331 protein-coding genes, 1 tRNA gene, 2 other RNA genes, 4 pseudogenes and 1 riboswitch are annotated in these 363,247 nt (G+C 63.5%); of the genes and pseudogenes, 127 read left to right on the plus strand and 211 right to left on the minus strand.

The annotated features are described in order from the left end of the window. Positions 1 to 42 precede the first annotated feature (42 nt). On the plus strand, positions 43 to 1,638 hold the full coding sequence (locus RAD15_RS06130) for a porin (protein ID WP_458175436.1): 1,596 nt from the start codon (positions 43 to 45) through the stop codon (positions 1,636 to 1,638). Positions 1,639 to 3,520: 1,882 nt separating this feature from the next. Here the strand turns inward: RAD15_RS06130 and RAD15_RS06135 are convergent. The 3 genes from RAD15_RS06135 to RAD15_RS06145 form a co-directional block, all read right to left on the minus strand. After that, a complete protein-coding gene (locus tag RAD15_RS06135; RefSeq protein WP_458175438.1) occupies positions 3,521 to 4,243 on the minus strand; it encodes a Crp/Fnr family transcriptional regulator in 723 nt (240 codons plus the stop codon). Between the two features lie 225 nt (positions 4,244 to 4,468). Then, positions 4,469 to 5,017, minus strand: coding sequence for a hypothetical protein (locus RAD15_RS06140; protein ID WP_458175440.1), 549 nt, complete (start codon positions 5,015 to 5,017; stop codon positions 4,469 to 4,471). 2 nt (positions 5,018 to 5,019) lie between these two features. Further along, a complete protein-coding gene (locus RAD15_RS06145) occupies positions 5,020 to 6,273 on the minus strand; it encodes a 3-isopropylmalate dehydratase large subunit (protein WP_458175442.1) in 1,254 nt (417 codons plus the stop codon). A gap of 353 nt (positions 6,274 to 6,626) precedes the next feature. Here RAD15_RS06145 and RAD15_RS06150 point away from each other — a divergent pair, with 353 nt between their 5' ends. Then, positions 6,627 to 7,478, plus strand: coding sequence for an IclR family transcriptional regulator (locus RAD15_RS06150; RefSeq protein WP_458175444.1), 852 nt, complete (start codon positions 6,627 to 6,629; stop codon positions 7,476 to 7,478). Here RAD15_RS06150 and RAD15_RS06155 read toward each other — a convergent pair. From RAD15_RS06155 to RAD15_RS06235, 17 genes and pseudogenes are all read right to left on the minus strand, one after another. Then, the gene (locus tag RAD15_RS06155; protein WP_458175446.1) at positions 7,403 to 8,026 is read right to left on the minus strand and encodes an RraA family protein; all 624 of its coding nucleotides are present in this window, start codon (positions 8,024 to 8,026) and stop codon (positions 7,403 to 7,405) included. The two genes, RAD15_RS06150 and RAD15_RS06155, sit on opposite strands and share 76 nt — an antisense overlap. Before the next feature lie 172 nt (positions 8,027 to 8,198). After that, the gene (locus RAD15_RS06160; RefSeq protein WP_458175448.1) at positions 8,199 to 9,038 is read right to left on the minus strand and encodes a 3-keto-5-aminohexanoate cleavage protein; all 840 of its coding nucleotides are present in this window, start codon (positions 9,036 to 9,038) and stop codon (positions 8,199 to 8,201) included. A gap of 351 nt (positions 9,039 to 9,389) precedes the next feature. Continuing rightward, positions 9,390 to 10,692 (minus strand): annotated as a pseudogene (locus tag RAD15_RS06165) (PQQ-dependent sugar dehydrogenase). A 247-nt stretch (positions 10,693 to 10,939) separates the two neighbouring features. After that, a complete protein-coding gene (locus RAD15_RS06170; protein WP_458175450.1) occupies positions 10,940 to 11,824 on the minus strand; it encodes an MBL fold metallo-hydrolase in 885 nt (294 codons plus the stop codon). 1,015 nt (positions 11,825 to 12,839) lie between these two features. Next, positions 12,840 to 13,604, minus strand: coding sequence for a class II aldolase/adducin family protein (locus tag RAD15_RS06175; protein ID WP_458175451.1), 765 nt, complete (start codon positions 13,602 to 13,604; stop codon positions 12,840 to 12,842). Positions 13,605 to 13,723: 119 nt separating this feature from the next. Next, a complete protein-coding gene (locus RAD15_RS06180) occupies positions 13,724 to 14,710 on the minus strand; it encodes a Bug family tripartite tricarboxylate transporter substrate binding protein (RefSeq protein WP_458175453.1) in 987 nt (328 codons plus the stop codon). A gap of 54 nt (positions 14,711 to 14,764) precedes the next feature. Continuing rightward, positions 14,765 to 16,540: a thiamine pyrophosphate-binding protein gene (locus RAD15_RS06185; RefSeq protein WP_458175455.1), complete on the minus strand. Its 1,776-nt coding sequence runs from the start codon at positions 16,538 to 16,540 to the stop codon at positions 14,765 to 14,767. A gap of 131 nt (positions 16,541 to 16,671) precedes the next feature. Then, positions 16,672 to 17,478 carry an SDR family NAD(P)-dependent oxidoreductase gene (locus RAD15_RS06190; RefSeq protein WP_458175457.1) on the minus strand — a complete coding sequence of 269 codons (807 nt, stop codon included), beginning with the start codon at positions 17,476 to 17,478 and terminating at the stop codon, positions 16,672 to 16,674. A gap of 74 nt (positions 17,479 to 17,552) precedes the next feature. Continuing rightward, positions 17,553 to 18,782, minus strand: coding sequence for an ABC transporter substrate-binding protein (locus RAD15_RS06195; protein ID WP_458175459.1), 1,230 nt, complete (start codon positions 18,780 to 18,782; stop codon positions 17,553 to 17,555). 64 nt (positions 18,783 to 18,846) lie between these two features. Beyond that, positions 18,847 to 21,153 carry a xanthine dehydrogenase family protein molybdopterin-binding subunit gene (locus RAD15_RS06200; protein WP_458175461.1) on the minus strand — a complete coding sequence of 769 codons (2,307 nt, stop codon included), beginning with the start codon at positions 21,151 to 21,153 and terminating at the stop codon, positions 18,847 to 18,849. Continuing rightward, positions 21,150 to 21,653 (minus strand): (2Fe-2S)-binding protein, encoded by a 504-nt coding sequence (locus RAD15_RS06205; protein ID WP_458175463.1) that lies wholly within the window; start codon positions 21,651 to 21,653, stop codon positions 21,150 to 21,152. The genes RAD15_RS06200 and RAD15_RS06205 overlap by 4 nt, the downstream gene beginning before the upstream one ends. Before the next feature lie 17 nt (positions 21,654 to 21,670). Beyond that, complete coding sequence (locus RAD15_RS06210) at positions 21,671 to 22,510, minus strand: FAD binding domain-containing protein (protein WP_458175465.1); 840 nt, start codon at positions 22,508 to 22,510, stop codon at positions 21,671 to 21,673. A gap of 31 nt (positions 22,511 to 22,541) precedes the next feature. Further along, positions 22,542 to 23,282 carry an SDR family NAD(P)-dependent oxidoreductase gene (locus RAD15_RS06215; RefSeq protein WP_458175467.1) on the minus strand — a complete coding sequence of 247 codons (741 nt, stop codon included), beginning with the start codon at positions 23,280 to 23,282 and terminating at the stop codon, positions 22,542 to 22,544. Positions 23,283 to 23,311: 29 nt separating this feature from the next. Further along, the gene (locus RAD15_RS06220) at positions 23,312 to 24,415 is read right to left on the minus strand and encodes a branched-chain amino acid ABC transporter permease (protein WP_458175469.1); all 1,104 of its coding nucleotides are present in this window, start codon (positions 24,413 to 24,415) and stop codon (positions 23,312 to 23,314) included. Between the two features lie 17 nt (positions 24,416 to 24,432). Further along, a complete protein-coding gene (locus RAD15_RS06225) occupies positions 24,433 to 25,332 on the minus strand; it encodes a branched-chain amino acid ABC transporter permease (protein WP_458175471.1) in 900 nt (299 codons plus the stop codon). Further along, positions 25,329 to 26,081 carry an ABC transporter ATP-binding protein gene (locus RAD15_RS06230; protein WP_458175473.1) on the minus strand — a complete coding sequence of 251 codons (753 nt, stop codon included), beginning with the start codon at positions 26,079 to 26,081 and terminating at the stop codon, positions 25,329 to 25,331. The genes RAD15_RS06225 and RAD15_RS06230 overlap by 4 nt, the downstream gene beginning before the upstream one ends. Positions 26,082 to 26,136: 55 nt before the next feature. Beyond that, entirely contained in the window at positions 26,137 to 26,904 is a 768-nt protein-coding gene (locus tag RAD15_RS06235) for an ABC transporter ATP-binding protein (RefSeq protein WP_458175475.1), read from the minus strand. A gap of 822 nt (positions 26,905 to 27,726) precedes the next feature. Between RAD15_RS06235 and RAD15_RS06240 the strand changes: the two genes are divergently transcribed. Further along, on the plus strand, positions 27,727 to 28,755 hold the full coding sequence (locus RAD15_RS06240; protein WP_458175477.1) for a LysR family transcriptional regulator: 1,029 nt from the start codon (positions 27,727 to 27,729) through the stop codon (positions 28,753 to 28,755). A gap of 144 nt (positions 28,756 to 28,899) precedes the next feature. Here the strand turns inward: RAD15_RS06240 and RAD15_RS06245 are convergent, their stop codons facing one another. Together RAD15_RS06245 and RAD15_RS06250 are read right to left on the minus strand one after the other, a co-directional pair. Continuing rightward, the gene (locus RAD15_RS06245; RefSeq protein ID WP_458175479.1) at positions 28,900 to 30,063 is read right to left on the minus strand and encodes an iron-containing alcohol dehydrogenase; all 1,164 of its coding nucleotides are present in this window, start codon (positions 30,061 to 30,063) and stop codon (positions 28,900 to 28,902) included. Positions 30,064 to 30,072: 9 nt separating this feature from the next. Further along, on the minus strand, positions 30,073 to 30,873 hold the full coding sequence (locus RAD15_RS06250; protein WP_458175481.1) for an enoyl-CoA hydratase-related protein: 801 nt from the start codon (positions 30,871 to 30,873) through the stop codon (positions 30,073 to 30,075). A gap of 189 nt (positions 30,874 to 31,062) precedes the next feature. Here RAD15_RS06250 and RAD15_RS06255 point away from each other — a divergent pair, with 189 nt between their 5' ends. Next, positions 31,063 to 31,815 carry a FadR/GntR family transcriptional regulator gene (locus RAD15_RS06255; protein WP_458175483.1) on the plus strand — a complete coding sequence of 251 codons (753 nt, stop codon included), beginning with the start codon at positions 31,063 to 31,065 and terminating at the stop codon, positions 31,813 to 31,815. 62 nt (positions 31,816 to 31,877) lie between these two features. On the opposite strand, the gene ccrA is transcribed toward RAD15_RS06255, so the two are convergent. Beyond that, positions 31,878 to 33,140, minus strand: coding sequence for a crotonyl-CoA carboxylase/reductase (gene ccrA / locus RAD15_RS06260; RefSeq protein WP_458175485.1), 1,263 nt, complete (start codon positions 33,138 to 33,140; stop codon positions 31,878 to 31,880). 350 nt (positions 33,141 to 33,490) lie between these two features. Between ccrA and RAD15_RS06265 the strand changes: the two genes are divergently transcribed. The 3 genes from RAD15_RS06265 to RAD15_RS06275 all read left to right on the plus strand — a co-directional run bounded on the left by RAD15_RS06265 (position 33,491) and on the right by RAD15_RS06275 (position 35,971). Beyond that, positions 33,491 to 34,213, plus strand: a complete 723-nt coding sequence (locus RAD15_RS06265) for a LuxR family transcriptional regulator (RefSeq protein ID WP_458175487.1) — start codon at positions 33,491 to 33,493, stop codon at positions 34,211 to 34,213. 83 nt (positions 34,214 to 34,296) lie between these two features. Further along, positions 34,297 to 34,929: an acyl-homoserine-lactone synthase gene (locus RAD15_RS06270; RefSeq protein ID WP_458175489.1), complete on the plus strand. Its 633-nt coding sequence runs from the start codon at positions 34,297 to 34,299 to the stop codon at positions 34,927 to 34,929. An 82-nt stretch (positions 34,930 to 35,011) separates the two neighbouring features. Next, positions 35,012 to 35,971 (plus strand): LysR family transcriptional regulator, encoded by a 960-nt coding sequence (locus RAD15_RS06275; protein ID WP_458175491.1) that lies wholly within the window; start codon positions 35,012 to 35,014, stop codon positions 35,969 to 35,971. Here the strand turns inward: RAD15_RS06275 and RAD15_RS06280 are convergent. The 24 genes from RAD15_RS06280 to RAD15_RS06395 all read right to left on the minus strand — a co-directional run bounded on the left by RAD15_RS06280 (position 35,938) and on the right by RAD15_RS06395 (position 56,461). Beyond that, positions 35,938 to 36,183: a DUF2274 domain-containing protein gene (locus RAD15_RS06280; protein ID WP_458175493.1), complete on the minus strand. Its 246-nt coding sequence runs from the start codon at positions 36,181 to 36,183 to the stop codon at positions 35,938 to 35,940. The two genes, RAD15_RS06275 and RAD15_RS06280, sit on opposite strands and share 34 nt — an antisense overlap. Before the next feature lie 2 nt (positions 36,184 to 36,185). After that, positions 36,186 to 37,397, minus strand: coding sequence for a TrbI/VirB10 family protein (locus RAD15_RS06285; protein ID WP_458175495.1), 1,212 nt, complete (start codon positions 37,395 to 37,397; stop codon positions 36,186 to 36,188). Then, the gene (gene trbG, locus RAD15_RS06290) at positions 37,394 to 38,428 is read right to left on the minus strand and encodes a P-type conjugative transfer protein TrbG (protein WP_458175497.1); all 1,035 of its coding nucleotides are present in this window, start codon (positions 38,426 to 38,428) and stop codon (positions 37,394 to 37,396) included. The genes RAD15_RS06285 and trbG overlap by 4 nt, the downstream gene beginning before the upstream one ends. Continuing rightward, positions 38,425 to 39,108, minus strand: coding sequence for a conjugal transfer protein TrbF (trbF, locus tag RAD15_RS06295; RefSeq protein ID WP_458175499.1), 684 nt, complete (start codon positions 39,106 to 39,108; stop codon positions 38,425 to 38,427). The genes trbG and trbF overlap by 4 nt, the downstream gene beginning before the upstream one ends. Before the next feature lie 97 nt (positions 39,109 to 39,205). Further along, positions 39,206 to 40,435 carry a P-type conjugative transfer protein TrbL gene (gene trbL, locus RAD15_RS06300; protein ID WP_458175501.1) on the minus strand — a complete coding sequence of 410 codons (1,230 nt, stop codon included), beginning with the start codon at positions 40,433 to 40,435 and terminating at the stop codon, positions 39,206 to 39,208. After that, the gene (gene trbK-alt, locus RAD15_RS06305; protein ID WP_458175503.1) at positions 40,432 to 40,803 is read right to left on the minus strand and encodes a putative entry exclusion protein TrbK-alt; all 372 of its coding nucleotides are present in this window, start codon (positions 40,801 to 40,803) and stop codon (positions 40,432 to 40,434) included. The genes trbL and trbK-alt overlap by 4 nt, the downstream gene beginning before the upstream one ends. Then, a complete protein-coding gene (gene trbJ / locus RAD15_RS06310; protein ID WP_458175505.1) occupies positions 40,803 to 41,531 on the minus strand; it encodes a P-type conjugative transfer protein TrbJ in 729 nt (242 codons plus the stop codon). The genes trbK-alt and trbJ overlap by 1 nt, the downstream gene beginning before the upstream one ends. Next, positions 41,528 to 43,969, minus strand: coding sequence for a conjugal transfer protein TrbE (gene trbE / locus RAD15_RS06315; protein WP_458175507.1), 2,442 nt, complete (start codon positions 43,967 to 43,969; stop codon positions 41,528 to 41,530). The genes trbJ and trbE overlap by 4 nt, the downstream gene beginning before the upstream one ends. A 10-nt stretch (positions 43,970 to 43,979) precedes the next feature. Then, on the minus strand, positions 43,980 to 44,243 hold the full coding sequence (locus RAD15_RS06320) for a VirB3 family type IV secretion system protein (RefSeq protein WP_219685391.1): 264 nt from the start codon (positions 44,241 to 44,243) through the stop codon (positions 43,980 to 43,982). Beyond that, positions 44,243 to 44,569 (minus strand): TrbC/VirB2 family protein, encoded by a 327-nt coding sequence (locus RAD15_RS06325; protein WP_458175509.1) that lies wholly within the window; start codon positions 44,567 to 44,569, stop codon positions 44,243 to 44,245. The genes RAD15_RS06320 and RAD15_RS06325 overlap by 1 nt, the downstream gene beginning before the upstream one ends. A gap of 1 nt (position 44,570) precedes the next feature. After that, a complete protein-coding gene (gene trbB, locus RAD15_RS06330) occupies positions 44,571 to 45,485 on the minus strand; it encodes a P-type conjugative transfer ATPase TrbB (protein WP_458175511.1) in 915 nt (304 codons plus the stop codon). A 218-nt stretch (positions 45,486 to 45,703) separates the two neighbouring features. Further along, the gene (locus tag RAD15_RS06335) at positions 45,704 to 47,032 is read right to left on the minus strand and encodes an MFS transporter (RefSeq protein WP_458175513.1); all 1,329 of its coding nucleotides are present in this window, start codon (positions 47,030 to 47,032) and stop codon (positions 45,704 to 45,706) included. 135 nt (positions 47,033 to 47,167) lie between these two features. Further along, positions 47,168 to 47,593, minus strand: a complete 426-nt coding sequence (locus tag RAD15_RS06340) for a CopG family transcriptional regulator (RefSeq protein WP_458175515.1) — start codon at positions 47,591 to 47,593, stop codon at positions 47,168 to 47,170. A gap of 6 nt (positions 47,594 to 47,599) precedes the next feature. Beyond that, positions 47,600 to 49,588 carry a conjugal transfer protein TraG gene (locus RAD15_RS06345; RefSeq protein WP_458175517.1) on the minus strand — a complete coding sequence of 663 codons (1,989 nt, stop codon included), beginning with the start codon at positions 49,586 to 49,588 and terminating at the stop codon, positions 47,600 to 47,602. Between the two features lie 36 nt (positions 49,589 to 49,624). After that, a complete protein-coding gene (locus tag RAD15_RS06350) occupies positions 49,625 to 51,388 on the minus strand; it encodes a relaxase/mobilization nuclease domain-containing protein (protein WP_458175519.1) in 1,764 nt (587 codons plus the stop codon). After that, positions 51,385 to 51,777: a hypothetical protein gene (locus RAD15_RS06355; protein ID WP_458175521.1), complete on the minus strand. Its 393-nt coding sequence runs from the start codon at positions 51,775 to 51,777 to the stop codon at positions 51,385 to 51,387. The genes RAD15_RS06350 and RAD15_RS06355 overlap by 4 nt, the downstream gene beginning before the upstream one ends. Next, positions 51,774 to 52,661 carry a lytic transglycosylase domain-containing protein gene (locus tag RAD15_RS06360; RefSeq protein WP_458176062.1) on the minus strand — a complete coding sequence of 296 codons (888 nt, stop codon included), beginning with the start codon at positions 52,659 to 52,661 and terminating at the stop codon, positions 51,774 to 51,776. The genes RAD15_RS06355 and RAD15_RS06360 overlap by 4 nt, the downstream gene beginning before the upstream one ends. A gap of 8 nt (positions 52,662 to 52,669) precedes the next feature. After that, positions 52,670 to 53,182 (minus strand): S26 family signal peptidase, encoded by a 513-nt coding sequence (locus tag RAD15_RS06365; protein WP_458175523.1) that lies wholly within the window; start codon positions 53,180 to 53,182, stop codon positions 52,670 to 52,672. Then, positions 53,179 to 53,643: a DUF2840 domain-containing protein gene (locus tag RAD15_RS06370; protein WP_458175525.1), complete on the minus strand. Its 465-nt coding sequence runs from the start codon at positions 53,641 to 53,643 to the stop codon at positions 53,179 to 53,181. Before RAD15_RS06370 ends, RAD15_RS06365 begins: the two co-directional genes overlap by 4 nt. 289 nt (positions 53,644 to 53,932) lie before the next feature. Next, positions 53,933 to 54,814 carry a replication initiator protein A gene (locus RAD15_RS06375; RefSeq protein WP_458175527.1) on the minus strand — a complete coding sequence of 294 codons (882 nt, stop codon included), beginning with the start codon at positions 54,812 to 54,814 and terminating at the stop codon, positions 53,933 to 53,935. A gap of 22 nt (positions 54,815 to 54,836) precedes the next feature. Then, complete coding sequence (locus tag RAD15_RS06380) at positions 54,837 to 55,118, minus strand: helix-turn-helix transcriptional regulator (RefSeq protein ID WP_008561544.1); 282 nt, start codon at positions 55,116 to 55,118, stop codon at positions 54,837 to 54,839. Between the two features lie 133 nt (positions 55,119 to 55,251). Further along, positions 55,252 to 55,761, minus strand: a complete 510-nt coding sequence (locus RAD15_RS06385) for a DUF2285 domain-containing protein (RefSeq protein WP_458175529.1) — start codon at positions 55,759 to 55,761, stop codon at positions 55,252 to 55,254. A gap of 67 nt (positions 55,762 to 55,828) precedes the next feature. Then, positions 55,829 to 56,023, minus strand: coding sequence for a transcriptional regulator domain-containing protein (locus RAD15_RS06390; protein ID WP_092297058.1), 195 nt, complete (start codon positions 56,021 to 56,023; stop codon positions 55,829 to 55,831). A gap of 165 nt (positions 56,024 to 56,188) precedes the next feature. Next, entirely contained in the window at positions 56,189 to 56,461 is a 273-nt protein-coding gene (locus tag RAD15_RS06395) for a DUF2285 domain-containing protein (RefSeq protein WP_458175531.1), read from the minus strand. 146 nt (positions 56,462 to 56,607) lie between these two features. Between RAD15_RS06395 and RAD15_RS06400 the strand changes: the two genes are divergently transcribed. Continuing rightward, on the plus strand, positions 56,608 to 56,856 hold the full coding sequence (locus RAD15_RS06400; protein ID WP_126259268.1) for a helix-turn-helix domain-containing protein: 249 nt from the start codon (positions 56,608 to 56,610) through the stop codon (positions 56,854 to 56,856). A gap of 104 nt (positions 56,857 to 56,960) precedes the next feature. On the opposite strand, the gene RAD15_RS06405 is transcribed toward RAD15_RS06400, so the two are convergent. The 11 genes and pseudogenes from RAD15_RS06405 to RAD15_RS06455 form a co-directional block, all read right to left on the minus strand. Next, a complete protein-coding gene (locus tag RAD15_RS06405; protein WP_458175533.1) occupies positions 56,961 to 57,281 on the minus strand; it encodes a DUF736 domain-containing protein in 321 nt (106 codons plus the stop codon). Positions 57,282 to 57,858: 577 nt separating this feature from the next. Beyond that, the gene (locus RAD15_RS06410; protein ID WP_458175535.1) at positions 57,859 to 58,407 is read right to left on the minus strand and encodes a hypothetical protein; all 549 of its coding nucleotides are present in this window, start codon (positions 58,405 to 58,407) and stop codon (positions 57,859 to 57,861) included. Between the two features lie 43 nt (positions 58,408 to 58,450). After that, positions 58,451 to 59,374, minus strand: a complete 924-nt coding sequence (locus tag RAD15_RS06415) for a DUF2493 domain-containing protein (protein WP_458175537.1) — start codon at positions 59,372 to 59,374, stop codon at positions 58,451 to 58,453. A gap of 336 nt (positions 59,375 to 59,710) precedes the next feature. Next, positions 59,711 to 60,772 (minus strand): DUF7146 domain-containing protein, encoded by a 1,062-nt coding sequence (locus RAD15_RS06420; RefSeq protein WP_458175539.1) that lies wholly within the window; start codon positions 60,770 to 60,772, stop codon positions 59,711 to 59,713. Further along, positions 60,772 to 65,092: pseudogene (locus RAD15_RS06425) on the minus strand (strawberry notch-like NTP hydrolase domain-containing protein). The gene RAD15_RS06420 and the pseudogene RAD15_RS06425 overlap by 1 nt, the downstream one beginning before the upstream one ends. A gap of 183 nt (positions 65,093 to 65,275) precedes the next feature. Further along, a complete protein-coding gene (locus tag RAD15_RS06430) occupies positions 65,276 to 67,393 on the minus strand; it encodes a ParB/RepB/Spo0J family partition protein (protein WP_458175541.1) in 2,118 nt (705 codons plus the stop codon). Positions 67,394 to 67,498: 105 nt separating this feature from the next. Further along, positions 67,499 to 68,461 (minus strand): ArdC family protein, encoded by a 963-nt coding sequence (locus tag RAD15_RS06435; protein WP_458175543.1) that lies wholly within the window; start codon positions 68,459 to 68,461, stop codon positions 67,499 to 67,501. Positions 68,462 to 68,904: 443 nt separating this feature from the next. Continuing rightward, entirely contained in the window at positions 68,905 to 69,087 is a 183-nt protein-coding gene (locus RAD15_RS06440) for a hypothetical protein (protein ID WP_027555090.1), read from the minus strand. A gap of 147 nt (positions 69,088 to 69,234) precedes the next feature. Next, a complete protein-coding gene (locus tag RAD15_RS06445) occupies positions 69,235 to 70,266 on the minus strand; it encodes a hypothetical protein (protein WP_458175545.1) in 1,032 nt (343 codons plus the stop codon). 208 nt (positions 70,267 to 70,474) lie between these two features. Next, positions 70,475 to 72,076: an HVO_A0114 family putative DNA-binding protein gene (locus RAD15_RS06450; protein ID WP_458175547.1), complete on the minus strand. Its 1,602-nt coding sequence runs from the start codon at positions 72,074 to 72,076 to the stop codon at positions 70,475 to 70,477. After that, positions 72,073 to 72,444, minus strand: coding sequence for a toxin-antitoxin system TumE family protein (locus RAD15_RS06455; protein WP_458175549.1), 372 nt, complete (start codon positions 72,442 to 72,444; stop codon positions 72,073 to 72,075). Before RAD15_RS06455 ends, RAD15_RS06450 begins: the two co-directional genes overlap by 4 nt. Before the next feature lie 169 nt (positions 72,445 to 72,613). Here RAD15_RS06455 and RAD15_RS06460 point away from each other — a divergent pair, with 169 nt between their 5' ends. Continuing rightward, the gene (locus RAD15_RS06460) at positions 72,614 to 74,182 is read left to right on the plus strand and encodes a hypothetical protein (RefSeq protein WP_458175551.1); all 1,569 of its coding nucleotides are present in this window, start codon (positions 72,614 to 72,616) and stop codon (positions 74,180 to 74,182) included. A gap of 195 nt (positions 74,183 to 74,377) precedes the next feature. Here RAD15_RS06460 and RAD15_RS06465 read toward each other — a convergent pair whose 3' ends face one another. Further along, entirely contained in the window at positions 74,378 to 75,532 is a 1,155-nt protein-coding gene (locus tag RAD15_RS06465; RefSeq protein ID WP_458175553.1) for a hypothetical protein, read from the minus strand. 219 nt (positions 75,533 to 75,751) lie between these two features. Between RAD15_RS06465 and RAD15_RS06470 the strand changes: the two genes are divergently transcribed. Continuing rightward, positions 75,752 to 79,180 carry a hypothetical protein gene (locus tag RAD15_RS06470; RefSeq protein WP_458175555.1) on the plus strand — a complete coding sequence of 1,143 codons (3,429 nt, stop codon included), beginning with the start codon at positions 75,752 to 75,754 and terminating at the stop codon, positions 79,178 to 79,180. After that, complete coding sequence (locus RAD15_RS06475; protein ID WP_458175557.1) at positions 79,177 to 80,493, plus strand: hypothetical protein; 1,317 nt, start codon at positions 79,177 to 79,179, stop codon at positions 80,491 to 80,493. Before RAD15_RS06470 ends, RAD15_RS06475 begins: the two co-directional genes overlap by 4 nt. 19 nt (positions 80,494 to 80,512) lie before the next feature. Here RAD15_RS06475 and RAD15_RS06480 read toward each other — a convergent pair whose 3' ends face one another. Both RAD15_RS06480 and RAD15_RS06485 read right to left on the minus strand, forming a co-directional pair. Next, the gene (locus RAD15_RS06480) at positions 80,513 to 81,775 is read right to left on the minus strand and encodes a DUF5677 domain-containing protein (protein ID WP_458175559.1); all 1,263 of its coding nucleotides are present in this window, start codon (positions 81,773 to 81,775) and stop codon (positions 80,513 to 80,515) included. A gap of 12 nt (positions 81,776 to 81,787) precedes the next feature. Next, complete coding sequence (locus RAD15_RS06485; RefSeq protein ID WP_458175561.1) at positions 81,788 to 82,513, minus strand: hypothetical protein; 726 nt, start codon at positions 82,511 to 82,513, stop codon at positions 81,788 to 81,790. Positions 82,514 to 82,734: 221 nt separating this feature from the next. Between RAD15_RS06485 and RAD15_RS06490 the strand changes: the two genes are divergently transcribed. Together RAD15_RS06490 and RAD15_RS06495 are read left to right on the plus strand one after the other, a co-directional pair. After that, positions 82,735 to 83,604: a hypothetical protein gene (locus RAD15_RS06490; protein WP_458175563.1), complete on the plus strand. Its 870-nt coding sequence runs from the start codon at positions 82,735 to 82,737 to the stop codon at positions 83,602 to 83,604. 100 nt (positions 83,605 to 83,704) lie between these two features. Next, on the plus strand, positions 83,705 to 87,442 hold the full coding sequence (locus RAD15_RS06495) for a hypothetical protein (RefSeq protein ID WP_458175565.1): 3,738 nt from the start codon (positions 83,705 to 83,707) through the stop codon (positions 87,440 to 87,442). 345 nt (positions 87,443 to 87,787) lie between these two features. Here RAD15_RS06495 and RAD15_RS06500 read toward each other — a convergent pair whose 3' ends face one another. Then, positions 87,788 to 89,449: a recombinase family protein gene (locus RAD15_RS06500; RefSeq protein ID WP_458175567.1), complete on the minus strand. Its 1,662-nt coding sequence runs from the start codon at positions 89,447 to 89,449 to the stop codon at positions 87,788 to 87,790. Positions 89,450 to 89,484: 35 nt separating this feature from the next. Next, a complete protein-coding gene (locus RAD15_RS06505) occupies positions 89,485 to 89,898 on the minus strand; it encodes a hypothetical protein (protein ID WP_458175569.1) in 414 nt (137 codons plus the stop codon). Between the two features lie 988 nt (positions 89,899 to 90,886). On the opposite strand from RAD15_RS06505, the gene RAD15_RS06510 reads away from it, so the two are divergent. Further along, entirely contained in the window at positions 90,887 to 91,147 is a 261-nt protein-coding gene (locus RAD15_RS06510; RefSeq protein ID WP_208828376.1) for a hypothetical protein, read from the plus strand. Next, complete coding sequence (locus RAD15_RS06515; protein WP_458175571.1) at positions 91,098 to 92,141, plus strand: tyrosine-type recombinase/integrase; 1,044 nt, start codon at positions 91,098 to 91,100, stop codon at positions 92,139 to 92,141. The genes RAD15_RS06510 and RAD15_RS06515 overlap by 50 nt, the downstream gene beginning before the upstream one ends. Before the next feature lie 220 nt (positions 92,142 to 92,361). On the opposite strand, the gene RAD15_RS06520 is transcribed toward RAD15_RS06515, so the two are convergent. The 5 genes from RAD15_RS06520 to RAD15_RS06540 form a co-directional block, all read right to left on the minus strand. Then, positions 92,362 to 92,437, minus strand: a tRNA-Lys gene (locus RAD15_RS06520). Positions 92,438 to 92,606: 169 nt separating this feature from the next. Continuing rightward, positions 92,607 to 93,215, minus strand: a complete 609-nt coding sequence (locus tag RAD15_RS06525) for a Spy/CpxP family protein refolding chaperone (RefSeq protein WP_458175573.1) — start codon at positions 93,213 to 93,215, stop codon at positions 92,607 to 92,609. Positions 93,216 to 93,441: 226 nt separating this feature from the next. Continuing rightward, on the minus strand, positions 93,442 to 94,443 hold the full coding sequence (locus tag RAD15_RS06530) for a TRAP transporter substrate-binding protein (RefSeq protein WP_458175575.1): 1,002 nt from the start codon (positions 94,441 to 94,443) through the stop codon (positions 93,442 to 93,444). Between the two features lie 241 nt (positions 94,444 to 94,684). Further along, entirely contained in the window at positions 94,685 to 96,247 is a 1,563-nt protein-coding gene (locus tag RAD15_RS06535) for a 2-isopropylmalate synthase (protein ID WP_458175577.1), read from the minus strand. A gap of 524 nt (positions 96,248 to 96,771) precedes the next feature. Continuing rightward, complete coding sequence (locus tag RAD15_RS06540) at positions 96,772 to 97,032, minus strand: hypothetical protein (protein ID WP_458175579.1); 261 nt, start codon at positions 97,030 to 97,032, stop codon at positions 96,772 to 96,774. Between the two features lie 287 nt (positions 97,033 to 97,319). On the opposite strand from RAD15_RS06540, the gene RAD15_RS06545 reads away from it, so the two are divergent. The 9 genes from RAD15_RS06545 to RAD15_RS06585 all read left to right on the plus strand — a co-directional run bounded on the left by RAD15_RS06545 (position 97,320) and on the right by RAD15_RS06585 (position 109,389). After that, complete coding sequence (locus RAD15_RS06545) at positions 97,320 to 98,558, plus strand: SMP-30/gluconolactonase/LRE family protein (protein WP_458175581.1); 1,239 nt, start codon at positions 97,320 to 97,322, stop codon at positions 98,556 to 98,558. Between the two features lie 234 nt (positions 98,559 to 98,792). After that, positions 98,793 to 99,596, plus strand: coding sequence for an alpha/beta fold hydrolase (locus RAD15_RS06550; protein ID WP_458175583.1), 804 nt, complete (start codon positions 98,793 to 98,795; stop codon positions 99,594 to 99,596). A 637-nt stretch (positions 99,597 to 100,233) separates the two neighbouring features. Further along, positions 100,234 to 101,109 carry a branched-chain amino acid ABC transporter permease gene (locus RAD15_RS06555; protein ID WP_458175585.1) on the plus strand — a complete coding sequence of 292 codons (876 nt, stop codon included), beginning with the start codon at positions 100,234 to 100,236 and terminating at the stop codon, positions 101,107 to 101,109. Between the two features lies 1 nt (position 101,110). Next, entirely contained in the window at positions 101,111 to 102,037 is a 927-nt protein-coding gene (locus tag RAD15_RS06560; RefSeq protein ID WP_458175587.1) for a branched-chain amino acid ABC transporter permease, read from the plus strand. After that, positions 102,037 to 103,518, plus strand: a complete 1,482-nt coding sequence (locus RAD15_RS06565) for an ATP-binding cassette domain-containing protein (RefSeq protein ID WP_458175589.1) — start codon at positions 102,037 to 102,039, stop codon at positions 103,516 to 103,518. The genes RAD15_RS06560 and RAD15_RS06565 overlap by 1 nt, the downstream gene beginning before the upstream one ends. Positions 103,519 to 103,558: 40 nt before the next feature. Continuing rightward, the gene (locus RAD15_RS06570) at positions 103,559 to 104,794 is read left to right on the plus strand and encodes an ABC transporter substrate-binding protein (protein WP_458175591.1); all 1,236 of its coding nucleotides are present in this window, start codon (positions 103,559 to 103,561) and stop codon (positions 104,792 to 104,794) included. A gap of 163 nt (positions 104,795 to 104,957) precedes the next feature. Next, positions 104,958 to 107,468 (plus strand): excinuclease ABC subunit UvrA, encoded by a 2,511-nt coding sequence (gene uvrA, locus RAD15_RS06575; protein WP_458175593.1) that lies wholly within the window; start codon positions 104,958 to 104,960, stop codon positions 107,466 to 107,468. A gap of 146 nt (positions 107,469 to 107,614) precedes the next feature. Beyond that, on the plus strand, positions 107,615 to 108,925 hold the full coding sequence (locus RAD15_RS06580; protein WP_458175595.1) for an ABC transporter substrate-binding protein: 1,311 nt from the start codon (positions 107,615 to 107,617) through the stop codon (positions 108,923 to 108,925). Positions 108,926 to 109,206: 281 nt separating this feature from the next. Continuing rightward, positions 109,207 to 109,389, plus strand: a complete 183-nt coding sequence (locus tag RAD15_RS06585) for a hypothetical protein (RefSeq protein ID WP_458175597.1) — start codon at positions 109,207 to 109,209, stop codon at positions 109,387 to 109,389. A 183-nt stretch (positions 109,390 to 109,572) separates the two neighbouring features. On the opposite strand, the gene RAD15_RS06590 is transcribed toward RAD15_RS06585, so the two are convergent. The 9 genes from RAD15_RS06590 to RAD15_RS06630 all read right to left on the minus strand — a co-directional run bounded on the left by RAD15_RS06590 (position 109,573) and on the right by RAD15_RS06630 (position 118,525). Next, on the minus strand, positions 109,573 to 110,742 hold the full coding sequence (locus tag RAD15_RS06590; RefSeq protein WP_458175599.1) for a Gfo/Idh/MocA family protein: 1,170 nt from the start codon (positions 110,740 to 110,742) through the stop codon (positions 109,573 to 109,575). A 47-nt stretch (positions 110,743 to 110,789) separates the two neighbouring features. After that, the gene (locus RAD15_RS06595) at positions 110,790 to 111,101 is read right to left on the minus strand and encodes a septal ring lytic transglycosylase RlpA family protein (RefSeq protein ID WP_458175601.1); all 312 of its coding nucleotides are present in this window, start codon (positions 111,099 to 111,101) and stop codon (positions 110,790 to 110,792) included. Between the two features lie 103 nt (positions 111,102 to 111,204). Further along, positions 111,205 to 112,050 carry a CmcJ/NvfI family oxidoreductase gene (locus RAD15_RS06600; RefSeq protein ID WP_458175603.1) on the minus strand — a complete coding sequence of 282 codons (846 nt, stop codon included), beginning with the start codon at positions 112,048 to 112,050 and terminating at the stop codon, positions 111,205 to 111,207. A gap of 354 nt (positions 112,051 to 112,404) precedes the next feature. Then, positions 112,405 to 113,343 carry an ABC transporter substrate-binding protein gene (locus RAD15_RS06605; RefSeq protein ID WP_458175605.1) on the minus strand — a complete coding sequence of 313 codons (939 nt, stop codon included), beginning with the start codon at positions 113,341 to 113,343 and terminating at the stop codon, positions 112,405 to 112,407. Beyond that, positions 113,340 to 114,440: an LLM class flavin-dependent oxidoreductase gene (locus RAD15_RS06610; RefSeq protein WP_458175607.1), complete on the minus strand. Its 1,101-nt coding sequence runs from the start codon at positions 114,438 to 114,440 to the stop codon at positions 113,340 to 113,342. The genes RAD15_RS06605 and RAD15_RS06610 overlap by 4 nt, the downstream gene beginning before the upstream one ends. A gap of 30 nt (positions 114,441 to 114,470) precedes the next feature. After that, entirely contained in the window at positions 114,471 to 115,643 is a 1,173-nt protein-coding gene (locus RAD15_RS06615; protein WP_458175609.1) for an acyl-CoA dehydrogenase family protein, read from the minus strand. Then, positions 115,637 to 116,437, minus strand: a complete 801-nt coding sequence (locus RAD15_RS06620; protein WP_458175611.1) for an ABC transporter ATP-binding protein — start codon at positions 116,435 to 116,437, stop codon at positions 115,637 to 115,639. The genes RAD15_RS06615 and RAD15_RS06620 overlap by 7 nt, the downstream gene beginning before the upstream one ends. After that, positions 116,431 to 117,453 (minus strand): ABC transporter permease, encoded by a 1,023-nt coding sequence (locus tag RAD15_RS06625; protein WP_458175613.1) that lies wholly within the window; start codon positions 117,451 to 117,453, stop codon positions 116,431 to 116,433. Before RAD15_RS06625 ends, RAD15_RS06620 begins: the two co-directional genes overlap by 7 nt. Then, positions 117,431 to 118,525: an ABC transporter substrate-binding protein gene (locus tag RAD15_RS06630; protein ID WP_458175615.1), complete on the minus strand. Its 1,095-nt coding sequence runs from the start codon at positions 118,523 to 118,525 to the stop codon at positions 117,431 to 117,433. Before RAD15_RS06630 ends, RAD15_RS06625 begins: the two co-directional genes overlap by 23 nt. Positions 118,526 to 119,014: 489 nt before the next feature. On the opposite strand from RAD15_RS06630, the gene RAD15_RS06635 reads away from it, so the two are divergent. Then, positions 119,015 to 119,995, plus strand: a complete 981-nt coding sequence (locus RAD15_RS06635; RefSeq protein ID WP_458175617.1) for an ABC transporter substrate-binding protein — start codon at positions 119,015 to 119,017, stop codon at positions 119,993 to 119,995. Between the two features lie 123 nt (positions 119,996 to 120,118). On the opposite strand, the gene RAD15_RS06640 is transcribed toward RAD15_RS06635, so the two are convergent. Beyond that, positions 120,119 to 120,589: a hypothetical protein gene (locus tag RAD15_RS06640; protein ID WP_458175619.1), complete on the minus strand. Its 471-nt coding sequence runs from the start codon at positions 120,587 to 120,589 to the stop codon at positions 120,119 to 120,121. Positions 120,590 to 120,927: 338 nt separating this feature from the next. On the opposite strand from RAD15_RS06640, the gene glgC reads away from it, so the two are divergent. From glgC to RAD15_RS06655, 3 genes are read left to right on the plus strand one after another with little or no spacing between them, the layout of a single operon-like run. Then, complete coding sequence (glgC, locus tag RAD15_RS06645) at positions 120,928 to 122,190, plus strand: glucose-1-phosphate adenylyltransferase (RefSeq protein ID WP_458175621.1); 1,263 nt, start codon at positions 120,928 to 120,930, stop codon at positions 122,188 to 122,190. Beyond that, complete coding sequence (glgA, locus tag RAD15_RS06650; protein WP_458175623.1) at positions 122,187 to 123,641, plus strand: glycogen synthase GlgA; 1,455 nt, start codon at positions 122,187 to 122,189, stop codon at positions 123,639 to 123,641. Before glgC ends, glgA begins: the two co-directional genes overlap by 4 nt. A gap of 34 nt (positions 123,642 to 123,675) precedes the next feature. Next, positions 123,676 to 123,936 carry a SemiSWEET transporter gene (locus tag RAD15_RS06655; protein WP_458175625.1) on the plus strand — a complete coding sequence of 87 codons (261 nt, stop codon included), beginning with the start codon at positions 123,676 to 123,678 and terminating at the stop codon, positions 123,934 to 123,936. Positions 123,937 to 124,095: 159 nt separating this feature from the next. Here RAD15_RS06655 and RAD15_RS06660 read toward each other — a convergent pair whose 3' ends face one another. Next, complete coding sequence (locus RAD15_RS06660) at positions 124,096 to 124,890, minus strand: DODA-type extradiol aromatic ring-opening family dioxygenase (RefSeq protein WP_458175627.1); 795 nt, start codon at positions 124,888 to 124,890, stop codon at positions 124,096 to 124,098. 149 nt (positions 124,891 to 125,039) lie between these two features. Here RAD15_RS06660 and RAD15_RS06665 point away from each other — a divergent pair, with 149 nt between their 5' ends. Further along, positions 125,040 to 125,219, plus strand: coding sequence for a hypothetical protein (locus RAD15_RS06665; protein ID WP_200512190.1), 180 nt, complete (start codon positions 125,040 to 125,042; stop codon positions 125,217 to 125,219). 20 nt (positions 125,220 to 125,239) lie between these two features. Here RAD15_RS06665 and RAD15_RS06670 read toward each other — a convergent pair whose 3' ends face one another. Together RAD15_RS06670 and RAD15_RS06675 are read right to left on the minus strand one after the other, a co-directional pair. Continuing rightward, positions 125,240 to 126,697: a carboxylesterase/lipase family protein gene (locus tag RAD15_RS06670; RefSeq protein ID WP_458175629.1), complete on the minus strand. Its 1,458-nt coding sequence runs from the start codon at positions 126,695 to 126,697 to the stop codon at positions 125,240 to 125,242. Positions 126,698 to 126,776: 79 nt separating this feature from the next. Next, positions 126,777 to 126,986 (minus strand): hypothetical protein, encoded by a 210-nt coding sequence (locus RAD15_RS06675; protein ID WP_458175631.1) that lies wholly within the window; start codon positions 126,984 to 126,986, stop codon positions 126,777 to 126,779. Between the two features lie 229 nt (positions 126,987 to 127,215). Between RAD15_RS06675 and RAD15_RS06680 the strand changes: the two genes are divergently transcribed. From RAD15_RS06680 to RAD15_RS06690, 3 genes are all read left to right on the plus strand, one after another. Then, complete coding sequence (locus tag RAD15_RS06680) at positions 127,216 to 129,906, plus strand: flavin-containing monooxygenase (protein WP_458175633.1); 2,691 nt, start codon at positions 127,216 to 127,218, stop codon at positions 129,904 to 129,906. 131 nt (positions 129,907 to 130,037) lie between these two features. Next, the gene (locus tag RAD15_RS06685) at positions 130,038 to 130,310 is read left to right on the plus strand and encodes a hypothetical protein (RefSeq protein WP_458175635.1); all 273 of its coding nucleotides are present in this window, start codon (positions 130,038 to 130,040) and stop codon (positions 130,308 to 130,310) included. 85 nt (positions 130,311 to 130,395) lie between these two features. Next, complete coding sequence (locus RAD15_RS06690; protein ID WP_458175637.1) at positions 130,396 to 130,695, plus strand: hypothetical protein; 300 nt, start codon at positions 130,396 to 130,398, stop codon at positions 130,693 to 130,695. Positions 130,696 to 130,721: 26 nt separating this feature from the next. On the opposite strand, the gene RAD15_RS06695 is transcribed toward RAD15_RS06690, so the two are convergent. The 5 genes from RAD15_RS06695 to RAD15_RS06715 all read right to left on the minus strand — a co-directional run bounded on the left by RAD15_RS06695 (position 130,722) and on the right by RAD15_RS06715 (position 137,010). Further along, entirely contained in the window at positions 130,722 to 130,877 is a 156-nt protein-coding gene (locus tag RAD15_RS06695) for a hypothetical protein (protein ID WP_014493103.1), read from the minus strand. 119 nt (positions 130,878 to 130,996) lie between these two features. Further along, positions 130,997 to 131,515: a septal ring lytic transglycosylase RlpA family protein gene (locus tag RAD15_RS06700; RefSeq protein ID WP_458175639.1), complete on the minus strand. Its 519-nt coding sequence runs from the start codon at positions 131,513 to 131,515 to the stop codon at positions 130,997 to 130,999. A 254-nt stretch (positions 131,516 to 131,769) separates the two neighbouring features. Further along, a complete protein-coding gene (locus RAD15_RS06705; protein ID WP_458175641.1) occupies positions 131,770 to 133,422 on the minus strand; it encodes an NAD-dependent malic enzyme in 1,653 nt (550 codons plus the stop codon). 161 nt (positions 133,423 to 133,583) lie between these two features. Continuing rightward, positions 133,584 to 134,576 (minus strand): tripartite tricarboxylate transporter substrate-binding protein, encoded by a 993-nt coding sequence (locus RAD15_RS06710; protein WP_458176064.1) that lies wholly within the window; start codon positions 134,574 to 134,576, stop codon positions 133,584 to 133,586. Between the two features lie 103 nt (positions 134,577 to 134,679). Continuing rightward, positions 134,680 to 137,010 (minus strand): mechanosensitive ion channel domain-containing protein, encoded by a 2,331-nt coding sequence (locus tag RAD15_RS06715; protein WP_458175643.1) that lies wholly within the window; start codon positions 137,008 to 137,010, stop codon positions 134,680 to 134,682. Positions 137,011 to 137,142: 132 nt separating this feature from the next. Between RAD15_RS06715 and RAD15_RS06720 the strand changes: the two genes are divergently transcribed. Both RAD15_RS06720 and RAD15_RS06725 read left to right on the plus strand, forming a co-directional pair. Beyond that, positions 137,143 to 137,415: a hypothetical protein gene (locus tag RAD15_RS06720; protein WP_458175645.1), complete on the plus strand. Its 273-nt coding sequence runs from the start codon at positions 137,143 to 137,145 to the stop codon at positions 137,413 to 137,415. 474 nt (positions 137,416 to 137,889) lie between these two features. Beyond that, positions 137,890 to 138,780, plus strand: coding sequence for an MBL fold metallo-hydrolase (locus RAD15_RS06725; RefSeq protein ID WP_458175647.1), 891 nt, complete (start codon positions 137,890 to 137,892; stop codon positions 138,778 to 138,780). 303 nt (positions 138,781 to 139,083) lie between these two features. Here RAD15_RS06725 and RAD15_RS06730 read toward each other — a convergent pair whose 3' ends face one another. From RAD15_RS06730 to RAD15_RS06775, 10 genes are all read right to left on the minus strand, one after another. Further along, on the minus strand, positions 139,084 to 139,353 hold the full coding sequence (locus RAD15_RS06730) for a DUF3551 domain-containing protein (RefSeq protein ID WP_458175649.1): 270 nt from the start codon (positions 139,351 to 139,353) through the stop codon (positions 139,084 to 139,086). Between the two features lie 13 nt (positions 139,354 to 139,366). After that, the gene (locus RAD15_RS06735; RefSeq protein ID WP_458175651.1) at positions 139,367 to 140,404 is read right to left on the minus strand and encodes a patatin-like phospholipase family protein; all 1,038 of its coding nucleotides are present in this window, start codon (positions 140,402 to 140,404) and stop codon (positions 139,367 to 139,369) included. Continuing rightward, positions 140,401 to 141,330, minus strand: a complete 930-nt coding sequence (locus tag RAD15_RS06740; protein WP_458175653.1) for a polyphosphate kinase 2 family protein — start codon at positions 141,328 to 141,330, stop codon at positions 140,401 to 140,403. The genes RAD15_RS06735 and RAD15_RS06740 overlap by 4 nt, the downstream gene beginning before the upstream one ends. Further along, on the minus strand, positions 141,290 to 142,309 hold the full coding sequence (locus RAD15_RS06745) for a branched-chain amino acid ABC transporter permease (protein WP_458175655.1): 1,020 nt from the start codon (positions 142,307 to 142,309) through the stop codon (positions 141,290 to 141,292). Before RAD15_RS06745 ends, RAD15_RS06740 begins: the two co-directional genes overlap by 41 nt. Next, a complete protein-coding gene (locus RAD15_RS06750; RefSeq protein ID WP_458175657.1) occupies positions 142,306 to 143,187 on the minus strand; it encodes a branched-chain amino acid ABC transporter permease in 882 nt (293 codons plus the stop codon). The genes RAD15_RS06745 and RAD15_RS06750 overlap by 4 nt, the downstream gene beginning before the upstream one ends. A 5-nt stretch (positions 143,188 to 143,192) precedes the next feature. Continuing rightward, positions 143,193 to 143,897: an ABC transporter ATP-binding protein gene (locus tag RAD15_RS06755; protein ID WP_458175659.1), complete on the minus strand. Its 705-nt coding sequence runs from the start codon at positions 143,895 to 143,897 to the stop codon at positions 143,193 to 143,195. Next, positions 143,897 to 144,667: an ABC transporter ATP-binding protein gene (locus tag RAD15_RS06760; protein ID WP_458175661.1), complete on the minus strand. Its 771-nt coding sequence runs from the start codon at positions 144,665 to 144,667 to the stop codon at positions 143,897 to 143,899. Before RAD15_RS06760 ends, RAD15_RS06755 begins: the two co-directional genes overlap by 1 nt. A 15-nt stretch (positions 144,668 to 144,682) precedes the next feature. Beyond that, positions 144,683 to 145,993, minus strand: a complete 1,311-nt coding sequence (locus RAD15_RS06765; RefSeq protein ID WP_458175663.1) for an ABC transporter substrate-binding protein — start codon at positions 145,991 to 145,993, stop codon at positions 144,683 to 144,685. Between the two features lie 94 nt (positions 145,994 to 146,087). Then, positions 146,088 to 146,792 (minus strand): NUDIX hydrolase, encoded by a 705-nt coding sequence (locus RAD15_RS06770; RefSeq protein WP_458175665.1) that lies wholly within the window; start codon positions 146,790 to 146,792, stop codon positions 146,088 to 146,090. Between the two features lie 28 nt (positions 146,793 to 146,820). Then, positions 146,821 to 147,846 carry an ABC transporter substrate-binding protein gene (locus RAD15_RS06775; protein WP_458175667.1) on the minus strand — a complete coding sequence of 342 codons (1,026 nt, stop codon included), beginning with the start codon at positions 147,844 to 147,846 and terminating at the stop codon, positions 146,821 to 146,823. Positions 147,847 to 147,983: 137 nt separating this feature from the next. Between RAD15_RS06775 and RAD15_RS06780 the strand changes: the two genes are divergently transcribed. Further along, a complete protein-coding gene (locus tag RAD15_RS06780; RefSeq protein ID WP_458175669.1) occupies positions 147,984 to 148,433 on the plus strand; it encodes a cupin domain-containing protein in 450 nt (149 codons plus the stop codon). Positions 148,434 to 148,479: 46 nt separating this feature from the next. Here RAD15_RS06780 and RAD15_RS06785 read toward each other — a convergent pair whose 3' ends face one another. Then, positions 148,480 to 149,268 carry an ABC transporter permease gene (locus RAD15_RS06785; RefSeq protein ID WP_458175670.1) on the minus strand — a complete coding sequence of 263 codons (789 nt, stop codon included), beginning with the start codon at positions 149,266 to 149,268 and terminating at the stop codon, positions 148,480 to 148,482. Further along, positions 149,268 to 150,086 (minus strand): ABC transporter ATP-binding protein, encoded by an 819-nt coding sequence (locus RAD15_RS06790; protein WP_458175672.1) that lies wholly within the window; start codon positions 150,084 to 150,086, stop codon positions 149,268 to 149,270. The genes RAD15_RS06785 and RAD15_RS06790 overlap by 1 nt, the downstream gene beginning before the upstream one ends. A gap of 140 nt (positions 150,087 to 150,226) precedes the next feature. Between RAD15_RS06790 and RAD15_RS06795 the strand changes: the two genes are divergently transcribed. Together RAD15_RS06795 and RAD15_RS06800 are read left to right on the plus strand one after the other, a co-directional pair. Then, positions 150,227 to 151,009: an ATP-binding cassette domain-containing protein gene (locus tag RAD15_RS06795; RefSeq protein WP_458175674.1), complete on the plus strand. Its 783-nt coding sequence runs from the start codon at positions 150,227 to 150,229 to the stop codon at positions 151,007 to 151,009. Then, complete coding sequence (locus RAD15_RS06800; RefSeq protein WP_458175676.1) at positions 151,006 to 152,565, plus strand: glycine betaine ABC transporter substrate-binding protein; 1,560 nt, start codon at positions 151,006 to 151,008, stop codon at positions 152,563 to 152,565. Before RAD15_RS06795 ends, RAD15_RS06800 begins: the two co-directional genes overlap by 4 nt. Positions 152,566 to 152,691: 126 nt before the next feature. Here the strand turns inward: RAD15_RS06800 and RAD15_RS06805 are convergent, their stop codons facing one another. Continuing rightward, the gene (locus RAD15_RS06805) at positions 152,692 to 154,404 is read right to left on the minus strand and encodes a sulfatase-like hydrolase/transferase (RefSeq protein WP_458175678.1); all 1,713 of its coding nucleotides are present in this window, start codon (positions 154,402 to 154,404) and stop codon (positions 152,692 to 152,694) included. Between the two features lie 200 nt (positions 154,405 to 154,604). Beyond that, positions 154,605 to 155,255 (minus strand): TetR/AcrR family transcriptional regulator, encoded by a 651-nt coding sequence (locus tag RAD15_RS06810; protein WP_458175680.1) that lies wholly within the window; start codon positions 155,253 to 155,255, stop codon positions 154,605 to 154,607. A gap of 107 nt (positions 155,256 to 155,362) precedes the next feature. On the opposite strand from RAD15_RS06810, the gene RAD15_RS06815 reads away from it, so the two are divergent. Then, a complete protein-coding gene (locus tag RAD15_RS06815; RefSeq protein ID WP_458175682.1) occupies positions 155,363 to 155,983 on the plus strand; it encodes a hypothetical protein in 621 nt (206 codons plus the stop codon). Between the two features lie 7 nt (positions 155,984 to 155,990). Here the strand turns inward: RAD15_RS06815 and RAD15_RS06820 are convergent, their stop codons facing one another. From RAD15_RS06820 to RAD15_RS06830, 3 genes are all read right to left on the minus strand, one after another. Further along, complete coding sequence (locus RAD15_RS06820) at positions 155,991 to 156,842, minus strand: SDR family oxidoreductase (protein ID WP_458175684.1); 852 nt, start codon at positions 156,840 to 156,842, stop codon at positions 155,991 to 155,993. 186 nt (positions 156,843 to 157,028) lie between these two features. Beyond that, positions 157,029 to 158,123, minus strand: coding sequence for a DUF2336 domain-containing protein (locus RAD15_RS06825; protein ID WP_458175686.1), 1,095 nt, complete (start codon positions 158,121 to 158,123; stop codon positions 157,029 to 157,031). A 37-nt stretch (positions 158,124 to 158,160) separates the two neighbouring features. Further along, entirely contained in the window at positions 158,161 to 161,511 is a 3,351-nt protein-coding gene (locus RAD15_RS06830; protein ID WP_458175688.1) for a bifunctional diguanylate cyclase/phosphodiesterase, read from the minus strand. A 241-nt stretch (positions 161,512 to 161,752) separates the two neighbouring features. Here RAD15_RS06830 and RAD15_RS06835 point away from each other — a divergent pair, with 241 nt between their 5' ends. Continuing rightward, the gene (locus RAD15_RS06835) at positions 161,753 to 161,875 is read left to right on the plus strand and encodes a hypothetical protein (protein ID WP_458175690.1); all 123 of its coding nucleotides are present in this window, start codon (positions 161,753 to 161,755) and stop codon (positions 161,873 to 161,875) included. A gap of 30 nt (positions 161,876 to 161,905) precedes the next feature. Here the strand turns inward: RAD15_RS06835 and ilvC are convergent, their stop codons facing one another. The 8 genes from ilvC to miaA form a co-directional block, all read right to left on the minus strand. After that, positions 161,906 to 162,925 carry a ketol-acid reductoisomerase gene (ilvC, locus tag RAD15_RS06840; protein WP_458175692.1) on the minus strand — a complete coding sequence of 340 codons (1,020 nt, stop codon included), beginning with the start codon at positions 162,923 to 162,925 and terminating at the stop codon, positions 161,906 to 161,908. Positions 162,926 to 163,071: 146 nt separating this feature from the next. Further along, positions 163,072 to 163,674: a LysE family translocator gene (locus RAD15_RS06845; protein ID WP_458175694.1), complete on the minus strand. Its 603-nt coding sequence runs from the start codon at positions 163,672 to 163,674 to the stop codon at positions 163,072 to 163,074. Between the two features lie 7 nt (positions 163,675 to 163,681). Beyond that, the gene (locus RAD15_RS06850) at positions 163,682 to 164,557 is read right to left on the minus strand and encodes an EamA family transporter (RefSeq protein WP_458175696.1); all 876 of its coding nucleotides are present in this window, start codon (positions 164,555 to 164,557) and stop codon (positions 163,682 to 163,684) included. A 66-nt stretch (positions 164,558 to 164,623) separates the two neighbouring features. Continuing rightward, positions 164,624 to 165,313, minus strand: coding sequence for a class I SAM-dependent methyltransferase (locus RAD15_RS06855; protein ID WP_458175698.1), 690 nt, complete (start codon positions 165,311 to 165,313; stop codon positions 164,624 to 164,626). Between the two features lie 3 nt (positions 165,314 to 165,316). Next, complete coding sequence (ilvN, locus tag RAD15_RS06860; RefSeq protein WP_458175700.1) at positions 165,317 to 165,859, minus strand: acetolactate synthase small subunit; 543 nt, start codon at positions 165,857 to 165,859, stop codon at positions 165,317 to 165,319. A 171-nt stretch (positions 165,860 to 166,030) separates the two neighbouring features. Beyond that, positions 166,031 to 167,014: a threonine dehydratase gene (locus RAD15_RS06865; protein WP_458175702.1), complete on the minus strand. Its 984-nt coding sequence runs from the start codon at positions 167,012 to 167,014 to the stop codon at positions 166,031 to 166,033. A 4-nt stretch (positions 167,015 to 167,018) separates the two neighbouring features. Continuing rightward, entirely contained in the window at positions 167,019 to 168,794 is a 1,776-nt protein-coding gene (locus RAD15_RS06870; RefSeq protein WP_458175704.1) for an acetolactate synthase 3 large subunit, read from the minus strand. A 329-nt stretch (positions 168,795 to 169,123) separates the two neighbouring features. Beyond that, positions 169,124 to 170,080, minus strand: coding sequence for a tRNA (adenosine(37)-N6)-dimethylallyltransferase MiaA (gene miaA / locus RAD15_RS06875; protein WP_458175706.1), 957 nt, complete (start codon positions 170,078 to 170,080; stop codon positions 169,124 to 169,126). Positions 170,081 to 170,091: 11 nt separating this feature from the next. Between miaA and serB the strand changes: the two genes are divergently transcribed. Continuing rightward, positions 170,092 to 170,997: a phosphoserine phosphatase SerB gene (gene serB / locus RAD15_RS06880; protein WP_458175708.1), complete on the plus strand. Its 906-nt coding sequence runs from the start codon at positions 170,092 to 170,094 to the stop codon at positions 170,995 to 170,997. Positions 170,998 to 171,114: 117 nt separating this feature from the next. On the opposite strand, the gene RAD15_RS06885 is transcribed toward serB, so the two are convergent. The 12 genes from RAD15_RS06885 to RAD15_RS06940 form a co-directional block, all read right to left on the minus strand. Continuing rightward, the gene (locus tag RAD15_RS06885; protein ID WP_458175710.1) at positions 171,115 to 172,623 is read right to left on the minus strand and encodes a Do family serine endopeptidase; all 1,509 of its coding nucleotides are present in this window, start codon (positions 172,621 to 172,623) and stop codon (positions 171,115 to 171,117) included. Positions 172,624 to 172,780: 157 nt separating this feature from the next. After that, complete coding sequence (locus tag RAD15_RS06890; RefSeq protein WP_458175712.1) at positions 172,781 to 172,987, minus strand: DUF2065 domain-containing protein; 207 nt, start codon at positions 172,985 to 172,987, stop codon at positions 172,781 to 172,783. 70 nt (positions 172,988 to 173,057) lie between these two features. Beyond that, a complete protein-coding gene (gene hflC, locus RAD15_RS06895) occupies positions 173,058 to 173,954 on the minus strand; it encodes a protease modulator HflC (protein WP_458175714.1) in 897 nt (298 codons plus the stop codon). Next, positions 173,951 to 175,087: an FtsH protease activity modulator HflK gene (gene hflK, locus RAD15_RS06900; RefSeq protein WP_458175716.1), complete on the minus strand. Its 1,137-nt coding sequence runs from the start codon at positions 175,085 to 175,087 to the stop codon at positions 173,951 to 173,953. The genes hflC and hflK overlap by 4 nt, the downstream gene beginning before the upstream one ends. Before the next feature lie 153 nt (positions 175,088 to 175,240). Continuing rightward, entirely contained in the window at positions 175,241 to 175,750 is a 510-nt protein-coding gene (locus RAD15_RS06905; protein ID WP_458175718.1) for a dihydrofolate reductase, read from the minus strand. Next, complete coding sequence (locus RAD15_RS06910; RefSeq protein WP_458175720.1) at positions 175,750 to 176,235, minus strand: N-acetyltransferase family protein; 486 nt, start codon at positions 176,233 to 176,235, stop codon at positions 175,750 to 175,752. The genes RAD15_RS06905 and RAD15_RS06910 overlap by 1 nt, the downstream gene beginning before the upstream one ends. Then, positions 176,236 to 177,030 (minus strand): thymidylate synthase, encoded by a 795-nt coding sequence (locus RAD15_RS06915; protein ID WP_458175722.1) that lies wholly within the window; start codon positions 177,028 to 177,030, stop codon positions 176,236 to 176,238. It abuts the gene before it with no gap. A 172-nt stretch (positions 177,031 to 177,202) separates the two neighbouring features. Continuing rightward, positions 177,203 to 178,183: a tripartite tricarboxylate transporter substrate binding protein BugD gene (locus tag RAD15_RS06920; protein ID WP_458175724.1), complete on the minus strand. Its 981-nt coding sequence runs from the start codon at positions 178,181 to 178,183 to the stop codon at positions 177,203 to 177,205. Between the two features lie 134 nt (positions 178,184 to 178,317). Next, complete coding sequence (locus RAD15_RS06925; RefSeq protein ID WP_458175726.1) at positions 178,318 to 179,832, minus strand: tripartite tricarboxylate transporter permease; 1,515 nt, start codon at positions 179,830 to 179,832, stop codon at positions 178,318 to 178,320. A 7-nt stretch (positions 179,833 to 179,839) separates the two neighbouring features. Then, on the minus strand, positions 179,840 to 180,601 hold the full coding sequence (locus RAD15_RS06930; RefSeq protein WP_458175728.1) for a tripartite tricarboxylate transporter TctB family protein: 762 nt from the start codon (positions 180,599 to 180,601) through the stop codon (positions 179,840 to 179,842). A 94-nt stretch (positions 180,602 to 180,695) separates the two neighbouring features. Next, positions 180,696 to 181,226, minus strand: coding sequence for a chromate transporter (locus tag RAD15_RS06935; protein ID WP_458175730.1), 531 nt, complete (start codon positions 181,224 to 181,226; stop codon positions 180,696 to 180,698). Then, positions 181,223 to 181,828: a chromate transporter gene (locus RAD15_RS06940; protein ID WP_458175732.1), complete on the minus strand. Its 606-nt coding sequence runs from the start codon at positions 181,826 to 181,828 to the stop codon at positions 181,223 to 181,225. Before RAD15_RS06940 ends, RAD15_RS06935 begins: the two co-directional genes overlap by 4 nt. Before the next feature lie 96 nt (positions 181,829 to 181,924). Between RAD15_RS06940 and ssrA the strand changes: the two genes are divergently transcribed. The 7 genes from ssrA to feoB all read left to right on the plus strand — a co-directional run bounded on the left by ssrA (position 181,925) and on the right by feoB (position 187,475). Next, positions 181,925 to 182,289: a transfer-messenger RNA gene (ssrA, locus tag RAD15_RS06945) on the plus strand. 113 nt (positions 182,290 to 182,402) lie between these two features. Continuing rightward, positions 182,403 to 182,921 carry an SspB family protein gene (locus RAD15_RS06950; RefSeq protein ID WP_458175734.1) on the plus strand — a complete coding sequence of 173 codons (519 nt, stop codon included), beginning with the start codon at positions 182,403 to 182,405 and terminating at the stop codon, positions 182,919 to 182,921. An 89-nt stretch (positions 182,922 to 183,010) separates the two neighbouring features. Further along, complete coding sequence (gene fumC, locus RAD15_RS06955; RefSeq protein ID WP_458176066.1) at positions 183,011 to 184,444, plus strand: class II fumarate hydratase; 1,434 nt, start codon at positions 183,011 to 183,013, stop codon at positions 184,442 to 184,444. 277 nt (positions 184,445 to 184,721) lie between these two features. Beyond that, entirely contained in the window at positions 184,722 to 184,910 is a 189-nt protein-coding gene (locus RAD15_RS06960; RefSeq protein WP_458175736.1) for a DUF4169 family protein, read from the plus strand. Next, a complete protein-coding gene (locus RAD15_RS06965; protein ID WP_458175738.1) occupies positions 184,907 to 185,161 on the plus strand; it encodes a ribbon-helix-helix domain-containing protein in 255 nt (84 codons plus the stop codon). The genes RAD15_RS06960 and RAD15_RS06965 overlap by 4 nt, the downstream gene beginning before the upstream one ends. Before the next feature lie 115 nt (positions 185,162 to 185,276). Continuing rightward, entirely contained in the window at positions 185,277 to 185,552 is a 276-nt protein-coding gene (locus tag RAD15_RS06970) for a FeoA family protein (RefSeq protein ID WP_458175740.1), read from the plus strand. A gap of 51 nt (positions 185,553 to 185,603) precedes the next feature. Next, the gene (feoB, locus tag RAD15_RS06975) at positions 185,604 to 187,475 is read left to right on the plus strand and encodes a ferrous iron transporter B (protein WP_458175742.1); all 1,872 of its coding nucleotides are present in this window, start codon (positions 185,604 to 185,606) and stop codon (positions 187,473 to 187,475) included. 276 nt (positions 187,476 to 187,751) lie between these two features. Here the strand turns inward: feoB and RAD15_RS06980 are convergent, their stop codons facing one another. Continuing rightward, entirely contained in the window at positions 187,752 to 188,132 is a 381-nt protein-coding gene (locus tag RAD15_RS06980) for a winged helix-turn-helix transcriptional regulator (RefSeq protein ID WP_458175744.1), read from the minus strand. A 151-nt stretch (positions 188,133 to 188,283) separates the two neighbouring features. Between RAD15_RS06980 and RAD15_RS06985 the strand changes: the two genes are divergently transcribed. After that, positions 188,284 to 188,673, plus strand: a complete 390-nt coding sequence (locus RAD15_RS06985) for a DoxX family protein (protein WP_458175746.1) — start codon at positions 188,284 to 188,286, stop codon at positions 188,671 to 188,673. Between the two features lie 804 nt (positions 188,674 to 189,477). On the opposite strand, the gene RAD15_RS06990 is transcribed toward RAD15_RS06985, so the two are convergent. Both RAD15_RS06990 and RAD15_RS06995 read right to left on the minus strand, forming a co-directional pair. Then, positions 189,478 to 190,239: an outer membrane protein gene (locus RAD15_RS06990; protein ID WP_458175748.1), complete on the minus strand. Its 762-nt coding sequence runs from the start codon at positions 190,237 to 190,239 to the stop codon at positions 189,478 to 189,480. A 170-nt stretch (positions 190,240 to 190,409) separates the two neighbouring features. Further along, positions 190,410 to 190,832 carry a hypothetical protein gene (locus RAD15_RS06995; protein ID WP_458175750.1) on the minus strand — a complete coding sequence of 141 codons (423 nt, stop codon included), beginning with the start codon at positions 190,830 to 190,832 and terminating at the stop codon, positions 190,410 to 190,412. A gap of 69 nt (positions 190,833 to 190,901) precedes the next feature. Here RAD15_RS06995 and RAD15_RS07000 point away from each other — a divergent pair, with 69 nt between their 5' ends. Next, positions 190,902 to 191,192, plus strand: coding sequence for a hypothetical protein (locus tag RAD15_RS07000; protein ID WP_458175752.1), 291 nt, complete (start codon positions 190,902 to 190,904; stop codon positions 191,190 to 191,192). Between the two features lie 397 nt (positions 191,193 to 191,589). Then, positions 191,590 to 192,087 (plus strand): GNAT family N-acetyltransferase, encoded by a 498-nt coding sequence (locus RAD15_RS07005; protein WP_458176068.1) that lies wholly within the window; start codon positions 191,590 to 191,592, stop codon positions 192,085 to 192,087. A 13-nt stretch (positions 192,088 to 192,100) separates the two neighbouring features. Here RAD15_RS07005 and RAD15_RS07010 read toward each other — a convergent pair whose 3' ends face one another. Next, positions 192,101 to 192,472, minus strand: coding sequence for a cupin domain-containing protein (locus tag RAD15_RS07010; protein ID WP_458175754.1), 372 nt, complete (start codon positions 192,470 to 192,472; stop codon positions 192,101 to 192,103). A 322-nt stretch (positions 192,473 to 192,794) separates the two neighbouring features. Between RAD15_RS07010 and RAD15_RS07015 the strand changes: the two genes are divergently transcribed. Next, complete coding sequence (locus RAD15_RS07015; RefSeq protein WP_458175756.1) at positions 192,795 to 193,028, plus strand: hypothetical protein; 234 nt, start codon at positions 192,795 to 192,797, stop codon at positions 193,026 to 193,028. Positions 193,029 to 193,086: 58 nt separating this feature from the next. Here RAD15_RS07015 and RAD15_RS07020 read toward each other — a convergent pair whose 3' ends face one another. Next, positions 193,087 to 193,983 carry a LysR family transcriptional regulator gene (locus tag RAD15_RS07020; protein WP_458175758.1) on the minus strand — a complete coding sequence of 299 codons (897 nt, stop codon included), beginning with the start codon at positions 193,981 to 193,983 and terminating at the stop codon, positions 193,087 to 193,089. A 122-nt stretch (positions 193,984 to 194,105) separates the two neighbouring features. Between RAD15_RS07020 and RAD15_RS07025 the strand changes: the two genes are divergently transcribed. Beyond that, positions 194,106 to 195,122 (plus strand): zinc-dependent alcohol dehydrogenase family protein, encoded by a 1,017-nt coding sequence (locus RAD15_RS07025; RefSeq protein WP_458175760.1) that lies wholly within the window; start codon positions 194,106 to 194,108, stop codon positions 195,120 to 195,122. Between the two features lie 46 nt (positions 195,123 to 195,168). Here the strand turns inward: RAD15_RS07025 and RAD15_RS07030 are convergent, their stop codons facing one another. From RAD15_RS07030 to RAD15_RS07045, 4 genes are all read right to left on the minus strand, one after another. After that, positions 195,169 to 195,411 (minus strand): hypothetical protein, encoded by a 243-nt coding sequence (locus RAD15_RS07030; RefSeq protein WP_458175762.1) that lies wholly within the window; start codon positions 195,409 to 195,411, stop codon positions 195,169 to 195,171. A 34-nt stretch (positions 195,412 to 195,445) separates the two neighbouring features. After that, positions 195,446 to 196,570, minus strand: a complete 1,125-nt coding sequence (locus RAD15_RS07035; protein WP_458175764.1) for a DUF2336 domain-containing protein — start codon at positions 196,568 to 196,570, stop codon at positions 195,446 to 195,448. A 345-nt stretch (positions 196,571 to 196,915) separates the two neighbouring features. Further along, positions 196,916 to 200,545, minus strand: a complete 3,630-nt coding sequence (locus RAD15_RS07040; RefSeq protein ID WP_458175766.1) for an AsmA family protein — start codon at positions 200,543 to 200,545, stop codon at positions 196,916 to 196,918. Positions 200,546 to 200,675: 130 nt separating this feature from the next. Further along, positions 200,676 to 201,908, minus strand: a complete 1,233-nt coding sequence (locus tag RAD15_RS07045) for a cytochrome P450 (protein WP_458176070.1) — start codon at positions 201,906 to 201,908, stop codon at positions 200,676 to 200,678. A 142-nt stretch (positions 201,909 to 202,050) separates the two neighbouring features. Here RAD15_RS07045 and RAD15_RS07050 point away from each other — a divergent pair, with 142 nt between their 5' ends. The 5 genes from RAD15_RS07050 to RAD15_RS07070 all read left to right on the plus strand — a co-directional run bounded on the left by RAD15_RS07050 (position 202,051) and on the right by RAD15_RS07070 (position 206,278). Next, the gene (locus RAD15_RS07050; RefSeq protein ID WP_458175768.1) at positions 202,051 to 202,662 is read left to right on the plus strand and encodes a TetR/AcrR family transcriptional regulator; all 612 of its coding nucleotides are present in this window, start codon (positions 202,051 to 202,053) and stop codon (positions 202,660 to 202,662) included. 240 nt (positions 202,663 to 202,902) lie between these two features. Then, positions 202,903 to 203,538: a response regulator transcription factor gene (locus RAD15_RS07055; protein ID WP_458175770.1), complete on the plus strand. Its 636-nt coding sequence runs from the start codon at positions 202,903 to 202,905 to the stop codon at positions 203,536 to 203,538. Between the two features lie 104 nt (positions 203,539 to 203,642). Continuing rightward, entirely contained in the window at positions 203,643 to 203,882 is a 240-nt protein-coding gene (locus tag RAD15_RS07060) for a hypothetical protein (RefSeq protein ID WP_458175772.1), read from the plus strand. Between the two features lie 148 nt (positions 203,883 to 204,030). Beyond that, on the plus strand, positions 204,031 to 204,426 hold the full coding sequence (locus RAD15_RS07065) for a hypothetical protein (RefSeq protein WP_458175774.1): 396 nt from the start codon (positions 204,031 to 204,033) through the stop codon (positions 204,424 to 204,426). Between the two features lie 187 nt (positions 204,427 to 204,613). Beyond that, positions 204,614 to 206,278: a peptidoglycan-binding protein gene (locus tag RAD15_RS07070; protein WP_458175776.1), complete on the plus strand. Its 1,665-nt coding sequence runs from the start codon at positions 204,614 to 204,616 to the stop codon at positions 206,276 to 206,278. A gap of 146 nt (positions 206,279 to 206,424) precedes the next feature. Here the strand turns inward: RAD15_RS07070 and RAD15_RS07075 are convergent, their stop codons facing one another. The 4 genes from RAD15_RS07075 to RAD15_RS07090 form a co-directional block, all read right to left on the minus strand. After that, positions 206,425 to 207,378, minus strand: a complete 954-nt coding sequence (locus tag RAD15_RS07075) for a transglycosylase (protein WP_458175778.1) — start codon at positions 207,376 to 207,378, stop codon at positions 206,425 to 206,427. A 223-nt stretch (positions 207,379 to 207,601) separates the two neighbouring features. Then, positions 207,602 to 210,187, minus strand: a complete 2,586-nt coding sequence (locus RAD15_RS07080; RefSeq protein WP_458175780.1) for an EAL domain-containing protein — start codon at positions 210,185 to 210,187, stop codon at positions 207,602 to 207,604. Positions 210,188 to 210,345: 158 nt separating this feature from the next. Then, positions 210,346 to 211,644, minus strand: coding sequence for an MFS transporter (locus tag RAD15_RS07085; protein ID WP_458176072.1), 1,299 nt, complete (start codon positions 211,642 to 211,644; stop codon positions 210,346 to 210,348). A gap of 91 nt (positions 211,645 to 211,735) precedes the next feature. Next, positions 211,736 to 214,126 (minus strand): bifunctional diguanylate cyclase/phosphodiesterase, encoded by a 2,391-nt coding sequence (locus RAD15_RS07090; RefSeq protein ID WP_458175782.1) that lies wholly within the window; start codon positions 214,124 to 214,126, stop codon positions 211,736 to 211,738. A gap of 326 nt (positions 214,127 to 214,452) precedes the next feature. On the opposite strand from RAD15_RS07090, the gene RAD15_RS07095 reads away from it, so the two are divergent. Continuing rightward, a complete protein-coding gene (locus tag RAD15_RS07095) occupies positions 214,453 to 215,619 on the plus strand; it encodes an ABC transporter substrate-binding protein (protein WP_458175784.1) in 1,167 nt (388 codons plus the stop codon). Positions 215,620 to 215,622: 3 nt separating this feature from the next. Here the strand turns inward: RAD15_RS07095 and RAD15_RS07100 are convergent, their stop codons facing one another. The 6 genes and pseudogenes from RAD15_RS07100 to RAD15_RS07125 form a co-directional block, all read right to left on the minus strand. After that, on the minus strand, positions 215,623 to 215,748 hold the full coding sequence (locus RAD15_RS07100; RefSeq protein ID WP_458175786.1) for a hypothetical protein: 126 nt from the start codon (positions 215,746 to 215,748) through the stop codon (positions 215,623 to 215,625). A gap of 243 nt (positions 215,749 to 215,991) precedes the next feature. Then, positions 215,992 to 216,288, minus strand: coding sequence for a hypothetical protein (locus RAD15_RS07105; protein WP_458175788.1), 297 nt, complete (start codon positions 216,286 to 216,288; stop codon positions 215,992 to 215,994). 179 nt (positions 216,289 to 216,467) lie between these two features. Then, on the minus strand, positions 216,468 to 217,445 hold the full coding sequence (locus RAD15_RS07110) for a hydroxyacid dehydrogenase (RefSeq protein WP_458175790.1): 978 nt from the start codon (positions 217,443 to 217,445) through the stop codon (positions 216,468 to 216,470). Positions 217,446 to 217,457: 12 nt separating this feature from the next. Beyond that, positions 217,458 to 219,311 carry a TRAP transporter large permease gene (locus RAD15_RS07115; protein ID WP_458176074.1) on the minus strand — a complete coding sequence of 618 codons (1,854 nt, stop codon included), beginning with the start codon at positions 219,309 to 219,311 and terminating at the stop codon, positions 217,458 to 217,460. 7 nt (positions 219,312 to 219,318) lie between these two features. Continuing rightward, positions 219,319 to 220,351: pseudogene (locus tag RAD15_RS07120) on the minus strand (TRAP transporter substrate-binding protein). Between the two features lie 351 nt (positions 220,352 to 220,702). Next, positions 220,703 to 221,146 (minus strand): DoxX family protein, encoded by a 444-nt coding sequence (locus tag RAD15_RS07125; RefSeq protein ID WP_130364967.1) that lies wholly within the window; start codon positions 221,144 to 221,146, stop codon positions 220,703 to 220,705. 98 nt (positions 221,147 to 221,244) lie between these two features. Here RAD15_RS07125 and RAD15_RS07130 point away from each other — a divergent pair, with 98 nt between their 5' ends. From RAD15_RS07130 to RAD15_RS07140, 3 genes are all read left to right on the plus strand, one after another. Continuing rightward, positions 221,245 to 222,165, plus strand: a complete 921-nt coding sequence (locus RAD15_RS07130) for a LysR substrate-binding domain-containing protein (protein WP_458175793.1) — start codon at positions 221,245 to 221,247, stop codon at positions 222,163 to 222,165. A 144-nt stretch (positions 222,166 to 222,309) separates the two neighbouring features. Then, the gene (locus RAD15_RS07135) at positions 222,310 to 223,797 is read left to right on the plus strand and encodes a caspase family protein (protein ID WP_458175795.1); all 1,488 of its coding nucleotides are present in this window, start codon (positions 222,310 to 222,312) and stop codon (positions 223,795 to 223,797) included. Between the two features lie 321 nt (positions 223,798 to 224,118). Then, positions 224,119 to 225,786: a SulP family inorganic anion transporter gene (locus RAD15_RS07140; RefSeq protein ID WP_458175797.1), complete on the plus strand. Its 1,668-nt coding sequence runs from the start codon at positions 224,119 to 224,121 to the stop codon at positions 225,784 to 225,786. A gap of 6 nt (positions 225,787 to 225,792) precedes the next feature. On the opposite strand, the gene RAD15_RS07145 is transcribed toward RAD15_RS07140, so the two are convergent. From RAD15_RS07145 to RAD15_RS07155, 3 genes are all read right to left on the minus strand, one after another. Further along, complete coding sequence (locus RAD15_RS07145; RefSeq protein ID WP_458175799.1) at positions 225,793 to 226,155, minus strand: hypothetical protein; 363 nt, start codon at positions 226,153 to 226,155, stop codon at positions 225,793 to 225,795. 175 nt (positions 226,156 to 226,330) lie between these two features. After that, positions 226,331 to 227,662 carry a Spy/CpxP family protein refolding chaperone gene (locus tag RAD15_RS07150; protein WP_458175801.1) on the minus strand — a complete coding sequence of 444 codons (1,332 nt, stop codon included), beginning with the start codon at positions 227,660 to 227,662 and terminating at the stop codon, positions 226,331 to 226,333. Positions 227,663 to 227,793: 131 nt separating this feature from the next. Beyond that, positions 227,794 to 229,218 (minus strand): FAD-binding oxidoreductase, encoded by a 1,425-nt coding sequence (locus RAD15_RS07155; RefSeq protein WP_458175803.1) that lies wholly within the window; start codon positions 229,216 to 229,218, stop codon positions 227,794 to 227,796. Positions 229,219 to 229,304: 86 nt separating this feature from the next. Here RAD15_RS07155 and RAD15_RS07160 point away from each other — a divergent pair, with 86 nt between their 5' ends. After that, on the plus strand, positions 229,305 to 229,808 hold the full coding sequence (locus RAD15_RS07160; protein WP_458175805.1) for a thioesterase family protein: 504 nt from the start codon (positions 229,305 to 229,307) through the stop codon (positions 229,806 to 229,808). Between the two features lies 1 nt (position 229,809). Here the strand turns inward: RAD15_RS07160 and RAD15_RS07165 are convergent, their stop codons facing one another. Beyond that, positions 229,810 to 229,983 carry a DUF1328 domain-containing protein gene (locus RAD15_RS07165; protein ID WP_011089300.1) on the minus strand — a complete coding sequence of 58 codons (174 nt, stop codon included), beginning with the start codon at positions 229,981 to 229,983 and terminating at the stop codon, positions 229,810 to 229,812. Between the two features lie 238 nt (positions 229,984 to 230,221). Between RAD15_RS07165 and RAD15_RS07170 the strand changes: the two genes are divergently transcribed. Beyond that, entirely contained in the window at positions 230,222 to 232,840 is a 2,619-nt protein-coding gene (locus RAD15_RS07170; protein ID WP_458175808.1) for an ATP-dependent helicase, read from the plus strand. A gap of 19 nt (positions 232,841 to 232,859) precedes the next feature. On the opposite strand, the gene RAD15_RS07175 is transcribed toward RAD15_RS07170, so the two are convergent. Beyond that, positions 232,860 to 233,687 carry a hypothetical protein gene (locus RAD15_RS07175; RefSeq protein WP_458175810.1) on the minus strand — a complete coding sequence of 276 codons (828 nt, stop codon included), beginning with the start codon at positions 233,685 to 233,687 and terminating at the stop codon, positions 232,860 to 232,862. A gap of 77 nt (positions 233,688 to 233,764) precedes the next feature. On the opposite strand from RAD15_RS07175, the gene RAD15_RS07180 reads away from it, so the two are divergent. The 7 genes from RAD15_RS07180 (at position 233,765) to RAD15_RS07210 (ending at position 239,246) form a co-directional block, all read left to right on the plus strand. Next, positions 233,765 to 234,052, plus strand: a complete 288-nt coding sequence (locus tag RAD15_RS07180) for a type II toxin-antitoxin system HicB family antitoxin (protein WP_458175812.1) — start codon at positions 233,765 to 233,767, stop codon at positions 234,050 to 234,052. An 89-nt stretch (positions 234,053 to 234,141) separates the two neighbouring features. Then, positions 234,142 to 234,558 (plus strand): hypothetical protein, encoded by a 417-nt coding sequence (locus tag RAD15_RS07185; RefSeq protein ID WP_063921531.1) that lies wholly within the window; start codon positions 234,142 to 234,144, stop codon positions 234,556 to 234,558. After that, positions 234,558 to 235,241: an OmpA family protein gene (locus RAD15_RS07190; RefSeq protein WP_458175814.1), complete on the plus strand. Its 684-nt coding sequence runs from the start codon at positions 234,558 to 234,560 to the stop codon at positions 235,239 to 235,241. Before RAD15_RS07185 ends, RAD15_RS07190 begins: the two co-directional genes overlap by 1 nt. Before the next feature lie 154 nt (positions 235,242 to 235,395). Further along, positions 235,396 to 235,932, plus strand: a complete 537-nt coding sequence (locus RAD15_RS07195; RefSeq protein WP_458175816.1) for an Mpo1 family 2-hydroxy fatty acid dioxygenase — start codon at positions 235,396 to 235,398, stop codon at positions 235,930 to 235,932. A 29-nt stretch (positions 235,933 to 235,961) separates the two neighbouring features. Beyond that, positions 235,962 to 236,993, plus strand: a complete 1,032-nt coding sequence (locus tag RAD15_RS07200; protein WP_458175818.1) for an NAD-dependent epimerase/dehydratase family protein — start codon at positions 235,962 to 235,964, stop codon at positions 236,991 to 236,993. A gap of 27 nt (positions 236,994 to 237,020) precedes the next feature. Beyond that, complete coding sequence (locus RAD15_RS07205) at positions 237,021 to 237,647, plus strand: methyltransferase family protein (protein WP_458175820.1); 627 nt, start codon at positions 237,021 to 237,023, stop codon at positions 237,645 to 237,647. A gap of 294 nt (positions 237,648 to 237,941) precedes the next feature. Further along, positions 237,942 to 239,246: a PQQ-dependent sugar dehydrogenase gene (locus tag RAD15_RS07210; protein WP_458175822.1), complete on the plus strand. Its 1,305-nt coding sequence runs from the start codon at positions 237,942 to 237,944 to the stop codon at positions 239,244 to 239,246. A 60-nt stretch (positions 239,247 to 239,306) separates the two neighbouring features. On the opposite strand, the gene RAD15_RS07215 is transcribed toward RAD15_RS07210, so the two are convergent. Further along, entirely contained in the window at positions 239,307 to 240,131 is an 825-nt protein-coding gene (locus RAD15_RS07215) for an aspartate dehydrogenase (protein ID WP_458175824.1), read from the minus strand. A 37-nt stretch (positions 240,132 to 240,168) separates the two neighbouring features. Beyond that, positions 240,169 to 241,086: a LysR substrate-binding domain-containing protein gene (locus tag RAD15_RS07220; protein WP_458175826.1), complete on the minus strand. Its 918-nt coding sequence runs from the start codon at positions 241,084 to 241,086 to the stop codon at positions 240,169 to 240,171. A 155-nt stretch (positions 241,087 to 241,241) separates the two neighbouring features. Here RAD15_RS07220 and RAD15_RS07225 point away from each other — a divergent pair, with 155 nt between their 5' ends. Then, on the plus strand, positions 241,242 to 242,540 hold the full coding sequence (locus RAD15_RS07225; protein ID WP_458175828.1) for an MFS transporter: 1,299 nt from the start codon (positions 241,242 to 241,244) through the stop codon (positions 242,538 to 242,540). Between the two features lie 21 nt (positions 242,541 to 242,561). Further along, positions 242,562 to 243,635 (plus strand): tartrate dehydrogenase, encoded by a 1,074-nt coding sequence (locus RAD15_RS07230; RefSeq protein ID WP_458175830.1) that lies wholly within the window; start codon positions 242,562 to 242,564, stop codon positions 243,633 to 243,635. A gap of 137 nt (positions 243,636 to 243,772) precedes the next feature. On the opposite strand, the gene RAD15_RS07235 is transcribed toward RAD15_RS07230, so the two are convergent. The 3 genes from RAD15_RS07235 to RAD15_RS07245 all read right to left on the minus strand — a co-directional run bounded on the left by RAD15_RS07235 (position 243,773) and on the right by RAD15_RS07245 (position 246,221). Then, positions 243,773 to 244,576 carry a tetratricopeptide repeat protein gene (locus RAD15_RS07235; RefSeq protein ID WP_458175832.1) on the minus strand — a complete coding sequence of 268 codons (804 nt, stop codon included), beginning with the start codon at positions 244,574 to 244,576 and terminating at the stop codon, positions 243,773 to 243,775. A 148-nt stretch (positions 244,577 to 244,724) separates the two neighbouring features. Further along, a complete protein-coding gene (locus tag RAD15_RS07240; RefSeq protein WP_458175834.1) occupies positions 244,725 to 245,348 on the minus strand; it encodes a FecR family protein in 624 nt (207 codons plus the stop codon). A gap of 519 nt (positions 245,349 to 245,867) precedes the next feature. Further along, positions 245,868 to 246,221, minus strand: coding sequence for a hypothetical protein (locus tag RAD15_RS07245; RefSeq protein ID WP_458175836.1), 354 nt, complete (start codon positions 246,219 to 246,221; stop codon positions 245,868 to 245,870). A gap of 24 nt (positions 246,222 to 246,245) precedes the next feature. On the opposite strand from RAD15_RS07245, the gene RAD15_RS07250 reads away from it, so the two are divergent. Further along, positions 246,246 to 249,893 (plus strand): VCBS domain-containing protein, encoded by a 3,648-nt coding sequence (locus RAD15_RS07250; protein ID WP_458175838.1) that lies wholly within the window; start codon positions 246,246 to 246,248, stop codon positions 249,891 to 249,893. Here the strand turns inward: RAD15_RS07250 and RAD15_RS07255 are convergent, their stop codons facing one another. From RAD15_RS07255 to RAD15_RS07270, 4 genes are all read right to left on the minus strand, one after another. After that, a complete protein-coding gene (locus RAD15_RS07255; protein WP_458175840.1) occupies positions 249,894 to 250,820 on the minus strand; it encodes a LysM peptidoglycan-binding domain-containing protein in 927 nt (308 codons plus the stop codon). A gap of 142 nt (positions 250,821 to 250,962) precedes the next feature. Continuing rightward, on the minus strand, positions 250,963 to 251,376 hold the full coding sequence (locus RAD15_RS07260; protein ID WP_458175842.1) for a hypothetical protein: 414 nt from the start codon (positions 251,374 to 251,376) through the stop codon (positions 250,963 to 250,965). A 32-nt stretch (positions 251,377 to 251,408) separates the two neighbouring features. Beyond that, positions 251,409 to 251,663 carry a hypothetical protein gene (locus RAD15_RS07265; RefSeq protein ID WP_458175844.1) on the minus strand — a complete coding sequence of 85 codons (255 nt, stop codon included), beginning with the start codon at positions 251,661 to 251,663 and terminating at the stop codon, positions 251,409 to 251,411. A gap of 62 nt (positions 251,664 to 251,725) precedes the next feature. Continuing rightward, positions 251,726 to 252,577, minus strand: coding sequence for a DUF3313 domain-containing protein (locus tag RAD15_RS07270; RefSeq protein WP_458176076.1), 852 nt, complete (start codon positions 252,575 to 252,577; stop codon positions 251,726 to 251,728). A gap of 196 nt (positions 252,578 to 252,773) precedes the next feature. On the opposite strand from RAD15_RS07270, the gene RAD15_RS07275 reads away from it, so the two are divergent. Continuing rightward, positions 252,774 to 253,436, plus strand: a complete 663-nt coding sequence (locus tag RAD15_RS07275; protein ID WP_458175846.1) for a TetR/AcrR family transcriptional regulator — start codon at positions 252,774 to 252,776, stop codon at positions 253,434 to 253,436. Between the two features lie 115 nt (positions 253,437 to 253,551). On the opposite strand, the gene RAD15_RS07280 is transcribed toward RAD15_RS07275, so the two are convergent. Further along, positions 253,552 to 254,031, minus strand: a complete 480-nt coding sequence (locus RAD15_RS07280) for a MarR family winged helix-turn-helix transcriptional regulator (RefSeq protein WP_458175848.1) — start codon at positions 254,029 to 254,031, stop codon at positions 253,552 to 253,554. Between the two features lie 110 nt (positions 254,032 to 254,141). Between RAD15_RS07280 and RAD15_RS07285 the strand changes: the two genes are divergently transcribed. Next, on the plus strand, positions 254,142 to 255,350 hold the full coding sequence (locus tag RAD15_RS07285; RefSeq protein ID WP_458175850.1) for an ABC transporter substrate-binding protein: 1,209 nt from the start codon (positions 254,142 to 254,144) through the stop codon (positions 255,348 to 255,350). A gap of 11 nt (positions 255,351 to 255,361) precedes the next feature. Continuing rightward, positions 255,362 to 256,540 (plus strand): cytochrome P450, encoded by a 1,179-nt coding sequence (locus tag RAD15_RS07290; protein ID WP_458175852.1) that lies wholly within the window; start codon positions 255,362 to 255,364, stop codon positions 256,538 to 256,540. 27 nt (positions 256,541 to 256,567) lie between these two features. Here RAD15_RS07290 and RAD15_RS07295 read toward each other — a convergent pair whose 3' ends face one another. After that, on the minus strand, positions 256,568 to 257,188 hold the full coding sequence (locus RAD15_RS07295; RefSeq protein WP_458175854.1) for a CGNR zinc finger domain-containing protein: 621 nt from the start codon (positions 257,186 to 257,188) through the stop codon (positions 256,568 to 256,570). Positions 257,189 to 257,316: 128 nt separating this feature from the next. Here RAD15_RS07295 and RAD15_RS07300 point away from each other — a divergent pair, with 128 nt between their 5' ends. Both RAD15_RS07300 and RAD15_RS07305 read left to right on the plus strand, forming a co-directional pair. After that, on the plus strand, positions 257,317 to 258,168 hold the full coding sequence (locus tag RAD15_RS07300) for an alpha/beta fold hydrolase (protein WP_458175856.1): 852 nt from the start codon (positions 257,317 to 257,319) through the stop codon (positions 258,166 to 258,168). A 14-nt stretch (positions 258,169 to 258,182) separates the two neighbouring features. Continuing rightward, positions 258,183 to 258,791, plus strand: coding sequence for a TMEM175 family protein (locus RAD15_RS07305; RefSeq protein ID WP_458175858.1), 609 nt, complete (start codon positions 258,183 to 258,185; stop codon positions 258,789 to 258,791). Between the two features lie 32 nt (positions 258,792 to 258,823). On the opposite strand, the gene RAD15_RS07310 is transcribed toward RAD15_RS07305, so the two are convergent. Further along, positions 258,824 to 259,543, minus strand: coding sequence for a hypothetical protein (locus RAD15_RS07310; RefSeq protein ID WP_458175860.1), 720 nt, complete (start codon positions 259,541 to 259,543; stop codon positions 258,824 to 258,826). 289 nt (positions 259,544 to 259,832) lie between these two features. On the opposite strand from RAD15_RS07310, the gene RAD15_RS07315 reads away from it, so the two are divergent. Both RAD15_RS07315 and RAD15_RS07320 read left to right on the plus strand, forming a co-directional pair. Continuing rightward, positions 259,833 to 260,756 carry an ABC transporter ATP-binding protein gene (locus tag RAD15_RS07315; protein ID WP_458175862.1) on the plus strand — a complete coding sequence of 308 codons (924 nt, stop codon included), beginning with the start codon at positions 259,833 to 259,835 and terminating at the stop codon, positions 260,754 to 260,756. Continuing rightward, on the plus strand, positions 260,753 to 261,514 hold the full coding sequence (locus RAD15_RS07320) for an ABC transporter permease (RefSeq protein WP_458175864.1): 762 nt from the start codon (positions 260,753 to 260,755) through the stop codon (positions 261,512 to 261,514). Before RAD15_RS07315 ends, RAD15_RS07320 begins: the two co-directional genes overlap by 4 nt. A 50-nt stretch (positions 261,515 to 261,564) precedes the next feature. Here the strand turns inward: RAD15_RS07320 and RAD15_RS07325 are convergent, their stop codons facing one another. Further along, on the minus strand, positions 261,565 to 261,888 hold the full coding sequence (locus RAD15_RS07325; protein WP_458175866.1) for a hypothetical protein: 324 nt from the start codon (positions 261,886 to 261,888) through the stop codon (positions 261,565 to 261,567). Between the two features lie 361 nt (positions 261,889 to 262,249). On the opposite strand from RAD15_RS07325, the gene RAD15_RS07330 reads away from it, so the two are divergent. Then, the gene (locus RAD15_RS07330; RefSeq protein ID WP_458175868.1) at positions 262,250 to 263,038 is read left to right on the plus strand and encodes a L,D-transpeptidase family protein; all 789 of its coding nucleotides are present in this window, start codon (positions 262,250 to 262,252) and stop codon (positions 263,036 to 263,038) included. A gap of 38 nt (positions 263,039 to 263,076) precedes the next feature. Then, on the plus strand, positions 263,077 to 264,060 hold the full coding sequence (locus RAD15_RS07335) for a glycerophosphodiester phosphodiesterase (protein WP_458175870.1): 984 nt from the start codon (positions 263,077 to 263,079) through the stop codon (positions 264,058 to 264,060). 104 nt (positions 264,061 to 264,164) lie between these two features. On the opposite strand, the gene RAD15_RS07340 is transcribed toward RAD15_RS07335, so the two are convergent. After that, the gene (locus tag RAD15_RS07340) at positions 264,165 to 266,444 is read right to left on the minus strand and encodes a fused MFS/spermidine synthase (RefSeq protein WP_458175872.1); all 2,280 of its coding nucleotides are present in this window, start codon (positions 266,442 to 266,444) and stop codon (positions 264,165 to 264,167) included. A gap of 263 nt (positions 266,445 to 266,707) precedes the next feature. Here RAD15_RS07340 and RAD15_RS07345 point away from each other — a divergent pair, with 263 nt between their 5' ends. After that, positions 266,708 to 268,318, plus strand: coding sequence for a phytoene desaturase family protein (locus RAD15_RS07345; RefSeq protein WP_458175874.1), 1,611 nt, complete (start codon positions 266,708 to 266,710; stop codon positions 268,316 to 268,318). A 579-nt stretch (positions 268,319 to 268,897) separates the two neighbouring features. Here RAD15_RS07345 and RAD15_RS07350 read toward each other — a convergent pair. Then, positions 268,898 to 269,053, minus strand: coding sequence for a Flp family type IVb pilin (locus RAD15_RS07350; RefSeq protein WP_458176078.1), 156 nt, complete (start codon positions 269,051 to 269,053; stop codon positions 268,898 to 268,900). A gap of 164 nt (positions 269,054 to 269,217) precedes the next feature. Here RAD15_RS07350 and RAD15_RS07355 point away from each other — a divergent pair, with 164 nt between their 5' ends. Then, positions 269,218 to 270,105 (plus strand): 50S ribosomal protein L11 methyltransferase, encoded by an 888-nt coding sequence (locus RAD15_RS07355; RefSeq protein ID WP_458175876.1) that lies wholly within the window; start codon positions 269,218 to 269,220, stop codon positions 270,103 to 270,105. Between the two features lie 150 nt (positions 270,106 to 270,255). Here the strand turns inward: RAD15_RS07355 and RAD15_RS07360 are convergent, their stop codons facing one another. Further along, positions 270,256 to 270,435: a hypothetical protein gene (locus tag RAD15_RS07360; protein ID WP_458175878.1), complete on the minus strand. Its 180-nt coding sequence runs from the start codon at positions 270,433 to 270,435 to the stop codon at positions 270,256 to 270,258. Between the two features lie 187 nt (positions 270,436 to 270,622). Between RAD15_RS07360 and RAD15_RS07365 the strand changes: the two genes are divergently transcribed. Beyond that, positions 270,623 to 272,452, plus strand: coding sequence for an aminopeptidase P family protein (locus RAD15_RS07365; protein ID WP_458175880.1), 1,830 nt, complete (start codon positions 270,623 to 270,625; stop codon positions 272,450 to 272,452). Between the two features lie 324 nt (positions 272,453 to 272,776). Beyond that, a complete protein-coding gene (locus RAD15_RS07370; protein ID WP_458175882.1) occupies positions 272,777 to 274,051 on the plus strand; it encodes a multidrug effflux MFS transporter in 1,275 nt (424 codons plus the stop codon). Between the two features lie 234 nt (positions 274,052 to 274,285). Here the strand turns inward: RAD15_RS07370 and ligA are convergent, their stop codons facing one another. From ligA to rsmH, 20 genes are all read right to left on the minus strand, one after another. Next, positions 274,286 to 276,433, minus strand: coding sequence for an NAD-dependent DNA ligase LigA (gene ligA / locus RAD15_RS07375; RefSeq protein WP_458175884.1), 2,148 nt, complete (start codon positions 276,431 to 276,433; stop codon positions 274,286 to 274,288). A gap of 208 nt (positions 276,434 to 276,641) precedes the next feature. Next, positions 276,642 to 278,330, minus strand: coding sequence for a DNA repair protein RecN (gene recN, locus RAD15_RS07380; RefSeq protein WP_458175886.1), 1,689 nt, complete (start codon positions 278,328 to 278,330; stop codon positions 276,642 to 276,644). Between the two features lie 13 nt (positions 278,331 to 278,343). Next, entirely contained in the window at positions 278,344 to 279,246 is a 903-nt protein-coding gene (locus tag RAD15_RS07385; protein WP_458175888.1) for an outer membrane protein assembly factor BamD, read from the minus strand. Positions 279,247 to 279,489: 243 nt separating this feature from the next. Further along, positions 279,490 to 280,452: a UDP-3-O-acyl-N-acetylglucosamine deacetylase gene (lpxC, locus tag RAD15_RS07390; protein WP_458175890.1), complete on the minus strand. Its 963-nt coding sequence runs from the start codon at positions 280,450 to 280,452 to the stop codon at positions 279,490 to 279,492. 360 nt (positions 280,453 to 280,812) lie between these two features. Continuing rightward, positions 280,813 to 282,612 carry a cell division protein FtsZ gene (gene ftsZ / locus RAD15_RS07395; protein ID WP_458175892.1) on the minus strand — a complete coding sequence of 600 codons (1,800 nt, stop codon included), beginning with the start codon at positions 282,610 to 282,612 and terminating at the stop codon, positions 280,813 to 280,815. 87 nt (positions 282,613 to 282,699) lie between these two features. After that, a complete protein-coding gene (gene ftsA / locus RAD15_RS07400) occupies positions 282,700 to 284,022 on the minus strand; it encodes a cell division protein FtsA (RefSeq protein ID WP_458175894.1) in 1,323 nt (440 codons plus the stop codon). Beyond that, the gene (locus tag RAD15_RS07405; protein ID WP_458175896.1) at positions 284,019 to 285,047 is read right to left on the minus strand and encodes a cell division protein FtsQ/DivIB; all 1,029 of its coding nucleotides are present in this window, start codon (positions 285,045 to 285,047) and stop codon (positions 284,019 to 284,021) included. Before RAD15_RS07405 ends, ftsA begins: the two co-directional genes overlap by 4 nt. Before the next feature lie 349 nt (positions 285,048 to 285,396). Beyond that, positions 285,397 to 286,383 (minus strand): D-alanine--D-alanine ligase family protein, encoded by a 987-nt coding sequence (locus RAD15_RS07410; RefSeq protein WP_458175898.1) that lies wholly within the window; start codon positions 286,381 to 286,383, stop codon positions 285,397 to 285,399. Between the two features lie 22 nt (positions 286,384 to 286,405). Then, entirely contained in the window at positions 286,406 to 287,326 is a 921-nt protein-coding gene (murB, locus tag RAD15_RS07415; RefSeq protein WP_458175900.1) for a UDP-N-acetylmuramate dehydrogenase, read from the minus strand. Positions 287,327 to 287,330: 4 nt separating this feature from the next. Beyond that, positions 287,331 to 288,734: a UDP-N-acetylmuramate--L-alanine ligase gene (murC, locus tag RAD15_RS07420; protein ID WP_458175901.1), complete on the minus strand. Its 1,404-nt coding sequence runs from the start codon at positions 288,732 to 288,734 to the stop codon at positions 287,331 to 287,333. 201 nt (positions 288,735 to 288,935) lie between these two features. Continuing rightward, the gene (gene murG, locus RAD15_RS07425; RefSeq protein WP_458175903.1) at positions 288,936 to 290,036 is read right to left on the minus strand and encodes an undecaprenyldiphospho-muramoylpentapeptide beta-N-acetylglucosaminyltransferase; all 1,101 of its coding nucleotides are present in this window, start codon (positions 290,034 to 290,036) and stop codon (positions 288,936 to 288,938) included. Positions 290,037 to 290,212: 176 nt separating this feature from the next. Continuing rightward, positions 290,213 to 291,364, minus strand: coding sequence for a putative lipid II flippase FtsW (gene ftsW / locus RAD15_RS07430; protein ID WP_458175905.1), 1,152 nt, complete (start codon positions 291,362 to 291,364; stop codon positions 290,213 to 290,215). A 210-nt stretch (positions 291,365 to 291,574) separates the two neighbouring features. After that, positions 291,575 to 291,979, minus strand: a complete 405-nt coding sequence (locus tag RAD15_RS07435) for a hypothetical protein (RefSeq protein WP_458175907.1) — start codon at positions 291,977 to 291,979, stop codon at positions 291,575 to 291,577. Positions 291,980 to 291,981: 2 nt separating this feature from the next. Continuing rightward, entirely contained in the window at positions 291,982 to 293,382 is a 1,401-nt protein-coding gene (murD, locus tag RAD15_RS07440; protein WP_458175909.1) for a UDP-N-acetylmuramoyl-L-alanine--D-glutamate ligase, read from the minus strand. A 10-nt stretch (positions 293,383 to 293,392) separates the two neighbouring features. After that, on the minus strand, positions 293,393 to 294,496 hold the full coding sequence (gene mraY, locus RAD15_RS07445; protein WP_014492955.1) for a phospho-N-acetylmuramoyl-pentapeptide-transferase: 1,104 nt from the start codon (positions 294,494 to 294,496) through the stop codon (positions 293,393 to 293,395). A gap of 158 nt (positions 294,497 to 294,654) precedes the next feature. After that, on the minus strand, positions 294,655 to 296,034 hold the full coding sequence (locus RAD15_RS07450) for a UDP-N-acetylmuramoyl-tripeptide--D-alanyl-D-alanine ligase (RefSeq protein WP_458175912.1): 1,380 nt from the start codon (positions 296,032 to 296,034) through the stop codon (positions 294,655 to 294,657). Then, positions 296,031 to 297,488, minus strand: a complete 1,458-nt coding sequence (locus tag RAD15_RS07455; protein ID WP_458175914.1) for a UDP-N-acetylmuramoyl-L-alanyl-D-glutamate--2,6-diaminopimelate ligase — start codon at positions 297,486 to 297,488, stop codon at positions 296,031 to 296,033. Before RAD15_RS07455 ends, RAD15_RS07450 begins: the two co-directional genes overlap by 4 nt. 83 nt (positions 297,489 to 297,571) lie before the next feature. After that, on the minus strand, positions 297,572 to 299,338 hold the full coding sequence (locus RAD15_RS07460) for a peptidoglycan D,D-transpeptidase FtsI family protein (protein WP_458175916.1): 1,767 nt from the start codon (positions 299,336 to 299,338) through the stop codon (positions 297,572 to 297,574). Further along, the gene (gene ftsL, locus RAD15_RS07465) at positions 299,335 to 299,727 is read right to left on the minus strand and encodes a cell division protein FtsL (protein WP_458175918.1); all 393 of its coding nucleotides are present in this window, start codon (positions 299,725 to 299,727) and stop codon (positions 299,335 to 299,337) included. Before ftsL ends, RAD15_RS07460 begins: the two co-directional genes overlap by 4 nt. Before the next feature lie 3 nt (positions 299,728 to 299,730). Then, entirely contained in the window at positions 299,731 to 300,720 is a 990-nt protein-coding gene (gene rsmH / locus RAD15_RS07470; RefSeq protein WP_458175920.1) for a 16S rRNA (cytosine(1402)-N(4))-methyltransferase RsmH, read from the minus strand. A gap of 523 nt (positions 300,721 to 301,243) precedes the next feature. On the opposite strand from rsmH, the gene RAD15_RS07475 reads away from it, so the two are divergent. Beyond that, on the plus strand, positions 301,244 to 302,026 hold the full coding sequence (locus tag RAD15_RS07475) for an N-acetylmuramoyl-L-alanine amidase (RefSeq protein ID WP_458175922.1): 783 nt from the start codon (positions 301,244 to 301,246) through the stop codon (positions 302,024 to 302,026). Positions 302,027 to 302,210: 184 nt separating this feature from the next. Here RAD15_RS07475 and RAD15_RS07480 read toward each other — a convergent pair whose 3' ends face one another. Both RAD15_RS07480 and RAD15_RS07485 read right to left on the minus strand, forming a co-directional pair. Continuing rightward, positions 302,211 to 303,443 carry an RNA polymerase sigma factor gene (locus RAD15_RS07480; RefSeq protein ID WP_458175924.1) on the minus strand — a complete coding sequence of 411 codons (1,233 nt, stop codon included), beginning with the start codon at positions 303,441 to 303,443 and terminating at the stop codon, positions 302,211 to 302,213. Between the two features lie 22 nt (positions 303,444 to 303,465). Next, positions 303,466 to 303,819 carry a YciI family protein gene (locus RAD15_RS07485; RefSeq protein ID WP_458175926.1) on the minus strand — a complete coding sequence of 118 codons (354 nt, stop codon included), beginning with the start codon at positions 303,817 to 303,819 and terminating at the stop codon, positions 303,466 to 303,468. A 149-nt stretch (positions 303,820 to 303,968) separates the two neighbouring features. Between RAD15_RS07485 and rnpB the strand changes: the two genes are divergently transcribed. Next, positions 303,969 to 304,397, plus strand: an RNA gene (gene rnpB / locus RAD15_RS07490) — RNase P RNA component class A. 55 nt (positions 304,398 to 304,452) lie between these two features. On the opposite strand, the gene RAD15_RS07495 is transcribed toward rnpB, so the two are convergent. Beyond that, positions 304,453 to 305,166, minus strand: coding sequence for an alpha/beta fold hydrolase (locus tag RAD15_RS07495; protein ID WP_458175928.1), 714 nt, complete (start codon positions 305,164 to 305,166; stop codon positions 304,453 to 304,455). A gap of 74 nt (positions 305,167 to 305,240) precedes the next feature. Further along, positions 305,241 to 305,678 carry a DUF983 domain-containing protein gene (locus RAD15_RS07500; protein WP_458175930.1) on the minus strand — a complete coding sequence of 146 codons (438 nt, stop codon included), beginning with the start codon at positions 305,676 to 305,678 and terminating at the stop codon, positions 305,241 to 305,243. A gap of 79 nt (positions 305,679 to 305,757) precedes the next feature. On the opposite strand from RAD15_RS07500, the gene RAD15_RS07505 reads away from it, so the two are divergent. Then, positions 305,758 to 307,128 carry an aminotransferase-like domain-containing protein gene (locus RAD15_RS07505; protein WP_458175932.1) on the plus strand — a complete coding sequence of 457 codons (1,371 nt, stop codon included), beginning with the start codon at positions 305,758 to 305,760 and terminating at the stop codon, positions 307,126 to 307,128. A 1-nt stretch (position 307,129) separates the two neighbouring features. On the opposite strand, the gene RAD15_RS07510 is transcribed toward RAD15_RS07505, so the two are convergent. Then, complete coding sequence (locus RAD15_RS07510) at positions 307,130 to 307,396, minus strand: hypothetical protein (protein WP_458175934.1); 267 nt, start codon at positions 307,394 to 307,396, stop codon at positions 307,130 to 307,132. A gap of 231 nt (positions 307,397 to 307,627) precedes the next feature. Here RAD15_RS07510 and RAD15_RS07515 point away from each other — a divergent pair, with 231 nt between their 5' ends. Continuing rightward, positions 307,628 to 308,371, plus strand: a complete 744-nt coding sequence (locus RAD15_RS07515; protein ID WP_458175936.1) for a sulfite exporter TauE/SafE family protein — start codon at positions 307,628 to 307,630, stop codon at positions 308,369 to 308,371. Positions 308,372 to 308,418: 47 nt separating this feature from the next. Here the strand turns inward: RAD15_RS07515 and RAD15_RS07520 are convergent, their stop codons facing one another. From RAD15_RS07520 to RAD15_RS07535, 4 genes are all read right to left on the minus strand, one after another. Continuing rightward, a complete protein-coding gene (locus RAD15_RS07520; RefSeq protein WP_458175938.1) occupies positions 308,419 to 309,825 on the minus strand; it encodes an MATE family efflux transporter in 1,407 nt (468 codons plus the stop codon). 55 nt (positions 309,826 to 309,880) lie between these two features. Further along, a complete protein-coding gene (locus tag RAD15_RS07525; protein ID WP_458175940.1) occupies positions 309,881 to 311,680 on the minus strand; it encodes an ABC transporter ATP-binding protein in 1,800 nt (599 codons plus the stop codon). 503 nt (positions 311,681 to 312,183) lie between these two features. After that, positions 312,184 to 313,767, minus strand: coding sequence for a DHA2 family efflux MFS transporter permease subunit (locus RAD15_RS07530; protein WP_458175942.1), 1,584 nt, complete (start codon positions 313,765 to 313,767; stop codon positions 312,184 to 312,186). A 30-nt stretch (positions 313,768 to 313,797) separates the two neighbouring features. Beyond that, positions 313,798 to 315,120, minus strand: a complete 1,323-nt coding sequence (locus tag RAD15_RS07535; protein WP_458175944.1) for an efflux RND transporter periplasmic adaptor subunit — start codon at positions 315,118 to 315,120, stop codon at positions 313,798 to 313,800. Between the two features lie 196 nt (positions 315,121 to 315,316). Between RAD15_RS07535 and RAD15_RS07540 the strand changes: the two genes are divergently transcribed. Together RAD15_RS07540 and RAD15_RS07545 are read left to right on the plus strand one after the other, a co-directional pair. Further along, positions 315,317 to 315,949, plus strand: coding sequence for a TetR/AcrR family transcriptional regulator (locus RAD15_RS07540; protein ID WP_458175946.1), 633 nt, complete (start codon positions 315,317 to 315,319; stop codon positions 315,947 to 315,949). A gap of 55 nt (positions 315,950 to 316,004) precedes the next feature. Continuing rightward, complete coding sequence (locus RAD15_RS07545; protein WP_458175948.1) at positions 316,005 to 316,340, plus strand: DUF6665 family protein; 336 nt, start codon at positions 316,005 to 316,007, stop codon at positions 316,338 to 316,340. A gap of 16 nt (positions 316,341 to 316,356) precedes the next feature. On the opposite strand, the gene RAD15_RS07550 is transcribed toward RAD15_RS07545, so the two are convergent. The 3 genes from RAD15_RS07550 to RAD15_RS07560 all read right to left on the minus strand — a co-directional run bounded on the left by RAD15_RS07550 (position 316,357) and on the right by RAD15_RS07560 (position 319,648). Continuing rightward, a complete protein-coding gene (locus tag RAD15_RS07550; protein ID WP_458175950.1) occupies positions 316,357 to 316,938 on the minus strand; it encodes a histidine phosphatase family protein in 582 nt (193 codons plus the stop codon). A 98-nt stretch (positions 316,939 to 317,036) separates the two neighbouring features. Further along, a complete protein-coding gene (locus tag RAD15_RS07555; RefSeq protein WP_458175952.1) occupies positions 317,037 to 318,248 on the minus strand; it encodes an extensin family protein in 1,212 nt (403 codons plus the stop codon). A gap of 506 nt (positions 318,249 to 318,754) precedes the next feature. Further along, the gene (locus tag RAD15_RS07560) at positions 318,755 to 319,648 is read right to left on the minus strand and encodes a DUF2147 domain-containing protein (RefSeq protein WP_458175954.1); all 894 of its coding nucleotides are present in this window, start codon (positions 319,646 to 319,648) and stop codon (positions 318,755 to 318,757) included. Positions 319,649 to 319,844: 196 nt separating this feature from the next. On the opposite strand from RAD15_RS07560, the gene RAD15_RS07565 reads away from it, so the two are divergent. Together RAD15_RS07565 and RAD15_RS07570 are read left to right on the plus strand one after the other, a co-directional pair. Then, on the plus strand, positions 319,845 to 320,621 hold the full coding sequence (locus RAD15_RS07565) for a DUF2147 domain-containing protein (RefSeq protein ID WP_458175956.1): 777 nt from the start codon (positions 319,845 to 319,847) through the stop codon (positions 320,619 to 320,621). Between the two features lie 302 nt (positions 320,622 to 320,923). Next, on the plus strand, positions 320,924 to 322,345 hold the full coding sequence (locus RAD15_RS07570) for a FecR domain-containing protein (protein WP_458176080.1): 1,422 nt from the start codon (positions 320,924 to 320,926) through the stop codon (positions 322,343 to 322,345). 192 nt (positions 322,346 to 322,537) lie between these two features. On the opposite strand, the gene RAD15_RS07575 is transcribed toward RAD15_RS07570, so the two are convergent. Next, the gene (locus tag RAD15_RS07575; RefSeq protein WP_458175958.1) at positions 322,538 to 323,107 is read right to left on the minus strand and encodes an NUDIX hydrolase; all 570 of its coding nucleotides are present in this window, start codon (positions 323,105 to 323,107) and stop codon (positions 322,538 to 322,540) included. Between the two features lie 63 nt (positions 323,108 to 323,170). Then, complete coding sequence (gene asd / locus RAD15_RS07580) at positions 323,171 to 324,034, minus strand: archaetidylserine decarboxylase (protein ID WP_458175960.1); 864 nt, start codon at positions 324,032 to 324,034, stop codon at positions 323,171 to 323,173. Positions 324,035 to 324,069: 35 nt separating this feature from the next. Here asd and RAD15_RS07585 point away from each other — a divergent pair, with 35 nt between their 5' ends. Next, positions 324,070 to 325,734, plus strand: a complete 1,665-nt coding sequence (locus tag RAD15_RS07585; RefSeq protein ID WP_458175962.1) for an aminotransferase class III-fold pyridoxal phosphate-dependent enzyme — start codon at positions 324,070 to 324,072, stop codon at positions 325,732 to 325,734. Positions 325,735 to 325,871: 137 nt separating this feature from the next. Here the strand turns inward: RAD15_RS07585 and RAD15_RS07590 are convergent, their stop codons facing one another. The 3 genes from RAD15_RS07590 to RAD15_RS07600 all read right to left on the minus strand — a co-directional run bounded on the left by RAD15_RS07590 (position 325,872) and on the right by RAD15_RS07600 (position 328,462). Continuing rightward, entirely contained in the window at positions 325,872 to 326,531 is a 660-nt protein-coding gene (locus RAD15_RS07590) for a hypothetical protein (RefSeq protein WP_458175964.1), read from the minus strand. 155 nt (positions 326,532 to 326,686) lie between these two features. After that, on the minus strand, positions 326,687 to 327,376 hold the full coding sequence (locus tag RAD15_RS07595; protein WP_095426049.1) for a class I SAM-dependent methyltransferase: 690 nt from the start codon (positions 327,374 to 327,376) through the stop codon (positions 326,687 to 326,689). A 33-nt stretch (positions 327,377 to 327,409) separates the two neighbouring features. Beyond that, positions 327,410 to 328,462 (minus strand): glycosyltransferase family 4 protein, encoded by a 1,053-nt coding sequence (locus RAD15_RS07600; RefSeq protein WP_458175966.1) that lies wholly within the window; start codon positions 328,460 to 328,462, stop codon positions 327,410 to 327,412. A gap of 274 nt (positions 328,463 to 328,736) precedes the next feature. Between RAD15_RS07600 and RAD15_RS07605 the strand changes: the two genes are divergently transcribed. Beyond that, a complete protein-coding gene (locus tag RAD15_RS07605) occupies positions 328,737 to 329,453 on the plus strand; it encodes a L,D-transpeptidase (protein ID WP_458175968.1) in 717 nt (238 codons plus the stop codon). Positions 329,454 to 329,567: 114 nt separating this feature from the next. Continuing rightward, positions 329,568 to 329,987, plus strand: a complete 420-nt coding sequence (locus RAD15_RS07610) for a c-type cytochrome (protein ID WP_458175970.1) — start codon at positions 329,568 to 329,570, stop codon at positions 329,985 to 329,987. On the opposite strand, the gene RAD15_RS07615 is transcribed toward RAD15_RS07610, so the two are convergent. Together RAD15_RS07615 and RAD15_RS07620 are read right to left on the minus strand one after the other, a co-directional pair. Next, positions 329,984 to 330,253: a hypothetical protein gene (locus RAD15_RS07615; protein WP_458175972.1), complete on the minus strand. Its 270-nt coding sequence runs from the start codon at positions 330,251 to 330,253 to the stop codon at positions 329,984 to 329,986. The genes RAD15_RS07610 and RAD15_RS07615 overlap by 4 nt on opposite strands. Beyond that, positions 330,246 to 331,034 carry a DUF899 domain-containing protein gene (locus tag RAD15_RS07620; protein ID WP_458175974.1) on the minus strand — a complete coding sequence of 263 codons (789 nt, stop codon included), beginning with the start codon at positions 331,032 to 331,034 and terminating at the stop codon, positions 330,246 to 330,248. Before RAD15_RS07620 ends, RAD15_RS07615 begins: the two co-directional genes overlap by 8 nt. 150 nt (positions 331,035 to 331,184) lie before the next feature. Here RAD15_RS07620 and RAD15_RS07625 point away from each other — a divergent pair, with 150 nt between their 5' ends. The 8 genes from RAD15_RS07625 (at position 331,185) to RAD15_RS07660 (ending at position 340,725) form a co-directional block, all read left to right on the plus strand. Next, the gene (locus RAD15_RS07625; RefSeq protein WP_458175976.1) at positions 331,185 to 332,405 is read left to right on the plus strand and encodes a helix-turn-helix domain-containing protein; all 1,221 of its coding nucleotides are present in this window, start codon (positions 331,185 to 331,187) and stop codon (positions 332,403 to 332,405) included. A 29-nt stretch (positions 332,406 to 332,434) separates the two neighbouring features. Continuing rightward, complete coding sequence (locus RAD15_RS07630; RefSeq protein WP_458175978.1) at positions 332,435 to 333,076, plus strand: Vgb family protein; 642 nt, start codon at positions 332,435 to 332,437, stop codon at positions 333,074 to 333,076. 122 nt (positions 333,077 to 333,198) lie between these two features. After that, positions 333,199 to 334,767 carry a DUF4403 family protein gene (locus RAD15_RS07635; RefSeq protein WP_458175980.1) on the plus strand — a complete coding sequence of 523 codons (1,569 nt, stop codon included), beginning with the start codon at positions 333,199 to 333,201 and terminating at the stop codon, positions 334,765 to 334,767. Positions 334,768 to 334,870: 103 nt separating this feature from the next. Continuing rightward, complete coding sequence (locus RAD15_RS07640; RefSeq protein ID WP_458175982.1) at positions 334,871 to 335,980, plus strand: ABC transporter ATP-binding protein; 1,110 nt, start codon at positions 334,871 to 334,873, stop codon at positions 335,978 to 335,980. Between the two features lie 54 nt (positions 335,981 to 336,034). Further along, a complete protein-coding gene (locus tag RAD15_RS07645; RefSeq protein WP_458175984.1) occupies positions 336,035 to 337,084 on the plus strand; it encodes an ABC transporter substrate-binding protein in 1,050 nt (349 codons plus the stop codon). A 22-nt stretch (positions 337,085 to 337,106) separates the two neighbouring features. Continuing rightward, positions 337,107 to 338,369 carry an ABC transporter permease gene (locus tag RAD15_RS07650; protein WP_458175986.1) on the plus strand — a complete coding sequence of 421 codons (1,263 nt, stop codon included), beginning with the start codon at positions 337,107 to 337,109 and terminating at the stop codon, positions 338,367 to 338,369. Then, positions 338,366 to 339,193 (plus strand): ABC transporter permease, encoded by an 828-nt coding sequence (locus RAD15_RS07655; RefSeq protein WP_458175988.1) that lies wholly within the window; start codon positions 338,366 to 338,368, stop codon positions 339,191 to 339,193. The genes RAD15_RS07650 and RAD15_RS07655 overlap by 4 nt, the downstream gene beginning before the upstream one ends. Before the next feature lie 320 nt (positions 339,194 to 339,513). Further along, complete coding sequence (locus tag RAD15_RS07660) at positions 339,514 to 340,725, plus strand: ABC transporter substrate-binding protein (protein ID WP_458175990.1); 1,212 nt, start codon at positions 339,514 to 339,516, stop codon at positions 340,723 to 340,725. A 164-nt stretch (positions 340,726 to 340,889) separates the two neighbouring features. On the opposite strand, the gene RAD15_RS07665 is transcribed toward RAD15_RS07660, so the two are convergent. Next, on the minus strand, positions 340,890 to 341,414 hold the full coding sequence (locus RAD15_RS07665; protein ID WP_458175992.1) for a PRC-barrel domain-containing protein: 525 nt from the start codon (positions 341,412 to 341,414) through the stop codon (positions 340,890 to 340,892). Between the two features lie 226 nt (positions 341,415 to 341,640). After that, on the minus strand, positions 341,641 to 342,210 hold the full coding sequence (locus tag RAD15_RS07670) for a hypothetical protein (RefSeq protein ID WP_458175994.1): 570 nt from the start codon (positions 342,208 to 342,210) through the stop codon (positions 341,641 to 341,643). 180 nt (positions 342,211 to 342,390) lie between these two features. On the opposite strand from RAD15_RS07670, the gene RAD15_RS07675 reads away from it, so the two are divergent. Further along, on the plus strand, positions 342,391 to 343,146 hold the full coding sequence (locus tag RAD15_RS07675; RefSeq protein WP_458175996.1) for a response regulator: 756 nt from the start codon (positions 342,391 to 342,393) through the stop codon (positions 343,144 to 343,146). 13 nt (positions 343,147 to 343,159) lie between these two features. Next, complete coding sequence (locus tag RAD15_RS07680) at positions 343,160 to 344,485, plus strand: ATP-binding protein (protein WP_458175998.1); 1,326 nt, start codon at positions 343,160 to 343,162, stop codon at positions 344,483 to 344,485. A 67-nt stretch (positions 344,486 to 344,552) separates the two neighbouring features. Here RAD15_RS07680 and RAD15_RS07685 read toward each other — a convergent pair whose 3' ends face one another. Beyond that, entirely contained in the window at positions 344,553 to 344,750 is a 198-nt protein-coding gene (locus RAD15_RS07685; protein ID WP_458176000.1) for a hypothetical protein, read from the minus strand. A gap of 225 nt (positions 344,751 to 344,975) precedes the next feature. Here RAD15_RS07685 and RAD15_RS07690 point away from each other — a divergent pair, with 225 nt between their 5' ends. From RAD15_RS07690 to thiC, 6 genes are all read left to right on the plus strand, one after another. Further along, on the plus strand, positions 344,976 to 345,518 hold the full coding sequence (locus RAD15_RS07690) for a transglycosylase SLT domain-containing protein (protein WP_458176002.1): 543 nt from the start codon (positions 344,976 to 344,978) through the stop codon (positions 345,516 to 345,518). 186 nt (positions 345,519 to 345,704) lie between these two features. Then, a riboswitch (TPP riboswitch) is annotated at positions 345,705 to 345,849 on the plus strand. Continuing rightward, a complete protein-coding gene (locus RAD15_RS07695) occupies positions 345,837 to 346,847 on the plus strand; it encodes an FAD-dependent oxidoreductase (RefSeq protein WP_458176004.1) in 1,011 nt (336 codons plus the stop codon). It overlaps the preceding riboswitch by 13 nt. Beyond that, entirely contained in the window at positions 346,838 to 347,035 is a 198-nt protein-coding gene (thiS, locus tag RAD15_RS07700; protein WP_458176006.1) for a sulfur carrier protein ThiS, read from the plus strand. The genes RAD15_RS07695 and thiS overlap by 10 nt, the downstream gene beginning before the upstream one ends. Positions 347,036 to 347,225: 190 nt before the next feature. Beyond that, a complete protein-coding gene (locus tag RAD15_RS07705; RefSeq protein ID WP_458176008.1) occupies positions 347,226 to 348,008 on the plus strand; it encodes a thiazole synthase in 783 nt (260 codons plus the stop codon). Next, positions 347,995 to 348,603 carry a thiamine phosphate synthase gene (locus RAD15_RS07710; RefSeq protein ID WP_458176010.1) on the plus strand — a complete coding sequence of 203 codons (609 nt, stop codon included), beginning with the start codon at positions 347,995 to 347,997 and terminating at the stop codon, positions 348,601 to 348,603. The genes RAD15_RS07705 and RAD15_RS07710 overlap by 14 nt, the downstream gene beginning before the upstream one ends. Positions 348,604 to 348,770: 167 nt before the next feature. Continuing rightward, positions 348,771 to 350,669: a phosphomethylpyrimidine synthase ThiC gene (thiC, locus tag RAD15_RS07715; RefSeq protein WP_458176012.1), complete on the plus strand. Its 1,899-nt coding sequence runs from the start codon at positions 348,771 to 348,773 to the stop codon at positions 350,667 to 350,669. Positions 350,670 to 350,754: 85 nt separating this feature from the next. Here the strand turns inward: thiC and RAD15_RS07720 are convergent, their stop codons facing one another. Continuing rightward, a complete protein-coding gene (locus tag RAD15_RS07720; protein ID WP_458176014.1) occupies positions 350,755 to 351,267 on the minus strand; it encodes a DUF4262 domain-containing protein in 513 nt (170 codons plus the stop codon). A 137-nt stretch (positions 351,268 to 351,404) separates the two neighbouring features. Between RAD15_RS07720 and RAD15_RS07725 the strand changes: the two genes are divergently transcribed. Continuing rightward, a complete protein-coding gene (locus RAD15_RS07725) occupies positions 351,405 to 351,917 on the plus strand; it encodes a mismatch-specific DNA-glycosylase (protein ID WP_458176016.1) in 513 nt (170 codons plus the stop codon). Positions 351,918 to 352,049: 132 nt separating this feature from the next. Here the strand turns inward: RAD15_RS07725 and RAD15_RS07730 are convergent, their stop codons facing one another. Then, on the minus strand, positions 352,050 to 352,760 hold the full coding sequence (locus tag RAD15_RS07730; protein WP_458176018.1) for a hypothetical protein: 711 nt from the start codon (positions 352,758 to 352,760) through the stop codon (positions 352,050 to 352,052). A gap of 94 nt (positions 352,761 to 352,854) precedes the next feature. Between RAD15_RS07730 and RAD15_RS07735 the strand changes: the two are divergent. Both RAD15_RS07735 and RAD15_RS07740 read left to right on the plus strand, forming a co-directional pair. Next, positions 352,855 to 353,025 (plus strand): annotated as a pseudogene (locus RAD15_RS07735) (mismatch-specific DNA-glycosylase); the annotation flags it as partial. 393 nt (positions 353,026 to 353,418) lie between these two features. Then, on the plus strand, positions 353,419 to 354,114 hold the full coding sequence (locus RAD15_RS07740) for a glutathione S-transferase family protein (RefSeq protein ID WP_458176020.1): 696 nt from the start codon (positions 353,419 to 353,421) through the stop codon (positions 354,112 to 354,114). A gap of 193 nt (positions 354,115 to 354,307) precedes the next feature. On the opposite strand, the gene RAD15_RS07745 is transcribed toward RAD15_RS07740, so the two are convergent. Further along, a complete protein-coding gene (locus RAD15_RS07745) occupies positions 354,308 to 354,742 on the minus strand; it encodes a hypothetical protein (protein WP_458176022.1) in 435 nt (144 codons plus the stop codon). A gap of 479 nt (positions 354,743 to 355,221) precedes the next feature. Between RAD15_RS07745 and RAD15_RS07750 the strand changes: the two genes are divergently transcribed. The 4 genes from RAD15_RS07750 (at position 355,222) to RAD15_RS07765 (ending at position 357,238) form a co-directional block, all read left to right on the plus strand. Next, positions 355,222 to 355,605 (plus strand): RidA family protein, encoded by a 384-nt coding sequence (locus RAD15_RS07750; protein WP_458176024.1) that lies wholly within the window; start codon positions 355,222 to 355,224, stop codon positions 355,603 to 355,605. A 146-nt stretch (positions 355,606 to 355,751) separates the two neighbouring features. Then, complete coding sequence (locus RAD15_RS07755) at positions 355,752 to 356,012, plus strand: hypothetical protein (RefSeq protein ID WP_458176026.1); 261 nt, start codon at positions 355,752 to 355,754, stop codon at positions 356,010 to 356,012. 240 nt (positions 356,013 to 356,252) lie between these two features. Beyond that, positions 356,253 to 356,504, plus strand: coding sequence for a hypothetical protein (locus RAD15_RS07760; protein ID WP_458176028.1), 252 nt, complete (start codon positions 356,253 to 356,255; stop codon positions 356,502 to 356,504). A gap of 95 nt (positions 356,505 to 356,599) precedes the next feature. Continuing rightward, complete coding sequence (locus RAD15_RS07765) at positions 356,600 to 357,238, plus strand: hypothetical protein (protein ID WP_458176030.1); 639 nt, start codon at positions 356,600 to 356,602, stop codon at positions 357,236 to 357,238. Between the two features lie 158 nt (positions 357,239 to 357,396). Here the strand turns inward: RAD15_RS07765 and RAD15_RS07770 are convergent, their stop codons facing one another. Continuing rightward, positions 357,397 to 357,882 (minus strand): J domain-containing protein, encoded by a 486-nt coding sequence (locus RAD15_RS07770; protein ID WP_458176032.1) that lies wholly within the window; start codon positions 357,880 to 357,882, stop codon positions 357,397 to 357,399. Positions 357,883 to 357,993: 111 nt separating this feature from the next. On the opposite strand from RAD15_RS07770, the gene RAD15_RS07775 reads away from it, so the two are divergent. The 3 genes from RAD15_RS07775 to RAD15_RS07785 all read left to right on the plus strand — a co-directional run bounded on the left by RAD15_RS07775 (position 357,994) and on the right by RAD15_RS07785 (position 359,908). Then, complete coding sequence (locus RAD15_RS07775) at positions 357,994 to 358,761, plus strand: SDR family NAD(P)-dependent oxidoreductase (RefSeq protein WP_458176034.1); 768 nt, start codon at positions 357,994 to 357,996, stop codon at positions 358,759 to 358,761. Between the two features lie 272 nt (positions 358,762 to 359,033). Beyond that, the gene (locus RAD15_RS07780) at positions 359,034 to 359,282 is read left to right on the plus strand and encodes a helix-turn-helix domain-containing protein (protein WP_063201937.1); all 249 of its coding nucleotides are present in this window, start codon (positions 359,034 to 359,036) and stop codon (positions 359,280 to 359,282) included. A gap of 107 nt (positions 359,283 to 359,389) precedes the next feature. After that, positions 359,390 to 359,908 (plus strand): collagen-like protein, encoded by a 519-nt coding sequence (locus tag RAD15_RS07785; RefSeq protein ID WP_458176036.1) that lies wholly within the window; start codon positions 359,390 to 359,392, stop codon positions 359,906 to 359,908. 9 nt (positions 359,909 to 359,917) lie between these two features. On the opposite strand, the gene RAD15_RS07790 is transcribed toward RAD15_RS07785, so the two are convergent. Together RAD15_RS07790 and RAD15_RS07795 are read right to left on the minus strand one after the other, a co-directional pair. Further along, positions 359,918 to 360,133: a hypothetical protein gene (locus RAD15_RS07790; protein ID WP_458176038.1), complete on the minus strand. Its 216-nt coding sequence runs from the start codon at positions 360,131 to 360,133 to the stop codon at positions 359,918 to 359,920. A gap of 96 nt (positions 360,134 to 360,229) precedes the next feature. After that, complete coding sequence (locus RAD15_RS07795) at positions 360,230 to 360,496, minus strand: DUF2277 domain-containing protein (protein WP_458176040.1); 267 nt, start codon at positions 360,494 to 360,496, stop codon at positions 360,230 to 360,232. Positions 360,497 to 360,622: 126 nt separating this feature from the next. On the opposite strand from RAD15_RS07795, the gene RAD15_RS07800 reads away from it, so the two are divergent. The 4 genes from RAD15_RS07800 to RAD15_RS07815 form a co-directional block, all read left to right on the plus strand. After that, positions 360,623 to 361,684 carry an alpha/beta fold hydrolase gene (locus RAD15_RS07800; RefSeq protein ID WP_458176042.1) on the plus strand — a complete coding sequence of 354 codons (1,062 nt, stop codon included), beginning with the start codon at positions 360,623 to 360,625 and terminating at the stop codon, positions 361,682 to 361,684. A 133-nt stretch (positions 361,685 to 361,817) separates the two neighbouring features. Next, a complete protein-coding gene (locus tag RAD15_RS07805; RefSeq protein WP_458176044.1) occupies positions 361,818 to 362,162 on the plus strand; it encodes a hypothetical protein in 345 nt (114 codons plus the stop codon). 76 nt (positions 362,163 to 362,238) lie between these two features. Continuing rightward, positions 362,239 to 362,841 (plus strand): MSMEG_1061 family FMN-dependent PPOX-type flavoprotein, encoded by a 603-nt coding sequence (locus tag RAD15_RS07810; protein ID WP_458176046.1) that lies wholly within the window; start codon positions 362,239 to 362,241, stop codon positions 362,839 to 362,841. A gap of 300 nt (positions 362,842 to 363,141) precedes the next feature. Beyond that, positions 363,142 to 363,247, plus strand: a 106-nt coding sequence (locus tag RAD15_RS07815) for a helix-turn-helix domain-containing protein (protein WP_458176082.1), incomplete at its 3' end; no start/stop codon positions are given.

The following is a 363,247-nucleotide window of genomic DNA, read 5'->3' on the forward strand; positions in this document are numbered from 1 at the left end:
ATGCGCTGCCACTTTTGAGGTTGAACAACTCGGAGACGTTTCATGAAGATGGTGAAGAACCTTTTGTTGGGTTCGGCTGCAGTGATGATTGCCGCGAGCGGCGCACAGGCTGCCGATCTGCCGGTCAAGGCTAAGGCAGTCGAATATGTGAAGATCTGCTCGCTGTATGGTGCCGGTTTCTACTACATCCCAGGCACTGACACCTGCATCAAGCTGGGTGGCTATCTCCGCGCAGAAGTCGCGCTGGGCACCAACTCTGATTTCCTTCCCAATCAAAACGTCAGCTCGCAAGGCGCCAACGGTGCGTTCAACCGTCTGACCAACTACTACACGATGCGCGCTCGTGAGGATCTCAACATCGACACGCGCACCGCGACCGAATATGGCGTGGTCCGCACGTTTTTCGACGGCGTCTTTACATGGACGACTGGTAACTATGTCGGCTCTAACAGCGGCAGCGGCGCGACCGCCTACAGCGGCACGCTCGTCGCCGGCACGAACCCGTTCAGCGGTGCCACTACCCTCTACGGCTCGGGCTCGGGCTCGGTGAACGGCACCGACGGCAACGTCAACGCTGGATCGCTCGGCGTGTACTACGCTTTCATTCAATTCGCCGGCTTCACGATGGGTAAGGCGCTCTCGCAGTTCGATGCTCCTTGGACCGGTTATCCGGGCAACATCTTCGATGGTCTCGTCGGTGGCGGCAACGCGGTGACCGGTGTAAATCAGTTCGCTTATACCGCCGACTTCGGTCAGGGCGTGACGGCTTCGTTCTCGGCTGAGGACGCGACGCAGTACTTCCAGGCTGGTAACCTGAACCTGAGCGGTGCATCGGCGTACGGTCTATTCACCGGCAGCGTTGCCAACACCGGCAACATCGGCGGCTCGCGTTCGCCGAACCTCGTCGGTATGGTCCGTGTCGACCAGGCTTGGGGTCTGTTCCAGGCGTCGGTGGCTGCGCATGATAACCACGTCGCTTACTACGGCGCGACTGAGACGACCGGTCACCCCGCCGACAAGTGGGGTTGGGCAGTCCAGCTCGCTCTGTCGATCAAGAACATCCCGACCGGGGCCGGTGACACGATCAACGTGCAGGCCGTCTATACGGATGGCGCGACCCGCTACAACTTCACGCCCCTTGGGGGCAGCACATTCGCTATGTTCGGCAGCTCGAACATCGCCTACCAGAGCATCGGCTTCGCTTCGGCTCCTGACACCGTCTTCGTTACGGGCGGCTCGCAGGAAAGCGTGAAGACCTGGGGCTTCCGTGGTGCGTACACCCATAACTGGGATCCCTACTGGAACACCGCGGTGTATGGTGCTTACGCGGCTGCTCAGCTCCCCGGGATTGCCAAGACTACGGTTTGTGGCGCTGCAGTCTTCGGCGCGATCGCGTCGCCCGGCTCCACCTGTAACCCGGACTTCAACATCGGTCAGGCTGGCATCGTCACCCGCTGGACTCCTGTGAAGAACCTGACCTTCTCAGCCGACTTGGCTTGGACCCATCTCGACCAGAAGTACTCCGGTACGATCACCCCTCCAGCTCTGCTCGCCGTTCCAGCCAAGCCGGTCGCCGCGTACGAGTTGAAGGATCAGAACTCAGTTGTTCTGCTCCTTCGCGCCCAGCGCAACTGGTAATGCTTCTTACACCAGCGAAGGGAGACGATAAGGCTTAACGTAAGCTAGAGACCTCCAAGATGGCCCCCGACGTGCCCGTCGGGGGCCATTCTGTTAGGCACGGGTTTTGTAGGACGACTCTATGAAGCGATGGACCAAGGTCATTCATGAGCCCGGCCATCTTTGCCTTTGCTCAGATCGGTCTCGAGTTTATATCCCGCCTCCACAGCAGACTTCACGGGCACCATGTCAGCGGGTGTCCGCCTCGTTCAGAGCCAGAGATTGCCTGTCGCGGAGGCGGTGGTGACGAGAGGCTGCTACTTGCCCAAGGAGGGGCACGCTTGGAGGTCATGCGCCTGCCCTGATTCCAGAAAAGCCCGCCTTATCAATCACCACACTTTCATTGCGGCGTCTCCAACGTACTCGCGTCGGACGAGGCGTAGCGCGTCATCATCATCCTACTGTCTCAGACCAAGGATCTCGCAGCTGGCGCGACAGCCCAGATCGGCGGCTACATCCAGCCAAAACTTGCGAGGCTCGTTTCTTAAAAACTTCCGAGTGAAGCTGCCCTGCCGTGGAACGCGTGCTGTGGAGCCGCCGAAGCCGACGTAGATTGCAGCAACTCCTCCGCCTTCGTAAGAAAAGGCCTCCAACGGGCATGCCGGAGGCCTTCTTGGAGGTGTTAGATCGATTTATAGAGCCGTTTTCCTCTCTCCTTCATCAAGCTTAGCAGGAACTCACCAACCCGGTGCTCCGAACGTGGCGGTGCGGATCATCCCGAGGCTCGCATCGGTAATTTGACAGATTTTGCGCTTACTCGGCGCGAAAACTCTGAACGAAAGCGAACAGATGGAGGTGTAAAGTTATCAAGGCATGATCGATCTCTGTCACAACAGGTACGATACCGGAGCTTGACCAAACCCGGTCACGCTCCTAGCCGATCTGCAAGGTCTTGCCGATCGCCACTCGATCAAACGCCCATGTGGCGGCGAAACGACGCGGTCTAGCTAAGCTGTCGGTGAGCGCCAGGCAGGATGCCGGCCTGAAGATCGGAGACCGAACCGCATCAGATCGGAAAGACGTGCGCAAGATCTGCCGGCAGCTAGGGCGCGAAGGCTTTGACGTCGCCCGTTGTACGGCGACACGACTGATGCGGTACAAGTGTTAGCAACGGGTCATTCTCGGCAAAGCGCTCAAGACCAAGATAAGCGACAAAGACGCACCGTGCCCGCTTGCTTACGTCAATCGCCAGTTCAAAGTTCAAGGTCAAACGTCCGTTGGCTCCGCATCACCCTTGTCGCGACCTCCGCCGGTTTACTACGTCGCCATTGTGATCGACGCCTAAGCCCGCAGGATAGTGTGGGGGCGGATTCACGCACGTCGACGCCAGCTTCTTGCTTGATGCACCCGGAGCCGGCATCGCATAATAGACGGCCGAACATTGCGGCGCCTGGTGCACCACAGCGACAAGCGGCAGCCAATGCGGCTGGTGTTGAGTATGGTAGCGTCCGGCCGATGCTGGCGCGAAGTGATCTGTCGGCAGAGTCGCGGATTCATACGAAAACGCTCTTGCCGAAACCATCCAACGGTCTTTAACTAGGGCGAGTTGGTCCGCCCGTGCGAGCATTGGGGCAGCTTCGAGGCCACCGAGATGGCTGGCTTAATTTAGTCGACAACCGGCGGCTCTTGATCGCATCGAAAAAATGCCGCCGCCGAGCAACGGCTACCATTCCATGATGGAACGAGCCGCCATCCTTCCTCGAATTAGGGACCATAGTCACGGGCTTATCGCAGTCCGTAACGACAAGTCTGGCCCGAAGGTTGATGATCTTAGGTAATAAAGCTTCCAATCGGAGTGCGCCTCACGCAATCCACTCGCTTTAGACGGTAGTATTTCTGACGTTCAGGAATTCTCGTGGGTATAGCTCGATGCGCGAGCGCTCGCGATCGCCCTGTAACAAGCACAGGCTTTTAGCTTTAGCTGCTCCCTCTCCGATATCTGAAGCATCCCGCGCATTTTTTTAATCATCCCTTGTTCTTCAAATCGGCTCAGCATCTCGGTGATCCCTGCTCGACGCCAACCTAGGATCTCTGACAAATCGTCGTGAGTTACCGGAAGGGCTCGCCCCTCTAACGCATCGCACGCCAACGAGAGCCAGCACGCTAATCTACGTTCTAGCTGATGTCTCGCACCGCAAAGAGCGACCTGCGAAGTTTGGACCATCAACCATTGATTGTATTGCAACAGATGCTCGCGGATTTGGGGGCGATCGTGCATCGAGCATTGCAGATGGTCAAACCCAATTGCCCAAGCATCACCGGGGGCTAGCACTGTCAATCGTTGCTCCGCTCGCCTCGCACCAAAAGCGATCGACGCTGGAGCAAATCCATCGGAGCAGACCATCGCAGTTTGAAGGACGGAACCAGCGGTAAGAGTTGTTAGTGAAAGAATTCCTGTCTCGACGAAATATATCGAATCAATGGTTTTCCTCGGCTCTTGCAACACAAAACGCCGCGGGAGCACGACGCGCTTAAGAGCGGGGCGAATGCAATCAAAGTCAGACGGCGAAAGAGCTCGCAAAATTGCGTTCTTAACGAACTGCCCATTTCGCCATTGCGTAAGCATGTGGTTTCACCTGCTATCGAATCAGAATATTCACTCGCCGCTGCAACATTCTCAAATTTCAATGAGGCGCATTCACTCGCCAACAAAGCCACTCGCGATGAGTACAACAAGGCAGTTTCCGGACCCTCCACGATAATCAAGTTAGCCGCGCAACGCCTTGTCAGCGATCGGCGAGAATTGCACAGCTTCACCTAACCCGTTGCCGCGAGCAGATCTTGGACTGAACTACCTATCTGCGTGGGACTGATCTTCTTGCTTCTCGCGCTCGAGCCGGGCACGGAAGCTTGCCTTCCAGCCGCCATTTGCAATGATTTCCAAGATGGGTATGGGCAACGGGTTGAAATTCCTTCGCGTGCCGCGAGATTCATTGGTGAATTCACCAGTAGAAATGTCGACGCGCAGAAGATCGCCTTGATCGACTTCGTTTAGAATGTTCTCGCATCGCGGAAGAAAAGGTAGCCCCGCGCTAATCGCATTGCGATAGCTTCCGCTGGGTATCGATTCGACCACGAGCCCGACACCGGCGCCGCGCAGCCCGATCAGGCCTTGAATATGAGGATTGCCTTGCGCGAAACGCTTGCCCGCAACCACGATGTCGCCTGGCTGAATGGACTTCGCCAGCGAAGGATCTAACCGGGAGAAGATGTGGTTCTTCAACACCTCCGGAGACATTTCGCGACGCAACGCGAATTCAAGAGGCATCAAATCGCCGTCGACCGCAACGTCATGGCCGAATTTCCAACACCGACCTTGATAAATCCAAGTATGCTCCATGTTCATAATCCACGCGGATCGACGATCCGTCCAGCAAGGGCTGATGCCGCGACGGTCGCCGGGCTCGCTATATACAATTCTGCTGTCATACCACCGAGGCGACCGGGATCGTTTCGCGTTCCGGTTCCGATCGAGACTTCGCCGTCGCCAACGCCGCCGACGCGCCCACCGGCGCAGACGCCGCACCCGGCCGCTGTAACGACGGCACCTGCAGCGAGATAGATATCGTAGAGCCCCTCTTGGGCCGCGGCCTGCGCGACCCTCTGTGTCACGGGGGTGATAAACATGCGCACATCGGGATGGAGCTTCTTACCATCCAGAATCCTGGCGACTGCGCGAAGATCATCGAGGTATCCGGAGGCGCACGACCCAATATAGGCGTGCTGAATCGCACGTCCTGCAATTTCACTAACAGGCTTGACGAGATCGGGACGCGGCGGGCAACCAATTTGAGGCTCCAAACTGTCGAGGTTGAGCACGATGCGCTCACGTACCTTGGCGCCGTCATCCGACGAAACCTGGTCGCCCTGGTCAAGGTTGCGCTCCGCCAGATATGCGAAGACGCGGGCGTCAGGCGCAATGTACGCGGACCTGGACCCCAGTTCGGTCGGCGTATTTACCAGCGTGCAGCGCTGGTCGACAGTCAGGGCGGCGACGCCTGGCCCGATGAACTCGACGACCGCGTCATCCATCAAATCTGCTGGAACGTGCCCGATCAACCATTGGGCGGCGTCGCGTACCGTTACGCCCGGCGACAAGGTTCCGCACACTTCGATCTGAAGTGTCTCCGGAATAGATGTCCAGACCGATCCACACGCAAGAACCTCGACGATCTCATTCAGCACGGGAATGCCAAGCACGCCGATGGCCCCAAAGGTAGTAAGATGGGTATCGTAACCCTGCACAAACATGCCGGGTTTGACGATCCCGAGTTCAATCGGGAAGACGTGGCCGAGGCCGCTGCGTCCGACGTCGTAGAATCGACCAATCTTAAAGCGCCTAACGAAGTCCCTCACGGCTTTCTGACGCATTGTCGCATGCAGCGAAGTAGCAACAGGCTCATGGTCGGTACTTACGAGTACGATGGAGGGATCGAACAGCCGCTCGACCCCAAACTCATCGAGCCCCTGCGCGCAGTTGTTTGCGTACCAGTCGTGCACGGTCACGAGTTCGGGAACCGGGTAATGAATTTCGCCCGCGCGAACAGTGCGGCCGCATACGCGCGACAAGATTTTCTCGGCCGATGTAAGCTGCATTGCATTTCCCCACGGGTTGCTGAGGAGCGACAGCACCGCATTGCATGAATGCTATGCGGACACCGATCGTTCGTCAACACAAACACTGTTCGTGTATGTGAACACCGCGGTACCTCGCTTGCCACGCCCCAAGAGCGCGTCTCGACTCAAATGCGCCCGCCAATTTCAGACGGCGACGGCTTTCCGATGTTGACCGACTGATTATCGCGCGGTTGAATGAATCGACGGGTAGCGCGATCAACGTTCCGTTCCACTATACACTCGCATGGAAGGTGCTGGAGACGGAAGCGATTGGTTTTAGTCATGCTCCCGTGCTATCCGTTACAAGCCTGAAGAAATAGGACGTTCGAGCAATGGCAAAATCGGCGGTTCGCGTTCTCGAGATCATGGAGTTCATCGCAAAGCGCGGCACCGGCCCAACTCACTCTGAGATTGCCGAGGAGCTCGGGATCCCGAAAAGCAGTCTGACCGCCTTGATGCGAGACTTGCTAGATATGCGATACGTCAGGATCGACGAGGCAACCAGCCGCTACGAGCTAGATTCGCAGTGCCTCATTCTGTCCCAGGCCTTTCTGCGGAGCCTGAATATCGTGCGCATGGGCGAGCCCGTCGTCCAAAGTGTCTTTAGGGAGACTAACGAATTCACCTGCCTGACGATCGTAAAGGATACTGACGTGATCGTGGTGTGCGCTGACGCGCCGCCGTCGCCTTTGGCGCACTCGCTGCAGATTGGCGACAGAACCCCGATGTACTGCAGCGCGAGCGGCAAGGTCGTCCTTGCTTTTCTCGACGGGGCAGAAGCACGGGAGATTCTGCAGCGATCCGAGCGCAGAAAGCTGACGCCGACTACGAAAACCGATATCGGGGAAATCATGGGCGAATTTGCAAAAGTCCGCAGCGACGGATGTGCCTACTCTCATGAAGAAACCATCCTTGGGATCACGGCCTGCGCGGTCCCGGTATTCAACAGGGCCCGCCGACCCATCGCATCATTGAGCTGCGCAATGGCGTCTTCACGTTTGGTGCCGTCGCGCCATAAACAGCTTTTGTCCGTTCTAAAATCCGCAGGCGCGCAACTGTCCGAAGCGCTTGGCTATCGCCCGGAGGAGCGAGCCGCCCAGGTTACAGACTACAATCCCAAGGCTCGTCTTAAATCCTCTCCGTCGCGGACCCGGCGTTCTATCTCTTCTTCGCGCTCTCTCTGAGCTGCCGCGGCGACAATAACATTGTCAATCCGCAAGGTTGGCACGACTACGACGCCATCGTCATCAGCAGAAATGATGTCGCCGGGAGCGATCGCCGCCGAGCCAATCGCCACAGCGATTCCCATCTCGCCGGGCCTACTCTTTTGTGTACCCCTAACCGAATAGCCGGCAGCAAAGACCGGAAGCCCAATGCTTCGCACCTCGGCCACATCGCGTACCGCGCCATTGGTGACGACGCCCGCCAAGCCGCGCTGCTTTGCGACGAGCGACGAGGTTCCACCCCAAGCGCTCGCAAAGGGCGAGCCGCCGACGTCGATCGCGAGAACGCTCCCCGGCTCGGCCGTAGCGATGAGCTCGATCACGCCACGACTATCGCCGGGCAGGCATCGAACGGTCGCCGCGCGCCCGATCATTTGCTTGCCCGGAACAACAGAGAAGATATCCGGCCCGCAGTCGCCGCCTTTTCCGTTGGCTTCGTAGAGTGTCGCCGCGGCGTAACCACGCAACGCCTCGACCGCTGGATCTTGCTTGGCCGCATAATAACTCACGCTACCCCCTTGTCTTCGCTTCGGTTAGCTCGGCAATCCTGCCCAATGCGGAGGTCAGGATTGCGCCGTCTGCGACGTCTTTGGCGCGCATCGGGTCGTAGCCTCTTCTCTCAAGGGTCCCGACCATCTTTGAACGATCAACCAACCGCGCTCTCACGTTCGTGCCATTTCGTTAGACTGCCAACGAGGCCCGGGACGGAAGATCGAGGATCTCCCGGGCGATGGCCGGAGTTGCGAGAACATTATTGGCTTCGCGGACGAGACGCGCCGCGCGGGCGACGAACTCTGCGTTGTTCTTGGCCAGGCGGCCCTTGGCATAAAATACGTTGTCTTCCATGCCGACGCGTATGTGGCCACCAAGCGCGAGCGTCGCTAGAAGGATAGGCAAATGCCCGGCACCGATTCCGAACGCCGACCAGACGGCGTCCGCAGGCAGCAAGCTCTTGAGGAACACGAGGTTCTCGACAGTTGCAGCGGTTCCGCCAGCGGCGCCAAGCACGAACTGGAAGAAGCCGGGACCATGTAGGATACCCTTCTTCATGTAATGGGCGGCGGTATAGAACATCCCTGAATCGAACACTTCGATCTCTGGTTTCACGCCATGCTCGTTCATGACGGCTGCGAGTCTTTCGAGAAACTTCGGGTGATTGATGAACAAGGTCGAGTGCATCCAATTCATCGTGCCGGCGTCGAAAGAGGCGAGTTCGGGCTTGAGCTCAATCAGATGGGCCATCCGGGTCTCATCACTGGCGTTGAAATCGCCTGAAGTGGTTAGATTCAGCACGATGTCACAGCGCTCACGGATGCGATGTACGGTCTCGATGAAGCGCCCCGTATCCATTGTACCCTTGCCGGCGTCATCGCGCATGTGCAGATGGGCGATGCTAGATCCGGCCTGCCAGCACTCATAAACGTCATCGGCAATTTCGCGCGGGGTCATCGGGATGGCAGGGTTATGCTCCCTGGTCGGAAACGCGCCAGTCGGCGCCACGCTGATGATGGTATCGGCCATAGTGTTTTTCCTGCCTTAGCGCAAACCGCACCTGAACTCGGGTAGAAATTCTTAGGTTAGAGCCACTGAGGTTTTCAGATCAGAATTTGATATAACCGTTATACGCGCGTAGCTGCGTAATCATAGTCGGGCTGCGGGCGATACGCGTTATCGGACAGAGCTTGCCTAGCCTGCCGCACAATCACTTGTGTGGGACTCTATGCCGACGGGCTGCCACGGAAACGCGACCGCGAGGCCAAAGCAAACGAGCCCGTCTGCGTTGTGGCAGTAAGGTTGTTGATCGCGGGCTTCCCGACATGCTGTCGCGTTCACACCTTTCTGCATTGACCAATCGGATCGCGATAGAGGAGCTCAAGCGCCCGTAACCCGCCAAATGACGTTACCGACATCATCAGCCACGAGCAGGGAGCTATCGGGTCCAAGCGTGACGCCCACCGGCCGACCGTAGGACACCCGCTCGTCGGGAGCGAGGAATCCCGAGAGAATGTCGCTCGGCGGGCCGCACGGCTGCCCATTTTTGAATGGCACAAACACGACCTTGTAGCCACTGAGGGTACTGCGATTCCACGAACCATGCTGGCCGATCACCATGCCCTCCGGAAATCCCGGTAACGTATCCGCCGGCAGCCAGCACAGGCCAAGCGAAGCGGTGTGCCCCCCCCAGCGCATAGTCAGGCGTGATGGCTTTGGCGACCATGGCCGGATCCTGCGGGACTCGATCGTCCACAATCTGCCCCCAATAGCAAAACGGCCAGCCATAGAAGGTGCCATCCCGTACTGAAGTCAGATAGTCGGGTGGCGTCTCGTCACCGAGGCCATCCCGCTCGTTGACTACCGTCCACAGCACGCCGGTACCTGGCTCCCAAGCCATGCCCACCGGGTTACGAAGGCCGCTTGCAAAGATGCGGCTGGTGCCGCTTGCAAGATCGAGCTCGTAGATTGCGGCGCGGCCTTTCTCCACCCCTAAGCCCATGTCAGCGATATTGGTCATTGATCCGACACCCGCATAAAGCTTCTTCCCGTCGGGACTCGGCAGCAGACTTCGGGTCCAGTGCCCGCCGGCTTGAAACGTGACAAGTTTGGTCCCCGACCCAGGGATACGATCCGCTCCATCGGAGTAGGGAAAGGCCACGATACCGTCGGTGTTGCCGATATAAAACGTCCGACTAACCAATGCCATGCCAAATGGCTGGTTCAATCCCTCCATAAAGGTCGAACGCACTTCAGCGATGCCATCGCGGTCCCCGTCGCGCAGCAGAGTGATGCGGTCCGCGCTGACCCCAAGCGCGTTGGCCCGCCTCATCGTCGCCTGTACCGCATAACCAAACAGACTCGTTGGAGGCTTTACGACCTGCGTTGCTTCGGCCACGAGGAGGTCACCGTTTGGCAACACGTACATCCAGCGTGGATGATTGAGCTTGGTGGCAAACGCATTGACCTTGAGCCCACGCGCCGGCGTCGGCAATTGCCCGTCGGCCCATCCCCGCGCCGTCGGCATTTTCAGGGTAGGAATACTCCCTTGGGGCTTGCCCACCGGAATGGCTGGCGTAGCCCCCCACGCCGCTTGGTGCGGTATGCCTTGCGTCCGGCGCCACAAAAGCGCAGCTCCTCCAATCAGCGCGACCAACCGAGCAAAACTCCTGGAAAAGATCATGGCGTCCTCGATATGATTCTTCTAAGTGTCCGCCGCCATTTTCATTGATCGTGATGCTTCGACTTCTCCTCGAGGCCCTTACACTTTTGGCTGACGCGTCATAGGCAAACCCCACCCCATCAAACAGCTCGTAAAGCGAGCCACACCACACTGGAACTGAAGCGGAAGTGAAACGACACTCTCGAGTCACGGAAGCAACAGCAACTGCAGCGTCTCGCGAGACAAGAGAGATGAACGACAAACGTCGTCACGCAGAAAAACTGACGGCATAGCCGGCGCCGACCCTGTCGATTAGCCACCCTTCCGAGACCGTTGAATGCGCTGGGAACAGGAGTGCTTTTGAATTGGCAGCCGTCTCGAGGAGATTCTTGCGAGTGTTACGGGCTTCGACTGGCAGCTCGCACCATTTACTATTGACTTCGGGCAAGAACACCTGGATCGGGGAGTGGAAGACGTCGGCGCAGAAAATGATATTTCGTCCGCCTTCTTGTAACGTCAGGTTCACCTGACCGGGACTATGACCAATTGCCCCCGTGGCCTTGAGATGCCCTGCGATCACATCGCCGGCTTCGAACAGACGCATGTTTCCGGCCTTGGCAATTGGAAGAACGCTATCCTCGAATGAATTCTGATTGACGCTTCTGTCTCCAGTATTGAAGCGATCATTCGAATCATTCCAATCCACGGCCGGCACGAAGTACTCGGCATTCTTGAAAAGAGGTACCCACTCATCTCCTTCTCTGACCGTATTCCAACCCACGTGGTCATGATGGAGGTGGGTATGTATCACGTGCGTGACCTGCCTTGGTGGTACCCCGATTGCATCTAGCCAGTCTAAAACCGGCGTATTGAGATTGTGCGACCAAGGGGCCGGCCGCGTCTTGAAGTTGCCCTCCCCTGTGTCGATCAGGATCGTGAGATTACCAAGCCTCAGGACAAAGATCTTTATCGCGAGAATCAGCCGGTCGCTCGTTGCGCTCCAAAAGCGGTACTGGTCCGTCAGGAGGTCAGCATGCTCCTGCAAGGCGCGATCCGACAGCCCGGGCAGCATCGCGCGCCGATCTGTGATCGGTGCGCATATTTCGAAGATCTGGAAGAGCTCGGCCTCGCCGAACTTTTGACGTTTCAACATTCGCGCCAGATCCTTATTTTTATCGATTTACAAGTTGATTGAATGCTTCCGGACCAAAGAGCTTTCGCTAGCTTCGCCACTGTGGACGTCGGAGACGCAATCTGCCCAGTGGGGTGGTGAAACGTATTGCCTCTCCGTTCACTGCTAGCGGCGGTTCAGTCTTTGGAAGCAGGCATCGCCTGACAGTACCCGACCCGCCTGTTAGGCGCGTAGCCGACTGTTCAATGGTCACGCTGCATTCCTTGGAACGGTTGCTCGCATAGTTTGATCCTTCTCTAATGGGCCATGGCAACCTTTCCGAGATCGCTTTTGAAATAACAGCTATATGGCAGTTGCAACTCGCGCATTACCTGAGGCAATTCCATGCTCGTTCTATCTGAGCTTGCCCGACCACAGGAACCATGCGGATGCTGAAATCGGAGAAGTTCGCGACAAGCCAACACTCAAGCGCATATAGGCCGCACGGCCTTTGCGGGTGACCCCACGCCACACTTTCTCGTTCGTGACTTTGCTCAGTAGAGCAGTAGATCAAAGCCGCCCCGCTGGCTCCAATGCGCCGCATCAGATGGCTGCTCTGCCGCAATTACCGCAGAAGGGAGGAACACGCGCGACCCGACGACGGTCGACATCATCCAGCTGCCGACGTTCCACCGTTCGTCCCGAAGACCCCCAGTACCGATCCGCCGCAACACATCGGCTTCGTCGCCCAGCAGCTGGTACCGGAAGTGAAAGTACAGAGTGGGGTCGGCCGCGGTGACAGGGCTCGTTGGCTCGGCGCTACCGCTACCGGCCCTGGGTGTGTTCGAGCGCTCCGTCCGGGGAAGCAGCCATGGAACGCTTCAATGAAGTCCTGGTCGCGGCTTGTCTGGCCCCGAGAAGCCAGCGCGACGCCGCGGTCCACTTGCAAGAGATACCCGGCGAATGGAAACTCGAGGCTCCGACGCAAGCGAGTCGTTCGAACGCGTCTCAACGCTGGAGCGTTTACCCAACAGCGAGCCGATCGTGATTACCGACTCTAGGCTCTGAACTCTGGATAAAGGCGCTCCAACAGTCGCAAGCAAGCCGGCCAATCCTTGCTTCCCTTTTTTTGGGGGTCGATATTCTCATACTGCTGAGCTGCCCTTTCACACACGTCGGGAGCAATGATCGTGACTTCAGCGCCGCCTGCCAATGCGGCGATCTGTGCGCGGCACGCCATTTCCAGATAGTGGTGATCGACGAACGTTTGCGGCACGTTTTCGCCACAAACTAGAGCGCCGTGGTTGCGAAGCATTGCGTAGCGATATTGTGCGAGGTCACGCAGCAGCGGCGCTTGCTGATCTAGGTTGAATTCAAAGCCGCCGAATTCATGATAAGCGATGCGATTGTAAAAGCCCATTGCATGCTGGCTTAGCATCAACAAGCCGTGCTTTTGCGCCGAAACGCCAGTATTGGCGGTCGTGTGCGTGTGGAACACGACGTTGATATCCCGCCGCGCCTCGAGAATACCGGCATGAATCACTAGCTGGCCACCACGGCATGGCGGACCGTCCTGATGCGGCGTGCCATCGAAGCTGAACTTGTACAGACCGGACGCAGTAACCTCATCGAACATCCAGTCGCCCGGTTTAACTAGAAACTGATCTGGCGCATCTGGCACCCGCATCGAGAGGTGATTGTAACTAAGGTCGCTGACACCGAAATGCGCCATCAGACGATATGCAGCCGCCAGGTCGACACGCGCTGTCCATTCCTGAGCACTACAACGAACAGCTGTGGGGGAGCGATTGGAAAGTGCCATGGAATTTCTCACATCAACGACGGTCAAGTTGGGGAGGAACATTCACCTGCGGACAACACGAAGGTGACGACCACGACCGAGCATGCCTCCAAACTCTAAAAAGGCGGAGCTCATTTAGCTCATAGCTTCATCGATATGTTGGCCTTACTGGCGACCGCCCGCCAATGCTCGAGATCCGATGCCATCCGGCTTCGGACCTCCGCAGCGGAGCATCCGGCGAGAGCGAATTCGAGCCTACTGGCGCGCTCCTTCAAATCACTCGACTTCAGCACCTGGCGCGTCGCCTGATTGAGGGTATCAATGATCGGCGTTGGCGTGTTCGCCGGCGCCCAAATGCCGCTCCAGTCGACGATCTCGACGCCGGAGACGCCGGCTTCGCTCATTGTCGGCACATCGGGGAAGTTGGGTAGGCGGTTTGGCGCGGTCGTCGCCAGCACCCGTATCGTGTTCGCCCCGGCTTGGCCAACGACGGTCGGAGGCGTCGAAAGGGCGAAGGTCACATCGTTCGCAAGGACCGCCTGCACCATGTCGCCGCTTCCCTTGTAGAAAACACGAGTCGCCTTGAAGCCCGCCTGCTGCCCAAACAGCTCGCTGCCGAGCCAAAATACCGATGACGACGACGCGTAGAACCCCTTTTCGGGATTGGCTTTCAGGTAGACAACGAGATCGTTCACCGTGGTGAACGGCGAGTTTGCATTGACAACAAGAAACAGCGAGAGAAGTGCAACATCGCTGACAGGTGCGAAGTCCTTGATCGGATCGAAAGGCAGGTTTTTGTAGATTGCTGGATCCATGACCAACGGGTCACAGGCACTGTAAAGCAGCGTGTAGCCATCCGGCTCAGCGCGAGCCACTGCTTCAGAACCGATCAATGCGCCGGCGCCAGGCTTATTCAACACCACGACAGGTTTCTTAAGAACCTCGGACAGTCCGGGCGCCAATAGACGGGCGACGACATCCGTTCCACCGCCCGGCGAATAAGGGACGACCAAGCTAATCGCACGTTCCGGATAGGTGGCCGCAAACGCCCGATGCCGGCCAACGACACCCGCAGTTGCCGCCGCAGACAAAATCATCATTCGTCGCCGTGACATCCTGCCCTTCATTTTCCTCCCTCCCTCGTCATAATCTGCTTCATGTTATTATTCATCTGGCGCCCCCTATTCACCGCGCGCAAGTGGCGGGATCGAATAGCCTGGGGTCACGTGGACGTCGATGACATAGGGCTTGCCCGAAGCGACGGCCGCGAAGCCTCGCAAGATCGCTGCTTCCAGCTCCTCGACATTGGTCAAGGGCCCTTCTGCCTCTACGCCCTGCGCGCGGGCGATACTCGACAGATCAGGGGCCGGATCATCAATCCGTTGGCCAATCCAGCGATTCTCCGTGGGGCGGCCGCGGACCTTCGCAACCGCCTCTTGATGAAGCTCATCGTTGAAGTTCGATCGATTGTTGGAGACTATGAAAAGGGCCGGAAGCTGGTGATGCGCGGCCGTCCAAAGCGCGGTGATGCCTTGCAGGAAGTCTCCGTCGCCGAGCACCGATACAACCATTCGGCCTGTGCCCTTCAGCGCCAGCGACGCACCCACCGTCAGGCCGGGACCTGCAGAAAGGCCCGCGCCGCCGTCGTGTCCGAGGAAATCCAGCGGGTCACGGAACTGATAGACCTCGCCCGACCAGCCGAGCGTTACATGAGCCAGGCTTATTTTTCGGTTGCCTCGCAATTTCTGTAGCGCGATCTCTATATCGAGCGGCGCAATCGCCGTTGCCGCCGTCTCGCTGTAGCCGCGCGGTGCACCTGCGATGACCCGTTCAGTGACAGGCTTGGGCCGACCCGACCCTTTGGCCTCAATCGCCGAAAGCAGCAGCGTGACGAAAGCGTCCGGTCCGGACTGAATGGCATAATCCACGGGCGGAACACCGAAATAGTCCATGCTCCAGCCACGATGAAGTTGGCTGTCGAGCGAGACATGCGCCACCTTCGCGCCGATTGTTTGTGTCCGACGTGTGACTTGCTGGAACAGGCCGTTGAGATCTACCCAGTCGAGGCTGAGAATGGCGTCGGCGTCCTGAATAACTCTCTTGCCTTCAGACCTGAGCCAGAAAGACGGTGGCACCGCTTGCAACGGATGCTCGGTCGGAAAGGCTGCTCGCTCTCGAATGGATGTGAGAACCGACGCCCCGAGCAGCTCCGCCAGCTTGACCCTGTTGTCCCATGCAAGCTGGCTGCGACATCCGCGGCCGATTAGCAGGACTGGTTTTTTGGATCGGACGAGCATATCTACGACCGCCTCAACCATGTCGGTAGGCGCGGATGGCGGCGAAGCGGCTTGGAAGCGCGACATATCTGGCAACTCAACCGGGCGGGACAGCTTCTCTTCCTGAAGCCCGGCATCAAGGCAGATATAGATCGGCGCGCGCGGCTCGCTTCGGGTGATTTGTGAGCCCCGCAGGAATGCCTCGATGATCCCCTCCGGCGATCGCGGTTCATCGTCCCATTTGACATAGTCGCGAACGATCGCGGCCTGGTCCTTCGATGTATGTATCCAGTCGATCCAAGGACGCCGCTTTTCCGACGCCACCGGTCCGGTCGCACCGATCACGACCATCGGCATACGGTCGCAATAGGCATTGAATATCCCCATGGCGCCATGCATGAGCCCGACGTTGCTGTGTAGCACCGCGCCCATAGGCTCGTCCGTGGCTTTCGCATAGCCGTGCGCGATCGAAACCACATGATCTTCGTGCAAGCACAGCAACAGGCTCGGGGACTCGTTACCGAGATAGTTGACCAGACTGTCGTGGAAGCCGCGATAGCTTGCGCCTGGATTGAGCGCCAGATATTTGACACCGATCCTCCGCACCATTTCGGCAGCAACGTCGCTGCCCCACCCCATTTCAACCGCCACATTGGGGCGGGCTGGCCTGTCGATTCTCACCTTAATCGTTCTCCACTATCCACCTGTCGCGCTTTTCCGCGACAACATGATTACTTTGCACCAGAGATGAGACTTGTTCACGATGGCAAAGCCGAACTGCATGCCGCCTATCTCGACTTGGAAAGCTGTCGCTAGCTGCATTTCAGGGTTAGGCCACCGTCGACGACCATCTCCAAGCCGGTCACGTATTTGGCTTCGTCGCTAGCGAGATAGACTGCCGCCCAGGCGACGTCCCAGGCATCACCGGTCCGCTTTAATGGGACTTGCCGATCTCTTTCCATCCACATCGCCTCGATGTCCTTGGCGCCATATCTCGCAGCCAGCCCCGGATAGTGCTCCACCATCGGTGTTCTCATGAGGCCAGGCAGAATGGCGTTGATGCGGATGTTGTCCGGGGCATACTGCACCGCAGTTGCCCTAGTCAGCTGGTTAAGTGCGGCCTTCGTGGCGTTGTAGCTGATGTACGGCACCCCAGTGTACCGCTGAGACGCGATCGACGACACATTGATGATCGCGCCGCCGCCCTGTCGCTTCATCAGCGGGATCACCGCTTTCATACTAAAAATGGCACTCTTCACATTTACGGCGAAATCTCGGTCCCATTCGGCCTCAGCCAGGTCGAGAATTCCGCCTGTACGCGCCACCCCAACGTTATTGTGCAGGACGTCGATCCGACCGCACTTCTGACTGGCGAATGCGACAACATTCCTCACGTCTTCCTCGCGGGACGCATCGCACTGCAGGGCGTGCGCTTCCAGACCCTGGTCTCGGATCAGTCTTGTCGTCTCTTCGGCGGCATCACGTGACAGATCGGCACAAACAATCCTCGCGCCCTCGCTAGCAAACGCGACCGCAGCAGCCTTGCCGTTTCCCCAGCCGGGCCCCGATGATCCTGCCCCGAATACGACGGCCACCTTGCCTATGAGCCTACTCGCCAAGACGAATCCTCCAGCCAGTGCACCGCGGGGTACGGGTGAGCAACCCGAGCCTGTGCTCACCCGTACAGCAGCTTCTATTTGGGCATAGGAAAGCTTGCAGCCGAATCACCGACAAAATTGCCGGTGACAGGCGCCTGGAAACTGGGCGCAGAGGCATCCACTTTCCATATCTGCGCAGCGCGCGGATACCGCTCCTGTGCTCGCTTCGAGAAGTCAACTGGCTCCGAGAGCAATCCCTTCAAGTCCGTAACTCCGACTGCTTTCAATGCCTCGAGCATTCCCGCGCGGCTGAAATCATTCCGCTTCGTAGCTTCAACGAGGATTGCATGCGTCACCGCAGCCTGGATATATCCAAACGTGAAGAAAGGATCCTCAGCCTGATTGGGGAAATATTTCGAGCGAGCGGCGCGGACGTCCTCCATACCGGCTACCTTTGCCGACCACGCAGGAAGGCATGATGCGATGTAGAGGGGTGTCTGCGCTACGATGTCCATGAACTCCTTGTTTTTAGCAAGCGTCGGATCGAACGAAGGTTGCCAACCGAGCCAGATCGGCCGCGAGCCGAGTCGCGCCAATCCCACGACAAGTTGCGCTGTAACAGACGATGAGTTGGCCAGGACGACGACGTCGGCACCCGAGTCCTTCAGCCCCTGGATTTGCGCGGTAAAGTCAGTGTCGGTCGGTTCGTAAGTTTGATAGGTGACAACCTTCAGGCCATACACCTTTACTGCGTGATCGAACGCGATGACACCGTCAACTCCCTGGTTGTCGTTCCTCGAGATAATTGCCCATTTCAGATCTTTGCCGCTCTTTTCCTTGATCAGGTAGTCGATACCTGCATCGAGCTGAATCGGATACGGCGTAAACGGAATTACTAGCTGCTGATCGGCGTAATAGTTGGATGCAAAAGTGGACGCCATCACGACACTCCCGCTCTCCTTGATTCGACGATTGAGTGCAGCGATGATTGCGGTGCCGAAGACATTGGCGAACATCGACACGTTTGGGGCCATTTGGGCAAACGCCTGGTTGGCAGTTTGCGCGTTGAATTGATGGTCTTGCTTTACAACGGCGACTTTTCTGCCCCCGAGACCCGCTTCACTATCTTTCAACTGGCTAAAGTAAGCTTCCACGCCGTTAGCCACAGGCACTCCTTGAAGGGCAATCGGGCCGGTCAACACATTCAAGATGCCGACGCGAATATCCTTCTCTGTGACTCCGGGGGCGTTCTGAGCATGCGATGGAGCGATGCTCAAGGAAGCAGCAAAAATCGCTGCATTGATCACTGCTTTGAGGCTTTTCATATGTCTGTCCCTGCGAACGGGTTGTGAGCAAAATTCGCTGACCGTATCAATTGGCCAGAAGCGACTAGTTTGTGAGAGACGGAATTTTTCCCAGAGCTCGGAGTATCTTCTCTGGCGTTATTGGCAGCTCGCGAATCCGCACTCCGATTGCGTCTTCGATTGCGTTTGCAATGGCCGCGGCGATCCCTGTGGTCGGTCCTTCTGCCATACCTTTGGCACCGAACGGACCACGGGGGTCGGGTACTTCAATCATAAGCGCCTCGATGGGCGGCGCATCCGCACTTGTCGCAATCAGATAGCTTTCAAAGGCTGGATTTCTGATTGCGCCGTTCCCATCGAGGACAATCTCTTCCAACAACGCTGCACTAATTGCGGTGAGGACGCCGCCTTCTGTTTGCCCAATACATGATGTCGGATTCAGCGTGCGACCGGTATCATGGACTGATACGACCTTGAGGATCTTGACTATTCCCGTTTCAGGATCGACTTCGAGCTCCACACCTTGGCTGCTGTAGAGCCAAAACGCGACCACGCAGCCTTGCCCCGTCTTCAGGTCAAAGGGAGTTGCGTAGTCCGGGACGTATGTCCCACGGCCGACAATCGGACCTTTGTCACTGGCGGGCCGAACGCCAGCAATGTCGGCGAAACGGCAATACTTGTTTCGGTCACGGACAAATACGGCACTATCGGTCACTTCTAGATTTTCAACGGGCTCCCCGAGAAACTCAGCGGCCTTCTGCAAAATCTGAGCACGCACGTCGGAACCAGCACGAACAATGGCATTACCCATGTTGAACGTAGACCGACTTGAGGATGTCGAGCGATCCGGAGGCGTAACTGCAGTGTCGCTTGCCACAACGGTTACATCCTCAAGCCGAGCTCCTACGGCTTCTGCGGCGAGCTGCGCCATGACCGTTCGAGACCCCTGGCCCATCTCCGTCGTGCTGCACAGGACATTGATCGTCCCATCGTTGTTCATTTGGATGAAACTGGTCGATCCAGAAGGAGCAACGCTTGACTTCGCGGTCGTGACGATCGCCCGGCCCCGGTTCGGAACCTTCGGCTCACTTCGGTCCCATCCCATCGCTTCTACACACGCATTCATCGCAGGCTTTAAGCCGACCGCATGCAGAACATCCCCTGTCGAAAATACATCGCCATTGTCCAGCAGGTTGCGGCGCCGAATCTCCACCGGGTCGATTGCAAGATACCGTGCAATCTCATCCATCTGAGACTCATAGGCAAAGGCCATCTCCATGATGCCGTACCCACGGAACCCGCCAGCGACCATCTTGTTTGTGTAGACGCAATATCCGTCGATCCATTGATGCGGAATGTTGTAAGGCCCGTTGGCGGAGTAGCTGCCATTTCGACACAACAGAGGTCCGACGTCAGCGTAGGCACCGGTGTCCCAAATGACCTCCGCCTTCCTGGCCACGATTCGCCCATCACGGGTCACTCCCGTTCTCAGCTTTACGTGAACGGCCCCGCTGACCACGGTCGAGGTAAACACGTCCTCCCTCGACATGACAGCTCTGACATGCCGACCAGGGAGCTTCATCGCCAAGGCAACGGCGATCGGCTCCATCTTTAGCCCATGCTTCGCGCCAAAGCCTCCCCCAAGATACGGCGAGATGAGGCGGATCTTGCTCATCGGCATGTTGAGCGCGATAGACAAGTCATTGGCAGCGATGTGGGGGGACTGCTGGCTCGTCCAAATAGTGAGTTGACCCGATCGCTCGAAAAGAGCTGTCGACGCATGAGGCTCCATTGCCGCGTGGTCGAACGCATTATTGTGATATGTGCCTTCAAAGATTCCATCGGCCTCCTCAAAGCCAACCTCGACGTCTCCACGACGCAACTTAAAATGGTTCAGGATGTTGCTGTCGGCAACCGGCTCGAAGAGCGTTGCATCACGCGTGTATGTTTCGAACTCCGGATGGATCCTGGGCGCGTGCCTCGTCATGGCCTCGACAGGATCGAAAACTGCAGCAAGCGGTTCATATTCAATCTCGACAAGTCCCGCCGCTTCTTTGGCAATTTCCACGTCGTCAGCCGCGATGGCGACCACCGGTTCGCCAACGTACCTGACGCGATCAATCGCCAGAAACGGCTGGTCTCGCAAAGGCATGTTGTAGCGGAAGGGAACGTCAGTCCCCTTCACGATCGCCCGGACACCAGGCAACTTCAGCGCTTGTTCAACATTGATGCGCTTGATCTTGGCATGAGCAACTGGGGACCGAACAACACTCGCCTCCAAGGCCCGCGGAAAAATGAAGTCCGCTGCGTACTTGGCCGTGCCGGTTACTTTTTCGACCGCATCAACTTGTTGCACAGGTCTTCCGAGAATAGCCGGTTCATTCTCCTTCATGTTAGCCCCTCACGGCTGGAGCGAGCGCGACCCCGCATAACATCGGCCGCGTCCAAGATAGCTCTGATAATCGACAAATAGCCCGTGCAACGGCACAAATTGCCACTGATCGCCAAGCGGACGTCCTCCTCTTCAGGATCTGGATTTTGGTCCAGTAGGGCCTTTGCCGCCATAATCATTCCAGGTGTGCAATAGCCACACTGAACGGCATGATGCCGAACGAACGATTCTTGCAGGGGATGCAATTCGTCGCCTGCGCTCAGGCTTTCAATCGTCTCAATTCCTTTGCCTTCAACATCCACTGCCAATGTAATGCATGACAGAGTCGGCCTTCCCTCGACCAGCACGGTGCACGCGCCACAACTTGCGGATTCGCAGCCAACCTTAACGCAGCTTCGCTCGCAGCCATCTCGCAACGCCTCGACAAGGAGGCAATTCGTTCGCACCGACAGCTCGACAAGCTCGCCATCGACGTGAAGGGCTATTGTTCGCTTTTGCATCACAGGCTCGTTTCACCTCAAGAGGACAGCTTGGCGAAGGCACGTTTCGCGAGCACCATTAGAAGATGTAGCCGAAACTCAGCGCTAGCCTGATAGTCCGATATTGGATTGACGGATGCGGCAATTGAACTGATGACGCTGTCGACATCCGCCCTGCCAGACTCCACACGCATGACCTCTTCCGCCTCGGGGCAACGACGTGGCATCCTCGACAAGCCGCTGACGGCTATTCGTCCCCCATCTGCCGCCCAAGACTTGATGTTAGACGACACAGCAATAGAGACCACCGGCAAGCTGAACGCATTGCGGAATGTGAAGCGCTCGTAGCTGACGATCGTATCGGCTGCTGCTGCTGGCAGCTCAACCTGTCTCACGAGCTCATCGGGACGCAGCGCGTCGTTCTTCGATCGTCCAGCGAACTCCGCAACCGACAGGTGCCGCTGCCCCCTCGGCCCGACGATCATTAACCTCGCATCGCTTACTTGAAGCAATGGCACAATGTCGCTTTGGCTCCAACCTTGTGTAACGTTGCCAACCAGCGACGCCACTGAACGAATAGCCGGAGACGCAAGTGAACGGAGCGTTGAATGCAGCGTCGGCCAGCCTCGCTGGAAGTCGGCCGACATCTCGAGTTGCCTGAGCGTCACGCCTGCGCCAATTCTCGCTCCATCGGAGCCAATTTCAATCTCCGTGATCCCCGGAATCAAATTGAGACCAAGAACCTTCCGTGCGGCAAGCTTGCCCCGGCGAAAGCGCGTCAGCACATCGCAGCCACCCATCTTTGCGATGACACCAGGCTCGCTGAGTTGGACGACCGCTTCATCCCAACTCTTTGGGCGTTCGTATTCAAATGGCAATTCCGTCTCCGCGTTCGAGCCTCTGCAGGTGTCAGTCGAAATGTATTCCGCCGTTCACTTCCACGACTTCCCCCGTGATGAAGCTCGCCGCCCCGCTGGCTAGGAAGATAGCGACCTTCGCGATTTCGTCTGGCCTTGCCAGTCGCCTGAGCGGAGTACGCGTTGACACAGCTTCGATGAACTCCGGCGACCAACCGATCGAGAAATCTGACAGCGTTAGCCCGGGACATACCGCATTGACTCGAATCCCGCTGGGACCAAGACCAACGGCGAGCGTGCGAGCGAGAGCAATCACCCCCCCTTTGGAGGCGGCATAGGCTGGGCCACTTACCAGCGAGCCCATGCGGGCGGAATCGGAGGCCGTAAAGACGATGCTGCCGGATCGCTGCTCGCGCATTACCCGGGCGGCTGCTTGAGCCACCAGAAAGCTGCCGCGTAGATTGACGTTCTGCACGGCGTCGAAGGACTCTGATGTCGCATCGTCAAGCTGCTTCGAATCGAGAACACCGGCAAAGTGCAAGACGGCATCAATTCGTCCGAAAGCAGACTGGCAGCGCTCAATTGCAGATTTAACGTCTAAAGCCGAGGCCACGTCTCCCACCAGCGTTTTGGCCGACGACAGCTGCAGTTTTAGCTCGTCAAGCGCCGAGGCATTTCGATCGAATGCAACGACGTTTGCATCGGCTGCCGCCAACATATCGACGGCGGCTCGCCCCATTCCTCTGGCGGCCCCGGTAACAAGGAAAGTCTTTGCTTTTAGTTCGAGGTCCATGTGTCCGTTTTCCGTTCGAGGTTCATAGCTCAAGCCGTCAAACGTACATTCTTGAGTTCCGCAGTCGGGGTCTGGCGAGCTGGCGCAGGAGGACGCACAAAGTAAGGGAGCCGCGCGAGCCCTCCTGGAGCCACTATCAAGAACACCATAATGGCCGCACCAAAAATCAAGTTGTTCAGCTGAGGCGCGTTAAATCCAAGGAGACTAAGGTCGCCGCCGAACACATTTCGCAAGATCGGCGGTAAGACAGTCACGAATACCGCACCTAAGACCGCGCCCCGGACCAACCCGATCCCGCCGATGACGAGCATCGCCATGAGCATGACCGAAAAGTTTAGATCCCATGTCTCGGGAAGGGCGAAGCCGTACTGTGATCCATAGAGCGCGCCCGAAACACCGGCGATGAAAGAAGAAATCGAAAACGCTATGATTTTGCAGCGATTGACGTTAATCCCCGACGCTGCGGCCGCAGTTGGATTGTCGCGGATCGCTCGCAGCGCGCGCCCCGTTTTTGAATGCTTGAGACGTTTGACTGCTAGCGCCGTAAGCGCTGCGATCACCATACTGAGATAGTACAGCTTGGTGGTGCGAGAGAACGTCAATCCCGCGACAACTGTACTCGTCTCGAAAGAAAAGTTTCCGACGCTCGGGGCGGACAGTTGCACGCCCTGATTGCCGCCAGTGAGCCACGTCCAATTAATAAACAGATACTGCGCGGCGAAGACCAAGCCGATCGTGACGATCGCCAGATAGATTCCGCTGAGCCGAGTTGCGATCGGGGCAACCACGAGGCCGATCAGAGCGGCACAGCTACCGCTCAAGACCAGACCGAGACACAACGGCCATCCCTCCTTGTTACCAATCAGCAGCGCGAGGGGAAACGGTACTTCGCCGATAAGCAGATCAACATTTGTATGAACGCCTGGTCCCAGCGCACTCGCGACATAGGCGCCAATGCCGAGGAAAGCGGCGTGCCCCAACGAGATCAATCCGGTGAACCCGGTCAACACTTGCAACGAGATCGCAGCAATGGAGGCCACGGCGACAAAAGCGCCGACGGTTAACCACTGCTCATCGGCAATTGTGGGCCAGGCCAGGGCCAGTACCAGGCACAACAGGCAGACAATCTTCATAGAGTACCTTGTCGCCATCATACCCGCTCTCCAAGAGACGCACCAAACAAGCCCTGAGGGCGCAATAGCAAGATCAGGATCATCGCCACATAGCCGCTGACGATATAAAAGCCGCTTCCGAGAGATGGGATCAACGCCGGCTGATATCCCGCGATCATCACCTCCACAATCCCAATGATCAGCCCTCCCACGACCGCGCCGGGAAGACTCGTCATTCCGCCCAGCACCGCAGCGGGGAAAGCTCGAAACGCGACTTGAGCCGTCGCTGGTTGCAATCCGTACCCGGGCAAACTGCCCAGGAACATCACGGCAACGAGTCCCAGGGTCGCCGCGATCGCCCATGCAAGGGCATGTACACGTTGAGGGTCCACACCGAGCGTCTCTGCTACTTCGGGATCGGCCGCCACCGTTCGCATCGACAAGCCGATTTTGGATTTTGAGAAAAAGAGGGACAAGCCGAGAACGCACACAGCCGCCGCTGCAATCGCTCCAATTCGAATGTGATCGAGATGAACTCCGTGAATAACGACTTGTCCCTGCAGCGGTACGCCCATCGAGACCTGACCCACGCCAAACCAAGCCTCGCACATGGTCACAAGCACGATATAGAGACCCAACGTGATCATCAGCTTTGTATCCGCCGAGGATGCTGCCGCTCGCTCAAGTAGGACGTACTGAATGAACGTACTTGCCAAGATTATGCCGCCCAGGGCGACAAGAACGGCAAGGGCGAACGGCAATCCGAGAAAGCCCGCGCCCGCCAGAAAGATAAAGTATCCCGAGATCAGGACAATTGCTCCATGGGACAGATTGATGACGGCCGTAGACTTGAAGACTACGACGAAGCCAAGGGCTATCAAACCGTACAGGGAGCCGAGGGATAAACCGTAGAACACCAATTGACTGAGCTTGATCATATCTGAATTCCTAAGGCCCCGACGTCGGCTGACGACGTACCTAAATATGCTTGAATGACCTCTGGATTTGCGATCACCTCATCGGGCTCGCCGACAGCGATGACCTTCCCAAAGTCAAGAACCACGATGCGATCGGCCAAATCCGTGATGAGGCCCATGTTGTGTTCGATGATGAGCACCGTCAGACCAGTCTCTTGCCAAATCTGCACAATCAGCGCAGCGAGCTCGCGAGCTTCCATCGCGGTCATACCGGCAAATGGCTCGTCCAGAAGCAACAGACGCGGCTCGAGGGCCAGCGCTCGAGCCAGCTCGACACGCTTCTGGAACCCGTATGAAAGCAGATTTACTTCAGTATCGCGCAGACTGGAAATCCCGAGCCGATCGAGAAGTCGCTCGACCACTTCTTCGCTCTTCCGCTCATCCTTTGAGCCTGAGAGCGGAACAGGCAAAAAGCTCGCGAGAGCGCTTTCTTGGATTCGCAAATGTCTACCGACCATGACGTTCTCGTAAACCGTCATGCCCCCGAACAAGGCGAGGTTTTGGAACGTACGACTCAGCCCCAAGGCGGCTCTTTGATGAGGCTTCAGTTGAAATAGATCGACGCCATCCAACCTCACAGATCCTTCATTGGCACGGTAGGTGCCCGAGATCACATTGACCAAGGAAGACTTGCCAGCCCCATTAGGACCGATGAGCCCGAGGATGTGCCCCGGAGCAATCTCGAAAGAGACCGCGGACAGGGCAGCCACGCCGCCAAATCGAACAGAGACTGAGTCTACGACCAAACGAGGAATTGTCATCGGGCTAAACCACCCCTAACCGGCGACGGACAGGAGGTAACTTATCTGGCTGCCCGACGTAGAATGTTTTCATGAACTCCTGCGACCTGAAAATCGTCGCCTCGCCTTCAGCGACGATCGCTCCGTGCTGCATGACGTAGGCTCGGTCGGCCAGGTCCAGTGCTAAGTGTGCATTCTGTTCAACAAGCAGAACTGTTCTGCCGGATTTCCTGATGGTCTGCATGACGTCCGCAATATGGCGGATCATAACGGGCGCCAATCCTAGACTGGGCTCATCCAAAAGCAGAATTTTCGGCTCGCTTACAAGCGCTCGAGCAATCGCAAGAAGTTGCTGCTCACCGCCGGACAACAATCCAGCCGGCTGATGCTTTCGATGGAATAGAATTGGAAGATCCGCGTAGATCTTTCTAATGCGATCGCCGAGTTGATCGCGCGCGACCGATAGACCTCCGGCGAGGAGGTTCTCCTCCACCGTAAAGTCTTTAAGTATGCGACGTCCTTCAAAGGTTTGCGCGACGCCGAGCTCCGCCCGCTTGTATCCCGGCAGGCTCTGCAAATCCTTGTCGAATGCCACCGCCCGGCCCGCTGTTATGCGTCCGTTGTGATGTGACAGTAAACCTGACAGAGCGCGCAGAAGGGTCGTCTTGCCGGCGCCGTTTGCGCCTAGAAGCGCAACAAACTCCCCCTCGCGAACCGACAATGTGGCGTCGCGGACCGCTTGTACCCCTGACCCATAGGTCACAGCAAGATGCTCGATGGTCAACACCACCATTCGTTGCCCTCTCTCCGCCCATTTTCTTTTCTTGAGCAATGCTTGAAATTTCCGCGCGGTTATACGAGCCCGGCTCCTTCAAGTCTTGCTATAACAGCTATTCGCGCGACTGGACGCCGGCCGGGCGGCGCTTCTCATTGAGGCATTGCTCGAGAAAGAATTCGAGTTCGGGCACGCGAAGATTCATCGGAGAAGAGCCAACGAATTCTTGCCTTGTTGACGTCAGGCGAGGGGCGGCTCGCTCGTCAGAGATGTAATCTCTCTGAGAAGGATGAGGCAGGAAGACCACATTCGCCGGCGGGCGCAGACCTAAATGGGCCCGGCTCCAGGTATCGCGGCAGGAGCATGCGAACCTGAAAGGCGTCGTGACCAGAAGCTCGGTTCGGTGTCTCAATCGAGCGCAGGTTCGGGGGAGCTAGCCTGCGCCCATCGGAGTTCGCAGCAAGCTTCATCCAGGACAACTCCTCATGGGCGCCGATTTCACACTCCAAGCCTTATCGACAACGCCGACAACGAGTGTCCGATCGCTGTCAACAGTAGGTCACGCACTCCAATCCAACTCGGCCGTTCCGAAGTGGCGTCGAAAGGCTACGGGGGCGGCCTGCATGTTCGCCACAAATTCGAGCCGGCTCTCGTGTCCACAAGCACCGCGCGAAATTGAGCAGCCATTCCGCCTATCGAGACAGGCCGATGTCGTCGAATTTGGAGTTGCGCCCTTTGTTTGATAGCGTGCCGTCCGGGCCTGTCGTTCTACGACGCGGGTGCTAAAATGCTTGCGATTTTCCTGGCGCTGTCTGCGCAATTCGCACCTTGAGGCCTTCCATGTCGGTCCCTCGCTTGTCTCGTACCGATCTGAATTTGCGCCCGCTATATTACTTTTTGAAAGTAGTGGAATTGGGGAGCTTCTCAAAAGCGGCCGCGGCACTGGCCACCAGTCAATCCGTGCTCAGCAGGGAAATTCGACAACTCGAGGAGCAATACGGATTACCCCTCTTGCACCGCAACGGCCGTGGAGTTACGCCGACTTCTCAGGGTTCTTTGCTATTTTCAGCTTCGGCCAATGCGCTTGAACACATCGTACGGGCTCGCGATAGCCTGGCCGCAACCCGCAACACGCTGGAAGGTGAGATCATTTTAGCGGTCCCTCCCCTTTTTGGCGAAGCCCTACTATTTGGCTTGATTCAATCATTGGGCGCATCAGAGCCGGGCATCAAGCTTACGTTCGTCGAAGGCCATTCGATGGACATCAGCGAATGGCTGGCGAACGGAAAGGTCAATCTTGCTGTCGTCTACAACCCGCCGAGGATTAGCACTCTTCTTGCGCATCATTTCTGGGATGAACGCATTCATCTTGTGGGGCCGAGCGATGATGCTTTCGCGCCATCTGGCTCGGAAGTATCGTTGCCCAAGATAGCGACCCTTCCCTTTATCATCGCTCCGCGACCTAATCGCCTGCGAACACTCATTGACGACGCAATGAATGGTCTTGGTGCAGGTCTCAAGATTTGTGCCGAGATAGACGGACCAAGCACGATCCTTGAATTGGTCTCCCACGGCAAGGGATACACGATCTTTCCTGAAAGCATGCTACACAGCGCACTGGCGAGGACGCGATTGTCAGCATGGCCGATCAAAGATCCTCGATTGAAGTCCAGATTATGTTTGGTCAACTCAATGAACCGTCCGCTGACGTCCGTGGCCAAACGCGTCATCGAAGAAGTGAAGGCGAGGCTGAAGAGGAAAAGGGGCGTGGGAACGTCCCTGCAATCGTCAAAGACCGAGCTGACGAAGCCTCGCGCGGCGTCAAAGCCAGTTGGAAACGCGAAGTCCCGGCCTAGAAAGATAGTATAGCAGGAAGATTGTCACAGAAGCTGAGAGCATAGCGCACTGTCAGAAGCCCGCAGCTTAGCCTCAACTCGCACCAGGTGGGCTTGCATCTATCTTGGTGAAATCAGACCGGTGGCCGCGAGACACGTTGAGTCATTGAATAGGTCCTCAGTCGAATATCTCGCGGTAGATCGCCTGTATCTCGTCGAGGCTCGGTACCCGCGGATTATTGGCCGGAGAACCCGAATCTACGGCTTGCTGAGCCATAGTTGGAATGAGGCCGTACCACGCCTCCCGATTGATACCGTACTTTGCGGGGCTTGGCACGCCTAGGTCTCTGTTGAGCGCCTGCAGTTCGCTAAGCAGAGCATCGACAGCGCTGCCGTCGGCGTGTGCACCGGAAGCAAGCTGCATAGCACGCGCGCAATCCGCGTATCGGCTCATAGCGCTCGGCGCGGAGAACGCGGTTACACGTGGCAGCAGCATTGCGTTCGATAGCCCATGTGGAACATGAAAGTGAGCTCCAATTGGACGACTCATCCCGTGGATCAACGCTACGGAAGAATTTGAAAACGCGATCCCGGCTTGAGTCGCACCAAGCATTAGCGACTGACGTGCCATACGATTGGAGGGATCAAGATAAGCCGTTCGGAGATGAGGACAAATCGCTTGCATTGCCAAGCGAGCAAGACCGTCTGAAAATGGATTTGCGCGACGGCTGACGTAAGCCTCGATTGCGTGAGTTAGTGCATCAATGCCGGTGTCTGCCGTAAGCCGTGCAGGCTTCGACATCGTGAGTTCATAGTCGACTATTGCAGCTATCGGAAGAAATGCTGCACCTACGCAGAGCATCTTCTCCTGCGTATCGTCATCGGTGATGACCGTAAAGCGAGTTGCCTCCGATCCTGTGCCTGCCGTGGTGGGTATCGCCAAAATCGGCAGGCCAGGTTCCTCCTGAAGATGCGGTGCCTTGAAGTTTCGTAAGGGGCCTCCGAAGCTAGAAAGGACTGATATTGCCTTAGCCGTGTCTATCGGACTGCCACCGCCAAATCCAATGACGCAGTCATGCTTGTCAGCTTTAAGGAAGGCGACGCCCTGATCCACAAGGCCTGCCGTCGGATCCGGTTGTACATCTGAGAAAACACGAGGCGTGGCCAAGCCGGCAGAGCGAAGCGCACCAAAAAGCCGGTCCAGCAGGCCATGCTCCACAATGAAGCGGTCAGTTACGATCAATGGACGCGACAACCCCAGTCGAACTAACAGCGCGCCCAATTGATTGAGCGAGCCGCCGCCGACTAGTATCTCACGTGGAAAGAGAACAGAAGAAATCATGAGAATACCTTAGCGACCCGAGAACGAGGGCGTCCGCTTCTCGAGAAATGCCGACATGCCCTCCTTTTGCCCCTGCGTTGCGAAAGCGGCCTGAAAGAGGCGGCGTTCATGACGAAGCCCCTCAGCGAGAGCGGTCTCTTCAGCCCGATTTACAGCTTCTTTCGCCATCATCACCGCGGGAAGACTGTATCCTGCGATTATAGCTGCAGCATCCAGTGCGGTAGCGAGCAGATCGAGGTCGGGAACGACCCGCGCAACAAGCCCTGCGGAGCGCGCCTCCGCGGCGGAGATCAAACGACCAGTGAGAATCATGTCCATCGCAAGCGATCTTCCGACAAGCCTTGTAAGTCGCTGAGAACCACCAATTCCAGGCAGAACTCCGAGTTTGATCTCGGGTTGGCCGAACTTGGCGCTCTCGCCAGCAATGATGAAGTCACAAATCATGGCAAGCTCACATCCGCCACCGAGCGCTAATCCACTGACGGCAGCTATGAGTGGCTTCCTAATCGTCGTCAGTTGATCCCAAGCTCCAAAGCAGTCGTCGTTGAAAAGGTCAGCGAACGATTTGCTCTGCATTTCCTTTATATCGGCCCCCGCCGCGAACGCCTTTTGGGAGCCAGCCACAACAATAGCGCCAACTTCCGGATCAGCATCAAAACTCTGAGTCGCCCGCAAAACCTCCAGAGAAAGCGCTCTGTTGAGTGCATTGAACTGCTTCGGCCGATTTAAGATGATCAGACCGGCATTCGCTCGCCGCTCTACTAGGATGCTTTGGTATTCGACCGGCGAGTGCGCGTTTGGTGAATGCATTGAGCCTCTCTATGCAGGCCAAGCCTTGGCGCGGCCGCGATTTCCCAATACATAGAACTAATATGATATTTGTCAAACGAATAGGCAAACTAGCGTTTTTGTCAATCAAATACTTGAAAGGCCTATTTGTATTGTTTGGCAACTGTCAGACGATTATGGTCGTACTGGTTGGAAGGAGCCAGCTTGTTCATGAAGGTTCAACGTAGATCGACGGGCCTGGAATTCGGCGAAGTTGTCACGACGAGTGCCGCCAAACAGATTGCAGAGAGCGTCCGAAGTGCCATTTTGGAAGGCCGCCTAAAGGTCGACGAACGGCTGCCCTCGGAAGAAGAACTTGCATCTCGCTTCAAGGTGTCACGTCCGACGATCCGCGAAGCCCTCAAGCGGCTTGCTGCACAACACCTCATTCGATCCAGACGAGGACCGACAGGAGGGAACTTCGTCACCGCGCCGACTACCGTCGATGCAGCATTTTCTTTGGCTAACATGACCACGTTGATGGTGGCTGTGGGCCACATTAGTCTAGATGATATGGCAACGGCACGGCTGGAACTCGAGTCGGTTTGCTGTCGCTTGGCCTGCCAACACCGCAATCAGGCTGACATCGACGCGATGAACATTGAAATTGATTTGCAGAAGAGAACCTCCTTAACGGATGAAGAGTTCTGCTCCGCGGACGTCCGGTTTCACCGTGCGCTTGTCAATGCGGGCGGAAATACCGTGATGAAGTTTATCATGCATTCGGTTGTAGAGGCGCTTCAGCCGATCAGCAATATGGTGATCTATCGCGTACGCGAGCGGCAAGCGATTGTTTCCTATCACAAACGGATACTTGCTGCGGTCCAGTCGCGTGACGAAGAGGCAGCAGCGAAGGCATTGGCCGATCTCGTCGCCTACACTCAGGAATCCTACCGCGAATCGTTCGCCAGAAGAACAGCTTGAACAAAACGGCGGGTCCATTCCCGTGAGCCAAAAGGAAGGGCCCGCCGCCGCGGAACCTACGGTTAGGCAGTCGCGCCCTGGCCCGGAGCGGAAGCATTCACCAGACAGGCCATGTTGCCGAATGGATGTTTGTTCTCTCGCATCAATTGGTGCGCCACACCGATTTCATTGAAAGAGAATGTTCGAGAAAGGCACGGATCGATCTCGCGGGCGCGCACCAAATCATTTACTTCCCTAGCCTGCTCGGTATTGCAAACATGCGATCCTTGGAACCGTTTTTGCCGCATCCAATGGTGGCGGACATCGAGTGTCGCATTATAGCCCGTAGTTCCTGCACAAATGACCACCATTCCACCTGTCGAACAAACGAAATTCGAGGTTGGCAGGGTCGCTTCGGCTGGATGCTCAAAGACGATACGGGGATTCGTTCGGCTACCAGCGGCATCCCAAATCGCCTTACCGAAAGCGCGAACTCCATTTAGCCATCGCCCATAAGAATCGGCGTCGTTTGTATCCGGCAACTGGCCCCAATGATCGAACTTCGTCCTGTCGATAACCCCGACTGCACCCAGATTGAGACAAAAATCACGTTTTTCGTTACCCGAGATCACCGCAACAGGCTTCGCCCCCTTAACGCGACAAATTTGAATTGCCATCGAACCGAGACCGCCAGCAGCTCCCCAAACGAGAACAACGTCATCCTTTTCTACCGTATGAGGCGACCAGCCCATAAGCATCCTGTAAGCGGTAGACGCGCACAACAGATAGCATCCGGAAGCTTCCCAAGTCAGGTGCTTCGGCCGCGGCAAACACTGATGCGCTTTGGCCACCGAAAATTGAGCGAAGCTGCCATAGTTTGTTTGGTATCCCCAAACGCGAGCAGTTTCAGCCAACATTGGATCTCTTCCGGACGTGACCCACGGATCGTCCGATGGCCACCAACCAGAATGAACAACGACTTCGTCCCCGGGTTTCACATTCTTCACGTTCTGCCCGACTGCCCAGACAATCCCCGAGCAATCCGAACCGCCAACGTGGAAATCCTCCACGTGTCCCAATGACTTCTGCCGCTCAGCAATGACGTCAACAGGCATACCTAAGGCAGCCCAAACGTTGTTGTAATTGATGCCGGTCGCCATCACGTAAATCAGGACTTCATCTGGTCCGATCTGCGGCGTGTTAACGACCTCTCGCTGCAAAGAACGGAGCGGCTCCCCGTAACGGGACTGGCGGGTCGCAAATGCGTGCATGCGTGCTGGGACCGCGCCAAGGGGCGGTGATTCGCCAAGATCGTAAAGGCTCTTCTCGGTGCGCACGTAGTCCATCTGGAACTCCTAGGTGTCTGGTGCCTACCGTTAGAGGTCCATTTATATATTTGTCAAGCAAATGATTGTACGATAAATAGCACCGTTCCACACTTCCGCGTTCGCGGAATAGTGGGGCGTTCCTCCCACACTGGCCAGGATCCATCGGATCCTGGCCCTTTTGGCGCCAACTCGAGTGTCCCGCGAACTAACCTGCTTGCGACTTCGGCTTCTCTATTTCTAACAAGCCGATAGAAAGACCAGCGTTTGTGCTATGCGAGGCTTAGCACTCGATGATCCCTCACCCGAGCCAGAATAACTCTGCCCATCATTGATAACGATCCCCAAATCCCACGCGCAGTGCTTTTCCAATGCACAAGATCTTCCAGCGGTTCATTGATGCGATCGAGAACGCGGAGGATACAACTGGCTTCTTCGACGCGATGGCAGTTACGGCAGCGGCACTGGATCTTACCTGCTTTGCCTATCTGGCTCTGTCACGAGGGAGCAGCGAACCACGACTAATCTCAACCTATCCCACACCGTGGACATCGCATTACCTAAAGAACAGCTACGAGCGCATCGATCCGGTGATTGTCCAAGCTCTTAATAGCCCAGAGCCGTTCAAGTGGGGAGGCAACACCACACGGTCTCACTCGATGGCAGAGCGCCAGCTGCTCGACGAGGCGTGCGAATTTGGAATTAGATTCGGTTTCACCGTCCCAGTTCATGACGGTCATGGCCCCATCGCGGCGTTGACGTTTGCCGGCGATCAGCAAAACGCGCCCTTCGAGCGCTGCGTCGATGTACACGGAAGTGTTCTGCAGCTCTTGGCTATGTACTTTCATGCTCACGTACGTCGAAAGCTCACGAGCGACCACAGTTTAGGACGGATTGGCTTATCCCCACGTGAATTCGAATGTTTGGTATGGGCTTCACGAGGAAAAAGCGCTTGGGAAATTGGACGAATCCTCAGTCTCTCGCGCAACACGGTGGCCTATTACCTGGAGAACGCGAAGAAGAAGCTCGGTGTTCGCACGATTGCGCAAGCGGTGGCGCGTCTAGCCGCTGCTAACAAAACAAAGCAGAATTAGGACGCACTCCCCCTACAGCTACAGGTAATGACTGGGAGCAATAGTACCGCTTCAAAGGGATGATGAACATCTTTGGAGGGATCATGATTCAGCTGATCACACCGTCTTCGTATGGGGAGTTTTCGAGCACGCTCGTTGAGATTCACAGGCTGCGGCATCGTGTTTTCAAGTTACGCATGGCGTGGGACGTTCAGGCCAGCGGCGACATGGAGGTTGACGAGTTCGATGCACTTCACCCGACTTTCCTAGCTCAGTTATCGAATGATGGTCGGGTGCAAGGTTCCGTTCGCCTCCTACCCAGCCGCGGTCCGACGATGCTTCGCGACACCTTTCCAGCGCTTCTTGACGGGCAACCCGCACCAGCGAGTCCGCTCATCTGGGAAAGCAGCAGGTTCGCAATCGACGCGGCGCGAGATGCTGCGAAAGGAGATCGCGGTATCACGCGTGCTACCTACGAGCTATTTGCGGGAATGGTGGAGTTCGGGCTTTCACGGCAGCTCACTGATATCGTTACTGTTACGGACGTCCGAATGGAAAGAATCCTCCGGCGAGCCGGCTGGCCCCTGCGACGCATCGGCAGTCCTTCCACAATTGGCAACACTCTGGCCGTGGCGGGTTACCTCGCGATTTCCCACGATACTCTGGTCAGCCTTCGAAAAGCCGGCGGTTTTTCCGCGCCGGTCCTCTGGACGCCGGCACTCTTCGCGGCCGCCTAAACGAATCCCTGTCAACAAATGAGATCGGTGTCCTCGCCCAGAGCGGGACATCGTGTCCTACAGTTGCTACCGAGCTACGATGATGACGGAAACTGACATTAGGAACGATCGATTTAACGCAGCGAGAGCTATTGACTTGCAACAGCTTCGGTTGGCGGTTGTCGCTTGTGACTACGGCAGCTTCCGGCGAGCCGCGGAAGCACTTTCGATCAAGCATACCGTGTTCAGCCGCTCCATCGGTCAGCTCGAATATCTCGTGGGCACTTCACTCTTTGAGCGCTCAACGGGAGGAATCAAGCCAACTCTGGCCGGCCGGGCAGTTCTACGAATTGCGCGACTTATTCTGGAACAGGTCGATACTCTTGTCGACGCGGGACGGTCCAGTGGTCGCGGCGACTCAGGTCACCTTGCGCTAGGCTTTTGCACATCGATTTCAACCGGGAATTTGCGCGCCACCTTAGGAGAGTTTAGGAAGCGCTTCCCGCAGATCGAATTGGCAACGATGGAGCGCTCTCGCATTCGTCTGATGAGCGCCCTTCGCAGCGGGACCCTCGATGTGGTTGTCAGCCCCGGACGTCTGGTTACAAAGGACACCAAAGCACAAACGCTTTGGAGCGAACGCATCCTGGTCTCGCTGCCTCAGGATCACCGCCTGGCTGGACGCGACATTGTCTACTGGACCGACCTGCGCAAGGAAACGATTCTCTTAAGCCAATATGATCCTGGAAGAGAGCTTGAGGAGCTCCTGATCTCGAAGCTCGTACTGCCAGAGGACCGTCCCAGAATCGAACGCCACGATGTTAGCCGGGGCATCATCAAGAGCCTGATAAGCATGGGCATGGGACTCAGCCTCGTGATGGAGTCGGACATTGGAGCAAGCTTTGCCGGCCTTGTGTATCGAGAACTACAGGACGGCACGGGGCCATGCCGGTTGGACTTCCACGCGCATTGGCGCGAAGACAATGATAATCCGGTTCTGAAGCGCTTTCTTAGCCTCTTGGCAGAACGCTATCCCTCACCTCCGCCTGGTCCAGAGGAATGATTGGTTCGTCGCGCCTTTGCAAAGCCGCGGTCGGTGGCCATAAAGCGCGCCAGCATTGGCGGGATCAGCTTCGCCGGCTCGATGCGCTGCCCACTTTCGCGTGCCAAAGCATCCGCATAGGCGACGAGATCCCGATGCACTGACGCTGGGAGCTCAATGGTGACCTTGACCGGCTTGTCATCAGGCAGTGCGCCTATTCTCAGCTTGGACATCCCTATCCTCCGTAAGGCGCTAGTATGAGATCACGATTGACGAGAACACGAACCGGAAAACCAGGTCGTACGGTCAAAGTGGGCTGGATGTTGAGACTGCGCCGAACTACCTGCTGTCCGGTCTGGTTCAGAGAGTCCGAGGCACCGTGCCGCAATGCTTGGATGATGGCGCTATCGTTGCTGTTGGTGTCGGAGCCGGCACCGAGTTCCGTCCCGACGGCCAAAAATGTCGACAGTGCCGCAGCCTTGAACAGTTCGCCCCAGTGATTGTCGACCTGGTCTTCCAGGCCCGCATACCCAGCGGTATCAGCGCCAGGCTGCCGCTCAAGAACGATTGAACGTCCATTCGGCATGATCAGTCGTGTCCAGACGAGCAGGACACGAGACTGGCCGAACGTGACCTGGCTATCGTAAATACCGATCAGGCGCGCCCCCTGAGGCACAAGAAGAAAGCGGCCGGTCGGCGAGTCGAACACATTCTCGGTGACCTGCGCGGTGACTTGCCCTGGCAGGTCCGAACGGATCCCAGTTATCAGCGCTCCAGGAATCACCGTTCCAGCTTGCACGATGTAGGGTGAAGCGGGCTTGGTGACGCGGTCAGGGCTTACCGTGCGACGGTCCACAGAAGCGCTTACGAACGCAAGGTTGCGGTCCTGAGCGTTTTGCGCAGATCCATCGCCGCCGGTGCTCGTTGCGCCCGACGGCGCGGTGCGCTCGCTTCCAACAGCCACAGCGGCGGACGGGCGCATTTCTCGTCCATTGGTCGAAGCGAACAGATGGCTGATGCGGGCTGCTTCGGTCTCTTGATTCCGCCGCTGCTGGTCCGCATCAACGCCGTTCGTCGGCAACTGGCCTTGAGCGGCAAGGATCGGTCGGCCGAGGTCGCCGGGAAGCGGCGGACCTAGCTGCGGAACTGCCTGGCGCGGAACGCCAGCATAGTCCTTCGGCAGCGTCGTGATGCCATCGGCAACATTGTGATGGTCGGTACTGTAAAGCTCATCGGCCGCCTGATTACGGGAGCGATTGTTCTGCAGCGACCACAGCACTGCTCCGCCGATGACAAGCAGGGCAGCCGCGCTCCCGCCGGCCAGGACCTTCCGCGACAACCGTGTCACGCGCGGATGCTCCGCTCTCAAGCGGAAGCTTTCGGACTGCTCCCCTTGCGTCTCCGGCGGAACTGCTTGCTCGTGATCGTTTCCATTCCGGGTGTTCATGACGAAGGCCTCCCGTCGGTCCTGACAATACGGACCTTCTGCTGGTGCTCACCGCCGAGCCGGAGTTCGGCGGCTGCAAACAGCCGATCGACGATCAGCACGTTGCCGTAGGCGCGATAGTTGACGAGTTCGGTCTTGCCATGTGGACCGATGACGAAGAGCGGAGGCATCTCGCCCTGCACAATACCTTGCGGGAATTCAACATAGACCTTTCGGCCGTCGTCATATGCAGCAAGCGGCCGCCAGGGAGGACTATCCCCTTCGATGGCATAGCGGGACATGCGCTGCGTCGGGTCCGGAAGAATGGGCTTCAGAGCGACCGAACGCGACTGTTCGCGCGCTGTTTCCGAATAGTACCAGGCAACAGATGGCATGTATGGCCGCTCGCGGGAGCGGAGCTCAATCAGGTAGGTACGCCGATCGGTATTGACGATAAGATTGGTCTCGATCGACGCGCGCGTCGGCTTGACCAGGATATGGACGCGGCGCGTGTCGCCGTTCCCGCTTTCGGTATCGCCCACGACCCATCGTACGGTATCTCCGGCCGCGATCGGCCCCGATCCCGTCAACTGCTCTCCTTCCTCGAGTGCGATATCCGTGATCTGTCCGGGTGCGGCATAAACCTGATAGAGCGCACCGGGGCTGTAAGCGTAGATCTGCGCCGCATTGAAATACCCGCGTTTGCGCGGCTCGACCCTGGCGGCACTGTTAGCCGTCTCAACCCGGCTCACGGGTTCGGGCTCTTCCTTCCCGGCCGATTTGCCGCCGAGAGTTGGCTTCCAGAGCGGTGGAACGTGAAGCGGCCGCGACCTGTCGTCCAGCGCCGCTGGAGCCGCTGGCAGCGGCGGGACCTTCGCGTCATAGCTGATCTCCGGCGGTACGTAGGTCGCGCAGCCGCCGAGCGCCGACGAACCAAGCAGGAGACCAAACAGAGCCGCTCGCTTCGAGTTGGCGCACCCCGACCAAGCCCGATTGAGCCTGCTTTGCTGAAAGGAACGTTTCGAATGAACGTCAGACGGCGTCTTGGTCACTGACTCAACTCCTTTGACCAGTTAATGGCCCGGACGTAGACGCCAAGGGGATTCTTGCGCAGGCGCTCGGCATCGCGGGGTGTCTCGATCACGATCGAGAGAATGGCAGTCCAGCGCTCAGTCGAGCTCAACGCGCCGTTGTCGTAGACGCGCTGGGTCCACGCGACGCGAAAGCTCTCTGACGACGCGCGAATGACGCTCGAGACGTCGACGGAAATTTGCAACTTGCCCAGCTTGGCAAAGGGGTCGTTGTTGCGCGCGTAATCGTTGAGCGCAGCGGCGCCGCGATCGGTCGTGAAATCATAGGCCCGGAGCCAGTTTTGACGCAGAACGATGCCGTCGGCTGGTAGGCCTCTGACATCCTCGATAAAGCGCGCCAGATGGTAGGCGATCTGCGCATCAGTCGGTTGATAGTCAATGTTGGCCGGCGCGACCCTTTGGGCCTGGCCGAGATGGTCCACTTCAACCACCCACGGCGTGATCGAGCCTTGGCTCGATTGCCAGACAAGGCCACAAGCGAGTCCGGCTGACAGCATTAAGCAACCGAACGCCATCAGGCGCCAGTTCTTGGCCTGCACGCGGGCAGATCCGATGCGCTCGTCCCAAACCTGCGCTGCCTTTTGATAAGGCGTGATCGGCTCGGGCATGCGCCCGTAGTGTACTGATGGTCGTTTGAACATCGATAGTTGTCCCTGAGATCAAGTGATCGTTTTCGAGTCGTGCGGTGTCCGCCTTTCAGTAACCCGCGCAGCGGGCGGCGAAGCTGCAATGGCTGCGTCAGCGCTCTCCTTCAGACAAATCGACGGAAGAGCCGCTGCCACCGTAATCGCCTGAGCGGACCGCGTGGCCGGCTGCCGACGCACCGTGCCGAATAGTCTCGGCGCGCTTCATGCGCCGAGCCCAATCGGGCTGCCCTTCGGCTGAAGTGCTCGCGGCCTGCGCGCCGGCGTTCTCACCTCCGCCGAGCGAAGCCGCTGCACGACGCAACGGGCTCATCGCAGCGGAAGCACCGGCCTCCGCGACGCCGCCAAGGCCGCCGCTCCGGTAGGCGGCGGATGCTCCGCTCATGGCAGCGCTGCCACTACGCGCGGCGCCCGCAATCGCGCCGCCAGCGAGACCAGCACCGCCAGCGGCAAGACCCGCGCCTGCCGCAACAATGCCACCGGCTGCAAGGCCTGTTCCAACCGTGGCACCGGCACCGAGCTGCGGTCCGCCTGACACAAGGCCGTTTGCGATACCCGGACCGAAGATACCGAGACCCAGCAAAGAGAGCGCCGCGAGCACCAGCGTCATCGCATCTTCAATGGTCGGCTGTGCGCCGCCGAAGCCAGTGGTGAACTGCGAGAACAGGGTCGAGCCGATGCCGACGATGACGGCAAGGACTAGGACCTTGATCCCTGAAGAAATGACGTTGCCCAACACCCGCTCGGCCGCGAAGGCGGTCTTGCCAAGCAGGCCAAATGGGATGAGCACAAAGCCGGCCAGCGTGGTGAGCTTGAACTCGATCAGTGTAACGAAGAGCTGGATCGCCAGAATGAAGAAGGCAAGCAGCACCACGATCCAAGCGAACAGAAGGACGACAATCTGGACGAAATTCTCGAAGAAGCTGATGTAGCCCATCAGGTTGGAGATCGAATCGAGCAGCGGTCGGCCGGCGTCGAGACCGACTTGGGCGATCTTTCCAGGTCTCAGGAAATCGGATGCGGACAGGCTTGCGCCCGATGCTTTCAGCCCGAGGCCGGCAAAGCTCTCGAAGACGATGCGCGCCAGGCTGTTCCAGTTGCCGATGAGGTAGGCGAAGACCCCCACGAAGAGCGTCTTCTTGACGAGGCGCGCGATGATGTCTTCGTCTGGCCCCCAACTCCAGAACAACGCGGCGAGCGTAATGTCGACCGCGGCAAGGGTCGTTGCGAGGTATCCGACATCGCTACCGAGCAGCCCAAAACCGTTGTCGATATATCGCGTGAACGTTTCCAGAAACTGGTCAATGATCCCCGTACCCGTCATGGCTTGCTCGCCTCAGGCGCCGCCAGGTTCGGATATCCCTGCGGAATCCGGCTTTGGTCCTTTGGAGCGAGCGCAACGCCTCCTGCGGAATCGTCATGGCCAGGAGCTGCGGCACTACCTATCTTGCCGAAGAAGCGACGACGGTTTTCGTCCCAAACGCGCTTGCAATGCCGATAATCCGCTGTTTCCACCGGAGTGACACCGCGGCAGCGTGCGAGATCGGAGGCGGCTGCATCGGTCGTCTGCTCCGCCTTCGGTGCCGGCGGAGATTCGTTCCCGCCACGCAGCTGAATCGTGCAGGCAGCGACGGCCACCAGGCCGATTGTCGTAAGCAGCGACAGCGCCTTGAATGCCTTTACGTCGGTCATTAGTGGAACATCTGTACGTTGGAGGATTGATAGCCCTGTCCTGGCATCAGGAACCGCCGAAGCTGCTCTCGTCCTTGATCCTGGGCCGAGGCGCGCTGAGCGGCTTCAAGGCTCTGCGCCCTGCCCTGCGCCGTCATGACAGCGGTGAGGTCGGCGAGCTGCTGCGCGTTCAACGCAAGGATCTGGTTGCCGGCCTGAGTTGCCTGCAGGGCGCCACTGGCACTCTGGCTCGACGTTACGAGTGCGGACGTCTGGATGCGGTTAGTGTCGAGGTTGCCAACGATGCCCGCCTGGACGCGAAGCGCGTCTTGCGTTGCCGCGTAAGCATTTTGCCACCTCGACTGAGCGTTGGTGACCAGCAACTGGCTGGATTGGTTGCCAGCGGCCGGCGCGTAGCTCGTCGAGAAGGCATGATCGATCTGCTGCACGTCGTAGGCAATGCGCTGGGCCTGGGCCAGCAATTGCTGGGTCCGCTGGATCGATGATTGCAGTTGCTGCAGCGACGAATACGGCAGGTTTGTCAGGTTCTTCGCCTGGTTGATCAACATCTGCGCCTCGTTCTGCAACGAGGTGATCTGATTGTTGATCTGCTGGAGTTCCCGCGCGGCAGTCAGGACGTTCTGAACGTAGTTGGTGGGATCGAAGACGATCAGCGCCCGTGCGGGCACTGTGGCGCCAAGCAACAGCGCGAAGGCGGCCGTGGTCGCCAATAGGCCAAGGGGTCTCATAGCGATTTCTCCAGATTGGCGAGATTGGGGATGAGATCTGTCGCCCAGGCGACGCCACGGTGCTGGAGCCAGGCAGGCACGAAGCCGTCAGGTCCATGTTCGGCGATAAGTTGCGTGATGGCTGCCTGGTCTGTCTTGGAAGAGGCTGCGGTAAAGGCGAGTGCGACCTCACCAAGCCCAAGTTCGAACATCCGGTTGCCCCGACGCGACTGGCAATAGTAGTCGCGCTTTGGCGTTGCCCGGCTCAGAAGTTCGATTTGGCGATCGTTGAGTCCGAAGCGGCGGTAGATGGCGGTTATTTGCGGTTCGATCGCCCGTTCGTTCGGCAGCAACAGGCGCGTTGGGCAGCTTTCGATGATCGCTGGTGCTATCGTGGAGCCATCGATGTCAGAAAGCGACTGGGTGGCGAAGATGACCGACGCGTTCTTCTTCCGAAGCGTCTTCAGCCATTCCCGGAGTTGACCGGCGAAATCCTCGTCATCGAGCGCAAGCCAACCCTCATCGACAATCAAGAGTGTCGGCCGGCCATCGAGATGATCACCAATACGATGGAAGAGATACGCCAGCACGGCCGGCGCAGCACTCGTTCCGATCAAGCCTTCGGTCTCAAAGGCCTGGACCGACGCCTCGCCAAGACGCTCGAATTCTGCATCAAGCAAGCGCCCGGAAGGACCACCGAGGCAATATGGTTGCAAGGCGCGTTTCAGAGAGTTTGATTGGAGCAGGACTGAAAGACCCGTGAGGGTGCGCTCCTCCCTCGGCGCCGAAGCGAGAGATGTCAGCGCCGACCACAGATGATCCTTGACCTCCGGGGTGATCTCGACCTTTTCCCGTGCCAGGATCGCGCCGATCCATTCGGTCGCCCATCCGCGCTCGGAAGGATCATCAATCCAGGCCAGCGGCTGCAGGGCGACGGGTTGTTCACCTCCGTCTGACAATGCGCCACCGAGATCATGCCAATCACCGCCCATGGCGAGGGCGCCCGCCCGGATCGAACCGCCGAAGTCAAACGCGAAGACCTGTGAGTTCGGATAACGGCGGAATTGCAACGCCATCAGAGCCAGCAACACGGATTTGCCGGCGCCGGTCGGTCCCACCACGAGGGTATGACCGACATCGCCGACGTGGACTGAGAATCGGAACGGCGTTGAACCCTCGGTCTTGCCGAACAGCAGAGGCGGGCCTTTGAAGTGGAGGTCCCTCGCCTCGCCCGCCCACACGGCCGACATTGGAATCATGTGGGCGAGGTTAAGAGTCGAAATCGGAGGCTGCCGCACATTCGCATAGGCATGCCCGGGCAGACTGCCGAGCCAGGCTTCCACTGCGTTCACCGTCTCGATCATGCAGGTGAAATCGCGGCCCTGAATGACCTTCTCGACCAAGCGGAGTTTTTCATCGGCAGCGTTGGGATCGCGGTCCCAGACGGTAACGGTCGCCGTGACAAAAGCGTGTCCAATCTGGTCCGACCCCAGTTCCTGCAACGCCGCGTCGGCATCAAGCGCCTTGTTGTGGGCGTCGGTATCGAGCAGCGTCGACGCCTCGTTCGTCATGACCTCCTTGAGAATGGCGCCAATCGACTTTCGCTTGGCGAACCACTGCCGCCGAATCTTGGTCAGCAGCTTGGTGGCGTCGGTCTTGTCGAGCATGATCGCCCGGGTCGACCAACGATACGAGAATGGCAAGCGATTTAGATCGTCCAGGATCCCCGGGGTCGTGGCGCCCGGAAAGCCGATAATCGTCAGGACCCGAAGATTGGCAGAACCCAGCATCGGCTCAAGCCCGCCGGTCAGCGGCTGGTCGGCCAACAGCGCATCGATGTACATGGGAATCTCGGGCACCCGCACGCGATGACGCTTGGTCGAGATCGTCGAATGCAGATAAGTCAGCGTGTCCTGATCATCGAGCCAGGCGCATTCCGGCATGAACCCTTCAAGGAGGCCGAGCACGCGGTTGGTTTGGTCGACAAACCCGCGCAGCACCTCGCGCGCGTCGGCTCCAGCGGTACGATCACGACCCTCGTAAAGCAGTCGCTCTGCCCTCGCCGCTCCCTCCTCCGGAGGCAGATAGAGGAAGGTCAGGAAGTAGCTAGACTCGTAATGGGCACCCGCCTCTTCGAACTGAGCCCTGCGTTCCGCGTCGACCAGCGCGGACGCGACGTCCGGAAAGGAGTTAGGCGGATACGCCCCCGCAAAGTGACGCTGCGCCTCAACGAACACGGCCCAGCCTGATCCCAGGCGGCGCAAAGCGTTGTTCAGACGACCGGCGACGGCGACAAGTTCAGCCGGTACCGCGCTATCAAGGTCAGGTCCCCGGAATTTTGCCGTCCGTTGGAACGAGCCATCCTTGTTGAGGATGATTCCTTCGTCGACCAGGGCTGCCCAAGGCAGAAAGTCGGCAAGACGAGCGTCGGAATGGCGATATTCGGCAAGGTTCATCATGACCGAAAACTCAGAGATTGAGATGACCGGGAATGCGCAGATGTCGGCGCACCACATCGACGAAGGCGGGATCGCGCTTGGCAGCCCAGACGGCGGCCATGTGGCCGATAAACCAGAGGACGAGACCCGCGATCCAGAGCCGCAATCCAAGTCCAAGGGCCGCGGCAAGCGTGCCGTTCACGATCGCGACGGACCGCGGCGCGCCGCCCATCAGAATCGGCTCGGTGAGCGCGCGGTGAACCGGCACGACAAATCCTGCGACCGGCTCGTCCATCAGATCACCACGCCGCCGCCGAAGGAGAAGAACGACAGGAAGAAGCTCGAGGCGGCAAACGCGATCGACAGACCGAACACGATCTGGATCAGCCTGCGGAAGCCGCCTGACGAGTCCCCGAACGCGAGCGTGAGCCCGGTCACCACGATGATGATGACGGCGATAATCTTGGCGACCGGACCTTCAACCGACTGCAAGATCTGATTGAGTGGCTGCTCCCACGGCATGTTCGAGCCGGCCGCCCATGCCGGTGCTGACGTCAAAAGAACCAGCCCGGACGTGGCCAGTGAAGCGGCCTCTCGACGAAAACGAAATTGCTGACGCATGTCAGTCTCCTGCTGATGAAAGGTTGTAGTCACCGGCGGCCCCGAGCCCGGTGACGATGGCGAGCTCAGCGAGGCGACGGTTACCGCCGCGCCCCGCAAGCACAGCAACGAGGTTGATGGTCTCCGCGATCAGGGCGCGCGGAACCGTGATGACGGCTTCCTGGATGAGTTGCTCGAGCCGCCGTAGCGCGCCGAGTGCGGTGCCCGCATGAATGGTGCCGATGCCGCCGGGATGGCCGGTGCCCCAGGCCTTGAGCAAATCGAGGGCTTCGGCACCGCGGACCTCGCCAATCGGGATGCGATCAGGTCGTAGGCGCAGCGAGGAGCGGACGAGGTCCGATAGTGTGGCCACGCCGTCTTTGGTCCGCAGCGCCACAAGATTGGGAGCCTTGCACTGAAGCTCGCGCGTGTCTTCGATCAGCACGACCCGATCGGAGCTCTTTGCCACCTCGGCCAGGAGCGCATTCGTCAATGTTGTCTTGCCGGTCGATGTCCCGCCGGCAACCAGAATGTTCTTCCGTGCGGCGACCGCGTTCTGCAGGATCTTGGCCTGCTCCGAGGTCATGATCCCCCTGCCGACGTAGTCGTCGAGCGTAAACACGGCGACAGCGGGCTTGCGGATCGCAAAGGCTGGTGCCGCAACGATCGGAGGCAACAGACCTTCGAAGCGCTCGCCGGTTCCAGGCAATTCGGCCGAGACCCGCGGCGAGCCGGCATGCACCTCCGCACCTACGTGGTGCGCTACCAGACGAACAATGCGCTCGCCGTCCGCCGCCGACAATGTTTCGCCTGTGTCGATCAGGCCACTCGACAACCGGTCGATCCACAACCGCCCATCCGGATTGAGCATCACCTCGATGATCGCTTCGTCTTCGAGGTAGCCGGCAATCGCAGAGCCAAGCGCGCTGCGCAGCATTCGCGCGCCTCGCGAACTCGCTTCCGATCGAATGGAATGGATTGCCACCGTTCGCCCCCACCGAATGAGGACGTCCAACGAGCGTCCTCATATGGGGATGATTAGAAAAGGCACCGATGGGCTTGGCGCAACAAGCGGCTTCAGTGATCGTAGACTGGCGTAGAAAAAGAAAGACTGAGAACTGATGTTTGAGGCTTAGTCAGTCGACGAGCTACCGCTCACCACTCCACATCTTCATCCGCGGGTACCAGTATGACCGAGTTCTCATACACGCCGACGGGCTCGACAGCATCGGAGTCACTTGCCGGCATGAAGAAGGGAAGTGAACTTATCCATGGAGCAACGGAATGGCGCCAAGGCAACGCGAACCATACCAACGCCGTGATCTGCAGTGCTACGTTTAGACCGAACGCGACCTGATAGGCTGGGACGGACCGATGGCCATCATTCGCAGACCATTGCTCCAGGATCAGGCCTGTTGCGGATTGTGCCAGAAAGGCCCAGCCAAAGTGCAAGACGTTCAAGGCGCCATTGGCACGACCCGCAAGCTCAGGGGGAAAGTAATCCGCTATTACCGCAAAACTGACCACGGTCGCCGTTCCTGCAATTGCGACAACGGACCAGGGCAAAATGGACGGCAGAGGCGCTCGCAGGATCAAGGCCAGCTCGGCTGCGACAAACAAGACTGCGACGATCGTTAATATCGTCTCCGCGCCGATTCCCCTTCGCTTGATGTGGTGGACGGCCATACCAAACAACCAGGCACCGCCGCTCAGTACGACGGACATTATGAAAAGCTGTCTGACGAGACTTGCGCGATCAAGCCCCTCGACGTCTCTCAGCCAGGGCGATGCCCACAATCCCTGCAGGGACCAGGACGATCCAACGCAAGTCGCCGACAACGGGGCCATTCGCCAGAAACGCCGATCGCCGAAAACGGAGCCTAAGTTGACGCGCGCTGTTGATGGGACAATGCCGCGCTCAGGCACGATAGCATAGATGAGAATGGCCGTCGCACCGGTAGCGGCCGCCAGGACCTCAAAGAGTTGCCGCCAGGCCATCCAGGCGAGCAGGTGTTCGAGGGGGACCGTAGCAGTCACGGCTCCTAACGATCCCAGCATGACCATGTAGCCGTTCAGCAAGGCGACACGCTCCCTGGGGAACCAAAGGACGATCGACTTCAGTCCTGCGGTCAACGCCGCCGCCACGCCAAGCCCGATCATTGCACGCGCGATCAAAAGCGACAGGAAGTCAGTCGATATCGCGAAGAGGCCGGCGCCCGCTGCGGCAAGCAACAGCAGAACACTCTGGACGCGACGCGGACCAAATCGATCCAACAATATACCGACCGGGATCTGAGCGGCCGCGAATACAAGAAAATAAACTGATGTGAGCAACCCGAGGTCGGCAGTCCCAAGCCCGGTATCCGCACTGAGATGACTGGCGATCAAAGCGTTGATCGTTCGAAACAGGTACGAAAGATAGTAACCAGCCGCAAAAGGGAGAAAGACGCGTGCGGTGAGACGCCATGTCCCCGAGATCTGCATGCCGGCCCCTCTTGCTGTCAGCTCGTGCGAGCCGATAGCGCGACCAACTTTTCGTCAGTTCAGCGAAATCGCTGCGAGCGTAGGCTAGCGAAGAAAAAGAAGAGGCCGGCGAAACGGTTTTTTCACGTGGTTCAATCAGGTTTCCTCGGCCGATTCCTCACGGCGGATATCTTCTGGAATCTCGCGCAGAAAGCTTTGCCCCTTCTGCAAACGGCGCCCGAGCGCCTCGACAAATCCTTCAAACCGCTCCCGACCCTTTGCTTGCGCTGCCGCCTGCGCCTCATTGGGTAGCGGCGGCGTGATCGTCAGCCAGAAACGAATGAACAAAGCCAACGTCTCGGCCGTCAAACCCACGTCTCGCTCCAGCCTCTGCATCTGACGCGACAACCGATCGAGACGCCGGGCGAACGCTGCCTCCCGCCTGTCCGCTCCGTCCGGTGACAGAAATGAAGCAACCGCCGCTTCCACGATCGCAGACCGGGAAAGCTTCTTGTGATCGGCCAGGTCCGAAATCTGTTTCAGAAGCTCTGGCGGGAAATAGACGTTCATCCGGTCGCGCATATTGCCTCAAAGCTCCATGCCGTCATTCGGGTCCAGGGCGACTTGACGGGCAACGCCGCGCATCTGTTGGCGTATGAGCCGGGTCTGACGGACCGCATCCTCGTCATCATCTAGAACGGCAGCAAATTCTTCTGCCGGCGTCGGCTCGTTTGTTTCTTTGACGATCGCGACGTGATCGGGGAGTTCCGGCTCGCGACGGAGTCCGCTATTAGCCGTGTCCTCCTCGGTCTCCGCAGCTGTGTCAGTTGGACCTGCCGTCGGCTTCAGCGGCCCGAGTGCAGACCATCCGTCCGTTCGCGATGATCGGCCCGCGCTCGCCGGATCGGGCGGCGGCAAAACCCGCTCGGTGAATCGCCGATCCTCGTAGTAACGGGCCTTCTTCGCACGGATCGGCGCCGTCCCCGCCACCATGACGATCTCGTCCATCGGCGGAAGCTGCATGACTTCGCCCGGGGTCAAGAGCGGCCTGGCAGTCTCCTGTCGCGAGACCATGAGGTGACCAAGCCAGGGGTTCAACCGGTGTCCGGCATAGTTCTTCATCGCTCTCATTTCGGTCGCCGTACCCAACGCGTCGGACACACGCTTGGCCGTCCGCTCGTCATTGGTCGCGAAGCTGACGCGGACGTGGCAATTGTCGAGAATGGCGTTGTTGGGCCCGTAAGCCTTCTCGATCTGATTGAGCGACTGCGCGATCAAGAAACTCTTGATGCCATATCCCGCCATGAAGGCGAGCGCAGACTCGAAGAAATCAAGCCGTCCGAGCGCCGGGAATTCGTCGAGCATCATCAGAACGCGATGCCGGCGGTCGCGGGCGTGCAGATCCTCGGTCAGACGCCGGCCAATCTGGTTCAGCACCAGGCGGATCAGCGGCTTGGTCCGCGAGATATCCGACGGTGGCACCATGAGGTAAAGCGTCGTCGGGCGGCTATCTGCGATCAGATCGGCAATCCGCCAGTCGCAGCGACAGGTCGCCTGGGCGACGACGGGATCGCGGTAGAGCCCAAGAAACGACATCGCGGTGGACAGGACGCCGGACCGTTCATTCTCGGATTTGTTGAGGAGTTCGCGCGCGGTCGATGCGACCACGGGATGAGCCCCCTGCTCGCCAAGGTGTGCCGTGGTCATCATCGCCTTTAGCGTTGCCTCGATCGGCCGCTTCGGGTCGGACAGAAAGGCCGCCACGCCAGCCAAGGTCTTGTCCGCCTCGGCATAGAGGACGTGGAGGATGGCGCCGACCAGGAGCGAATGACTGGTCTTCTCCCAGTGGTTCCGCTTGTCGAGCGAGCCTTCGGGGTCGACGAGGACATCGGCCACGTTCTGGACGTCACGAACCTCCCATTCTCCGCGCCGGACTTCGAGGAGTGGATTGTAGGCTGAGGACTTCGGGTTGGTGGGGTCGAACAACAGGACGCGGCCATGCCGCGAGCGGAAGCCGGCGGTCAGTTGCCAGTTTTCGCCCTTGATGTCGTGAACGATGGCCGAGCCAGGCCAAGTCAGCAGCGAGGGGACGACAAGACCGACGCCCTTTCCCGACCGGGTTGGCGCAAAACACAAGACGTGCTCCGGCCCGTCGTGGCGGAGGTAGTCGCGGTCGAGCTTGCCGAGCACCACCCCATCCGAACCGAGCAATCCGGCCGCTCGAACCTCCTCCGCACCAGCCCAGCGCGCCGAACCATAGGTCTCGACGTTCTTGGCCTCACGCGCGCGCCGCACCGACATGCCGATCGCCACGGCGATCGAAACGAAGGTCCCCGACGCCGCGATGAAAGCGCCCTCGACAAAGACCTGCGGCGCATAGGCGTCGTAGACGAACCACCACCAGAAGAAGATCGGTGGGTAATAGAACTTGAAGCCGGACAGTTCGAACCAGGGCCGCCCAAGCTCCGGTTGCCAGGCAAGTCTCCAAGCCGTCCACTCGGTTGCTCCCCAGATGGCCAGCAAAACAATCAGGCCGACAACGATCACCTGCCCCCAGAGGATCTTGGTTCCGGACATCCCGAACGCCTTTCCGCAACTGAATTAGAGAGAATGCTAGAGGCCGAGGTCGCGCTTGCGACCAAAGCCCCATTCGATGCCGCCGCCGTCCTTCACGACACCGGTGACGTGTTGGCCGAGCCTCTGTTCGAGCTCGCGCGACCAGGGTACGAGCTGGAATCCGAGACCGTTATCGATCATGGCGAAACGTCCCGAGGCGAGCGTCAGCCGCTGGCGATACGTGCCCGCTACATGCTCCCCAGAGGCGGCGTTCACATGAGGCAGGCCAGTGTCGGCCGAGACTTTTGCGGCCACCTCGTCCAATTCGCGTCTGCGCAATGTGTTCAGGAGGTCGCGCTGCAGGATGATGCGGTTGCCGTGACGCCGCGCCAGGCCCTGCTGGATCAGATGCTCGGTACGAGCTTCCATGGCGTCACGGGTCTCGCGGCCGAATCCGCCCATGGCCAGCGGCATGGAGTCGCGTTCGACCAGCCTGTGGTCAAGCCAGGTCGCGCCCTTCGCGGCGACCTGCTCGGCAAGATCGAGATCGGAGCGGATTGCCAGCACCACGGTCGGCCGCGGATCGCCGACTTGACCGATGCGTCGGACTTCGACGATTCCGCCGGCCGGCGGTGCATGGTCGAAAGATCCGAGCCCTCGAAAGCGCACGTGGTGCGCTCGTCCGTCTGTTCCGTCGATCAAGGCGTAAGCCTCGCCAGTCAGTTCGTCATGCAATCCGCGGTCAACCAGTCGTCCGATAATCTGAGACGTCGGCGGTCCACCTTCAATGACGAAGTCGGCAACGCCGCGCGCTTCCCCACGCTCGGTAAAGGCGCGGTGCATGGTCTTGATGATGTCGCCGCGCATGCCGAGATCGCGCAAGCTGCGCTCGGCCTCGAGCCCGACCATCCACTCCCCTGGTGTGGCGGAGGCAGCAAGGCCCATCTTCTCCAGGTGTTGAAGACGACCGACCATCAGGCGCCGGATCTCGGGATCGGACTTGCCGGGATTCTCTGGGCGAAGATCGATAGAGCCGGTCTCATCGGCCGCCAGCCGGATCTCCCGATCAAGCCGTGTCCATCGTTCCGCCGTGACTTCCATCTCCAGCGAATTGCGAATCTCGTGCTCCGGCTTCGGACCCAGTTCGATGGCGACAAGTTCCTCAGCGCGTGAGCGCAGGCCCTGGCTGATGTAGTCGCGGGAGATCACGAGGTCCGCCCCGTCCTTATCTACGCCCCGAACGAGAAGGTGGACGTGTGGGTTGTCGGTATTCCAATGATCGACGGCCACCCAATCGAGCCGCGTGCCGAGATCGGTCTCCATCTGCCTGGCGAGGTCGCGGGTGAAGGCCTTCAGGTCGGTCATCTCGCCAGCGTCCTCCGGCGAGATGATGAACCGGAAATGATGCCGGTCGTCCTTGCACCGTTCTGCGAACGCCCCGCTATCGGCGCGGTCGCCACCGGCATGGAACATCTCGGCCCGCTCACCACTTCGGGTCACGCCGTCGCGCTTCAGATATGAGAGGTGGGCGGTCAGCGGTGCTGAACGGAAGGCTCGCCCTTTGTGACGAACCACGCGCGCCTTCACCACAGCCCGCCGCGTCGGGCTGAACAATCTGGCGCGGCTAAAGGCGAGCCGGCCGCGGCCAAACGTCGAGCGCCCATAGGCCGCCGAACGTCTGCCGGCCACGGCCTGACCCGAGGTGTGTCCTGCTTTCTTCGCCGCCCGCAGCACCTGGTTGATGAAGCTCTTTTGCTTCGGCGCTCGAGTGCTGCGGATGCGTCCAGGCCGAACACGCAGGTCACTGTCGCGTACGGTCATGGCCGGGCCTCGAAGAGCACAAAGGTGCCGTCAGTGCCGAAAATGTCTTTGATGGCGTTGCTCAAAATGCAAGGCGCGGCACGCGCCCCGACCGACCGGCACGCCAGAACCCAAGCCATGCCAATGGCTTGCGGTTCGACCGGCGAGCCCCTTTTATCTCGCCGTTCTGCCGTCGTGGATTCCCGGTCGCCGGTTTCCGAAAGAGCCGCCGCGACTTCGCAGCCAACTCGCGAAGCCCCCAATGCTTCCGAGCGCTTGCGATAGCGATCGTCACCCGAAGGGCCGAGACACCCGAAGGGTGGCTCGGTGAGGAGCGAAGCGACGAGTAGAGCGCGGGCCGAAGGCATCGCCCATACGCCATCAGCTTGCGAACCCGCACACTTGGTCATTGCGATGACCCCGAATCCGATCGAAGGACGAACATGCCAATTGGCCGGGGAACCAGGCGCGACGTTTCGTGCACTGAGATTGCGGTCGTGACACCACTCGACGGCATGAGCGCCAGCAACCGATCACGCGTTTCCATGAGATCGGATCGCGTGACAAATAGCGTCGTAGCTGCTGATGACTGTCCGCCGGATGACCACCTCGGCGGCAGGTCGATGGCAAGTCGATCTGCAAGCTTTGCGACATATGCTCGCGTCTCCTCTGGCAAAGAGCCGCCTGCGAGATGCTCTTCGTAGCGAGATGGTCCCGCGTTGTACGCCGCAAACACGCCAGGCGAGCCATACCGATCGAGCAGTTCGCGCAAGTAAGCCGTGCCGGCCAGAATGTTGTCGTGCGGGTCGTAGGGGTCGTTCCCGAGATTGTACCGCTCGCGAAGTTCCGCCCAAGTCGCCGGCATGATTTGCATCAGGCCCATTGCGCCTTTTGGCGATCTGGCGTGCACGTCACCAGCACTCTCGATGCTGATGACTGAAACGATCCAATTCACCGGAATTGAAAAGCGGTTTGAGGCTTGATCGACGAGACCTGCAAATGGGTTGCTCGTTTGAGTGACCGCTCGAACAGCGGACGCTCCGTTCTCGGCGAAGGCGGCCCCGTGCGGCACAGGGCAAAAGAGCAGCAGCGGAGCGACAACCCAAACACCCGTGCCCGGCCGACCCAAGCATGCCGCCGTGCTCACCCCCGTCCAGGGCAAAGCTGGTCCGCGCCAGCCCTTCGGCGGTCCTGGAGTGCCGCTCCGCGCGCCAGCCTTGCAGACATCGATCGAGACGGAGGAACGATCCCGCAACCGGTCGAACAAGGGAATGGCGAGGAGAACACGTCGCATACGCACGATCACTCCTCCCACGTCCACACCGGCATCGCGCGGCCGATCACGCTAGATGCCGGAAGAAATCCAAAATACCGGCCGTCAAGAGAGTCGTCCGACTGCCAGTTCATCAGAAACAGCTCGCCGTCACCGACGACGCGGCAGCCCTGCCATTTCGGCAGCGGCCGGCCGCGTCCGTCGCGGTCCCGCGCCTCGCCCACCGCAATCTCGTCGACCGAAATCGTGAGGCGGGTTCTGCAAACACTCTGCCCCGGAAGGGCGAGCACGCGCTTCAGCATGGGTACGCCAATGGGCAAATAGCCGTTAAGGTCGAGGAAAGTCGCGAGCGGTTCCGGCGGCTGCACGGCGACCAATTCAGTGACTTGGAATTGATCCGCCGGTCGGAGGCGGTAGAGACCGATCGGCACGCTCGCGGATGCGTTCCAGATGTAAAGCGGAAGCGGCTCCAGGACGATCGTCGCGATGAGCGCAGCAGCGACCCCAATCGTCACGGCCAGCATCATGAGGCGTCCCGTCATCGCATCACCTTTTGGCGATGAAGCCAGGCCTGATGGCGCGCTTTCGTATACGGGCGCGGGTTTTCGTTGACGGACAGGCGGTTGTGAACGTGATGCCAATGATCAGGCGCGACGTCAGCCGGATCGATGCCGAGCGCCTCTATGGCATCGGTCATTTGCAGCACCCGTTCGACCTTCGGCCAACCGGAGAGCCGCAGTATGATCTCTCCGCCGGGTTTCACGTACGGCACGGTCGAGCAGCGCTGTCCCTGTGCGACTGCGCGCAAGATGTCGATCCGCGAAATGACCGTGCCGAAGTCGTTGGAAGTCCAACGGACGAACGCAAAGATGCTGCCGGGGGCAAACGACAGGACGCGCCGGTGGCGATCAAGCTTCCGTTCCTTGACGATACGACCGAACCGAACGCGGTTTTCGATACGCTTCTCGAGCCACAGCACTTCCACTTCAGTGAGATCACTCATGCGGCCACTCCCTGACGCAGGAGCTGGCAGCCGTGAGCTTGGGGCTCGGTGGAGAGTGTGTATGGCCTGCAAAGGCAGGCTGGCCTGTCGGACTGCCGTTGCCGAGCGCCGCCAGCGCGTCTTTCGGCCTGGTCCGTTAGAAGAAATCCGAAGGATTTCTGGTTAGTAAAGTTAGAGCGGCCGGAAAGTGCGGAGAAACAAGCTCTTAAGCTCGATTCCGGTCCCCGATAGCACGAGGATCGGGTCCCCGATAGCACGAGGGTTGCGGTCCCTGATAGCACGAGCTGATTCACAGGTTGTCCTCCGAATTTGGAATGAGACCGCGCCGACGCAGGCGTGCCGTTAAGGGAGCAACAGGCGTTGGCGTGAAGTTCAGCCGGTCGATGCCGTTCGGGTCGCGCGTGAGCACGAGCTGATAGCCGGGCAATGTCTGACGCTGGACGATCTGGCGCACGTCGTAAGCAAAGTGCTTGAGCGGCGAGAGGATGCCGGACTTCGCATGGAGATGCACAAGGTCAAAGCTCCAGCCGCCATCCTGCCGACCGCCGTGCTTGCGCACGAGGCGGTAAAGCCAGCGCTCAAGCCCGCCTGTGAGCTGGAAATAGGCGGGGTCGATCGTCAACACGAGCGCATCGTCGATTACGCCCGCGTAGAACCAATCCGGCAGGATCAGCTCGAGTCCGAATGGACGTCCGTTTGCATCGGATGTCTCCTTCCACTCGTTGATCCAGGAGAAGCGGTGCCGTCGCCGTTCTGCCGGCTGGCGGATCGATGTCAGCACGGTCGTTGACTGAAGTCTGTCGAGACCCGCCTTCAGCCGGTCATAGTCACGTGCGCTGGTGCCGCGGCCGATAAACGTCAGAATTTCGTAAGGCGTTGCAGCCATCAAGCGCGAGGTCTTCAAGCCTGCATCACGGGCTTCGACAATCTGAGACGCGGCCCAGATCAGAACGTCTGCATCCCAGATGGTCGCCATGCCGTGTTCCGGCACGGCTTCGACACGAATTGCGACCGCACCGGCACGGAAATCGATCGGCACGACACGTTTCGTCTTTGCGAGCGAAAAGAACGGGTAAGCCATCAGATCCTGCGCATCGCGCGGCGCGAGATCTCCGGGCAACGCCCGAAAAAGCTCAAGCTGATCGCGCTCGGAACGGTGTTTGCGCCGCATGGTCACTGCTCTCATGCGGCGATCAGCGACGTTCCTGGCCCGCATACGGGCGCAGCGCAGGATGCTTCTTCGCCGGCAGTACCGTCCCCTTCCCGGGATCGGACGTCGAGGTCTTGGCGCCGCGGTCGGCCCACGCTTTCAGATCATCGACGGCGTAGACGACACGTCCGCCGATCTTCCGATAGGTGGGGCCGGTGCCGTATGTGCGGTGCTTCTCCAGCGTGCGGCCGGACAGGCCAAGATAGCGGGCGGCCTCAGGTGTACGCAGGAAGCGCGGGGGAAGACCGGCCATCGGATCGGGCATTTGAGGACTCCAGGAGGACAGAGCACCACGCTTGGCTAGGTCGGCGTGTGTGCGGTCATCATGGAGGAGCAGGATCTCGGAGGGGGATGCCGAATATGGAGGGGGCGATTTTCGGCACCCCCTGGGGACTGCGCTACTCGTCCTTGCGCCCGGGGCGCAGGAGTTTGCGGTAACCGCCGCGCATCAACGCAAGGCCGCCTTGCACCAAGCGGACCGTTCGATTGCGCAGATCATGCGTCTTCCAGGCGCGATCGGGGATGCGCTTTTTGCCGAAGAGCGCTTCGGCGATAACGCGATAGCTTCCGCCATCGCTGCGAGCATCAAGCGCACGGATCGCTGCGCTCAGGCGTTCGCGCCGCTGTTTAGATAGTTGGTGAAAGGCAGGACCTGGCGCGCGTCCATTCATCGCGCGCCACAGCCGGCGGGCTGCATACGCACGCGCGTCGAAATCACCATCAAAAGGCAATTCGGCTGCATATGACGCGCCAAGCACCGGCGGCTCTTTGGACCAGACACGGTGATCTATCGCATCGATGCGCAGCACGGCATGCCAGCCGTCGACGGCGCGGCGCGCCTGGCCAGCTGTAAGGTCAAGCAGTGGCTGAGACGTCGAACCGCCATCGGCCGCCGAGGCAACCGTCACCGGAACGACCGCCGCTAGAACCTCCGGCGCCCAAAAGATCGTCTGCTCGTCGAACGATCTCTGCGGGTCATGGGCGAAAGCAGATGCCCCATTTCCTCCTGAATTCGTCAGTCACTTCGCCGTTCGGACTGTTGGCAATCATCACCTCGTACTCACGCCGATAGTCGGCGTTGCGGCGGAGACATTCCCAGGCGATGTCGGTGACTTCCGCGTCTTGTAGGCTCTTGTAGGAATCCGGCGACCGCCAGTCGAATTCAGGCATTGCTTCCGTCCCATTGCACGCTGCTAACAACGATTGCGGCGCAATAGGTATGAACGAAGCGGTTGTAGGAAGCCCCTAGTTTGGCACCACGTGGTGCACCGGAATGACCACCGGTCAGCAAAAGAAAATAGTTCTGCCTGCAAGTCGCCAGCCGGCGATTTTCTTCTATTTTGAGCCGGTGCTGCGCAAGAGGCGCCCCTGCTCGGTCACCCATTTGGCGCGGGCAAGATGACTCTGATATGCGCTTCGCGCACGGGCCGGCTCCCGCACCGGGTCGATATGCAGCACGATTCGAGCGACTTCCATCCAGTCAGCCCCTTCGCTTTCGGCCTGCAGAAGGCGCATGTAGGTCACCACATGCCGCTCATCGTAGGCAGTGAGAATTTGATCTGCAGGCGCAGCATCGGCGACGTCTGGGTCGAGCGGCGGCTTCCTCATAAGACTCCACGCCTTAGATTAGACAATTTCTAACACGCGGGCCGGAAGGAGCAGAAGCGTTAAAGCTGTCGCGGGAGCCGTCCGGAGGGCGTTTTGTCGAGAATACTCCGTGGTGAAATACTCTTCAAGGACATGCCCTCTCGCGTATGGATATACGCGAGATACTTGCAATCAATTTGCGGAAGCTCCGGCAGGCCCGTGGTTTGTCACAGGAGGAATTGGCCCATCGTGCTGAAATTGACCGCACTTATATCAGCGCACTCGAGCGAAGCGTTTACGCGGCGGGTATCGACGTTGTCGATCGGCTCGCGCGCAGCCTGGGTGTCGAGGCCGCCGATCTGCTCACTCGCCCGCCCACAAGCGCCAAAAAGAAGACTCGGGGACAGGCCGAGTGATTGATGTCGAGCCGCTCGATCCGGCGGCCAAGTTTGCGGTCACTGATGCCTGGAAGGATGAGAAGCCCCGCCCGGCGGACCGGACGGGGCTTGATGGAGTGGGCCTACTCGCCGGTCTTGCGCGGCCGCGACCAGAGCAGGGTGTAGCCTTCACCGCCGTCGTCGTCGAACAGGTTCGCGTAGATCGGCGCGTTGAACGAGGGGTCATCGAGCTTGAGCGAGAGGTAGTCGCGGCCCTCTTCGGAGCGCTTCGACCAGGCCGCGCCGATCTCCGCGCGACCCACATAGATGCGGTGGCTGGGAGCGTTGTCGTTGGATCGGTTGGTCTCGGCGACGATGCGGACGCCCTTGGCCTGCAGGCTCAGGGTGACGATCTCGCCCTGGAAATCGTTGCCGACCTTCTTGAAAGAACCAATGTTAGCCATGTCACTTCTCCTGTTGTGTTTCGAGCCCGCGACCACCGTGGCCTCGATGGCGATCTAGGGCCGAAGACGATCGGCGACGCACCCGCTCGGGCCGGAGCGCAGCGGAGGACGCCGTTGTGGCGACTTTCTTGTCTCGCGAGGAATGGGCGCAGCCCAGGGGAAGAAAGTCGCATCAACGGCGTTGCGGCTCAGACGATCGAGGCGAAGCCGGTCTTCGGCCAGATCAAGCCATCAACGAGGCCACGTGCGTCCGCGTGCTGAACCACAATCTCTGGAGAAGCGTGGCTATCTCGGTTTTGACGAACAAGAGGTTGGAACGATTCAGCGCGGAAAGAGAAACAATCTGCTGTAAAGGGCGGCATCGTCTCCCAAGAACCGATCGAAGTAATATCGCTCTGCCCCGGCTGTGCGGGCCAAACCGAAATGCCGGCGGTTTGGTTGAGGAGTTCCGAGGAGGACTGCCTCTGCCGCGCTCAAGTCTCGATCATCCCCGTTCAACGCGCCGATCTACGCGAAGTTGTTTGACGATGAAGGTGGGAAACGGTCATTCCTCGCCCCATGCGGCCGTAAGAACCGGTTAGGACGGGTTCTCCACCACCCCACTCGGCGCCAACCGGCGGGCCTCCGCCAAAACCATCAAGCGCGCCCATGATGTAACGCCGATGCAAACCGCGCCCAGGCAAGCGAAGACCTCACGCCAAGCCAGCGAAGGCACCCCGATCTGGGACACGGCGAACACCACATGATAGCCGGCGACGGCGGCGGGAACAGCGAATGCTGTCGCAATCGCGATGCGCAGGGCCATCGACCGAGTAACAGCAATGGCGACTTGGCCAAGAAGGAGCGTCAGCGCACCGCCGGCCGTTGCGATAAGCAGCGCGCCAAGGAGGCCGGCGCCGCCCTGAAACGCTATCATCCCGATACTCAGGGCGACGAAAAACGGCAGGGCATACACTGCGAGCGCGAAAATCGCCCAGCAGAATAGGCCGATGCCGAGTGTGTTGAGAACAAGCCCAATAGCGAGCATGGTGGTGGCTCCATGTGCATAGATGTACCAGTCGCGCCTTCCACCACCACCACGGCGCAACTCTGGATATGAGACCGAAACGAGGCGGAGTTGCGGCATGAGCAATTCACGCCTCGCAGGCTTGGAGTCGAGAAGACGGCGCTCACGCGCCGCCGAACATCCAGACTGGGATGCCGAGCCGCTTCGCCTTATCGGCTAAGTTGTCCTGGATTCCAGTGCCAGGGAAGTGCATAACGCCGATCGGCAGGAGTTCGAGTATGGCATCGTTGCGCCTGAACGGTGCTGCCTTGGCATGTTTCGTCCAATCAGGCTTGAAGGCGATCTGAGGTACCTTGCGGATCGTCGCCCATTTGGATGCGATCAGTTCGGCACCCTTCGGGGAGCCGCCATGGAGCAGGACCATATCGGGATGCTTGGCATGAACCTTGTCGAGGCGATCCCAGATGAGGTGATGATCGTTGAAGTCGAGCCCTCCAGTGAGCGCGATCTTTGGCCCAGAGGGCAGTATGACCTCGGTCTCGGCGCGGCGCTTGGCCGCGATGAAGTCGCGGGAGTCGATCATCGCAGCGGTCAGCGTACGATGGTTCGCCAGCGATCCCGATCGGGGGCGCCAGAATGAGCCGGTGTGAGTCTCGAAGCGCTCTATGGCCTGGTCGCGGAAGAGCTCCAGGCAATTGCGGCGCTCAATCAGTGTGATGCCTTCCGCCGTCACGCGCTCGAGTTCGACTGATCGAACTTCGGAGCCGTCCTGCTCGCGCTGACTCTTCTGCTGCGCCTGTTCGTTGTCGTCGAGTTGGCGTCCGATGCGGTCGACGGCACGATGGAACAGGTTGACGGTCGACCAGAGCAGATCGTCGAGGTCCGGCTCGAGCCGCGTGTCGCTCAACGTGGCGACCAGGGCATCGAAGATGTCAGCGACGGCACCGGTAATGATCCTGCCCTCGGGAAGTGGCCGTGGATCGGGCTGGTCGTCGAAGGGGCGGTACCCGAAGAGCTGCAATTCGGTAAGAACGTGTTCGGTCGCAGATGCGGCGTGCGGTGGTTCGATGTCATCGTGGTCGGTCATGGAGGCGATCCTTTGCCGGATCGGCCGCGACCATCGCGGCCTTCGCGGCGATCACTCAGACGGCAGGCGGAACGGGCCAGAACCCGGAGCAGAGCGGAGGGCCGAAGCGCAGCGGAGGATGGCGGAGGCCGGCTATTTTGCTTCGCGATGCAAAGCGCGCTCGCCAGATGGCTAATGTGTCTTCTCGTCGCCGGCGCGGCGGAAAATAGCCGGACGCAGCCATTGCCGGCCCGAGCCGCTTGCCGTCCGATCGCCCTCTAGAAGGCCGTGGTCGCGTGCTTTTCCGGCAGTGGCCGCACCGCGACCGACCTGTCGACGCCAATCGAATTCTTGGCGCTATTCCGCGGTTGCCATCGACGAATGCAGGAAACGGACGAGGTCCTCCGGTACGAGTTGAAGTAGCAACGCTGCTCGGAGGGCATCGAGGCCGAAGATGTGCAGATCTTCGTTGAAGTCGCCTAGCCGAGGCGACAATGCGATCGCTTCAATGCCGGCGGCTTCTGCGCGCTGGGTGAGAATAGCCTGCACGGCATCTCCGGCGGCATCGTCATCGCGGGCGATATAGAGCCGGCGCAGGCCAGATGGCAGTATCATCGCTGCGAGATGATTGGCCGAAAGTGCTGCGGCCATCGGCAGCGTCGGCAGTGCGTTACGCAGTGACAGCATGGTCTCGACTCCCTCGCCGGCTGCAAGCACACCATCGACCACGCCGAAGCGAACGGCGTTGCCGAGCAGGTCGCCCATAGCCCGCCGTGGCGTGTCAATCGGAGCCTTACCGAGCCGCACGCGATCGAAGCCGTGTGGATCTAGCCAGGTGCGATGCACGCCGGTGATCCGTCCCTCAAGGTCGGTGACGGAGGCTATCATCGCCGGCCAGGTTTCAGTCGGTAAATGCTCGTCCGGTCGGTAGTAGCAATGTGGGTGGAAGCGCAGGCTACCACCATGGTGAATTTGGTTTATTCCCCGACGTTGCAAATACGTTTCCACCAACGTCCCTTCGATCGGACCGGATATCGCAAAAAGTCGACGGGCGGCTTCTTGCGATCCGGCCGGCAAGACTGGACGAACGGGTCTTGGGAGTGATTGCTCCTCAGAACGAGGCAGCTTCAGAAAGCGCCTCGCCTCCTCGGCGACCTCGCGGAAGTCTCGCAAGGCAAGGCTTTCGCGGATGATGTCGAGGAGATCGCCATGCTCCCCGGTCGCGGCATCGGTCCACTTGCCGGCGGGCCCTTTCGGCGATTCGTGCAGCCGCACGAACAACGAGCGGCCCGGGGTGTTGTGGACGTCGCCAACAACCCAGTACCGCCCCGCCCGCTTACCATTGGGGAGATAGTGTCGGCACACCGCCTCGGCCTCGCGCGCGAGGCGGCGTGCCAGTTCGGAGACATCGCCGGACATCACGCGGCCTCCCGCTCACTGACGCCCGTAACCGGATAGGTGTCGAGCACCCTCGACAGGACCTCCACACCGCTCGCGTCCGTGGGTACGAACATGCGCAGCTTCCAGGAGATGATCTCCCCAAAGAGGCCGTAAGCCCGCAGGCGATCGCGCATCGTGTCGTTGAATCCCGACAGCTCGATGCGATGTGCACCCATCACCCGGACGCGGCGAAGCTGAAGTCCCTCTGCGAGGTCGAGGACCGTCCGTCCTTCCATCAGTGCAGCAAAGGCAGCGTCCGGCGTCAGCGAAGGTGCGTCCGTCGTAACGACGTTTGCGACCCACGCGGCAGAAACCCTACGACCGATGACGCGTTCGCCTGTATCCGTCTGAAGCCGATAGACGCGGGTCGATTCGTTCGGTAGCCGCTTCCAGATCGGCAGCAGCAAGCCCGCTACGACGTGGATCGTGCTTTCCGTAAACTCGGGCACCTCCGCAAGCTCCGCCGCCCAGGCCGCGGCGAAGCGTGCTCGATCCGCTTCGTCCCAATGACTTTCGACCATCATGGTCAAGGGGACCGTGTGCTGATCCATCGGCCGGATCAGACGGACGCGCCGCTCGATCTCGCCGTCGTCGAGCATGACGCTCGTCGCGGGGACCTGCACGGCGGCTCGTCCCGAGCGCTCATTGACCAGCAGGACGGCCTGACGATCGGAAAGACGAGCAAGAGCGTCATCCAGACGCACCGGATGATTGCGCTGGCGCTGGGTGACCGTGAGCAGCCGGGTCTCGGCGCCGGTGCCCGGATGGTCATAGATCGTCCGCCGGTCGGTGACGACGAAGCTCTCAGCACGGAGGGTTTCCAACCCCACGTCGTAGGTGCCGGATGCAACCGCGCCGTCGATGCGAGCGGTCAAGAGCTGCTCGAAGGCGGTGAACAGCACATTCTGTAGGTCGATGGTGAGCGCCAATAACCTGTTCAGGAAGGTCGTAATCGGCGGCAGGTCATCCCTGAGCCCATTGGCGTCAGTCAGCTTCAGGCCGGTCGCATCCTCGAACCGTTCGAGCGAACAGCCATCGACTTTGCCTCGAACAAGCAGCGTGTAGAGTTGACGCAACGCGTCACGCCCGTACTGGCTTTCGAGATTGTCCTCTGGCCGGAAGAGCCCCTGCCCTCCGGTCTGGCGCTGGCCACGGGTAATGGCTCCCAATGTGTCGAGCCGGCAAGCAATGGTGCTGAGAAAGCGCTTTTCGGCCTTCACGTCGGTCGCAATCGGACGAAACAGGGGCGGCTGCGCCTGGTTGGTCCGGTTTGTGCGGCCGAGGCCCTGGATCGCGGCATCGGCCTTCCAGCCGGGCTCGAGCAGGTAGTGGACACGCAAACGGCGATTCCGGGCCGACAGTTCGGCATGGTAACTCCTCCCCGTGCCGCCGGCGTCGGAGAACACGAGAATGCGCTTGACGTCGTCCATGAAAGCCGAGGTCTCGGCGAGGTTGGCTGAACCGGCTCGATTTTCCACCACCAGCCGGTCGCCCTTGCGAACGATGCGGCGCGAGCGGCCCGTCACCTCGGCGACCAGTTCGGTGCCGAAGCGCTGGATGACCTGATCCAGTGCCCCAGGTACCGGCGGTAGTGATGCAAGCTTCTCGATGAGGCGGTCGCGTCGTGCGACGGCTTCCCGACTCTCGACCGGCTGGCCGTCGCGATAGACAGGCCGCGAGCAGAGGTTGCCCTCCGTGTCGGTGAAGGGCTCGTAGAGCTGGACCGGAAAGGAGTGGGCGAGATAGTCGAGGACATACTCGCGCGGCGTGATGTCGACCTGGACGTCGCCCCACTCTTCAGTCGGGATCTCGGCGAGCCGGCGCTCCATCAGCGCTTCGCCCGTCGACACGATCTGGATGACTGCCGCGTGTCCAGCCTCAAGATCGTGCTCGATCGATCGGACCAGCGACGGGGTCTTCATCGAAGTCAGGAGGTGGCCGAAGAAGCGCTGCTTCGCGCTTTCGAAAGCGGAGCGTGCCGCAGACTTGGCTTGCCCGTTCAGCGTTCCCGTTGCGCCGGTGATGTTGGCGGCCCGCATCGCCGCATCGAGGTTATTATGGATGACGCTGAACGCACCGGCGGGCATCATAGATGCGAACCTGCTCCGGCGTCAGTTGGTGGTCAACGAGATCGTACTCGACGCCCTCGTACGAGAGCGAGCGGGCTGCGTAGAGACCGAGCGCCTTGAGGTCGCGCGCCAGCACCTCCATGGCCGCGACCCCACCTTCCTCGATCGCTTCGACGAACTCGGCACGGGTGGCGAACGGGAAGTCAGCGCCGCCCCAAAGGCCGAGGCGTTGGGCATAAGCGAGGTTATGAACCGTGGTAGCGCCCGTCGCCGACACATAAACCACGCGAGCATTCGGCAAGGCGTGCTGGAGCCTGAGGCCAGCACGCCCCTGCTGAGAGGCCGCCTGGTCACCGCGCTCGCCCTTGCCCCCGACCGCATTCTGCATGGCGTGGCTCTCGTCGAAGACAATCACTCCGTCGAAGTCCGAACCCAACCATTCGACGATCTGCCTGACACGCGAAAGCTTTTCGCCGCGCTCGTCGGTCCGTAGCGTGGCGTAGGTGGTAAAAAGGATGCCTTCCGAAAGCCGGATCGGGGTGCCCTGGCGAAACCGAGACAAGGGCGTAACAAGCAGCCGCTCCATGCCGAACGCGGACCAATCGCGCTGCGCGTCCTCAATCAGTTTGTCGGACTTGCTGACCCAGACGGCACGGCGACGGCCCTTGAGCCAATTGTCGAGCACGATCCCGGCGACCTGCCGCCCCTTGCCCGCCCCGGTGCCATCGCCCAAAAACCAACCGCGGCGAAAGCGGATGGCATTCTCTGCGTCGTCGCGCGCTGCGGCCACAACATCAAAGGTCGCGTCGACCGTCCAGGAGCCTGCCAGGAACTCAGAATGCGCTTCGCCGGCATAGATGACGCTCTCCAGCTGAGCATCCGACAGGACTCCGTCGTCCATGATATTGGCCGGCAGGTGCGGACAATAGGATGGCTTCGGTGGCGCAACGGACGCCATCGCCGCAGACTGCACGAGCTTGGTCGGATGTGCGCACGATCCGGGAATGCGGATCGACTGCAATCCATACTCCTCATAAAGCGCATCGGTCAGCCGGGCGCCTTCCGGCGACGACCATTCGACCGTCTCGTAGATCAGTTCTGCGGCTACCGGCGCGGGGTCTCTCGAAGTGGACGATGAGCGTGGTGCAATTGTGCCGACCGATCGCGACATCGCTGGCCGGCCGATAGCAACGATTTCCGATGGCGATGCGACGGGCAGCCGTGGAGGCACATGCTGGTTCACCCAGCCAAGCAAGGTAGCGACATCGGCCGCCATGCCCGGCGAGGCAGGAAAAGCCGTCGGATCGGCAGCGGGCAGCTTGTCGATCACAAGCAGCCTCGTATCCGTCTGAGTGCCATGCTTGGCGTAGACGGCGCCGTCGATCGCGGCAGAAAACACCACGCGCCCGCGTTCCTGGAGGCAAACAAAGGCATCTCGCCATGTCGGGTTATCCGGCGCGAAGCCTGCACCGGCGATGGCGACGAGGCGTCCACCGTCGCAGAGGCGCGCCAGCGCCGAAGCGATGTGGCGGAGAGCTGCATCCGCCATCCGTCGATCGACATTGGCCACCGCAGAGAACGGCGGGTTCATTAGGACGACGCTCGGTGCGACACTCGCATCGAGGTGGTCATCGATCTGCGCGGCGTCGAACCGCGTGACCTGAAGGCTGGCGAAGAGATGGCCGAGCAGTTCTGCGCGGGCCTCGGCCAACTCGTTCAACACCAGGGCGCCGCCGGCGAGCTCGGCAAAGACGGCGAGCAAGCCCGTCCCCGCGGAAGGCTCCAGAACGCGATCAACCGATGTAATGCCGGCTGCAGTGCATGCGACCAGTCCCAGCGGAATGGGCGTCGAGAATTGCTGAAATGCCTGACTGCCCTCGGAACGCCGCGTATGGGTCGGCAAACAGCTCGCGACCTTCGCGAGCATCGGCAGCATGGCGGCCGTCGAGCCAGCCCTGGCCCGTATGGCCGGTCCGAACTTGCGAAGAAACAGAACGGTTGCCGCCTCGCAGACGTCATAGGCGGCCTTCCAGTTCCAGGCGCCGGCCGCGTCGGAGGCGCCGAAGGCAGCCTCCATGGCGCAACGCAGAACAGCGGCATCGATGCGCCGGCCGCGTTCGAGCTCGGTCAGGAGCTGTCGCGCGGCCCTAACAGCGGCGGAGGTGAAACTTGCAGCGGCGCGCAACGAAAGCGGCGCGGCGGCAGCGCCGCCGGCGAGAGATTCGGTCATGGCAGGATTCTTTCGGAGAGCAGGAACGGGTCGAACCATCAGGCGCTCTCCTCTGATCCCGACGGCTCAAACCCTTCCCGGCCTGACTCTCCCTCTCACCCTCGCCCATAAAAATGGGGACCAGCGCTGCGCACCGGTCCCCACGCAACCGCGGGACGGCCGGAGCCGTCCCGCTCAGTGATGTCACTCAGCCGCGTCGAGCTGTTGCGGATCATCGTCGCTGGCGGTCTCCTGATCCTCTTCGTCGGCGAGGAATTCGGGCAGCGGGCCCGCTTCGCCCTCCTGCGCCACCGGCGCCGCATCGTGATCAACGAGGCGCAGCGGCTCCGGCAACCAGCCCGAGCCATCGAGTAGGCGTTCGGCCTCCTTTGCCATCTCAGCCTTCTTCAGATGGTCGATCAGTTGGACCGACGGATCGCCCTTGGCTTCCCGCACCGCCTCCAGAATACGCGGCTTGGTGACCCGGCCGAGATAGTTGTCGACGGTCGGTCGCCAGCCAGCCTGCACCATGTCGAGCCCGACCGCGCGCGCCAGCACATCCGCCTGGTCGAGACGCGTGCGGACACTGTGAGCGGAGACACGGCCCTGATTGTAGCGGTTGGCCGGCTCATAGACGGCGTTGGCCGCAAATGACGCACAGTGGGCGAACAGGGATGCCTGTGCGCCGCCGTCGAGAGCCGTCAGCGCATCCCAGAGATCGTTCTCGCTCTTCGGCAATCGTGCCTTCCAGGCCTCATGTCGCGCCTCGACGGCCTTAGCGGAGACGCTTTCTCTCAGCCCCGGAGCTTGGGCTGGAAGGTTCGGCGTGCGAAGACTGATCTCAAGACAGCTCCCGGACGATGCGAACCGGTAAAAGGCCGTCAACACGAAGTTATGCAGCACCGCCTGGAACGCGATCGGAGGATTTTCTGCCAGCGCATCGCGCAATGCTAGCGTACGATGCGCCGTCAGCTCGGTGATCAGCCGATCCGGCAGAAGCTTGGCCGCGTCTTCATTATCATCCTCGGCATCGGGAGCACTACCCGCGACCGCGATGACCGTGCGCTGGACGGAAGGGCCCCCTTCTTGACCTCCGGTCGACGACACGTCGGCGTCCTGCCCGACATCAAGATCAGATGCCGGCACCTCGTCCTCTGGCCGGACGTAACCCCGGTCCACGGAGAGGCGTCCTTCGGAATCGATACTGATGAAGACACCGGCTCGGGCGATCTCTGTCGGTTCGTAAAACATTGGCCGATCTTCGAAGGCCGCCAACGCCGACTCGATTTCGCCGAGACGCTGATCGACCTCGTCGGGCAGCTCGTCTGCATCCTGATAATCCGATTCGAGCTTGGCCTGTTCTGCGTTCAGGGCATCGATGGTGGCCTGGTCCTCAGGTGAAAGATCGACAGGTTTTCCTTCGATTTCTTGTAGGCCATGAGTATGACCGTAGGAGAAGTCTAGGGCGACCGAGATCCACTTCCAGCCTTCGGCAGCAATCGTCTCGGCTTCGGCTCTGAGCTTCTCGGTTACGAGGCGGTCGAGCAACACGACGTCCTGAAGCCAGCCGCCGTCGTCGTGCTCGAACAGATCGCGCAGAACGCCACCACCCGCCTGTTGATAGGCATCGAGGCCCACGAACTGAGCCCGGCGATCGGACCCCCGTACGGTGTTCTCGGTGAGCATGCGGCGGATCTGGTATGGCTCGTCGTACCCGGAACGGCTGACGTTCTCCCAGACTTGCTCCTGGCGCGCGTGATCTGCCGTGACTGAGAACGCCATGAGCTGCTCGAGCGCCATGCCGTCTTCGGCATAGACCTCATGCAGCTTCGGCGACACCGATGCCAGCCGCAGCCGCTGCTTGACGATGGCAGGGTTCACGAAATGGCGCGCGGCAATGTCTTCCTCGCTCATGCCGAGATCGCGGAGCGTCTGGAAGGCCCGAAACTGATCAAGCGGATGCAGGCCGACCCGCTCATCGTTCTCCGCCACCGAATCGTCCGCAGCAATGCCTCCTTCGCGAACGACACACGGCACCGCCTGCGTCTTCGACATTCGCTTCTGTTTCACCAGGAGCTCGAGAGCGCGATAGCGCCTGCCGCCCGCTGGCACCTCGAACATGCCGGTCTCGTTGCCATCTGCATCAACAACGGCCCGGACACTCAGACTTTGCAGAAGCGTACGCTGCGCGATGCTCTCCGCTAGCTGCTCGATCGAGACACCGGCCTTGACGCGGCGAACGTTCGACTGGCTGAGCACGAGCTTGTTGAAGGGGATGTCCCGGGAAGGCGACAGCGTGATCTTTTGTACAGCTTTCGTCATTTTGGCTCTCCACGACGGGCGGCCGCGAGACTCTCTCTCGGCTTCCAACCCGTCGCGAACAGCCTCCCCTCCTCTCACTCTCGCGCGGCCACACGAGGGCAAGCATCACGCCGCATCGTGATTGGCGACAACCGAGTCCAGCACCGCGTGCTCAATGGACCCGGGAACGAAGCCGAGCAAATAATCGGCGTCCTTGCTTGCCTGTGACGCGGCACGCACGATGGCCCGATTGTCTTCGCGCAGGACTTCAAGCCAGGAGCCGATATAGTCGGCATGACGCACGGTCGGGACGATCCCGAGCGACGCGCAGTTGAACGCGGAACTCAGCTCGGCTACCAGCTCTTCGAAGGCATATTTCTTGGTACCGTAGGATCCGCTCTGGTCCCGATTAAGACGCGAGGGGTGCCCGGTCGCATGACCGAGTTCATGCAGCGCTGTGCGGTGCCAGTTGATGGGTTCGAAATAGGCCTGCGGCGGCGGGAGCTGAACGTAGTCTTCGGCCGTTGCGTAGAATGCGCGATCTCCACCAATCCGAAATGAAATTCCGCTGGCCTTGATCAGGATGTCGACCGTGGGTTCGATGAGGTCGGCCGGAGGTGGCGGCGCAGCGGTGGCAATGCCGTCTGGCAGATCCTCGCACTGGTCGCTGTTGAAAACGGTAAATCTTTTGAGGAATGGAATTGCCTGCGCGTCTTCGCCGGTCTCGGCGGCGCGTCGTTTTTCGTCGTTCGGCACGAAACGATCAGCGTAGACGACGATGGTGCCGCGCTCTCCCTTGCGAACGTGGCCGCCGAGCGAGAGGACCTGACGAAAAGTAAGCCAACTTTGCCCGGTGAATCCGCGCTCAATCACGGCTCCCCAGAGCATGAGAATGTTAACGCCACTGTATTGCCGGTTAGTCGATGCATTTTTCGGCATGGCCAGTGCCGCTTTCGCCGCGACAGTACCCCAGGGCTGAACCCAGGGGACGCGTCCGGCCTCGAGCTCGGCAATGATCCTGTCGGTGATTTCGTTATAGAGGTTGGCCCGGTCCTGGCCGGCGCGCGCGCAAGCAGTAGGGCTTGACATCGCGGGTCTCCGCGACGGGCGTCGCGAGCCTCTCTCGCAGCTTGTAACCCGTCACGGAAAAACCCAGCCTGCACTCTTACTCTCATCCTCTTCGCAATCTGCCAGGCCACAGGCCTGATCAGGCGTGCGCCAGAGCGCATCGCCTTTGAGAAATGGCACCCGCAGGAGCGTGAGCATAGCGACGCCGAAGGCGGCACGCGGGACCGAGTGCAGCGACGAGACCGGTTAAGAGGGCACCCGGGAACGGGGCAGTGATAGCGACGCCGGCATACTTCATGACGGCGGGACCCTTTCCCGAGTGCCCCCGGCGAGGAACTCCGCATCCCTTTGCGCGAGGGATCGAAGCCGCACGGCGGCCGAGACGCAAAGCGGCTCGGTTCACGAGAGCCCGGTGCGGCGGAAGCCGCACGCGCGCAAGCGGACGATTCTACCAGTTGGAATATCTAGATTTCTTCGCGCGCATTCGTCTGCGCGTCATAGATCCTGATCTGAAGCATGGGAAAACGCTTTTTCAGTTCTTCTCCACCTGCCCTGGCGCCGTCTCTGGTAGCAAATTCGGCCTTCAGTCGGCCATCCACTTCAAGTGCGTAACCAGAGGCCGGCAGTTCACGGTTGGCTGCAACCATTTTTATTTCCCATTATGCAGTGAGGTGCTCGGGAATGATGGGATAGCGTGAGTCGCCTAAACCCCGCTAGAGCCACCTCCACAACAGTGAGGAGAGGTCCGTTTACGATGCGAGCAGCGCAGTCGCCCTACCCCCGAACAGGTGTGGTCACATGGGAAGAAGCTGCATCAATTTCGCGGAGAGGTTGTTCACGATCTTCTGCAAATGAGAGGTGGAAATATCGCCTGGATAATTGTGTGTGATCGAGCCATAGGGATGAAACGGCTCTGCAAGATCTGCGACGATTTGGCCGCTTTCCAAGCGCAGCTCTTCACCGGCGCCTAGTAGACCCGCAGGCGCGGGATGAAGCGCGGCCGGATTATGGATGAGCGTTGTTCCTTCCCGCCAGGTTTCCTGCCATTCGCCGTCGCCGACTTCATAAACAAATGGCGCGGGAAGCGCCGCGTTCGGATCGTGGCGGTAGCATGTTCCATAGCGGATCATCCGAACGGCATTGCTGTGAAATGCCCCCTCTTGCCCCATGCGATTAAACTTCGGCGCTGTGCCGCTGTTGCTGAACAATACCGCAGAGATATGTTGCGCGTCGGGCTGGAAAAAGAAGCCCGAGGGAATCTCCTTTCCTGGAATACGGTGCATGGCAATCTGGTCAGGCTCGATGATCAGATTGCCATCGTGGTCGTGATACCACCGCTGCCTGAGACCGAACAAATACGACGCAAGCGTCGATGATGAATTCAAGAGTGATCCCGCCTCGTGAAAACTTTCGATCGCGAGGATCAACGGATGACCCGCAACATGAGGAAGCTCCCAATATTTCTTCTTTAGCTTGCTATAGAGAGGACTTCCCAGCCGTATCGGCACTTCGTTGGCCAGATTTGCCCGAATATCCATCGTGGTTCTTTCGGGTGGCGCAATCTTGTATGGCTTGATGCCATCTCCGGCTTGATTTGCCGTGGTTGCCTCAACAAAGACGTCAACGCCATCCTTTCTCAAGAAGAAGTCAGGACGCGAGTGGCTACGATCGATGGTCCATCCCTGTTCTGTGAAGAGGGCCTGCAGGTAGAGCTCAAAAGTGCGAGCGTCGAATCCACTGGTCTGGAACTGCTCTACGAAATTTCCGTCGGCATCGTGAAAGTTGGCGAAGACCGCTTGCATCATCGCCCGGGCGGGGGCGTGCATGGGGCTTGTCGCAAGACTACGAAATTGCGGATGCAACTCGTCATCGGGCCGCATAGGAACGAAGAGAGACGACTGGGACATTGCAACTTTACCGAAGGTCGCGTGTTGAAGGCGTACCAATCGTCATGGCGCGGTCCGCAGTGGCCAATCCTCCGTTGCCGGCTGGTCCAGGGTCCATTCTCTTGCCGGTACGGCTCCCGCCGAATGATCACGCCTCAATGAAGCGTCTAGAATTGTTGCCGTACTGATGTTGAATGACGTGCGCTGGCGCCCCGTAGTGTTCGGCGACGCGTTCCACGGATTGGTCATCTTCTTCGATCATGCGAACCACGCTCTCCGCGGGTGCAATAAATTCAGCAGCGAAGGCGCGTCCGACTGCCTGCCGATCGGTATAGAGATTTGCAACGCATGATGCCTTGCTTCGAAACACAAGAAAATCGCCGATCGCCCTTGCGAGGATAAACTTGGTGTCGGCGGCGGTTTCTTTTTCGACGACGATTGTTGGCACATTGTGTGTCTGCGACTGAAATGCCCGCAGAGCACAGGGAGCGGCAGGACTAGTCTCGAACCCGCCGGCTCCAAACATCGCTGCAAGCTTGACCGTGTTTGCTATGCCGGTCTCCGACGACAGCTTGAGATGTTTACGTAGTTTTTTTGCCATGCTGATACCGCGCTGGTACGCGCGAGCGCGAGATTCCGCCGGCGTTTCGCGAAGTTCCTCGGAGAGCACACGCAGTTCAGGCATGGCGTTTCGATCGCCTTGTTTGGTGATTTCTGAACGTGTCCAGGCCTCGGCCTCATCTATTCCGTCCTTCAGGACCGCTGAGCAGAAATCCAATCGCGATTCCTCGTCCGGGACCTCTGAGATGAGATCACGGACCTTCTGGGCCCATTCGTTCGTCAGGTTGTATGGCGACTCTCCAAGCGAACCGGCGGTCCGAGCGAAGACCAAGTCCTGCTCGTAAGACAACGTGTCTTCCAAGCGCGCTAGTTTGGACTGAATTGGGCGATCGTAGCGCCCGCGGCTACGCATCTCGCTGACAGCGGGGCGCAGAACATCATCCAGCAGGTTCTGCTTAAAGGCATCGAGAGAGACGGTTTGCAGAAACTGCTCTTGCCGCGACGGCGCATCATCGGCCCAGCGCACGATATGCTCGGCACGATCACCGACGGACCTTATCGCCAGCGAGACCTGACGCGTAGACGGGGTACGCACGGTACTAAACTCGCCAATTCTGTAAGGTGCATCCCGCCGGTAGAAGATTCTCCACCAGTGATCGAGTATGCGCAGTACAATTCCGTTGAGATCTCCGCTTTGTTTGGCGACAATCGGTTCGTGATCCGCTCGCGGCGGGAGGGTCAACACCAGATCTCCGGGCATGACATCGCTATTGTCGGTCGCTCTGCCTGCAAACGAGATCGACAGATGTGGCGCGTCCGGCCCGATTACATGATCGGACGCCACCATCGCCGGCTCGGAGACATGCTCAGCCAAGCCAAAATCGCGCGCTTTCTCGCGCCCAAGCGCAGTCAGACTTGGGACGGACGCACGGCCTTGCGATGTGACCTCCACCAGACTGGCCTGGATAAGCGCGGTCAGCGATCGACTGACGTTGGGCTGTGCGCGCCCTGCCAGTTCCGACAGTTCGCTGATGCTTTTGGGCTGGTGCTGCGCAATGAGGCCCAGGAGCTCACGATTGCCGGGGGCCGCCAGAACTTGCACCCAAGCGTCTGATGGAACAGCGGGGGGGCGACTTACGCGATCGAGGAGTCGGTCTCGCAGCGTTTGCCCGGAAATGAGCTTGCTCATGGATCCCTCTCTTCGAACTCAAAAGGCACATTTCTGATCTTGCAAGCCTGCTCGACGCGATCGAAGAAATCGGTCAACAACATAGCGGGTGACTTGAAGTCGTATCGGAAGCGCTGACCGACCTTGCCGAAACGGTGTTCGTGATCGAAAGGATCGTCATCGTCCGCTCCGTCGAAACCATGCGAATTGTCGAATCCCAACAACCGTTGCCCGTGCTCGTCGTTCAGGATCAACGCGTAGGACAATCCGTGAGGTCGACCTGAGGTAATATCACACCATTCAGCTCGGACAACGACCTGCCAGCCGTTTGGCATGCACCATATACCGGCTTGGTCAATCAGCACGGCCAGTTGGCTATCTCCCAACATATATCATTCCATGATATAATTCAAGATCGTGGTTCCCGGCACTGTGGGTCCGATCAACCGCCGAAATATAAGATTATCCCGCAAAAAAAGACCCGAAAAGCGGAGTTCCAGCTGCCGTCCCGACCCAGGTAGTTCCGCAGGCCAGCAGCTTTTGACGGATATATTCACGATGTCGAACGCAAGGAAACTGAGCTCCGACGAGCTTGGCCAGAAGGGTGAAGCGCGGTTTCGGGAGCTTTGCAGCGATGCGAAGCTCATCTGCAACAAGGCAGATTACGACCGAACGGGCTGGGATTTCATCGTCGAGTTTCCGCTTGAGGGGCCCGGGCCGGGCTCATCGTTGGACAAGCGGGCCACTCCCCTATCCTGCCACGTGCAGGTTAAGACCATGTGGTCCGACAATGACAGCTTCCAGGTCCGGCTATCCGCAATCGAGCGCTTGGCAAAAGAGCCTAAGCCAAGCTTTGTCTATGTGCTGAAAATCGGCGACGATCTCGAGCCGGTCGCGGCATATTTGATCCCTCTGCTCGACGAGGCATTGGCCAGAGTGCTTCGCCAGCTTCGCACGGCGACCGCTGAGGGACGGACCCGCATCAATCAAAGCCGTATCCGCTTTCCGCTGCTGGCGGAGCATATGATCGCTCCTTCTGGAGAGGCACTTCGAAGCACGCTCATCCGAGTTTGCGGCCCGGATTGCGACGTAGCCATCCGCAGGAAGGCCGAACAACTCAAGTCCCTCGGTTTCGAAGCCAACGCCTTTCAGGCCGAGACGACCTTTGTGCTAGAGAATGAGAACGAGATTGCTGACGTTCTTTTGGGCCTAAAGCCGGTGCAGATCGAGCAGTTTCGGGGATTTGAGACTCGCTTTCGCATCAAGCTTCCGGTCCCCGACATGAATGGCTCCGGCCTCATGCATATCCAGCCCAATCCAGTTGATCGCTGCCAGATCGTGGTTCGGGGCGCGGGATTTGCCATCCCGGCCAGCGTTCCGGCCGAGATCATCGTGCCGCCCATGCGGCTTGATAAGTTCAAGACGAAGTACCTCGTTCGCGCAGAACTGTTCGACATCGAAGTGACGCAGGCTGGGATGCAATTGAACACGAAGCCGGAAAGCATCAAGTCAGCCAAGCTTTCTCTAGGCGACTGGATCAACTTTTTCCGGATGATGACCATTTTTTCGGCGGGCGCGGCCACAGTCGAGATCGTACCAGCAAGCCTGCCGCGAGCGAGAATAACGACAAAGATTGGGACGTATCCCGACCACGAGCAAAGTGCGCGAATCTTGAGCGCATTCGAGAGCGTGGAGACTTTGATTAAGCTCGCCGGGGCCGAAGCCCCGCTGGTGTTGCTTGACGACGTCCTTCCCGCAGCGGAACGATACGTTGCCGTTGCAGGGTTATTCTCCGGCTTGAACTGCATACAGCCGCTCCGATTCAGAGCGAGTTGGCCGAAAGGCGCGCTTCCGGAAGAAATGGATGCTCTCTATATCGATGCCATCCAGGTTGCTGGCATCAAGCTCGCGTTTTCATGTATTGCAACGATGGTTCACGAGGCGGGGGATGGCGATGACATGGCTGTGCTTCAATGGGCATCACGGGCCGTCAAGGGCCACGAGGTCATCTCTGTTCGCAGCTACTTGGAGGATTACGACAAATTCGCCGAGCGCAGCAAATCGGAAACGGGGATCGATGCGGTGATGATGGCGACCTACGAAGAAGAGGGACCGACGCCCGGCTAGACCTGCAACGCGGTGGCGGTGCTCAAGCGAAGCTCTACTCCAGAGACGAACTTCGTTCAGCCCAAATATCCCTCTTATGAGAACCTACTACGTCGACGAGACAGGCTTTTCCAGGGAAGATCTGCTGGCCGCAGACCCGCCAATCTTGTGCAGGCGATCTCGTCAATGTCATTTGATTGGGGCAGCTCGCCGGTATCATCCCGCGTCAGAAGCCATCGCGATTAGTTGCGCGGGGATATCGGAATAGTGGCCAGCCTTCTCTACCCGCCGTACCAGCGTTGCAAATTCGGGCATTTTATCTTTCGCAATGCGCATCGCTTCATGCGTTCGCTTGTCGACATACGTCACATCCGCATAGGCCGCCAAACAACTAAGATGCGCGTCGTTCAAATCGCTACCCTTCCATTCTTTGGCGTCCGGCCTAAATCTATCGACACCGGATTGGACGATTTGCGACGGCAATCGCCTTGCAGAGACGATGGTTTTGAGTTTGTCCCAGGGCAATTGCGTCATGCGGTTAATCACCCGCAATTTGCCGCGAAACGCCCCGAGCGCGCCCACTTCGCCGACCGTTGTGTTTTCGTCGATATCGGATAGATCGATGCCGCTCGCTTTGAGAATCTTTAGTCCGGGATTATCGTGCGTTAAAGTACCGACGCCAAATCGCTGCACGGATTCCAAGAAAGTCGCCGACACGGCTTCCGCATCGGAAAGACGCCGATCGCCGCGCTTCTTGATGTCCTCGCTCAACGCATCTTGCATGGCGCTGAAGCGCTGTCGAATCTCCTCCGGACGACGGACATTTCCCCGCAGAAGGTCGACCACTTTCAGATGGGAAACCTCCGCAAAACCGGACCGGGAGATTGCCACGATTTCTCTGTCCCGCTCCTGTCGTTGAGCCAATTCGGGCTTCAAGAGCGGCCATGCTTCCATGAATGAACGGATGATCTCGGCACCGCTTCCCACCCGCAGAAGACCAGGAGCGACACTTTCGCGCACCTTCGTTGCATCCTTCGTCGGTGTATTGAAGGCAGCCTCGACCTCGAATGCCAGTATGTCAATGATCCCGCCAACGACATCCTCGCCGTGCGCCGATCGAACTGAAGCAACGAATGGCAGGGATTTGAGGTAGGAGACACGCTCGGCAACGACCTGATCGTCCCGATGCGAGAGCAGTTCCTGGATGTGATGCCAACTCAGGAGCAGGACGTTGTTGCTCGCATCGAACGCGCGCTGAAATTTCTCTGCGGCGCACTTTCGTTCGCCGTTCATCGATGCGCGATCACGGGCAATATCTCCGAGATGCGATGAATCGAGCGCGATAAATCTGGGTTTGAGGAGCAGTTGCATTGCGTAGAAAGCCGGGCGTCGTGGAGCTATCGCGCCCAATCGAGCCAAATTCCCACGTTCGGCCCCTGAGAGAATCGGCGAAGCTCTGACTATACTACCATGTTCGCGGTTTCGGGTGAATTCGCGCCGAACGGCGATCGTTGCCCCCAACAGTTCGAAAGGGATCCTCTTGACGGTCCCCAGGGAACCGCGAGATCAACGCTCAACGCGAGGCGCGCCATGCAAGACCCTACCAGCCAGTTTACGCTGACCTTCGAGCAACAGGATACGATTGCGCATCTGGATCGCCTGTTTGGCCATGCGGTCGCGAACCGCTATGTGGATTTTTGCCGCCTCGCGGGGTCGGCTACCGAACTCCACGTGAGCCGGCCCTTGGCGGCGCACGCGCTTCGAGAACTAGAGTCGATGATTCGGAGCTCGCTCAAGGTTCCGATGGAGGCCGAGCCAGAGCCTCCGGCTGACCAGCAGCGCGCCAAGGCCGAGGAAGCTCTGAAGGCCCTCGGGTATGACGATTCCGCCATTCGAGAGGCCCTCAAAAGGCTTGGCCCCCGCTCCACGCATGCGAGCGAAATCCGCACCATCGCGGAACGCCTCGGGCTGACCGGCGATAGCGAGGTCATCAAGGCATGGATCGATCTTTGCGAGATGTTCGGCCGGGCGCATGAGCGCTCGTTTCATCGCTCCCTGGCCGTCGATAACGCTTTTCGGCGAGACTTTCAGCGTCCTCTTGAGTACGTGCTGCGAAGCGTCGTGCTCGCCTTGCAAAAGCGCTATGCCGCCCTGATGCAGCGCGTTGAGCAAATTGCCGCCATGACGAACCATAGCGCCGCGGTTCGGCACTACGAGCGCGAAATACCCGGCGCGCTGCCCCTTCAGTGGCATTTCTTCCAAACGATCCAATCGCCCCGATGGTTGCCGTATCTGCTCCAACGCAATCTTACGAACGAACCCCTTGAAGCGGTCGATGGCGCGGGAACGAAGCATTTTCGCGAATGGCCGGTGGGACATTATCTCCTGAGTGTTGCCAAAGGATCCGACCGCGAGGCGGATCAATATATCGTGGAGGCCATTCGTCGGGTTGCGGAAAGCAGGCACCCCGACGTTCGCCAACAGGGACTTGAGGTGATTGCGGCGCTGCCGCCCGCGATCGCTGCGACCCTGGTTGATGTCGCCACCGGATGGCTCGATCCCGATGACGCCAATTTTTATCACACGGCGCCGCATGAGCTCATCAAGCGGCTTGCCGAGGGTGGGTATGCGGCAGAAGCGCTTGCTTTGACGAAAGCGGTATTCCAGGTGTTTGATCGCGGCGGCACCTTAGCGAGCCTGCACCCTGAGGGCATGTACGAACATCATCTCCCTCAAGCGGCAAAAGTATTGGTTCAAGCCGCCGGGCTGGCGGCGCTGGATGTGTTTTGCGATCTCCTGATCCGTTGCGAGACGATCGCGCATCGTTTTGGCGATGATGCACATGATGACTACAGCTATGTCACGCCGCATCCTCTGGCTGACAGCCAGATGGCGACCTACGGCATCACAGAGGGCCTCACCATTACCGTCCGCGACACTGCTCTGGCGTTGTGCGCGCAAACGCCCTCGCAGGCAAAAGCCGTCGTGGAGCGGCTCCTCACGCTCCCGCCAAAGCTGTTCAAACGTATCGCATTGCATGTCGCATCGAAACATGCCGCCGCGATACCGGATCTCGGCAAGGCGATGCTTCTTGATCCCGACTATATCGGTGAATCCTGGTGCGAGGACGAATACGCCGAACTTGCACGTGCGCGGTTTTCATCGCTCGCCACGGAGGATCAATCTGCCGTATTGAGGGCGATCGATGGATTACCTGCGACCTACCGTGACGGCTGGGCGCAGCGTTTCGAGGAGCATAAGGGCAGCGCGCCGACCGCCGCCGATATCCGGATATTTGACCTTAGCGTTGTGCGGGACGCCGTGTGGAAATGGAAGGATGCACTGCCGCTTGAGCGGCGGACGGCCGTCGAGAATGTTGCCCGAGAACTGGGAGCCCCCGACGACTGGAGGAAGAGGCTTTTCCCCGAGGATGTCAGCCCTGCCTCCATTACAGACTTGTCCTCCCTCCCCATCCCTGCCCTGGTTTCGTTCTTGCAGACGTGGATACCTGAGAAAGGAACTCGCCAGACCATGGCAGCTCTAGCCCAAAGGCTTAGGGCTGCGGTTGACAATGACCCGGTTCGATTTGCCGAGGCAGCCAATCGTTTTGAGCCGCTGCGTCCGATCTATGTGCGCCGGTTGCTCGAAGCCCTCGAGTTCAAGATGCGCGACGGCGTCGCAACCGCGGCATGGGGCCCGGTTCTCGATCTGCTTCATTCAATCACAGCCCGCCTCGCGCAAACTGAAAATCAAACGCCGATCGCCGAAGGAGATGATCCCGATTGGCTTTGGACTGTCTACGCAGCCATGTCTCTCCTGAAATCAGGATTGCGACAGGGCGCGGCGGGCATCCCTTACGAACATGCGTCCGTTGTTCTCAAGATCATCAAGTGCGCCTTCAACCATGTCCCACGGATCCCACATACGCCGGATTTCGAGGCCAATTTCTGGAAGCATCCTTATTTCTCGTCCGAGCAGTCGATATGGGGCTCCGCGATCGAGCTGATCGTCCTGTTCGTGTTCTGGTCAAGCAAGTTTGCCGAAGCAGATATCGCGGATGAGCCACGGTCGGCTCTGGAACGCCTTCCTGAGATTGGCGCTCTTCTTGAGGCAGCTCTTACAGAACGATCGGATGTGGGACGCATTCCGCGAGCCATAATGGGGCGTTACCTGAACTGGCTCGGGTATTTCGGCGAGGCTTGGCTAAAAGAACACATCCTCGATATCTTTCCAGTCGCCAACGCAGATTTTCGACGGGCCGCCTGGCTTGGTCATCTGATGAATTGCGACCGCCCAACCAGAGAACTCGTCGAACCCATGCTTCCCTGCTACCTCGACGAGATCGAGCGGCTATCGTCGGCAGAGCGGACACAAGAGAGCGATCAGCGCCAGCGCCGGCTTGGCGATTATATTATGATCCTGGTGCTATGGGGGGCTGCCCCGGATTCCTTAATGACAGCGTTTTGGGAAAAGGCGCCGCCACGCGCTCGGGCGCACTCCATTGCATTCCTCGGCCGGGAGCTCGCACTTCCCGCCGCAGACTTGCCGAGCGACATGAGACAGCGCGGGATTGCCTATTGGGAGAGCCGCCTGACGGCGGCGTTGGCTGCGGAAGACAAGGAGGCGTTTCAGGAGGAGTTGGGTGGCATCGGGCAGTGGTGCGGAAAGAACAATATCGACACAGCCTGGCTGTTGGATCAACTCTTGCGAATGCTCAGTGGTGGCCTTGTACCCAAGGTCGGCTACATGGTGACCGAGTGGCTCGGAACGGCCGCCGAAACACACCCTGATCGATCCGTCGCGGTCCTCCACGCGCTTCTGAACAGCCCGAAGCTGGATCGCTGGACATATATGACGCGCAAGGATGCAATCGAACAGATCTTGCGGGCGGGCCTCACGAGCGGCCAGCCTTCCACCGTCCAGCACGCGAAGGAGGCCATCAGTGTGCTATCGGTCTTGGGAGAAGCAAGCTATCTGTCCTTGCTTCGCGAACCTTCTTCGACCGACGCACATCGATGAACGAGACCAGACCAATTGAACCCTACCACTTCAAGGGATTCCTTCGCCTGGGCGAGGATAGCGTTGCCGTGAGCTTTCAAGCCCATGTAGACAGGCGCGGGGAACTTGTCATCAAGCTTGAGGAACTCCCGCTAACCGAGGAGACCCGCTTTATCCTGACGGAATGGCATCGGGAAGGAAGCCAGATCACCTATTTCAACCTTTCAGGAGAGGCGACGGATCATGTGGCTCTCGACACGGACCGCCTGTACTTCAATTCGATCGGTCCCCATTCGGACTCCGACCGAGGGGCCTATTTCGTGTTCGATGCGGCCTGCGAGATCGCGACGCTGAGACGCAAAGCTACGAGCCCGTCACCGGCCCCCGTCTATCTCCTAGCGCTTCAGGCATTTCAGTGTTTCCCGCAGGTCACGGCGACGTGCCCATTGGGCGAACTCGTGGCGGGCGGAGATGTCCGCGAGACAGACCTGCAGAATGTCACGGGCTATATCCAGATCCGAGCCCATGAGCGCCCGGCAGACCTTGCGCAGTGGCGCGCTGACGCCAAGCGGTTGCTTGACCATGTCCGCCGCGTGATGTCGTTTGCCTCCGGCGCCAACCTTGGCAATCCCTCCTTGACGTTCTTTTTGGACGACGACGTGGAAATCGCGGTTCAGCCCCATACGTCCCATCGTGCGTCCCTGATCCCATCCTTTCCGATGGTCGGCCGTGACGACATTTTCTCGGCGGCAGTCACCTCGTTCTTTACGCCGCCGTTCGATGTGAAGAACCTTTGGATGGCGCTGGAATGGATTGCGATGGAGGCGACATACAACGAAGTGCGTCTCGTCAATGCGATGACGGCACTGGAAAATCTCGTCAGCTCGAACACGCGGGATTCAGGGCAGCTCCTGAATGACGCACTTTTCGCAAAGCTGAAATCCACGCTCGCAGCGACGATCAAGGATTTCGCGGAAAAGAACGACTTCCAGACCCTTCGTCCCAAGCTTGCGGACGAGATGGTCACAAAGCTCGCCGAGCTACAGCGCCGCTCCCTGCGCCGCAAGCTCGATATTTTGTTAGAGCGCTGGTCGGTCCCTATGCAAGGCATCACCAAAGCGATGATCCGCGGCGCGTTCAATGCCCGAAACGAGATCATCCATGAGGGGCGCTACTACGTGGAAGGAGAGACGCGACCCGAGCTTTGGGGACACTACAGCGTTATTCGCGAGATCGTCACCCGGATGATCTTTAGTGCTATCGGCTTCAATGGCCGCTACGTCTCGCATCTCGGCGGCAACCACCAGGCCAGCTTTCCGCCTCAGGCAAGTTAGGTCGATCCATATAGCTTTCCTAGCCTTCCGCAGGAACGTCCTTCTCGGAGCAACGGAACGCTTCGTCGTCGCGTTCGAGCTTTTCGTGCGCGTCCTGCACCAGCTCTCCAATCTCATTCATGATCTCATCCATCGCTCGGACCGCAACCGTATTGTCCAGCGTGGGATGCAATTTCAGCAAAACCGCCGAAATCAGCAGAAGCGATATGGCGGTCGAATGCGCAGGATCGGCCAAGCCCGCGTTGCTTGGTCCCGCGAGCAGCGTGGTGGCGCCCTCCAATAGCCCCATCCTATGGAATATCCCTTTGGGATTGGCATGTACGTTATGACTTGCGAGGCGGTAATACGGGGAGAGATGCTGAATTTTCGCTGACGCTTGAATGTCGGCGATCGTCGGGTTCTCCTTGCCGAGGGCTTCGGCGGCCCAACCATAGCCGTTCCCAAACGCCGCGCCGAATTTGCCGATTGCTTCCTTATAGTCCTTCTCGATGTTTTCGATCGTTTGGTCGTCCATCGGCTGGATATGAAGCTGGGCTTCAAAGCGCCTGTACTGCCGGGCCGCTTTGCGGGCTTCGACGATTTCGTGCATACGATAGCGCTCGGACAGGCTCTCACCATGCTCCTCGAGCAGGCAGGCAACAGCGGCGATCTCGTGCATCGTGCGCCATCGTGCCATAGCGCCATCGGCAAATCCGCTACCGAGGAGACAGATCACCTCCTCCGTGATCTGGCAGGCGCGGGCATGTAGCCGGATGAGGAGGTCGAACGTGAGGGGCCGATCGCTTCCGCCGGCAGGGCGCAACGCGTTGTTGATGCCGCTGCCAAGCTCTCGGGAGATGGTACAAAGCATCCTTAACCGTTCTAGCCCCGGCCCCCACCGCAGGTTAAGGTTTCTCCGGAAGCGATCCAGTTCGCGCTTTTGAGCCCGTGCCTCATTTGGCCAGCGGCGCTTCATGCTTTCGAGAACAACTTCCGTGCCACGAACGGTCATCTCCCGAAGGAGCCCAGGCAGCGAATTCGAAAGCTGCTGCATCCTCTCTTCTGCCTTCCGGCCGTCCTCCTCCGTGAACTCAATCTGAATACCAGACAGCGCAGGTTCATCGACCGCGAAATCGACCGATGCGCTCGTCCCGTCCAATATGCGCAGCGCAAGCGCGTTCAATTTTGCCTTCGAAAGCTCTATATTTTGAGCCCGGAGCTTTTCGTCAAGCAGGTTAGCACAGATCTTGAGCGGCCACTCTCGCTCCAGAATGGCGTCGACCGTTTGCTGTAGTGATTTCATCTCGTGTGGCCTCTAGTCGGCTCTCGCGTCTTCAGCCGTAGCGTTTTGCGCCGGAGCGGGACATCCACGGGGTTCCCGAACCTTCAACGAGAACGTGCCTGTCAGATCGAACCCGACGAGCAACTTTCCGACCACGTGCACCCGACAACCATTCAGCGCCTCAGAGTAGCCAGCCCTCTCCGTTTCGAGCCGCCGCCTCAAATGTGCAAAGGCCTCGCGTTCATCCCCCTCATCGAAGAGCAATTGTGATGCGCTGGAGTTCGGATAGATCACGAGATGCCGATCGGACGCGTCCGATGTGCAGATCGATTTATCGCGCTTGCGAAGAATGGCATCCAGAATGTCGGAGGCCCAGGCAACCTTCGGTTGACTCGCGCCATCGGCGAACCTTCCGCCAAAGTCGCCGAGCAACATCAGGCTTTTGCCGCTTCTTTCAAATTCGGTCATTTCCCGCTGATCGTCAGGATGTGTTGCCTCGGTGATCTCAATCAGCGCCGCCCTGCCCGCGATTCCGAGCCGAGAGGTGAAATCGGGCGCTGGCGGTTCGGTCTTCGAGATCGCAATCGGGAGCTCGAACATCTGCACGCGAAGAGCCGCAGACAGGAAGTGACGCAGCACAAACCACTCTTTCGCTTCTTGGGTGCGCTTATTGGCCCCCGTGCGCGGACCGATATTTGTGCCGAGGTCCCCAAAGGCCGCATCAAGGTCGGAAGGCGACGTTATCTCAACTTTATCCATGGCCGCCCCCGCCCGATGGTTCAAGGCGCGCGAACGTCGGGTTTCAAACAGGCTTTGATTCGGGGTGTCAGACTAGCACATCCTTGCGAGCCTTCGGGATGCGCCGTCCTTACATCGGTGTGTCAGCCACATGCGGGCTCGGCAGGGCTGCTTGCGGCGACAGGTGAAACCGCGCGTCAAATCGCATAGAGTGAGTTCCCTTCAGGGGAGCTCAGAAAAAATTGTCCTACTACATCCAGAGCACATCTGACGGCACTGAGCCTAACCAAGTCCTCGGCGTATGGAAGGTCGATGAAGCCATAGCCAAGCGCGTCGATGTCATGGATTCCGAACTTGGACGGGTCAACGCCCCGCCGGGCAAGACCGCTCTCGAAACCCTGCGTGACTATTACCCTGGCGCAACGTTTGACGAGCTCGAGCTTGAGCCCGGCGAATACTACGCTAGGATGGCGCGGCCGATCCTCGGAGAAAGCCCGGGACGTAATCCGGACCAGAGTAGTGAGGCGATGAGCCGTCGCGCCAGCGCGAGCGGACAGCTCCACGCTCTCATCCAGCAGCTCGAGCAGATTTGCCGCGTCGTTCACCCCAAGGAGACAAACTTCCAAGCCTATGGACACGAAATCCGGAACGTGCTGGTCCTAGCATGCATGGAATTAGAAGCGCAATGGAAGGCCATTCTTGGACCCCACGGTGCGCGAGCCAAAAATACACAGGATTACGTCAAGCTTTGCGCTGCAATGAAGTTGGCCGACTACGCCGTCGAATTCCCGTATTACCCATGGATGCCGGAACGCCGCCCGTTTCAGGGGTGGCAGCACGGGACGATAGATCTGCCATGGTACGGCGCCTACAACTCCGTCAAGCACGATCGTGACAGCCATTTTCCTCAAGCCTCCCTCGATAATGCGTTCGAGGCCCTAACCGGCTTTTTCATCCTGCTTTGCGCGCAATACGGCTGGGATTTCGCACTCAAAGGAGACGCTGCGTCTCGCGCCTTCTTCTGCCTGAAGGCTTTTCCGCAATGGTCGCTCCGTGAATACTACCTCCCGCCATATGTCGGGGCCCTGAGAGAGCGAAAATATAGGTTTTAAAAACTGCGGGCTCGCACAGTGATAACTTTTCATTCTTCCCCATGCCGCAATGGACGGCAGCCCGATGGAATCAGCCCCTGACGAAAACGATATCCGACAAATGCTCGAACGCCTGCGCCCGCCCGCGTTCCCTGATGAGGTGTTCAACGCGGGCGACCCTGCCCTTGGCCAAATCCTGGACTGGAAGAGAAGCACCGCGAGCTCGGCGCTCGCGGGGTTGCTGACCGACCCGCAGTTCCATGGCAACACGATCCGTCTCGAATGGCTACAACGCTTGGTGCTGTCGAAGTCGACAGGTAAGCGTAAGCCGCAGCAACGCGATCTAAGCTCTGCCCTGAACGACGGTCTCGATCGATCCGGAGTCCTGCGCCTCGAAGATCCGATAGAGGATCTATTCTGCGATCGCATCGCAACGCGCCGCGGCGACCTCAGGATTTTCCTGGGCGTATGGGAGGGAGCAACCGCGTACACACAAACCCTGCTCGACGCCTTTGAAGCGCTCCCGGCAGGAGCCATGAAAGACAAGGCGCTGCGCTCGGCTTATGCGTTGCTTCAACTCAGTGAAGCACTCGCTGCGCGGGCAGACGTGGATCGGATAACGCAGTCTTCAGGGCAACCCGCCCGGCGGTTTACCGTCCCCGCGTCGGAGGACCTAAAACGCCTCGCGCGACGCGTCCGGTTTTCGGATGCCGATCTCAGGCGACTGGAAATTGACAAGGAAGCCTTGGCGTCGTTCCTCCTCCAATCCGGGCAAGAAGGATATGTTAGCGACCGGCCCGCAGGCGAAACGCCGCTTGAATACCATCCACTGGAAGCACACCCGTCCGGTATCACCGTTCTGATCCCCTCGAACCTCTCGGTCGCAGTCCGGGCCGTTCTGGTCAATGCTGCCAATACCGGTGGCATGGGCGAAGCGCTCCAGCAGGCTTTGCTTTTGGAACAGGAGGCGTACTCCGAACGCTCGGGATTTTGGCCCGTCTCATCCGTGAGGTTGTCAGCGCCCAACCAATACATGATGCGGGCCAGTGTGTGTGCCTACGCGCCCGGCCGGTTCCTGCATGTGCTTCAACTTCCGGCAACGTTCGACGATTTTCCCCGGCGCGGTTTCGGTTCGGTGCGGCGAGTTAGCCGCGAAGCAAGCCAATTTGTCGCGCAAGATATCGAGCGGTTTTGGAACTTTCTTCGTCAGCAGCCGGATTGCCGGCTGGGAGTAACAGTCCTTCTCCTTGGCGGCTGGGGAACACCCCACAGCATCGATCCGCCGATCAACGATGCGGACGCGCCGGCAAACTGGCTCTATCTGCCGCTCAGCTTCATGGATGCCGCGGTGCTCGGCGCCTGTGAGCATGGCAAACTCAGGAGCATTCTTCGAATGCTTCAACAGCTCACCTTGCTTGAGCAGGATGGCTTCACCTTTCAATACCTCAACGGCATCGCCAATCTCTTCGGCTTCTGGCGGACGACGGATGGCAATCTGATTCCGGAGCACTTGGCGCAAATCGAGCCGCCGTGCTCGTTATCACTTCCTACTGATGAACTGCTCGTTCCACGGCGAGAGGCCGCCCGACACCTCGATGTGCGGGCACTGCCAACGCTGCCGGCGGGCTTCAAGGTTGTCCAGCGCCTCGATTGGGACAATCCCTCAGACCTCAAGCCGATTTACGCAAGCCTGGAGGACGCTCGGCAAAATCGGCTGCTCGGTGCCAGCGTTTTCGGGCATCACGTCTGGTGGCTTGAGTGCTCTGAAAGCGGATCCTCCGACCGGAATTGGCGCTACCGCGTCTGGCACGCGCTCTTTCAATGGATCGCGGCAGTCGGGTCAATCCTCATTACTAAAATGGGTCATGCCTTCCCGGACGGCCCGCGCATGGTCGAGGTTATCATACCGCCGCGATTGCGGGGCGAACCAATCGATCCCGCCGGGCTCGGACGGCAGCATGCGCGCGATGCCTTGACTGTCCACTTGGCAACGGACGGCATCGCGGCACGGGTTGATGTTGGCGAGGCATGGCTTCAGCAACTGGGCGCGGCAGCGAACGATGCCGAAGTGGAGTTGATCGCAGCTGTTCTGGAGGGGCTGGCTGCCCCGGCGGCCGTAACACGCGCCGTTCTGGCAGAGGCGGTGCACGCGGCCATCGGATCGGCCGATTGGCGCTGGCTGCATATCCGAGAGTCCCTCACGCCGCTCGATTATCTTGCCGGCGCGGGACTTATCGGCGCCATGCGCGAGCCATCGCTTTCGGCGCATTCCGTTGCCAAATGCCAGTCAGTCTGGACGTTCTGGGATCGGTCGCGCGGCCTTGAGGTCACGGGGGAAGACAACTGCAAGGATTTTCTTGCCAATTACAGGTCGACGCTGCTTGCGGAATTGACCGCTCGCATTCGCGTCATGAACCGGCAAGAGCTCGTCATGGCATGCGCCGGCCAGTATCAGGCAGCGCGCGCCGAGCAGGAGCAGTGGCGCTCGACCATTCGCGCCATGCGTGCCATTCGCGGCACGGCCGCCGATGTCGCGGCATTCAAGCGGCAAAACGCCGTCAATTCCGTCGCCCGCGCCGCCAAAACCATCTGTGAAATTGCGGCATGCGATGCGGCGACCACCGGCGGCCTTATGCCGTATCGGGACGATTTGGACGAACTCTTCGCGTTGGCTTTGTTGATCGTCGGAAGTGGACAGCTCTTTGCGTTGATCGGCGCGGGCCTGCACGAACCTGAGCTTCGGATCAGTCCAGCCGGCGATCTCTTGAGCGACCATTCCGTGCAGACGACGGTCTTGCGGCCGACCGTAGAATTGATGAACCGGCGCGTTTTAGACGACGCCGCGGAATCCTACCTTCGCCGCAGGTCGCGGGAGCAGCCGGGCGGGCCAAGCGAACAAAGCGCCTGGACGCCCGCGCTGTGCGCGGCCATCGAAACGGAATATCAAACCCCGGTAGACAGTTTCATCAATCTGCAATACGCGCTTGTCCGCATGGCGGAAGCTCGACATGACGGTGTCTTCACGATGCGACGGAGCGAGCTCGCGAACGTCCTGAACGCGGACAAGGACTTCCCATCCGATGACGTTAACCGCTTCCTTGAGCGCCTCACGCTGCCAAGCCGCGCGCATTGGCTGGATATTCCGGCAGGCCTGTCCGAAGCGGACTTCAACCTGAGCCGTTTCGACCGCCCTTACTCCATCATCAATCGCCCCCTCGTGGCGCTTGACGAGAGCACTGACCCTCTGATCCTCATTGCGCCTTTATTCGTCAGCGACGCCTGCATGTACTCCTTCGCGGGGCTGAGGGAAGGTACCCTCAACAATACATATTGGACGTCGAACGCCGCGCGCGCCTATGCCGGTTCGCAAGGCCATGCCATGGGCGAGCGGTTTGAAGATGACGTTGGAGACCGTCTGCGCAAGCTCGGCTTGGACGTGTGGACGCGCCGGGCTCTTTCGTGGGCGCTCAACATGAAGGTTGATCCCGCGCTAGGAAACATCGATGTGCTCGCTGTTAGCCCGGATCGACGCCGCGTGTGGGTTATCGAGGCAAAGAACCTCAGGCTTTGCCGCACGGAAACCGAAATCGCATCACGTCTCTCCGAGTACCGCGGCCGCATGACCCGCGGCAGCAAGGGCCGCGAAGCGCCTGACAAGATGCTACGTCATATGCGGCGCGTCGAATTCATGAGGAGCAACGCCAAGGCCCTTTGCTCACGGCTCAAGCTGAACTCCCCTCCAGAGGTGCGTGGCCTGCTCGTGGTGGACGCTCCCCAGCCCATGAACTTCTTTGCGGCCGGACAACTCGCAGACGGGCAAACCGTTATGCTGGACGCGGTCGATGACTTTCAGTTTTGAATACGAATTTCGGATCCGCCCATGTTCGAGCATTTCCGCCGGTGAGCACAAGTATCGTCGCCCCGGCGGCCGATAGAAGTTGGGCTACTGATGAGCGTGGCGGCGTTCGCCAACATTCGCTACTGCTTATTCGACGGATATTCGACGACTTTTTCAAACCGGATCTAAGTCGTTGAGATATCTGGCGCTCCCTAGGGGAATCGAACCCCTGTTTCAGCCTTGAGAGAGCATTGGCGTCAACGCGCGTTACAATTGCCCGACGATCACACGGGGGATTCAATCCTTGATGACATCAAAGCGGATATGCAGGCACCCTGCTTGGTGCATTTTTGTACCAACGCTCAATCAGTGCCGCACGCGGACGGACTTGGTTCTGGTCCGGTGTGATCTCTCTCGTTTGTTCCGGCGGTCTTGCTTGACTGACGCGGCACGGTTGGGTCCCGCTAGTCTCGCCGTAATCTCAGCGACCAACTCTTCTAATGTCCTGTAACGGCTCGCGTGATGGCGGGTAAGAGAGACATCCGAAAGCCAAACATAGCGCCCAGCCTTTAGCTGAGATGGTAGCAAGAGGTAGTCCTGGATCGTGCTATTGGACCTTTCCAAGCGAAGCACGGCCAGCAAACCTTCTTCTATCTTTCTCCGATATACTTTCCATTGCGGCGCATGGTCCGGTGCTCTCTTCGCAAGTTGCCGGGCGACGAGAAAAGTCACCTTGCGCTGCCCGTCGATGTCGACCCCAACGCCTCCATGAGTCCTCTGGACGTTAAAACCGTTCTCGGCCCTCAGAACCACAGCAAGTCGATCCGCGTGTTCCGTCAGCTCCGTGGCCCAATGCTTCTTGGAGTCAATCCAATTGCAGTCGCGTGAAGCTGTGTAACCGATCAGCGCGTAAGCTTTCCGGAGTGAGCCGAAGTGCTTCACGAATGAAGACACGTGATTTAGCCCAAGGGTCGAGTTTATGATGCGCGAATTTAGCTTTCCCCTACGACGCAGCGTCATACGCAAACGCGTCAGCATCTCTTCCTCTGGGATTTCAAGGCGGCGCTCCGCCAGCAGCTTCTGGGCCTTAGCGAATGTATCTGGATCAATGATTGGGTCGATCGCTGCAGCACCACGGATCCAAGCGTGGGGCGGATTTTTGATAAGCTTATGCCCCAGGCGTCGCGAAGTGCGGTTGTAGACAATGTTGCCGACATAATTCTCATTGCTGAGGATAGTCGGGATCATCCCGTCAGTCCAAGGCCGCCCGTTATGGTTGGTAATTTGCGCTTCATTGAGTTCGCGTCCGATCTCAGTATAGGATTTTCGTTTCGCGACGAACTGATCGAATATCCATTGGACAATCGCGGACTCCTCCGGAGATCCATGTTGAAGCCGAACGCGATCCGTCTGCAGCGCCTTGCGCTGACCTTTAGTGAGTTGACCCTTTAGATTCTCGCTCTCGTCGACCATGATCCGGCGCAGACCGTAACCCAGCGGTCCGCCAACACGATAGCCCAGGCTTGCCACTCGACTTTGGCCGGTGTGCACCTTGACCGATAGTTCGCGGCTGTACTCGGCCGCCATGACACGCTTGATGTTCTTGACGATGCTTGAAAGTAGGCTCCCGTCGTTGTCGAATTGCTCAGCGCAGTAGGCGATGCAAACACCATTCTGTTTGCAGATGAATTCGTAGTGCGCACTTTCATCAACATCCTGAAAGCGACCCCACCTACTGACATCGTAAACGAGGATGTGGCCGAAATCCGCCCTCCCAGATTGGACATCCTCAATCAGTTCAATAAGGCCCGGCCTACCCTTGATCCTCAGGCCGCTGCGGCCTTCGTCGACATAGGTTCGAACTATCGTGAGATTCTGTTGCTGGGCATATGCGGCTATGGCAACGGCTTGGTTCTGTATCGAATACCGCTGAAGCTCAGTCGACATTCGGACGTACTGCGCTGCACGCAAATCCCGGGTGCGCTTCTCTAAGTTCGTTCCTTGGCGTATGACGAGCGAGTTTGCCATCGGCGCACGTCCGCAGTAATGGCACTTTAGCAAGTCTACTTGGCTTGGTCTCTGTCCTCGACGGCAAACACCTCATAGAACTGCCCGGACATTGACTGGGTGAACAGTATTTCTAGAATTGCAATTTCAGCATACTCGCTGCTGTCACTTCGAACGTTGATTAGATCAACAGCGGTCATACCGTTGCCGGTGTCGAAGTTGGATGCTGGCGCACCTGGCACCCGGATCAAGCCCTGCATGCTAGGACCCTTGGTGCGGATAATGACTTTGATCTCTGTCCTATTTCGCTGCGAGAGGCCCGAAAGCCGTAGATAAATCCGCTGCCACTGATCAAAGGCCCCGGAAGCGTAGCCCAGGTGCATGGAGCTAGCCATCGGATTGATCGCCGCTGAAGCTGGCGAGAAGATCGCAATCAGACCAATTAGAACGAGCCATGACGTTCGACGCATAGGCGATCATCCGCCTGTTAGTAGGTCAAGTGGCTGGAACGTCAGCCTTTACTACTGTTTCATTCCAAGCTGCTCTGCGCAAACACTGCCAAGTTGGACGCCAGTGGGAATAGGCCCGTAGTAAAGGCTGCTGTCCTTATCTTCGGTATCGAGACTTTTGATCGTTCCGTTCGGCGCTGCAACGACGTTGACTTTGCAGGCGTACGCTCGCGCGTTTCCCGATGCGCTCGACGGACCATCACGAGAGACAGAAACAGAACTCCCACTCGCTAGGTGCCAGCTATAGGCGGTTTCGCCGCTGTTCATCTTGAAGCTGCTTGCGGGCGGCCCCCACCGCACGACAAGAGCATCAACGTTTTTCCCGACGTACTCTTGGCCTAACTTCGCGCGAACGTCTGCGCCTGTTGCGTAACATCCCCCCAGTGCCACACAGAGCACCGCAATACTCGGCCAACGCATTTCCTCTCCCCCAAAGGCGATATATCCAAACGCAACTGCCGCGCGAGATCAAGGGCTGACGCTATTTTTCGAGATAGGGTGCCAAGGAGGGTTAACCGCCTCCAAGGGCGGCGCGGCCGGGATACCCAGCCTACTCAGACGTTGCCGCCTTTCAAAAAAGAGGGGGCCGTATGTAATCAAGGGCTGGCCGGCACTTTTTTTCGCTTCGTGCGAACGATCCATCAGGGACCGGACAGCCGCCCCTTTCGCTGCCGCCTCTTGCGAACTTTCCGCGACGCGCTCCGAAGTGCATTTCGTTGAGGCAGGATTTCCGCACGCGGGTTAGGCTCACCGCACAGAAAGACAGAGTCGGTTCTGGAGTAGTCCGCACGAATTGATCTATCCGATTCCCACTCCGCGCTAGCCGAATTTGCGATGCTTAGCCTTCCACTATTTTGCCGCCCACGTTCTCGGCATTGATCAACAGCGGCCGAAATTCGACACCATTCAAAAGTGGCAATGGAGCGCACGAGTGATTGAGTCCCGTGGCATGTCGAAAGAACAGGCTGCCGCCTACGCAGGTTGCGAGTCGATTTCGGCGTTCAACGACTGGGTTCGACGCGGAATTATGCCGAAGTCGATTCCTGGAACACGCAAATGGGATAGAAAAGCAATCGACGCAGCCCTTGACCGGATGTCTGGTCTCGACTCTAAAATTCGACCGCAGCTGTCACCCTACGACGAATGGAAGGCTTCGCAAAATGCGGATGCGGCTCAGAGGCATCAACAGCTTAACAAAGCGGCTCGCTGACGGGACGGTCAAGACGTACTGGTACGCTTGGAAGAGTGGTCCACGTATCGATGCAGAGCCTGGCACACCGGATTTCGTGCGGCTGTATACTGAGGCAATCGCGGCCAAACCAAACAAGAACTCAGAAACCTTTCGCTCGCTCATCGACTATTTCAAGGACCAGAGTGAATACACAGGCCTTGGCGACAAGAGCAAACGCGCCTACGATCTGTATCTCGCGCTGATCGATGCCAAGTTTGGCGCGATGCCGCTTGGCGCGATTGAGGACAGGCGTGCTCGGGGAGACTTCAAGGCATTTCGCAATACGTTCGCGTCCACACCACGTAAGGCAGATTACGTCTGGACGACTATCGCGCGTGTGCTCTCGGTCGCAAAGGACCACGGGAAGATCGGCGTAAACGTCTGCGAGCGCGGCGGCAGGCTTTATGAATCCGATCGCTCGGAGATAATCTGGACCGCCGACGACATCCGTGCCTTTTGCGGTGTGGCGTCCGTTGAACTTCAGGCCGCTCTCCTGCTTGCGCTATGGACAGGCCAGCGCCAGGGAGATCTGCTGCGGTTGACCTGGAGCCACTACGACGGCACCTGTATTCGGATGCGTCAGTCAAAGGGACGCGGCAATAAGGGGCGGCAGCGCGTAACAATACCGGTCGGACCGCCGCTAAAGGAGGCCCTCGATGCTGCGCTTAAGGAGAAGCGTTCAGCCGTCACCATTTTGGTCAACTCGTTTGGTCGACCGTGGACGGAGGACGGTTTCCGAACGAGCTGGGACAAGGCATTTAAAAAGACGTCGCTGAAAGACCTACACTTTCATGATTTGCGCGGAACGGCGGTCACCCGGCTTGCGCTGTCGAATTGCTCGGTGCCCGAGATCGCCGCGATTACTGGACACTCCATGGCTACGGTGCAGCAGATACTGGACGCACACTACCTCGGGGGTCGCGTCGAACTCGCGGAATCAGCGATCAAGAAGCTGAGCGCGGTCTACGGATAGAGCAGCAGCGAGGATTTGGGATGTGGACGGTTCCAGGTGAAGGCGTTCACCGGCGCCAAGGCTTCTGCGTGAGAGAGCGCTCCGCGCCGCCGGGAATGAGATAGCCGCTGCGAGCAGACAGCAGTGTCGACGGGCACGAAAACCGAACAAAAACTCCCAACTGACCTCCCAACCGAAAGGTCCGTTCTGATGCGCAGCTCAGGTAAGTCTTTGATTTATATGGTGGGCGCACCAGGGCTCGAACCTGGGACCCGCTGATTAAGAGTCAGCTGCTCTACCAACTGAGCTATGCGCCCGAAAGGCGGTCAATGCCTTGCGAGGCCGGTCGTTTAGCAAAGCGATCCGGGTCTGGCAAGCGATGCGGCGAAGGTTTTTCCACAGTCCCCAAAAAGCGAAAAGCCGCTGGATTCCAGCGGCTTCCCCAAGGTTAATCCAGGGATTAATCCCCGCAAAATCCCTGATGGCTCAGAGCCGGCCCTCGCGGTCCCGGTCCGGGCCGCCGTCGCGGTCGAAACGGTCACGGTGGAAGTGGTCCATGCCCCGCTCCATCATCCGGTCCATGCCGCGTTCCATGAAGTGGCGGGGCGGGCCGTCCTCGCCGCCGCCGAACGGGCCGCGGTGGCGGGTCAGCACGGCGAGGCGCCGCTTCTGGCCCTCGTCCAGGGTCTTGTAGAGCGGATCGGCGGCATCGGCGATCTTCTTCAGGGCCGCGGAGGCGGCGCCCATGTCCTCGGCGCGCTGGCGCAGCCGGGCGACCGGATCCTCCGGCTTGTCGGCATCCCTGTTCGCGTCACCTGGGCCGGCATTCATGCGCGCATTGGCGCGATCGATGCGCAGCTTGGCGAAGTCGCGCACGGCGGCCTCGACCGGCGGCCACAGCTTCTCCTGATCGGCGTTGAGCTTCAGCCCGGCATGGACGGCGGCGATCCGCGCGTCGACGAAGGCGGTGCGGTCTTCGGGGTTCATGCGGGTGTGGCGGAAGTGCTCCATCCACGGGCGATGATACTGGGCATAGACCACGCCCGAGCCGGCGATGCTGAGCACGGCGATGGCGGCGATGGTGAACTTCCTCATGACGAACCTCCTCTGGAAGGATGTTCGTGAAGATGAGCGCGATGCCGCTGACACGCAACTTACAACTTGGACAGGAAGGCGTTCTTACAGAGATGTAACTACCGTGAATGACTGTTCAGATGCAAACTGAAATGATTTGCAACAAAAAGGGCTTCCGCGCCGCCACGGAAGCCCTTTGCTCATGCATTATTTGTCCATGCGCGACGTGAGCTGGTTCGTCGTGCGCCTAGTTCGTCGTGCTCTTGGCTTCCTTCTGGAATTCGTCGATCAGCGGCTGGCCGACGCGGCCGGCGGCATCCTTGTAGACCGGCTCCATCGCCTTGCGCATCGCCTCGTCCTGCTCGCCCGTGAGCTTGAGGATCTCGCTCTTGCCGCTCTTCCTGATCTCGGCCAGCGCGTCGTCGTTCTCCTTCTGCGACTGCGCATTGTTGAAGTCGGTCGCTTCCTTCATAGCCTTCGAGAGCTGGTCGCGGATATCGGCCGGCAAATCGTCCCAGAACTTCTTGTTCACGATCACGACGTAGCCGATGTAGCCGTGGTTGGTCTCGGTGATGTACTTCTGCACCTCGTGCATCTTCTGGGTATAGATGTTGGACCAGGTGTTCTCCTGCCCGTCGACCACGCCGGTCTGGAGCGCCTGATAGACTTCCGAGAACGCCATCACCTGCGGCAGCGAGCCGAGCGCCTTGAACTGGGCCTGCAGCACGCGCGAGGACTGGATGCGGAACTTGACGCCCTGGTAATCGGCGGGCGCGATCAGCTTCCTGTTGGCGCTCATCTGCTTGAAGCCGTTGTCCCAATAGGCAAGGCCGGTGATGCCCTTGGAGTCGAGCAGCTTGAGCAGCCTGAGGCCGAGCGGCCCTTCCGTCACCTTCCGCAGCGTCTTCAGGTCGGGAAGGATGTAGGGCAGATCGAACACCTCGAACTCGCGGATGCCGAGCGGGCCGAATTTCGAGTTGGACGGCGCCAGCATCTGCACGCTGCCGAGCTGGAGCGCCTCGAGCTCTTCCTTGTCCTTGTAGAGCGTCGAGTTCGGATAGACCTCGATCTTGACCTTGCCGCCGGTGTACTTCTCGGCGAGCTCCTTGAACTTCTCCGACGCCTTGCCCTTCGGCGTGTCGGTGGCGACGACGTGACTGAACTTGATGATGATCGGCGATTGGGCCGATGCCGGCCCGGTCAGCGCCAGAGCCGCAATCGATGCCGCAGCCCAAATGAGTTTCCGCATGCTTCCTCCCTCATGTCCTTATGGGGCACGGACCGCCGACCCCGAGACTTAGATTCTTGAGGGCAGATTTATAGGGAAGCAGGCTGAGCCGCTATTGGCCCTTAGCAGGGCAGCTATTCTCAAGGCCGTCATTCCGGGGCGGCTCAGAGAGCCGAACCCGGAATCTCGAGATTCCCCGGTGCGCAATTGCGCACCTGAGGTCTGGTCCTTCGGACCATCCCGGAATGACAAGCTTCGCTCGTCAGCTCGCCGCTGCCGTCGTCACCGTGTCGCGCTGGCGCTTCATGACGATCTTGTTCAGCGCGCCGAGATAGGCCTTGGCCGAGGCCACCAGCGTATCCGGATCCGCCGCGCGGGCCGTCATCGCACGTCCCTCGTGCGACAGCCGCACCGAGACTTCGGCCTGCGCGTCGGTACCTTCGGTGACCGCGTGGACCTGGTACAGTTCCAGCTTGGCCTCGTGCGGCACCAGCGCCTTGATGCAGTTGAACACCGCATCCACCGGACCGTTGCCCTCGGCTTCCTCGATCTTGATCTGACCGTCGACGTCCAGCTTCATGGTCGCGCGCTGCGGGCCATGGGTGCCGGCGATCACGGTCAGCGAGGTCAGCTTGATGCGGTCGTGCGAGGCCGCCATCTCCTCGTCGACCAGCGCCTCGATGTCCTCGTCGTAGATGTCCTTCTTGCGGTCGGCGAGCGCCTTCATCCGCGCGAACGCGTCTTCCAGCTGGTTCGGGCCGAGCTTGTAGCCCATCTCTTCCAGCTTGTGCACGAAGGCATGGCGGCCGGAATGCTTGCCGAGCACCAGCGAGGACTGCTTCAGGCCGACCATCTCGGGCCGCATGATCTCGTAGGTGGATGCGTCCTTCAGCACGCCGTCCTGGTGGATGCCGCTCTCATGCGCGAAGGCGTTCCGGCCGACGATCGCCTTGTTGTACTGCACTGGGAACGAGGTCGCCGCCGACACCACCTTCGAGGCGCGGGTGAGCTGTGTGGTGTCGATCTTGTTCCACCACGGAAACACGTCGTTGCGGACGTTGATGGCCATCACGACTTCCTCGAGCGAAGCGTTGCCGGCCCGCTCGCCGATGCCGTTGACAGTGCATTCGATCTGGCGCGCACCGCCGGCGATGCCGGCCAGCGAGTTCGCCACCGCCATGCCGAGGTCGTTGTGGCAGTGAACCGAAAACACCGCCTTGTCGGAATTCGGCACCCGCTCGATCAAGGTGCGCATGAAGTGGCTATATTCCTCCGGCGTGGTGTAGCCGACGGTGTCGGGAATATTGACCGTGGTAGCACCAGCCTTGATCACGGCCTCGACGATGCGGCAGAGGTAGTCCATCTCGCTGCGGGTGGCATCTTCGGCCGACCATTCGACGTCGTCGATCTGGTTGCGGGCGCGGGTGACATTGGCAATCGAGAGCTCCATCACCTGCTCGGGCGTCATGTTCAGCTTGACGCGCATGTGCAGCGGCGAAGTCGCGATCACGGTGTGGACACGACCGCGCCTGGCGAATTTCACCGCTTCGGCGCAGCGGTCGATGTCCTTTGGATTGGCACGCGACAGGCCGGCGATCACGGAGTTCTTGGAGCGGCGGGCGATCTCGCTGACGGCCTGGAAGTCGCCTTCGGACGTGATCGGGAAGCCGGCCTCAATGACGTCGACGCCCATGTCATCGAGCATTTCGGCGATCTCGATCTTTTCCTCGAACGTCATGGTGGCGCCGGGGCACTGCTCGCCGTCGCGCAGCGTGGTGTCGAAAATGATGACGCGGTCCTTGTCGGACTTGTTCGCGGTGGCCATTGCAAATTTCCTTTTGAGCTTTTGCGCCGTCAGTCTGCTGGGCGCTTGAGGTGTCCGGTGATCTCGACCAACCCCTGAGTGCCCAGGCGCGTGGCGCCCAGCCGGCCCTCAGGGGCAAGTAAGAAGGAGGCCGCCAATCAGGAGGGTGGGCAGCAGCGCGGCCGGGATCGTGGCGGCGGCCAGAGCCACCTCCCCCGAAATCCCATCGATTTGGCCGCGAATCAGCATTGCCAGACCCTTTTGAGCCCTCAAATCCTCGGTCAAAACCGTTGACGGTTGGTTGCCGGGAGGCTCGATGTGCCCGTTTCTAGACGAGAAATGGCCGCAACTGCAACGCCAAAAGATGGTCAGTGGAGCTGACTTTGTTGGGAACGTCCCGCCGCTGGCTCCTGGACAGGACACCGTCAGCCCCGTGATCCCCACGCAATGGCGGAGCCATTGTCGCTGGAGGTGCGAGTGGCGCGATGCGCTTGGCATCGCGCCGGGAGCATCGAAGGATGCACGGCCGAGAAGCAGCCGGGCCGCTAACCCGCGCGGCGGGCGCGCGCCCTGCTCTCCCAGCGATCCAGCATCTGACCGAGCTCGCCGGTGGCCACGGGCGCAGCCTTGTTCGTAACCTCGTTGGTGTTGGCCGGCGCGTTGGCGCTGAGCCAGTCCGGCTCGGTATATTCGCGCCAGCGCCGCGCTGCGGCTCGTCTTTTGGAAGAGACGTGGGCGCGGGTGAAATAGCCGGCCGCGAACGCAGCCGCGAGCAGCATAACCAATACGACGATAGCTAGTGCCATGAGTTCCGGCCTTTTTCCCCCATGGGACGTTCTGCCAACATCACCTGCAAGGTCAAGGCTTGACACGCCCCGAGAGCGGCTTCGGTCAACTGCTGCGTGCGGACGAATTGTCGCCTCAAACCCGCCGCAGTGCGCCATGCCGCGATGTTCCCGCGCCCGCGAACCCTTCATATCGCGCTATCGCGCTGAGGATGCGGAGCGCCCCCTCGCAACCGTCTCCGGACCGGACTAACCTCCGCCCGCTCGGCCGGATCAACCGGCTAGCCGAACATGACCGGGAGGACGCGATGACACGCCAAGAGGCTCGTGACCACGAGCAGCGTGAGCAGGATGCTGCGCTTTCACGACGAACACTCGTCCGGGGGCTTGCGCTCAGCGCCGCCGCCACGATGGCCGGAGCCGGCTCCGCGCTGGCCCAGGCCGGCCCGGCCGCACCGCCGACGACGATCACCACGCCGCCGCGCGACTTCGGCCCGGGCGGCGCGCCGACCACCTATTTCTGGGACCCCGACATCATCGCGGTCGATCCGTCCTTCGAGGATCTCGCGCAGCCCAACACCGCCATCAAGCGCCTCCACACCGGCCTGCTGTGGGCCGAAGGCCCGGCATGGAGCGCACAGGGCCGTTATCTCTTGTGGAGCGACATTCCCAACAACCGGCAGATGCGCTGGAGCGAGGACGACGGCCGCGTCAGCGTATTTCGCTCGCCGTCCAACAACTCCAACGGCAACTCGTTCGACTTCCAGGGCCGCCAGCTCTCCTGCGAACATTTGACCCGGCGGGTGACGCGCTACGAGCATGACGGCACGGCCACGGTGCTCGCCGACTCCTATCAGGGCAAGCGGCTGAACTCGCCGAACGACGTCGTCGCGCATCCCGACGGCAGCTACTGGTTCACCGACCCGCCCTATGGCGGCCAGCTCTATGAGGGCGAGCCCGACGCTGCGGGCGGACCGAGCAATGCCGGCGGCAAGCTCAATCCGCGGATCGGACAGCCGGCGGGCTTCGCACCGGGCAAGCGCGAGCTGCCGACCAACTGCTATCGCATCGATCCTAGCGGCCGCGTCGACCTCGTCGTCACCGAGGAGCAGGTGCCGGATCCCAACGGCCTGTGCTTCTCGCCCGACTTCAAGAAGCTCTATGTCGTCTCGACCGGCAAAGGGCCGGGCGACACCGGACCCGGCGGCAAGGGCGAGATCTTCGTGTTCGACGTCGGCAGCGACAACAAGCTCACCAACCCGAAGCGCTTCTCCGATTGCACGATCGACGGCGTGAAGTGCGGACCCGACGGCGTGCGCTGCGACGTCAACGGCAACGTCTGGGCCTCCAGCAATGCCGGGCGTGCCGTCGGCTATAGCGGCGTGACGGTGTGGTCGCCGAACGGCAAGCTGCTGGGCCGCATCCGCCTGCCCGAAGTATGCGGCAACGTCTGCTTCGGCGGCCCCAAGCGCAACCGCCTGTTCATGGCCGCGAGCCAGTCGCTCTACGCGGTGTATACGGCGACGCAGGGCGCCGGGCCGGGCTGAGACGGGGAGACGCAAAGCACGCGCAAGGGCAGCGGCGTGATCCGCCGCTGCCCTTCGCTTTGGCGGACATTCCATAATTCTCGAGGGTATCGCCGCGCATGACGCCAACTGCGACGTTGGCGTTCCCCGGCATATTTCGTAGGGTGAGCCTTGCACAACCAGTCGGCGTGCATCTTTCAAAGTCAATCATTCAATCCAGTCATTTCGTGAAACACCGCATAGGGGGAGTTTCTCATGATCGGTTCAATCATCACGCGTCGCGGAATACTCGGCGGTCTCGGAGCCGGAATAGGCACCGCATCGGCAATTTCATCAGGCATGTTCACCAGCAGCGCGCGCGCCCAATCCGCGAGAAAAACATTCGTTCTGGTTGGCGGCGCTTTTTATGGAGCATGGTGTTGGCAGCGAGTTACGGACAGGCTCGAAAAACGAGGCCATAAGGTCTATGCACTTACGCTGACCGGATTGGCAGACCGCTCGCATCTGTTGAGTAAGGACATCAATCTCGACACGCACATCGCGGACATCGCCAACATAATCGAATGGGAGGACCTCTCGGACATTTGCCTCGTCGCTCATTCCTACGCGGGGTATCCGGTATCGGGTGCGCTTGAACGCATCGGAAACCGTGTTTCATCCATTGTCTGGCTGGATGCGTTGAAGCCTGCCGATGGACAATCGTTCCGGGACGCGGTGCCATTTCAAGTCGACGACGGCGCGATCAGTCGTCCAGCGCCCAAAGCGCTACCTCCGACGGCCTTTAACGACCCGAAGGACGTTGCCTGGGTCCTGTCGAAAGTAACGCCGCACCCGATCGGCACGTTCCTGCAACCGGTGAAGCTCTCGGGCGCTCGCGAAAAGGTCGCCAAGAAAACCTACATTCGCTTGCCCAAATTTTCCATGGCGGCCTTGGACAAGGCCGCCGGCGAGTGCAAGGCCGACAATTCCTGGACGGTGCTGGAGAACACGACATCCGGCCACTCCGCCATGATTGTCGAACCCGATTGGTTGACGGACGTCCTGTTGCAAGCAACATGAAATCGAGCACTAACAACCTGGTCGAATAGCATCCGAGCGAACGATGACCGAGCATTGCGCTCGGCATCGTTCGCCTGCGTGCAATCGACTTCCGCCCGTGGCCTGACGCGGACCATGCGGCACAGTCCGCTGCTATGCAGCTGTCGAGCGACACAACAGACCCGCCAGGCGCCCAGCGAGATTTGAGCATGCGCCCTGGTTCCTGGCCGCAAGCCAAATAAACGTCTGTCGTCTCCGGCGAAAATCCGCATGCCTGACATGCCGGAACGCCTGACACTGCCTGCATCTTGCGCAAGCGCCAGACTTTAGTCCGCCTTTCACAATCCTGAATGCAGTTTCACTTGCCGAGAATGTCTCGGCCGGTATAGTCGCGACACAATGGCTCACAAGAGGCCTGTTCAAAGGGAGAGAACAATATGAAGAAACGACTCTCTGTTGCGTTGCTTATAGTGTGCGACACGGCCGCTCCCCGCGTGCCGAAGGACGTTGCAAAGGCCGGCGTCTGGCTTCCGAGCCTCATCGAACCCATCACAGGCTGATCGGGACTGCTCTCCGGGCGTGAGCCCGGAGGCGTTCACATGCGCTCCACACAGCACCTTCCCTCCAGGAGGCAGCTCGTCTGCCCGGCCAATCATACATGCGAGCATTCCAGATCCTGATCGATGGCTTTGCCATCAGCGCTCTCTACGCTCTCGGTGCCACCGGCTTCACGTTGATCTTCGGCGTCTCGGGCGTCCTCAACCTCTCCCACGGTGCCATTATGGTGGCGGCAGCGGTGGCGGCCTGGGCCGCCGCCAGCATCCTCAACGTCGGCACCTATGCCGGCGCACTGATCGGGGTCGCCGTGGCGCTTCTCACCGCCTTCGCCACCTATTTCGCGGTGGTGAAGCCGATCCAGGATTCCAGGCGCATCCCGAATGAGGAGAAGGAAATCTTCGTTCTCACGGGCACGCTGCTCTGGGGCATCATGATCCAGGAGCTGATCGCCTATTTCTTCACCAACAACGCCAAGACCGTGTTGCCGATCGTCGAGGGCGTGGTCGAGATCCTCGGCGTGCGCACGCCGCGCAACGAGATCTTCACCGCGATCGTGTGCTGCCTCGTGATCGCGCTGCTGTGGCTGCTGGTGAATCGCACCCGCACCGGCAAGGCGGTGCTGGCGGCCTCGATGAACCCGCGCGGCGTGACGCTGCTCGGGCTGGAGCTGACGAACATCTACATCGTGGTGTGGGCGATCTACGGCATCCTTGCCGGCATCGCCGGCGTGCTGCTCGGCATGTTCCTCGGCGTCAGCTCCTATAGCGTGGGACCGCTGACCGCGAGCGCATTCTCGATCGTCGTGCTCGGCGGCCTCGGCAGCGTCTCCGGCTCGCTGATCGCAGCCTTCGTGGTCGGCTATCTCGAGACGCTGACGGCTTATCTGGTCTCGCCGGCGTACCGCACCATCCCGGCGCTGCTGCTGCTCGTGTTCGTGATGTACATCCGGCCCCAGGGCCTCCTGGGGAGGCGCTGAGATGTTCAATTTCTTCACCTCGCGCCTCTTCTTCATCTCGCTGGCGCTCGTCATCATCGCAGCGACGCTCCCGCTTTACGTCTCCGGCTACGTGCTCGGCCTGCTCACCGTCGCCTTCTATTTCGGCGTGTTCGCGATGGCCTGGGACCTCCTGTTCGGCTTCGCGGGCGAAGTGAATTTCGGCCCGACCTTCCTGATCGGCGTCGGCGCCTACACCGCCGGCATTTTGAATGCGCAGTTCGGCTGGTCGGTTTATCCCTGCATCGTGCTCGGCGCGCTCGCCTCCGTCATCGCCGGTCTCGTGCTGGCGCTGCCGGCCCTGCGGGTCCGTGGCCCCTATTTCGGCCTCACCACGCTGGTCGCGGTGCTGATGCTGCAGAACTTCATCGTCGTGTTCGCCGACCTCACCGGCGGCGAGATCGGCCTCACCATTCCCGATGTCATCACTATCGACGCCGGCGCCAATTACTGGATCGCGCTCGGCTTCATGACGATCTCGGCGGCCATCCTCTACGGCCTGTCGCAATCGCCGATCGGCCTTGTGCTCCAGGCCAGCGGCCAGGACCCGGTGCAGGCCGGCGCGCTCGGCTTCAACATCGTCAAGCACAAGCTCGCGGCCTTCATCGTCAGCGCGTTCTTCTCGGGGCTATCTGGGGCACTGCTGGTGTTCTATTTCGGCACCGCCTCGGTCGGCACCGTCGTCGACGTCGCCGTCGGCGTCAACGTCATCGTCTCGGCCGTGCTCGGCGGCCGGCGCACCGTGCTCGGCGCGGCGCTGGGCGCGATCTTCCTGATCGTCGCCGGCGAGTTCCTGAGGCCCACCGGCGAGCTTGCGACCTTCATCGTCTCGGCGGTCGCGCTGCTCGTCGTGCTGTTCTTCCCCGGCGGCTTCCTCGGAGCGGCCCTCTCGCGCGAGGCGCGTTCGTGATGGATATGAGGCTTTCAAACCGGGCCGTGCTCGACGTCCGCGGCCTGACCAAGCGCTTCGGTGGATTGACGGCCGTGAAGAACCTCGGCTTCGAGGTCAACGCCGGCGAGATTTTCGGCCTGATCGGGCCGAACGGATCGGGCAAGTCGACCGCGATGAAGAGTGTGATGGGCATCGAGCGCCCGACCGCGGGCGAGGTGATCTTCGAGGGCGAGAACGTAGCTGGCCTGCCCGCGCACAAGATCGCGCGCAAGGGCTTCGGCATGGTGTTCCAGCACTCGCGGCCGCTGAACCGGCAGACAGTGCTGGAGAACATCCTGGTCGCGCTGCTGCCCGACAGCCTGTTCATGCTGTTCCCCGACAAGGCGCTGGTCGAGCGCGCCAAATGGATCGCGGAGCGCGTCGGGCTCGGCAACGTGATGAACCGCCGTCCGCCGACGCTGCCCTTCGCCGACCTCCGCAGGCTGGAGCTCGCCAAGGCGATCGCGCGCGATCCAAAGGTCGTGCTGGTGGATGAGCCCTTTGCCGGGCTGACGCGGGCCGAGGTCGACATCTTCTCCGACCTGATCCGCAGCTTTCGCGACGAGGGCCGCGCCGTGATGCTGGTCGACCACAACGTCAAGAGCGTCGCAGCCCTCGTCGACCGCGTGCTCGCGATGTATCTCGGCGAGGAGATCGTCACCGGCAGGGCCGACGACGTCATGCGAAACGAGACTGTGCGCCGGGTCTATCTCGGCGGCGCCATCGAGACCCATGCACGGCCCGAGACCAGCTTCAAGGACAAGGTGCCGCTGCTTCAGGTCGAGAATGTCAGCGTGTTCTATGGCAAGGCGCAGGCGCTGGAGAACGTCTCGATCCACGTCCACGAGGGCGAGTTCGTCTCGGTCGTCGGCCTCAACGGCGCCGGCAAGACCACGCTGTTCAACACCATCTCCGGCTTCCTGCCCTATAGCGGCGAGATCGTGCGCGGCGGCGCAAAGCTGCGTGGCACGAGCCCGGCGAAGATCGCCCGCAGCGGTCTCGTGCAGTGCCCGGAATCGCGCGAGCTGTTCGGCGAGATGAGCGTGCGGGAAAACCTCGATCTCGGCGGCCAGCACCTCACTGAGGACAAGCGCGCCGCGCAGCTCGCCTGGCTGTTCGAGCTGTTCCCGATCCTGAAGGAGCGTCAGGGCCAGATGGCGCAGACGCTCTCCGGCGGCGAGCAGCAGATGCTGGCGATCGGCCGCGCGCTGATGATGCAGCCGCAGATCCTGATCCTGGACGAGCCGACGCTGGGGCTTGCGCCGGTCATCCTCGAGCAATTGTCCAAGGCGCTGACCAAGCTGCGGCAGACCACGTCGATCACTGTGCTGCTCGGCGAGCAGAACGTCACCTTCGCGCTTCCGCATGCCGACCGCGTTTACGTGCTGGAGCATGCAAGGATCGTCTGGGAGGGCGATCCCGGCCGCTTCGCGAGCGAGGCCGGCGCCGATTTTCTTTAAGTCCTCAACATCAACAAAAAGCATAGAAAGGGAAACGACCATGCGACCTTCAGTTCTCGGCAGCAGCTTCCTCACCTCCGCGCTTGCGCTGTGCCTTGCCGCGCCCGCCTGCGCGCAATCGAACGATCCGATCAAGATCGGCGTCATCGCCGAGGTGCAGTCGATCGCGGGGGCCGCGACGCCCGGCGGCGCGCAGATCGCCGCCGACGAGATCAACGCCAAGGGCGGCATTCTCGGCCGCAAGGTCGAGATCGTCACTTACGACAACAAGAGCTCGTCGGCCGATTCGGTGCGGGCCTTCCAGCGCGCGGTGAGCGAGGACAAGGTGTCCGCGGTGATCGCGAGCTACATCTCCGAGGTCGTGCTGGCGCTCGAGCCATGGGCGGCGCGGCTGAAGATGCCGCTGATCACGCCCGGCGCCGCCTCGAACGAGATCACCAAGGCGATCCACAACGACTACGAGAAGAACAAGTACACCTTCCACGGCTACCTGACCTCGGCGGCGCAGGCGCAGCTCGTCTGCGACGCCGCCAAGGACCTGCTGGTCGAGAAGCTCAAGTTCAAGACCGTTGCGATCATGAGCGAGGACGCGGCCTGGACCAAGCCTCTCGATGTCGGCTACGAGGCCTGCCTGCCCAAGGCCGGCCTCAAGGTCGTCGAGCATGTGCGCTTCTCGCCCGATACCACCGACTTCACGCCGATCTTCAACAATATCGAGGGCAAGAAGCCCGATGTGATCGTGACCGGCATCTCGCATGTCGGCGTGCAGCCGACGGTGCAATGGAAGAACCAGCAGGTGCCGATCCCGATGTTCGGCATCAGCGCGCAGGCGCTGAGCCCGACCTTCTGGAAGGACACCAATGGCGCCGCCGACGGCGTGCCCTCGCTCGCGGTGGCAACGCCAGATGTCGCCGTGACCGCCAAGACAAAGCCGTTCGCGGCTGCCTTCAAGGCCAAGTTCGGCTCGCCGCCGGCCTATACCGGCTACACCGCCTATGACGAGGTCTACATCATCACCGACGCGATCAAGCGCGCCGGCTCGACCGATCCCGACAAGATGGTCGCCGAGCTCGAGAAGACCGACTACGAGGGCACGATCGGCAAGATCCAGTTCTACGGCAAGGACGACGAGTTCACCCACGGCATCAAGTCCGGCCCCGGTGCGGTCACCGGCCTCGTCTTCCAGTGGCAGGACTCCAAGCAGGTCGTGGTCTGGCCCGAGAAGATCGCGGAAGGCAAGCTGAAGTTTCCGAGCTTCGTGAAGCTGTCGCAGTAATCGCTTCTTGCCGGCCCTGCCGGCAGCCCGACACTTCTTGCAAGGCCCGTCGCGATCAACGCGGCGGGCCTTCGCTTTGTGCAGAACGCAACCGCCACACTGGCATTGGAGGACCCATCCTGCGATCTTGCCGTTACCCCCCGCGTGGGGGTGGAGGCGCGAGATGGACGATCGACCAAAGCAAACTGACGGCCTGATGCAGGACGACGGCTTCGTCCGGGTCCGGGGCGCACGCGAGCACAATCTCAAAAACGTCGACGTCCGCATTCCACGCAACGCCCTCGTCGTGTTCACCGGCGTCTCGGGCTCGGGGAAATCCTCGCTCGCCTTCGGGACGATCTACGCCGAGGCCCAGCGGCGCTATCTGGAGTCGGTGTCGCCCTATGCGCGGCGCCTCTTCCACCAGATGCAGATCCCCGAAGTCGACGACATCGAGGGCCTGCCGCCCGCCGTGGCACTTCAGCAGCAGCGCGGGGCGCCGACGACGAGATCGTCGGTCGGCAGCGTGACGACCATCTCGAACCTGCTCAGGATGCTCTATTCCCGCGCCGGCGATTACCCGCGCGGACAGCCGATGCTCTATGCGGAGGCATTCTCGCCCAACACGCCGGAGGGCGCCTGCCCGACCTGCCACGGCATCGGCCGGATGCTCGACGTCACCGAGAAATCGATGGTGCCCGACGACACCAAGACGATCCGCGAGCGCGCCGTCGCGGCCTGGCCGAGTGCCTGGCAGGGACAGAACCTCCGGGACATCCTGACGACGCTCGGCTACGATGTCGACAAGCCGTGGCGCGAGCTGCCGAAAAAGGATCGCGACTGGATCCTGTTCACCGACGAACAGCCGACCGTGCCGGTCTATGCCGGCTACGACGCGGCCGAGGTCAAACGGGCGCTCCGCCGCAAGGAGGAGCCGAGCTACCAGGGCACGTTCACCGGCGCGAAGCGCTACGTGATGCAGACCTACGCCAAGTCCGAGAGCGCGATGATGAAGCGCCGCGTCGCGCAGTTCATGATCACCCAGGACTGTCCGACCTGCCGTGGCACGCGGCTGAAGCCCGAGGCGCTCAAGGTCAAGTTTTCCGGTCTCAACATCGCCGAGATGTCGCATTTGCCGCTCAAGCAGCTGCAGGAGCTGGTTAAGCCCTTCGCAAAGGCTTCGACGGACAGGTCGGAGAAGACCGTCGTCGCCCGGCGCATCTGCGAGGATCTGTCGGCGCGCCTCGCCGTCCTGCTCGACCTTGGCCTCGGTTATCTCGCCTGCGAGCGCAGCACGCCTACGCTGTCGCCGGGCGAGTTGCAGCGGCTGCGTCTGGCCACGCAGGTCCGCTCGAACCTGTTCGGGGTCGTCTACGTGCTCGACGAGCCCTCCGCGGGCCTGCATCCCGCCGACACCGAGGCGCTGTTGCGCGCCCTGGACCGGCTGAAACGCGCCGGCAACTCGATCTTCGTGGTCGAGCACGAGATCGAGGTGATCAGGCATGCCGACTGGCTGGTGGATGTCGGGCCCGATGCCGGCGACGGCGGCGGGCTCATTCTCTACAGCGGGCCGCCCGCAGGGCTCGGTGAAATCGAGCAATCGCGCACAGCCCATTATCTCGCGCATCCCCGCAAGAAGCTGCCGACCGTCCGTCGCGCGCCGAAGGGCCACCTGAAGGTCAGGGGTGTGGTCCGCAACAATCTTCGCGGTCTCGACGTCGATATCCCGCTGGGTGTTCTCGCCGGCATCACCGGCGTGTCGGGCTCCGGTAAATCGAGCCTGATCAGCCAATTCCTCGTCGATGCCGTGGCCGGGCATCTCGGCCATACGCTCGCGGACGAAGCGGACGACGACAGCCTCACCGCAAGAGTCGAGACATTGGGCGGCAAGATTGTGGCCGGCCTCGACCAGATCAATCGCCTCGTCGTGGTGGACCAGAAGCCGATCGGGCGCACGCCGCGATCCAACCTTGCGACCTATACCGGCCTGTTCGACCACGTGCGAAAGCTGTTCGCGGCAACGCCTCAGGCCAAGGCGCGCCGCTACGATGCCGGACGCTTCTCGTTCAATGTCGCGAAAGGCCGATGTGCGACCTGTGAGGGCGAAGGCTTCGTCTGCGTCGAGCTTCTGTTCCTGCCGAGCGTCTATGCGCCCTGTCCGACCTGCAAGGGCGCGCGCTACAACGACAAGACGCTCGAGGTGAAGATCCGCGAGAAATCGATCGCGGACGTGCTGGCGATGCGCGTCGACGAGGCCTTCGACTTCTTCCGCGACGATTCAACATTGAACCGTTCGCTGTCGGTCGTCCGCGAAGTCGGCCTCGGCTATATCCGCCTGGGTCAGTCCGCCACCGAGCTGTCCGGCGGCGAAGCCCAGCGCATCAAGCTGGCGACCGAACTCATGCGTCCGCAGCGGGGCCATACGCTCTATGTCCTGGACGAGCCGACCACCGGGCTCCATCCCAGGGATGTCGAGCGACTGATCGCCCAGCTCGATCGGATCGTGGACGCCGGCAACAGCGTGGTCGTGGTCGAGCATGACATGGATGTCGTCTCCCACAGCGACTGGATCATCGATCTCGGCCCCGGCGCCGGCGACGAGGGCGGCCTCATCGTCGCATCGGGCACACCGCATCAGGTCGCTGAAGCCGGCGGAAAGACCGCGCGCTATCTGTCACGTCGCCTGGAGCAGTGACCGCACGATTTCGCGGTCTTATTTCGCAATTGCGTTCTGCGCCGCGGCGGACAGGCCCGACTTTCGGGCATGTTGACTTTCCGCCATCCCCCTCCCCATACTTCGCAAAAAAACAACCAATCATAAGACGGTTTTGGGAGGATAGGATGCCGACTTCACGCAGGCAGCTGCTGAAGACTTCGGCGGCTGCCGCCGCCGCACTCAGCCTCGATTGGACCCGGGCCCAGGCGCAAGCCGAGACATTGCGCATCGGCCTGATCTATGACCTCACCGGCCCCTTCGCCGCGGGCGGCTCGGTCGCATCGTCAATCGGCGCGCAGATCGCGATCGATCTCGTCAACGAGAAAGGCGGCGTCGGCGGAAAGACCAAGATTGCTCCGGTCGCCGCGGATTCCCAGAGCAAACCCGACGTTGCGATCAACGAAGCCGAACGCCTGATCAGCCAGGAGAAGATCGACATCCTCAACGGCGTCTATGCGAGCTCGCATGCGGTGCCGCTCGCGGCCAAGGTCGAGCAGCAGAAGAAGATCCTCTGGATCACGACCGCGGTCTCGACCGCCGTGTTCAAGGACAAGAACCTGCAATACGTGTTTCGCGCGCAGATCCATTCCGATCAGTACGGCCAGGCCTTTGCCGGCTTCATCGCCGAGCATGCCAAGGCCAAGCTCGGCATGGAGCCCGGCGAGGTCAAGGTCGCGCTGATCCACGAGGACGGCCCCTATGGCGTCGGCGTTGCCGCCGCCGACGAGGCCTATGCCAAGCAGGCCGGCATCCAGGTGGTGCTGCGCGAAGGCTACTCGGCCTCCGCGCCCGATCTCTCGGTGCTCGTCACGAAGATCAAGCGCGCCAAGGCCGACGTGATCTCGCACGCCGGCTACAACCCCGACATCACCCTGTTCCTGCGCCAGGCGCGCGAGAGCGGATTGCGCTTCAAGATGCTGTTCGGGGCAGGCGCCGGCTACAGCCAGCTCGACAAGCTGCGCGCGACCTTCGGCCCCGACATCGACAATTTCTGCAACATCGATCCGGTGCCCGCGCAGTTGCTCGATCCCACCAAGCTGGCGCCGGGCATGGGCGACCTGATCAAGACCATGGTCTCGCGCTACCAGGCCAAGACCGGCGCGACCGACGTGCCGCCGCATTGCTCGATGGGCTTCAACCAGACCTGGGTGCTGCTCAACAACGTGCTGCCGGTCGCCAAGGAGAAGTACGGCAGCTTCGATCCCGAAGCCATTCGCAAGGCCGCACTCGACGTCGACATCCCCGCCGGCGGCACCATCCAGGGCTACGGCGTGAAGTTCTTCCCGCCGGGCACGCCGCTCTCGGGACAGAACGAACGCTCGACGCCGGTCGTGATGCAGAACGCCGGCGAGCACATCTCGGTGGTCTGGCCGACCAACATCCGCACGCAGGACCCGGTATTCCCGCTGCCGAAAGGCTCGACTTACGGGGTGTAAGCGACGACGGGGCGCCCTCGCCCCCTTGTGGCGAGTGGCTCGCCAGACCGGCGAGGTAGGTGAGAGGTTCTCGTGACGCGAGAACCTCTCGCTGGTATTTCGCGTTAATACCCCCTCATCCAGGGCTCTCTTACCCACCGCCAGTTCGTTTCACGCTGTTTTCACGCCCTGGTTCGATTCTCGGCCGAGGATCGTCATGCACAGGACCGGCTCGCATTGTGGAGCCATCCAGCAGGGATCGGAAATTCTTCAGATCGTGAATTCCAGCGATGGGGGTGAAAATGCCCGCCATATTCGAATTGCTCTACAAGGAATTTTGCCGCGCCCGCCTGGCCGAGATGCGCAAGCAGCTTCTGCTCACCCGCAAACATGCTGAGCTCTTTCTGCCGAGCGAAGATTCCGCCGACCCGGATGCCGAGATGGACGCGCAGCACGAAGCGAACTTGAAGCGCAGCAGAAAATAGCCGCCTCTCCTCGCGTCAACAGCATTTGACAAAGGCGGCACTTTTTCAGGAGGCAACAATGAACACACCTGAATTCTATACTGCGTCGATTGCCTGCCTCTCGTGCATGACCATCGTGATCATGATGACCGTCGGGGCCTGGTAGGCGACGGCATCGGCGAGCAGCAGGCGCGTGGCGGCGTCCTACAGCACCACCCGCCGCCCCTCCTCCGCGGCCCAATAGCCGGCATAGTTCACCTTGATCGTCTCATACGCCAGCGCGAGATCCGACAGCGGCTGCCGCCCGGTCGCGGCGCATTCCATGAAGTCCTGAATTTCCTGCAAGTAGCCGCGCGTCCATTCCTCCTCGAGGCAGACATATTGCCAGCCGGTCTTGCGGTCGACTTTTTCGGTGATGTAGACGCCGGCGAGCTTCTCCTCGGAGGTCTGGTAGCTCATCAGATGCGTGTTGGGCGTGATGTTGGCGAACAGCGAACCGCCGCTCGTGTAGGTCTCGATCAGGTTGCGCACGCCGCCCATGATCATGTCGCCGGAGAACACGGTCGCCTTGGTGCCGTCGGAGAAGGTCGCGGTCAGCGTGCCCCAGTCCTCGACATCGACGGGATTGGCCTTGATGTAGGTGCGCTCCTCCGGCTTCAAGCTCGCGGTCACGTTGCCGACGTCACCGGTGACGCTGGCGACGCGGATGGTCTCGCCTCGCGCTCTCGCTTCGACCTGCTTCAGATAGAGCACGGCCGAGAGCGGATGACAGCCCATGCGGATCAGCGAGCCGCCGCCGGTCATCGCCCATTGCGCCGCATGCGCGGCGTGCGAGCCGGAATGGCTCTCCTCGCCCTTCATGAACAGGATTTTGTCTTTCGTCGCCCTGATGATCTCGGCGGTCTTGGTCACCGCCGGCGCGTAGATCCAGTCCTCGGCGTACATGAAGAGCTTTCCGGTGCGCTCGATCGCGGCGCGGGTCGCGTCCATCTCTTCCAGCACGCGCTCGTACATCAGCGCCTTCGGGACGCGCTTGCCGATCGGCTGCTGGTCGTCCTCGCGACCGAAATAGCCGGCAAACGGCTTTTCGCAGATGACATGCTTGCCGGCCTGCATCGCACCGACGATCATCTCCGCATGGAGATTGGGCGGGGTGCAGATGTCGACGACATCGATCTCGCGGTCGGCGATCAGGTCCGTGAAGCTGCGATAGACGCGCGGAATGCCGTGATGCCCAGCGAATTCGACGACGCGATCGCCTCGCGCGGCCACCGCCGCGACCTCGACATCCACGCCGTAGACCCGCCGGAACGCATACATATGCAGCTCCGACACGAAGCCGCAGCCGACGAGCCCCACCCGAATCCTGGCCATAGCGCCCCTCACCCTGGTTTGGGCGGCACTATAGCGCGCTGCTGCGCCTAATCCACCGAGACCCGCACCACGCCGGCGCTCATCATGCCGAGCGCGCGGGCGGCCGGCACCGAGAGATCGACGATACGGCCGCGGATGAACGGGCCGCGATCGTTGACGCGGCACTGGATCGTGCGACCGCTGTAGGACACCCTGAGCACGGTGCCAAACGGGCGCGTCCGGTGAGCGCAGGTCAGCTCTCCCTTGCCGGCTTTTCCGTAGCCGTAATAGGAGGCGAGCCCGCTTTCGGCACGGGCAACAGAAAAAACTGAAAGCGAGAAAGTCGCGAGACAAAAGAATAGCATCGGCTGCGCGCGCACGGCACCGCTCCCGGTTGGCCCTGCCCGGCGCTTCAAACGTCGATTTGTTCCATTAAGTTCCTGGAACTGCCGGGCCCACACCCGGCAGTTCCATCAAAGATTGTTACTGTTTGTGGAAGACCAGCGTTCGGACCTCGATACTCTCGCGCGGCGCAATGTCAGCCGGCGTGGTCGGATCGACGAAGGCGGTGTGCGGCCCGAAGCGGGTTCGGCCGTCGGTTGCGGAATCATAGCACTTCAGCAGCAGCGCCTCGTCCGGCGTCATCTCCGGGAAGTAGAACCAGCGATGGTTCGGATTGTACTTCACCGAATAGGTCTCGCCGCGGCGGTTGGGATAGATCAGGTCGGAGGCGACGAGATCTTCCGGCGCGACCGTGGTGCCGTCGGCCATCGCCAGCGGTGAATCGCGCAAGGGACCGCGGATCGGGCGCCACAGATTGATCACCTGCACGCGGCCCTTCAGAAGCTCCTCGGCCTCGTCGGGCAGATGTTCGCGCACGCGGTTGGCGCCGGAGACGGCGGTCTGGTCGACATGGACGCGCGTTGCAGGCTGGCGCGGGCCGCCGCCACGAATGTCGGCCGCACCCTCGACACGCTTGCGCACGGTGTGATCGAAGATGACCACGCGGTCCGCCTTCAGCGTCGCGCGCAAAAACGCCTCGACGGCGGGATAGTAGACCGCCCGTATTTCCTCATCGTTGTAGAAATCCTTCACCTGGGTCGGATGGCGCACCAGCGCAAAGCCTTCGCGATCGAGCGAGACATTCTGTGCGATCAGGCGCGCATCGAAGATCGGGACCTGATGCGGCTCAGGCAGCGACGTGCTCTTGGGCTCGCCGGGCGGCGGATCGAAGGCGTAGGTGCGCGGCTTGGCCGATGTCGGCGCGAGATAGTTGAGTTCGGCAGTGACGAAGGGAAGCGATTCGATTTTTGTTTCTTGCAGGCCCATGGCCGGTCTCCCGATGTGGTCGTCGGAATCATTTTTGACGGGACGGGGCGGGGCGCAAGGGTGCTGGTGCAAATAGCAATGGGGATGTCGGCGACGGCCAAGAATGCAGAAGGAACGTTTCGAAGATTGCAGTTGCGCAGGAAGCCTCCTTCTTTCCTCACGAATCCTTGAAACGCCCGTAAGAGTGTTTCTTCCTTCTCCCCTTGTGGGAGAAGGTGGCGCGAAGCGCCGGATGAGGGGTATCTATCCGCGAATCCGACTGTGAGAAATGAGGACGCGGAGAGAACCCCTCACCCGTCTCGCCGCTAGCGCGGCGAGCCACCCTCTCCCACAAGGGGAGAGGGTGAAGCGCGCCTACAACCCCGCCTTTGCAATCGCATCCGCAAAGGAGCGATCGACGATCTCGGCCGCATCCAGCTTCTGCTTGATCAGGCCCCAGCGGAAATAGAGGTCGATGGTGCTCTGCTCGTCCGCGACCACGCCGTCGTCGATCGGCGCGACCCGGATCTTTGCACGCGACAGCCAGTTTTGCGGCACGGCGACCGGGATGTTCATCAGCCTGCCCCAGGTCGCGGCGTAGCCGTCGACATTGTTCAGTGACCACGCCCGTGCCGCGGTGAGGCGGCGGATGAAGTCGGTCAGCTCCGCACGCTTGGCGCGGATGGCATCTGGCCTTGCCACCTGGAAGCTGAGGCCCGGCGTTAGGCCCTCCGAGGTGATGACGCGGCGCGATTTGAACAGCACCTCCTCCTGGCTCACATACGGCTCCCAGGTCGACCACGCATCGACGGAGCCCTGCGTGTAGGCGATCTTGGCGTCCGACGGTGCGAGGAAGGCGATCTGAATGTCGCTTGCGCTCCAGCCGTTCTTCTCGAGCGCGGCGAGGATCAGCTGATGGCCGATCGAGCCGCGGCCGGTTGCGATCTTCTTGCCCCGCAGATCGGCAAAGCTCTTGATCGGCGAATTCTCCGGCACGAGGATCGCCAGCCCCTCGCGCGTCTGCCGGATCGCGGCGATCGCCTTCACCGGTGCGCCGGAGGCGGCGGCGAAGGTGAAGGGCGCATCCCCGACGAGCCCGGTCTCGATCGCGCCGGCGCTGAGCGCTTCCAGCAGCGGCGCCGCCGCCGGAAACTCCTTCCACTCGATCTTGTAGGGAACGTCCTTGAGCTGGCCGGCCGCTTCCATCACGGCCTGCGCATTGCCCTTCTGGTCGCCGACGCGCAAGGTGGTTTGCGCTGCCGCCAGTTCAAATGAACCGAACAGCAGCGCGCCGGCCAGCATGAGGCGGATCATTCCGCCGCCTCACCGCGAACGGCCTGACGCTTGGCGACCAGCTGGCGCGTCAGCGGGATCAGCTCGCGGCCGTATTCGATGGCGTCGATCAGCGGATCGAAGCCGCGGATCAGGAAGTGGCTGATGCCGAGGTCGTAATAGTCGCCGAACACTTCGGCGACCTGCTCGGGCGTGCCGACCAGTGCCGTGGTATTGCTGTTGGCGCCGGTGAGCTTTGCGATTTCGGTCCAGAGCCGCTTGTCGATCCGGCTGCCCTGGTCGGCGAGCGAGAGCAGGCGTCGCGCACCGGCCGTGGCGTGGCCGTCGGCAGGTTTGCGATAGCCGGTCTTGTCCTGAAGCGCGGTGGCGCGCGCTAGGATTTCCTCCGCCTTCTCCCAGGCCTGCTTCTCGGTCGGCGCAATGATCGGGCGCACCGACAGGCTGAAGCGCGGCGTCGGCCGGCCCTGCCGGACCGCCGCATTGTGGACGCGCGAGGTCACGTCGCGGACCTGCGCATAGGACTCGCCCCACAGCGCAAAGGTGTCGGCGTGCTTGCCGGCGACATCGATCGCCGCATCCGAGGCACCGCCGAAATAGACGCGGATGCCCTCGGGCCGATACGGTTTCACCTGCGAGAAGGCGTTCTCGACCTGATAGTATTTGCCCTTGTAGGTGAACGGCTTGTCGCTGGTCCATTCCAGCTTGAGGATATCGAGGAACTCGGAGGTGCGGGCGTAGCGCTCGTCCTTGTCGTCGAGCGTGTTGCCGTCCTGCCGCAGCTCGGTGGCGTTGCCGCCGGTGATGACGTGGAGCGCGACACGCCCGCGCGAGAACTGGTCGAGCACGGCGAACTGCCGCGCCAGCAGCGTCGGCGCGGTGAAGCCGGGTCGTTGCGCGATCAGCACGTTGAGGCGATCGGTGTGGCTGAGAACATGCTGGGCGACCTGAAGCGCATCCGGACTCGTCGAATGAAACGCCAGCAGCGCGCGATCGAAGCCGGCATTCTCATGCGCCTTCGCCACCGTCTCGATGTGCGTGGGGTTAAGGATCGGGCCTTCGCGGACGACGGTCTCGGACGAATTGTTGTTGCTGATGAAGCCGATGAACTCGATCGACATGATCGTCTCCCTGATTGTTTTGCGGAAAAGCTAGAGGCCCAATGCGGCGCGGCCGAGGCCGATGCGCGTGGAATCATCCTGCGGCGTGTGCACGCGGCCGCACAGGACGTCGCAATAGTGCCGCTCCAGCGGATTGGTGCGGGACAGGCCGTGGTTGCCGGTCAGCGACAGCGCGTCCTCGACCACGGCCACCGCGTTGTTGGTGACGGTGAGCTTGATGACGTTGGATTCGGCCGCGGAGAGCGCGACACCGTCGTCGAAATCGCGCGCGAACGTTTCGATCAGCCGTGCATTGACCGCGAGCCTGGCCTCGATGGCGCCGAGGATCTCCTGCGCGCGGGCTAGGGTCGCCAGCGGCGCACCGAGGCTGGCGGGCACGCGCTGCTTCAGGAACGAGACGAACCAGTCGCGCGCGGCGCGGGCGATGCCGTTATAGATCGCGGCGACGAAGACCGTGTGGGCGGTCGCCTGCGTGACGTCGAGCGCGCGCCAGTCCGCCGGCTTGCGCACGTCGATCTCGGCATCGAGCGGGATCACGACGTCGTCGAAGATGACGTCATGGCTGCCGCTGGCGCGCAGGCCGTGATGGTCCCAGGTCTCGACAATACGCGTGCCCGGCAGGCCCGCCGGCACCAGGAACTGACCGACGCGCGGCTCGGCCTCGTCGGTCCGCGCCCAGACCAGGTACCATTTCAGGATCGGCGAGCCCGTCGAATAGATCTTGTGGCCGGAGAGGCGCCAGCCGGTCTCGGTGCGCCGCGCGATCGTCGCCGGCAGGCCGCCGCGCGAGGGCGAGCCGAGCTCGGGCTCGACACGCAGCGCGTTGACGAGCGCGAGGCCCTCCACCGTCTCGCGGGCAAGCTTGCGTGCGTGCCGGGCCGGCCAAGCCGGGCTGCGCGCCATCACGAGATGATTGATGTAGTGCATCGACAGCACCAGCGCAGTCGACGGATCGGCCTTGCCGATGATGCCGATGACGCGCGCGGTGTAGCGTGCGCCGGCACCGGCCCCGCCATGGGCGGCCGGCACCGTCAGCGACAACAGGCCTGCCTCGGACAGCTCGCGAAAATTCTCGAACGGGAAGCTGCCGGTGCGGTCGTGCTCGGCCGCGCGCGCGGCGAAGGTCTCGGCAAGAGCCTCGGCACGCGCGATGTAGTCGGGCTCGCTATGGGCCGAGCGCCCTTTTGCTACGGAAGTCACCATGTGGCATCCAACCCCAACAGGCCGAGAATCTGGCGGCGCAGATCCGCGAGATAAGGATCGCCGCGATGGCGCGGATAGGGCCGGTCGACGCGGATGTCGGCCTTCACGCGCGCGGGACGATCGCTGAACACGATGACGCGGTTGGCGAGCACCAGCGCCTCCTCCGCATCATGGGTCACCAGCAGCGTGGTGAAACCCTTACGCTGCCAGAGCGAGACCAGCTCCGCCTGCATGGTGATGCGGGTGAGCGAGTCGAGTTTTCCGAGCGGCTCGTCGAGGATGAGGATCTTGGGGTCGTTGACCAGCGCACGCGCAAGCGCAACGCGCTGCGCCATGCCGCCGGAGAGCTGGTGCGGATAGGCGTTGCGGAAGGACGATAGCCCGACGAGATCGAGCGCGTCATCCACGCGGTGACGCTGGCTCTTGAGGATGCCCTGCGCCTCGAGGCCCAGGGCGACGTTGTCCCAGACCGACCGCCAGGGAAACAGGGTCGGGTCCTGGAACACGACAACGCGCGAGGGATGCGGACTTCTGATGCGGCTCTCGTCCTCGCGCAGCGTTCCGGACCTGGGCTTGTCCAGGCCGGCGACGAGCCGCAGCAAGGTCGACTTGCCGCAGCCGGAGGGACCGAGCAGCGCGACGAACTCGCCCGGCTCGACGGAAATGCTGACATCGCTCAGCACCGGCAGTTCGGCACCGTCGATGTCGAAGGCGTGGCTGACCTGCTCGATGTCGAGCGCGGCGCCGGCGGCCGGATGCGCGGCGATTTCGGCCAGTGCGGCTGCGGCTACCATTTGACGGTCCCCTTCTGCCAGACGAGGAGGCGATCGCGGATCGCGAACAGCAGCGTGATCGCGCCGGAGCAGAGCAGCGACATCACGATCAGCGCCGCATACATGTTGGCATAGGCGGCCCAGCCCTGCGCCCATTGCAGATACCAGCCGAGGCCAGCCTTGACGCCGATCATCTCGGCGACGACGAGCACGGCGAAGGACGAGCCGAGCCCCATGAACAGGCCGACGAACACGTGCGGCAATGCCGCGGGGATCGCGACCTTCAGCACCAGGAACGACGGCTTTGCCCCTAACGTGCGCGCGACGTCGTAATAGGCGTTGCTGACGCTCGCGACGCCCGACCAGGTCAGCACGGTCACCGGAAAGCCGGTCGCAAGCGCGATCAGGAAGGTCGAGGCGCTCCAGCTCGACGGGAAGGTGAAGAAGGCAATCGGCAGCCAGGCGGTTGCGGGCAGCGGTCCGATGAAGCGCAGCACCGGATGCACCCAATAGCCCACCGCGCGCGACCAGCCGATCGACACGCCGGTGAGGAAGCCGATCGTCGCGCCGAAGAGATAGCCGCCAAGCTGGAGCTTGACCGAGGCAAAGACGCTGTCGAGCAGCTTTGGCAGATCATCGGTATAGACCTCGATGATCGACTGCGGCGGCGGGAAGAACGGCAACGGCAACCAGGCGAATTTCGCGGTGGCCACCTCCCACACCGTCAGGAAAGCGCCAAGCGCGACGAGCCACGGCGCACGCTTGTGCAGCGCCTTTCCTGCCGATCCGAGATAATCGGCACCGACGGTGCCGAACAGCGCGATGGCCGCGATGACGAAGGCCGCAATGCCCAGCGAATGCGTGCGCGACCAGTCGCCGACATCCTCCCACCACAGGCAGGACAGGCCGAAGGCGATCCACGCAACACTGGCGAGAACACCGACGCCGGATTCCCGGACCCAGTTCGCAAGAAGCGGCGCGCGCGAGGTTCGCGGCGCGCCGGATGCGAGGCCGTCAGACAGCGAATACGTCGACATAGATGCGCTCCGCGAATTTGGCGGTGTCGGTGCTTGGCTTGAAGACCTGCACGCTCTTCAGGTCGTCGGCATAGGCCTTCAGCTCGCGCTTGAGCACTTCGCCGACGGGATGATGATGGTGGGTGTGGTAGCGCACCATGCCCTCGATATCGGCGAGCGACGCCGTCTTCGGCGCGTAGGGCTGGAACGATTTTGCCGTGACGGACGGATTCTGCGCGGTGAACATCGCGGCGTCGAGCAGCGCCTGGGTCAGCGCGCGGGCGACCTGCGGCTCCTCGCGGACCAGACTGCCGCGCAGGCCGAGGATGCAGCAGCTCTTGTCGCGATATTCTCCGTCGAGATTGGAAGCGACCTCCTTGTACTGGCTGTCCTTGAGCCAGAGATAGCCGAGCGGATCGGACGACAGGAAGGCCTGCACCTCGCCCTTCTCGACCGCGACGTTGAGCAAATTGCCGGGATAGGCGCGCCAGTCGACATCCTTGACCGGATCGATCCCGAGCTTGGCGAGCTGAATGGAGAAGAAGTTCTTGTCGGGCCCGCCAAGATCGCCGACGGCGACGATCTTGCGCTTGAGATCGGCGAGCTTGCTCACATTGGAGTCTGCGCGGGTCAGCACGCGCATGCAGCCGCCATGGGTGCCGGCGGCGATCTTGACGTCAAAGCCCTGCTCCAGCGGCTTCAGCCAGCGCAGCGCCATGCCGAGCCCGGCGTCGCTTTTTCCGGTCGCGATCGCCTCGAGCAGTTGGTCGGTCGAACCGGAATAATTGATCAGCTCGATGTCGAGATTGTGCTTCTGGAAGAAGCCGTGCTCGATGGCGACCGGCACCGGTGCGAGACAGACGGCACCGGCGTTCCACGACAGTTTCAGCTTGCGCGGCGCGCCGGCGAGCGCGGGTGCCTCGGAGGCGGTCTGGCACAGCGGAAACGCCGAGAAATCGATGCCGGGCGCGCGCGGCGCAAAGGCCTGCGCACCCAGCGCGCCGAGCGGCGCGGCGAAGGCCGCAGCCAAGCCCGCCTGGAGCAGATGGCGACGGTCGAGACCCGATCCGCCGCGCTTGTTGTCGTTGTTCATCAGTCCCCACTCCTGCGCTGGCACGGCTCCGCCATTCGCGCAACGCTTCACGTTGCGCATGTTCCGTGCGGAGCTGCGTTGAGAGAATATCTTTCGCCGGCGCTTCCTGCGCCGCGTTGATGCGATGCGTAAATCATGCGGCGCGCCCGTCACATCGTCAATGAAATGGAATTTCGAATGTGGCGCGAAGCGAAGACATTCTCTCCACCGGCGCGTGCGGGAACGATGAAACGATTTTCGCCGATGCACCGGCTAGCAGAGCGCGCTTGCGACTCCCTCGCCTGCTCCATTCTTGCGCATCTTCGGCCGCGCACGGCGCACGTTCTCGAAAGCAGCGCTTCGCTAAAACGTCCTTGCCTGATGCGCGCGCAATACGAATGGCCATTTCATTGACTGCGCATCGCACGATCATAGACTTCGTCGTCTCGCTGCATCGCTCGCCCACGCGTCGTGAGCCAAGCAACAAGACAATCAAAAAAGACGGATCCTATGAGCATCAACTCCCACGACCATTCCATCACGCGCCGGCTCGCAACCTCGCTGTTCGCTGCCGCCATCACCTTGTCGACGGCCGCCGCCTCGTTCGCGGCCGACACGGTCGTGCTGCGCGTCGGCGACCAGAAGGGCGGCAACCGTTCGCTGCTCGAAATTTCAGGCTATGCGAAGGACCTGCCCTACAAGATCGAATGGTCGGAATTTCCCGCGGCAGCACCGATCCTGGAAGCACTCAACGCCGGCGCGCTCGACGTCGGCTACACCGGCGATCTCTCCTTCCTCTCCGTCTACGCGGCCGGTGCGCCGATCAAGGCGATTGGCGGCACCAAGTCGGACGCGAAGACGCAGGCCATCCTCGTGCGCCAGGATTCGCCGATCAAGTCAGCCGCCGACCTCAAGGGGAAACGTCTCGCCGGAACGCGCGGCGGCTGGGGTCAATTCCTGATCGACGCCACGCTGGAGAAGGCGCAGATCAAGCTGGAGGATGCGACCTTCGCGCCGCTCGGTCCGGTCGATGCCAAGATCGCGCTGGTCGCCGGCTCGATCGATGCCTGGGCGGTGTGGGAGCCCTATGTCTCGTTCGCGGCGCTGAAGGACAAGGCCCGCGTGATCGCCGACGGTGAAGGCCTGACGCCGACCATCACCTTCATCGTCGCCTCCGACAACGCCATCGCCACCAAGCGCGCCGCGGTGCAGGACCTGGTGCAGCGGCTGAACAAGGCGCGGCTGTGGTCGCTGGATCACATCGGTGAATACGCGAAGAGCACGGCCGAACTAACCAAGCTGCCCGAGGACGTGCTGCTATCGGCCTATACCGCGCAGCGCACCAGCCCGATCGTGATCGACGCGAACGTGGTGAAGGAGGTGCAGGAAGCCTCCGACCGCTCGACGCGCTACGGCATCCTGCCGAAGACGCTCGACGTCAGCCAAGCCGTGGACCGCAGCTTCACGGCCGCGGCCGCAGGGTCGAACTAAACCGAGGCGGCGGGATGCGCAGGCTTCGCCTCAAGGCCGGCCCGCTGCATCTCGCCGCGATCGTGCTCGCGCACTTCGCCTGCATGAGCCTGATCGTGTGGCTCTCGCTTTAGCCGCGCAAGATCACCAATAACCGCGGTAGTAAGGCCGGTAATACGCCCGGGGCCGGTAGTAGCCATAGCTGTAGCCATAATAGGGACGGGGACGGTAGTAGGAACGATACCCATAACCGTAACCCGGACCGTAGGCGTAACCCGGTCCATAGCCGCCGCCATAGTAGGCCGGCGCATAGCCATAGCCGTAGCCCGGATAGCCGTAGCCGCCGTAATACGGTCCGCCGCCATAATAGCCGTAGGGCGCGCTGCTGGCGATCGCGCCGCCGATGATCGCACCGGCTGCAAGGCCGCCGAGACCCCAGCCCCAGCCGCCACCCCAGCCGCGACCGCGCCAATACACCTGCGTGACATCATCGCCGACTGCCGCCTTCATGGTCGCGACATTGGTCGGCATCGGGCCTGCTGCGGCCTGCTCGATCTGGCCGGCCATGACCACACCGGCCAGCGAACAGACAATTGCCGTTTTCCACACACTCATCGTCTCGCTCCCTGTCTGACATTCTGCCTCGAAAAGGATCGCTGGCGCATGATCGGGCATCCTTGCGCCAAGTCAAAGTCCTGATTTTTGCGTGCGGCGCACAAAGACGGATGCCTTCATTGTAATCATCCGGTGCCGACGGGGATCGACGATCTCGCCGCATGTAACACCGGCACGACGGCGCCTGAGGCCCGATCACCCGGGCAAAGCATTAAGCTTCCCGTGCGTTCGCAACCAACAACCACCTTCCCGATTTACTATTCGTGCCGTTACTATCGGTTCCAATGCGCGCGGCGGGGGGAGGCTTCTCGCGAAGCGCCAGAGGTTGGGAGGATGACATGAGTGCCGCGAGACCCGAGCCGCTTGCCCGCCAGGCCCTTGCCTTCGTCCTGGCCGGCGGACGCGGCAGCCGGCTCCTGGAGCTGACCGACCGCCGCGCCAAGCCGGCGGTCTATTTCGGCGGCAAGTCCCGCATCATCGACTTCGCGCTGTCGAACGCGGTGAATTCGGGCATCCGCCGCATCGCGGTCGCCACCCAGTACAAGGCGCACAGCCTGATCCGGCATCTCCAGATGGGCTGGAACTTCTTCCGCCCCGAGCGCAACGAGAGCTTCGACATCCTCCCGGCGAGCCAGCGCGTCTCCGAGAACATGTGGTATGTCGGCACTGCGGATGCGGTCTACCAGAACATCGACATCATCGAATCCCACGCCTGCCGCTTCATCGTCGTGCTGGCCGGCGATCATATCTACAAGATGGATTACGAGGTGATGCTGCGCCAGCACGTCGAGAGCGGTGCCGACGTCACCGTCGGCTGCCTGGAAATGCCACGCGCGGAATCCTCCGGCTTCGGCATCATGCATATCGACGAGAACGGCTGGATCCAGTCGTTCCTGGAGAAGCCGAAAGATCCGCCGCCGATGCCGGGCAAGCCGGACGTCTCGCTCGCCAGCATGGGCATCTACGTGTTCGACGCGAAATTCCTGTTCGAGGAGCTCAAGCGCGACGCCGAGGACCCGAACTCCAACCACGATTTCGGCAAGGACATCATTCCCTACATCGTCAAGAACGGCCGCGCCATCGCGCACCAGTTCTCCAGCTCCTGCGTCCGCTCCGGCAGCGATCCGCGCGCCTATTGGCGTGACGTCGGCACGGTCGATGCCTATTGGGCTGCCAATATCGACCTCACCGACGTGGTGCCCGAGCTCGATTTGTTCGACCGCGCCTGGCCGATCTGGTCCTATGCCGAGATCACGCCGCCCGCCAAATTCGTCCATGACGAGGAGAGCCGGCGCGGCCAGGCCGTGAGCTCGCTGGTCTCGGGCGGCTGCATCATCTCCGGCGCCTCGCTGCGCCGCTCGCTGCTGTTCACCGGCGTGCGCATCAACTCCTACGCCAATGTCGAGAACGCCGTGATCATGCCCTATGTGAATGTCGGCCGCGGCGCGCGGCTGAGCAACGTCGTGATCGACCGCGGCGTCGAGATTCCGGAAGGATTGGTCGTCGGCGAGGATCCCGAGCTCGACGCCAAGCGCTTCCGCACCACCGAGCAGGGTATCTCGCTGATCACTCAGCCGATGATCGACAGGCTCAATACATGACGCCTGTTCGCGTCCTCGCGGTCGCCTCTGAGGTCTATCCCATCGTCAAGACCGGCGGCCTCGCGGATGTCGCCGGCGCGCTGCCGCTCGCGCTGAAGGCGCATGGCGTCGAGATGCGCACGTTGATGCCGGGCTATCCTGATGTGATGCGGTTGGTTTCGGGCGCGGGGGAAATCCGGCGCTGGCCGGATTATTTCGGCGGGCCGGGCCGGCTGCTTGCGGGCTCGCATGACGGGCTCGACCTGTTCGTGCTCGACGTGCCGCATCTCTATGCCCGGCCGGGCAACCCTTACGTCACCGCCGATGGCCTCGACTGGCCCGACAACGGCATCCGCTTCGCCGCGCTGTCGCGCATCGCCGCCGATATCGGCCACGGCCTCGTGCCCGCCTTCGTGCCCGATGTCGTGCATGCCCATGACTGGCAGGCCGGACTCGCGCCAGCCTATCTGCACTATGACAATCGTCCGCGGCCCGGCACCGTGATGACCGTCCACAACATGGCCTATCAGGGCAAGTTTGCTCCTGATTTGATCGGGTCGATCGGTCTGCCCTGGAGCAGCTTCGAAGTCCGCGGCCTCGAATATTTCGGCGGCATCAGCTTCCTCAAGGCCGGCCTGCAATTCGCCGATCGCATCACCACGGTGTCGCCGACCTATGCGCATGAGATCCAGAGCGACGAAGGAGGCATGGGACTCGGCGGCCTCTTGCGCGAACGCTCGAACGTGCTGAGCGGCATCCTCAACGGCATCGACACCGAGGTCTGGAATCCGCAAACCGACGCGCACATCGCCTATCGCTTCGGCGCGGAGGACCTCACGTTCCGGGCCGCGAACAAGGCGGTGCTGCAGCAGCAGTTCAATCTGGATTCCTCGGACGAGGCGCCGCTGCTCGGCGTCATCAGCCGCCTGTCCTGGCAGAAGGGGCTCGATCTCCTGCTCGAAGCCATTCCGACCATTTTGGACGAAGGCATGCAGCTCGCCCTGCTCGGCAGCGGCGACCGCGATCTCCAGGACCGCTATCAGGCCGCCGCGCGTGCCAATCCCGGCCGGATCGGCGTCATGATCGGCTATGACGAGATTCTGGCGCATCTGATCCAGGCCGGCTCGGATGCGCTGATCGTGCCGTCGCGTTTCGAGCCGTGCGGCCTGACCCAGCTTTGCGCGCTGCGCTACGGCGCTGTCCCGATCGTCTCGCGCGTCGGCGGCCTCGAGGATACCATCGTGGATATCGGCGAGGCCGATACGTCCGGCCGCAACGCCACCGGCTTCAAGTTCGGCCCCGTGACCTCGGATGCCCTCACCGGCACGTTGCGCAAGGCGAATGCCGCCTTCCACGACAAGCCGACCTGGCGCCGGCTGCAACACAGCGGACTTGCGACCGACGTCTCCTGGCGCAACCGCGCCGGCGACTACGCCGCGCTCTATCGCGGCCTGATGGCGACCCGCGCCTGAGTGACCGAGGTCGAATCCATGCTATAGAGCCGGCATGGACCCTCTCGTAATCAAGCTGATCGGCTTTGCCGCCGCCACCTGCACCACCGTGGCCTACGCGCCGCAAGCCATCAAGGTGTGGAAGACCCGCTCCACCGGCGACATCTCGCTCGGCATGTTCCTGGTCATGGTGCTGGGCCTGGCGCTCTGGCTCGTCTACGGCCTGCTCTCGGGCGATGCCCCGCTGATCGCCTCGAACGCCGTCACCATGCTGCTCGCCGGCGGCATCCTGTTCATGAAGCTGAAATACGGGTGAAGATGCCCCTCTCCCCTTGTGGGAGAGGCTGGCTCGCCGCGCAGCGGCGAGACGGGTGAAAGGTATCTCTCCGCGAGTCCCACTGCATTTGAACCAGAGGATAGATACCCCTCCGGCGCTTTGCGCCACCTTCTCCCACAAGGGGAGAAGGAAGAGTCCTCATCCAAACACATACGATGCCATCGCGACGTTCGCGACCTCGTCGACGAAGACGCGCTTGCCGACATCCTTGCCGGCGGCCCCCGCCGCCACCATCAGCGGCAGCAGATGGTCCTCGCGGGGATGCGCGAGGCGCGCGCTCGGTGCGTTTTCCCAGTCGACCAGCATCGCGTTGCGCCGCGCCGCATCCGGATTGCTGATCGCCTCGTTCAGATAGGCCTCGAAATCATACGAGACCGGCTTGGACTCGGCCCGGCCGAAGCCGCGCATGTTGTGATAGGTGAGCCCGCTGCCGACGATCAAAATGCCTTCGTCGCGCAGCGATGCGATGGCTTCTCCGACCTTGACGTGCTCGGCGGCATCATAGCTCGACTTCAGCGACAGCAGCACGATCGGCATGTCGGCGTTCGGATACATCAGGCCGAGCGGCACGAAGGTGCCGTGGTCGAAACCCTGGTTAGGATCCTCCCGGCAATCGACACCGGCGCGCGCCAGAAGCGCTTTCACCTCGGCGGCGAGTTCGGGCCTGCCCGGCGCCGGATATTTGAGGTGATAGGTATGCTCGGGGAAACCGTAATAGTCGTACACCATCGGCGGATTCGCCGAGGTGGACACGGTGAAGGCATCGGCCTCCCAGTGTCCGGTGATGACGAGCACGGCCTTCGGTCGTTCGGGGAGAAGCTGCGGCAGCCGGCCGAACTCAGCGGCGGTCTTGGCATATTGCACCCGCCTGTCCTCCATGAACGGCCAAGGGCCGCCGCCGTGGGACAGGAAGAACGTCGGAAAGCGCGTCATGGGATTCGTCTCGTTGGCAACAGCGCGTGTAACAGCCGCGCAATCGGCGGCGAGCATAGGCAAACCGGTATGGTTAGCAAGTCGTTAACGATTTGCCGCCCACAATCCGTCTGTGGCCGAAGGAATCGGCCAGAAGGCAGGGACTTGAGATGAAGAAGTTTGCGCTGGGGGACGTCGTCAACAGTGACAAGGGCCGCCGCGGCGTCGTCCGCGCCGCCTACCGCTCGAAGGAAGGCCAGCAGTTCTATGCCGTCGAGAAGGACGGCGCGATGGACTATCTGGAAGAAGACCGGCTGAGCGCCGCTCCCCGCGTCGAGCTCGCCGCCTAAGTCCAACTCATTTTCTGCTCTCACCTTGCGAGCCGGTCGAGACGCTCCGCGACGGGGTCGTCTCCGCTCGCGACGCGATCATTCGTGATCAGCAGCAGGCGATCCTTGCCTGCCGCGCCGTCCCAGCGTGGCAGGTCGGGTCCGTTGGGATCGCCGCTCTTCGCGAAATTGATCCAGTAGGCGCGCATCCGGCTTGCGACCTCGCGATCATTTCGTGACAGGATGCCTGCACCAGGCACGCCCTCCGCACCGAAGATGAACTGCAACTCGCGCCCATGGCCGCCGTCGGGATTTGCGCGCCGGGCCTCGGGCACATAAGCGAAGCGATAGCGAAACGTCGGCGCGCCGCTTGCGGCATGCAGGCGCGCCAGCAGTCGCACCGGCTCGGAGAAGAGCTTGTCGGTGTAGAACCGTGCCAAGATGTCCGAAGGTCTGGCGAGGTCGGGATAGAGCTTGCGCAGCTCGTCGCTTGTGGTGCCGGACGATGCGAGTTCCTCCCGGATATCGAACGCGCTGTCGAAACCGGTCTCGTCGTCGTTGGCGCCGATGATCAGAGGAATGCGGCTTTGATGTCCGACCGCAAAGCCTGCAGCAATATCCTCGGTTACCAGATTTTCGTCCATCACCGGCGCAAAGCTGTGGGGCGACGTTTCAAGCAGATGTTTTTCGGCGGCGAGCAGACGCCGCGGCTCGGCTGCGCGCAGGTCTGCCTGCGGTCCAAGCGCCGCCACGAACTGCCGGCCCACCGCCTCCGCTTCCTGCACCGAGCGCAGGCGCGCACGGCCGGGCACCGATTGCAGAATGGCCTTCTGGAAGAGATCGCGCGATTGCGCGGACAACATCAATAGCGCGATCGAGGTCGCGCCTGCATCGCTGCCGAACAGGGTGACGTTGCCGGGGTCGCCGCCGAACGCGGCGATGTTGTCGTGAACCCAATGCAGTGCCGCGATCTGGTCCATCAGGCCGTAATTGCCGGAGCCGCCGTCCGACAACGCGGGATGTGTGAGCCAGCCGAGCACGCCGAGGCGATAGTTCACGGTCACCACGATGAGGCCGGCCTGCACCAGCCTGGCGCCGTCGAACATCGGATCGTTCGCGGTGCCGCTGACGAAAGCGCCGCCATGGATGAACACCATCACCGGCAGCGGACCGTCGACCCCGAAGGGACGGAACACGTTCAATGTGAGGCAATCCTCGCTCGCGCCACGCAGCGACGGCTGAAGGCACGGCGCACCGTACTCATAGGCCGTGCGCATCTCCGAACTCTCGGGCGTGGCCTGCGGCGGATGCCAGCGCAGCGCCCCGACCGGCGGCGCGGCGTAGGCCAGCCCCTTGAAGGACGCCACCTCGCCTTCGACGGCGCCCAGCATCTGTCCTTCACGCGTCAGCGCAAACGGAAACTGTCCCACGGGCTGGGCCACGGCCGAGCCGGCGCACAGGACGACGCAAGCCGCAAAAAGCGCAAGCACGGACCGCATCTTCTGGGCATCTCGATGCGCGAACAGGTTTTCGTCAGGTTATGTCCATGCCCCTCGGCGAGGCAAGTCTCACGGGAGTCTAGCTTCCCTTGGAGGTCAATTCCGCCAGCGCGCGCCGCGCGATGATGCCGAGCTCACCCAGTGTGGAGTGCCCCGCCTGCGCCGCCTCGATCAGGCGCTCGGCGATGAACCTGCGGCTGTCATGGTCGCCGCCATGCGGCAGTTGGCGACACGTCTCCTCCAGGACGACGTCCATGTTGGCTTTCGTTCGCTCACTCAACTCTGTCATGACGCCCTGGATACGCGTGGCTTGTAACCGCAAGCATACACAGACGGATCGGGCATGATTAGCCCGGGCAATCACGGCCATTGTGCATCGCGATGCGTGTGGTGCCGCAGCATTTCACGCGGCCACGATGCCGCCGCAAACGACTACCGGGGATTGCACTTGCTGTAATGACAAGCCGAGCCTGCAGCGTTAGCCTGTCGGCAAAACAAAACATAAGGGAGGAAATGCCATGCCTGACGCAATGGTTGCTGCACGTGCTTCCGATGCAGGACGCGGAACCGCCCAGCAGGTCGACGTGGCCGTGGTCGGCGCCGGATTTGCCGGCCTCTATCTTCTCCACCGCCTGCGCAAGGCCGGCTTCTCGACGGTGGCCCTCGAAGAGGCCGGCGACGTCGGCGGCACCTGGTACTGGAACCGCTATCCGGGTGCGCGCTGCGATATCCAGACCATCGACTACAGCTATACCTTCGATCCGGACCTCGAGGCCGCCTGGACCTGGTCGGAGAAATACGCGACCCAGCCCGAGATTCTTCGCTATCTCGGCTTCGTCGCCGACCGCTATGACCTCAGGCGCGACATCCGCTTCAAGACCAAGGTCACCGAAGCCAGATGGGAGGAGAAGGCCGAGCGCTGGCAGCTCACCACCGACAATGGCGCGCCGGTCTCCTGCCGCCATTACATCATGGCGACAGGTTGCCTCTCCGCGCCGAAGCCGCCGGAGATCGACGGCGTCAAGGATTTCAAGGGCGAGGTCTATTTCACGGGGCGCTGGCCGCATGACGGCGTCAACCTCGCGGGCAAACGAGTCGCCGTGATCGGCACCGGCTCGTCGGCCATCCAGTCGATCCCGCTGATCGCCGAACAGGCCGCGCATCTGACCGTGTTCCAGCGCACGCCGAATTTCGCGCTGCCCGCGCATAACGGCCCCGCTCCCTCCGACCGCATGAGCCTCTTGCAAGGCGATCGCGCTGCCTATCGCGAGCAGGCGCGCCAGTCGATGGCCGGCGTGCCCTATCCGCAGCAGACCGTCGTGAGCTGGCAATTGAGCGATGCCGAGCGTCGTGAGCGGTTCGAACGCGCCTGGGCAGCCGGCGACCTCGTCCACATCCTGACGCAGCTCTGGGCCGACCAGGCGGTCGATGTCGATGGCAACAAGATCGTCCAGGACCTGATCCGCGAAAAGATCCGCGCCGCCGTCAACGACCCCGAGACCGCTGCGGCGCTCATGCCGGACGATCATCCCTTCGGCGCCAAGCGCCCCTGCCTCGATACCAATTACTACGCCACCTACAACCGGCCGAACGTCACGCTGGTCAATCTGCGCCAGGAGCCGATCAAGGCGATCACCGCGAGCGGCATTTTCACGAATGGCCGCAGCGTCGACGTCGACGTGATCGTGTTCGCCACCGGCTTCGATGCCATGACCGGCGCGATCCGCGCCGTGCATCCGATCACCGGGCGCGGCGGCAAGTCGCTCACCGATGTCTGGGCGCAGGGGCCGCAGACCTATCTCGGACTGACAGTCGAGGGCTTCCCGAACTTCTTCATGATCACCGGCCCCGGCAGCCCGTCGGTGCTGTCGAACATGGCGGTCTCGATCGAGCAGCATGTCGACTGGGTGGTGGATCGCTTGGCCGCATTGCGTGACGCCGGCTTCACCACGATCGAGCCGACCGAGACGGCGCAGGCCGGCTGGAACAGGCACATGGCCGACTGCTCGATGGTGACGCTGCACCGGCTCGCCAACACCTGGTACACGGGCGCCAACGTGCCCGGCAAGGTGCAGGGCCTGATGCCCTACACCGGTGGCGTCGGTCCCTATCGCAGTATCTGCGACGAGGTCACGGCCCGCGGCATGCTCGGCTTCAAGCTCGCCGGCCCCAGCGTCGGCGCGCAATGCAATGACGGCGAGGTGGTGCGCCTCCAGCCGGACGTGCGGCTGGTGCTGAACCTGCTGGCGTCACTGAACCTGCCGCCGATCGAGTCGATGGGCGCGCTCGGCGCGCGCGCCTTCGTGGACGAGTTCAACAAGGGCCGGCCCGCGGGACGCCCGATCGGCGACATCGTCGATGGCACCCTGCCCGGCACCGACGGTCCGCTTCCCTACCGCGTCTACAAGCCCGCAACACCCGGTCCGCATCGGGTCGTGGTCTATTTCCACGGCGGCGGCTGGGTGCTCGGCGACGAGCAGTCGGACGAGCCGTTCTGCCGCGACATGGTGCGGCGGACCGGCATGATGTTCGTCAGCGTCGGCTATCGCCACGCGCCGGAGTATCGTTTCCCGACCGCGGCCGAAGACGGCTATGCAGCGACGCGCTGGATCGCCGAGCACTCGGCCGAACTCGGTGGCAAGCCGGGTCCGGTGCTGGTCGCGGGCTGGAGCGCCGGCGGCAACATCGCCGCCGTCACCTGCCAGCTCGCGCGTGATCGCGGCGGGCCGGAGATCGCCGGCCAGCTGCTGGTCTGCCCGGTGACCGATTGCACCTTCGACCGCCCCTCCTACAACGACAATGCGACCGGCTACTTCCTGACGCGGTCGCTGATGTACTGGTTCTGGGACCTCTACTGCTCGCCGGCCGACCGCACCGATCCGCGCATCTCGCCGCTGCGCGGCAAGGTCGCTGGCCTGCCGCCGGCCTTCGTCGTCACCTGCGAGTTCGACCCCTTGCGCGACGAGGGCATCGCCTATGCCGAGGCGATGGCGGCCGCCGGCGTCCCGGTCGAGCAGCTCAGGGCGCGCGGCCATTTCCACTCGTCCTTTGCGATGGTCGACGTGGTGATCACCGGCGCGCAAGGCCGGACACAAATGGCCCAAGCCTTGCGACGCTTCGCCGGGCTTCCGCCGGAGGTTAGCAACAGTGACGAGAACAGCCACGGCCACGCCAGCCCGGGGCACAGAATCGCCGCGGCCGCGAGCTGATGGCGACAAGGCGGCCGGGAACCTTTTCCCGGCTGCCGCGTTGGGAGCGCGTGGCATTGAGATGCAGCGATAGATGCGGCCCCGGCGCGCAAGTCCGCGTGCTGGGGAGTTTTCTTGCGTGAGGCGGGGCGATGGGCGACGTGTTTGTGGATTCAAAGGTCGATTTCGGTGCGCTTGCGGCTCTGTATAAATGGCCGTCGCTTGCCAATCAGCGCCGACTGGACCGTGAACCGTACCAGATCATCGAAGGCACACTCGACGAGTGCATCTCGGCGTTCACCAGGAAACCTCCGACGACCAGGCACCTCTATGAGATCCGCACGGCGGCGCAGCCGCCGCTGGTCACGGACATCGTCTCCCCCGAGCATGTCATCGAGCTATCGCGCCTGAGGGAGTTTCTCTGATGGCCCGAGGAAGCGCTGACCGGGCGTAGGAACCTTCTTCCGGTTTTTCCCGTTAGTGGTGATCGGAAGCAAGTGAGTGCCTCCCATGCTAGAAGCCAGCATTCCATCTTCGGTCGTGCCCTATGGCGCGGACCAGACACTGTTCGTGGTGATCGATCGGCTCGACGAGGCCACCGAGATCCGCGTTGAGCGAAGCGACCTCGAGGCAACGATCGGCGAGCTCGTCGCCGGCTGCTTCAGCGACCCCATCAAGGTGATCTCGTTCAACACGCTCGAACACTGGATGAAGGACATCTCGACCGATGTCGCCGGCGAGATCCAGACGCGCTGCGCGATCGACGGTATACCCGACTATCTCTGCGACTTCATCGAGAGCTACACCTGATGCGTTCAGGGCATGGTTTTCGGAAGTTATGCGCGCCGGTACTTGCCGGCGATGACCTCGATCTCGCGGCGGCGTTCGCCTGCGAAGGTCAGGAGCTTTTCGATCGTCAGCGTATCCGTGATCCGTTTGGCGAGCCGCTCGGCGCGTGCGGCCTGATCTTCGAGATACTGGATCGTGTTCAAGCGCCCGCCTCCCCAAAAGCCCCGGATTGTTTGGGCAGCCATGGTGCTTGAGAAGCCTCTAACAGCCGGTTAAGCGCGGCGTCACGGGCGACCAGGACTTGGGCGACCAGGACTCCGGACTATCGCACGACATCGAGCCGGACGTTGGCGAGGCCCTTGTCGACCATGCCAAGTGCCTCGGCCGCGGAGGGGGAGATGTCGACCACGCGTCCGCGAACGAAAGGCCCGCGATCATTGACCCTGACGGTCACGAAGCGACCGGACGACACGTCGGTCACGCGCAGCTTTGTGCCGAACGGCAAGCTCGGATGTGCCGCGGTCAATTCGTTCTTGTTGAACTTCTCGCCGCTCGCGGTCTCTGTATCCGAATAGAAGCTGGCAACGCCATGCGCGGCCGCTTGCTTTGCATCTCCGGCAGGAACACGCACGCGGCTCGTCGGCCGTGGATGCAGCGCCGCCACCCGGTGTGGCCGCTCGACGACGGCCTGCCGGCTTGTGCCGGCGAGATCGGCCTTCTGGCGGCCGACCGGCGATTGCGCGCATGCAGCGAGCGATGCGGCACCGACGATGGCGAGCAGCAATCGGCTCGAGGCTGCGAAGGAAATCCGGACACTATCGGCACGTGCAATGCGAGACATGATGCGCCCTCCGAAGCCCGGAGTTTCGGTGGGCAATCGGGGCAGAACCTTGTCGGAACAAAAGCGGGCCTGAGGCTCCGGCCGTTTCGCGCCGACTGTGATGATTCCACCACAGTCGCTTGTCCTGAATCGGGACAGACAGCTCCCCATGGTCCGGCCACGTCGGGCGGGCAAACAAATCGGGCGCTCCGCCAGAAGCCTGGCGAGCGCCCGATCGGGATCGTGTTCTCACACCGACCTGTCGGCTTGAGGCCTCAGTAATGCGGTTCGTACATCTGGGACTGGACCAGGCCCTTGACGTCATTGGGCGCGGGTCCGTCCGCGAGCCCGCGCTGGAAGGCGACGTCGGCGACGGCGGCGGCGATGCGGACCGAGACCTCGCGAATGCGGGGCAGCGCCGGATATAGGCTGCCCTGGTCCAAATCATCCTTGCCGACGCAATCGGCGAGCGTATGCGCAGCCGCCATGAACATCTCGTCCGTCACGAGCTTCGAGCGGCTGGCGATGACGCCGAGGCCGACGCCCGGGAAGATGTAGGAGTTGTTGCCCTGGCGCGGCACGAAGGTGCGGCCGTTGAGCTTCACCGGGTCATACGGACTGCCGCAGGCGAACAGCGCGCGGCCCTCGGTGTAGCGATAGGCATCCTCGGCCGAGCATTCGGCCTTCGAGGTCGGGTTGGAGAGCGCGAACACGATCGGCTGTTCGTTGAGCTCGGCCATCTCCTTGAGCACCTCGGGCGTGAAGGCGCCGCCGACCGCGGCGACGCCGATGATCGCCGTCGGCTTCAGCGCCTTGATCGCGGTGAGGAAATCGGCGATCGGCGCCTGGCCGGCATGAGCATAGCGCAGCTTGTGGCCGGACAGGGCTTCGCGGCCACCGACGACGAGGCCGCGGGAATCCACCAGCCAGTTGCGGCGAAGCGCCTCCGCCTCGGAAGCCCCCTCCGCCATCATGGCGGAAACCACGAGATCGGCGATGCCGGTCGCGGCCTCGCCCGCGCCGAGGAACAGGATTTTCTGATCCTTCAGCTTGCCGCCGGAGACGCGCAGTGCCGAGAACAGGCCGGCGAGCGCCACCGCGGCTGTGCCCTGGATGTCGTCATTGAAGACGCAGGCCTCGTCGCGGTATTTGTGCAGCAGTTTGAAGGCCGCGTGATTGGCGAAATCCTCGAACTGAATCAGCACGCCCGGAAACGTCTTGCGAGCGGCCTGCATGAACTCGTCGACGAAGCTGTCATAGGCCTCGCCGGTGAGCCGGCGCTCACGCAGGCCGAGATAATAGGGGTCGTTCAAGAGCTCTTCGTTGTTGGTACCGACGTCGAGCACGATAGGCAGGCACTGCTCGGGATGCACGCCGGCGCAGGCCGAATAGAGCGAGAGCTTGCCGACCGGAATACCCATGCCGTTGGCGCCGAGATCGCCGAGGCCGAGGATGCGTTCGCCGTCGGTGACGACGATCAGCTTGGCCGGATAGGGCCAATTTTTCAGGATCTCGGCGATCTGGCCGCGATCGCGCGAGGAGATGAACATGCCGCGCGGCCGCTGGAAGATCAGGCCGTATTTCTGGCAGGCGAGCCCGACCGTCGGCGTGTAGATGATCGGCTGGATCTCGTCGATATTGTCGACGACGACGCGGAAGAACAGCGCCTCGTTGCGGTCATGCAGCGCATTCAGCGCGACGTATTTTTCGAGGTCGGTCGGCAGCGCGCGCAGATTGGTGAGCACGCGCTCGGCTTGCGTCTCCATCGTCAGCACGCAAGGCGGCAGCAGGCCGCGCAGGCCGAGCGCCTCGCGCTCCGCTTCCGTGAAGGCGGTGCCCTTGTTGAGCAGGGGATCGCGCAGCAGCGTCATGCCATGCGCAGAGTCGGATGATGTCGAATGGGCACTGACCCGAGCAGGTCTATTCACGAATTCCCCCAGGGAGTTTCTTATTGAAGGGGACGCATTGTCGGCCAGCGCTCACTTGAGATCAAGGACGTAGAAACCGAGGCGTCGATTGTGATTTCGCACCGCAGCGAGATTTTCGCGCGGAGAACGCGGTCGCGCGCCAAAAGGTTAACGGTGCAAGGCTATTCCGGCTTGATATCGGCGGCCTTCACGATCGGCCACCATTTCTCGGTCTCGGCCTTCTGGAAGGCCAGGAGCGCCGCTGGCGTCTGCTGGTCTGGAGACGGAATCTCCTGCCCCAGTTCGGCAAAGCGCTGCTTGACGGAGGCGTCGGCAAGCACCGCGACAACGGCTGCGTTGAGCTTTGTGACAATATCTTTCGGCGTGTTCTTCGGTGCCCAGATGCCGTGCCAGTAGGAGATATAAAGGCCGGGCAGCCCCGCTTCGTCGACGGTCGGGATGTCGGGCGCGGACGCGAGCCGCGTCGGCGACGTCACCGCGAATGCCTTGATCGCACCGTTCTTGACATGGGGCAGCGAGTTCGACGCCTGGTCGAACATGATGTCGATCTGCCCGGCCACGAGATCGATCATGGCGGGACCCGCGCCGCGATAGGGCACGAACTGGAAGTCGGTGCCGGTCTTCTCCTTGAAGAAGACGCCGGCGACATGCGCGCCGGTGCCCGCGCCGGCCGTCCCGGCGGTGGCCTTGCCGGGATTGGCCTTCAGCCACGCGATCATCTCTTTCAGAGAGCTGGCCTCGAGCGACTTCCGGCCGACAATGAGCTGCGTGCCCATCGCGATCATCGCGACCGGCTCGAAATCGGTCACCACGTCGTAGGGTAATTTGAAGATCGCGCCGTTGAGCACATGCGTGCCCCAATGGCCGATCGTGATGGTGGTGCCGTCAGGCGTCGCGCGTGCGACACGCGCGCCGGCGATGCTACCGGAGGCGCCGGCGACGTTCTCGACCACGACCGTCGTGTGCAACTCGGCGGCGATGCGCTCGGACAGGATCCGCGCCAGCGTATCGGTCGGACCGCCCGCCGCGAACGGCACGATCAGGGTGATGGGACGCGATGACTGGGCGCCGCCGGGTGCGGTCCAGGCCACACATCCGATCAACGCGCAGATGACGAACACATGACCGCGAAATCCGGCCCACAGCCCCCGCATCATCTTCTTCCACCCTTTTTGCCGCCCGCCTGTCGTCGGCGGGCTGGGGCCGGAGTGAACGCTGCCGGGCGAGCGGAGGCAAGTCGTAAAATCTATCGGGCGGCTAGCCAGCCGCCCGCCTTGGCGCCAAACCGGCAGCGTTCTCGGCCGGCGGGGCGATGTGCATCAGGATGGTCTGGGTGGCGGATGCCACCTCGATGCCGTTCTGCTGGAAACGCTGCTTCATGCGGCGGTTGAATTCGCGCTGGACCGGCCAGCGGCCGGCCTCGGTGCAGCGGATCTGGCCGACCATCGACACCATCGCGCCGTCGACCTTGTCGATGCCCCACAGCTCGAGGTCGCCGCGGATCAGTGCGCGGAAGTCGGCCTCGCGCCGCATCTCCTCGACGATGTCCTTGAGGATCTGGCCGGCGCGGTCGGTGTCTTCCTTGTAGGCGACGTTGACGCTGACGGAGGCATTGCCGGCGCCGCGGCTGGCATTGGTGATGGTCGTGACCGCACTGAACGGCACGATGTGCACGGCGCCGTCGCCGGCGCGCAGGCGGATGGTACGGATAGACACGTTCTCGACCACGCCCGACAGCCCCGACACGCTGACGGTGTCGCCGACCTGCACCGTGTTCTCCAGCAGCAGGAACAGGCCGGTGATGAGGTCCTGCACCAGCTTCTGCGAGCCGAAGCCGATCGCGATGCCGACGATGCCGGCGCCTGCGAGCAGCGGCGCGACGTTGACGCCGATCTCGCTCAGCGTGGTGAGGCCGACGACGGTGGCGATCAGGCAGAGCAGCGCCGTCCGCAGCATCGGCTGGAAGGTGCGCAGCCGCGCGGCGCGGGCATAGTGGCCGTCCCGCGACAGCGAATTGATCTGGCGGTCCAGCAGTGCGTTGCTGGCTTCCCAGATCGCCGCAGCGATGGCGACGGCAACGCCGATCGTCACCACGGCCGAGATCAGCCGGCTGCCGATCTGGCCGCCATAGAACCAGACGATGGCGTCCACGCCCCAGACTTCGAGCACGGCCACGAAGCCGATGAAGGCGAGGACGCTGGAGACGATCTTGCGCAGCAGCGGCAGATAGCGGTTGGCGCGGATCTCGAGGCCCGGAAAGCGCTGGAGGATCTCCGGCTTGATGCGGAAGCCGCGATCGATCAGGCTCAACGTCAGCATGATGGCGACGCGCGTGATCAGAGCCACCACGGCGGTGCCGACGAAATATTGCAGCAGAAGCGAATAGCCGTTGCGGATGTTCAGCGCCCACACCGCCCACAGCGCAAGGTCGAGCGCGATGGCGAGATAATGCCAGCCGCCGGCGATGCGGTTGCGCAGGCGCGCTGCGATGCCCTGCCGGTCGGCCGGCGCGCGGATGGCCTCGGCGACCTGACGGCGGCATTGCAGGATGATGACGACGATGAAGAGGTGCACGACCAGCATCACCATGCGCAGAAGCGCGGCATAGCCGGCACGATGCAGGCCGAGTAGCAGCGCCACATTGGCAAAGGCGATGCCGGAGACGCCGACGCCGACGATGCGGCGCGCCCAGATCTCGATATAGGCCGCGGTCTCGGCACGCACCGGAAACAGGCCGAACGGTCCCGCCAGCGCCCGGACGATGCAGATGAGCCCGCGCGAGAACGCGTAGGCATTGACGACCGCCAGGATCACGAGGCGGACGGTCGTGGGCTGGCCGATCTCCGTCCCGAGCAGCGCCGTGGCGAGGCCGACGAAGACGACCACAGGAAGCAGTTCGAGCACGAGGCGTCCGAGCACGAAGGGCAGCCGCAACACGACCTGCCAGACCCGCGCCAGGCTGTGGCGGCGCCTGTGCAGTTCGGGCGCGGGGGTAACATCGGCTACCGATGACGGGGGATCGGCGATCGGCAGCGCCTGCGCCGGCAGACGCGCCGTTTGCGGCACGCGCGCTTCCAGGAACGCGACCGGGCGCCGGATCAGACGGAAGATGACCCATTCGGCGCAGAAGGCACAGCCGAACACCAGCGCAAGCTTCCAGGCGATCTCGATCAGGAGATTGTAGGCCGCGGGATCATTGGCGGTCCGCACGATCCAGTAATAGAACGCCGGGAAATGCGTGAGCGTGCGCGCCATGCTGGCGACCTCGGCCGAGATCTCGGCGATCTCCTCCGACACCGTGAGCAGCAGCTGCGCACCGAGACCGTCGGCCGAGAGCGGGATCGGCGATTTTGGTTCGGGCGCGCCCTGCTGCGGGCTGGACGCATTCGCGATCGCGCGCAGCGTATCGATCATCTGCGCGCGCTTCTTGTCGTCCTGGAGGGTTTCCAGCGCGCGTTTGGCCTCGTCGGGCGACAAACTGGACGCACCATTGGCCGCCGGCGCGGGGGGCTCGGCGCGAACTGGGGCAAGAGAGGAGATGGCGAGGAAGAGCGCTGCGAAGAGCGCCAGAGCAAGCTTATGCGACACGCGGATTCCCTGCAAAAAAATGAATGCGCCGGTGGCGTCGGGATCGTCACCGCCGAAGCACATGCGTCATGTCGGATGGCCGCTATTCGCCCCGGCCCTGTGTCGGAAGTGGGCCTTTGAGGCGACTTTCTCTTGGCATTTGCCGCAATGCAGGGAGGGAGGAACCGCAGCGTCGACGATGCGACGGCCATTAAAGCGCGATGCGATCAGGATAAATCGTCATCTCGCTCCAGGTTGTTGCTCAAGCAGGATCTCCACGCAGACGCATCCGGCGTTTGTCGCGAGGGAAGATCGCTGCGCTTTTTTCCGGATCTTTGGAACGCCGTGCGCGCAATGGCCGTGCCCGTCATTCCGGGACATCAGCCCCGGAATGACGGTGAGGAGGAGGAGGAGAGCGAAAATTGAGATGTCAAACCACCGGTCGCGACGGCCTCGTCACGGCCATCGGACGGATCGATGTGATGCAAAATACAGCGCCGGGAAGGTAGGGGCTCTGCCTTACTGATGCAGCCCGCTAAACCTTGACCCGGCGTGCCGTTCGCGGTTTTTGCCGCTATGCGATAGTCCGAACGAGCTCCATCGCACTTAACGCGGCTGGATTTGCGGAGGTGGCGTCATAGACCTCCCCTTGCTCTGTGGTGGACGTTGCGCGTCGCGTATTCGCGACCAACGCAATGCTCCTCCCGTGCCACAAAACTGTCAAGCGGGATCGATGGCACGAGGATCACAAATGAGCGCACGAGTTCCCTGCGTCAGCTACGCACCGTGTCCGATTTGTCGGCCTGCCACTCAATGCGCGGAATAAATTCTTCCCGGCGGCGTTTGTGATGGCGAGGATACCCGCCTTCGCTGCCCTCGATCATTTCCGGAAAGCCAAAGATGAAAATATCGATTTGCCTCACTACGCTCGCCGCGCTCGTTGCCGGGCTTGGATCCGCCGCCGCGCAAAATCCGCCGCAGACCTCGACCAGAAAGGTCGACGGCACCGAGAACGTCTACGTCTTCCGCTATGGTGGCCATCAGTCGATGTTCGTGGTGACGCCGCAGGGAGTGATCGCGACCGACCCGATCTCGTATTTGCGACCCGCAAAGCCCTATATCGATGCGATCAAGGCGGTCACCGACAAGCCGATTAAATACGTCGTCTACAGCCATCACCATTACGACCACATCGCCGGCGGCCAGCCGTTCAAGGATCTCGGCGCGACCTTCATCGCCCACCGGAGGACCAAGGAGCGCCTGCTCGAGCTGAAGAAGCAGAACTCGCTGCTCGCCGACGTCGTCATGCCGGATCAGGTGGTGGACGACAAGAAGAGCATCACGCTCGGCGGCACCACGCTGGAGCTGAACTATGTCGGCCGCAACCATTCCGACAACTCGCTGGTGATGCGGCTGCCGAAGGAGAAGATCGTCTTCGTCGTGGACTTCGCGCCGATCGAGTCCGTCCAATTCCGCAACATTCCCGACAACGCCTCGCCGCTGGAATACATCGCCTCGCTGAAGAAGCTCGCCTCGCTCGATTGGGAACGGATGATCACCGGCCACCCCTATGCCGGCGGACGCTTCGGCACCAAGAAGGACGTCGAGGACGACATCACCTACATGGAAGATCTCTCCGCGGAGGTGAAGAAGGCGGCGGACGCCGGCAAATGCTTCGACACCGCGATGAAAGAGGTGAAGCTGCCGAAATACGAGAAGTGGGCGAACTACGAGGCCGGCCTTCCCGCCAATGTCGAGCGCTTCTGCTACTGGTGGGGCCGCGGGTACTAACGCTCGCGCTGAGATCGTAGGGTGGGCAAAGCGACGAGACGCGCAAGGCGCGGCTCGTGGCGTGCCCACCATGCCAGCCGCGATCGTGGAGAGATGGTGGGCACGGCGCAAGGGCGCCTTTGCCCACCCTACGAGATCAGACGTCACGGCTGCGAGTGACTACGGGCGGGGCGCTTTGCCGACCCGACCCGGTCCGCGGCGATGATGACATCATGCCCCTGTTTTGCCCGACGTGTCAAACGACTTCGTAAAATCCGCAATAACTTGCGCGAACCGTCAAGCCCTTGATTTCGCTATCGCCGGCTACTGTGCATGGGGTTGTTTTCGAATTTTTTGTCGAGGACCCAGGGCCGCCCGCGCAAAATAGGGATTCATCAGGCAGGTCGCGGGCCGGCCCGATGCGGCGGCCTGGCACTGGGCGAACGATGCGAAGATGCAATCCATCCGTTCGCCCTCCAGCTCGCCGAAGACATGCAGGCAGACCGGAGAGCGCGGATCGTAGGTCTGGGCGCGCGCGGGACCGACGATCAGGAGCGCGGCGAACAGGGGAACGGCGACAGCAGGCTTGAACACGACGACCTCGAGATCAGAGAAACATTTCGGTCAAATCAACCGTAGACGCATTACCGATCCGGTCAAAGTTTTGCGTCAGCCAGCTTCGCGTGGCCTCGCGCCCCTCGTCACGCAGACGACACAGGAGGCTCCATTCAGGATGGAACTGCGTCGCCGTTCCGAGCTGCGACATCAACTGGTCGTTTCCGATCCAGTGCATGAACATGCGGCTGTGCGTGTTGCGATCGAGCTCGCCATTGTCGATCAGCCGGGTCGCGAAGGCGATCGCGCGCATCTCGCGCATCAGTGACGAATTGAAGCTGATCTCGTTGATGCGATGGAGAACATCAGCGGCGCTTGCCGGCAGCTCGTCACGCCGGATCGCGGTCACCTGCACGATGATGACGTCGTGGCTGCCTTTTCGATAGATCAGCGGAAAGATCGCGGGATTTCCGAGATAGCCACCATCCCAATAATGCTCGCCGTCGATCTCGACCGTCTGGAAGTATGGCGGCAGGCAGGCCGAGGCGAGCACGGTCTCTGCGCTGAGCAGCGGCGTCTGGAACACCTTGATCTTGCCGGTACGGACATTGGTGGCGTTGAGAAAGAGCTGCGGTGCATCCGGCGACGAATTGAGCCGGTCGAAATCGACCACGCTTTGCAGCAATGACCGGAGCGGATTGAAGTGAAGAGGGTTGAGCAGGTTCGGCGGCACCGTGTGCGTCAGCGTGTGGATGAGGGCATGGACCGGGTGATATTCCGGCGGCAGCTTGAGGGCCTGGATCAACTGGTTGAGTGGTGAGAACAGGTCATAGACCTGATCCATCCGCGAGACCTCGTACCAGAACTCATGCAGGTTCTGCCGCGCCGCCTCGGCTCCGCCGATGGCCATGCCTGAGGCCATCACCACCGCATTCATCGCGCCCGCGCTTGTGGCGCTGATCGCCTCGATCCCGAGCCTGCCGTCCTCGAGCACCTGGTCCAGCACGCCCCAGACGAAGGCGCCATGCGCGCCGCCGCCCTGCAGCGCGAAGTTGACGTTCTTCTGGTTCCTGGTTTCAGCGGCGGTCACTTGTCGCGCTTCCTCCCTCCCTTCCCCTCGCTCTCCAGCGCTTTCCGGACATCGGCGAACTCACGCAGCGAGGCCTTGTCGGCGCGGGGGAAGCGCAGGTCCAGCTTTTCGAGCGCGGCATTGATCACCGAGCCGATCACGACGCGCGCGAACCATTTGTGGTCGGCCGGCACGACGTACCACGGCGCATGCGGCGTCGAGGTGCGCCGGACGATGTCCTGGTAGACCGCCTGGTAGCGCGGCCACAGCGCGCGCTCCTTGATGTCGTCCATGGAGAATTTCCACTGCTTGGCCGGGTCCTCCAGCCGGTCGAGGAAGCGCTCGCGCTGCTCGTCCCTGGAGAGGTTGAGGAAGAATTTCAGCACCAGCGTACCGTTGCGGCAGAGATAGCGCTCGAAGGCGGAGATGTCCTCGAACCGCTCCTTCCAGATGTTCTTGGTGACGAGCCTCGAGGGCAGCTTCTCCTTGGCGAGGATTTCCGGGTGCACGCGCGTCACCAGGCATTCCTCGTAATGCGAGCGGTTGAAGATGCCGATATGACCGCGCTCGGGCAGCGCGATCGCGTGGCGCCAGAGGAAATCGTGATCGAGCTCCTTGCTGCTCGGCGCCTTGAAGGCCGTGACTTCACAGCCCTGCGGATTGATGCCCTCGAAGATCGCCTTGATCGCACTGTCCTTGCCGGCCGCATCCATGGCCTGGAACACGATCAGCAGCGACCAGCGGTCCTGGGCATAGAGCTTTTCCTGAAACTCGATCAGCCGCGTCTTGTTGGCGTCGAGAATCGCCAGCGCCTTCTCCTTGTCGAGATCGCCCTTCTCGTCGGTCTTGTGGTCCTTCAGGTGAAACTTGCCCGAGCCATCGTAGCGGAACGGCGTGATGTAGCGGTCAAGTTCCTGGGCGAGCGATTTGGACGGCTTCTTGCTCATGAGTGCGGGGCACCTTGCGTTGCGGCTTCAGTCGGTCGAGCAAGCTACCAAGGATGCCCTTGGGAAGGAATATGATGAAAAGCACGAGCAGCACGCCGTAGACGAGGTTGTCCCAGCCGACCGCCTTGGTGCCGAAGCCGATGCGCAGGGTTTCCGCCAGCAGGATGGTGATAACGGCGCCGAAGGTCGGACCGAGCGAGACGAACAGGCCGCCGACGATCGCCGCGAACACCATCTGGAGCGACACCGCAATGCCGCTGACCGTGTCGGGCGTGATGAACATCTGGTACTGGCAATAGACCGCGCCCGCGAGCGCCGTCATCACGGCGCTGAGCAGCGTGATCTTCAGCTTCTCCGCGGTGACGTCGACGCCGGCGGCTGCCGCTGCGTCCTCGTCCTCCGAAATCGCCTCCAGCGCATAGCGCGCCATGCTGCGGTCGACCCAGTGCCAGACCACGATGCCGAACAGCCAGACCGCGAGCGCGATCAGGTACCAGGTGGTCTTGTCGTCGAATTGCAGCGCCAGCAGCCTGTTGCCGGACGCGCGGTTCGGCGTGTAGCCGAGCGAGCCGCCGGTGTAGTCGCGCGTCGCGGTGATGACCTGGAGCACGATGCCCGACAGCGCCAGCGTCACCAGTACGAAATAATGCCCGGTGATGCGGAAGCGGAAGCAGGGATACCCGACGATCAGCGCCAGCGCGCCGGCCGCGACCATGCTGACGGGAATGCCGATCCAGGGCGAAACGCCCAGATGGTTCCAGAGCAGCGCCGTGACATAGGCGCCGGTCCCCATGAAGCCACCATGGCCGAGCGAGACCAGGCCGAACCGCCCCATCATCGACCACGAGGTGTAGGCGAACGACCAGATCAGGATCAGCACCAGGATGTGCAGATGATAGGGATCGCGATAGACGAAGGGCAGCGCGACCAGCGCCGCCAGTCCGATCCCCCACGCCGCAAGCCGCCCCTGCCCCGTCATCGGCGCCTCGCCAGAAGGCCCGCGGGCCGGATGAACATCATGACGATGAAGAAGGCGAAGGCGAGCACGTAGCCCCATTCGAGATCGGAGAACAGGCCGCCGAGCGAGATGATCTCGGCGAACACAAAGGCTGCGATGAAGCCGCCGATGAAATTTCCGAGGCCCCCCAGCACGCAGATCAGGAAGGTGATCGGCCCGAAGGAGAGACCGACGAAGGGATGCACGTCGTATTGCAGCACCAGCAGGCAAGCCGCGAGCCCCGCCAGGGCGCCGCCGAGCGCCGAGGTGATGAGATAGATCCGCCTGGTGTCGACGCCCATCAGCGCCATGATCTGCCGGTCCTGCGAGATGGCGCGGATCGCGGTGCCGGTGAAGGTGCGCGTCATGAAGAGATAGACGACGACCATGCCGACCAGCGCGGCCAGAAACGAGAGCAGCCGTGCGTAGCTGAAGTTCATGTCGCCGAAGGCCAGTACCGGCAGGCGGATGCCGAGATTGCGGAAGTCGATGCCGAAGGCGACGGTGGCAAAGCTCTGGAGCACGAACAGCACCCCGCCGGTTGCGAGCAGCTGGTTGATCGGCGGCGCGGTGAGCAACGGTGCGATCACGAGGTAGTGCAGTGCCGCACCGAGGATCGCGACCAGCAGGATGGTGAAGGGCGCGGCGATGAAATAGCTGAGGCCGTAATACTGCACCATGAAATACATGGCGTACATGCCGATCATGACGAGCTCGGCGTAGCAGATCCAGGTCACGTCGATCACGCCGAAGATCAGGTTGAGCCCGAGCGCGAGCAGCGCCAGCACGCCGCCGAGCAGGATGCCGTTGATCACGGCCTCCAGCAAATAGATGTCGAAAATGTCCAGCAATGCCTGCATGAACCTCACACCCCGAGATAAGCTTCCTTGACCGTGTCGCTCGCCAGCATCTCGGCCGAGGTGCCGGACGCGCGGATCGTACCCGCCTCGATCAGATAGGCGCGGTCGACCACCTTCAGCACCTGCTGCACGTTCTGCTCAACGATCAGCACCGTCAGCCCGCTGGCGCGGATTCGCTTCACCAGTTCGAACACCTGCTGCACCACGACCGGCGCCAGTCCCGCCGACGGCTCGTCGAGCAGCAGCAACTTTGGATTCGACATCAGCGCCCGGCCGATCGCGCACATCTGCTGCTCGCCGCCGGACATGGTGCCGGCCATCTGGTGGCGGCGCTCCTTCAGCCGCGGAAACAGGTCGAACACGACCTCCAGCCGCTCGGCATAGTGGCCGCGCGCCTCCTTCATGAAGGCACCCATCTTGAGATTGTCGTCGACCGAGAGTTGCGGAAACAACCGCCGGTTCTCCGGCACGTGTGCAATGCCGAGGCTGACGATCTTGTGCGGCGGCGTCGCCACGACGTCGGCGCGCTCCATCTTGATCGAGCCGCGCGTGGGCCGGATCAACCCTGAGATCACGCGCATCAAGGTGGTCTTGCCGGCGCCGTTCGGCCCGATGACGCCGACGGCCTCGCCCGCCTTCACGTCGAGATTGACGTCGAACAGCGCCTGGAACGTGCCATAGCCGGCATTGATGGCGCGGAGCTCCAGCATCACTGCACCCCTGCGCGGCGACGCGCTTCGGCGGCCGCGGCTTGCGTGGTCTCGGCGTCGGTGCCGAGATAGACCTCGATCACGCGTGGATCGGCGGCCACAGCGCTCGGCAGGCCTTCCGAGATCTTCTCGCCGTGGTCGAGCACCATCACGCGGTCGACGACGCGCATCAGGACGCCCATGATGTGCTCGACCCAGATGATGGTGATGCCGAGCTCGTCGCGGATGTTGCGCAGCATGTCCGCCGCCTGGTCCATCTCGGCCTCGTCGAGACCGCCGAGGCTCTCGTCGGCGAGCAGCAGCTTTGGCGCGGTGGCGAGCGCCTTGGCGAGTTCGAGCTTCTTCAGCCCGGCCGCGCCGAGGCCGTCGACGCTGGCGTGGCGGTCGGTCGGCAGACCCACCATTGCAAGCGACCTCTCGGCCGCCTCCTCCGCCTTGATGCGACTGTGGCGGCCCTGGCCGTAGAAGCCGGCGAGCGCGACGTTCTCGAAGATGGTCAGGCGGCGGAATGGCCGTGGAATCTGGAAGGTGCGGCCGATGCCGCGGTTGATGATCCGGTGCGGTGGGAGGCCCGCGATCTCGTGGCCGGCAAACAGGATCGAGCCGGAGGTCGGAGCCAGCGTGCCGGAGAGCATGTTGAAGATCGTGCTCTTGCCCGAGCCGTTGGGGCCGATCAGGCCGAGGATCTCGCCCTGATCGACCCTGAACGACACGTTGTTCACGGCGGTGAAGCCACCGAAGCGTTTCACCAGCCCGCTGACTTCCAACACCGGAGCACTCCGCCGCTACTGGTTGCTGTAGGTGGTGCCCTTCGGCAGCGGCAGCACGGCCTCACGCTGCGCCTGGCTCTTGGGCCACACCACATAGGACTTGTCGTCGACGTACTGGATCACGACGGGGAACGAGCGCTCGTTCTGGCCGGCCATTGGCGAGCCCTCGCCGTGGAATTTGACGCCGAAGCCGAGCATGGTGCCGCCTTCGGGTATGTCGGTGTCGAGCGCTGCCTTGCGCAGGGAGTCGGGATCTATGCCGCCATATTTCTTGATCGCTCGCGGCAGCACGTCGGTCAGGAACAAGTAGGTGTTGGACGCAGCCATGCCGACATGGGCCGAACGGATGGCGACGCCCGGCTTGCGCTTGTCGAACTCCTCGCCAACCGCCTTGATGATCGGCGGCAGCTTCGGATCCATGGTCTTCTGGTTGGCGAGCCAGATCGAGATCGGATCGGTGTTGAAGACGTAGTTTACATCGGCGCCCAGGCCTTCCTTTAGCTTCTCATAGACCCCGTAGCCGGCGCCATGCCCCACCAGTGCGCCGAACTTCAGCCCCTGTTCGCGGGCTTGCCGGAGCAACAGGGTGATGTCGGGATTGTAGCCGGTGTGGAAGATCACATCCGGCTTGGCCCGCTTCAGCTTGGTGACCAGCGCGGACAAATCCGGGGCCGTCGCCGAATAGCCCTCCCTGAGCACGATGTTGAAACCGGCCTTCTTGGCGCCGGCCTCATTGCCTTTGGCAACGTCGACGCCGTAGGCGCCGTCCTCATGGATGATGGCGACCCGCAGGTCCTTCGGATCCTTGCCGAACTTTTCCTTCGTGTTCTGCGCGATGAAGTCCATCGTCATCATACCGAACTGATCGCCGGAGGCCTGCGGGCGAAACACGTATTTGTAGTTCTTGTTCTCCAGCACCGCGGAAGAAATGCAGGTCGTGATCCACATGAACTTCTTCAGCTGCTCGACGCGCGCTGCCACCGGCACGCACTGCGCCGAGGAAAAGAAGCCGAGCAGCATGTCGACCTTTTCCTGCTCGATCAAACGGACCGCTTCATTGATGGCGATATCCGGCTTGCTCTGAGCATCGGCATAGATCGCCTCGATCTTGTAGCCCTCGATGTTCTTCGCGCTGTACTGATCCAGCATGATCCTTGCGCCGGTATATTGCAGCTCCGAACCGCCGCCGGCGAGCGGGCCGGTCAGATCATAGATGACGCCGATCTTGAGCTTCTTCTCTTGGGCCTGGGCCGAAGCCACCAAGCCCGTCGCTGATATCGCGATCAACAGCCCACGTACCAAGCGGGCAGCCATGCGCAGGCGCATCAGAACCTCCCTGGACGATTGTGCATTGCATTCTTTTTGCTTTTGTTTTTTGCCCATCACACGGGCTGAACGCAGCGATGTCAAGCCTCGCGCGTCAGCGCGACGCGAACTGCTGTTCGATAAAGGCCGTGACAAATCGCGGCATGGTCGGCGCGAGATCGTTCATCCCGCGCACGAGATGAATGGCGGACAATTCCGGCTCGACCTCGCGCGCGAGGTTGGCTTCGATCCGCGCGCGGGCCACGTCGCCCGGCATATCCAGGTTGATGACCTGTATCATTGCAATCGACGGACCGGTAACGACGCAGTGCCAGTCCGGCTCGGCCCGGCAGTCCGCCGCGGTCAGGCCGGTCTCCTCGCCGAGTTCGCGGACGACACTGCCGGGAATGTCGAGCGCGCCGTCCCTGACGTCATCGAGGTCGGGCGTGCCGGAGGGGAAATAGATGCGGCCCGCATTGGCGGTGTGCTGCGCCATCTCGCCCATGATGAAGGCGCCATCGGAGGCGCGTAGCGCGCCCATGCCGAAGCCGTTGAACACGGCCTTGTCGGGAAAGCCCCAATCGCGCCAAGCGAGGAAGCTCGCAAAATCGGTCTCGAAATAGGTCGCGGCAAGATGGCCGTCGCTGAACACGGCATCGCGCCCGAGCAGGATGCGGCCGTTCCAGAGCTTCGGCCGCTCGCGCTGCTGCTCGGCGAAATGCGCCGCGATCTCGGCGCGACGCTCCTCCGCGAACGGCCAGACGATCGGCCGCACGGCAAGATCAAGCGTCGTGACGCGATGAATGACCGGTGACGTCATGACGCCCGTTACCACGCCTTCGCGTCAGTTATTTGGCGTTCCCCGTGGTCTTCTTGGCCTGGTCGACGAACCTGTTGGTGAAGGTCTTGCTGACGTCGATCTTGGCGTTCGCCACCTCCGGCGAGCCGACGCTGAACACCGCGAGCACGGCGTCCGCACCCTTCGGGTCCATCTTGCCGGTTTCGGAGAACATCGGGATCGTGTTCTTCAGCGCCGCGAGATAGAGGTCCTTGTTCTTGCCGACGGTCTCTTCCGGCATCTTCGCCATGATCTCCTCGGGCGAATGCGAATGGATCCAGACGAGCGTGGCGAGGATCGCGTTGGTGAGCGCCTGCGTCTCCTTCTCGTGGCCGTTGACCCAAGCCGCCGTCGAGTACAGCGCGCCGCCCGGATATTCCCCGCCGAACGTCTCGAGCGTGTCCTTCTCGGTGCGGGTGTCGCTGAGGATGCGCAGATCCTTGTGGCTACCCTGGAGCACGGTGACGGAGGGGTCGAGCATCACGGCCGCGTCGATCTGCCCCTGCTCCATCGCGGCAACCGCGGTGGCGCCGAGGCCGACGCCGATCACGGCGGCGCTGGTGGGGTCGATCCCGTTCTTCTTGAGCATGTACTTGAGGAAGAAGTCGGTGGACGAGCCGGGCGCGCTGACGCCTACCTTCTTGCCGGCGAGGTCCTTGACCGACTTGATGTCATTGGTCCGCGAGGGCGCGACCACCAGCACGAGGCCGGGATAGCGGTCATAGACCACGAAGGACTGGAGCTCCTGCTTCTTGGCCGCCAGGTTGACGCAATGGTCGAAATAGCCGGAGACGACGTCGGCGCTGCCGCCGAGCACGGCCTTGAGCGCGTCCGAACCGCCCTTGAGGTCGACCAGCTCGACACTGAGGCCGGCCTTCTCGTATTCGCCGAGCTGCTTTGCCAGCACCGTGGGCAAATAGCACAGGCAGGAGCCGCCGCCGACCGCGATGGTGACCTTGCTTTGCGCCGCGGCAAGCGAGGTGGTGAGCGTCAGCGCGAGCAGTGCGCCGGCGAGCCTGGCAATCGTGTTCTTCATTGGTTTCCTCCGTTCGGCCGGCGGCACCATAGAGCAGCGGGACTGGCTTGAGAAGCACTGCCTAAGTGGGCTGGCCATCGGCCTTTTGGCGCAATAGCATGCCCGAACAAGAACAATTCTCGATGGGAGGATCATCCATGAACCGCTTTGCTGCCGCGCTTTCGATCGCAGCCGCCTTCGTCGCCGGATGCGGCGCCACTTACCTGCTTGGACCGGCGCTCGCCGCCGAGAGCATCACCGCGCAGATCATCCATACCGGTGAAATGGAAGGCGACGCGCTGGGTCCCGCCAACAAGGTCGGCTTCCGCTCCAAGACGTTCATGACCGCCGACGGCGCCACGATCTCGATCCAGGTCGGCAACGTGCCCAAGCACATGCATCCCAACACCAACGAGATCCAGTACATCCTGGACGGGACCGGGACGATCTGGCTCGGCGACAAGGAAGTGACGGTGAAGCCGGGCGACCTCGTCATCATCCCGAAGGGCACGCCGCATGGCGGCACCAAGCCAATCAGCGGTCAGGTCAAGGCGATCGCGATCAAGACCCCGCCGCAAGCGCCCGACGACACCAAGCTGCTGGATTGAGGCTTACGCGATCGGGGCTCGCGCCGATGCGGGCCCCGCCTCGCGCCTAGCCGCGCCCATCCGACGCGGCCGGCCGCCACACCAGGAGGCGCCGCTCCACCAGCGTGACGCCATAGTCGATCAGGATCACGAAGGCTGACAGCACGAACATTCCGGCGAACACGCCGGCGACGTCGAACACACCCTCGGCCTGCTGAATGAGATAACCGAGCCCAGCGGCCGATCCCAGATATTCGCCGACGACCGCGCCGACCACGGCGAAGCCGACCGAGGTGTGCAGCGAAGAGAACATCCAGGACAGCGCCGACGGCCAGTAGACATGCTGCATCAATTGGCGCTCGCTCATGCCGAGCATGCGGCCGTTGTCGAGCACGGTGCGGCTGACTTCCTTGACGCCCTGGTAGACGTTGAAGAACACAATGAAGAACACCAGCGTCACGCCGAGCGCGACCTTGGACCAGATGCCAAGGCCCAGCCACAGCGCGAAGATCGGCGCCAGCACGACGCGCGGCAGCGCATTGACCATCTTCACGTAGGGGTCGAACACCGCGGCAACCAGTGGCTGGCGCGCAAACCAGAAGCCGATCAGCACACCACCGGCCGATCCGATCACGAAGGCCAGGATCGATTCCGCGAGCGTAATGCCGAGGTGCTTCCAGATCACGCCGGACGCGAACCATTTCACGATCTGGCTGAACACGTCGAGCGGGTTGGAGAAGAAGAACGGCGGCAGCAGGATCTTGCCGAACACGGGGACGGTCGACAGCACTTGCCACAGCACGATGCAGACGACCGCGACCAGGACTTGCAGCGCAAACAGCGTCGGGCGCGACATCACACCGCCTCCGCCGCTTGCGTGGATTGCGCGTAACCCTTCATCACCTCGTCCTTGAGCACGCTCCATATCTCGCGGTGGAGCGCATGGAACTCCTTGTCGAGGCGAACCTCGAAGATGTCGCGCGGCCGCGGCAGACTCACGCGCCAGTCGCCGATGATGCGCGAGGACGGCCCGGCCGACATGATCACGACGCGGTCGGCGAGCGCAATCGCCTCTTCCAGGTCATGCGTCACGAACAGCACGGCCTTGCGGTCGGCATTCCACAAGTCGAGCAGGAGATTGCCCATGACCTGGCGGGTCTGCGCATCGAGCGGCCCGAACGGCTCGTCCATCAAGAGGATTTTCGGGTCGCGAATCAGGACCTGCGCCAGGGCCACGCGCTTGCGCTGGCCGCCGGAGAGCATGTGGGGATAGCGGCCGGCGAAGGCGCCGAGGCCCACCGACGTCAGCCATTTCTGCGCCAGCGGCAGAGCCTCGGCACGGGGCGTACCCTTGATCTCGAGCCCGATCGCGACGTTATCGAGTGCGGTCTTCCAGGGGAACAGCGCATCGGCCTGGAACAGGTAGCCGGCGTCCCTGTTCAGCCCCGCGAGCGGCCGGTCGAATATCTTGACGTTGCCGGCGGCAGGCTTGAGCAGGCCCGCGGCCACGTTGAGAAGCGTGGATTTTCCGCAGCCGGTCGGACCGACAATGGCGACGAACTCGCCTTGCGCGACCGCGAGATGGGCCTTCTCCACCGCCGTATAGACCCGCCCGTCCCCGAGCCGGAACGCGACCTTGGCATCTTCCAGCGCCACTGCCGTAGGCGTTGACATGTGTTTCCTCCGAACCTGGACGGATGCCTTAGCCGCTCGCGCCGCCAAGTTCAATCAAGCCGCCAAGCGTGCTACGCATGGGTCGTGCCGTGCTCTGACCCTCCCCTGGAGGGAGGGTCAGGAAGAGTGAGCCGCCTCCAATGTCTTCCGAACCTACGATCAGCTACCGTCACGTCACCAAGAGCTTCAGCCCGCTCAAGGCGGTCGATGATTTGTCGCTCGACGTCGCCGAGGGCGAGTTTGTGGCCGTCGTTGGCGGCTCGGGCTCGGGCAAGACCACGCTGCTGCGGCTCGCCAACCGGCTGATCGAGGCCGATGGCGGCACCATCACGGTCGAAGGCAAGGACGTGCGCAGCGTCGATCCGGTCGCACTGCGGCGCCGGATCGGCTATGTCTTCCAGAGCGGCGGGCTGTTTCCGCACCTGAGCGTCGCCGACAATATCGGGATCACACCGAAGCTGCTGGGCGCGGCTGCGGCGGATATCACGGCGCGCGTCGACGAGTTGCTGGAGCTCGTGCAGCTCGACAGGGCTGCGCACCGCAACCGGCTGCCGGAGGCGCTCTCGGGCGGCCAGCGCCAGCGCGTCGGCGTGGCGCGGGCGCTCGCGGCCAAGCCTCGCATCGTGCTGATGGACGAGCCGTTCGGCGCGCTCGATCCCCTCACCCGCGATGCGCTCGGCGACGACTATCGTTCGTTGCATCGCAGCCTCGGCCTGACCACCGTGATGATCACCCATGACATGACCGAGGCCATCCTGCTCGCCGACCGCATCGCGGTGATGCGTGCTGGCAAACTGCTTGCGCAGGGCACGCCCGCGGAACTGTCGAACAGCAGCGATGCCTATGTGCTGGAACTGCTGCGCACGCCGCGCCGTCAGGTCGAACGATTGAACGCGCTGCTGCCGCAGAGCGGTGCGGCATGAGCCTGTTCACCGATCCGCGCTGGGGCGATGCGCTGTCGCATCTGGCGGATTATCTCGGCAACCATGTGCGCGTGAGTCTTGCCGCGCTCGCGCTCGGGCTGATCATCAGCCTGCCGCTGGCGATCCTGACGCGCAACCGTCCGGGCCCGCGCGCCGTCCTGCTTGCGCTTGCGAGCATCGTGCAGACCGTGCCGGGACTGGCGCTGCTTGCGCTGTTCTATCCGCTCCTGCTGCTGGCGGCCTCCGTCACGTTCGCCTGGTTCGGCGTCTCCTTCTCCGCCTTCGGCTTCCTGCCGGCGATGCTGGCGCTCGCGCTCTATTCGATGCTGCCGGTGCTGCGCAACGGCATCACCGGCCTCAACGGCATCGATCCCGCGCTGATCGAAGCCGCTCAAGGCGTCGGCATGACCGCGCGGCAGTCGCTCGTGATGGTCGAGCTGCCGCTGGCGTTGCCGGTGATGATGGCCGGCATCCGCACCGCCGCGGTGTGGGTGATCGGCACCGCGACACTCTCGACGCCGATCGGGCAGACCAGCCTCGGCAACTACATCTTTGCCGGGCTTCAGACCCAGAACTGGGTGTTCGTGCTGTTCGGCTGCTTTGCCTCGGCGCTGCTCGCGCTCGCGGTCGATCAGCTGCTCGGCCTGATCGAGAGCGGCCTGCGCCAGCGCAGCCGCGCACGCGCCGGGCTCGGCGCCATCGGGATCGCGGCGCTGGTCGCCGCGACGCTGGTGCCGACGATGGGACGCTCGTCGCCGGGCTACGTCGTCGGCGCCAAGACCTTCGCCGAGCAATATGTGCTGTCGGCGCTGATGCGGGACCGTCTCGAGGCGGCAGGCCTTCCGGCCACGGCACGATCGGGCCTCGGCTCAAGCGTGATCTTCGAGGCGCTGAAGGCCGGCGACATCGATCTTTATGTCGACTATTCCGGCACGCTCTGGGCCAACCAGCTGCATCGCACCGACATCAAGCCGCGTGCGGAACTGGTGGCGGAATTGAAAACGGCGCTCGCCAGGGACAGCATCACCCTGCTCGGCGAGCTCGGCTTCGAGAATGCCTATGCGCTGGTGATCCCGAAGAAGCGCGCCGAGGCGCTTGGCATTCGCACCATCACAGATCTCGCCGCGCATGCCTCGACGCTGTCGATCGCCGGCGACTACGAGTTCTTTTCGCGTCCCGAATGGGCGGCCCTGCAGAAGGCCTATGGCCTCTCGTTCCGCGCCCAGCGCCAGATGCAGCCGGACTTCATGTATGCCGCGGTCGCCAGCGGCGAGGTCGACGTCATCGCCGGCTACACCAGCGACGGCCTGATCGCGAAATACGATCTCGTCGCGCTCGACGATCCCAGGCACGCCATCCCCCCGTATGATGCGATCCTGCTGCTCGCACCGAAACGCGCCGATGACGAGAAATTGCAGGATGCGCTCAAGCCACTGCTCGGCAAGATCGACATCGCCACGATGCGCGAAGCGAACCTGCGCGCCAGCGGCAACGACGCGAATTCATCGCCGGACGTGGTCGCGAAGTGGCTGTGGGAGAAGGTGGGCAAGCGGTAGGGCTGAATTTCGTAGGGTGGGCAAAGGCGCGCAAGCGCCGTGCCCACCGTCTCTCGACACACGCGAGAGGTGGTGGGCACGCTTCGCTTTGCCCACCCTACGATCGCAGAATGAGAGGGACGATGACTACAGCCCCCGGATCATCCCCGCGCTGATCAGCAGCCGGTTCAGCCGGCGCGCTTCGGCGCCGTCCTTGCAGCCGTAGAAGATGCCCTTGCAGCGGAGCATGATCTGCTTCTGCTCGGCGAAGGACGGGTCGAGCGGGATGCCGGCGGCCTCCTGGATGACCAGCGGCAGATAGGGGCCGTCGATCGTGTCCATCACGGCCTCGCTCTTCACCGGCTCGAAATTGACGGCGTCGATGGCGTAATAGGTCGCGTAGAGACGCGGGTCGTAGGCGTCGAGCTTCTTGCCGATCGCGCCCTCGTCGAGCCCGGGCTCGAGCAGGTTCGGCGCGAATTCCGGCTGATGATCGCCGTAGCGCACGATCAGGAAGGGCTCGCCGGGAAACCTCTTCTTCAGGCCCGCGATGAAAGCCTGGTACTGCTCGGCACTCATCGCCTGCCGGCGCAGATATTCGTCGATGGACGGCACGTTGCCCGGCGCGCGCCAGTTCGGCATCAGGTCGGGGCGGAAGCGCGTCTCCCAGGGGAAATGATTGGCACCGAGATAGATGAAGGTGAACAGCGGCTTGTTCGGCGTCCGCTCACCCATCAGCCCGAGCGCCTTGTCGTAGAAGAAGCTGTCGGGCTCGACGTCCTTGGCGCCGAGATCCTTGGAGTCGAGGAAGCGCTCGACGCCGGTCGTCATCTGGAAGCTGCGCGCGCCCATGAAACCGCCATAGGCGGGATAGAGCGACAGCGTGTCATAGCCGCAGCGGCGCAGCGCCAGCGGCAGGCCGCGCTCGACGCGGTTCGATGCGATGCGCGTCACGAAATAAGCGAAGCGGCCGAACGAACGTGAGGAGAGTCCCGCGAGCACGTTGTATTCGGTGAACCAGCTCGGACCACCATTGCTCTCGGCCAGAAACGTGCGCTGCCTGCCGTCCCAGGATTTGAAGTGATCGCCATAGCGCGGCGGCACCTTGATGCCCTGCGCGGCGCGGATGTCGAAGCTCGATTCATCATGGATCATGATGATGTTCGGCCGCCGGCCCGCGGGATGGCAGGCATCGACCAGCGGCATGTTGAGCCGCTCGTTGGTCGCGGCGGCCGATTCCATGAAACCATATTGCGCGAAGTCGGAAACCGCACTGACGCCGGAGCGGAAGAATTTCGAGAGATAGCCGTCGTCGTAATAGCCGCGCCAGGCCTCGTCCGGATGATAGAGCGAATAGCCGACGAGAGCTGCGAGACAGGCGAGCTTGCAGGCGAGCGCCGGCAGGCGGCGGATGCGGAACGGATCGAGCCACCACAGCGCATACATCAGCGGCAGCGTGACGAGACCCGCCAGGATCACCGACCAGCGCAAATTCGGGAAGATCGTGAACAGGAACGCGACAGTGTCGCGGTCGATCATCATCAGGTCGATGAAGTTGACCGTCATCTGCACGACGTCGTGCTTGAGGCGCGACAGCAGCACCAGCACCACGACCATGGTCAGCGACAGCGCACCCGACAGCGCCGGCCGCCGCAGCAGCGTGATCCAGAAGAAGTTGAGGATGCCCCAGGCAAGCGCGAAGGAGAGGCGCGAGCCGAAATCGGTCTCGGTCTCGTACATCAGCGCGAGCGCGGCGAGATGGGGCGCGGCAACCGCGAGCAGCCGCCAGATGCCGAGCGCAGCGACGCTCGCCAGCACGGCGGTTGTGGCAGATGGGCCAGGATTGGGCGCGGACGCCATCGAGGATACGCAACAGCTGGTCCGGCGCAATGATACCTAGCCGTCTGGCCGGCGTAGCGACGGCTAGGGCGTCCGGAGCAGCCGGAAGCCTGCACCGTGTCATAAAACTGTAACGGAACAGTCAAGGACAGGCAACGCAGGCCGCGGCCCGACCTTCGCTTAATGTTGGCGGGCGGCGAAGCGCCGCACGGCGACCGACGCTAGTCCTTCGCGATCCCGGCAATGAACAGGTCGAGCACCCCTTCCGCCATCCGCTCGATCTCGCCCTCCTCAACGCCCCAGCGCGGGAAGTGGCCGTCGAGATTCATCCGGGCGAAACCGTAGACCAGGGCGCGGCCGGCGATCTGGATGCGCTTGAGATCCGCCCACCGCAGCAGGCCTTGTTCGGCCGCCTCGACCAGGATTCCCTCGGTCAGCGCGATCAACTCGGCATTGTCGCGTGTCAGTTCCGTGGAGCTGCCGTGGGCGAAATAGCGCCCGGTGGAGATGATCTCGAAATGAGCGGGGTTGCGCATCGCCCAGCGCAGATAAGCGAGGCCAAAGGCCCGGAAACGGGCGAGCGGGTCGACGGCCGGCGCCGCGCCGAGCGCCGCCTCGATCTCGGCGCGAAAGCGTCGCTGTGCCTCCTCGGCCACCGCCGCCATCAAGGCGTCGCGGTTCGGAAAGTGCCGGAACGGGGCCCCCGCCGACACCGCGGCCCGGCGCGCAGCCTCGCGGACGGAGACCTCGGCCCCCTCGGCCGCCAGTTGCAGCGCAGCATCGATCAACACGCGGCGGAGGTCGCCGTGGTGATAGGGCCGCTCTTCAGCCGCGGAGCGCGCGCGCGGCCTGGACGGTCGACGGGCTGGCATGGGTCTCTTCTAGCATCACCCGAACGTGAATGTAAGCAGCGATTACACTGTTGACGACCCTACCCACTGCAAATGTAATCAATGATTACATGCAGGAGGAGATCACCATGTCACGACGTCAGGGCTGGTTCGAAGGCTGGCGGCTGCTGGCCGTCCTCTGCTTGAGCCTGATTGTGCTCAGCCTGTGGATCGCCTCGATGCGGCAGTTCGAGGTTGACGGCGTCCGCATGGTGATCCGCTTCACGGCGCGGAGCTCGCTGCTGCTGTTCTGCCTCGCCTTCAGTGCCGCGGCGCTGGCGCGGCTGTGGCCCAATGCCTGGACACGCTGGCAGCGGCGCAACCGCCGCTATCTGGGCCTGAGCTTTGCGGCCTCCCACGCCATCCACGCGGTGGCGATCGTGGCCTTTTCCAGGATGGATCCGGCCGGCTTTGCCGAGGCCACGTCAGTGGTCTCATACATCTTCGGCGGCATCGGCTATGCCGTGATCGTCGCCATGAGCGCGACCTCGTTCGATCGCACGGCCGCGCTGATCGGGCCACGCGCCTGGCGCGCGCTGCACGTCGTGGGCGGCACCTATCTCTGGTTCCAGTTCATGGTGTCGTTCGGCAAGCGCGTGCCGGCGATGCCGCTCTATGCCGCCTTCCTCATTCCGCTGCTCGCCGTGATGGCGCTGCGGTTGATCGCGATGGCCGCCCATCCACGCGGACGGACCATCGCGGCCGGCTGAACGTCGGCTAGACCTGCGGCAACAGCCCCAGACGCTTGGCGATGATGCGGTCGAGCGTCCGTTTCGGCAGCACGGCCCCGATCAGATGGCGCAGCGGGTCCGGCGTGATCTGGTAGCGCACCTTGGGGCTTGCGGCCGTCAGCGCCTCGAACACGATCTCGGCGACGCGCTCGGCCGGCAGCCCCTTCGCGCCGAGCTCCATCATGAACGCCATGACCTTGTTGAGCGCCGGCAGATAGGGCGAGTTCTGATAGACCGAGAGATCGATCTCTTCCGCCTTGCTCCAGATCGGCGTCTTGACCGCGCCGGGGGCGACGATGATGACGTCGATCCCGAACAGCATCAGCTCGCGGCGCAGGCTTTCCGACAGTCCCTCGACGGCGTGCTTGGAGGTGCAGTAAGGCGCTGACAACGGATTGCCGTTCTTGCCCGCGACCGAGCTGATCATCACGATCCGTCCCTTCGGCCCCTTCAGCGACGGGTCGGCACCGAGCAGCGGCCCGAAAGCCTGCGTCGCGATGACCGGACCGATGACATTGATGTCCATCTGGCGGCGGAAATCGTCTGCCGACAATTCGAGCACGGGACCTGCGACCGCGATGCCGGCATTGTTGACGAGCCCGGCCAGCGTCTCGCCGCCCAGCGCCTCGCGAACCTGCCGTGCGGCGGCCAGCACGGCGGCCTCGTCGGTGACATCAAACAGCAGCGGCGTGAAATTAGCCCCGAACTCACCCTTGAGCCGGTCGGCATCGGCCTGCTTCCGGACGCTGCCGAAAACGCGATAGCCGCGCCCGATCAGAAATTTCGCAATGGCCCAGCCGATTCCGGTGGACGCGCCGGTGACGACGACAGATCGCATGGTGTTTCCCCCCTCGAGTTCCCCGGGGGATCATGTAGGCGAAACGTGTCGATGCGCAATGCCGGCCAAGTTCAAAAGCCGCGCAGCGACGATTGTCTTCGCGCGGTGACGCACTGCAAGAAGGCGTGGCCAGTGTCGCTTCCCGAGATCAAGCGGTGCGCAAAGCCACCCGGGTGGTCACCACGTCTAGTGCGTCGGCCCTTGGTTCGCCCGCTCGCGAAGCCGGTAGAACTGGAGCGCGGCCTTTGCGGTGCTCGGCTTTAGCCGCTGGAAGCTCGCAAAACACGTATCGAGTCGCTCGCGCGTGACCTCGTCAGGGCCGCCCTGAAACATCAGGACTGCCTTCGTGGTCTGCCAGGATAATCCGATAGCCCTGGCGAGGATGAGGAGCTGTTCGGGCTCGCCACTCGCCAGCGCACGCTCCATCACGCCGATGGGCAGATTACACATCAGGGACAACGCGACCGCGGTTCTGTCGAAGGACCGCTCCGCGACGAAACCCAGCAACCGTGCCTCATCGAGTATTCCCTGCGAATCCATCGACCGGACATCCGCGAACGCCTGAGCATATTCGCCTGATCCCGTCCGCGCGGTGCTCTGAAGTTCGTCCGAGGCCCTTAAAATCGCGTCACGAACTTCCGCGGCCTGGCGAGGATTGGCGGCCTCGAGCTTGCGCCGCACCAGCTCGGACGCCTGGCCAAACAGCTTCAGCAGGGTCTCACGCGGGATCTCCGGACGAGACCAGATGCATGTCGCAAGCGCACCGTCGTCACGCGCCTTCCTGACGAGCGTGGACATCCCCTGGATCGAGAACTTTGCGCCGCGGTTGCCGGCGGTTCTCATCGTGACTTCGTTGCTGCCGCGTTCGAGCAGGACATCGGTCACCGGCTCGCTCAACAGCCTGCGTCCCGCGATCGCCAGCAGGTGATCCTGGCTCTTGGTGCGCGCGTTTTCCGTCAAGTCCGCCTCGTCGAGCCGCGGCGAGTGCTCCAGGACGGGAGCGGCGACATCGATGGCGTCGTCGAACGCCAGCAGACGGATTGTCTTGCCGGGAGCGTCGGGCAGCCTGGCAAGCCTGCTTCCGAAGGCGACGCGGGCGGAGAGCTCGATCGTCTCGACGAGCTTGCTCATGACCTCGTCGAAGAGGTCGATCTGCTCGCCCGTGAACTTGCCCGAACCGAACACGAAGAGGTCCGTGACGTGTCGCAGAACTTCGGCGCGCCTGGACAGCTCCTTGCTTGCCAAAGCGCCTTCCAGCTGATCAATCAGACTGTCCTGCATGCCTAGCTCTCATTTCGCGTGCATCAAGGCCGCCGGGTCAGGCGACGTGCTGCACGGCAGAAATCGTCATATCGAAATCGATATCGGAACAGGGTGCCGGTCGCCCGAGCAGATAGCCCTGAACGTAGTCCACCCCCGCCGCGAGCAGACTGTCGAGCTGCTCAGGCCTTTCGACCCCCTTTGCGACAGTTCTAATGTCGAGACCACTCGCCAAGGCGACCGCCGACGCTACCGCGGCCGTGCAGTCCCTTCGGGTCGCGCATCCCTGCACGATTGACCGATCGATCTTGATCTTGTCGAAGGGGAAGCCCTGAAGAAAGTTGGCCGCAGAGTACCCGATGCCGCAATCATCAAGAACGATCGCAACGCCGAGATTCTTCAGCTGCCGTATGGTCAGCTGTGCCCCCGAGTTCCTATCGAGCAAGGCGGCGGAGGGTATCTCGAGCTCGAGCCGCTCGGGTGACAGGCCGGTCTCGACCAGAGCGCACAGGACCACATCGAAGAAATTCCCCTTGTGGAGCTGAATGGCGCTGACGTTGACGGCGAGCTTGAGATGCGGCGGCAACGCAGCAGCCTCTAGACAGGCCTGCTGCAGGATCCATTCTCCAAGCGGCACCGCCAGCCCGGCTTGCTCGGCGACGCGGAGAAACTGATCGGGTGCGAGCACGCCCCTTGACGGATGATGCCAACGCACAAAGGCTTCTACGCCGCTGATCGCGCGGGTCCTCGCGTCGATCACCGGTTGATAATGCAATTCGAACTCGTCGCGCGCCATCGCCCGCCGCAGCTCGACCTCCATCGACTTCTTGGTGTCGGCAGATGCGGTCATCTCGCTCTGGAAGATGCGGTAGTCGTTTCGGCCCGCCGATTTCGCCGCGTAGAGCGCGACGTCCGCCTTCTGGAGCAGGGACTCGGCATCCGAGCCATGCTCCGGCGCGAACGCTATCCCGATGCTGGTACCGACTGAAACCTGATTGCCGCCGAGATCGAACGGCTGCTCGATCAGGCCGATGATCCTCAGCGCGAGGCCAATCGCACCTTCGCTTTGATCACGTTCGTTCTCCTGAATGATCGCGAACTCGTCTCCGCCAAGACGCGCCAGCACGTCGGTATCGCGCAGCGACGATTGCAGCCGTCGTGCCACATCCACCAGCAGCTGATCGCCTGCGGCGTGACCGAGCCTATCGTTGACGGCCTTGAACCTGTCGAGGTCGAGCATCAAGACGGTGAAGGTCGTGCCGTGACGCGCCAAACGCGCGGCGGCTTCCTCGAGCTTCTCGGAGAACACGGCACGGTTCGCCAGGCCTGTCAGGAGATCGTGCTGCGCCAGGAACGCAATCCGCTTTTCGTTCCTCGCCCGGTCCGTGATGTCCTCGTGCGTCGTGAGCCAGCCGCCATCGTGCATCATGTGACGCGCAATCGCGATCACCCGCCCGTCGGCAAGCTCACGGATTTCGCTCGATAGCTTCACGTTCTGCGTGCGGTAGACGTCCGATGCGACATCGGCGAAATGCGTGCCTTGCTCGCGGCGCAATTCGAGGATTTCCGCGAGCGAGGTACCGGGCTTGATCTGATCACGACCGAGACGATAGATCTGTGCATAGCGTGCGTTCGAGACCACGACCTTCTGCTCCGCGTCGAACATGCAGAGCCCTTGCGACATGTTGTTGAGGGCGGCATCGAAGCGAATGTTGATGGCCTGAAGCTCCGCGGCCTTTTCGGCCAGCATCCGCTCGCCACGCCTTTGCTCAGTGACATCTTCATGCGTCGCCACCCAGCCACCGTCCGGCAACGGCTTGCGCTGGATCAGGACCTGGCGGTTGTCCTTCAGCTGATAGTCCTGCAGCCGCTGGCCCGGCATCTTCTGGAGATGCTGGTTCAGCGTCAGGTTCTGATCAGGCTCGCCGCGATCCGCATAATACTGCAATATCCGCTGCAATGGCGTACCAGGCCTGACCAGTTCGTCCGGCAGATCGTACATCTGCTGATAGCGACTGTTCGAGATGACGAGATTCTTCTCGGCATCGAACAGGCACAGGCCCTGCGACATGTTGCTGATCGCGACGTCGAAACGGGTGTTGATGCGCTTCAACTCGGCGGAGTTCTCGGCCAGCAGGGTCTCGTCGCGGAGCTTCTCGGTGATGTCCTGATGGGTCGCAACCCAGCCGCCATCCTGCATCGGCGTGCGCAGGATCGAGATGACCCGGCCATCGGCGAGCGCGATGAGCCGCGGCGCTCGTTGCTTCGCGCCGTCCAGGAACTCCTCGATATTGAGGTCGAGATCGTCACCTTTCGATACCTTGTACTCGCGAACGATGTCGCGGAGCGGAGTGCCGCGCTTCACCTTCGCTTCGGCAAGTTCGTACATCTCGCGATAGCGGCTATTGGCGATCAAAAGCTTCTCGTCCGCATCGAACATGCTGAGTCCGTGCGGCATGTTGCTCAACGCGGCATCGAAACGCGCATTCGTCGCCGCAAGAGCATTAGTCTGTCGCCGCAACAGCAACGTGCCGAGCATGATAATGACGACGATCACCGCAACCAGCGGGCCGAAGAGGTAGAGGTGACGATACCATTCCACCAACACATGACCGCGGGCGTAGGTCACGACCATGACGAGCGGCAGGCCGCTAACGGCCTTGTAGCCCGCGATGCGAGCGACGCCGTCAACCGGACTCATCAACTCGTAGGAGCCTGCCTCGGAGGCCGGCAAATATTGCGTGAAGAGCGGGCCGCCGGCGACCGACATCCCGAGGACGCCCTTTTGTTCCGGCACCCGCGCCAGGATACGTCCCTCGCGATGCAGCAGAACGACGGAGCCGCCCTCGCCGAGATCGATCTTGCGGTAGATCTTGAGCAGATAGGATTGATCCAGCGGCGCGGTGACGATTCCCGCAAAGCTTCCGTCAGGATTGTCGAGCCGACGCGACGCCGCGCTGAACCATTTGTCGCTGACCGCTGAGCGGTACGGCGGAGCAACAAAAAGGCCGCGGCTCGCATTGTCGCGATGAACGACAAAGTGCGGCATGTCCGCGATGTTGCGGCGCGGTGGCGCATGATCATAGGAATGAGCAAGGACTTCCCCGGAGGCATCGGTCCAGCCGACTGCAACGAGGATGGAGGAGCTCTTGACCAACTGACGCAAGGCTGCGCTGGTCTCGCCGGGCGCGGCGTATGCTCCGGACAAGGCGCCTTTTCGGATCGCTTCGGTTTCGAGCAGGATGCGATCGATATCTTCGAACGTCACCGCGGCATGCTCGGCCAGAATTGCCGCGAGGTTGAGGGCGTCGGTTCGCGCGGATGCGACGGCCCCCCGATAACGGGTGCCGAGATCGACGAGAAACAAGGCGACGATAGCGGTCGAAAACAGCAAGCCCAGGATCGTCACAGACAATCCCGGCGACCCGACCAGCCTTCGCCAAGCTCTCAGCATTGCATGTCTCTTGCGAGCGAACGGCTCTACAGTCGCCCTGCAAGGCTAAAGATTTGGTTGAGCAGCGGACCCCCCGGTCGATTCTCCGTAATCCTGCGGGCCGGTTCGGGTGCAATAATACTTTCAAATCAAGATAATTCCGACGCAATCGGCGTCCGGGGCGCCGCCTCGATGCCCCCGGTCGATGAGATCGCTCATGACGTCATTCGGGGGGCGCGACGAAGTCGCGCCCCCCGAAATCTGGACAATGCGGATCGAGATTCCGGGCTCGCATCAGTCGGCTGGCGCCGACCAGGACATCAAGACCGAACTCGGGTGAACCCGAATTCGGCCCCCGGAATGACCGTGCTTAGTTCTTCGACTTGTCGACCAGCGCGCCCTTCTTGATCCAGGGCATCATGTCGCGCAGCTTGGCGCCGACTTCCTCGATCGGGTGCGCGGCGAGCTTGGCGCGGGTCGCCTTGAACGAGGTCTGGTTGACCTTGTTCTCGAGCATCCAGTCGCGCGAGAACTTGCCGGACTGGATGTCGTTCAGCACCCGCTTCATCTCCTTCTTGGTCTCGTCGGTGATGATGCGCGGACCGGTGACGTACTCGCCGTACTCGGCAGTGTTGGAGATCGAGTAGTTCATGTTGGCGATGCCGCCTTCATAGATCAGGTCGACGATCAGCTTCACTTCGTGCAGGCACTCGAAATAGGCCATCTCCGGCGCGTAGCCGGCTTCGACCAGCGTCTCGTAGCCGCCCTTGATCAGTTCGACCAGACCGCCGCAGAGCACCACCTGCTCGCCGAACAGGTCGGTCTCGCATTCTTCCTTGAAGGTGGTCTCGATGATGCCGGCGCGGCCGCCGCCGACGGCGGAGGCGTAGGACAGGCCGAGGTCATGGGCATTGCCCGAGACGTCCTTGGCGATCGCGATCAGGCAGGGCACGCCGCCGCCGCGCTGATACTCCGAGCGCACGGTGTGGCCGGGGCCCTTCGGCGCGATCATCAGCACGTCGAGGTCGGCGCGCGGATCGAGCAGGTTGAAGTGGACGTTGAGGCCGTGCGCGAAGACGAGGGCTGCGCCCTTCTTCATGTTGTCGTGCAGGTGCTCGCGATAGATGTCGCCCTGGAGCTCGTCCGGGGTCAGCATCATGACGAGGTCGGCCCATTTGGCGGCTTCGGCAACTTCCATCACCTTGAAGCCGGCGGCTTCCGCCTTCTTGGCCGAGGCCGAACCCTTGCGCAGCGCAATGGCCACTTCCTTGACGCCGGAGTCCTTGAGGTTGAGCGCATGGGCGTGGCCCTGGCTGCCATAGCCGACGATGACGACCTTCTTGCCCTTGATCAGGTTCAGGTCGGCGTCGCGATCATAATAAACACGCATAGTCGTTTCCTCGTTAGGGGCCAGAATCGGCCGTGGTCAGGTCTTACTGTTCAGGTCTTGGACGGGTGAAAATTGCGGATTTCCGGGGCTGTCTAGAGCATTTTCAGCCCCCTGGGAAACCCGTTTCTGCATGGAAAACTGCGGCATCATGCATCCATGAAGACAGGGTAGAGCGATGCCAAAAGCAGGATCGCCATCAGGATATTGAAGGCACGGACCAGCCGCTCGGAGGTCAGGATCGGCCGGAGTGCAGTGCCGAACAAGGCCCAGACCACGGTCGAGACCGTACCGACGAGCAGGCTGATCAGGGTCTGGATCGCGATGTTCAGGGGAAACCGGGCGATTGCCGCATAGGCGGTGATGGTGCCGATCACGATCACCCAGCCCTTGGCGTTGATCCATTGGAACATCGCCGCGCCCCAGAAGGTCATCGGGCCGCGCCCATCCCCCTCGCCGGGCTTGGCCGGACCGGAAAGCGCGATCGCCGCGGCGAGATAGATCAGGTAGGCGGCGCCGGCATATTTCAGGATGGTCTGGAGGATCGGATAGGCCAGGAACACCGTGCCGAGCCCAAGGCCGACGGTGGCCACCATGAAGGCAAAGCCGATGACGATGCCGACGATGTGCGGAATGGTGCGGCGGAAGCCGTAGGTCAGTCCGGAGGACAGCAGCATGATGTTGTTCGGCCCGGGCGTGAAGTACATCACTACCATGAAGGCGAGAAAGGCATAGAACAGCGAGTAAGCCATGTTCACCTCACGCAGCCTTCGGCAGGACTTGCGGGCGCTTCGCCAGCACCATCACCGCGATGCCGCCGATCACGGTGAGCATGCCGGCGAGGCGCAGGGGTCCGAACCTTTCGCCGAACACGATGCTTGAGGCGGCCGAGCCGACGAAGGGCACCAGCAACGCGAACGGCACCACTTGTGCGGCGGGATAGTCGCGCAGCAGCCGTCCCCACAGCCAATAGGCGATGCTCGTCGAGATGCCGCCAAGCGCCAGCATGCAGAGCGCTGATGTCAGCGATATGTGGCTCAGCGATGTCCAGGTCGGCGCGGGACCATTGGCGATCAGCGCCAGCACGAACAGCGGCACGGCCGAGGCGAGGCACAGCCACGCGAACAGGTCGAACATCGGCACGCCGCGAGCGCCGCGCAGCAGGAGATTGCCGACGGCAAAGCTGACCGGCGAGATCATCAGCACCGCAAACGCAGCGACGCTGAAATCATAGCCGACCGTGCCGCAGATCATCAGAAGACCGATCGCGGCGATACCGACGCCCAGCGCCTGTTTCGGCGTCGGACGCTCGCCGAATGCGATCGCGGCAAAGCCGATCGTGAACAGCGCCTGGCTCTGCACGACGACGCTGGTCAGCCCCACCGGCACGCCATGGGCGATGCCATAGGCCTGGGACAGGAACTGACCTAGGAACAGCGTGAAGCTGATCGCGATCAGGAGCGACCAGGCGATTTTCGGCTTGCGGATGAACAGGCACGGCACTGCGGCGACGGTGAAGCGCAGCGCGGTCATCAGCTCCGGCGAAAGCTCGTCGAGCGCGATGCGGCTCGCCACGAAGGCAAGCCCCCAGATGATCGCCACCAGGACGGCGATGAGGATGTCGGCCGGCTTCATTGTTGTTTCCGGTTCTGCCCTGTCGTGCAGCCCTGTTGTTCTTGGTCTAGCCTTGCTCGCCGGCCACTATGTGGACGAATTGGGTTTCCGCAGCAGATAAGTGCCGTGCATCGGGGCGTGATAATCGGCCGAGACCAGCGTGAAGCCGACGTCTGCCAGCATCCGCTCCATCACCCAGCCGAAGGTCGAATATTCGTCGCGCATATGCGTCACCACGCCCTCGCGCGCGAATTCGTGGTTCTTGATCTGGAAGTCGGCCCATTGCTCGACATCGCGCTCGACGGTATCGGGCATGGAAGCATAGACGATGTCACGCAAATAGAAGCTCGCGCCCGGCTTCAGCGCGCGATAGATCCGCGACATCGCCACCGCCTTCCAGAAGTCCGGCAGATGGTGCAGCGTGAACTCGCTGACGATCAAATCGTAGGATTCCGGGCGGTAGGCGAAGCTGAGCAGGCCGGCGGACTGGGTCGCGACCTTTGCCTTGCGGTCGCGCGCGTAGATTTCGGCGAGCGCCAGCATCGCCGGCGAGATGTCGATGGCGTCGACCTCGGCGCCCATCAGCGCGGCTTCGGTCGCGAGCACGCCGTTGCCGCAGCCGATATCGGCGATGCGCCAGCCGCGCTGGACCCCGAGCATTTTCAGCGCGGCGCGCGCCCGCAGATCGGCATCGTCATGGGCGTCGTAGATCGAGGCCACCGCGGGCTCGATCCCCATCCGGTTCCGCTCGTTATAATACCAGTCGCGCGCCAGCATGGTTCACATCCCTTCGGGCCCGCGACCGATCGCGGCAACGCCGGTACGCGACACCTCGACAAGGCCGAGCGGGCGCATCAGGTCGATATATTGATTGATCTTGTCCGTATTGCCTGTGATCTCGAACACAAAGCTCTCGGTGGTGGCGTCGATCACGCGGGCGCGGAACGCATCGGCAAGCCTGAGCGCCTCGACCCGGTGCTCGCCCTGCCCGCGCACCTTCACCATCGCGAGCTCGCGCTCGATCGATCGCCTGGTCTGGGTCATGTCGACGACGCGGTAGACCGGGATCATGCGGTCAAGCTGATGCTTGATCTGCTCGATCACCATCGGCGTTCCCGTGGTGACGATGGTGATGCGCGAGAGATGCTTCTGCGCTTCGGTCTCCGAGACCGTGAGGCTCTCGATGTTGTAGCCGCGGCCCGAGAACAGGCCGATGACGCGCGCAAGCACACCCGGCTCGTTCTGAACGAGCACCGAGAGCGTATGCGTCTCGTTGGGATCGTGGCGGTCTTCGATGAAGTAGGCGGATGCGGGCTGGTTCATTGTCGTTCCCCTCTATTCTTTCTCGTCATGCCCCGCCTAGTGCGCAATTGCGCACGGGGGCGGGGCATCCAGTAATCTCCGGCGTCGAGAGTCCCACGACGGCCGCGGCGTACTGGATCGTCCGGTCAAGCCGGACGATGACAGTGGAATGCTTGGTCGGCGATCGCATCATCACGCGACCACCCTCTGGGCCAACGGCGCATCCGCCATGACCCATCGCTTGAACAGATCGAAATCGATATTGCCACCGGACAGCACGAGACCGACGCGCTTGCCCGACAGTTTTTTCTTTTCCTGCAGCGCGGCGGCGAGTGCGGCTGCCCCTGCGCCTTCAGCGAGATTGTGCGTATCGGTCCAGTAGGCGCGGATCGCGGCGGCGACCTCGTCGTCGGTGACCTGCGCAATATGCGAGGCGCCCTTGCGGATCAGGGCGAGTGCATCCTCATCCGGAATGCGCGTCGCCATGCCGTCTGCGAGCGTATTGGCAGTCTCGGTCGTCACGATCTTGCCGGCCGCGAACGACAGCGCATAAGACGGCGCTTCCGTCGACTGCACGCCGACGATCTCGGTCTTCAGGCCCAGCAGATCGCGCGCCATGATGCAGCCGCAGATGCCGGAGCCCTGCCCGATCGGCACATAGAGGACGTCGAGATCGGGCGCGGAGCGAAACAGTTCGAGCGCGTAGGTCGCAACGCCCAGCACGAGGTCCGGGTGGAACGACGGCACCATGTGCAGGCCTGCGAACTGCGCACGGCGCTCGGCTTCCTCGCGCGCGGCCTGAAAATCCTCGCCGTGCTCGATCAGTTCGGCGCCGAACGCCTTCATCGCGCGGTTCTTCTCGACCGAATTGCCCCGCGGCACGTAGATCACGGCCGGCACGCCGTGCCGACCAGCGGCAAAGGCCAGGCTCTGGCCGTGATTGCCACGCGTCGCGGAAATGATACCCGGCGTATTCGGCCGCTCACGCTTCAGCCGTTCGAGATAGACCAGCCCGCCGCGCACCTTGAAGGCGCCGATCGGCGTGTGGTTCTCGTGCTTGACCACGACGTCGGTCCCGAGACGCTGGGCGAGCAGCGGCCAGCCGCGTGCCGGCGTTGCCGGCACCGCCTGCCCCACGATCGCATGTGCGCGCTCGAGCTCCGTCAGGTCGAACATCACATCACACCAGCGCCTTGCCGGCGGCGAACGCCTTTGCGGTGGCTTCGTCGTTGGCCTGCTCGGGCAACAGCATCTCGTTGTGCGCCTTGCCGGAGGGGATCATCGGGAAGCAGTTCTCCAGCGCGGCGACGCGGCAGTCGAACAGCACCGGGCGCTTGACCGAGATCATCTCCTGGATGGCGCCGTCGAGATCGGACGGCTTGTGCACCTGGATGCCGACGCCGCCATAGGCCTCCGCGAGCTTGACGAAATCCGGCAGCGCTTCCGAATAGGAATGCGACAGGCGGTTACCGTGGAGCAGCTGCTGCCACTGGCGCACCATGCCCATGTACTGGTTGTTCAGGATGAAGATTTTGATCGGCAGCTCGTACTGCACCGCCGTCGACATTTCCTGCATCGTCATCTGCACCGAGGCATCGCCCGCGATGTCGATGACGAGGCTGTCGGGATGGGCAACCTGCACGCCGACCGCGGCCGGCAGGCCGTAGCCCATGGTGCCGAGACCGCCGGACGTCATCCAGCGATGCGGTTCGTCGAAGCCGTAGAACTGCGCCGCCCACATCTGGTGCTGGCCAACTTCCGTCGTGATGTACGTATCCCTGCCGCGCGTCGCCTCGAACAGGCTCTGGATCGCGTGCTGCGGCAGGATGACGTCGTTGCTCTTCTTGTAATAGAGCGAGTTGCGCGCGCGCCACTGCGCGATCTGCTGCCACCAATTCTTGATGTCGGGCTTCTTCGCCTCCGCCTTGAACACCTGGAGGATGTCGCCGAGGATGTTGCCGCAATCGCCGATGATCGGCACGTCGACGCGGATGTTCTTGTTGATCGAGGACGGATCGATGTCGATGTGGATCTTCTTCGAGCCCGGCGAGAACGCGTCGACACGGCCGGTGATGCGGTCGTCGAAGCGCGCACCGACGCACAGCATGACGTCGCAATCATGCATCGTCATGTTGGCCTCGTAGGTGCCGTGCATGCCGAGCATGCCGAGCCAGTTCTTGCCCGACGCCGGATAGGCGCCCAGGCCCATCAGCGTGGAGGTGATCGGGAAACCGGTGACCTCGACCAGCTCGCGCAGCAGCTTGGTGGCCTCGGGGCCGGAATTGATGACGCCGCCGCCGCTGTAGATGACCGGGCGCTTGGCATTGGCGAGCAGCGACACGGCCTTGCGGATCTGCGTCGCATCGCCCTTCACGCGCGGCGCGTAGGAGCGGTGCACGTCGGATTTGCGCGGCGGGTGATAGGTGCCGGTGGCGAACTGCACGTCCTTGGGGACATCGACCAGCACCGGGCCCGGACGGCCCGTGGTTGCAACGTAAAATGCCTCGTGCAGCACCTTTGCGAGATCGTTGACGTCGCGCACCAGCCAGTTGTGCTTGGTGCAGGGGCGCGTGATGCCGACCGTGTCGCATTCCTGGAACGCGTCGTTGCCGATCAGATGCGTCGGCACCTGGCCGGAGATGCAGACCAGCGGGATCGAGTCCATCAGCGCATCGGCCAGCGGCGTCACCATGTTGGTGGCGCCGGGGCCGGAGGTCACCAGAGCCACGCCCGGCTTGCCGGTCGAACGCGCATAGCCTTCGGCGGCGTGGCCCGCGCCCTGCTCGTGGCGAACCAGGATGTGCTGGACCTCGCTCTGCTGGAAGATCTCGTCATAGATCGGAAGCACAGCGCCGCCGGGATAGCCGAAAATGTCGGTCACGCCATGATCGATGAGCGCGCGGACGATCATCGCGGCGCCGGTCATCTGGTTCGGATCGTGGCTCTTGTCGCTCATTGTCTTGCTCCGGATGCGCTGTTGTCAGCGGCTTCGTTCGTGTCGGTTTCGGGAAATAAAAAAGGCCCCGAAGAGGGACCCTGCACACCGCCTGTCATGTGGATGGCAGCTAGCCACCCCCGGCGGTTTGCCTGGGTACGACGGCGATAAGGAGTTTGGTAATAATGTTGCGCATGACGGACGCTCGGCTTCCCAAAGGTTGCGCGAAACATAGCGGCCAAAGCCCGGATGTCAAGGCAATGCGGCCGTTCTCGCGCGATTTTGGCAGTGTAGCGGTGTTCCCGGGGTTCGGCGAGAGGTAAATGCGGGAACCCGGGCAGAAAAGCGCTTCAGCCCTCGTCCCGAGCCGCGCTGACGGCGGCTGCGAGCCAGCCCCTCGCCTCCTCCGGCTTGACCCACTCGAAGTCAGGCAATTGGTGCCGGAACCAGGTGAATTGCCGCTTGGCGTAGTGGCGGGTATCAGCGCGGCCGATCGTGGCGGCCTCCTCCAGGCTGAGCTCGCCGCGCAGATGCCGGATCAAGGCCGGCACGCCGTGGGCCTTCATGGCCGGCAGCAGCGGATCGAGGTGTCTGGCGGCGAGCCGTTCGACTTCCCTCAGCGCACCGCCGCCAAGCATGGCGTCGAAGCGGGCATCGATGCGGGCATAAAGATCGTCCCGCTCGGGGGCGAGAAATACCGCGCGAAAACTGTCCTTGGGCAGCAGCGGGGGCTGGCCCTCCTGCTGCCAGTCGAGCAGCGAACGGCCGGTCGCCTCGACCACCTCGAGCGCGCGCGCGATCCGGGTGCGGTCGCGCAGGTTCAATCGCTCGGCAGCGCGCGGATCGCGACGTGCGAGTTCCGCATGCAGCGCCTCCACGCCGTTCCGCTCCAGCCGCGCCCGCACATCCTCGCGCACATCGGCCGGAATCGGCGGCACGACGGAGAGGCCCGCCGTCAACGCCTTGAAATAGAGCCCGGTGCCGCCGATGAAGATCGGCAGGCGGCCTTCGGCTTGCGCCTCGTCGAGCGCCCTCGCCGCATCGCTCACCCAGGCGCCGGCCGAGAAATTCAGCGCCGCATCGACGTGGCCATAGAGGCGATGCGGCACGAGCGCCTCATCCGTCCCCGTCGGCCGCGCCGTGATGATGCGGAGGTCGCGATAGACCTGCATGGAATCGGCATTGATGACGACGCCGCCTGCGCTGAGGGCAAGCTCGAGCGCCAGCGCCGACTTGCCGCTGGCGGTCGGGCCTGCGATAAGCACGGCCTTGCCAACATGCCCTCTGCCGACTTGTCCCTCGCTCACGAAAACCTCAAATGTCCCTCGTCGCCACGCTGATCTGCAATCCCGACAATCCCGCGCTCGACTCCACCATCGTCGACGGCGCCCGCGCCGTGCTGCCCCAGGCAGCCCCCGCGCACTGGCTGTTCGACGGGGTTGCGGTCGACATCCCCTTCGGCGCCGACAGTAACCTCGAAGGCGACCGACACGCCATCGAACAGCGGTTGCGCGAGCTGCGCGGCGACCTGCCGATCGACATCGTCGTGCAACCAGTCGGCGTCCGGCGCAAGAAGCTTTTTCTCGCCGACATGGATTCCACCATGATCGGCCAGGAATGCATCGACGAGCTCGCCGATCTCGTCGGGATGAAGGCCCATGTCGCAGGCATCACCGAACGCGCTATGCGCGGCGAGATCGAGTTCGAGCCGGCGCTGCGCGAGCGCGTCGCGCTGCTGAAGGACCTTCCCGCCAGCGTGGTCGACGAAGTCCTGGCCAAGCGCATCACGCTGACCCCGGGCGGCCGAGAGCTGGTCGCGACCATGCGCAAGCACGGCGCCTATACCTGCCTCGTCTCCGGCGGCTTCACGCTGTTCACCAGCGCGGTCGCCGCCAAGATCGGCTTCCAGGAGAACCGTGCCAACGAGCTCGTCGTACGCGACGGCAAGTTCACCGGCGAAGTGAAGGAGCCGATCCTGGGCCGCGCCGCAAAGCTCGCGACGCTGGTGGATCTGATGGAGTCGTTCGATCTCGACGACGTCGACTCGGTTGTTGTCGGCGACGGCGCCAATGATCTGGCAATGATCCAGGCGGCGGGGCTGGGCGTGGCGTACCACGCCAAGCCCGCAGTGGCCGCGGCTGCGGCAGCGCGGATCGACCATGGCGATCTCACGGCGCTGCTCTATGCGCAGGGGTATCGGCGCGAGGAGTTCGTGGAGGGTTAATACAATCGTCGTTCCGGGATGGTGCAAAGCACCAGACCTCAGGTGCGCAATTGCGCACCGGGGAACCTCGAGATTCCGGGTTCGATGCTTCGCATCGCCCCGGAATGACGGATGAAGTTACTGCACGCTCAGCGCGACAAACCGCAGCTCGCCGTCGGCGTTCGAGACCAGCAGCAGCACCGACTTCTTGCCGTCCTTCTTGAGCTGGTCGACGCGCTTCTGGATGTCGGCGCCGCTGGACACCGCCTCCTGCGCGACCTCGACGATGACGTCGCCGGCCGACAGACGCTTCTCGGCAGCATCGGAATTGGCGTCGACATTGGTGACGACCACGCCCTTGACGCTCTCCTTGATCTTGTAGCGCGTGCGCAGATCCTTGTTCAGCGCCGCCAGATCGAGGCCGAGCGCCTTCTGCGTCACCGGTTTCTCGGGCGCCGGCTCGTCGGTCTTCACCGCGGCCTGCACCTTTTCGGGATCCTGGAGGCGGCCGAGCGTGACCTTCTTGGTCTGCTCCTCGCCCTTGCGGATGATGACGACGTCGACCTCCTTGCCGACCGCCGTGTCGGCGACGACGCGGGACAGGTCCTTCGGATCCTTGACGTCCTTGCCATCGAACTTGACGACGACGTCGCCGGGCTCGATGCCGGCCGGCTTGGCCGGGCCCTTGTCGTCGACGCCGGCAACCAGCGCGCCGCGCGGCGGCTTGATGTTGAGGCTCTCGGCGATCTCGTCGGTGACGCTCTGGATGCGCACGCCCAGCCAGCCGCGCCGCAGCTCGCCGAACTGGCGGAGCTGGTCGACGACACCCACGACCGTCTTCGACGGCACCGCGAAGCCAATGCCGATCGAGCCACCGGAGGGCGAGATGATCAGCGTGTTGACGCCGATGACGTCGCCTTCGAGGTTGAACAGCGGACCGCCTGAATTGCCGCGGTTGATGGCGGCGTCGGTCTGGATGTAGCTGTCATAGGGACCCGAGGAGATGTCGCGGTTCTTGGCCGAGACGATGCCGGCCGTCACCGTGCCGCCGAGGCTGAAGGGGTTGCCGATCGCGACCACCCAGTCGCCGAGGCGCAGCTTGTCGCTGTCGCCGAACTTCACTGCGACGAGCGGCTTCGGCGGCTTGAACTTCAACACCGCGAGGTCGGTCTTCTTGTCGACGCCGACCAGCTCTGCCTTGATCTTGGTGCCGTCGTTGAGGATGACGTTGATCTCGTCGGCATCCGCAATGACGTGGTTGTTGGTGACGACGACGCCTGACGTGTCGATGATGAAACCGGAGCCGAGCGAGTTGGTCTTGCGCGGCGGCGCGCTGTTGTCGCCGCCCTTGCTGCCGCCGCCGGGGCCCCTGCGGTTCTTGAAGAAGTCGTCGAAGAACTCCTCGAAGGGCGAGCCGGGCGGCAGTTGCGGCATGGTGTTGCTGCCGCCGCCCTTGGCCTCGACGTTCTGCGAGGTCGAGATGTTGACGACCGCGTCGATCACCTTCTCGGCGACGTCGGCGATACCTTCCGGCCCGCGCGCATGAGCCGGCGTGCCGAACGTGCTGAAAGCACCGACGGCAAGCGCGGCCAGCCCAACTCGCACACAATGGCGCAAGCGGGACGGGGCAATGGTGGCAGCGGTCATTGTGATCTCCAGAGAAAAGGATTCGGCGCCATGGCTTTGCCCCCAAGACTGCGCTCGAACGGGGGGACGGCGCAAGCGCGGAGCTTAACGGGCCTCAAGACCCCGACAATACGGCGAAAACCGGTTCCTCGCCTTCACTTTGGCGTTGGCACGAGGTCTAAACCGGACGCCGCATCACCCAGATCAGGATCAGGCCGGCGATGGCCGAACCGATCCCGACCACCCGCAGGACATTGTCCGGCGTGGCCATGGCGCTCTTCATGGCCTTGCGCATCCAGTTCGGACTGGCCGCGAACATCAAGCCTTCCAGCACGAACAGAATGCCCAGGCCGATGAGGAAGTCGGCGAACGCAATGGACCTCATCGGATTGGAACCTCCCGTTGTGCTGTTCTTGTCTGGACGAGGGGCGGCAGAACCGCCGCCCCTGTCTAGCCTACGGCTTCGCCGGCGTCGCGGTCGCCGCCTTGCCGGACGGGTTACCAAAGAACCGGAAGAAATCCGAGTCCGGCCGCAGCAGGAAACGGGTGTCGTTCGAGCGCAGCCCGTTCTCATAGGCCGTCATCGACCGGTAGAAGGCGAAGAAGTCGGCATCCTTGCCGTAGGCTTCCGCGAACAGGCGGTTGCGTTCGGCGTCGCCGATGCCGCGGGTCTGCTCGGCCTGCGACTTGGCTTCCGCCTCGATCACGGTCGCCTCACGGTCGGCCTTGGAGCGGATTTCCTGTGCCTTCTGGCCGCCCTGCGCGCGGAACTCAGCGGCTTCGCGCTCGCGCTCCGTCTTCATGCGCAGATAGACCGCCTGGCTGTTCTGCTCCGGCAGATCGGCGCGGCGGATCCGGACGTCGACGACCTGGATGCCGTAGCCGTCGGCCTCCCGATCAAGCTGCTCGCGGATACGCTGCATCAGCTTCTCGCGGTCGTCGCGCACCACGTTGATGAATGTGACCTCGCCGAGCACGCGGCGCAGCGCCGCGTTCAGGAGCGTGGTGAGCTGGATGTTGGCGGCCTGGATCGAGCCGACGCTCTGATAGAAGCGCAGCGCATCCTTGATGCGGTAGCGCGCGAAGGCGTCGACCACGAGCCGCTTCTGGTCGGACGCGATCGCTTCCTGCGACGGGTTCTCGAGATCGAGGATCCGCTTGTCGATGTTGATCACCGAATTCCACGGCGCTTTGAAATGCAGGCCGGGATCGGTGACGACGTCGACGGGCTTGCCGAACTGCAGCACGATGGTCTGCTCGGTCTGTTGCACCGTGAACAGCGACATGTAGCCGACGATCACGACGAGCAGGAGAGCGAGCAGCGTGACGATACCTGTGACCGGAGACCTCATCGGGTGCCTCCGCTCGAGGGCTGACCGGTGGTAGGCGGCCGCTTGGTCGTCAATTCGTTGAGCGGCAGGAAGGGCACGACGCCCTGGCCCGAAGGGCCACCGTCATAGACGAGCTTGTCGGCACCGCCGAGCACGCGCTCCATCGTCTCCAGATAGATCCGTTCACGCGTCACGTCGGGCGCCTTCTTGTATTCCTCGTAAACCTTCAGGAAGCGTGCGCTCTGGCCCTTTGCCTCGGCAACCGTCTGCTCCCTGTAGCCTTCGGCGGCTTGCAGGATCTGCGCCGAACGTCCGCGCGCCTGCGGCACGACCTGGTTGGCGTAGGTCTGCGCTTCGTTCTGCAACTGCTCGAGATTGGCGCGCGCCGCCTGGACGTCGCGGAAGGCGTCGATCACCTGCGCCGGCGGGTCGACCTTCTGCATCTGCACCTGGGTGATCTGAATGCCGGCGCCGTAGCTGTCCAGCGTCCTCTGGATCAACTCCTGCACGCCCTGTTCGGTGACGTTGCGGGCGCCGGTCAGGATCGGCTGGATCTGCGAGCGGCCGATCACCTCGCGCATCGCGCTTTCGGCCACCGCCTTCACGGTGCCTTCGGGATTCTGGATGTTGAACAGGAAGTTGCCGACGCCGTTCGGCTTGATCCGCCACAGCACGGTGAAATCGACGTCGACGATGTTCTCGTCGCCGGTCAGCATCAGGCTCTCTTCCGGCACGTCACGAATGGAGCGGCCGCGCCGCGCCGGATCGTCGATCAGCGTCATGCCGATGGAGATCGTGTTGACGCGCAGCGCCTTCGGCAGCAGCACCGTCTCGATCGGATAGGGCAGGTGATAGTTCAGGCCCGGGTCCACGGTGCGCACGTGCTTGCCGAAACGCAGCACGACGCCCTGTTCTTCAGACTGCACCCTGAAGAAGCCCGACAGCAGCCAGAACGCGACGATCAGCAGCACGATCAGCGTGATGCCGATGCCGGAGAAATAGCCGCCCGGCATGATCTGCTGGAGGCGGTCCTGGCCGCGCCGCAGAAGGTCTTCCAGATCCGGCGGCCTTGGCCCGACCGGTTGCGGGCCGTTGCCCCATGGTCCCTTCGGACCCGAGCCCCATGGGCCACCGCCCTGATTCTTCCACGGCATTCGACGCTCTCCTCGGCAGGGTGGAATTGCCCCCGCCCGCTTTGTCCGGTCCGGCTTTATAGGGGACAGGCAGGTCCCTTACAACGCGGCCCTGGCCGCCTTTCGAGCTATGCTCGGGCACGAAAAAGTCAATGTAAACATTGGCGAAATCGGTTAATGGCGGGACCGCCGACGATATGTCACATAGGAGTAGTCGGCACTGTCGTCGGGTCCGGCAGGATGGCGGATGCGCGCCGTCTCGTCCCATTCCGCCTTGTCGATGTCGAAATGCGTGTCGCCGTCGGGCCGCGCGTGCACTTCGGTGATTTCGAGGCGATCGGCGCGATCGAGCCATTGCCGGTAGATCTCGGCGCCGCCGATCACCGCGATCTCGGCGACCGAACGCCGCAGGGCATCCCCGAGCGCGACCGCGCCCGCATCCGCGGCCGAGGTCGTCACGACGGCGCCATTGGCGCGATAAGCCGCATCGCGCGTGACAACGATGTTGGTGCGGTTGGGGAGCGGGCGGCGCAGGGATTCGAAGGTCTTGCGGCCCATGATCACGGGCTTGCCGATGGTGAGCGCCTTGAAGCGCTGCATGTCGGATTTAAGCCGCCACGGAATCGCGCCACCGGCGCCGATGACGCCGTTCTCCGCAATCGCCACGACGAAGACGATCTCCATCAGGCAGCGCTCCCGGCAAGCCGTGTCAGCGCGGGACCGGTGACGCGGCACAGCGTCCAGTCGTCCATCATCACGGCGCCGAGCGATTTGTAGAAAGCGATCGACGGCGCGTTCCAGTCGAGCACCGCCCATTGCAGGCGCGACCAGCCGTTCTCGACGCACTCTTTCGCGAGATAGACCAGCAGCGCCTTGCCGAGGCCCCTGCCCCGATGCGACGGCCGCACATAGAGGTCTTCGAGATAGATGCCGTGGCGGCCGCTGAAGGTGGAGAAATTCGCAAACCACACCGCGAAGCCCACCGGCTCGCCGTTCCATTCGGCGATCGCGCAATAGAGCTGCGGCCTGTCGCCGAACAGCGCGTCGGCGATGTCAGCCTCGGTCGCCTCCACCTCGTGCGAGAGCTTTTCGTACTCGGCGAGCTCGCGGATGAAGGAGAGAACGAGCCCGGCTTCGCCCGGGCGCGCGCGGCGGATGTTCAGCGACATCTAGACTGCGACTTCCGCCTTGATGTGCGGATGCGGGTCGTAGCCGACGAGCTCGAAATCCTCAAAGCGGAAGGAGAAGATGTCCTTCACATCAGGGTTGATCCTCATCACCGGCAGCGCCCGCGGCGGGCGCGTCAGCTGAAGCCGCGCCTGCTCCAGATGGTTGGAATAGAGATGGGTGTCGCCGAGCGAATGCACGAAGTCGCCGGGCTTCAGGCCGGTGACCTGCGCCACCATCATCGTGAGCAGCGCGTAGGAGGCGATGTTGAAGGGCACGCCGAGGAAGACGTCGGCCGAGCGCTGATAGAGCTGGCACGACAGCTTGCCGTTGGCGACGTAGAACTGGAACAGCAGGTGACAGGGCGGCAGCGCCATCTTCTCGACATCGGCCGGATTCCAGGCGGTGACGATCAGCCGGCGGGAATCCGGGGTGCGCTTGATCATGTCGATGACGTTGGCGATCTGGTCGATGCTGCGCCCGTCGGCCGTGGGCCAGGATCGCCATTGGTGGCCGTAGACCGGCCCGAGATCGCCATTGGCATCGGCCCACTCGTCCCAGATGGTGACGCCGTTGTCGCGCAGATATTTGATGTTGGTGTCGCCCTTCAGGAACCAGAGCAGCTCATGCACGATCGCCTTCAGCGGCAGCCGCTTGGTGGTCAGCATCGGGAAGCCGGCAGACAGATTGAAGCGCATCTGATGGCCGAAGACCGAGAGCGTGCCGGTGCCGGTCCGGTCGGTCTTCTCGGCGCCGTCTGAAAGAATCCGCTCGAGCAGGTCCTGATACTGGTGCATGCGCCATTGAGCCTTTTGGGGAGGCGGCGAACTTAACGGCCACCCCCACGCTGCGACAGCGGCGATTCGCTATCTCCACCGATTATACCCGGAAAAGTGAGCTTTCCCGGCGCAAACGACAAGGGGCGGAACCTGAGCCCCGCCCCCTCGCCTATCGGCTTGAAAGTGCTGCTTAAGTTGCCGGCTTGAGCACCGGGGTCCACTTCGCGATCTCGCTCTTGACGAGGCGCGCCAGCGCCTCCGGCGTGCGTTCCGCAGGACCCGGGATGACGCTGCCGAGCTCCAGCAGGCGCTTCTTCACGGTCTCGTCGTCGAGCGCCCTGATCGCGGCGGCGTTCAGGCTGGCAATGATCGCGGGAGAAGTTCCCTTCGGCGCGAACATCGCGTTCCAGGCCTGGGCCTGGAACGCAGGCAGGCCGGCTTCCGCCGTGGTCGGCACGTTCGGCAGCGACGGATTGCGCTCGGGCGTTGCGATCGCATAGGCCTTGATGGTGCCGGCATTGATCTGCGGCACCGCGTTGACGATCTGGTCGCACATGTAATCGACCTGCCCCGCCACCAGCGCGTTCATCGCGGGGCCCGTGCCGTTGAAGGGCACGCCGACCGGCTTGACGTCGAGGATCGAGTGCAGGAGCTCGCAGGAGACGTGCGACACCGAGCCGACGCCGGCATGCGCCGCGTTCACCTTCTCGGCATTGGCCTTCACGTAAGCGACGAACTCCTTCAGGTCCTTCGGCGGAAAGTCCTTGCGCGCGAGGATCAGGATCGGCGTGCCCGCCAGCAGCGCGATCGGCTCGAAATCCTTCTCCGGATGATAGGCGAGCTTCGGATAGAGCGGCACCGAGGCGGCATGCGTGCCCATATGCCCGGTGATGAGCGTATAGCCGTCATTGGCGGCGCGCGCGGCGCGCGTGGTCGCGGTGGTGCCGCCGGCTCCGACCACGTTCTCGATGATGATGCTCTGCCCCAGCGTCTGCGCCATATGCGCGGTGACGATGCGCGCCACGACATCGGTCGGGCCGCCCGCCGCGAACGGCACGATCATGGTGATGCCGCGGGTCGGATAGGTCTGTGCCTCAGCCGGCGCGACAAAGGCGCACAGCGATGCGAGCGCTGCGGCACATGCGCCCGTGAGCGCGCGAAGAACGGTCATGTCGATCCCCTCAGACACAAACAAAAATGCCGGCCACAAGGGCCGGCATTTTCATTTCACGAAGCCGTCACACAAGTCGATTCGACTTCCGAATGCGGCGCGCGGACGCAGGGCGCCCCGAGGACGCAGCGCCCTCAGTTCTCCGATTCGGTGAACACCTGGTCGCGCTTGGCACGCAACACCGGCAGCACCGTGAGGAGCAGGAGGAACGCCGCGATCGCCAGCAGCACCGCCGACAACGGACGCGTCAGGAACACGCTCCAGTCGCCGCGCGAGATCAGCAGCGCACGGCGCAGGTTCTCCTCCATCAGCGGCCCGAGCACCATGCCGAGCAGCAGCGGTGCCGGCTCGAAATCGTGCTTGATCAGCCAGTAGCCGACGAGACCGAAGACGCCGGCGAGGATGACGTCCACAGGCGCGTTGTTCACCGAGTAGATGCCGATCGCGCAGAAGATCACGATCGAGGGGAACATCAGCCGGTAAGGCACGCGCAGCAGGCGGACCCAGATTCCGACCAGCGGCAGGTTGATGATGATCAGCATCAGATTGCCGATCCACATCGAGGCGATCATGCCCCAGACCAGATCCGGCTGCTTCTGCATCACCTGCGGACCCGGCACGATGCCGTGGATGGTCATCGCACCCACCATCAGCGCCATCACCGCGTTGGGCGGGATGCCGAGCGTCAGCAGTGGGATGAAGGAGGTCTGCGCCGCCGCGTTGTTGGCGCTTTCCGGCGCCGCCACGCCCTCGATCGCACCGCGGCCGAACCGCCTCGGATCCTTCGCCAGCTTCTTCTCCAGCGTATAGGCAGCAAACGACGCGATCACCGCGCCGCCGCCCGGCAGAATGCCGAGGATCGAGCCGAGCACGGTGCCGCGCAGGATCGGCGGCGTCGAGTCGATCAGATCCTTCTTGGTCGGCATCAGACCGGTGATCTTCTGCTGCACGAGGTCGCGGTTCATCTCGGCGCCGGCGTCGAGATTGCGGATGATCTCGGCAAAGCCGAACACACCCATCGCCACCGTCGCAAAGCCGAGGCCGTCAGCGAGCTCGGGGATGTTGAAGGCCATGCGCGATGCGCCGGTCTCGATGTCCGAGCCGACCATCGACAGCAGCAATCCGAACACGATCATCGCGATCGCCTTCAGCACCGAGCCCTTGGCAAGCACCACCGCGAAGATCAGGCCGAGGCACATCAGCGAGAAATATTCGGCCGGGCCGAACGCCAGCGCGAGCTTTGTGAGTGGCGCGCCGAGGACAGCGATCAAAACGGTCGCAACGCAGCCGGCGAAGAACGAGCCGATCGCCGCGATCGCCAGCGCCGGGCCGGCGCGGCCCTGCTTGGCCATCTGGTGACCGTCGATGGCGGTGACGACCGATGTCGCCTCACCCGGAATATTGACCAGGATCGACGTGGTCGAGCCGCCATACTGGGCGCCGTAATAGATACCGGCGAGCATGATCAGCGCGCCGACCGGCGGCAGTCCGAAGGTGATCGGCAGCAGCATCGCGACGGTGGCGATGGTGCCGATGCCCGGCAGAACACCGACCAGCGTGCCGACGAGGGCACCGATCAGGCACATCAGGAGGTTGATCGGAGAGAGCGCGACGGCAAAGCCGTGAGCGAGGTTGGCAAAAATATCCATCACGCCCTCACTGGATCAGGAAACGCGGAAACATCGGCATCGGTAGCCCGAGCACGTAGGGGAACAGGATCGCGCAGCCGAGCGTCAGGCAGGCGCCGACGATGGCGGCCTCCAGCCAGCGCGTCTCATGCGATCCTGTCGCGGCAATCATGAAGCTCGCGAAGGCCGTAACCACGAGGCCGAGCGGCCGGATCGCCAGCGCGAAAAACACGATCCCGGCCATCACCAACATCGGTCCGCGCCAGGAATAATGGGACATCCCCGGCCCATCGGTCAGAAGGCCGGTCAAGGCGATCCCGGCGGACAGAGCCACCAGCAGTCCGCCGAACATCCGCGGTGCGGTGCCCGCGCCGAACGAGAAGCCGCGCATGCCCTGCAAATCGCTCGAGGCCCACAGCGCGAACAGAGCGAGCGCCATCAGGATGACGCCGCCGACATAATCCTGCGCCGACCTGATCGTCATGAACAGCGTGAGGATCGCCACCGCGAAGATCGGATAAGAATAGATCAGCGCCAGCAGCACATCGGATGACGCCTTCTTGGTGTCACCACTGACCGCCCCGATCAGCGCACCTGGCGCGCCGGCGAGCAGCGCCGTGGCGTGACTGATCACGACGGTGGCCGGGCCGCGTCCGGTGCCCCAGCCGAATAGCGTCCCGATCGACCAGATGAATTCGAAAATCTGCGGCGCAATCGCCAGCAGACAAAAGCCGAGCGCCACCGTGGTGTTTCGGGTAGCTGTCGCCGAGTGGCCCATCGTATCGGCCATGCATGTCTCCTCCGCGACCCGTAAGTCACGAGCACTGTTGTTCTAATCGGCTGGAAATCGATCCCCCGCCCGGATCACTGCCTAGCGATTTTCATTACACAATGCCAGCAAAACCCAACAGGCCTCCGGCGAGCAGGAGCCATAGTGGATTAATGCGCGAGGCCGATGCGACCACCGCAACCATCGCGGTCAGAAGCAGTGCAGCAATGGTGCGATCAGTCGACTGGGCCAGGATCAGGGCGCTGGCTGCCATCAATCCGATCGACAGCGGAACCAGTGCAGCCTGGATCAGCCCGGGCCAGCGAGACTGGCTCGGCCGGTTCAAGAGCCGGCTGACATAATAGGCAAGCAGCGCTGTCGGCAGGCACATCGCCAGCGTCGCCGCCAGCGCGCCGGGAATGCCGGCGACGGCATAGCCGATTAACGTCACGATAAGCACGTTCGGACCTGGCGAGAGCTGCGCGATCGCGTAGGCGTCGGCGAACTGCTTGTCGGTCATCCAGTGGTTCACGTCCACGGCGATGCGGTGCATCTCGGGCACGGCCGCCGCAGCGCCGCCGACCGCGAACAGCGACATCAGACCAAAGGTGGAGATCAGCGCCCAGATCGGGTTCTCGCTGGTCATATTGCTACCTTCCGCCGCAGGAGGAAGGTGGCGCCCACACTCACGGGGATTGCGACCAGCAGCACCGCCTGGAGCGGCAGTCGGAGCACGCCGATGGCGAGAAGTACGCTGAGCATCAGGATCAGCGCGACGGCGTCCAGCCGCTTGAGCAGCGGCGTCATCATGCGGAAGACCACCGCGATCAGGAGGCCGACCGCCGCGCAGGAGACGCCCGCGAGGCTGCGGCGCAGCAGGTCGATCTCGCCGAAACGGGCATAGACGATCGCGAGCGCGGTCATGATCAGCGTCGGCGGCAGCAGCAGCCCGGCAAAGGCGGCGATGCCGCCCGCGACCCCGCGCAGCCGCGCGCCGAACACCATCGACAGATTGACGATGTTGGGCCCGGGCAGGAAATGGCAGAGCGCAAAGGTCTCGTTGAACTCGTCCGCCGTCATCCAGCGGTGCTGGTCGACGATGGCGTGCCGGGCAAACACCAGAACCCCGCCGAAACCAGCCAGCGACATCCTGGCGAAGGCCAGGAACAGCGCGAGCAGGTCGGGCGGAGGGGCGTGGACGGCTGGATGATCCGGCTCTTGGACGGCCGGTGCTGAATCCTCGGGCATGTCAGGAGCTTAGAACGAGGCCCGCGGCGCGGCCAAGATCAGGTCGAGGGCTGTCCGGCACCTATCCAAAGGGAACCTCGGGGAGACCACTCGAAACCCCTGTTTTTTGAAACCTTTGCCCCCTATATTGAGGACGCCGGTTCGCCGGCTATGGAAATAAACGGTCGTCGCAATAAACCATTCGGACCCGGGGGCGGTACCCGGCGCCTCCACCAAAGCTCACCAGCGGGTGACCCAAAGCTGAGCTTTGGGGGGGGCGAAATAGGATCGACGAGGGCGTAAAGGGCGAACTTTTTCCCGGTATTGTTCCGCCGTTATCGGGCTATGCAATAGTTGCCAACGACAACTTTGCTCCGGTTGCTCAGGCTGCGTAACGCAGTTTGAAAGACCATCTTAAAGTCCTAACGGGTTAAGCTCCGTTAGGCGGGGTTCGGAGGCACCTGGCAACAGAAGCCTCCACTTACCTCTTATTTCCTTCCCGGCGGGGACTCCTGCTGACCCGTCAGGCGCGGTACTATTGCGGCTTGGCGAGTCGGGCCGGCAGGGCCCAACTCCTGAATGCAACAGGACCACCATGGCGACCGATCATATCCGATACGATGTGCTGGCCCGCGACGCGCTGCGCGGCGTGCTGCGGAAGGTGCTGACCGATGCCGCGTCCCACGGCCTGCCGGGCGAGCACCATTTCTTCATCACCTTCGTGTCGAAGGCCGAGGGGGTGAAGCTGTCGTCGCGGCTGCTCGCGCAATATCCGGAAGAGATGACGATCATCCTCCAGCACCAGTTCTGGGATCTGACCGTGCTCGAGGACCGCTTCGAGGTCGGCCTGTCCTTCGGCGGCATTCCGGAGCGGCTGATCGTGCCGTTCAGCGCCATCAAGAGCTTCCTCGACCCTTCCGTGAAATTCGGTCTCCAGTTCGACACCTCCGACGTTGCCGAAGTCGCGCCCGAGACGCTGCCGGCCGCTCCCGCGCCATCGGCCGTCGTGGTGCCCGCCCCTGCCGCTGAAGCGGCTGACAGCACCGAGGAGCCGGCGGCCCCGAGCCAGGGCGGCGCCGAAGTCGTACGGCTCGATCGTTTCCGCAAGAAATGATCTAGGTTGGGCGCGAAGCCATCGCGCGCGGCCAAACTGCCTATATAGAGAAGCACATGAACAGGCCGTGCGGCATTCCGCGCGGCAGAATGGATGTGCTCATGGCCAAAGCTGCCCGCGCGAAGACTGCCCGCCCCGCCACCCGTACCGAGACCGACAGTTTCGGTCCCATCGAGGTCCCCGCCGATCGCTATTGGGGGGCGCAGACCGAGCGCTCGCGCCAGAACTTCCGCATCGGCATCGACCGCATGCCGATCTCGCTCGTGCACGCGCTCGGCATCGTCAAGCTCGCCGCGGCGCAGTCCAATCTCGAGCTCGGCCTGCTCGACCAGCGCCGCGCCAATGCCATCATCCGCGCCGCGCGCGAGGTGATCGAAGGCAGGCTGGACGATCATTTTCCGCTGGTGGTGTGGCAGACCGGCTCGGGCACGCAGAGCAACATGAACCTCAACGAGGTGATCGCCAACCGCGCCAACGAGCTCCTGGGCGGCGAGCTCGGCGCCAAGAAGCCGGTGCATCCCAACGATCACGTCAACATGAGCCAGTCGTCGAACGACTCGTTTCCCACCGCGATGCACATCGCGGCCGCGAGCCGCATCAATGCCGATCTCGTCCCTGCCCTCGGTGGGCTGCTCCGCGCCCTGCGCAAGAAGGAGAAGGAGTTCGCCAGGATCGTGAAGATCGGCCGCACCCATACCCAGGACGCAACGCCGCTGACGCTCGGCCAGGAATTTTCCGGCTATGCCGCGCAGGTCGAAAGCGGCATCGCCCGCCTCAAGGTGGCGGTGAAGGACCTCTATCCGCTGGCGCAGGGCGGCACCGCCGTCGGCACCGGCCTCAATTCGAAGCCGCGCTTCGCAAAACTGTTCGCAAAGCACGTTGTCGGGATTACGAAACTTCCCTTCACCAGCGCCGCCAACAAATTCGAGGCGCTGGCCTCCAACGACGCCTATGTGTTGGCGCATGGCGCCATCAATTCGGTCGCGACCGGCCTGTTCAAGATCGCCAACGACATCCGCCTGCTCGGATCGGGCCCGCGTTCGGGCCTCGGCGAGCTGGTCCTGCCGGAGAACGAGCCGGGCTCCTCGATCATGCCGGGCAAGGTCAATCCGACGCAGTGCGAGGCGATGACCATGGTGTGCTGCCAGGTGTTCGGCAATCACACCGCCATCACGGTCGCCGGCAGCCAGGGCCATTTCGAGCTCAACGTCTACAAGCCGGTGCTGGCCTACAACATGCTGCACTCGATCCGCCTGATGGCCGATGCCGCGCGCTCCTTCACCGAACATTGCGTCAGCGGCATCCGCGCCGACGAAAAGCGCATCAAGGAACTGATGCAGCGCTCGCTGATGCTGGTAACCGCGCTCGCCCCGAAGATCGGCTACGACAACGCGGCCAAGGTGGCCAAGACGGCGCATGCCAACGGCACCACGCTGAAGGAGGAGGCGCTGCGGCTCGGCTTCGTCTCGGCCGACGAATTCGACCGCCTGGTCCGCCCCGAGAAGATGACCAGCCCGGGGTAGATTTCCGAATTCCGATAGTCATCCGTAATGATACGGACGCCCGGCGCCCAGAAATATGCGGTTTTGGGGTCGGGATTTGATTACCGTCAATGTCGCGGGGGGGCGGCGTGTTACGCAGCCCCACTGCCCTGGACAGGGCGAAATTCATCGTTTGATGGCCTAGGGGCCGATTGACGAGGACGAGCGAATGGCGATCAAGTCTTGTGGGGCGCGACGCGGCACCCAGTTTCTGAATGTTTCATCCAACCTGAAGAGGAGCGGATGATGGAGACGCGGCATGGGGAACGTCATCAACCTGAATCGTTTCAGGAAGCGCGCCGAGCGGGAAGCGTCGGCGAAGCAGGCGGACGCCAACCGGGCGAAGTTCGGGCGCACGAAGGCGGACCGGTCGGCGGAGGAGATGCGCGTGGACAAGGCGAAGGCGCATCTGGATCAGCATCAGATCGATCGCGAGGAGCAGCCATGAAGTCGCCCGTCGTGAAACGATCGATCGTCGTCGCCGGCCACAAGACCAGCGTCAGCCTGGAAGAGGCGTTCTGGAACGGCATGAAGGAGATCTCGGGCCTGCGCAACATGACGCTGTCCGAGCTCGTGGGCGAGATCGACGGCGCCCGCCAGCAGGGCAATCTGTCCTCGGCGATCCGCCTGTTCGTGCTCGACTACTTCAAGAGCCGCGCCATGGCCGCCATCCAGCCGGACAAGGTCCCGGCAGAGTAGGCGTTCGGGCATTCCCCCAGCGCGTTCCGGCCTCTGCACTTTAAAATCACTCTAAGGTGCAGCTTCGGCCGACTGGCGACCTTGACCTCGATGCCCTGCGTTGAAAATACAGGGCATGACCGACACCAATGACACGCGCCCGCACATGCCGCTGGGTCTGGCCCAGCGCGGCTATACCGGCGTCATCCAGCATCTTTCCGCCCGCGAGGTCGGTTCGGCGCTCTCCGACATCGAGCTCGAGAGCCGGCTGATCGAGCTCGGCTTCGTCGAGGGCGCCCGGGTCGAGGTCCTGCACGAGGGGCTGGTCGGGCGCGACCCGATCGCCGTGCGGGTCGACAGCATCACGATCGCGGTGCGTCGGCGCGAAGCCATGGCCATCATCGTCGCTTAGATAGCGGCCGGACCTCTGATCCCGGACCTCTGATCCCAGGCCTTTGACCTCATGGAATTACCCCTGCTGCATCTCGCCCTGGTGGGCACGCCAAACAGCGGCAAGACCTCGCTGTTCAATGCGCTGACCGGCAGCCGGCAGAAGGTCGCGAACTATCCCGGCGTCACCGTCGAGCGCAAGGAAGGCTTCTTCGTCACGCCCCTGGGGCGCCAGGTCTCGGTGGTCGACCTGCCCGGCACCTATTCGCTGCGCGGCCGCAGCCCGGACGAGGAGATCACCCGCGACTTCGTGCTCGGCAAGGCCTCCGGCGAGATCGTGCCCGATCTCGTGCTGTGCGTGGCCGACTCGACCAATCTGCGCCTGACCATCCGCCTGCTGCTGGAGCTGAAGCGCACCGGACGGCCGATGATCCTCGTGCTCAACATGTTCGACATCGCGAGCCGCCGCGGCATCACCGTGGACGTCGAGCGGCTCGCCAAGGAGCTCGGCGTGCCCGTGGTCACCTCGATCGCGGTGCGCAAGGGCGGCACGGCCGACCTCTTGTCGCTGACCGACGAGATCGCGGCAAAACTCGCCACCGAGCCCCAGGAGAACAGCTGGCGCGCCCTGAGCGTCTCCGAACTGCGCGCCACCCAGCGCGAGGCCGACCGCATCATCGCCGACTGCGTCAGCCTGCCCAGCCGCCCCGACACCTGGACCGCGCGGATCGACGCGATCGTGCTGCATCCCGTCGGCGGCCTGATCGTGCTGGCGCTGATCCTGTTCGTGATGTTCCAGGCGGTGTTCGCCTGGGCGCAGCCGGCAATGGACCTGCTCAAGTCCGGATTCGACGCGCTCGGCGAGTTGGTGAAAGCTACCCTGCCCGACGGCCTGCTGCAGAGTTTTCTGCAGGAGGGCGTGATCTCGGGTGTCGGCAGCGTGATCGTGTTCCTGCCGCAGATCATCCTCATCTTCCTGTTCATCCTGCTGCTGGAAGATTTCGGCTACATGGCGCGCGCCGCGTTCCTGATGGACCGCATCATGGGCGGCGCAGGGCTGCACGGCCGCGCCTTCATTCCGCTGCTGTCGAGCTTTGCCTGCGCCATTCCCGGAATCATGGCGACGCGCGTGATCGACAACAAGCGCGACCGGCTGACCACGATCCTGATCGCGCCGCTGATGACCTGCTCGGCGCGCATTCCCGTCTACACGCTGATCATCTCCGCCTTCATCCCTGCGAAAGACGTCTGGGGCTTCATCAACCTCCAGGGCCTCGTGATGTTCGGCCTCTACGTCACCGGCATCGTCAGCGCGCTTGCCGTCTCGTTCGTGATCAAGTTCTTCATGATCCGCGACTACGCGCCGGCGCCGTTCATGCTGGAGCTGCCGGACTACAAGATGCCCAGGCTGAAATCGATCGTGATCGGCATCTACACCCGCGCCAAAATGTTCCTGGTGCGCGCCGGCACCACGATCTTCTCGATGATGGTGCTGATCTGGTTCCTGGCTTCGTTCCCGCAGCCGCCGGCCGGCAGCACCGAGCCCGCGATCGACTTCAGCCTTGCTGCGATCATCGGCAAGGCGCTCGAGCCGCTGCTCGCCCCCGTCGGCTTCAACTGGCAGATCGCGGTCGCGCTGATCCCGGGCATGGCGGCGCGCGAGGTCGCCGTCGCAGCCCTCGGCACGGTCTATGCGATCGAAGGCGGCAAGGAAGCGGCCGAGCAGATCGGCCAGGTGCTGGCGACGAAATGGTCGCTCGCCACCGCCCTGTCGATGCTGGCCTGGTACATCTTCGCCCCGCAATGCGCGTCCACACTCGCCGTGATCCGGCGCGAGACGGGAAGCTGGACCTGGATGGCCGTGACCTTCACCTACATGCTGGTGCTGGCCTATGCGGCGAGCCTCGTGACGTACAATGTCGCGGTGGCACTCGGCGCGGGCTAGCAGCCCCTCCAAAACAAAACTCGCGAAAACAACCCCATGCACAGTAGACGGGGGCTGTGAAATCAATGGCTTACCCGACCGCAAAAATCATCCGACCGTAGCCCGGATGGAGCGCAGCGTAATCCGGGGCCGTGCCTCGAATGCGGAGATTCCCGGATTGCGCTCCGCTCCATCCGGGCTGCAGGGCGCCGCGATTCGGAAAATCGGTTGACCCGTCGGGCAAAACAGGAGCACGATGGCATGATCGCACGCCTCCTCAACAAGCCATCGCTCGATTCAGCTGCGCCTGGCCTTGCGGCCACGTGTGCCCGGTCTTGCCGGCACACTCTTTCCGTACTTTGTCCACCAGGCCGTTAGCGCCTCCATCGTCGGACCGAGCCCGCGCGCCTTTTCGGTGATCTCGTATTCGACCCGCAGCGGCACTTGCGCGAACACGGTGCGCGACACCAGGCCGTCCGCCTCGAGCTCGCGAAGCCGTGCCGTCAGCATGTGCTGGGTGATGCCGGGGATCGCCTTGCGCAGCTCCCCGAAGCGATAGATCCGCTGGTTGAGCAGCCACATGATCTCCAGCTTCCACTTGCCTGAGAGCAACGCGAACGCACGCCGCATCTCCTCGTGCATGTTGATCGCTTTGTCGGCCATGGTCTGGTTTTCCATACTTGCTGCGGATTATTCATCCTACTTGCGAAGATCAATCTTACTTAGCATTTTCGACATGTAACGTCGGCGCGCATATGAACGCGCGCCTCCACATCAACCCACGCGATGAAAGAAGGATTGCCGCTGCAACGGCGATCAAAGAGACCTCATGGCTGCAATTTACACATACTGGATCAGCACGGCGCTTCTGTGCCTGCTGTATCTGACGTCCGCTTTCATTTACGTCGCCAAAGAAGACTGGGTCCGGCAGACGCTCGGAGAGCTCGGCTACCCCGCCTACCTCGTGCCGGTCATGATCGCCGTGAAGATAGTGGGCCCGGCCGCAATCCTGTTGCGGTTCAGCGTGGCGCTCAGCGATCTCGCCCATGCCGGCGGCTTCTTTCACCTGCTGCTGGCGGGCCTTGCCTATCTCGGCGTCCGGAAGCCGCGCGGTGCATTGCCTGCACTGATAGGACTCGTCCTGCTGGCCGCCTCGTTCGTGACCCAGAACGCCGCGCGGGAGATCCCCTCGCCTTACCTGAAAACAGCGATGTTGTGACCTTGCAGCCCGGATGGAGCCACCGGGTCGGCGCGAAGCGCCGCCCGATGACAGGCTCCGCGCAATCCGCGGGAAGGACCGGTCGAGATTCGGCAAGCCAGTTGACCCGTCGGACACAAACATCTGCGCGATGGCATCGTCGAAGAATGACCCGAGCCGCCTTGGAGATACCTTCGCTCGCTTGATCTGAATCAAGCTCGCTCTCACAGCAAATCCAAATATGGCGCAACGTCGTCGCAAGCTGGGCCCATTGTGGGGGGCACGGAGCGACCGAGATGCCGGTGTTGGCGTATTTCTGGAAGGTCGGGGCGATCTTGTTCGCGCTCCTCTTCGTTGCGGACTTATGTCTGCCCCAGGCGGCATTCACCGAGAGGATGGCAGTGGAGCGACCGGCCATACGCATTCACTCGGATCGAAAATGGCCCGACCGCGTGGTCCTCGACACGAGCTTGCCGGTCGCGGCGGCACCCGTGCCCTCAATCACGGAGGCTGCGCCTCTCGGCCGTATGGACCCGCCCGTCATCCGGGCAGAGGCTCCCGCAGTCGCCAATGCACTTGCGATGACACGCGCGGACCCACCTGCCGTCGAGCGCAAGCGGCCGCAAAAGACGCAACACGTTGCGACGCGATCGAAACGGCACGCGACGCCGCCGATGGCTTTGGCGGCGAGGCAGCCGCAATTCGCGTGGTTTGGCTCCCGGTACTGGTGATCGCAACGGCATTCGTGCCGCCTCGCGTTTTCAGCTTTCCACGAAAAAGGCCCCGGTCGATGCCGGGGCCTGAATTCACTGGAAAGACCTGAGATCAATAGCGCGCCGCGACCGGCGCACCATAACCGCCAAAGCGATAGTTCAGCCGAAGCGTGACCATGTCGATATCCTGGGTGACCCCGCTGCCCGTGAGGGTGAACCCGCCCGGCGTGACCACGCCGGCTGTGAAGGTGGTGTTGTCACGCCCCATCCAGAGATGGTCGTACTCGACCCCGACCGACCAGTTCGGCGTGAAGCCGTATTCCCAGCCGACACCGAGGGCACCGCCCCAGCGCGTGTGACCTGCGGAGGCGAGGCCAACGCCCGTGACATTGTTGAAGATGTCAAAGCGATTGCGCGTCACCGCCGCGCCGCCCTTCAGATAGAACAGCGAGGCGTTCCATGCCCAACCTACCTGGGCCGTGAAGAGCCCGATGCCATCTGTCTTGCCCGTGGTCGAGATGAGCGGATCGATCAGGCTGACCCGCGTGTTCTTGATCTCGGCCCAATCGCCCTGCGCTTCCAGGCCGAGCACGAACTGATTGGTTTGCCAGCGATACCCGATCTGTCCGCCGACGAGGCCTCCAGAGCGATCGGCGCAACCACTTGCGACTCTCCCTGCGGGCGTCAGGAAATCCACGCAGCCATGGCTCTGCCCCCAGCCGCCGTTGGCGCCGATGTAGAATCCGGTCCAGTTGTAGACTGCCATCACCGGTACCGGCGGCGGCGCCGCCTTGACGGCCATATCGGCCGCCATGGCCGGAGCCGCCATGCTCAGCGCCGCGAAGCCGATCGCAGCTATCGAAAACTTTTTCATTGTCTCGTCCCCTTTTCTCAAATCTTTTCCGTTCAGAACGTGAGCCTTATGCAGGCTGGCGTGCATAAGTGCTGCGAACATCTTGGAGTTTACGCGCGAGGGGACCTTCGACCCGTACCAAAATGGCAACACCCAAGCGCCAGTTCTGTGCACGGCAACGTGCTTACTCGCTATTCACAGCTCTGATCGCGGGGGCTGTCCTGTTCGTCGGCAAGCCAGGCTGAGATGCCGGAGGACGGGATCAACTGCCTGGGAAGGTGGGGATTGATCGTGCCCGCAAAGACTGCGAGCCCCTCGTCGAGCCTGGCACGCGCAAACAGCTTGGCTTCATGCTCGGTCGCGAAAGTCTTCGTCTCACGCGGGCTCCGCTGTCTCAAAAGCAGCCCCCGTTTTCGGACTTCAAAGGTGACGTACCAAGTCGGAATCATCGCTAGCACCAACACCTCGCCAACCAGCCCAGTTGCCGTTGTGGTTTGGCCGTGATCGCCGCGCTTGATGCAGATCAACTCGAATGGCTTGTCGAATTGGCGAGCGAGGAAGGCCAGATGCGGCCCCGGGGACGATGCTTGCGCTCCATTCAGAAGTTCGACCATTGATTTCGGTCAATGGTCCACCTCAGCGGCCTGTCACGCTTTCTCGTCGTCCTCAAAGGGAGAGAGCACATGACCGGACGTGCCAAGCTGATCGGACTGTTCATCACCGCCGCGCTGTTCACGGCAGCGCCCCTGTCGTTCCACACCTCGCCGGTGGATGGGCTCGCCGTGTCCGTTGACACCGCCGAGGCCCGCGTCGGGCGCCCGCTCACGCCCGGAAGCGTTGCAGGCGTTAACCGCAGGGTCCATCGGCGTGCCTATTACGGCGCGGCAGCGGTGGGAGCGGCGGGAGCGGCCGCCTATGGCGCCTATGGCTACCGCCGGGCTTGTGGATACGCCCCCTATCCGCCCTGCTATTGACGCACGCGCGAGGCCCGTCGGATCGACGGGCCTCCGCCGGTTCGAGCGCGCGCAAGCCGCCGAGCTAGATCAACACCGGACGCATCTGCGGCGGCAGCGTCGGGTCTGACCGCGAAGACGGATCATGCGTGCGCTGCTCAAGGAAGTCCGGCACAGCCCGCTGCTGTGGATGCTGATTGTCGTGCCCGTCGTGATCGTGCCAACGGCTCGGCGCGAGGCGCCGCCCAATGCGCAATCCGGGACCTTCGTGCACGCGGATGAATTTCCCGGATTACGCTTGCGCTCCATCCGGGCTACGAACTCTGGCCGGTTGACCCGTCGGGCAAGTCACCGGCACAATGGCATCATCGGCCCGTTACGGCATGGCGACCTTCCCGGAATGCTCCCATCTGGCTCCATCGATCGCTTCGTCACCGAACGGTTGACCGCTGAGCGACTGCGCGAGGATCATCTCGCCGACCTCGTCGCGCTGCATCTCGACCCGGAGGTCTCCCGTTATATCGGCGGCGTGCGCTCGGCGGAGACGACGGAAAAATACCTCGCCGTCAACATGGCCCATTGGGATCAGCACGGCTTCGGCCTCTGGGCGCTGCGCACGAGAGACGGAGCCTTCGCGGGACGGGCGGGCATCCGGCACATCCTGGTGGATGACATCGACGAGATCGAGATCGCCTACGCGTTCACGCGCGGTGTCTGGGGACTGGGATTTGCCAGCGAGGTCGCGACCGCGATGACGCGCATCGCCCTGACACAGCTCGCGCTGCCGTCCCTCATTGGCATCGTGTATGTCCGAAACGGTGCATCCCGCCGCGTGCTGGAGAAATCGAATTACCTGCTCGAGCGCAGCACGAACCGTCACGGCAAGGACGTCGTGATCTACCGTATTCGACGCTGAGAGCCCGGCAACCTCACGGCTCCTGCGTGTACGAGCGCCCGGGTTCGAGCGCGTAGATCGTCAAGAAGCGGAGCGGACGGTCCGGGTCGCAATTGCGAAACAGGGTGTGCGGAACATCCGCCCGATCCTGCAAGGTCTCGCCGGCCCGGTATTGTCGCGGTTCGTCGTTGCCATAGGCGGACTCGGCGACGCCTTCGACGATGTAGATCGCGCCGGCCACGGGATGCCGGTGAAGCGGGGCGACGCCGCCCGGCGGATAGGTGACCTCGACGACCATGAGCTCCTGCTGATTGCCGGGCAACGGCAGGCGTTCGAGAACCTTGCGTGTGACACCGGCAAACCCGGCCGGCTGAGCGCTTGCCTGCCCGTCGGTACGTTCATTCATGGAGCACCTGTTTCGTTCGAGAGTTGTAGCCGCGCCAGATCGCTGTGAACGCAATTGAATGCATGACGCAAGGCGACAAGGTTGAAGGCCGAATCGCTCTCACAGCATTCCGCCTCATATGCGACAGTCCGTTCAAAGCCTCGTGTCATGGGGCCACCTGGAACAGAGGGGCGCGCCTGGTGCAGTTCCGTCGGGCGGCTTCGATGAAGCTGCTGAACGCAACCGACCTGAACAGACATTCAAGAAAGTTTCTTGCCCGTTCCTGCAACAGGCAATGGCGGCAGCCGTTGACCCCGCGAGAATGCGAACCCAGGAGGAACAGATGAAGAAGCTGACTTACGCTCTTGCAGCGATAGCGACGCTTGCAATCGGTGCCCCTACGATCGCCAACGCGGCCGGCTTCGGCGTCTATGTCGGCGGCGACAGGGATTATTATGACGGCCCGCGCGCGCGGATCTACGAGCATGACCGCGGCTGGCACCGTGGCTGGTACAATCACGACCGCGACTACGACCGCGGTGTCGTGATCCGTCGTCATCATCATTGGGACGATTAGTGCGAGCCAGCACGATCGAAACAAGGAGGCCTCGCTTCGGCGGGGCCTTTTTGCGCCATCACTCGCCGCGATGGCGCAGCGCGTCGACGATGATCTTGAAGGCGGGCGAGTTCTGGCGCCGGCTCGGATAGTAGATGTGGTATCCGTCGAACGCCGGCGACCAGTCGTCCAGGATCAGCGTGAGGTCGCCCGCAGCGATGTGGCGCGCCACGATGTCCTCCGGCGCATAGGCGATGCCGTATCCCTTCAGCGCCGCGTCGACCTGGGCGTAGGAATTGTTGAACGTCAGCTGGCCGTCGACCCGGACGCGCAGCTCCTGGCCCCGCTTGGCGAATTCCCACGCATAAAGCCCGCCGGCCCGTTCCATGCGCAGGTTGATGCAATTGTGCCGGACCAGATCGTGGGGATGTCTCGGCGCGCCATGTTCGGCGAAGTAGCCGGGTGAGGCCACGGCCACCAGACGCCAGTCCGGCCCGATCCGCACCGCGACCATGTCCTTCTCGACGCTCTCGCCAAGGCGGACGCCGGCGTCGAATCCGTCCTCGACGATGTTGCGAAATCCGCTGTCGAGGCTGACTTCGAGCTTGATGTCCGGATAGTCCTTCAGGACCGGCTCCAGCTTCGGCCACACCACGCTTTGGAAGGCGTGTTCCGAGATCGTCATCCTGATCCGTCCCGACGGCTTGTCGCGGAACGCCATGAGGTCGGCGATGTCGGCCTCGATCTCCGCAATGCGCGGCGCCATCGACTGTCGCAGCCGTTCGCCGGCCTCCGTCAGGCCGACGCTGCGGGTCGTCCGCGTCAGGAGCCGGATACCCATCTGCTCCTCGAGACGCTTGATGGTGTAGCTCAGCGTCGACTGCGCGATGCCGAGCTTGGCGGCCGCCTTGGTGAAGCTGAGCTCCCTGGCGATCGTGAGGAAACTGAGGAGGTCGTTGAAATCCTGCTGGGCCATGGGTCTCCGCCGCCGAGAGTTCCCATTTATGCATCCCATCGATCAAAGCAAGCGGATTAATCCATCTAATCGGATCGCGCCCGGCCGGCTATCTCAATGGTCAAACGCGAAAGGCTAAAGTCATGCTGGCAACACTCATGTACGGTCCCGGCGACATTCGCTGCGAAGCGGTCGACGATCCCAAAATCCTCAAGCCCACCGACGCCATCATCAAGCTGTCGGCGACCTGCATCTGCGGGTCGGACCTCTGGCCCTATCGCGGCCAGCAGCCGATCGACGGCCCCGCGCATATGGGCCACGAATATTGCGGTGTCGTGGTCGAGGTCGGGAGCGAAGTGAAGACGGTGCGGCCCGGGCAGTTCGTCGTCGGCTCGTTCTGCATCTCCGACAACACCTGCCCGCATTGCCGCTTCGGCTTCCATTCCTCCTGCGTCCAGCGCGAGTTCATGTCCGGCGCGCAGGCGCCCTACGCATGCGTGCCGCTGGCCGACGGCACGCTGGTCGCGACCGCCGAGCTCCCCTCGCCCGATCTCATTCCCGATCTGCTCGCGACCTCCGACGTGCTCGGCACCGGGTGGTATGCCGCCGACGCCGCCAACGTTCGCGCAGGGTCGACCGCTGTCGTGGTCGGGGACGGCGCCGTCGGGCTGATGGGCGTGCTGGCGGCCAAGCAGATGGGCGCCGAGCGGATCATCGCCATGAGCCGCCACAAGGCGCGGCAACAGCTCGCCACCGAATTCGGCGCGACCGACATCGTGGCAGAACGCGGCGAAGAGGGCATTGCCCGCATCAAGGATCTCACCGACGGCGTCGGCGCCGAATCCGTTCTGGAGTGCGTGGGCACGCAGGAATCGATGGCGCAGGCGATCGCCTGCTCGCGGCCCGGTGGATCGATCGGCTATGTCGGCGTGCCGCACGGCGTGACCTTCGACGGCCAGGCGATGTTTTTCGCGCAGCGGCGGATGCTGGGCGGTCCCGCACCCGTCCGGCGCTTCCTGCCGGACCTGATCGACCGTGTGCTTGCCGGCAAGATCAAGCCCGGCAAGGTGTTCGATCTCAAGCTCCCGCTGTCGCAGGTCGCCGAAGGATACCGCGCCATGGACGAGCGGCGCGCAATCAAGACGATGCTCACGGTCTGAAGCCGCGTCGCCCGGATCGAGCTGAGCTCATCCGGGCTACGAAGGTCTATCTGAAATACCCCAGCACGAGCTCGATATCGGAGCTGCCGGCGACGGTGCCGTTCAGCTCGGCGTCGATGACGCGGCGGCAGGCTTCGATCGCGGCGTGGTCGCCGAGGTCGTTGGCGGCTTCGAGCACGAGCCAGGCTGCATCCACCGAGGCCTTGTCCGGCGCTCCGCCGCCGAGATCGGCGGTGACGGTGTTGGTGAGGTTCTTCTTGCGAACCGCGGTGCCGAATTGAGGCAACATTGCAAATACTCCCCTTCGAATTCCGGGACGATGCTCAGTGGACCTGCAGCTCGGGCTGACGGCCCGTAGCTGAATCGGCACCCGCGCTGTTCTTGCGCGACTGGTAGAACTTCAGGACGCTGCGCGAGGTCTCGATCTTGAGCCGGCCGAAATCGCGCTCGTTGTCGTGGAGCTCGCGCGCCGTGATCAGATGATCCTTGGCGCCGAGGAACAACAGCGACATGGTGGTGTCCCAGGAGAAGTCGAGCGCCTTGCACAGCACCAGAATCATCTCGCGGTTGCGGTCCATCATCGCGCGCTCGATCACGTCGACCGGCAGCGCCGAGAGCAGCGACAGGCCGATCTGCACCTCGTCGAAGCGGTGCTGGCGCGCATAGTTCGAGATCGAATCCTGGTTGAGGTTGCCCTGGCGATACTGCGTCGTCACCACGCGCTTGGCGACGAAATAGCTGCGCGAGGACGGGCCGAACTTGGACTGAAGATCGCCGGTGACCTCGGTCACCGAGCTCTGGATCTGCGCCATCATTTCGGGCCGCTCGGTCTCGAGGCGGCGGCGGACGTCTTCCGACGCCTTCGAGATCAGCTGCTGGAAGATGTGGCGCGGCACGTCCTTGCGCAGGCCCAGCTGCTCGGCGAGGATCGAATCGCCCTCGGCGCGGCGGACCATGTGCAGCAGGCCGGAGCCGGAGAAGCGGGCGCCCTCGTTCTTCGCAACCGAGGTCACGACCTCCTGGTCGCCGCGCTTGACCAGCACGTCGGTGACGGCCTCGCCGATCGACTGGCGCTGGGCGATCGCGAGCAGATGCGCCTGGCCCTTGGTCATGGCGCTCTCGATCAGCATCTTCTCATCGATCCGCGTGGAGTCGCGCAGCACGGGACCGGCGACCTCGATCTCGTCGTCGAGGGCGAGCTTCTCGATGACGTTGAGCGGCGCGTGGTCGCAGGCCGACATCAATTCGGAGAGCTGCGCGCGCGCAGCGACCTCGATCTCGTCGGCGAGCCGGCCGATCACCTCGCCGAACATGCTGATCTCGTCGTCGCTGTAGCGGCCGGTGATCAGAATGTCGGTCGCATGCCACAACGCCTTCGCCCGGCTTTCGTCGGTGCCGCGTGCGATCGCGTCGTCCAGATCCTGTAGAAGCGTTTTCGCCCCGTCCATCTCATGACCCCAGTTCTTGGTAGCTCTTTGGCGAGACATCCTGCTTGTGCGGGCAGGACGCCGGATTCCTCTGGGACCTGACGCTAGAGATGAAACGCGAGAATCCAGTAAAATCGGTCAAGCAGTTTTGCCGGGCAAAATTCATTCAAATGCGAGGGAATGGGTTTACCGGCGGACAAGGCGGCTCGGGAGGTGCGCTCCCTCTCCCGCTTGCGGGAGAGGGTGTCTCCACAACGGGATAATCCCAAAGCGGAGAGAGCCCTCACCCGGCGCTTCGCGCCGACCTCTCCCGCAAGCGGGAGAGGTTAAGAGAGCACGCGGCCCGCCCCCTCCAAACAACGCCCCTCACGGATTCTGCGGCGTCAGCACCAGCGGCGGCTTTGGCTTCGGCTTTGCCGGCGGCGGGCCCGGGGCCGGCCTCACCTCGATCGGCGGCGGCAAGGGCGCGGCCTGCTGGCTTGCGAGCGGCGGGTTCGTGAGTGGAGGACTTGGTGCGGCGGGCGCGGCCTGCGGCGCCTTCGGCGTCGGCGCGGCTTTCGGCTTTGGCGGCGTGCGGCGTGGATCCTGGCCCGGCAACGGCACAATGGCCGGCGCCTGCTCGGGCGCTGCCTCCGGAGACACCAGCGTCGGCAGCGCAGCGGTCGCCGGCGGCGGCTCGCCGCGCTCGATCGCATCCAGCCGGCGCGTCTCGCGATCGATCGTGCGCACCGCAAGCCACGACGACAGGGGCGCGAGATCGATCGTGCGGTTGAGCCTGTCGGGCGGCCCCGCCGCAAATAGCTGGATCTCCGGCGGCGCACCGGAGAGCCCGTTCATGATCGGCGTCAGGCTGGCGCGGATGTCGGCCTGGTCGGCGGGAATGTCGTAGCCGCCGGAGACGATGGCGCGGGCGTTCTTGGCTTCGAGCGGCGTTGCGCCGACGCGCAAGCGGCCGTCGCGGATCGTGAACGGGATCTGCGCCGAAGTCACCGCGATCGGCGCGGCCGCGAGCGCGGGCTCGACCAGCTGCCGCAGGCGGTTGTCGTCACTGACCTGCCCGCCATCGCTGGCGCGGATGGCGATCTCGAAGGCGCGGGGATTGAGGCCGGCGATCTCGGCGGAGTCCAGCGTCACCGTGCCGTTGCCGGCGAGCGCGCCGGTCAAGGCCGCAACGCTGCGGCCCTGGCTGGTCAGCGCCATCTGCACCGAGGCGCGCCCCTTCGGCAGCGCGAGATCGCGATAGCGCAGCGTGGCCGCATCGACATTGCTGAGATCGATGCGCGCGTTCAGCGTCAGACCATTGGCGCCGTTGCGGGCATCGAGGCTCGCCGACATCTCGCCGCCACTGAGGCCACCCTTGAGCGCATCGAGCGCGAGCGACTGGCCGTCGCTCCGGATCGTGCCGCCGAACGGGCGCAGCTCGATGCCGCCGGGCAGCGTCCCGCGCAACGCCTGGAAGCCGATGCGGCCGCGCCAGCCGCCGACCAGACCTGCGTTCAGCGGCTCGCCGGACTCGCGTCCGGCCGCGCCGATCGCCATCGCGAGCGCGGGCACGAGGTCGAGCGTATCGAGGCCCACTTCGCCATCGACGCTCTTGTCCTGATCGAGCGTGACCGCGAGATGACCGCGCAGATGCGAGCCTGAAACGCTGCTGTCGAGATCGTCGAAGGTCAGGCGGTTGCCGGACAGCGTGAGGCGCGAGGACAGGCCGACGTTCTGCGTCGACTTGTCGGCCGCGCCGGTGCCGAACAGCGGCGCCAGATTGGCATTGCGCACGCGCAGATTCACGCTGGCTTTCGGCTCCGACAATTCGACGCTGCCTTGCGCGTCAGCGTCGAGCCCGCCGCCGCTGAGCTTTGCGCTCAATTGCAGCGGCCGGCGCCAGGCCCCGCTCAGTCTGCCCTCGAACTGCGAAGCCCCCTCGCCCGGAGCCGCCACGCGATCGAGCCCGAGCAGCGCCAGCAGCGCGCCGGCCTGCTGGGACGAGACTTTCGTCTCCAGCGTGAAGTCGCTGTTGCGCAATTTGTCGATATCGACGCCGTTGATTGCGGCAACCGGCGTCTGCGCGGCCAGCGTCGCGGTGGCCTTGAGCTGCGGCGCATCGAGATCGAGCACGGCGCGCGCGTCGTTGCGATCGGCATGTTCCGCGTTCTTGTCGAGGCTGAGATCGAGCTTCAGGCGCGTCGCACCGGGCAGTGAGGAGATGGCATCGAACCGCGCGCGCGCCGACGGCGCGAACGGCTCGATCAGCGCGGTGAGCTCGCGCAGCGAATTGGCGGAGGATTTCAGCGCGAGCTTGCCGGTCGCCCTGGTGCGATCGAAGCTGCCGCTCGCCTCCGTGGTCACGCCGCTCGCCTGGCCGAAACGCAACAGCTCCAGCGACAGCGCGTTCGGATTGTAGCCGAGCTTCGCCGCGAACGGCTTCAGCTCCTGGCCGGCCGAGATCGCGCGGCCGACATCGAGCGAGAGCTTTGCCTCTTCCGGCCATTCGCCCTGCGGCCCCGCGAGCGCGCGCACGAAGCTCGCGGCGGCGTCGAGATCGAGCCGGTCGGCCTTCAGCTCGGCGTCGATCCGCGAGCCCTTGCTCGCGCCTGTTTGCACGAAGGCGACGCGCCCCTCCACAGTGCCGCCTTCGACATCGGCTTTGAGCTTGTCGATGGCGAGATGGTTGGCGGCGATCGTGACGTCGCCGGCAAGGCGCAGCGGCCGCGTGCTGCGGCGGTTGATCTCGCTGCGGCCCTGCAGCCAGGCCACCAGCGTATCGGGGTCGGAGGATTCCACGCTGAGACGGCCGCTGAAACTGTCGGCGCCGGGCGCCGCGCCATTGAGCGAGAGCTGCGTCATGCCGGGCGCGCGCAGCTCGAGCCGCCGGAAGGTCCAGGACCGTCCATCGGTCTGCAGCTCGGCCACGATGTTCTGCAGCGGACGGCCGCCGAGCATGATCTGGTCGGAGTTGAATTCGATCTGCGCCGGGATCGGCGCCTGCGGGATTGCCGCAAGACCCGCACGCAGCGCCGGCAGGATGCGCAGCGGCTCGGCATCGTTCCTGGCCGTCAGCTTGTCGGCGTCGACTTGGCGCGCCGACAGCACCGCGCGCAGCAGCGGCGAAGCGCCGAACCTGAGATCGCCGACGCCGCCGAGCTTCAGCGCGGTATCTTCCGTGCCGAAGCTCGCGTCGACCTGCTCGAACTTCGCGCCGGCCGGATCAGCCTTGAGCTTGGTCGTGAGCTTCCACGGCGTCGGCCCCGCCTCGCCCGGCTTCTTCGGCGCCGGCACGGCAAGCGTCAGCGCGCCGTCGAATTTCGGCAGGCGGTTGTCGAAGGCGAGCACGCCTTCGAGATCGGCCAGGATGGCGCGCTCGCCGGGATCGATGTTGAGATGGAGACGCGTCGCGGCACCGTCGGCGCTCGGGCCGGAGGAGATGCGGAACGGGTAGCGCACCCCGGAGGCGGTGAAACTGCCGTCGCCGCGCACCGAGCCGGCGAGCGAGCGCACGTCGCCGGAGAAGGCGATGTTGCTAAGCTCGAGCGTCGAGCGGCTCGCGGCATCATGCAGGGCGATGCGGCCGGTGAGGTTCACCCGTTCGATCGCCAGCGACGCCAGATTGAAGGTGCCGCTGGAAGTCGACGGCAGATCGACCCGCCCGCGTGCGTCGAGGCCAAGATCGACCGCCATGCCGTTGACGGTCAGCTCCGTGGCGCGCCATTCGCCGCGCATCAGGGAGCCCAGGCTGAACTCGACGTCGAGCTTGTCGGCGCGCAGGCGGCCGAGATCGTTGTTGCCGCCGAAGGTGACCGAGCGCAGCCGCAACGTCGGCGCCGGCAGCAGCCGCGCATCCAGCTCGCCCGCCACCCGCACCGGCACGCCGATGATCCGGCCAGCCTCCGCCTCGAACTGGGGCCTGAACTGGTTCCAGTCGATGAAGTAAGGCCCGATCAGCGCCGCCAGAAGCGCAATGATGAAGGCAATTGCCAATCCGAGCAGCGTCGTCTGCACGGGTCTCCCCTCGGCCAAATCGGCCCGGGCCGAGCCTAAGGGCCTCAGGCACGCCGGAACAGCCCCTTATATAGAGGGAAGTGTGGCGAAGTCACAGCGACTGTTCCGCGCGGAGGTTAACGCTGGCAGCTCACCAGCTCGCCGGCAGCCGCTTCAGGCCACGCAGCACGAAGGTCGACCGCCATTCCGGGTTCTCGACGTCGTCGATGCGCAAGTCGGGCAGCCGCCGCAGCAGCGTGGCAATGGCGATCTCGGCCTCGATGCGCGCCAATTGGGCGCCAAGACAGAAGTGGATGCCGCCGCCGAACGACAGCGGCTTCACATTCTGGCGGGTGACGTCCAGCCGGTCGGGGTGATCGGGATAGACCGCCGGATCGCGGTTGGCCGAGCCGAGCAGGCACAGCACGGTCTCGCCCTTGGGGATTTTCTTGCCGCCGAGGTCGTCGATGTCCTCCAGCGCCACGCGCCCGGTCATCTGCACGGACGAATCGTAGCGCAGGAACTCCTCGATCGCGCCCACCATCAGTTCGGGGCGCGCCTTGAGCAGCGCGAGCTGATCCGGATTGCGGTGCAGGGCGAGCAGACCGTTGCCGATCAGGTTGACGGTGGTTTCGTGGCCGGCGCCGAACAAGAGGATGATGTTGGCGGTCAGCTCCTCGTTGGTGAGTTTGTTGCCGTCCTCCTCGGCCTGCACCAGCTGTGTGATGAGGTCGTCGCCGGGATTTTTGCGGCGCAGCTCGAACAGCTGCTGGAAGTACATCTGCGCCATCAGATTTCCGGCGTTACCCTGCTTGATCTCCTCGGGCGACAAGGGCACGGGGTCGAGCAGCCGCCCGCCGTCGCGCGAGCTCTTGTAGAAGACTTCGCGATGATCCTCGGGGATGCCGAGCATCTCGCAGATGATGGTCACGGGCAGGCGGAAAGCGAAATCCTCGATCAGGTCCATGTGGCCGCGGTCGATCACGGCATCGATGGCCTGGTCGACGATCTGCTGAATTCGGGGACGCATGTCCTCGACCCGGCGCGCGGTGAATGCCTTCACGACGAGGCCGCGCAGGCGGGTGTGGTCGGGCGGATCGGCCTGCAGCATCCAGTGGCTCATGCTGCGGAACACCGGCTCGTCCATGATCTTTTCGCTATAGCGGCGCTTGGAGCGCTCGACGAAATCCTTGCCGAAGCGCTTGTCGCGCATCACGAGGCTGACATCGGCGTGGCGGCTGGTGACGAACTGGCCGAACGGCGTCACATGGACCGGATCGATCGTGCGCAGGCGGTCGTAATGCGGATAGGGATCGCGGATGAAGTCGGGCGAGAGCGGATTGAACAGCGGCCCGCCGCCGGCGCCTTGCACGTGCTCGTTCATGGTGACCTCAATCGGTTGCCGCATGACACGAATACGCCGACGCTTCCCTGCTCGCGCGGCGTAACCATCCCCTGATCGTTCGAGTCATTCATCAACTCGATACATTGTTGTATCGAGTTGCATTCTGCCCTAACCTGCGCCGATGTCAAGGGTGAGAACCAGGCCGACCAGGGACGATACGCGCGACAAGCTGTTCGAGGCGGCCGCGCGCGTGTTCGAGGACGACGGCATCGGCGGCGCCAGCATCGAGGCGATCGCGGCCGCGGCGGGCTTCACGCGCGGCGCGTTCTATTCGAACTTCAAGAGCAAGGACGAGCTGATCATCGCCATGCTCGAGGACCATGTCGAACAGTCGATCCGGCGCAACCTCGACATCCTCGCCCAGCACGACAATCTCGACGACTTCATCGCGGCGCTGAAGACGATGGACCGCAGCAGGCAGGACCCCCTCGCCCGCTCGCCGCTCCTGCACATGGAGATGATCCTGTTCGTCGCGCGCGCCGAAAAGCGCCGGCCCGAACTCGCCAAACGCCTGCGCGCGCGGCGCAAGCTCGTCGCCGACATCGTCGAGGCGACGTTGAAGAGCAACGGGCGCAACGACAATCTCAACCCGCCCTGGATCGCCTCCGTCGTGCTCGCGCTCGAAGACGGCTTTCGCCTGCACCGGCTGATCGATCCCGAGACGACGCCGGCCGACAGCTTTCTGCGTGCAATTACGGACTTGCGGCGCAGGACAGGACTTTCGTCGAACTAGGATATGGCTTTCTGTTGACGATTATCCCCCCATTCGGCCCTGTCGCGCGCGTTTGCGATCAAAAGGTCACACTGAACGTCCGGCGCCGCATGCTGTACCAGATTTAATTTGCACCTCGCGATTCCAGGACGTAACTGCCAATCAAGAGCGACGTGATCCGGCAATGACCGGGCGAGAAGGCGCTGCACCAACAATCAAGAAAAGCAAGCACAGCAGCTACTTTTCGTTCAGGAGACATCATTGCCCGGCATCGTCCATGTCGTGGATGACGACACATCGTACCTATCGGCCATCCAACAAGTTCTAGAGGCAAGCGGATACCGCGTCGCCACCTATGCATCGGCGCAGCAATTGCTGGAGCAGCAGCCCGACGAAAGTAAGGGCTGCATTCTGCTGGATGTCAGGATGCCGGGCATGAGCGGGCTCGAGTTACAGAGCCGCTTGACCGAGCGCGGATCCACGCTGCCCATCATCTTTCTGAGCGCTTATCCCGACGTCAGCATCACGGTGAAGGCGATCAAGGCGGGCGCGGACGACTTCTTCATCAAGCCTGTCGGCTCGGACGATCTTCTCAAAGCCATCGCACGCGCGATCGCGCGGCATCGCAATGCGCGCGAACTCGACGGCGAGCTGGACGCGCTTCGGGGCCGGCTTTCGACGCTGACCCCGCGCCAGCGGCAGGTCTTCCAGATCATCGTCCAGGGCAAGACGAACAAGCACGCCGCGCGCGAGCTCGGCAGCTCCGAGCGGACCATCAAGGCGCATCGGAGCGCGATCATGGCCAAGCTTCAGGTCCAATCGGTGGTCGAACTGGTCAGGATTGCCGAGCGGCTCGGCGTGCTCGGTGAGAAGGACGAGCCGGGCACGACCGTGTGAGGTGACGCAGGCTGGCGCCAGCACGCACGGCGCAAGCTGGTCGCCGACATCGTCGAGGCGACGTTGAAGAGCAAGGCGAGCGGCGACATCCGAACCCGCCCTGGATGGCTTCTGTCGTGCTGGCGCTGGAAGACGGCTTTCGCCCGCACCGGCTGATCGACCTCGAGACGCCGCCCGCCGACAGCTTCTTCCGCGCGATCACGGATTTGCGGCGGAGGACGGGGAGTAGAGCCGCGCGTGCGCTAAACCGCCGCAGCCTTGCGAACGAACGCTCCGCACCAGCGCTCCAGCAGCGACGCGGAACAGCCAGGCGTGCCGATCTCTTCAACCATCGCGCTCAGTGAGGCGGCAGCCATCGGCAGACGCGAAGTCATCGAGATGGAACGCCTGTTTCGTCTGTCAGACTCTCGTCGCTCGCAGGGGCGCGGTTGCAACTTTTGCCCGTCGCTGATGTTGGCCCAACATCGAAACACCAACGAAGGAGGGACGCACATGCAAAAGACTGCGCTTGTCCTGGCAACCGTCGGTGCGCTCGGCGCGAGCGCCGTGGCAGCACCAACGCCAGCGGAAGCCCGCTGGCGCGGCGGTTTCGGTCCGGCGCTGGCGGGCGGATTGATCGCAGGTGCCGTGATCGGCGGCCTCGCCTCATCCGCTTACGCGTATGGTCCGGGTTACGGCTACTATGGCGACCCCGGCTATTACGGCGGCGGTTACGCACCGGCGTATTACGGCGGCTATGAGCCCTATCCCTGGGGCGGCTACACCACGACCTACTACAGCACTGGTTATGCCCCGGCCTATTACGGCTACCGCTATCGCCGCGTCGTACGTCCCGCCTACGCCTATTACGGCGGACCGTATCACCATCGTTGGCACCATCACTGGTGATGTGAGGCCGCAAGGCTGGACCGGCGCGGGACGCTGAGCACTCAAACTGATCGGCTGGTCGAAGCTTCGACCCAGCGAGTTCAACGCGCGCGGTCGCATCGGGAGGGAGGCCGCGCCACTGCAGCAAAGCAAACCTGAGGAGTTTCAGATGAACACTGGAAAGAAAAAGTTCCTGCTGACCACAGCAGTGCTGCTCGCCGGCGTCAGCCTGGCGTCGGCGCAAGGCATGCGTGAAGGTACCGGCGGCGGAATGAGCGCCGGCGGAGGAGCCCGCGAAGATGCTGCGGAACACGGCCGCTCCGGCGGCGCGACGTCGCAGGGTGGCGCTTCCCACAACGAAGGAATGACACAGGGCCGCACTGGCGGTCGAGCCGAGAGTCCCGCAGCGACCCACGATAACAGCCGAGCCGCCGACAAGGCCGACAAGACCGACAAGCAGACCGTCGGCCAGGGCCGCGACCGCGACAACGCGCGTCAGTCGCAATCCGAACAGGAGAAGCAGGGCAAGGGCCAGACGGTCGGTCAGAGCCGCAGCGATCGGGACAGCGCGCGCCCGTCGAAGTCCGATAGCGAGAAGAGCGGTCAGAAGGATCAGACCGCCGGACAGGGCCGCAACGACCGCGACCGCACGCGTCAGTCGCAAGGCGCAGAGCAGAACAAGAACGCGACGACGGGCGCAAACACCGGCGCCAATACCAACTACAATGCTCAAGGCAAGAATGCGCAGGGTCAGAGCACGACGACCACCGGCGCGAATACCAAGAGCAACGCCCAAGACAAGAATGCACAGGGCCAGAGCACGACCACCACCGGCGCGAACGCGAACAGCAGCACTCAAGGCCAGAATGCGCAGCAGAGTCCGGGCACGACGACCGGCGCCAACTCGCAAGGTCAGGCCAACACTCAGGCCCAGACCCAGGCTGGGACCACCCAGAGCATGTCCGGCCGCGTGCAGGTCAACGCGCAGCAGCAAGCAACCCTGCAGCAGTCGGTGCTGAACGCACGCAATGTGGGACGCGTGCGCGTCAACAGCAATGCGATCAACTTCGGGATCAATGCCGGCGTCGTCGTGCCACGCAACATCTCCGTGGTCGCGGTCTCGGCCTACCCGGCGCTGATCGACATCTATCCGGACTATCGCGACGACAGCTTCTTCGTCGTGGATGACGAGATTGTCGTCACCGACCGAAGCCGCAGGATCGTCGACGTCATTCCCGCCGGACCGCGGACGCGCTACGCCCACCGTGGCAGCGCGAGCGGTGGCGGTGGCAGCGTTGCCGCGCTGGATCTCAGCCCCGACGAGATCCGCGTCGTTCAACGGGTCCTGATTGAACGTGGCATGCTGTCTGGCGAAGCGGACGGCGTCCTCGGCGCCGGTACGCGCCGGGCACTGATGACCTTCCAGCGACAGGAAGGTTTCCAGGCCAGCGGCTCGATCGATACCCGCACGGTCGCTGCGCTTGGCGTGTCCAACCAGATCCGCGCCACGCAGGGCCAATCGACGACGGTCGGTCAGGGACAGAATGACCAGTCGACGCCGCAGAACACGACCACCGGCCAGACCAACGCGCCGGCGCAGCAGAACCAGACCACTGGGCAGCAGAACCAGACCACTGGTCAGGCTCCGCAGAACCAGCCATCGACAAGCGGTCAGGCTCAGCAGAACCAACCGACGACTTCGGGCCAGGCAGCCACGCAGCCGCCATCGGGCCAGACCACCGGTCAGGCTCCGGCCCCAAGCAGCAATCAGTCCACCAGTCAGCCCAGCACCAACCAGAACACGCAGCCTGGGCAGACCAACCAGAACACGGCCCCGCCGCCTTCGACGTCGGGCCAGCCGGCTCAAAAGTAGTCCGACCGGCAAAACCACTTCAGAGTCCCGCCTCGCGGCGGGACTCTCCATAAGACGTGCATCAGTCGACGATCGTTCGCCGAACAGGTCCTCACGAAACTGCTGCCCGCAAGCTGCGGGCAGTCTTTTCAGGTCTCGCTGAAGCGCTACGGGTTCGGCCGTTCGGCGGTGGCCGTGGCCATGTATTTCGAATAGAGTTCGGCAATCCGCGCGCGCCACATTCCGACAAACGCTCCGGATGTTAGCTTGTCGACCGATTTCCACGCCTGCTTGACGGCCGGAAGAGTATTGCGCCAGATCGCGCGTTTGCACCATTTCTCGCCCTTTTCCATGCCCTCGCCGGTGGCACACATGGATTTCCAGGCGATGCGGTCCGGTTGGCGTATGTGCTCGGCGGCGCCTTCCCAACCCTGCTGATGGATCAGGTAAAGATCGCTCAAGGTCGGCTTCTGGTGCGTCACCCACTCGAACAGCACGCCTTCGGTAATGACTTTGTAGGCTGCCGCAATGGCGTTGTCGCGAGGACTGCGAATCTGCCCCGACCCGAACTTGTTGAACTCATACTCACTCAGTTGGAACAGGCCGATATACGACCCCGTGCGTTGCTTGGGATCGAACCCGGACTCGATCTTCGCAACCGCTTTCATGAAATTGAAATCGAGACCGAAAGCATCGGACGCGCGCCTGATCTCCTCGATCGGCGTTCCGACGACGGTGTCCTTGAGTGACCTCAAGACGATATCCGCCGGCTTCTCGGCAGGCGGATATTCGGACCACACGTAATAGATGAGATAACGGAAATCCTGGCTCACCGGCGCGGGACTGGACGTATCATCGAATGCATTGCGCGTGGCCGGCACCGGAGGCACCGCCTCAAGGCGGTCCAATGCCTCCGATTTTGTCTTGATGGAATCGTCGTCGATTTTTGCTTGGGCCATCAATGACAGATCGGAAGCCGCCCTGGGGACCGGCGTCTCGGCGCTCACGGACCCTTTCGGCATAGCGTCCGGCACGCTCGCGCCCGGCGTGCTTGCGCCAGCTTGGTGCATCCCCGTGAATGCAATGACACCCACGATGCAGGCGACCTGCAAGGCTTTCATTGCCCCCAACCCCCGCGGAGTTCCTTAGAGAACGCTACACCGATGTTCCCCTCAGTCCAAGGCGAGGGCCGCCACGCTGATGCTTTACCGAAGCTGGCTGTCACCAAAATGCGACACTCTTCTCGGCCACGAGCAAGCCGAACTCCCAACGGCGTGCATATAGCGTCCGATCTCCTCTCAGATCGGACAACTGTCTTATGCGAGAAGCCTCTACACGCGCCTCCTACGCCGACCGCTTCACGACATCGCGCCCCACCGGCTTGACATCCAGACGCCCCAGCATCGCTCTCGCCTGCTCGGCGCAGTGCTCGATCAGCCAGCGCTCGAAGGCGACGGGGGCGAGCGCGGGGGCGTAGAGGAAGCCTTGCACGACGTCGCAGCCGAGCTCGGCCAGCCTCTTGCGCTGGCCCTCGGTCTCGACGCCTTCGGCGACGACGGTCATGCCGAGGCCCTGGCCGACGCGCACCACGGCGGTGGCGATCGCGAGCGCGCCCGCGTCACGCTCGATGTCGCGCATGAAACTGCGGTCGATCTTGAGCTCGCGGATCGGCAGATGCGCGAGACGGCTGAGGCTGGAATAGCCGGTGCCGAAATCGTCCACCGAGAGCCCGACGCCGAGCTCGCGGATCGCGTTCATGGTCTCGAGCGCGGCGACGCTGTCCTGCATGAACGCGCCTTCGGTGATCTCCAGCATCAGCGCATCCGGCGGCAGATCGTATTCGGCGAGGATGTCCTTGAGGCGCGCGGCCAGCGTGACGTTGCGGAAATTGATCGGCGACAAATTCACCGACACGCAGGGAATGTTGAGGCCGGCGCGGCGCCAGCTCGCCATCTGCCGGCAGGCCTCGCGCACCGACCACAGGCCGATCTGCTCGATCAGGCCGCACTCCTCGGCGAGCTGGATGAATTTTGCCGGCGAGACGTCGCCGAGCACCTCATCGTGCCAGCGCGCCAGCGCCTCGACGCCGTGGATGGCGCCGTCGCAGCTGCGGATCTGCGGCTGGTAGCTCAGGGTCAGCGCGCCTTCCGCGATGGCGCGGCGAAGTGCGGCGATCAGCGCCAGCCGCTGCTCGGTGAGCCCGTTCATCTCGGCGCTGAAGATGCGATGGGTCGAGCGGCCCGCCTGCTTGGCCATGTACATGGCGGCGTCGGCCTGCTGCATCAGCGTGTCGATGTCGGTGGCATGATCGGGATAGAGGCTGATGCCGATGCTGGCCGACATCGGCATCAGTCTCGATCCGAGCCTCAAGGGTGCGGACAGCGCTTCGGTGATCCCGGCCGCGACGCGCTCGGCACTCTCGGCGTTGCGCTGCGGCAGCAGGATGACGAACTCGTCGCCGCCGAGCCGTCCCAACATGTCTTCGGGCCCGATCTGTTCGCGCAGGCGCTGCGCGAGTTGCACCAGCAACTCGTCGCCGGCGGCGTGACCGAGCGTGTCGTTGACGTCCTTGAAATGATCGACGTCGAGGAAAGCCAGCGCGACATGGCTGCCGGTGGGGCAGGCATCGATCGCGGTGGTGATGAGATGGCGCAGTTGCGCGCGGTTCGGCAGGCCGGTGAGAATGTCGTGATAGGCAAGCCGCGCGATCTCGGCGCGCGCTTCCTTGCGCTCGATCGCGAAGGCGCCGAGATTGACGCAGGCATCGACGATGCGCCGATGCCATTTGCTCGGCGCGCGCGGCTCCCGGAAATAGAACGCGAAGGTGGCGATGACCCGGCCGTCCTTGGCCTTGACCGGGGTCGACCAGCATGCGCGCAGGCCGATCCCCATCGGCATCGCCTTGTAAGGCTGCCAGCGCGGGTCGGTGTCGAGATCCTCGGCCAGAACCGGCACGCCGTAAAAAGCCGCCGTGCCGCAGGAGCCCACATTGGGGCCGATCGCAACGCCGTCCAACGCGCGGGAATAGTCTTCGGGCAGGCTCGGACCGCCGAGCGGGTGGATCAGGCCCGAGGCATCGACGTGAAGCAGCGAGCAGACGACATCGGGCGCGATCTCCTCGACACGACGGCACAGCCTGTCGGCGATGTCGGTGATCGGAACCTCGTCGGCGAGCGAGCCCATGATCAGCTGCTGGAGCGAACGCAGCTGCTTGGTCTCGGTGATGTCGTCGAGCAGCGCAAAGATGTGCTTGACCCTGCCCTTCTTGTCGCGGAAAGCGTCGAGCCGGGCGCAGACCCAGATCTCCTCGCCGTTCTTGTCGTAGGCGAGCACCTCGACCTCGCCGCGGCGGCCACCATGCATCAGGCGCTTGATGAGCTTCTCGACGGCCCTGCGGTCGGTATGGCGGCCGGCGATCAGCTCGCCTGCGCGATGACCCTCGGCCTCCTCGCTGGTGTAGCCGAACAGCGCCGCGAAGGCCGAATTGACGTAGACGATGCGCTGCTCGACATCGGTGATGATCACCGCGCGGTTGGTCTGGTCGGAGACGGCGTGGAGAAGCCCGATCCTGACGCGGCGCTCGGCATCGGCGCTGACGTCGCGCGCGAACACGATGTGACGGACCACGCCATCGACAATCGCTGAGGACAGCGTGACGGCCGCCCTGATCCGGCTGCCGTCGTGTCGCACGAGGCTGATCTCCTCGCGGACATCCGTGGCCGGATCGGCCCGAAGGCAATCGAGGGCGAGAATGTCGGCATCGCGGCCGAGCACGTCAGTGCGCGCGAGCTTCCAGATCCGCTCCGCACCGGCGTTGAAATGCGTGATGCGATGCGCGCCGTCGACAATGACGATGCCGTCGTCGGCGCGTTCGAGCGCCGCCAAAAGCACGTCCGGAGTTTCGGTCACTGGAGCATCGAAGGCAGACATCGGTGAACCCGGGAGGCATCGGCAAGAGGCGGCAATCGGCCCGACGCTAACGCTTCGATGGTGTCCAAGACCTTTTTGCAACCCGGCCGCGGTCCGCCAAGACGCGACATGCTTAACGTTCTGCGAAAGAAGCGAAGGTATTTTTGTGCTTGCGGAACCTAGTCCGCATGTTCCGCGTGGAGCCTGTGGAGTCGGCCGGCCACCGCTCGCACCTTGCGCGGCGCGGCCTGCCAGATCGAGACCGCCGACAATCCGCTCACGAGGATCGCGATGCCGAAGGCGAGCGTGTAATCGCCGGCGCGATCATAGAGCAGGCCGGTCACCCACGGTCCAGCCGCGCCGCCCGCGAGCGCCGCGAGCATGATCGTGCCGAAAATGCTGCCCTGGTGCCTGCCCTGGAAGATCTCGAACACCACCGCGCCCATGATCGAGGTGAGGCCGTAGCCGAGCGCGCCCTGCGTGAACACCATCAGATAAACCAGCCACAATGACGGCTGGAACTTCAGCGCCATCAGCGCCGCGAAGCAGATCGCAAAGCCCGCGCAGCTGATCGCCCACACCCATTCCCGCCCGATCCGGTCGGAGACATGGCCGAGCAGGATCTGGCCGGGAATGCCGAGCAGGCTGACGATGCCGAGCGCCCACACCGCGACAGAAGAACTGAAGCCGATGTCGAGCAGGAACTTGGTCTGGTGCACCTGCACCGCGTACCAGATGTACAGGCCGCAGAAATAGCCGAGCGCGATCCACCAGAACCGCGCGGTCGCGACGGCGCGCTTCAGTGTCCATTCGGTATTGACCCAGACGGGATCGACCACGTTGGAGATTTGTTTTGCCGCGCCCGCGGCCTGGGCGGCATCGCCGTCCGGCTGCAGGCCGATGTCCTCGGGGCGCTTGCGCAGCAGCAGATTGACCGGCGCCAGCACGATCAGGACAAGCAGGCCCATGGCGGTGCAGGCGGTGCGCCAGCCGGTCTGCTCGATCATGTGCTGCACCCATGGCAGCAGCGTCACCGAGCCGATGCCGACGCCGGCAAAGGCGATGCCGATGGCAAAGCCCCGCTTGCGGATGAACCAGTTCGGCAGGAACAGCGACTGGCCGGAATAGCCGAGACACACCGAGCCGGCACCGACCATGACGCCGATGGTGACGTAGAGATGCCAGGGCGCGCTGGTGAGCGGCGCAAGCAGCAGTCCGCCGCCCATCAGCACGACGCCGAGCTCCATCACCGCGCGCGGGCCGGCGCGGTCCATCAGCCGGCCGATCAGCGGGCTGACGAAGCCCGAGACCACGAAGCCGAACGAGAAGGCACCCGCGGTGACGCCGCGCTCCCAGCCGAACTCGGAGATGATGGGCGGAAAGAACAGCGAGAACGCCGTGCGCGCGTTGACGCCGATCGCCATGGTGACGAAGGTCACCGCGACCACGACCCAGCCGTAGAAGAACGGAAGCCGCATGTTTGTGTGTTTCATCCCTGGACGCTCCCTTCGGACCATCCGGGACTGCCCGGGTCAAGCGCTTTTCGCGCATGCCCCTTGAGCGAGACGCTCAGGCGGCGTCGAGCTGTGATGGTTTCACGGGCGCGTCGAACAGGATCCGCTCGATCGGCTGCGGCCGGCCGAACAGATAGCCTTGCGCGAAGTTGACGCCGAGCGCCTTCAGCCGCTCGAACTCCTCGCGGGTCTCGACGCCTTCGGCGGTGACCGACATGTCGAGCCCGCGCGCCAGCGTCACGATCGAGGAGATGATCGCGGAGCTGCGCGGCTGATGCGTGAGGTTGCGGATGAACGACTTGTCGATCTTGATCTTGTCGAACGGAAACGCGGTGAGATAGCTCAGCGACGAATAGCCTGTGCCGAAATCGTCGAGCGCGAGCTCGATGCCGATGCTCTTGAGCCGCTCCATGAAGGCGAGGTTCTCGACGCCGCGTTCCAGCAGGACGGATTCCGTGATCTCGATCTCCAGCCGCTGCGGCGGCAGGCCGGAATCGGCGAGCGCCGCGCAGATCATCTCGAACAGCTCGGCTTCCTTGAACTGGATCGGCGACAGGTTGACGGCGACCGCAAGGCCGGAGGGCCAGCCGGCCGCATCCTCGCAGGCGCGCCGCAGCACGAACTCGCCGAGCGGCACGATCAGGCCGGTCTCCTCCGCAAGCGGAATGAACTGGTCCGGCGGGATCAGTCCGCGGATCGGATGCCGCCAGCGCACCAGCGCCTCGAAGCCGCGCCGCGCGCCGCTGAGGGCGTCGACGAACGGCTGATAGTGCACCTCCAGCTGGCAGCGCGCGATGGCATCGCGCAGATCGCCTTCCAGCGTGTTGCGCGCCTCGAGCTCGGCCGACATCGCCTCGTCGTAGATGGTGAAGCAGTTGCGGCCGGCCGATTTCGAACGGTAGAGCGCCAGGTCGGCCTTCTTCAGCAGTTGCTCCTGATCGCTGCCGTGATCCGGCGCGATCGCGATGCCGATGCTGGTGCCGATCTCGACGCGGTGTCCGGGCAGCAGGAACGGTTCGGTCACGAGCTTGACGATCCGCCCCGCCAGCTCGGTCGAGCAGACGCGCTGGTCCTCGCAGGCTTCCTGGATGATCGCAAATTCGTCACCGCCGAGCCGCGCCAGCACGTCGCTGGTGCGCAGCGCGGATTTCAGCCGCTGTGCCACCTGGCGCAGCAACACGTCGCCGGCACCGTGGCCCAGGGAGTCGTTGACGTTCTTGAAGCGGTCGAGATCGAGCATCAGGATGGAGAAGCCGGAGCCGCCGTCCTTCAGCCGGTCATTGAGGTCGTCGAGCCGGGCGAGGAAGAAGGCGCGGTTCGGCAGTCCGGTCAGAATGTCGGTCTGGGCAAGCTCGAGCACCCGCCGGTTCGCCAGCGACAGCCGCCGCGAATTGCGGCTTGCGAGCATGAGATAAGTCGACAGCGACAGGGTCAGCAGCATGCCGACGATCAGCACCGCCGCCGCGCGATCGTAGGTCGTCTCCAGCGGACCGCCGGCAGTTGGAACCGCCCGCACCTGCCAATCGGTGTCGCCGATCTTGAGATTGCCCGACCAGTGCAGGGCCCGCGCGACGTCCCGCATCGACTGCGGCCCCGACGCGGCCGACGAATAATCCGGCAGCATCTCTTCCAGGCTGACGATCTGCCCCGTGAAGGGCGGATAGACGTTCACGCTGACCGCCGGGCTTGCGCCGGTGGTCACGCGGATGGACTGGATCAGCATCGGCAGATCGAAGACGCCGACGACGAAGCCGGCGAGATTGCGGCGCCGGTCCACGGCCGTCTCGCGCGAGGTCCCCTTGGCGTAGACGGGAATGGCGACGAGAACGTCGGGGAGCCGGCCGCCCTCCTTCGGCTCGTACAGGCGCGTGCGGATGGCGGCGACCCGGTCGCTGTCGCGCGCGCGCTCCAGGACCGCGCGGCGCTCCGGAACGCTCGCATAGTCCATGCCATAGACCGGCGATGTCTTCGGCTGGGTCGAGTAGAACACCGGAAAATATTCGTCGCTCTGCGGCGCGGTCGCGAAACCATCGCCCTCGAGCGACTTGATGCGATAGCCGGACACGCCGTCCGTGATCGCGGCGGCCTCGTATTCGACGCGCTCCTTGCGGTTGACGCGCGGCAGCCAGGCGATGCGCAGCATGCCGGGATGGCGCTCGAACAGGCGGGCGCTGAAGGTCTCGAATTCGCTGCGGGTGATTTCCTCGTTGGTGGATTCGAACAGCGTGCGCAGCGCCACCAGCCTGGAGATGTACTCGCCCATGCCGTTCTGCATGACGATCGCTTCAGTCTCGGCGGCGTTCTCGAACTCGATCCTGTTGACGCGGTCTTCCCACCGCGCCACGGCGGCTGCGCCCACGGCCGAAAACAGAAGACCGATTCCGACCGCGACGAGCGCAGGGCGATAGAGCCCGAGCAGCGGCGCGGCGCGCCACCATCCGGTCATACGCTTTCGATCCTGATCGTTCTGATCCCGACCGCCCATCTTGTTCCGCAAGTCCCCATCGCACGGCAGCTGGAACTTCTGGTTGAGCCGCCGGAACCACTATCGGACAAGGATCGCGGTTAAGAACTGCACAATTTCAGTCCCCGGGCCTTCCGCATCAGGCGGCTTAGTTAACGATTGCCCTGCGGGTCGCCGCAATCTGGCACTAACTTACCGGTTTTCCCCGGAGTCTTACGGACCGTCGATGTAGCGTGGCCTTAGCGTCCTGTTCAGCCCGCACGGCCTATCGTCTCCCGCAAGGCGTCCAGCACCCGGCAAGCATTCTCATGACACGATCGCGATCCGCGACATACCTCGCCTTGACCGTCGCATGGCTGACTGCTGCGATGCTTCCGGCCCAGGGCGAGGAGACCGGCGTCAGCGAGGACGCCATCCTGTTCGGCCAGGCCGCCGCGCTCGAAGGCCCCTCCTCCGCGCTCGGACAGCGGATGCGGCAGGGCATCGTCGCCGCGTTCACCGAGATCAACGCCAAGGGCGGCGTCCACGGCCGCAAGCTCCAGCTCATCAGCCGCGACGACGGCTACGACCCCGACCGTTCGGTGGCGCAGACGCTGCGTCTGATCGAGGACGACAAGGTGTTCGCGCTGATCGGCGCGGTGGGCACGCCGACCGCGATGGCGACGTTCCCGATCACCAGCACCAGGAACATCCCCTTCATCGGCCCGTTCAGCGGCGCCGAATTCCTGCGCGACCTCGAGCTTCCCCACGTCGTCAACATCCGCGCGAGCTACGGCGCGGAGGCCGAGGCGTGGATCAAGCACCTCACCGAGGATCGCAAGTTCACCCGCATCGGCATCTTCTACCAGGACGATTCCTTCGGCCGCGACGGTCTTGCCGGCGTCAAGCGCGCACTCGCCAGGCGCGGCCTCGAGCTCGCCGCCGAGGGCACCTTCGAGCGCAACACAAGGGCGGTCGGCATGGCATGGCGGACGATCAAGCGTGCCGAACCCGAGGCCATCGTCATGGTCGGGACCTACGGTCCCTGCGCGGAATTCATCAAGCTCGCGCACCGCAGCGGCGCGCGCCCGACCTTCGTCAACATCTCCTTCGTCGGCGCCAATGCGCTGGCCAGGGAGCTCGGTCCCGAGGGCGAAGGCGTCATCGTCTCGCAAGTGGTGCCGTTTCCCTGGGATCGCTCGCTCAAGCTGGTCGCCGACTACCAGGCGGCGCTGAACGCGTTCGATCCGGCGCTGACGCCGGACTTCGTCTCACTCGAAGGCTATCTCTCCGGCCGCCTTGCGGCCGCTGCGCTGGAAAAGGCTGGACAGCAGCCGACGCGCGCGAGCCTGTTGCGTGCCGTCAACGATGTCGGCCAGTTCGATGTCAGCGGCAGCATCGTCACCGTCGGCCTGCGCATGATCGATGCGCCGCCGAAGGTGTTCTTGACGGTGATCCAGAAGGACGGGACGTTCAGGGCGGTGGATCGGCTTTAGGCGCTAGCGATCGGACTTCCTGCCGTTTGCCTGGCCGTAGGGCGGCTTGTTGTCGGGATCGGATGTGAGGCAGGCGCTCAGTGACACGCCGATCAGGATCGCCAACGCCGCCGCGGTCAGAAACTTCATCTGCTCAACCCGCTCAATGAACCATTTTCCGACAAGCACGGAACTTTGACGTCGCGCGCCGGGATGAGGTTCAAGGCAATAGCCTCGCAGGGTGGGCAAAGCGGAGCGTGCCCACCACTTCTGTCGCAATTGCCGGCCCGATGGTGGGCACGGCGCTAACGCGCCTTTGCCCACCCTACGATTGCTGCGTCTCAGATAACGGCCGACCTCATCAGAAATCCGGGTTGAGCCATCAACCGTCGTTCAGGTGGTTGGGTGAAACCAGCCGAATATCGCAACGCCGGCGCATCCAACCAAGCCGAACATCTGCAGGCCCATTTCCAGCCAGTACTGGACCGGCGCGGTGTCTCTATGAACAACCCGCTTCGACAAGCCTGCAAGTCTGTCTACAAGCCAGTCCAGAATACCGGTAGAATGGGGGAGAGACGTGATTTGTCTCTCGACAAAGCCGGACCGCACGTTGCGGAAGCAATCGACGCAAAGATAAACTGCGACGATGCGAGCGACGATTTCATAAAGAAAGAACTGCATTTCAAACATCCGTTCATCAAGTAACCGATTTGATGACCAGGTCGTATTATTCGTCAATCGGCAGGGTTAAGGGCCGGGTGCGTCTTGGGCGCTACCTGGTCTTGGTGTGGCCGGATTTGATCTTGGTTCAATTGCAGGAATGATCGCGGTGCCGGTATTGGAGGCACACGCCCCGGCTCAGGCGCCCTTCACGGCCGCCGCGTCCAACGGTCGGCATTGACGGCGCCCGGCGGGACCTCGCCCCTGACGATCGCCTCGACCTGCCGCACCGTTTCCAGCGACTGATATTCGATCGCCTGCGGCGTCAATCCACCGACGTGAGGCGTGGCGATGACGTTGGGGAGCCTGGCAAGCTCCGGCGTCGGCATCTGGTCGGGCGCGCGGCCGACGTCCATCGCAGCACCGGCGATGCGGTTCTCGCGCAGGGCGCGCGCGAGCGCGGCCTCGTCGACGAGATTGCCGCGCGAGAGGTTGATGAAGACGGCATGTCTCTGCATCCGCGCCAGCGCGGCTTCGCCGATCAAATTCTCGGTCTGCTCGTTCGCGATGGCAAGGCAGACCACGTAGTCCGATGCGGCAAGGAGCTCGTCGAGACCGACCTGCCGGATCGCGGCATCGCTGACATCAGCAAAGGGATCGGAGACCAGCACCTCCATGCGCAGCACCTTTGCGATCTCGGCGAGGTAACGCCCGATGCTGCCATAGCCGATGATGCCGATCCGACTCCCCGCGAGCTGGCGGCCCATCCGCGCTTCGACCTTGCGGCCTGCCTGATAGTCCGCCGTCGCCCGCGAGACGCCGCGGGAGAGATCGACCATGAAGCCGAGCGCGAGCTCGGCGACCGCCTGCACGAAGCCGGGCCCCGCGCGGGTCACGAGCACGCCGGCCTGGGAGGCCGCATCGACATTGACGTTGCGGATGTCGACGGCGCAGCGAACGAAGGCGCGCAGGTGCGGCAGCTGTGCAAAGATCTCGCCGCGGCCTTCGGTCATCCGGTCGGCGACGATGATATCGACGTCCTTCGCCGCACGCACGAGGCTGGCTGCGTCGAGCGTATCATCGCTCTCGTGCAGAATCACCTCGGCGGCCGCGCGCAGGCCGTTGAGGCTGCGATCGCCGTAGTAATTGCGGCGCATCTCCGGCGTATGGGCCAGCAGGACTTTCACGGCAACACTCCTTCAGTAACCGAACGCGCGCGGCAGCGCGGTGCTCAGCCACGGCACGAAGGCGATGACGAGCAGGCAGAGGAACAACAGGCCAAGATAGCCCATGATCGGCTTCACGGTCTGCTCGATCGGCACATTGCCGATCAGGCAAGCGCCGTAGAGTCCGAGCCCGAGCGGCGGCGCGAACAGGCCGATGCCCATCGCGATGACAAGCACGACGCCGAAATGCAGGGGATCGACGCCGAGCTGCACGGCGACCGGCAGCAGCAAGGGGCCGAAGATGATGAGCGCGGCCGCGCCCTCCAGCACCGATCCCATCACGATCAGGACGACGATGGCGAGCAGGATGAACAGCCAGACGCCCGAGGTCTTCGACAGTCCCAGCATGAAATCGCCGACCGCATGCGGCACCTGCTGCAGGGTCAGCGTGAACGCGAGCGACTGCGCGGCGGCGACGATGAACAGCACGAGACCTGCACGCGTTGCCGCCTGGACGAAGCTGTGCGCGGCCGTCTTGAAGCTGAGCTCGCGGAACACGAGGCTGCCGACGACGAGCGCATAGGCCACGGCAAAGGCGGAGATTTCGGTCGCCGTGGCAAAGCCGCTCTTGAAGCCGAAGAAGATCATGAAGATCAGGCCGAACGAGGCGATCGCGCCGCTCCACAGGCCCGACACCGGCATCTGCGGCTCGATATCCTCGGCCTCCGCCGGCCGCTTGCCGAAGATGATCGACACCGCGATCAGGACCAGCGCCATCAGCGCCGACGGCAAGAGGCCCGCGACGAACAGGCCGCCGATCGACAGGTTCGCCACAAAGCCCAGGATGATCAGGTTGATGCAGGGCGGAATGGTCTCCGCCATCACCGCGGACGCCGCGAGCAGCGCCACCGCGCCGCCCGGATTCTGCTTCGAGCGGCGCGCCGCCGGGATGAGCACGGAGCCGACTGCGGCGACGTCGGCCATCTTCGAGCCCGAGATGCCCGAGAATAGCACCATCGAGGCCACCATCACGACGTTGAGGCCGCCGCGCATGCGTCCCACGGCGCGCTGCAGCAGTTCGATCAGCCGCACCGACATGCCGTTGGCTTCCATGAGGTAGCCGACGAGGATGAAGAACGGGATCGCGAGCAGCACGAAATTGTCGATGCCGCGCGCCATCTGCTGCGCGAAGATCACACCCGGCAGCGCGCCCTCGACCCAGATGAAAATGAGCGCGGCGAGCGCCAGCGCAAAGCCGATCGGCAATCCCCCGAACAGCGTAGCGAAGAAGCCGATCAGCATCAGCGTTCCAGCCGACGGCACCGACGACGGCGAGAGGTAATCCCAGGCGAGATAGAGGCCGGTCACGACGGCAACCGCGATGAGCCCCCTGACGATATCGGGGAGCGGCCGTGCGCAGAGCTGGTCGATCGCGAACACCGTCATGAACAGCGCGCCGACGCCCATCGGATAGAACGTCAGCTCCAGCGGCAGGCCGGAGCCGGTGGTCTGGCCTGCCGTCAGCGACCCGAGCTTGATGGCGTGATAGGCGACGTAGCCGGAGATCAGCACGACGAGCACCGCACTGGCGGCATCGACCAAAGTCCGCAGCCGCGGCGGCAGCAGGTCGCGGAAAAAGGACACGCCGACATTCTCGCCGCGCGCCAGCGCGCTCGCCGCACCGAAGAAGGCCGAACCGACCATCAGCCCGCGCGCGACGTCGTCGGACCATTCGACCGGCGCATTGAAGAAGAATCGCAGCAGCACGGAGGCGCAGACGACCACGAGATCGGCGGCCAGCAGGATGGCCGCGATCGTGTCGCTGAGGCGAAGCAAAAGGGTGATGCTCCCGTGGCGCTCGCCCGAGAGAGACACGGCGCCCGCCATCGCCATGTCAGGCCTGCGTCGCGCGGATGATGTCGATGACGGCCTTGGATTCCGGCCGCGCCTTGATGAAGTTCTCGGCCTGCGGCGCGACGCGCTTCTTGAAGGCCTCGCGATCGCATTCGGCGACCGTCACGCCCTTCTCGGTCAAGGCCGACAGCGCCTCCTTCTCGACGGCAAGCCCATGGGCACGCGTGTCGGCCGCCGCCTTCTTGGCGGCATCGAGAAAGCCCTCGCGCAGCTTCGGATCCATGCGGTTGTAGGTCATGTCGCTGAAGTAGATCGCGAGCGGCGAGAAATTGTGCTGCGTCAGCGCGTAGAATTTTGCCGTCTCGAAGAACTTGCTCGCCAGAATCGTCGGCGGATCGTGCTCGAGGCCGTCGAGCACGCCGGCCTGCAACGCCGTGTAGATCTCGCCGAAGGCCAGCGGCGTCGCCGCCGCCCCCATCAGGCGCAGGCACTCCGTGATGACGGGATTTGGCAGGGTGCGGATCTTGAGGCCGGCGAGATCCTCCGGCGTCTTCACCGGCTTCTTCGCGAGCACGCTGCGCGAGCCGAAATTATAGGCCCAGGCGATGATGCGGATGTTGCCGCCCTTGAGCAGCGCGTCCTCGATCGGCTTGGCGGCGCCGGCGTCGAACGCCTTGGTCTGCTGCGGAAAGCTCGCGAACAGAAAGCCGAGATCGTAGGTGCCGACCAGCGGCACCAGATTGGCTGATATCGACGAACCCGACACCATGAGGTCGATGACGCCGAGCTTCACCGAGTTGATGACGTCGATCTCCTGACCCAATTGATTGTCGGGAAAGAACGCGACTTTCGACCTGCTCGCCGAGCCCGTTCGCCTTCAGGTTCTTCACCAGATTGTCGTAGTAGACGCGGCCGTTGGCGTATTTGGGATCGTTCGGCAGCGAGGAGGAGCATTTCAGCTTCAGCGTCGCAGCTTCGGCGCGGCCGATGAGTGCGGGGGAGACCACGAGGCCGGCGGTGACCGCCGCCGATGACTTGATGAACGCGCGACGGTTCACGGGCACGATGGTCATGGTGCGGTCTCTCCCCAATTATTCTTCTTGCAGCCGCGATCGTTGTCGCGGCGTGTTGGTTCGACTGTATGGCCAAAGCGACGGCACAGGCAAGGGATGCGGCCGGCGGAGTCGCGACGGCGGGAACGACAACGCTCAGCAGAAATCGAGACGGAACGCCTTTGTTTATCGGTGTTTTCGCGCATGCCGCACGGCAGCGACAAGTCCTGCCATGCAGGATTGAGATGGATCGATCCAATTCAGGTATGGATCAATGCCGAACGCATATCGATGGGATTGCATGAAGCAGACGAACGAAAGCCGCGGGATCGTGATCCCGCGGCTTCAAAGGTTTGAGTGAATGCGGCGACGTCAGCGCGAATGTGCGGCGCTGAGCTGGCCGCCTGCCGCCGCGACATCGCGCGAGGGACGCAGCGCGTAGGCGCCGTCGCCGAGCAGGGCCTGCGCTGCGAGCGCGATCGCCCAGAAGGCTGGGAATTCCCAGCCACCCTTCGGATTGGTGAAGAAGAAGCCGGCGGCGCCGTGCACCGAGAAGATCGCACCCAGCAGGATCGGGATGCCGGCCAGCGCCGCATAGCGGGTCCAGACGCCGAGGATCAGGGCGACGCCACTGAGCACTTCCACGGTCATGATGAGATAGGCGAGCTCGGGCGGGAAGCCGAGGCTGCCGAAGAACTTTGCGGTGCCGGCCGGGGTGAACACGAACAGCTTCAGGCTGGCATGGGCCAGGAACAGCGCGCCCAGGGTCACGCGCAGCACCAGTGCGGCGTACGGGGCGGTACGGGAATCGATCATGGGATGTCTCCTTTGCGGCGCACCATGATCTATTCTCAAATTGATGATAATCTGCTATTTTCGAAAAATACCTCACACCAATAGAGTGAGATAAGGTTTTGCTCGACCGCCTGACCAGTCTGGAGGTCTTCGCCAAGGTCGCCGCGGCCGGCAGCCTCTCCGGCGCGGCCCGGGCCATGGGCCTATCTCAGACCATGGTGACCAAGCATGTCGCCTCGCTGGAGGCGCGGCTCGGCACAAAACTGTTCCACCGCACCACGCGGCGGCTCTCCATCACCGAGGCTGGACGGAGCTATCTGGAGTCGGCCGAGCGCATCCTCGCCGACATGGAGACCGCCGACGCCGCGATCGCGCGCGAACGCGTGGAGCCGCGCGGGCTGCTGCGCGTCAACGTCCCCGTCGTGTTCGGCACAAGGCAGATTGCGCCTGCGATCGCCGAATTTTCGGCAGCCCATCCCGAGGTCACCGTCGAGCTCGGTCTCAACGATCGCCTCGTCGACCTCGCCGAGGAAGGCTGGGACCTCGCCATCCGCATCGGCAAGCTGCGCGATTCCAGCATGGTCGCGCGACGGCTGGCGCCGAACCGTCTGGTCGTCTGTGCTGCCCCCTCATATCTGGAGAAACACGGCACGCCGCGCACCGTCGCCGACCTCGCCGCGCATAATTGCCTCGGCTACACGCTTTCGCAGCAGGCCAGCGCGGCGGAATGGCTGTTCGGCGCCGACGGCGAGATCCGCGTCCAGGTCAGCGGCACCCTGCGCGCCAACAATGGCGATGCGCTGCGCGCGGCGACGCTGGCCGGCCTCGGCCTTGCGCGACAGCCCACCTTCATCATCGCCGACGATCTTCGCTCAGGCGCGCTCGTCGCGCTCCCGCTCGACCAGCCCGAGATCCAGACCTCGGCCGTGCATGCGGTCTACCTGCCCGATCGCCGGCCGCCGGCCAAGGTGCGCGCCTTCATCGACTTTCTCGCGGCGCGTTTCGCGCCTGTGACGCCCTGGGACCGCGGCCTGCCGTGACGCCGCACGGCTTGCCGCGCCGGCCGCGACAGACCTCCTGCCCGATTTGTCGCACCGTCTGCGTGATCCAGCGCACAGACGGCGTCATGACACGGACGTAGAAAAGGTGGCATCATCGCGCGCATTGCCGATGGAGGTGACACCATGCGCCGTCCAGCCTTTCGCCATTTGGTTCTTGCATCCGGCCTTCTTGCTCTCACGCAACTGATGACACCAACGGAGGCCGCCGCCGAAGCCCGGCTCGCGCTGGTGATCGGCCAGTCCGCTTATCGGACGGTGCCGGAACTGCCCAACGCCGCCAACGATGCCAAGGGCATGACGGAGATGCTCGGCAATGCCGGCTTCACCGTCACGACGGCCGCCAATCTCGGGCAGAACGAGATGCGCGCGGCGATCTCGGATTTCGCCGGCAAGGTCAGCGCCAGTGGCGCCGACACCGTCGCGCTGGTGTTCTATGCCGGCCACGGCCTTCAGATCGACGGCGAGAATTATCTGGTGCCGGTCGATCTCGATCCCAAGCGCGAGGCCGACATTCCGCTCCAGGGCGTGCGGCTGAACGATTTGCTCAACACGCTCGGCGCGCTGCCGACGCGGGCGCGCATCTTCATGCTCGATGCCTGCCGCAACAACCCGTTCCCGGCGCTGAGCGGCGCCGGCCACGGGCTTGCGATCGTCGACACCAAGGCCGGCGCGCCCGGCTCCTTCATTTCCTATTCGACCTCGCCCGGCGCGGAGGCCGAGGACGGCAGCGGCATCGACAGTCCCTACACCACCGCGGCCCTGACGGTCGCCAAGCAGCCCAATCTGCCGATCGAGGAAGTGTTCAAGCGCATCCGCGTCGCCGTGGCGCAATCGACCGACGGACGGCAGATTCCCTGGGAAAGCTCGTCGCTGACGACCGACTTCAAGTTCTTCGGCGAGAGCAGCAGCGCACAGCCTTCTCTTCCGGGCGCGAACTCGATGGCGCTCGCCAGCGGCACGCGCAGCGTCGAGGACTGGCGGCGGGATTTGCAAGGCAAGGAGCCGAAAGCCGCCTATGAACTCGTGATCACTGACGACACCGTGCCGGCGTATCAGGCCTATGTCGAGCTGTTCACGCAGGCGCCGTTCACGCCGCGCCTGCGCACGATCCTGGAACGCCGGCGCCAGATGCTGGCCTGGGAGCGCGCCACCGCGATCAACACCCGCGCCTCGTTCGAGGCGTATCTGGCAAACTGGGACAACAGCGATCTCGCCGCGACCGCGCGCAGGCTGCTGCTCCGCGTGCAGAACCGCAACTATGCCTTGCCGGTTGCCGCCGCTGCGACCCCTGTTCCGGTCGCGGTCGCGATGGCCCCGACCTGCCCGTGCTCGGCGCCCACGCCTCCGGCAACGCCGGTCAACCCGGCGGTCGCGCCTGTGATCAAGAAGCGCGTCGACGACACCCCGCCGAGGCGCAAGGTGGTCGAGACGCCGCCGAAGCCGCGCCGGCCGCCGCCCGACGAAGTGGTCTACGAGCGCGCGCCGCCGCCGGATCGCGGCCCACCGCCCGGCGCAGTCATGCAAGGCATCGGCATCGGTATCGGAATCGGCATGGGAATGGGCGGCGGCGGTCGCGGCGGCGATTATCACAACGACCGCGGCCGGTACTGAGGCCTCCGCGTGCGCACTTAGAATGTCCGCAAGCTCATCGCTTGCGGACATTCTTGTTGAAGACGAGCGACCAACACTCTCGTGCCCCGGACGCAGCGCAGCGCTCCCGGCGATGCGAAGCATCGTCCGGTGCGGTGCGCTGCAGAGCCGGGGCCCATGCGACAACAATCGGCGCGGCATGATGGGTCCCGGCTCTGCGGAGCAGCACTTCGTGCCGCACCGCGTCCGGGACACGCAAGTCGCGGACATCTGGCGTCTGCCGCCTTCCAATCCGGAAATGCTGTAGTGTTGTCGTTTGACGCACACTTTCCGGGGACCTCGATGCCGCACGACGCTCGCGCCAAGCCATCATGGCCGCTGTTCCGGTCACTCGCGTCCTATTCGCTGCCCGGCGACCTCATGGCCGGGCTGACGCTGGCGGCGATCGCGATCCCCGAGCAGATGGCCACCGCGCGGCTCGGCGGCTTCGCGCCGCAGATCGGCTTCTTCGCCTTCATGGCGGGCTCCCTGGGATTTGCGCTGCTTGGCGGCAACCGCTTCCTGTCCTGCGGCGCCGATTCCACGATCACGCCGATCTTCGCCGGCGGGCTTGCGGCGCTCGCCGCCACCGGCTCGCCCGAATATCAGGGGTTTGCGATGGCGCTGGCGCTGATGGTCGGCGCAATGATGCTGGCCGGCGGCGCGTTCCGCCTTGGCGGCATCGCCAACCTGTTGTCGGTGCCGGTGATGGTCGGATTCCTTGCCGGCATCTCCGTCCACATCATCGTCTCGCAATTGCCGGGCGTGCTGGGATTGCAGTCGCCGAGCGGGCCGACGCTCGATCGCATCGGCGTGCTCGGAGGCGAGCTCGGCCGCAGCAATCCCTTCACGCTGTGCATCGGCTTCGGCGTGCTGGCTGCGGTCTTCATCTCCGAGAAGATCAGCGCCAAAATTCCCGGCGCGCTGATCGGGCTCGTCGCTGCAACGCTGGCCGTGATCGGTCTCGGCCTCGAAAGCAAGGGCGTCAGCGTCGTCGGCAGCGTGCCCGGCACGCTGCCGCGGCTGACCTTGCCCGAACTTGCGCCGGAGCATTGGGTGCATCTGGTGTCGCTCGCCTTCGTGATCACGGTCGTGGTGATGGTGCAGACCGCCGCGACCACGCGCTCGTTTCCGTCCGATCCCGACAAGCCTGCCGATGTCGACCGCGACTTTCTCGGCGCGGGCGCCGGCAGCGTGCTGTCAGGGTTGTTCGGCGCGTTTCCGGTCAATGCCAGCCCGCCGCGCACGGGGATCGTGGCCGAGACCGGCGGACAATCGCAACTCGCAGGCCTTGCCGCGGCAGCGATCGTGCTGGCGCTGCTCGCATTCGGCACGGGACTGTTGCAACACGTTCCGGACGCGGCGCTCGGCGGCATTCTGCTGTTCGTCGCGCTGCGCATCATTCGCGTGAAGCAGATCACGACGATCTATCGCCAGTCCTTCAGTGAATTCCTGCTGATCGTTGCCACAGCCGCGCTGATCATCGTGCTGCCGATCCAGCAGGGCGCGTTCCTCGGCATCGTGTTGTCGCTGCTGCACGGCATCTGGAGCACCACGCGCGCCAAGCTGGTCGAGTTCGAGCGCGTGCCGGGTACCACGATCTGGTGGCCCGCGCATCCGCATATCACCGGCGAGCGCCTCGACGGCGTCGCCGTGATCGGGCTCCAGGCACCGCTGTCTTTCCTCAATGCGCCGGGCTTTCGCAGCGACGTGACCAAGGTGCTCGGCACTGCAACGCCGCAACTCCTCGTGCTCGAGGCGAGCGGCATGGTCGAGATCGACTTCACCGCCGCACAGATCCTGCTCGAAGTGTTCAAGGCGTGCAGCGAACAGGGCGTCACGGTCGCGCTGGCACGGCTGGAATCGGTACGCGCACAGGACGCGTTCGAGCGCTTCAGATTGTTCGACGCCCTGCCCCGCAACCACGTCTTCCACAGCGTGGACGAAGCCGTGCGGAAACTGGCGAAATAGCGGCGATCACTCCGCCAGCGTCGGGTGGTCCCGCTGCACGGTTTCGCGGATCCAGCTGGCATGGATCGCGCGAAACAGGATCTGCGCGGTCTTGAGGTCGTTCGCTTTCATGCAGAGATCGACGATGCGGTGCACCGCATCGTCGCGCATCAACCCATCCGAGATCTTCATCGCGATCTCCATCGCGACCTTGGCCGCGCGCTCGTAGCGCTCGCTCTCGCGCTTGTCGTTGCGCGCGGACCCGGCCGCGCTCGCGGCCGCAGCCGCGCAAATCGCGCGGATGCGCTCGGCGGCCTCGATGTCGCCGAGCGGTCCTTCGATCGTCTCATCCCAGATATCCTGCGCCATCTGTCTCGCGAACCACGTCATCGCCCCACCCACCCCGCGGTCTTCCAGCCGCCGTATTGCCGCGCTTCAGGTTGTTGTTTGAGCATGATCTTTCCGGAAAACCGCTGCGCACTTTTCCGGATCATGCCTTAGCATAAAGGGGCCGATCGACATCGGCGAGGCGATTTTTTCCGCCACACTGCTTCTCGCGACGCATTCAGGATGTCCGGCGCGGCCCAATCGCCTCGAACTGCGCCTTCTGCTCGTCATTCAGCGTGGCATAGAAATCATCGAGCGCCGCGCGCACCGACTTGATCCCGTCCAGCATCACGTCGAGCCGCTTGCGGATCGCGCTCATGCGCGCCGGCGGTGTCATGGCGTCTTCGGGCTGGCAGGCCGCCTTGAGCGATGCACTGACTTTGGCGCTGGTATCCTGCAGCACCTGCAACGCGGCACGCTGGGTGTCGTTGGGACGGATCCTCTCCTCGATCGTCGTACCGGGCCAATCGAACGCAGCGGACGCGCCGCAATTCTGCGTCAGCGAACCACCGCCATTGTTCGATGCCGTCGCACGACGCTGATCCTCGGCCAGCGCATTGAAGCGCGCCTTCTGCTCGTCGGTGAGCGAGCCATAGAATTTATCGAGAGCGGGCTGGACCAGATCGACGGCCTTCTCCATGGCCTCGACCCGCAGCTGCATCGCCGCGAGGCGACCGGGAGCCGTCGCTGCGACCTGCGTCGGACAGGATGTGCGGATCAGCCCAGCGGCGTCGATCGAGGCATTGCCGAGAGCATCGAGATCAGCGCCTTGCGCGTCGGTCGGCTGCACCGCGGCTGCAATCTGATCGATCGGCAGACCGACGATCTCGCGGCGATCGCTGCCGCAGAGTTGATCGAGCGGAGCGCCGCGCGCCCGCCGCCCGCGTCCTTGCTGGCGCTGTGGCAGATACGCCGAGAGGCCATCATAGCCGTAGGGGCCGAAAATGCCGGCATAGATGTCCGGATAGCCGTAGCCCCAGAAGCCGAGCCCGTCGCCCCAGATGGTGTAGTCGTAGAGATCGTTATAGGCGAACGGCCAGAACAGCGGCCCGACCCAGCCATAGAAGCCGCCGGGATGCTGCCACCATCCGCTGCTTGCGCCGTGCCAGCCAACCAGCGCGGCTGCGGCCGCAATCTGGGCCCGCGCAGCGGGGTTGCTGATCAGCCGACCGTTGCGGAAAGCACCGGGATGGATGTTCAGAGCATTGCGGAAGTTCGCAGGGCGTACGGCTGCATTGCGGATCTGACCGAAGCCCGGACCGCCATGTCGCGCACCGGTTACAAACCGCATCCCGCCATGATGCCCGCCGCCATGCGCGTGACCGAAGCCATGACCGCCGAAATGGCCGCCACCACGATGGCCGCCACCATGCCCACCACCATGGTGCCCACCCCCATGACCACCGCCATGACCGCCTCCGTGGCCACCGCCGCCGCCCTTTGCGATCGCTGCACCCGCCAGCATGCAGGCAAGCGCCATCGCGGCAATTCCAATGACCGGTCGCAACATCGCATCCTCCCGAAAGGGCCGCGCCATTTGAGGCATCGGAACGTGTCGAGAATTGGAACCGGCCGGACTGCCGAAAGTTCCCGGTCCCCGACCGGCAGGCGGCGTCGACGTTGCTTTTGGTGCGCGGCGCGCTACGCCTCCGGCACGATCTTGCCGGGGTTGAAGATGTTGAGCGGATCGAGTGCCTGCTTCAGCGCCCGCATCGCATCGAGCGCCGCGGGGCCGAGTTCCGCCTTGAGGTATTTCTGCTTGCCCTGCCCGATCCCGTGCTCGCCGGTGCAGGTGCCGTCCATCGCCTGCGCGCGCTCGACCAGGCGATGCATGAACTCCTCGCCGCGCGCCATCTCGGCGGCATCCTTGGTGTCGCAGACCAGCGAGCAATGGAAATTGCCGTCGCCGACATGGCCGACGATCGGCGACAACAGATTGAGGCGCTTGAGATCTTCCTCGGTCTCGCTGACGCAATCGGCCAGGCGCGAGATCGGCACGCAGACGTCGGTTGCGACCACGCCGATGCTGTCGCCGGGCCGCAGCGCCTTGACGGACCAATAGGCGTCGTGCCGCGCCTGCCACAGCTTGGTGCGATCCTCCGGCTTGGTGGTCCAGGAGAAATCGCCGCCGCCGCAATCTTTCGCGATCTCGCCGAACGCCTTCGACTGCTCGGCGACCTCGATCTCGCTGCCGTGGAATTCCATCAACAGCAGCGGGGTCTCCGGCAGCGTCAGCTTGGAATAGGCGTTGCAGGCCTGCACCTGCGCGGCGTTGAGCAGCTCGATGCGCGCCACGGGAATGCCGGTCTGGATCGCCAGGATCACAGCTTGGCAGGCTCCGTGCACGGTCTCGAACGACACCGCGCCGGCCGCGATCGTATCAGGAATGCCGCGCAGGCGGATGGTCAGTTCCGAGATGATGCCGAGCGTGCCTTCGGCGCCGACGAACAGATGCGTCAGGTCGTAGCCGGCCGACGACTTCTTGGCGCGCGTACCTGTCGTGATGATCTCGCCGTCGCCGCGCACCACCTTCAGCGCCAGCACGCTGTCGCGCATGGTGCCGTAACGCACGGCGTTGGTGCCGGAGGCGCGGGTCGAGGCCATGCCGCCGAGGGAGGCATCCGCGCCGGGATCGATCGGGAAGAACAGGCCCTGGTCGCGCAGATGCTCGTTGAGCGCCTTGCGCGTGACGCCGGGCTGGATCACGCAGTCGAGGTCCTCGGCGTGCACCGCCAGCACCTTGTTCATGTCGCGCAGGTCGATCGAGATGCCGCCGGCGGGCGCGTTGACCTGGCCCTCCAGCGAGGTGCCGGTGCCGAAGGCGATGACGGGCACGCGGTTTTGGGCGCAGATCCGCACCGCGTCCTGGATGTCTGCGGTCTCCTGCGCCATCACCACGCCGTCGGGCGGCTGGTTGACGATCCATGTCGTGGTATGGCCGTGCTGCTCGCGCACGGCCTGCGAGGTGATGAGGCGGTTGCCGAAGCGTGCGGCAAGCTGCTCCAGCGCGCTTGCGAGGGCTTTCGGCTCCGGCCGCGGCGGATTATTGGTGATGGTGGTACCCACGGACATTCCTCCCGACAGAAGAACCGTGGCAAAGGACATAAAACCGGTCAAGTCAAGCGACCGGACGCATAGCTTGGGAAGGACACATGCCGGAGACCGCCACCGCCCCGAATGCCGAGCCGTTCCGCAGCTCGATCATGCAGATCGAGCCGCAATGGATCGACTATAACGGCCATCTCAACATGGCCTATTACAACGTGATGTTCGACCGGGCGATCGACGAGCTCTGGCTAGAGCTCGGCATGGGGCCCGCCTACAAGAAGGAGCGCCACGGCTCGACCTTCACCGCCGAATGCCACGTGCGCTATTTGCGCGAAATCCACCTCGGCGATCCCGTCCAGATCCTGGTCTGGCTGCTGGAGGCCGACGGCAAGCGGCTGCACACGTTCGAGGAGATGAGGCACGGCACCGAGGGCTGGCTGTCGGCCACGTCCGAGAACATGTCGCTGCACATGGACATGAATGCCCGGCGCGTTGCGGCGTTTCCACCCGACATCCAGCAGCGGATCGCTGCAGTCACAAAGGCCCACAGCGCCGTGCCGCGACCCGAGGGCATCGGCCGGAACGTGTCGATGCCCTCGAAGCGGTAAGCTATATCCTGGTGCGGCCGCGCGCCAAGCCGACGACGGCCGAGACCAGGAACAGAACGACCGCGATGAAGAAGATGATCTTGGCGATCTCGATCGAAGCGCCGGCGATGCCGCCAAAGCCCAGGATACCGGCGATCAGTGCGATAACCAGAAACGTCACAACCCAGCCAAGCATGGTCAAATCCTCGTCTTGATGTCTGTCTGCGATCGACGCGGCTGGCCGCGCCGCCTGTCCAGACAATCTCGACGCGGGAACGATGGTTCCGGCCTCCGTAGGCGCGAAATTCGCCGGGCCCACAGGAACAAATCGGCCTGCCGCGTACGTGGAAAACCCCGCAGTGCCGCCCCATATAGGCACCAATCCCTGTTAGAAGGCTCCCTTCCGCCACCCCGCGGTGCCATCGTGGGGCCAAATGATTCGCATGACCGAACCGAGCAAGATCACGTCCCAGAGCGTCCCCGACCACCAGCCCGCGGCCGGCGGCATTGCCGCGCGTGCGCGCGCCTCGGTGGGCCCGAAATACCTCTCCGGGCTCAATCCGGAGCAGCGTGACGCCGTGGAGACGCTGGACGGTCCGGTCCTCGTGCTGGCCGGCGCCGGCACCGGCAAGACGCGCGTGCTGACGACGCGCATCGCCCACATCCTGAGCCAGGGCCGCGCCCGCCCCACCGAGATCCTGTCGGTGACCTTCACCAACAAGGCCGCGCGCGAGATGAAGCACCGGCTCGGCCAGATGCTCGGCCATGCGGTCGAGGGGATGCCGTGGCTCGGCACCTTCCACTCCATCGGCGGCCGCATCCTGCGCACCCACGCGGAGCTGGCGCAGCTCAAGTCGAATTTCACGGTGCTCGACACCGACGACCAGGTGCGTCTGCTCAAGCAGCTCCTGCAAGCCGACAACATCGACGACAAGCGCTGGCCGGCGCGCATGCTGGCGGGCCTGATCGACGGCTGGAAGAACCGCGGCCTGACGCCCTCGCAGGTGCCGTCGGGCGAAGCCGCCGTGTTCGCCAACGGCAAGGGCGGCAAGCTCTATGCGAGCTATCAGGAGCGATTGAAGATCTTGAACGCCGCCGATTTCGGCGATCTGCTGCTCGAGGACATCCGGATCTTCCGCGAGCACCCGGATATCCTCAGGCAGTACCAGCAGCGCTTCAAATTCATCCTGGTCGACGAGTACCAGGACACGAACGTCGCGCAATATCTGTGGCTGCGGCTGCTGTCGCAGGCGCCGTCTTCGGCCAAATCCGTCATTCCGGGGCGGCTCGAAGAGCCGAACCCGGAATCTCGAAGTGAGCCCGACGATCTAGATTCTCAGGTGCGCAATAGCGCACCGGAGTTCGATGCTGCGCATCGCCCCGGAATGACCGAGCGCGCGGCGATCACCGCCGCTCCAGCCGGCCCCACCAAAAACATCTGCTGCGTCGGCGACGATGACCAGTCGATCTATGGCTGGCGCGGCGCCGAGGTCGACAACATCCTGCGCTTCGACCACGATTTCCCCGGCGCCAAGGTCATCCGGCTCGAGCGCAATTACCGCTCGACCGGCCACATCCTCGCCGCGGCCTCGCACCTGATCGCGCACAACGAAGGCCGGCTCGGCAAGACGCTGCGCACCGAGGACCAGGACGGCGAGAAGGTCACGGTGACGGGCTCGTGGGACTCGGAAGAGGAAGCCCGCGGCATCGGCGAAGAGATCGAGCAGATCCAGCGCAAGGGCGACAAGCTCAACGAGGTCGCGATCCTCGTGCGCGCGTCCTACCAGATGCGCGAGTTCGAAGATCGCTTCGTCACGCTCGGCCTGCCCTATCGCGTGATCGGCGGCCCGCGCTTCTACGAGCGCGCCGAAATCCGCGACGCGCTGGCGTATTTGCGCGTCATCAATTCGCCCGCCGACGATCTCGCCTTCGAGCGCATCGTCAACACGCCCAAGCGCGGCCTCGGCGATGCCACCGTGCAGATGCTGCACGACCATGCCCGCAAGCGCCGCATTCCGCTGTTCGAGGCGGCGCGCGCCGTGGTCGAGACCGACGAGCTGAAGCCGAAGGCGCGCGGGTCATTGCGCGACCTGGTCGCCCAGTTCGACCGCTGGCGCGCCCAGCGCGAGGTCACCGCGCACACTGACCTCGCCCAGATCGTGCTCGACGAGAGCGGCTACACCGAGATGTGGCAGAAGGACCGTTCGGCGGACGCCGCGGGCCGGCTGGAGAACCTGAAAGAGCTCGTGCGCTCGATGGAGGAGTTCGAGAACCTGCAAGGGTTTTTGGAGCACATCTCTCTGGTGATGGATCGCGACAGCGGCGCCGACGAAGATGCGGTGTCGCTGATGACGCTGCATTCGGCCAAGGGCCTCGAATTCGACAACGTGTTCCTGCCCGGCTGGGAGGAAGGCCTGTTCCCGAGCCAGCGCACGCTGGACGAACAGGGCCGCGCCGGCCTCGAGGAAGAGCGAAGGCTCGGCCATGTCGGCCTGACCCGCGCACGCCGCCGCGCGATGATCTATTTCGCGACCAACCGGCGCATCCATGGCACCTGGTCGACCACGATCCCGTCGCGCTTCCTCGACGAATTGCCGGCGGCCAATGTCGAGATCACGGAATCCAAGGGCGGCTCGGCCTGGGGCGGCACCGGCGGCTATGGCGCCTCGCGCTTCGACGACATGGAGGCGTTCGGCTCGACCTACTCCACGCCGGGCTGGCAACGGGCACAAGCCAACCGCAACCGGGGCGGCGGCCGTACCGGCGGCGGGAGCGGTGGCTTCGAGGAACAGGCCTCGTCGTTTTCGTCATCCTCGTCATCCGGCCCCGATTTCGGCAGCTTCTCCTCGCGCCGCCGCGGACCCCTGACGATCGAGGGCGAGCTGGTCGCCAAATCGACCGGAACGACCTCCGAATTTTCGCTCTCCGACCGCGTCTTCCACCAGAAATTCGGCTACGGCCGCGTCACCAAGATCGACGGCAACAAGCTCACCATCGCCTTCGACAAGGCCGGCGAGAAGAAGGTCGTGGACAGTTTCGTGCAGCGGGCGTGAAGAGACATTCGCCCTCCGCTCAGCCGTTCAAGATGTCGGCTCCCTGGTCGTAAATCCGTTGATCGACGTGGCCGGCACCGGGCGCAATTTCCAGTCTCCAGCCCAACGCCACATCGAGACTCCTGGCCAGCTTCGTACAGTGTTCGAAATGCCAGAGACCGCGCGCAAGGCGATGAGGCCCCTGGGCCATCGCCTCGTCCCAGCGAGGCAGATCGGGGGCGTCCGGGTCGTTGTCGGCGTCGCCTAGCAGGATGACCAGCGGGCGCGCCAGATATCTCCGCAGATGATCTTCGTCGAGGCCAATCCCTCCCATGCCGTCCGGATAGTCCTTGGTGAGATCAGGCAGCATGTAGCATCCGCAGTTGGCGGCAACGGCGAGATCAACGGAAGCGGCCTCGTTGAGTGCAAGATAGCGCAGGACATATTGGGCCCCCGCGGAGTTGCCGAACAGGCCAAAGCTGTCCCGGCTGGACCCGATCGCCTGTCGCACATGGTGAAACAGCCGGTCGATGACCCCGAAATTCCAATGATCGCGCGGCAAGACCGTGTTGTCCGGCGGCGGCAGCCGCACGCCGCCGAAATTGTAGGCGTGAACGCCCGGGAACTGTTCCGGGTCGAACTCCGGCACCAGCACGATCTGCCCATTGCGTTCGGCTTGCGGGACGAGAAGATCGCGAAATTCCGCGGCAGCGCGATCGACGCCATGCATCGCGATGACGATGCGCGTGTGCCGATTGCTCGATCGGGGGCGGAACGAGAAGACCCGCATCGAGCGTGGCGAGGGGACGGCTCCATCATCACGAAACACGAACGAGCCGGCGCCTTCGGCTAACGTCAATTTGCTCAATTGCTTGCCTCCGCAGATGAGATACTCATAATTGAAATCAAACCTCCCGGCACAACTTTCGGGCCATCCGTTCTGCCATGCCTCAGTACATCGCCATCATCGAGGACACAGACCCGGACGCCGTCAGCCTGTGGTTTCCCGACCTACCGGGCTGCATTTCCGGCGGCGATGACGTCGACGAGGCCCTGGAGAGTGCGCCCGAGGCGCTCGCGTTCTATGCGCAGGAACTGATTGCGGACGGCCGGCAGCTTCCCCCGCCGCGGACGCTGGACGAGCTCAAGGCCGACCCTGACGTGGCCGACGACCTCCGGAACTACACGATCGCTCTGATCGAATGGCCGCCCCTCGCCGAAGCCACGGAGTGAGGACTGTTCGCCGCACTGGCCGGACGTTCGACAGTTCTCGCCCGAACAGCCCTTGACCATCGCGAACTTCCCCGTATCAGATGCAACCCATGGTCCGGGGCTCCATCACACTGATCTTGCTTGCATTGGGGATGCCGTCGCTTGCGGCGGCGGAGACCATGAGCTTTGGCGATTCGATCGGGCTGCTGGCCAAGAGCTGCGGGGCGGAAATCGTCGCCAATTGCCGCGGCGTCAACCCGGACTCGACCCGCCTGAAGGAGTGCCTGTCGCGCAACCGCGACGTGCTCTCCCAGCAGTGCCAGAGCGACTATCTCGGCGCCTTCGACGCCATCCAGAAGCGCGTCGCCGCGCGCGTCACGGTGGCGAACGCCTGCCAGCGCGAGATCGTCAAGGTCTGCGGCGGCTCGACCAAGGAGACCAGCAAGTCGATCCCCTGCCTGGTCTCGACGCCCAAGGGCATCAGCAACAACTGCCTCAAGGCCGTCGACGACGCGGGGTATCGCTGATGCGCGCGAACAGGCCTTCAGCCGCCGGGATATGCGTCGCACTTGTTAGTGCTCTTGGCCTTGCCCTGCTCACGGGCGCAGCAAGCGCGCAGACGGCGCCGCCGACCCGCGACGACATCGTCGGCAAGCTCAACCATTTTGAGCAGGCCGCCGAACTCGACATCCCAGCGCTGAAGCTGCAGGTGATGGAGCGGGCCAAGGCCAGGATCAAGAACGATCCCGGTCCGGTGAACCGGCCGCCGATCGCCCCCGATCTCGCCAATTTGCCGACCTTCAACGCGCAGATTCAATTCGACGCCGACACCCCGATCATCCAGCCGGCGTCCTATCAGACCGTCGGCCGCCTCGCGGACGCGCTGGTTCATGCCTCGCTGCTGCCCTACACCTTCCTGATCGTCGGCCATGTCGAATCCAATTCGAAGACGCGCGAGGCCAACGCGATCCTGAGCCAGCGCCGCGCCGACGCGATCCGCGACGTGCTGGTGAACACGTTCAAGATCTCGACCAAGCGGCTGCATCCGATCGGCCTCGGCGAGGAGCAGTTTCTCGACCGGGCCAAGCCGACCTCGGCCGTCAACGGCCAGTTGCAAATCCTGACCTATGCGAGGGTACCCGAGGATGCGCCCGCGCATCCGGCTGCGGCACCTGCGCCTGCGGCGAAAAAGCCCGCCAAGAAACGCTGAGGAAGCACGCCCCGCCGGCCGGCGGAACCCCTTGAAGTTCTGATTGTTTTGTGACCTGTCTCACAGCGCGACAGCATGGTCTTGCGCGACAATAGCGCCGGTTTGTGCACCGCCCTATCCGGTGCTATAGGCTTTTTTCGACCTTCCCGCCCCCATGCTGCACGAGACTGAGATGGCTGGCTATTTTCAACGCCAACTGGCCGACTACGTCGAATATCATCGCGATCCCTGGAACTGCGGGATGCACGTGGTCGGGATCCTCCTGTTGTTCACCGGCGCCGTGCTGCCGCTAACCCTCGTGCATTTCTCGCTCTTCGGGATCGAGGTGAGCCTGGCGGTGATTCTGGCGCTGCCGGTGCTGGTTTATTGGCTGATGCTGGACGCCGGGATCGGGCTCGGCATCCTCGCTGCGATGATCATGCTTCTTTCGGTCGCAACCGCCATCGGCAATCAGGTCTCGATCGCCATGATGTGGTCGATTTTTGCCCTGCTGATCGGCTTCGGCGTCGCCGCGCAAATCGTCGGCCACAGGGTTTTCGAGGAACGGCAGCCGTCGATGGTCGACCACCCCACGCATTTCCTGCTTGGACCTATGTTTGTCATGGCGAAATTATTTATTGCATTGGGCTTCCGTCGCGACCTTGCCGCGATTCTGGCGCCTCTTCCGACCAATTCCCTTTCAACCCGATAGCTCTAGACGCGAAACAGCAAACCTTCTGCATGGCTCTCGTACTGGTTACCGGTGGCAGTGGCTTCATCGGACATCATCTCGTAGAAGCGCTCCGCGCCCGTGGGCAGCGGGTGCGTGTTCTCGATGTCCGTGCGCCGGCCGCGGCAAACGCCGACGTCGAATATGCCCAGGGCTCGGTGCTGGATAGCGCCGCGGTCGATGCGGCGCTTTCCGGCGTCGATCAGGTCTATCACCTCGCCGGACTGCCCGGCATGTGGGTCGCCAACAAGCAGGACTTTCACGACGTCAATTGCCGCGGCACCGAGATTGTGCTCGCGGCCGCGATGAAGCGCGGCGTCTCGCGCTTCCTGCACTGCTCGACGGAATCGATCCTGTTCCCTTATTCCGCCCTTGACGGTGTTCCCGCCGAAGAGGCGCTGCAGCCGGTCGATGCGATGCCCGGCGCCTATACGCGCTCGAAATCGCTTGCCGAGCATCATGCCGCGAAGGCCGCGGCCAGCGGCTTTCCGCTCGTGATCGGCACGCCCACCATGCCGATCGGCGCCGCCGACCACAACCTGACGCCGCCGACCGCGATGCTGTGGTACTTCCTCCAGAAGAAGGTGCAGCCGCATCTCAACTTCCTGGTCAATCTCGTCGACGTCCGCGACGTCGCGATGGGCCTCGTGCTGACCATGGAGCGCGGCCGCATCGGCCAGCGCTACATCCTCGGCGGCGACTGCGTCCCGCTCGGCCAGATCCTGCGGATGATGTCGGCGATGAGCGGCCGCCGCCAGTTCCCGGTCGTCGTGCCCGGCAAGATCGCCGAACTCTCCGGCATCATGCTCGAATACCTGTCCGACAACTTCACGCGCCGGCCGCCCAACGGCACCGCCGAGGGCGTGCGCATCGCGCTTGCCGCGAGCGATCTCTCGATCGGCAAGGCGCGCACCGAGCTCGGCTATTCGCCGCGCCCGATCGAGCCGGTCCTGCGCGAAACCATCACCCATCTGCTCGCCCGCAACGGCCAGCTGCCCTCCGGCGCCATCGAGCATCGCGCGCTGTCCTCGCGCGCGGGCTGAAGCCACCGCCCAACGCAAAGAACCTTCATGTCCTTCGATTTCAGCAAGCTTCTCTCTGTGGCCTGGGGTGGCTGGACCACGGCCTGGCCGACCGAACTCCTGGCCCTGATCTGGCTCGCCTTTCTCCTCAGCTGGGTCGGCGCCTCGTTCTGGCAGGGCCGGACCAAGAAGCAGGTCATGACGCTGGAGTCGCAGCGCTACAGCCTGCCGATCCTGGTCGGCGGCATCCTGTACACGCCGTGGGTTGCGGAGCTCCTGGGCTGGAAGCCGCTCTGGGTGCCCGGCAACACCGGCGTCACCATCGCCGCGGTTCTCTCGGTCGCCGGCATCGCCTTCGCCTGGTGGGGCCGGCTGCATCTCGGAAAATTCTGGTCCAACACGATCACGCACAAGGAAGATCACCGCGTCATCGATACCGGCCCTTACGGCTTCGTGCGTCACCCGATCTACACCGGTTTGATCTTCGGCATGCTCGTCACGGGCGTCGCAATCGGCCTCGTCACGACGATCCTCGGCGCGATCCTGATCTCGCTCGGCATGTGGCAGAAGGGCCGGATGGAAGAGGTGTTCCTGTCCAAGGAGCTCGGCGAGGACGCCTACGGCGCCTATTGCCGCCGCGTGCCGATGATCATTCCGTTCCTGTCGCCGCGGTGATGTAACGCGCCGCCCAACTCTCCTATGTCGTCCCGGCGAGAGCCGGGACCAATAACCCCAGGGAGTAGTTTGGCGAAGATGGTCGTTTGGTACTTCGACGGCCCACAGCCGATAGATCACGCGGTATGGGTCCCGGCCTTCGCCGGGACGACATCGAGAGTTTTGCGCGCCCGCATCCTTCCCATGCAAATTCGATCGGCTGCCATTCCGCGGGAATAGGCCCGACCAGCGCGCCGCACAGGTTGACCTTTTTACCGCTAGCCAGTTGGATGCGCGCGCAACCAGGGGCCTCTCATGACTTTTTCCAGCATCTTCGCGCAATTCGTCGCGCTCCTCGGCGGCATCGCGCTGCAATGGCGCAAGCTCTCAGGCGCCGAGCCCGCGCCGGCCTGGGGTGAGAGGCCGGCCATTCCCGAAGCGAAGCCGCAGGGCGCGATCCCGACGCTGAAGATGCCGACCGCGCGCGGCTGGAGCGAGGGCCAGAAGCCGACGGTCGCGCCCGGACTCAAGGTCAACGCCTTCGCGACCGGCCTCGATCATCCGCGCTGGATCGAGGTGCTGCCCAATGGCGACGTGCTGATCGCGGAAGCAACGCAAATCGCCGGTGCCCCGCGCAGCGTGTTTCACTATGCGATGCAGGCGACGATGCGGCGCGCCGCTGCGCTCGGCGTTTCCGCCAACCGCATCACGCTGCTGCGCGACAAGGACGGCGACGGCGTCGCCGAGCACCGTGGCGCCTTCATGGAGAACCTCAGCCAGCCCTTCGGCATGGCCCTGATCGGCGACACTTTTTACGTCGGCAACACCGACGGCGTGATGGCCTTCCCTTACGTCGCGAATGCCGACCGCATCACCGCGCCGGGCAAGCGGCTCACGACGTTCAAGCCGAGCGGCCACTGGACGCGCAGTCTGCTGGCAAGCCCCGACGGCAAGAAGCTCTATGCCGGCGTCGGTTCGCTCAGCAACATCGCCGAGATGGGCATGGAGGTCGAGGAAGGCCGCGCTGCGGTCTATGAGCTCGATCTCGCCGCCGGCACGCATCGCATCTTCGGTGCCGGCCTGCGCAACCCGGTCGGACTTGCGTGGGAGCCGAACACGGGTGTGCTCTGGACCGTCGTCAACGAGCGTGACGGGCTCGGCGACGAGACGCCGCCGGATTATCTGACCTCGGTGCGCGACGGCGGCTTCTACGGCTGGCCCTATTGCTATTGGGGCAAGACGGTGGACGACCGCGTGCCGCAGGACCCGGCGATGGTCGCCAAGGCGCTTCAACCCGACTATGCGCTCGGCGGCCACACCGCTTCGCTCGGCCTGTGCTGGATGCCCGCAGGGACCTTGCCCGGCTTCCCCGACGGCATGGTGATCGGCCAGCACGGCTCGTGGAATCGCAGCACGCTGTCCGGCTACAAGCTGGTGTTCATCCCGTTCGAGAATGGAAAGCCCTCCGGCCCAGGCCGCGACATCCTGTCGGGCTTCCTGTCCCCGGACGAGAAGGAATCCTACGGCCGCCCGGTCGGCGTCGTGATCGGCCCCGACAAGAAGTCGCTGCTGATGGCCGACGACGTCGGCAACGTGATCTGGCGCGTCACCGGCGCGTAAGGCTTATCTTTTGAGCATGATCTATTCGGAAGACCGCTTCACACTTTTCCGGATCATGCTCTACGTCCCAACGCACAGCGTGGCGCGCTGCTTGCGCAGCAGCGCGATCACGGACAGCGCCGTGATCAGGCCCGTCTTGGGATTCTCGGATGGGATGTTCTCGATTCCCATCGAGAACCGCGCCGAATCCGCCTCGACCTCGATGCGGTGAACGTTGCGCGTCACGGTCGGATCGGCCCAAACCTGGATCTGGGTGCGATCGGGCCCGATGCCCGCCAGCGACAACGCAACGGCGACATTGACGTTCGCCGGAAAGCCCTTCGCGGCTTCGCGCGCGCTGCCCTCGAACAGTTTCAGTGGCTCGCGCAGATTGTCGATGTCGATGTTGTTCTGCACGATGAACGGCGCGCCCTTCAGCCCGTCGATCGGCTTGCGTGTCACCATCTTCACCGAATGGATGGTCCCGACGGCAGCGGCGTTGACGGCATCGAGCCCGATCAGCGCGCCGGTCGGCACGATGATGCGGCCGCCATTGGCGCGGGCGAGATCGACGAGATCGAAATTGTCGAGGAGGCCGCCGACGCTGACCACGACCGCGGCCTTGCCGCGCTTCACCGCGGGCTCGACGATCGCGCGCAGCTGGCTGCTCGGCGCGCATTCGACCACGATGTCGGCGGCATCTCCCAGCTGGTCGATTGGCAGGATTTTCGGCGGACGGCGCAGGCTACCGAGAAACGCCTGATGCTTGGCAGGATCGCGCACGGCCACGGCCGACAACATCAACCCCTCGATGCCCTGATCGAGCGCGGTCGCGATCTTGGTGCCGATCGATCCCAGCCCCGCGATGGCCACTCGCAGTTCGCCCGACGCTTTCTGTTCAGTCATCGCATCCACCTTCTCACCAAGCCTACGTCATAGCCGCTCACGCCTCCCGCGCATAGCTGCGCAGGCGCGCCTCCAGCACCGCCAGAATCGCATCGCGGGCCGGATCGCGCGAACCGCGCAGCCAGGCGGCGGCGAGCGGCAGGCGGCCGACGGGGCCGCTCTGCTTCGGCCGCAGCGGTACGAAGCGCACGCCTGTGACCGCCATCCGCGTGGTCCAGCGCGGCACGATCGCAACCCCGAGCTTGGTTGCGACGAGATTGATGATGGTCTGCTTCTCATCAGCGACCTGCACGATGCGCGGCGTCAGGCCGGCCTGCTCGAACAGTTTTATCGTGAGGTCATGGCTGTGCGGCCGCGAGCGGCGGTCCGGTACCAGCATGGCCTCGTCGGCGATGTCGGCCAGCGTGACCCATTTGCGTCCCGCCAGCGCGTGCCGCTGCGGGAAGGCGACGATGGCGGTCTCCTGGAGCAGGTCGCGGAATTCGAGCCGCTTGTCCGCCCGATCGGGCGGACGGACGACGGCGAGATCGAGCGCGCCGGTCAGGATCTTCGGCAGCAGCCGGATGGTCTTGTCCTCGAGAAGCTGTACCGCGATCTCGGGATGTTTTGCCCGGAAATCGCGCAAGAGCGGCGGCAATAGGCCGGCCGCAGCGCTGTCGATCGCGCCGACCCGAAGCCGACGCGCGGCCCCCGCACGCGAGCGGTTGCGCAGATTGCTCTCGACGGCCTCGACCCGGGCGAGAATGGCGCGGGCATCGCGCAGCAGCGTCGCGCCGTCCTCGGTGAGCGAGACGGCGCGCGTCGTCCGCGCGAACAGCCGCGTTCCCAGATCCTCCTCCAGCAGCCTGATCTGCCGTCCGAGCGCGGAAGGCAGCATCTGGAGCTGCTGCGCCGCGCGGCCGAAATGCAGTTGCTCGGCCGCCGCCACGAAGCATCGGAGCTGATGCAATTCCATTCCGGGTCCTCTCATCGCGCCTGGCGAGGATTATATCATTTTTTTGTATAAACCAGCGTCAATTGAGTGAGCCTCCCGCCCCGCCTAGCCTCGTTGCCGGCGTAGGCCCTCGGGTCCGCCGACACAACAACAAGCCGGAACTTGAGGAGGCCAGGGTGGCGAGCGAGATTCAGACGCGCGTGCTGCGCAAGATCACTTGGCGCATCGTTCCCTTCATCATGCTGCTGTACTTCGTGGCGTTCATCGACCGCGTCAATATCGGCTTCGCCTCGCTGACGATGAACAAGGACATCGGCCTGTCGCCTGCCGTCTACGGCTTCGGTGCCGGCATCTTCTTCTGGGGCTATTTCCTGTTCGAGGTGCCCTCCAACATCATCCTGCACAAGATCGGCGCGCGGATCTGGATCGCACGGGTGATGGTCACCTGGGGCCTCGTCTCGGCGGCGATGGCGTTCGTGCAAGGGCCGACCAGCTTCTACATCCTGCGCTTCCTGCTCGGCGTCGCCGAAGCCGGCTTCTTTCCCGGCATCATCCTCTACCTCTCCTACTGGTTCCCGGCGCGCCAGCGCGCCGCGGTCACCGCGCTGTTCATGGCGGCCGCGCCGCTCTCCACCGTGCTGGGCTCGCCGATCTCAGGCGCGCTGCTGGAGATGGACGGAATGCTCGGCTTCAAGGGCTGGCAATGGCTGTTCGTGCTGGAGGCGCTGCCGGCCGTGGTGCTCGGCTTCGTCGTGCTGGCCTTCCTGACCGATCGTCCAGAGAAGGCGAAATGGCTCGCGGAGGACGAACGGCGCTGGCTGGTCGAGACCATGAATTTGGAGACCACCAGCAAGGCCGCAACCGCGAGCCACAGCATCTGGCGCGGGCTTGCCGATCCCCGCGTGCTGGCGCTGTCGCTGATCTATTTCGGCACCTCGGCCGGCCTCTACACGCTCGGCGTCTGGGCGCCGCAGATCATCAAGCAGTTCGGCCTCTCCTCACTGCAGGTCGGCTTCCTCAATGCGCTGCCGGCCACCGCCGCCGTCATTGCCATGATCCTGTGGGCGCGGCATTCGGACCGCACCGGCGAGCGCACCTGGCACGTCGTGTGGGCCTGCCTGCTCGCCGCGGCCGGGCTCGCCTATGCCGGCCTTGCGGCCGGCGTGGTCGCCGTGCTGGTCGCGCTCGCCCTCGTCAATATCGGCATCTCCTCCGCAAAGCCGCCGCTCTGGAGCATGCCGACGCTGTTCCTGTCCGGGCCCGCGGCCGCAGCCGGCATCGCCACGATCAACTCGATCGGCAATCTCGGCGGCTTCGTCGGTCCCGCCGTGATCGGCTGGATCAAGGACCAGACCGGCAGCTTCGTCGGCGGGCTCTATTTCGTCTCCGGCCTGCTCGTTCTCTCCGCGGCCCTCACTTTGCTATTGTCGCGCGCGAAAACCGCGCCCGTCGAACCCGTCCCGCAATCCCACTGACATCTCAAACGGAGCATCTTCATGCGCACCCATTCGATCGCAGCAATTCCCGCCGACGGCATCGGCCCCGAGGTCATTTCGGCCGGCGTCCGCGTGCTGGAGGCTCTCGCAAAGCGCAGCGGCGACCTCGCCTTCAACGTCAAGACCTTCGACTGGGGCTCGGACTATTACAAGAAGCACGGCGTGATGATGCCGGCGGACGGCCTCGCTGAACTGAAGAAGTTCGACGCGATCTATTTCGGTGCGGTCGGCGCCCCTGATGTGCCCGACCACATCACGCTGTGGGGCCTGCGCCTGCCGATCTGCCAGGGCTTTGACCAATACGCCAATGTGCGGCCGACCAAGATCCTGCCCGGCGTCGCCTCGCCACTGCGCAATGTCGGCGTCGGCGATCTCGACTGGGTCATCGTGCGCGAGAATTCGGAAGGCGAATATGCCGGCATGGGCGGCCGCGCGCACAAGGGCTTGCCGGAAGAGGTCGGCACCGAAGTCGCCGTGTTCACCCGCGTCGGCGTGAGCAGGATCATGCGCTACGCGTTCCAGCTCGCGCAGTCGCGCCCGCGCAAATTCCTGACGGTCGTGACCAAGTCGAACGCGCAGCGCCACGGCATGGTGATGTGGGACGAGATCGCCGCCGAAGTCGCGACCGAATTCCCCGACGTGACCTGGGACAAGATGCTTGTCGACGCCATGACGGTGCGCATGACGCTGCATCCGAAAAGCCTCGACACGATCGTGGCGACCAACCTCCACGCCGACATCCTCTCCGACCTCGCCGGCGCGCTGGCCGGCAGCCTCGGCGTGGCGCCGACCGGCAACATCGATCCGCAGCGCCGCTTCCCCTCGATGTTCGAGCCGATCCACGGCTCGGCCTTCGACATCACCGGCAAGGGCATCGCCAACCCCGTCGCAACGTTCTGGACCGGCGCGCAGATGCTCGAGCATCTCGGCGAGAAGGACGCCGCCAGCAGGCTGATGGGCGCCGTCGAGCGCGTCTGTGCGGCCGGCGTGCTGACGCCCGATGTCGGCGGCAAGGCGACGACGAGGGAAGTCACCGACGCCGTGATCGATGCGATCCATGGGTCGAACGCCTAAAGCGCAATGAGATTTGGATGGATCGTCATCGCGCTTTAGGTTGTCGTTTACGCATGATCTCTCCGGAGAACCGCTTCGCACTTTTCCGGATCATGCTTTAGCCGACCGACGCCAATTTCGGTGGGCCAATCCCGCCGTCACTGCACGCCGTAGCGGGCGAACGCGTCGGCGACCTTGAGGTCGATGAGCTTCGCTGCCGAGACGTCACGACCGCCGCCGGCGGCGTCGCCCTGCCTGAGCCTGGCAAGCCCGCGTCCATAGAGCGCGCTTGCCAGGTTTGGCGCCAGGCGCAACGCGGAGCTGTAGTCGTCAATGGCCGCGGCAAGCTGGCCCATCTTCAGGTGGATCAGCGCGCGTGAATCGTATGTCGCGGCATCGTTCGATCCCGACTGGATCGCTTTATCGCAGTCGTCGAGCCCGGCCTGTAAATCGCCGATGATCGCTCGGGTCCAGCAGCGTCCGCTCCGTGCCCACGTCAAATCCGGATCGAGGCGGATGGCCTCGTCGAAATCCTGCACGGCCCGGTCATACCGGTTCAGTTTCAGATGGGCTTCCGCGCGGTTGGCAAAAGCGTTGCCATAGGCCGGGTTGAGCCTGATCGCTTCGTCGAAGGCCTTGACCGCGTCGTCATATGCTCCCTTCCTCAAATAGGCGACGCCGCGATTGTTCACCGGCTTGACGTAGGTCGAGGCGAGTTCGATCGCTCGATCGAAATCGCTGATCGCGCGGTCGTACTCCGCCGCTGCGGTGTAAGCGTTGCCGCGATTGTTGTAAGCCACAGCCAGCGCCTCGGCCTTGGCATCACCCGAAGTGATGAGTGCCGTACAGCCGGAGATCCGGGCCTGGACCGGGATGCGATCCGTGCCGTTGCACTGCTCGATGCTCTTGAGGCGGCTATCTTTCTGCAACTGCTGCGCGGCCACCGGCGGACCGAGCAGCAACAGGACGAGAACGGATGCGACGCGGTCGATGATGGCGGCCCTGATGGTCATGTCCGTGTCAGGCCTCGCTGAAATAGGCGGAACGGCGCCGTGGACGGTTTGCATGCCGCGACCGGGAGAGGAGAAGACGCTCGCCGCCGGGATCGCTTCAGCATCCTCTGCAGATGTTCAGCCTGGGGCCGCTCTCCTGTCCGGGCTGCGGCATCGCGGCAGTGACGCGTTTTTTGAGCAATTTGCTCTTGCCCTCTTCGATGAGAGTCGAGAACTTGACCGCGCCGTCATCCGAAATTTCGATGTGCGGCGTGGTGCCCCGGATTCCCATCGTTGCAACGGGCGTATCGACTTTCATATCGCCGGTCTTCGCGACCTGGCCGGCGACAAACGTGGCCGTTCCTTTGCTCAGGTTGAAAAACGTCGCGTTGGACTTGCCGCCCGGCTCGTATACGTACTCGTCCAAAGTCATCCGAGCGTTGCTCGACAGATTGAACGACGAGCCGTCGTTGAAATTGATGCTGACCCGGCTGTCCGCTCCCGTTCGCACCACGTCGCGCAGATACACGACATCGCCGGCCTTGGTTTGAGCGGCCTGATCGGGAAGATTCGCCTGGACGACGACCGCACCTGCGTGCTCGATCGTCACCGAACCCGTAACGGCTACGACCTTGCCGATGGGTTTTGATGCAGCGTCCTCGAGGCCGCGCTGCACGGGATTGAGTTGAGCATGCGCTGGCGCGACAAGAAAGCTCGCGGATGCCAAAATGAAACCAGTCACCAAAGCTGCTATCGTGTGCCTGCACATGACCCGCCCTTTCCGAGAAGATCTTGTTCGCATGCCGCTTGATGGGAGCTGTGTGAGCCCCGGCCAAGCCCGCAATTCGTGCATCGCAAGTATCGACGACCTGGATCGGTCCTGACGGATCGGCTCTCCAGAAGGAGTAATTCTCCTTGCCTTCGATCATAGCCCCAGGCCGTTTGCCTGACCAGTGAAAGTGCGCTAGGTTTCGCGCCGCTCGATCATCAACTTCTCGAGCATCGAATTGCAATCGCGACGAGACGCCGCATCTGGCGTGAACCTGTCATCGTCCTGGCAATACCTATAGAAATCGACCTTTTTTCAGACGGCATCGGCGTGCAGGCCTGGGATTGCCAACGCCAAAATTTATCCGGGTAGCGTAGGCAAAACCGACAAAAAGACCGCGGCACCGCGCCGAGCCCGAATTATTCGGCACGCGAGGCCACAACCATGTCAGTTGCTTTTTGCGTTGGCCCCCGGGACAGGGTCGTTACGACTTTACCTCTCCAGATCATCGGCATCGTTGAGAGCGCGTTGGGTTACGTCACCGTCACGCGTGACCGCGGCGTGGCAACTCAGGTCAGCATCGGCGACCTTGTCTGCCGCAATGACGTAGTCGAAACGGCTGCGGATGCGAAAATCGGGATTCGGCTTCTCGACGACACCATATTCAACGTCGCCAGCGGGGCTCGCATCGAGCTGCGTGAATTCGTCTCCGATTCCGGCGGCAATTCTCGCTCGACGGTCGTTGGGGTCACCAGCGGCAGCTTTGCATTCGCTGCCGGCCGGCTGGCAAACAGCGGCACTCTGATAGTCGACACACCCCTTGGCTGCGTTCGCGGCCGCTCTCATGCGAGCGGGTTCGGCATTCTGACGATGGCAGCGTTGACTTTCTCGATGATGGAAGACGCGCGAGCCGCGGACCCGGACACCATGTTTCTGGACAACGATACGCTCACTTACAAGGACCTGCAGCACGGCTCCTTCGAGCTCATCACCAAGGAGCGGGTGCCGCGGCACATCATTGTCGATGATCCGGGCGAAACCGTTATCCTGAACAGGGTCGGCTCCTCGGTCAGCGTGAGTCAGGTTGCCAACAGTGCCGCTCGCATGGAGGAGCTGCAGGCGGCTCAACAGGACGTTCTGACCAACCTCACGCGAGGTCCGACGGGATCCGGCACGCCACCTTTCGCCAATTCGCTTTCGCTGCAGCACATCAATTTCACCTCGGACAACACGACCGGGCCGCAAAACCTGCTTGCCCCACTGCCGCTGATCGAGCTCCCCTTGGTCGTGCGGCCGCCGCCGGCGCTGAACGTGCCGGCCGGGCCCACCGAAATCGACACGGTCAAGTTCGACGACCATTTCACCGCGACAAGCGGCACTTTCACCGCCAGCAGTTTGTTCAGTTCCGCTTTGACCTTCGGTCTCGAGGGCGGGACGGCCGGCACCACGGTCCTGAATGGAACGACATACGATCTTTCGCGGACCGGTCCGTATGGCACGCTCTATCTCAATAGCGCATCGGGCGCCTACACTTTTGTCCCGAACGGCGATGCCATCAATGCCCTGTCGTCGCCGACGACTACGAGCTTCATCATCACGGTATCGGACGGCGGCCCCCCGACGAGCCAGGCCTTCATCGTGAGAATCGAGGGCGTCAACGACACCGCCACGATCTCGGGCAACGCCAGCGGCGCGGTGGTGGAGGCGGGCGGGGTCGCCAATGCGGCGCCGGGCATGCCTACCGCAAGCGGCACCCTCACGGACACGGATGTCGACAACCCGCCCAACACCTTCACAACCGTCAGTTCACCGACCAGAAGCGCCGGCGGCTACGGCACTTTCACGATGGCAGCCGGCGGCGTATGGACCTACACGCTCGACGATGGCAACAGCACGGTGCAGGCCCTGAACGTCGGCGATACGCTGATCGATCAGTTCACCGTCACCAGCATCGACGGAACGCCCCAGGTCGTGACGATCACGATCCAGGGCAGCAACGACGCCGCCATCATTTCCGGGACCACGGCCGGGTCAGTCGTCGAGGCGAACGGCGCTTCGCCCGGCACGCCGATCGCGACGGGCACGCTTGCTGCCGCGGATGTCGACAATCCGGCCAACACCTTCGTGCCGGTCGGCGCGCCGACGGCAAGCGCGCAAAACTATGGCAGCTTCACCATCACGACGGCCGGCCTGTGGACCTACACGCTCGACAACACCAATAGCACGGTGCAGGCGCTCAACAACGGTGACACGCTGACCGACAGCTTCACGGTGACCTCGGCCGACGGCACGGCACAGACGGTGACGATCACCATCAACGGCAGCAATGATGGCGCGGTCATTTCCGGAACGACGGCCGGCTCGGTGATCGAGGCCGGAGGCGTCGCGAACGGGGCGCCCGGTACGCAGACTGCGACCGGCACGTTGACCGATGTCGATCCTGACAACACCGCCAACACCTTCATCCCGGTCAGCACGCCAAAGCCGAGCGCAGGCGGCTTCGGCACCTTCACGATGACGGCGCTGGGCACGTGGACCTACACGCTCGACAACAACAACGGCACAGTACAAGCGCTCAATGTCGGCGGCACCCTGATCGATCAGTTCACCGTGACGACCGTCGACGGCACGCCGCAGCTGGTGACGATCACGATCCACGGCGCGAATGACGCCGCCATCATTTCCGGAACCACGGCCGGTTCGGTGCTCGAAGCAGGCGGCATCTCCTTCGGCACGCCGGTCGCGACCGGCACGCTCTCCGATGCCGACGTCGACAATCCCTTCAACACCTTCACGGCAGTGACCTCGCCCACGGCGAGCGATGGCGGCTACGGCACCTTCACGATGACCGCGTCCGGGGTCTGGACCTATACGCTGGACAACAACAACAGCGTGGTGGACGCACTCGACGTCGGCGAAACCCTCACCGACCATTTCACGGTGACGTCGATCGACGGCACGACGCAAGAGGTGACGGTCGCGATCCACGGCGCCAGCGACGCCGATCCCAATGACTTCGACAATCTGGCAACAGGCGCCACCGTCGTATCCGATCCGCCGTTCGTCTTCGGCACTCCGGGAGGCGACAGCATCGCCGGCGGCGGCAACGTGCCCCAGACCGTCTATGGAGGCGCCGGTGACGACACCCTTAACGGCACGGGCGTGAACGACACCATCTTTGGCGGATCGGGCAACGATACGATCAAGGGCAATAACGGCGACGACCTCATCTACGGCGGCTCCGGACAAGACAATATCGATGGCAGCAACGGGAACGACACCATCATCGGCGGGTTCGGCGCGGACAAGCTCTCGGGCGGCAATGGCCATGATACCTTCACTTATCTCTCGGCGGTGGATTCCAAAGCCGGCCAGTTCGACACGATTACCGATTTCATATCGGGAACCGACAAGATCGATTTGACCGCTCTCGGCGCGCTCGGATTCGTGATCCTGGCATTGAGCTCGACGAGCACGTCCGTGCCGCCCCACACCATCGCCTGGATCTACGACAGCTCAGCCAATGAGACCGTCGTGTATGTCAATCCGACCGATCAGACTCTCCAGATCGGCGATTCCAGCCTGCTGGAAGTTCATCTCCAGGGTATCGCGACCATCGATTCGGCGGACTTCATCGTGGACCAGAGCGCGGCTCCGGTCCTGGCGGCGAACGACGCCACCGATCCGACCGCAATCATACAAGGTGACGCGACCGTCACTACGCTCAGCAGTTCCGACGTCTCCGCCGACACGTCGAAAGGTAGCGGCACTCTTTCGCTCGACGGAAGTTCAACCGCCGTTGACGTGAGCTACCCCTTCGATCTCGGTCACGATCACAGCGGATCGAGCACTGAACCGACGTCTTCCACCTCGGGTGAGACTGCAACGCAATCCACTCTCTGGGAAGCGACGATCAGTCCGCGACCGATGGACTTCTTCAAATTTGTCTTCGAACCGACCGAAGCCAACGACAGCGTCCATCCGAACGGAATCGGCACGACCGAGGCGGCGGTGGAAAATCATGCCATCGCTTTCTTCACGCCGGATGCACTCCTTGTGGCCGACCAGCACGTCAGTGAAGGCAAGGCCGCGGAGGCTCATGGTCGCGCGAGCCTTGCCGATAGCGGAAATGCGCTTGATGCCGCCCCCCAGAAAGGCCTCGGGAACGGAGGCGGTTCTCATTCGCCTCACCCTCAAGCAAACGAACACGGCCATGATCAGGCCGAGGGGCCTCATTCTCAGCTGCTTTCTGCAGCGGATGACACAGCTGGATCACACGCAAACCCGAAGGCCAACCCGCACGGGCCGGATGATTCCTTCCACTTCCTGAAGCCGGCGATCGAGAGACCGAGCATCGCATTTGCGAACGATATCCCGCCCGGTCATCACGAAGCCGCGACACAAGCCGACGGTCATGGCGGCCCCGCGATAGCCGACGAGGTTTCGCAGCTGGACCCTGGCATTCACATTGCGGGTGGCTCAGGCGAGCACCACGTGCCGCACGACCTTCTGGTGTGACTACCGCCGGTTCGGCGTCGCCATCGCGGCCGCCGGCTCGGGCGGGGTCAGATGGCGCGGGATGATGATGGTCTGGCCCGGGGTGAGCTGCGCGTTCTCTGCAAGCGAATTGCTCTGCGCGAGCGACCACAGCGGCACGCGATTGGCTGCGGCGATGCTCTCCATGGTGTCGCCGCGGCGAACCGGCAGGCGCACGCCGCTATCCCACAGTTCGACCAGCGTATCCGCGGGCACGAGATAGCGCAGCGGCACGGCGTCGGCCTGGGTCTGCGGCGGAATGCGCGGCAGCTGCGTCACCATCTCGACGATCTGGCGATGGATGTCGTCGGACTTCTCGATATTGATGTGCGAGACGCGGCTGTTTTCCTTGAGGTCGTAGCTCGCATAGTGACCGCGAAAGCCGGGCACGGCCACGACGTCTCCACCGCCGAGCACGCTGTCGGACAGGAAGATGTTGATGAAGCGTTCGACATTGAGCGGCACGTCGCCGGTCGCATGCGCGGGGTCGATGGCGATGACGAGGCTGACCGGGATGCTCTCCTTGGCCGCCATCTCGGAGATCACGACCGAGCACAGCCCGCCCATGGAGTGGCCGATCAGCACGATCGGCGCGGCCTTCTCCTTGTAGCTGGCGATGACGCGGTTGCCGATCAGCCGGCACAGAGTGAACTCATAGACGTCGGCCGAGAAACCGGCCTGCGTCAGCTTCTCACCGAGCCGGTCCATGCCGGTCGAGAAGATCGGCCCCATCGCGCCGCGGAACAGGTAGACCTTTGGCGGCGGCAATGGCTCGAACGGCGGAGGCGGCGGCGCGGCGGGCGCAGCTGCAGTGGCCTTCGACTTGGCGGGTGAGGCAGCGGCCATGCCGGTGCTCAGGGCCAGCAGCGCAACCGCTGCCAGCGCGACGAGTCGCCTCAGGTCAATCATCAGTCAAGCAGTCCCACCACGGAAGGCAGAGGCCTCCCCCGGGGGCTTAGTGACCACCGATTGGGTGGTTTTTGGGGCACGGAACCGGGCCCGGTGACGCCCTCGCCGGTGCGACATTTCTGAGCATCTGGACATCCTGGCCTCACTTGAACGGGACCGATGCTTGCGCTTCGCACGCCTCGGACAGCACGGAGCTCTGGATTCCCTTGTACTCGTCATTGTCGAAGAAGACCGAATAGTCAGACCGCCGGCCCGCCGACTGGCCCGTCTGCCTCAGGCAGACGAAATACGATCCCGGCCCGTGAGCGGCATAACGGACGGGAGATGTCTCGAGTCCGCCGGTCAGCTTGGCCTCAGCAGTTCCTTTCCTGACGCCATCCTGCACCGCCTTGGCGCTCGGCGGGCGCGGCGGATGATAGGCAGGAGGCAGATTTCCGCTCGACGCACACCCCGCCAACAACAACGCCAGGACGGCGGACAAGACCGCCAGAGACCTGCCGCGTCCGAAGCCGAACCTTCGGCCGCCGCGCCGCGCCAGCTCATATCGAGGATGCATCGCTTTCCCTCGGCGTCGCGCTCGATGCTCCCTCACCCCTGGGTCAGGAAGAGATAGAGGCAGCCCGCGACCGTGGGCAGAAACGCAACCAGAACCGTCATCCAAAAGCCGGGCTCGAGCGTCGAACCCCGGTCATCCGTCTCGCCGGCCACACGCCGGCCCGCAATCGTCCGGCTCCATGCTTCGTCGGCCGCGAACAGGGGGAGGCTGCTCGCGCTCGCATCGCCGCGCGCTGCGCTTTGGTGCAAAGCGCGTTGGAAAGGGCGTGTCGTTCCGGATGTCAGCATGTTGTCTACTCTGATCGGCTACCAATATATCGAGCTCGAATGTCGCAAGGAGTGCATCGGCATCACTGCGTCAGCACCTGCTCTGAACTCGGCCCGGGCGGCGGTGACGGGGCCGGATTGTCCTTGGCGCCGGAATCCGTCCATGCCGGCGGCAGGCCGAGCCCTTGCCCCGCAAAGCCAGTGAGGCCCGGGAACCGTCCGAACGCTTCGCAGGCGACATATTTGGGAGCACCGCCGAACCGCACGGGAATGCTGTCCATCGGCGGCAGCGCAGGGATGCCGCCAAACGGCGACTCTCCGGTAGTGACGAGCTTCGCGAAGTCCGCGCCGAAATCGGCGGCGAGATCGTAGGCATCGCCTTCGTTAGCGACCCGCGCGGAGTTCGAGATGGAGTTGGCGTTGCGCGCCCAGACCATCGCCGCCTTCTGAAATCCGGCGAAGTCGCGCGCTTCCGCCTCGACCGACAGACCGCCGAGCCCGACCGGAAGCCTCGGCACCGGCACGGGCACGGCGGGAAGCGCAACGGTCTTGGCAATCGACAGGGCTTGCGACGCGCCGGAGGCGGTCGCGCTGGTCGGCATGGCATGCGTCACCGTCGCCTGCACCGTGAGGTCGGCGTCGTCATCGGCAGCAACGATGCGGAAGCGCTCACTCAAGCGGAGACAGAGCTCGCGGCTGATGGCGTTCGCGACCAGACGCCGCTCCTTTTCGTTCAGCGCAACGCCGGGGCGCGCCGGAAAGACGGTCGCTGCGATCCGGATCGTCTTCGCCGCCAGCAAATCCTGCTTGTTCACGCGGATCTGCGAGCGCGTCACCAGCCCGTTCGCGTCCGACATCCTGTCGTAGCTCCTGAGCGAGCCGGCCCGTTCGAGCGGCGCGGTCGCGCACCCGCCCACCGCAAGCGTGACGCACATCAGGGCCGCCCATCTGAAACGCATGGCCCCGCTCACGCCAGCGCGATTTATCGGAGAGCCTACTCTAGCGATCACTCCCGCACCCTCTGCCATCCGCCAACATAAATAGATGGAACTCTCTAATTTTGATTTTCTCGTGACGAAATGTTGCTAGATTGTTGCCAAACGAGCCTCCACGGGATGGGAGACGTGCGAATTGAGGAAAGTGGACCCCGTCAAGCATGAGCAGAAGCGCGGGGAGATCCTCGGCGCGGCGATCCGCTGCTTCATCAGGGACGGCTTCCGCGGCGCCAGCACGACGGACATCTGCACCGAAGCGGGCATCAGCCCCGGCCACCTCTACCACTACTTTCCGAGCAAGGAGGCGATCATCGAGGCGATGATCGATCTGGGTCTTGCGCATGCGGCGGAGCGCTTTGAAAAGATTCTTGCGGCCGACGACGTGATCGAAGCGCTGCTCGCCGATATCGAGGACACCAGCCTGCGGTTTCGCCCCGCCCAGATCCTCAACCTCGATGGCCTCGCCGAGGCCGCCCGCAATCCGGAATTCGCTGGGATCATCGAACGGCACACTGCGGCAGTCCGCGGCATGTGGAGCGACTTCCTGCGTCAGGCGCAAGATCAAGGACGGGTGGATCCAGGACTCGATCCGGGCGCGACGGCGAACATCCTGATCGCCCTCATCGACGGATCCCGCGCAATGCCGATCCGCAATCCGAAGCTGGATATCAAGCAGAGCGCGGAGCATCTGAGGACGATGCTCGTCCGCTTCCTGAGCCCACCCGCAGCGCAAAGCACCGCGGCCAGACCGCGCAACCAAAAAACCAGTCGTCCCCTCAAGCTGGTCAGGAAGCGATAGGACGTCTGCCGTGTTGCGTGACGCGGGCCCATCAAGGCCCTGTGACACCACCGCGAGTTGACGGAGACGGGACGCGGCTTCGCGGCGATCGCGTTGGCAACACCGCGGCGCCGCCCTAAAGCGGCAGCATGCGGTTCAGCAGCTCGAGCAGCGTGCGCTGCTCGACCTCGGTGAGCGGGGCCAGCATCTTTCGATTGTAGGGCTCCGTCAGCCTTGCTCCTTCCTGAATGAGCTTTGCGCCCTTTGGCGTCAGCACCAGCTCGACGGCGCGGCGATCGGACTTCGAGCGGTTGCGCTTGATGAAGCCGGACGATTCCAGCTCGTTCAGGATCTTGATCAGGTTCGGCAGGCGCAGCCGGAGCAGACCGGCAAGGCCGCTCGGCGGCACGCCGGGATTGTCGCGAATGACGGCGAAGATCGCATAGGTCGCGGGCGTCAGGCCCAAGGCGGCGAACTCCTCGTAGAAGCCCTCGAAGAACTTCAGCTGCGCGAGCCGCAGCATGAACCCCGGCGTGCGCTGGAGCGCGCGCAGATCCAGCGATTTCTCCAGCTGCTGCGCGGACTTCGGTCCGGGTCTTGGGGTTTTCGAGCTCATGATCCTCAATCCAAAGCCAGCCGAATTGACACTCTCAAAAATAGATATAAAATATAACTATTATTCAGCGGCACCAAGACCGCATACGCAAGAACGCACATGGAGGGACAATGAACAGCAAATTCCTGCACAAATTGTGCATTTTGACCGTAACGCTGATCGCGGCGCCGGCCTTCGGCCAGGACGCGGTGAAGATCGGCATCCTGAACGACCAGTCGGGTCCGTTCGCGAGCTATCAGGGCGTCGGCTCGGTCGTCGCGGCCAAGATGGCCGTCGAGGATTTTGGCGGAAAGGCCGCCGGCAAGCCTGTCGAGGTCGTCGCGGCCGACCACCAGAACAAGACCGACATCGGCATCGGGATCGCCCGGCGCTGGTACGAGAACGACGGCGTCGACGCGATCTTCGACATTCCGAACTCGTCGATCGCGCTCGCGGTGGCCGGCATGAGCGCCGAGAAGAACAAGGTCTTCGTCGGATCGGGCGCGGGCACCGTGCTCCTGACCGGCGAGAAATGCACGCCCAACACCGTGCACTGGACCTACGACACCTATGCCTACGGGCGCGGCCTCGGCAAGGCGATCGTGCAGCAGGGCGGCAAGAAGTGGTTCTTCATCACCGCCGATTACGCGTTCGGTCATGACCTGGAGAAGCAGGCGGCGGAAGCCGTGAAAGCGTCCGGCGGCGAGGTGCTCGGCAGCGTGCGGCATCCGCTCGGAACGGCCGACTACGCCTCGTTCCTGCTGCAGGCCCAGGCTTCGGGCGCGAACGTCATCGGCTTCGCCAATGCCGGTGACGACACCATCACGTCGATGAAGCAGGCCGCCGAGTTCGGGTTGACCAAGGACCACAAGCTGGTCGGATTGATCCTGGGCATGAACGGCCTTCCCGCACTCGGCCTGAAATTTGCGCAAGGCGCGCAGATCATGAACCCGTTCTACTGGGATCTGAACGACGGCACGCGGGCCTTCGCCAAACGCTTCGCCGAGCGCATTCCCTCGAAGGCCTATCCGAACGACATGCAGGCCGGCGTCTATGCCTCGGTCATTCACTATCTCAAGGCGGTCGACAAGGTCGGCAGCGCCAAGGACGGCAAGGCCGTCGTCGCCGCGATGAAGGAGATGCCGACCGACGACCCGCTGTTCGGCAAGGGCTACATCCGCAAGGACGGACGCAAGATCCACCCGCTCTATCTCTTGCAGGTCAAGGCGCCGGAGGAATCGACGTCGACCTGGGATATGCTGAAAGTCGTCGCCACGATCAAGGGCGAGGACGCGTTCCGTCCCGAGAGCGAAGGCCAGTGCCCGCTCAGCAAGCAATAGCGGAGCTGAGCATGAGCGGCATTGCCTCCAGTCCGGTCGATCCGTTTGCGCCCGACTTCCTGATCGACCCCTATCCTGCCTATGAGGCGCTGCGCGCGCTCGCACCTGTGTTCGAATTGGAGCGTTACGGCGTGTGGGCGATGGCGGGCTATGCCGAGGTCGAGCCGGCCCTGAAGGACTGGAAGACGTTCATCAGTGGCGAGGGCGTCGGGCTCAACGGAATGAACCCGGCGCTGCCAAAGCCGCTGACGCTGCAGATCGACCCGCCCGACCACGACAAGGGCCGCCGCGTTCTCGGCCGTACGCTGTCTCCGGGCGTGGCACGAAAGCTGCGCGAGACGTTTCAGCAGGAGGCCGAGAAGAAGGTCACAGAGCTGATCGACAAGGGCACGTTCGATGCCGTGACCGATCTTGCGGAAGCCTATCCGATGAAGGTGTTTCCGGACGCGATCGGCATCCGGCCGGACGGCCGCGAGAAGCTCTTGGCCTGGAGCACGTTCGTGTTCAACAGCTTCGGCCCGGAGAACGAGATGCTGACGGCATCGCGCACGACAGGCCTCGCCGCCCAGAGCTGGATCATGGAATGCTGTGCGCGCGATGCGCTACGGCCCGACAGCCTCGGCATGATGATCTACCAGGCGGCCGACGACGGCGAGATCACCGAGCACGAGGCAACGCATCTGGTACGGCCGTTCCTCACCGCCGGGATCGACACCACCGTCAACGGCATCGGCAACACCCTGCTCGCGCTCGCCACGCATCCGGATGAATACCGCAAGCTCCACGAGCGGCCCGAGCTGTCGCGCAACGCTTTCGAGGAAGGCCTGCGCTACGATTCACCGGTGCAGACGTTCTTTCGCACCACCTCGCGCGACGTCGAGATCGGCGGCGGCGTGATCCCGGCACATCGCAAGGTGTTGCTGTTCATGGCCTCGGCCAACCGCGATCCGGCGCGATGGGAGGGCCCCGACCGCTTCGACGTCGAGCGGGCAGCAACCGGACATGTCGGCTTCGGCGCCGGCATCCACGCCTGCGTCGGCCAGATGATCGCGCGTCTGGAAGGCGAATTGATCTTCAGCGAGCTCGCGAAACGCGTGAAGACGATCGAACTCACGGCAGAGCCGAGACGCAGGCTCAACAATTCCCTGCGCGGGCTGGAGAGCATGCCGCTGCGTATGACGGCCGCTTAACTGGACCGCATATAGTGCTGCTGTCGGTCAGTGCCTGCCCTTGAGCCGGCTACGGTGTGCGGCCTGTTTCGCCCGGTTGCCGCAGACCGCCATCGTGCACCATCGCCGCGCGCGCCTGCGGGTGTGGTCAGCGAACAGCATCGTGCAGTTGTGACCCTCGCATGCCTTCACGTCGGCGAAATCCTCCTCGCAGACGAACTTCGCCAGCACTCCACCGACCGGCAGCAGCAGGGACTGAGGTGATCGCCAGTACCGCCTCGTCCGCAGCGCAAGGACATGATCTCCATCGTCGTGCCGGGCTTCGATCCGCTGGAATGCTTCATCCCGCTCCAGCAGATTGTTCAACGGACCGAGTTCGCGCAACGCATCCGCCACGAGCGGCCGGCCAACATGCTTGCGAACGAAAGCCCTGAACCACTCGCGCAAGGCCCGGGCCTCATTGGCGACTTTGTCCAACTCGCCCGGCGTCGCGCGCGCCTTCAGCGCATCCAGCTCATCCGTCGGCACGAGCTTGGCCTGGGCCAGCCAGTCGATCAGCCCATCGCCATCGTTGAGCCAATCGATTGGCGTATCAATCGGCGTCGCGACCGAGTTCAGGAAATCGAGGCCGAGCGAGTCGGCGATGAACATCGCAGGCGGTCTGTGCATGAGCGGTCCCAGCCGATCTGAAGGCTCAACTCAAGTAACCTGTTAAATGGCAATTGACAAGTTACTTTTCGAGAACGTAACCTATTATCTAGCAATAAACAGGTTACATAACCTCACGGAGAATGGTCATGCCCCGGGTCACCTATCGCACTGCCGACGTCGACGGCTTCAAGGTCTTCTATCGCGAGTCAGGTCCTCTGGATGGGCCAAAGCTTCTGCTGCTGCACGGCTTCCCGAGCGCCGGCCACATGTTCCGCGACCTCATCCCGCTGCTCGCAGACAGGTTTCTCATCGTGGCACCGGATCTTCCCGGCTTCGGCCAGTCCGACATGCCTTCGCGCGAGACCTTCCGCTACACTTTCGACAACGTCGCGCGCGTGATCGAGCGGTTTACCGAAGTCATCGGCTTCGATCGCTTTGCGGTCTACGTCTTCGATTATGGCGCGCCGACCGGCTTTCGGCTGGCGCTGCGTCACCCCGAGCGCATCGCGGCCATCATCTCGCAGAACGGCAACGCCTATGAGGATGGACTGAGCGACGGCTGGACCCCGATCAGGGCCTATTGGCAAGATCCCACACCCGCCAATCGCAATGCGCTGCGCGCCCTTCTCACGCCGGAGGCGACGCGCTGGCAGTACACGCATGGCGTCCCCGATGTGACCAAGGTGTCGCCGGACGGCCAGAACCTCGACAATTTCTATCTCGCGCGACCGGGTTCTGACGAGGTGCAGCTCGACCTGTTCGGCGACTACAAGAGCAACGTCGCGCTCTATCCATCATTTCAAAACTATTTCCGCACCCACAAGCCGCCGTTGCTCGCGGTCTGGGGCAAGAACGATCCGTTCTTCATTCCGCCCGGCGCCGAGGCGTTCAAACGCGATAATCCCGATGCAGTTGTCCAGTTCTTCGATACCGGCCATTTCGCGCTGGAAACGCATGCAAGTGAGATTGCGGACACCATTCGTGCGTTCTTGAGCTAACGGGAACATTGGCCATGGCCCATGCGAGACGAACTCCGGAACGGCTCAACGCATTTTCGGACGGCGTATTTGCCGTCTTGATCACTGTGCTCGTGCTGGAGCTCCGTCCGCCGGAAGTCCCGACCTTCGCGGCATTGCTGGCACTATGGCCGACCTGGCTCTCTTATGCCGTGAGTTACATCTTCATTGCGATCGTCTGGGCCAACCATCACCATCTGATGCGCTATGCGAGAGAAGCAACGCTGCGGCTGGTGTGGTTCAACTTCGCGCACCTGTTCTCGGTGTCGCTGCTGCCGCTCTCCACCGCCTGGATGGCGGTCAGCGAGCTCGCGCCGCAGCCGGTCGCATTCTACGCCGCCGTGTTCTTCCTGGTGAACGCGACCTATATCGCACTGATCTGGGATCTTGTCGGACGTGCACCCGTTACCGACGTCCCACCACGGGAGCGCAGGATCATGCGCATCCGCGCGCTCCTGACGCTCGGTGCCTTCGCGCTCGCAGCCGTGATCGCGTTGAAATACCCCATCGCGGGGCTAGCGACGTGCGGTTGCTGCCTGATCGTCTATCTGAAGCCGGAGGCACCGGGTGCCGAGGATGGCACGCCGGTCAATGACGGGAGATAGCAGCGCGGCGTCCACCCGTCGCGTAAACGGCCTCAGTTCCTCGCCGGAGCCGCAGCTGCCGCCGAGCGTGCCTGCCGCGGCGCGCCGGGTTCGGCGACCGGAGCGGCCGGGGCGCGCGAGCGCATGATCGCCGCGTCGATCTCGCCGATGACGCGGCGCTGGATCGCCTCGTTCTTGTCGATCGAGATGTGGCCGACGCCGGTGCCGCGCACGTCGACATTGTCGAGCTTGCCGCGCAGGCCAGCCTCGGCCCGCACCGGCTCGCCGGGACCATCGCCGATATAGATGTTGATGTAGCGCTCCGCGCCGGTCGACAGCCTGGTCTTGAACACGGAATCGAGGCCGATCGCGAGCTTCACGGGCACGCCGAGCTGGTTGAGCTTGGCGATCATGTCCGGCAGCGCGGTCGCGCCCGAGGAGTGGCCGACCAGGATGATGGTCTTGACGCGGCCGGCCTTGTAATTGGCGGCGGCTTCATTGGCGAGCGAGGACCAGGACACGAAGTTCGCGACGGTCACCGGGATGCCCTGCGCCTGGAGGCGGGAGCCGATCGTGTCGAGCCCGAGCGAGAAGATGTTGAGCACGCCGCGCAGTAGGTAGACATGCGTGGTCGCGACCTGGGCCTGGCTCGGCGCGGCCTTGGCAGTGGTCGGGCTGATGGCAACAGCTGACAGCAGGAGCAGGCCCATCGCCCACATACGGAGGGCGGACAACTGGCTGGCGCCGGCGGTGTGACGGCCGTTCGGTCTCATCGATGTTTTCCCTGGGGACAATACGCTTCGCGATTGGCCGGAATCGTAGCCACGGCCTGCTCGCAGACGCAACAAAGAGCCGCGTGAGCGACGATCTTAGCCACAGCCCGTGGCCATCGCGCAACACTTACCTGAAACCTGCCACCGAATAGCCTGTTTTGAGACCATTTTTCTCCGGGCAATTGCAGCCGGGCAAGGCCATTCCTATCTCAGGGCTCCGCTGACCCGCCTTTCCCGGCAGGTTCCAGCCTCCCCTCCCCAGCCTTTGCCCCCAAGCCCTGCGGCCACCATGTCCTCCATCATTTCCGTCGCCAATCTGTCGAAGACCTATGGGTCCGGCTTCAAGGCGCTCAAGAACGTCAATCTCGACATCAAGCGCGGCGAGATTTTTGCGCTGCTCGGCCCCAACGGCGCCGGCAAGACCACGCTGATCTCGATCGTCTGCGGCATCGCCAATCCCAGCGAAGGCAAGGTTCTGGTCGGCGGCGAGGACATCGAGACCTCCTACCGCAAGGCGCGCTCGCTGATCGGCCTGGTGCCGCAGGAATTGCACACCGACGCCTTCGAGAGCGTGTGGGCGACCGTCAGCTTCTCACGCGGCCTGTTCGGCAAGCCGAAGAACCCTGAACATATCGAGAAGGTGCTGAAGGACCTCTCGCTGTGGGACAAGAAGGACAACAAGATCATCACGCTCTCCGGCGGCATGAAGCGCCGCGTGATGATCGCGAAAGCGCTGTCGCACGAACCGCAGGTCCTGTTCCTGGACGAGCCCACCGCCGGCGTCGACGTCGAGCTGCGCAAGGGCATGTGGGAGGTGGTGCGCACCCTCCAGCAGTCCGGCGTCACCATCATCCTCACGACGCACTACATCGAGGAAGCCGAGGAGATGGCCGATCGCATCGGCGTCATCAACAAGGGCGAGATCGTGCTGATCGAGGACAAGGCGACCTTGATGCAGAAGCTCGGCAAGAAGCGGCTGACGCTGCACTTGCAGGGCAAGCTCGACGCGCTGCCGGAGAGCCTTGGCCACTATGAGCTGGAGCTCTGCGACAGCGGCGCGACGCTGGTCTACGACTACGACACCAAGGGCGAGCGCACCGGCATCACCAGCCTGCTCAGCGATCTGCGCAACGCCGGCATCCGCTTCAACGATCTCGACACGACGCAATCGTCGCTCGAGGACATCTTCGTCGACCTCGTGAGGACGTCATGAATCACCGCGCCATCCGCGCCATCTATCTGTTCGAAATGGCGCGCACCTGGCGTACGTTGCTGCAGAGCATCGTCTCGCCTGTCGTCTCGACCTCGCTCTATTTCGTGGTGTTCGGCGCCGCGATCGGCTCGCGCATCAGCGAGGTCGAGGGCGTCAGCTACGGCACCTTCATCGTGCCGGGGCTGATCATGCTTTCGGTGCTGACCCAGAGCATCGCCAACGCCTCGTTCGGCATCTACTTCCCGAAATTCACCGGCACGATCTACGAGATCCTGTCGGCACCGATTTCCTACTTCGAGATCGTGCTCGGCTATGTCGGCGCGGCCGCGACCAAGTCGATCATCTTGGGCCTGATCATCCTCGCCACCGCCGGGCTTTTCGTTCCGTTGCATATTCACCATCCGGTCTGGATGCTGACCTTCCTGGTGCTGACGGCGGTGACGTTCAGCCTGTTCGGCTTCATCATCGGCATCTGGGCCGACGGGTTCGAGAAGCTGCAGATGATCCCGATGCTGGTGGTGACGCCGCTGACCTTCCTCGGCGGCAGCTTCTATTCCATCGACATGCTGCCGCCGACCTGGCGCACGGTCGCGCTGCTCAACCCGGTCGTCTATCTCATCTCCGGCTTCCGCTGGAGCTTCTACGAGATCGCGGATGTCAGCGTGTCCGTCAGCATCGGCATGACGACGGCGTTCCTGGTCATCTGCCTGGCGGTGATCTGGTGGATTTTCCGGACGGGTTACCGGCTGAAGAATTGAGCTGTCATTCCGGGCGCGCGTAGCGCGAGCCCGGAATGACGGCGGCGACCTCACCGATAGCAATGAAAGCGGTGGTACCCGTCATAGTAGCCGCGGCAGTGGCGATAGTGACGATGGGGAATGCCGAACACGCCCTCGACCGCACCCACGGCCCCTCCAACACCGGCGCCGACCGCGCCGCCAACCACTCCACCCACGGGGCCGGCGATCCGGTTACCTTCATAGGAGCCTTCCTGGGCACCGCGCACGATGCCTTGAGCATGACCGGCTCGAGGCAGCGACAACAGGGCGAGCAGGATGGCGGCGGCTGCGAACAGCAGGCGGACGGGCAAGCCGGCCGGCAGGGCGGCGGCGGTAACACGGGCTTTGTTCATCTTCAGTCCCAAGGGGTAAAAACGGCGGTGGAAGCCGCCAATCGGCAGGCGATGATCAACGCACCGAGCGGCGGAATGGTTGCGCCTTTGTGACGAATTGTCGGCGATGTGAACGCGTGTCCGCTCGCGAAAATGTCAGCACCGCCGCCGCCTGCGCGGCACAAAGCGGCCTTGCTTACATCAGGCGTCCCGTTAACGATGGGCGGGCAGGCCGCTGGAGCGAAAGCCGGATTGCAGGCATATTGCACGCCGGGGGACGGAGAGCCGCGGTGTTATTGTTTGAGCATGATCTTTTCGGAAAAGCGCCACACACTTTTCCGGATCATGCTCTAGCGTGAACAGGCCGGAGGCCGAAAGTCAGATGCGTTCGTTTTTTGTTGTTTTCACATCCCTGATGCTTTTGAGCGCGGGCACCGCGCAGGCCAAGGTCGAGATCACCGTCGACAAGGACAACCAGCAGATGACCGTCGTGGTCGACGGCGTTGCGCGCTACCACTGGCCGGTGTCGACCGGCATCCCCTCGCGCGAGACGCCGAATGGCGCGTTCCGCACCTTCCGCATGGAAGAGGATCACTACTCCAAGGAATTCGACGACGCGCCGATGCCGCACGCGATCTTCTTCACCAAGGTCGGGCACGCCATCCACGGCACGGACTCGGTCGGCCGTCTCGGCTCGCCCGCCTCGCATGGTTGCGTACGTTTGTCCCGCCAGAACGCCACGACGCTCTACGCGCTGGTGCAGCAGCAGGGCGTGCTCAACACCACGGTGACGCTGACCGGCTCGGCGCAGGTGGCGCTGGCGCGCAATCCGCGCGGACGCAACGCCAACGCGGTGGCCCGCGCCCCGCAGCCTGCCGAAGAGCAGTACGCCACATCAGGCGATCCCGTGAACCTGACGCCGCCGCCGCAGCAGCAGCCCGCCCGCCGCTACATGCCGCAGGACGACAACTACATCTATCCGGCCGACGGCAGCGACACCGGCGCGCGCTATCCGGCGCCGCGCGGCAGCCGCCCGCTCTATGACACGCAGGTCTATCAGCAACAGCAGCCGCGATCCTATTACGACCAGGGCGCCGGCCAGCAGGGCACCTATTATCAGCCGCAGCCCCGGCAGGTTTATCAGCCGCGCGGCTATTACTATCAGAACTGACGCGACCGACATCAACCGCCCTCGCCGGTCGAGGCGCCATGCCCTCACGAGCCACGATAATCCTGACCGTGCTCTCGGTTCTCACGACGGGACAAGCCATGGCTTTTGACCTCGAAGCGCATCGCGGCGGGCGGGCGCTGCTGCCCGAAAACACCCTGCCGGCCTTCGCCAACGCGCTGTCGATGGGCGTGGATACGCTGGAGCTCGACGTCGGCGTGACCGCGGATGGCGAGGTCGTCGTGTCGCATGAGCGCGGGCTCAATCCGGATCTCGCGCGGGATTCGAGCGGCAGCTATGTGGCCGCGCCCGGCACGCCCTTTGTCAAGCTACGGCTTGAAGACGTCAGGACCTATGACGTCGGCCAGATCCGCCCCGATAGTGCCTACGCCAAGCAATTCCCCGACCAGCGTGCCGTGCCGGGGACGCGCATTCCCACCTTGAGCGAACTGTTCGCGCTGGTGCGCAAATCCGGCAACACGAATGTACGCTTCAACATCGAGACCAAGATCGACCCCAACCGTCCGGACGAGACGCTCGATCCGCAAGCTTTCGTCTCGAAGCTGCTGGGACTGATCGATACCGAGAAATTCTCCGACCGCGTCATGATCCAGTCGTTCGACTGGCGGACCTTGCAGCTCGTCCAGCAGCAGGCACCGAAACTGCCGACGGTGTACCTGACGCTCCAGCGCGGCTCAGGCCAGACGGTCGCGCTGGACAAGGCCACCAACTGGACGGCGGGTTTCAGTCCGGCCGATCACAACGGCTCGCTGCCGCGGACGATCAAGGCTGCGGGCGGCGCGATCTGGTCACCCTATTTCGGCGATGTGACCGCGGCACTGGTCTCCGAAGCCCATGCGCTCGGATTGCGCGTGGTGGTCTGGACGGTCAACAAATCCGACGATATGGCGCACATGATCGAGATCGGCGTCGACGGGATCATCTCGGACAGGCCGGACCTGTTGCGGCAGGTCGCGGGGGAAAAGGGAATTACCTTGCCGATGGGGACACCGGTGGCGCCTTGAGCAGTCCCGTGTCCCGGACGCCGTGCAGCGTGCAACGCTGCTCCGCATCGCCAGGGAAGCGCTGCGCTGCGTCCGGGGCACGAGACCGGCTCGTGGCGCGAAGGCTACTCCCCGTCCCTCAAACGCCGATACAGCGCGCCCAGGATGTTGGAATAGTCGTCGGTCCAGACCCGCACCCTGTCGTCGGCTTCGGTCAGCTCCCATGATTTGGAGGAGGCGAGCCTGCCGACATCGGCGTCCTCGCGCGCGGAGATGACGACGTCGGTCGAGAAGATGTAGTCACCATCGCGCCCGGAATCCTCGTTGAAGACCCAGCTCTTGAGATCGTTGGCGTCGGCGATGCCGACCACGACGGTCTCCAGATCAAGATGGCGGTTGGACACGTGCATCACCACCGCGCCGTGCGGAGCGAGCTTGTCCTTGTAGATCTTCATCGCCTCCTCGGTCGCAAGATGGATCGGGATCGCATCCGACGAATAGGCGTCGACGATGATGAGATCATAGGCGCCGTCGGGCTCCTTCGCGAAGGTGAGACGCGCGTCGCCGATCACCGGCTTCATATCCGGCAGGCAACTCGAGATGTAGCGGAAATTCTTCGGGTCGCGCGCGGCGTCCACCATGGACTGGTCGATCTCGAAGAATTTCCAGCTTTCGCCCGGCTCCGCGGCGCAGGCGAGCGTACCCGATCCGACGCCGATGGCGGCGACCTTGAGCGGCGCGCCCTTGCGCTCGCGGATCGCGCTCACGGCCTGACCGATGCCGCCGTCCTTGTGATAGTAGGTGATCGGCTCGGGCCGGCCGGTGACCGGCGTGCCATCATTGTTGCGGAAGCGCTCGGCACCGTGGATCGTGGTGCCGTGCATCAGCACATGGAAATAGCCGCCCGGCGTCTCCACGATCTTGTGCACGCCGAAGAAGCTGCGCACGGTGGTGACGCGGCCCTCATCCGCCGGATAGATCCGGATCAACGCCAGCGCGAGCGCGACGGTGGCGAAGATCTTCCAGCGGCCGGCATTGAGCGCCAGTGCGAGCAGCGCGGCGAGCACGCCGACGGCGCCGGCCACCCAGACGCGGTGATCCTCGAACCAGGTCGAGAGATTGCCGGTCGTGTAGGACGGTGCAACGAGCGCCACCGCGAGCGCGGCGAGTGCCAGCCAGTACCATTTGACGATGCCGGCGAGACGCTCGTTCGCCGACGGCCGACACAACGCGGCAAGCGCGATCAGGATCGGATATTCGGCGATCCACGAGAAGGTGAATGGAGCAACGAGGCCAGCAAAGAGGCCGCCGACCATGCCGCCGAACGACAGCGCGACATAGAAGCCGGTGAGATATTTGGCCGCCGGCCGGGTCCGCGCCAGTTCGCCATGGCAGGCCATGGCGATCACGAAGAAGCACAGCTGATGCCCGCCGAGCGTCAGCAGCAGGTTCTGCTCGCCGCCAAAGGCCAGCAGAAAGACGACGCCCGCGATCGCAACCGGCTGCAGCATCAGCATCCATTTGTGCGGCAGCAGCGGCCGCGACTGGAACACCACGACCCAGGTGAGCAGATACAGCGACAGCGGCAGCACCCACAGCAGCGGCGCCGCCGCGACGTCGGTCGAGATGTGCGCCGTGACGGCAATCAGCAGACCGGACGGCACCGCGGCGAGGAAGATCCAGCGCAGCCGCGTCAGGAACCCCGGCGCCGGCGCATGCACGTCCTCGGTTCGTGCATCGGCCACCGCGAGCTTCGGTGAGCGCAACAGCAACACACCGCAGGCCGCGATCAGGAGGATGAGAAGACCATAGCCGGCGGTCCAGAACCGGTTCTGCGTGTGCAGCGTGAAGATCGGCTCCAGCAGGAACGGATAGGACAACAGCGCAAGGAAGCTGCCGATATTGGAGGAGGCGTAGAGAAAATAGGGATCATGCCCGGCGGGATGGCCGGTGCGGACGAACCAGGCCTGCAATAGCGGATTGTTGGCGGCGAGCGCGAAGAACGGCAGGCCGATCGAGACGATGAACAGTCCGAGCAACCAGAACGCATAACCCGAAGCTGGCGGCTCGCCATAGGCCGAGGCGATGCCGAGCGGCAGGGTCACGAAGGCCAGGACCAGCAGCGCCAGATGCACCGCGACCGGAACGATGCGGCTCCTCGCCTGCATCAACAGATGCGCATAGGCGTAGCCCGCCAGCAGCAGCGACTGGAAGAACACCATCGCCACCGACCACACCGCCGGCGAGCCGCCGAGCCGCGGCAGCACCATCTTCGTGAACAGCGGCTGCACCGAGAACAGCAGCAGCGCGCTGACGAAGATCGCGGCGGTGTAGACCGTCAGCAGCAGCCGGTTGCGTGACGAGGACGGCTGCTCCGTGGCGGCGGGTTGCACGATCGAATCCATGGAAGCTCCGGCACACAATCTTCCGGCGGGCGCCGGGCGCGCGCAATGGAGCACAAGCCGCCTGAACGGGCAATAAAGGGTGTCGTGATGTTGCAGCGACAAATGCTTGATATAGAGATGTCATTCCCGGGCGAAGCAAAGCATCGAACCTATGGTGCGCACTTGCGCACCTGGGAACCTCGATATTCTCCGGTGCGGAGCCCGCACCATAGTTCTCGCTTCGCGAACCCCGGAATGACGGTAGACTGGGCCCCGAATCCATCATGAGCGAAACCGACGTCCTCATCATCGGCGCTGGCCATAACGGCCTCACCTGCGCGACCTATCTCGCGATGGCGGGCCTGCACGTGCGCGTGGTCGAGCGCCGCAAGGTGGTCGGCGGCGCCGCGGTCACGGAGGAGTTTCACCCCGGCTTCCGCAATTCGGTCGCGGCCTACACCGTGAGCCTGCTCAATCCGCAGGTGATCCGTGACCTCAAGCTCGCCGAGCAGGGCCTGCGAATCGTCGAGCGCCGCGCACAGAATTTTCTGCCCGCGCCAGATACCAGCTATCTCCTCACCGGCGAGGGGCGGACGAAGGAGTCCGTGGCGCGGCTCAGCGCGCGCGATGCAAGCGCGCTCGACGGGTTTTCGCGCGAGCTGGAAGATATCGCCGACGTGCTCAGGCAATTCGTGTTGCGCGCGCCGCCGAACCTGCTCGATGGCTTCGGCACGGCGGCGATCCGCGAGGCTGTGAACGCGGTCCAGAGCGCCAACATCCTGCGTGGGCTGACGCTGGAGCAGAGCCGCAGCCTGCTCGACCTCTTCACCCGCTCGGCCGGCGAGATGCTGGACGAGCGTTTCGAGCACGATCTGGTCAAGGCGCTGTTCGGCTTCGATGCCATCGTCGGCAACTATGCCAGCCCCTACGCCGCGGGCTCGGCCTATGTGATGCTGCATCACGCCTTCGGCGAGGTGAACGGCAAGAAGGGCGTCTGGGGCCACGCCATCGGCGGCATGGGCGCGATCACGCAAGCCATGGCGCGCGCCGCGCGCGAGCGGGGCGTTGCGATCGACACCGATGCGGGCGTGCGTGAAGTCATCGTCGAACGCGACCGCGCCGTTGGCGTCGTGCTGGAGAACGGCACGGTCATCCGCGCCAGATATGTCGCGGCCAACGTCAATCCAAAGCTGCTCTACACGCGGCTGATCGCGGCCGACGCCCTGCCCCGGAATTTCCTCGACCGCATCCGCCACTGGAAGAACGGCTCCGGCACCTTCCGCATGAATGTCGCGCTGGACCGCCTCCCCTCCTTCACGGCGCTGCCGGGCGATGGAGATCATCTCAGCTCCGGCATCATTCTGGCCCCGAGCCTCGGCTACATGGACCGCGCCTATCTCGACGCGCGCGCGCAGGGCTGGAGCCGTGAGCCCGTCGTCGAGATGCTGATCCCCTCGACGCTCGACGACACGCTGGCACCTGAGGGCAAGCATGTCGCAAGCCTGTTCTGCCAGCACGTCGCGCCGGAGCTTCCCGATGGAAAGTCCTGGGACGACCATCGCGACGAGGTCGCCGATCTCATGATCGCGACGGTGGACAAATATGCGCCGGGCTTCGCGGCCAGCGTGCTCGGCCGCCAGATCCTGTCACCGCTCGACCTCGAGCGGCAGTTCGGCCTGCTCGGCGGCGACATCTTCCACGGCGCGCTGACGCTGAACCAGCTGTTCTCGGCGCGGCCGATGCTGGGCCATGCCGACTATCGCGGGCCCCTGAAGGGCCTCTATCACTGCGGTTCCGGCGCCCATCCCGGCGGCGGCGTCACCGGCGCCCCCGGCCACAACGCCGCGCGCACCATCCTGCGGGATCACCGCGCGCTGTTCGGAAGTCGTGGATAGGTCTGTGGATGGGTTGTGGACAGGCTGTTGGAAGATGTGTGGTCCGGAAGAGGACGCCTGCACCGGACAGTCGTGACAGGTCTGTGGAAAGGCGGTGGAAAACCGCGGGGCAATGACGGGAAAAGCCGGTGGATAGCGCTCTCACAAATAGTGGACAACCGGTAGATGCCGTTCGGGGACCGGCTAGTGTCTCAGTTTGAAATTGGGGCGGGGAAGCGGCCAATGGCCAATATGAAGATTTCGGTGTTCTCGTTCAAATTGGTCCTAACCGCCCTTGTTCTCGGCCTTGCGCTGTTTGGAGTGGGGTACCCTTTGGCCACTCATGGCAACACCTCACTTGGGTACTTTATTGTGGGTCTTGCCGCCATATGCGGAATGGTTGCAGGCGCAATCTTGGTCGTGGCGCTTATCGCGAGGATTTGGGATCGATAATTTTCAAGCTGAACACGACCGCGGATCGCATGCCCAAAGACATGCCCCAAAGAAACGACTTCGCCCGCCGGGGCAATTCCCGTGCGGGCGTTCGTCAGCAATAGCCTAAGAAGAAAAAGTAGCGCCCTGGGAAATGGGAGGCGGAAATTACTTCAAGGAGGTGCTAATCGAAGTGAACTTGTCGTTCATCGTGGTGCCGAGGCCGTTCACCACGGTGATGATCGCGAGCGCGATACCAGCTGCAATCAGGCCGTATTCGATCGCGGTCGCACCGGACTCGTCGGAACAGAACTTCAAAACCATGCTCTTCAAGACTCGCCTCCATTTCTACTTCAGGATGTGTCTATTGACACCGACATCCGGAAATCTACGGGGCGCAGCCTTCGACCGGGTTAATCTTCAAATTGCAACTTATCCGGAAAATTGGGAACAAAAGTTCCAAAAATTGAACCTGACGGAACCCTAGGATGCAGCCTTCCCCCACCCATCGCGCCAGCTTTTCGATCGGCAGCGAGGCCACTGCCCGGCGCGTCGTCGATGTGCTCACCGAGGTGTTTTTCGAAGGCGATGCGGCGGTCGCCGCCTTCGAACGGCCGGACGGACAATGGGACGTCACGCTGCATTTTGCCGACGCGCCGGATCAGGTCTGGCTGCGCGAACTCGTTGTAACCTCGGCAGGAATCGAGATCGCCGAGACGCTTGCCTTCGATACCGTCGAGGCCAAGGACTGGGTCAAGGCCAGCCTGGAAGATCTCGTCCCGGTGCCGGCCGGACGCTTCGTCGTGCATGGCAGCCACGACCGCGACCGCGTGGCCCCGAACAAGCTCGCCATCGAGATCGAGGCGGCGCTCGCCTTCGGCACCGGCCATCACGGAACGACGCGTGGCTGTTTACTTCTGCTTGACCATGTTCTGAAACACGCGCGGCCGAAGCGCGTGCTCGACCTCGGCACCGGAACCGGCGTGCTGGCCATCGCGGCAGCGAAGGCGCTGCATCGCTCGGTGCTGGCCTCCGACATCGACGCGCCCTCGGTGCGGGTGGCAGCCGAGAACGCGGCGCTGAACGAGGTTGGCAACCATGTGCGGGTCATCCGCGCCACCGGCTTCGCCGCGCCGGATTTTGCAAAGGCCGGCCCGTTCGACCTGGTGCTGGCCAACATCCTGGCCAATCCGTTGCGGCAATTGGCGGGCCCGATGGCGCGGCATCTTTCGCCCGACGGGCGCGTCATCCTCTCGGGCCTGCTGACCCATCAGGCCCCCGCCGTGATCGCCGCCTACCGCGCGCGCGGTCTTGTGCCATTGCGGCACCTGCGGATCGAGGGGTGGAGCAGCCTGTTGCTGCGGAAACTGTCGTAGGGTGGGTTAGCCCCGGGCTGCGCAAAGCGCAGTCCCTTGGCGTAATCCACCTCTTCTGTCACCGCGGGAAAAGACGTGGTGGGTTACGCCGAGCAGATGCACTTCGTGCACCTGCAGGACTAACCCGCCCTACGAAATCCCGATGCCGCCCTACTCCGCCGGCTTCTCCTCGCGTTGCATCGCGCGCTCGTCCTGCAAGGCGCGGCGGGCACGGCGCTCGGCGAAACGGTCGATCATCTGGCTGATGACGCCGCGCGGCTTCTTCGGTGTCGCCGCAGTCGGGGCGCGGCGCGCCGGCGGCGAGATCTTCTCAAACGTGAACGCTGGCATTGTGTGTCCCCTCGCCGTTGAGATGAACCACTTGCTCGAATTTCCCTGTTGTCCGGACGAAGCGCAACTGCCGCATCCTTTACTCCACTCCATTCGAATGGCAGTTTTTCAAGCACAGTCCATGCCAGATGCGACGCAAATGCGCCGACATTGCGGACCGATCCCCATGATCCTAAAGTGATCCACCATGTTCGAAGCGCACTTCCAGACATTCGAGGAGCCCGAGGCCGGCGTCGCATTGACGGCGCGGCTGGCCGCGCTCCGCGAAGAGCTCGCCCGCCGCAGGTTGACCGGCTTCGTAATTCCGCGCGCCGACCAGCAGCAGAACGAGTACGTACCGCCCTCGGAAGAGCGGCTGGCCTGGCTGACCGGCTTTACGGGTTCGGCGGGATTGGCGGTGGTGCTGACCCACGAGGCCGCGGTCTTCGTCGACGGCCGCTATACGATCCAGGCGGCCAAGCAGGTCGACGCCAAGGCCTGGGCGGTGGAATCGCTGATCGATCCGCCGCCGGAGAGCTGGGTGTCGGCGCACCTGAAAGCCGGCGACCGCCTCGGATTTGATCCATGGCTGCACACTTCTTCGGCAGCCGAGCGTCTATCGGCCGCCTGCGCCAAGGCCGGGGCCGAGCTGGTTGCCGTCGACAGCAACCCGGTCGACGCCGTCTGGCAGGACCGGCCGCAGCCGCCGCTCGCCCCCGTCGCCGTGCACAGCCTGCAAAATGCCGGCGTCACTGAAGCCGAAAAGCTGACGCAGATCAGAAGCGAGATCGGCAAGCTCGGCGTTGACGCGCTGGTGCTGTCCGACAGCCATGCCGTGGCCTGGACCTTCAACATCCGCGGCGCCGACGTCGCGCACACGCCGCTGCCGCTGTCCTACGCGCTGGTGCCCAGGGACGGCCGGCCGACCGTGTTCATCGACCACCGCAAGCTCTCCAACCTGACGCGCGACCATCTCGAGCAATCGGCCGACGTGCGGGAACCGGACGCGATGGCGCCGACGCTGATGGCGCTAGCCAGGAGCGGCGCGGCGATCGCGCTCGACAATGCCACCGCAGCCGACGCGCTCAGCCGGCTGATCACGGGCGCCGGCGGCAAGCCGGTGCGCGGCAGCGATCCGATCGCGCTGCTCAAGGCGGTCAAGAATGCGACCGAGATCAAGGGCACGCAGACGGCACACCGCCGCGACGCCGTGGCGCTGGCGCGCTTCCTCGCCTTCATCGATGCCGAGGCGGCCAGCGGCAAGCTCACCGAGATCGACGCGGTCGAGGCGCTCGAGACGTTCCGCCGGGACACCGGCGCGCTGAAGGACGTCTCGTTCCCGACCATCTCAGGCACCGGTCCGAACGGCGCCATCGTGCACTACCGCGTCACCCGCAAGAGCAACCGGCGGATAGCCCCCGGCGATCTCCTGCTGATCGATTCCGGCGCGCAATATGAGGACGGCACCACGGACGTCACGCGCACCATGGCCGTGGGCGAGCCGACCGACGAGATGCGTGACCGCTTCACCCGCGTCCTGCGCGGCCACATCGCGATCGCACGCGCAGTGTTTCCCGACGGCACCACCGGCGCGCAGCTCGACACGCTGGCGCGGCAATATCTCTGGGCCGCCGGCGTCGATTTCGAGCACGGCACCGGCCACGGCGTCGGCAGCTATCTCAGCGTGCACGAAGGGCCGGCGCGGATCTCGAAGCTCGGCACCACGCCGCTGAAGCGCGGCATGATCCTTTCCAACGAGCCCGGCTACTACAAGACCGATGGTTTCGGCATCCGCATCGAGAACCTCGAGCTGGTGGTCGCCGCCGACATCAAGGGCGCCGAGAAGCCGATGAACGCGTTCGAGACGCTGACCTTGGCGCCGATCGACCGCCGATTGATCGACGTGGCGATGCTGAGCCGCGACGAGCTCGACTGGCTCAACGCCTACCATGCCCGCGTGCGGGCCGAGGTGCGGCCGGCGCTGGACGATGCGACCAAGGCCTGGCTCGATCAGGCGACGGCGGAGCTGGAGGCGTAGACACGCGGCCTCCTGGCGCGATGCATGGCGCTACGCGATTTGTGCAAGGCTGCTCACCCCACCACGCCGTCATACCCCGCGCAGGCGGGGCATCCAGTACGCCGCAGCCTCTCGATTCAATCACTGCTGCCTCTGGAATACTGGATTCCCCGCCTTCGCGGGGAATGACACTGAACTTGTGGCACGAGCAACGCGCCCAATCGGTCGCCATCACGCTGCAATTATAACCGTCCCGGAATCCGTATAGCCGCATTCCGAAACGCCGATATCCGTGTTGTGCGAGCACGCTACAGTCCGATTCGAATTCTGACGAGACGGACACGCATGCACGGCATGATCAGCAAACCGCCGGGAGCGGCGACCAACCTCGCGACCTCGCGCGTGGTGTTGCTGTTGCTGGTCGTCATGACCGGGGTCGCACCGATCTCGCTCTACATCCTGGTTCCGGCGCTTCCCGTGCTGGCGACGAATTTCGGCAGCGACATCTCGATCGCGCAGATGACGGTGTCGCTCTACATGGTCGGCATTGCGCTGTCGCAGCTCATCATGGGGCCGCTGTCGGACAAACTCGGCCGCCGCCCGGTGCTGCTTGGCGGCCTTACGCTGATGGTCGTGGCGAGCGTCGGCTGCATCTTCGCCGAGACCCTGCCGCAGTTGATTGCCGCGCGCTTCTTCCAGGCGCTCGGCGGCGCCTCCGGCATGGTGATCAGCCGGGCCATCATCCGCGACATCTACGCGCGTGACCGCGTCGCCTCGATGATCAGCCTTGTCGTCGCTGCGCTGATGATCGGCCAGATGGTCTCGCCGCTCACCGGCGGCCTGATCGAGACCGCGTTCGGCTGGCGCGCGATCTTCTACGCCATCACGGCCGCCGCGCTCGTTGTCGCCGTCGGCATTGCGCTGACGCTACCCGAGACGCGCCGGAGCCGCGCCGCCGGCAGCGGCTTCCGCGGCGATGTCGGCATCCTGATCCGCAACCGCGCCTTCGTCGGCTACGTGATGTGCCAGGTGCTGGCCTCGCAGATCATCTTCACCTTCGCCGGCGGCGGCCCCTACGTCGTGGTGACGCAGATGGGGCGAACGAGCGCCGAATACGGCGCGTGGTTCGCGACGACGGGCTTTGCATTCCTCGTCGGCAATCTGCTCTGCGTGCGCTTCGCGCCGCGGCATTCGCTGGAGAAGCTGATCTGGTTCGGGCTCGCCCTCCAGCTCGGCGGTAGCCTTGCGAACCTGCTGCTCAGCTTCGCCGGCTGGAACGAGGCTCCCGCCTGGTTGTTCGGCACGCAGATGATCGTGATGGCGGGCAATGCCTTCGTGATGGCGAATTCCGCAGCGGGCGCGATCAGCATCCGCCCGGAGGCCGCAGGCACCGCCTCCGGCGCGATGGGTTTCCTCCAGCAAGGCATCGGCGCGCTGATGTCGCAATTCGGCGCCTATCTCGGCGGTCACTCCGCCACCACGCTGCCGCTGACCTCCGCGGTCTTCGCCGTCTCGCTGCTCTGCGCCTGCGTGATGATCTTCGTCGTCCCCCGCCGCGAACTCGTCGTGAGCGAGACGCTGATCGAGCAGGCGGAGGAGGAAGAGACGGGGATGATGTGAGGGACGGCAACAGTAACTCTGTCCCCTCTCCCCTTGTGGGAGAGGGTGGCTCGCCGCGATAGCGGCGAGACGGGTGAGGGGTTTCTCTCCGCGAATACCACTGCCGAAGTGAATGCGCGGAGAGAAACCCCTCATCCGGCGCCATAGCCGAAGCTCCGCTTCGGCGTTCCTAAGAACGGCGGCCGAAGGCCGCCTATGCCACCTTCTCCCACAAGGGGAGAAGGGAAGAAAACCTCACTCCCCGATCAGCGTCAGCCACTCGTCTTCCGTGAGCACCTTGACGCCGTGCTTGTTGGCTTCCGCGAGCTTCGAGCCCGCGCCGGGGCCGGCGACGACGAGGTCGGTCTTCTTCGACACCGAGCCGGACACCTTGGCACCTAACCGCTCCGCCGTGGCCTTGGCTTCGTCGCGCGTCATCTTCTCCAGAGAGCCCGTGAACACCACGGTCTTGCCGGCGACGGCCGAGTTGCTCTTCGGCTTCTCGGCGTCGACGATCTCGACCTCCTTGGTCAAGCGCTCGACGATGCCGCGATTGTGGCTCTCGCCGAAATAGGCGCCGACGCTCTTGATCACGGTGTCACCGATCTGGTCCAGCGCATCCATCTCGGCGATCGCTTCCTCGTCTTCCTTGGCGACCTTCATCCCGGCATCATGGAAGGCCTGCCAGGAGCCGTAGCCGCGCGCCAGCGCCAGCGCCGTGGTCTCGCCGACATGACGCATGCCGAGCGCATAGATGAAGCGCTCGAGGGCAATCTTGCGTCGTGCTTCGATGGAGCCGAAGAGATTGCGCACCGACGTCTCACCGTAGCCCTCGATCTCCTCGAGCTTGAGCTTCGCATTACGCTTCTCCAGCGTGAAGATGTCGGAGGGCTCCTTCACAAACCCTTCGTCGAAGAAATACTGGAGCTGCTTCTCGCCGAGGCCGTCGATGTCGAAGGCGCGCCGCGACACGAACAGCTTGAGGTGCTCGATCTTCTGATAGGGACAGGCAAACTCGCCGCTGCAGCGGGCACGGGATTCCTCTTCGCCGGCGGCCGTCTCGCCGCGTACGACGTCGGTGTGCAGCGGGCACGGGCACTTCTTCGGGAAGGGGAACTCCCTGGCGTTCTTCGGCCGCTTGTCGAGGACGACGTCGACGATCTGCGGAATCACGTCGCCGGCGCGCTGGATCACGACGGTGTCGCCGATCCTGATATCGCGCCCCTCGCGCAGCACCTCACCCTTGTTGCCGATGCCCTTGATGTAGTCCTCGTTGTGCAGCGTGACGTTCTGCACGATCACGCCGCCGACGCCGACCGGCTCGAGCTTGCCGACCGGCGTGAACGAGCCGGTGCGGCCGACCTGTATCTCGATGTCGCGGAGCACCGTCATGGCGCGCTCGGCCGGGAATTTGTGCGCGATGCCCCAGCGCGGCGTGCGCGAGACGAAGCCGAGCCGCTCCTGCCAGTCGATGCGGTCGACCTTGTAGACGACGCCGTCGATGTCGTAGTCGAGCCGTGCGCGCTGTTCCTCGATGGAATGATGGAATGCGAGCAGCTCCTCGACGGAGTGACAGAGTTTTGTCAGCGGATTGGTCTTGAAGCCGCAGTGCTCGAACCAACCGATCATGTCGCTCTGCGTATCCTCGGGCATCGCGCTCATCTCGCCCCAGGCATAGGCGAAGAAGCCGAGCGGACGCGAGGCGGTGATGGTCGGGTCCTTCTGCCGCAAGGAGCCTGCGGCGGAGTTGCGCGGGTTGGCGAAGATGGTATCGCCCGCCGCCTTCTGCCGCTCGTTGAGCGCGAGGAAGGCCTTCTTGGTCATGTAGACCTCGCCGCGCACCTCGCAGATGTCGGGGACATTGCGCCCCTTCAGCTTCTGCGGCACGTCTTCGAGCGTACGGATATTGGCGGTGACGTCCTCGCCCTCCGCGCCGTCGCCGCGCGTCGCCGCGGTGACGAGCTCGCCGCCCTCGTAACGCAACGACATCGACAGGCCGTCGATCTTCGGCTCGGCGGAGAAATTGACCTTGTCGTCGTCGAGCTTCAGGAAGCGCACAATGCGCCCGACGAAATCACGCACGTCCTCCTCGGCAAAGGCGTTGTCGAGCGACAGCATCGGCACGGAATGCCGCACCTTCCTGAAGCGCCCCGACGGCGCAGCGCCGACTTTTTGTGAGGGCGAATCCCCGCTGACGAATTCAGGAAAGCGCTTTTCGATCGCATCGAAGCGCTGGCGCAGCGCGTCGTACTCGGCGTCGGTGACGGTGGGCGCGTCATCCTGATAGTAGCGCTCGTTGTGCCCCTCGATCTCGATCGCGAGCCGCATGTGCTCGACCTTGGCCTGCGCCTTGGTGAGGTCGGTGACGTCGCGAAGCGGTTTGGATTTTGCTGCTCTGGCCATGGTGCTTGGATACGACGGAGCGGGTAGCACGGTAAAGGCGTGTCGAAATCTCGTGCCCCGGACGCCGCGCAGCGCCATAAGCGCGTTTACGCGCGTCTTCGACACGCTATGGCGGTGCGCTGCAGAGCCGGGCCCATGGGGCGGCCTTCTCTGGGTCCCGGCTCTGCGGAGCAGCGCTATGCGCTGCACCGCGTCCGGGACACGGGGGCTAAGCCGTCGCCGCCTTGAGCAACCTCTCCGCGGCCGCCCGCGCCTCGGCCGTGATCTCGGCGCCCGCCAGCATGCGCGCGATCTCCTCGCGGCGGTGGTCGGCGGCCAGCGCATTGACGCGGGTGGCGACGCGCTTGCCCTTGTCGAGGGCGTCCTTGGAGATCAGCAAATGCTGGTCGGCGCGGGCGGCGACCTGCGGGGCGTGGGTCACGGCCATCACCTGGACCTTGCCGGCAAGCCGCGCCAGGCGCCCGCCGATGGCGTCGGCGACCGCACCGCCGACGCCGGTGTCGATCTCGTCGAACACCAGGGTCGGCGCCGAGCCGCGATCGGACAGCACGACCTTCAGCGCCAGCAGGAAGCGCGACAGCTCGCCGCCGGAGGCGACCTTCATCATCGGACCCGGCTTGGTGCCCGGGTTGGTCTGCACCCAGAACTCGACCCGGTCGAAGCCTTGCGGCCCCGGCGTCGCCTCGTCGGTCTCGACCTGGGTCATGAATTTTGCGCGTTCGAGCTTGAGCGGCGCGAGCTCGGCGTTGACGGCCTTGTTGAGCTTCTCGGCCGATTTCTGCCGCGCCATCGACAGCTTCTTCGCGGCGGCGGCATAACGGCTATCTGCCTCGATCGCGGCCTGCTCCAGCTTCTTCAAGCGCGAGGCGCCGGCATCGATCAGGACGACATCGGCGGCATATCTGGCGGCGAGCGCGGCGAGGCCATCGACCGGCGTCGAATATTTGCGCGAGGCGGCGCGAAGTGCGAACAGGCGCTCCTCGATGCGTTCGAGCTCGGCCGGATCGAAATCGGTGGCGGCGAGCGCGGCCAGCAGATGCTGGTCGGCCTCCTCCAGTGCATTGATCGCGGCGTCGATCGCCCTCACCGCGGGCTCGACCAAGGCGGGCGAGTTGACGCCGCGGCGCTCCAGCCGGCGCACGGCGGCCGACAGCGAGGCGACCGGCGAATGATTGCCGCCGACCGCCTCCTGCGCCTCGCGCAGGTCGGAGGCGATCTTCTCGCCCTGCATCATGGTGGTGCGGCGCGAGGCCAGCGAGGTCTCCTCGCCATCCCTGGGCGCGAGCTGCTTCAGCTCGTCGGCGGCGTGGCGGAGATAGTCGGCCTCGCGCGCGGCGCGCTCCATTCCGGCGCGATGCTCCTCCAGCGCGGTGTTCGCGGTGCGGCGCGCATCCCAGAGCGATTCGACGGCCACGACGTCCTTTTCCAGGCCGGCAAAGGCATCGAGCAGGCGGCGGTGAGTGGCGGCATCGACCAGCGCGCGCTCGTCGTGCTGGCCGTGGATCTCGACCAGGGCGGCGCCGACCGCCTTCAGCGTCTGCACGCTGATCGACTGGTCGTTGATGAAGGCGCGAGTACGCCCGTCGGCGAGCTGGACCCGGCGGAGAATCATCTCGGAAGACTCGTCAAAGCTCGTATCGTCCAGCCCGTTCTCGGCGAGGATTTTCGCCGCGGGGTGATTTTTGGGGATATCGAACACGGCAGTGACCTGCCCCTGCTCCGCACCGTGGCGCACGAGGCCGGCATCGCCGCGGCCGCCGAGCGCGAGCGCAAAGGCATCGAGCAGGATGGATTTGCCCGCACCGGTCTCGCCGGTCAAAACCGCGAGGCCCGTTGCGAATTCGATATCGAGCCGTTCGATCAGGACGATGTCACGGATCGACAGACGCGCCAGCATGGAACCCTATTTCCTAGCCGAGGCCCATTTTCTTGAAGGTCTTGCTGATCCATGACCCCTGATTCTCGCTCGGCTCGAGACCGCCGGATTTTACAAGATTATAGGCGTCCTTGTACCAGCGGCTGTCAGGAAAATTGTGCCCAAGCACGGCGGCGGCGGTCTGCGCCTCGCCGACGATGCCGATCGCCATATAGGCCTCGGTCAGGCGGTACAGCGCCTCCTCGACATGGCGGGTGGTCTGGTACTGCGTCACCACCGCCTTGTAGCGGTTGATCGCCGCCGTGTAGTCGCGCTTCTGCATGTAGTAGCGGCCGACGTTCATTTCCTTGCCGGCAAGCTGGTCGCGCGCGCCCTCGATCTTGGCCTTGGCAGCGGTCGCATATTCGGACGTCGGATATTTGCGCACCACCTCTTCCAGCGCAGCGATCGCCTTCTCGGTGCGGGCCTGGTCGCGGCTGGTGTCCGGGATCTGGTCGTAATGGGAAGCAGCGATCAGATATTGCGCGTAGGCCGCGTCCGGGCTGCCGGGATGCAGCGTGACATAGCGGGTGGCGGCGCCGATGCAGCCGTCGAAGTCGCCGCCCTGGTAGGAGGCATAGGCCGACATCAGCAGCGATTTGCGGGCCCAGTCGGAATAAGGATGCTGGCGGTCGACCTCTTCGAACTTCTTGTTCGCCGCCTTCATGTCCTTCTTCTCGTTCATGAGGTACAGGCCCTCATTGTAGATCTTGTCGGCGGGCTCCTCGGTGAAGGTGTCGTCCTTGGCGGTGAACTTGTCCCACAGCGCGCCGGTGCCACAGCCGGCCAGCGGCAACGCGAGCATGAAGAGGGTGGCGGCCTGAAGCAGCCCACGGGCTCCGATCGAGGCCGTCGGCCAAACCGCTAGATATCCGCGCGTCATACGCTGTGCCGACATGAGTTTAAGCCCTGACGCCCTGTGATGCGGTGTCCGCCAGCCCGTGAACTCCGTCATGGGCGCGCAATGTAACCGTGGTGCCTGCCATGCGACCACGCCGGTGTATCCGAAAAACGATCGTTAACACACCGGATAGGCAGGCATTTCGCCCGGATTAAGGCGAAACTGCCGCAATGCTAGCCGATCATGGTTACCAGGAGTTTCCCGGAGAAAACCGCGGCAAATGCCTGCGACAAGTTGCCGTCAGGAGACGTCCGGCCCATAGGCCGCGGCGATCCGGCCACCGACGATGCCGCGACCGACTTCGCCCACGGGACGCGTGGTGCGGCGGACCGCCTCGCCCTCGACCACCCGCCAGGCGGTACGGTCGGCGAGCAGCGCAGTCAGGACGGCGTGATTGAGCTTGTGGCCGCCACGAACCGAGCGGTAGGCGCCAAGCAGCGGCAGTCCGGCCAGCGCGAGGTCGCCGATCACGTCCAGCACCTTGTGGCGGACGCATTCGTCGGCGTAGCGCAGGCCCTCGGTGTTGAGCAGCCGCTCGTCGTCGAACACGACGGTGTTGTCGAAGGAGGCGCCGAGGGCATAGCCCGCGCCCCAGAGCCGGGCGACATCGCACATCAGACCGAAAGTCCGGGCCCGGCCGACTTCGCGGCGGAAACGTTCCGGGTTGAGGTCGAACGCGTAGCTCTGCTGGCCGATGACGGGATTGCTGAAGTCGATCTCGACCTCGGCGCGGAACCCGTTGGCGTAGGGCCTGATCTCGCCGAAGGAGTCGCCGATCTTGACCGCGATCGGCTTCAAAACCTGGATGAAGCGGCGCTGCGCCGACTGGGTCACGATACCGGCCTGGTCGATCGCGGCGATGAAGGCCGCGGCGCTGCCGTCCATGATCGGCACTTCGGGCCCGTCGATCTCGATCGTGGCGTTGTCGACGCCCATGCCCCGCAGTGCAGCAAGCACGTGCTCGGCGGTGGACACCAGCGGGCCGCTGCGATCGCCGAGAACGGTGGCGAAATCGGTCGCGATCACCTGCTCGGCGGTCGCCTGAATTTCGCGGTCACTTCCCTCAAGGCCTGTGCGGACAAAAATAAGACCTGCGTCGACAGGCGCAGGCCCAAGCGTGAGAGTGACGGGAAGACCGGAGTGAACGCCCACGCCTGCCACAGAGGCTTGCGCACGAAGCGTTGTTTGCCGGCTAAACTTCATCAGGAACCGCCCCACTATGACCACTGCGACTTATACTAGACCCACCAGACCGGCCAGTGCCGGTGGTTGCGAATCCGTATCCCCAAGTCACGCCAAATCATAGTCACTGCCCCAAACAGCGCCAACTCACGCTTTTTTACCGATTGTTACCCCAAACCTGCCGTATTCGCGCCAAGGCTTAACCAAATTGCGCCGAGATTTTGGGCCGTTATCGGCGGATTTACTGAACCACCGAATAAGTAATTAATGATTTAAAATCAGTTGCTTGAGTGCGCAATCCGGGTATGCACGGGCCAAAAGGAAAGGTCCCGGCAAGCTTCCCGCCGGGACCTTTTTTCGTCTGCCTTATTGTAACAATCCTCAGGTCGCCTGCCGCCGCAGGAAGGCCGGGATATCAAGATGGTCGTCACCCTGTGGCGCCGACGCAACAGGCGCCGGGCGGCCATGCATGTCCAGGCCCTGCGGCGCGGGACGACGGGCATACTCCGATACCGGTTCGCTGGCTGCGATTTGCTGCGCAACGGTCTTCTGCTGCCGGCGATCGGGCAGCGGCGGCATTGCGGGACCGGCGGTGCGGGCGGCCACCGGCGGCTCGCTCTCCTCGTCGCGACGGCCGAGGCCGACATTGGCGAGGCGCTGGAGCAGCGACAGGCGGCTCTTCTGCGGGGTCTCTTCCTCGACCTCACCGCGGGCCTGGCGAAGCTCGGCCTGGGCCGGCATCGGCAGTTCCTCGATCCGGGGCATCCGCGGCGCGCGGACCGGCGGACGCTCGGCCTGCGGCGGGATGAAGTTTTCCGGCATCATCGGCTCCTGCATCGCGACCGGGGCCATGTCGGGCTCCGGAAACAGGGTCGGCTTCTGCGCGATCGGGCGCACGGTGACGTCGCCATAGGTCTGCATCGGCGCCGGGGCCTGCGGGACTTCCGCAACGGCAGCGGCGATGGCGGCAAGGGCGGCGCGCTCGACGTTTGGACGCGGCGCGACCGGTGCGGCAGCGACCGGGGCGCCGGCCGAGATCTGCCCTTCCAGCTTCTGGGCGCGCTCGGCCATGCGCTGATTGTCGGCGCGGAGCCGCGCGGTCAGGTCGGCGAGACGGCTCTCGGCAGCGACGGCCGGAGCTGCGGGAGCCTGCTGCGCCTGCGGCGCGGCGTTCGCAACCGGAGCGGAGGTCGCCTGGCTGTTGCGGGCGATCGCAGCCTGCTCGATGCCAGTGGCAACGACCGAGACGCGGATCAGGCCGTCGAGCGCTTCGTCGAAGGTCGCGCCGACGATGATATTGGCGTCCTGGTCGACTTCCTCGCGGATGCGGGTCGCGGCTTCGTCGACCTCGAACAAAGTGAGGTCCTTGCCGCCGGTGATGGAGATGAGGAGGCCCTTGGCGCCCTTCATCGAACTATCGTCGATCAGCGGGTTGGCGATCGCGGCTTCCGCGGCGGTCAGCGCGCGCTTGTCGCCGGAGGCCTCGCCGGTGCCCATCATCGCCTTGCCCATCTCACGCATGACGGCGCGGACGTCGGCGAAGTCGAGGTTGATCAGGCCTTCCTTCACCATCAGGTCGGTGATGCAGGCAACGCCGGAGTAGAGCACCTGGTCGGCCATCGCGAAGGCGTCGGCGAAGGTGGTCTTCTCGTTGGCGACCCGGAACAGGTTCTGGTTCGGAATGATCAGGAGCGTGTCCACGACCTTGTGAAGCTCGTTGATGCCGGCTTCAGCCGTGCGCATGCGGCGGCCACCCTCGAAGTGGAAGGGCTTGGTGACGACGCCGACGGTGAGGATGCCCATGTCGCGCGCGGTCTTGGCGATCACGGGAGCTGCACCGGTGCCGGTACCGCCGCCCATGCCGGCCGTGACGAACACCATGTTGGCGCCCGAGAGATGGTCGCGCAGCTCGTCGATCACCTCTTCCGCCGCCGCCGCGCCGACGTTCGGCTGCGAACCGGCGCCGAGGCCCTGCGTGACCGCCGTGCCCATCTGCACGATGCGCTGCGCCTTCGACATCGTCAGCGCCTGCGCGTCGGTGTTGGCGACCACGAAATCGACACCCTGGAGGCCCGCCGTGATCATGTTGTTGACGGCGTTGCCACCGGCGCCGCCGACGCCGAACACGGTGATGCGGGGCTTCAGTTCGTGAATATCAGGAACATTGATGCTGATGGTCATGTTTGCCTCTCGATCACGCGCGCGTGGGTTCGCCCCGGCCGGCGGCCGCGGGAGTTGGTGAAAATCGACAATTGCGGAAAGGAGTCATCAAAAGCCCTCGCGTAGCCATCGTCCGACCTTTCCGAAATATCCGCCGGTCCCTGTCCTGACCTGCTGCCGCGTATGCCGCGGTTCGACATGTTCGAGGTGAACATATTGCGGGTAGACGAGGAGTCCCGCCGGCACCGCGAACGCGGCGTTCTTCGCCTCGTTGGGCAGCCGGCCGAAACCGAGCGGACGTCCGACCCGCACGGGCCGGCCGAGAATCTGTGTTCCGAGCTCGACCAGGCCGGTGAGCTGCGAGGCACCGCCCGAGAGCACGACGCGGCCGTTGGGCTCTGAGGCGAAGGGCGAATCCTTCAGCTTGTCCCGAACCATTTCGAAGACTTCCTCGGCACGGTGCTTGACGATGTTGGCGATGGTGGCGCGGGAGACGATCTGCGGCAGATCCTGCTCGTCACCGGCTGTCGGTACAGACATCAGCTCACGCGAGTCCGATCCGCCGGTGATGACGGTCCCGTATAACGTCTTGATTCGCTCGGCATCGGCAATGGTCGCGGAGAGTCCGCGCGCGAGATCCATCGTGATGTGTTGCCCGCCGACCGCAAAACCCGCCGCATGCACGAAACGGCCGCCGGAATAGACCGCGATCGTGGTGGTGCCGGCGCCCATCTCGACGACGGCGGCGCCGAGGTCGGCCTCGTCGTCGGTCAGCACCGACAGGCCGGCGACATAGGGGCTCGCCGCCATGGCTTCGACATTGATGTGGCAGCGTTCCACCGCGAGCATCAGGTTCCGCGCCACGGTGGCGTCGCACGTGACGACGTTCATGTCGACACCGAACTGGTGCGCGACCATGCCGCGGGGATCGCGAATGCCCTTGACGCCGTCGAGCGTGTAGCCGACCGGCAGCGCGTGCAGCACGGTGCGGCCCTCGCCGGTGGCGTGGCGCATGCCGGTGGAGGTGACGCGGCTGACGTCGGCGGGCGTCACGGCGCCGCCGCGGATGTCGGCGGCGGCCTCGACCAGCTGACCGGAAAGCCGGCCGCCGGAGACCGACAGCAGCACGGACTCGACCCGCACCTTGGCCATTTTCTCCGCGAGCCCGACGGCCTGGCGCACCGCCTGCTCGCATTCGATAAGGTCGATCACCGCGCCGGCCTTCATGCCGCGCGACTGGATCTGGCTGTAGCCGATCAGCTCCACCGCATGGGTGCGGCCGCGTAGCGCGTCGCTCGGCGGCGACGGCTTCAGCCGCGCGATCATGCAGGCGATCTTGCTGGTGCCGATATCGAGGCAGGCGACGAGGCCGCCGCGCTTGTGCGGCATCGGGCGCGTCTTCGGCGTCTGGGTGCGATCAAGACCGGTCATGCGGCGTCCCCGGCCTTTTTCTTCTTCTTGTCCTTGAACAGGTCCTCGCGCGCCTTGGCGGCGTCGTCGGACAGCTGCACCACCAGCCGATCCGGCAGGCGCATGTCGACGGCGACGATGTCGCGCGAGAACAGCCTGTCCTCCTTGTCGAGCTTCGACAGCATTGCCAGCGCATTGCCGACGTCCTGCTCGGGCAGACGGATATCGAGACCGTCCTTGAGCCTCAGGTTCCAGCGCCGCTCGCCGACATAGATCGCGGCCTTGGTCACCGCATTGACCTGCGGATAGCGCGCCAGCAGCGCCAGGAAATCGCGGGCCTGCGTTTCGGCGCCCTTGCCGACCACGAGCGGCAACGACAGGAAGCGGCGCGAGACATAGGGTTCGAGCACGGCGCCGTCGTCGGCGATGACGGAGAGGCGGCCGGCCTCCTGCCACAGCGCGAACGCCTTGCGCTCGGTGAGCTCGATCATGAGCTGGCCCGGATAGAGCTTCAGCACGGTCGCATCCGCGATCCAGGGATTGGCCTTGAGCTTGTCGCGCACGGCGTCGGCGTCGAGGAACAGCAGCGAGGAGCGGCCGCTGACGCCGCCGATCGCGAGGATCTCGTCCTGGGTCAGCTGCTTGCGGCCGTTGATCACGACGGAGGTGATGCGGAAGCCGGCGGAATTGGCCATCGCGTTGCGGGCATCGCTGACCGCGGTGATGAAATCCTGGAGATGGCCGCCCTTGACGATGCCGAAGCCGCAGCTTCCGATCAGGAGCAGCACGGTCATGGTGATCCCGACCCGGCGCGGCGCATAGCGCTCGACCAGCGCGACCACGCGCGGCGGCGGCTCGCGCTCGACGACGGCCTTGGCCTTGATCTTGTCCTTGGCGGCAGCGCGCGAGGCGTGAAGTCTTTCCTGGCGCTTGTCCTGCACCCACTCGCGCAGAAGCACGACCGCTCCGATCGCGGCCGCCTTCAGGTCAGCTTGGGGCCTCAGCGATCTGAAAAGCGACCGGGTGAGGCTTCCTGCTCCATCCATTGCACGAGCTCGTCAACAGTTTGCCCGCGACATCGCGCGGATCCTGGCGAACATGACGTCTCTGACCTGCCGGGCCGGGTGCTGGTCTTCAGCAGAAGAAGCCTCTCCCCTTCAAAGCGTTCGCTGGAGGTGACATCACCCGCGACAGCTCACGCGCCGGCAGCCAAAGCGCCATATGCGCCGCCAGCGTTAACCTTCGGACGTCCTGGTAAACAAAAGGTAAAGTTCGTTAACGCGGAATGCTTTTTGCCCCGCTATGTGAGGCATTTATGCCGCGATGTCCGGCATTTTACCGGTTTTGGACCCCAAAGCGGGCCGTTTCGCCGATTTGGCCGTTAACCAGTCCTAATTATTTCCGCACGCCCCGGCCGGCGAGCTCGACCAGGCCGCGCAGGAAGTCGACGAACGCGATGCCCTCGGCTTTCAGCGCCTTGGGGTAGAGCGATGACTTGGTCAGCCCGGGCAGCGTGTTGGTTTCGAGATAGACGAGGCCCTTGTCCGACACGATGAAGTCCGACCGGGAATAGCCCGTGCAGGACATCGCCCGATGCGCCAGCATCGCCTGCGACTTCAGCGCGGCGGTGATCTCGGGCGAAAAACGGCCGGGGCAGATCTCCTGGGTCGTGCTCAGGAGATACTTGGCCGCGTAATCGAAATTGCCCTCGCCCGGAATGATCTCGATCGGCGGCAGCGCGATGACCGAGCCGTCGGCGCGCTCCAGCACGCCGCAGGTCGCCTCGACGCCGGCGATATAGGGCTCGATCACGTACTCTTCGTGCTTCGCGGCATTGCGGACCGCGACGAGATCCTGACTGGCGTTGACGAAGATCAGACCATAGCTCGAGCCGTCGCGCGCCGGCTTTGCGATCAGCCGTCCGTATTCGGCAAAGGCTTCGTCGATTTTGTCCAGCGCGACGTTTGCCGGCGGCGTCACGCCGCCAAGCGCTGCGAAATGCTTGGCCGCGATCTTGTCGAAGGCCAGATGCGAGGACGCCGAGCCCGAGCCGGTGAACGGCACGCCGCGCGCCTCGCACATCACCTGCAATTCGCCGTTCTCGGCACACCCGCCATGCAGGCCGAGCACCAGCACACGGCCTTCCGCCTTGGCCTGGTCGAGCGCCTGCGCCAGCGGAATGCCTGACGTGCCGGGTTTGAACTCGTCCTCGAAGGGCCGGGCATGGTCGAGCAGTTGCTTCGACTGCACCACGTGCACCTTGTCCTCGACGTCCCACCACCACAGGTCCGCCTCGGGCAGCGCCTGATGCAGCGCCTGGGCCGAGGCGACCGAAACCAGACGTTCCCGGTTGGAGCCGCCGAAGAGGATGGTGATGCGCATGTTCTCTCGCCGCTTGTCCAGGTTAGCCAGGAATTCCAATCCGCTTGATTTCCCAGTGTAGCTCAATTCCGGAATTTGCCTTCACGCGTTCGCGCACGGTCTCGCCCAGCGTCTCGATGTCGTGCGCAGTGGCATCGCCCGTGTTGATCAGGAAATTGCAGTGCATCTCGGAGACCTGCGCGCCGCCGACACGCAGGCCGCGGCAGCCGGCGGCGTCGACCAGCTTCCAGGCGGAATGGCCGGGCGGGTTCTTGAAGGTCGAGCCGCCGGTCTTCTCGCGGATCGGCTGCGCGGTCTCGCGATGGGTCTGCACCTCCGCCATACGCGCTCGGATCGCATCAGCATCCCTGATCTCGCCGCGAAAGCGCGCGGAAGTGAAGATGATGGAGGGATCGACGCCGCTGTTGCGGTAGACGAATTTCATCTCGGCGTTGGAGAAGACGTGCTTGGTGCCGTCGCGCCCGACGCCTCGCGCCTCGATCAGCACGTCCTTGGTCTCGCCGCCATTGGCGCCCGCATTCATGCGCAGCGCGCCGCCGATGGTGCCGGGAATGCCGAAGTAGAACTCGAGCCCGCCGATATTGGCGGATGCAGCCACTTCCGCCACGCGCTTGTCGAGCGCGGCGGTGCCTGCCGTGACGGTATCCCCACGCGCGGTCGCCTCGCCGAAGGCGCGCGGCGCAAGGCGGATCACGACGCCCGCAATGCCGCCATCGCGCACGATCAGATTGGAGCCGACACCGATGACATAGACGGGAATGTCGGCGGCAAGATGCGCGAGGAAATAAGCGAGATCGTCCTCATCCGCCGGCGTGAACAGCACCTGCGCCGGACCACCGACGCGAAACCAGGTGAGCTCGGCCAGCGACTGGTTGGCCAGCAGCCGCCCGCGAAGATCAGGCATCGCGGCTTTGAGCGAGGGCGTGATGTCGGGGAATCCCACCGCCCTACCCCAGCGCTTTCAATTCGCCCGGCAAGGCATAGGCCCATTGCGTGATGTTGCCAGCACCGAGGCACACGACGAGATCGCCCGACTTGGCGAGCCCCTTCACGATACCCGCAAGCTCGGGCGCCCCCGGAAGCGGAACCACCTCGCGGTGGCCGTGGGCGCGCAGGCCCGTGACGAAATGGTCGCGGTCGATGCCGTCGATCGGCGCTTCGCCCGCGGCATAGACGTCGGCGACAACAACCGCATCGGCATCGTTGAAGCAGGTGCAGAATTCCTCGAACAACGATTGCAGGCGGGTGTAACGGTGCGGCTGCACCACGGCGACGATCTTGCCGTTGGTGGATTCCCGCGCCGCCTTCAGCACCGCCGCGATCTCGACGGGGTGATGGCCGTAATCGTCGATCACGGTGACGCCGTTCCATTCGCCGGTCTTGGTGAAGCGGCGCTTGACGCCGCCGAAGCCCGCGATCGCCTTGCGGATCGCTTCGTCCGACACGCCGAGCTCGCGCGCCACCGCAATTGCCGCCGTCGCATTGGAGGCGTTGTGGCGTCCCGGCATCGGCAGCATCAAATCCGGAATCTCGTGCACGGCGCCGGTCTTGCGATCGCGGAACGCGACCTTGAATTTCGATCCGCCGCCCATCGGGGTGAGATCGACGAGCCGCACATCGGCCTGCGGATTCTCGCCGTAGGTGATGATGCGCCGATCCTCGATCTTGCCGACGAGGCTCTGCACCACGGGATGATCGATGCACATCACGGCAAAGCCGTAGAACGGCAAATTCTCGACGAAATGGCGGAAGGCGTCCTGCACGGCCTCGAAAGTCTTGAAGTGGTCGAGATGCTCGGGGTCGACATTGGTGACGATCGCGACATCGGTCGGCAGCTTCAGGAACGTACCGTCGCTCTCGTCGGCCTCCACCACCATCCAGTCGCCCGCGCCAAGGCGCGCGTTGGAGCCATAGGCATTGATGATGCCGCCGTTGATCACGGTGGGATCGAGCTCGCCGGCATCGAGCAGCGTTGCGACCATCGTGGTCGTCGTGGTCTTGCCATGGGTGCCGGCGATCGCGACGCAGCTCTTCAGCCGCATCAGCTCGGCCAGCATCTCGGCGCGGCGCACCACGGGAATGCGACGCTCGCGCGCCGCCATCAGTTCCGGATTGTCGCGCTTGATCGCGGTGGAGACCACGACGACCTCGGCGCCGTCGACGTTCTCGGCCTTGTGGCCGACCGAGACTTTTGCGCCCTTCTTGCGCAGACGATCGAGATTGTAATTGTCGGAGGCGTCCGAGCCCTGCACGGCATAGCCGAGATTGACCAGCACTTCGGCGATTCCGCTCATGCCGATTCCGCCGATCCCGACGAAGTGGATGGGTCCGATCTCGCGCGGCAGTCTCATGCTCTATCCCGTCGTTCCATCGTCATGCCCGGGCTTGTCCCGGGCATCCACGAATCCTTACCACTTCTTGCAAGACGTGGATGCATAGGCACTCGGTATACCGAGCGCCGTTACTTTTGAAAGCGCGAAGTCGGATAAATCCGACTTCGCATGACAAGCCCGGCCATGACGGCAAAAGTAGGAAATTTGACGGGTTTCGCGTCAGATTCCCGCGACTTTGACCACCAGATCGGCGAGCCGCTCGGCCGCATCGAGCCGGCCGGCACTGCGGGCGGCCCCGGCCATGGCGGCGAGGCGCGCGGGCTCGGCGGCGAAGGCGGAGATTTCGGACGCCAGCCGGTCGGACGTGAACTCGGTCTGCGGGATGCGGATCGCGCCGTCGACCTTGACCAGCACGCCGGCATTGGCGAACTGGTCCTGGTCGATCGAGCCCGGCAGCGGCACCAGGATCGAGGGCCGTCCGATCGCGGCGAGCTCGGCCACGGTGCCGGCGCCGGAGCGCGACACCACGAGATGATTTGAAGCGAGCCGCGCCGGCAAATCGGTGAAGAACGGCGCGAGCTCGGCCTTGATCTTGAGCTTGTCGTAGACCGCGCGGACGCGGGTCATGTCCTCGTCGCGCACCTGCTGGGTGAGGACGAGCCGGCCCCACAGCGCAGGCTCGAGCCGCTCGATCGCGCCCGGCACGATGTCGGCCATGATGCGCGCGCCCTGGCTACCGCCGACGACGAGCAGGCGCAACGGGCCGCTCACCTCGGGCGCGGCGTAAGGCACGGCAGCCGCGGCGAGCACCGCCGGGCGCATCGGCGTGCCGACGGTCGTGGTCTTGCCCGCCAGCGTCGGATCGCGATCAAGCACGCCGGGCAAGGACGTCGCGATGGCGCGGACGCGGCTCGACAGAAAGCGGTTGGCGCGTCCGAGCACCGCGTTGGCGTCGTGAATGATGCCGGGCACGCCGGCGAATTTTGCGGCGACCAGCGGCGGCAGCGTCGGATAGCCGCCGAAGCCGACGACGGCGACGGGCTTCAGCCGCTTGATCAGACCGTAAGCGGACAACGTGCCGGTGGCGAGCGTGAGGCCGGCATAGGCGAGCTGCAACGGATTGCGGCCGCGCGCGGTCTCGCTTGCCACGACGTCGATCATGTCCTTGCTGAACAGCCCGCTGTAGCGCAGCGCGCGCTCATCCGTGACGAGACGAACGCGAAAGCCGCGCCGGATCAGCTCGACGCCGAGCGCCTCGGCCGGAAACAGATGGCCGCCGGTGCCGCCCGCGGCGAGAAGAATCAGGGGGGAGGTGTCCATAACGGGGAGTTTTACAGGGAGTTTTCAGTCATTGCGAGCCGGCGACACGATGCTCGTGCCCCGGGCGCAGCGCAGTACGCCGCCCTTCGCGGCGTGGTGCGCTGCTGAACCGGGGCCCATGGGTGTGGCATTCTGGGTCCCGGCTTTGCGCTTCGCTTGTCCGGGACACGAGACCGTCACGCGTAGCTGCGCATCGCCTCGGCGTGGCCGCTGGCCTCAACCTCGGTGCGCGGGCGCAGCCGCGTCAGGGCCAGCATCATGCCGACGCCATAGGCGAGCGACACGATCGAGGAGCCGCCGTAGGAGATGAACGGCAGCGTCATACCCTTGGCGGGGATGAGCTGGAGGTTGACCGACATGTTGATCGCGGCCTGCACACCGAACAGGATCGCAAGGCCGGACGCCGCAAAGCGCGAGAACATGTCTTCGTTGGCATAGGCGCGCGACAGCGTGCGGATGACGACGAAGGCGAACAGCGTCAGCATCGCCAGGCACAGGATGATGCCGAACTCTTCGGCGGCGACCGCGAACACGAAGTCGGTGTGGCTGTCCGGCAGGCTGCGTTTTGCAATTCCCTCGCCCGGTCCGAGGCCGAACCAGCCGCCGTTGTAGAAGGCTTCCATGGCGGTATCGACCTGGAAGGTGTCGCCCGAGGCCGGATTCATGAAGCGCTTGATGCGCCCGGCCACGTGAGGAACAAAGAGATAGGCGCTGAACAGGCCGGCCGCGGCGGCGCCCGCGAGGCCGAACACCCAGATCATGCGCATACCCGCGATGAAGAACAGCGAGCCCCACACCATCAGGATCAGCATGGTCTGGCCGAAGTCGGGCTCCATCACCAGCAGAGAGACCAGCATCAACAGCAGCACCAGCGCCATCGAGGTCGCCGGCATCTCCGGCCGCTTGGTCGATTCCGCGAACAGCCAGGCCGCGATGACGACGAACGACGGTTTTGCGATTTCGGAGGCCTGGATGTTGACGCCGAGCAGCGTGATCCAGCGTCGCGAGCCCTTCACTTCCGGGCCGATCGCGAGCGTCAGCACAATCAGGATGATGCTGGCCGCAAAGATGATCAGCGCCGAGCGGCGGATCGCACGCGGCGACAGGAAGGAGACCCCGAGCAGCACCAGGCAGGACGGGAGCAGGAACATCACGTGGCGGCTGAAGAAATGGAAGGGATCGAGCCCGATGCGGGTCGCAACCGGCGGGCTCGCCGCCAGCGACAGGATCACCCCGGTCAGCATCAGCGCCAGGATGGCGCCCATCAGCGGCTTGTCGACGGTCCACCACCACTCGGAAAAGGGGGTGCGTTCTTCACGGGAGAGCATGGGCGGCCGCTTTCGGACAGAGGTCCATCCATTGGTCGCCGAGGTTGGTTACCGCAGGGTTAAGGAGTTCGATGAACTTGTGGAGAGTCTCGTGCCCGGACGCAGCGCAGCGCCCTTGCGGTGCGCTGCAGAGCCGGGGCCCAGCGGCTCCTGGGTCCCGGCTCTGCGGAGCGTCACTTCGTGCCGCACCGCGTCCGGGACACGAGAGCACTACTCGTAATTAATCGTGACATCTCCAACGCGCTGGTCGCGTTTGTAAATCTGGACTGTGCCAGAAATGGCCCCGATCCTAACGGCATGCTCGCTACTCCAGGCAACGCTAATATCCTGGTGCTCACGCACACTGAGAAAGGTCGGCGTGCCCTCAGGCGAGAACGTCCGACCGCGAGCCACAATGCTGGCTTGCGTGCTGTCGGGCACCGTGGCTCCGCACTCCTTCCAGACCACGATGACCAACTGGCTACCGCTTGGCGAGGCGAACAAACGCTGACGAACGACGCGGCATGCGCCGAATCCGCTCATGACGTTGTCGATGAGGACAACAAAGAAGAAACCCGCGACGACCGGTACCGCAAGAGCAGCGGCGACAATCCCGGCCCAGCGTCGCCGCGACATCCTCACACCACCGGTTTCACACCCGGCAGCGCCTGCACCAGGTCGCGGAACTTGGTGCCGCGGATCTCGAAGTTGCGGTACTGGTCGAAGGAGGCGCAGGCCGGCGACAGCAGCACGACGGCGTCGGCGAGGCCCGAGGCTTCCGCATCGCGCGCGGCGTTCTCGACCGCGACGTCGAGGGTCTGGCTGATCTCGTGCGCAACGCCCGCCCCCAGCGTTCCCGAAAACTCCTGCGCGGCTTCGCCGATCAGATAGGCTTTTCGGATACGCGGGAAATAGCCGGTCAGGCCAGTGATGCCGCCGGCCTTCGCCTTGCCGCCGGCGATCCAGAAGATGTCGGCGAAGGACGACAGCGCATGCGCGGTGGCGTCCGCGTTGGTGCCCTTGGAGTCATTGACGAACAGCACATTGCCGCGGCGGCCGACCTGCTCCATGCGATGCGCTAGGCCGGGAAAGCTGCGCAGGCCGTTCTGAAGCACATCGAGGCTGATGCCCATCGCGAGTGCGGCGGCGGCAGCGCAGGCGGCGTTCTGCGCGTTGTGCAGGCCGCGCAGCGAGCCGATGCCGCCGAGCTTGGCGACCTCGCTGCGCGCGCCGCCCGATGTGCGCACGATATTGCCGTGCTCGACATGGATGCCGGAGGCCAGCGGATTCTTGACGGAGATGCGCACCACGGTCTTGCCGGCGCGATCGAGCCGGTCGGCGATGTCGCGGCAAAAACCGTCGTCGACGCCGACGATGGAGGTGCCACCGGCCTGCACGCCGGCAACGAGGCGCTCCTTCACCGCGGCGTAATGCGCGATGGTGCCGTGGCGGTCGATGTGGTCCTCGCTGACATTGAGCAGAATGCCGACGGAGGGATCGAGCGAGGGCGTGAGGTCGATCTGGTAGGACGACATCTCGATGACGTGGACGCGGCCCATGCGCGGCGGCTCCAGCGACAGGATCGCGGTGCCGATATTGCCGCCCATCTGGGTGTCGTAGCCGGCCACTTTTGTGAGATGCGCGATCAGCGCCGTCGTGGTCGACTTGCCGTTGGTGCCGGTGATGGCGACGAACGGCGCGTTCGGTGCATGACGGCGACGCTCGCGGCAGAACAGCTCGATGTCGCCGATCACCTCACAGCCCGCCTCGCGCGCCTTCAGCACGCTCCAGTGCGGCACCGGATGGGTCAGCGGCACGCCGGGCGCGAGCACGAGGGCTGAAAAATTCGCCCACGAGACATTGCGCAGATCCGCGGTGATGAAGCCAGCCTGCGCGGCCTTGGCGACATTCTCGGCATTGTCGTCGGCGGCGATCACCTCGGCGCCGCCGGCCTTCAGCGCGTGGCAGGAGGCGAGCCCCGAGCCGCCGAGGCCGAACACCGCGACCGTCTTGCCGGCAAAGGATGTGACCGGGATCATCGCGGTACCGTCAGCGCAGCTTCAGGGTGGAGAGACCGGCGAGCGCCAGCATGACCGAGATGATCCAGAACCGGATCACGATCTGCGGCTCGGTCCAGCCGAGCTGCTCGAAATGGTGGTGGATCGGCGCCATCCGGAAGATGCGCTTACCCGTCAGTTTGAACGACACCACCTGCACGATGACGGAGACCGCCTCCAGCACGAACAGGCCGCCGATCACCGCCAGCACGATCTCGTGCTTCACCGCCACGGCGATGGCGCCGAGCATGCCGCCGAGCGCGAGCGAGCCCGTGTCGCCCATGAAGATCGAGGCCGGCGGTGCGTTGAACCAGAGGAAGCCGAGGCCGGCGCCCAATAGCGCGCCGCAGAGCACGGCGAGCTCGCCGGTACCCGCGACATATTTGATCTGGAGATAATCGGCGAACACCGCGTTGCCGGCGAGATAGGCGATCATCGCAAAACTCGCGGTCGCGATCATCACGGGCACGATGGCGAGACCGTCGAGACCGTCGGTGAGGTTCACCGCATTGCCGGCACCGACGATAACGAAGGCGCCGAACACGACGAAGAACCAGCCGAAATGCAGCACGGTGTCCTTGAGGAAGGGAATCGTCAGCGCGGTCGACGCGGGATCGCGGTTCAGCCGCACCAGCGCGTAGCAGGCCACCAGCGCGATCGCCGCCTCGATCAGCAGCCGAAGCTTGCTGCCGAAACCGGTCGTGGTCTGCTTCGTCACCTTGAGGTAGTCGTCATAGAAGCCGACGAAGCCGAAGCCGAGCGTCACCGCCAGCACGATCCAGACATAGGGGTTGAGCGGATTGGCCCACAGCACCGTGCCGACCGTGAGGCCCGACAGGATCATCAGCCCGCCCATGGTGGGCGTGCCCTTCTTGGCGAGATGCGATTGCGGACCGTCGGTCCGGATCGGCTGCCCCTTGCCCTGTCGGATGCGCAAATGATCGATGATCCAGGGGCCGAACAGGAACACGAACAGCGCGCCGGTGACGACGGCGCCGCCGGTGCGGAAGGTGATGTAGCGGAAGACGTTCAGGAAGGTGCGAACGGCACCGAAGCCCGGAAATGTGTTGGAGAGCTCGATCAGCCAGTAAAACATTCAGTCGGTCCTATGGCGCCTTTGTACGCGGCCTTGATGCTGGCCTTGTCGCGGTGCCTCACGCGCATTCGCTGTCTTCATCATGGGGTCGGGCGACCTCTGGGAAAACGCTTCGCGCCGCAAAAGGGGGGATTCGGGAACAGCGCCTTCCAAGCAGTTTACGCCTTTGCCTGCAAGGCGGCCACTAGGCCCGGCACAAACTTGTTGACCCAGAACATCTTCTTGCTGCCCTTGACAACCACGACATCGCCTGGCCTCAGCAGATTTGCGACCTCGCCCGGCTTCAGCGTGGCGGGATCGTCATGCCAGCCGAGGCCCTTGCCTGATGGCAGCACGTCATAGAGGTTGCGCATCAGGGGGCCGACGCAATAGACGCCGTCGATGCCGTCGAGATGCCCCGCAAGGCCGGTGTGATAGCTCGGCGCGTCGTCGCCCAGCTCCAGCATGTCGCCGAGCACCGCGATGCGGCGGCCGCCGGTCATGTTGCGGGCCTGGAGGCTTTGCAGCGCAGCCGCCACGCTGGCCGGATTGCCGTTGAAGCTGTCGTCGATCACGGTGACGCCGCCGACCGCCTGCTCGACGCCGCGGCCGGTCATGATGCCGACGCGGTCGAGCTTGATCGCGAGCGTCGCCGCATCGAGGTTCGCGGCCCGGATCGAGGCCAGCGCCGCCAGCGCATTCTGCACGCGGTGCGGCGCGCCCGGCGTCAGGCTGAAGGCGATCTGCTTCTTGCCGATCATCGCCACGACCTGCCAGCTCTCGCCATGCGGCGCGTGCGTGACCTCGTGCACCTCGGCATGCTCGCCGAAGCGCACCACCTTGCCCTTCCATTCCGATGCCTTGAGCCCCGCGGGCAGCACCAGCACGCCGTCCTCGGGCAGGCCGAGCGCGATCGACACCTTCTCGCGGCGGATGGCTTCGAGCGAGCCGAGCTTTTCCAGATGCACGGGTTGCACGTTGACCACGAGTGCGACGGTCGGCCGCGTCAATTCGCTGAGCCGCGCGATCTCGCCGGTCTGGTTCATGCCCATCTCGACGACCCAGAGGCTGGCGTCGGGTCGTGCATTGCAAAGCGTCAGCGGCACGCCCCAGAAATTGTTGAAGCTGGAGGGGCTCGCATAGGCATTCGGATAGGCCGCCAGGAATTCCTTGGTGCTGGTCTTGCCGGCGCTGCCGGTGAGCCCGATCACAGGCCCGCGGAAGCGGGCGCGCGCGGCACGCGCGAGGCCCCAGAGACCGTCGATCAGCGTGTCCTTCACGATGATCTGGGGAATGCGGATGCCCGCGATCTCGTGCGGCACGATCATCGCGACCGCGCCGGAGGCTTCCGCCTTGTCGGCGAACTCCCAGCCGGCGCGCGCGCTGGCGAAGGCCGAGATGAAGCCGCCGCTCGGCGTGCCGCTGAGCGCGACGAACAGGCTGCCCGGCTTCACCAGCCGGCTGTCCTGGGTGACGAAATCGATCGGCGTATCCGGGAACGATCCGGCAGCGCCCATCGCGCGCGCCACTTCGGCCACCGTCCATATTGGCGCGCTCATGCTGTCCTCGACGCTAATGCGGCGGCGACCGCCTCGTGATCACTGAAAGGCAAAACCTCGCCGCCGACGATCTGCCCGGTCTCGTGGCCCTTGCCGGCGATCAGCAACGCATCGCCCTCCTGCAATTCCTCGATCGCGGCGCGGATCGCCGCGGCGCGGTCACCGATCTCGCGGGCGCCTTTTGCGGTGGCGAGGATCGCGGCGCGGATGGTTTCCGGCTTCTCGCTGCGCGGATTGTCGTCGGTGATGATGATGCCGTCGGCATTGTCGGCCGCGATCCCGCCCATGATCGGGCGCTTGCCGGCATCGCGGTCGCCGCCGGCGCCGAACACGACGACCAGCTTTCGTTTCGCGTAGGGCCGCAGCGCCTGCAGCGCCTTGGCCAGCGCATCGGGCTTGTGCGCGTAGTCGACGAAGATCGGCGCGCCGTTGCGCTCGCCGACGCGTTCGAGACGGCCCTTGGCGCCTTCGAGATATTCGAGGCCCGCGAATACATCGGCCGCATCGCTGCCGGTGCCGATGGCAAGGCCGGCCGACACCAGCGCGTTCTCGATCTGGAATTCGCCGACCAGCGGCAGCCGGATCGCTTGGCGCCTGCCGCGATGTTCGAGTGCGAGCACCTGCGAAAAACCTTCGACCTTGGCCTCAGTGAGACGAATGCCCTCGCCTGCCCCGTCGCCATTACGGCCAACCGCCATCACGCGCAGACCGCGCGCCCTCGCCGCATCGATCGCTTCCGCCGAGCAATCATGATCGGCCGAGATCACCGCGGCGCCACCGGGCGCGACCAGCTCGCGGAACAGGCGAAGCTTCGCGGCAAGATAATGCGCGACGGTCGGATGGTAATCCATGTGGTCGCGCGAGAGATTGGTGAAGCCGCCGGCGGAGACGCGCACGCCGTCGAGGCGATATTGGTCGAGCCCGTGCGAGGACGCCTCGAAGGCGAGATGCGTCACGCCGTCGCGCGCGATCTCGTCGAGCTGCCGGTGCAGCGCAATCGGATCCGGCGTCGTCAGCGAGCCATAGACGGTGCGCTTGGGCGAGACGAGGCCGATGGTGCCGATGCTGGCGGAGGCATGCCCCAGCCGCTCCCAGATCTGGCGGGTGAACGCGGCGACCGAGGTCTTGCCGCTGGTGCCGGTCACCGCGGCGATGGTCGCGGGCTGCGACGGGAAGAATCTTGCCGCGGCCAGCGCCAGCGTGCGGCGCGGATTGGCGACGGTGATGAACGGCACCTTGCAGATAGCCGGCGCATGGTCGCCGACGATCGCCACGGCGCCTGCGGCCACCGCGGCATCGATGAAGCGCGCACCGTCGGTCTTGCTGCCTGCCAGTGCGAAGAAGAGATCGCCCGGCTTGACCACGCGGCTGTCGAGCGCAACGCCCGTCGCCTCGAGCGCCGCCACGGCGGGCTCAATCGCGGCATCATTGCCTAGCAGGTCGGACAGCTTCATGGTCTTCCAGTCGACATGCCGTGCCGGAAAGCCGAATCCCTGGGAAATCCCGACTCAGCGGCGGCAACGGCCCACCCGTTTGATTACTGGGTTGTCCTGGATGCTGCAAGAATAAGGCGGTCGGACGGCGGCAGGTCGAACCGCGGCTCGACGCCCAGAAGCGGCGCGATCCGCTCGATCACCTTGCCGCCGGTCGGCACCGTGTTCCAGCCCGAGGTGATGAAGCCCTTCGTTTCAGGAATCGCCTGGGGCTCGTCCAGCATGATCAGGATCTGATATTTCGGATCGTCGCAGGGCATGATGGCGGTGAACGAGTTGAGCACGCGTTTCTTGGCGTAGCGGCCGTTGATGACCTTTTCGGACGTACCGGTCTTGCCGCCGACGTAGTAGCCCTTGACGTCGGCGGTCTTGGCGGTGCCGATTTCGGCATTGAGCCGCATCAGGAACCGCATCTTGTCGCTGGTCTCCGTCTTGATCACGCGCTTGGCCATCGCCGCCGCTTCGGATTCGCTGCGCTTCATGAAGGTCGGCGGAATCAGATAGCCGCCGTTCACCAGCGCGTTGATGCCCATCACCGCCTGCAACGGCGCCACCGACATGCCCTGGCCGAACGCGATGGTGACGGTGTTCAGCTCACCCCAGCGGCGCGGGATCAGCGGAGCCGCGCTCTCCGGCAGCTCGGTGCGCAGCCGCGTCAACTGGCCCATCTTGGCCAGGAACGCCTTGTGCGCCTCGACGCCCTGGCCGAGCGCGATCCGCGCCGCGCCGATGTTGGACGAGAAGGTGAACACTTCCTTGGTGTTGATGAAGCGTCCGAGCGGATGGCTGTCGTGAATGGTGAACTTGCCGTAGTGCAGGTTTCCGCGCGCATCCCACGACGAGTTCAAATTGATCTTTCCGGAATCGAGCGCCATCGCCAGCGTGAACGCCTTGAAGGTCGAGCCCATCTCGTAGACGCCGGTGGTCAGGCGGTTGATGCGGTCCGGGTCGTGCGCTTCCTTCGGATTGTTCGGGTCGAAGTCCGGCAGCGAGACCATCGCCACGATCTCTCCGGTCTTGACATTGGAGACGATGCCGGAGGCGGCCTTGGTGTGGTACTTCTCCTTGGCCTTCAGAAGCTCGTCGCGCAGCGCGTGCTCGACACGCAGATCGATCGAAAGCTCGATCGGCTTTTGCAGCCGGTCGGTGGCAAAGCCGGCGCGGTGGAGATCGGCGAGGCCCTGATTGTCGAGCCACTTCTCCATGCCGGCGATGCCCTGGTTGTCGATGTTGACGAGACCGATGAGGTGGGCCACCTCGTTGCCGGTCGGATAGACGCGCTTGTTCTCGCGCAGGAAGCCGATGCCGGGAATGCCGAGCTTGTGGATGTCCTGCTGCTGCTTCGCCGTGACTTCGCGCTTGAGCCAGACGAAGCCCTTGCGCGTCCTCAGGCGCTCGCGCACCTCGGCCTCGTCGAGGTCGGGCACGGTCGCGGTCAGAAGCTCGATCGCCTCGTCCTTGTCGATGATGCGGCGCGGCTCGCCGAACAGGCTCGCTGCCTTGACGTCGGTCGCAAGGATGGCACCGTTGCGATCGATGATGTCGGGCCGCGCGGTCGCGACCACCTCCTGCGCCGCGGCGCGGCGTGCACCGTGAGCGTCAGCGCCGATCGCGAACATCACGAGCCGGCCGCCGATCAGGGCGTAGACCGAGGCGAAGGCCAGCATCGCGAGGCCAACGCGGGCGCGGGCCTTTGCGGCACGATCGACGTTGCGCCCGTAGAGCAGGCTGCGGATCAGCCGCTGCCGCCAAGGTTCAGCTGACCGCTCGGTCGACTTTTCAGTGGGCTTTGCAGGCGTCGCCGGGCTCATTGCTTGTCCTCGGGCTGAGACACGGAGCCCGTCACGGTATCGGGATCGCTCGCGGCTTCGATGGTGTTGAGCATGGCCCCGATCGGGTCGGGCTCGCCCGGCCTGAACATTCGCGGCGGACGCTCCGGCAGGTTCTTCAGCGAATCATATTGCGTACCGTTGACCGGCTTGAGCTGCAGATGCCGGTCGGACAGGCCTTGCAGGCGCAAGGGGGCATCGAGCTTGGCCCATTCGGAGCGCAGCGAGGCGATCGCATCGCGCTGCTCGCGGATCTCCGCATGCAGCCGCAGCACCTTCTCGGTGCGCGCCGTGGAGTCCATCTTGATCCGGTAGACATAGGCCGCCGCGAAGATCAGCGCGCCGATGACGAGGAGGTGGATGAAGCGCATGCGCTAGCTTCCCCTCATCACGTCGGAGAGTTTTGGCCAGGACGATTCCTCGTCGCCCTCGTGCGCGGGCGCAGAGGTGCGCTCGGCGGCGCGCAATTTTGCGGAGCGGGCGCGCGGATTATGCGCGACCTCCTCGTCGCCGGCGACCACGGGCCGCCGCGTCAGCGAGTGGAAGCTCGGCGCGACTTGCGCCACTTCCGGCAGATGCCGCGAGCCGCCGCCGGTCTTGCTGCGCTCGGACAGGAAATTCTTGACGATGCGGTCTTCCAGCGAATGGAACGAGACCACGACGAGGCGGCCGCCGGGCTTGAGCACGCGTTCGGCCGCGGCGAGCGCGGTCTGGAGTTCCTCGAGCTCTTCATTGACGAAGATGCGCAGAGCCTGGAAGGTCCGCGTCGCCGGATGGATGTCGCCGGGCTTGGAGCGCACGATCCTGCCGATGAGATCGGCAAGCGCGCGCGTGGTCGTGAACGGCGTCTCCTGCCGGTCCGCGACGATGGCGCGGGCGATGCGGCGCGAGTGCCGCTCCTCGCCGAAGAGATAGATGATGTCGGCGAGATCGGCTTCCGAGGCGCGCGCGACGACGTCAGCGGCGGTCGGTCCCGCCTGCCCCATCCGCATGTCGAGCGGCCCGTCGAGGCGGAAGGAGAAGCCGCGGCCGGCCTGGTCGAGCTGCATCGAGGACACCCCGACATCCATCACGACGCCGTCGATCGTCTCGACGCCCTGCGCCGCGCAGACCTCGGCGAGGTTGGAGAAGCGGTCTTCGACCAGCGTCAACCGGCCCGCGGCTTGTTCGACGAGCTCGGCGCCAGCAGCGATTGCGGTGCGGTCACGGTCGATGGCAATGAGCCGGGTTCCCGGCACGTCGAGGATGGCGCGGCTGTAGCCTCCGGCGCCGAAGGTGGCGTCGACATAAATACCGCCTGCGCGCGGCGCGAGCTGGTCGACGGCTTCGCGGCCGAGAACGGGAATGTGCGGAGCCGAGTTCATGCGCCACGCCTGTCGAACGTCCAGCCTGACGTCCAAGTGAGATCGGGGACGAACAAGCCCATAACGCCTCGAATGATTCCGCGTCGCGGCGGTTCCACGACAAAGCCCCTGTCCAGCATGGTGACCCAGCCCGGTCGTCCCGGGCCAAAAACCCAGTATTCCCAGTGGAATTTGTCGGGCAGCCATGGATTTCGAGCCAAAATACGCTTTGGCCGCCTCCGGACGCGGGTCGGCTCTTCATCCCTCAGTAACGGCCCTTAGCGTTAAGAAAGCGTTGATCGGCTCGTGACAAGTCGAAAAGGTGAGGCGGCGGTGATGCTTCATCCACACACATGCGCCAAAATGCGTCCGTTAACCGCGCCGCGCGATTGCGCGCGGTGGAGGGTAAAGGAATAGTAAAGAGAAGGGCTTGGCCCACTCTCTGTCAATCTCGAGCTGTCCCATGTCGTCCGGTTCGTCCACGCCGTCTGGAACTGATTCGAAGCGTCAACGCGTTCTCCCGGTTCCCAAGGCCGCGGCGAACATGCGGACGTTCGAGCCGGATTCCTCGATCGTCTCCGACATCATCCCTTCGCCGAACCATGGCGAGCGCAACAAGGGACGGCAGCCGGACATGATCGTGCTGCACTACACCGGCATGCCCGATGTCGAGGGCGCGCTGGCGCGGCTGTGCACCGCGGGCACCGAAGTCTCGGCGCACTACGTCGTGCTGGAGGACGGCCGCATCGTGCAATGCGTGCCCGAGATCAAGCGCGCCTGGCACGCCGGCGTCTCGTCCTGGGCCGGCGAGGACGACGTCAACTCCTGCTCGATCGGCATCGAGATCGTCAATCGCGGCCACGATTGGGGTTATCCGGAGTACCCGCTGCGCCAGATCGCCGCCGTGATCGCGCTGTGCCGCGGCATCATGCTCCGCCGCAAGGTGCCTGCACACCGCGTGCTCGGCCATTCCGACGTCGCGCCCGCGCGCAAGAAGGATCCCGGCGAGAAATTTCCGTGGCATTCGCTGGCCAATTCCGGCGTCGGCCACTGGGTGACGCCCGCACCCGTCGTGCGCGGTGAGACCCTGATGCTCGGCACCATCAGCGACGATGTGCTGGGCCTGCAGCAGGCGCTTGCCAGATATGGCTACGGCGTGCCGCTGACCGGCAAATACGACGCCGCGACCATGGAAGTCGTCACCGCCTTCCAACGCCACTTCCGCCCGGCGCGACTGGATGGGGTTGCTGACCACTCGACGCTGTCGACCTTGCAGGCGCTGCTGGCGAGCTTGCCGGCGGACGGGACGGTGGTGGCGTCGAAGTGACGGCGAAAGCCGGAAGCGCCCAGTCCCGTGTCCTGGACGCGATGCAACGCTCTTCGCGTTGCATCGCAGATCCGGGACCCAGTTGGCGACATAAGTCCGCTGTGGAGAGATGGGCCCCGGCTCTGCAGCGCACCGCCAAAGAGGCGCTGCGCTGCGTCCGGGGCACCAGGCCGGACTTGAGCGACTATCCCATCTCCCTCACCCGTCGCGCATACAGCCGCCGCAGCGGCTCCAGCTGCGTCGCTTCCGTCGCCGCACGATAGGCCGCGCGCGCCTCGTCCTCGCGGCCGAGTCTTCGCAACAGATCCGCGCGCACCGCGGGCAACAGCTCATAGCCGTCGAGCCCGCCGCGCGCAGTGATCGCGTCGACGAGATCGAGCGCACGCGCCGGATTGTCGACCATCGACACCGCCGCGGCGTGGTTGAGCTCGATCACCGGCGAGGGACTGATGCGCAGCAGCACCTCGTAGAGCCCGGCGATCTGCGGCCAGTCGGTCTCCTCGTAGCTCGGCGCACGCGCATGCAGCGCGGCGATCGCGGCCTGCACCGCATAGGGCTGCGGCCGGCCGGGCACGCGGAGCGCGTCGTCCACCAGACGCAGACCCTCATCGATCTGCGCGCGGTCCCACAGCGAGCGGTCCTGCTCCTCGAGCAGCACGATGTCGCCGCCCGACGTCTCACGCCCGGCACGGCGCGCATCGTGCAGCAGCATCAGGGCCAGCAGGCCCTTGATCCCGGCGCGACCAGGCATCAGCCGGTCGAGCAAACGGCCGAGCCGGACTGCCTCCATGGCGAGATCAGGCCTCATCAGGTCTGCGCCCGCGGTCGCGACATAGCCTTCGGTGAAGACGAGATAGATCACGGCCAGCACGCCATCGAGCCGCGGTGCCAGCGCCTCGCGCTCGGGCACCTCGTAGGGAATTCCGGCGAGGCGGATCTTCTGCTTGGCGCGGACGAGGCGCTGCGCCATCGCCTCCTCGCTGACGAGGAACGCGCGCGCGACCTGCGCGGTCGAGAGCCCGCAGACGGTGCGCAGCGTCAGCGCGACCTGGACTTCAACTGCGAACGCCGGATGGCAGCAGGTGAAGATCAGCCGCAGCATGTCGTCGTCGAGCATCGCCGACGGCTCGTCGGTCGCTTGCGCATTCAGCTCGAGCTCATGCACCAGCGCCTGCTGCTTGCCGCGAAAGGCGGCCTGGCGGCGGATGCGATCGATCGCCTTGTTGCGGGCGACGTTGACGAGCCAGGCGCGCGGATTGCCGGGCACCTCGCACGCCTGCCAGCGCTCGAGCGCAACGGCAAAGGCGTCCTGCAGCGCATCCTCGGCGAGATCAAAATCGCCGACGAGGCGGATCAGCGTGGCCAGCGCCCGCCCCGCCTCGTCGCGGAATATCCTGTCGATCTCGGAAGGTGTCATACGTCAATGCGCAAGCCGGTCGTCACTTGTCGTAGACCCAGATCGGCCGCACCTCGATCGAACCGACGCGCGCGCTCGGAATGCGCGCGGCGATCTCGATCGCGGCGTCGAGATCCTTGGCCTCGATCAGATAGTAGCCGCCGAGCTGTTCGCGCGTTTCCGCAAATGGACCGTCGGTCGTCAGCGTCTTGCCATCGCGCACGCGCACCGTGGTCGCGGTCGCGGTCGGGCGCAGCCGATCGCCGGCCTTGAAATTGCCGTTCCGGATGATGGATTGCGTGAAGGCCTCATACTCCGCCGACATCTTCTGGGTGGTTCCCGTGTCAATCTTCGCGTACTCGGCCTCGTTCTGGTAGATCATCAGCAGATATTGCATCGCTTCACTCCTGTTGTTCGGCTGTGTCGCCGACATCCAGTCGAACGGGGCACGCTCCAAACGACATCTTCAGGATAAATTATTTCGGGCAGGCGTGCGTCGCGATATCGGCTTGACGGAACCGTCACAAATGCCCCATGCGTAGCCGGTCAGTCGGCCGGACGGCCGCTCCGGCAGGTGCCGAAAGGCCGCCGGGGAGGAAAGTCCGGGCTCCCTTGACATGCGGTGCCGGATAACGTCCGGCGGGGGTGACCCCAGGGAAAGTGCCACAGAGAACGAACCGCCCGCCGTCGCCCTTTGGGCTTCGGCGAGGTAAGGGTGAAAAGGTGCGGTAAGAGCGCACCGCGGCGCCGGCAACGGGGCCGGCATGGTAAACCCCACCGGGAGCAAAACCGAATAGGGACGGCGTAGCGGGCTGTTCGCGAAAGCGATAACGCCGCGGGGCGATGTCAGGCCCGCCGTCCGGGTAGGTTGCTCGAGGCCATGTGCAAACTTGGCCCCAGAGGAATGGCCGTCACGTATCGCCGGCGCAAGCAGGCGGTGCCCTACAGAACCCGGCTTACAGGCCGGCTGATATCTTGCAACGAGGGGTTCGATGCTAGCGCATCGGACCCCTCACCATTTTGTGGCGAACTAGACGACGATCTCCTCCAGCATGCCCATCAGCGCCTCCGGCGCCGTGACATTCGGCGCGTGACTGGCATCGAGCTCGAAATAGCGCCAGCCCTCCTCGCCCCTCGTTCGCGTCGCAAATTGCCCGAACACGTCGCCGGGCGGAATGCGGGTGCAATAGATGTAGCTGCGCGGCATCGCCGGCTCGCCATATTCCAGCTTCAGCTTCGTCTCGAAACATTTGATCGGCATGGCGACGCGGCGCGCATTGAGCCAGTCGAGATCGGCCTGCGGCGTATCCGGCGGTGGCGGATTTGGCGGGATGCGGTAGCCGTCACCCGAGGCCGTGGCCTTGCGCATCGGCTGGCGCCCGCTCTCATTGAGATCGAACAGCGACTGGCCGTCGTGCGGCACGAAGGCGTCGAGATAGATCAGCTGCGTCACGCGTTCGCGGGCACGATCGGCGACGCCGGTCGCGACCATGCCGCCATAGCTGTGGCCGAGCAGCACGATGTCGCTGAGATCCTCGAACTTGATGACGTTGAGGATGTCCTCGATATGTGTATCGAGAGAGATCGCGGGACTTGCCAGATGCGCGCGCTCGCCCAGCCCGGTGTAAGTCGGCGCGACCAGACGGTGCCCGGCCTCCGCCATCAGCGGATGCATCTTCTTCCAGGCCCATCCGCCGGACCATGCGCCGTGACAGAGCAGGAAGGTCTTCGAGCGTGCGGTCATCGGCGTTTCCATCGTTCTTGTTTGTACGATGGAGTGTAGCGGCCGAGCGCGCGATGTAAACGCCGCGAGGTGCCTCAGGCCACGCGCGGCGTGTTCGCTTTCACGAGCGCGGGCGCAAGCTGACCGGCTTCCCGCTGCTGCTTGCTCGCCTCGAACCCGTGCATGCCGATCTGCCATTGCAGTCCGACGATGGCGCCCTTGGTCGGTTGCAGCAATGCGAGCGAAGCGAACAGCGTCACCGGGAGCCACACCGCCAATTGCAGCCAGACCGGCGGCGCATAGGCGGTCTCGACCGCGAGGATCGCAGGCACTACGAGATGGCCGACCACGACCATCACGAGATAGGCCGGGAAGTCATCGGCGCGCTGGTGAAACAGCTCCTCGCCGCAACGATCACAGCTGTCTGCCACCTTCAGGAAACGGCCGAACAGATGCCCTTCGCCGCAGTTCGGGCACTTGCCGCAAAAGCCGCGCCACATCGCCTTTGCCAGAGAGATCGAACCGGTCGCCATGACCACACCTCTTCCTTTTCAACGATCCATACAATAGTATCTTGTATCCATACATTCAAAGGATAAGGACCCTAATTGCATGGATTGGACCCCTACAATCTCGGAGCTGAGCGGGCCGCGCTACCAGCGCATCGTCGAGGCGATGGAGGCCGACATCGCCGCAGGCCGGCTGGTGCGCGGCCAGCAACTGCCGACGCAGCGCGCGCTCGCAAAAGCGCTCGGCATCGACCTCACCACGGTGACGCGCGCCTACACCGAGGCGCGGCGCCGCGGCATCATGGAGGCCCGCGTCGGACAGGGATCGTTCGTGTCGGAGACCAGTGCGCGCCGCGCGGTCGACCTGCCGCATCCCGTCGCGATCGACCTCTCGATGAACGTGCCGCCGCATCCGCTGGAGGCGCAACTCGACGAACGCATCATCGCCGGGATGGAGGCGATCCGCGCGCAATCCGGTCTGACGGCGCATCTCAACTATCAGCCGCCCGGCGGCAGCGTGCATGAGCGCGAGGTCGCAGCGCGGTGGATGCGCGCACGCGTTCCGCATGCGCATGCCGACCGGCTCGTGATCTTTCCGGGCACGCAGACGATCCTGTTCAACCTGCTCGCCCATCTCGCGCGAGCAGGCGATGTCGTGCTCACGGAAGCGCTGACCTTCCCCGGCATCAAGGCGGCTGCGGCGCGGCTCGGCGTCAAGCTCGTCGGCGTCGCCATGGACGACGGCGGCATCCTTCCCGATGCGCTCGCGAAAGCGTGCCGCGCCCACAGGCCGAAAGCCGTCTATCTCATTCCGACACTACACAATCCGACAACGGCGACGCTGTCCGCGGAGCGCCGCGACGCCATCGCCGGGATCATCGGGGATGCCGACACGATTCTGATCGAGGACGATGCTTACGGTCTGCTCGACCGTTCGGCCTCGCCGATCGCCAACCTCATTCCGGAGCGGACTTATCTCGCAACCACATTGTCAAAATGCATCGCGCCGGCGCTGCGCGTCGCCTATCTGGTCGCGCCCGACAGCGACGCCCAGCTTCAGATGCGCGGCCATTTGCAGGCCACCGTGCAGATGCCCGCGCCTTTGATGGTCGCGCTGGTGACGCATTGGATCGAGACCGGCATCGCCGATCGCATCATCGCCGCGATCCGCAACGAGGCGGTCGGCCGCCAGCAGCTTGCGCAGCGCACATTGAAAGGGTTTCAATTCCTGGCCAAGCCCGCCGCGCATCATCTCTGGCTGCGGTTACCGGAGAGCCGGCCCGACGTTGCGGCGCATCTGTTGCGGAATGGTTTAGCGATCGTCGCCGGTGATGCCTTCACCGTCGACGGGACGCCACCGCATGCGGCGCGCGTCTCGCTTGGCGCAGCGCGCAACAGATCGGAATTGACGGAAGCGCTGCGCATCCTGGTCGGCGCGCTGCACAGGCCCGCCGACATCAGGCAGATCGTCTAGATCACTGATGCTGACGGCGATGCCGCGGGCGCACGGCCGGCGCGCCCGATGACGGATAGGCCTGCGATGCATAGGCATCGCGCGGGCCAGCCGGCTGGCCGAGCGCGGCGCGCGCAGCGGGCGTGAGTTGGCCGCCGTTCAGCACATCCCGGTCGGGATGGGCGGCCTGATAGGCCGCGGGCTCGGAAAGCTGCGCCTGCGCCAGCGTCGGCGTCAGCGCCGCCGCCGACAACAGCGCGGCCGCAACGGCAATCTTCGTGCGGGTCATGACTCAATCTCCATCATCTCGTTCGGGACTGGCCGATCGGATCGCATGACGGCGTCGGGCAAGCCCACAGGTTCAAGTACGACCGACATGTAGGGGTGTCTTTCGCGAAAGCCCGACCGCTGGGGATCACGCCTGCGTGCGGTACGGAATTGACCTGCACGGCCGCAGCTGTGCTATGCGGACAAGCGCGATCAACAATTCGGGATCGCCCATTGCGACAAGGACAGTCTGTTGGAAACGTTCACCTACGCGCTGCTGCTGGTCGGTGCATTGGCCGGGGGCTTCGTCTCGGGCCTGGCCGGATTCGGCACGGCGCTGATGGCGCTCGGCATCTGGCTCTACGTCCTGCCGCCCTCGCTCGCGGTGCCGCTGGTGCTGATCTGCTCGGTGATCGCGCAGACCTCGACGCTGCCCTCGATGTGGAAGAGTTTTGATCTCTCGCTGGTGTGGCCGTTCCTGATCGGCGGATTGATTGGCGTGCCGCTCGGGACCATGATGGTCGCTTCCGCCGATCCAAAAGTGTTCAAGCTGAGCGTCGGCGTGCTGATCCTGATCTTTTCGAGCGCACTGTACCTCAACAAGAAGCCCCTCGCCGTCACCTTCGGCGGCCGCATCGCCGATGGCGCGATCGGCTTTGCCGGCGGCATTCTCGGCGGCCTCGCCGGATTGTCGGGGCCACTGCCAATCCTGTGGGCGAACATCCGCGGCTGGAACAAGCACGAGCGGCGCGGCATCTTCCAGCTCTTCAACTTCACGGTGCTCGCCACCGCGCTGGTGTTGCAGACAGCGTCAGGCCTCGTCGCCATCAAGGTGGTCTGGCTCGCAGCTGTCGCATTTCCCGGCACGCTGATCGGTGCATGGGCCGGCGCGCGCGTCTATCACGCGCTGAACGACAAGCATTTCGGCGATGTCGTGCTCGGCCTCTTGTTCCTGTCGGGCCTCACCCTCGTCTGGAACAGCATTGGCGCGCATTAGCCCCATGGCGCCGCGAATGAGCGGGAGCCGTGGGGACATCGTTGTCGCTACGCAGGCGCACGCGCGGGGGGCGCGACAGGCTCAGCTTCCACCTGCTCCGGGGCCTCCTCCTGCGGGAGCGGCGCCAGGCGTTTCCTGAACTCGCGGTGTAGCAACCACAAGCTCAGGCCGGCCTGCAGCGTCGTCGCCGCGATCGACAGGTACCAGACGTGTTCGATCCGGAAGCCGGGCAGCGTCGACAGCCAGATCGCCGGCAGCGAATAGGTGAACACGCGCGTTGCCGAGCTCCACAGCACCGGCTTGGTGTTGCCGAGGCCCTGGAACATGCTGGAGCAGGTGAAGATCAGGCCCTGCGCCACCATGTTGATCGAGATGATCCGCAGGAACAGGAAGGCGATCCTCATGGTCTCCGCGTCGTTCGAGAATCCGGCGAGCAGCCAGTCCGGCTTCGCTTGCGCCAGGATCATGAAGCCGATCATCACCGCCGTGACGATCAGCGCCGCCCTGACGAAGGTTTCGCGCACGCGCGCACCATTGCCGGCCCCGAAATTCTGGCCGGCGATCGGCCCTGCCGCCAGCGCAACCGCAAGCCCCGGCATCTGGATCAGGCCGAGCACGCGCTGTCCGATCCCGAAACCCGCTTGCGCCGCCGCGCCAAAATCACGCAGCACGTAATAGACGACGGCCATGAAGATGAACATCATCGCGAATTCGCCACCCGCGGGCAGGCCGACATTGAGGATCCGCCTCCATTGCGCCAGCTGCGGCCGCCATTGCGCAGGATGGAAAGCAACGTAGCGCTCGACCTTGCGGAAATACCACAGCAGCATCAGCACGCCGATGAAGACCGCGATCGAGCTCGCCAGGCCTGCCCCGGCAACACCGAGCGCATGTCCGGTGCCCCAGCCCAGGATCAGGACCGGCGCCAGCACGATGTTGATGGCGACGGCGAGCGCCTGCACCAGCATGCTCGGCCGCACGATGCCGGTTGCGCGCAGCGCCGACCCCATCACCTGCGTCGCGAATTGCAGCGCCAGCGCCGGCATGAACCAGAGGAGATAGACGGTCCCGGCCTCGACCGTGGCCTCGTCCGCTGCAACCGCGTGCATGTAGGGGCGCGACAGCGCGGAACCCGCGACCAAGGTCAGGAGCCCGAACAGCACCGACAGGACGACCGACTGATTGAAGACGAGGTTGGCGTCGTCGCGATCCTTGCGCCCCACGGCGTGCGCGATCAGCGCGGCCGTTCCGACGCCGAGCACCTGCATCAGGGCATTGACGAGAAATCCCGCATTGCCGGCCGCGGCGACGCCGGCCACGGCGGCATCGCCGAGGCTGGAGACGAAGTACAGGTCGACCAGCTGGCAGAGCATGATCGTGATCATGCCCACCACGATCGGAGGCGCCATGCTCAGGATGTGGCTCACGATGGAGCCGCGCGTCAGGTCCTTCATCTCATTCCATTCCTCAGAGCGTGGCTGCGGGACGTTCGTCCCGCCGCCGTGCGCCTCATTCCGCTGCTGCGATGTGTCCGAGCTCCACCACCTGGCGCTCGAACAGGCCGCGATAGATGCCCCCGGGCTTTCCCGCGAGCAGAGCATGCGTGCCCTGCTCGACGATCTCGCCGCGGTCGAACACCAGGATTCGATCGAGGCTCTTCACCGTCGACAGCCGGTGCGCGATCACGATCGAGGTCCGGCCCTTCATGAGCCGTTCCATCGCCTGCTGGATCAGCGCCTCCGATTCCGAATCGAGGCTCGACGTCGCCTCGTCCAGGATCAGCACCGGGGCATCCGCCAGGAAGGCGCGCGCCAGCGCCACGCGCTGCCGTTCGCCGCCCGACAGCTTCACGCCGCGCTCGCCGACCAGAGTGCCGTAGCCCTTCGGCAGGCGCAGGATGAAGTCGTGCGCATTGGCAAGCCGCGCCGCCTGCTCGATCGCCTCGAGGCTGGCGCCGGGCCGGCCGTAGGCGATGTTCTCGGCGAGCGTGCGGTGGAACAGGATCGGGTCCTGCTGTACGATCGCGATCTGGCTGCGCAGCGATTGCTGCGTGGCCAGCGCGATGTCCTGCCCGTCGATCAGCACGCGACCATCGGTGACGTCGTAGAGCCGCTGCACCAGCTTGACGAAGGTCGTCTTGCCGGAGCCGGAGCGGCCGACGAGGCCGACCCGCTCGCCGGCGCGGATCGTGAGCGACAGCCCGTCGTACAGCGGCGCGCGATGGCCGCCATAGTGGAACGTGACGTCGTCGAACACGATCTGGCCGCCCTCGATCGCGATCGGCCGAGCGCGGGCGGCATCGGCAATGCCGATCGGCTCGTCATGGATCGCCACCAGCTCCTCCATGTCGTTGACCGAGCGCTGAAGGTTGTTGATGTGCATGCCGACGTCGCGCAAGTACGCGTGGATGACGTAATAGCTCGTCAGCACATAGGTGACGTCGCCGGGCGAGGCGTGCCCGTACATCCACAGCAGCACCGAGCCGCCGATCACGGATCCCCGCAGGCACAGCAGCAGCGAGAGCTGCGCCATGGCGGTGTAGTTGTAGCGAAACCACGTCCGTCGCACGCGCACGCGCCAGCGGTTGATGACGCGGGCAAGCCGCGCATCCTCGCGCGCTTCGGCGCCGAACGACTTCACCACCGCGTTGCAGGTCAGCGAATCCGCCAGCGTGCCGCCCACCTTGGTGTCCCAGGCGTTGGAGACGCGCGCGGCCGGCGCGATGTAGCGCGTCGAGAACAGCACCGTCATGGTGACATAGGCCAGCGCGCCGAGCGCGATCACCGCGCCGAGCGAAGCCCAGTGCACGCCGAGCAGGATCATCGACCCGATCAGCACGACCAGCGACGGCAGCAACGCCAGCAGGATGGTGTCGTTCAACAGGTCGAGCGCCCACATGCCGCGCGTGATCTTGCGTACGGTGGAGCCGGCGAAGGAGTTGGCGTGCCAATCGGTCGAGAAGCGCTGCACGCGCGTGAACGCGTCCTGCGCAACCTCGGTCATGATCTTCAGCGTGAACGGCACGATCGCCTGCAGGCCTGCGAGCCGCAGCACCATCGAGGCCGCGCCGAGCGCCACGATGGCGCCGAACGCGACCAGCGCTGCGTGGCGCGCATCGGCATCGGACGGCCCGCGCGTCAACGCATCGATCAGATGTCCCGAGAATACCGGCATGAACAGATCGGCGGCGGTCGCGCCCAACAGGCTGCCGACGACGACAAGCATACGCCCCGGCTGCTTCAGCCAGTGCCGGAACACGAAGGGCAGCACCACGCGTATTGCCGCGGGCTTTTTTGACAGAGCGGTCATGACATCATCCGGCCGCTTTGGCGCGGGCCGGCTCCATCGATGGACGCAGGCCGGCCGCGAGGGCCGGGACGGCGTCACTTAAAGTTGGCTTTGACTTGGGAAGTGAGGCGATCGGGACTTGGAGCCCAATCGAAGCTGGCGGAAAGGACCTCTAGGAGGTCGAGCAGGTACCGAGCCAGAACATCATCGAGCGCGGGCGTACGATCTGCGAATGCGACGAAATCATGCAAATCTCTCCCTGGTTCGATGAATGAGGTGCGCTTTATAGATGTGTCGTTTGCGGTTTGCAACGGGCCCCGTGCGAGATCACGCACGAGTGTTGCAATTCGGTGCGCGGGTGGCGGTACGCACGGGCCTTGGTGCGCACGGCCTCACCCCAACCTCCGCTGTCATCCCCCGCGAAGGCGGGGGATCCAGTACGCCGCAGCTTCTCGATAAACCACTGACGTCTCTGGAATACTGGATCGCCCGCCTGCGCGGGCGATGACACCGAGAACGTGGCGCTAGTGCGCGTCGCCGCCGCCGGTCAGCGAGGCCGGCTTGCTCAGCAGCGTGACCAGCAGGCTGAGGCCGAGATAGAACAGCGTCAGCACGAAGAAAGCATCGCCGAAGCTCATGACCACGGCCTGGCGATGCACCAGCTGCGAGAGCTGCTTCATCGCCATCAGCGTGGAATCGCCAAGGCCCTGAAACTTCTGCATGAACATGGTCAGGGTTTCGGTCGCGGTGGCGTTGCCCCAGGTCACCCGCTCCTGAAGACGGGTGATGTGCAGATCGGTGCGGTCGTTGAGCACGGTGTTGATGACCGCGAGGCCGACGGCGCCGCCGAGATTGCGCATCAGGTTGAACAGGCCGCTCGCGTTCTTCACCCGGTCGGGTGCCAGCGTGCCGAGCGCGATGTTGTTGGTCGGCACCATCGCGAACATCATGCCGACGCCGCGCAGGATCTGCGGCACCAGCAGCTCGTAGAAATCGTAGTCGCGCGTGATCCAGGTCATCTGGTAGGAGCCGATCGCGAACACGATGAGGCCGAACGCGATCATGTAGCGCATGTCGAGCTTCACCATCAGCCGGCCGACCAGCGGCGCGACCAGGAACATGGTGATCCCGGAGACGAACATGGTCTCGCCGATCATCAGCGCGCTGTAGCCGCGCACCTCGGCGAGATAGCGCGGGTAGATGTAGGTCAGGCCGTAGAGGCCGATGCCGATGCAGAACTGCAAGACGCAGCCGATGGCGAAATTGCGGTTGGAGAAGGTGCGCAAATTGACGATCGGCTCGGCCGCCGTGAACACGCGCCAGAAGAAGGCGATCGCCGAGATCGCGCAGATCCAGGCGCAGATCGCCACCGACGTGTCCTGCATCCATTCATATTGCGGGCCTTCCTCCAGCACATATTCCAGCGTGCCGAGGAAGCCGGCCATGAAGAGCAGGCCCCACCAGTCGAAGCGGTCGAGCAATTCGAAATGCGGCTCGTCGAAATCGACCAGCGCCAGCACGCCCAGGGTGATGCCGATACCGGGCACGACGTTGATGAAGAACAGCCAGTTCCACGACATCAGGTCGGTGATGTAGCCGCCGACCGTCGGCCCGATGGTCGGCGCCAGCGTGGCAACCAGCCCGATGATGGGGCCGACGATGTGGAATTTGGAGCGCGGGAAGACGGTGTAGGCGGAAGCAAACACCGTCGGGATCATGCCGGCGCCGAGAAAGCCCTGGAGCGCGCGCCAGAGGATCATCTCCTCGATGGTCGTGGCGAAGCCGCAGAGCAGGCTCGAGGCGGTGAAGCCGGCCGCCGAGATCGCGAACAGCAGCCGCGTGCCGAAGGCGCGCGACAGGAATCCCGATAGGGGAATCGCGATGACTTCGGCGATCAGATAGGCGGTCTGGACCCAGGAGACTTCGCTGGAGCTCGCCGACAGGCCGGCCTGGATTTCGCTCAGGGACGCCGAGACGATCTGGATGTCCAGGATCGACATGAACATCCCGAACACCATGATGATGAAGGCGAACAGCCGCTTCGGCGCAATGCGCTCCGAAGCGGGGGCCGCCATCATGGCAGGTGAAGCAGTCGTGGCGTTGGCCATGGTCCGACCTCGCAGCGCTGGGATCGCGATTTACTGCGGATGGATCGCGGTGGGATCGTCGAGATCGACTTCGCTGTCGGCGTCGGCCGCGCCCTTGTTGGTGTCGACGGTCGCATAGACCGACATGCCGGCGCGCAGCAGGTTCTGCCTCGCCACCGACTTCGGCACGCGGATGCGGACCGGCACGCGCTGCACGATCTTGGTGAAATTGCCGGTGGCGTTGTCGGGCGGCAGCAGCGTGAACACCGAGCCCGCGCCGGCGGCGATGCTGTCGACCACGCCGGAGAACTTGCGCATGCCGTAAGCGTCGACCTTGATCGTCACCGGCTGGCCGGCGCGGATGCGCTTGAGCTGGGTTTCCTTGAAATTGGCGTCGATATAGACGTCGTCCAGCGGCACGACGTTGCCAAGGCGCTGACCAACCGCGACGAAGTCGCCGGCGCTGACGAGGCGGTTCGAGAACGTGCCGTCGACCGGCGCGCGCACGGCGGTGAAGCTGAGGTCACGCTCGGCCTTCGCCAGCGTGGTCTTGAGCTCGGCGAGCTGCGCCTGCGCTTCGGCCTGCTGTGCCTTGGTGACGTCGACATTGCTGAGCGCGACGTCATAGGCGGCCTGCGCGGCCTTGACCGCGGCGGCGCCCTGGTCGCGTCCGGCTTCCGAGCTCTCGAAGGTCGCGCGCGAGGCAAAGCCCTTGCTGCTCAGCGCCTGCTGGCGCTCATAATCGAGATCGGCGCGCTTGAGGCCCGCTTCGGCCGAGACGAGCTGCGCCTTGGCCTGCGCGACCTGGCTGTCGAGCGCCGCGATCTGGCGGCCGATGCGATCGATGGTGGCCTGCTGGGTCGCGATCCTGGTCGCGGCGGCGTCGACCGCGATCTTGTAGTCGCCGTCGTCGATGCGGAAGACGATGTCGCCGGCTTTCACGGTCGTATTGTCGCCGGCGAGGATCGAGGAGATGTGGCCGGCAACGCGCGCGCCCAGCATGGTGTTGTTGGCGCGGACATAGGCGTCGTCGGTGGAGATGTAGAAGCGTCCGACCAGCGTGTAGTAGCCGGCATAGCTCGCGGCCGCGAGCGCCAGCACGAGGCCAACGCCCATCAGAACGAATTTGCGCTTGCCGGACTTGGGCGCGCCAGCGGCGGGCGCGTCTGGCGCAGGTGCGGCCGGCTTGTCGGTCACGGGCTTCTCCGGCGCCTCCGCGGTGCGGCGCTTGCTTTCCTCGGCCACATGAGAGCGCAGTTGCTCGGCAAGGGGTACGGTTTTCTCGCTGGCGGCATCGCCGCCCGCCTGCTCCGCCGTCGTCTCGACCGCTTCCTCGCGAAGGACGCGCGCAGCCTGGTCTCTCGATACGGCCATAAAGGCCTCCCCAAAAATTGCGATCGAGGACAGGCCCATCATGCAGGCCTGTTCCTCTCGCTCTTCCCAAATATCATTGACCGAACGGTTCGGTCAATATACATATTAATCTCGGACAGGACCGTACTGGCCGAATCCTTTATTCGGGTTTCATGGCCCTGGAGCCGATCCAGAAACCTTCCGAGACCCTGAACCAATGGTAGCCGGCCGCGAACAACTGCACGTCATCCAAGAGGAGGACAGCTCCAAGCGCCGCCAGATCCTCGACGGGGCCCGCAAGGTGTTCATGGATCTCGGCTTCGACGGCGCCAGCATGGGCGAGATCGCGCGTGCGGCGCAGGTCTCCAAGGGCACGCTCTACGTCTACTTCGCCGACAAATCTGCGCTGTTCGAAGCCATCCTCGAGCAGGAAGCGCTCCAGCACGGCCAGGTCGTGTTCAATTTCGATCCCACGCGTGACGCCGAGACCACGCTGAAGGATTTTGGCCGGGCCTACATCCATCTATTGTGCCGGCCCGGCGGCGGATCGGCGATCCGCACGGTGATGGCCATCGCCGAACGCATGCCCGATGTCGGCCGCCGCTATTATGCGCGGGTGCTGGACAAGACCATCAACCGCCTCTCCGACTATCTCAAAGCCCATGTCGCCTCTGGCGATCTCAGGATCGACGATTGCGACCTTGCCGCCTCGCAGTTCATGGAACTGTGCAAGGCCTCGCTCTTCCTGCCCTTCGTGTTCCAGGCCGCGCCCGCGCCGTCGGAAGAGCGCATGACCGAGGTGGTCGACAGCGCGACGCGGATGTTTCTGGCGGCGTATCGGGCGAAGTAGCCTCAAGCGGGCCGCGCGTTGCGCATGCGGGTCGTGCGGCACTATATTGAGTGCCATGTCCCGTGATCTTCTCCCGCCGGTCGATATCCTTCATTACGAGATCGTCCAGGAACAAGCTTCAGCGCTTGGACGAATGGGCAGCACGCTCGAACAAGCGCTGACGCAACTGCGCGAGTTCGACGCCGCCCACGCGGAGACGCCTGCCTCCATGCAAGCGGCGAGGCGCAAGCTGGTCGTTGAGGCCGGCCAGGCGCTCTGGATGTTCGTGGTGCAGCGTGAAGCCTCCGGCTTGCGCGACAGCCGCCACATCATGCGCACCTACAACGTCCCCGGCGAAGTGCAGCGCTGCATGGGGCTGGCGCCAGCGCCGTCGAAGCCGGCTTCGAAGTAACTTTCTGTTCGTAGAGCTACGCTCCCATCTCTTCCAGTCTTCGCCAGCCGTGCAGGATCTGGCGCGCCTCGCGCGTGAACGCGAAGACGTGGCCGCCGCCTGCCGGCTGATCGTGGACGCGATCGATGGGATGGCCGGCAATGTGGCAGAACAGCAGCGTGCCGACGGCGCCGTGGCCGACGAAGAGAACATCGCCGGGACGGTCGCGGGCCAATACCTCTTCGGCCTCGCGCACGATGCGCGCTTGGGCATCCGCGGCGCGCTCCCAGCCGCGGACGCTGAGATGCGGCTCCGCGAAGAACTGATCGGCGACCTCCTCGAATTCGTCCGGCTTCAGGAAGCCGGTGGCCGAACGGTCATTCTCATGCATGGCCTCGCGCATCTCGATCGTGACACCGAGCGTTGCGGCGATGATCTCGGCGGTCTCGATCGCCTTGCGTTCGCCGCTCGAGATGATCTGCGTGGTGCTCGCGAGCCAGCGCGCCTGCGCCAGCGCTTCGGTGCGCGTTCGACCGATGAGACTGAGGCCCCATTGCGGCACGGGCACGTTGGGGTCGATTTGCACCTGCGGGTGGGTGAGATAGCGGACGATGGACATTTCGATTGACGCGATCGTAGCCCGCATGAGCGAAGCGATATGCGGAAGACTGTTCCCGGATATCGCTTCGCTCATCCGGGCTACATGGAAACACCCGACTATTCGTCGGCGTACTCGTCTTCTTCCTGCTTGCGCGTCGGGCTCTTGCGCGTTCCGAGCGAGCCCGTGACATAGGGATCACGCCGGCCAGCATAGGGGTTGCGTTGCTGAGCGCGCCCGGCCACTTCCTCGCCGGAGACCGCAGCCGGCTGGCAGATCAGGCGGCGGCTGGCGCGACGCATCAGATCGACGTGGATGTGATCGTAGTGATAGACGTTCGAGCCCGGCGCGAGCACCGTGGTGAAATGCGCGCACGCACCCGACTGCACGTCGCGCAGAAAGCCCTGCTCTTCCGGCATGCCACGCCAGCCGTCCTTCACGGTGACGCGGCGGCCGTCGGCGAGCACGAAGGCGGCGATGTCGAGCGCATTGCCGAAGGCATGCTCGGAGATGTGGGCATGCGAATTGCCGTTCATGCCGCGGCAGGAATAGGCGGAAATCTGCTTGATCTCGGTGACGCGGACGCCGAACCAGCGCATCGCCGACGGCTGCACGGTGTCGCCGAGCCAGCGGTCGAGCTCGGACACGATCGGACAGGCGAGCGTCGCAGTCGGCTTGATCGTGACGGGCCCCACGGCGGTGACGGGATTGCCCTGCGCGGGACCAAGACGCGGCAGCGGCTGCTGCGCGGGCGCCTGCGAATAAGGCGCGGGCTGCCGCGCCGGATAGCTCGGCGCATTCATGTAGCGCGCCGCGCCCGCGGCGTCGGTGCCCTCGGGCGGCAAGTCGATCTCGTCTTCCTGCGGCGCCACGCCGGGTGCATTCAGCGACACCGGGCCGGACGGCGCGCCATAACCGGACGGCTGGCGCACCGCGCTCTCGGGATAGTTCGACCGTTGCTGCGGATAGGACGAGGACGGATAATTCTGGCTCTGCGGGTAATTCGATCGCGGCTGGGTCACCGGCCAGCGCGGCTGGTTGCCGATGCTGCCGGGCGGGCGCAGCTCCTCGTCGGCAAAGCCGTAGCTGCTGGAGCCTTCGCCGATGGCGGCGACCTTGAGCGGAAACTCGGCGCCACACTGGCCAGGGCCGGAAATCGGCTCGATGCGGACGATGTCCGCACTCTCCTTGACGGCGCCCGATTTCAGGCATGCGGCTTCGGCCTCGGCCCGCCATGGTTCACGTTCGGCCTGGAAGAAGCCGCGTCCGCAACCCGCTAGCGAAACAAGGACGATGGAGCCGACGAGATACAAACGAACTCCGCGCGTCATGCACGCACGTTCGGTGAATTTACTTAAAGACTCTTCAACGTGTCGATTTCAGCCTTCCTTAACCATGCCGGCCCGCGCTCGCGCAACGAGACCTGCGATGAGCGACAGCAAGGCTGACTTTTTCGCGAAGTGACTCTCTGTTAACCATAGGGTTGCGGGCAGGCACGCGACCGGGGAGCATCCTCCAGCGGAGCATCATCCTAGGGAGCAATGGCATGACGTTCGCCGGGAGACTGAGCGTTATCACCGCCTACCTCGCCATGGCCTTCGTCGGCGCCATCGTGCTCGGCATGATTTAGAGACGTCCATCGCGTCGAGAGCGGCTCTTCTTCCTTCTCCCCTTGCGGGAGAAGGTGGCGCGAAGCGCCGGATGAGGGGTTGGCTCGGCGAATTCCGCTGCAAAAGAATCGCTCACCGAGAGATACCCCTCACCTGTCTCGCTGCTTACGCAGCGAGCCACCCTCTCCCACAAGGGGGAGAGGGTGACAGCCTGCGATCTCGATGAGCTACGACCTCGCACTCCATTGCCGCGATGTCGTGACCATCTTCTCCTGCTGCTCCTCGACGCGTATCCAGTCGTTGCCGGAGCACCAGAAGCGGCCGATGGCGCAGGCTTCGACACGGAGCTTGCCGGACGTTGTCAGCGTCATCCTGCCGTAATAGGTGCTGCCGCTGGAACGGCTGTAGATGCTGCCGGTCCAGACATCGTGCGTTTTCGGCTTCATGTTGACGAGCACGCTCTCGCCCCGGCTTGATGCTTCGGTGAGCGCGAAACCACACAACGCCGGGCCGCAACGTTCGATGCGAACGGTGCCTTTCGCACCAGTGCTCTCCCACTCGCCGATCGGCGAATAGGCCGCATCCTCGTCACTGCGCTGCGTCATCGGTGCGGCTTGCTTGATCTCGGGCTTCGGCGCGATGACCGGCGGCTCCAGGCGCGGCGGATCGCGTGCAACAGCCTTCGGCGGATCGATGCGCTGAAGGTCAACGCGCGGGAGATTGGGGCTCGGCACTTCGACTCGTGGCGCCTCCAATCTTGGTGCCGGCGGCGGCACGACGGGCTGTGACGTGGTCGCGGCAAGGACGGGGGCCGGTGGCGCGGACGGCGGCACGGCGACGGTCGCTCGTGGCGGCGGGACCGGGGCAACCGGGGCGACCGGCTGCGGCGCCTGAACGACCGGCGCGGGCGCAGGCGGCGGAGCCGGGGCTGTGCCGACATCTTCCGTCGTCCGCAGGCTGCGGCTGGAAACCGAGACACAGGACGTGGACCGGCAATTGCGGGGCGCCTCGACATGGAACCGGTGGCCGCCAACCGAGAAGGAATAGGAACCGGCCTGGGCGGCGGGCGCCATCGCCATCAGTGCGATCAACGTGCCAAGCGAAGTCACAAGCCGCGTCATCGGCGCCTCCCTCTGTGTCGCGGCGACGTTACGCAGATAGAGCGGGGCTGAATGTGCGCCGTCTCACCCAGACGCACGCGCAGCTGTTGTGACGTCCGTCACGGAACGCCCGACCGGCCCGGCGTAGGGTCGAACCACGCTTCATCCACCGGCGACACCAGTCCATACCAGGACCACGCCATTTTCGGAGGTTGTCATGAACAAGCTCACCATCGCCGCCACTGCGCTCTTCCTTGCTTCGACCGCCGCCGCGCATGCCGGCAATTCGATCTCGTTCCAGATCGAAGGCCAGCACATCCGCATCGAGACGCCGCGCAACTGCGCCTCGCTCAACTGCGTGACCATCGTCGCCCCAGGCCTGTCGGACAAGCCGATCAAGCTGAACAACATCAACCTCAAGGGCCTCGGCGGCTCCAAGGACGATGACGTCGACACCACGCCGGCTCCGGCCGCGCAGCCCGCACCGGCTCCGGTGCAGCAGCCGCCCGTGCAGCAGGCGCCAGTTCAGGCGACCGCACCGGCAGCCCCCGTTGTTGCTCCCGCCGCGCCAGCGCCGACTGCCGCCGCGCCATCCGTCGATACGACGGCACAGCCCGCGCCGGCTGCAGCTCCGGCTCCGGTCGCGGCCGCGCCCGCTCCTGCTTATGTCCCCGCTCCGGCTCCGGTGACCGCCGCGCCCGTGGCCGCACCGAACTCGCCGATCGGCGTGTGGGCGACCGAAGAGAACAAGGGCAACGTTCGCGTCGAGCAGTGCGGCGCCAATCTCTGCGGCTATGCCGCGAAGACCAATGAGCGGATCCTGATCAACATGAAGCCCGAGGGCTCGAAGTGGAGCGGCCGCATCCACGATCCCGACTCCGGCCGCAATTACGACTCCACGATCGCGATGAAGGGCCCGAACGCGCTGCGCGTGCAGGGCTGCGCCTTCGGCGGCATGTTCTGCGGCGGCCAGACCTGGAAGCGCGTGAGCTGACGCGCCGAGCGCGTCATCCCGGGGCGCGCGTCGGCGCGAACCCGGGATCTCGTGCCAGTCTTCGTCATGCCCGGGCTTGTCCCGGGCATCCACGTTCTTGGCGCCGCACATCAAGGCGTGGATGGCCGGGTCAAGCCCGGCCATGACGGTGTGGAGAGAATCGAGCCACATTCGCTCGCACCGCCCGCTGTTTGAACATTCGTCCCTCCCGTGTCACACACGTTCATCCGCCATTCAGCTGCCTCCCGCTGAAATCCGCAGATCTCGCCTCGCCTTCTCACCGGGACCTCCTCGTGACTTCAATGCTAGCCTGGCGCCGCTTTGTCTTCGCGCTTCCCCTGCTGGCCTTGCCGCTGGCCGGCGCGAGCATGGCCTTTGCATCCGACACAATTGAACTTGCGCAGGCGCAGCCGCAAGCGCAGCCAACACCCGCGCCCTCCCCGACGCCGTCGGCTTCGCCTGCTCCCGCGACCGACGCGCAACCCGCCGCCGTCGAGCCGATCGGCAACGTTGCGACGGTGACGGGAATCGCGACCGTGGTCCGCGACAGGAATTCCTATCCTCTCAAGGTGCGCGACGACATCTATCTCAACGACGTCGTGCAGACCTCGTCGAACTCCTCGCTCGGCATCACCTTCAACGACGCGACCACGTTCAATCTCTCGGCCAGTGCGAAGATCACCATCGACAATTACGTCTATGAGGACGGCGGCAAGCAGAACTCCGCGATCTTCGACATCGGCAAGGGCACGGTCGCCTTCGTCGCGGCCTCGGTTGCCAAGACCGGCGACATGAAGATCGCGACGCCGACCGCGACGCTCGGCATCCGCGGCACCACCGGCGTCGTCGATGTGCCCGAAGGCGCGGCGGCGGGCAGCACGAACAACGTCAACATCAAGCTCTATCCCGACGCCGACGGCCGGGTCGGGCACATCGACGTCGACGACCGCACGAGCGGCACGCGGCTGGGCGCGCTGACGCAAGGATCGAGCGGCTTTGCGATCCGGCCAGGCGCAGCCACGGCCGGGATCATGCGTTTTGCGGCTGTGCCGATCACGATTCCCGCGCAGCAGATCGCACGCGATCGCGGCTTCGTCAGCCAGGTGCATCTGGCGCAGACCACGGGCCGCCAGATCGTCACCGAGCAGCGCGACTTCCGCCGCGCCAATCCGACCGCAGCCAGCCGCATTCCGCGGCCGTCCCAGCCGCCGCAGCAGCAGCAATTGCGGCCGACGACCGCACCGGGTCAGCAGCCGCAGCGGCCGAACGGCCAACCCCGCCAGGACAACCGTCCGGGTCAGCAGCAGCCGGGCGCGCCAGGTCGGCAAGGCGCGCAGCCGCCGCAACGGCAGGGAGGCGCAGTGCAGCCGGGTGGCCAGCGCGCGGGTCAGGGGCAACAGCCGCGAGGCGCCGGACGTCCGGGTGCACCGCGCGCGGGCCAAGGCACACCGCCGAACGGCGTGCCGCCAACCCAGCCGCAGCGCAACGGACAGACCCCGGCGCAGCCGGGAGGAGTCGTGCCGCCGCAGCCAGGCGCAACGCCGCAAACTCCGCGCACGGGATTGCAGCCCGGCCAGCCCGCACAGCCTCCTGCAACTCAGCAGCCTGGCGGCATCCAGCGTCAGGGCGGCTTCCAGCAGCGGCCGCCCGCTGCACAACGCCCCGCAGCCGCAGCCCCGCGCAAACCGGCGCCGGCTCCGAAGGAGAAGAAGGAAAGGCGATGACTTCTTCCTTCTCCCCTTGTGGGAGAAGGTGGCGCGAAGCGCCGGATGAGGGGTTGCTTCAGCGGGTTCAGGCGAGAGTTCACACGCGGAGAGAGACCCCTCACCCGTCTCGCCGCTTCGCGGCGAGCCACCCTCTCCCACAAGGGGCGAGGGTGCACCGTCAACGCTGCGCTATCATTCTCTCATCGCAACTCACGCCTCGCCGCGCAGCCAGGCCTTCACCTTCTGCAACAGGCCATGCCGCAACTCGTCGACCGACGCGGCTTCGGCAGGCGTCAGCGTCTGCAAGGCTGCATCGATATCGTCAGCTGCCAGCGTTGGTGTCGGCTCGGGCGCGGGAGCAGGCGCCAGCCCCGCGGCCGCAAGTGCGATCGGGCCAACCTGCACGAGAAACGAGCGCTCGTATTCGCGCGACAGGCGCGCGAGCGCCTCGTCCAGCGTCAGCCAGTCGACCGCCTTGATGTCGTTCATCAGCTTGCGGACGGGACCGCCATTGGCCTCCATGCGCCAGAAATGCACGACCTTGGAGCGCCCGCCGGACTGATAGACGAGCGTGCCCAGGAATTCGTGCACGGCGACGTCGTGGCCGGTCTCCTCCAGCACCTCGCGATGCGCGGCCTCTTTCGGCGTTTCACCGTCGTCGAGCTTGCCCTTAGGCAAGACCCATTCATTGCGCTTGCGCTGGCGCACGACCGCAATCAGCGGCGGTGCGCCCCGCCGCAGCACAATACCACCCGCCGCCATGACCGGCGCCCGCGCCATCATCAAATCCGTGTCGAATCGTCCCCGCCGACCATATAGGCGGCGGGGACGGCGGATTGAAGGCTACTTTCTTCTGAGCAGCGCCTGCCCCGCGCGGATGCGCGTGCCCTCGGTGATGCCGTCGCAGAAGTTGAAATCGCCGGGCGCCAGGATGATGATGGTCGAGCCGTGCTCGAACCAGCCGAGCTCCTCGCCCTTGGTCACGTTGACGTCGCAAGGGAAATTGACCGGGCCGCGCGTCTGCGCGTTCAGGACCATGTCGAGGAAGTGCAGACGGATGCTCGCGACCAGGATCGCGGCAACCGGCACCAGCGTCACCGCCTCGCCGGAGCTGAGATGCGTGCGGATCACCGCGCGCTCGTTCTTGCAGAAGAGACGCTCGACCCGCTTCAGCGCGATCGGATTGACGTTCCAGACGTCGCCATGGATCAGCGTGACCCGCTCGATATGCGCGTCGAAGGGCGCATGAAAGCGATGATACATGCTCGACGTCAGCCGTAGCGTGACGAAGCTTCCGTTGCGGTGCTTATCGACCAGCGCGGAATCGCCGAGCAGGTCGAGCAGCGAATAGGGTGCGCCCTTGACCTGGAACAGCTCGGTGTCGGCGATCCGGCCATGGGCGCCGACGATACCGTCCGACGGGCTGGCGACAATGGAGGGGTCGGGATCAAAGGGGCGCAGGCCCGGCTTCAGCTCCCGTGTGAAGCAATCGTGCAGACTCCTGAAATGGGTCTTGCGCGCCTCCGACAGATCGAGGTCGGAGAACAGCTTCCACAACGCGATCGAGAAGTCCCGCACCAGCGGGTTCTCGATCTTGGAGAACCAGCCCATGAAGCGGGTCAGCGCCGCGCGGGGGATGCGGTTGGTCAATAGGAAGTTGAGGTCTTCCTGCTGGGTGAAAGAGGCGATGAGGGCTTTGACTGTCATGAATCTGTCAGCTCACAGTATTAGCGCTTGTTGTCATGGAAACGACACTCCCGATTCTCTCATTTTCTGTGGCCGCCGCAGCGTCCGCTGCCGCCGTCCTCCCGAAGATCAAGGCGCGGGTCGAGTTGTCCCGCGCCAAGCACCGGTCGCTCGCCGGGCACTCCAAGATGTCGCGCCGGGTGGCAAAGCTGCTCCCCTTCTACGAGTTCGAGGGCGACACCTATTTCGGCTGCGACAGCGCGCCTGATAACGTGGTGATGCAGCGCAAGGAGGCCTTCTTCCGTCTCGCTGCTCTCTACGCCGAGCGCTACCCCAAGGGCCGCGCGATGACGAAGGAAGCGGCGGAGACCATCTCCGACCTGAACTTCACCGAGACCTATCGCGTGCCGTTCCAGTTCTCGCGTCTCGTCCGCGAGCATCTGGGAACCTCGACCTTCATGGAGTCGTCCAGCGGCGTCACCGTCACGGATGTCGACGGCAACACCTCCTACGACCTCACGGGCTCCTACGGAGTCAACATCTTCGGCAACGACTTCTACAAGGAGTGCATCGAGGGCTCCGAGAAGCGCGCGCATGCGCTGGGTCCCGTGCTCGGCCCCTACCATCCCGTCATCCTCGAGAACGTGCAGCGGCTCTGCCAGATCTCCGGCCTCGACGAGGTCTCCTTCCACATGTCCGGCACCGAGGCCGTCATGCAGGCGGTGCGGCTCGCGCGCTACCACACCAAGCGCACGCATCTGGTGCGTTTCGCCGGCGCCTATCACGGCTGGTGGGGCGACGTGCAGCCCGGCGTCGGCAATCCGATCAGCGCGCACGAGACCTACACCCTCGCCGAGATGTCCGAGAAGACGCTGCACGTGCTGCGCACGCGCAAGGACATTGCCTGCGTGCTGGTCAATCCGCTGCAGGGCTTGCATCCCAACGCCAACGCACCCGGCGATTCCTCGCTGGTCGATTCCTCGCGCGGCGGCAATTTCGATCGCGCGGCCTACACCGATTGGCTGAAGAAGCTGCGCGAGGTCTGCGACCAACGCGGCATCGTGCTGATCTTCGACGAGGTCTTCGTCGGTTTCCGTCTCGCCGCCGGCGGCGCCCAGGAATATTTCGGCGTCAAGGCCGACATGGTGACCTACGGCAAGAGCCTCGCCGGCGGCCTGCCGGTCGGCGTGGTCTGCGGCAAGCGCGAGCTGATGCGCCGTTTCCGCGACGATCGCCCCGCCGACATCTGCTTCGCCCGCGGCACCTTCAACTCGCACCCCTACGTCATGACGGCGATGGACGAGTTTCTGAGCCGGCTCGCCAGCCCGAACTTTCGCGCTGTCTATGATGGGCTGGAGGAAACCTGGAATGGCCGCGTGAAGAAGCTCAACGAGATGATGGACAGCGCCGCCCTGCCGGTGCGGTTCGCCAACTTCTCGTCGATCTGGACGGTGAAATACACCACGCCGTCCCGCTACAACTGGATGCTGCAATATTACCTGCGTGCTGAAGGCCTGTCCTTGAGCTGGGTCGGCACCGGACGGCTGATCTTCAGCCTGAACTACACCGACGCCGACTTCACCGAAGTCGCCGAACGCTTCGTCCGCGCGGCCGGGAAGATGAAGGCCGACGGCTTCTGGTGGCACGACGGCGTGCTCACCAACAAGAATATCAAGCGACAGATCCTGAAAGAGATGCTGGCCAAGCGTTTTGGACGCTGAGGCTTTTTCCGCCAACGCCGTCATGGTCGGGCCTGTCCCGGCCATCCACGCGTCTCCACACGACGGCTCCAAGACGTGGATGCCCGGGACAAGCCCGGGCATGACAATAGACATTCGTGGCCTGGGCAACGGCCGGATCAGGCGTGCTGCTCTTCGAGCGTGGGCTCGCTGATGAGGCCCAGCGTGTGCTCGGGGTTGAGGTGCAGGCCGGGGTCCATCAGCTCGCCGCGCATCAGCGCCAGCGGCGCATTGCGATAGAGCATCAGGTCGTGGAAGGGGTCAGTCAGGATCTTGGTCATCCAGACGAGGCCGGTCTCGACGTCGCGAATGAAGAACAGGTGCACGGTGCGGAACAGCAGGCCGCCGCCGCCGATCGCGAGCCAGATCTTGGCAACCTGACGCATGAAGTCGGTCGCGCTCGCCCAGGGCGTGAACAGGCCGAACAGCGTGGGATCGGCGAACAGCACCAGGGGCGATGCCGCCCAGATCGCCATCAGCACCACCTTGCGCTGAAGGTTGTAGCCGACCTTGATCTCTTCCTTGTGCTCGTGCGTCGCCTGGTTGATGTGGTCGTAAGTATGCGGCTCGAAGAAGAAGTGACCGGCCTGGCGCGAGGTCATCGAGACCAGCCAGCCGACCAGCGCGGACACCACGGGATCGATGAACAGCCAGACATAGGCGAAGAGAAAGCTCAGCGCGCTGACGAAGTGCAGGCTCTGATTGATGCGGCTGTGGTGATAGTAGCGATGGTCGTCCCAGCGCTGGATCCGCAGCTGTTCGAGATAATTCTTGATCATGCTCTCCCCCAAAATGCTTTCGGGTTCAGGATTTACAGGGATTCGATGTAGGCCGTGTGACATCATCATTTTGTCATGTGACGATGCGCAGCGGCGCGATGACGCACGTGAACGCGTGAGCGGCGGATCGAGCCGCCGCTCTTACGCAGCCTTCCTCAAGCCGCCTTCGCGACGTCAACCTTGCGGAAGCGCACCAGCGAGAAATGGCCGAGCGGCGGAATCAGGCGGCGCTCGGCGAGCTCGATGCCGTGGGCACCGGCCAGCCACTTGGCATAACGCGACCAGGCGAACTCGGCGGTGCGGAAGCCGAGCGGACGCACCACCGGCTGGAGCTTCTGCTCGATGAAGCGGCGCATGCCGGCGTCGGCGCTGACGCGGGTCAGGATGATCAGTTCGCCGCCGGGGCGCAGCACGCGGGCGAATTCGTCGAGCGCCTTCTCCGGGTTCGGCACCGCCGTGACGACATATTGCGCCATCACGACGTCGAAGGAATTGTCGGGGAATTCGAGCTTCTCGGCGTCCATCACCGCGAGCCCCTCGACGTTCTTCAGCTTGCCCTCGGTGACGCGCTGGCGCGCCTTGTCCAGCATCGCCTCCGAGATGTCGGTGCCGAAGATGCGCAGGTTCGGGGCATAGAGCGGCAGCGAGATGCCGGTGCCGACGCCAACCTCGAGCACGCGGCCGCCGATCTTGTTGGTGGCCGCGATCGCCGCCTGCCGGCCCTTGGCGAACACACCGCCGAACACGAGATCGTAGACGGGCGCCCAGCGATCGTAGGCCTGCTCGACCGTGCCGCGGGTGAGGTCGAGCTGCTGGGTGCCGTCAAGGTTCATGATCTTAGCCATCGATGAGGTTCTCGCTGTGGTTCAAATGAAAGATCAACCGCGCACCGGCCGCCGCGCCATGCGAGGCGAGGCGCGCAAGGCACGGCTGGGCTGCAGTGAGGTGAGGTTGCCGACGAACTGGCGCGCGCTGTTTTCCCAGGAGCGTTCCAGCGCAAAATTCCGGCAGGTCTCGCGCGACATGGTGAGCGCGCGCAGGCACGCGGTACGCAGATCGTGGTCGATCGCGCCGATCGGATGATCGGCGATGACGTCCTTCGGGCCCGTCACCGGGAATGCCGCAACCGGCGTGCCGCAGGCGAGCGCCTCGAGCTGCACCACGCCGAACGTGTCGGTCAGGCTGGGGAAGACGAACACGTCGGCGGCGGCGAGATGCGCGGTGAGATCTGCGCCCTTCTTCTCGCCGAGGAAGACGACATCAGGATATTTCTTCTCGAGCGCCGCCTTCTGCGGGCCGTCGCCGACGACGACCTTGGTGCCGGGCAGATCGAGCGAGAGGAATGCTTCGAGGTTCTTCTCCACCGCCACGCGGCCCATCGTCATGAAGATCGGGCCCGGCAGGTCGAGCTTGGCCGGACTGTCGGGATGGAACAGCTCGGTGTTGACGCCGCGCGTCCAGAAGCCGAGCCGCTTGAAGCCGCGCTCGGACAGCTCCTGCCGCAGCGAGGGCGTCGCGACCATGGTCATGGCGGCAGCATCGTGGAAGTGGCGCAGCACGGCGTAGCCGACGGCGGCCGGGATGCCGGTTCGCACCGCAACATACTCCGGAAAGCGCGTCGTGTAGGAGGTCGTGAAGGCGAGCCGGTTGCGGCGGCAATAGGCCCGCGCCGCCCAGCCGATCGGGCCTTCGGTCGCGATGTGCAGCGCATCGGGCGCCGCCTTCTCGATCCGCCGCGCGATCTCTTTACCGCTCGGCAGCGCGATGCGCAGGCCCGGATAGGTCGGCAGCGGCCACGACGGAAAGCCGTCCGGCGTCAGAAAGTCGATCTCGACGTCGAGGGCCTTGGCCGCATTCGCCAGCGAGGTCAGCGTCCGGACCACCCCGTTAACCTGCGGATGCCAGGCGTCAGTCGCGATTAATACCCGCATGGGGAAATCCCGAGAGTTTGATGATTCTCGGCTTAGGACCATCAACCACGGATATTTCAGGCGTGTGACGTCATAGAAGTGTCGGCCCGCTGTTTTGTTCGTTAACGAGCCCGCGCGGCCACGAAACTGTCATGAAACAATCCTTGCCGCCATGAAACCGTTTTCGGTTTTCCGCGCAAATGTCCCGAAACGTTTTGCCGTTAGGAAGTTAGGCAACGGAGCACCGCAATGGTGCCGCGGTGGCAAAGAACACCGAGCAAACAGGGGCGATCAAATGTTCAATCTGGACACGTTCAAGACGTATTCGCGCGCCGTTGCCTTCGGCGCAGTCGCGATCTCTGCAATCGCATTTTCGGGTTCGGCCAAGGCCGCGCCGGTGCAGCTCTTCCCCTTCTTCCAGCCGCTGCCGCCGATGGCCGCGCCGCAGCCGATCCAGCCCTATCAGCCCTACCAGGCGCCGACCTATCAGAGCGCGCCGTCCGAAGACCAGGACGCGGTCGAGATGCCGGCCCGCTTCCGCCGCCAGACCGTCTCCTACGCGACGCGTGAAGCGCCGGGCACCATCATCATCGATACGCCCAACACCTATCTCTATTACGTGCTCGGCAACGGCCAGGCGATGCGCTACGGCATCGGCGTCGGCCGCGACGGCTTCACCTGGTCCGGCATCCAGTCGGTGACCAAGAAGGCGGAGTGGCCGGATTGGACCCCGCCGCCGGAAATGATCGCCCGCCAGCCCTATCTGCCGCGCCACATGGCCGGCGGCCCCGGCAACCCGCTTGGCGCCCGCGCCATGTATCTCGGCGGCACCATCTACCGCATCCACGGCACCAACGCTCCCGAGACCATCGGCAAGCACGTCTCGTCCGGCTGCATCCGCATGACCAACGACGACGTCACCGACCTCTACTCCCGCGTCAACGTCGGCACCAAGGTGATCGTGCTGCCGATGACGGAACGCCGCGCCGATCTCGGAGCCGCAACGCGCTAACGCGACAGGACATTGTGACGCAAACGGCCCCGGAACCCACCGGGGCCGTTTTCGTTTGCCCTCGAGATCCCGACGCGCTCGCATGTTGCGGCGCGATCCCCGATGGAGACGCCGATGCAATCACGCCTGCGAATGCTGCAAGGCCGATCGCTGCGCTCGATCGCCGGCGCCGGAGCAGTGACACTTGTGCTGTCCGCAACCGCGTCGCTCGCACAGCAACCGGCGAGCACCGACGCAGCCCAGCAGGCCTTCAACAATTCCTGCCGCACCTGCCATTCGGTCAAGGAAGGCGACAATCGCCTCGGTCCCAACCTCAACAGGATCGTCGGCCGCAAGGCCGGCGCGCTGCCGAACTACAATTATTCGCCGTCGATGAAAGAGGCCGGCTTCACCTGGGACCAGGACAAGCTCACCCGCTTCATGGTCAAGCCGGACGAGGTCGTATCCGGCAACAAGATGCAGCCCTATGGCGGCGTCTCGGCGGAGGAGGCGGCGAAGGTGATTGCTTATTTGCAGGCGGCGGGTTCGCACTAACTACGCCGCCGCTCCGCAATCAGCCTCAGCCACGCCGCCGAATGAAACGCGCTCATCAGGAGATACATCGGCACCATCCCGCCGAGCAGAGACCCCTGCCCGGCCGCGCAGAGCATGTCCGCCGGGCCGCCGCCGAGCATGACCGTCAGCACGGCCATGATCGCGAAGGTCGGTGTGGCCGCCAACGCCAGCCACTTCGCGAGGTGGCGCGCGGCCACCACGCCGTCGCGGCTGGCGCCGGCCGTTGCGCTGACGGGACTAGTCACGTCCTTCCGCAGCCTCCTTGCGAAACGCCTTCTCGCCGGCGTCGGAGATCTCGGCCCATTTCTTGTCGGGCGCAGCACCCTCGGTGTAGCTGTCGTGCCAGTTCCACCATTTGTAGGTCGGCGTCTGCGGATAGCCCTTTGGCGAATCCTCCCACACCTCCTGGCGGCCGAGCGGGGTGATGTCGAGATAATTCCAGGTGCCGCCCATCTGCTCGTCGCCGCGGCTCTTGATGAAGTAGGTGCGGAAGATGCGGTCGCCGTCGCGGTAGAACACGTTGGTGCCGTGCCATTCGTCCACGCCGAAATCGGCGTCGAAACTGTCGGTGACGGTGACCCAGGGCATGGTCCAGCCCATATGCTTCTTCAGCCTGATGATGTCGGCCTGCGGCGCGCGCGAGGCGAACACCAGCGTGGTGTCGCGGGCGTTGAGGTGCGAGACATGGGCGACCTGGTCGGCCACCATCGAGCAGCCCCGGCAGGCCTGATCGGGCCAGCCGAATACGCCCGGCTCGAAGAAGGCGCGGTAGACGATCAGCTGCCGCCGGCCCTGAAAAAGGTCGAGCAGGCTGACCTTGCCGCCGGGCCCCTCGAACGCATAGGTTTTGTCCACCGCCATCCACGGCATGCGCCGGCGCTCGGCGGCGAGAGCGTCGCGGGCATGGGTATGCGCCTTTTCCTTCACGAGCAGTTGCTGACGGGCTGCCTCCCAGTCCTGCGGCGACACCACCGGCGGTGTTTGCATGGCGGCGTTGGTTCCTGCTTTTTCAACTGATGTCATCATGACTCTCCAAACCTCTTGCTTGACGTCTTGTCCGGGCGGCCGTTCCGAGTCTCGCGGAACCGCTCGCCCCTCACCGCATGGTGTCGGCCGTCAACGATTTCTGACACCTCGCGGTTGCGCGGTGGGAGTAACAAGTGTGGCGGGATTGCCATGGAGTCGCTGATCATTGCCGCGGCGCGCGCGTTGGAGGCCGGCGATCCGCTCGGCGCCCTGAACCGCGTTGCGTTGCGCAACGATGCGCCGTCGCTGGCGCTGCGCGGCATCGCGATGGCGCAGCTCGGCGATCTCGCGAAGGCGAAGGTGCTGCTGCGGAGCGCCGCCCGCGCATTCGGCTCGCGCGAGGCGGTCGCGCGCGCAAGATGCGTGGTGGCCGAAGCCGAGATCGCCCTCGTCTCGCGCGACCTGGGTTGGCCGGCAAAAACGCTCGCAGCTGCGCGGGCGACACTCGAAAAGCACGGCGATCTCGCCAACGCCGCGCATGCGGGCCACATCGAGGCGCGCCGTCTTCTTCTGATCGGGCGCCTCGACGAAGCCGAGCGTACACTGGCCGAGCTCGGCACCTCGCCGCTGCCGCCGGCATCCCAGGCCGTCCGCGAGCTCGTGGTCGCGGGCATCGCAATCAGGCGGATCAGAACGAGAGATGCCCGCGTGGCGCTCGACCGCGCGGCCAAGGCGGCTCGACGGGCGCAAATCCCGGCACTCGTGGCCGAGGTCGACAGCGCGAACCTCATCCTCGACACGCCGGCAGCGCGCCTGATCGCGCGCGGCGGCGAACACCCGTTGTTGCTCGGAGAGGTCGAAAGACTGGCGACCTCGACGGCGCTCGTCGTGGACACGTTCCATCACGTCGCGCGCAGGCAAGGCGTCGTCGCGGCGTTCGGAACGCGGCCGGTGCTGTTCGCGCTCGTCCGTCTCCTGGCGCAGGCATGGCCCGCGGATGTCTCGCGAGAGACGTTGATCTCGGGTGCGTTTCGAGCGAAGCACGTCGATGAATCGCACCGCGCGCGTTTGCGCGTCGAGATCGGGCGGCTCCGCACCAAGCTCAAACCGCTGGCCGACGTCAACGCGACGAAGCAGGGATTCGTGCTGGCACCGCGCAAGACGCGCGACGTCCTCGTGCTGGCGCGACCGGTGGAGGAGAAGCACGCCACCCTCCTCGCCTTCCTCTCCGACGGCGAGCCCTGGTCGAGCTCGGCGCTCGCACTGGCGCTTGGAACCAGCGCGCGCACCGTGCAGCGGGCCCTCGACGAGCTGGCGCGGTCGAACAAGGTGCAGTTCTTCGGGCATGGCCGAGCCCGGCGCTGGATGACCCCGCCCATCCCGGGTTTCCCGACAGGCTTGTTACTCCCGGGACCGCTTCTGAAGACGTAAGGTAGGCGCACATCACAGGGATCGAGCACATGAAACGTTCAGCTGCCGAGATCGTCAGGGAGTACGGTCCATTTGAAGGCGTCGACCACGTGCATGGCGTCACCTATGACGGCTCCCATGTCTGGTTTGCATCCGGCGACAAATTGAATGCGGTCGATCCCGCTGGCGGCAATATCACACGCTCGATCGACGTCGCCGCGCATGCGGGAACGGCATTCGACGGCCGGCACCTGTTCCAGATCGCCGAGGATCGCATCCAGAAGATCGACGCCGCCACCGGCAAGGTGCTCACCACCATTCCGGCGCCGGGCGGCGGCGGCGATTCCGGATTGGCCTGGGCCGAAGGCTCGCTCTGGGTTGGCCAATATCGCGAGCGCAAGATCCATCAGGTCGATCCGGCAACGGGGAAGGTTCTGCGCACCATCGAGAGCAAGCGCTTCGTGACCGGGGTGACCTGGGTCGACGGCGAGCTTTGGCATGGCACCTGGGAAGGCGAGGATAGCGACATCAGGCGGATCGATCCCGAGACCGGCAAGGTGCTCGAGCAGATCGACCTGCCGGCCGGCACGATGGTCTCGGGGCTGGAGTCCGATGGCGGCGATCGCTTCTTCTGTGGTGGCGGCCCTCGCGGCAATGTGAGAGCGGTCCGCCGTCCCCGGCGCGGGGCCTGACTGCACGGCGACGGCGCGTTCGCAGCCATTAACCTGTTCGCCCCAATTCCACCCCACCGGTGCGCTCTAGCGCCCTTCTCGCCCGCCCTGTAAAATCCCCGGCGGGGCGACTTGGGGGATAGATGCGTCTGACGTTGAATTTGAAGACTGTGCTGATCGCCGTGGCGGTGCTCGCGGTGTCGTTTTTCGTCAGCCTGAAGGCGATGGACTGGCTGTCGCCGCGCGCGACCATATCCGCGCCGCCCGTCGCGCAATTGCCGCCGTTGCCGCCGGTCGCGAAGAGTTCGATCGTGGTCGCCCCGGTCGCCATCGCGCTGTCGGCGATCCGCGACCAGGCCGAGAAAGCCGCGCCGCGCAATTTCGCCGGCAAGGCCGACAACCCGATCTCGCAGATCCTGGAGAACGCCGATATCGGCTGGACCGCTGTCCGCGGGCCGATGGCGGCTGCCGGCGACAAGGACGTGCTGACGATCTCGACGCCGCTCAGCGGCAAGCTGAACGTGACGGGCTCGCTGTCCGCCAAAGCCACCGGCGCGCTCGGCGACGCGCTCGGCAGCGTGCTCGGCGGTGACGCAGCGAAACGGATCGGCGCAGTCAACATCAAGAATTTGAATGCCAGCGCCGAGATCCGGGGCAACGTGGTCATCACCTCGCGACCGAAGCTCGCGGCCAACTGGCATCTCGAGCCCAATCTCGCAGCCCAGGTCAATCTCGGCGATACCAACGTCAACGTCGCCGGCGCCAAGGTCAACGTGCCGGCGCAGGTCAAGCCGCTGATCGACAAGACCGTCGGCGAGCAGATCAACGCCGTCTCCGAGCGCATCCGCAACGATCCCTCGCTGCGGGAGAACGCGAAGGTGCAATGGGCCAAGGCCTGCCGCTCGATTCCGCTGCAAGGATCCAGCTCGTCGTCCACGTTGCCGCCGCTCTGGCTGGAGATGAAGCCGATCCGCGCCATCGCCGCGCAGCCGCGCGTCGATGCCCAGGCCGTGACTCTGCTGATGGGCCTGGAAGCGGAGACGCGCGTGACGTCGACGCAGACCAAGCCGGACTGCCCGTTTCCCGACAAGATCTCGATCGTGCCGCCGACCGGCACCGGCGTGAATATCGGCGTGCCGATCGACGTGCCCTTCACCGAGATCAACAAGCTGATCGCCGCGCAGATGGTCGGCCATACCTATCCCGAGGACGGCTCCGGTCCAGTCGACGTCACCGTCAAGAGCGTCAACGTGGTTCCGTCCGGCGACCGGCTGCTGATTTCGCTTCTGGTGCGCGCCAAGGAGAAGAAGAGCTGGCTCGGTCTCGGCGCCGAGGCGACCGTGCACATCTGGGGCCGGCCGATGCTCGACCAGGCGCAGCAGACGCTGCGGCTCGCCGACATCCAGCTCGCGGTGGAATCCGAGGCGGCCTTCGGCCTGCTCGGCGCAGCGGCCCGCGCGGTGGTGCCGCAGATGCAGCAGGCGCTGGTGCAGAAGGCGACGATCGACCTGAAGCCGATCGCCGCCAACGCACGCGAGAAGATCGCAGCGACCATCGCCGACTTCCAGAAAAGCGAGGACGGCGTCAAGGTCGATGCCAGGATCGACACCCTGACGCTCGCCGACATCGCTTTCGACTCCAAGACGCTACGCATCGTCGCGGAAGCCGGCGGCGCGCTGAATGTGTCCGTGACGAAGCTGTCGGGGATGTAGCGCGCTTTCGCACCGCTGGCATTCTCGTTGGAGGCTGCTAAGCTGATCTTCGCAGCCTCGGACGAGGTGCTGAGAGCACTGTAGAGGGTAACGCGAGGACAACATGGAAGCCGGCATGGTCACGCCTGCGCCGGCATTGGTGCGCTTCTCCGGCATTCAGAAGACCTACGATGGCGAGCATCTCGTGGTGAAGAACCTCGATCTCGACATCAGGAAGGGCGAGTTCATCACCCTGCTCGGCCCATCGGGCTCCGGCAAGACGACCACGCTGATGATGCTGGCTGGCTTCGAGGTTCCGACCCAGGGCGAGATCTACCTCACGGAACGGCCGATCAAGAACGTGCCGCCGCACAAGCGCGACATCGGCATGGTGTTCCAGAACTATGCCTTGTTTCCGCACCTGACGATCGCGGAGAATATCGCCTTCCCGCTCTCCGTTCGCAACACGAACAAGGCGGAAGCGCAGGAGCGCGTCAGCGCGGCGTTGCGCATGATCAAGATGGAGACCCTGGCGCACCGGCGCCCCGGGCAGCTGTCCGGCGGGCAGCAGCAGCGCGTGGCGCTGGCCCGCGCACTGGTCTTCAATCCGCAGCTCGTACTGATGGACGAGCCCCTGGGCGCCCTGGACAAGCGCCTGCGGGAGCAGATGCAGCTGGAGATCAAGCAGTTGCACGAGAGGATGGGCATCACAATCGTCTATGTCACCCACGACCAGAGCGAGGCGCTCACCATGTCGGACCGCATCGCCGTGTTCAACGACGGCATCGTGCAGCAGATCGACAGGCCCGACGCGCTGTACGAGCATCCGGTGAACAGCTTCGTCGCCCACTTCATCGGCGAGAACAATGTGCTGGCCGGCACCGTCGAGACGGTCGACAAGGACTATTGCCGCGTCGCGCTGGCGGGTGGCGGCGCCGTGACCGCACGGGCGGTCAACGTATCGGGCGCCGGCGCAGCGACCTCGCTGTCGGTGCGGCCGGAGCGGATCGCCATCATCCCGGACGGCACCTCCAGCGACGGACCGAACCGCCTGCCGGCCAAAGTGCAGAACACCATCTATCTCGGCGACCATGCGCTGGCCGTCCTCGATGTCGCCGGCAACGGGGAATTCATGGTCAAGCTTCAGCCCGGAGCGCACGACAGCCTGGTACATGGTGAAAGCGTGTTCATCACCTTCCGCCCCGAGGACTGCCTGGCGCTCGATCCGGTCTGATCCAGACCCGTATCGATCACCTCAACGCAACAAGATGAAGAAGGAACAACGACCATGCTGAAGCGCAAGATTGCTCTGGGTTTCGCCGCGGCGTTCAGCGCCAGCGCTGCACTGGTCACGGTCGCAGAGGCGCGTGACCTCACAATCGTGTCGTGGGGCGGCGCGTATCAGGATACCCAGAAGAAAGTCTATTTCGAGCCGTTCAAGAAGGCGGCCGGCGTTCCCATGAACGACGAATCCTGGGACGGCGGCGTCGGCGTGTTGCGCGCCAAGGTGCAGGGCGGCGCCGCCACCTGGGACGTCGTCCAGGTCGAGAGCGACGAGCTCGCGGTCGGCTGCGAGGAAGGCCTGTTCGAGAAGATGGACTATTCCAAGATCGGCGGCGAGGCCGCCTATATCCCGCCGTCGGTCAACGCTTGCGGCGTCGGCGCCATCCTCTACGATTTCGTTCTCGGCTACGACAAGGACAAGCTGAAGCAGGCGCCGGGTGGCTGGGCCGATTTCTTCGACACCAAGAAGATTCCGGGCAAGCGCGGCCTGCGCCAGGGCCCGAAGACCACGCTGGAGATCGCGCTGATGGCCGACGGCGTCGCGCCGAAGGACGTCTACAAGGTGCTGGCGACCGACGAGGGCGTCGAGCGCGCCTTCAAGAAGCTCGACACCATCAAGGGCGACATCGTCTGGTGGAAGGCCGGCGCCCAGCCGCCGCAACTGCTCGCCTCCGGCGAGGTCGCGATGACCTCGGTCTACAATGGCCGCATCGACACCGCGAACAAGAACGAGAAGAAGAACTTCGGCATGGTGTGGGACGGCGCGCTGTTCACCCTCGACAGCTGGGTCATCCTGAAGGGCAGCCCGAACAAGGACGCGGCCTACAAGTTCCTGGATTTCGTCGGCAAGGCGGAGAACCAGTCGAAATTGTCGGAGAACATTGCCTACGGCACCTCGAACAGGGACGCCGCCGGCAAGCTGCAGCCCGCCGTGCTGAAGGACCTGCCGACGGCCCCTGACAACATCAAGAACGCGGTCGAGATCAACGTCGGCTTCTGGCTCGAGAACATCGATCGCCTGACCGAGCGCTTCAACAAATGGGCCGCGAAGTAGCGCACGCCGCAAGGCTTGACCCATGACAGATGCGCGCTTGACCGGGGCCAATGCGTCGACCGAAGTGCCGCTCAAGCGCCGATTGAGGCGCGCAGAGCGATCACGCCAGGTCAAGGCATTGGCGCTGGTGCTGCCGCTTCTCGTCTTCCTGCTCTTCACGTTCGCCGGGCCCATCGCCGGCATGCTGTGGCGCGCGGTCGATGACAGGGAGGTGCGTCAGGTTCTGCCTCAAACGATCGCTGCTCTCGCCAACTGGGACGGCAAGGACCTGCCGGACGAAAAGGCCTACGCAGCGTTGGCAAGCGACATTCTGGCGGCGCGCGCCGCCGCCACCGTCGCGATCGCTGCCAAGCGGCTCAACTACGCGCTGAACGGTTTTCGCACGATCCTCACCAGCACGGCACGCAATCTGAAGGCAGCGCCCGAGCCCGGCACCGCAAAGGAGGCGCTGGTCAAGATCAACCCGGCCTGGCGCGAACGCACCACCTGGACGACGATCAGGGATGCCGGTGGCCCAGTGACCGGCTTCTACCTTCTCGCGGCACTAGACCTGACGCGGAACGTGGACGGCGCGATCGTCGCGGCCTCGCCGGATCAGGCCATCTACCGCGAAATTTTCGCCCGCACCTTCCTCATCAGCATCAGTGTCACGGCACTCTGCCTGTTGCTCGGCTTCCCGGTCGCTTACCTGCTGGCGACGCTGCCGCCCGGCCGCTCGAACCTGCTGATGATCTTCGTCCTGCTGCCGTTCTGGACATCGCTCCTGGTCCGCACCTGCGCCTGGATCGTGCTGTTGCAGAGCAAGGGCGTCGTGAACGACAGCCTGCACTGGCTTGGCATCATCGACGAGCCGTTGCGCCTGATCTACAACCGCTTCGGCGTCTGCGTGGCGATGACCCACGTGCTCCTGCCGTTCATGATCCTGCCGCTGTACAGCAGCATGAAGGCGATCTCGCCCGCCTACATGCGCGCCGCCGCTTCGCTCGGTGCGCCGCCCCTCACCGCCTTCCTGCGGATCTACCTGCCGCAGACGTTGCCTGGCATCGGTGCGGGAAGCCTGCTCGTCTTCATCCTGGCACTCGGCTACTACATCACGCCGGCCCTCGTCGGCGGCGCCGCCGATCAGATGATCAGCTACTTCATCGCGCTCTACACGACCGAGACGGCCAACTGGGGCCTTGCTTCGGCATTGGGTGCGGTGCTGCTGCTCGCCACCCTTCTGCTGGCGCTCGTCTACGGCAAGCTGGTGCAGGGCCAGCAGGTCACGGGAGGGATGAAGAATTGAGCGACAATTCCTCTCTCCGCACGCCGAGCCAGCGCATCGCGTGGACCGCGACCATCGTCATCTCCACGCTGGTGTTCATCTTCCTGATCGCGCCAATCCTGGCGATCATGCCGCTGTCCTTCAGCTCGGGCTCCTATCTCACCTATCCGCTGCCCGGCCTGTCCCTGCGCTGGTACGACGATTTCATCAATTCGCCGCGCTGGATGAATTCGCTGAAGAACAGCATGATCATCGGCGTCGCCTCGACGGCGCTGTCCATGGTGCTCGGCACGCTGGCCGCGCTGGGGCTGGCGCAGTGGAAGAGCCGGTTCAAGCCGCTCATTCTTGCATTCGTGCTGTCGCCGGTCGTCGTGCCCGGCGTCATCACCGCGGTCGGCCTGTATTTCTTCTTCGCGCCGATGGGACTGACCGGCAGCTATCTCGGCCTGATCCTGGCCCACACCGCGCTCGCGACGCCGTTTGTGGTGATCACGGTCGGCGCGACGCTGCAAAGCTTCGACACCAATCTTTCGCGCGCCGCCGCCTCGCTCGGCGCCTCGCCGCTTCAAGCATTCCGCCGTGTGATCCTGCCGTTGATCCTGCCTGGCCTCGCATCGGGCGCACTGTTCGCCTTCGCGACCAGCTTCGATGAGGTGGTGATTGTGCTGTTCATGGCAGGGCCGGAGCAACGCACGCTGCCGCGCGAAATGTTCAGCGGCATCCGCGAGAACATCAGCCCGACGATCACGGCAGCCGCGGTCATCCTGACGACGGTCTCGGTGATCCTCCTCGCCACCCTGGAAGGCCTGCGCCGGCGCAACGAACGGCTCAAGGGCAGCGGCTGAGGGGCGGCGCGCCGGATGAGAGATCTCTGTCCGCAACCACAGTATGGTAGGGTGGGCAAAGCGAAGCGTGCCCACCACTCCTATTGGAGTGTTGGATCGATGGTGGACACGGCGCAAGTGCGCCTTTGCCCACCCTACGATCCCGGACTCGCGGGAAGGAGACACTGTCTCGCCCGCAAGGGGAGAGGGTGAGGAACACCGCCCGCCCCTTCCGATTTTGCATCCCGCTATGGCGCGCACCGCTTAGCTGCCGCGATCGATAGTCGCTAGAACAGTCCCTGCAACAAAGCCCAAACAACAACACACAGGGAGAAACAAACATGCAAAAACTCATCGCCACCCTCGCTGCCGGTCTGGCCCTCGCCGCCACGTCCGGCGCGGCGCAGGCGCAGATTTCCGACGACGTCGTCAAGATCGGCGTGCTCACGGACATGTCGAGCCTCTATGCGGACGCGACTGGCAAGGGCTCGCTGGCCGCGGTCGAGATGGCGGTTGCCGATTACGGCGCCAAGGTTGCGGGCAAGCCCGTGCAGGTGGTCGCCGCCGATCACCAGAACAAGCCCGACGTCGGCGTCAACATCGCCCGCAACTGGTACGACAACGACAAGGTCGATGCGATCTTCGACGTGCCGACGTCCTCGGTGGCGCTGCCGATCTCGGCGCTGACGCGCGAGAAGAACAAGATCAACATCAATTCGGGCGGCGGCTCCTCCGACATCACCGGCGTTGCCTGCTCGCCCAACACCGTGCACTGGACCTACGACACCTATGCGCTATCGAACGTCGCCGGCAAGGCGATGGTCAAGCGCGGCGAGGACACCTGGTTCTTCGTCACCGCCGACTACGCCTTCGGCATGGCGCTGCAGCGCGACGCCGCCAACGTCGTCAAGGAGAGCGGCGGCAAGGTGCTCGGCGAGGTCCGTCATCCGCTCAACTCGTCGGACTTCTCCTCGTTCCTGCTGCAGGCCCAGGCCTCCAGGGCCAAGGTGGTCGCGCTGGCGAACGCCGGCGGCGACACCACCAACGCGCTGAAGCAGGCGGCCGAGTTCGGCCTGACCCAGGGCGGCCAGAAGATGATCGCGCTCTTGCAGGAGATCACCGACACGCACTCGCTCGGCATCAAGGCGACGCAAGGCCTGATCGTCACCGATGCCTTCTACTGGGACATGAACGAGGAGACGCGCGCCTTCTCAAAGCGCTTCAACGAGAAGGTCGGCCACATGCCGACCATGATCCAGGCCGGCCTCTATTCGGCGACCATGCACTATCTGAAGGCGATCGACGCTATCAAGACCGACGAAGCCCCGAAGGTGATGGCGCAGATGCGCGCGACGCCGGTCAACGACTTCTTCGCCAGGAACGGCAAGGTCCGCATCGACGGCCGCATGGTGCACGACATGTATCTGTTCGAGGTGAAGAAGCCCGAGGATTCCAAGGGCGAGTGGGACCTCTACAAGCTGATCGCCACCGTGCCCGGCGACGAGGCGTTCCGTCCGCTCGACAAGGGCGGCTGCCCGCTGGTGACGCACTAGCTTCGGCATTTTCCGTCATTGCGAGCGAAGCGTAGCAATCCAGAATCCCTCCACGGCGACAGTCTGGATTGCTTCGTCGCAAGAGCTCCTCGCAATGACTAAGACACGACGGCGCGCCCGGTGAAAACCGGGCGCGCCTCGTTTAGCTGCTCACGCGAACCGCATTACTCCGAATACTTGAACTCGGGCATGTTCTTCAGCTCTTCCTTGCTCGCATTGAACATGGCGTGATCCGGATACCATTTCGACGAGGACGACGTCGTGGTCGTCGCGGTCTTGTCGGTGCCGGTCGCAGCGCCGGTCGTGGTCGACGCAGCGGGCTTGGCGCCCGGATTCGTCGCGGCGCCGGTATAGGCCACGGCCTCGTTGACGAACTTCAACTTCTCGTACGGCACGGCGACCAGATGCTCGCCCATTCCGAGGAAGCCGCCGACGCCGATCACGGCAATCTTGACGTTGCCGCTCTTGTCCATCAGCAACTCGTTGATCGAGCCGATGTTCTCGTTGGCCTCATTGTAGACCTTCAGGCCCGACATCTTCGACGTACGCCACTCGCCGGAAGCGGTCGTGGTGGCCGTCGTGGCGGCGGCCGGCGCCTTGTCGGTGGTGGCGGTCGGCGCTTGCGCGAACGCAAAGGTTGCAAGCAGCGCGGTGCCGGCGAGGCCGGCGGCGATCGATTTCGTCAGCATGTTGTCCTCTCCTTCACAGAAAACTCGTGTTGAGAAAACAGCGCTGAACACACGCAGTTCCTTGCGCGCGGCAATTTCGTCGCGCGATGCGCGAGCGGGAAAGTCTCGCGAGGCGTTCCTACGTCACCCAGGAACATTTTGCGGCGCACGGTTCCCCGCCGACGATCGTGCGCCCTGGGTGAAGCACGGTCGCGGCGAGGAACGCGCCAACCCGCGTCGCGCGAGGTCAGCTCTTGTAGTCGATCAGAAGTGCGGAAAAATCCGAATTGCCGGACGAACTGCCGCTGGCGCCGTAGGATGAGCTCGACGATTGCGACTGCTGGAGCGCCTGCAGGAACTGCTGGAGGATCTCGGCCGTGGTGGAAACCGCCGACGTGCTGGTCGTGTCCGTCGTCGTCGACGAATCCGAAGAGCTGTCGTCCGGCGGCGGACCGGGCGGAGGTCCGCCTGCGCCGCCGGGCCCGCCCGCCCCGCCGGGACCGTTCGCGAAGGCGGACTGAAACACGCTCTTGAGCTCGTCGGCCTGGTCCGAGGTCAGCGTGCCGTTCGACACCTCGTTGGAAATGAGGTCGTCGATCTTCGACTGCATCTCGTCCTTGGAGGGACGCGTGCCGCTCGACTGGTCGCTCGACCGGCTCTGCTGGAGCGCCGTGTCGATGTCGGTCAGCGCCGTCGAAAGCGCCGACTGGTCCGACGACGAGATCGTGCCGGCGGACACTTCCGATTGCAGTTCCTGCTGCAGCCGCTGCAACGGCGACTGGTAATTGCCGGCGGAGGCCGCCGAAATCGAGGTCATGATGGCTCCGTGGTTTTTGCGGGCTTTCGTGGCCGACACCGCCACGGTATGGTTAACGGCCTTAACGAGACCTTGCTGCTTTCCTGCCCGGTCGTGTCCCGGTGTTACCGCAAGGGCTACGGAAACAATCTGAAACAAAAATCTTCGCCTTTTGGCCCTAATCTTGGACAAACAAAGCGCATGGCCATTCCCAATCCCAACATCCTGGTCGTCGAAGACGACCGCGAAACCCGGACGTTGATTGCGAAGTACCTGCGCAACAACGCCTGCAACGTCACCGCCGTGAGCGACGGCCGCGAGATGTCGCGCGCCATGGCCGATCATCGCGTGGACCTCATCATCCTCGACGTCATGCTGCCGGGCGAGGACGGCCTCAGCCTGTGCCGCAAGGTACGTTCGGAGGCGCAGACGCCGATCATCATGCTGACCGCGCGCGGTGAGGACATCGACCGCATCGTCGGCCTCGAGATGGGCGCGGACGACTATCTGCCGAAACCGTTCAACCCGCGCGAGCTGCTCGCGCGCATCAACGCGGTGCTCCGTCGCCAGGCCGCAGCGCAGGCGGCAAGCTCGATCGAAGGCGCGAGCACGCTCGCCTTCGAAGGCTGGCGCATCGATTTGCGCCTGCGCGAGCTGCGCAATCCCGAAGGCGCGCGCGTCGCGGTGACCAGCGCCGAGTTCGACCTCTTGCGCACGTTCTGCGAGCGGCCCGGCCGCGTGCTGTCGCGCGACAGCCTGCTCGACCTCACGCAAGGGCGCAACACCGGCTCGTTCGAACGCTCCATCGACGTGCTGGTCAGCCGCATCCGCCGCAAGATCGAGCCCAATCCGGCCGATCCGACCATCATCAAGACGGTGCGTTCCGGCGGCTATCTGTTCACGCCGCGAACCGAAGCGGCGAGCAACGAGGCGGTTGCGGCTCCTCTGGGCAACTGAGGCGGCGCCGACGATGAAGCCGTTCGGGTTCTTCCACCTCAAGGGTATCGGCGGACAGATCGCCGCGCTGGTGGTGGCGTCGACCGTTGCGCTCCATCTCGTCGTCACCACCGCCTTCCTGATCAGCCGGCCGGACCGCCCGGACACGCCGCCGGACGGCGCCCATCAATTGACCGATGCCGCACTGCTGCTCGGCTCGGCCGAGCCCGGCGAACGGCCGCGCCTCGTTGCCGATCTCGCGCGCGCCTTCCCCAGGCTCGGCATCAAATTGCTCGCGCCCGGCGCCGCCGCGATCGTCGAACACAGCGACGGTGGGCACCTGCATGGGATGCGCCGGCATCTCGGACGGGGCTACAAGGCGGTGCAGCTGGATTCGGGTGGCGGCGCGCATCGCGTCGGCGTCGAATTGCCCGACGGCACCGTGATCGCGGGCCATGTCGACGGCGGCCCGCGGCCGTGGCTCTGGGGCGCGCCGTGGCTGACGACGCTGATGAGCGCCTTCATCTGCGTGACCGTGCTCGGCCTGTGGGCGGCGCGTGCTCTGGCGGCTCCGCTGTCGTCCTTTGCCAAGGCCGCAGAGAATTTCAGCCTGGACGGCACCGCCGAGCCGCTGCCCGAGCGCGGCCCGGAAGAGATCCGCCTGGTGGCGCGCGCGCTCAACCGCATGCACGAGCGGATCGCGCGGCTGATGTCCGATCGCACGCGGATGCTGGCCGCGATCAGCCACGATCTGCGTACGCCGATCACGCGGCTGCGCCTGCGTGCCGAGTTCATCGAGGACGAGGGCAACCGCAAGCGCATGCTGATCGACCTCGACCAGATGCGCTCGATGCTGGAATCCGTGCTGTCGCTGCTGCGCAACGACCGCAAGATCGAAGCGGTGACGCTGGTGGACATCGCGAGCACGCTCCAGCTCGTCGCCGACCAGTTCGGCGACATGGGCCATGTCGTGCATTACGAGGGACCGATCTCGGCGACGGCCGCCGCGCGGCCAGACGATCTGCATCGCGGCGTCACCAATCTCGTCGAGAACGCGGTGCGCTTCGGCGCCGAGGTGACGATCCGCCTCGATGTATCAGGCACCAAGCTCGTCATCGACGTCGAGGACGACGGTCCCGGCATTTCGGATGCGCGCAAGCAGGAGATGCTGGAGCCGTTCGTGCGCGGCGACGACGCGCGCACCATGGACGAGTCCACCGGCTTCGGCCTCGGCCTGTCGATCGCGCGCGCGATCGCGATCGCCCATGGCGGCGAGCTGTCGCTGCACGACCGCGAGCCGCATGGCTTGATCGTGCGGATGCAATTGCCGCTCTGGCAACAGCCGCGGCTGGCCGCGTAGGCACGATCCGGACCCGAAGGGCCGCGTTAGCGCAAAGCGTGCAGCGGTTTTCCGAAAGGCTCAGCCCTCAGGCGGCGAGCGGCGGGTGCTGGATCGCGTGCTCATCGAAGATCGCGACCGCCTCGAAGCGATAGCCGCAGGCCTGGCACTTCCAGAGATAGGAAACGCGGCCTTCGCCCGGCTCGATCCAGTCCGGCTTGGGAATCGGCGTGCCGCATTGGGCACACGGGTTCTGCTTGGGGATGCCAATGTCTGCTCGGGTCATGGACGTCCTCCCGCTGATTTTGAATAGCGATTTTTGGGCGAAGCACGAATGGACAGACCTGCTGTCGCGTAAGGCACTCCACCAAGTCCGAACTTAACCTGGGTTTGAGTCGTAAAAGCGACGGCTCGGCGAAAATCGCCGGTGGCGGCGTTTCGCCACATCATCGCCGTGTTCCCACGGCCTAACGCGCACGGGGGCAGGTCCGTTCTGCCGAGGAATAATTCGATGAGATTTTTACGCATTGCCGCGCTGCTCGCGGCCGGATTGGCGTCGTCGCAGGCCGCATTTGCGGGCGAGGCCGACTATGCCGCGATGGTCGCGGCCCATGCCCGCGCCAACGGCGTGCCGGAAGCGCTGGTGCATCGCGTCATCATGCGCGAGAGCCGCTATCAGCCCGGCCTCGTCGGCCATGGCGGCACCATCGGGCTGATGCAGATCAAGCTCGCGACCGCCCGCGGGGTCGGCTACACCGGCGATGCTGCCGGCCTGCGCGATCCCGAGACCAACCTCACCTATGCGGTGAAATACCTCGCCGGCGCCTATCGCGCCGCCAATGGCGACCACGCTAGAGCTGTGCGTTATTTCGCGGGCGGCTATTACTACGTTGCAAAGCGGCAGCGGCAGGAAACGGCGCAGCAGATGCTGCAGCAGGCCAGCAGCGAGACCTGGCTGGAGCCGAACGGCAATCCGCAGCCGATGTTCGGTACGGTGCCGCACAAGAAGCTCGCCCAGCGCGTCCGCAACGCGCGGGCGCAGGCGTTGAAGTAGCCTCCCGTGTCGTCCCGGACGCGCTGCAACGCCTTAGCGTTGCTGCGCAGAGCCGGGACCCAGCAACTTCCGCACGAAAATGGGCCCCGGTTCAGCAGCGCATCACTACGTGCTGCGCTGCGCCCGGGGCACGGCTGCGGTTCCCACCTAACGCGTTGACCACCCCGCCCCGCTGGCATACATTAGAGCCGTTCCGAGGGGTGCTCCGAGGAGGAGCTGAGATACCGCTAAATGGGCAAGCCTGCACTTCAGCAAGCCGGCCCAGGACCGCGGTGACCCTTTGAACCTGATCCGGGTCATGCCGGCGAAGGGACAGGGATGTTGCAGACGACCAAGCGATCGGATTCACCGGTATCCATCATCGGCGCAGGCATTGCGGGCGCCTGGCAGGCGCTGTTGTTCGCGCAGGCCGGCCACGCCGTCACCTTGCACGAGCGCGGTGACGCGGAGATGACCGATTCCACCAGCCATTGGGCCGGCGGCATGCTCGCGCCCTATTGCGAGGCGGAGGTCGCCGAACCCATCATCTCCAGGCTCGGCGAACGCTCGCTCGATCTGTGGCGGCGCGAGCTGCCCGACACGCCCTTCAACGGCTCGCTGGTCGTCGCCCTGCCGCGCGAGCGCAGCGACTACGAGCGCTTTGCCCGGATGACCGAGGGGCACGAGCGGCTCGATGCCGCCGGCCTCGCCCAGTTGGAACCGTCGCTGGAAGGCCGCTTCCGCGACGCCCTGTTCTTCCCGAGCGAGGGCCATGTCGAGCCGCGCCGCGTGCTGCCGAAGCTGCACGAGCGCATCCGCGCGGCCGGCGGCACCATCAAGTTCTGCAGCGACGTTTCTGCCGCCGATCTCGACGGCATCGTGATCGACTGCCGCGGCCTGTCCGCGCGCGACGAGCAGAGCGAGCTGCGCGGCGTCAAGGGCGAGATGATCCTGATCGAGACCGGCGAGGTGCAGCTGTCGCGCCCGGTGCGGCTGATCCATCCGCGCTGGCCGCTCTACGTGATCCCGCGCGAGGACAATCTGTTCATGCTGGGCGCGACCTCGATCGAGGCCGAGGACACCGGCGTCAGCGTCCGCTCCGCGCTGGAGTTGCTCGGCGCGGCCTACGCCGTGCATCCCGCCTTCGGCGAGGCCCGCATCGTCGAGTTCGGCTCCGGCCTTCGTCCCGCCTTCCCCGACAATCTCCCGCGCATCGGCGTTCGCGGCGGCAGGATCACCGTCAACGGCCTCTACCGCCACGGCTTCCTGGTCGCGCCCGCGCTCGCCGAGCTGACGCTGAACTATGTCGAGCGCGGCCAGATCGACAACGAGGTGATGCGATGCGGGTGATCGTAAACGGCGAGCAGCGCGAGGTGGCCTCCGTGAGCGTCGATGCGCTGCTCGGCGAGCTCGACTACGAGGGCACGCATTTCGCGATCGCGCTCAACTACGACGTCGTGCCGAAAAGCCGCTGGGCCGAGACCGCGTTGAAGGCGGGCGACGAGATCGAGATCATCACGCCGCGGCAGGGAGGGTGAGGTGACGACGCGCACACTCTCTCCACGTGTCGTCCCGGCGAAGGCCGGGACCCATAACCACCGCCCTCCGTTGGGCGGAAGGTCTCTGCCAGAGTGCCCCAAGCGAGATCACGCGGTATGGGTCCCGGCCCCCGTGCGCAATTGCGCACTAGGCCGGGACGACAGCTATATCCAGGGAGACACCTGAGCCATGGTGACCTTCTACGGCAAAACCTTCTCTTCCCGCCTGCTGATCGGCAGCGCGCTGTATCCCTCGCCGGCGATCATGCAGGACGCGATCCGCGCCTCCGGCTCGAACATCGTCACGGTGTCGCTGCGGCGCGAATCCGCCGGCGGCAAGTCGGGCGATGCGTTCTGGAAGCTGATCCGCGAGCTCGACGTCACCGTGCTGCCGAACACCGCCGGCTGCCGCACCGTGCGCGAGGCCGTGACCACCGCAAAACTCGCGCGCGAATTGTTCGGCACCTCCTGGATCAAGCTCGAAGTCATCGCCGACAACGACACGCTGCAGCCCGACGTCGTCGGCCTCGTCGAAGCCGCGGCCATCCTGACCAAGGACGGCTTTGAGGTGTTCCCCTATTGCACCGAGGATCTCTCGGTCGCCAACCGCCTGGTCGATGCCGGCTGCAAGGTGGTGATGCCGTGGGCCGCCCCGATCGGCAGCGCCAAGGGCATCACCAACCGCGATGCATTGAAGCTGCTGCGCGAGCGGCTGCCCGATATCACGCTGGTGGTCGATGCCGGCATCGGCGCGCCCTCGCACGCCGCGCACGCCCTCGAGCTCGGCTTTGACGCCGTGCTGCTCAACACCGCCATTGCAAAGGCTGCCGATCCCGTCGCGATGGCCAACGCCTTCCGCCTCGGCGTCGAGGCCGGCCGCACCGCTTATGAAGCCGGGCTGATGAACGCCCGCGACTTCGCCTCTCCTTCAACCCCTGTCGTTGGGACCCCGTTCTGGCATGCCGTATCCTGATCGCTTCTATCCCGTCGTCGACAGCCTCAACTGGGTCGAACGCCTGACAAAACTCGGCGTCGGCACCATCCAGCTGCGCGCCAAGGATCTCAACGACGCCGACGCGCTGCAGATCGTCAGCGACGCGCTGGCGATCACGAAGGACACGCAGGCGAAGCTGGTCGTGAACGACTATTGGCGCGCGGCCGTGGTCGCCGGCGCAAAATATCTGCATCTCGGCCAGGAGGACCTCGCCGACGCGGACCTCAAGGCGATCCGCGAGGCCGGCATGTCGCTCGGCGTCTCCACCCATGACGACGACGAGCTTGCGACCGCTCTCGCGGCGCAGCCCGATTACGTCGCGCTCGGCCCGATCTTCTTCACCACGCTCAAGTCGATGCGCTTCGAGCCGCAGGGCATTCCGAAGATCACGGATTGGAAGAAGCGCATCGGCAACATCCTGCTGGTCGCGATCGGCGGCATCAAGTTCGAGCACGCCGCGGAGATTTTTGCGGCGGGCGCGGATTCCATCGCGGTGGTCAGTGACGTCACCCAGAACGCCGACCCGGATGCCCGCGTGCGGCAATGGCTCGGCCTGTCGACGGAGGCTGCGTGATGCCCCTACTCTCTCCACTCGTCATTGCGAGGAGCCCTTGCGACGAAGCAATCCAGACTGCCTCGGCAGAGAGATTCTGGATTGCTTCGCTACGCTCGCAATGACGGAGCCAACGATCACCGCCGTCGCTTCGGCGCACTCACAGCAGAATTAAACCGGAGGATCCCATGAACATCCGCTCCAACCCCGACAAGACCGTCCCCGCCGTCACCACCGGCCCGCTGCCCTCCTCGCGAAAAATCTTTGCATCCCCGGATGCCGCGCCCGACCTGCGCGTGCCCTTGCGCGAGATCATCCTGTCCGAAGGTGCCGGCGAGCCGAACCTGCCGGTGTACGACACCTCGGGCCCCTACACCGACCCGAGCGTGACGATCGACGTCAACGCCGGTCTTGCCCGCAGCCGCAAGCAATGGGTGCTGGAGCGCGGCGGCGTCGAGGAATATGACGGGCGCCAGATCAAGCCGGAAGACAATGGCAGCGTCTCCACCGACAAGGCCGCGCGCGCGTTCAGCGCCTATCACAAGCCGCTGCGCGGCCTCGACGGCCACAAGATCACGCAGCTCGAATTCGCCCGCGCCGGCATCATCACCAAGGAGATGATCTACGTCGCCGCCCGCGAAAACCTCGGCCGCAAGCAGCAGCTCGAGCGTGCGGAAGCCGCCCTCGCCGACGGCGAAAGCTTCGGCGCTTCGGTGCCGGCCTTCATCACGCCGGAGTTCGTGCGCGACGAGATCGCGCGCGGCCGCGCCATCATCCCCTCCAACATCAACCACTCCGAGCTCGAGCCGATGATCATCGGCCGCAACTTCCTGACCAAGATCAACGCCAACATCGGCAACTCGGCGGTGACGTCGTCGGTCGAGGAAGAGGTCGAGAAGATGGTCTGGGCGATCCGCTGGGGCGCCGACACCGTGATGGACCTCTCCACGGGCCGCAACATCCACACCACGCGCGAATGGATTTTGCGCAACTCGCCGGTGCCGATCGGCACCGTTCCCATTTATCAGGCGCTGGAGAAGTGCGACGGCGATCCGGTGAAGCTGACCTGGGAGCTCTACAAGGACACGCTGATCGAGCAGTGCGAGCAGGGCGTTGACTATTTCACCATCCACGCCGGCGTGCGCCTGCAATACATCCACCTCACCGCCAACCGCGTCACCGGTATCGTCTCGCGTGGCGGCTCGATCATGGCGAAGTGGTGCCTGGCGCATCACAAGGAGAGCTTCCTCTACACCCATTTCGACGAGATCTGCGACCTGATGCGCAAGTATGACGTCTCGTTCTCGCTCGGCGACGGCCTGCGTCCCGGCTCGATCGCGGATGCCAACGACCGCGCGCAGTTCGCGGAGTTGGAGACGCTCGGCGAGCTCACCAAGATCGCGTGGGACAAGGGCTGCCAGGTCATGATCGAAGGCCCCGGCCACGTGCCGATGCACAAGATCAAGATCAACATGGACAAGCAGCTCAAGGAGTGTGGCGAAGCGCCGTTCTACACGCTTGGACCGCTGACCACCGACATCGCGCCGGGCTATGACCACATTACGTCAGGCATCGGCGCCGCCATGATCGGCTGGTTCGGCTGCGCCATGCTCTGCTACGTCACGCCGAAGGAGCATCTCGGCCTGCCCGACCGCAACGACGTCAAGGTCGGTGTCATCACCTACAAGATCGCCGCGCACGCCTCCGATCTCGCCAAGGGCCACCCCGCAGCCCAACTGCGCGACGACGCCCTCTCCCGCGCGAGGTTCGACTTCCGCTGGAGCGACCAGTTCAACCTCGGCCTCGACCCCGACACCGCCAAGAACTTCCACGACGAGACCCTGCCGAAGGAAGCCCACAAGGTCGCCCATTTCTGCTCGATGTGCGGACCAAAGTTCTGCTCGATGAAGATCACGCAGGACGTGCGGGATTATGCGGCGACGCTGAATGATCCGAACTCGGTGGGGATGTCGATGAGTGGCACCGCCGAAGACGGCATGGCCAGGATGAGCGCGAAGTTCAAGGAGATGGGGAGCAGCGTTTATCTGGATGCGGAGAAGGTGAAGGAGAGTAATCGGGTGTTGTGAGGAGCTTCGCTTGCCATTCCCTCTGTAAGAGCAAACATACGAAAGCCGGGCGAAATGCCCGGCTTTTTTTTTGCGAAGCATCCCTTCAAGAAATCATCTTCTTCAACAGCGGCTGATCCTCTTTGACAGCGGGTGAGCATTGCGCCTCCCAAGGGAAACGCCTGTTGACGTCTTGCCAGACGACTTGGAGACACGGGAATGCGAACCGCGACTTCTGGTAAAACCAGATCGCCGTGCCGAGATATTCGCGGTAGACCCCGAGCGGCACCTGCCAGAAGCCGAGCTTGTAGCCGTTCTCCAGCAGGTCATCGGCGACATCGCCGTCGACGAATTGATGCCCTGCTGCGATGCGATCGCGGATAAGGTTGATGATGGCCTGGGCGGTTTCGGCTCTCTGGCCGAAGACAATGAGCTCGGGGTGGCCGTAGTTCAGATAGAGGCCGATTGAAAATGCAAACGGCGGGTTTGCATCGGATATGCCTGTGATATGGCAGCCGTGATTGCGGACGTTGCGCAAGATCACCTTGTCGGCTTCGTGCTCGGGCTCCGGCCACTCGAATTGATCTTGCATTCTTATCCCGACGAAGTTGGTGAGCATGTCTTGCTCAGCTCGGTCCAGCCTACAAGACTCGCATGTAGGATGTGTAGCCCGGATGAGCGAAGCGACATCCGGGATTGACAGTGGCCCCGCATGTCGCTGACGCTCATGCGGGCTACAATATTGCGGATAACTACGTGCCCGGCATCACCCCCCACCGCCTCCCCGACCAACTCCGCCCCAACCTCCGCCTCGTCTTCGTCGGCACCGCCGCCTCGACGCGCTCGGCCGAGCTCGGGCACTATTACGCCCATCCCGGCAACCGCTTCTGGCGCGCGATCCATGAGGCCGGGATCACGCCGCGGCGCTATCAGCCGAGTGAGTTTGCGTCGCTGATCGAACTCGGGATCGGCTTCACCGATCTCTCCAAGTCGGGCGCGGGGATGGATCACCAGATCGCGGCGGAGACGATCGACGTGCCCGGCTTCAGGGCGAAGATCGAAAAGTATCGGCCGAGGACGATTGCGTTCACGAGCAAGAAGGCGGCGAGCTTGTTTTATGGCAGGCCGTCGAGCGGGGTTTCGCTGGGGCGGCAGGCGCGTGATGAAAGCTTGCCGGACATCTTCGTGCTGCCGTCGCCGTCAGGTGCAGCGTCCGGGCATTGGACGCTGGAGCCGTGGCGGGAACTGGCGGCGTGGATTGCTGCGTAGGGTGGGTTAGCTGCGCGGATGCGCAAAGCGCAGGCCGGGAAGCGTAACCCACCGCTTCTGTCGCCGGAGGCAGAAGAGGTGGGTTACGCCTTGCGCCGTTCCGTGTTGAGCGACCGCGTACGCGAGCGAGGTTCATGCAAAATTTTTCAAGAATACGCCAACCGCCGTAAGAACAGCAGAGGCTCCCAGCACTGGCCCCTTGTCGTATTCCGCTATCTTCCTAACCAACAACTCAAGTACTTTGTACGCCAGCCCCATCACGGCAAGTATGAGAACGGAGAACAGCACGTTACCCAAGACGCCTGCAGTTGAGAGAACAGGATACGCAACAATCGCAAGCCCATTCGCCAGAAATGCAAAAGCGTCATCAGAAATGAACGAACTCAAAAGGATGTAGAGCGCCGTCACGATCGCGCCATATACCAGCAAGACCGCAGCGTAAGTGACCACGACGCAGAAACTCACGGACGCGATGTTGTTGCCGGACAAACCTATAAGATAGCCTCTGTACATCCACTTATGAATTTTTGGAGAGCCTAAACACATCGCCGCAATGAGCATCCATGGCACAGTAAGCAGTAAATTTCCAAAATGGAGAGTCAGCACGCTCGTCAAGGTAGGACCCAACATGATGAGCCAGAAGAATACATCCTGAGACCTGAGGCGCTCCACTCTCAACATTTGGTTCTGCGAGGAAAGCCAATACCAGACCCTCACCGACCTATCGCCCAGCCACTCTTTTTGAGACTTCGACAAAAAGAAATCCACGGATCCGACCGCACCGGCTGCAACCCCTGCTGCAACCGCAATCTCACCCGCCAAGCCTGCAAAACCCGACGACATGCCAAATCCCATTTGGCTGCAATTTATGCGTAAAGCGATCTCACTATCACAATTATAGATTGCTTACAATCTTTGGTCGACCGGACCATACCTCAAGGAGGCGAACTTGTTTTACGTCAGGCCGTCGACCAGGATTTCGCTGGGGTGGCAGCGGCGCGACGAGAGATTGCCGGAGATGTTTGTGCTGCCGTCGCCATCTGGTGCAGCGTCCGGGCATTGGACGCTGGAGCCGTGGCGGGAGCTGGCGGCGTGGATCGCTGCGTAGGGTGGGTTAGACGCGCGGCTGCGCAAAGCGCAGGCCGCGCGGCGTAACCCACCGCTTCTGTCGCCGCGGAGGCAGAAGTGGTGGGTTACGCCTTGTGCTGTCCCGTGTTGAGCGACCGTGTATGCGAGCGGCTAACCCACCCTACGCACTCACGCTCAGTCGTCGTCCTGGCGAAGGCCGGGACCTCCGCGCTTGCGCTCGTCGCGATAACCACAGGGAGCAGCTTGGCGAAGACTCGTCGTTCGGTATTGCGGCCGTTCGCAACAAATAGATCACGTGGTATGGGTCCCGGCGTTCGCCGGCACGACACCGTGGATGTGGCAAGCGCCGCACCCATTGCATCCACCCCCACGCCCCTGCATGCTGCCCCCGCCACCCCGGAGGAGCCCGCCCATGCTGACCCTCTACTCCTACCCACAACTGTTCGGCGTCGCCGACAACAACGGCTACGGCCTCAAGGTCTACGCTTTCCTCAAGCTCGCCGGCGTGCCGTTCGTGCACGAGCACATCTTCGATGCCTCCGCCGCGCCACGCGGGCAGTTGCCTTACATCGTGGACGACGGCGAGACCATCGGCGACAGCGAGACGATCATCGCGCATGCGATCAGCAAGTATCGCCTCGGCATCGATGCGGCGCTGTCGGCCGAGCAGCGGCGGACCAACCATCTCGTCACGCGCATGCTGGACGATCTCTATTGGGTGATGTCGTATTCGCGCTGGAAGGACGAGCGCTTCTATCCGGCGTTTCGCGACGGTTTTATCGCGCAGCATCCGCAGGTGAGTGCGGAGGGGTTCGAGAAGGCGAAGGCGTACAACGCGCAGCGCTATCACTACCAGGGCATCGGCCGCTACACGCCGGAGCAAGCCTACGCGCGCGGGCTTGCCGACCTGCAGGTGCTGGCGGAGATGGTGCCGGCCGCGGGCTTCGTGCACGGCGCGGCGCCGACCAGCTGTGATGCCGGCATCTACGGCTTCGTCGCCAACATCTATTATTTTCCGATCCCGACGCCGCTGAAGGCCTTCGTCGATGCGCACGAAAATCTCGTCGCGCATTGCGAGCGGATTCATGCGGCGGTGAGCGGATCGTAGGCTCGTAGGGTGGGCAAAGCGAAGCGTGCCCACCAACTTTTTCGCATATCGCTAACGCCGATTGGTGGGCACGGCGCTTACGCGCCTTTGCCCACCCTACGCAGCTTCCACGCGGTGACAGAAGTGGTGGGTTACGCCCGGCGGATTGCGCTTCGCGCATCCGCAGGGCTAACCCACCCTACGGCACCGTGCCCTACCGCATCGTGATCGCGAGGCCGCTGAGATCCGCATTCGCCATCAGGCCGACCTGCGTGCCGGCGAGTTCCAGCACGGCGCCCTTCTGGTTGGTCAGCACGATGGCGCGCGCACCGGCGCCGACCGCAAGGCCCGCACCGGCGGCGCCGTAGACGCCGGCGACGTCGGAGGGCCGGTTGATGTTGGAGACGCGGCCGCGCAGCACGGTCTTGGAGCCGCCGAACACCAGGCCGTAGTCGAGTCCGCCGGTCGAGAGCGCATAGGAGCGGCCGCGGAAGTTCAGCACGCCGGAGCCGCCGGACCCGCCGATGATCCAGCCCGCCTTGTAGATCGTCAGCGTCACGAAGCCGCTGTCGGCCAGCGCCGAGGTCGAGAGCCCGGCCAGGGCGGCAATGGCGACTAGCGCCGCGCGGAAGGTGGATGCGATCTTCATGGGTGTCTCCGGGGGCTATTTTTTAGGGAGGAAAGCGAATCAGACGAGCCGAATTTATCCGATGGATCGCGGCGGGAACATGATGGGATGGACGTGGGACGCAAGGCGACGCAACGCATTCAACCGTCATCGCCCGGTTTTGCCGGGCGATCCAGTATTCCAGAGACGGCGTTGACTGAACCGAGAAGCCGCGGCGTACCGGATGCCCCGCCTCCGCGGGGCATGACAGCGGTTGTGTTTGGCACGACCGGTCACCCATCGCCATCATGCCATTCTGCTCCTGTTTTGCCCGACGGGTCAAGCAATACTTCGGATTACAAGAAGTTGAGAAAATCCAACGCCTTCCCTACTGTGCATGGGGTTGTTTTCGCATTTCTTGTCTTGCACCCCCTCCGCCGTCCCCAATGCCGATTGCAACTCCCCCGCATCCCGCTACGCTCATGCCGGTCACGCGACCGTTCCATTCCCGAGGTGATGCCATGCCGATCCAGCATTTCGCGCCCCCGCCGCACGTCAAGGCGCCGCCGCTGTCCTTTGCCACCCGCGTCGGCGATCTCCTGTTCATCTCCGGTATTCCCGGCTTCGACGCCTATGGCGCGCTGCCCGAGGGTTTCGAGGCGCAGTTCGCCAACGTCGTCGTCAACATCAAGCGCGTGCTGGAGGAAGCTGGCGCCGGTGTCCGCGACCTCGCCAAGGTCAACGTGCTCCTGACCCGCGCCTCCGACGTCGCCGCCATGAACGCGCTCTATGCCGGTGCCCTCGGCCCGCCGCCCTATCCGGCGCGCACCACCTGCGTCGTCCATGCGCTACCCGATCCGAGGATGCTGATCGAGATCGAGGCGGTGGCCTCGCTGGCGAAGTGAGCACGTGTGGCTTGCAGGGCACGCAGCCGAACCAAGTGCCCTGGATCGCCTGACATGTCCGTGAAACGACGGCTCCCCGGCTTGCAAAGGACCGGCTTTTACCGCACGAATTTTTTGGTCACACGTCCCCCATCAGGAGATATTTCATGCGTCGCGTTCTCGCCCTTTGTGCCGTTGCCGGCATCGCTAGTTCCGTGTTTGCCGTGCCCGCCTCGGCGGCAGTCGGCTATTACGTGATCCGCTGGGACAACACCGGCATCTGCCAGGTCTGGAACGAGGACCTGAAGTACAAGCCGTTCCAGTGGGGCGTGTCGACCTACAAGGTCGTCAGCAAGCCGCTCCCGACCTTCACGGCGGCTTCCGAGCTGCAGATCAAGCTGCGCGCGGAGCGCCGCTGCACGCTCTAAGCTTTACGCGACAGATCGAATTCAAAGGGCGGGCCGCGCGAGCGACCCGCCCTTTTCTTTTTGCAGCGGCCCCCGCGTTTTCCGCCACCAGATCGCGCAATTCCCGCGGCGCCCCTTTGAACCTGATCAGCGTGCGGAACTACTCACATCTTGTCCGGGGCGCATCCCCAAAGCGTCCCGCGCCATCCCTCCCCATCATTGTCGGGAGGCGCATCACATCTTTCATTCGAGGAGCTGATCATGCGTCGTATTTCCATGCTGTGCGCTGCTGCCGGTCTTGCCGTCACCGCGTTCGTCGCCGCGAGCCCTGCCCAAGCCAGCTATCACCTGATCCGCTGGCAGGACACCGGCTTCTGCCAGATCTGGGACGAGAGCATCCCGACCACGCCGTGGCCGGCCGGCTACCACCGCGCCAGCGCGACAGTGCCGACCATTCTCGACGCACTGGCACTGAAGGATCACGCGCTGAAGAACGGCCACTGCAGCTGGTAAGACTTTCGATCGGCGGACGACAAGCGTCGGGCAAGGATGCGATGCAAGCATCCTTGCCCGTTCGCGTTTCCATCCGGTTTCTGCGGGATCAATCGATGCGCACGCTCACCACGACAGTCGCCATCCTCAGCGCAACGCTCGCGCTCGCCGCGACAGCGCAGGCGCAGGCCCGGCAATCCTTCCGCGTGATCTCGCCGATCTTCGGCCAGCTCGTCAGCTTCGCGATGCCGTCGAATTTCGTGGCGGTGTTCGAGAACACCAAGGGCGGCCACTACATCCGCGAGGCCGTGCTGAAGGGCGAGACGCCGGAGCGCTGGACGCAGATGATCACGGTCACCGGCGAGAAGGGCATGACGCTGACGCCAGGCGCATCGCCGGAGACGTTTGCAGCCTCGATCGCCGGCGGTTTCAAATCGGCCTGCCCCGACAGCTTTGCGGTGCAGCCGCTCGGCGCCACGCAATTCGGCCGCTTCGAGGGTTTCGTTGCCGTGATCGGCTGCGGCCGCGTCGACAGCGGCCCGACGCGGCACAGCGAGACCGCGCTGCTGGTCACGCTGAAGGGCACGAGCGACTACTACACCATCCAATGGGCCGAGCGCGGCCCCGAAACCGACGAGCCGCCGGTCAGGGACGAACGCTGGCAGGCGCGCCTGCGCGAACTCAGCCCGATCGAGCTTTGCCCGATCGTCGCCGGCGAAGCCGCGCCCTATCCGAGCTGCGTGAACAAGAGCTGAGGCTACACACGCGAATGCCGTAGGGTGGGCAAAGCGACTTGTCCCGCCGTAGCTCGAAGAGCGAAGGCGGAAAGCCTGCCCACCATTCCGTCGCACCAACAAAAATGGTGGGCACGGCGCTTTGCGCCTTTGCCCACCCTACGAGATATCGCTTGCTCTCACGCGTCCTTGTGCGCGCCGGGATGGATCAGGAGGTCGCGCGCGGCGGCGAGGTCGATGAAGGCTTCCGCGCTGCCGCCCTGGTCGGGATGCATGCCCTTGGCGGCGCGGCGATAGGCCTGGTTGATGTCCTCGCAGGTGAGCTGCACCGCGAGCGGCAGGCCGAGCACCTTGCGGGCGCGATCTTCGCTGGAGAGTTTTTTCGGCATGGCGTTGCGGCGGCCGAAGCGCGGCGCGGTGAGTTCGTGAACGACATCGAGCACCACACCGACGCGGCGCTGGGCGGCCAGCGTGACGCTGTGATCGTCATTGTCCACGGCCTGACGCAGCACCGGCAGCGCCTGCTCGGCGGCCTGGCGCAGCGTGGCATCGACGCTCATCCGCGAGATCTCGGCCACGAGCCGGCCGGCCTCCGCCCAATCGGCCGACTGCGCCGACCGCAGGCGTTCGAGACCGAATTTCCAGGATTCAAGCCGTTCCATCATGCGCGCAACGTTTAGCAATCAAGATCAGTATGCCAAGGCCGCCGTTTCCGACCCCTTAATTTCGAGTTAGCCTTTCATGAAACTTCGAAACGAAATCGGGAGGAAATTGTCATGGCATTGCTCGCTAACCATATCGCCGTCGTCACGGGCGCCGGTTCCGGCATCGGCCGCGCGATCGCGGCCGGCTACGCCCGCGAGGGCGCGCAAGTGGTGCTGCTCGATGTCAATGCCGAGACGATCGCGGAGGCCGCCGGGGAGATCCGCAAGGCCGGCGGCAAGGCCGAGAGCTTTGCGCTCGACGTGACCAGGCGCGAGGATTGCTTTGCGCTCGCAGAGCAGGTCGCCGAAAAGGTCGGGCAGGTCTCGATCCTCGTCAACAATGCCGGCATCACGCGCCGCAACGCCTTCACCGCCGAGACGGAGACGGTGGCAAAGGACTGGGACGACATCATCTCGCTCAATCTCAACGGCGTCTTCAACATGACGCAGGCGTTCCTCGCACCCTTGCGCGCCGGCAAAGGCCGCATCGTCAACATCGGCTCGATCCAGTCCTTCGTGCATCTGCGCACGCCGAGCTCGGCGGCGTATACGACCTCGAAACACGGCGTGCTCGGCTTCACCAAGGCGCTCGCGGTCGAGCTCGGCAAGGAAGGCGTGCGCGTCAACGCGATCGGGCCGGGCTTCATCGAGACCAACATCAACGCCAATGTGCGTGCGACCAATCCGGCGCTGGTGCAGGCCTTCGTCGACCACACTCCGCTGGCGCGAACCGGCAAGCCCGAGGACATCGTGGGTCCCGCGATCTTCCTGGCGTCGGACCTGTCGGCTTACGTCACCGGATCGATCGTGATGGTGGACGGCGGATACAGGACGGTGTGAGGCGCGGCGCTCTCTCGACACAGATGCTGTCATGCCCTGCGCAGGCTTCGCGGACGATGACACCGCTTGCGCCGCGCAAGATAGTCCCGCAGCGCGATGCATCTCGTGCCAATCGCGGCGCCTTCACGGCAATCCCAAGGTCAATTGGTGCGATCGCCCGCGATTAACCTTTCGTTAACCAAACCCGCCCACCGTAGATTCACGGCTTGGGGGTCGTTGGTTCTCGATCCGCTTCCAAAGACGGAAGCGGGCGTTGATCGGGAGGTGTGTTGATGACCACTGTTCATGTCGCTGCGTCCGAACCGGGCGCGCAATTCCTTGCTCCTAACCAGATCGTTCCGCTGCTGATCGGCGCAACCGTCGACGAGGTCGAACGCGAGCTCGTGCTCCAGACGCTCGCGCGCTGCGACGGCAACCGCACGCGTGCCTCGCGCGTGCTCGGCCTGTCGGTGCGCACGCTGCGCAACAAGATCAGGATCTACGCGGCGTCCGGCATCGACGTGCCCGCGTACCAGGACTAGTGCGTGCTGCCGATTGATGTTGATCAGGCCCTGCGCGAGGCGCGGGCGGAATTGCTGCTGTCGTCAAACGCCGCTAAGTAGCTTGCTTCCGGCAGAGGAGCAGCAGCGTGGCAGACGAACAGAAACGGCAGGGCCCCCAGGGGCCGCGCGGGCGGCAGGGCGAACCGGGACGGCCGGGGCCGCAGGGGCATCCGGGCAAGCGGGGGCCGGACGGCGCACGTGGCAAGCCGGGGCCGCAGGGCAAGCCGGGACCGATCGGAAAGGCGGGTCCCCTGGGCAAGCCCGGTCCGCAAGGCAAGCAGGGCGAAGCCGGAGCGCGCGGGGCAGCCGGAGCGCAGGGACCCGTCGGACCGCAAGGGCCGTCAGGGTCGCAAGGTCCGCGCGGCGAAGCGGGGCCGCCCGGCCAGCTGCCGTCGATCGAGCAGGTGCTGCCGTGGCTCGAACAGCTCTTCGACGCCTGGGACGAGCGCCGACGCCAGCGCGAGCGTGAAGCCGCCGAGCGCGAGGCACTGGAGGCCGCCGTGCAGGAGACTGACGAGCCGATCGCCGAAGACGAGGGTGACGACGGCGAAGGCGACGATCACAAGAAAAAGAAGAAGAAGAAGAAGCACGGCCACAAGGATTAGCGGGCGATTCTATTTCGTCCGATCCTCGCGGCGCGGCAGCATGCCCATGCGTTCGAACTGCCAGCGCATGGCGCGATACCAGAAATAGCCGACCGCCGCGCCGCACAAGGCGAGGATGACGACGTTCGCGCTCGAGAACGAACCGCCCCACCACATCATCCACGCGGTCCACAGCAGCGTGAAAATGATGGCACCTGCTTTCAAGGGAAGAAGGGGGCGGCTCATGGTTGTGCTCCGGGCTGTCAAAACCCCGGCAGACAGCATTGCAAGTTGAAGCGCTCCATACCGTGAGCCACATCACGGAACGAGCATTTGAGTCCGCTAACCGAAGCGCAGCCGCGAGCGCTCCTTGGCCCGTTCCGCCTCGACCTCACGGTCGCGCGTCGGCGCATGGGTGTGCAGCGATGTCAGGAGTTTTCGCGCGGCCTCCGAGACCTCTGCGACCGCACGGTCGAAGGCCGCCTCATTGGCCTGCGACGGCTTGTTGAAGCCGGACAACTTTCGCACGAATTGAAGCGCGCTGGCGTGGATCTCGTCCTCCGAGGCCGGCGGCTCGAAGTTGAACAGCGTCTTGATGTTACGGCACATGCAGTGTCTCCCGATGGGTAGCCTGAAAGACGATCGGCGGAGCCGAAATCCTACATCCTTCCCCGCAGTTCTGCTAAGTTCCGCCGCAGCGCGGCCGCCGATCATGAGCCGCACGGGGAGAGAAACATGAAAGCTTCTTGCGCGGCGCTGGCGGGCGTTCTGCTATCCATTTCGACGTCGGCGATGGCCGCCGACTATCCGGCGCCGAAGCAGGGCGATTGGGTCGCCAAAGACTTCAAGTTCCACACCGGCGAGACCATGCCGGAGCTGAAGCTGCACTACACCACCATCGGCGAACCCTCCGGCCAGCCCGTGCTGGTACTGCATGGCACCGGCGGCTCGGGCGCAAGCATGCTGTCGCCGTCCTTTGCCGGCGAACTGTTCGGCGCGGGGCAGCCGCTCGATGCTGCCAAATACTACATCATCATTCCCGACAGCATCGGTCATGGCAAATCGTCGAAGCCGTCGGACGGCATGAAGACGAGCTTTCCGAAATACGATTACGACGACATGGTCGAGGCGCAGTATCGCCTGGTGACGGAGGGCCTCGGCGTCAAGCATCTGCGGCTCGTCATCGGCAATTCGATGGGCGGCATGCATACCTGGCTGTGGGGCGAGAAATATCCGAAGGCGATGGACGCGCTGATCCCGATGGCGTCGCAACCGACCGAAATGGCGTCGCGCAACTGGATGCTGCGGCGGATCATGCTCGACACCATCCGGAGCGATCCCGACTACAATGGCGGCAACTACACCAGCCAGCCGCGCATGATGAAATATGCCATCACCGCCTACGGCATCGCCAGCATCGGCGGAACGCTGGCCTATCAGCAACAGGCGCCGACCGCCGCCAAGGCCGACAAGATCGTCGACGAGCGGCTGGCGACGCCGATCACCGCCGACGCCAACGACTTCATCTATCAGTGGGAATCCTCGCACGACTACAATGCCGGCGAGAAGCTGGAGCAGATCGAGGCGTCGCTGCTGCTGGTCAATTCCGCCGACGACGAGCGCAACCCGCCCGAGACCGGCATCACCGACGCTGCGATGAAGCGGGTCAAGAACGGCAAGCTGTATCTCATCCCCGCGAGCACCGAGACACGCGGCCATGGCACCACCAGCAATGCGAAATTCTACAGCGAGCAGATCAGGCAGTTGCTGCTGACCGCGCCGCAGCGCACGATGTGAGAGCGCGGCCACTCATGTCGCAACGCATCATATGCGGCGCCGTTCGCGCCGCATATTATTTGAGCATGCAATGCGCTGACAGCTCGGGCTTAATCGCGTCAACGATACGAATCGAAACGCGATGGAGGATCGCATGCACAGGCTCGCACTGTGCGTTTGGCTGGCCGCGCTGACGAGCGCCGCGTTCGCGTTCGACAACGGGCAATATGATCACGTTCCGCCCGACATCCGCTTTTGGTTCAAGAGCGTGATCGCACCGAACGGCGTGCCCTGCTGCGACATCTCCGACGGCCATCGTACCGAATACGATGTGCGCAACGGCACCTATTGGGTGCCGATCGAGGGACAATGGATGGCGGTGCCCGAGCGTGCCATCATCCGCGATCGCGGCAATCCGGTCGGCCAGGCCGTGGTGTGGTACGTCCATCACCGCGGCACCATCATCATCAGCTGCTTCGTGCCGGCGGATGCCGTCTAGCGCATCGGATGGATTTCGTTGGCTGAAGGCGGCCCGATCGGATAGCTTGACGCAAAACTGATGCGGAGACACGCCGTTGACCGATCTTTGCGCCGAAGACCTCGCCACCATCTATGCCAAGCCGAGCCCGCGCGTGATCGCGAAAGCGCGTCCGGCGATCGATGCGCATGCGAAGAAGTTCATCGAGATGTCGCCGTTCTGCGTGCTCGCGACATCGGGAGCGGACGGCAGCGTCGATGCCTCGCCGCGCGGCGGCGGCATTGGCTTCATCCACGTCGCCGGTCCCAACCAGTTGCTGATGCCTGACCGTTCCGGCAACAACCGGATCGACAGTTTTCGCAGCGTCGTCGAAGGCTCCGGCTTCGTGCATCTGTTGTTCTTTGTCCCCGGCATCGACGAGACGCTGCGCGTCGGCGGACGTGGCACGCTGTCGGCCGATCCGGACCTGCTCGCTTCGATGGTGGAGTTCGGCAAGCCGCCGCGCGCGGTGCTGAACGTCGCCGTCAGCGAAGTCTATTTCCACTGCGGCAAGGCGCTGATGCGCTCGAAGCTGTGGTCGACGGAGAAGGTGCAGCGCTCGGTGATGCCGAGCATCGTCGAGGTGATCCACGAGCAGACCGGTCTCGGCGAGCCGCAGAGTCAGGAGATCGTGGAAGAGCTCTACAAGACGCAACTGTAGCTGTTGCAACAATCGAGGTGTCGTCCCGGACAAGCGAGCGTCAGCGAGCGCTGATCCGGGATCCATAACCACAGGAAGTCGTTTGACGAAGACTCGTGGTTACCTTCGCGCCCACAACCCCTCCTTGGGGTTATGGGTCCCGGCTCCCCGTGCGCAATTGCGCACTAGGTGTGGTCTCTCAGGAGGTTGTCCATCTGGTCTGAACCGAGGAAGCTGAGGTTGCGAAGCTTCAGTGTTCCAAGGAGAGACCAGATGAACGTCCACAAGAATGCGCCTTTGACGCCTAAAGGTCGAGAGGCGATGGTCCGAAGCGTGGTCGAGGGCGGGCTGAGCCAGGCCGACGCGGCTTTCCAATTCAACACGACGCCGAAGACCGTTGCCAAATGGGTCAAGCGGTTCCGCGCAG

It is taken from the genome of Bradyrhizobium sp. 14AA (assembly GCF_054185205.1).

Excerpts from the sequence above, each read along its gene's own strand:
- RAD15_RS06285 (WP_458175495.1), bottom strand. The coding sequence starts at position 37,397 with ATGAACACCCGGAATGGAAACGATCACGAGCAAGCAGTTCCGCCGGAG.
- RAD15_RS07345 (WP_458175874.1), top strand. The coding sequence starts at position 266,708 with ATGAGCGAAACCGACGTCCTCATCATCGGCGCTGGCCATAACGGCCTC.
- RAD15_RS07190 (WP_458175814.1), top strand. The coding sequence starts at position 234,558 with ATGCGCGCGAACAGGCCTTCAGCCGCCGGGATATGCGTCGCACTTGTT.
- ilvN (WP_458175700.1), bottom strand. The coding sequence starts at position 165,859 with ATGAACCAGCCCGCATCCGCCTACTTCATCGAAGACCGCCACGATCCC.
- RAD15_RS07695 (WP_458176004.1), top strand. The coding sequence starts at position 345,837 with ATGTTGCAGACGACCAAGCGATCGGATTCACCGGTATCCATCATCGGC.
- RAD15_RS07305 (WP_458175858.1), top strand. The coding sequence starts at position 258,183 with ATGGCCCATGCGAGACGAACTCCGGAACGGCTCAACGCATTTTCGGAC.
- RAD15_RS06495 (WP_458175565.1), top strand. The coding sequence starts at position 83,705 with ATGCTCGAACGCCTGCGCCCGCCCGCGTTCCCTGATGAGGTGTTCAAC.
- RAD15_RS06135 (WP_458175438.1), bottom strand. The coding sequence starts at position 4,243 with ATGCTTACGCAATGGCGAAATGGGCAGTTCGTTAAGAACGCAATTTTG.
- RAD15_RS06195 (WP_458175459.1), bottom strand. The coding sequence starts at position 18,782 with ATGAAAAGCCTCAAAGCAGTGATCAATGCAGCGATTTTTGCTGCTTCC.
- RAD15_RS06885 (WP_458175710.1), bottom strand. The coding sequence starts at position 172,623 with ATGACCGCTGCCACCATTGCCCCGTCCCGCTTGCGCCATTGTGTGCGA.
- RAD15_RS07080 (WP_458175780.1), bottom strand. The coding sequence starts at position 210,187 with ATGTCTGCCTTCGATGCTCCAGTGACCGAAACTCCGGACGTGCTTTTG.
- RAD15_RS06435 (WP_458175543.1), bottom strand. The coding sequence starts at position 68,461 with ATGTCAAGCCCTACTGCTTGCGCGCGCGCCGGCCAGGACCGGGCCAAC.
- RAD15_RS07760 (WP_458176028.1), top strand. The coding sequence starts at position 356,253 with ATGCGTCGTATTTCCATGCTGTGCGCTGCTGCCGGTCTTGCCGTCACC.
- RAD15_RS06450 (WP_458175547.1), bottom strand. The coding sequence starts at position 72,076 with ATGAGCAAGCTCATTTCCGGGCAAACGCTGCGAGACCGACTCCTCGAT.
- RAD15_RS07095 (WP_458175784.1), top strand. The coding sequence starts at position 214,453 with ATGACACGATCGCGATCCGCGACATACCTCGCCTTGACCGTCGCATGG.
- RAD15_RS07115 (WP_458176074.1), bottom strand. The coding sequence starts at position 219,311 with ATGGCGGGCGCCGTGTCTCTCTCGGGCGAGCGCCACGGGAGCATCACC.
- RAD15_RS07685 (WP_458176000.1), bottom strand. The coding sequence starts at position 344,750 with ATGACCCGAGCAGACATTGGCATCCCCAAGCAGAACCCGTGTGCCCAA.
- RAD15_RS06670 (WP_458175629.1), bottom strand. The coding sequence starts at position 126,697 with ATGCGGTCCGTGCTTGCGCTTTTTGCGGCTTGCGTCGTCCTGTGCGCC.
- RAD15_RS06810 (WP_458175680.1), bottom strand. The coding sequence starts at position 155,255 with ATGCCAGCCCGTCGACCGTCCAGGCCGCGCGCGCGCTCCGCGGCTGAA.
- RAD15_RS07030 (WP_458175762.1), bottom strand. The coding sequence starts at position 195,411 with ATGTTGCCTCAATTCGGCACCGCGGTTCGCAAGAAGAACCTCACCAAC.
- RAD15_RS07325 (WP_458175866.1), bottom strand. The coding sequence starts at position 261,888 with ATGAACAAAGCCCGTGTTACCGCCGCCGCCCTGCCGGCCGGCTTGCCC.
- RAD15_RS06640 (WP_458175619.1), bottom strand. The coding sequence starts at position 120,589 with ATGAGTGTGTGGAAAACGGCAATTGTCTGTTCGCTGGCCGGTGTGGTC.
- RAD15_RS07595 (WP_095426049.1), bottom strand. The coding sequence starts at position 327,376 with ATGGCTAAGATCATGAACCTTGACGGCACCCAGCAGCTCGACCTCACC.
- RAD15_RS06825 (WP_458175686.1), bottom strand. The coding sequence starts at position 158,123 with ATGCAGGACAGTCTGATTGATCAGCTGGAAGGCGCTTTGGCAAGCAAG.
- RAD15_RS07365 (WP_458175880.1), top strand. The coding sequence starts at position 270,623 with ATGTTCGAAGCGCACTTCCAGACATTCGAGGAGCCCGAGGCCGGCGTC.
- RAD15_RS06375 (WP_458175527.1), bottom strand. The coding sequence starts at position 54,814 with ATGCGGCGCAAACACCGTTCCGAGCGCGATCAGCTTGAGCTTTTTCGG.
- fumC (WP_458176066.1), top strand. The coding sequence starts at position 183,011 with ATGGATGTGCTCATGGCCAAAGCTGCCCGCGCGAAGACTGCCCGCCCC.
- RAD15_RS06965 (WP_458175738.1), top strand. The coding sequence starts at position 184,907 with ATGAAGTCGCCCGTCGTGAAACGATCGATCGTCGTCGCCGGCCACAAG.
- RAD15_RS07710 (WP_458176010.1), top strand. The coding sequence starts at position 347,995 with ATGCCGTATCCTGATCGCTTCTATCCCGTCGTCGACAGCCTCAACTGG.
- RAD15_RS07265 (WP_458175844.1), bottom strand. The coding sequence starts at position 251,663 with ATGCTGACATCCGGAACGACACGCCCTTTCCAACGCGCTTTGCACCAA.
- RAD15_RS07755 (WP_458176026.1), top strand. The coding sequence starts at position 355,752 with ATGCGTCGCGTTCTCGCCCTTTGTGCCGTTGCCGGCATCGCTAGTTCC.
- RAD15_RS06580 (WP_458175595.1), top strand. The coding sequence starts at position 107,615 with ATGCCGACTTCACGCAGGCAGCTGCTGAAGACTTCGGCGGCTGCCGCC.
- RAD15_RS07435 (WP_458175907.1), bottom strand. The coding sequence starts at position 291,979 with ATGTCGCGGCGACGCTGGGCCGGGATTGTCGCCGCTGCTCTTGCGGTA.
- RAD15_RS06555 (WP_458175585.1), top strand. The coding sequence starts at position 100,234 with ATGCGAGCATTCCAGATCCTGATCGATGGCTTTGCCATCAGCGCTCTC.
- RAD15_RS07770 (WP_458176032.1), bottom strand. The coding sequence starts at position 357,882 with ATGATGGAACGGCTTGAATCCTGGAAATTCGGTCTCGAACGCCTGCGG.
- RAD15_RS07105 (WP_458175788.1), bottom strand. The coding sequence starts at position 216,288 with ATGTTTGAAATGCAGTTCTTTCTTTATGAAATCGTCGCTCGCATCGTC.
- RAD15_RS06205 (WP_458175463.1), bottom strand. The coding sequence starts at position 21,653 with ATGCAAAAGCGAACAATAGCCCTTCACGTCGATGGCGAGCTTGTCGAG.
- RAD15_RS07540 (WP_458175946.1), top strand. The coding sequence starts at position 315,317 with ATGGTAGCCGGCCGCGAACAACTGCACGTCATCCAAGAGGAGGACAGC.
- RAD15_RS07300 (WP_458175856.1), top strand. The coding sequence starts at position 257,317 with ATGCCCCGGGTCACCTATCGCACTGCCGACGTCGACGGCTTCAAGGTC.
- RAD15_RS07720 (WP_458176014.1), bottom strand. The coding sequence starts at position 351,267 with ATGCTCACCAACTTCGTCGGGATAAGAATGCAAGATCAATTCGAGTGG.
- RAD15_RS06140 (WP_458175440.1), bottom strand. The coding sequence starts at position 5,017 with ATGGAGCATACTTGGATTTATCAAGGTCGGTGTTGGAAATTCGGCCAT.
- RAD15_RS07290 (WP_458175852.1), top strand. The coding sequence starts at position 255,362 with ATGAGCGGCATTGCCTCCAGTCCGGTCGATCCGTTTGCGCCCGACTTC.
- RAD15_RS06280 (WP_458175493.1), bottom strand. The coding sequence starts at position 36,183 with ATGTCCAAGCTGAGAATAGGCGCACTGCCTGATGACAAGCCGGTCAAG.
- RAD15_RS07125 (WP_130364967.1), bottom strand. The coding sequence starts at position 221,146 with ATGATCGATTCCCGTACCGCCCCGTACGCCGCACTGGTGCTGCGCGTG.
- RAD15_RS07745 (WP_458176022.1), bottom strand. The coding sequence starts at position 354,742 with ATGAAGATCGCATCCACCTTCCGCGCGGCGCTAGTCGCCATTGCCGCC.
- RAD15_RS06960 (WP_458175736.1), top strand. The coding sequence starts at position 184,722 with ATGGGGAACGTCATCAACCTGAATCGTTTCAGGAAGCGCGCCGAGCGG.
- RAD15_RS07635 (WP_458175980.1), top strand. The coding sequence starts at position 333,199 with ATGCGTCTGACGTTGAATTTGAAGACTGTGCTGATCGCCGTGGCGGTG.
- RAD15_RS07185 (WP_063921531.1), top strand. The coding sequence starts at position 234,142 with ATGGTCCGGGGCTCCATCACACTGATCTTGCTTGCATTGGGGATGCCG.
- RAD15_RS06225 (WP_458175471.1), bottom strand. The coding sequence starts at position 25,332 with ATGATCAAGCTCAGTCAATTGGTGTTCTACGGTTTATCCCTCGGCTCC.
- RAD15_RS07690 (WP_458176002.1), top strand. The coding sequence starts at position 344,976 with ATGAGATTTTTACGCATTGCCGCGCTGCTCGCGGCCGGATTGGCGTCG.
- RAD15_RS06320 (WP_219685391.1), bottom strand. The coding sequence starts at position 44,243 with ATGGACGAGCCGGTCGCAGGATTTGTCGTGCCGGTTCACCGCGCGCTC.
- RAD15_RS07205 (WP_458175820.1), top strand. The coding sequence starts at position 237,021 with ATGTCCTTCGATTTCAGCAAGCTTCTCTCTGTGGCCTGGGGTGGCTGG.
- RAD15_RS06265 (WP_458175487.1), top strand. The coding sequence starts at position 33,491 with ATGCACAAGATCTTCCAGCGGTTCATTGATGCGATCGAGAACGCGGAG.
- RAD15_RS06590 (WP_458175599.1), bottom strand. The coding sequence starts at position 110,742 with ATGGCCAGGATTCGGGTGGGGCTCGTCGGCTGCGGCTTCGTGTCGGAG.
- RAD15_RS07460 (WP_458175916.1), bottom strand. The coding sequence starts at position 299,338 with ATGAGCCCGGCGACGCCTGCAAAGCCCACTGAAAAGTCGACCGAGCGG.
- RAD15_RS06630 (WP_458175615.1), bottom strand. The coding sequence starts at position 118,525 with ATGAACAACGACAACAAGCGCGGCGGATCGGGTCTCGACCGTCGCCAT.
- RAD15_RS07100 (WP_458175786.1), bottom strand. The coding sequence starts at position 215,748 with ATGAAGTTTCTGACCGCGGCGGCGTTGGCGATCCTGATCGGCGTGTCA.
- RAD15_RS07560 (WP_458175954.1), bottom strand. The coding sequence starts at position 319,648 with ATGACGCGGCTTGTGACTTCGCTTGGCACGTTGATCGCACTGATGGCG.
- RAD15_RS07530 (WP_458175942.1), bottom strand. The coding sequence starts at position 313,767 with ATGGCCAACGCCACGACTGCTTCACCTGCCATGATGGCGGCCCCCGCT.
- trbJ (WP_458175505.1), bottom strand. The coding sequence starts at position 41,531 with ATGAGACCCCTTGGCCTATTGGCGACCACGGCCGCCTTCGCGCTGTTG.
- RAD15_RS06770 (WP_458175665.1), bottom strand. The coding sequence starts at position 146,792 with ATGACGTCACCGGTCATTCATCGCGTCACGACGCTTGATCTTGCCGTG.
- RAD15_RS06725 (WP_458175647.1), top strand. The coding sequence starts at position 137,890 with ATGAAAATATCGATTTGCCTCACTACGCTCGCCGCGCTCGTTGCCGGG.
- RAD15_RS06565 (WP_458175589.1), top strand. The coding sequence starts at position 102,037 with ATGGATATGAGGCTTTCAAACCGGGCCGTGCTCGACGTCCGCGGCCTG.
- RAD15_RS06785 (WP_458175670.1), bottom strand. The coding sequence starts at position 149,268 with ATGTCGCGCCCGACGCTGTTTGCGCTGCAAGTCCTGGTCGCGGTCGTC.
- RAD15_RS07270 (WP_458176076.1), bottom strand. The coding sequence starts at position 252,577 with ATGTGCGTCACGCTTGCGGTGGGCGGGTGCGCGACCGCGCCGCTCGAA.
- RAD15_RS06275 (WP_458175491.1), top strand. The coding sequence starts at position 35,012 with ATGACGGAAACTGACATTAGGAACGATCGATTTAACGCAGCGAGAGCT.
- RAD15_RS07085 (WP_458176072.1), bottom strand. The coding sequence starts at position 211,644 with ATGCGGCTTCCGTTCTTCTACGGCTGGGTCGTGGTCGCGGTGACCTTC.
- RAD15_RS06745 (WP_458175655.1), bottom strand. The coding sequence starts at position 142,309 with ATGACGGGGCAGGGGCGGCTTGCGGCGTGGGGGATCGGACTGGCGGCG.
- RAD15_RS07315 (WP_458175862.1), top strand. The coding sequence starts at position 259,833 with ATGTCCTCCATCATTTCCGTCGCCAATCTGTCGAAGACCTATGGGTCC.
- ccrA (WP_458175485.1), bottom strand. The coding sequence starts at position 33,140 with ATGGACTACGTGCGCACCGAGAAGAGCCTTTACGATCTTGGCGAATCA.
- RAD15_RS07550 (WP_458175950.1), bottom strand. The coding sequence starts at position 316,938 with ATGTCCATCGTCCGCTATCTCACCCACCCGCAGGTGCAAATCGACCCC.
- RAD15_RS07660 (WP_458175990.1), top strand. The coding sequence starts at position 339,514 with ATGCAAAAACTCATCGCCACCCTCGCTGCCGGTCTGGCCCTCGCCGCC.
- RAD15_RS07355 (WP_458175876.1), top strand. The coding sequence starts at position 269,218 with ATGCAGCCTTCCCCCACCCATCGCGCCAGCTTTTCGATCGGCAGCGAG.
- glgA (WP_458175623.1), top strand. The coding sequence starts at position 122,187 with ATGACGCCTGTTCGCGTCCTCGCGGTCGCCTCTGAGGTCTATCCCATC.
- RAD15_RS07495 (WP_458175928.1), bottom strand. The coding sequence starts at position 305,166 with ATGACCGCACGCTCGAAGACCTTCCTGCTCTGTCACGGCGCATGGTCC.
- RAD15_RS06440 (WP_027555090.1), bottom strand. The coding sequence starts at position 69,087 with ATGGTTGCAGCCAACCGTGAACTGCCGGCCTCTGGTTACGCACTTGAA.
- RAD15_RS07230 (WP_458175830.1), top strand. The coding sequence starts at position 242,562 with ATGCGCACCCATTCGATCGCAGCAATTCCCGCCGACGGCATCGGCCCC.
- RAD15_RS07000 (WP_458175752.1), top strand. The coding sequence starts at position 190,902 with ATGACCGGACGTGCCAAGCTGATCGGACTGTTCATCACCGCCGCGCTG.
- RAD15_RS06845 (WP_458175694.1), bottom strand. The coding sequence starts at position 163,674 with ATGGCTTACTCGCTGTTCTATGCCTTTCTCGCCTTCATGGTAGTGATG.
- RAD15_RS06430 (WP_458175541.1), bottom strand. The coding sequence starts at position 67,393 with ATGACGAAAGCTGTACAAAAGATCACGCTGTCGCCTTCCCGGGACATC.
- glgC (WP_458175621.1), top strand. The coding sequence starts at position 120,928 with ATGAGTGCCGCGAGACCCGAGCCGCTTGCCCGCCAGGCCCTTGCCTTC.
- RAD15_RS06245 (WP_458175479.1), bottom strand. The coding sequence starts at position 30,063 with ATGATTTCTTCTGTTCTCTTTCCACGTGAGATACTAGTCGGCGGCGGC.
- RAD15_RS07570 (WP_458176080.1), top strand. The coding sequence starts at position 320,924 with ATGCTAGCCTGGCGCCGCTTTGTCTTCGCGCTTCCCCTGCTGGCCTTG.
- RAD15_RS07790 (WP_458176038.1), bottom strand. The coding sequence starts at position 360,133 with ATGAGCCGCCCCCTTCTTCCCTTGAAAGCAGGTGCCATCATTTTCACG.
- RAD15_RS06240 (WP_458175477.1), top strand. The coding sequence starts at position 27,727 with ATGTCGGTCCCTCGCTTGTCTCGTACCGATCTGAATTTGCGCCCGCTA.
- RAD15_RS06710 (WP_458176064.1), bottom strand. The coding sequence starts at position 134,576 with ATGCGGGGGCTGTGGGCCGGATTTCGCGGTCATGTGTTCGTCATCTGC.
- RAD15_RS06635 (WP_458175617.1), top strand. The coding sequence starts at position 119,015 with ATGAGCATCAACTCCCACGACCATTCCATCACGCGCCGGCTCGCAACC.
- RAD15_RS07750 (WP_458176024.1), top strand. The coding sequence starts at position 355,222 with ATGCCGATCCAGCATTTCGCGCCCCCGCCGCACGTCAAGGCGCCGCCG.
- lpxC (WP_458175890.1), bottom strand. The coding sequence starts at position 280,452 with ATGAAGTTTAGCCGGCAAACAACGCTTCGTGCGCAAGCCTCTGTGGCA.
- ligA (WP_458175884.1), bottom strand. The coding sequence starts at position 276,433 with ATGGCCAGAGCAGCAAAATCCAAACCGCTTCGCGACGTCACCGACCTC.
- RAD15_RS06180 (WP_458175453.1), bottom strand. The coding sequence starts at position 14,710 with ATGAAGGGCAGGATGTCACGGCGACGAATGATGATTTTGTCTGCGGCG.
- RAD15_RS06505 (WP_458175569.1), bottom strand. The coding sequence starts at position 89,898 with ATGCGTCGAACGTCATGGCTCGTTCTAATTGGTCTGATTGCGATCTTC.
- RAD15_RS07310 (WP_458175860.1), bottom strand. The coding sequence starts at position 259,543 with ATGAGACCGAACGGCCGTCACACCGCCGGCGCCAGCCAGTTGTCCGCC.
- RAD15_RS06445 (WP_458175545.1), bottom strand. The coding sequence starts at position 70,266 with ATGCACGCCCCCGCCCGGGCGATGATGCAAGCGGTCTTCGCCAACTTT.
- RAD15_RS06985 (WP_458175746.1), top strand. The coding sequence starts at position 188,284 with ATGGCTGCAATTTACACATACTGGATCAGCACGGCGCTTCTGTGCCTG.
- RAD15_RS06980 (WP_458175744.1), bottom strand. The coding sequence starts at position 188,132 with ATGGAAAACCAGACCATGGCCGACAAAGCGATCAACATGCACGAGGAG.
- RAD15_RS06685 (WP_458175635.1), top strand. The coding sequence starts at position 130,038 with ATGGGCGACGTGTTTGTGGATTCAAAGGTCGATTTCGGTGCGCTTGCG.
- RAD15_RS06560 (WP_458175587.1), top strand. The coding sequence starts at position 101,111 with ATGTTCAATTTCTTCACCTCGCGCCTCTTCTTCATCTCGCTGGCGCTC.
- RAD15_RS07210 (WP_458175822.1), top strand. The coding sequence starts at position 237,942 with ATGACTTTTTCCAGCATCTTCGCGCAATTCGTCGCGCTCCTCGGCGGC.
- RAD15_RS07250 (WP_458175838.1), top strand. The coding sequence starts at position 246,246 with ATGGCAGCGTTGACTTTCTCGATGATGGAAGACGCGCGAGCCGCGGAC.
- RAD15_RS06605 (WP_458175605.1), bottom strand. The coding sequence starts at position 113,343 with ATGATCCGCCTCATGCTGGCCGGCGCGCTGCTGTTCGGTTCATTTGAA.
- RAD15_RS06150 (WP_458175444.1), top strand. The coding sequence starts at position 6,627 with ATGGCAAAATCGGCGGTTCGCGTTCTCGAGATCATGGAGTTCATCGCA.
- RAD15_RS07050 (WP_458175768.1), top strand. The coding sequence starts at position 202,051 with ATGTCAAGGGTGAGAACCAGGCCGACCAGGGACGATACGCGCGACAAG.
- RAD15_RS07010 (WP_458175754.1), bottom strand. The coding sequence starts at position 192,472 with ATGAATGAACGTACCGACGGGCAGGCAAGCGCTCAGCCGGCCGGGTTT.
- RAD15_RS07665 (WP_458175992.1), bottom strand. The coding sequence starts at position 341,414 with ATGCTGACGAAATCGATCGCCGCCGGCCTCGCCGGCACCGCGCTGCTT.
- trbK-alt (WP_458175503.1), bottom strand. The coding sequence starts at position 40,803 with ATGACCGACGTAAAGGCATTCAAGGCGCTGTCGCTGCTTACGACAATC.
- RAD15_RS07135 (WP_458175795.1), top strand. The coding sequence starts at position 222,310 with ATGCGCCGTCCAGCCTTTCGCCATTTGGTTCTTGCATCCGGCCTTCTT.
- RAD15_RS07650 (WP_458175986.1), top strand. The coding sequence starts at position 337,107 with ATGACAGATGCGCGCTTGACCGGGGCCAATGCGTCGACCGAAGTGCCG.
- RAD15_RS07485 (WP_458175926.1), bottom strand. The coding sequence starts at position 303,819 with ATGCAATATCTGCTGATGATCTACCAGAACGAGGCCGAGTACGCGAAG.
- RAD15_RS06660 (WP_458175627.1), bottom strand. The coding sequence starts at position 124,890 with ATGACGCGCTTTCCGACGTTCTTCCTGTCCCACGGCGGCGGCCCTTGG.
- RAD15_RS07620 (WP_458175974.1), bottom strand. The coding sequence starts at position 331,034 with ATGATGACATCAGTTGAAAAAGCAGGAACCAACGCCGCCATGCAAACA.
- RAD15_RS07500 (WP_458175930.1), bottom strand. The coding sequence starts at position 305,678 with ATGGCGACCGGTTCGATCTCTCTGGCAAAGGCGATGTGGCGCGGCTTT.
- RAD15_RS07170 (WP_458175808.1), top strand. The coding sequence starts at position 230,222 with ATGATTCGCATGACCGAACCGAGCAAGATCACGTCCCAGAGCGTCCCC.
- RAD15_RS06925 (WP_458175726.1), bottom strand. The coding sequence starts at position 179,832 with ATGGATATTTTTGCCAACCTCGCTCACGGCTTTGCCGTCGCGCTCTCT.
- RAD15_RS07385 (WP_458175888.1), bottom strand. The coding sequence starts at position 279,246 with ATGTCGGCACAGCGTATGACGCGCGGATATCTAGCGGTTTGGCCGACG.
- RAD15_RS06740 (WP_458175653.1), bottom strand. The coding sequence starts at position 141,330 with ATGAGCAAGAAGCCGTCCAAATCGCTCGCCCAGGAACTTGACCGCTAC.
- RAD15_RS06215 (WP_458175467.1), bottom strand. The coding sequence starts at position 23,282 with ATGGACCTCGAACTAAAAGCAAAGACTTTCCTTGTTACCGGGGCCGCC.
- RAD15_RS06500 (WP_458175567.1), bottom strand. The coding sequence starts at position 89,449 with ATGGCAAACTCGCTCGTCATACGCCAAGGAACGAACTTAGAGAAGCGC.
- mraY (WP_014492955.1), bottom strand. The coding sequence starts at position 294,496 with ATGTTTTACTGGCTGATCGAGCTCTCCAACACATTTCCGGGCTTCGGT.
- RAD15_RS06815 (WP_458175682.1), top strand. The coding sequence starts at position 155,363 with ATGTCACGACGTCAGGGCTGGTTCGAAGGCTGGCGGCTGCTGGCCGTC.
- RAD15_RS06775 (WP_458175667.1), bottom strand. The coding sequence starts at position 147,846 with ATGAAGAACACGATTGCCAGGCTCGCCGGCGCACTGCTCGCGCTGACG.
- RAD15_RS07600 (WP_458175966.1), bottom strand. The coding sequence starts at position 328,462 with ATGCGGGTATTAATCGCGACTGACGCCTGGCATCCGCAGGTTAACGGG.
- RAD15_RS07670 (WP_458175994.1), bottom strand. The coding sequence starts at position 342,210 with ATGACCTCGATTTCGGCGGCCTCCGCCGGCAATTACCAGTCGCCGTTG.
- RAD15_RS07610 (WP_458175970.1), top strand. The coding sequence starts at position 329,568 with ATGCAATCACGCCTGCGAATGCTGCAAGGCCGATCGCTGCGCTCGATC.
- ftsA (WP_458175894.1), bottom strand. The coding sequence starts at position 284,022 with ATGACCGGTCTTGATCGCACCCAGACGCCGAAGACGCGCCCGATGCCG.
- RAD15_RS06615 (WP_458175609.1), bottom strand. The coding sequence starts at position 115,643 with ATGGTGACTTCCGTAGCAAAAGGGCGCTCGGCCCATAGCGAGCCCGAC.
- RAD15_RS06855 (WP_458175698.1), bottom strand. The coding sequence starts at position 165,313 with ATGCTGGCGCGCGACTGGTATTATAACGAGCGGAACCGGATGGGGATC.
- RAD15_RS06380 (WP_008561544.1), bottom strand. The coding sequence starts at position 55,118 with ATGCCCGATCCGATGGCCGGTCTTCCCCCGCGCTTCCTGCGTACACCT.
- RAD15_RS07045 (WP_458176070.1), bottom strand. The coding sequence starts at position 201,908 with ATGAACGAGCACGTGCAAGGCGCCGGCGGCGGGCCGCTGTTCAATCCG.
- RAD15_RS06535 (WP_458175577.1), bottom strand. The coding sequence starts at position 96,247 with ATGGCCACCGCGAACAAGTCCGACAAGGACCGCGTCATCATTTTCGAC.
- RAD15_RS06160 (WP_458175448.1), bottom strand. The coding sequence starts at position 9,038 with ATGGCCGATACCATCATCAGCGTGGCGCCGACTGGCGCGTTTCCGACC.
- RAD15_RS06460 (WP_458175551.1), top strand. The coding sequence starts at position 72,614 with ATGTCGAACGCAAGGAAACTGAGCTCCGACGAGCTTGGCCAGAAGGGT.
- RAD15_RS07630 (WP_458175978.1), top strand. The coding sequence starts at position 332,435 with ATGAAACGTTCAGCTGCCGAGATCGTCAGGGAGTACGGTCCATTTGAA.
- RAD15_RS06780 (WP_458175669.1), top strand. The coding sequence starts at position 147,984 with ATGAACCGCTTTGCTGCCGCGCTTTCGATCGCAGCCGCCTTCGTCGCC.
- RAD15_RS06665 (WP_200512190.1), top strand. The coding sequence starts at position 125,040 with ATGAAGAAGTTTGCGCTGGGGGACGTCGTCAACAGTGACAAGGGCCGC.
- trbE (WP_458175507.1), bottom strand. The coding sequence starts at position 43,969 with ATGATGAACCTTGCCGAATATCGCCATTCCGACGCTCGTCTTGCCGAC.
- RAD15_RS06890 (WP_458175712.1), bottom strand. The coding sequence starts at position 172,987 with ATGAGGTCCATTGCGTTCGCCGACTTCCTCATCGGCCTGGGCATTCTG.
- RAD15_RS06795 (WP_458175674.1), top strand. The coding sequence starts at position 150,227 with ATGTCTTCCGAACCTACGATCAGCTACCGTCACGTCACCAAGAGCTTC.
- trbF (WP_458175499.1), bottom strand. The coding sequence starts at position 39,108 with ATGTTCAAACGACCATCAGTACACTACGGGCGCATGCCCGAGCCGATC.
- RAD15_RS06545 (WP_458175581.1), top strand. The coding sequence starts at position 97,320 with ATGACACGCCAAGAGGCTCGTGACCACGAGCAGCGTGAGCAGGATGCT.
- RAD15_RS07320 (WP_458175864.1), top strand. The coding sequence starts at position 260,753 with ATGAATCACCGCGCCATCCGCGCCATCTATCTGTTCGAAATGGCGCGC.
- RAD15_RS07765 (WP_458176030.1), top strand. The coding sequence starts at position 356,600 with ATGCGCACGCTCACCACGACAGTCGCCATCCTCAGCGCAACGCTCGCG.
- RAD15_RS06915 (WP_458175722.1), bottom strand. The coding sequence starts at position 177,030 with ATGCACCAGTATCAGGACCTGCTCGAGCGGATTCTTTCAGACGGCGCC.
- RAD15_RS07510 (WP_458175934.1), bottom strand. The coding sequence starts at position 307,396 with ATGACCCGCACGAAGATTGCCGTTGCGGCCGCGCTGTTGTCGGCGGCG.
- RAD15_RS06950 (WP_458175734.1), top strand. The coding sequence starts at position 182,403 with ATGGCGACCGATCATATCCGATACGATGTGCTGGCCCGCGACGCGCTG.
- RAD15_RS07565 (WP_458175956.1), top strand. The coding sequence starts at position 319,845 with ATGAACAAGCTCACCATCGCCGCCACTGCGCTCTTCCTTGCTTCGACC.
- RAD15_RS07140 (WP_458175797.1), top strand. The coding sequence starts at position 224,119 with ATGCCGCACGACGCTCGCGCCAAGCCATCATGGCCGCTGTTCCGGTCA.
- RAD15_RS07505 (WP_458175932.1), top strand. The coding sequence starts at position 305,758 with ATGGATTGGACCCCTACAATCTCGGAGCTGAGCGGGCCGCGCTACCAG.
- RAD15_RS07220 (WP_458175826.1), bottom strand. The coding sequence starts at position 241,086 with ATGGAATTGCATCAGCTCCGATGCTTCGTGGCGGCGGCCGAGCAACTG.
- RAD15_RS06920 (WP_458175724.1), bottom strand. The coding sequence starts at position 178,183 with ATGACCGTTCTTCGCGCGCTCACGGGCGCATGTGCCGCAGCGCTCGCA.
- RAD15_RS06465 (WP_458175553.1), bottom strand. The coding sequence starts at position 75,532 with ATGCAACTGCTCCTCAAACCCAGATTTATCGCGCTCGATTCATCGCAT.
- RAD15_RS07795 (WP_458176040.1), bottom strand. The coding sequence starts at position 360,496 with ATGTGCCGTAACATCAAGACGCTGTTCAACTTCGAGCCGCCGGCCTCG.
- RAD15_RS06655 (WP_458175625.1), top strand. The coding sequence starts at position 123,676 with ATGGACCCTCTCGTAATCAAGCTGATCGGCTTTGCCGCCGCCACCTGC.
- RAD15_RS07145 (WP_458175799.1), bottom strand. The coding sequence starts at position 226,155 with ATGACGTGGTTCGCGAGACAGATGGCGCAGGATATCTGGGATGAGACG.
- RAD15_RS06800 (WP_458175676.1), top strand. The coding sequence starts at position 151,006 with ATGAGCCTGTTCACCGATCCGCGCTGGGGCGATGCGCTGTCGCATCTG.
- recN (WP_458175886.1), bottom strand. The coding sequence starts at position 278,330 with ATGCTGGCGCGTCTGTCGATCCGTGACATCGTCCTGATCGAACGGCTC.
- RAD15_RS06870 (WP_458175704.1), bottom strand. The coding sequence starts at position 168,794 with ATGAGCGACAAGAGCCACGATCCGAACCAGATGACCGGCGCCGCGATG.
- RAD15_RS06570 (WP_458175591.1), top strand. The coding sequence starts at position 103,559 with ATGCGACCTTCAGTTCTCGGCAGCAGCTTCCTCACCTCCGCGCTTGCG.
- RAD15_RS07035 (WP_458175764.1), bottom strand. The coding sequence starts at position 196,570 with ATGGACGGGGCGAAAACGCTTCTACAGGATCTGGACGACGCGATCGCA.
- RAD15_RS06910 (WP_458175720.1), bottom strand. The coding sequence starts at position 176,235 with ATGTCGCTGAACATCCGCCGCGCGCGCCCGGGCGAAGCCGGGCTCGTT.
- asd (WP_458175960.1), bottom strand. The coding sequence starts at position 324,034 with ATGACAGTCAAAGCCCTCATCGCCTCTTTCACCCAGCAGGAAGACCTC.
- RAD15_RS06145 (WP_458175442.1), bottom strand. The coding sequence starts at position 6,273 with ATGCAGCTTACATCGGCCGAGAAAATCTTGTCGCGCGTATGCGGCCGC.
- RAD15_RS06235 (WP_458175475.1), bottom strand. The coding sequence starts at position 26,904 with ATGGTGGTGTTGACCATCGAGCATCTTGCTGTGACCTATGGGTCAGGG.
- RAD15_RS07480 (WP_458175924.1), bottom strand. The coding sequence starts at position 303,443 with ATGACACCTTCCGAGATCGACAGGATATTCCGCGACGAGGCGGGGCGG.
- RAD15_RS06130 (WP_458175436.1), top strand. The coding sequence starts at position 43 with ATGAAGATGGTGAAGAACCTTTTGTTGGGTTCGGCTGCAGTGATGATT.
- RAD15_RS06990 (WP_458175748.1), bottom strand. The coding sequence starts at position 190,239 with ATGAAAAAGTTTTCGATAGCTGCGATCGGCTTCGCGGCGCTGAGCATG.
- RAD15_RS07360 (WP_458175878.1), bottom strand. The coding sequence starts at position 270,435 with ATGCCAGCGTTCACGTTTGAGAAGATCTCGCCGCCGGCGCGCCGCGCC.
- RAD15_RS07150 (WP_458175801.1), bottom strand. The coding sequence starts at position 227,662 with ATGTTGCGACCGGTCATTGGAATTGCCGCGATGGCGCTTGCCTGCATG.
- trbL (WP_458175501.1), bottom strand. The coding sequence starts at position 40,435 with ATGACGGGTACGGGGATCATTGACCAGTTTCTGGAAACGTTCACGCGA.
- RAD15_RS07590 (WP_458175964.1), bottom strand. The coding sequence starts at position 326,531 with ATGATCAAGAATTATCTCGAACAGCTGCGGATCCAGCGCTGGGACGAC.
- RAD15_RS07780 (WP_063201937.1), top strand. The coding sequence starts at position 359,034 with ATGACCACTGTTCATGTCGCTGCGTCCGAACCGGGCGCGCAATTCCTT.
- RAD15_RS06625 (WP_458175613.1), bottom strand. The coding sequence starts at position 117,453 with ATGTCGACGTATTCGCTGTCTGACGGCCTCGCATCCGGCGCGCCGCGA.
- RAD15_RS06940 (WP_458175732.1), bottom strand. The coding sequence starts at position 181,828 with ATGCCCGAGGATTCAGCACCGGCCGTCCAAGAGCCGGATCATCCAGCC.
- RAD15_RS06400 (WP_126259268.1), top strand. The coding sequence starts at position 56,608 with ATGGATATACGCGAGATACTTGCAATCAATTTGCGGAAGCTCCGGCAG.
- RAD15_RS07285 (WP_458175850.1), top strand. The coding sequence starts at position 254,142 with ATGAACAGCAAATTCCTGCACAAATTGTGCATTTTGACCGTAACGCTG.
- RAD15_RS06610 (WP_458175607.1), bottom strand. The coding sequence starts at position 114,440 with ATGTCGATCGAGTTCATCGGCTTCATCAGCAACAACAATTCGTCCGAG.
- RAD15_RS06470 (WP_458175555.1), top strand. The coding sequence starts at position 75,752 with ATGCAAGACCCTACCAGCCAGTTTACGCTGACCTTCGAGCAACAGGAT.
- RAD15_RS06220 (WP_458175469.1), bottom strand. The coding sequence starts at position 24,415 with ATGAAGATTGTCTGCCTGTTGTGCCTGGTACTGGCCCTGGCCTGGCCC.
- RAD15_RS07025 (WP_458175760.1), top strand. The coding sequence starts at position 194,106 with ATGCTGGCAACACTCATGTACGGTCCCGGCGACATTCGCTGCGAAGCG.
- trbB (WP_458175511.1), bottom strand. The coding sequence starts at position 45,485 with ATGCTGCGCAGCGCGCTTGGCTCTGCGATTGCCGGCTACCTCGAAGAC.
- RAD15_RS06835 (WP_458175690.1), top strand. The coding sequence starts at position 161,753 with ATGACGTCATTCGGGGGGCGCGACGAAGTCGCGCCCCCCGAAATCTGG.
- RAD15_RS06270 (WP_458175489.1), top strand. The coding sequence starts at position 34,297 with ATGATTCAGCTGATCACACCGTCTTCGTATGGGGAGTTTTCGAGCACG.
- RAD15_RS07775 (WP_458176034.1), top strand. The coding sequence starts at position 357,994 with ATGGCATTGCTCGCTAACCATATCGCCGTCGTCACGGGCGCCGGTTCC.
- RAD15_RS07545 (WP_458175948.1), top strand. The coding sequence starts at position 316,005 with ATGTCCCGTGATCTTCTCCCGCCGGTCGATATCCTTCATTACGAGATC.
- RAD15_RS07335 (WP_458175870.1), top strand. The coding sequence starts at position 263,077 with ATGCCCTCACGAGCCACGATAATCCTGACCGTGCTCTCGGTTCTCACG.
- RAD15_RS06410 (WP_458175535.1), bottom strand. The coding sequence starts at position 58,407 with ATGCCGCAACTCCGCCTCGTTTCGGTCTCATATCCAGAGTTGCGCCGT.
- RAD15_RS06550 (WP_458175583.1), top strand. The coding sequence starts at position 98,793 with ATGATCGGTTCAATCATCACGCGTCGCGGAATACTCGGCGGTCTCGGA.
- RAD15_RS07200 (WP_458175818.1), top strand. The coding sequence starts at position 235,962 with ATGGCTCTCGTACTGGTTACCGGTGGCAGTGGCTTCATCGGACATCAT.
- RAD15_RS06970 (WP_458175740.1), top strand. The coding sequence starts at position 185,277 with ATGACCGACACCAATGACACGCGCCCGCACATGCCGCTGGGTCTGGCC.
- RAD15_RS07455 (WP_458175914.1), bottom strand. The coding sequence starts at position 297,488 with ATGAAGCTGTCCGACCTGCTAGGCAATGATGCCGCGATTGAGCCCGCC.
- RAD15_RS07605 (WP_458175968.1), top strand. The coding sequence starts at position 328,737 with ATGTTCAATCTGGACACGTTCAAGACGTATTCGCGCGCCGTTGCCTTC.
- RAD15_RS07255 (WP_458175840.1), bottom strand. The coding sequence starts at position 250,820 with ATGATTGACCTGAGGCGACTCGTCGCGCTGGCAGCGGTTGCGCTGCTG.
- RAD15_RS06350 (WP_458175519.1), bottom strand. The coding sequence starts at position 51,388 with ATGACCGTACGCGACAGTGACCTGCGTGTTCGGCCTGGACGCATCCGC.
- RAD15_RS07060 (WP_458175772.1), top strand. The coding sequence starts at position 203,643 with ATGGCTTCTGTCGTGCTGGCGCTGGAAGACGGCTTTCGCCCGCACCGG.
- RAD15_RS06865 (WP_458175702.1), bottom strand. The coding sequence starts at position 167,014 with ATGTTCGACCTGACGGAGCTCGAGCGCGCACATGCGATCGTGGGGCAG.
- RAD15_RS07705 (WP_458176008.1), top strand. The coding sequence starts at position 347,226 with ATGGTGACCTTCTACGGCAAAACCTTCTCTTCCCGCCTGCTGATCGGC.
- RAD15_RS07525 (WP_458175940.1), bottom strand. The coding sequence starts at position 311,680 with ATGACCGCTCTGTCAAAAAAGCCCGCGGCAATACGCGTGGTGCTGCCC.
- RAD15_RS06255 (WP_458175483.1), top strand. The coding sequence starts at position 31,063 with ATGAAGGTTCAACGTAGATCGACGGGCCTGGAATTCGGCGAAGTTGTC.
- RAD15_RS06515 (WP_458175571.1), top strand. The coding sequence starts at position 91,098 with ATGCGGATGCGGCTCAGAGGCATCAACAGCTTAACAAAGCGGCTCGCT.
- RAD15_RS06390 (WP_092297058.1), bottom strand. The coding sequence starts at position 56,023 with ATGCCTGAATTCGACTGGCGGTCGCCGGATTCCTACAAGAGCCTACAA.
- RAD15_RS07180 (WP_458175812.1), top strand. The coding sequence starts at position 233,765 with ATGCCTCAGTACATCGCCATCATCGAGGACACAGACCCGGACGCCGTC.
- rsmH (WP_458175920.1), bottom strand. The coding sequence starts at position 300,720 with ATGAACTCGGCTCCGCACATTCCCGTTCTCGGCCGCGAAGCCGTCGAC.
- RAD15_RS06420 (WP_458175539.1), bottom strand. The coding sequence starts at position 60,772 with ATGTCCGGCGATGTCTCCGAACTGGCACGCCGCCTCGCGCGCGAGGCC.
- hflK (WP_458175716.1), bottom strand. The coding sequence starts at position 175,087 with ATGCCGTGGAAGAATCAGGGCGGTGGCCCATGGGGCTCGGGTCCGAAG.
- RAD15_RS07575 (WP_458175958.1), bottom strand. The coding sequence starts at position 323,107 with ATGGCGCGGGCGCCGGTCATGGCGGCGGGTGGTATTGTGCTGCGGCGG.
- RAD15_RS06510 (WP_208828376.1), top strand. The coding sequence starts at position 90,887 with ATGTCGAAAGAACAGGCTGCCGCCTACGCAGGTTGCGAGTCGATTTCG.
- ftsL (WP_458175918.1), bottom strand. The coding sequence starts at position 299,727 with ATGCGCTTCATCCACCTCCTCGTCATCGGCGCGCTGATCTTCGCGGCG.
- RAD15_RS06250 (WP_458175481.1), bottom strand. The coding sequence starts at position 30,873 with ATGCATTCACCAAACGCGCACTCGCCGGTCGAATACCAAAGCATCCTA.
- RAD15_RS07245 (WP_458175836.1), bottom strand. The coding sequence starts at position 246,221 with ATGAGAGCGGCCGCGAACGCAGCCAAGGGGTGTGTCGACTATCAGAGT.
- RAD15_RS06340 (WP_458175515.1), bottom strand. The coding sequence starts at position 47,593 with ATGCGCGACCGGATGAACGTCTATTTCCCGCCAGAGCTTCTGAAACAG.
- serB (WP_458175708.1), top strand. The coding sequence starts at position 170,092 with ATGTCCCTCGTCGCCACGCTGATCTGCAATCCCGACAATCCCGCGCTC.
- RAD15_RS07520 (WP_458175938.1), bottom strand. The coding sequence starts at position 309,825 with ATGAAGGACCTGACGCGCGGCTCCATCGTGAGCCACATCCTGAGCATG.
- RAD15_RS07195 (WP_458175816.1), top strand. The coding sequence starts at position 235,396 with ATGCTGCACGAGACTGAGATGGCTGGCTATTTTCAACGCCAACTGGCC.
- RAD15_RS07015 (WP_458175756.1), top strand. The coding sequence starts at position 192,795 with ATGAAGAAGCTGACTTACGCTCTTGCAGCGATAGCGACGCTTGCAATC.
- RAD15_RS07625 (WP_458175976.1), top strand. The coding sequence starts at position 331,185 with ATGGAGTCGCTGATCATTGCCGCGGCGCGCGCGTTGGAGGCCGGCGAT.
- RAD15_RS06360 (WP_458176062.1), bottom strand. The coding sequence starts at position 52,661 with ATGCGACGTGTTCTCCTCGCCATTCCCTTGTTCGACCGGTTGCGGGAT.
- RAD15_RS07730 (WP_458176018.1), bottom strand. The coding sequence starts at position 352,760 with ATGTCGTCGGGTTTTGCAGGCTTGGCGGGTGAGATTGCGGTTGCAGCA.
- RAD15_RS06805 (WP_458175678.1), bottom strand. The coding sequence starts at position 154,404 with ATGGCGTCCGCGCCCAATCCTGGCCCATCTGCCACAACCGCCGTGCTG.
- RAD15_RS06690 (WP_458175637.1), top strand. The coding sequence starts at position 130,396 with ATGCTAGAAGCCAGCATTCCATCTTCGGTCGTGCCCTATGGCGCGGAC.
- RAD15_RS07280 (WP_458175848.1), bottom strand. The coding sequence starts at position 254,031 with ATGAGCTCGAAAACCCCAAGACCCGGACCGAAGTCCGCGCAGCAGCTG.
- RAD15_RS06355 (WP_458175521.1), bottom strand. The coding sequence starts at position 51,777 with ATGACCAAGTGTGCGGGTTCGCAAGCTGATGGCGTATGGGCGATGCCT.
- RAD15_RS06200 (WP_458175461.1), bottom strand. The coding sequence starts at position 21,153 with ATGAAGGAGAATGAACCGGCTATTCTCGGAAGACCTGTGCAACAAGTT.
- RAD15_RS06765 (WP_458175663.1), bottom strand. The coding sequence starts at position 145,993 with ATGCGCCTGCGCATGGCTGCCCGCTTGGTACGTGGGCTGTTGATCGCG.
- RAD15_RS07215 (WP_458175824.1), bottom strand. The coding sequence starts at position 240,131 with ATGACTGAACAGAAAGCGTCGGGCGAACTGCGAGTGGCCATCGCGGGG.
- RAD15_RS06700 (WP_458175639.1), bottom strand. The coding sequence starts at position 131,515 with ATGTCTCGCATTGCACGTGCCGATAGTGTCCGGATTTCCTTCGCAGCC.
- RAD15_RS07165 (WP_011089300.1), bottom strand. The coding sequence starts at position 229,983 with ATGCTTGGCTGGGTTGTGACGTTTCTGGTTATCGCACTGATCGCCGGT.
- RAD15_RS06820 (WP_458175684.1), bottom strand. The coding sequence starts at position 156,842 with ATGCGATCTGTCGTCGTCACCGGCGCGTCCACCGGAATCGGCTGGGCC.
- RAD15_RS06585 (WP_458175597.1), top strand. The coding sequence starts at position 109,207 with ATGCCCGCCATATTCGAATTGCTCTACAAGGAATTTTGCCGCGCCCGC.
- murC (WP_458175901.1), bottom strand. The coding sequence starts at position 288,734 with ATGAGACTGCCGCGCGAGATCGGACCCATCCACTTCGTCGGGATCGGC.
- RAD15_RS07090 (WP_458175782.1), bottom strand. The coding sequence starts at position 214,126 with ATGACCGGATGGTGGCGCGCCGCGCCGCTGCTCGGGCTCTATCGCCCT.
- RAD15_RS07680 (WP_458175998.1), top strand. The coding sequence starts at position 343,160 with ATGAAGCCGTTCGGGTTCTTCCACCTCAAGGGTATCGGCGGACAGATC.
- RAD15_RS07160 (WP_458175805.1), top strand. The coding sequence starts at position 229,305 with ATGCCGGAGACCGCCACCGCCCCGAATGCCGAGCCGTTCCGCAGCTCG.
- RAD15_RS07295 (WP_458175854.1), bottom strand. The coding sequence starts at position 257,188 with ATGCACAGACCGCCTGCGATGTTCATCGCCGACTCGCTCGGCCTCGAT.
- RAD15_RS07640 (WP_458175982.1), top strand. The coding sequence starts at position 334,871 with ATGGAAGCCGGCATGGTCACGCCTGCGCCGGCATTGGTGCGCTTCTCC.
- feoB (WP_458175742.1), top strand. The coding sequence starts at position 185,604 with ATGGAATTACCCCTGCTGCATCTCGCCCTGGTGGGCACGCCAAACAGC.
- RAD15_RS06170 (WP_458175450.1), bottom strand. The coding sequence starts at position 11,824 with ATGTTGAAACGTCAAAAGTTCGGCGAGGCCGAGCTCTTCCAGATCTTC.
- RAD15_RS07800 (WP_458176042.1), top strand. The coding sequence starts at position 360,623 with ATGAAAGCTTCTTGCGCGGCGCTGGCGGGCGTTCTGCTATCCATTTCG.
- RAD15_RS06405 (WP_458175533.1), bottom strand. The coding sequence starts at position 57,281 with ATGGCTAACATTGGTTCTTTCAAGAAGGTCGGCAACGATTTCCAGGGC.
- uvrA (WP_458175593.1), top strand. The coding sequence starts at position 104,958 with ATGGACGATCGACCAAAGCAAACTGACGGCCTGATGCAGGACGACGGC.
- RAD15_RS07065 (WP_458175774.1), top strand. The coding sequence starts at position 204,031 with ATGCAAAAGACTGCGCTTGTCCTGGCAACCGTCGGTGCGCTCGGCGCG.
- RAD15_RS06530 (WP_458175575.1), bottom strand. The coding sequence starts at position 94,443 with ATGCGGAAACTCATTTGGGCTGCGGCATCGATTGCGGCTCTGGCGCTG.
- RAD15_RS07805 (WP_458176044.1), top strand. The coding sequence starts at position 361,818 with ATGCACAGGCTCGCACTGTGCGTTTGGCTGGCCGCGCTGACGAGCGCC.
- RAD15_RS06995 (WP_458175750.1), bottom strand. The coding sequence starts at position 190,832 with ATGGTCGAACTTCTGAATGGAGCGCAAGCATCGTCCCCGGGGCCGCAT.
- thiS (WP_458176006.1), top strand. The coding sequence starts at position 346,838 with ATGCGGGTGATCGTAAACGGCGAGCAGCGCGAGGTGGCCTCCGTGAGC.
- RAD15_RS06540 (WP_458175579.1), bottom strand. The coding sequence starts at position 97,032 with ATGGCACTAGCTATCGTCGTATTGGTTATGCTGCTCGCGGCTGCGTTC.
- ilvC (WP_458175692.1), bottom strand. The coding sequence starts at position 162,925 with ATGCGTGTTTATTATGATCGCGACGCCGACCTGAACCTGATCAAGGGC.
- RAD15_RS07740 (WP_458176020.1), top strand. The coding sequence starts at position 353,419 with ATGCTGACCCTCTACTCCTACCCACAACTGTTCGGCGTCGCCGACAAC.
- RAD15_RS07555 (WP_458175952.1), bottom strand. The coding sequence starts at position 318,248 with ATGACGCGCGGAGTTCGTTTGTATCTCGTCGGCTCCATCGTCCTTGTT.
- RAD15_RS07535 (WP_458175944.1), bottom strand. The coding sequence starts at position 315,120 with ATGGCCGTATCGAGAGACCAGGCTGCGCGCGTCCTTCGCGAGGAAGCG.
- RAD15_RS06750 (WP_458175657.1), bottom strand. The coding sequence starts at position 143,187 with ATGCAGGCATTGCTGGACATTTTCGACATCTATTTGCTGGAGGCCGTG.
- RAD15_RS06935 (WP_458175730.1), bottom strand. The coding sequence starts at position 181,226 with ATGACCAGCGAGAACCCGATCTGGGCGCTGATCTCCACCTTTGGTCTG.
- RAD15_RS06455 (WP_458175549.1), bottom strand. The coding sequence starts at position 72,444 with ATGTTGGGAGATAGCCAACTGGCCGTGCTGATTGACCAAGCCGGTATA.
- ftsZ (WP_458175892.1), bottom strand. The coding sequence starts at position 282,612 with ATGACCATCAGCATCAATGTTCCTGATATTCACGAACTGAAGCCCCGC.
- RAD15_RS06325 (WP_458175509.1), bottom strand. The coding sequence starts at position 44,569 with ATGCGTCAGCAATTTCGTTTTCGTCGAGAGGCCGCTTCACTGGCCACG.
- RAD15_RS06175 (WP_458175451.1), bottom strand. The coding sequence starts at position 13,604 with ATGGCACTTTCCAATCGCTCCCCCACAGCTGTTCGTTGTAGTGCTCAG.
- RAD15_RS07075 (WP_458175778.1), bottom strand. The coding sequence starts at position 207,378 with ATGAAAGCCTTGCAGGTCGCCTGCATCGTGGGTGTCATTGCATTCACG.
- RAD15_RS06600 (WP_458175603.1), bottom strand. The coding sequence starts at position 112,050 with ATGGGCCTGCAAGAAACAAAAATCGAATCGCTTCCCTTCGTCACTGCC.
- RAD15_RS06680 (WP_458175633.1), top strand. The coding sequence starts at position 127,216 with ATGCCTGACGCAATGGTTGCTGCACGTGCTTCCGATGCAGGACGCGGA.
- RAD15_RS06850 (WP_458175696.1), bottom strand. The coding sequence starts at position 164,557 with ATGAAGCCGGCCGACATCCTCATCGCCGTCCTGGTGGCGATCATCTGG.
- RAD15_RS07340 (WP_458175872.1), bottom strand. The coding sequence starts at position 266,444 with ATGGATTCGATCGTGCAACCCGCCGCCACGGAGCAGCCGTCCTCGTCA.
- RAD15_RS06480 (WP_458175559.1), bottom strand. The coding sequence starts at position 81,775 with ATGAAATCACTACAGCAAACGGTCGACGCCATTCTGGAGCGAGAGTGG.
- RAD15_RS06905 (WP_458175718.1), bottom strand. The coding sequence starts at position 175,750 with ATGGAGATCGTCTTCGTCGTGGCGATTGCGGAGAACGGCGTCATCGGC.
- RAD15_RS06755 (WP_458175659.1), bottom strand. The coding sequence starts at position 143,897 with ATGCTGGAGCTCCGCGCCATCAATGCCGGCTATGGCACGTTCCAGGCG.
- RAD15_RS07370 (WP_458175882.1), top strand. The coding sequence starts at position 272,777 with ATGCACGGCATGATCAGCAAACCGCCGGGAGCGGCGACCAACCTCGCG.
- RAD15_RS07410 (WP_458175898.1), bottom strand. The coding sequence starts at position 286,383 with ATGCGCATCACCATCCTCTTCGGCGGCTCCAACCGGGAACGTCTGGTT.
- RAD15_RS07350 (WP_458176078.1), bottom strand. The coding sequence starts at position 269,053 with ATGGTTTTGAAGTTCTGTTCCGACGAGTCCGGTGCGACCGCGATCGAA.
- RAD15_RS07330 (WP_458175868.1), top strand. The coding sequence starts at position 262,250 with ATGCGTTCGTTTTTTGTTGTTTTCACATCCCTGATGCTTTTGAGCGCG.
- RAD15_RS06395 (WP_458175531.1), bottom strand. The coding sequence starts at position 56,461 with ATGAGGAAGCCGCCGCTCGACCCAGACGTCGCCGATGCTGCGCCTGCA.
- RAD15_RS06475 (WP_458175557.1), top strand. The coding sequence starts at position 79,177 with ATGAACGAGACCAGACCAATTGAACCCTACCACTTCAAGGGATTCCTT.
- RAD15_RS07645 (WP_458175984.1), top strand. The coding sequence starts at position 336,035 with ATGCTGAAGCGCAAGATTGCTCTGGGTTTCGCCGCGGCGTTCAGCGCC.
- RAD15_RS06620 (WP_458175611.1), bottom strand. The coding sequence starts at position 116,437 with ATGGTAGCCGCAGCCGCACTGGCCGAAATCGCCGCGCATCCGGCCGCC.
- RAD15_RS06365 (WP_458175523.1), bottom strand. The coding sequence starts at position 53,182 with ATGACGGGACGCCTCATGATGCTGGCCGTGACGATTGGGGTCGCTGCT.
- RAD15_RS07475 (WP_458175922.1), top strand. The coding sequence starts at position 301,244 with ATGCGGACGTTCGAGCCGGATTCCTCGATCGTCTCCGACATCATCCCT.
- RAD15_RS07585 (WP_458175962.1), top strand. The coding sequence starts at position 324,070 with ATGGAAACGACACTCCCGATTCTCTCATTTTCTGTGGCCGCCGCAGCG.
- RAD15_RS07260 (WP_458175842.1), bottom strand. The coding sequence starts at position 251,376 with ATGCATCCTCGATATGAGCTGGCGCGGCGCGGCGGCCGAAGGTTCGGC.
- RAD15_RS06415 (WP_458175537.1), bottom strand. The coding sequence starts at position 59,374 with ATGACCGACCACGATGACATCGAACCACCGCACGCCGCATCTGCGACC.
- RAD15_RS06930 (WP_458175728.1), bottom strand. The coding sequence starts at position 180,601 with ATGGCCGATACGATGGGCCACTCGGCGACAGCTACCCGAAACACCACG.
- RAD15_RS07675 (WP_458175996.1), top strand. The coding sequence starts at position 342,391 with ATGGCCATTCCCAATCCCAACATCCTGGTCGTCGAAGACGACCGCGAA.
- RAD15_RS06525 (WP_458175573.1), bottom strand. The coding sequence starts at position 93,215 with ATGAGGAAGTTCACCATCGCCGCCATCGCCGTGCTCAGCATCGCCGGC.
- RAD15_RS07405 (WP_458175896.1), bottom strand. The coding sequence starts at position 285,047 with ATGGATGGAGCAGGAAGCCTCACCCGGTCGCTTTTCAGATCGCTGAGG.
- RAD15_RS06790 (WP_458175672.1), bottom strand. The coding sequence starts at position 150,086 with ATGTCAACGCCTACGGCAGTGGCGCTGGAAGATGCCAAGGTCGCGTTC.
- murG (WP_458175903.1), bottom strand. The coding sequence starts at position 290,036 with ATGGACACCTCCCCCCTGATTCTTCTCGCCGCGGGCGGCACCGGCGGC.
- RAD15_RS06345 (WP_458175517.1), bottom strand. The coding sequence starts at position 49,588 with ATGTCCGGAACCAAGATCCTCTGGGGGCAGGTGATCGTTGTCGGCCTG.
- hflC (WP_458175714.1), bottom strand. The coding sequence starts at position 173,954 with ATGAGGTCTCCGGTCACAGGTATCGTCACGCTGCTCGCTCTCCTGCTC.
- RAD15_RS07020 (WP_458175758.1), bottom strand. The coding sequence starts at position 193,983 with ATGGCCCAGCAGGATTTCAACGACCTCCTCAGTTTCCTCACGATCGCC.
- RAD15_RS06370 (WP_458175525.1), bottom strand. The coding sequence starts at position 53,643 with ATGAGTGATCTCACTGAAGTGGAAGTGCTGTGGCTCGAGAAGCGTATC.
- RAD15_RS06335 (WP_458175513.1), bottom strand. The coding sequence starts at position 47,032 with ATGCAGATCTCGGGGACATGGCGTCTCACCGCACGCGTCTTTCTCCCT.
- RAD15_RS06675 (WP_458175631.1), bottom strand. The coding sequence starts at position 126,986 with ATGACAGAGTTGAGTGAGCGAACGAAAGCCAACATGGACGTCGTCCTG.
- ftsW (WP_458175905.1), bottom strand. The coding sequence starts at position 291,364 with ATGCTCTCCCGTGAAGAACGCACCCCCTTTTCCGAGTGGTGGTGGACC.
- RAD15_RS07450 (WP_458175912.1), bottom strand. The coding sequence starts at position 296,034 with ATGAGCGCGCCAATATGGACGGTGGCCGAAGTGGCGCGCGCGATGGGC.
- murD (WP_458175909.1), bottom strand. The coding sequence starts at position 293,382 with ATGATCCCGGTCACATCCTTTGCCGGCAAGACGGTCGCGGTGTTCGGC.
- thiC (WP_458176012.1), top strand. The coding sequence starts at position 348,771 with ATGAACATCCGCTCCAACCCCGACAAGACCGTCCCCGCCGTCACCACC.
- RAD15_RS06485 (WP_458175561.1), bottom strand. The coding sequence starts at position 82,513 with ATGGATAAAGTTGAGATAACGTCGCCTTCCGACCTTGATGCGGCCTTT.